The sequence below is a fragment of the Streptomyces sp. NPDC096324 genome (genome assembly GCF_044763015.1).
GTDB lineage: Bacteria > Actinomycetota > Actinomycetes > Streptomycetales > Streptomycetaceae > Streptomyces.
Window position 1 is genome coordinate 1 of sequence record NZ_JBIWFK010000005.1, and the last position, 457,327, is coordinate 457,327.

Annotated in this window: 399 protein-coding genes, 4 pseudogenes and 1 riboswitch (1 of these 404 cut by a window edge); of the genes and pseudogenes, 250 read left to right on the forward strand and 153 right to left on the reverse strand. The window is 71.2% G+C overall.

Translation table 11 applies throughout. The features are described from left to right. From ACIQ7M_RS14115 to truA, 33 genes are all read left to right on the forward strand, one after another. The coding region (locus ACIQ7M_RS14115) for a DUF6531 domain-containing protein (protein ID WP_403643568.1) at positions 1-3,830 on the forward strand (3,830 nt) is incomplete at its 5' end. Between the two features lie 23 nt (positions 3,831-3,853). Continuing rightward, positions 3,854-4,318, forward strand: a complete 465-nt coding sequence (locus ACIQ7M_RS14120; protein WP_389847946.1) for a hypothetical protein — start codon at positions 3,854-3,856, stop codon at positions 4,316-4,318. 629 nt (positions 4,319-4,947) lie between these two features. Continuing rightward, complete coding sequence (gene rpsJ / locus ACIQ7M_RS14125; protein ID WP_003948644.1) at positions 4,948-5,256, forward strand: 30S ribosomal protein S10; 309 nt, start codon at positions 4,948-4,950, stop codon at positions 5,254-5,256. 17 nt (positions 5,257-5,273) lie between these two features. Beyond that, the gene (gene rplC, locus ACIQ7M_RS14130; protein WP_339130939.1) at positions 5,274-5,918 is read left to right on the forward strand and encodes a 50S ribosomal protein L3; all 645 of its coding nucleotides are present in this window, start codon (positions 5,274-5,276) and stop codon (positions 5,916-5,918) included. A 4-nt stretch (positions 5,919-5,922) separates the two neighbouring features. Continuing rightward, positions 5,923-6,579 (forward strand): 50S ribosomal protein L4, encoded by a 657-nt coding sequence (gene rplD, locus ACIQ7M_RS14135; protein ID WP_037627000.1) that lies wholly within the window; start codon positions 5,923-5,925, stop codon positions 6,577-6,579. Continuing rightward, positions 6,579-6,995: a 50S ribosomal protein L23 gene (rplW, locus tag ACIQ7M_RS14140; protein WP_189190335.1), complete on the forward strand. Its 417-nt coding sequence runs from the start codon at positions 6,579-6,581 to the stop codon at positions 6,993-6,995. Before rplD ends, rplW begins: the two co-directional genes overlap by 1 nt. Before the next feature lie 39 nt (positions 6,996-7,034). Then, positions 7,035-7,871 (forward strand): 50S ribosomal protein L2, encoded by an 837-nt coding sequence (gene rplB, locus ACIQ7M_RS14145; RefSeq protein WP_153289116.1) that lies wholly within the window; start codon positions 7,035-7,037, stop codon positions 7,869-7,871. A gap of 12 nt (positions 7,872-7,883) precedes the next feature. Then, the gene (rpsS, locus tag ACIQ7M_RS14150) at positions 7,884-8,165 is read left to right on the forward strand and encodes a 30S ribosomal protein S19 (protein WP_024755409.1); all 282 of its coding nucleotides are present in this window, start codon (positions 7,884-7,886) and stop codon (positions 8,163-8,165) included. 42 nt (positions 8,166-8,207) lie between these two features. Further along, positions 8,208-8,555, forward strand: coding sequence for a 50S ribosomal protein L22 (rplV, locus tag ACIQ7M_RS14155; protein ID WP_006604878.1), 348 nt, complete (start codon positions 8,208-8,210; stop codon positions 8,553-8,555). Beyond that, positions 8,555-9,385 (forward strand): 30S ribosomal protein S3, encoded by an 831-nt coding sequence (rpsC, locus tag ACIQ7M_RS14160; protein WP_355760872.1) that lies wholly within the window; start codon positions 8,555-8,557, stop codon positions 9,383-9,385. Before rplV ends, rpsC begins: the two co-directional genes overlap by 1 nt. A 5-nt stretch (positions 9,386-9,390) precedes the next feature. Further along, positions 9,391-9,810, forward strand: a complete 420-nt coding sequence (gene rplP, locus ACIQ7M_RS14165; protein ID WP_010986348.1) for a 50S ribosomal protein L16 — start codon at positions 9,391-9,393, stop codon at positions 9,808-9,810. Then, positions 9,810-10,034, forward strand: a complete 225-nt coding sequence (gene rpmC / locus ACIQ7M_RS14170) for a 50S ribosomal protein L29 (RefSeq protein ID WP_003998824.1) — start codon at positions 9,810-9,812, stop codon at positions 10,032-10,034. The genes rplP and rpmC overlap by 1 nt, the downstream gene beginning before the upstream one ends. After that, the gene (rpsQ, locus tag ACIQ7M_RS14175; RefSeq protein ID WP_266761752.1) at positions 10,034-10,318 is read left to right on the forward strand and encodes a 30S ribosomal protein S17; all 285 of its coding nucleotides are present in this window, start codon (positions 10,034-10,036) and stop codon (positions 10,316-10,318) included. Before rpmC ends, rpsQ begins: the two co-directional genes overlap by 1 nt. A gap of 100 nt (positions 10,319-10,418) precedes the next feature. Continuing rightward, positions 10,419-10,787: a 50S ribosomal protein L14 gene (gene rplN / locus ACIQ7M_RS14180; protein WP_003998823.1), complete on the forward strand. Its 369-nt coding sequence runs from the start codon at positions 10,419-10,421 to the stop codon at positions 10,785-10,787. Between the two features lie 2 nt (positions 10,788-10,789). Next, positions 10,790-11,113, forward strand: coding sequence for a 50S ribosomal protein L24 (rplX, locus tag ACIQ7M_RS14185; protein ID WP_328449240.1), 324 nt, complete (start codon positions 10,790-10,792; stop codon positions 11,111-11,113). Next, positions 11,113-11,670, forward strand: coding sequence for a 50S ribosomal protein L5 (gene rplE / locus ACIQ7M_RS14190; RefSeq protein WP_355760879.1), 558 nt, complete (start codon positions 11,113-11,115; stop codon positions 11,668-11,670). The genes rplX and rplE overlap by 1 nt, the downstream gene beginning before the upstream one ends. A 5-nt stretch (positions 11,671-11,675) precedes the next feature. Next, complete coding sequence (locus ACIQ7M_RS14195) at positions 11,676-11,861, forward strand: type Z 30S ribosomal protein S14 (protein ID WP_261705331.1); 186 nt, start codon at positions 11,676-11,678, stop codon at positions 11,859-11,861. 210 nt (positions 11,862-12,071) lie between these two features. Further along, positions 12,072-12,470: a 30S ribosomal protein S8 gene (rpsH, locus tag ACIQ7M_RS14200; RefSeq protein WP_261705332.1), complete on the forward strand. Its 399-nt coding sequence runs from the start codon at positions 12,072-12,074 to the stop codon at positions 12,468-12,470. Positions 12,471-12,492: 22 nt separating this feature from the next. Next, on the forward strand, positions 12,493-13,032 hold the full coding sequence (gene rplF / locus ACIQ7M_RS14205; RefSeq protein ID WP_269247080.1) for a 50S ribosomal protein L6: 540 nt from the start codon (positions 12,493-12,495) through the stop codon (positions 13,030-13,032). 3 nt (positions 13,033-13,035) lie between these two features. After that, positions 13,036-13,419, forward strand: coding sequence for a 50S ribosomal protein L18 (rplR, locus tag ACIQ7M_RS14210; protein WP_060901491.1), 384 nt, complete (start codon positions 13,036-13,038; stop codon positions 13,417-13,419). Positions 13,420-13,485: 66 nt separating this feature from the next. Beyond that, positions 13,486-14,088 carry a 30S ribosomal protein S5 gene (rpsE, locus tag ACIQ7M_RS14215; RefSeq protein WP_055513610.1) on the forward strand — a complete coding sequence of 201 codons (603 nt, stop codon included), beginning with the start codon at positions 13,486-13,488 and terminating at the stop codon, positions 14,086-14,088. Next, positions 14,088-14,270 (forward strand): 50S ribosomal protein L30, encoded by a 183-nt coding sequence (gene rpmD, locus ACIQ7M_RS14220; protein ID WP_055553514.1) that lies wholly within the window; start codon positions 14,088-14,090, stop codon positions 14,268-14,270. Before rpsE ends, rpmD begins: the two co-directional genes overlap by 1 nt. Before the next feature lie 2 nt (positions 14,271-14,272). Continuing rightward, positions 14,273-14,728, forward strand: coding sequence for a 50S ribosomal protein L15 (gene rplO / locus ACIQ7M_RS14225; RefSeq protein ID WP_189190330.1), 456 nt, complete (start codon positions 14,273-14,275; stop codon positions 14,726-14,728). A gap of 243 nt (positions 14,729-14,971) precedes the next feature. Next, on the forward strand, positions 14,972-16,285 hold the full coding sequence (gene secY, locus ACIQ7M_RS14230; protein WP_355760885.1) for a preprotein translocase subunit SecY: 1,314 nt from the start codon (positions 14,972-14,974) through the stop codon (positions 16,283-16,285). Beyond that, positions 16,285-16,941: an adenylate kinase gene (locus ACIQ7M_RS14235; RefSeq protein WP_403643581.1), complete on the forward strand. Its 657-nt coding sequence runs from the start codon at positions 16,285-16,287 to the stop codon at positions 16,939-16,941. The genes secY and ACIQ7M_RS14235 overlap by 1 nt, the downstream gene beginning before the upstream one ends. 221 nt (positions 16,942-17,162) lie before the next feature. Continuing rightward, positions 17,163-18,002 carry a type I methionyl aminopeptidase gene (gene map, locus ACIQ7M_RS14240; protein WP_382792985.1) on the forward strand — a complete coding sequence of 280 codons (840 nt, stop codon included), beginning with the start codon at positions 17,163-17,165 and terminating at the stop codon, positions 18,000-18,002. A gap of 242 nt (positions 18,003-18,244) precedes the next feature. Further along, the gene (gene infA / locus ACIQ7M_RS14245; protein ID WP_003948620.1) at positions 18,245-18,466 is read left to right on the forward strand and encodes a translation initiation factor IF-1; all 222 of its coding nucleotides are present in this window, start codon (positions 18,245-18,247) and stop codon (positions 18,464-18,466) included. A gap of 68 nt (positions 18,467-18,534) precedes the next feature. Continuing rightward, complete coding sequence (gene rpmJ / locus ACIQ7M_RS14250) at positions 18,535-18,648, forward strand: 50S ribosomal protein L36 (protein WP_003998809.1); 114 nt, start codon at positions 18,535-18,537, stop codon at positions 18,646-18,648. Positions 18,649-18,864: 216 nt separating this feature from the next. After that, positions 18,865-19,245, forward strand: a complete 381-nt coding sequence (gene rpsM / locus ACIQ7M_RS14255; RefSeq protein WP_081218901.1) for a 30S ribosomal protein S13 — start codon at positions 18,865-18,867, stop codon at positions 19,243-19,245. 69 nt (positions 19,246-19,314) lie between these two features. After that, positions 19,315-19,719 (forward strand): 30S ribosomal protein S11, encoded by a 405-nt coding sequence (rpsK, locus tag ACIQ7M_RS14260; protein WP_006376016.1) that lies wholly within the window; start codon positions 19,315-19,317, stop codon positions 19,717-19,719. Positions 19,720-19,896: 177 nt separating this feature from the next. Beyond that, positions 19,897-20,919, forward strand: coding sequence for a DNA-directed RNA polymerase subunit alpha (locus ACIQ7M_RS14265; protein WP_003966937.1), 1,023 nt, complete (start codon positions 19,897-19,899; stop codon positions 20,917-20,919). A 126-nt stretch (positions 20,920-21,045) separates the two neighbouring features. Further along, positions 21,046-21,543 (forward strand): 50S ribosomal protein L17, encoded by a 498-nt coding sequence (gene rplQ, locus ACIQ7M_RS14270; protein ID WP_355773283.1) that lies wholly within the window; start codon positions 21,046-21,048, stop codon positions 21,541-21,543. A 92-nt stretch (positions 21,544-21,635) separates the two neighbouring features. Continuing rightward, entirely contained in the window at positions 21,636-22,502 is an 867-nt protein-coding gene (truA, locus tag ACIQ7M_RS14275) for a tRNA pseudouridine(38-40) synthase TruA (protein ID WP_355773281.1), read from the forward strand. A 114-nt stretch (positions 22,503-22,616) separates the two neighbouring features. Here the strand turns inward: truA and ACIQ7M_RS14280 are convergent, their stop codons facing one another. Beyond that, the gene (locus tag ACIQ7M_RS14280; protein WP_403643586.1) at positions 22,617-23,504 is read right to left on the reverse strand and encodes a hypothetical protein; all 888 of its coding nucleotides are present in this window, start codon (positions 23,502-23,504) and stop codon (positions 22,617-22,619) included. A gap of 74 nt (positions 23,505-23,578) precedes the next feature. Between ACIQ7M_RS14280 and ACIQ7M_RS14285 the strand changes: the two genes are divergently transcribed. The 4 genes from ACIQ7M_RS14285 (at position 23,579) to glmM (ending at position 27,566) form a co-directional block, all read left to right on the forward strand. Beyond that, the gene (locus ACIQ7M_RS14285) at positions 23,579-24,775 is read left to right on the forward strand and encodes a glycosyltransferase family 87 protein (RefSeq protein ID WP_403643589.1); all 1,197 of its coding nucleotides are present in this window, start codon (positions 23,579-23,581) and stop codon (positions 24,773-24,775) included. 223 nt (positions 24,776-24,998) lie between these two features. Beyond that, the gene (gene rplM, locus ACIQ7M_RS14290) at positions 24,999-25,442 is read left to right on the forward strand and encodes a 50S ribosomal protein L13 (protein WP_037626954.1); all 444 of its coding nucleotides are present in this window, start codon (positions 24,999-25,001) and stop codon (positions 25,440-25,442) included. A 42-nt stretch (positions 25,443-25,484) separates the two neighbouring features. Continuing rightward, positions 25,485-26,012 carry a 30S ribosomal protein S9 gene (gene rpsI / locus ACIQ7M_RS14295; RefSeq protein ID WP_355773271.1) on the forward strand — a complete coding sequence of 176 codons (528 nt, stop codon included), beginning with the start codon at positions 25,485-25,487 and terminating at the stop codon, positions 26,010-26,012. Between the two features lie 195 nt (positions 26,013-26,207). Next, positions 26,208-27,566, forward strand: coding sequence for a phosphoglucosamine mutase (gene glmM / locus ACIQ7M_RS14300; protein WP_403643594.1), 1,359 nt, complete (start codon positions 26,208-26,210; stop codon positions 27,564-27,566). A gap of 139 nt (positions 27,567-27,705) precedes the next feature. Here the strand turns inward: glmM and ACIQ7M_RS14305 are convergent, their stop codons facing one another. Together ACIQ7M_RS14305 and coaA are read right to left on the reverse strand one after the other, a co-directional pair. Continuing rightward, a complete protein-coding gene (locus ACIQ7M_RS14305; RefSeq protein ID WP_403643597.1) occupies positions 27,706-28,641 on the reverse strand; it encodes a DUF389 domain-containing protein in 936 nt (311 codons plus the stop codon). 40 nt (positions 28,642-28,681) lie between these two features. Further along, the gene (gene coaA / locus ACIQ7M_RS14310) at positions 28,682-29,671 is read right to left on the reverse strand and encodes a type I pantothenate kinase (protein ID WP_339130952.1); all 990 of its coding nucleotides are present in this window, start codon (positions 29,669-29,671) and stop codon (positions 28,682-28,684) included. Between the two features lie 168 nt (positions 29,672-29,839). On the opposite strand from coaA, the gene glmS reads away from it, so the two are divergent. The 7 genes from glmS (at position 29,840) to tsaE (ending at position 38,098) form a co-directional block, all read left to right on the forward strand. Then, positions 29,840-31,687 (forward strand): glutamine--fructose-6-phosphate transaminase (isomerizing), encoded by a 1,848-nt coding sequence (gene glmS / locus ACIQ7M_RS14315; RefSeq protein WP_355774542.1) that lies wholly within the window; start codon positions 29,840-29,842, stop codon positions 31,685-31,687. 35 nt (positions 31,688-31,722) lie between these two features. Continuing rightward, positions 31,723-32,094 (forward strand): holo-ACP synthase, encoded by a 372-nt coding sequence (locus ACIQ7M_RS14320; protein ID WP_355774539.1) that lies wholly within the window; start codon positions 31,723-31,725, stop codon positions 32,092-32,094. 112 nt (positions 32,095-32,206) lie between these two features. Next, positions 32,207-33,637 (forward strand): NAD(P)H-hydrate dehydratase, encoded by a 1,431-nt coding sequence (locus ACIQ7M_RS14325; protein ID WP_355774536.1) that lies wholly within the window; start codon positions 32,207-32,209, stop codon positions 33,635-33,637. 719 nt (positions 33,638-34,356) lie between these two features. Next, positions 34,357-34,878, forward strand: coding sequence for a L,D-transpeptidase family protein (locus ACIQ7M_RS14330; RefSeq protein WP_403643602.1), 522 nt, complete (start codon positions 34,357-34,359; stop codon positions 34,876-34,878). Between the two features lie 163 nt (positions 34,879-35,041). After that, entirely contained in the window at positions 35,042-36,214 is a 1,173-nt protein-coding gene (alr, locus tag ACIQ7M_RS14335; RefSeq protein WP_403643605.1) for an alanine racemase, read from the forward strand. A 149-nt stretch (positions 36,215-36,363) separates the two neighbouring features. Next, positions 36,364-37,599 carry an alpha/beta hydrolase gene (locus ACIQ7M_RS14340; protein WP_355765756.1) on the forward strand — a complete coding sequence of 412 codons (1,236 nt, stop codon included), beginning with the start codon at positions 36,364-36,366 and terminating at the stop codon, positions 37,597-37,599. Then, the gene (tsaE, locus tag ACIQ7M_RS14345; protein WP_355765753.1) at positions 37,565-38,098 is read left to right on the forward strand and encodes a tRNA (adenosine(37)-N6)-threonylcarbamoyltransferase complex ATPase subunit type 1 TsaE; all 534 of its coding nucleotides are present in this window, start codon (positions 37,565-37,567) and stop codon (positions 38,096-38,098) included. Before ACIQ7M_RS14340 ends, tsaE begins: the two co-directional genes overlap by 35 nt. An 822-nt stretch (positions 38,099-38,920) precedes the next feature. Here tsaE and ACIQ7M_RS14350 read toward each other — a convergent pair. Further along, complete coding sequence (locus tag ACIQ7M_RS14350) at positions 38,921-39,478, reverse strand: hypothetical protein (RefSeq protein WP_355765751.1); 558 nt, start codon at positions 39,476-39,478, stop codon at positions 38,921-38,923. Positions 39,479-39,588: 110 nt separating this feature from the next. Here ACIQ7M_RS14350 and tsaB point away from each other — a divergent pair, with 110 nt between their 5' ends. From tsaB to ACIQ7M_RS14370, 4 genes are read left to right on the forward strand one after another with little or no spacing between them, the layout of a single operon-like run. Then, positions 39,589-40,242: a tRNA (adenosine(37)-N6)-threonylcarbamoyltransferase complex dimerization subunit type 1 TsaB gene (tsaB, locus tag ACIQ7M_RS14355; protein ID WP_403643610.1), complete on the forward strand. Its 654-nt coding sequence runs from the start codon at positions 39,589-39,591 to the stop codon at positions 40,240-40,242. 17 nt (positions 40,243-40,259) lie between these two features. Further along, entirely contained in the window at positions 40,260-40,733 is a 474-nt protein-coding gene (gene rimI / locus ACIQ7M_RS14360; RefSeq protein ID WP_355765768.1) for a ribosomal protein S18-alanine N-acetyltransferase, read from the forward strand. Further along, on the forward strand, positions 40,726-41,829 hold the full coding sequence (tsaD, locus tag ACIQ7M_RS14365) for a tRNA (adenosine(37)-N6)-threonylcarbamoyltransferase complex transferase subunit TsaD (RefSeq protein ID WP_403643613.1): 1,104 nt from the start codon (positions 40,726-40,728) through the stop codon (positions 41,827-41,829). The genes rimI and tsaD overlap by 8 nt, the downstream gene beginning before the upstream one ends. Beyond that, complete coding sequence (locus ACIQ7M_RS14370) at positions 41,826-42,077, forward strand: hypothetical protein (protein ID WP_403643616.1); 252 nt, start codon at positions 41,826-41,828, stop codon at positions 42,075-42,077. The genes tsaD and ACIQ7M_RS14370 overlap by 4 nt, the downstream gene beginning before the upstream one ends. Before the next feature lie 65 nt (positions 42,078-42,142). Here the strand turns inward: ACIQ7M_RS14370 and ACIQ7M_RS14375 are convergent, their stop codons facing one another. Genes ACIQ7M_RS14375 through ACIQ7M_RS14390 form a run of 4 tightly spaced genes read right to left on the reverse strand, consistent with a single transcriptional unit; the run spans position 42,143 to position 47,628 of the window. Next, positions 42,143-44,449 (reverse strand): glycoside hydrolase family 3 N-terminal domain-containing protein, encoded by a 2,307-nt coding sequence (locus tag ACIQ7M_RS14375; protein ID WP_403643619.1) that lies wholly within the window; start codon positions 44,447-44,449, stop codon positions 42,143-42,145. A gap of 50 nt (positions 44,450-44,499) precedes the next feature. Beyond that, positions 44,500-45,399, reverse strand: a complete 900-nt coding sequence (locus ACIQ7M_RS14380) for a carbohydrate ABC transporter permease (protein WP_355765737.1) — start codon at positions 45,397-45,399, stop codon at positions 44,500-44,502. Between the two features lie 4 nt (positions 45,400-45,403). Continuing rightward, on the reverse strand, positions 45,404-46,324 hold the full coding sequence (locus ACIQ7M_RS14385; RefSeq protein WP_403643622.1) for a carbohydrate ABC transporter permease: 921 nt from the start codon (positions 46,322-46,324) through the stop codon (positions 45,404-45,406). Further along, positions 46,321-47,628, reverse strand: coding sequence for an ABC transporter substrate-binding protein (locus ACIQ7M_RS14390; protein WP_403643625.1), 1,308 nt, complete (start codon positions 47,626-47,628; stop codon positions 46,321-46,323). The genes ACIQ7M_RS14385 and ACIQ7M_RS14390 overlap by 4 nt, the downstream gene beginning before the upstream one ends. 138 nt (positions 47,629-47,766) lie before the next feature. Between ACIQ7M_RS14390 and ACIQ7M_RS14395 the strand changes: the two genes are divergently transcribed. The 6 genes from ACIQ7M_RS14395 (at position 47,767) to ACIQ7M_RS14420 (ending at position 55,782) form a co-directional block, all read left to right on the forward strand. Further along, positions 47,767-48,795 (forward strand): LacI family DNA-binding transcriptional regulator, encoded by a 1,029-nt coding sequence (locus ACIQ7M_RS14395; protein WP_355765732.1) that lies wholly within the window; start codon positions 47,767-47,769, stop codon positions 48,793-48,795. A gap of 388 nt (positions 48,796-49,183) precedes the next feature. After that, positions 49,184-50,563, forward strand: coding sequence for an endo-1,4-beta-xylanase (locus ACIQ7M_RS14400; protein ID WP_403643629.1), 1,380 nt, complete (start codon positions 49,184-49,186; stop codon positions 50,561-50,563). 83 nt (positions 50,564-50,646) lie between these two features. Next, positions 50,647-51,726: an LCP family protein gene (locus ACIQ7M_RS14405; protein WP_403643633.1), complete on the forward strand. Its 1,080-nt coding sequence runs from the start codon at positions 50,647-50,649 to the stop codon at positions 51,724-51,726. A 197-nt stretch (positions 51,727-51,923) separates the two neighbouring features. Next, positions 51,924-52,280 (forward strand): YciI family protein, encoded by a 357-nt coding sequence (locus tag ACIQ7M_RS14410; protein ID WP_037626905.1) that lies wholly within the window; start codon positions 51,924-51,926, stop codon positions 52,278-52,280. A gap of 44 nt (positions 52,281-52,324) precedes the next feature. Then, positions 52,325-53,608 carry an RNA polymerase sigma factor gene (locus ACIQ7M_RS14415; RefSeq protein WP_403643636.1) on the forward strand — a complete coding sequence of 428 codons (1,284 nt, stop codon included), beginning with the start codon at positions 52,325-52,327 and terminating at the stop codon, positions 53,606-53,608. Positions 53,609-53,760: 152 nt separating this feature from the next. Beyond that, entirely contained in the window at positions 53,761-55,782 is a 2,022-nt protein-coding gene (locus ACIQ7M_RS14420) for a cell wall-binding repeat-containing protein (RefSeq protein WP_403643639.1), read from the forward strand. On the opposite strand, the gene ACIQ7M_RS14425 is transcribed toward ACIQ7M_RS14420, so the two are convergent. Continuing rightward, on the reverse strand, positions 55,760-56,953 hold the full coding sequence (locus tag ACIQ7M_RS14425) for a methyltransferase domain-containing protein (protein WP_403643642.1): 1,194 nt from the start codon (positions 56,951-56,953) through the stop codon (positions 55,760-55,762). The two genes, ACIQ7M_RS14420 and ACIQ7M_RS14425, sit on opposite strands and share 23 nt — an antisense overlap. 91 nt (positions 56,954-57,044) lie before the next feature. On the opposite strand from ACIQ7M_RS14425, the gene ACIQ7M_RS14430 reads away from it, so the two are divergent. From ACIQ7M_RS14430 to groL, 4 genes are all read left to right on the forward strand, one after another. Beyond that, positions 57,045-58,022 carry a polysaccharide deacetylase family protein gene (locus ACIQ7M_RS14430; RefSeq protein WP_403643645.1) on the forward strand — a complete coding sequence of 326 codons (978 nt, stop codon included), beginning with the start codon at positions 57,045-57,047 and terminating at the stop codon, positions 58,020-58,022. A gap of 20 nt (positions 58,023-58,042) precedes the next feature. Next, entirely contained in the window at positions 58,043-58,795 is a 753-nt protein-coding gene (locus tag ACIQ7M_RS14435) for a polysaccharide deacetylase family protein (RefSeq protein WP_403644517.1), read from the forward strand. A gap of 313 nt (positions 58,796-59,108) precedes the next feature. Next, positions 59,109-59,417, forward strand: a complete 309-nt coding sequence (groES, locus tag ACIQ7M_RS14440) for a co-chaperone GroES (protein WP_266761820.1) — start codon at positions 59,109-59,111, stop codon at positions 59,415-59,417. Positions 59,418-59,568: 151 nt separating this feature from the next. Next, complete coding sequence (gene groL / locus ACIQ7M_RS14445) at positions 59,569-61,194, forward strand: chaperonin GroEL (RefSeq protein ID WP_355765712.1); 1,626 nt, start codon at positions 59,569-59,571, stop codon at positions 61,192-61,194. A 125-nt stretch (positions 61,195-61,319) separates the two neighbouring features. On the opposite strand, the pseudogene ACIQ7M_RS14450 reads toward groL, so the two are convergent. From ACIQ7M_RS14450 to ACIQ7M_RS14460, 3 genes and pseudogenes are all read right to left on the reverse strand, one after another. Beyond that, positions 61,320-61,613: pseudogene (locus tag ACIQ7M_RS14450) on the reverse strand (ester cyclase); the annotation flags it as partial. A gap of 132 nt (positions 61,614-61,745) precedes the next feature. Continuing rightward, positions 61,746-62,519 (reverse strand): SDR family oxidoreductase, encoded by a 774-nt coding sequence (locus ACIQ7M_RS14455; protein WP_355765710.1) that lies wholly within the window; start codon positions 62,517-62,519, stop codon positions 61,746-61,748. 230 nt (positions 62,520-62,749) lie between these two features. Continuing rightward, on the reverse strand, positions 62,750-63,418 hold the full coding sequence (locus ACIQ7M_RS14460; protein ID WP_403643650.1) for an MOSC domain-containing protein: 669 nt from the start codon (positions 63,416-63,418) through the stop codon (positions 62,750-62,752). Positions 63,419-63,497: 79 nt separating this feature from the next. Here ACIQ7M_RS14460 and ACIQ7M_RS14465 point away from each other — a divergent pair, with 79 nt between their 5' ends. Then, positions 63,498-64,409, forward strand: coding sequence for a LysR family transcriptional regulator (locus ACIQ7M_RS14465; protein WP_355765704.1), 912 nt, complete (start codon positions 63,498-63,500; stop codon positions 64,407-64,409). A 263-nt stretch (positions 64,410-64,672) separates the two neighbouring features. Here ACIQ7M_RS14465 and ACIQ7M_RS14470 read toward each other — a convergent pair whose 3' ends face one another. Further along, entirely contained in the window at positions 64,673-65,002 is a 330-nt protein-coding gene (locus ACIQ7M_RS14470; RefSeq protein ID WP_328670972.1) for a WhiB family transcriptional regulator, read from the reverse strand. A gap of 389 nt (positions 65,003-65,391) precedes the next feature. Between ACIQ7M_RS14470 and ACIQ7M_RS14475 the strand changes: the two genes are divergently transcribed. The 4 genes from ACIQ7M_RS14475 to ACIQ7M_RS14490 all read left to right on the forward strand — a co-directional run bounded on the left by ACIQ7M_RS14475 (position 65,392) and on the right by ACIQ7M_RS14490 (position 70,248). Next, positions 65,392-66,003 carry a response regulator transcription factor gene (locus ACIQ7M_RS14475; RefSeq protein ID WP_003948568.1) on the forward strand — a complete coding sequence of 204 codons (612 nt, stop codon included), beginning with the start codon at positions 65,392-65,394 and terminating at the stop codon, positions 66,001-66,003. A 321-nt stretch (positions 66,004-66,324) separates the two neighbouring features. Next, positions 66,325-66,900, forward strand: a complete 576-nt coding sequence (locus tag ACIQ7M_RS14480) for a sigma-70 family RNA polymerase sigma factor (RefSeq protein WP_037626847.1) — start codon at positions 66,325-66,327, stop codon at positions 66,898-66,900. 598 nt (positions 66,901-67,498) lie between these two features. Continuing rightward, positions 67,499-69,007 carry an IMP dehydrogenase gene (gene guaB / locus ACIQ7M_RS14485; protein ID WP_355765814.1) on the forward strand — a complete coding sequence of 503 codons (1,509 nt, stop codon included), beginning with the start codon at positions 67,499-67,501 and terminating at the stop codon, positions 69,005-69,007. Between the two features lie 116 nt (positions 69,008-69,123). Continuing rightward, positions 69,124-70,248 carry a GuaB3 family IMP dehydrogenase-related protein gene (locus tag ACIQ7M_RS14490; protein ID WP_384796838.1) on the forward strand — a complete coding sequence of 375 codons (1,125 nt, stop codon included), beginning with the start codon at positions 69,124-69,126 and terminating at the stop codon, positions 70,246-70,248. A gap of 73 nt (positions 70,249-70,321) precedes the next feature. On the opposite strand, the gene ACIQ7M_RS14495 is transcribed toward ACIQ7M_RS14490, so the two are convergent. The 3 genes and pseudogenes from ACIQ7M_RS14495 to ACIQ7M_RS14505 form a co-directional block, all read right to left on the reverse strand. Then, positions 70,322-70,567 (reverse strand): hypothetical protein, encoded by a 246-nt coding sequence (locus tag ACIQ7M_RS14495; protein ID WP_403643656.1) that lies wholly within the window; start codon positions 70,565-70,567, stop codon positions 70,322-70,324. Between the two features lie 22 nt (positions 70,568-70,589). Continuing rightward, positions 70,590-71,144 (reverse strand): hypothetical protein, encoded by a 555-nt coding sequence (locus tag ACIQ7M_RS14500; RefSeq protein ID WP_403643659.1) that lies wholly within the window; start codon positions 71,142-71,144, stop codon positions 70,590-70,592. 149 nt (positions 71,145-71,293) lie between these two features. Continuing rightward, positions 71,294-71,433: pseudogene (locus ACIQ7M_RS14505) on the reverse strand (nucleotide sugar dehydrogenase); the annotation flags it as partial. Between the two features lie 445 nt (positions 71,434-71,878). Here ACIQ7M_RS14505 and ACIQ7M_RS14510 point away from each other — a divergent pair. Continuing rightward, complete coding sequence (locus ACIQ7M_RS14510; protein ID WP_403643662.1) at positions 71,879-72,169, forward strand: hypothetical protein; 291 nt, start codon at positions 71,879-71,881, stop codon at positions 72,167-72,169. Positions 72,170-72,257: 88 nt separating this feature from the next. Here ACIQ7M_RS14510 and ACIQ7M_RS14515 read toward each other — a convergent pair whose 3' ends face one another. Continuing rightward, positions 72,258-73,466, reverse strand: coding sequence for a nucleotide sugar dehydrogenase (locus ACIQ7M_RS14515; RefSeq protein ID WP_355765805.1), 1,209 nt, complete (start codon positions 73,464-73,466; stop codon positions 72,258-72,260). A 271-nt stretch (positions 73,467-73,737) separates the two neighbouring features. Here ACIQ7M_RS14515 and ACIQ7M_RS14520 point away from each other — a divergent pair, with 271 nt between their 5' ends. Beyond that, the gene (locus ACIQ7M_RS14520; RefSeq protein ID WP_403643665.1) at positions 73,738-75,444 is read left to right on the forward strand and encodes a glycerol-3-phosphate dehydrogenase/oxidase; all 1,707 of its coding nucleotides are present in this window, start codon (positions 73,738-73,740) and stop codon (positions 75,442-75,444) included. Between the two features lie 18 nt (positions 75,445-75,462). Here the strand turns inward: ACIQ7M_RS14520 and ACIQ7M_RS14525 are convergent, their stop codons facing one another. Then, complete coding sequence (locus tag ACIQ7M_RS14525; protein ID WP_403644520.1) at positions 75,463-76,590, reverse strand: serine hydrolase domain-containing protein; 1,128 nt, start codon at positions 76,588-76,590, stop codon at positions 75,463-75,465. A gap of 274 nt (positions 76,591-76,864) precedes the next feature. Between ACIQ7M_RS14525 and ACIQ7M_RS14530 the strand changes: the two genes are divergently transcribed. The 7 genes from ACIQ7M_RS14530 (at position 76,865) to ACIQ7M_RS14560 (ending at position 91,795) form a co-directional block, all read left to right on the forward strand. Next, a complete protein-coding gene (locus ACIQ7M_RS14530) occupies positions 76,865-79,018 on the forward strand; it encodes a serine/threonine-protein kinase (RefSeq protein WP_403644523.1) in 2,154 nt (717 codons plus the stop codon). Between the two features lie 167 nt (positions 79,019-79,185). Beyond that, positions 79,186-82,242, forward strand: coding sequence for a protein kinase (locus ACIQ7M_RS14535; RefSeq protein ID WP_403643668.1), 3,057 nt, complete (start codon positions 79,186-79,188; stop codon positions 82,240-82,242). A 189-nt stretch (positions 82,243-82,431) separates the two neighbouring features. After that, the gene (locus ACIQ7M_RS14540; protein ID WP_403644526.1) at positions 82,432-84,069 is read left to right on the forward strand and encodes a serine/threonine-protein kinase; all 1,638 of its coding nucleotides are present in this window, start codon (positions 82,432-82,434) and stop codon (positions 84,067-84,069) included. A 108-nt stretch (positions 84,070-84,177) separates the two neighbouring features. Further along, complete coding sequence (locus ACIQ7M_RS14545) at positions 84,178-85,848, forward strand: serine/threonine-protein kinase (protein ID WP_403643671.1); 1,671 nt, start codon at positions 84,178-84,180, stop codon at positions 85,846-85,848. Positions 85,849-85,964: 116 nt separating this feature from the next. Continuing rightward, positions 85,965-87,830 carry a serine/threonine-protein kinase gene (locus ACIQ7M_RS14550; RefSeq protein WP_403643674.1) on the forward strand — a complete coding sequence of 622 codons (1,866 nt, stop codon included), beginning with the start codon at positions 85,965-85,967 and terminating at the stop codon, positions 87,828-87,830. A gap of 145 nt (positions 87,831-87,975) precedes the next feature. Beyond that, positions 87,976-89,901 carry a succinic semialdehyde dehydrogenase gene (locus ACIQ7M_RS14555; protein WP_403643677.1) on the forward strand — a complete coding sequence of 642 codons (1,926 nt, stop codon included), beginning with the start codon at positions 87,976-87,978 and terminating at the stop codon, positions 89,899-89,901. 88 nt (positions 89,902-89,989) lie between these two features. Further along, positions 89,990-91,795: a GMC family oxidoreductase gene (locus ACIQ7M_RS14560; RefSeq protein WP_355765788.1), complete on the forward strand. Its 1,806-nt coding sequence runs from the start codon at positions 89,990-89,992 to the stop codon at positions 91,793-91,795. Positions 91,796-91,966: 171 nt separating this feature from the next. Here the strand turns inward: ACIQ7M_RS14560 and ACIQ7M_RS14565 are convergent, their stop codons facing one another. Continuing rightward, positions 91,967-92,947 (reverse strand): LAETG motif-containing sortase-dependent surface protein, encoded by a 981-nt coding sequence (locus ACIQ7M_RS14565; RefSeq protein ID WP_403643680.1) that lies wholly within the window; start codon positions 92,945-92,947, stop codon positions 91,967-91,969. A 219-nt stretch (positions 92,948-93,166) separates the two neighbouring features. Here ACIQ7M_RS14565 and ACIQ7M_RS14570 point away from each other — a divergent pair, with 219 nt between their 5' ends. Beyond that, positions 93,167-94,366, forward strand: coding sequence for a hypothetical protein (locus ACIQ7M_RS14570; RefSeq protein ID WP_403643683.1), 1,200 nt, complete (start codon positions 93,167-93,169; stop codon positions 94,364-94,366). A 277-nt stretch (positions 94,367-94,643) separates the two neighbouring features. Here the strand turns inward: ACIQ7M_RS14570 and ACIQ7M_RS14575 are convergent, their stop codons facing one another. Next, positions 94,644-94,928, reverse strand: a complete 285-nt coding sequence (locus ACIQ7M_RS14575; RefSeq protein ID WP_326785978.1) for a chorismate mutase — start codon at positions 94,926-94,928, stop codon at positions 94,644-94,646. A gap of 363 nt (positions 94,929-95,291) precedes the next feature. Here ACIQ7M_RS14575 and guaA point away from each other — a divergent pair, with 363 nt between their 5' ends. Next, on the forward strand, positions 95,292-96,872 hold the full coding sequence (gene guaA, locus ACIQ7M_RS14580) for a glutamine-hydrolyzing GMP synthase (protein ID WP_355765780.1): 1,581 nt from the start codon (positions 95,292-95,294) through the stop codon (positions 96,870-96,872). 31 nt (positions 96,873-96,903) lie between these two features. Here the strand turns inward: guaA and ACIQ7M_RS14585 are convergent, their stop codons facing one another. After that, complete coding sequence (locus ACIQ7M_RS14585) at positions 96,904-97,374, reverse strand: pyridoxamine 5'-phosphate oxidase family protein (protein WP_403643686.1); 471 nt, start codon at positions 97,372-97,374, stop codon at positions 96,904-96,906. A gap of 155 nt (positions 97,375-97,529) precedes the next feature. On the opposite strand from ACIQ7M_RS14585, the gene ACIQ7M_RS14590 reads away from it, so the two are divergent. From ACIQ7M_RS14590 to ACIQ7M_RS14600, 3 genes are all read left to right on the forward strand, one after another. Beyond that, positions 97,530-98,324, forward strand: a complete 795-nt coding sequence (locus ACIQ7M_RS14590; RefSeq protein ID WP_403643689.1) for a class II aldolase/adducin family protein — start codon at positions 97,530-97,532, stop codon at positions 98,322-98,324. Positions 98,325-98,559: 235 nt separating this feature from the next. Next, the gene (locus ACIQ7M_RS14595) at positions 98,560-99,933 is read left to right on the forward strand and encodes a hypothetical protein (RefSeq protein WP_403643692.1); all 1,374 of its coding nucleotides are present in this window, start codon (positions 98,560-98,562) and stop codon (positions 99,931-99,933) included. A gap of 614 nt (positions 99,934-100,547) precedes the next feature. Then, a complete protein-coding gene (locus ACIQ7M_RS14600; RefSeq protein WP_355766697.1) occupies positions 100,548-101,072 on the forward strand; it encodes a DoxX family protein in 525 nt (174 codons plus the stop codon). A 54-nt stretch (positions 101,073-101,126) separates the two neighbouring features. Here the strand turns inward: ACIQ7M_RS14600 and ACIQ7M_RS14605 are convergent, their stop codons facing one another. Both ACIQ7M_RS14605 and ACIQ7M_RS14610 read right to left on the reverse strand, forming a co-directional pair. Then, the gene (locus ACIQ7M_RS14605; protein WP_403643695.1) at positions 101,127-101,339 is read right to left on the reverse strand and encodes a hypothetical protein; all 213 of its coding nucleotides are present in this window, start codon (positions 101,337-101,339) and stop codon (positions 101,127-101,129) included. Continuing rightward, positions 101,326-102,702, reverse strand: coding sequence for a PspC domain-containing protein (locus ACIQ7M_RS14610; RefSeq protein ID WP_403643698.1), 1,377 nt, complete (start codon positions 102,700-102,702; stop codon positions 101,326-101,328). The genes ACIQ7M_RS14605 and ACIQ7M_RS14610 overlap by 14 nt, the downstream gene beginning before the upstream one ends. A 177-nt stretch (positions 102,703-102,879) precedes the next feature. Here ACIQ7M_RS14610 and ACIQ7M_RS14615 point away from each other — a divergent pair, with 177 nt between their 5' ends. Next, positions 102,880-104,169 carry a PspC domain-containing protein gene (locus ACIQ7M_RS14615; protein WP_355766706.1) on the forward strand — a complete coding sequence of 430 codons (1,290 nt, stop codon included), beginning with the start codon at positions 102,880-102,882 and terminating at the stop codon, positions 104,167-104,169. Further along, positions 104,166-104,918 (forward strand): response regulator transcription factor, encoded by a 753-nt coding sequence (locus ACIQ7M_RS14620; protein WP_355766709.1) that lies wholly within the window; start codon positions 104,166-104,168, stop codon positions 104,916-104,918. The genes ACIQ7M_RS14615 and ACIQ7M_RS14620 overlap by 4 nt, the downstream gene beginning before the upstream one ends. Positions 104,919-104,927: 9 nt before the next feature. Here the strand turns inward: ACIQ7M_RS14620 and ACIQ7M_RS14625 are convergent, their stop codons facing one another. Next, a complete protein-coding gene (locus tag ACIQ7M_RS14625) occupies positions 104,928-106,028 on the reverse strand; it encodes an NlpC/P60 family protein (RefSeq protein WP_355766712.1) in 1,101 nt (366 codons plus the stop codon). A 444-nt stretch (positions 106,029-106,472) separates the two neighbouring features. Between ACIQ7M_RS14625 and ACIQ7M_RS14630 the strand changes: the two genes are divergently transcribed. Beyond that, the gene (locus tag ACIQ7M_RS14630) at positions 106,473-106,826 is read left to right on the forward strand and encodes a hypothetical protein (RefSeq protein WP_403643703.1); all 354 of its coding nucleotides are present in this window, start codon (positions 106,473-106,475) and stop codon (positions 106,824-106,826) included. An 84-nt stretch (positions 106,827-106,910) separates the two neighbouring features. Here the strand turns inward: ACIQ7M_RS14630 and ACIQ7M_RS14635 are convergent, their stop codons facing one another. Both ACIQ7M_RS14635 and ACIQ7M_RS14640 read right to left on the reverse strand, forming a co-directional pair. Continuing rightward, entirely contained in the window at positions 106,911-107,891 is a 981-nt protein-coding gene (locus ACIQ7M_RS14635; protein ID WP_355766718.1) for a tellurite resistance/C4-dicarboxylate transporter family protein, read from the reverse strand. 133 nt (positions 107,892-108,024) lie between these two features. Further along, entirely contained in the window at positions 108,025-109,194 is a 1,170-nt protein-coding gene (locus tag ACIQ7M_RS14640; RefSeq protein ID WP_403643706.1) for an NlpC/P60 family protein, read from the reverse strand. Positions 109,195-109,201: 7 nt separating this feature from the next. After that, a riboswitch (cyclic di-AMP (ydaO/yuaA leader) is annotated at positions 109,202-109,371 on the reverse strand. A gap of 456 nt (positions 109,372-109,827) precedes the next feature. Between ACIQ7M_RS14640 and pcrA the strand changes: the two genes are divergently transcribed. Continuing rightward, the gene (gene pcrA, locus ACIQ7M_RS14645; protein ID WP_403643709.1) at positions 109,828-112,314 is read left to right on the forward strand and encodes a DNA helicase PcrA; all 2,487 of its coding nucleotides are present in this window, start codon (positions 109,828-109,830) and stop codon (positions 112,312-112,314) included. Between the two features lie 124 nt (positions 112,315-112,438). Here the strand turns inward: pcrA and ACIQ7M_RS14650 are convergent, their stop codons facing one another. Together ACIQ7M_RS14650 and ACIQ7M_RS14655 are read right to left on the reverse strand one after the other, a co-directional pair. Continuing rightward, positions 112,439-114,223, reverse strand: coding sequence for a M23 family metallopeptidase (locus tag ACIQ7M_RS14650; RefSeq protein WP_403643712.1), 1,785 nt, complete (start codon positions 114,221-114,223; stop codon positions 112,439-112,441). A 234-nt stretch (positions 114,224-114,457) separates the two neighbouring features. Next, positions 114,458-115,321 (reverse strand): alpha/beta fold hydrolase, encoded by an 864-nt coding sequence (locus ACIQ7M_RS14655; RefSeq protein WP_355766729.1) that lies wholly within the window; start codon positions 115,319-115,321, stop codon positions 114,458-114,460. Between the two features lie 806 nt (positions 115,322-116,127). Here ACIQ7M_RS14655 and ACIQ7M_RS14660 point away from each other — a divergent pair. Beyond that, positions 116,128-116,544 carry a cobalamin B12-binding domain-containing protein gene (locus ACIQ7M_RS14660; protein ID WP_037626795.1) on the forward strand — a complete coding sequence of 139 codons (417 nt, stop codon included), beginning with the start codon at positions 116,128-116,130 and terminating at the stop codon, positions 116,542-116,544. Positions 116,545-116,917: 373 nt separating this feature from the next. Here ACIQ7M_RS14660 and ACIQ7M_RS14665 read toward each other — a convergent pair whose 3' ends face one another. Both ACIQ7M_RS14665 and ACIQ7M_RS14670 read right to left on the reverse strand, forming a co-directional pair. Continuing rightward, on the reverse strand, positions 116,918-118,534 hold the full coding sequence (locus ACIQ7M_RS14665; RefSeq protein WP_403643716.1) for a DUF5691 domain-containing protein: 1,617 nt from the start codon (positions 118,532-118,534) through the stop codon (positions 116,918-116,920). 22 nt (positions 118,535-118,556) lie between these two features. Beyond that, a complete protein-coding gene (locus ACIQ7M_RS14670) occupies positions 118,557-119,912 on the reverse strand; it encodes an SWIM zinc finger family protein (protein WP_403643719.1) in 1,356 nt (451 codons plus the stop codon). A 133-nt stretch (positions 119,913-120,045) separates the two neighbouring features. Here ACIQ7M_RS14670 and ACIQ7M_RS14675 point away from each other — a divergent pair, with 133 nt between their 5' ends. The 5 genes from ACIQ7M_RS14675 (at position 120,046) to sucD (ending at position 127,518) form a co-directional block, all read left to right on the forward strand. After that, positions 120,046-121,191: an AAA family ATPase gene (locus tag ACIQ7M_RS14675; protein ID WP_403643722.1), complete on the forward strand. Its 1,146-nt coding sequence runs from the start codon at positions 120,046-120,048 to the stop codon at positions 121,189-121,191. Between the two features lie 65 nt (positions 121,192-121,256). After that, a complete protein-coding gene (locus ACIQ7M_RS14680) occupies positions 121,257-123,866 on the forward strand; it encodes a DUF5682 family protein (protein WP_403644529.1) in 2,610 nt (869 codons plus the stop codon). After that, positions 123,863-125,026: a VWA domain-containing protein gene (locus ACIQ7M_RS14685; RefSeq protein ID WP_403643725.1), complete on the forward strand. Its 1,164-nt coding sequence runs from the start codon at positions 123,863-123,865 to the stop codon at positions 125,024-125,026. The genes ACIQ7M_RS14680 and ACIQ7M_RS14685 overlap by 4 nt, the downstream gene beginning before the upstream one ends. A gap of 407 nt (positions 125,027-125,433) precedes the next feature. Beyond that, the gene (gene sucC / locus ACIQ7M_RS14690) at positions 125,434-126,612 is read left to right on the forward strand and encodes an ADP-forming succinate--CoA ligase subunit beta (RefSeq protein WP_355766744.1); all 1,179 of its coding nucleotides are present in this window, start codon (positions 125,434-125,436) and stop codon (positions 126,610-126,612) included. 21 nt (positions 126,613-126,633) lie between these two features. Then, positions 126,634-127,518, forward strand: a complete 885-nt coding sequence (gene sucD / locus ACIQ7M_RS14695) for a succinate--CoA ligase subunit alpha (RefSeq protein WP_355766747.1) — start codon at positions 126,634-126,636, stop codon at positions 127,516-127,518. Positions 127,519-127,670: 152 nt separating this feature from the next. Here sucD and ACIQ7M_RS14700 read toward each other — a convergent pair whose 3' ends face one another. Continuing rightward, complete coding sequence (locus ACIQ7M_RS14700; RefSeq protein ID WP_403644532.1) at positions 127,671-128,885, reverse strand: helix-turn-helix domain-containing protein; 1,215 nt, start codon at positions 128,883-128,885, stop codon at positions 127,671-127,673. A gap of 108 nt (positions 128,886-128,993) precedes the next feature. On the opposite strand from ACIQ7M_RS14700, the gene ACIQ7M_RS14705 reads away from it, so the two are divergent. Then, positions 128,994-130,838: a DUF6350 family protein gene (locus ACIQ7M_RS14705; RefSeq protein ID WP_403643728.1), complete on the forward strand. Its 1,845-nt coding sequence runs from the start codon at positions 128,994-128,996 to the stop codon at positions 130,836-130,838. 134 nt (positions 130,839-130,972) lie between these two features. Here the strand turns inward: ACIQ7M_RS14705 and ACIQ7M_RS14710 are convergent, their stop codons facing one another. After that, positions 130,973-131,839, reverse strand: a complete 867-nt coding sequence (locus ACIQ7M_RS14710) for a hypothetical protein (protein ID WP_389847843.1) — start codon at positions 131,837-131,839, stop codon at positions 130,973-130,975. Positions 131,840-132,310: 471 nt separating this feature from the next. Between ACIQ7M_RS14710 and purN the strand changes: the two genes are divergently transcribed. Beyond that, positions 132,311-132,931, forward strand: a complete 621-nt coding sequence (purN, locus tag ACIQ7M_RS14715) for a phosphoribosylglycinamide formyltransferase (RefSeq protein ID WP_355774444.1) — start codon at positions 132,311-132,313, stop codon at positions 132,929-132,931. Further along, positions 132,928-134,517, forward strand: a complete 1,590-nt coding sequence (gene purH, locus ACIQ7M_RS14720; RefSeq protein ID WP_355774441.1) for a bifunctional phosphoribosylaminoimidazolecarboxamide formyltransferase/IMP cyclohydrolase — start codon at positions 132,928-132,930, stop codon at positions 134,515-134,517. The genes purN and purH overlap by 4 nt, the downstream gene beginning before the upstream one ends. A gap of 105 nt (positions 134,518-134,622) precedes the next feature. Here purH and ACIQ7M_RS14725 read toward each other — a convergent pair whose 3' ends face one another. Continuing rightward, a complete protein-coding gene (locus ACIQ7M_RS14725) occupies positions 134,623-135,258 on the reverse strand; it encodes a hypothetical protein (protein WP_355774438.1) in 636 nt (211 codons plus the stop codon). 313 nt (positions 135,259-135,571) lie between these two features. Between ACIQ7M_RS14725 and ACIQ7M_RS14730 the strand changes: the two genes are divergently transcribed. The 4 genes from ACIQ7M_RS14730 to ACIQ7M_RS14745 all read left to right on the forward strand — a co-directional run bounded on the left by ACIQ7M_RS14730 (position 135,572) and on the right by ACIQ7M_RS14745 (position 139,995). Continuing rightward, positions 135,572-136,426 carry a bifunctional methylenetetrahydrofolate dehydrogenase/methenyltetrahydrofolate cyclohydrolase gene (locus tag ACIQ7M_RS14730; protein ID WP_081218974.1) on the forward strand — a complete coding sequence of 285 codons (855 nt, stop codon included), beginning with the start codon at positions 135,572-135,574 and terminating at the stop codon, positions 136,424-136,426. 220 nt (positions 136,427-136,646) lie between these two features. Beyond that, on the forward strand, positions 136,647-137,138 hold the full coding sequence (locus ACIQ7M_RS14735) for a DUF3017 domain-containing protein (protein ID WP_403643733.1): 492 nt from the start codon (positions 136,647-136,649) through the stop codon (positions 137,136-137,138). 334 nt (positions 137,139-137,472) lie between these two features. Continuing rightward, complete coding sequence (locus ACIQ7M_RS14740; RefSeq protein ID WP_403643736.1) at positions 137,473-138,336, forward strand: DUF2690 domain-containing protein; 864 nt, start codon at positions 137,473-137,475, stop codon at positions 138,334-138,336. Between the two features lie 669 nt (positions 138,337-139,005). Continuing rightward, positions 139,006-139,995, forward strand: coding sequence for a malate dehydrogenase (locus tag ACIQ7M_RS14745; RefSeq protein WP_389850548.1), 990 nt, complete (start codon positions 139,006-139,008; stop codon positions 139,993-139,995). A gap of 131 nt (positions 139,996-140,126) precedes the next feature. Here ACIQ7M_RS14745 and ACIQ7M_RS14750 read toward each other — a convergent pair whose 3' ends face one another. The 4 genes from ACIQ7M_RS14750 to ACIQ7M_RS14765 all read right to left on the reverse strand — a co-directional run bounded on the left by ACIQ7M_RS14750 (position 140,127) and on the right by ACIQ7M_RS14765 (position 147,040). Next, on the reverse strand, positions 140,127-143,462 hold the full coding sequence (locus tag ACIQ7M_RS14750) for an SAV_2336 N-terminal domain-related protein (protein WP_403644535.1): 3,336 nt from the start codon (positions 143,460-143,462) through the stop codon (positions 140,127-140,129). A 2-nt stretch (positions 143,463-143,464) separates the two neighbouring features. Continuing rightward, positions 143,465-144,415, reverse strand: a complete 951-nt coding sequence (locus ACIQ7M_RS14755) for an AAA family ATPase (RefSeq protein WP_403643739.1) — start codon at positions 144,413-144,415, stop codon at positions 143,465-143,467. A gap of 52 nt (positions 144,416-144,467) precedes the next feature. Then, a complete protein-coding gene (locus tag ACIQ7M_RS14760; RefSeq protein ID WP_403643742.1) occupies positions 144,468-146,546 on the reverse strand; it encodes a trypsin-like peptidase domain-containing protein in 2,079 nt (692 codons plus the stop codon). Between the two features lie 74 nt (positions 146,547-146,620). Further along, positions 146,621-147,040, reverse strand: a complete 420-nt coding sequence (locus tag ACIQ7M_RS14765; RefSeq protein ID WP_403643745.1) for a CU044_2847 family protein — start codon at positions 147,038-147,040, stop codon at positions 146,621-146,623. Between the two features lie 352 nt (positions 147,041-147,392). Between ACIQ7M_RS14765 and ACIQ7M_RS14770 the strand changes: the two genes are divergently transcribed. Continuing rightward, on the forward strand, positions 147,393-148,412 hold the full coding sequence (locus ACIQ7M_RS14770) for a hypothetical protein (RefSeq protein ID WP_403643748.1): 1,020 nt from the start codon (positions 147,393-147,395) through the stop codon (positions 148,410-148,412). Positions 148,413-148,426: 14 nt separating this feature from the next. Here the strand turns inward: ACIQ7M_RS14770 and ACIQ7M_RS14775 are convergent, their stop codons facing one another. Continuing rightward, positions 148,427-149,320: a GNAT family N-acetyltransferase gene (locus ACIQ7M_RS14775; RefSeq protein WP_403644538.1), complete on the reverse strand. Its 894-nt coding sequence runs from the start codon at positions 149,318-149,320 to the stop codon at positions 148,427-148,429. Positions 149,321-149,673: 353 nt separating this feature from the next. Here ACIQ7M_RS14775 and ACIQ7M_RS14780 point away from each other — a divergent pair, with 353 nt between their 5' ends. From ACIQ7M_RS14780 to ACIQ7M_RS14800, 5 genes are all read left to right on the forward strand, one after another. Next, entirely contained in the window at positions 149,674-151,197 is a 1,524-nt protein-coding gene (locus ACIQ7M_RS14780; protein ID WP_403643751.1) for an aldehyde dehydrogenase family protein, read from the forward strand. Positions 151,198-151,429: 232 nt separating this feature from the next. After that, a complete protein-coding gene (locus ACIQ7M_RS14785) occupies positions 151,430-152,962 on the forward strand; it encodes a GMC family oxidoreductase (protein WP_403643754.1) in 1,533 nt (510 codons plus the stop codon). Positions 152,963-152,988: 26 nt separating this feature from the next. After that, the gene (locus ACIQ7M_RS14790) at positions 152,989-154,158 is read left to right on the forward strand and encodes a glycine betaine/L-proline ABC transporter ATP-binding protein (protein ID WP_403643757.1); all 1,170 of its coding nucleotides are present in this window, start codon (positions 152,989-152,991) and stop codon (positions 154,156-154,158) included. Further along, a complete protein-coding gene (locus ACIQ7M_RS14795; RefSeq protein WP_403643760.1) occupies positions 154,158-156,107 on the forward strand; it encodes an ABC transporter permease in 1,950 nt (649 codons plus the stop codon). The genes ACIQ7M_RS14790 and ACIQ7M_RS14795 overlap by 1 nt, the downstream gene beginning before the upstream one ends. A gap of 1 nt (position 156,108) precedes the next feature. Beyond that, the gene (locus ACIQ7M_RS14800; protein ID WP_389850536.1) at positions 156,109-157,068 is read left to right on the forward strand and encodes an ABC transporter substrate-binding protein; all 960 of its coding nucleotides are present in this window, start codon (positions 156,109-156,111) and stop codon (positions 157,066-157,068) included. Between the two features lie 71 nt (positions 157,069-157,139). On the opposite strand, the gene ACIQ7M_RS14805 is transcribed toward ACIQ7M_RS14800, so the two are convergent. Together ACIQ7M_RS14805 and ACIQ7M_RS14810 are read right to left on the reverse strand one after the other, a co-directional pair. Beyond that, a complete protein-coding gene (locus ACIQ7M_RS14805; RefSeq protein WP_403643763.1) occupies positions 157,140-157,871 on the reverse strand; it encodes an isocitrate lyase/phosphoenolpyruvate mutase family protein in 732 nt (243 codons plus the stop codon). After that, on the reverse strand, positions 157,868-158,431 hold the full coding sequence (locus ACIQ7M_RS14810; protein ID WP_355759727.1) for a carboxymuconolactone decarboxylase family protein: 564 nt from the start codon (positions 158,429-158,431) through the stop codon (positions 157,868-157,870). Before ACIQ7M_RS14810 ends, ACIQ7M_RS14805 begins: the two co-directional genes overlap by 4 nt. A gap of 47 nt (positions 158,432-158,478) precedes the next feature. Between ACIQ7M_RS14810 and ACIQ7M_RS14815 the strand changes: the two genes are divergently transcribed. Continuing rightward, a complete protein-coding gene (locus tag ACIQ7M_RS14815; protein ID WP_403643766.1) occupies positions 158,479-159,870 on the forward strand; it encodes a PLP-dependent aminotransferase family protein in 1,392 nt (463 codons plus the stop codon). Between the two features lie 50 nt (positions 159,871-159,920). On the opposite strand, the gene ACIQ7M_RS14820 is transcribed toward ACIQ7M_RS14815, so the two are convergent. Then, positions 159,921-160,769, reverse strand: coding sequence for a hypothetical protein (locus ACIQ7M_RS14820; RefSeq protein ID WP_355759768.1), 849 nt, complete (start codon positions 160,767-160,769; stop codon positions 159,921-159,923). A gap of 132 nt (positions 160,770-160,901) precedes the next feature. Here ACIQ7M_RS14820 and ACIQ7M_RS14825 point away from each other — a divergent pair, with 132 nt between their 5' ends. Continuing rightward, complete coding sequence (locus tag ACIQ7M_RS14825; RefSeq protein WP_403643769.1) at positions 160,902-161,246, forward strand: hypothetical protein; 345 nt, start codon at positions 160,902-160,904, stop codon at positions 161,244-161,246. 71 nt (positions 161,247-161,317) lie between these two features. Next, complete coding sequence (locus ACIQ7M_RS14830) at positions 161,318-162,502, forward strand: glutathionylspermidine synthase family protein (protein ID WP_355759721.1); 1,185 nt, start codon at positions 161,318-161,320, stop codon at positions 162,500-162,502. A 37-nt stretch (positions 162,503-162,539) separates the two neighbouring features. On the opposite strand, the gene rocD is transcribed toward ACIQ7M_RS14830, so the two are convergent. Next, on the reverse strand, positions 162,540-163,754 hold the full coding sequence (gene rocD, locus ACIQ7M_RS14835; protein ID WP_355759766.1) for an ornithine--oxo-acid transaminase: 1,215 nt from the start codon (positions 163,752-163,754) through the stop codon (positions 162,540-162,542). 319 nt (positions 163,755-164,073) lie between these two features. On the opposite strand from rocD, the gene ACIQ7M_RS14840 reads away from it, so the two are divergent. Then, entirely contained in the window at positions 164,074-165,519 is a 1,446-nt protein-coding gene (locus ACIQ7M_RS14840) for a glycine hydroxymethyltransferase (RefSeq protein WP_403643773.1), read from the forward strand. 50 nt (positions 165,520-165,569) lie between these two features. Here the strand turns inward: ACIQ7M_RS14840 and ACIQ7M_RS14845 are convergent, their stop codons facing one another. Then, on the reverse strand, positions 165,570-166,301 hold the full coding sequence (locus ACIQ7M_RS14845) for a hypothetical protein (RefSeq protein ID WP_403643776.1): 732 nt from the start codon (positions 166,299-166,301) through the stop codon (positions 165,570-165,572). Positions 166,302-166,689: 388 nt separating this feature from the next. On the opposite strand from ACIQ7M_RS14845, the gene trpS reads away from it, so the two are divergent. Next, complete coding sequence (trpS, locus tag ACIQ7M_RS14850; protein WP_403643779.1) at positions 166,690-167,703, forward strand: tryptophan--tRNA ligase; 1,014 nt, start codon at positions 166,690-166,692, stop codon at positions 167,701-167,703. A gap of 229 nt (positions 167,704-167,932) precedes the next feature. Next, on the forward strand, positions 167,933-168,514 hold the full coding sequence (locus ACIQ7M_RS14855; RefSeq protein ID WP_355759713.1) for a 2'-5' RNA ligase family protein: 582 nt from the start codon (positions 167,933-167,935) through the stop codon (positions 168,512-168,514). Between the two features lie 5 nt (positions 168,515-168,519). Here ACIQ7M_RS14855 and ACIQ7M_RS14860 read toward each other — a convergent pair whose 3' ends face one another. Further along, positions 168,520-169,275: a decaprenylphospho-beta-D-erythro-pentofuranosid-2-ulose 2-reductase gene (locus ACIQ7M_RS14860; protein ID WP_355759711.1), complete on the reverse strand. Its 756-nt coding sequence runs from the start codon at positions 169,273-169,275 to the stop codon at positions 168,520-168,522. Between the two features lie 79 nt (positions 169,276-169,354). Continuing rightward, positions 169,355-170,704, reverse strand: coding sequence for an FAD-binding protein (locus tag ACIQ7M_RS14865; protein ID WP_403643784.1), 1,350 nt, complete (start codon positions 170,702-170,704; stop codon positions 169,355-169,357). A 142-nt stretch (positions 170,705-170,846) separates the two neighbouring features. On the opposite strand from ACIQ7M_RS14865, the gene ACIQ7M_RS14870 reads away from it, so the two are divergent. The 4 genes from ACIQ7M_RS14870 to ACIQ7M_RS14885 all read left to right on the forward strand — a co-directional run bounded on the left by ACIQ7M_RS14870 (position 170,847) and on the right by ACIQ7M_RS14885 (position 173,888). Further along, positions 170,847-171,401 carry a phosphatase PAP2 family protein gene (locus ACIQ7M_RS14870; RefSeq protein WP_403643787.1) on the forward strand — a complete coding sequence of 185 codons (555 nt, stop codon included), beginning with the start codon at positions 170,847-170,849 and terminating at the stop codon, positions 171,399-171,401. Beyond that, positions 171,398-172,342 (forward strand): decaprenyl-phosphate phosphoribosyltransferase, encoded by a 945-nt coding sequence (locus tag ACIQ7M_RS14875; protein ID WP_403643791.1) that lies wholly within the window; start codon positions 171,398-171,400, stop codon positions 172,340-172,342. The genes ACIQ7M_RS14870 and ACIQ7M_RS14875 overlap by 4 nt, the downstream gene beginning before the upstream one ends. A 110-nt stretch (positions 172,343-172,452) precedes the next feature. Beyond that, positions 172,453-172,905, forward strand: coding sequence for a GtrA family protein (locus tag ACIQ7M_RS14880; protein ID WP_403644543.1), 453 nt, complete (start codon positions 172,453-172,455; stop codon positions 172,903-172,905). Further along, a complete protein-coding gene (locus ACIQ7M_RS14885; protein WP_403643794.1) occupies positions 172,893-173,888 on the forward strand; it encodes a YihY/virulence factor BrkB family protein in 996 nt (331 codons plus the stop codon). Before ACIQ7M_RS14880 ends, ACIQ7M_RS14885 begins: the two co-directional genes overlap by 13 nt. Here ACIQ7M_RS14885 and ACIQ7M_RS14890 read toward each other — a convergent pair. Further along, a complete protein-coding gene (locus ACIQ7M_RS14890) occupies positions 173,842-175,167 on the reverse strand; it encodes a D-alanyl-D-alanine carboxypeptidase family protein (RefSeq protein WP_403643797.1) in 1,326 nt (441 codons plus the stop codon). The genes ACIQ7M_RS14885 and ACIQ7M_RS14890 overlap by 47 nt on opposite strands. Before the next feature lie 112 nt (positions 175,168-175,279). On the opposite strand from ACIQ7M_RS14890, the gene ACIQ7M_RS14895 reads away from it, so the two are divergent. The 3 genes from ACIQ7M_RS14895 (at position 175,280) to ACIQ7M_RS14905 (ending at position 178,609) form a co-directional block, all read left to right on the forward strand. Then, positions 175,280-175,522 (forward strand): SCO4848 family membrane protein, encoded by a 243-nt coding sequence (locus ACIQ7M_RS14895; protein ID WP_355759704.1) that lies wholly within the window; start codon positions 175,280-175,282, stop codon positions 175,520-175,522. A 16-nt stretch (positions 175,523-175,538) separates the two neighbouring features. After that, positions 175,539-176,906, forward strand: a complete 1,368-nt coding sequence (locus tag ACIQ7M_RS14900) for a metallophosphoesterase (protein ID WP_403643800.1) — start codon at positions 175,539-175,541, stop codon at positions 176,904-176,906. Positions 176,907-177,052: 146 nt separating this feature from the next. Further along, a complete protein-coding gene (locus ACIQ7M_RS14905) occupies positions 177,053-178,609 on the forward strand; it encodes an ABC transporter substrate-binding protein (protein ID WP_403643803.1) in 1,557 nt (518 codons plus the stop codon). A 99-nt stretch (positions 178,610-178,708) separates the two neighbouring features. On the opposite strand, the gene ACIQ7M_RS14910 is transcribed toward ACIQ7M_RS14905, so the two are convergent. The 3 genes from ACIQ7M_RS14910 to ACIQ7M_RS14920 all read right to left on the reverse strand — a co-directional run bounded on the left by ACIQ7M_RS14910 (position 178,709) and on the right by ACIQ7M_RS14920 (position 183,571). Beyond that, a complete protein-coding gene (locus tag ACIQ7M_RS14910; protein ID WP_403643806.1) occupies positions 178,709-181,300 on the reverse strand; it encodes a sulfatase-like hydrolase/transferase in 2,592 nt (863 codons plus the stop codon). Between the two features lie 124 nt (positions 181,301-181,424). Next, entirely contained in the window at positions 181,425-182,885 is a 1,461-nt protein-coding gene (locus ACIQ7M_RS14915; RefSeq protein ID WP_403643809.1) for an ATP-binding protein, read from the reverse strand. After that, on the reverse strand, positions 182,882-183,571 hold the full coding sequence (locus ACIQ7M_RS14920; RefSeq protein WP_355759695.1) for a response regulator transcription factor: 690 nt from the start codon (positions 183,569-183,571) through the stop codon (positions 182,882-182,884). Before ACIQ7M_RS14920 ends, ACIQ7M_RS14915 begins: the two co-directional genes overlap by 4 nt. A gap of 160 nt (positions 183,572-183,731) precedes the next feature. Between ACIQ7M_RS14920 and ACIQ7M_RS14925 the strand changes: the two genes are divergently transcribed. Beyond that, positions 183,732-186,146: an MMPL family transporter gene (locus ACIQ7M_RS14925; RefSeq protein WP_403644546.1), complete on the forward strand. Its 2,415-nt coding sequence runs from the start codon at positions 183,732-183,734 to the stop codon at positions 186,144-186,146. A gap of 58 nt (positions 186,147-186,204) precedes the next feature. Here ACIQ7M_RS14925 and ACIQ7M_RS14930 read toward each other — a convergent pair whose 3' ends face one another. From ACIQ7M_RS14930 to ACIQ7M_RS14945, 4 genes are all read right to left on the reverse strand, one after another. After that, positions 186,205-187,065 (reverse strand): TetR/AcrR family transcriptional regulator, encoded by an 861-nt coding sequence (locus tag ACIQ7M_RS14930; protein ID WP_403644549.1) that lies wholly within the window; start codon positions 187,063-187,065, stop codon positions 186,205-186,207. 39 nt (positions 187,066-187,104) lie between these two features. After that, positions 187,105-187,629, reverse strand: a complete 525-nt coding sequence (locus ACIQ7M_RS14935) for a thiol-disulfide oxidoreductase DCC family protein (RefSeq protein WP_403643813.1) — start codon at positions 187,627-187,629, stop codon at positions 187,105-187,107. Next, on the reverse strand, positions 187,626-188,033 hold the full coding sequence (locus ACIQ7M_RS14940; protein WP_403643816.1) for a hypothetical protein: 408 nt from the start codon (positions 188,031-188,033) through the stop codon (positions 187,626-187,628). The genes ACIQ7M_RS14935 and ACIQ7M_RS14940 overlap by 4 nt, the downstream gene beginning before the upstream one ends. 149 nt (positions 188,034-188,182) lie before the next feature. Next, positions 188,183-188,608 (reverse strand): VOC family protein, encoded by a 426-nt coding sequence (locus tag ACIQ7M_RS14945; RefSeq protein ID WP_386981960.1) that lies wholly within the window; start codon positions 188,606-188,608, stop codon positions 188,183-188,185. A 90-nt stretch (positions 188,609-188,698) separates the two neighbouring features. Between ACIQ7M_RS14945 and ACIQ7M_RS14950 the strand changes: the two genes are divergently transcribed. Continuing rightward, positions 188,699-189,091 (forward strand): hypothetical protein, encoded by a 393-nt coding sequence (locus ACIQ7M_RS14950; protein ID WP_403643819.1) that lies wholly within the window; start codon positions 188,699-188,701, stop codon positions 189,089-189,091. Beyond that, positions 189,088-191,553, forward strand: a complete 2,466-nt coding sequence (locus ACIQ7M_RS14955) for a DUF4132 domain-containing protein (protein WP_403643822.1) — start codon at positions 189,088-189,090, stop codon at positions 191,551-191,553. The genes ACIQ7M_RS14950 and ACIQ7M_RS14955 overlap by 4 nt, the downstream gene beginning before the upstream one ends. Before the next feature lie 20 nt (positions 191,554-191,573). Here ACIQ7M_RS14955 and ACIQ7M_RS14960 read toward each other — a convergent pair whose 3' ends face one another. The 6 genes from ACIQ7M_RS14960 to ACIQ7M_RS14985 all read right to left on the reverse strand — a co-directional run bounded on the left by ACIQ7M_RS14960 (position 191,574) and on the right by ACIQ7M_RS14985 (position 196,523). Continuing rightward, the gene (locus ACIQ7M_RS14960; protein ID WP_403643825.1) at positions 191,574-192,185 is read right to left on the reverse strand and encodes a Uma2 family endonuclease; all 612 of its coding nucleotides are present in this window, start codon (positions 192,183-192,185) and stop codon (positions 191,574-191,576) included. Positions 192,186-192,348: 163 nt separating this feature from the next. Continuing rightward, positions 192,349-193,128, reverse strand: a complete 780-nt coding sequence (locus tag ACIQ7M_RS14965; RefSeq protein ID WP_355759684.1) for a succinate dehydrogenase iron-sulfur subunit — start codon at positions 193,126-193,128, stop codon at positions 192,349-192,351. Further along, positions 193,128-194,882: a succinate dehydrogenase flavoprotein subunit gene (sdhA, locus tag ACIQ7M_RS14970; RefSeq protein WP_403643829.1), complete on the reverse strand. Its 1,755-nt coding sequence runs from the start codon at positions 194,880-194,882 to the stop codon at positions 193,128-193,130. The genes ACIQ7M_RS14965 and sdhA overlap by 1 nt, the downstream gene beginning before the upstream one ends. A 23-nt stretch (positions 194,883-194,905) precedes the next feature. Next, positions 194,906-195,397 carry a succinate dehydrogenase hydrophobic membrane anchor subunit gene (locus tag ACIQ7M_RS14975; RefSeq protein WP_355759680.1) on the reverse strand — a complete coding sequence of 164 codons (492 nt, stop codon included), beginning with the start codon at positions 195,395-195,397 and terminating at the stop codon, positions 194,906-194,908. 5 nt (positions 195,398-195,402) lie between these two features. Further along, positions 195,403-195,783, reverse strand: a complete 381-nt coding sequence (gene sdhC / locus ACIQ7M_RS14980; RefSeq protein WP_355759678.1) for a succinate dehydrogenase, cytochrome b556 subunit — start codon at positions 195,781-195,783, stop codon at positions 195,403-195,405. A gap of 167 nt (positions 195,784-195,950) precedes the next feature. Then, positions 195,951-196,523 (reverse strand): 2-oxo-4-hydroxy-4-carboxy-5-ureidoimidazoline decarboxylase, encoded by a 573-nt coding sequence (locus tag ACIQ7M_RS14985; RefSeq protein WP_403644552.1) that lies wholly within the window; start codon positions 196,521-196,523, stop codon positions 195,951-195,953. A gap of 382 nt (positions 196,524-196,905) precedes the next feature. Here ACIQ7M_RS14985 and ACIQ7M_RS14990 point away from each other — a divergent pair, with 382 nt between their 5' ends. The 3 genes from ACIQ7M_RS14990 to ACIQ7M_RS15000 all read left to right on the forward strand — a co-directional run bounded on the left by ACIQ7M_RS14990 (position 196,906) and on the right by ACIQ7M_RS15000 (position 200,059). Continuing rightward, positions 196,906-198,540, forward strand: a complete 1,635-nt coding sequence (locus ACIQ7M_RS14990) for a glycoside hydrolase family 20 protein (RefSeq protein ID WP_403643832.1) — start codon at positions 196,906-196,908, stop codon at positions 198,538-198,540. Between the two features lie 389 nt (positions 198,541-198,929). Beyond that, complete coding sequence (locus ACIQ7M_RS14995; RefSeq protein ID WP_355759674.1) at positions 198,930-199,502, forward strand: hypothetical protein; 573 nt, start codon at positions 198,930-198,932, stop codon at positions 199,500-199,502. A 176-nt stretch (positions 199,503-199,678) separates the two neighbouring features. Beyond that, positions 199,679-200,059 carry a hypothetical protein gene (locus tag ACIQ7M_RS15000; RefSeq protein WP_355759672.1) on the forward strand — a complete coding sequence of 127 codons (381 nt, stop codon included), beginning with the start codon at positions 199,679-199,681 and terminating at the stop codon, positions 200,057-200,059. Positions 200,060-200,217: 158 nt separating this feature from the next. On the opposite strand, the gene ACIQ7M_RS15005 is transcribed toward ACIQ7M_RS15000, so the two are convergent. Further along, positions 200,218-201,420, reverse strand: a complete 1,203-nt coding sequence (locus tag ACIQ7M_RS15005) for an RNA-guided endonuclease InsQ/TnpB family protein (RefSeq protein ID WP_403643837.1) — start codon at positions 201,418-201,420, stop codon at positions 200,218-200,220. Between the two features lie 299 nt (positions 201,421-201,719). Here ACIQ7M_RS15005 and ACIQ7M_RS15010 point away from each other — a divergent pair, with 299 nt between their 5' ends. The 4 genes from ACIQ7M_RS15010 to ACIQ7M_RS15025 all read left to right on the forward strand — a co-directional run bounded on the left by ACIQ7M_RS15010 (position 201,720) and on the right by ACIQ7M_RS15025 (position 205,746). Further along, positions 201,720-202,337, forward strand: a complete 618-nt coding sequence (locus tag ACIQ7M_RS15010; protein ID WP_355759670.1) for an RNA polymerase sigma factor — start codon at positions 201,720-201,722, stop codon at positions 202,335-202,337. A gap of 330 nt (positions 202,338-202,667) precedes the next feature. Beyond that, positions 202,668-203,456, forward strand: a complete 789-nt coding sequence (locus ACIQ7M_RS15015) for a hypothetical protein (RefSeq protein WP_403643840.1) — start codon at positions 202,668-202,670, stop codon at positions 203,454-203,456. Between the two features lie 539 nt (positions 203,457-203,995). Next, the gene (locus ACIQ7M_RS15020) at positions 203,996-204,658 is read left to right on the forward strand and encodes an RNA polymerase sigma factor (protein ID WP_355759667.1); all 663 of its coding nucleotides are present in this window, start codon (positions 203,996-203,998) and stop codon (positions 204,656-204,658) included. Further along, entirely contained in the window at positions 204,658-205,746 is a 1,089-nt protein-coding gene (locus ACIQ7M_RS15025; protein WP_403643843.1) for a hypothetical protein, read from the forward strand. The genes ACIQ7M_RS15020 and ACIQ7M_RS15025 overlap by 1 nt, the downstream gene beginning before the upstream one ends. 239 nt (positions 205,747-205,985) lie before the next feature. Here the strand turns inward: ACIQ7M_RS15025 and ACIQ7M_RS15030 are convergent, their stop codons facing one another. Continuing rightward, entirely contained in the window at positions 205,986-206,858 is an 873-nt protein-coding gene (locus tag ACIQ7M_RS15030; protein WP_403643846.1) for a L,D-transpeptidase family protein, read from the reverse strand. 187 nt (positions 206,859-207,045) lie between these two features. Between ACIQ7M_RS15030 and ACIQ7M_RS15035 the strand changes: the two genes are divergently transcribed. From ACIQ7M_RS15035 to leuE, 3 genes are all read left to right on the forward strand, one after another. Next, positions 207,046-208,626, forward strand: coding sequence for a methylmalonyl-CoA mutase family protein (locus ACIQ7M_RS15035; RefSeq protein WP_355759662.1), 1,581 nt, complete (start codon positions 207,046-207,048; stop codon positions 208,624-208,626). 92 nt (positions 208,627-208,718) lie between these two features. Then, positions 208,719-209,297 (forward strand): Uma2 family endonuclease, encoded by a 579-nt coding sequence (locus ACIQ7M_RS15040; RefSeq protein ID WP_403643849.1) that lies wholly within the window; start codon positions 208,719-208,721, stop codon positions 209,295-209,297. A 54-nt stretch (positions 209,298-209,351) separates the two neighbouring features. Continuing rightward, on the forward strand, positions 209,352-210,002 hold the full coding sequence (leuE, locus tag ACIQ7M_RS15045; protein WP_386984271.1) for a leucine efflux protein LeuE: 651 nt from the start codon (positions 209,352-209,354) through the stop codon (positions 210,000-210,002). A gap of 3 nt (positions 210,003-210,005) precedes the next feature. On the opposite strand, the gene ACIQ7M_RS15050 is transcribed toward leuE, so the two are convergent. Beyond that, positions 210,006-211,421, reverse strand: a complete 1,416-nt coding sequence (locus ACIQ7M_RS15050; RefSeq protein WP_403644555.1) for an FAD-dependent oxidoreductase — start codon at positions 211,419-211,421, stop codon at positions 210,006-210,008. 86 nt (positions 211,422-211,507) lie between these two features. Here ACIQ7M_RS15050 and ACIQ7M_RS15055 point away from each other — a divergent pair, with 86 nt between their 5' ends. Next, the gene (locus ACIQ7M_RS15055) at positions 211,508-212,167 is read left to right on the forward strand and encodes a TetR/AcrR family transcriptional regulator C-terminal domain-containing protein (protein WP_403643853.1); all 660 of its coding nucleotides are present in this window, start codon (positions 211,508-211,510) and stop codon (positions 212,165-212,167) included. A 247-nt stretch (positions 212,168-212,414) separates the two neighbouring features. Here the strand turns inward: ACIQ7M_RS15055 and ACIQ7M_RS15060 are convergent, their stop codons facing one another. The 4 genes from ACIQ7M_RS15060 to ACIQ7M_RS15075 form a co-directional block, all read right to left on the reverse strand. Then, on the reverse strand, positions 212,415-212,819 hold the full coding sequence (locus ACIQ7M_RS15060; RefSeq protein ID WP_403643856.1) for a hypothetical protein: 405 nt from the start codon (positions 212,817-212,819) through the stop codon (positions 212,415-212,417). 412 nt (positions 212,820-213,231) lie between these two features. Continuing rightward, complete coding sequence (locus tag ACIQ7M_RS15065; protein WP_403643859.1) at positions 213,232-214,410, reverse strand: acyltransferase family protein; 1,179 nt, start codon at positions 214,408-214,410, stop codon at positions 213,232-213,234. A 572-nt stretch (positions 214,411-214,982) separates the two neighbouring features. Continuing rightward, a complete protein-coding gene (locus ACIQ7M_RS15070; protein ID WP_403643862.1) occupies positions 214,983-216,317 on the reverse strand; it encodes an alpha-2,8-polysialyltransferase family protein in 1,335 nt (444 codons plus the stop codon). Further along, positions 216,314-217,294: a glycosyltransferase family 2 protein gene (locus ACIQ7M_RS15075; RefSeq protein WP_355759650.1), complete on the reverse strand. Its 981-nt coding sequence runs from the start codon at positions 217,292-217,294 to the stop codon at positions 216,314-216,316. Before ACIQ7M_RS15075 ends, ACIQ7M_RS15070 begins: the two co-directional genes overlap by 4 nt. A 198-nt stretch (positions 217,295-217,492) precedes the next feature. On the opposite strand from ACIQ7M_RS15075, the gene ACIQ7M_RS15080 reads away from it, so the two are divergent. From ACIQ7M_RS15080 to ACIQ7M_RS15170, 19 genes are all read left to right on the forward strand, one after another. Beyond that, a complete protein-coding gene (locus ACIQ7M_RS15080) occupies positions 217,493-218,827 on the forward strand; it encodes a DUF6716 putative glycosyltransferase (RefSeq protein ID WP_386984277.1) in 1,335 nt (444 codons plus the stop codon). Positions 218,828-218,903: 76 nt separating this feature from the next. Beyond that, the gene (locus ACIQ7M_RS15085; protein WP_355759647.1) at positions 218,904-220,211 is read left to right on the forward strand and encodes an N-acylneuraminate cytidylyltransferase; all 1,308 of its coding nucleotides are present in this window, start codon (positions 218,904-218,906) and stop codon (positions 220,209-220,211) included. A gap of 14 nt (positions 220,212-220,225) precedes the next feature. After that, a complete protein-coding gene (locus tag ACIQ7M_RS15090; RefSeq protein WP_355759645.1) occupies positions 220,226-221,164 on the forward strand; it encodes an N-acetylneuraminate synthase family protein in 939 nt (312 codons plus the stop codon). A gap of 38 nt (positions 221,165-221,202) precedes the next feature. Next, positions 221,203-222,282, forward strand: a complete 1,080-nt coding sequence (locus tag ACIQ7M_RS15095; protein WP_403643868.1) for a hypothetical protein — start codon at positions 221,203-221,205, stop codon at positions 222,280-222,282. A gap of 393 nt (positions 222,283-222,675) precedes the next feature. Further along, positions 222,676-223,689 carry a phosphate ABC transporter permease subunit PstC gene (gene pstC, locus ACIQ7M_RS15100; protein ID WP_403643871.1) on the forward strand — a complete coding sequence of 338 codons (1,014 nt, stop codon included), beginning with the start codon at positions 222,676-222,678 and terminating at the stop codon, positions 223,687-223,689. A gap of 1 nt (position 223,690) precedes the next feature. Then, positions 223,691-224,983, forward strand: a complete 1,293-nt coding sequence (gene pstA / locus ACIQ7M_RS15105) for a phosphate ABC transporter permease PstA (protein WP_403643874.1) — start codon at positions 223,691-223,693, stop codon at positions 224,981-224,983. Continuing rightward, positions 224,983-226,755: a substrate-binding domain-containing protein gene (locus ACIQ7M_RS15110; protein ID WP_403643877.1), complete on the forward strand. Its 1,773-nt coding sequence runs from the start codon at positions 224,983-224,985 to the stop codon at positions 226,753-226,755. The genes pstA and ACIQ7M_RS15110 overlap by 1 nt, the downstream gene beginning before the upstream one ends. Further along, entirely contained in the window at positions 226,752-229,580 is a 2,829-nt protein-coding gene (locus tag ACIQ7M_RS15115; protein ID WP_403643880.1) for a hypothetical protein, read from the forward strand. Before ACIQ7M_RS15110 ends, ACIQ7M_RS15115 begins: the two co-directional genes overlap by 4 nt. Positions 229,581-229,716: 136 nt before the next feature. Then, complete coding sequence (locus ACIQ7M_RS15120; RefSeq protein ID WP_403643883.1) at positions 229,717-231,711, forward strand: Ig-like domain repeat protein; 1,995 nt, start codon at positions 229,717-229,719, stop codon at positions 231,709-231,711. 122 nt (positions 231,712-231,833) lie between these two features. Continuing rightward, entirely contained in the window at positions 231,834-232,742 is a 909-nt protein-coding gene (locus ACIQ7M_RS15125; protein ID WP_403643886.1) for a sortase, read from the forward strand. 327 nt (positions 232,743-233,069) lie between these two features. After that, positions 233,070-233,849: a phosphate ABC transporter ATP-binding protein PstB gene (pstB, locus tag ACIQ7M_RS15130; RefSeq protein WP_355759750.1), complete on the forward strand. Its 780-nt coding sequence runs from the start codon at positions 233,070-233,072 to the stop codon at positions 233,847-233,849. 648 nt (positions 233,850-234,497) lie between these two features. Next, on the forward strand, positions 234,498-235,721 hold the full coding sequence (locus tag ACIQ7M_RS15135; RefSeq protein ID WP_386984292.1) for a M20 family metallopeptidase: 1,224 nt from the start codon (positions 234,498-234,500) through the stop codon (positions 235,719-235,721). 415 nt (positions 235,722-236,136) lie between these two features. Next, complete coding sequence (locus ACIQ7M_RS15140; RefSeq protein WP_355759629.1) at positions 236,137-237,195, forward strand: BMP family ABC transporter substrate-binding protein; 1,059 nt, start codon at positions 236,137-236,139, stop codon at positions 237,193-237,195. A gap of 325 nt (positions 237,196-237,520) precedes the next feature. Then, a complete protein-coding gene (locus ACIQ7M_RS15145; RefSeq protein WP_355771539.1) occupies positions 237,521-238,576 on the forward strand; it encodes a BMP family ABC transporter substrate-binding protein in 1,056 nt (351 codons plus the stop codon). A 288-nt stretch (positions 238,577-238,864) separates the two neighbouring features. Continuing rightward, positions 238,865-240,511 (forward strand): ABC transporter ATP-binding protein, encoded by a 1,647-nt coding sequence (locus tag ACIQ7M_RS15150; protein WP_403643891.1) that lies wholly within the window; start codon positions 238,865-238,867, stop codon positions 240,509-240,511. Beyond that, a complete protein-coding gene (locus ACIQ7M_RS15155; protein WP_403643894.1) occupies positions 240,511-241,635 on the forward strand; it encodes an ABC transporter permease in 1,125 nt (374 codons plus the stop codon). The genes ACIQ7M_RS15150 and ACIQ7M_RS15155 overlap by 1 nt, the downstream gene beginning before the upstream one ends. Next, positions 241,632-242,897, forward strand: coding sequence for an ABC transporter permease (locus tag ACIQ7M_RS15160; RefSeq protein ID WP_403643897.1), 1,266 nt, complete (start codon positions 241,632-241,634; stop codon positions 242,895-242,897). Before ACIQ7M_RS15155 ends, ACIQ7M_RS15160 begins: the two co-directional genes overlap by 4 nt. Then, complete coding sequence (locus ACIQ7M_RS15165; protein WP_403643900.1) at positions 242,894-243,307, forward strand: cytidine deaminase; 414 nt, start codon at positions 242,894-242,896, stop codon at positions 243,305-243,307. The genes ACIQ7M_RS15160 and ACIQ7M_RS15165 overlap by 4 nt, the downstream gene beginning before the upstream one ends. Before the next feature lie 65 nt (positions 243,308-243,372). Beyond that, entirely contained in the window at positions 243,373-244,656 is a 1,284-nt protein-coding gene (locus ACIQ7M_RS15170) for a thymidine phosphorylase (RefSeq protein ID WP_355771524.1), read from the forward strand. Positions 244,657-244,714: 58 nt separating this feature from the next. Here ACIQ7M_RS15170 and ACIQ7M_RS15175 read toward each other — a convergent pair whose 3' ends face one another. Continuing rightward, complete coding sequence (locus ACIQ7M_RS15175; protein WP_403643904.1) at positions 244,715-245,635, reverse strand: AEC family transporter; 921 nt, start codon at positions 245,633-245,635, stop codon at positions 244,715-244,717. A gap of 134 nt (positions 245,636-245,769) precedes the next feature. On the opposite strand from ACIQ7M_RS15175, the pseudogene ACIQ7M_RS15180 reads away from it, so the two are divergent. Beyond that, positions 245,770-246,009: pseudogene (locus ACIQ7M_RS15180) on the forward strand (hypothetical protein); the annotation flags it as partial. A 39-nt stretch (positions 246,010-246,048) separates the two neighbouring features. Here the strand turns inward: ACIQ7M_RS15180 and ACIQ7M_RS15185 are convergent. Continuing rightward, positions 246,049-247,116, reverse strand: a complete 1,068-nt coding sequence (locus ACIQ7M_RS15185; protein WP_355771518.1) for a sigma-70 family RNA polymerase sigma factor — start codon at positions 247,114-247,116, stop codon at positions 246,049-246,051. Positions 247,117-247,313: 197 nt separating this feature from the next. After that, the gene (locus tag ACIQ7M_RS15190; protein WP_403643908.1) at positions 247,314-248,618 is read right to left on the reverse strand and encodes an MFS transporter; all 1,305 of its coding nucleotides are present in this window, start codon (positions 248,616-248,618) and stop codon (positions 247,314-247,316) included. A gap of 62 nt (positions 248,619-248,680) precedes the next feature. Here ACIQ7M_RS15190 and ACIQ7M_RS15195 point away from each other — a divergent pair, with 62 nt between their 5' ends. Then, positions 248,681-249,643 carry a LysR family transcriptional regulator gene (locus tag ACIQ7M_RS15195; protein ID WP_355771512.1) on the forward strand — a complete coding sequence of 321 codons (963 nt, stop codon included), beginning with the start codon at positions 248,681-248,683 and terminating at the stop codon, positions 249,641-249,643. 64 nt (positions 249,644-249,707) lie between these two features. Here ACIQ7M_RS15195 and ACIQ7M_RS15200 read toward each other — a convergent pair whose 3' ends face one another. Then, positions 249,708-250,469: an alpha/beta hydrolase gene (locus ACIQ7M_RS15200; protein ID WP_403643911.1), complete on the reverse strand. Its 762-nt coding sequence runs from the start codon at positions 250,467-250,469 to the stop codon at positions 249,708-249,710. A 113-nt stretch (positions 250,470-250,582) separates the two neighbouring features. Here ACIQ7M_RS15200 and ACIQ7M_RS15205 point away from each other — a divergent pair, with 113 nt between their 5' ends. Both ACIQ7M_RS15205 and ACIQ7M_RS15210 read left to right on the forward strand, forming a co-directional pair. Next, complete coding sequence (locus ACIQ7M_RS15205; protein WP_355771506.1) at positions 250,583-251,737, forward strand: adenosine deaminase; 1,155 nt, start codon at positions 250,583-250,585, stop codon at positions 251,735-251,737. A 142-nt stretch (positions 251,738-251,879) separates the two neighbouring features. Continuing rightward, entirely contained in the window at positions 251,880-252,233 is a 354-nt protein-coding gene (locus ACIQ7M_RS15210) for an ATP-binding protein (RefSeq protein ID WP_355771503.1), read from the forward strand. A 189-nt stretch (positions 252,234-252,422) separates the two neighbouring features. Here the strand turns inward: ACIQ7M_RS15210 and ACIQ7M_RS15215 are convergent, their stop codons facing one another. The 5 genes from ACIQ7M_RS15215 to afsQ1 all read right to left on the reverse strand — a co-directional run bounded on the left by ACIQ7M_RS15215 (position 252,423) and on the right by afsQ1 (position 256,260). Next, positions 252,423-252,626, reverse strand: coding sequence for a PspC domain-containing protein (locus tag ACIQ7M_RS15215; RefSeq protein ID WP_355773406.1), 204 nt, complete (start codon positions 252,624-252,626; stop codon positions 252,423-252,425). A gap of 84 nt (positions 252,627-252,710) precedes the next feature. After that, complete coding sequence (locus ACIQ7M_RS15220) at positions 252,711-253,292, reverse strand: VanZ family protein (protein ID WP_386989368.1); 582 nt, start codon at positions 253,290-253,292, stop codon at positions 252,711-252,713. Positions 253,293-253,355: 63 nt separating this feature from the next. Further along, positions 253,356-254,006, reverse strand: a complete 651-nt coding sequence (locus ACIQ7M_RS15225; protein WP_355773403.1) for a hypothetical protein — start codon at positions 254,004-254,006, stop codon at positions 253,356-253,358. Continuing rightward, positions 254,003-255,586 (reverse strand): ATP-binding protein, encoded by a 1,584-nt coding sequence (locus tag ACIQ7M_RS15230; protein WP_386989360.1) that lies wholly within the window; start codon positions 255,584-255,586, stop codon positions 254,003-254,005. Before ACIQ7M_RS15230 ends, ACIQ7M_RS15225 begins: the two co-directional genes overlap by 4 nt. Beyond that, a complete protein-coding gene (gene afsQ1, locus ACIQ7M_RS15235; RefSeq protein ID WP_037625670.1) occupies positions 255,583-256,260 on the reverse strand; it encodes a two-component system response regulator AfsQ1 in 678 nt (225 codons plus the stop codon). The genes ACIQ7M_RS15230 and afsQ1 overlap by 4 nt, the downstream gene beginning before the upstream one ends. Positions 256,261-256,556: 296 nt before the next feature. Between afsQ1 and ACIQ7M_RS15240 the strand changes: the two genes are divergently transcribed. Next, positions 256,557-257,351, forward strand: a complete 795-nt coding sequence (locus tag ACIQ7M_RS15240) for a SigE family RNA polymerase sigma factor (RefSeq protein ID WP_386989361.1) — start codon at positions 256,557-256,559, stop codon at positions 257,349-257,351. A 199-nt stretch (positions 257,352-257,550) separates the two neighbouring features. On the opposite strand, the gene ACIQ7M_RS15245 is transcribed toward ACIQ7M_RS15240, so the two are convergent. Beyond that, positions 257,551-258,198, reverse strand: coding sequence for a uridine kinase (locus ACIQ7M_RS15245; protein ID WP_386989364.1), 648 nt, complete (start codon positions 258,196-258,198; stop codon positions 257,551-257,553). Between the two features lie 262 nt (positions 258,199-258,460). On the opposite strand from ACIQ7M_RS15245, the gene ACIQ7M_RS15250 reads away from it, so the two are divergent. Beyond that, a complete protein-coding gene (locus ACIQ7M_RS15250; protein ID WP_355773393.1) occupies positions 258,461-258,859 on the forward strand; it encodes a hypothetical protein in 399 nt (132 codons plus the stop codon). A 152-nt stretch (positions 258,860-259,011) separates the two neighbouring features. Here ACIQ7M_RS15250 and ACIQ7M_RS15255 read toward each other — a convergent pair whose 3' ends face one another. The 4 genes from ACIQ7M_RS15255 to ACIQ7M_RS15270 form a co-directional block, all read right to left on the reverse strand. After that, positions 259,012-259,917, reverse strand: coding sequence for an aldehyde dehydrogenase family protein (locus ACIQ7M_RS15255; protein ID WP_355773390.1), 906 nt, complete (start codon positions 259,915-259,917; stop codon positions 259,012-259,014). Then, the gene (locus tag ACIQ7M_RS15260; protein ID WP_403643920.1) at positions 259,918-261,375 is read right to left on the reverse strand and encodes an aldehyde dehydrogenase family protein; all 1,458 of its coding nucleotides are present in this window, start codon (positions 261,373-261,375) and stop codon (positions 259,918-259,920) included. It abuts the gene before it with no gap. A 6-nt stretch (positions 261,376-261,381) separates the two neighbouring features. Continuing rightward, positions 261,382-262,335, reverse strand: coding sequence for a deoxyribose-phosphate aldolase (gene deoC / locus ACIQ7M_RS15265; protein ID WP_355773407.1), 954 nt, complete (start codon positions 262,333-262,335; stop codon positions 261,382-261,384). Between the two features lie 582 nt (positions 262,336-262,917). Next, the gene (locus ACIQ7M_RS15270) at positions 262,918-263,838 is read right to left on the reverse strand and encodes a class I SAM-dependent methyltransferase (RefSeq protein ID WP_403643923.1); all 921 of its coding nucleotides are present in this window, start codon (positions 263,836-263,838) and stop codon (positions 262,918-262,920) included. 73 nt (positions 263,839-263,911) lie between these two features. Between ACIQ7M_RS15270 and ACIQ7M_RS15275 the strand changes: the two genes are divergently transcribed. From ACIQ7M_RS15275 to ACIQ7M_RS15285, 3 genes are all read left to right on the forward strand, one after another. After that, positions 263,912-264,352: a helix-turn-helix domain-containing protein gene (locus tag ACIQ7M_RS15275; protein WP_403643926.1), complete on the forward strand. Its 441-nt coding sequence runs from the start codon at positions 263,912-263,914 to the stop codon at positions 264,350-264,352. A gap of 52 nt (positions 264,353-264,404) precedes the next feature. Further along, positions 264,405-265,082 carry a PH domain-containing protein gene (locus ACIQ7M_RS15280; protein WP_403643929.1) on the forward strand — a complete coding sequence of 226 codons (678 nt, stop codon included), beginning with the start codon at positions 264,405-264,407 and terminating at the stop codon, positions 265,080-265,082. Between the two features lie 226 nt (positions 265,083-265,308). Next, the gene (locus ACIQ7M_RS15285) at positions 265,309-267,009 is read left to right on the forward strand and encodes a hypothetical protein (protein ID WP_403643932.1); all 1,701 of its coding nucleotides are present in this window, start codon (positions 265,309-265,311) and stop codon (positions 267,007-267,009) included. 35 nt (positions 267,010-267,044) lie between these two features. Here the strand turns inward: ACIQ7M_RS15285 and ACIQ7M_RS15290 are convergent, their stop codons facing one another. The 4 genes from ACIQ7M_RS15290 to ACIQ7M_RS15305 all read right to left on the reverse strand — a co-directional run bounded on the left by ACIQ7M_RS15290 (position 267,045) and on the right by ACIQ7M_RS15305 (position 271,912). Then, entirely contained in the window at positions 267,045-268,265 is a 1,221-nt protein-coding gene (locus ACIQ7M_RS15290; protein WP_403643935.1) for a hypothetical protein, read from the reverse strand. A 370-nt stretch (positions 268,266-268,635) separates the two neighbouring features. After that, positions 268,636-270,267: a phospho-sugar mutase gene (locus ACIQ7M_RS15295; RefSeq protein ID WP_386989145.1), complete on the reverse strand. Its 1,632-nt coding sequence runs from the start codon at positions 270,265-270,267 to the stop codon at positions 268,636-268,638. Positions 270,268-270,352: 85 nt separating this feature from the next. Further along, complete coding sequence (locus ACIQ7M_RS15300; RefSeq protein ID WP_355770573.1) at positions 270,353-271,177, reverse strand: purine-nucleoside phosphorylase; 825 nt, start codon at positions 271,175-271,177, stop codon at positions 270,353-270,355. A gap of 297 nt (positions 271,178-271,474) precedes the next feature. After that, complete coding sequence (locus tag ACIQ7M_RS15305; protein ID WP_355770576.1) at positions 271,475-271,912, reverse strand: gamma-glutamylcyclotransferase; 438 nt, start codon at positions 271,910-271,912, stop codon at positions 271,475-271,477. Between the two features lie 107 nt (positions 271,913-272,019). Here ACIQ7M_RS15305 and ACIQ7M_RS15310 point away from each other — a divergent pair, with 107 nt between their 5' ends. Both ACIQ7M_RS15310 and ACIQ7M_RS15315 read left to right on the forward strand, forming a co-directional pair. Next, a complete protein-coding gene (locus tag ACIQ7M_RS15310) occupies positions 272,020-273,468 on the forward strand; it encodes an NAD(P)H-quinone dehydrogenase (protein WP_386989567.1) in 1,449 nt (482 codons plus the stop codon). Positions 273,469-273,635: 167 nt separating this feature from the next. Then, the gene (locus tag ACIQ7M_RS15315) at positions 273,636-274,604 is read left to right on the forward strand and encodes a DeoR/GlpR family DNA-binding transcription regulator (RefSeq protein WP_386989565.1); all 969 of its coding nucleotides are present in this window, start codon (positions 273,636-273,638) and stop codon (positions 274,602-274,604) included. Positions 274,605-274,852: 248 nt separating this feature from the next. Here the strand turns inward: ACIQ7M_RS15315 and ACIQ7M_RS15320 are convergent, their stop codons facing one another. Beyond that, on the reverse strand, positions 274,853-275,470 hold the full coding sequence (locus ACIQ7M_RS15320) for a TetR/AcrR family transcriptional regulator (RefSeq protein ID WP_403644560.1): 618 nt from the start codon (positions 275,468-275,470) through the stop codon (positions 274,853-274,855). Positions 275,471-275,743: 273 nt separating this feature from the next. Next, positions 275,744-277,516, reverse strand: coding sequence for an acetyl/propionyl/methylcrotonyl-CoA carboxylase subunit alpha (locus ACIQ7M_RS15325; protein ID WP_403643941.1), 1,773 nt, complete (start codon positions 277,514-277,516; stop codon positions 275,744-275,746). A gap of 355 nt (positions 277,517-277,871) precedes the next feature. Here ACIQ7M_RS15325 and ACIQ7M_RS15330 point away from each other — a divergent pair, with 355 nt between their 5' ends. Then, entirely contained in the window at positions 277,872-278,537 is a 666-nt protein-coding gene (locus ACIQ7M_RS15330) for a hypothetical protein (protein WP_403643944.1), read from the forward strand. 205 nt (positions 278,538-278,742) lie between these two features. On the opposite strand, the gene ACIQ7M_RS15335 is transcribed toward ACIQ7M_RS15330, so the two are convergent. The 4 genes from ACIQ7M_RS15335 to ACIQ7M_RS15350 form a co-directional block, all read right to left on the reverse strand. Next, positions 278,743-279,363: a nucleoside triphosphate pyrophosphatase gene (locus ACIQ7M_RS15335; RefSeq protein WP_355770588.1), complete on the reverse strand. Its 621-nt coding sequence runs from the start codon at positions 279,361-279,363 to the stop codon at positions 278,743-278,745. Between the two features lie 50 nt (positions 279,364-279,413). Beyond that, positions 279,414-279,542: a morphogenic membrane protein MmpB gene (mmpB, locus tag ACIQ7M_RS15340; protein WP_355770590.1), complete on the reverse strand. Its 129-nt coding sequence runs from the start codon at positions 279,540-279,542 to the stop codon at positions 279,414-279,416. Positions 279,543-279,702: 160 nt separating this feature from the next. Continuing rightward, complete coding sequence (locus tag ACIQ7M_RS15345; protein ID WP_103554379.1) at positions 279,703-279,912, reverse strand: acyl-CoA carboxylase epsilon subunit; 210 nt, start codon at positions 279,910-279,912, stop codon at positions 279,703-279,705. A 30-nt stretch (positions 279,913-279,942) separates the two neighbouring features. After that, on the reverse strand, positions 279,943-281,535 hold the full coding sequence (locus ACIQ7M_RS15350; protein WP_355773464.1) for an acyl-CoA carboxylase subunit beta: 1,593 nt from the start codon (positions 281,533-281,535) through the stop codon (positions 279,943-279,945). Between the two features lie 181 nt (positions 281,536-281,716). Between ACIQ7M_RS15350 and ACIQ7M_RS15355 the strand changes: the two genes are divergently transcribed. Together ACIQ7M_RS15355 and ACIQ7M_RS15360 are read left to right on the forward strand one after the other, a co-directional pair. Continuing rightward, positions 281,717-282,586, forward strand: coding sequence for a biotin--[acetyl-CoA-carboxylase] ligase (locus tag ACIQ7M_RS15355; RefSeq protein ID WP_355773461.1), 870 nt, complete (start codon positions 281,717-281,719; stop codon positions 282,584-282,586). Between the two features lie 341 nt (positions 282,587-282,927). Next, positions 282,928-284,298, forward strand: coding sequence for an adenylate/guanylate cyclase domain-containing protein (locus ACIQ7M_RS15360; protein ID WP_386980590.1), 1,371 nt, complete (start codon positions 282,928-282,930; stop codon positions 284,296-284,298). A gap of 94 nt (positions 284,299-284,392) precedes the next feature. Here the strand turns inward: ACIQ7M_RS15360 and ACIQ7M_RS15365 are convergent, their stop codons facing one another. Continuing rightward, positions 284,393-286,102, reverse strand: a complete 1,710-nt coding sequence (locus tag ACIQ7M_RS15365) for a hypothetical protein (RefSeq protein WP_403643951.1) — start codon at positions 286,100-286,102, stop codon at positions 284,393-284,395. Positions 286,103-286,305: 203 nt separating this feature from the next. Here ACIQ7M_RS15365 and ACIQ7M_RS15370 point away from each other — a divergent pair, with 203 nt between their 5' ends. The 5 genes from ACIQ7M_RS15370 (at position 286,306) to ACIQ7M_RS15390 (ending at position 292,451) form a co-directional block, all read left to right on the forward strand. After that, positions 286,306-287,133 (forward strand): enoyl-CoA hydratase/isomerase family protein, encoded by an 828-nt coding sequence (locus ACIQ7M_RS15370; RefSeq protein ID WP_403643954.1) that lies wholly within the window; start codon positions 286,306-286,308, stop codon positions 287,131-287,133. Positions 287,134-287,216: 83 nt separating this feature from the next. Further along, on the forward strand, positions 287,217-288,374 hold the full coding sequence (locus ACIQ7M_RS15375; protein ID WP_355773453.1) for a sensor domain-containing diguanylate cyclase: 1,158 nt from the start codon (positions 287,217-287,219) through the stop codon (positions 288,372-288,374). A gap of 165 nt (positions 288,375-288,539) precedes the next feature. Next, positions 288,540-290,078: a histidine ammonia-lyase gene (gene hutH / locus ACIQ7M_RS15380; protein WP_386980605.1), complete on the forward strand. Its 1,539-nt coding sequence runs from the start codon at positions 288,540-288,542 to the stop codon at positions 290,076-290,078. A 222-nt stretch (positions 290,079-290,300) separates the two neighbouring features. Next, positions 290,301-290,504: a cold-shock protein gene (locus ACIQ7M_RS15385; RefSeq protein WP_055556530.1), complete on the forward strand. Its 204-nt coding sequence runs from the start codon at positions 290,301-290,303 to the stop codon at positions 290,502-290,504. A 132-nt stretch (positions 290,505-290,636) separates the two neighbouring features. Next, complete coding sequence (locus tag ACIQ7M_RS15390) at positions 290,637-292,451, forward strand: DEAD/DEAH box helicase (RefSeq protein WP_403643958.1); 1,815 nt, start codon at positions 290,637-290,639, stop codon at positions 292,449-292,451. Between the two features lie 210 nt (positions 292,452-292,661). On the opposite strand, the gene ACIQ7M_RS15395 is transcribed toward ACIQ7M_RS15390, so the two are convergent. Both ACIQ7M_RS15395 and ACIQ7M_RS15400 read right to left on the reverse strand, forming a co-directional pair. Continuing rightward, entirely contained in the window at positions 292,662-293,414 is a 753-nt protein-coding gene (locus tag ACIQ7M_RS15395; RefSeq protein ID WP_403643960.1) for a DUF2625 family protein, read from the reverse strand. Between the two features lie 49 nt (positions 293,415-293,463). After that, on the reverse strand, positions 293,464-293,856 hold the full coding sequence (locus ACIQ7M_RS15400) for a hypothetical protein (RefSeq protein ID WP_403643963.1): 393 nt from the start codon (positions 293,854-293,856) through the stop codon (positions 293,464-293,466). Positions 293,857-293,966: 110 nt separating this feature from the next. On the opposite strand from ACIQ7M_RS15400, the gene ACIQ7M_RS15405 reads away from it, so the two are divergent. The 5 genes from ACIQ7M_RS15405 to ACIQ7M_RS15425 all read left to right on the forward strand — a co-directional run bounded on the left by ACIQ7M_RS15405 (position 293,967) and on the right by ACIQ7M_RS15425 (position 299,146). Continuing rightward, complete coding sequence (locus ACIQ7M_RS15405; protein WP_403643966.1) at positions 293,967-294,311, forward strand: hypothetical protein; 345 nt, start codon at positions 293,967-293,969, stop codon at positions 294,309-294,311. Between the two features lie 250 nt (positions 294,312-294,561). Beyond that, positions 294,562-295,830, forward strand: coding sequence for an Ig-like domain-containing protein (locus ACIQ7M_RS15410; RefSeq protein WP_355773204.1), 1,269 nt, complete (start codon positions 294,562-294,564; stop codon positions 295,828-295,830). 245 nt (positions 295,831-296,075) lie between these two features. Beyond that, positions 296,076-297,542, forward strand: coding sequence for an ABC transporter permease (locus ACIQ7M_RS15415; protein ID WP_403643970.1), 1,467 nt, complete (start codon positions 296,076-296,078; stop codon positions 297,540-297,542). A gap of 41 nt (positions 297,543-297,583) precedes the next feature. Beyond that, positions 297,584-298,267 (forward strand): ABC transporter ATP-binding protein, encoded by a 684-nt coding sequence (locus ACIQ7M_RS15420; protein ID WP_386989506.1) that lies wholly within the window; start codon positions 297,584-297,586, stop codon positions 298,265-298,267. Between the two features lie 108 nt (positions 298,268-298,375). Continuing rightward, positions 298,376-299,146 carry a group II truncated hemoglobin gene (locus ACIQ7M_RS15425; RefSeq protein ID WP_403643974.1) on the forward strand — a complete coding sequence of 257 codons (771 nt, stop codon included), beginning with the start codon at positions 298,376-298,378 and terminating at the stop codon, positions 299,144-299,146. 19 nt (positions 299,147-299,165) lie between these two features. On the opposite strand, the gene ACIQ7M_RS15430 is transcribed toward ACIQ7M_RS15425, so the two are convergent. Then, entirely contained in the window at positions 299,166-300,080 is a 915-nt protein-coding gene (locus ACIQ7M_RS15430; protein WP_386989501.1) for a helix-turn-helix domain-containing protein, read from the reverse strand. 174 nt (positions 300,081-300,254) lie between these two features. Here ACIQ7M_RS15430 and ACIQ7M_RS15435 point away from each other — a divergent pair, with 174 nt between their 5' ends. Together ACIQ7M_RS15435 and ACIQ7M_RS15440 are read left to right on the forward strand one after the other, a co-directional pair. After that, a complete protein-coding gene (locus tag ACIQ7M_RS15435) occupies positions 300,255-301,298 on the forward strand; it encodes an NAD(P)-dependent alcohol dehydrogenase (protein ID WP_355773190.1) in 1,044 nt (347 codons plus the stop codon). Between the two features lie 256 nt (positions 301,299-301,554). After that, positions 301,555-303,744, forward strand: a complete 2,190-nt coding sequence (locus ACIQ7M_RS15440) for a restriction endonuclease (RefSeq protein ID WP_403643979.1) — start codon at positions 301,555-301,557, stop codon at positions 303,742-303,744. A gap of 31 nt (positions 303,745-303,775) precedes the next feature. Here ACIQ7M_RS15440 and ACIQ7M_RS15445 read toward each other — a convergent pair whose 3' ends face one another. Beyond that, positions 303,776-305,005 carry a serine hydrolase domain-containing protein gene (locus ACIQ7M_RS15445; RefSeq protein ID WP_403643982.1) on the reverse strand — a complete coding sequence of 410 codons (1,230 nt, stop codon included), beginning with the start codon at positions 305,003-305,005 and terminating at the stop codon, positions 303,776-303,778. Between the two features lie 257 nt (positions 305,006-305,262). Here ACIQ7M_RS15445 and ACIQ7M_RS15450 point away from each other — a divergent pair, with 257 nt between their 5' ends. From ACIQ7M_RS15450 to ACIQ7M_RS15460, 3 genes are all read left to right on the forward strand, one after another. Continuing rightward, positions 305,263-305,787, forward strand: coding sequence for a hypothetical protein (locus tag ACIQ7M_RS15450; protein WP_403643985.1), 525 nt, complete (start codon positions 305,263-305,265; stop codon positions 305,785-305,787). Positions 305,788-305,840: 53 nt separating this feature from the next. Beyond that, complete coding sequence (locus ACIQ7M_RS15455; protein WP_403643988.1) at positions 305,841-306,248, forward strand: DUF3224 domain-containing protein; 408 nt, start codon at positions 305,841-305,843, stop codon at positions 306,246-306,248. A 296-nt stretch (positions 306,249-306,544) separates the two neighbouring features. Continuing rightward, the gene (locus tag ACIQ7M_RS15460; protein ID WP_403643991.1) at positions 306,545-306,814 is read left to right on the forward strand and encodes a hypothetical protein; all 270 of its coding nucleotides are present in this window, start codon (positions 306,545-306,547) and stop codon (positions 306,812-306,814) included. A 96-nt stretch (positions 306,815-306,910) separates the two neighbouring features. Here the strand turns inward: ACIQ7M_RS15460 and ACIQ7M_RS15465 are convergent, their stop codons facing one another. Genes ACIQ7M_RS15465 through ACIQ7M_RS15475 form a run of 3 tightly spaced genes read right to left on the reverse strand, consistent with a single transcriptional unit; the run spans position 306,911 to position 309,249 of the window. Next, complete coding sequence (locus ACIQ7M_RS15465) at positions 306,911-307,597, reverse strand: winged helix-turn-helix transcriptional regulator (protein WP_403643993.1); 687 nt, start codon at positions 307,595-307,597, stop codon at positions 306,911-306,913. A 9-nt stretch (positions 307,598-307,606) separates the two neighbouring features. Continuing rightward, positions 307,607-308,305 carry an alpha/beta hydrolase gene (locus ACIQ7M_RS15470; protein WP_403643995.1) on the reverse strand — a complete coding sequence of 233 codons (699 nt, stop codon included), beginning with the start codon at positions 308,303-308,305 and terminating at the stop codon, positions 307,607-307,609. Continuing rightward, on the reverse strand, positions 308,302-309,249 hold the full coding sequence (locus ACIQ7M_RS15475; RefSeq protein WP_403643998.1) for an LLM class flavin-dependent oxidoreductase: 948 nt from the start codon (positions 309,247-309,249) through the stop codon (positions 308,302-308,304). Before ACIQ7M_RS15475 ends, ACIQ7M_RS15470 begins: the two co-directional genes overlap by 4 nt. Positions 309,250-309,348: 99 nt before the next feature. Here ACIQ7M_RS15475 and ACIQ7M_RS15480 point away from each other — a divergent pair, with 99 nt between their 5' ends. Continuing rightward, positions 309,349-309,777, forward strand: a complete 429-nt coding sequence (locus ACIQ7M_RS15480) for an organic hydroperoxide resistance protein (RefSeq protein ID WP_403644000.1) — start codon at positions 309,349-309,351, stop codon at positions 309,775-309,777. A gap of 165 nt (positions 309,778-309,942) precedes the next feature. On the opposite strand, the gene ACIQ7M_RS15485 is transcribed toward ACIQ7M_RS15480, so the two are convergent. From ACIQ7M_RS15485 to ACIQ7M_RS15515, 7 genes are all read right to left on the reverse strand, one after another. Continuing rightward, positions 309,943-310,536: a DUF4291 domain-containing protein gene (locus ACIQ7M_RS15485; protein WP_403644003.1), complete on the reverse strand. Its 594-nt coding sequence runs from the start codon at positions 310,534-310,536 to the stop codon at positions 309,943-309,945. A 261-nt stretch (positions 310,537-310,797) separates the two neighbouring features. After that, positions 310,798-312,147, reverse strand: a complete 1,350-nt coding sequence (locus ACIQ7M_RS15490; RefSeq protein ID WP_403644006.1) for a VanZ family protein — start codon at positions 312,145-312,147, stop codon at positions 310,798-310,800. 233 nt (positions 312,148-312,380) lie between these two features. After that, positions 312,381-313,073 (reverse strand): response regulator, encoded by a 693-nt coding sequence (locus ACIQ7M_RS15495; protein WP_403644009.1) that lies wholly within the window; start codon positions 313,071-313,073, stop codon positions 312,381-312,383. A gap of 4 nt (positions 313,074-313,077) precedes the next feature. Beyond that, positions 313,078-314,307 (reverse strand): sensor histidine kinase, encoded by a 1,230-nt coding sequence (locus ACIQ7M_RS15500; protein WP_403644563.1) that lies wholly within the window; start codon positions 314,305-314,307, stop codon positions 313,078-313,080. A 28-nt stretch (positions 314,308-314,335) separates the two neighbouring features. Further along, the gene (locus ACIQ7M_RS15505) at positions 314,336-315,214 is read right to left on the reverse strand and encodes a lysostaphin resistance A-like protein (RefSeq protein ID WP_403644012.1); all 879 of its coding nucleotides are present in this window, start codon (positions 315,212-315,214) and stop codon (positions 314,336-314,338) included. A gap of 303 nt (positions 315,215-315,517) precedes the next feature. Next, positions 315,518-316,624 (reverse strand): serine hydrolase domain-containing protein, encoded by a 1,107-nt coding sequence (locus ACIQ7M_RS15510; protein WP_403644015.1) that lies wholly within the window; start codon positions 316,622-316,624, stop codon positions 315,518-315,520. An 88-nt stretch (positions 316,625-316,712) separates the two neighbouring features. After that, positions 316,713-317,831 (reverse strand): hypothetical protein, encoded by a 1,119-nt coding sequence (locus ACIQ7M_RS15515; protein ID WP_403644018.1) that lies wholly within the window; start codon positions 317,829-317,831, stop codon positions 316,713-316,715. A 170-nt stretch (positions 317,832-318,001) separates the two neighbouring features. Between ACIQ7M_RS15515 and ACIQ7M_RS15520 the strand changes: the two genes are divergently transcribed. Then, positions 318,002-319,156 (forward strand): cystathionine gamma-synthase, encoded by a 1,155-nt coding sequence (locus tag ACIQ7M_RS15520; RefSeq protein WP_355763496.1) that lies wholly within the window; start codon positions 318,002-318,004, stop codon positions 319,154-319,156. Positions 319,157-319,320: 164 nt separating this feature from the next. Here the strand turns inward: ACIQ7M_RS15520 and ACIQ7M_RS15525 are convergent, their stop codons facing one another. The 3 genes from ACIQ7M_RS15525 to ACIQ7M_RS15535 form a co-directional block, all read right to left on the reverse strand. Next, on the reverse strand, positions 319,321-319,572 hold the full coding sequence (locus tag ACIQ7M_RS15525) for a hypothetical protein (protein WP_403644022.1): 252 nt from the start codon (positions 319,570-319,572) through the stop codon (positions 319,321-319,323). After that, a complete protein-coding gene (locus tag ACIQ7M_RS15530) occupies positions 319,569-320,063 on the reverse strand; it encodes a sigma factor-like helix-turn-helix DNA-binding protein (protein ID WP_355763553.1) in 495 nt (164 codons plus the stop codon). Before ACIQ7M_RS15530 ends, ACIQ7M_RS15525 begins: the two co-directional genes overlap by 4 nt. Before the next feature lie 295 nt (positions 320,064-320,358). Continuing rightward, positions 320,359-320,865: a MarR family winged helix-turn-helix transcriptional regulator gene (locus ACIQ7M_RS15535; RefSeq protein ID WP_386982745.1), complete on the reverse strand. Its 507-nt coding sequence runs from the start codon at positions 320,863-320,865 to the stop codon at positions 320,359-320,361. Positions 320,866-321,030: 165 nt separating this feature from the next. Between ACIQ7M_RS15535 and ilvA the strand changes: the two genes are divergently transcribed. The 3 genes from ilvA (at position 321,031) to ACIQ7M_RS15550 (ending at position 324,351) form a co-directional block, all read left to right on the forward strand. Then, positions 321,031-322,260: a threonine ammonia-lyase gene (gene ilvA, locus ACIQ7M_RS15540; protein ID WP_386982700.1), complete on the forward strand. Its 1,230-nt coding sequence runs from the start codon at positions 321,031-321,033 to the stop codon at positions 322,258-322,260. A 202-nt stretch (positions 322,261-322,462) separates the two neighbouring features. Then, positions 322,463-323,497 (forward strand): ATP-binding cassette domain-containing protein, encoded by a 1,035-nt coding sequence (locus ACIQ7M_RS15545; RefSeq protein ID WP_403644026.1) that lies wholly within the window; start codon positions 322,463-322,465, stop codon positions 323,495-323,497. Next, entirely contained in the window at positions 323,494-324,351 is an 858-nt protein-coding gene (locus ACIQ7M_RS15550; protein ID WP_355763506.1) for an ABC transporter permease, read from the forward strand. The genes ACIQ7M_RS15545 and ACIQ7M_RS15550 overlap by 4 nt, the downstream gene beginning before the upstream one ends. Before the next feature lie 86 nt (positions 324,352-324,437). Here ACIQ7M_RS15550 and greA read toward each other — a convergent pair whose 3' ends face one another. Both greA and ACIQ7M_RS15560 read right to left on the reverse strand, forming a co-directional pair. After that, positions 324,438-324,935 carry a transcription elongation factor GreA gene (gene greA / locus ACIQ7M_RS15555; protein WP_403644030.1) on the reverse strand — a complete coding sequence of 166 codons (498 nt, stop codon included), beginning with the start codon at positions 324,933-324,935 and terminating at the stop codon, positions 324,438-324,440. A 197-nt stretch (positions 324,936-325,132) separates the two neighbouring features. Then, the gene (locus ACIQ7M_RS15560; RefSeq protein ID WP_386982704.1) at positions 325,133-325,534 is read right to left on the reverse strand and encodes a DUF4307 domain-containing protein; all 402 of its coding nucleotides are present in this window, start codon (positions 325,532-325,534) and stop codon (positions 325,133-325,135) included. Between the two features lie 151 nt (positions 325,535-325,685). Between ACIQ7M_RS15560 and mca the strand changes: the two genes are divergently transcribed. Together mca and ACIQ7M_RS15570 are read left to right on the forward strand one after the other, a co-directional pair. After that, the gene (mca, locus tag ACIQ7M_RS15565; protein ID WP_355763515.1) at positions 325,686-326,567 is read left to right on the forward strand and encodes a mycothiol conjugate amidase Mca; all 882 of its coding nucleotides are present in this window, start codon (positions 325,686-325,688) and stop codon (positions 326,565-326,567) included. Between the two features lies 1 nt (position 326,568). After that, positions 326,569-326,811 (forward strand): hypothetical protein, encoded by a 243-nt coding sequence (locus tag ACIQ7M_RS15570; RefSeq protein WP_386982708.1) that lies wholly within the window; start codon positions 326,569-326,571, stop codon positions 326,809-326,811. A gap of 422 nt (positions 326,812-327,233) precedes the next feature. Here the strand turns inward: ACIQ7M_RS15570 and ACIQ7M_RS15575 are convergent, their stop codons facing one another. Further along, positions 327,234-330,425: an AAA family ATPase gene (locus tag ACIQ7M_RS15575; RefSeq protein WP_403644035.1), complete on the reverse strand. Its 3,192-nt coding sequence runs from the start codon at positions 330,423-330,425 to the stop codon at positions 327,234-327,236. Between the two features lie 116 nt (positions 330,426-330,541). Between ACIQ7M_RS15575 and ACIQ7M_RS15580 the strand changes: the two genes are divergently transcribed. The 5 genes from ACIQ7M_RS15580 (at position 330,542) to ACIQ7M_RS15600 (ending at position 339,304) form a co-directional block, all read left to right on the forward strand. Then, positions 330,542-332,578: a thioredoxin domain-containing protein gene (locus ACIQ7M_RS15580; protein ID WP_403644038.1), complete on the forward strand. Its 2,037-nt coding sequence runs from the start codon at positions 330,542-330,544 to the stop codon at positions 332,576-332,578. Between the two features lie 180 nt (positions 332,579-332,758). Continuing rightward, positions 332,759-334,021: a glycosyltransferase gene (locus ACIQ7M_RS15585; protein WP_403644041.1), complete on the forward strand. Its 1,263-nt coding sequence runs from the start codon at positions 332,759-332,761 to the stop codon at positions 334,019-334,021. Then, a complete protein-coding gene (locus ACIQ7M_RS15590) occupies positions 334,018-335,703 on the forward strand; it encodes an ArnT family glycosyltransferase (RefSeq protein ID WP_403644044.1) in 1,686 nt (561 codons plus the stop codon). The genes ACIQ7M_RS15585 and ACIQ7M_RS15590 overlap by 4 nt, the downstream gene beginning before the upstream one ends. After that, positions 335,700-336,896: a glycosyltransferase gene (locus tag ACIQ7M_RS15595; RefSeq protein ID WP_403644047.1), complete on the forward strand. Its 1,197-nt coding sequence runs from the start codon at positions 335,700-335,702 to the stop codon at positions 336,894-336,896. Before ACIQ7M_RS15590 ends, ACIQ7M_RS15595 begins: the two co-directional genes overlap by 4 nt. 143 nt (positions 336,897-337,039) lie before the next feature. Then, positions 337,040-339,304: a galactose oxidase-like domain-containing protein gene (locus tag ACIQ7M_RS15600; RefSeq protein ID WP_403644568.1), complete on the forward strand. Its 2,265-nt coding sequence runs from the start codon at positions 337,040-337,042 to the stop codon at positions 339,302-339,304. A 63-nt stretch (positions 339,305-339,367) separates the two neighbouring features. Here ACIQ7M_RS15600 and ACIQ7M_RS15605 read toward each other — a convergent pair whose 3' ends face one another. The 4 genes from ACIQ7M_RS15605 to ACIQ7M_RS15620 form a co-directional block, all read right to left on the reverse strand. Then, entirely contained in the window at positions 339,368-340,093 is a 726-nt protein-coding gene (locus ACIQ7M_RS15605) for a Mut7-C RNAse domain-containing protein (RefSeq protein ID WP_355763538.1), read from the reverse strand. Between the two features lie 4 nt (positions 340,094-340,097). After that, positions 340,098-340,760, reverse strand: a complete 663-nt coding sequence (locus tag ACIQ7M_RS15610) for a TetR family transcriptional regulator (protein WP_355763541.1) — start codon at positions 340,758-340,760, stop codon at positions 340,098-340,100. A 5-nt stretch (positions 340,761-340,765) separates the two neighbouring features. After that, entirely contained in the window at positions 340,766-342,331 is a 1,566-nt protein-coding gene (locus ACIQ7M_RS15615; RefSeq protein ID WP_403644052.1) for an MFS transporter, read from the reverse strand. Positions 342,332-342,523: 192 nt separating this feature from the next. Then, positions 342,524-343,237, reverse strand: a complete 714-nt coding sequence (locus tag ACIQ7M_RS15620) for a hemolysin III family protein (RefSeq protein ID WP_403644055.1) — start codon at positions 343,235-343,237, stop codon at positions 342,524-342,526. A gap of 323 nt (positions 343,238-343,560) precedes the next feature. On the opposite strand from ACIQ7M_RS15620, the gene ACIQ7M_RS15625 reads away from it, so the two are divergent. The 7 genes from ACIQ7M_RS15625 to ACIQ7M_RS15655 all read left to right on the forward strand — a co-directional run bounded on the left by ACIQ7M_RS15625 (position 343,561) and on the right by ACIQ7M_RS15655 (position 351,197). Further along, on the forward strand, positions 343,561-345,387 hold the full coding sequence (locus tag ACIQ7M_RS15625) for a phosphoenolpyruvate carboxykinase (GTP) (protein WP_389845818.1): 1,827 nt from the start codon (positions 343,561-343,563) through the stop codon (positions 345,385-345,387). A 243-nt stretch (positions 345,388-345,630) separates the two neighbouring features. After that, complete coding sequence (locus ACIQ7M_RS15630; RefSeq protein WP_355772092.1) at positions 345,631-346,593, forward strand: serine/threonine-protein kinase; 963 nt, start codon at positions 345,631-345,633, stop codon at positions 346,591-346,593. Then, positions 346,580-347,044 carry a hypothetical protein gene (locus ACIQ7M_RS15635; protein WP_355772095.1) on the forward strand — a complete coding sequence of 155 codons (465 nt, stop codon included), beginning with the start codon at positions 346,580-346,582 and terminating at the stop codon, positions 347,042-347,044. The genes ACIQ7M_RS15630 and ACIQ7M_RS15635 overlap by 14 nt, the downstream gene beginning before the upstream one ends. 117 nt (positions 347,045-347,161) lie before the next feature. Further along, complete coding sequence (locus ACIQ7M_RS15640; protein ID WP_403644060.1) at positions 347,162-348,412, forward strand: hypothetical protein; 1,251 nt, start codon at positions 347,162-347,164, stop codon at positions 348,410-348,412. 17 nt (positions 348,413-348,429) lie between these two features. After that, positions 348,430-349,191: a hypothetical protein gene (locus ACIQ7M_RS15645; protein ID WP_355772101.1), complete on the forward strand. Its 762-nt coding sequence runs from the start codon at positions 348,430-348,432 to the stop codon at positions 349,189-349,191. A 27-nt stretch (positions 349,192-349,218) separates the two neighbouring features. After that, on the forward strand, positions 349,219-350,025 hold the full coding sequence (locus tag ACIQ7M_RS15650; RefSeq protein ID WP_403644064.1) for a PP2C family serine/threonine-protein phosphatase: 807 nt from the start codon (positions 349,219-349,221) through the stop codon (positions 350,023-350,025). Next, the gene (locus ACIQ7M_RS15655; protein WP_355772106.1) at positions 350,022-351,197 is read left to right on the forward strand and encodes a hypothetical protein; all 1,176 of its coding nucleotides are present in this window, start codon (positions 350,022-350,024) and stop codon (positions 351,195-351,197) included. Before ACIQ7M_RS15650 ends, ACIQ7M_RS15655 begins: the two co-directional genes overlap by 4 nt. A 19-nt stretch (positions 351,198-351,216) precedes the next feature. On the opposite strand, the gene ACIQ7M_RS15660 is transcribed toward ACIQ7M_RS15655, so the two are convergent. The 6 genes from ACIQ7M_RS15660 to ACIQ7M_RS15685 form a co-directional block, all read right to left on the reverse strand. Continuing rightward, positions 351,217-351,825: a hypothetical protein gene (locus ACIQ7M_RS15660; RefSeq protein WP_403644068.1), complete on the reverse strand. Its 609-nt coding sequence runs from the start codon at positions 351,823-351,825 to the stop codon at positions 351,217-351,219. Further along, positions 351,812-353,353 carry a substrate-binding domain-containing protein gene (locus tag ACIQ7M_RS15665; RefSeq protein ID WP_403644071.1) on the reverse strand — a complete coding sequence of 514 codons (1,542 nt, stop codon included), beginning with the start codon at positions 353,351-353,353 and terminating at the stop codon, positions 351,812-351,814. Before ACIQ7M_RS15665 ends, ACIQ7M_RS15660 begins: the two co-directional genes overlap by 14 nt. Further along, positions 353,350-354,522 carry a toxic anion resistance protein gene (locus ACIQ7M_RS15670; protein WP_386982738.1) on the reverse strand — a complete coding sequence of 391 codons (1,173 nt, stop codon included), beginning with the start codon at positions 354,520-354,522 and terminating at the stop codon, positions 353,350-353,352. The genes ACIQ7M_RS15665 and ACIQ7M_RS15670 overlap by 4 nt, the downstream gene beginning before the upstream one ends. Positions 354,523-354,526: 4 nt before the next feature. Continuing rightward, positions 354,527-355,609, reverse strand: a complete 1,083-nt coding sequence (locus ACIQ7M_RS15675; RefSeq protein WP_403644075.1) for a substrate-binding domain-containing protein — start codon at positions 355,607-355,609, stop codon at positions 354,527-354,529. A gap of 286 nt (positions 355,610-355,895) precedes the next feature. After that, positions 355,896-356,324 carry a hypothetical protein gene (locus ACIQ7M_RS15680; RefSeq protein ID WP_403644078.1) on the reverse strand — a complete coding sequence of 143 codons (429 nt, stop codon included), beginning with the start codon at positions 356,322-356,324 and terminating at the stop codon, positions 355,896-355,898. A gap of 123 nt (positions 356,325-356,447) precedes the next feature. Beyond that, on the reverse strand, positions 356,448-357,659 hold the full coding sequence (locus tag ACIQ7M_RS15685) for a pyridoxal phosphate-dependent aminotransferase (RefSeq protein ID WP_386985474.1): 1,212 nt from the start codon (positions 357,657-357,659) through the stop codon (positions 356,448-356,450). A gap of 125 nt (positions 357,660-357,784) precedes the next feature. Between ACIQ7M_RS15685 and ACIQ7M_RS15690 the strand changes: the two genes are divergently transcribed. Both ACIQ7M_RS15690 and ACIQ7M_RS15695 read left to right on the forward strand, forming a co-directional pair. Further along, positions 357,785-358,429: a hypothetical protein gene (locus tag ACIQ7M_RS15690; RefSeq protein ID WP_403644081.1), complete on the forward strand. Its 645-nt coding sequence runs from the start codon at positions 357,785-357,787 to the stop codon at positions 358,427-358,429. Between the two features lie 299 nt (positions 358,430-358,728). After that, positions 358,729-359,646 (forward strand): serine protease, encoded by a 918-nt coding sequence (locus ACIQ7M_RS15695; protein WP_403644084.1) that lies wholly within the window; start codon positions 358,729-358,731, stop codon positions 359,644-359,646. 33 nt (positions 359,647-359,679) lie between these two features. Here ACIQ7M_RS15695 and ACIQ7M_RS15700 read toward each other — a convergent pair whose 3' ends face one another. Together ACIQ7M_RS15700 and ACIQ7M_RS15705 are read right to left on the reverse strand one after the other, a co-directional pair. After that, positions 359,680-361,308, reverse strand: a complete 1,629-nt coding sequence (locus tag ACIQ7M_RS15700; RefSeq protein WP_403644086.1) for an amidohydrolase family protein — start codon at positions 361,306-361,308, stop codon at positions 359,680-359,682. 63 nt (positions 361,309-361,371) lie between these two features. Continuing rightward, positions 361,372-362,649: an amino acid deaminase gene (locus ACIQ7M_RS15705; protein WP_403644089.1), complete on the reverse strand. Its 1,278-nt coding sequence runs from the start codon at positions 362,647-362,649 to the stop codon at positions 361,372-361,374. A gap of 276 nt (positions 362,650-362,925) precedes the next feature. Here ACIQ7M_RS15705 and ACIQ7M_RS15710 point away from each other — a divergent pair, with 276 nt between their 5' ends. The 5 genes from ACIQ7M_RS15710 to ACIQ7M_RS15730 all read left to right on the forward strand — a co-directional run bounded on the left by ACIQ7M_RS15710 (position 362,926) and on the right by ACIQ7M_RS15730 (position 367,688). Further along, entirely contained in the window at positions 362,926-364,008 is a 1,083-nt protein-coding gene (locus tag ACIQ7M_RS15710) for a sugar kinase (RefSeq protein WP_403644571.1), read from the forward strand. After that, complete coding sequence (locus tag ACIQ7M_RS15715) at positions 364,005-364,772, forward strand: IclR family transcriptional regulator (RefSeq protein ID WP_355772893.1); 768 nt, start codon at positions 364,005-364,007, stop codon at positions 364,770-364,772. Before ACIQ7M_RS15710 ends, ACIQ7M_RS15715 begins: the two co-directional genes overlap by 4 nt. A gap of 7 nt (positions 364,773-364,779) precedes the next feature. Continuing rightward, positions 364,780-365,190, forward strand: a complete 411-nt coding sequence (locus ACIQ7M_RS15720) for a RidA family protein (RefSeq protein ID WP_403644094.1) — start codon at positions 364,780-364,782, stop codon at positions 365,188-365,190. A gap of 187 nt (positions 365,191-365,377) precedes the next feature. Further along, on the forward strand, positions 365,378-366,901 hold the full coding sequence (locus ACIQ7M_RS15725) for a GntP family permease (protein ID WP_403644097.1): 1,524 nt from the start codon (positions 365,378-365,380) through the stop codon (positions 366,899-366,901). Between the two features lie 64 nt (positions 366,902-366,965). Then, complete coding sequence (locus ACIQ7M_RS15730) at positions 366,966-367,688, forward strand: hypothetical protein (protein ID WP_403644100.1); 723 nt, start codon at positions 366,966-366,968, stop codon at positions 367,686-367,688. Positions 367,689-367,769: 81 nt separating this feature from the next. Here the strand turns inward: ACIQ7M_RS15730 and ACIQ7M_RS15735 are convergent, their stop codons facing one another. Then, positions 367,770-369,137 (reverse strand): M14 family metallopeptidase, encoded by a 1,368-nt coding sequence (locus tag ACIQ7M_RS15735; protein ID WP_403644103.1) that lies wholly within the window; start codon positions 369,135-369,137, stop codon positions 367,770-367,772. 283 nt (positions 369,138-369,420) lie between these two features. Then, on the reverse strand, positions 369,421-371,106 hold the full coding sequence (locus ACIQ7M_RS15740; protein ID WP_403644574.1) for a chitinase: 1,686 nt from the start codon (positions 371,104-371,106) through the stop codon (positions 369,421-369,423). 381 nt (positions 371,107-371,487) lie between these two features. Between ACIQ7M_RS15740 and ACIQ7M_RS15745 the strand changes: the two genes are divergently transcribed. The 15 genes from ACIQ7M_RS15745 (at position 371,488) to ACIQ7M_RS15815 (ending at position 384,884) form a co-directional block, all read left to right on the forward strand. Beyond that, complete coding sequence (locus ACIQ7M_RS15745) at positions 371,488-372,372, forward strand: hypothetical protein (RefSeq protein ID WP_403644106.1); 885 nt, start codon at positions 371,488-371,490, stop codon at positions 372,370-372,372. 260 nt (positions 372,373-372,632) lie between these two features. Continuing rightward, a complete protein-coding gene (cpaB, locus tag ACIQ7M_RS15750; RefSeq protein ID WP_355760725.1) occupies positions 372,633-373,346 on the forward strand; it encodes a Flp pilus assembly protein CpaB in 714 nt (237 codons plus the stop codon). A 192-nt stretch (positions 373,347-373,538) separates the two neighbouring features. Further along, complete coding sequence (locus ACIQ7M_RS15755) at positions 373,539-375,158, forward strand: AAA family ATPase (protein WP_355760723.1); 1,620 nt, start codon at positions 373,539-373,541, stop codon at positions 375,156-375,158. After that, a complete protein-coding gene (locus ACIQ7M_RS15760; protein ID WP_403644111.1) occupies positions 375,155-375,685 on the forward strand; it encodes a TadE/TadG family type IV pilus assembly protein in 531 nt (176 codons plus the stop codon). Before ACIQ7M_RS15755 ends, ACIQ7M_RS15760 begins: the two co-directional genes overlap by 4 nt. Before the next feature lie 18 nt (positions 375,686-375,703). Continuing rightward, entirely contained in the window at positions 375,704-377,041 is a 1,338-nt protein-coding gene (locus ACIQ7M_RS15765; protein WP_355760718.1) for a CpaF family protein, read from the forward strand. Positions 377,042-377,069: 28 nt separating this feature from the next. Further along, positions 377,070-378,011, forward strand: a complete 942-nt coding sequence (locus ACIQ7M_RS15770) for a type II secretion system F family protein (RefSeq protein WP_355760715.1) — start codon at positions 377,070-377,072, stop codon at positions 378,009-378,011. 13 nt (positions 378,012-378,024) lie between these two features. Next, positions 378,025-378,915 carry a DUF5936 domain-containing protein gene (locus ACIQ7M_RS15775; RefSeq protein ID WP_355760712.1) on the forward strand — a complete coding sequence of 297 codons (891 nt, stop codon included), beginning with the start codon at positions 378,025-378,027 and terminating at the stop codon, positions 378,913-378,915. After that, entirely contained in the window at positions 378,915-380,360 is a 1,446-nt protein-coding gene (locus ACIQ7M_RS15780; protein WP_403644116.1) for a sensor histidine kinase, read from the forward strand. Before ACIQ7M_RS15775 ends, ACIQ7M_RS15780 begins: the two co-directional genes overlap by 1 nt. After that, complete coding sequence (locus tag ACIQ7M_RS15785; RefSeq protein WP_386987014.1) at positions 380,353-381,084, forward strand: response regulator; 732 nt, start codon at positions 380,353-380,355, stop codon at positions 381,082-381,084. Before ACIQ7M_RS15780 ends, ACIQ7M_RS15785 begins: the two co-directional genes overlap by 8 nt. A gap of 114 nt (positions 381,085-381,198) precedes the next feature. Continuing rightward, on the forward strand, positions 381,199-381,399 hold the full coding sequence (locus tag ACIQ7M_RS15790) for a hypothetical protein (protein WP_388772466.1): 201 nt from the start codon (positions 381,199-381,201) through the stop codon (positions 381,397-381,399). Then, complete coding sequence (locus ACIQ7M_RS15795; protein WP_403644577.1) at positions 381,396-382,001, forward strand: pilus assembly protein TadG-related protein; 606 nt, start codon at positions 381,396-381,398, stop codon at positions 381,999-382,001. The genes ACIQ7M_RS15790 and ACIQ7M_RS15795 overlap by 4 nt, the downstream gene beginning before the upstream one ends. Positions 382,002-382,016: 15 nt before the next feature. Continuing rightward, positions 382,017-382,604 (forward strand): hypothetical protein, encoded by a 588-nt coding sequence (locus tag ACIQ7M_RS15800; RefSeq protein ID WP_403644122.1) that lies wholly within the window; start codon positions 382,017-382,019, stop codon positions 382,602-382,604. A gap of 3 nt (positions 382,605-382,607) precedes the next feature. Next, positions 382,608-383,255: an OmpA family protein gene (locus ACIQ7M_RS15805; protein ID WP_355760698.1), complete on the forward strand. Its 648-nt coding sequence runs from the start codon at positions 382,608-382,610 to the stop codon at positions 383,253-383,255. Positions 383,256-383,339: 84 nt separating this feature from the next. Continuing rightward, the gene (locus ACIQ7M_RS15810; RefSeq protein WP_403644125.1) at positions 383,340-383,960 is read left to right on the forward strand and encodes a dihydrofolate reductase family protein; all 621 of its coding nucleotides are present in this window, start codon (positions 383,340-383,342) and stop codon (positions 383,958-383,960) included. Between the two features lie 39 nt (positions 383,961-383,999). After that, positions 384,000-384,884 (forward strand): LLM class flavin-dependent oxidoreductase, encoded by an 885-nt coding sequence (locus ACIQ7M_RS15815; protein WP_403644128.1) that lies wholly within the window; start codon positions 384,000-384,002, stop codon positions 384,882-384,884. Between the two features lie 249 nt (positions 384,885-385,133). On the opposite strand, the gene ACIQ7M_RS15820 is transcribed toward ACIQ7M_RS15815, so the two are convergent. Both ACIQ7M_RS15820 and mgrA read right to left on the reverse strand, forming a co-directional pair. Continuing rightward, positions 385,134-385,478 carry a DUF192 domain-containing protein gene (locus ACIQ7M_RS15820; RefSeq protein ID WP_403644131.1) on the reverse strand — a complete coding sequence of 115 codons (345 nt, stop codon included), beginning with the start codon at positions 385,476-385,478 and terminating at the stop codon, positions 385,134-385,136. 407 nt (positions 385,479-385,885) lie between these two features. Further along, positions 385,886-386,923 (reverse strand): L-glyceraldehyde 3-phosphate reductase, encoded by a 1,038-nt coding sequence (gene mgrA, locus ACIQ7M_RS15825; RefSeq protein ID WP_355760689.1) that lies wholly within the window; start codon positions 386,921-386,923, stop codon positions 385,886-385,888. A gap of 144 nt (positions 386,924-387,067) precedes the next feature. On the opposite strand from mgrA, the gene ACIQ7M_RS15830 reads away from it, so the two are divergent. The 4 genes from ACIQ7M_RS15830 to ACIQ7M_RS15845 all read left to right on the forward strand — a co-directional run bounded on the left by ACIQ7M_RS15830 (position 387,068) and on the right by ACIQ7M_RS15845 (position 392,169). Further along, a complete protein-coding gene (locus ACIQ7M_RS15830; protein WP_355760686.1) occupies positions 387,068-387,841 on the forward strand; it encodes an isoprenyl transferase in 774 nt (257 codons plus the stop codon). Between the two features lie 320 nt (positions 387,842-388,161). Continuing rightward, the gene (locus tag ACIQ7M_RS15835; RefSeq protein WP_355760683.1) at positions 388,162-389,487 is read left to right on the forward strand and encodes a PhoH family protein; all 1,326 of its coding nucleotides are present in this window, start codon (positions 388,162-388,164) and stop codon (positions 389,485-389,487) included. Positions 389,488-389,913: 426 nt separating this feature from the next. After that, positions 389,914-390,612, forward strand: coding sequence for a transglycosylase SLT domain-containing protein (locus ACIQ7M_RS15840; RefSeq protein ID WP_355760680.1), 699 nt, complete (start codon positions 389,914-389,916; stop codon positions 390,610-390,612). 135 nt (positions 390,613-390,747) lie between these two features. After that, positions 390,748-392,169, forward strand: a complete 1,422-nt coding sequence (locus ACIQ7M_RS15845) for an AI-2E family transporter (RefSeq protein WP_355760678.1) — start codon at positions 390,748-390,750, stop codon at positions 392,167-392,169. Between the two features lie 72 nt (positions 392,170-392,241). Here ACIQ7M_RS15845 and ACIQ7M_RS15850 read toward each other — a convergent pair whose 3' ends face one another. Beyond that, complete coding sequence (locus ACIQ7M_RS15850) at positions 392,242-392,775, reverse strand: alkyl hydroperoxide reductase (protein ID WP_355760676.1); 534 nt, start codon at positions 392,773-392,775, stop codon at positions 392,242-392,244. Positions 392,776-392,781: 6 nt separating this feature from the next. Continuing rightward, positions 392,782-393,336, reverse strand: a complete 555-nt coding sequence (locus ACIQ7M_RS15855; RefSeq protein WP_328448706.1) for a peroxiredoxin — start codon at positions 393,334-393,336, stop codon at positions 392,782-392,784. 175 nt (positions 393,337-393,511) lie between these two features. Here ACIQ7M_RS15855 and ACIQ7M_RS15860 point away from each other — a divergent pair, with 175 nt between their 5' ends. The 4 genes from ACIQ7M_RS15860 (at position 393,512) to ACIQ7M_RS15875 (ending at position 396,684) form a co-directional block, all read left to right on the forward strand. Further along, positions 393,512-394,486, forward strand: coding sequence for a LysR substrate-binding domain-containing protein (locus tag ACIQ7M_RS15860; RefSeq protein WP_403644138.1), 975 nt, complete (start codon positions 393,512-393,514; stop codon positions 394,484-394,486). A 277-nt stretch (positions 394,487-394,763) separates the two neighbouring features. Continuing rightward, positions 394,764-395,723, forward strand: coding sequence for a MarR family transcriptional regulator (locus ACIQ7M_RS15865; protein WP_403644141.1), 960 nt, complete (start codon positions 394,764-394,766; stop codon positions 395,721-395,723). 54 nt (positions 395,724-395,777) lie between these two features. Next, positions 395,778-396,251, forward strand: a complete 474-nt coding sequence (locus ACIQ7M_RS15870; RefSeq protein ID WP_384788041.1) for a roadblock/LC7 domain-containing protein — start codon at positions 395,778-395,780, stop codon at positions 396,249-396,251. A gap of 4 nt (positions 396,252-396,255) precedes the next feature. Further along, on the forward strand, positions 396,256-396,684 hold the full coding sequence (locus ACIQ7M_RS15875; RefSeq protein ID WP_355760668.1) for a hypothetical protein: 429 nt from the start codon (positions 396,256-396,258) through the stop codon (positions 396,682-396,684). Between the two features lie 97 nt (positions 396,685-396,781). Here the strand turns inward: ACIQ7M_RS15875 and ACIQ7M_RS15880 are convergent, their stop codons facing one another. From ACIQ7M_RS15880 to ACIQ7M_RS15890, 3 genes are read right to left on the reverse strand one after another with little or no spacing between them, the layout of a single operon-like run. After that, on the reverse strand, positions 396,782-399,115 hold the full coding sequence (locus tag ACIQ7M_RS15880; protein WP_403644145.1) for an ABC transporter permease: 2,334 nt from the start codon (positions 399,113-399,115) through the stop codon (positions 396,782-396,784). Next, on the reverse strand, positions 399,112-399,810 hold the full coding sequence (locus tag ACIQ7M_RS15885) for an ABC transporter ATP-binding protein (RefSeq protein ID WP_355760663.1): 699 nt from the start codon (positions 399,808-399,810) through the stop codon (positions 399,112-399,114). The genes ACIQ7M_RS15880 and ACIQ7M_RS15885 overlap by 4 nt, the downstream gene beginning before the upstream one ends. Continuing rightward, complete coding sequence (locus ACIQ7M_RS15890) at positions 399,807-400,334, reverse strand: PadR family transcriptional regulator (protein WP_355760660.1); 528 nt, start codon at positions 400,332-400,334, stop codon at positions 399,807-399,809. Before ACIQ7M_RS15890 ends, ACIQ7M_RS15885 begins: the two co-directional genes overlap by 4 nt. Positions 400,335-400,805: 471 nt before the next feature. Here ACIQ7M_RS15890 and ACIQ7M_RS15895 point away from each other — a divergent pair, with 471 nt between their 5' ends. Beyond that, positions 400,806-403,112, forward strand: a complete 2,307-nt coding sequence (locus ACIQ7M_RS15895) for a transglycosylase domain-containing protein (RefSeq protein WP_403644150.1) — start codon at positions 400,806-400,808, stop codon at positions 403,110-403,112. A gap of 141 nt (positions 403,113-403,253) precedes the next feature. Here the strand turns inward: ACIQ7M_RS15895 and ACIQ7M_RS15900 are convergent, their stop codons facing one another. The 4 genes from ACIQ7M_RS15900 to ACIQ7M_RS15915 form a co-directional block, all read right to left on the reverse strand. Beyond that, the gene (locus ACIQ7M_RS15900; protein WP_403644153.1) at positions 403,254-405,419 is read right to left on the reverse strand and encodes a SpoIIE family protein phosphatase; all 2,166 of its coding nucleotides are present in this window, start codon (positions 405,417-405,419) and stop codon (positions 403,254-403,256) included. A gap of 397 nt (positions 405,420-405,816) precedes the next feature. Next, the gene (locus ACIQ7M_RS15905) at positions 405,817-406,509 is read right to left on the reverse strand and encodes a DUF402 domain-containing protein (protein WP_355760652.1); all 693 of its coding nucleotides are present in this window, start codon (positions 406,507-406,509) and stop codon (positions 405,817-405,819) included. A gap of 115 nt (positions 406,510-406,624) precedes the next feature. Further along, on the reverse strand, positions 406,625-408,028 hold the full coding sequence (locus ACIQ7M_RS15910; protein WP_403644156.1) for a class II fumarate hydratase: 1,404 nt from the start codon (positions 408,026-408,028) through the stop codon (positions 406,625-406,627). 110 nt (positions 408,029-408,138) lie between these two features. Continuing rightward, a complete protein-coding gene (locus ACIQ7M_RS15915) occupies positions 408,139-409,806 on the reverse strand; it encodes a fumarate hydratase (RefSeq protein WP_386987999.1) in 1,668 nt (555 codons plus the stop codon). Positions 409,807-410,057: 251 nt separating this feature from the next. Here ACIQ7M_RS15915 and ACIQ7M_RS15920 point away from each other — a divergent pair, with 251 nt between their 5' ends. Together ACIQ7M_RS15920 and ACIQ7M_RS15925 are read left to right on the forward strand one after the other, a co-directional pair. Continuing rightward, positions 410,058-410,786, forward strand: coding sequence for a DUF1707 domain-containing protein (locus ACIQ7M_RS15920; protein WP_355760644.1), 729 nt, complete (start codon positions 410,058-410,060; stop codon positions 410,784-410,786). Positions 410,787-410,982: 196 nt separating this feature from the next. Beyond that, the gene (locus ACIQ7M_RS15925) at positions 410,983-411,354 is read left to right on the forward strand and encodes a WhiB family transcriptional regulator (protein WP_328671196.1); all 372 of its coding nucleotides are present in this window, start codon (positions 410,983-410,985) and stop codon (positions 411,352-411,354) included. A gap of 132 nt (positions 411,355-411,486) precedes the next feature. Here ACIQ7M_RS15925 and glpX read toward each other — a convergent pair whose 3' ends face one another. Next, complete coding sequence (glpX, locus tag ACIQ7M_RS15930; protein WP_326785733.1) at positions 411,487-412,518, reverse strand: class II fructose-bisphosphatase; 1,032 nt, start codon at positions 412,516-412,518, stop codon at positions 411,487-411,489. A 126-nt stretch (positions 412,519-412,644) separates the two neighbouring features. On the opposite strand from glpX, the gene ACIQ7M_RS15935 reads away from it, so the two are divergent. Beyond that, a complete protein-coding gene (locus ACIQ7M_RS15935) occupies positions 412,645-413,163 on the forward strand; it encodes a DUF4245 domain-containing protein (protein ID WP_403644162.1) in 519 nt (172 codons plus the stop codon). A gap of 91 nt (positions 413,164-413,254) precedes the next feature. Here the strand turns inward: ACIQ7M_RS15935 and ACIQ7M_RS15940 are convergent, their stop codons facing one another. The 3 genes from ACIQ7M_RS15940 to xseA form a co-directional block, all read right to left on the reverse strand. After that, positions 413,255-413,845 carry a malonic semialdehyde reductase gene (locus ACIQ7M_RS15940; RefSeq protein WP_355760639.1) on the reverse strand — a complete coding sequence of 197 codons (591 nt, stop codon included), beginning with the start codon at positions 413,843-413,845 and terminating at the stop codon, positions 413,255-413,257. A 553-nt stretch (positions 413,846-414,398) separates the two neighbouring features. After that, positions 414,399-414,647, reverse strand: coding sequence for an exodeoxyribonuclease VII small subunit (locus tag ACIQ7M_RS15945; protein ID WP_355760636.1), 249 nt, complete (start codon positions 414,645-414,647; stop codon positions 414,399-414,401). Positions 414,648-414,656: 9 nt separating this feature from the next. After that, the gene (gene xseA / locus ACIQ7M_RS15950) at positions 414,657-415,865 is read right to left on the reverse strand and encodes an exodeoxyribonuclease VII large subunit (protein ID WP_355760634.1); all 1,209 of its coding nucleotides are present in this window, start codon (positions 415,863-415,865) and stop codon (positions 414,657-414,659) included. 319 nt (positions 415,866-416,184) lie between these two features. Between xseA and ACIQ7M_RS15955 the strand changes: the two genes are divergently transcribed. After that, positions 416,185-417,189, forward strand: a complete 1,005-nt coding sequence (locus ACIQ7M_RS15955) for a 4-hydroxy-3-methylbut-2-enyl diphosphate reductase (RefSeq protein WP_355760631.1) — start codon at positions 416,185-416,187, stop codon at positions 417,187-417,189. 29 nt (positions 417,190-417,218) lie between these two features. After that, on the forward strand, positions 417,219-417,968 hold the full coding sequence (ppgK, locus tag ACIQ7M_RS15960; RefSeq protein ID WP_403644168.1) for a polyphosphate--glucose phosphotransferase: 750 nt from the start codon (positions 417,219-417,221) through the stop codon (positions 417,966-417,968). Positions 417,969-418,094: 126 nt separating this feature from the next. On the opposite strand, the gene ACIQ7M_RS15965 is transcribed toward ppgK, so the two are convergent. Further along, the gene (locus ACIQ7M_RS15965; RefSeq protein WP_403644171.1) at positions 418,095-418,580 is read right to left on the reverse strand and encodes a DUF6542 domain-containing protein; all 486 of its coding nucleotides are present in this window, start codon (positions 418,578-418,580) and stop codon (positions 418,095-418,097) included. A 305-nt stretch (positions 418,581-418,885) separates the two neighbouring features. On the opposite strand from ACIQ7M_RS15965, the gene ychF reads away from it, so the two are divergent. The 3 genes and pseudogenes from ychF (at position 418,886) to ACIQ7M_RS15980 (ending at position 422,738) form a co-directional block, all read left to right on the forward strand. Beyond that, on the forward strand, positions 418,886-419,974 hold the full coding sequence (gene ychF, locus ACIQ7M_RS15970; protein WP_355760622.1) for a redox-regulated ATPase YchF: 1,089 nt from the start codon (positions 418,886-418,888) through the stop codon (positions 419,972-419,974). A 274-nt stretch (positions 419,975-420,248) separates the two neighbouring features. Further along, positions 420,249-420,482, forward strand: a pseudogene (locus ACIQ7M_RS15975) (DUF234 domain-containing protein); the annotation flags it as partial. 45 nt (positions 420,483-420,527) lie between these two features. After that, positions 420,528-422,738, forward strand: coding sequence for a DEAD/DEAH box helicase (locus ACIQ7M_RS15980; protein WP_403644580.1), 2,211 nt, complete (start codon positions 420,528-420,530; stop codon positions 422,736-422,738). Between the two features lie 163 nt (positions 422,739-422,901). Here the strand turns inward: ACIQ7M_RS15980 and ACIQ7M_RS15985 are convergent, their stop codons facing one another. Next, positions 422,902-424,008, reverse strand: a complete 1,107-nt coding sequence (locus tag ACIQ7M_RS15985) for a threonine synthase (RefSeq protein WP_403644174.1) — start codon at positions 424,006-424,008, stop codon at positions 422,902-422,904. Positions 424,009-424,242: 234 nt separating this feature from the next. Between ACIQ7M_RS15985 and ACIQ7M_RS15990 the strand changes: the two genes are divergently transcribed. The 6 genes from ACIQ7M_RS15990 (at position 424,243) to ACIQ7M_RS16015 (ending at position 430,902) form a co-directional block, all read left to right on the forward strand. Continuing rightward, positions 424,243-425,484 carry a DUF4190 domain-containing protein gene (locus ACIQ7M_RS15990; RefSeq protein WP_355760614.1) on the forward strand — a complete coding sequence of 414 codons (1,242 nt, stop codon included), beginning with the start codon at positions 424,243-424,245 and terminating at the stop codon, positions 425,482-425,484. Between the two features lie 147 nt (positions 425,485-425,631). Continuing rightward, positions 425,632-426,384, forward strand: coding sequence for a GntR family transcriptional regulator (locus tag ACIQ7M_RS15995; protein WP_403644179.1), 753 nt, complete (start codon positions 425,632-425,634; stop codon positions 426,382-426,384). A 289-nt stretch (positions 426,385-426,673) separates the two neighbouring features. Further along, positions 426,674-426,856 carry an SPOR domain-containing protein gene (locus tag ACIQ7M_RS16000; protein WP_355760609.1) on the forward strand — a complete coding sequence of 61 codons (183 nt, stop codon included), beginning with the start codon at positions 426,674-426,676 and terminating at the stop codon, positions 426,854-426,856. Between the two features lie 45 nt (positions 426,857-426,901). Continuing rightward, on the forward strand, positions 426,902-427,309 hold the full coding sequence (locus ACIQ7M_RS16005; protein WP_403644183.1) for a (deoxy)nucleoside triphosphate pyrophosphohydrolase: 408 nt from the start codon (positions 426,902-426,904) through the stop codon (positions 427,307-427,309). 76 nt (positions 427,310-427,385) lie between these two features. Next, complete coding sequence (locus ACIQ7M_RS16010; RefSeq protein WP_355760603.1) at positions 427,386-427,847, forward strand: ATP-binding protein; 462 nt, start codon at positions 427,386-427,388, stop codon at positions 427,845-427,847. A gap of 247 nt (positions 427,848-428,094) precedes the next feature. After that, positions 428,095-430,902 (forward strand): SpoIIE family protein phosphatase, encoded by a 2,808-nt coding sequence (locus tag ACIQ7M_RS16015; RefSeq protein ID WP_403644191.1) that lies wholly within the window; start codon positions 428,095-428,097, stop codon positions 430,900-430,902. A 245-nt stretch (positions 430,903-431,147) separates the two neighbouring features. Here the strand turns inward: ACIQ7M_RS16015 and ACIQ7M_RS16020 are convergent, their stop codons facing one another. Then, positions 431,148-432,746, reverse strand: coding sequence for a hypothetical protein (locus ACIQ7M_RS16020; RefSeq protein WP_403644194.1), 1,599 nt, complete (start codon positions 432,744-432,746; stop codon positions 431,148-431,150). A gap of 257 nt (positions 432,747-433,003) precedes the next feature. On the opposite strand from ACIQ7M_RS16020, the gene ACIQ7M_RS16025 reads away from it, so the two are divergent. Continuing rightward, entirely contained in the window at positions 433,004-433,327 is a 324-nt protein-coding gene (locus tag ACIQ7M_RS16025) for a hypothetical protein (RefSeq protein ID WP_355760594.1), read from the forward strand. 57 nt (positions 433,328-433,384) lie between these two features. Here the strand turns inward: ACIQ7M_RS16025 and ACIQ7M_RS16030 are convergent, their stop codons facing one another. Genes ACIQ7M_RS16030 through ACIQ7M_RS16045 form a run of 4 tightly spaced genes read right to left on the reverse strand, consistent with a single transcriptional unit; the run spans position 433,385 to position 437,337 of the window. Beyond that, positions 433,385-434,155, reverse strand: a complete 771-nt coding sequence (locus tag ACIQ7M_RS16030) for a succinate dehydrogenase/fumarate reductase iron-sulfur subunit (protein ID WP_355760592.1) — start codon at positions 434,153-434,155, stop codon at positions 433,385-433,387. After that, the gene (locus tag ACIQ7M_RS16035; protein ID WP_386983116.1) at positions 434,152-436,128 is read right to left on the reverse strand and encodes a fumarate reductase/succinate dehydrogenase flavoprotein subunit; all 1,977 of its coding nucleotides are present in this window, start codon (positions 436,126-436,128) and stop codon (positions 434,152-434,154) included. The genes ACIQ7M_RS16030 and ACIQ7M_RS16035 overlap by 4 nt, the downstream gene beginning before the upstream one ends. Positions 436,129-436,146: 18 nt before the next feature. Continuing rightward, positions 436,147-436,968: a hypothetical protein gene (locus ACIQ7M_RS16040; RefSeq protein WP_355760586.1), complete on the reverse strand. Its 822-nt coding sequence runs from the start codon at positions 436,966-436,968 to the stop codon at positions 436,147-436,149. Between the two features lie 45 nt (positions 436,969-437,013). Next, complete coding sequence (locus ACIQ7M_RS16045) at positions 437,014-437,337, reverse strand: hypothetical protein (RefSeq protein WP_355760583.1); 324 nt, start codon at positions 437,335-437,337, stop codon at positions 437,014-437,016. A 694-nt stretch (positions 437,338-438,031) separates the two neighbouring features. Between ACIQ7M_RS16045 and ACIQ7M_RS16050 the strand changes: the two genes are divergently transcribed. The 7 genes from ACIQ7M_RS16050 (at position 438,032) to ACIQ7M_RS16080 (ending at position 449,769) form a co-directional block, all read left to right on the forward strand. After that, the gene (locus ACIQ7M_RS16050) at positions 438,032-440,593 is read left to right on the forward strand and encodes an ABC transporter substrate-binding protein (protein ID WP_403644200.1); all 2,562 of its coding nucleotides are present in this window, start codon (positions 438,032-438,034) and stop codon (positions 440,591-440,593) included. 182 nt (positions 440,594-440,775) lie between these two features. Then, positions 440,776-442,683 carry a translational GTPase TypA gene (gene typA / locus ACIQ7M_RS16055; RefSeq protein WP_355760577.1) on the forward strand — a complete coding sequence of 636 codons (1,908 nt, stop codon included), beginning with the start codon at positions 440,776-440,778 and terminating at the stop codon, positions 442,681-442,683. Between the two features lie 759 nt (positions 442,684-443,442). Beyond that, a complete protein-coding gene (locus ACIQ7M_RS16060; RefSeq protein ID WP_403644203.1) occupies positions 443,443-444,477 on the forward strand; it encodes an ABC transporter permease in 1,035 nt (344 codons plus the stop codon). 156 nt (positions 444,478-444,633) lie between these two features. Next, a complete protein-coding gene (locus ACIQ7M_RS16065; protein WP_403644206.1) occupies positions 444,634-446,442 on the forward strand; it encodes an ABC transporter substrate-binding protein in 1,809 nt (602 codons plus the stop codon). A gap of 95 nt (positions 446,443-446,537) precedes the next feature. Beyond that, the gene (locus ACIQ7M_RS16070; protein ID WP_355760570.1) at positions 446,538-447,518 is read left to right on the forward strand and encodes an ABC transporter permease; all 981 of its coding nucleotides are present in this window, start codon (positions 446,538-446,540) and stop codon (positions 447,516-447,518) included. Positions 447,519-447,527: 9 nt separating this feature from the next. After that, on the forward strand, positions 447,528-448,589 hold the full coding sequence (locus ACIQ7M_RS16075; protein ID WP_403644211.1) for an ABC transporter ATP-binding protein: 1,062 nt from the start codon (positions 447,528-447,530) through the stop codon (positions 448,587-448,589). A 13-nt stretch (positions 448,590-448,602) separates the two neighbouring features. After that, complete coding sequence (locus ACIQ7M_RS16080; RefSeq protein ID WP_403644214.1) at positions 448,603-449,769, forward strand: ABC transporter ATP-binding protein; 1,167 nt, start codon at positions 448,603-448,605, stop codon at positions 449,767-449,769. Positions 449,770-450,096: 327 nt separating this feature from the next. On the opposite strand, the gene ACIQ7M_RS16085 is transcribed toward ACIQ7M_RS16080, so the two are convergent. Then, positions 450,097-450,831 (reverse strand): class I SAM-dependent DNA methyltransferase, encoded by a 735-nt coding sequence (locus ACIQ7M_RS16085; RefSeq protein ID WP_403644217.1) that lies wholly within the window; start codon positions 450,829-450,831, stop codon positions 450,097-450,099. A 153-nt stretch (positions 450,832-450,984) separates the two neighbouring features. Here ACIQ7M_RS16085 and ACIQ7M_RS16090 point away from each other — a divergent pair, with 153 nt between their 5' ends. The 3 genes from ACIQ7M_RS16090 to ACIQ7M_RS16100 all read left to right on the forward strand — a co-directional run bounded on the left by ACIQ7M_RS16090 (position 450,985) and on the right by ACIQ7M_RS16100 (position 452,404). Further along, a complete protein-coding gene (locus ACIQ7M_RS16090; protein ID WP_403644220.1) occupies positions 450,985-451,374 on the forward strand; it encodes a VOC family protein in 390 nt (129 codons plus the stop codon). 109 nt (positions 451,375-451,483) lie between these two features. Further along, positions 451,484-451,996 carry a DinB family protein gene (locus ACIQ7M_RS16095; protein WP_403644223.1) on the forward strand — a complete coding sequence of 171 codons (513 nt, stop codon included), beginning with the start codon at positions 451,484-451,486 and terminating at the stop codon, positions 451,994-451,996. Between the two features lie 3 nt (positions 451,997-451,999). Continuing rightward, the gene (locus ACIQ7M_RS16100; RefSeq protein WP_403644227.1) at positions 452,000-452,404 is read left to right on the forward strand and encodes a VOC family protein; all 405 of its coding nucleotides are present in this window, start codon (positions 452,000-452,002) and stop codon (positions 452,402-452,404) included. 117 nt (positions 452,405-452,521) lie between these two features. Here ACIQ7M_RS16100 and ACIQ7M_RS16105 read toward each other — a convergent pair whose 3' ends face one another. The 5 genes from ACIQ7M_RS16105 to ACIQ7M_RS16125 form a co-directional block, all read right to left on the reverse strand. Continuing rightward, positions 452,522-452,998: a hypothetical protein gene (locus ACIQ7M_RS16105; RefSeq protein WP_355765543.1), complete on the reverse strand. Its 477-nt coding sequence runs from the start codon at positions 452,996-452,998 to the stop codon at positions 452,522-452,524. Between the two features lie 244 nt (positions 452,999-453,242). Then, positions 453,243-454,289 (reverse strand): ABC transporter ATP-binding protein, encoded by a 1,047-nt coding sequence (locus ACIQ7M_RS16110; protein ID WP_403644230.1) that lies wholly within the window; start codon positions 454,287-454,289, stop codon positions 453,243-453,245. A 26-nt stretch (positions 454,290-454,315) separates the two neighbouring features. After that, positions 454,316-455,353 (reverse strand): ABC transporter ATP-binding protein, encoded by a 1,038-nt coding sequence (locus ACIQ7M_RS16115; RefSeq protein ID WP_355765549.1) that lies wholly within the window; start codon positions 455,351-455,353, stop codon positions 454,316-454,318. Positions 455,354-455,425: 72 nt separating this feature from the next. Next, a complete protein-coding gene (locus ACIQ7M_RS16120; RefSeq protein ID WP_355765552.1) occupies positions 455,426-456,406 on the reverse strand; it encodes an ABC transporter permease in 981 nt (326 codons plus the stop codon). Positions 456,407-456,510: 104 nt separating this feature from the next. Continuing rightward, positions 456,511-457,327 carry the 3' end of an ABC transporter substrate-binding protein gene (locus tag ACIQ7M_RS16125; protein WP_403644234.1) on the reverse strand. Its footprint extends 944 nt past the window's final position, so 817 of the gene's 1,761 nt are visible here — the last part of the coding sequence; the start codon falls outside the window, past its right edge; it ends in the stop codon at positions 456,511-456,513.

The window sequence follows — 457,327 nt, forward strand, 5'->3', positions numbered from 1 at the left end:
TCCTCGCCGACACGCTGTACAAGTACTCCAAAGGCCAGGCGTCCCTCTGGGATGTGGCCTTCGCGGCGCTGGACTGCATCCCCGGCATGAAGGGGATCACCACCCTCGGCGGACTCGCCAAGGGACTCAAGGGCGGCCTGGAGGCGATGAAGGGCCTCAGGGCAGGGCTCAAGGGGATGAGCCTGGCGGCTCGGGGGCTGGGCAAGAACGGCGCCCAGTACATGAAGGATCTCTTCAAGGGGCTCCGATCGGGAGCCGGGGACGAGGCCAAGGCGGGCAAGGCCATGGAGGGCCGGTGCAAGGGCGGCGACCCCGTGGACATGATCACCGGCGAGATGCTGATGTCCCATACGGATGTCCGTCTCCCGGGCCTGCTCCCTTTGGCGATAGAGCGCCACCACGTTTCGAGTTTCCGATCCGGGCAGTGGTTCGGTCCGGCGTGGATGTCGACCTTCGACGAGCGTCTCGAACTCGACGCCGAGGGCGCCGTCTGCGCGAGCGCGGACGGCATGCTGCAGGTCTACCCCGTGCCCGTGCCCGGCAGCGCCGTACTACCGAGCCGTGGCCCGAGGCGCCCGCTGACCTGGGACGGAACTCCCGGCGGAGCCGTCACGATCAGCGACCCGCTGACGGGGCTGATCCGGCACTACGGGCCTGCGCTGGTGCCCGATTCCCCCGACGCCGGCAGCGGAACGGCTGTCGTGCTCCCGCTTCGCGCCGTCACCGACCCCAACGGTCAGCGCATCGACTTCAGGCGGACCGCCGAGGGTGTGCCCGTCGCGGTCCACCATTCCGGCGGGTACCGGTTGGCCGTCGACACCGAGGACGGCCGGATCACGGCTCTGCGGCTCCTGGGGGACACCGGCGACGTGACCGGGTCGCACTCCGGCACGGTCCTGCGTACCTACCTTTACGAGGACGCCGAGCGGCATCTCACCGCGGTAGCCGATTCCATCGGTCGCCCGTACCGGCTGACGTACGACGAACTCGGCCGCATCACATCCTGGACCGACCGGAACGATCGCTGGTATCGGTACGCGTACGAAGGCGCCACCGACCGCGTGGTGCGCGGCACCGGGCAGGACGGCGCGATGTCCGCGCGGTTCGCCTACGACGACGCGTGGCGTGTCACCACGATGACCGACAGCCTCGGCCACCGCACCGAGTACCACCACGACGAAGACCTCCACCTCACGCGTGTCGTCGACCCGCTGGGCTTCGCCGTGCACACCGAGTACGACGCGCGCGGGCACTTGCTCTCCCGCACCGACGAACTGGGCAACACCACACGCCTCACCCTCGACGATCACGGTCAGCCGGTGCGCCTGGACCGGCCGGACGGCACCTGCGTCCAGGTGGCGTACGACGGCCTCCTGCCGGTCGCCGTCACGGAAGCCGACGGGGCTCGCCGGCAGTACGCGTACGACGACCGGGGCAACCTGCTCGCCACCACCGACCCGCTGGACGCGGTGAGTTCGTACACCTACGACGAACAAGGGCGCCGGACCACGGAGACCGACGCGCTGGGCAACGTGTTCCGGTACGACAGCGACGGGGCCGGGCTTCCGGTGGGGGTCGTCGATCCGCGTGGCAGCGTCGTCACCGTGCGCAGGGACGCGTCCGGCCGTGTGGTGCGCATCGACGACCCGGTCGGAGGGACCGTCCGCCAGGGCTGGGACTCCGAGGGCCTGCTGCTGTGGCGCGAGCGCGCCGACGGCGGCAGGGAGACGTGGTCCTACGACGGGGAGGGCAACCTCACCGAGCACCGCGACGCGGGCGGTTCCACCACCGCGTTCGAGTACGGGGCGTTCAACAAGCCCACGGCCAGGACGGATCCGGACGGCACGCGCTACCTCTTCACCCACGACACCGAGATGCGGCTCACCGCCGTGACCAATCCGCTCGGCGACGAGTGGAGTTACCGCTACGACGCGGCGGGCTGCCTCGTCGCCGAGACCGACTTCGACCGCCGCACGCTCACCTACGTCTGCGACCCGACCGGCCGCCAGGTCGAGCGGGCGAACGGCAGCGGCCAGACCGTGAGGATGACCCGTGACGCCGAGGGGCGTGTGGTGGAGTCGCGCACCGGCGACGGCGCGGTCACGTTCCTGCGCTACGACGTGGCGGGACGCCTGGTGGAGGCCTCGAACCCCGACAGCACCGTCGCCTACGGCTACGACGCGGTGGGCAGGATCGTCGCCGAGACCGTCGACGGTCGGACCGTCACGAGTGTGTACGACCCGCTGGGCCGACGGGTACGGCGCACCACGCCCTCCGGCGCGACGTCGCGGTGGGCCTACGATTCCACGGGCCTGCCCACCTCTCTCGTCACCGAGGGCGGCGAGCTGACCTTCACGCACGACGCCGCCGGCCGGGAGACCGCACGCGGTCTGGGCGCCGCCGCCACGCTGACGCAGTCCTGGGACCCGGGCCACCGGCTCGTCGGGCAGATCGTCCGGTCGGGGACTGCCGGCGACGGCGGAACCGGTGGCGCGCACGTGCGCCAGTCCCGCTCCTACGCCTACCGCGCGGACGGTCACCTGACGGGGATCGCCGATCGGCTCGGCGGCAGCCGCAGGTTCGACCTCGACCGTGCGGGTCGCGTCACACGGGTGTCGGCCGAGACGTGGACCGAGTCCTACGCCTATGACGACCTCGGCAACCTCACCGCCGCCAGTCATCCGGCCCCCGGCGGGGAGGATGCCCAGGGCCCGGTGCGGCACTCCGGGACGACGGTCGAGTCGGCGGGCCGTACGGCGTACGAGCACGATGCTCAAGGGCGTGTGGCCCGTGTGATTCGACGGACGCTGTCCGGCCTGCGCAGGATCTGGACGTACACCTGGGACGCCGAGGACCGGCTCACCGAGGCGGCGACGCCCACCAGCGGTGTCTGGCGGTACCGTTACGACGCGCTCGGTCGGCGTACCTCCAAGCTCCGTGTGGCAGAGGACGGTTCGATCCTCGAAGAGGTCCTGTTCACCTGGGACGGCACTCATCTCGCGGAGCAGCGGACGCTCCGTGACGACGTGGTGGAGACCGACACGTGGGACTGGGAGCCGGGCACCCATCGGGCGGCCGCCCAGGTGCGGAGCCGGTGGCGGGCCGAGGACCAGGACGACGTCGACAGGCAGTTCTACGCGATCGTCACCGACCTGGTCGGCACGCCCAGGGAACTCGTCGGCGAGGACGGCACGATCGCCTGGCGGGCCGCCACCAGCCTGTGGGGGAGGCCGCTGGCCGGCGACGGCGGAGGGCTGTGCCCACTCGCCTTTCCCGGCCAGTACCGCGACCCGGAAACCGGCCTGCACTACAACCTGTCCCGCTACTACGACCCGGACACCGCGAGCTACCTCTCACCCGACCCGCTCGGTCTGGACCCCGCCCCCAACCATCACGCGTACGTCGGCAACCCCTTCCGATGGAGCGACCCGCTCGGCCTCGAGGACGACGAGCCGGTCCGCATCTACGACGACTCGACGTACGACAAGCATGGTTCGGGCAGCAATTCGTCGGCCAAGGGCGAGATCGGTCGTGCCCCCGCGGACGGCCAGGCGGCGCTGGACCGGTCCATTCCCTTGGGCGACCCGAACAACCCGGCCAAATTCCGTCGCCTCGGGGTGGATCACGCCAACAACGAGATCGTGGTTCTCGACCGGCATCACTACGAGACCGACAAGGACGGCAAGATCGTCAAGGAGATCTACCATGGCCACGTCCAGGGCAAGTACCCCTCCGACAGCATCACGGAAGGTGACCTGAACAAGCTGAAGAAGAAGGGAATGATCAACAACCTCAAGAAGCAGAAGGTCCTCCCGCCGCCGTGCGAGTGATGACGGAGAGAAGGAATTCGGTCATGGTGTCCGAGTGGAACTGGGAAACCGGTGAGGACCTGATCCGTATCGACGACCCCGCCGAGGTGGACGCGGCGTTCGAGCGCGGGGCGGGGCATCTTGGCACCGCTGTGATCGGACTCGCTTTCAACTGTTCGCTGGAGGACGCGTCGCCCCGGATCGTCAAGGCGATGCGGCTGCCGGATCTCGCTCAGCGCGCGTTCGCGTACACCGCGGCCGGTGCCGCGGCGCGCGTCAACGGCCGGCTGACCCCCGAGCTGTACGCCGCACTGAGTGCGGAGGGGCCCAGAAGCATTGCCGAATACGCCGTCAAGGACACTTTGACCTTCGTACCGTTCCGGCGGCTGCCCCCGCGGTTCAAGTGGTGGAAGGTCGCCTCGGGGGTGCGCAACAAGCTGGAGAGCTGGTGGCTGAGGTCCGGGGAGACGATCGGGGATGCCTGGAGCGCCCTGCGCCGACGACGCTGACGGAATCGGGCGCGGTCAAGGCCGCTCTGCGGCTGCACGCCCGCGCGTTGGAGGAACCGGTCGACGAACGGGCCCGATCGCGCGGAGGACTCCGGGGTGGCGCGGGCGCCGTGACCGGTCGGCGGCGAGCCGGAAAGAGGCGGCCGGGACGGCGTGCAGGGGAGTGCCGGAGGGCCCTCGTCGGGCGGGCGTCCACGCTGCGGCCGAGCCGGGTTTGATCTGCGTCACCTTAGGGGTACGATCCTCGGCTCGATTGGCCAGGGGGGTGTCCTGTATGGCAAACTAACGGGGTTGCTCGGTCGAGTGCCGATGCTGCGCGCCTCTCGTCGGGAGGACTGGAAGCGAGTCCCACAGTACTCGTCGCCCAATCTGTCGTCAGGCAGCGCTGGGGCGGACGTACGGGAATCTTCCGGGAAGTGTCAGCGGGGTGCAGGCCAGGCGCCCGGTGGGTGTTCTCACCCCCGGTCCTGCGGTTGCTTTCGGGCGGAGCCGTGTCCCTGGTTGGGAAATCCGTAACGGATATCTCTGTGGCCAGGAGCGCGACACACCCGACCGCGTGGGTCGGAGAAAGAACGCGAACCCCCGAGTGCCAGAGCGTTTTAATCGAGACAAAGGACTACTGAGTAGCCATGGCGGGACAGAAGATCCGCATCCGGCTCAAGGCCTACGACCACGAGGTCATCGACTCCTCGGCGAAGAAGATCGTCGAGACGGTGACCCGCACTGGTGCGTCGGTCGCGGGCCCGGTGCCGCTGCCCACTGAGAAGAACGTGTACTGCGTCATCAAGTCGCCGCACAAGTACAAGGACTCTCGCGAGCACTTCGAGATGCGCACGCACAAGCGCCTCATCGACATCCTCGACCCCACGCCCAAGACCGTTGACTCCCTGATGCGACTCGACCTCCCGGCCGGTGTCGACATCGAGATCAAGCTCTAGGGATCGGTGATCTGAGAATGGCTAAGCAGATCAAGGGCATCCTCGGCGAGAAGCTCGGCATGACGCAGGTGTGGGACGAGAACAACCGTGTTGTTCCCGTCACCGTCGTCAAGGCCGGCCCGAACGTCGTGACCCAGGTTCGTACGAACGACGTCGACGGCTACGAGTCCGTCCAGATCGCGTTCGGCGAGATCGACCCGCGCAAGGTGAACAAGCCCCTCAAGGGCCACTTCGCGAAGGCCGACGTCACTCCCCGCCGCCACCTCGTCGAGATCCGTACCGCTGACGCCAGCGAGTACACCCTCGGCCAGGAGATCACCGCTGAGGTGTTCGAGGCCGGCATCAAGGTGGACGTGACCGGCAACAGCAAGGGCAAGGGCTTCGCCGGTGTCATGAAGCGTCACAACTTCAAGGGCCTCGGCGCCGGACACGGTGTCCAGCGCAAGCACCGCTCCCCCGGCTCCATCGGTGGCTGTGCCACCCCGGGCCGTGTGTTCAAGGGCGTCCGCATGGCGGGCCGCATGGGCAACGAGCGGGTCACCACCCAGAACCTGACCGTTCACGCCGTTGACGCGGAGAAGGGCCTGCTCCTCATCAAGGGAGCGATCCCTGGTCCGAACGGCGGCCTCGTCCTGGTCCGTACCGCGGCCAAGGGGGCCTGAGGACATGAGCACCATTGACATTCTGTCGCCCTCCGGCGACACCGCCGGGACTGTAGAGCTCCCGGCCGAGATCTTCGACGTCGAGAAGATCAGCATCCCGCTGCTTCACCAGGTTGTCGTCGCGCAGCTGGCCGCGGCCCGTCAGGGCACGCACAAGGTCAAGCGTCGTGGCGAGGTCCGTGGTGGTGGCCGCAAGCCTTACCGCCAGAAGGGCACCGGCCGCGCCCGTCAGGGTTCGACCCGCGCGCCGCAGTTCGCCGGCGGTGGCGTCGTCCACGGCCCCACCCCGCGTGACTACTCGCAGCGGACCCCGAAGAAGATGAAGGCCGCGGCCCTGCGCCACGCCCTCACCGACCGGGCCCGCAACGCTCGCATCCACGTCATCACCGGCGTGATCGAGGGCGAGACCCCCTCCACCAAGGCCGCGAAGAGCTTCCTCGGCAAGGTCAGCGAGCGCAAGAACGTGCTCCTGGTCATCGAGCGCTCCGACGAGGCCGCGCTGCTCTCCGCGCGCAACCTGCCCCAGGTCCACATCCTGGAGCCGGGCCAGCTGAACACGTACGACGTTCTCGTCTCGGACGACGTGGTCTTCACCCAGGCCGCTTTCGAGTCCTTCGTGTCTGGCCCCCAGGCCGCTGACACCGAAGGGAGCGAAGCCTGATGGCTACGCGTCACCCGAGCATTGCCTCGAAGGCCGCCAAGGCCAAGAAGGTCGCGCGCGTCGCCAAGGCGAAGCGCCACGAGGCCGAAGGCAAGAACACCGTCGAGACCCCGCTGAGCAAGAGCTTCACGGATCCCCGTGACGTCCTCCTCAAGCCGGTCGTCTCGGAGAAGAGCTACGCGCTTCTCGACGAGGGCAAGTACACCTTCGTCGTGGACCCGCGGGCCAACAAGACCCAGATCAAGCAGGCCGTCCAGGCGGTCTTCTCGGTCAAGGTCACCGGGGTCAACACGATCAACCGTCAGGGCAAGCGCAAGCGCACCAAGACGGGCTTCGGCAAGCGTGCCGACAGCAAGCGCGCGATCGTGACCCTCGCTGAGGGCGACCGTATCGACATCTTCGGCCAGGCCTCCTAACGGAGTGCCCTGGTCCGAATATCGGACGAGGACTGAGAAATGGGAATCCGCAAGTACAAGCCGACTACGCCGGGCCGTCGTGGCTCCAGCGTCGCCGACTTCGTCGAGGTCACGCGGTCCACGCCGGAGAAGTCGCTGGTTCGCCCCCTGCACAGCAAGGGCGGCCGTAACAATTCCGGTCGTGTGACCGTTCGCCACCAGGGTGGCGGACACAAGCGCGCCTACCGAGTGATCGACTTCCGTCGTCACGACAAGGACGGCGTGCCGGCGAAGGTCGCGCACATCGAGTACGACCCCAACCGCACCGCGCGCATCGCGCTGCTGCACTACGCGGACGGCGAGAAGCGCTACATCCTCGCCCCCCGCAACCTGTCGCAGGGTGACCGCGTCGAGAACGGTCCTGGGGCCGACATCAAGCCGGGCAACAACCTGGCGCTCCGCAACATCCCGGTCGGTACCACGATCCACGCGATCGAGATCCGTCCCGGTGGCGGCGCCAAGTTCGCCCGCTCCGCCGGTGCCTCGGTGCAGCTGCTCGCGAAGGAGGGCACGATGGCCCACCTTCGTATGCCTTCCGGTGAGATCCGCCTGGTCGACCAGCGCTGCCGCGCCACGGTCGGCGAGGTCGGCAACGCCGAGCAGAGCAACATCAACTGGGGTAAGGCCGGCCGTAAGCGCTGGCTGGGCGTTCGCCCGTCCGTCCGCGGTGTGGCGATGAACCCGGTTGACCACCCGCACGGTGGTGGTGAGGGCAAGACCTCCGGTGGTCGCCACCCGGTCTCCCCGTGGGGTCAGAAGGAGGGTCGTACTCGTTCGCCGAAGAAGGCTTCGAACAAGTACATCGTCCGCCGCCGCAAGACGAACAAGAAGCGCTAGGAGCGGGTTTAGATGCCGCGCAGTCTCAAGAAGGGACCCTTCGTCGACGGACACCTTGTAAAGAAGGTGGACGTACAGAACGAAGCCGGTACCAAGAACGTCATCAAGACCTGGTCCCGTCGCTCGATGATCATCCCGGCCATGCTCGGCCACACGATCGCGGTGCACAACGGCAAGACCCACATCCCGGTGTTTGTCACCGAGTCGATGGTCGGCCACAAGCTCGGCGAGTTCTCGCCGACGCGCACCTTCCGGGGTCACGTCAAGGACGACCGGAAGTCGAAGCGCCGCTAACGCGGGGTGGAATCGACCATGACAGACACTGGAAGGACAACCATGGAAGCCAGGGCCCAGGCGCGGTACATCCGCGTTACGCCCATGAAGGCCCGCCGAGTGGTGGACCTTATCCGTGGCATGGATGCCACGGAGGCTCAGGCGGTCCTGCGTTTCGCCCCGCAGGCCGCGAGCGTGCCGGTTGGCAAGGTGCTTGACAGCGCCATCGCCAACGCCGCGCACAACTACGACCACACCGACGCCGGCAGCCTTGTCATCTCCGAGGCGTACGTCGACGAGGGTCCGACCCTGAAGCGGTTCCGGCCGCGTGCCCAGGGCCGTGCCTACCGGATCCGCAAGCGGACCAGCCACATCACCGTGGTCGTCAGCAGCAAGGAAGGAACCCGGTAATGGGCCAGAAGGTTAACCCGCATGGGTTCCGGCTCGGCATCACCACGGACTTCAAGTCCCGTTGGTACGCCGACAAGCTGTACAAGGACTACGTCAAGGAAGACGTCGCCATCCGTCGGATGATGACGTCCGGCATGGAGCGCGCCGGCATCTCGAAGGTTGAGATCGAGCGCACCCGTGACCGCGTGCGGGTGGACATCCACACCGCGCGTCCCGGCATCGTCATCGGCCGCCGTGGCGCCGAGGCCGACCGCATCCGCGGTGACCTCGAGAAGCTCACGGGCAAGCAGGTCCAGCTGAACATCCTCGAGGTCAAGAGCCCCGAGACCGATGCTCAGCTCGTCGCCCAGGCCGTTGCCGAGCAGCTCTCCTCCCGCGTCTCCTTCCGTCGCGCCATGCGTAAGAGCATGCAGGGCACGATGAAGGCCGGCGCCAAGGGCATCAAGATTCAGTGCGGTGGCCGTCTCGGCGGCGCCGAGATGTCCCGCTCGGAGTTCTACCGCGAGGGCCGTGTGCCCCTGCACACGCTCCGCGCGAACGTCGACTACGGCTTCTTCGAGGCCAAGACGACCTTCGGCCGTATCGGTGTGAAGGTCTGGATCTACAAGGGCGACGTCAAGAACATCGCCGAGGTCCGCGCCGACAACGCCGCTGCCCGTGCCGGCAACCGCCCGGCCCGTGGTGGCGCCGAGCGCCCGGCCGGCCGTGGTGGCCGCGGTGGCGAGCGTGGCGGTCGCGGTCGTAAGCCGCAGCAGGCTCCGGCTGCCGAGGCCCCCAAGGCCGAGGCTCCCGCCGCCGCTCCGGCTGAGAGCACCGGAACGGAGGCCTGACCAACATGCTGATCCCCCGTAGGGTCAAGCACCGCAAGCAGCACCACCCGAAGCGCCGTGGTCAGGCCAAGGGCGGTACGCAGGTTTCGTTCGGCGAGTACGGCATTCAGGCCCTCACGCCGGCGTACGTGACGAACCGCCAGATCGAGGCCGCTCGTATCGCGATGACCCGCCACATCAAGCGTGGCGGCAAGGTCTGGATCAACATCTACCCGGACCGCCCGCTCACCAAGAAGCCTGCCGAGACCCGCATGGGTTCCGGTAAGGGTTCCCCCGAGTGGTGGATCGCGAACGTGCACCCGGGCCGGGTCATGTTCGAACTGTCCTACCCCAACGAGAAGATCGCCCGTGAGGCCCTCACTCGCGCAGCCCACAAGCTGCCGATGAAGTGCCGGATCGTCAAGCGCGAGGCAGGTGAAGCGTGATGTCGGCCGGTACCAAGGCGTCCGAGCTGCGCGAACTGGGTGACGAGGAGCTTCTCGCGAAGCTCCGCGAAGCCAAGGAAGAGCTGTTCAACCTCCGCTTCCAGGCGGCGACCGGTCAGCTCGAGAACCACGGTCGGCTCAAGGCCGTCCGCAAGGACATCGCGCGGATCTACACCCTGATGCGTGAGCGCGAGCTGGGCATCGAGACGGTGGAGAGCGCCTGATGAGCGAGAGCAACGTGACTGAGCAGAAGACCGACCGCGGCTTCCGCAAGACCCGTGAGGGTCTGGTCGTCAGCGACAAGATGGACAAGACCGTCGTCGTCGCTGTCGAGGACCGCGTGAAGCACGCGCTGTACGGCAAGGTCATCCGCCGTACCAACAAGCTCAAGGCCCACGACGAGCAGAACGCCGCCGGCGTCGGCGACCGTGTCCTCCTCATGGAGACCCGGCCGCTGTCCTCGACGAAGCGCTGGCGCATCGTCGAGATCCTCGAGAAGGCCAAGTAAGTACCTCAGGGGTTTCCCTGAGGTTGGTTCCGCCAGGCTCGGGGCGGGGTCGTGCTGAACGATCCCGCCCCGGGAACCGGCAGACAAACAGGAGATAGACGTGATCCAGCAGGAGTCGCGACTGCGTGTCGCCGACAACACTGGTGCGAAGGAAATCCTTTGCATCCGTGTGCTCGGTGGCTCCGGTCGCCGCTACGCGGGCATCGGTGACGTGATCGTCGCCACCGTCAAGGACGCGATCCCCGGCGGCAACGTGAAGAAGGGTGACGTCGTCAAGGCTGTCATCGTTCGCACCGTCAAGGAGCGCCGCCGTCCGGACGGCTCGTACATCCGCTTCGACGAGAACGCCGCCGTCATTCTGAAGAACGACGGCGACCCTCGTGGCACCCGTATCTTCGGCCCCGTCGGCCGTGAGCTGCGCGAGAAGAAGTTCATGAAGATCATCTCGCTCGCGCCGGAGGTGCTGTAAGCATGAAGATCAAGAAGGGCGACCTGGTTCAGGTCATCACCGGTAAGGACAAGGGCAAGCAGGGCAAGGTCATTGCCGCTTACCCGCGCGACGAGCGCGTCCTGGTCGAGGGTGTCAACCGGGTCAAGAAGCACACGAAGGCCGGTCCGACCGCCAAGGGTTCTCAGGCCGGTGGCATCGTCACGACCGAGGCGCCCGTCCACGTCTCCAACGTCCAGCTGGTCGTTGAGAAGGACGGCAACAAGGTCGTCACGCGCGTCGGTTACCGCTTCGACGAAGAGGGCAACAAGATCCGCGTTGCCAAGCGGACGGGTGAGGACATCTGATGGCTACCACCACCACTCCGCGTCTCAAGACGAAGTACCGCGAGGAGATCGCGGCGAAGCTGCAGGAAGAGTTCTCCTACGAGAACGTCATGCAGACGCCGGGCCTCGTCAAGATCGTGGTCAACATGGGTGTCGGCGACGCCGCCCGTGACTCGAAGCTCATGGACGGTGCCGTCCGTGACCTGACCACGATCACCGGTCAGAAGCCGGCCATCACCAAGGCCCGCAAGTCCATCGCGCAGTTCAAGCTGCGTGAGGGTCAGCCGATCGGTGCCCACGTCACGCTCCGTGGCGACCGCATGTGGGAGTTCCTGGACCGCACCCTGTCGCTCGCGCTCCCGCGCATCCGCGACTTCCGTGGTCTGTCCCCCAAGCAGTTCGACGGCCGTGGCAACTACACCTTCGGTCTCACGGAGCAGGTCATGTTCCACGAGATCGACCAGGACAAGATCGACCGTACCCGGGGCATGGACATCACCGTGGTGACCACGGCGGCCAACGACGCTGAGGGCCGTGCCCTTCTCCGTCACCTCGGCTTCCCCTTCAAGGAGGCGTAAGCGAGATGGCGAAGAAGGCTCTGATTGCCAAGGCTGCTCGTAAGCCCAAGTTCGGTGTGCGTGGCTACACGCGCTGCCAGCGCTGCGGTCGTCCGCACTCCGTGTACCGCAAGTTCGGCCTGTGCCGCATCTGCCTTCGTGAGATGGCTCACCGTGGCGAGCTGCCGGGCGTGACCAAGAGTTCCTGGTAGTCCCTGTAATTCAGGGTTCCAGGACTCTCGGTAAGTAAAGGGCTCTGTCAGGTGCCCATCTCTCCATGGCTTAGGCTAGGAGGGTTGGGCGCCTGACGCCCAGACGACTTACTACGCCGTAGGTCCCCGCACCGCACCCGTCCCGCCACTGAGTGGGGAGAGGGATGGCGCATACAGGAAACCCCGGCGAGAGAGGCCGAAGGCCAATTCATGACCATGACTGATCCCATCGCAGACATGCTTACCCGTCTGCGTAACGCGAACTCGGCGTACCACGACGATGTCGCGATGCCGCACAGCAAGATCAAGTCTCACATCGCGGAGATCCTCCAGCAGGAGGGCTTCATCACCGGCTGGAAGGTCGAGGACGCCGAGGTCGGCAAGAAGCTCGTCCTCGAGCTGAAGTTCGGCCCGAACCGTGAGCGCTCCATCGCGGGCATCAAGCGGATCTCGAAGCCGGGTCTGCGTGTGTACGCGAAGTCCACCTCCCTGCCCAGGGTGCTCGGTGGCCTCGGCGTGGCGATCATCTCCACGTCACACGGTCTCCTCACCGACAAGCAGGCCGGCAAGAAGGGCGTAGGCGGAGAAGTCCTCGCCTACGTCTGGTAGAAGGGAAACGGAGGAAACAGCTATGTCGCGTATTGGCAAGCTCCCCATCACGGTTCCCGCCGGCGTGGACGTCACCATCGACGGCCGTACGGTCCAGGTGAAGGGCCCCAAGGGTTCCCTCTCCCACACCGTCGCGGCGCCGATCGAGGTCGCCAAGGGCGAGGACGGCATTCTCAATGTCACCCGCCCGAACGACGAGCGTCAGAACAAGGCCCTCCACGGCCTGTCCCGCACGCTGGTGGCGAACATGATCACCGGCGTGACCACGGGTTACGTGAAGAAGCTCGAAATCAGCGGTGTCGGTTACCGCGTCCTGGCGAAGGGCTCCAACCTGGAGTTCTCGCTCGGCTACAGCCACTCGATCACGGTCGAGGCGCCCGAGGGCATCTCGTTCAAGGTCGAGAACCCGACGCACTTCTCGGTCGAGGGAATCGACAAGCAGAAGGTCGGCGAGGTTGCGGCCAACATCCGCAAGCTGCGCAAGCCCGACCCGTACAAGGCCAAGGGCGTCAAGTACGAGGGCGAAGTCGTCCGGCGCAAGGTCGGAAAGGCGGGTAAGTAAGCCATGGCATACGGTGTCAAGATTGCTAAGGGCGACGCTTACAAGCGTGCTGCCATCAAGCGTCGTCACATCCGGATCCGTAAGCACATCTCGGGTACGGCTGAGCGCCCGCGCCTGGTCGTGACGCGCTCCAACCGTCACATCGTGGCCCAGGTCATCGACGACGTTAAGGGTCACACCCTCGCGTCGGCGTCGACCCTGGACACCACGATCCGCGGTGGCGAGGCCGACAAGTCGGCTCAGGCGAAGTCGGTCGGCGCCCTGGTCGCCGAGCGCGCCAAGGCTGCCGGTGTCGAGGCTGTCGTATTCGACCGTGGTGGTAACCAGTACGCCGGGCGCATCGCCGCCCTGGCGGACGCCGCCCGCGAAGCCGGACTCAAGTTCTGAGTCGCCCGTCGCGCTAGCGACTTGATTGTCGCTGCGTAGCTAGCGGAAAAAGAGAGAGGTAATCCAATGGCTGGACCCCAGCGCCGTGGAAGCGGTGCCGGTGGCGGCGAGCGGCGGGACCGGAAGGGCCGTGACGGCGGCGCTGCTGCCGAGAAGACCGCGTACGTTGAGCGCGTTGTCGCGATCAACCGCGTCGCCAAGGTTGTGAAGGGTGGTCGTCGCTTCAGCTTCACCGCGCTTGTCGTGGTAGGCGATGGTGACGGCACCGTCGGTGTCGGTTACGGCAAGGCCAAGGAGGTGCCGGCCGCGATCGCCAAGGGTGTTGAAGAGGCCAAGAAGCACTTCTTCAAGGTCCCCCGTATCCAGGGCACCATCCCGCACCCGATCACGGGCGAGAAGGCCGCGGGCGTCGTCCTGCTCAAGCCTGCTTCCCCCGGTACCGGCGTTATCGCCGGTGGCCCGGTGCGTGCAGTGCTCGAGTGCGCCGGCGTTCACGACATCCTGTCGAAGTCGCTCGGTTCTTCCAACGCGATCAACATCGTGCACGCGACCGTGGCGGCCCTCAAGGGCCTGCAGCGTCCCGAGGAGATCGCGGCTCGCCGTGGTCTGCCCCTCGAGGACGTCGCCCCCGCGGCTCTCCTTCGTGCACGTGCCGGGGCGGGTGCCTAATGGCTCGCCTCAAGGTCACGCAGACGAAGTCGTACATCGGCAGCAAGCAGAACCACCGTGACACCCTGCGTTCCCTTGGTCTCAAGGGCATCAACACGCAGGTCGTCAAGGAGGACCGCCCCGAGTTCCGCGGAATGGTTCACACCGTCCGCCACCTCGTGACGGTCGAGGAGGTCGACTGATCATGGCGGAAAACAACCCGCTCAAGATCCACAACCTCCGTCCCGCCCCGGGCGCCAAGACCGCCAAGACCCGTGTTGGTCGTGGTGAGGCGTCGAAGGGTAAGACGGCTGGTCGTGGTACCAAGGGCACGAAGGCCCGCTACCAGGTTCCGGAGCGCTTCGAGGGTGGCCAGATGCCCCTCCACATGCGTCTTCCGAAGCTGAAGGGCTTCCGCAACCCGTTCAAGACCGAGTTCCAGGTCGTGAACCTCGACAAGCTGGGCGCGCTGTACCCGGAGGGTGGCGAGGTCACCGTCGAGGGTCTCGTCGCCAAGGGTGCCGTTCGCAAGAACAGCCTCGTCAAGGTCCTCGGCCAGGGCGAGATCTCCGTGGCGCTGCAGGTGACGGTCGACGCCGTCTCCGGCTCCGCCAAGGAGAAGATCACCGCCGCCGGCGGTACCGTCACCGAGCTCGTCTGATTTCAGCAGGCGTCTCGATGACCTGAACGATCCCGACCGGGGATGCCCCACAAATGGGGCATCCCCGGTTGGTCGTTCCAAGGGGGGCAGTGTCGCCGGTAAGGTGGCCTGCACTGTTGATTTTCGTCCGGCGTGCCTCAGGGGAACTCCGGGCGGGCTTTGACTGTTGGTTAGCTGTCAGTCATCCGTCGAACCTCAAGACTCACCCTCGGACGCGGTAGCGCGGGGGTCGCAGGAGGCACCGTGCTCACCGCGTTCGCCCGGGCGTTCAGGACGCCCGACCTGCGCAAGAAGCTGCTCTTCACGCTCGCCATCATCGTGGTCTACCGGGTCGGCACCCACATCCCGATCCCCGGCGTGGACTACAAGAACGTCCAGACGTGTATGGACGTGGCCGACTCGAACCGTGGGCTCTTCAGCCTGATCAACATGTTCAGTGGCGGCGCGCTGCTGCAGATCACGATCTTCGCGCTCGGCATCATGCCGTACATCACGGCGAGCATCATTCTCCAGCTCCTCACCGTGGTGATCCCGCGACTCGAAGCCCTCAAGAAGGAGGGCTCGGCCGGCACGGCGAAGATCACGCAGTACACCCGCTACCTGACGGTCGCGCTCGCCATCCTTCAGGGCACGGGCCTCGTGGCCACCGCTCGCAGTGGCGCCCTGTTCTCGGGCTGCCCGGTGGCCAACCAGATCGTGCCGGACCAGTCGATCTTCACCACGATCACGATGGTCGTCACGATGACCGCCGGTACCTGCGTCGTCATGTGGCTCGGTGAGCTCATCACCGACCGCGGCATCGGCAACGGCATGTCGATCCTGATGTTCATCTCGATCGCCGCGACCTTCCCGAGCGCGCTGTGGACCGTCAAGATCCAGGGCAAGCTGGCCGGTGGCTGGATCGAGTTCGGCACCGTCATCGCGGTGGGTCTGTGCATGGTCGGTCTGGTGGTCTTCGTCGAGCAGGCGCAGCGCCGGATTCCGGTTCAGTACGCGAAGCGCATGATCGGCCGCCGTTCCTACGGTGGCACCTCGACCTACATTCCGTTGAAGGTCAACCAGGCAGGTGTGATTCCTGTCATCTTCGCGTCGTCGCTGCTCTACATTCCGAGCCTGATCGCCCAGTTCTCCAAGGGGAACTCGGAGTGGAAAACCTGGGTCACGAACAACCTGACCAAGGGTGACCACCCGATTTACATCACCATGTACTTCCTTCTGATCGTGTTCTTCGCGTTCTTCTACGTGGCGATCTCGTTCAACCCCGAGGAAGTCGCCGACAACATGAAGAAGTATGGTGGCTTCATCCCGGGCATCCGGGCTGGCCGGCCGACCGCTGAGTACCTCAGCTACGTACTCAACCGGATCACCTGGCCGGGTTCGCTGTATCTGGGGCTGATCGCTCTCGTGCCGACAGTGGCGTTGGTTGGTTTCGGGGCAAACCAGAACTTCCCGTTCGGTGGCACGAGCATCCTCATCATCGTGGGTGTCGGCCTCGAGACGGTGAAGCAGATCGAGAGTCAGCTTCAGCAGCGCAATTACGAAGGGTTCCTCCGCTGATGCGAATCGTCCTCGTCGGGCCGCCCGGTGCCGGGAAGGGAACGCAGGCCGCGTTCCTCGCCAAGAATCTGGCGATCCCGCACATCTCAACGGGCGACCTGTTCCGCGCCAACATCTCTCAGCAGACGGAGCTCGGCAAGCTGGCGAAGTCCTACATGGACAAGGGCGAACTGGTACCGGACGAGGTCACCATCGCCATGGCCAAGGACCGTATGGAGCAGCCCGACGCGGAGAACGGCTTCCTGCTCGACGGCTTCCCGCGCAACGTCTCGCAGGCCGAGGCGCTGGACGGGATGCTGAGCAGCGAGAGCATGAAGCTGGACGCGGTGCTGGACCTGGAGGTCCCCGAGGACGAGGTGGTCCGCCGTATCGCGGGCCGTCGCATCTGCCGCAACGACTCCTCGCACGTCTTCCACGTGTCGTACAAGGCGCCGAAGCAGGAAGGCGTCTGTGACGTCTGCGGCGGCGAGCTGTACCAGCGTGACGACGACTCCGAGGAGACCGTCCGTACGCGGCTGGAGGTCTACCACACGCAGACCGAGCCGATCATCGACTACTACCGTGCCCAGAGCCTGGTCGTCACGATCCCGGCGCTCGGCAAGGTGGAAGACGTCACGGCGCGCTCGATGGAGGCGCTGGCCCGCGAGGACGCCTAAGTCCGTGCGCGGTCCGCTCCGGGGCGCTCAGGCGCCGCGGTGGGCGTGAAGAGTTACGTCGCATCGGCCGCGGCACCCTCACCGGGTGCCGCGGCCGACGTGCGAGGCGGGCAGGGCGAAGGTCCCGCGCGCCCGGGGTCCCGGGACCCCGGGCGGGGTGGGTCGAGTCCCCCGTATCGTTGGAGTAGTCCGTTCTCCGGTCCAGAAAGGCCGCAGCCACCATGGTGCAGATCAAGACCCCCGAGCAGATCGCCAAGATGCGTGAGGCGGGGCTGGTCGTCGCGGCGATCCATGCGGCCACGCGTGAGGCCGCGGTGCCCGGCGCGACCACCCGGGATCTGGACGAGGTCGCGCGCAAGGTGCTGGACGAGCACGGCGCCAAGTCGAACTTCCTCGGGTACGGCGGTTTCCCGGCGACGATCTGCACCTCGGCCAACGAGGTCGTCGTCCACGGCATCCCGGACGACAAGACCGTCCTGAAGGACGGCGACATCATCTCCATCGACGCCGGCGCGATCGTCGACGGCTGGCACGGCGACGCCGCGTTCACCGCGTTCGTCGGTTCGGGTCACGCCCCGGAACTCATCGAGCTCTCCCGGGTGACCGAGGAGTCGATGTGGGCGGGCATCGCGGCGATGAAGGTGGGCAACCGCCTGGTCGACATCTCCCGGGCGATCGAGACCTACATCCGCCGCCAGCCCAAGCCGGGCGGCGGCAAGTACGGCATCGTCGAGGACTACGGCGGCCACGGCATCGGCACCGAGATGCACATGGACCCGCACCTGCTGAACTACGTCGAGCGCAAGCGCGGCAAGGGGCCGAAGCTGGTGCCCGGCCTGTGCCTGGCGATCGAGCCGATGGTGTCGCTCGGCACACCGCGGACCGAGGTGCTCGAGGACGACTGGACCGTGATCACCACGGACGGGACCTGGTCCTCGCACTGGGAGCACTCCGTGGCGCTGACGGAGGACGGACCGCTCGTCCTCACGGCTCCCGACTGCGGCCGGGCGAAGCTCGCCGAGTACGGGATCACGGCGGCGCCCGATCCCCTCGCGGGCTGAGGCCCCCGCCCGCGGGGAGCGCGCCGCCCGCTCTCCTCGCCCCGGCCGTGCACTCGGTCAGCCCCGCCCCTCGCGCATACCGTGCCGACGGGTGGGGCATCGTCATGAGTGGCGGGGAGGACCGAGGCCAATTCGTCTTTCCGGGAGCCCTGACGTAGACTGACTCGTCGGCTCTCGTGCACCCGCATGTCTGCATGCGCTCGCACGAAGTCGATCAAGGTAGTCGATTCGAAGGGCAAAGCGTGGCCAAGAAGCAAGGTGCCATCGAGATCGAGGGCACTGTCGTTGAGTCTCTTCCGAACGCGATGTTCAAGGTGGAGCTCCAGAACGGCCACCAGGTCCTGGCGCACATCAGCGGCAAGATGCGCATGCACTACATCCGCATCCTCCCTGACGACCGGGTCGTGGTGGAGTTGTCTCCGTACGACCTGACGCGCGGCCGGATCGTCTACCGCTACAAGTAGATCTTGCCTTGCTCCGTGTCCCGGTTCCGGGGCGCGGGGGGTGGCACTGACCCGGAGAACCTCACCTAATGAAGGTCAAGCCGAGCGTCAAGAAGATCTGCGACAAGTGCAGGGTGATCCGCCGTCACGGTCGGGTCATGGTCATCTGCGAAAACCCGCGCCACAAGCAGCGCCAGGGCTGACGCACGACCGCACCTTCTGCACCCGCAGATACTTCGCGCGACGCAGCAGTACATGTTCATACGCAGGATCCAGGGCTGAGTCTCATCAGGCCTGACACCCCCGGTCGGAGGCCGGGGACCCGGTTCGTACCGACTCCTCGATCCCTGGATCAGAGGACGACGGCGGGCGGGATCCGGTTCTGCGGAAGACCTCCGAACGACAACTGGAGCCATTGAATGGCACGCGTTTCCGGTGTTGACATCCCGCGCGAAAAGCGCGTGGAGGTCGCCCTCACCTACGTGTTCGGCATCGGCCGGACCCTTTCCCAGCTGACGCTGGCCGAGACTGGCGTGAACCCCAACACGCGCGTTCGTGACCTCTCCGAGGAGGAGCTGGTCAAGATCCGCGAGTACGTGGACGCCAACATCAAGACCGAGGGTGACCTCCGTCGCGAGATCCAGGGCGACATTCGCCGCAAGATCGAGATCGGCTGCTACCAGGGCATCCGCCACCGTCGTGGCCTGCCCGTGCACGGTCAGCGCACCAGCACGAACGCTCGTACCCGCAAGGGCCCGCGTCGCGCGATCGCCGGTAAGAAGAAGCCGGGCAAGAAGTAGTCCTCAGCGGACAACGCTTCATCAGCGGTCTTCGCTGTAGGACCGACCACCTCCCCGTAGGAGAAATAGATGCCCCCCAAGGGTCGTCAGGGCGCCGCCAAGAAGGTGCGCCGCAAGGAAAAGAAGAACGTCGCTCACGGGCACGCTCACATCAAGAGCACGTTCAACAACACGATCGTCTCGATCACGGACCCCGCGGGCAACGTGATCTCCTGGGCCTCCGCCGGCCACGTCGGCTTCAAGGGCTCGCGCAAGTCCACCCCCTTCGCCGCGCAGATGGCCGCCGAGTCGGCTGCCCGTCGCGCGCAGGAGCACGGCATGCGCAAGGTTGACGTCTTCGTGAAGGGCCCGGGCTCCGGTCGCGAGACCGCGATCCGCTCCCTCCAGGCCACTGGCCTCGAGGTCGGCTCGATCCAGGACGTCACCCCCACCCCGCACAACGGCTGCCGTCCGCCGAAGCGCCGCCGCGTCTGACGCACGGCCGCTCGGTCGTCGTTCTCGACGGCCCTGTGCTGGTTCGAGGTTTCCGGGCGGTACGGCTCCGTAAAAGGGCCGTATCGCCCGTACCCTTGCTGTACCCGCCTCTTCGGAGGCGCGGTTTTGTCGGGCGTCAAATAGCGGGCGTCCACGAATGAAGGATCTGATCACCACATGCTGATCGCTCAGCGCCCCTCGTTGACCGAAGAGGTCGTCGACGAATTCCGCTCCCGGTTCGTGATCGAGCCGCTGGAGCCGGGCTTCGGCTACACCCTCGGCAACTCCCTGCGCCGCACCCTCCTCTCGTCGATCCCCGGCGCTGCTGTCACCAGCATCCGCATCGACGGTGTCCTGCACGAGTTCACCACCGTGCCGGGCGTCAAGGAGGACGTCACCGACCTGATCCTCAACATCAAGCAGCTCGTCGTCTCCTCGGAGCACGACGAGCCGGTCGTGATGTACCTGCGCAAGCAGGGCCCGGGTCTGGTCACCGCCGCCGACATCGCGCCCCCGGCCGGTGTCGAGGTCCACAACCCCGACCTCGTCCTCGCCACGCTCAACGGCAAGGGCAAGCTGGAGATGGAGCTGACCGTCGAGCGCGGTCGCGGCTACGTCTCCGCCGTTCAGAACAAGCAGGTCGGTCAGGAGATCGGGCGCATCCCGGTCGACTCGATCTACTCGCCGGTGCTGAAGGTCACGTACAAGGTCGAGGCGACCCGTGTCGAGCAGCGCACCGACTTCGACAAGCTGATCGTCGACGTCGAGACCAAGCAGGCCATGCGTCCCCGTGACGCCATGGCGTCGGCCGGTAAGACCCTGGTCGAGCTGTTCGGTCTGGCCCGCGAGCTCAACATCGACGCCGAGGGCATCGACATGGGCCCGTCCCCCACGGACGCCGCCCTCGCCGCTGATCTCGCCCTGCCGATCGAGGAGCTCGAGCTCACCGTTCGGTCGTACAACTGCCTCAAGCGTGAGGGCATCCACTCCGTGGGTGAGCTCGTCGCCCGCTCCGAGGCCGACCTCCTGGACATCCGCAACTTCGGTGCGAAGTCCATCGACGAGGTCAAGGCGAAGCTGGCCGGCATGGGCCTGGCCCTCAAGGACAGCCCGCCCGGATTCGACCCGACCGCCGCCGCCGACGCCTTCGGCGCCGACGACGACGCGGACGCGGGTTTCGTGGAGACCGAGCAGTACTGATCCGGTACTGGACGGTTTCCGTCCTCCGGGGTCCTTCGGGACCCCGGATCTTCGACGGGCGATCGCCCGCTCGGACACTGACCCCGGTACCTGATACGGCCGGGGCAGACACCTAGGAGAAACATCATGCCGAAGCCCGCCAAGGGTGCCCGTCTGGGCGGCAGCGCCGCGCACGAGAAGCTGCTCCTCGCGAACCTCGCGAAGGCGCTCTTCGAGCACGGCCGCATCACCACCACCGAGGCCAAGGCCCGTCGCCTGCGTCCCTACGCGGAGCGTCTGGTCACCAAGGCGAAGAAGGGTGACCTTCACAACCGCCGCCAGGTGCTCTCGGTGATCACGGACAAGAGCATCGTGCACACGCTCTTCACCGAGATCGGCCCGCGCTACGAGAACCGCCCGGGTGGTTACACCCGTATCACCAAGATCGGTAACCGCCGTGGCGACAACGCGCCCATGGCTGTCATCGAGCTGGTGGAGGCCCTGACCGTGGCCCAGCAGGCCACCGGTGAGGCCGAGGCCGCGACCAAGCGTGCCGTCAAGGAGACCGAGGCCCCGGCCAAGGTCGAGGACACCAAGGTCGAGGACGCCGTCGAGGCTCCCGCCGAGGAGTCGAAGGACGCCTGAGGCACTGCCTTGCTGTGAGCGGGTCCGTCCCTTTCGGGGCGGGCCCGCTTTCGCGTTCCCGGGGAGGAACCCGGGCTTGAGAGGATCTAGGTGTGAGTGACGAAGCGGAGCCCGGGTTCGTGCGGGTGCGGTTGGATCTGTCGTACGACGGGACCGAGTTCTCCGGGTGGGCCAAGCAGGCCGGGGGACGCAGGACCGTGCAGGGCGAGATCGAGGACGCGCTGCGGACGGTGACGCGGACGAGGGACACCACCTACGAGCTGACCGTGGCCGGGCGGACGGACGCCGGGGTGCACGCGCGCGGCCAGGTGGCCCATGTCGACCTGCCCGACGAACTGTGGGCCGAGCACCGGGAGAAGCTGCTGAAGCGGCTCGCCGGGCGGCTGTCCAAGGACGTGCGGGTGTGGTCGCTCACCGAGGCGCCTCCCGGTTTCAACGCGCGGTTCTCGGCGATCTGGCGGCGCTACGCCTATCGCGTGACCGACGAACCCGGCGGCGTCGACCCGCTGCTGCGCAGTCATGTCCTGTGGCACGACTGGCCGTTGGACGTGGACGCCATGAACGAGGCGGCCGAACGGCTGCTGGGGGAGCACGACTTCGCCGCGTACTGCAAGAAGCGCGAGGGCGCGACGACCATCCGCACCCTTCAGCAACTGAGCCTGGTACGGGGCGAGGACGGTGTCATCACCGCCACCGTGCGGGCCGACGCCTTCTGCCACAACATGGTGCGGTCGCTGATCGGGGCCCTGCTGTTCGTGGGGGACGGGCACCGCGGACCCGACTGGCCGGGCAAGGTGCTGGCCGCCGGCGTACGGGACTCGGCCGTTCACGTCGTACGGCCGCACGGGCTGACCCTTGAGGAAGTCGGTTACCCCGCAGACGAGTTGCTGGCCGCGCGGAGCAAAGAGGCCCGCAACAAGCGGACGTTGCCGGGTGCGGCGGGGTGCGAGTCCTGCTGACGCCCGTTCACCGGTGCGGTCCGCGCGGGGCGGCCGCCCGAACGCGCGTCAACCGCGCTGCGGGGAAGTCGGGGGGCGGCGGCCGGTGTTCGTCGGCCGCCGCGCCCGGAACCGCTACTGGGCGGCCGCGGCCGACGCCTGGGCCTGGCCCCGTCGGCTGATCTGACGGAACGCGAAATCGGCGAGGTCGTCGCCGGTCGTGAACACCGCGGTGTCCTTCGTCGTCACGTCATCGCCGTCGGTGAAGCCGGAGAGGGTGAAGTAGGCGTAACGGCCGTAGGCGTTGGTGGTCGAACGGCAGACGGCCGCGTCGCAGAACGCCTTGATGCCGTTGCCGGGCAGCGAGGCGATGATGCTCTTGCTGTCCGCGTCGGCCTTGGCCTTGCTCGCCTGGGCCTCGGTGTCGAAGACCGCGACGCCGACCGTCACCGCCACCCCGTCCTTGACGTAGCTGACCCGCATGAAGCGGGTGCAGCCGTCCTTGGTCAGGACCGGCGGCAGAGTGCCCTTCGCGACCGAGGCGCAGTTCTTCGTGTCGGCCGTCGGACCCTTGCGGTACACGCGATCGCCCACGGTGAGCTGTGTACCGGGGAAGAGGATGTCCGGGCTCAGCGGCGCGGTGTCCTTCTTCGCGCTGGATATGAACTCCTTCGGATCCAGCGGCGGCGGAGCCGAGGTCGGCTCGAAGGACGGCTGCGGTGTTGTGGCGCCGGGAATGTCCGCGCTGGCGGGCAGTTTGGACGGCTGGTTGGCGGCCTCGTTGTCGCCGCCGGCGTTGGCGACGGCCATGGCCACGGCAGCGCCGACCGCGACGGTGGCCAGCGCCCCGCCCACGATGAACAGCACTTTGCGGCGCTTGTTGCGCGTTTCGGAAGCCTCCGCCATGGCGGCCCAGTCGGGATTCCCGCCGGAACGCTGGTTGTTCCACTGGGGCGCCTGCTGAGAACCCGGCTTCCAGGGGTCCCACGGGGGCTGCCCCTGCCCACCTTGCCCATAACTCATGCGCCGCATCTTAGACGGGCGTTGGGGGGTGCCGGTCAGCTCCACCGGGCACTTGAGCCCCTAGCGTGATCTGAATGCGCAAGGGCAAAAGTGACATCTCCGGGTGGTTGGTGCGTAGGGCCTCCTGGCACGCGTGGGTGGCCTCGGGCGCGGTGCTGTGCGCGCATGCCGTGGCCGTCGCGCTCCACACCTCGGACGGCGGGATGGACAACGCGATCGTCGTCCGGGCGGCGCGGACCTGGCTGGACGGCGGTTCGCCGTACACCGACCGGCACTTCCTCTATCTCCCGAGCGCGGTGCTCGCGGCGGTGCCGCAGACGCTGCTCCCGGCGGCGGCGCTGCGTCCGCTGGTCCCGCTGACGGTGACCGCCCTGCTGGTGACGGGCTGGGCGTGCGCGCTGCGGGTCCACGGCGTCCCCTGGCGCAGCCGCCTCGGGGTGCTCGGACCGGCGGGGCTCGCGGTGGGTTTCGCGCCCTTCGGGCACCTGGTCGCGCTCGGCAACTGGACCGTGATCGCCGCGGCGGCGCTGCCGCTCGCCCTGCTGCTGGCGGCGCGGGAGCGGTGGGGGTGGGCCGGAGTGGTCATCGGCGCGGCCCTCGCCCTCAAGCCGCTCCTCGCGCCCGTGGCGCTCCTGTTCCTCTTCGCGCGCCGCTGGAGGGGGCTGGCCGCGGTGGTCCTGGTGCCCGCCCTGGCGTCCGGCGGGGCGGCGCTGCTGATGCCCGATCCTGCGGCGTTCGTCACACGGACCCTGCCGTTCCTGCTGAGCGGCCACGACGACTTCGTCCGCCTCTACGAGGCCTCTCCGGTGGCCGTGCTTCCGCGTCTCGGGGTGCCCGCGCCGGTGGCGGCCGCGCTCGCCTGCGCGGCGGCGGGCGCCGGTGTCCTGAGCGCCTACCGCCGCTGGTCGCGCGGTGTTCCCGGGCCGCTGCGGCTCACCGAGACCGCGGTGCTGCTGATGCTCTCGGCGTTCCTGGTGTCCCGGCCGTCCTACGACCACTATCTGCTCGTCGTGGTGCCGCTGCTGCTCGCGGGGCTGCCGTACCCCGGCGCGGCGGCCCGTGGGCCCTGGTTCTGGCTCGCGCTGGTGCCGCAGATGCCCGGCGCGGACTGGCCCTGGCTGGAAGCGGTGACCCGGCGTTCGTTCCGGGACTGCTTTACCCTGTGTGTGATGACCGCATCGGTGGCGCTCCGGCGCCGTCGGCACCTGCCGCTCGCCGGCCCGGACCACTTCGTCGCCCAGCGACGGGTTCGACGGGCCACGAGGGTGTGAGCACTCGCGTTTTGACCCTTCCGGGCCACCGCGGGTAAGCTTGCGGTTCGTTATGTGTATTGGCTTGCTCATTCTCACGTGAGGGGCCCTTACACCGGTCCACCGGGGCCGATGACCAGCGACCAGCACGCGGTATGCGTCACCGCAGTGCGGTCAGGGCTGTCGTGATCGTCCGTGGTGGCCATGTCAGGACCCACTCACTGAAGAAGCGAAGGCTACGACCGTGCGTACGTACAGCCCCAAGCCCGGCGACATCACTCGCCAGTGGTACGTCATCGACGCCCAGGATGTCGTCCTGGGCCGTCTGGCGACCACTGCCGCGAACATTCTGCGGGGCAAGCACAAGCCGATCTACGCCCCCCACGTCGACGCTGGTGACTTCGTCATCATCATCAACGCGGACAAGGTGCACCTCTCCGGCAACAAGAAGACCCAGAAGCTGGCGTACCGCCACTCCGGTTACCCGGGTGGTCTGCGCTCCGTCCGTTACGACGAGCTGCTGGCGAAGAACCCCGAGAAGGCCGTCGAGAAGGCCATCCGGGGCATGGTCCCCAAGAACACCCTCGGCCGTCAGGTGCTCTCGAAGCTGAAGGTCTACGCGGGCGAGAACCACCCGCACGCTGCCCAGCAGCCGGTCCCGTTCGAGATCACCCAGGTCGCGCAGTAGTTCCGGCCACCCCCTAAGACGAAAAAGAATCTGAGGAGAATCGTGGCCGAGACCACCGTTGAGCAGCCGGTCGAAGAGACTGAGACCGAGCTTGTCGACATCGAGAGCTACACCAGCGAGTCCGAGGTCCCCGTAGAGGGCGAGTACACCTCGGAGTCGCTCGCGGGCCGCTTCGGCGACCCGCAGCCGGCCGCCGGACTGGGCCGTCGCAAGAACGCCATCGCCCGCGTCCGGATCGTTCCGGGCACCGGCAAGTGGAAGATCAACGGTCGCACCCTTGAGGACTACTTCCCCAACAAGGTGCACCAGCAGGAAGTCAACGAGCCCTTCAAGGTGCTCGAGCTCGACAACCGCTACGACGTCATCGCCCGCATCGCGGGTGGCGGTGTCTCCGGTCAGGCCGGTGCCCTGCGCCTCGGCGTGGCCCGTGCGCTGAACGAGGCCGACGTGGACAACAACCGCGGCGCCCTCAAGAAGGCCGGCTTCCTCAAGCGCGACGACCGTGCGGTCGAGCGCAAGAAGGCCGGTCTCAAGAAGGCCCGCAAGGCCCCGCAGTACAGCAAGCGTTAATCTTCGCTGCTTGCTTCTGCGCGTCAGTACGCGTAGCTCCGAACGCCCCGGCGGCACATCTCCGTGCTGCCGGGGCGTTCGTTTATCACAGTGGTTGGGCGTATAACGGCACAAGGTGCTCAAAGGCTCATGTGATCGGATGACTCCGTATCCTGCGGGGGACTTCCGTACTCTGCAGCTTTCTCAGGAGGACAAGTGGGACGACTCTTCGGCACGGACGGCGTGCGTGGTGTCGCCAACGCGGATCTGACGGCCGAGCTCGCGCTCGGGCTGTCCGTTGCGGCGGCGCACGTACTGGCCGAGGCGGGCACGTTCGAAGGCCACCGGCCCGTGGCGGTGGTCGGACGGGATCCGCGCGCGTCCGGGGAGTTCCTGGAGGCCGCCGTGGTCGCCGGCCTCGCCAGCGCCGGTGTGGACGTCCTGCGCGTCGGTGTGCTGCCCACCCCCGCGGTGGCGTATCTCACCGGGGTGCTGGGCGCCGACCTCGGCGTGATGCTCTCCGCCAGCCACAACGCCATGCCCGACAACGGCATCAAGTTCTTCGCCCGCGGCGGACACAAGCTCGCCGACGAGCTGGAGAACCGGATCGAGGGCGTCTACGAGGAGCACCGCACCGGCGCTCCCTGGAACCGCCCGACCGGCGCCGGCGTCGGCCGGGTGAACTCCTACGACCAGGGCTTCGACCAGTACGTCGCCCACCTCATCGGTGTTCTCCCGAACCGCCTCGACGGTCTGAGGGTCGTCCTCGACGAGGCGCACGGCGCGGCCGCCCGGGTTTCCCCCGAGGCCTTCGCGCGGGCCGGTGCCGAGATCGTCACGATCGGCGCGACGCCCGACGGGCTCAACATCAACGACGGCTGCGGCTCCACCCACCTGGACCTCCTGAAGGCCGCCGTCGTCGAGCACGGCGCCGACCTCGGCATCGCGCACGACGGCGACGCCGACCGCTGCCTCGCCGTGGACCACACGGGCGAGGAGATCGACGGCGACCAGATCCTGGCCGTTCTCGCGCTGGCGATGCGGGAGCGTTCCGCACTGCGCTCCGACACCGTTGTCGCGACGGTCATGTCCAACCTGGGCTTCAAGCTCGCCATGGAGCGGGAGGGCGTCTCCCTGGTCCAGACGGGGGTCGGCGACCGGTACGTCCTGGAGGAGATGAAGCAGCACGGCTACGCGCTCGGCGGCGAGCAGTCCGGGCACGTCATCGTCCTCGACCACGCCACCACCGGCGACGGCACGCTCACCGGTCTGTTCCTCGCCGCCCGGGTCACCCAGACCGGCCGGACGCTCAAGGACCTCGCCTCGGTCATGGAGCGGCTGCCGCAGGTCCTCATCAACGTGCCGGACGTCGACCGGACCCGGGTGAACACCTCCGCCGAGCTCGCCGCCGCGGTGGCCGACGCCGAGCGGGAACTCGGCGCCACCGGACGGGTGCTGCTGCGCCCCTCCGGCACCGAGCCGCTCGTCCGCGTCATGGTCGAGGCCGCCGACATCGACCACGCCCGCTCGGTGGCCGCCCGCCTCGCCGACGCCGTGAAGTCGGCGCTCGGCTAGCACCCCCGTACGAAGCCGTGAGGCCCGGCACCCCTCGGGGGTGCCGGGCCTCACGAACGTCCGGGGACGGGCGGCCCGCCACGTCCGGGGGGACGGCGGCCCGCCGAGCCGTCCGTCCGCCCGCCAGGGGTGACTCCCGCTACGCGGGCTGCCGCTTGCGCTGCGCCGCCCAGAACCACTTCTGGGCCATGAGCGTGAGCGTGCCGGCGACCACGATGCCGAGCAGGTTGAACAGCAACTGCTTGGTGGAGCCCCACGTCTGGCCCATGTCGCCGTAGCTCAGGGCCACCGCGGCGTTCGCGGCGGCCGGGACCGTCGTCACGGAGATCGCGACACCGACCAGGGCCCCGGACTTCGCCGAGGTCAGCGACAGCATGCCGGCGGCGCCCGCGAGCACCGCGACGACGAAGGAGAACCAGTCCGGGGCGTAGACGAACCCGGTGTTGGGGCGCGCGCCCTCCAGCTTCGCCTCGCTGAACAGTCCCACCCCGTCCATGAACAGGCTGAAGAGGACCGTCACCGCCATCGCGATCGCGAAGCCGGCCAGCAGCGCCGTCAGCGAACGCAGGGCGAGGCGTCCGCCGCGTTGCACGATCGCCGTGCACAGCCCGGCCAGCGGGCCGAACTCCGGCCCCACGGCCATGGCGCCCACGATCAGCACCGCGTTGTCGAGCACCACACCGCACGCCGCGATCATCGTGGCGATCGTGATGAACGCGACGTAGGTGACCGACAGCGTCGACTCCTCGTGCGTCGCCTCCTCCAGGTGCTCCCACAGCACCGCGTCGACGCCCTCGCCCGGGGCCTCGTCCTCCGCCTCGTCGGCGCGCCGCGACAGCGACAGGTCGATGTCCTCGACCGCGATCGAGCCCGTACGGTCGATGCCCAGGTCGCGCAGGCCGCCGATGAGTTGGTCACCCGCCTCCCGGGCGACGTCGCACATGACGACGTCGCCCGCCGGATTGCGGGCGGCGCCGGGAAGGACGACGAGGTGCGTGGTGCCGACGGTCTCGTCGATCAGGCGTACGACGTCGTCGGTCCGGTCGGCGGGAGTGATCAGGCGCAGGTGCAGCATGGCCGCAGACTAGTCGCCGCCGACGGAGGGCCCGCAGGGCCTACAGCTTGCGCAGGCTCAGGCGCTGGACCTTGTGGTCCGGGCCCTTGCGGACGACGAGGGTCGCCCGGCCGCGGGTGGGGGCCACGTTCTCCAGCAGGTTCGGCTTGTTGATGGTGCGCCAGGTCGTCCGGGCGTAGTCGAGGGCCTCCTCCTCGGAGACCTGGGTGTACCTGCGGAAGTACGAGTCGGGCTTCTGGAAGGCCGTCGCGCGCAGCTTGCGGAAGCGGTTCAGGTACCAGCGCTCGATGTCCTCGGGGCGGGCGTCGACGTACACGCTGAAGTCGAAGTAGTCCGCGAGGCCGACCCGTGTGCGGCCGTCCTTGCCGGGCAGCGCCGGCTGCAACACGTTCAGGCCCTCGACGATGAGGATGTCGGGGCGGCGGACGGTGAGCCGCTCACCGGGGACGATGTCGTAGATCAGGTGCGAGTAGACGGGAGCCGTCACCTCGTCCTTGCCCGCCTTGATGTCCGCGACGAACCGGGTCAGGGCCCGACGGTCGTACGACTCGGGGAAACCCTTGCGCGACATCAGCCCGCGCGCTTCGAGGTCCTTGGTCGGGAGCAGGAAGCCGTCCGTGGTGACCAGCTCGACGCGGGGGTGCTCGGGCCAGCGGGAGAGCAGCGCCTGGAGCAGTCGCGCCACGGTGGACTTGCCGACGGCCACGGAACCGGCGACGCCTATGACGAACGGGGTGCCGGACTGCGAGCCCTTCTCGCCGAGGAAGGTGTTGAGCGCGCCTCTGAGCCCGTCCGTGGCACCGACATACAGATTCAGCAGCCGGGACAACGGCAGGTAGATGTCCCGCACCTCGTCGAGGTCGATGACATCGCCCAGACCGCGCAGCTTCTCGACCTCCTCGGCGTTCAGCGGGAGCGGCGTCTTTTCGCGCAGCGCACTCCACTCGGCACGGGTGAGGTCGACGTAGGGAGTCGCCTCCGGCTTGGACCGGTGGGCGCTCCGCGGCAACGAGGAGACCGGAGAGATCACAGTCCATTGTTACGGGAGTATGGACAGGATGGAGGGTGGGGTCCGTCACGCCCGGTGACAGCCAGGGGGCCGAAGGGCCCGCGGACGGCCCCCGAAAGGCGGCCGGAATTTCCGATATCGGGCACGGTGAGCCTGATTTCGGCGGGCGGGGGATCGTACGCTGCCGCCATGTGCGGAATCGTGGGTTATGTGGGGTCGCAGCCGGCGCTCGACGTGGTGATGGCCGGACTGAAGAGGCTCGAGTACCGGGGATACGACTCGGCGGGAGTCGCCGTCCTCGCGGACGGGGGACTCGCCGTCGCGAAGAAGGCCGGGAAGCTGGTCAACCTGGAGAAGGAGCTGGGCGGCAGACCGCTGCCGTCCGGAACGACGGGAATCGGGCACACCCGCTGGGCCACCCACGGCGGCCCCACGGACGCCAACGCCCATCCGCACCTCGACAACGCGGGCCGCGTCGCCGTCGTCCACAACGGCATCATCGAGAACTTCGCCGTGCTCCGCGACGAACTGGCCGAGCGGGGGCACGACCTGGCCTCCGAGACGGACACCGAGGTGGTCGCCCATCTGCTCGCCGAGGAGTACTCCTCCTGCGCGGACCTGGCGGAGGCGATGCGGCTGGTGTGCCGGCGTCTGGAGGGCGCGTTCACGCTCGTCGCGGTGGACGCCGACGAGCCGGACGTGGTCGTCGGGGCACGCCGGAACTCGCCGCTGGTCGTCGGTGTCGGCGAGGGCGAGGCCTTTCTCGCCTCGGACGTCGCCGCGTTCATCGCCCACACCCGGTCGGCGATCGAGCTGGGTCAGGACCAGGTGGTCGAACTGCGCCGCGACGGCGTGATCGTCACCGGGTTCGACGGCAGCCCCGCGGACGTCCGCTCGTACCACGTCGACTGGGACGCGTCGGCGGCGGAGAAGGGCGGCTACGACTACTTCATGCTCAAGGAGATCGCCGAGCAGCCCAAGGCGGTCGCCGACACCCTGCTGGGGCGGATCGACGCGGCCGGTTCGCTGAGGCTCGACGAGGTGCGCATCCCGGTGCGGGCGCTGCGCGAGGCCGACAAGGTCGTCATCGTCGCCTGCGGGACCGCCTTCCACGCCGGGCTGATCGCCAAGTACGCCATCGAGCACTGGACGCGCATCCCGTGCGAGGTGGAGCTGGCCAGCGAGTTCCGCTACCGCGACCCGATCCTGGACCGGCAGACGCTCGTCATCGCCATCTCGCAGTCCGGCGAGACCATGGACACGCTGATGGCGCTGCGGCACGCCCGCGAGCAGGGCGCCAGGGTCCTGGCGATCTGCAACACCAACGGCTCGACGATCCCGCGCGAGTCCGACGCGGTGCTGTACACCCACGCGGGACCCGAGGTCGCCGTCGCCTCCACCAAGGCGTTCCTGACCCAGCTCGTGGCCTGCTATCTGGTGGCGCTGTACCTGGGCCAGGTGCGCGGCACCAAGTGGGGCGACGAGATCCAGGCCGTCATCCGCGAGCTGTCGCGCATCTCCCGCGAGGTCGAGCGGGTGCTGGAGACCATGGAGCCCGTACGGGAGCTCGCGCGCTCCCTCGCCGACAAGAACACCGTGCTGTTCCTCGGCCGGCACGTGGGCTATCCGGTCGCGCTGGAGGGCGCCCTGAAGCTCAAGGAACTGGCGTACATGCACGCCGAGGGCTTCGCGGCGGGCGAGCTCAAGCACGGGCCGATCGCGCTGATCGAGGAGGACATGCCGGTCGTGGTCGTGGCCCCCTCGCCGCGCGGCCGCTCGGTCCTGCACGACAAGATCGTCTCCAACATCCAGGAGATCCGGGCCAGGGGCGCCCGCACGATCGTCATCGCGGAGGAGGGCGACGAGGCGGTCGTCCCGTACGCCGACCACCTCATCCGCATCCCGGCCACCCCCACCCTGCTCCAGCCGCTGGTGTCGACGGTCCCGCTCCAGGTGTTCGCCTGCGAACTGGCGACGGCCCGGGGCAACGAGGTGGACCAGCCGCGCAACCTGGCGAAGTCCGTGACGGTGGAGTGAGCGCGGCCGCCGTGCGATCCCTCTAGGGTGCGGACATGAGCATCATCGGGGTCGGTATCGACGTGGCCGAGATCGACCGGTTCCGGGCGTCGCTGGAGCGGACGCCCGGGTTGGCCGAACGCCTCTTCCTGGAGAGCGAGTTGCTGCTTCCCAGCGGTGAACGGCGGGGCATCGCCTCGCTCGCGGCCCGCTTCGCCGCGAAGGAGGCGCTCGCCAAGGCGCTGGGCGCGCCGGCGGGGCTGTACTGGACGGACGCCGAGGTCTACGTGGAGGACAGCGGCCGGCCGCGGCTGCGGGTGAAGGGCACGGTGGCGGCCCGCGCGGCCGAACTGGGCGTGTGCTCCTGGCACGTGTCGCTCAGTCACGACGCCGGGGTGGCCTCGGCGGTGGTGGTGGCGGAAGGCTAGTCGGGAGCCGCCTCCTGGACGGGCCCCGCGGGTCCGAACGACCCGGTGTCCCGGCGGCCCGCCCGGTGCGGGGAACGCGCACGGCGCGTGCCGGTGCGCGAGACTCGGCCGTATGCGTACTGCGTACAGCGTGGAGACCGTGAGGACCGCCGAGCGGGAGCTGATGGCACGGCTCCCCGAAGGGGCGTTGATGCAGCGGGCGGCCGCCGGGCTCGCCGCCGCCTGCGCGGACCTGCTGGGCCGGGTGTACGGCCGCCGGGTGGTGCTGCTCGTGGGCAGCGGGGACAACGGCGGCGACGCCCTGTACGCCGGGGCGCGGCTCGCCCGGCGCGGGGCCGGTGTCACCGCGGTGCTCCTCGCCCCCGAGAGGACCCACCCGGGGGGACTGGCGGCGCTGTCGCGCGCCGGGGGCGCCTCGGCCGCGCCCGCCGACGCCGAACCGCTCCTGCGGCGGGCCGACCTCGTCGTCGACGGCATCGTCGGGATCGGCGGCAAGGGCGGCCTGCGGCCGGACGCGGCGCGCCTCGCCGAACTCGCGCACGCCTCACGGGCCGCCGTCGTCGCCGTCGACCTCCCGAGCGGGGTCGAGGCGGACACCGGGGAGGTGCTGGGCGCCGCCGTCCGCGCCGACCTCACCGTCACCTTCGGCACCCACAAGCCTGGGCTGCTGATCGAACCGGCGCGCGGGTACGCCGGTTCCGTACGCCTCGTCGACATCGGGCTCGACCTGCCGGAGCCGGCCGACGTGGAGGCGCTCCAGCACGCCGATGTCGCGGCCCGGCTGCCCTTTCCCGGCGCGGAGAGCGACAAGTACCGGCGCGGTGTCGTCGGGATCGCCGCCGGGTCCGCCCGCTACCCCGGGGCCGCGGTGCTCGCCGTGGCCGGGGCTCTGCGCGGCGGGGCCGGGGCGGTGCGGTACGTCGGGCCCGCCGCGGACGCGGTGATCGCCCGCTTCCCCGAGACGCTGGTGTCCGGCACGGGGCCGGCGAAGGCGGGGCGGGTGCAGGCCTGGGTGACGGGTCCCGGGGCCGGGGACGACGCCTCGGCGGTCGCGGAGGTGCTGGACGCGGACGTGCCGGTGCTGGTGGACGCGGACGGGCTGCGGCTCGCCGACCGGGGGGCCGTACGGGCCCGCACCGCGCCGACGCTGATGACCCCGCACGCCGGGGAGGCCGCCGCGCTCCTCGGGGTCGCCCGGGAGGCGGTGGAGGAGGCCCGGCTGGCCTCCGTACGGGAACTGGCGGGGCTGTACGGGGCGACGGTTCTCCTCAAGGGGGCGACGACACTGGTCGCCGATCCCACGGGCGGCGCGGTGCGGGTGAACGCCACCGGGACGGCTTGGCTGGCCACCGCCGGGAGCGGGGACGTGCTGTCGGGGCTCGCGGGGTCGCTGCTGGCGGCGGGGCTCTCCGCGCTCGACGCGGGCAGCGTCGCCGCGTACCTGCACGGACTCGCCGGCCGCTTCGCGGCGGACGGCGCGCCCGCCGGTGCCCATGACGTGGCCGCCGCCCTCCCGGAAGCCTGGCGCGACACCCTCGACTGACCCCCACGGTCCCGGCACGCCCTTCTCGGCCTCCGTCTGCCGGGGGCGTTGCACAGATCGGGGGACCTTGTGCGTGTGGCGTCTCCGGGGGGCGGCGGGTGTTGCGTATGTCTGTTCGCGTGATGAGCAGACGAAGTGCCTGCCGGGGGATCGCGGTGCTGCTGGCGGTGGTGACGGCCGTGCCCGTGGGGGCGGTGACGGCCGCCTCCGCTCCGCTGTCGCCCGCCTCCGGACGGGCCGCCGAGCCGTGGCCCGGCGCGGCGAGAGGTCCCGCGGCGAGAGGTCCACGCCCCTCCTGGCCGGACCGGCCCCCGGGCGACCTGATGCCACCGGCTCCCTCGGCCCCCGTGGGCCCGACCGCCGCGGGACGCGGCCTGCGGGACACGCCCGGGGGCCGCGAGGGGCGGGTCTCGTCCGCGCCGCAGGGTCCCAGGCCGGGTGGGTCGGCGCCGTCGGGACCCGCGTCGGTCGGGTTCGCGCCTTTCGCGTCCGGCCGCCCTGGCTCCGGCCCCGTCGGGTCCGGACCGCGTGGGTCCGCCCCGTTCGTGTCCGGGCCGGGCGGGTCCGGGCCGCGTGGGTCCGGGTCCGGCGCGTTCGAGTCCCGTGAGTCCGCGCCGGGTGCGGGTGGCTCGGGCGGGTGGCGGGCCGGTGGGTGTGGTGGGGAGCGGGGGGAGTATCAGCGGGAAGTCGAGCGGGGGTTGAAGCTGCGGGTGGACGGGGTGCAGTCGGTGAGGGACTGCCGGGCCATCCGTGCCTTTCAGCGGAAGCACGGTGTCGAGCCCGCCACCGGGACCGCCGGACCGGCCACCTGGGCCCGCATGCGGGCGCTGTCGGCCCCCGAAGCCCCGCGACGGCGTGCTCCGCGCGGCTGCCCGGCCCGCTCCTACCGGGTCGCCTGCGTCGACCTCACCCACAAGCGCACCTGGGTGCAGCAGCGGGGCCGGATCCTGTTCGGCCCGGTGCCGATGCGCAGCGGCAGTGTCCGGCACCCCACCCGCACCGGCTGGTTCAAGATCTACTGGCGGCACCGGAACCACTGGTCGACCCTCTACAACAGCCCCATGCCGTACGCCCAGTTCTTCAGCGGCGGGCAGGCCTTCCACGCCGTGCGCGGCAGCATCCGTACGGTCGCCGGCTCGATGGGCTGCGTGAACCTGCGGCTCGCCGACGCCCGCCGGCTCTGGAAGGTGCTCAGGAAGGGCGACCACGTCTACGTGTGGGGCCGACGGCCCGGCCACTAGAGAACCAGGAGACGGGCACCGGGGACAGGGGTGTCCGCCCGGGGCCGCCTCGGGTCCGGCGGCCTCCGTCGTCCCTCTCCCCGGACGCCCGGGGAGAGGACCGGAACCCTCCCGGGGACCGGTGCCGGGAAGCCGCCGTACGCCTCTGAGAGACTGGGGCGCGATGACAGAGACAGCACACCCGCGGACGGCGCCCCTGCGCGCCCGCGCGGAGATCGATCTGGCCGCACTGCGAGCCAACGTACGGGCCCTGCGTGCCCACGCGCCGACCGCTGCCGTGATGGCCGTGGTCAAGTCCGACGCGTACGGCCACGGCGCGGTCCCGTGCGCCCGCGCCGCGCGCGAGGCGGGTGCCACCTGGCTCGGCACGGCCACGCCGGAGGAGGCGCTCGCCCTGCGGGCCGCCGGCCTGCCGGGCCGCGTCATGTGCTGGCTCTGGACCCCGGGCGGCCCCTGGGCCGAGGCCGTCGAGGCCGACATCGACGTGTCGGTCAGCGGGATGTGGGCGCTGCGGGAGGCCGTGGCGGCCGCCGAGGCCGTCAGGGCGCGAGCCCGTGTGCAGCTCAAGGCCGACACCGGCCTCGGCCGCGCCGGCTGCCAGCCCGCCGACTGGGCCGAGCTCGTCGCCGAGGCCCTGGCCGCCGAGGCACGCGGGCTGATCACCGTGACCGGACTCTGGTCCCACTTCGCCTGCGCCGACGAACCGGGCCACCCCTCCATCCAGGCCCAGCTCACCCTCTTCCGCGAGATGGTGTCGTACGCCGAGGAACAGGGCGTACGCCCCGAGGTGCGGCACATCGCCAACTCGCCGGCAACCCTCACCCTCCCCGAGAGCCACTTCGATCTCGTACGGACCGGGATCGCGGTCTACGGGATCTCGCCGAGCCCCGAGCTCGGCACCTCCGCCGACTTCGGGCTGCGCCCGGTGATGACGCTGAGCGCGTCGCTCGCGCTGGTCAAGCACGTACCGGCCGGCCATGGCGTGAGCTACGGCCACCACTACGTCACCCCGGGCGAGACCACCCTCGGCCTCGTCCCCGTCGGGTACGCGGACGGCGTCCCGCGGCACGCCTCGGGCACCGGCCCCGTCCTGGTCGGCGGCAAGTGGCGTACGGTCGCGGGCCGGGTCGCGATGGACCAGTTCGTCGTCGACCTCGGCGGCGACGAGCCGCAGCCCGGCGCCCGAGCCGTCCTGTTCGGCCCCGGCGACGAGGGGGAGCCCACCGCCGAGGACTGGGCGCGCGCGGCGGGCACGATCGCGTACGAGATCGTCACCCGCATCGGAACCCGTGTTCCGCGCGTCTACGTGAAGGTGAAAGAGCAACAGGACGGGTAGCACCCTGTAGTCGAACAGGCGCGCGGGCCCGGCGAGCGGAGAACGGCGGGCGGTTCACGGCGGGCGGGAGCCGGGCCGACGCGCGCACAGCCCAGAGATCCGACAGCCGACAGCGGACGGCCGAGAGCCGGAGCGAAGAGGAGCGGGACGTGAGCGAGACCAGTGCGGAGGCTGTCGTGAGCGCGGCCTCGTCGGCCGCGGCCTCCGCCGGGAACTGGCGCAGGGCCGGTGTCGCCGGCGCCGCGATAGGCGTGGTCGCGGCGGGCGCCGCGGCCGGAGTGGCGATCGAGCGGCTCACGGTCGGGCGCGGCATGCGCAAGAAGGCCCGTCTCGCCCTCGACTCCACCGGCCCGTACGGCACCCTGCGCGGTACGCCGGGCAAGGCCTACTCCGACGACGGCACCGAGCTGTACTACGAGGTCGACGAGGCCGAGCCGGAGGCCTCGCTCGCCCCGCGCCGGCGCCGTCTCTTCGGCCGCAAGGCCCCCGCCCCCGTCACCGTCGTCTTCAGCCACGGCTACTGCCTCAACCAGGACTCCTGGCACTTCCAGCGCGCCGCGCTGCGCGGTGTCGTGCGCACGGTGCACTGGGACCAGCGCAGCCACGGCCGGTCCGGGCGGGGAGTCGCCCAACTGGAGGACCGCAAGCCGGTCACCATCGACCAGCTCGGCCGCGACCTGCTGGCCGTCATCGAGGCGGCGGTGCCCGAGGGCCCGATCGTGCTGGTCGGGCACTCCATGGGCGGGATGACCGTCATGGCGCTCGCCGAGCAGTTCCCCGAGCTGATCCGCGACCGGGTCGTCGCCGTCGCCCTGGTCGGTACGTCCTCGGGGCGGCTCGGCGAGGTCAACTTCGGGCTGCCCGTCGCGGGCGTCGCCGCCGTACGGCGGGTGCTCCCCGGTGTGCTGAAGGCGCTCGGGCAGCAGGCGGCCCTGGTGGAGCGGGGGCGGCGGGCCACGGCCGACCTGTTCGCCGGGGTCATCAAGCGGTACTCGTTCGCGGGCCGGGACGTCGATCCGGCGGTCGAGCGGTTCGCCGAACGGATGATCGAGGGAACGCCGATCGACGTGGTCGCCGAGTTCTACCCGGCTTTCACCGAGCACGACAAGGCCGCCGCGCTGGCCCGTTTCGCCGAGATGCCCGTCCTCGTCCTCGCCGGGGTCAAGGACCTGGTGACACCGAGCGAGCACAGCGAGGCCATCGCCGATCTGCTGCCGGACGCCGAGCTGGTGCTCGTCCCCGACGCCGGACACCTCGTCATGCTGGAGCACCCCGAGGTCGTCATAGACCGCCTCGCCGACCTCCTCGTGCGGGCCGGAGCCGTGCCGGCAGGAGCTACCGTGGGTGGCTATGGAAGCACCAGCAGCAGCGCACAACCCGGCTGAGCCCGCCCAGGACGGCGTCGGCGTGCAGATCACCGTCAACTCTCCCGAGCAGATGAAGGAGTTGGGCCGCAGGCTGGCCAAACTGCTGCGCGCGGGCGACCTCGTGATGCTGAACGGCGAGCTCGGCGCGGGCAAGACCACGCTGACCCGCGGACTCGGCGAGGGGCTCGGTGTCCGCGGCGCGGTCACCTCGCCGACCTTCGTCATCGCCCGCGTGCACCCCTCCCTCGGCGACGGGCCGCCGCTGGTGCACGTGGACGCGTACCGCCTCGGCGGCGGGCTCGACGAGATGGAGGACCTCGACCTCGACGTCTCGCTCTCCGACTCCGTGATCGTCGTGGAGTGGGGCGAGGGCAAGGTCGAGGAGCTGACCGACGACCGGCTGCACGTCGTCATCCACCGGGCCGTCGGGGACACCACCGACGAGGTCCGGCACGTGACGGTCACGGGGCTGGGGCGCCGCTGGGCCGCCGCCGACCTGACGGTCCTCGCCGCCTGACCTGCCTCCAACCGGCTGCCTGACCCGCCTCCACCGGCCGCCTGATCCGCCTCCACCCGCTGCCTGATTCACCTTCGCCCGAGGCCGGTCCTGCCTCCGCCCGGGTTCTGTCCTGCCTTCGCTTGGCGCCGGTCCTGCCTCCGACCGGGTTCTGTCCTGCCTCGGACCCGGCGCCCGTCCCGCCTCCGCCCCGAGGGCTGACCCGCCCTCACCCGCGACCGACCCTTCTCGGACCACCGCCCGACCCGCCTCCGCGCGCGGCCCGGGCGGCTCTCGCTCGTACATTCGGCCAATGATTCCGACAGGACGTCGGCAAAATATTGCGTTCGGCGTCCCGGCCGTGGTCACATGGACATCAGCACATAGTTAGGTCTACCTAACCACGCTTGCCCCCGGAGCCCGAGGAGGCGTCCATGTCGGCATCAGAGTCGGCGGCAGTGCCGGCTTCAGAACGTGACGTGCCGGCCGCGCCGCGCGCGGTGGCCGGGGTGTCGATGCGGGAGCTGCTGGCGGCGTGCGCCGCGGCGGAGGCGGTCTCCCGGCCGCCCCGGGCACCTGTGGGCGACCCGGACACGCGGAGCCCGTACAGGGCGGCCTGACACGCACCCGGGGTGTCCCACGCCGACGCGTGGCCGACCGACCTGACGCCGCGCGGGCCGCGCGATCCGGACACGGTGCTCCGGCGCGGGGGCCGTGCGAGCCGGACGCGGTCCTCCGGAGGCCTGCGACGGTCGTACGAGCCCGATGCGGCGCTCCGCGAGCCGACGGCAGCCGGACGCGGTGGCCCTGACACCCGCGGGGGCCGGGCGCCGGCGTCGGGCGCTACTTGATGACGACGACCTTCGCGCCGACCGTCGCGAACGCCCACATCGCGTCGCCGTCGGCGCGCGAGGCGCGGATGCCGCCGACCTTCTTCTCGGGGTCCGGGGCCTCCGTGGAGCCGCTCACCGCGGCGCTGAAGCCGACAGCGACACTGTCGACCTGCGTGAACCGCACGACGTGCTCGATCTGTGTCCCGTCGGACCCGGGGGTCGCCCCCGTCCGCGACGTGACGGCGTACGTACCGGCGGCCGGGTCGACCGTGCCCGGGGTGACCTCGAAGGTGCGCTTCACCTTGTTGCCCGCGCCGACGAGCCAGACGCGGTCGGCGCCGGTGGAGTAGACGACCCGCACACCGGTGCCGGACGGGGCCGGCAGCGCGGCCGGGTCCTTCTTGGCCGCCTTGGGCGTCTTGGGGGCGGAGACCGTGGGGGAAACGCTTCCGCTCGGCTCGCCCAGGGTGTCCGGAACGTTCGCCTGTGCCTGGAAGGCGAGGAAGCCGACTGCCGCGAGCGCCGCCACGGTGAGCCCGGCCACGATTCCCGAGCTGCTCCTAGCCACCTTGTGTGCCCACCTCTCGACCTTCGTACGTCCTTGCGCTGACGGTAGCAGCCGAGGGACGGGAGTCCCGGGCGGCCTTGCGCCGGGCTCCGGCGCCGTACGCTGTTTGCGTGCTCTTGCTCGCTCTGGATACCGCCACCCCCGCCGTGACCGTCGCCCTGCACGACGGCACGTCCGTCATCGCCTCGTCGAGCCAGGTGGACGCGCGCCGGCACGGAGAGCTGCTGCTGCCGGCCGTCGACCGGGTGCTCGCCGAGGCAGGCCTCAAGCTGGACGCCGTCACCGGCATCGTCGTGGGCATCGGCCCCGGCCCCTACACGGGGCTGCGCGTCGGCCTCATGACCGCCGACACCTTCGGCGTCGCGCTCGGCGTGCCCGTGCACGGTGTGTGCACCCTCGACGGGCTCGCCCACGCCGCCGAGGTGGAGGGGCCCTTCGTCGTCGCCACGGACGCCCGGCGCAAGGAGGTCTACTGGGCGCGGTACGCCGACCGCCGTACGCGGCTGTCGGAGCCCGCCGTGGACCGCCCGGCCGAGATCGACGAGGCGGTCACCGCGCTGCCCGCCGTCGGCGCGGGCGCCCTCCTTTACCCCGACACCTTCCCGGACGCCCGCGCCCCCGAGAACGTCTCGGCCGCGGCCCTCGCCTCCCTGGCCGCCGAGAGGCTGGCCGCCGGCGAGGAGCTGGAGCCGCCCAGACCGCTGTACCTGCGCCGCCCGGACGCCCAGGTGCCCAAGAACTACAAGGTGGTCACCCCCAAGTGACCGTCGTGCTGCGCGAGATGCGCTGGTGGGACATCGATCCCGTACTGGAGTTGGAGAAGGAACTCTTCCCCGTCGACGCCTGGTCGCGGGGCATGTTCTGGTCCGAGCTGGCCCACGCCCGCGGAGCGGAGGCGACCCGGCGCTACCTGATCGCCTGCGACGGCGACGCGATCGTCGGCTACGCCGGGCTCGCCGCCTCGGGAGACCTGGGCGACGTGCAGACGATCGCGGTGCGCCAGGACCAATGGGGCACCGGCCTCGGCGGCCGGCTGCTCACCGAACTGCTGCGGGCCGCGAGCGACTTCGACTGCGCCGAGGTGATGCTCGAGTGCCGCGTGGACAACGTACGCGCGCAGAAGCTGTACGAGCGCTTCGGCTTCGAGCCCATCGGCTTCCGGCGCGGCTACTACCAGCCGGGGAACATCGACGCCCTGGTGATGCGGCTGCACGACCCATCGACCTCCGTACAAGGAACAGAGACCCATGGCTGACGAACCCCTCGTCCTCGGCATCGAGACCTCCTGCGACGAGACCGGTGTCGGCATCGTCCGCGGGCACACGCTGCTCGCGGACGCGATCGCGTCGAGCGTCGACGAGCACGCGCGCTTCGGCGGGGTCGTTCCCGAGGTCGCGTCCCGGGCCCACCTGGAGGCGATGGTCCCGACCATCCAGCGGGCGCTGAAGGACGCGGGGGTGTCGGCCAAGGACCTGGACGGCATCGCGGTCACCGCGGGCCCCGGGCTCGCGGGCGCGCTGCTCGTCGGGGTCTCCGCCGCGAAGGCGTACGCGTACGCGCTGGGCAAGCCGCTGTACGGCGTGAACCACCTCGCCTCCCACATCTGCGTGGACCAGTTGGAGCACGGCGCGCTGCCGGAGCCGACGATGGCCCTGCTGGTCTCCGGCGGTCACTCGTCGCTGCTCCTGTCCACCGACATCACCTCCGACGTACGGCCGATGGGCGCGACCATCGACGACGCGGCCGGCGAGGCCTTCGACAAGATCGCGCGCGTGCTGAACCTCGGCTTCCCGGGCGGCCCGGTCATCGACCGCTACGCCAAGGAGGGCGACCCGAAGGCCATCACGTTCCCGCGCGGTCTCACCGGACCGCGCGATCCGGCCTACGACTTCTCCTTCTCCGGTCTGAAGACGGCCGTGGCCCGCTGGATCGAGGCGAAGCGGGCGGCGGGAGAGGAGGTGCCGGTGCGCGACGTGGCCGCGTCCTTCCAGGAGGCCGTCGTGGACGTGCTCACCCGCAAGGCCGTCCGCGCGTGCAAGGACGAGGGTGTCGACCACCTCATGATCGGCGGTGGCGTGGCCGCGAACTCGCGGCTGCGGGTGCTCGCCCAGGAACGCTGCGAGGCCGCCGGCATCCGGCTGCGGGTGCCGCGCCCCAAGCTGTGCACGGACAACGGCGCGATGGTCGCCGCGCTGGGCGCCGAGATGGTCGCCCGCAACCGGGCCGCCTCCGACTGGGACCTGTCGGCGGACTCCTCACTGCCGGTGACGGACCCGCACGTGCCGGGGCGCGGGCACGCGCACGCGCACGATCACGTGCACGAGGTCGCGAAGGAGAACCTCTACCCGTGACCGTCGCTCTGATGTGGGAGGCACGGGCCGTCGCCGGCCGGGGGGAGGACCTGCTCGCCTGGGTGCGGGAGCACAAGATCCCCGGGAACCCGGTGCGCCAGGAGATCCTCCGGGCCCCGCAGGACCGGGTCCTCGTCATCACCTGGTGGGACGCGCCGTACGACGCTGAGCTGCCTGAACTGCCGGAACCCGGCGAGGAGTTGGTGTCCCGGGCGGTGCACAGGTGGCGTTTCGAGTCGGTGGGCTGACGGGCGGCGGGCCGTCAGGCCGGTGACTCCCGTGCCGGAACGGGACACACCGGCCTGACGCCGGGTCAGGACGCCTGGGCGACCTCGGTCTCGCAGCGCAGGCGCCGGTCCGCGCCCGGATGCCGTACCGGACCCGTCAGGTTCAGCCGGGCCGTGTGGCGTACGTCCGCGCTGGAGGCCGCGAGCCGCAGCTCCAGGGCGCCGGGTTCGACGATCCGGGTGCCGGTGCGGTCGGTGAACGCCGAGAGGTCCGCGTGGAAGCCGAAGGTCACCCGGCGGGCCTCGCCCGGTGCCAGCTCCACGCGCTGGTAGCCGATCAGCCGCACGTCCGGGCGGGTCACCGAGGCCACCGGGTCGTGCAGGTAGAGCTGGACGACCTCGGCGCCCGCGCGCTCACCGGTGTTGCGGACGGTCACCGACACGTCGTACGAGCCGTCGGTGCCGATCTCGGCCTCGGGCACCTCGGCCGCCTCCCAGGCGAACGACGTGTACGAGCGGCCGTGGCCGAACGGGTACAGCGGCGTCGGGTCCAGGTTGCTGACCTCGCCCTTCAGACCCAGCGGCGGCTGGAGATACGTCCACGGCTGGCCACCCGGGTCGCGCGGCACGCTCACCGGCAGCCGGCCCGACGGGCCGACCCGGCCGGACAGCACGCCCGCCAGCGCGGGGCCGCCCTCCTCGCCGGGGAAGAACGCCTGGACGACGCCGCCGAGTCGGTCCTGCCAGCGGCCCAGCGCATAGGGGCGGCCGGTGAGCAGAACCAGGACCACCGGGACCCCCGTGGCGACCAGGGCGTCGAGCAACTCGCCCTGTACGCCCGGCAGGCCGAGGTCGGCCACGTCGCAGCCCTCGCCCGAGGTGCCCCGGCCGAACAGCCCGGCCCGGTCGCCGAGCACCGCCACGCACACGTCGGCCTCGGCGGCCCGCGCCACGGCCTCCTCGAAACCGGACCGGTCCGGCTCCGTGACCCCGCAGCCCTGCGCGAACGTCACCTTGGCGTCCGGAAGTTCGGCGCGCAGCGCGTCGAGCACGGTCGGGATGTCCACGCCGGTGGGCACCTCGGGGTGGTGCGTGAGCACGTGCGAGGGGAACGAGTAGCAGCCGAGCATCGCCAGCGGGTCGTCCGCGCGCGGGCCGACCACCGCGATCCGGGTGTCGGGGGCCAGCGGCAGCACGCCGTCCGCGTTGTCCAGCAGGACCACCGACTCCTCGGCGAGCTCGCGGGCGAGCGCCCGGTTGCCCGTGGAGTCCAGGTCGATCCGGCGGCCGGTCTCCGGCCGCCAGTCCTCGTCCAGCAGGCCGAGTTCGCACTTCTGGAGCAGCACCCGGCGGGCCGCCCGGTCGACCAGCGACTCGGGGACGGTGCCCGCGCGGACGGCGGCCACCAGCGGCTCGCCGTAGCACTTCAGCGTGGGCAGCTCGACATCGATGCCGGCCTCCAGTGCCTTGTGCGCCGCCTCCGCCTCGCTGCCGGCGACCCGGTGCAGCGACTGGAGGAAGCCGACACCGAAGTAGTCCGAGACCACCGTGCCGGTGAAGCCCCACTCCTCGCGCAGCAGCTCGGTCAGCAGGGACGGGTCGGCCGACGCGGGGATACCGTCCATGTCGTTGTAGGCGGCCATCACGGAACGGGCGCCGCCCTCGCGCAGCGCCATCTCGAACGGAGGCAGCGTGATGTCGGAGAGCTCGCGCACCCCCGTGCGCACCGGCGCGAGGTTCCGGGCGCCGGCCGAGGCCGCGTATCCGGCGAAGTGCTTGAGCGTGGCCACGACCCCGGCCGATTCCAGACCCCGCACATAGGCGGTGGCGACGGTGCCGACCAGGTACGGGTCCTCGCCGATGGTCTCCTCCACCCGCCCCCAGCGCAGGTCGCGGACCACGTCCAGGACCGGGGCGAGGCCCTGGTGGACGCCGACCGAGCGCAGGTCGTCGCCGATGCGCCGGCCCAGCTCCTCCACCAGCGCGGGGTCGAAGGTGGCACCCCAGGACAGCGGGACCGGGTACGCCGTCGCCTGCCAGGCCGTGAAGCCCGCCAGGCACTCCTCGTGGGCGATGGCGGGGATGCCGAAGCGGCCCGCCTCGGCGATCCGGCGCTGGGCGCGGGCGAGGGCCTGCGCGCCCAGCGTCGGGTCCACGGGGGCGGTGCCGAAGGAGCGGGTGAGCTGGCCGAGCCCGCGGGTGATCAGCTCGTCCCAGTCGTACGAGGAGGACATCTCGCTCTGCAACGGGGCGACTCCGCCGCCGTCCGTGTCGGCACCCACCCACACTCCGTAGAGCTGGGCGGTCTTCTCCTCCAGGGTCATCCGGGAGAGCAGGTCGTCGACGCGGGCCGCGGCGGGCAGGGCGGGGTCGCGCCAGGGAGCGGTGGTCATGGAACTCCTGTCGGGGAAAGGGGGGTTCGACCGCCCCTGGTCGTACACGTTCACTTGCCGCCCACACCCATGAGGCCGCCGACCAGCGCGCGGCGGGCCACCAGGTACACGATGAAGATCGGGACACCGGAGAGGACGACGGAGGCGAGGATCGCGGGAATGTTCACGCCGAACTCGCTCACGTAGTCGAACAGGCCGAGGGTCAGTACCCGTGGCCCGTCGGACTGGGTGAAGATCAGCGGGAAGAGGAAGCCGTTCCAGGCCTGGAGCGCCGAGTAGATGACGACGGTGCTGATGCCGCCCTTGGCCATCGGGATGACGAGCTGGAACAGCATCCGGGTGGTGGACGCGCCGTCCAGCGCCATCGCCTCGTACATCTCCTCCGAGATGTCCCGCAGCGTGCCGGTGAGGATCAGCACCGACACCGGCATGGCGAACGCGGCGGTCGGCAGGACGATCGCGAGCAGGCTGTCGTAGAGGTTCAGCTTGGCGATCATCAGGTAGAGCGGCACCACGACGGCCTGCGCGGGGATCGCCACGCCCAGCAGGAACAGCCGGAACGCGGCCCCCGACCAGACACTGCGGGTCCGTACGGCCACGTAGGACAGCGGGACGCACAGCACGAGGACGATCAGGACGACCCCGGCGGCCGCCAGCACCGTGTTCCACAGCAGGTGGCCGAAGCCGTTGTGCAGGACGGTGTTGTAGTTGTCCAGGGTCGGATGGGACGGCGGCTTCAGGGCGTTGTGGCCCAGCGCCTCGTCCTGGTGGGTGAGCGAGGCCGAGATCATCGCGTAGATCGGGACGATCACGACGGCCAGCCAGATCAGCGTGCCGACTCCGGCGAGCGGGTTGGCGCGCCGGGTCCAGTGCCTGCGGCGGGGCGCGGGGCGCTCGGCGGCCGGGGCGGAGTCCGTCTTCACGGGACGGGGCAGTGTGTCGTGTGACATGGAGTCACATCCCTTCCCGGGTGCTGCGCATCGCGCCGAAGCCGGACAGCTTCACCATCAGCAGGGACAAGGCGGTCGCCGCGAGCACCAGGAAGGAGGCGACGGCGCTCGCGTAGCCGAAGTCGTAGCTCTTGAAGCCCGCCTCGTACATCAGGTACGGCAGGATCGCCGTGTCGGTGCCCGGACCGCCCTGGGTGAGGATCAGGACCGTCTCGAAGTACGTCAGCGAACCGACGATCATCAGCACGCTCGACGTCGTCGCGGTGTTGCGGAGCTGCGGCAGGGTGATCGAGAAGAACTGGCGGTAGCGGCCGGCGCCGTCGATCGCGGCCGCCTGGTACAGGACTTCGGGGATCTGTCGTGCCCCGCCCTGGTAGATCAGGGTGTGGAAGGGGATGAACTGCCAGCCGCCGACGAACACGATCGCGAGGAACGCGCCGCTGGTCGTGCCGAGGGTGTCCCGGTGGATGATGCCGAAGTTCGGGTCGAGGAGCGCGTAGAACAGCAGGGCGATCGCCGTCGACGACAGCAGGAACGGCACGAAGAAGATCGCCGAGAGCACCGCGCGGTTGCGCTGCCGACCCGCCGCCCACACTCCCAGCAGGAGCGAGATCACCGTCTGGAACGCCCAGCTCACCACGGTCAAAGAGACGGTGACCGTCAGCGACTGGGTCAGCCGGTCGTCGCTCAGCAACTTGCGCCAGTTGGCCAGACCGACCAACTGCGGGTCGCCCAGGCCGTTCCACCGGGTGAACGACAGGTAGAAGGCCAGGACCATCGGGGCGAGGGCGAAGAACGCGAAGAACAGGACGCCGGGAACGGCCAGTGCCGCGCTCGGGCGGCCGGCCCTGTTACGTCTGCCGGCGCGGGGGCGGGGGCGGCCCGCGTCGTTCCGCGGGCCGCCCTTGACCTGCGTGACGCTCACTTCAGCTCCTTGAGCGCCGACACGAACTGCGTCGGCGAGGACTTGCCCACGAACAGCTTGTTGACCTCGGTGAGCATCGGGGTCGCCACGTTCGGGTCGACCGCCTGGTCCCAGCTCAGCGTGAACGCCGGGGCCTTCTGCACCATCTCGTACTGGAACTTGGCGAACTCCGGGTTCGGCGAGGCGTCCAGGAGGGTCGCCGCGTTCGAGGTGGCCGGGACGTCGCCGTTGGCGATGAGTTCCTTCGTGTAGGCCAGGGAGGCGGAGTCCCGCAGGAAGGCGATCGCCGCGTCCTTGTTGGACGTGTGGGCGTTCACCGACCAGTAGTTGGTCGGGTTGCCGACCACGTTGCGGATGTCGCCGGCGCCGCCCTCGATCTGCGGGAAGGCGCACCAGCCCAGGTTCTTCTTGGCGAAGTCGGGGAACTTGCCGAGCTGCGTGGAGTACTCCCACGAACCCATCAGGTGCATCGCCGCCTTGCCCTTGGCGAAGACCGCGGGCGCTCCGCCGTTGCCGTAACCGACCGAGCTGTAGCCCTTGCCGAAGGCGCCGTCGTCGATCAGCTGCTTGACCGTCTGGGCGGCCTTGAGGACGGCCGGGTCGCCCCAGGCGGAGGCGTCACCGTTCTTGATCTTCTCGAAGACCTGCGGCCCGCCGATCCGGTCGACGAGGTACTCCAGCCACATCAGCTCGGGCCAGATGTCCGCTCCGCCCAGGGCGAACGGGGTGATGTTCGCCTTCTTCAGCTTGGCGTTGATGTCCAGCAACTGGTCCCAGGTGGTGGGCGGCTGGAGCTTGTTCTCCTCGAAGACCGTCTTGTTGTAGAAGAGGATCACGGGCTGCATGCCACGCATCGGCACGCCGTAGTTCTTGCCGTCCAGTCCGCCCGCCGCCAGCACCGACGGCAGGAAGCCGCTCTTGAGCACCGCGTCGGAGGCGATGACGTCGGTCAGGTCGACCAGTTGGCCGGCCTCACGGTAGGCCTTGATCGAGCCGCCGCCCCAGTTGAAGAACACGTCGGGAGCGTTGGGCGAGCCCATCGCCGTGCGCAGCTTGGCCGGGTAGTCGGTCGCGGGCACCTTCTGCAGCTTGATGCTGCCCTCGGCCTTCTTCGCCGCGGCCGACGCGTTGAACCGGTTGACGGACTTGACCTGGATCTTCGCCGCGTCGTCACCGTAGACGAACGCGGTGAGCGTCCCGTCGGCGCCCGAGCCGCCGTCGGAGCCGCAGGCGGTGAGCCCGCCGACAGAGGCCAGGGCGGCCGTGCCCGCACCGAGGAACCAACGTCTGCTGTAGGACTCCATAGGACGGCACCTCTCGGTAAGCGCGAGGGATCGCCGATGATCCGTCGCGAATGTTTCGAGTTATTTTTCGAATGTTCCGGGAAGGTAAGACGATCCGATGGGCCCGTCAAGGGGTCGCGCAGATATACGATCGCCGCCATGAAGCCTGGGAAGTCCGCAGAAGCACAGACGGCGACGCTGGCCGAGATCGCCCGGGAGGCCGGGGTGTCGGCTCCGACTGTTTCGAAAGTCCTCAACGGTCGCGCCGACGTCGCTCCCGCGACCCGCTCCCGCGTCGAGGAGCTGCTGCACGCCTACGGCTACCGCCGCCGCCGGGCCGAGGCCTCCCGCTCGCCGCTGATCGACCTGGTCTTCCACGAACTGGAGAGCGCCTGGGCGATGGAGGTCATCCGGGGCGTGGAGAACGTCGCCCGGGACGCCGGTCTCAGCGTGGTGCTCTCCGAGTCCGCCGGGCGGCTCACCCCCGGCCGGACCTGGGCCGACCAGGTCGCCGCCCGCCGCCCGCACGGCGTGGTGCTCGTCCTGTCGGGCCTCGACGACTCCCAGCGCGCCCTGCTGAACAGCAGGTCCATCCCGTTCGTGGTGATGGACCCGGCGGGCGACCCGGGCGTCGACGTGCCCTCCATCGGCGCCACCAACTGGCAGGGCGGCCTCGCCGCCACCCGCCACCTCGTCGAACTCGGCCACACCCGGATCGGCGCCATCAGCGGCCCGTCCCGGATGATGTGCAGCCGGGCGCGGGTCGACGGCTACCGCGCGGCGCTGGAGACGGCCGGGCTGCCCGTCGACCCCTCGCTGATCGTCGCCGGGGACTTCCACCACGAGGCCGGCCACCGGATCGGCCTCGAACTGCTGCGCCGCCCCGACCGGCCGACCGCGGTCTTCGCCGGCAACGACCTCCAGGCGCTCGGTCTCTACGAGGCGGCCCGCGAACTGGGGCTGCGCATTCCCGAGGACCTGAGCGTCGTCGGCTTCGACGATCTGCCGGTGGCGCGCTGGGTGGGGCCGCCGCTGACGACCGTACGGCAGCCGCTGACGGAGATGGCCGAGGCGGCGGCGAAGCTGGTGCTCGATCTGAGCCGCCAGGAGCGGCCCTCGGCCGGGACGCGGATGGAACTGGCCACGAGTCTGGTGGTCCGCAGCAGCACGGGGGCGCCTCCGGCGTGAGGCTGGGTGCTGGGTGCTGGGTGCCGGGTGCCGGGTGCCGGGTGCATCCGGTGGGTGGGTCGGGGCCGTGCCGGTGCATCAGCCCGTCGCCGTTGGGTGAGGGGTGGGCGTCGGTGGCGACGGGCATCGATGTACCGGCCCGGCCCCTTCCGTGCGTCGTCGGGTGCGGGTGGTTCGTGGCTGAGTCTCGGGCCTTCGCGCCGGATCCCGGCTGGGGGTGCAGGTTTCAGCCCCTCCGGCGAGGGGGCGAAAAAGCAGGGGGTGGGGTCACCCTGGCGGCAGGTCGGTCCTGCGGGGCCGGGGGACCGTATTGACGGGTGGGGCATCGGCCTCCACACTCCTGCGAAGTCAATCGGTTGTACGGCCGAAACTTTCGGAGGCACCCGCCATGAGAACCTCCCGAACCCGTGTCACCAAAACCCGTCTCTTACGCCGCCGCGTCGCCGCCCTGTTCACCGGGGCCCTGACGGTGGCCGCCCTGCTCGCGGCCGGCACGACGGCGCACGCCGCCGGCCCCCCGCTGCGCGACCTCGCCGCCGCCAAGGGCAAGGTCATCGGCACCGCCGTCACCGGCTCCAAGCTGACCGGGACGTACGGCGACATCGCGGGGGGCCAGTTCAACTCGCTGACCCCGGGCAACGCGATGAAGTGGGGGACCGTCGAGCCCACCCGGGGCAGCTTCAACTGGGCCGAGGCCGACCAGATCGTCGCGTTCGCGCAGGCCCACAACCAGCAGGTGCGCGGTCACACCCTGGTCTGGCACAGCCAGAACCCGAGCTGGCTGACGAACGGCACCTGGACGACGGCCGAGCTGAGCGGTCTGCTCCAGGACCACATCACCACCGAAGTCACCCGCTACAAGGGCAAGCTGGCCGCCTGGGACGTGGTCAACGAGCCCTTCAACGAGGACGGCACCTACCGCTCGACCCTCTGGTACAACGGCCTCGGCGCCGACTACATCGCCCAGGCGCTGACCTGGGCGCACGCCGCCGACCCGAGCGCCAAGCTCTACATCAACGACTACAACGTCGAGGGTGTCAACGCCAAGAGCACCGCCCTGTACAACCTGGTCAAGTCCCTGAAGGCGCGCGGTGTCCCGATCGACGGCGTCGGCCTCCAGGCCCATCTCATCCTCGGCCAGGTCCCCGGCACCCTTCAGCAGAACATCCAGCGCTTCGCCGACCTCGGTGTCGATGTCGCGGTCACGGAGCTGGACATCCGGATGCAACTCCCCTCCGACAGCACGAAGCTGGCGCAGCAGGCCGCCGACTACAAGGCGGTGTTCGACGCCTGTGTCGCGGTGACCCGTTGCTACGGAGTGACCGTCTGGGGCTTCACCGACTCCGACTCCTGGATCCCGGACGTCTTCTCGGGCTACGGCGCGGCGACCCCGTACGACGAGAACTACACGCCCAAACCGGCGTACGACGCCATCGCGGCCTCGTTCGGCGGAGGGACCACGACGCCGCCGACGGGCGCGTGCACGGCGACGTACAGCGTCCAGACCCAGTGGAACACCGGGTTCACCGGGCAGGTGCGCATCGCGTGCTCCGGGGCCGTGCTCTCCTCGTGGAAGGTGAACTGGACGTACGGCGCGGGCCAGCGGATCACCCAGGCCTGGAACGCCACGTGCACCCAGAGCGGCGCGGCCGTGAGCTGCGCCAACGCCTCCTACAACGGGACCGTCCCGGACGGCGGTTCGGTGACCCTCGGGTTCAACGCGTCCTGGAGCGGCAGCAACCCCGTGCCCACGGTGACACTGGGCTGAGAACGATGAGATTCTCCGAAGAAAACCGTTCCGCGCCTCTTTCCCTAACAGTCCCCTAATAATTCGGACTTACGTTCCTGTCCGTGACCGGACATGACGAGAGCGGCGACGAGAGCGGCGACGAGATCAGACGGCGGGGCCGGCGGTCGCGGGTACTGAAGGCCGTCGGCCTCACCCTGGCCGGACTGCTGGTGGTGGGCGCCGGCACCGCGGGCTGGGCGTACTGGCATCTGAACCGGAACATCGCCGGCGTCGACATCAACAGCGCGCTCGGTGACGACCGCCCGGCCAGGGCGGTGGTGACGCCCTCGGCCACGGCCTCCGCCTCCGCCTCGGCGTCCCCGACGCCGCTGCCGACCGGGGCCCTCAACATCCTGGTCCTCGGCTCGGACTCGCGCAGCGGCAAGGCGAACGCGAAGCTCGGCGGGGGGAACAGCTCCGGCGCGCGCTCCGACACGGCGATGGTCCTGCACATCGACGCGGGCCGCACCACGGCCACGGTCGTGAGCATCCCCCGGGACACGCTCGTCACCCGTCCGTCCTGTCCGCTGCCGTCCGGGGGCTCGACGGCGGTGGCGTACGACGCGATGTTCAACAGCGCCTACTCCGTGGGCGGTCCGGTGTGCGCCGTGAAGACGGTCGAGTCGATCACGAACGTCCGGATGGACCACTACATCGAGATCGACTTCGCGGGCTTCGCGAAACTGGTGAACGCCCTCGGCGGGGTCACCGTCACCACCGAGCAGGACATCGACGACGACAAGAGCCATCTGCACCTCGACGCCGGCACCCATCACTTGAGCGGCGAGCAGGCCCTCGCCCTGGCCCGCACCCGGCACGGCATAGGCGACGGCAGCGACCTCGGCCGGATAGGCCTCCAGCAGAAGCTGGTCAAGGCCCTGCTGGAGCAGATGGCCGGCACCGACCTGCTCACCGACCCCGCCAAGCTCTACCAGGTCGCCGACGCGGTCACCTCCAGCCTGACCACGGACACCGGCCTCGACTCCCTCAAGGAGCTGATGAACCTGGGCCGGAGCCTGAAGGGCCTGTCCTCGGACGACGTGCGGACGGTGATGATGCCGGTCGCCACGGCTCCGTCCGACCCCAACCGGGTGGTGGCCCGGGAACCGGCCGCCGAGGAGCTGTGGACGTCGCTGCGCTGAGCGGCCCGGCGCGAGGGGGTCGGCCGCGAGGTGAGGAGCCGCCGTACGACCTGCGGAAACGTGGATGAGCGGGGCCCCGGAAAATACTTCCGGAGAATTCTCGGGGCGTGTGTCGATTCGGGTTCCCCCCGTTCGACGCACAGGTGAGAGGCAGGGAGAAGCCCCGCCTCCGCGTACCACCGATACGAGGAGTCACCATGCCCCGCTACCTCTCCCTGGTCCAGATCGACGAGCGCACCGCGCCCGCCGAAGGCCCGAGCCCCGAACTGATGCAGCGGATGGGCGAGCTCATCGAGGAGATCACCAAGGCCGGCGTCATGCTCCAGACCGAGGGCCTGACGCCCAGCGCGCAGGGCAAGCGCGTCCACTACTCGGGCGGCGAGCTGTCCGTCACCGACGGGCCCTTCACCGAGTCCAAGGAGGTCGTCGGCGGTTACGCGATCATGCAGTGCAAGGACATGGCCGAGGCGCTGGAGTGGACCAAGCGGTTCCTGAAGGTGCACGAGGAGCACTGGACGGTCACCTGCGAGGTGCGGGAGATCGCCGAGGGCTGAGTGCTCCTTGGCCGGACGCCGCCGTGGGTGTCTCATGGTGGGTTGTGGAACAGCAGCCCGCACCGGCACCCGCCGGCGGTGTCGACACCGCCGTCGAGACCATCTTCCGTATCGAGTCGCCCCGCATCATCGCGGGCGTGGCCCGGATCGTCCGTGACCTCGGCATCGCCGAGGAACTCGCGCAGGACGCCCTGGTCGCCGCGCTGGAGCAGTGGCCGCGCGACGGGGTGCCGGACAACCCGGGTGCCTGGCTGACGGCCACCGCCAAGCACCGGGCGATCGACCTCGTACGCCGCCGGGAGCGCTACGCGCGCAAGCTGGAGGAGGTCGGGCGGGACCTCTCGCTGTCCGCGCCGCACCACCTCGACGAACCCTCCGACCCGGACGACATCGACGACGACCTGCTGCGCCTGGTCTTCACCGCCTGCCATCCCGTCCTGTCCGCCGAGGCCCGCATCGCGCTCACCCTGCGGCTCCTCGGCGGGCTGACGACGTCCGAGATCGCACGCGCCTTCCTCGTCCCGGAGGCGACGGTCGCCCAGCGGATCGTGCGGGCCAAGCGGACGCTGGCGACCAAGGGGGTGGCCTTCGAGGTCCCGTACGGGCCCGAGCGCGAAGCCCGGCTCGGGTCCGTGCTGGAGGTCATCTACCTCGTCTTCAACGAGGGGTACGCGGCCACGGCGGGCGACGACCTGCTCCGCCCCGCGCTGTGCGAGGACGCGCTGCGGCTGGCCCGGGTGCTCGCCGAGCTGATGCCCAAGGAGAGCGAGGTGCACGGCCTCGCGGCCCTGCTGGAACTCCAGGAGTCCCGGGCGGCCGCGCGTACCGGGCCCGGCGGCGAACCCGTTTTGCTCAGGGACCAGCGGCGCCGACGCTGGAACCGCATGCTGATCCGCCGGGGCTTCACCGCTCTGGGCCGCGCGAACGCCGTCGCCACCGGCAGCCCCGGGCCGTACGCGCTCCAGGCCGCCATCGCCGCCTGCCACGCGCAGGCCTACGCCTACGAGGACACGGACTGGTCCCGGATCGCCACCCTGTACGGCCTGCTGGCGGCCCGCTCCCCGTCCCCCGTGATCGAGCTGAACCGTGCCGTGGCCGTCTCGATGGCCGAGGGCCCGGAGCCCGCGCTCGCCATCGTCGACGCCCTCACCGGAGAACCCGCCCTGCGCGACTACCACTTGCTGCCGAGCGTGCGGGGGGACCTGCTCGCCCGGCTCGGACGTCCGCGCGAGGCGCGCGCGGAGTTCGAGCGGGCGGCTTCGCTGGCGCGGAACGGACGGGAGCGGGAACTGCTGGAGGCACGGGCGCGTGACCTGCGGATTTCGTGAAGTTCCCGTCCGGTGACTCCGTTCCCAAGGTGATCCGAGAGGGCTTACAGTGGCGCCGCCGCCGTACACGGGAATGACGCTCTGCGTTCATCCCGTAGGCCCCTGCGAGGTGGTCCGGCGGCCCATCGCACCTACCTGTGGGGGGTACACCCTTGAAAATCTTCGCGCGCCACAGACTCGTGGCGCTCACCGCGGCGACGGCCCTGGCCGCGGGCACGGCCATCGCCCTGGCACCGGGGGCGTCGGCCGATGTCACCGGGTGGCCGGCGGCGGACGGCAGGATCGCGGTCTCCAACGACGGCATCATGTCGGTGGACGTCGACGGCAACGGCGAGAAGCGTGTCTCGAACGGCTCCGACGACCAGACGCCCGCGTGGTCGCCCGACGGCAGCCGCGTGGTCTTCGAGTCGGCCGGAGGGCTGGGGACCGTCGGCCTCACCGGCCTCAGTGTGACGACGGTCTACTCGTCGGCGTCGGGCAGCTCGGCCTCCCACCCCACGTACTGGACCTACGGCCGCAGAATCGTCTTCTCCGCGGCCAAGAAGCTCTACTCGGTCCCGGCCGGCGGCGGCACCCCGGTCCGGCTGCTGGCCACCGGCGGCTGCGACCTCGTGCCGAGCGGCGACGCGACCGGAACGCTGCTGGCCTTCCAGCGCAACGGGAGCGGCTGCACCACGACCACGCCGTCGGTCATGGTCTACAACGCCTCCACCAAGACGGAGACCAAGATCGCCGGGGGCGGCTCGCCCGCCATCTCGCCCGACGGCACGAAGGTCGCCTTCATCCGCACCGTCGGCGGTCACCGCCAGCTCTTCTCGATCAACACCGACGGCACCGGCGAGCGCCGCCTGACCGATGACGCCGGTGACTACGACAGCCCCTCCTGGGCGCCCGCGAGCGACCGGCTCGTCGTGCACTTCGACCGGCCCACCAGTGGTGGCCGCCAGGAGAGCAATGTCGTCATGACGATCACGGCGGACACGGTGACGGAGGGTCGGCCCTTCCCTTGGGGAGGCCGTTCTCCCGCCTGGCAGCCGCTGCGCAAGAACACCGTCGCCCGGGTCTGGGGCGCCGACGTCAACGGCAGCAACATCGCCGCGTCCCGCTGGACCTGGAACACGGTCGGCACGAGCGAGCCGGGGCTGATGAACGCCTCGTCCGCCGTGCTGGTCTCCCAGGACAGCCAGTCGTACGCGCTGACCGCCCCCGCCCTCGCGGGCAAGAAGCACGGGCCGGTCCTGCTGACCCCGCGCACCTCGATCTCGACGTCCGTGCAGAAAGAGCTCAAGCGGACCCTCAAGCCGGGTGCGAGCGTCTACCTCGTCGGCGGCACGTCGATCCTGAGCAGCGCCGTCTCGACGAAGGTCACCGCGCTCGGCTTCGTCCCGAAGCGGCTGGCGGGCACCTCCCGCTACTCCACCTCGGTGGCCGTCGCGAAGTCGATCACCAGCGCGCCGGAGTACGTCTTCATCGCGACCGGTACCGACTACCACTCGGCCCTCGCCGCCGCGTCGGCCGCGGGCGCGGAGGGGACGAGCGGCAAGGCGGTCGTCGTCCTCAACGACGGCAACACGCTGACCTCGTCCGTGAAGTCGTACCTCAACAGCCTCGACCCCCGCGACACCTCCATGATCCCGGTCGGCGCCTCGGCGAAGTACGCGCTCACGCACACGCCGTTCTCGCACTGGCCGTCGACCTTCACGTACTACCCGGTCACGGCGAGCACCAACGCCGGCACCGCGGCCGCCCTCGCGCGGTTCTGGTGGAGCGCGCCGGGCAGTGTGGCCCTGGCCTCCACCGACAGCTGGCGCGGGGGCACCTCGGCCGCGGCGGCGATGAACGTCTTCGGCCCGCTGCTGTGGACGGACGTCACCACCCTCACCGCCGACACCAAGGCCTACCTGCTCAAGGGCGCCGCGAACATCAACGGCATCGGCGCCTTCGGCGGCACCGGCTCGGTGTCGACGGCCGCGCTGAGCTCCGCCGGCACGGCGATCAGCGCGAGCGGCAGCCAGTGGACGTACGCGCCCTACTACAACGGCGTCGCGCCGATGGCGAGTTCGTCCTCCGTCGCCGGGCCGTCCGCGGGCGCCTCGGCGGTGCGGACGGGCGCGGCACCGCGGCCCGTCACCGCGCCGGACCTCGGTCCGCTCAGCACCCGCCACCAGCAGTAGGCGGCTTGGCGGGCGCCCCCACCAGCATGGTCGGGGCGCCCGCCACCCGGGTCAGGAACACCGTCGCCGAGTGCGGGCCCCGCGGCTTCACCTTGCGGCGCAGTTCCTCCGGCTCGACGGCCGACCCGCGCTTCTTGACGGTCAGCACACCGACCTCCCGCTCCCGTAGCAGCGCCTTCAACTTCTTCACATTGAAGGGGAGTTGATCGGTGATCTCGTACGCTGAGGCGTACGGGGTCGGGCGCAGGGCGTCCGCCGTGACGTAGGCGATCGTCTCGTCGATCAGCCCGCCGTCCAGTTCCTCGGCCACCTCGGCGACCAGATGCGCGCGGATGGCGGCGCCGTCCGGCTCGTACAGATAGCGCCCGACCGCCCTGACCGCCGGATCCGGCAGGCCGCGGCCGCGCAGTTCGCGCGGGCCCGGCAGCAGGGTGGCCCGCACCAGGCCGGGCTCGGTGCCGAACCAGAGCACCGCCTCCTTCACGTCCCCGCCGTCCGAGATCCACTCGGCCTCCGCCTCGGCGGGGACCGCCTCGTGCGGGATGCCGGGGGCGATCTTCAGTGCGGCGACGCGTGCGCGCAGGGCCGCTCCGACCGCCCAGGACAGCGGCGGCGAGTAGGCCTCGGGGTCGAAGATCCGGCCCCGGCCGCCCCGGCGCGCCGGGTCCACGAAGACGGCGTCGTACGCCGCGGTGTCCACCTCGGTGACGTCGCTCTCGCGCACCTCGATCAGGTCCGCGAGTCCGAGCGCGTCGGCGTTCGCGCGGGCGGCGGCGGCCGTCAGCGGATCGCGGTCGACGGCCAGCACACGGATTCCGGCGCGGGCCAGCGCGATGGCATCACCGCCGATGCCGCAGCACAGGTCGGCGACGGAACGGACCCCCAGCGCGCGCAGCCGCTCGGCGCGGTGCACGGCCACGCTCGTCCGGGTGGACTGCTCGACCCCGTTCGGGGTGAAGAACATCCGTCCGGCGTCCTCGGCCCCGAACTTCGCCGCCGCCCGCTGCCGCAGCCGTGCCTGGCCGAGGGCCGCCGAGACCAGTTCGGCGGGGTGCTCGCGGCGCAGCCGGGTGGCGACGGCCAGTTCCTGTGCCGGTTCCGTGGCGCGGACCTCGTCGAGCAGGGCGCGGCCCTCGGCGGTGAGGAGAGGGGCGAAGGAGACGTCGTTCACCCGGCCATTGTGGGCCAGTCGGTGGACGGTGTGCTTCCCGCGGCGGTGTCGGGGCCCTCGCGGGGGCGGTGAGCTGGGAGGATCCGGCTCCATGCGACCCGTACGACAAAATGAAAAAACCGGCGCAAACGGGGCTGGTGCGCGCTGGGGAGTCGGCGTGCTCGCCCTCGCCCTCCTCGCGTCCGGCTGCGCCGGGACCGGCGCAGCCCCGGCCTCCGGAGCCGGAGGTGCGGGTGGAGGCGCAAGGGGAGGCGGAGTCGCCGAACCGGCCCACGCGCCACGGGTCGCGCTGCCGGACGGCCCCGCGGCCGCCCTCGCCGCATACGCCTCCCGGCTCCGGGCGGCACAGGCCCGGCGCGCCGCCGTCGCCAGGCGCTGGGGCGTGGCGGCGGTGCCCCTGACGCCCCCGGCACCGCCCGCCAGGAAGCCGGTCATCGAGGCCCGCGAGGGGTTCGAGGTGGACGACCAGGAGGAACTGGGGCTGCCGCCGGTCTTCACCACCGTCCCCACCAAGGACAAGGTCGTCTTCCTCACCGTCGACGACGGCGCCGAGAAGGACCCCGCGTTCCTGCGGATGACGAGCGACCTGAAGATCCCGTACACCGCCTTCCTCAGCGACTTCCTCGTCAAGGACGACTACGGCTACTTCCGGAAGATGCGCGACCGTGGCATCACGCTCAACAACCACACGCTGCATCACCCCTACCTCCCCGCACTCTCCTACGCCCGGCAGAAGCGTGAGATCTGCGGCATGCAGGACGTGATGGAGAAGGAGTTCGGCAGGCGCCCGACCGTCTTCCGCCCGCCGTACGGCAACTACGACCAGGACACCCTGCGCGCCGCCAGGTCCTGCGGCATCGAGTACGCGCCCCTCTGGAACGAGGAGGTCTTCGCCGACCACTGGGAGTACCGCGAGGAGGACCAGGACCTGCACCCCGGCGACATCGTCCTCACCCACTTCCAGGGCCGCGAGGAGTGGAAGGGCACCATGCCCGACATGCTCCGCCGCTTCCTGAAGACGGTCACCGCCAAGGGGTACGCGGTCGCACGCCTGGAGGACTACCTGTGAGGCTGCGGGTACGGATGCCGGTGAGGGTCCGGGGCCCGGTCGTCGGGCTGCTCGTGGCGGCACTGCTCAGCGGCTGCGCGCAGTCCGTCGACCCCATCGAACGGCTCGGCAAGAAGGCCGCCCAGCGGGTACGCCCGACGGAGTCGGCCTACCGCCGCTGGGGCCTGGCCAGCCCGCTCGCGCCGGCGCCGGACGTGACCGTCAGGACCACCGCGCGCGCCGCGGACACGGGACTGCCGCCCGTCGTGACCCAGGTGCGCACCCGCGACAAGGTGGTCTTCCTGACGTACGACGACGGGGCCGAGCGCGACCCGCGGTTCGCCGACATGGTCCGCGAACTGCGCCTGCCGGTCAGCATGTTCCTCACGGACCGGGTCGCCGGCCCCGGGTACGGGCGTCTCGCCCGGCTCCGCTCGGTGGGCGCGAGCCTCCAGAACCACACCGTCGACCACGCCACCCTGCGCGGTCTGCCCTACGCCGGCCAGCGCGCCGAGATCTGCGGGCAGCAGGAGAAGCTCGCGCGGCGCTTCGGCGTCCGGCCCCGGCTGCTGCGGCCCCCGTACGGGAGGTACGACGACACCACCCTGCGCGCCGCCGCCGACTGCGGGGTCGCCGCGATCGTCCTCGGCAGGACGGCCGACGCGCACCGGCTCCGGCCGGGCGACATCCTCTCGGGCCCCGGCGAACCCGGTCTCACGGACGCCACGCTCCGGTTGCTCCGCAGGATCCAGCGCGAGGGCTTCACCGTGGCGCGGCTGGAGAACTACCTCTAGGGGCACCGGCGGCAGCGGCTCTCGGCTTTCGGGAGCGCCGGGTGGCGGACCGGCTTCACGGGCTCGCGCCGGAGAGCCGCCTCCGGAGTGCGTCCGTTCGGTGCGGTCCTGCACCTTCTGGCCCACGCCACGCCGGACGCCTTTGGCACTCCGCTTGACCGAGTGCTAATCACAGTCATAGTCTCAGTGCTGGCACTCCCCCCTGGAGAGTGCCAACAGCGACGGGCAGATCCGGCACCCGCGACGACGGATCGACCTGGTCGCCACCTCAGACAGTTAACCCCGTGAGATCTCCGAAGGGGGAGGTCGGATCGTGACGACCACCAGCTCCAAGGTTGCCATCAAGCCGCTCGAGGACCGCATTGTGGTCCAGCCGCTCGACGCCGAGCAGACCACGGCCTCCGGCCTGGTCATCCCGGACACCGCCAAGGAGAAGCCCCAGGAGGGCGTCGTCCTGGCCGTGGGCCCGGGCCGCATCGAGGACGGCAAGCGTGTCGAGCTCGACGTCGCCGTCGGCGACATCGTTCTCTACAGCAAGTACGGCGGCACCGAGGTGAAGTACAACGGCGAGGAGTACCTCGTCCTCTCGGCTCGCGACGTGCTCGCGATCATCGAGAAGTAATTCACCTGGTAAGGGAGTTCGGGGCTAGTCCCCGGGCAACCCCGCACCAAGCATTGCAGTGAACTGCGCCCCTGGCACCCGCGAGCATTCCAGCCGGGCGCCGGGGGCGCGGTTCGTTCTCCACATTTTCCGAGAGGGCTGAACCGCTTCCATGGCGAAGATCCTGAAGTTCGACGAAGACGCCCGTCGCGCCCTTGAGCGCGGCGTCAACAAGCTTGCCGACACGGTGAAGGTGACGATCGGCCCCAAGGGCCGCAACGTCGTCATCGACAAGAAGTTCGGCGCTCCCACCATCACCAACGACGGTGTGACCATCGCCCGCGAGGTCGAGGTCGAGGACCCGTTCGAGAACCTCGGCGCGCAGCTCGTGAAGGAGGTGGCGACCAAGACCAACGACATCGCGGGTGACGGTACGACCACCGCCACCGTGCTCGCCCAGGCGCTCGTGCGCGAGGGCCTGCGCAACGTCGCCGCCGGCGCGTCGCCCGCCCTCCTGAAGAAGGGCATCGACGCCGCGGTCAAGGCCGTCTCCGAGGAGCTCCTCGCGACGGCCCGCCCGATCGACGACAAGTCCGACATCGCCGCCGTGGCCGGGCTCTCCGCCCAGGACAGCCAGGTCGGCGAGCTCATCGCCGAGGCGATGGACAAGGTCGGCAAGGACGGTGTCATCACCGTCGAGGAGTCCAACACCTTCGGTCTGGAGCTCGACTTCACCGAGGGCATGGCCTTCGACAAGGGCTACCTGTCCCCCTACATGGTGTCCGACCAGGAGCGTATGGAGGCCGTCCTCGACGACCCGTACATCCTCATCCACCAGGGCAAGATCAGCTCCATCCAGGACCTGCTGCCGCTGCTGGAGAAGGTCATCCAGTCGAACGCCTCCAAGCCGCTGCTGATCATCGCCGAGGACGTCGAGGGCGAGGCCCTGTCGACCCTGGTCGTGAACAAGATCCGCGGCACGTTCAACGCCGTCGCCGTGAAAGCCCCCGGCTTCGGTGACCGCCGCAAGGCCATGCTCGGCGACATCGCCACCCTCACCGGTGGTCAGGTCATCGCCGAAGAGGTCGGCCTCAAGCTCGACCAGGTCGGCCTGGACGTGCTCGGCAGCGCCCGCCGCGTGACCGTCACCAAGGACGACACCACGATCGTCGACGGTGCCGGCAGCAGCGACGAGGTCGTCGGCCGCGTCAACCAGATCAAGGCCGAGATCGAGAACACCGACTCCGACTGGGACCGCGAGAAGCTCCAGGAGCGCCTCGCGAAGCTGGCCGGCGGCGTGTGCGTGATCAAGGTCGGCGCCGCCACCGAGGTGGAGCTGAAGGAGAAGAAGCACCGTCTGGAGGACGCCATCTCCGCGACCCGCGCCGCGGTCGAGGAGGGCATCGTCTCCGGTGGTGGCTCCGCGCTCGTCCACGCCGTCAAGGTCCTCGAGGGCAACCTCGGCAAGACCGGCGACGAGGCCACGGGTGTCGCGGTCGTGCGCCGCGCCGCCGTCGAGCCGCTGCGCTGGATCGCCGAGAACTCCGGCCTCGAGGGTTACGTCATCACCTCGAAGGTCGCCGAGCTCGACAAGGGCCAGGGCTTCAACGCCGCCACCGGCGAGTACGGCGACCTGGTCAAGGCCGGCGTCATCGACCCGGTGAAGGTCACCCGCTCCGCCCTGGAGAACGCCGCCTCCATCGCCTCGCTGCTCCTCACGACCGAGACCCTGGTCGTCGAGAAGCCGGCCGAGGACGAGGGCGACGCCGGTCACGGCGGCCACGGGCACTCCCACTGACGTCCGACGTCATGAGCGCGGTCACGTCCCCCGGGGTGTGACGTCGTGAAGAGGTCCCCGTTCCGGGCGGAACGGGGACCTCCCGCGTTCCACGGGTTCCCGCTCCACGGGGTTCGCCGCTGTCAGAGCTTGTCGTCGCGCACCACGTCCAGGTCCGTGAAGGTCGGCATCCCGTCGCAGAGCGCCACCATCTCCTGGAAGATCTGTTCCGTCTCCGGCATCTTCGAGTTCTTCATCGCTTCCTCGTACGACGGGAACTCCACGATCTCCACGAAGTGGTTCGCGTCCGAGCGGTCCTTGCCGACGACTCCGCGCGTTGCTGTCCGCTTGCCGTTGGTCTTCTCGACCCAGGTGTCCATCAGCTGGTTCATCTCGTCGAACCGACTGGTTCTGCCGTCAATGAGCTGTACGAAAGTCATGGCGCCGCCTCCGGCTCTCGCTCCGGTCGAAACACCATCAATCCTCCCACCGGAGGGGCGGCACCACCCACCGCGCGATCATCGCGAACCCCGGCCCGGCTGTCCCCGGCTCACCGAGGGCCGTACTCCGGTTCACTGAGGCCCGTACTTGCGCCCCGTCCTCGACGAGATCCCGCCCAGCAGCGCGCGCGGCGTCACCTTCACCACGCCCATCAGTACCTTGTACCGCGGATCCGGGACCGACAGGGTTCTGCCGCGGGCCAGATCGGCGAGCGCCACCGCGACCAGCTTGTCGGCGTCCAGCCACATCCAGTTCGGGATGTTGTCCGTGCCCATCCCCGCTCGCTCGTGGAACTCGGTGCGCACGAAGCCCGGCGCCAGCGCCATCAGGCGCACCCCGCTGCCCGCGAGATCCTTCGCCGCGCCCTGCGTGAACTGCACGACCCACGCCTTCGACGCCCCGTACGTACCGCGCGGCACGAACGCGGCCACCGACGCCACGTTGACGACCCCACCCCGGCCGCGCTCCCGCATCGCCTCGGTCGCCGCCGACGTCAGCCGGAGCACCGCCTCGCAGTGCACCTTGAGCATCTTCAGCTCGTCCGCCATCGACACGTCCAGATAGCGGCCCTTGTTGCCGAAGCCGGCGTTGTTGACCAGCAGGTCGACCGGGTTCCTGCGGTCGGACAGCCGGGCGGCGACCTCCTCGATGCCCGCGTCCGTCGCCAGGTCCGCGGTGAGCACCTCCGCCTCGATGCCGTGCAGGTCGTGCAGCTCGGTCGCCTGCTCGCGCAGCCGCTTCGTGTCCCGCGCCACCAGCACGAGGTTGTGCCCGTCCGCCGCGAGCCGCCGCGCGAAGGCGGCACCGATTCCCGCGGTCGATCCCGTAATCAGAGCCGTTGTCATGGCGCAACGTTACCGACCGGCCGTGGCCCCCGCCGCCCCACGGCATCGGCCTCCCGACCCGCTCCACGGGTCCTTCACGCCAGGCTTCCGGAGCCGGGGCCGGCCGGCTTCCGGGGCGGCGCCGGTCTGCTTCCGGGCCGGGGCCCGTCGGCTTCCGGAGCCCGGGCCGCCGGCCTCCGGAGGCAGGAGCCGCGCCCGCCGGCACCCCGGGGCCGCCGGCTCGGCCGGACCTACCCGCCGTACTTCGCCACGTACTCCCGCGCCGCCGCCAGCGACTCCGGATGCAGGGCCGTACCCGCCGCCAACAGCCTCGGCAACAGCTCCCGTTCGGTCGTCGCGGCGCGGAACTGGACGGCGACGGTGACATCGTGGCCGGGCCGGTGCACGATCTCGACCGGGTCCCCGGAGCTGATCTCGCCGGGTTCGATCACCCGCAGATAGGCGCCCGGGGCACCCCGCTGCGTGAAACGCCTGACCCAGCGCTTCTCGCCGAGGTGCTCCTGGAAGGTGCGGCACGGGATGCGCCCGCAGGTGACCTCCAGGACGAGTCCGGAACCGATCCGCCAGCGTTCACCGATCAGCGCGCCGGACACGTCAAGACCCAGCGTCGTGAGGTTCTCGCCGAACACGCCGTTCGGCAGCGTCCGGCCGAGTTCGCGCTCCCAGTCGTCGAGGTCCTCGCGCGCCATCGCGTACACCGCCTGGTCGTCGCCCCCGTGATGCCGCAGGTCGCACACGGTGTCCCCGGCCAGCCCGCTCCCGCCGGCGCCCTTGGGCCCCGGCGCCGTCACGCGAACCGGACCGTCGACCGGCCGCTTGTCGATGCCGGTCACGCCCTCGGGCTGGTCCGTGTACGGGACGGCCCGCGCCCGGCCCACATTCAGCGACAGAAGCTTCATGGGACCAAGCTAGGCGATCCGCCTCAAAGCGTCGACGTGATATTCGGCGCCCAACCCAAGATGCGCTTATGCTCGAAGGGTGATCGAGGCTCGTCATCTCCGCGTCCTGCGCGCCGTCGCCACCACCGGTTCCTTCTCGGCGGCGGGCCGCGAACTGGGCTGCACCCAGCCCGCCGTCAGCCAGCAGATGAAGGCTCTGGAGTCGTCCGTGGGCACCCCGCTGCTCGTCAGGACGGGCCGCGAGATGCGTCTCACCCAGGCGGGTGAGGCCCTGGTCAAGCACGCGGCGAGCATCCTGGCCGGCCTCACGGCCGCGGAGGAGGAGGTCGCCGCGATCGCCGGCCTGCGCGCGGGCCGCGTCCGCCTCGTCTCCTTCCCCAGCGGCAGCTCCACCCTCGTCCCCACCGCACTCGCCGCGCTGCGCGAGGCCCACCCCGGCACGCGTGTCTCCCTGGAGGAGGCCGAACCGCCCGAGTCCGTGGAGAAGCTCCGGGCCGGCGACTGCGACATCGCGCTCGCCTTCCGCTACGAGAGCGCTCCGGGCGCCGAGGAATGGGACGACCTCGTCGTACGGCCCCTGCTGATGGACCGTCTTGTCGGCCTGGTGCCCGAGCGGCACCGGCTCGCGCGCGCGGAGTCGGTCGCGATCGGCGAGTTCGCCGGCGAGTCGTGGATCGCGGGCTGCCCGCGCTGCCGCGGCCAGCTCGTCGAGGTCTGCCGGGACGCGGGGTTCGAGCCCCGCATCGACTTCGCCACCGACGACTATCCGGCGGTGGTCGGGCTCGTGGGCGCGGGACTGGGCGTCGCCGTCCTGCCGGAGCTCGCGATCGAGTCCGTACGTCCGAAGGGGGCCCGGACCGTGACGGTGGAGCCCGCGGTGCGCCGCGAGATCGTCGCTCTCACCCTCCCGGACCTCGCCGAGGTACCGGCGGTGGCCGCGACGCTGGACCGGCTGGCACGAGCGGCCGTCCGCCAGTCCTCCGCCGGCTAGCACTTCCCCCGGCGCCCGGGGTTCGCGAGACAGCCGGGCCGTCGTGGCCGGGCTCGACTCCTCCTGCGCTCCGCGCGCATGCCGTGCGTGTCCTGTGCTCCGTGCGCATGCCCGTGCGTGTTCTGTGCTCCGTACACACGCCGTGCGTGCGTCCTCGTACGCACCTCCGGTCCGTGCGCACCCGCCCGGTGCGCGTACCGAAGCCGTACGCACTCACCCGTACGTACCGAAGCAGTACGCACCGTCAGAGAAGAAACGTTCCTTCAGGTGTTCGAAGCGGAAGCGTTTCCCGTGGCCGCCGCCGAGACCAGTCGGTTGCGTGCCCGTCCCATGAGCTCTTCGCGCTCGTCCTCGGTCAGTCCGCCCCACACGCCGTACGGTTCGCGCACCGCGAGCGCGTGTGCCGCGCACTCCGCGCGTACCGGGCATCTCATGCAGACCTCTTTGGCCGAGTTCTCACGAGCGCTCCGTGCCGCACCACGCTCACCCTCCGGGTGGAAGAAGAGCGAGCTGTCGACCCCTCGGCAAGCCGCGAGGAGCTGCCAGTCCCAGAGGTCCGCGTTCGGACCGGGAAGGCGGGAGAAATCTGCCATTGCGTGTCCCCTTGTTGCCGTTCTGGGCTGCTCTGTGCCCACCGACCGTACATCTACGATCTAAGGAGATGAAAATATGACTCATTGCGAATCTAGCCTCAGACACCAGCAAATGGGAAGAAAACAGGCTAAATGGGGCATGGGTTGTGATGAAACGTTGAGGGTCGGCGCGCATGTCTGCACCGTGTCCGCGCCCTCACGTACAGTGCCGATGACGACCGGCTGCCCCGTAACTCTTTCGAGTGACCATCGTTGAGATGGCTGAGGCGGTTGAAGGAACAAGCGCTCGGGTAGGTGGACATATCCGCCTGCGAGTGTCGACCGCACAGGTGACGATTCGTAACAGCCTGGAGGCTCAAGGTGACGCGCATCAGCTGCGGAGGACGGTCATGACATCCGTCCTCGTCTGCGACGACTCCCCGCTTGCCCGAGAGGCGCTCCGCCGCGCGGTCGCGACCGTGCCCGGTGTCGAGCGTGTGACGACGGCGGCCAACGGCGAGGAAGTCCTCCGCCGCTGGGGAGCCGACCGTTCGGATTTGATTCTGATGGACGTACGTATGCCCGGACTGGGCGGCGTGGAGACGGTCAGGCGGCTGCTGTCCGCCGACCCCGGTGCGCGCATCATCATGCTCACCGTCGCCGAGGACCTGGACGGTGTGGCGCTCGCCGTCGCCGCCGGTGCCCGCGGCTATCTCCACAAGGACGCCTCGCGGGCGGAGCTGCGCGCCACCGTGACCCAGGCGCTCGCCGACCCGACCTGGCGGCTCGCGCCGCGCAGACTGCGTTCGGCGGAGATGGGCGCCGCGCCCACGCTCACCGCGCGCGAGATCCAGGTGCTCGAAGGAATGAGCCACGGACGCTCCAACGCGGAGATCGGCCGTGAGCTGTTCCTCTCCGAGGACACGGTCAAGACCCACGCCCGGCGGCTCTTCAAGAAGCTCGGCGCCTCGGACCGGGCGCACGCGGTCGCGCTCGGATTCCGGTGGGGCCTGGTCCGCTGAGGGGTGTCCCGTTGTCGTCGCGCGCCCGCCGGGGACCACGGGACAGCCCTCAGGTGAGCCGCCTCGCGGGTATGACGTGGGTGGTCCCCGCCCGCCTGCCGGCGGGTGGGGCCGGGCCCCCGGAGAGAACCTCCTCGGTGTCCGGACTCCGTTTCCCGGCGGATGCCGCATCCTTGAGGTGTGGAGTTCCTTGGGGACAAGTCGGTCGAGCGGAAGGGGAGGGCGCAGGAGATGAGTTCCGGCGCACCTGCTCATAACGCTTCGGTGCACAACTATGGACGCGGTGCCACGGACAGAACGACGTCAAGGCACCATGGACCGATGCGTGAAGACGAGACGACGGGGATCGGCGCGCTCGTCCTTCGCGCGGTCGACGGCGACGAACAGGCCACGCACGACCTGCTCGCCCACGTACATCCGCTCGCGCTGCGCTACTGCCGCGCCCGGCTGTCCCGGCTTCCGGGGGACGCGCGGCATTTCGTGGAGGACCTGGCACAGGAAGTCTGTGTCGCGGTGCTCCTCGCGCTGCCGCGCTACAAGGACACCGGACGCCCCTTCGAGGCGTTTGTCTTTGCGATCGCCGCGCACAAGGTCGCCGACCTCCAGCGTGCCGCGATGCGTCATCCCGGGTCCACGGCGGTTCCGTCCGACGAGATGCCGGAGCGGCCCGACGACTCCCTCGGCCCCGAGGAGCGCGCGCTGCTCAGCAGTGACGCCGAGTGGGCCAAGAAGCTCATGGCCAACCTTCCCGAGAACCAGCGCGAGCTGCTCCTTCTGCGGATCGCGGTGGGCCTCACGGCGGAGGAGACGGGTCAGATGCTGGGCATGTCCCCGGGTGCCGTCCGGGTGGCCCAGCACCGCGCGCTGAGCCGGCTGCGGGCACTGGCGGAGCAGTAGGAATCCGGATCCGACGGAAATCCCGACCGGTTCCGGGGAATCCGGACCGGATCCGGTCGTAGTTCGGATCCGGCGGAAATCCACATCCGGTCGCGGCGACGGGACCGGATGGCGCGGCTGTCCGGCCGGCCGCGTGTCCGTGCGTATGTGCGGCCGCGCGTCCGTACGTGTGGCCGGTGGGCGTCCGGTCGGCGCGGTCCCGAGCCGGCCGCGTCCCGGCCGGCATGACACGTTCCGGTGATGTCGAGCCGGTGATGCCGGTCACTGCGGTCGGTGGCTTCCCGCGTGCGGGAACCCTTCTCCTCCGCAAATTGCAGGCAAAAGGTGACGGACCCCGGCGGGGCCGATCCGGCCCGGCCGGGACGGCACGGTCGCCGCTCAGGGCGGCCGGGGCAGGGGGCGGCGGGCAGGCGTCCACCCCGGGCCGGGCGGCCCGAGCGGGCTCCGAGCCTTCACCGGGTGCGGGTCTGAACGGGAACGACCGTCATCCCGTACGAACATACGAAGCCGAAGCCCAGCCACAACCGTGGAATGAGAGAGCCATGCTTCCCGTTAGCATGGACATCCGCACCGATCAAGGCCATTTGGGGAAGGTGTCATGACTGCCAACGTCGACGGAGTGCCCGCCAAATTCGCGACACTCGGGCTGACCTACGACGACGTGCTGCTGCTGCCGGGCTCGTCGGACATGGCGCCCGACCAGATCGACACCGCCTCGCACATCTCGAAGAACGTCCGGGTCAACATCCCGCTGCTCTCCGCCGCCATGGACAAGGTCACCGAATCGCGCATGGCGATCGCGATGGCCCGTCAGGGCGGCGTCGGTGTCCTGCACCGCAACCTCTCCATCGAGGACCAGGCCAACCAGGTCGACCTGGTGAAGCGCTCCGAGTCCGGCATGGTCACCGACCCGATCACCGTGCACCCGGACGCCACGCTCGTCGAGGCCGACGCGATCTGCGCCAAGTTCCGCATCTCCGGTGTGCCGGTCACCGACGGCGGCGGCAAGCTCCTCGGCATCGTCACCAACCGCGACATGGCCTTCGAGACCGACCGTTCGCAGCAGGTGCGCGAGGTCATGACGCCGATGCCGCTGGTCACCGGCAAGGTCGGCATCTCCGGCCACGACGCGATGCAGCTCCTGCGCCGCCACAAGATCGAGAAGCTTCCGCTGGTCGACGACGCGGGCGTCCTCAAGGGCCTCATCACGGTCAAGGACTTCGTCAAGGCCGAGAAGTACCCGAACGCCGCCAAGGACAGCGAGGGGCGTCTGCTGGTCGGCGCGGCCGTCGGCGTGGCGGGCGACGCCTTCGAGCGGGCCCAGGCGCTGATCGAGGCCGGTGTCGACTTCATCGTCGTCGACACCGCGCACGGCCACTCCCGACTGGTCGGCGACATGGTCGCCAAGATCAAGTCGAACTCCTCGGGCGTCGACGTCATCGGCGGCAACATCGCCACCCGTGACGGCGCGCAGGCGCTCATCGACGCGGGCGTCGACGGCATCAAGGTCGGTGTCGGGCCCGGTTCCATCTGCACCACCCGCGTCGTCGCCGGCATCGGCGTTCCCCAGGTCACGGCCATCTACGAGGCGTCGCTCGCCGCCAAGGCGGCCGGCGTCCCGGTCATCGGCGACGGTGGCCTCCAGTACTCCGGCGACATCGCCAAGGCCCTGGTCGCGGGCGCCGACACGGTGATGCTCGGCTCGCTGCTCGCGGGCTGCGAGGAGTCCCCGGGCGAGCTGCTCTTCATCAACGGCAAGCAGTTCAAGTCGTACCGCGGCATGGGCTCCCTGGGCGCCATGCAGTCCCGTGGCGAGCAGCGCTCCTTCTCCAAGGACCGCTACTTCCAGGAGGGCGTCGCCTCCGACGAGAAGCTCGTCCCCGAGGGCATCGAGGGCCAGGTGCCCTACCGCGGCCCGCTCTCCGCGGTCGTCCACCAACTGGTCGGCGGTCTGCGCCAGTCGATGTTCTACGTCGGCGGACGTACGGTGCCCGAGCTCCAGGACCGCGGCCGGTTCGTGCGCATCACCTCGGCGGGCCTCAAGGAGAGCCACCCGCACGACATCCAGATGACGGTCGAGGCGCCGAACTACAGCCGCCTCAAGTAGTCACCCGTACACCTGAACGGTCTCCACGAGGGCGGCCCCGGAGCTTCCGGGGCCGCCCTCGTCGTGGGCGTCGGGGATACTGGGAGGCGCAGAAGCGAAGAGGGAAAGGCCACAACGTGACTGAGATCGAGATCGGGCGCGGCAAGCGCGGCCGCCGGGCGTACGCCTTCGACGACATCGCCGTCGTCCCGAGCCGCCGTACGCGGGACCCGAAGGAGGTCTCGATCGCCTGGCAGATCGACGCCTATCGCTTCGAGCTGCCCTTCCTGGCCGCCCCCATGGACTCGGTCGTCTCCCCGGCCACCGCGATCCGTATCGGCGAGCTGGGCGGCCTGGGCGTCCTGAACCTGGAAGGCCTCTGGACGCGGTACGACGACCCGCAGCCGCTGCTCGACGAGATCGCCGGGCTGGACGCGGAGAGCGCGACCCGCCGTCTCCAGGAGATCTACGCGGCTCCCATCAAGGAAGAGCTGATCGGGCAGCGCATCAAGGAGGTGCGCGACTCCGGAGTCGTCACCGCCGCCGCCCTCTCCCCGCAGCGCACGGCGCAGTTCTCCAAGGCCGTCGTCGACGCGGGTGTGGACATCTTCGTCATCCGCGGTACGACGGTGTCGGCCGAGCATGTCTCGGGTGCCGCCGAACCGCTGAACCTGAAGCAGTTCATCTACGAGCTCGACGTCCCGGTGATCGTCGGCGGCTGTGCCACGTACACCGCGGCGCTGCACCTGATGCGCACCGGCGCGGCGGGTGTCCTCGTCGGTTTCGGCGGCGGCGCCGCGCACACCACGCGCAACGTCCTGGGCATCCAGGTCCCGATGGCCACGGCCGTCGCGGACGTCGCCGCAGCCCGCCGCGACTACATGGACGAGTCTGGCGGCCGGTACGTGCACGTCATCGCCGACGGTGGTGTCGGCTGGTCCGGCGACCTTCCCAAGGCCATCGCCTGCGGTGCCGACTCCGTGATGATGGGCTCCCCGCTCGCGCGCGCCACCGACGCGCCGGGCCGCGGCCACCACTGGGGCATGGAGGCGGTGAACGAGGAGCTGCCGCGCGGCAAGAAGGTCGACCTCGGCACCGTCGGCACGATCGAGGAGATCCTCACCGGCCCGTCGCACATCCCGGACGGCTCGATGAACATCTTCGGCGCCCTGCGCCGCGCCATGGCGACCACCGGCTACAGCGAGCTCAAGGAGTTCCAGCGCGTCGAGGTGACGGTGGCGGACTCGCAGCACAAGCGGTAGTCCGCGGTACGAAGCCTGAACGTGCGGAGGGCCCCCACCGACTCGGTGGGGGCCCTCCGCACGTCCGGGCCTGTCAGCCGTTCGTGAGCAGTTCGAGGACGCCACTGAGGAACAGCACCAGACCGGCGAGACCGATGGCTGCCCCGAATGCCCGGAAGCCGTTCGCGGTGACCCACCGAACCGGCGGCGAGAAGTCACCGCTCGCGGCCGTGCGCAGGTCATGGCCGCGCTGCTGGGAGGCCTCCATGGCCTTGGCGGCGCCACGAATGTCCAGGGCGACCCAGCTCCCGCCCATGAGGGACACGAGCCCGAGTGCCATCAGAAACAGCCAGACCGGCATCTCAGTCCCCGGTCTTGCGGGCGCTCTGGAACGCCACGTACGCCGCGACCGCGAAGAAGACGAAGGTCAGCGGGTCGGCGTCGGCCTTCCAGTTCTCCTGCACCACGCTGAGGTGGGAGAAGAACACCTCGTTGAAGCCGACATCGAAGTGATTGGCGATGATCATGGCCTCGCCGATGAGCTGGCCGAGGTAGACCGCGGCCACGGAGATGATCACGCTGACGACCGGGAGGGTCTGGTTGCGACCGCCGACGCGGCCGGCGGCGATGCCGACGAGGAAGCCGACGCCGACGGCGGCGTAGCCGATCTCGTGCTTGGTGAGGCCGATGACCAGGCCGTACAGGACCGCGGAGACCACGCCGGCGCCGATGGCGGCGACGAGGCCGAGCGGGAAGTTGTTGCGCGCGGGCGCGGCCGGGGCGACGGGCGCGACCGGGAAGCCCGGCTGGGGCGCGCCGTGCGGCGCGGCGGCCTGCTGGCCGGCGGGCGCGGCGGGCGCGTCCGCGTACGGGTTGGCGTCGACCGGCGGACCGGACGGCGGCGTCGACTCACTCATGTGGTTCCCCCCAGGGATGTCGGCGCACAAGGTGTGCGCTAGGGACGTCGCGCACACCTGTCGGCGCCCGGGGCAGGGGCGCACGTGTGTGCGAGAGCTGCCGCAGATTAGCAGGGGGGAGTGACAATCGGTGAGGCGATTTTCCGGGCTCAGAGCCGGTGTGCCGCCCCCGTCGGGGTCGCTCCCCGTGTGTCCAGGAGGAGTTGGGCCTTCACGGACAGTCCTTGCAGGTCGTAGGTGCGGTGCTGCTGGAGCGGATGGTCAGGTCGGCGTCGGCCGCGGCCTCGTAGGGGTACCTGAACGGTCTCCGCCTCGCGCGACCCACACACGCGTAACCGTCGGCACCGCCTGAGGGGACCCTTGCCGGTCCGTCGCGCATTCCGTTCGGCTTTAGGGCAAGGCTCAAATGTTGATCAGATAAGTCGATCAAGCTGGCTGGTGTGTTCCTGACATCGATAAACTCGTTCCGCTGCTCGACCGGCAGCAGAACGAGGGGAACTCCGTTGCGATCAACCGGACTTTTCAGATCCCGAGGCGTACGAGGCGTAGTCGCCACCGTCGCTGTATTCGCGGGCACATTGGGCATGTCCAGCGAGGCCAGTGCTGCATCGAGGACGCCGTGCCGGAGCATCAGGCTTGACTTCAACCCGGCTTTCTGCGGCATCAACCACGTCAAGTCCCACGGGCTCGTGCAGGGGAAGAAGTCCATCGCCGTGGTTCAGGGGCGAGGCCCCATGACCCTCACCCTGACCGCTACGGAGACCGTGAGCAACACCAAGAGCGCGTCGATCACGGTGGCCGCCGAGCCCGTGTCGGCGGCCGTCGGGTTCGATGTCACGAAGTCGCGCACCAAGAGCATGGCGGGCAGCTGGAACGTTCCCAGGGGCAAGTTCGGGACCTTGAACGCGTACCCGCTCTACCAGGAGTACTCCTTCAACGTGTACAGCAAGATCACTGGTAAGAGTGTGGGCAAGGGGACTGCCCGTAAGGCGATCGGCTACCGCTACGAGCACTCGGCCAGGTAGTTCGCGCACCCGACCGAACGGCCTGCCGGACAACGGTGGGCCGTTTGGGTTCGTGGGGCTTCCCGTGTCGTGATCTCACCGGCGATACCTAAAGTCGGTGTGCCGCCCCCGTCGGGGTCGCCCCCCTTGTGTCCAGGAGGAGTTGGGCCTTCACGGACAGTCCTTGCAGGTCGTAGGTGCGGTGCTGCTGGAGAAGGATCGTCAGGTCCGCGTCGGCGGCGGCTTCGTAGAGGGAGTCCGCGCGCGGTACGGGCCGCCCGAGCACGCTCCACGCCGGTACGTGCGGGTCGTGGTAGCTGACGGAGGCGCCGAGTTCCATCAGCCGTACGGCGATCTCGTGGGCGGGGGAGCCCTGTTGGTCGGCGATGTCGGCCTTGTAGGTGACGCCGAGGAGGAGCACTCGCGCGGCCCTGGCGGACTTGCCGTGCTCGTTGAGCAGCGCGGCGGCGCGCTGGATGACGTACTGGGGCATGTGGCTGTTGACCTGCCGGGCCAGTTCGACCATCCGCAGCGGGCGCCCGGAGGGCCCGCCGAGGTCCTGGGCGATCCCGTGGCCGCCGACTCCCGGGCCGGGCCGGAACGCCTGGAACCCGAACGGCTTGGTCTCCGCGCAGCGGATGACGTCCCACAGGTCGACGCCCAGGTCGTGGCAGAGCACGGCCATCTCGTTGACGAGGGCGATGTTGACGTGCCGGAAGTTGGTCTCCAGGACCTGCACGGTCTCCGCCTCGCGGGGCCCACGCGCGCGGACGACCTTGTCGGTGAGCCGTCCGTAGAAGGCGGCGGCCGACTCGGTGCACGCGGGGGTGAGACCGCCGATGACCTTCGGTGTTCCGGCGGGTGTGACGTCGCGGTTGCCGGGGTCGACCCGGCTGGGCGAGTAGGCGAGGTGGAAGTCGCGCCCCGCGCGCAGTCCGGAGCCGGTTTCGAGGAGCGGACGCAGGAACGCCTCGGTGGTGCCGGGGTGCACGGGCGATTCCAGGATGACCGTGGTGTGCGGGCGCAGCCGTGCGGCCAGGGTGCGGGCCGCCGACTCCACCTGGCTTAGGTCCAGGGCGCCGTCCGCGCCCCGTGGGGTCGGCGCGCAGATGACGGCGGTGCGGACGCGGCCCAGCTCGGCCGGGTTGGTGGCCGGGCGGAAGCCGCCCGCGAGCATCCGGCGCAGTTCCGGGGCGGTGAGGGAGCCGCCTTCCGGGCCGGTTCTGTAGCCGAGGGTGGAGATGCCGGCGGCGACGGCGGCCTGGGCCAGGGGCAGGCCGAGGTGACCGAGTCCGATGACGGCGAGGTCTGCGGGCATGGAGTGGGCCGTCCTTCCCAATAACCGATGCGGGACAGGTGCGCAAGCCCTGTGGACAGGACGGGCGAGAGCAATGTCAGACTAGGAGTAAATATGACCGATTTACGGGATTGATCGATCAAGATTCCTTGCGCGTCGCCCAGAGTTGTCCACAGGCTGAGGACGGACGGTGGCCGATGAGGGGAGAGACGGTCAGACTTTGGGCAGGGGGGATGTGAGCCGGGCGTCGCCGGACGGGTGCGGCCAGCGCGACCTACAGCGGGAGGCAGCGGTGAGGACAGCGACACTGGGGCCGGCGGAGCGTGCCGAGTCACTGGCGGGAATGGCCGAGGGCGAACTGGACGTGCTGGTCGTGGGCGCGGGCGTGGTCGGCGCGGGCACCGCGCTGGACGCCGCGACGCGCGGCCTGTCCACCGGACTGGTCGAGGCGCGTGACTGGGCGTCGGGCACGTCCAGCAGATCCAGCAAGCTGATCCACGGCGGCCTGCGCTATCTGGAGATGCTCGACTTCGCGCTCGTCCGCGAGGCGCTGAAGGAGCGCGGCCTGCTCCTCGAACGGCTGGCACCGCACCTGGTCAAGCCCGTCCCGTTCCTCTACCCCCTCCAGCGCAAGGGCTGGGAGCGGCTGTACGCGGGCTCGGGCGTCGCGTTGTACGACGCCATGTCGATGGCCCGCGGTCACGGCCGCGGCCTGCCGGGCCACCGCCATCTGAGCCGCCGCCACGCCCTGCGCGTCGCGCCGGCCCTGAAGAAGGACGCGCTGATCGGCGCCCTGCAGTACTACGACGCCCAGATGGACGACGCCCGCTATGTGGCGACCCTGGTGCGCACGGCGGCTTCGTACGGGGCGAAGGTCGCCAACCGTGCGCGGGTCACCGGTTTCCTGCGCGAGGGCGAGCGGGTGGTCGGGGCCAGGGTGCGCGACGTCGAGGGCGGCGGCGAGTACGAGGTCCGCGCCCGGCAGATCGTCAACGCCACGGGTGTGTGGACCGACGACACCCAGGCCATGGTCGGGGAGCGGGGCCAGTTCCACGTCCGCGCGTCCAAGGGCATCCACCTGGTCGTGCCGAAGGACCGCATCCACTCCTCGACGGGCCTGATCCTGCGCACCGAGAAGTCCGTGCTGTTCGTGATCCCGTGGGGCCGCCACTGGATCATCGGCACCACCGACACCGACTGGGACCTCGACAAGGCCCACCCGGCCGCGTCCAGCGCGGACATCGATTATCTGCTGGAGCACGTGAACTCAGTGCTCTCCGTGCCGCTCACCCGCGACGACGTCGAAGGGGTGTACGCGGGACTGCGGCCGCTGCTGGCCGGGGAGTCGGACGCCACCAGCAAACTGTCGCGCGAGCACACCGTGGCCCACCCCGTGCCCGGACTCGTGGTCGTGGCCGGCGGCAAGTACACGACCTACCGGGTCATGGCCAAGGACGCGGTGGACGAGGCGGTGCACGGTCTCGACCAGCGCGTCGCCGAATGCGTCACGGAGGACATCCCGCTGCTCGGTGCCGAGGGGTATCGCGCGCTGTGGAACGCGCGGGCGCGGATCGCGGCGCGCACCGGCATCCATGTGGTGCGTGTGGAGCACCTGTTGAACCGGTACGGGTCGCTCGCCGAGGAACTCCTCGCCCTCATCGCGGAGGATCCCTCCCTCGGCGCGCCCCTGCCGGCCGCCGAGGACTACCTCCGGGCCGAGATCGTCTACGCCGCCTCGCACGAGGGCGCCCGCCACCTGGACGACGTCCTGACCCGGCGCACCCGCATCTCCATCGAGACCTTCGACCGGGGCACCCGCAGCGCCCGCGAGGCCGCCGAGCTGATGGCACCGGTCCTCGGCTGGGACAAGGACCAGATCGAGCGCGAGGTGGAGCACTACGAGAAGCGTGTCGAGGCCGAGCGGGAGTCCCAGCGTCAGCCGGACGACCTGACGGCGGACGCGGCCCGGCTGGGCGCGCCGGACATCGTGCCGTTCTGACCGCGCCTCCCGCGGATGTCACTCGAACGGGTGTGGTGAGCCGGGATCCCTGTTCGCGGCCCGGCCGTTCTGCGAGGTGCGGGGACAGAACTCGGCGGCGAGCAGGGCCGGTTCGAGTGCCGGGTCCGTGACCCCGTCCGTGTTCACCCGGAAGGTGAGGACACGACGACCGTCGACGGTGGCCGCGCTGCGCACGTAGCTGCCGGAGATCCGGCCGTTGTGCCCCCACACCGTGGTCCCGCACGGCAGCTTCACGGGGAACAGGCCCATGCCGTACGAGCCATGTGCGGCGCGGGTGTCGAGCATCTCGCGCAGCCGGCGCGAGGGCAGCAGCGTGCCGTCGAGCAGAGCCGCGTAGAAGCGGTTCAGGTCGGCCAGCGTGCTCACGAGCTCACCCGCCGCGCCGGCCACGCGCGGGTCGAGCTCGGTGACGTCGGAGCCGTCGGCGGCGTAGGCGCGGCCGTGCGGCGCGGGAAGCGACACCCGGTCGCCGGGGAAGGAAGTGCCGGTCAGGCGAAGGGGGTTGATGATGCGCCGCTCGGCCTCGGTGGCGTACGAGTGGCCTGTGACCTGCTCGACGATCATGCCGAGCACCACATAGTTCGTGTTCGAGTAGGCGAAGCGGCCGCGGTCGGCCGGGGGATGGGTGAGTGCGATGCGCACGGCCTGAAGGGCGGTCACGGGGGCGGTGCCCCGGGTCGTCGCGGTGAAGTCGTAGAGGCCGCTGGTGTGGTGGAGCAGGGCGCGCAGTGTGATGCGGCGGCCGTCGTTGCCCGCGCCGCGCACCAGGCCGGGCAGATGGTCCTCGACGGAGTCGGACAGGGACAGCCGGTGTTCGGCGGCGAGTTGCAGGACGACCGTCGCGATGAACGACTTGGTGATGCTTCCGGCGCGGAAATGGTCGGAGCGGGCAATTCCGTTTCCGGCGCTCGCGAAACGCGAACCGGACGTGTCTTCGGCGAGCAGGGCGGCGGCGGGAGCGTCGCCACGGGTCACCAGACGGGCCAGCGCGGCGTCCGAGGCCCGGGTGGCGGTCGTTCGCGCGGCGGCCGGAACCTGCCCCGGCAGATCGGCGGGGACCATGACGAGCAGTGCCAGGAGGGTGGTTATCGGCAGGAGTGTCCGAGGTGTCCGGGGCGCTGGCATCACGGGGGCCTCCTTTGTCGCGCCCATCATGAGGCACGTTGCTGTGCCCGTGGCCGTCGCGGGGGCCGCTCCCGGAAACGGGCGCGGCGGACCCGTACGGCCGTGGTTGCGGGGCGGTCGCGCGGTGCGGGGCGCGGTCGCGGGCGAGCCGCCGGCGGGGTCCGGGCGTCTCACTGGCTGAGCTGTTGCGGTTCCAGGGGCCCCCAGGGCGCTGGGCACTTGTCGGGTGGGGGACAATGGAGGCTCTGTCAGGGCGGGTTGCATGAGGGGACGCATGTCGGAGGCGGAGCGGGCGGGAGCATCCCGTCAGGACAAGAGCGAACGTCTCCTCGCCGGGCGGTACCGGCTGGGGGATGTTCTCGGCCGCGGCGGCATGGGCACCGTGTGGCGCGCCGAGGACGAGACCCTGGGCCGTACGGTCGCCGTGAAGGAGCTGCGGTTCCCGTCGGCCATCGACGAGGACGAGAAGCGCCGGCTGATCACGCGCACGCTGCGGGAGGCCAAGGCCATCGCGCGGATCCGCAACAACGGCGCGGTGACGGTCTTCGACGTGGTCGACGAGGACAACCGGCCCTGGATCGTCATGGAGCTCATCGAGGGCAAGTCCCTCGCCGAGGCCATCCGTGAGGACGGGCTGCTCACGCCGAGGCGAGCCGCCGAGGTGGGGCTCGCGATCCTCGACGTGCTGCAGGCGGCGCACCGCGAGGGCATCCTGCACCGCGACGTGAAGCCGTCGAACGTGTTGATCTCCGGCGACGACGGCCGGGTCGTGCTCACCGACTTCGGCATCGCCCAGGTGGAGGGCGACCCGTCCATCACCTCGACCGGCATGCTCGTCGGCGCGCCCTCCTACATCTCGCCTGAGCGGGCGCGCGGCCACAAGCCCGGACCCGCGGCCGACCTGTGGTCGTTGGGCGGTCTGCTGTACGCGGCGGTCGAGGGCGTGCCGCCGTACGACAAGGGCTCCGCGATCGCGACGCTCACCGCGGTCATGACCGAGCCGGTCGAACAGCCCAAGAACGCGGGCCCGCTGGAGAAGGTGATCTACGGCCTGCTCGCCAAGGATCCCGAGCAGCGGCTCGACGACGCGGGCGCCCGGTCCATGCTCAACGAGGTGCTGCGCACGCCCGAGCCCGAGCGGAACGTGCCGGAGCCGCCGGACGCGACGAAGGTCGTGGCCATGCCGCCGCTGCCGGAGGAACCGGCCCGGCGGGGCGGTTCGTCCGGAGGCAAGAAGGGCGAGGAGCCCGCGGAGCGGTTGCGCGGGGCCCTGCGTTCGGTGCGCAAGGCGGCGACCGCGGCCGGAGCGGCCACGGCCGCGGCGACCTCGGCGGCGACGGCCCGTGCCAAGGCGGCCGGCAGCCCGGATTCCGCGCAGACGGCCGGAGCCGCCAAGACGGCCTCCCCGAAGGCGGGTTCGGCGTCCGGAGCGGACGCCGGCCAGGCCGGTGGCGTCTCCGTGGCGGCCACCGCAGTGAACGCGTCCGTGCCGGAACAGCCGGGCGGTTCCGACGGCAAGGCGGGGAACTCCGTCACCGGCGCCGGAGGCGCGGGCGGCAGGCGCGGCGGCTCGGGGTCCGGGTGGCCGGTGGCACCCGAGCGTCCGGCACGTCCGGCGCCCAAGGCCTCGCTGACCGATGTCGTTCCGCTGCGGACGCTGGTGATCCTCGCGGTCGTCGTGGCGCTCGTCGTGGTCGGCACCGTGCTCGCCATCACGCTCGGCGGAGGCGACGACGACGGCGCCAAGGGCGGTGGCGGCGGCACCAAGGCGACCGCCTCCGCCGGAGCGTCCGGCGGCAGCGGGAAGAGCGGCGACGACAGCAAGAGCGACGACACGAGCAAGAGCGGCGACAAGGGCAAGAGCGACGCCGCCCACACCGACAGCGACGACAAGTCGGGCTCCGGCTCGGACGACGGCGCGGGTGCCTCTTCGGACCCGAGCACCGGCGACTCGGACGGTTCGGGCGGCGACGGGAAGGAATCGGGCTCGGGTTCCACCGCCGTGAAGACGTACACGAGCGGGCAAGGCTTCTCGATCGGGCTGCCGAAGGGATGGAAGTACGCGTCCCAGGACGCCGCGGGAGCCCGGTTCACCGGTCCCGACGGGCAGAAGCTCCTCGTCGGCTGGACGTCGACGCCCAAGGACGACCCGGTCGCGGACTGGGAGAACCAGGAGCGCTACATGGTGCGCTCCCAGTACAAGAAGATCCGCATAGAGAGCGTGAGCTACCGCGGCTGGAACACGGCCGACTGGGAGTTCACCTACGTGGACGGCGGCACGAAGTTCCACTCGATCGACCGGGGTTTCGTGGTGAACGCGCATCAGGGCTACGCGCTGATGTACACGGCCAAGGACGCCGCGTGGGGAAGCGCGCTGCGCAAGAGCACGTGGGCCACGCTGGCCGGGACCTTCCAGCCGAAGTCGTGACGTACCGCTCGCCGAGGTGACGTTCCGCGACGAACGATGCCCGAGATCTCGCATCACCGCTCTGCGGGTTGCCTCGGGCACGTATCGTGAGTGGTTGCGGACCGAACGAAGCCACAACGGGACGCACGGCGAACGGAATTGACCAACCGGTCGGCTGGGGGAGCATCGTGGACGACTACGCGGGACGGGTACTCGCCGACCGCTACCGCCTGCCCCTGCCGCCGTCCGACGCGTACGAACTCGCCGAGAGCCGGGCCTTCGACACCTACAGCGGGCAGGAAGTCCTGGTACGGCAGGTGCCGTTGCCGGAGGTCGTCGAGGCCGAGGTGCTCGACGCGGACGGGCTGCCCGACGGGTTCGTGGCCCGGGACGGCGGCGTGCGGCGGGCCTCGGCCCGCACCACCCGGCGGCCCACCGAACCCGCGGTGCTCCGCGCGATCGAGGCGGCGCAGGCGGCCGCGCGGATTCCCGACCACCCCCGGCTCGACCAGGTCTTCGACGTGTTCGCCGAGGGCGGCTCCCTGTGGATCGTCAGCGAGCTGGTGCCCGCGAGGCCGCTGGCCGCCCTCCTCGCCGAGAAACCGCTCAGCCCCTACCGCGCGGCGGAGGTCGCCGCCGACGTCCTGACCGCGCTGCGGGTCCTGCACGCGCACGGCTGGGTGCACCGCAACATCACCGTGCGCACGGTGCTCGTCTGCGACGACGGTCGCGTCCTTCTCACCGGGCTGGCGGCCGGGGCCGCCGAGGAGGCGCTGTGCGGGTACGACCCGGTGCCCGCGCCGGAGGAGGACCTCGCGACCGGTCACGCCGGTCTCCCGGGTCACGGATCCGGCCCCCGCGCCGGGCGGCAGCCCGGTGACGCCGGTCCGGACGGGACGGGAGCTCCCCAGGGCGCCGCGGGCGGGCGGGGGCCCGTCGCCGGTGCCGGATTCGGCGGCGCCCCGCGCAGTGTCGCCGTCGCGGCCACCAGCGGCGCCGACGCCGAAGCGGCCCGGCGGGCCGCGATCGAGGCCCGCGCCGAGCAGGGAACGCCGGTTCCGGGGGCACCGGTCCCCGGCGCGCCCGTGCCCGGCCGGGGACCGCGCGCCCTCGAAGCCGGTGGCCCGGCGGGCCCGGGTCGTCCGGCGGGAGGCGCCGGTCCGGACGGCGGACCGGAGACGGGCGGGCGGGGCGAGGGCGCCGAGGACGATGTCCGGGCCGCGCGCGCCGGGGCCATCGCCGCGTATCGCGCCGGAGCACGTGCCGCCGCCCGCGTCCAGGGAGAACGCCGGGGCGACCCGCTCGCCCTTCCGGCACCCCGGCCCTCCGCCCCCGGCGAGCAGACCGGCCAGGACGGCCGGTACGGCGCCTCCGCGCACACGCCAGGCTCCCAGGACCCCGCCCAGTCGTCGCGCTTTCCCGGCCAGGACAGCCGGTACGGTGCCCAGGGCCACGCCCAGCCGCATGTTCCGGGCCAGGGCGACGGCCCGCAGTCGCACAGCGTGCCCCCGGGCCAGATAGCCGACCCGTACGGAGTCGGCGGCACCGGCAGGTACGGAGTCCAGCCGCGCCCCGCCGGAGCCCCCGGCGCGGGGACGGTGGGCGGTGACACGGCGTACGGCCGTTCCGCGCTCGCGCCCGGACAAGCGCCCTACGGCACAGGACAGGCCCCCTACGGCACAGGGCAGGGCGGCCGTCCCGGCGTCCCGGCCCCCGGACGGCCCCTCGGCGGCGGGCGGACCCCGGACGACGGCCGGCCCACCGGCGGGTTCCCGGCACCCGGCGGCACCCACGTACCCGTACCGCCCGGCGGATTCACCGGCACCGGGCACGCCCGCGTGCCCGGCGTCTCCCCGGCCCCCGACCACACCCGCGCGCCCGGCACTCCCCAGGGACTCGCCCCCGCCGCGCACCCCTCCGGCCGTCCCGGCGCCGGCTGGGGCGACCAGGTCGCCGGCGCTCCGCCGCGCCGGGGACCCGCCACCGCGCTCGCGGCCGAGCGGGCCCGGCAGGCGCGGATGGCCCTCGTCGGACCGGTCACCGAACGCTGGGCGCCCGAGCAGGCCGGACCGGTGCACGAGAACTGGCAGTTGGCGGCTCCGATCGGACCGGCGACCGACCTGTGGGCGCTCGGCGCGCTGCTCTTCCGCGCCGTGCAGGGACACGCGCCCTACCCGGAGGAGAACACCGCCGAACTGGTCCAGTCGGTGTGCGCGGAACCGCCCGCCTTCGCCGAGGAGTGCGGACCGCTGCGGCCCGTCGTCGAATCGCTGCTGCGCCAGGACCCCACCGAGCGGCTCGACTTCGAGGAACTGCGTGGCTGGCTGCGGTCGTTGGTGCGCTCCGCGCCTGAGCCCGAGGCCGGGGCGCACGTCGTGCCCGTACCGCCCGTCGACCCGAGCCGGCTGCCGATCGTGCGGCGCCGGGGCGAACTCGTCCGCAGGCGTCGCGCCGGACTGCCCGCGACCAGTGCGCACGCCCGCCACAAGCGGGCCAGGCGGGAGAACGCCGCGGGTCCGCGCCGGCTGGGCCGGAACCTCCTCCTGCTGATCCTGCTCCTGCTGGCCGCCGCGGTCACGTACGCGGTCGTCTTCATGCCCAAGACCGACCGGAGCGGCGCCGATGACGGGCGGACCGGTGCCGCCGGACAGGCCGGCCCCACCGCACAGCCCGGTGGCGACCCGACCGCGAGCAACGAGCCCGGCTCCGACGAGACCTCACCGGACCCCGCCAAGAGCCCCTCGGGGAAGTCCAGTTCGACCTCCTCGCACACCACCGCCGATCCCGGCGTCGCCGACGGGTTCACCCTCCGCAAGGACCCCGAGGGATTCCAGGTCGCCGTGGCGAGCGGCTGGACACGTTCGCCGAAGAACGACCGGGGCCAGATCGTCTACTCCCAGGGGGACTTCGAGCTCATCGTCGTACCCGGACGGGACGGCACCGCCACGTACGGCAGCGACCCGATGACGTACCAGCGGGAGAGCGAGAAGGAGTTGCAGCCCTTCCGCGACTCGACCTGGGCCACCTCCAGCGGGATGCGGCGCATCGACGTGGGCGGCAGGGCGATGGCCGAGGGCCAGTTCACCTGGCAGGACTCCGCGGGGCATTCGCTCTACGTGCGCAACCTCGCGATCCTGATCGCCGGGCACTACCACGTGGTGCAGGTACGCGGTCCGGACGCCGAGCGCGACGAGGTCTCGCGGCTGTACGAGCAGGCGTCGTCGACGTACCAAGTCAGCCGCTGAGCAACCCTTTTTGCCCGCCGCACGCCGTGTTTGACCAGGCGGGAGCCGTTGAACACCAAACGGTTCCCTTCCGTACAGGGATGGGACAACCGTCACAGTGCGGTCTCCGTACGACCCCGCTTGTTCCCAGGGTGGGTACCGCTCTTTAGTCTGACCCTGTCAAGACCATTGCGGGGAAACGTGAATCAGATGCAGGGCCTGCTCCTCGCGGGCCGCTACCGGCTTGTCGAATCCATCGGCAGCGGTGGCATGGGCCGCGTTTGGCGCGCCCACGACGAGGTGCTGCACCGCGCCGTCGCGGTCAAGGAGCTGACCGCCGCGCTCTACGTCTCCGACAGTGAGCAGAGCGTCCTGCTGGCCCGCACTCGTGCCGAGGCCCGCGCCGCCGCGCGCATCAACCACTCCGCCGTCGTCACCGTGCACGACGTCCTCGATCACGACGGCCGCCCCTGGATCGTGATGGAGCTGGTCGAGGGCGAGTCGCTGGCCGACGCGGTGAAGGAACGCGGCCGCATCGAGCCGCGCGAGGCCGCGCGCATCGGTCTGTGGGTCCTGCGGGCCCTGCGCGCCGCGCACGCGGCGGGCGTGCTGCACCGCGACATCAAGCCCGGCAACGTCCTGCTCGGCCGCGACAGCCGGGTGCTGCTCACCGACTTCGGCATCGCCCAGATCGAGGGCGACACCACCATCACCCGCACCGGAGAGGTCGTCGGCTCGGTCGACTACCTCGCCCCGGAGCGGGTGCGCGGCCACGACCCGGGCCCGGCGTCCGACCTGTGGGCGCTCGGCGCCACGCTGTACACGGCGGTCGAGGGCAGGTCGCCGTTCCGCCGCACCTCGCCCATCGGCACCATGCAGGCCGTCGTCGAGGAGGAACCCGCCGAACCGGTCAACGCGGGTGCGCTGGGGCCCGTCCTCGCCGCGCTGCTGCGCAAGGATCCGGCCGAGCGGCCCGCCTCCGAGCGGATCGAACAGATGCTTGTCGACGTGGCGGAGGGACGACTGCCGGACGCGCCGCAGTCGTACGCGCCGACGGGGCAGGCGGGGTACGACACCCCGGAGACGCGGACCGGCACCGGCACCCGCGCGCACACGGCCGCCACGACGCCGTACCGGCCGGTGCCGATCCAGCCCGTGCCCGCACCGCAGAAGCGACACCGCCTGCGTACGTTCGCCCTGGTCGTGGCCCTCGCGACGATCGTCGGCGGGGGTGTCGCGGTCGGGCTGCAGCACTTCGGCACGGGCGGCAGCCCCGACGGCTCCGCCACGGGGTCGTCGACCGGGAGCGCCGACGGAAAGCCGAGCGACAAGCCGAACTCGAAGCCGAGCGACAAGGGCGATCAGGGGGCGGTTCCCGCCGGTTGGGAGCACCACGACGACCCGGTGGGCTTCAGCGTCTCCCTGCCCAAGGGGTGGACGCGGTCCGTCTCCATCGACAAGGACGGCCTCCAACAGGTCGACTTCACCCCCGACAAGGGCAAGCACCTCGTACGGGTCGCCGTCGACACCGATCCGGACTTCAGCTCCTCCTACAAGCACATGAGCAACCTGGACGAGGCCCTCTCGCCGCGGCTGCGGGACTACAGCCAACTGCTCCTCAAGGAGGAGCTCTTCCGGGACCAGCCGGGTGCCCGCTGGGAGTACACGTGGGACGCCCTGGCCAAGGACCCGCCGCACTACTTCCCGGGGCCCTATCGCGCGATCGACGTCGGGTACATGAAGAGTGACGGCACCGAGTACGCCGTCTACGAGTCCTCGCCGGCCGGCGAATGGACCGCCACCAAAAAGCAGTTCGACCAGATCCTGCGGAGCTTCCAGGAGGGCTGACCCGGGCCCGGGTTCCCGGGAGTGAGCCACCGGCTGTCCGGGAGCGGCGGCATACTTGGCCGGTCGGTGCCACGGAGGGTGTCCGTCCGGTGGGGCATGATGAGACCCATGGGGACCGAGGGGGAGAACGTCCGTGTGATCGCGGGGCGTTACCGGCTGGAGGCGAGAATCGGCCGGGGCGGCATGGGCGTCGTCTGGCGTGCCACCGACCAACTGCTCGGCCGCCGGGTCGCCGTGAAGGAACTGGCCCTCGACGACTCGCTCTCGGCGGAGGAGTCCCGGCTCCAGCGCGACCGCACGCTGCGTGAGGCGCGGGCCGTCGCCCAGCTCCACCACCCGCACATCATCGTCGTCCACGACGTCGTCGAGGACGACGAACGCCCGTACATCGTCATGGAGCTGATCGACGGCGGCTCGCTCGCCGAACGGATCTCCGCGAACGGGCCCGTCGACGCCCGCGAGGCCGCCCGCATCGGCATCGACCTGCTCGGCGCGCTGCGCCGCGCGCACGACGCCGGCGTCCTGCACCGCGACCTCAAGCCCGCCAACGTCCTCGTCGAGGCGGGCACCGACCGCGTCGTCCTCACCGACTTCGGGATCGCCCAGGTCGCGGGCGCGACGACGCTCACCGAGACCGGCGCGTTCGTCGGCTCGCCCGAGTACACCGCGCCCGAACGGATGGCCGGGGCACGGACCGGCCCCGAGTCCGACCTGTGGTCGCTCGGCGTGCTGCTGTGCGCCGTGCTGAGCGGCGCCTCGCCTTTTCGCCGCGACTCGCTCGGCGGCATCCTGCACGCCGTCGTCGTCGACGAGATCCGCCCGCCGGCCCAGGCCGCGCCGCTGCTGCCCGTCGTACGAGGGCTGCTGGAGCGCGATCCCGAGCGGCGGCTCGACGCGGCGGAGGCGGAGCGGATGCTGCGCGCCTACCGGGACACCGGCCGCACGCCGCGACTGCTGGTCCCGTACACGCCGACGCGGCGGGACGTGCCCCACGTGTCGCTGCGCAGGCCCGCGCCCGAGCCGCCGCCGGCCTCCGGCACCATCGTGTCCGACCCGCCGCCCCGGCAGTCCACGCGCAGCCTCCTCGTGGCCGCCGCCCTGGTCGCCGCGATGGCCGGAGCGGGCGTGTCGGCGGCCGCGCTGCTGATGGGCGGCGGCGGGGACGGGAAACCGGCCTCGTCGAGCGCGCCGGGCACGCCCCGCACACCGGGCCCCTCCTCCGGCGCGCCCTCGGAGTCCGGCACGCCGTCGGCCCCGCCCACGGGCGCCGGTCCCACCGGTGCCGGCCCCACCGTCACGGTGACCAGCCACCGGACGCCGTCCGGCGGCGCCCGCACCGCGCCCTCGGGCTACCGCATCGCCTCGGACGCGAACGGCTTCTCGCTCGCCGTGCCCGACGGGTTCAGACGCGACCCGCAGGGCGAGCGGATCTTCTACATGTCGGCGGGTGACGTCTTCCGCATCGGCATCAAGGTGGCCGATCCCGCGGCGGGCGGTCCGCTCGGCGTGATGCGCAGGGCGGACGCCGACGGGCCCTCCAGCAACCCCGGTTACCGCGACGGCCGGGTCACGCGGACCGTGCACGACGGAAACACCGCCGCCCTCTGGGAGTTCACCTGGAACGGCTTCACCACGGCGGAGGGCCCGCGGCACACCTACGACCTGTGCTGGGAGGAGGGCGGCCGGATGTACGACGTCTGGGTCTCCGCGCCGGTGGGCCGGGTGACGGAGGCGAAGGAGTACTTCGACGTGGCCGTGGACACGTTCGCCGCCTCGTGACCCCGGAACCCCGTAACCCCGTAAAGGGGAGATAAGGGATGAGGTGCGTCACGGGTCTGTGACCGGTCGGCGAAGGGGCTGGTTGGCCGGGCGTCCGCCGCGATACAGATGGGGGCATGAGCGACGACGGGGGAGTCCCTCACGGGGGCGACGAGCCGACGAGTTTCGGTCTGCAACCACCTGCACGGGCGGCGCGAGGCGGACAGCCGGGCGCCGTGGCCCCGCACCCGCCGGCCCCGGACCCGCACCTGGGTGCCACGGTGCCGGACGTGCCGCCGGCGGCCCTGGTCCCGGACCCCAGGAGCGCCGTGCCGGACCCGCGGCCGGGCGCCCCGGTGCCGGAGCGGCGGGCGGAGGGCCCGGTCGCCGTGCCGTACCCGGGCAATCCGTACGCCACGCCCGCCCGGACCGTCGCGGACCCGCCGGGGGCTCCCGCGCCGGTGTCCCCGGAGGAGCCGGGGACGGGCCGGCTCATCGCCGGGCGCTATCGGCTGCTCGCCAAGCTGGGGCACGGCGGCATGGGCACGGTGTGGCGGGCCAGGGACGAGACCGTGGACCGCGAGGTCGCCGTCAAGGAACCGCGTGTCCCGGACCATCTTCCCGAGCGTGAACGGGCCACCGCGTACGAGCGGATGCGGCGCGAGGCCCGAGCCGCGGCCCGGCTCGACCATCCCGCCGTGGTGAACGTCCACGACGTCGCCGTCGTGGACGGACAGCCCTGGATCGTCATGGAGCTGGTGCGGGGCCGTTCGCTCGGCGACGCCCTCAGGGAGGGCACCCTCGGCGCCCGCGAGACCGCGCGCATCGGCCTGGAGGTCCTCGGCGCCCTGGAGGCGGCGCACGCGGCGGGCGTCCTGCACCGTGACGTCAAGCCCGACAACGTGCTCCTCGGCCCGCACGACCGTGTCGTGCTCACCGACTTCGGCATCGCCAGCATCGAGGGCGAGACGAACCTGACGGACACCGGCGGCTTCGTCGGCTCACCCGAGTACATCGCCCCGGAGCGGGTGCTTGGTGTGCGCCCGGGCCCCGCCTCCGACCTCTGGTCGCTCGGCGTGGTGCTCTACGCGGCCACCGAGGGCGTCTCGCCGTTCCGGCGCAGCAACACGCCCGCCACGCTCCAGTCGGTCCTCAACGCGACACCGGCGGCGCCCGCCTCGGCGGGTGCCCCGCTCACGGAGGCCATCAACGGCCTGCTCGCCAAGGAACCGTCCCACCGTCCCGCGGCGGCCGAGGTCCGGCGCCTCCTGGAGGAGGCCGTACGGCCGCCCGTCCTCGCGCCGACGCAGGTCACTCGGATGGAGGGCATCGCCGGCCCGGACGGCACCCCGGCGTCCGGCGGCGGGGGCATTCGTATCGGCCGCAGGACCCTGATCGGCCTCGCGGCGGCGGTCGCCACGGTGGTCGCGGCGGCCGGGGCGACGGCGTACGTGGTGATCGCGGACCCGTTCGCCGGTCCGCTGCCGGACGGCTGGAAGAAGCGGCACGTGGCCGATGTCGCCGCGACGCTGGCGGTGCCCGCCGAGTACCAGGAGGGGACACCGGACCGGGCGTCGGACAAGGGGCACTGGGTCACGTACACCGACTGGAGCGGAAGCATCTGGATCGGGCTGAGCCTCGCCCTGAAGTCCGAGGACACCAGCAAGGTGATCAAGGACTCCGCCAGAGCCGAGATGTACGCGGACGACGGTGCGTTCAAGGCGAGCGGCGCCTACGAGCTGAACATGCCGGCGGGGCCGCGGACGAAGCCGGACGCGAGGGCGACGTACCGGGGCCGGGAGTCCGCCGAGAACACGGTGACCTACAAGACCGACGACAGCCGGCTTCCCCGCCCCCGAGAGGTGCGGCTCTTCTACTTCAAGTCGAAGGCCGGGGACATGTACAAGCTCACGATCAGCTATCCGGGCGACGGCGACTTCACCGCGCGGGGCCGCGAGGTCGCCGACGCGGCGATCGCGAACCTGGACCTCGACAAACCCTGAGAATCGATCGACGGGTGATCGTCGGACCGACAACGCCCTGATCAGCGCATTTACTGCCAGTGATCACTGGCAGCGTGTGAGCACTCCGTGAAAGGCCATTACCGACGGGTACCCAAAGGGAGCGAGTGGGCATACCCTGCGGCTCATGACGGACTCGCAGGCCGCGGAGCAGGCCACGGAAAGCACCGGCGCCGATGAGACGGCCGGTACCGACACGGTGGCCGGCGCGGCCGCCGCGACCGACGCGGACCTGACGTCCGCCGCCGCGAGCACCGCGGCGGCCGACGCGGACCTCGCGACCGCCGCTTCGGCCGCCGCGACCGGCGTCACGGCCCACGCGGCGGGCGCCGACGAGACGCCCGCCGTCGCCGAGAAGGCCGCCGCTGCGGCCGAGACCGCCGTCGTGGACGGGGTCGCCGCTACGGACGAGACCGTTGTCGCGGACGAGGCCCCGGCTGCCGGCGCGACCGCGGCCCCCGTCGCCCTCGGCACCAACCCCCTCGCTTCCGCCCCGGCCGGCGTCCGTACCGCCGCCGACGTGGTCACCCCCGAGCTCGTCGCGCAGCTCACCAAGGGAGTGACCGGGTCCGGGCGGACCGCCAACCACTCGCCGTTCACCGGCGAGAAGCTCGCCGACGTGCCCGAGTCCACCCCCGCGGACGTCGAGAAGGCCTTCGAGCGGGCCCGTGCCGCCCAGGGCGCCTGGGAGGCCACTCCGGTCCGGCGCCGCGCCGCCGTCCTGCTCCGCTTCCACGACCTCGTGCTCGCCCGGCAGGCCGAGGTCCTGGACCTCATCCAGCTGGAGACCGGCAAGACCCGGCTGCACGCCCACGAAGAGGTCCAGGCCGTCCTGATCGCCGCGCGGCACTACGGACTCAAGGCGCCCTCCTATCTGCGTCCCAAGCGGCACGCGGGCGCGATGCCGACCCTCACCAAGGTCACCGAGCTGCGCCACCCGCGCGGTGTCGTCGGGCAGATCGCGCCCTGGAACTACCCGCTGGAGCTGTCGGTCGGCGACGCGCTGCCGGCGTTCGTCGCGGGCAACGCGGTCGTCATGAAGCCCGACACCGAGACCTGCCTGACCGCCCTGTGGGCGCGTGACCTGCTGATCGAGGCGGGACTGCCCGCCGAGGTCTTCCAGGTCGTCATCGGCGACGGACCGGTCGTCGGACCCGAGGTCGTCCGGCACGCCGACTACGTCTCCTTCACGGGGTCGACCCGCACCGGCCGTGAGGTCGCCCAGGGCGCGGCCGCCCGTCTCGTCGGCGTCTCCCTCGAACTCGGCGGCAAGAACGCCATGGTGGTCCTGGAGGACGCCGACCTCGACAAGGCCGCCGCCGGCGCCGTCCGGGCCTGCTTCTCCTCCGCCGGCCAACTCTGCATCTCCATCGAGCGGTTGTACGTCCACGAGTCCATAGCCGACGCGTTCACGGAGCGGTTCGCCGCCCGGACCCGGGCCATGCGGCTCGGCACGTCCCTCGCGTACGGGGCGGACATGGGCTCGCTGGTCGGCGAGCGCCAGCTCGAGACCGTGACCCGGCACGTCGAGGAAGCCGTCGCCAAGGGGGCCAGGGTCGTCGCCGGCGGTGTCGCCCGGCCCGACGTGGGCCCGTACTTCTACGAGCCCACCATCCTCGACGGAGTGGAGGCGCCGATGGCCGTCTGCGCCGAGGAGACGTTCGGCCCCGTCGTCTCCCTCTACCGCTTCACGACCGAGGACGAGGTCGTCGAGCGCGCCAACTCCACCTCGTACGGCCTCAACTCCTCCGTCTGGACGAAGGACGGCCGGCGCGGTCGGGCGCTCGCGGCCCGGCTGCGCACCGGAACGGTGAACGTCAACGAGGGCTACGCGCCCGCGTACGGCAGTGTCCAGTCGCCGATGGGCGGCATGAAGGACTCCGGCCTCGGCCGCCGGCACGGCTCCGAGGGCATCCTCAAGTACACCGAGGCGCAGACCGTCGCCCACCAGCGGCTGCTGCCGATGGCGCCGTCCCTCGGCATGGACGACGAGAAGTACGCGGCGTTCATGAGCCGGAGCCTGAAGGTCATGAAGGCTCTCCGGCTGCGGTAACCCCCGTTCTCGAACGGATCCCCAACGGTTCTCGACGGTATTCGACGGTTCTGAACGGTCTCGACGGTCTCAACGAGGAGAGCGGCACGTGTCACAGGAGAGCTCTGTCCAGGAACAGCCGGACGAGGAGACGTACGACTACGACGTCGTCGTCGTGGGATCCGGTTTCGGCGGCTCCGTCACCGCCCTGCGGCTGACGGAGAAGGGGTACCGCGTCGGTGTCCTCGAAGCCGGCCGGCGCTTCACTCGCGACACGCTCCCCAAGAACTCCTGGGACATCAAGAACTACCTCTGGGCCCCGAGGCTCGGCATGTACGGCATCCAGCGCATCCATCTGCTGGGCAATGTGATGGTGCTCGCCGGCGCGGGCGTGGGCGGCGGTTCGCTCAACTACGCCAACACCCTCTACGTACCGCCGAAGGCCTTCTTCGAGGACCCCCAGTGGAAGGACATCACCGACTGGGAGGAGGAGTTGACGCCGTACTACGACCAGGCCAAGCGGATGCTGGGTGTGCGGCTCAACCCGACCACGACCCCGTCGGACGTCCACCTCAAGGCCGCCGCGGAGCGCATGGGGGTCGGCGACACCTTCCACATGGCCCCGGTCGGCGTCTTCTTCGGCGACGGACAGGACGCGGACGGCTCCGCCGGGGCGAAGCCCGGTGACGAGGTCGCCGACCCGTACTTCGGCGGCGTCGGGCCCTCCCGCAAGGCCTGCACCGAGTGCGGCGAGTGCATGACCGGCTGCCGTCACGGCGCCAAGAACACCCTCAACGAGAACTATCTGCACCTCGCCGAGAAGGCGGGTGCCGTCGTCCATCCCATGACGACGGTCGTGTCCGTCACCGACGACTCGCGCGGCGGCTACGCCGTCCAGACCCTCCCGACCGACAACCGGCGCAAGGGCCAGGGGCGGACGTTCACGGCGCGCCGGGTCGTTCTCGCGGCCGGCACCTACGGCACCCAGACGCTGCTGCACCGCATGAAGGCCGGCGGTCAGCTCCCTCATCTGTCGAAGAGGCTCGGCGAGCTGACCCGCACCAACTCCGAGGCGCTGGTGGGCGCGCAGACCGACGACCGCCGCTACCGCAAGGCGCACGGCACGAAGGCCGACTTCACCCGGGGCGTGGCCATCACCTCCTCGATCCACCCGGACGCGGACACCCACATCGAACCCGTCCGCTACGGCAAGGGCTCCAACGCGATGGGCGGCATGTCCATCCTCCAAGTCCCCTATGCCGAGGGCTCGTCGAGGGTGGCCGGCTGGTTCGTCAACGCGGTCCGGCATCCGCTGCTGGTGATGCGCTCGCTCTCCAACCGCCGCTGGTCCGAACGCACCATCATCGGGCTGGTGATGCAGTCCCTCGACAACTCCCTGACGACGTACCTCAAGCCGAAGGGCGCTGGCAAGGGACTGTTGACGGCACGTCAGGGACATGGTGCGCCCAACCCCAAGCAGATCAAGGCCGCTTCGCGGGCCGCCTCCGTCCTCGCCGAGGAGATCAACGGCTTCCCGGGCAGCAACGTCGGCGAGCTGATGGGCACCCCGCTCACCGCGCACTTCCTCGGCGGCTGTCCGATCGGCGCCGGTGCCGAGGAGGGCGTCATCGACCCCTACCACCGACTCCACGGCCACCCGGGCATCTCCGTCGTCGACGGCGCCGCGGTCTCCGCGAACCTCGGGGTCAACCCGTCGCTCACCATCACCGCGCAGGCCGAGCGGGCCATGTCGTTCTGGCCCAACAAGGGCGAGGCCGATCCGCGTCCGGCGCCGGGAGCCTCGTACGAGCGTCTCAAGGCGGTGGAGCCGCACCGTCCCGCCGTTCCCGCGGACGCCTTCGGCGCACTGCGGCTGCCGTTCCTGGGCATGCCGGCGATGCCTCCGAAGCCGTAGCCCCGGCCGCCCCGGCCGCGAAGTCCCGTACGGCGAGGCCCCGTACGACCCGTCAGCGAAGGCCCGTACGACACCCGTACAGCGAAAAGAAGGACCTGCGCCCCCCTCCGAGCGCAGGTCCTTCTTCTCGTACGTGACCGACGCGAGCGTCGGCCGTGTCGGCTTGCGGTGCTACGCGTTCGCGCCGGCCTTGCGGCGACGGACGACGACCAGCGCACCGGCACCGGCGACGACGGCGATACCGCCGGCGAGGCCGATCATCGGCAGCGCGGAGCTGGAGCCCGTCTCGGCGAGGCTTCCGTCGACCGCGGGCGTGTTGCTCTTGTCGGCGGGCTTGTCCGAGACCGGAACCTTGCCGCCGCCCTGGGGCTTGGTGCCGTCGGTGTCCGTGCCGGCCGCGACGATCTGGAACTTGTAGGCGACGTCGCCGAAGCCGGTGCACTCCGCGTCGGCGTCGCCGTAGATGCTGGCGCCCAGCGAGAAGCCGGCGCCGACCGGGGCGCTGGACTTCACGTTGATGCGGAGCGGGATGTCGACCTCGTAGTCGGGCTTGAGCTCGTCGGTGTAGCCGACGAAGCCGACCGCGTACCCGCCGTCGTCGACGTCCTCCCAGACCTTGTCGTCCGGGTTGTACGCCTGGAGCTGGACCTGCTTGCTCTTGAACATGTCCTCGCCGTTCTTGTCGGGCGAGGCGCCCGCGAAGAAGCCGAGGTCACTCAGGGTGGAGTCCGAGTTGTTCAGGACGTCCAGGGAGAACTTGTGCCATCCGCTGCCCGCCGCGATCTTGCCGGGCAGGCCGTTGATGGAGACCTGGACCTTGGAGTCCGAGCAGTCGGAGGGCTCGGGCTCGGGGGACTCCGACTCGGATTCGGAGGCGCTCGGCGCGGGCGACGACGCCGAGGAGGAGCCGCTCGGGGCCGGAGCGGACTCGGACTCGGACGTGGAGGCGGACGCGGAGGCCGACGCCTCGCCGGTCGCCCCGGGCGCCGACTCGCTCGCGCTCGGCGACGCCGACTCGCTCGGGGACTCGGACACACTCGCACTCGGGGACGGGCTTTCTTCCGCGAACGCGGCCGGCGCTACCGACAGCAGCGCGAGCGGTGCTATGACAGCCGTCGCGGCCGCAGTGGCCATGGCACGGCGAAGCTTCATGAAGACCTCGGTGATCCAGTGCGCCGTGAACTCGCGGCGCGATTATGGAGTTTGTGGGTGGCCGGCCGCGTGTGGGCGCGGATGTGACCGTTGGTTCTGCAGGTGAGACCGGCGAGGTCTGAGAATGGTTGTCCTGGATCTGACGAGATTCTTATGTGTGCTGGGTCACATCCATGTGTGGCTTGCGCACGCCCGTTCGAGACACTTAGAAAGAGCTTCGTGTCTGATCAACAGCCCGGGGAATCCGGGGAGCCGACGGTTCCTGACGACGTGTGGGAACGCTTCGCGCGCGACAGCGAGCGCGACATCCGCGCCTCGGCACCCAAGGAGCCGTCCGCCCGGGCGCGCATGGTGACGGAACGGCTGCGCCTTCAGGACGAGCGGGAGGCCGCGCGGAACTCCCGCCGGACCGCCCGCAAGGAGTCGCGTCCGGCCGCGCCGCCCGAGGGCTGGCGGACGGGTCCCGCCTGGCGCGAGACGGACGGGCGTGCCGCCCGGCGCCGCAGACTGTGGGCGATCCTCGGGGTCCCGCTCGCCGTAGCCGTGGCCGTCGTCGCGATGAAGCCGTCCCTGCTGCCCGGCGACCTCTTCGGCACCTCGTCCGCGTCCTCTTCCGCGTCGGCCGGCCCCGAACTGCCCGCCGAGACCGCCGCCCCGACCGCGCCGCCCTCCGCCGCGGCCTCGCGGACACCCACCAGGCAGAGGCCGTTCGCCGGGTCACCCGCCGAGCGCTGGGCCGACGGCGCCGACGCCGTCGTCGTCCCGGAGGCCAAGGCGGTCGGCTCCCTCACGAAGGCGCAGGTGGCCACCGCGCTGCGGCAGACCAAGAACCTGCTCGTCGGAGCCAACCTCGACCGGGCGACCCTGCGCGGCGAGCGTCCGAAGGCGGCCATCGCCGTCCTCGACGCCAAACAGCCCCACATGATCGACGACATCGAGCGCAAGCTGAGCGCGCCGGAGAAGAAGCACGATCCGGTGACCCTGTTCAGCCGTTTCGACCCCCGCGAGGTGAGCCTGGTCGGGCAGGTGGTCAAGGTGCGCGGCCGGATCACGTTCAAGGAGGGCGAGAACGGGTCCCTGGCCATCCACACCGACTACACCTTCGTCTATCCGGTGTCCCCGGCGGACGGCGACAAGGACGAGGTGACCCGCACCATCGTGCGCCGCGTCATCGACGTCACCTTCCTGAACCCGGCGAAGTACCAGGTCACACCTGGCAAAGTGATGATCGGTCACTATGACGAGACCATCGGCAACTCCGCCTGCGACGTCTACGACGGCTTCCTGCACCCGCAGTTCGACTCGGCCGCCTCACCCACCGGCGCGACGCCGACCGGACCGGCCATGGACCCGTACGACCGCAGCCGTGACCTCGAGACCTCCCGCACGGCCGGATGCGGCACGCTGTCCCGTACCTGATGTGCCGCCGTCGGACGGCCCCGGGCGTCCCCGGGGCCGTCCGTTCTCTTGAGTGACCGGGCTGCTGTCCCCTGCCGTCCGGTCACACGACCTGGAGCGAGGTCCCACGACGCACGGCACGATCCGTACGTCTCATCGCTCCAGTGAAGCCACGCGTGGTTCTTTCGGGCCCGCCCCTGGCTGACACGGACACCAGAAGAAACGAAGTCCGCGGTACCGCGGATACGCGCCGTACGGGTGAGAGGGAATGCGTACGTGCGTACGCCGGGTGCGGGTCTCAGATCCGGCCGCGGCACAGTTCGAGCAGGATCATGGCCAGCGAGGTGCCCGGCTTGCCGAGCGCGTCCCGGTAGTGGCCGAGGATCTCCATCTCGCGGGAGAGGTTCACCCGGCGGCCGCCGGACGTGATCCGCGCCTCCTGGATCACGGCCGAGACGGCCATCCGTTCCTGCACGAGACCGATGATCCGGTCGTCGAGGGCGTCGATGCGTTCACGGGCACCGGTGATCACGTCGGCGGCCTCGTCGGTGCGGGCGCCGGTCTTGTCGAGTACGTCGGCCATGGTGGGGCTCCTCGATGGAAGGGGTGCCCCGGAGCGACCCGGCCCGGAAACGGCAGACGCCCCGGGCCTTGTCGGCCCGGGGCGCCTGGGAAGTCGCTTGTCAGTTGCTCAAGCAGCACGACCATGGCAGCCGGTGGGCCGGTTGCCATAGGTAAACAGGAAGGTCGTGTGCGTGAGCATGACGGCAGTATGCACGTCCGCGGCGGCGCCGGCCAAGACGGTTCGGATGGTGAGACCCGGCATCCGGAACCCCGTGGGCGCCGGGCCCCCGCGGCCCCCGGAACCCCGCGGGCGCCAGGCCCACCCCGGCCCCCGGTAGAATCGGCCGTACACACCCTTTTGCTCACCGCCGGAAGGCAGACCGTGCCAGAAGCGTCCCCCGCCGCCACCGACACCGTCCTGGTCGTCGACTTCGGTGCGCAGTACGCCCAGCTCATCGCCCGTCGAGTCCGTGAGGCCCGGGTCTACAGCGAGATCGTGCCGAGCACCATGCCGGTCCAGGAGATGCTCGCCAAGAACCCGGCCGCGATCATCCTCTCCGGCGGCCCCTCGTCGGTCTACGCGGAGGGCGCCCCGCGCCTGGACCGCGAGCTCTTCGAGGCGGGCGTCCCCGTCTTCGGCATGTGCTACGGCTTCCAGCTCATGGCCACGACCCTCGGCGGCACGGTCGACAACACCGGCGCCCGCGAGTACGGCCGTACGCCGCTGCACGTCTCGAAGTCCGGCTCCACCCTGTTCGAGGGCACCCCGGACGAGCAGCCGGTGTGGATGTCGCACGGCGACGCCTGCTCCGCCGCCCCCGAGGGCTTCACCGTCACCGCCTCCACGGACGTCGTCCCGGTCGCCGCCTTCGAGAACGACGAGAAGAAGCTCTACGGCGTCCAGTACCACCCCGAGGTCATGCACTCCACGCACGGCCAGCAGGTCCTGGAGCACTTCCTGTACCGCGGCGCGGGTCTCACCCCGTCCTGGACCACCGGCAACGTCATCGACGAGCAGGTCGCCCTGATCCGCGAGCAGGTCGGCACCAAGCGTGCGATCTGCGGTCTGTCCGGCGGAGTGGACTCGGCGGTCGCCGCGGCCCTCGTGCAGAAGGCCATCGGCTCCCAGCTCACCTGTGTGTACGTCGACCACGGTCTGATGCGCCAGGGCGAGACCGAGCAGGTCGAGAAGGACTTCGTCGCCGCGACCGGCGTGCAGCTGAAGGTCGTGGACGCGGAGGAGCGCTTCCTCACCGCGCTCAAGGGCGTCTCGGACCCCGAGGAGAAGCGGAAGATCATCGGGCGCGAGTTCATCCGCGTCTTCGAGCAGGCCCAGGCGGAGATCATCGCCGAGGCCGCCGAGGGCGAGGACGTCGCGTTCCTGGTCCAGGGCACGCTCTACCCGGACGTGGTCGAGTCCGGCGGCGGCACCGGCACCGCGAACATCAAGTCCCACCACAACGTGGGCGGCCTCCCCGAGGACCTGGAGTTCCAGCTCGTCGAACCGTTGCGCAAGCTGTTCAAGGACGAGGTCCGGATGGTCGGCCAGGAGCTCGGCCTGCCCGAGGAGATCGTCCAGCGCCAGCCGTTCCCCGGCCCCGGCCTCGGCATCCGGATCGTCGGCGAGGTGACCAAGGAGCGTCTCGACCTGCTCCGCCAGGCCGACGCCATCGCCCGCGAGGAGCTGACCGCCGCCGGTCTCGACCGGGACATCTGGCAGTGCCCGGTCGTCCTGCTCGCCGACGTGCGCAGCGTGGGCGTCCAGGGCGACGGCCGGACCTACGGCCACCCGATCGTGCTCCGCCCGGTGTCCAGCGAGGACGCCATGACGGCCGACTGGTCGCGGCTGCCCTACGAGGTCCTGGCGAAGATCTCGACCCGCATCACGAACGAGGTCGCGGACGTCAACCGCGTCGTGCTCGACGTGACGAGCAAGCCCCCGGGCACCATCGAGTGGGAGTAGTCCTCCCACGGCCGGGAGTGACCCTCCCGCCTCAGGTCCGCTTGAGCGTGCGCACCGGCACGCCGGGCTTCCAGACCTGGACGACGAGATACGTCTCGTCCTCGACATAGGTCCGTGTGACCTCCGTCAGCTCGGTGCGGAAGAGGTGGAACGGCTCCGGCGGTTCCACCTCTTTCACGTACGCGGCCTTGGCGGGGACACCGTCGCCCACCTCGACCGCCCGCCCGCTGATCCGTACGTCGCCGCCGCCCATGTCCGTGCCGGCCCCCGGGTTCGCCTGGAGCGCGAAGCGTGGGTCGCGGCGCAGGTCGAGCGTCTTGAGGGAGTCCGGCATCATGCCGAGCCACAGCTCGCCGTCGAGGAAGCGCACCTCGATGCCGGAGGTGCGGGGCGAGCCGTCCTTGCGGAGGGTCGCGAGGACATGGTGGGTGAAGGCGCCGAAACGCTGTTCGACGGTGCCGGCGAACGCCGGTTCGGCGGTGGAGAGTGCTGCCCAGTTCATGCAGCGAGTCTGACGCGCATACCCGACATCTTCTGTCGGGTATGGCCTGTGTTCCTCGGCGTTCCACATTTTTTCTCTCACGGAACACCCCTGTTCTCCTGCGCTGACCCCGGGTAACTTCCGCTCGTACCGAACACGCCAGTGCTGGAGGACATATGCACGGGCCCACTCCGCGGCTGCCCCGCCCCACCGACCAGCTCCGCTTCGCCATGCCGCCGATGCACGAATCGCTGGACGACGAACGGCGGCACCGCAAGGAACGGCTGGCCGGCGCGCTGCGGCTGTTCGGACGGCTCGGTTTCGAGGACGGCGTCTCCGGACACATCACGGCACGCGACCCGGAGTACAGCGACTGCTTCTGGGTCAACCCGTTCGGCATGCCCTTCAAACACGTCACCGTCGGCGACCTGGTCATGGCCAACCAGGAGGGCCAGGTGATCGAGGGCCGCTACCACGTGAACCAGGCCGCGTTCACCGTGCACTCCCAGGTCCACGCGGCCCGCCCCGACGTCGTCGCCGTCGCCCACTGCCACTCCGTGCACGGCCGCGCCCTCGCCGCCCTCGGCGACCTGCTCGACCCGATCACCCAGGAGAGCTGCGCCTTCTACGAGGACCACGCACTCTACGACGCCTACTCCGGGGTCGCCGTCGACGCCGAGGAGGGCCGCAGGATCGCGTCCGCGCTGGGCACCCGCAAGGCGCTGGTGCTGCGCAACCACGGGCTGCTGACCGTCGGGGACTCGGTGGACGCGGCGGCCTGGTGGTTCCTGTCCATGGAACGCTCCAGCCAGGTCCAGCTCACCGCGAAGGCCGCCGGCCGGCCTCTCGTCATCGACCACAAGCAGGCGGTCGCCACCCGCGAACAACTCGGCGGGGACCTGGTGGCGTGGATCAACTACCAGCCCCTGTGGCAGGACATCAGCCGCAGCGAGCCCGATCTGCTCAGCTAGGACGACGGATCTGGTCCGGTTTCCCCGTGCGTCCGCCGGAACAGCGGGGCATCGGGTCAACGAGCGGTCACTCGCCTCACCCCCGCCGACCCGACCTGAGGCGTGCGTGGGGTGCCGAGTACGGCACAATTCGCTTTCGTCACAAGAGAGTTGTCGGGTGGGGGCGCGGCAGCCGGATGTTCGTGACATTCCGGCTCTACGGAGTGTGTTCTGGCGCGGGAAGGCGGCAGTGGGCGTGGCGGTGCAGGAGGCGAGACACGGTGCGGGGCACGGTGCCGGGCCGGGGTCCGGGTCGGGCACCGGGCGGAGCGGTGGCTCCGCCGGAGGCCCGGGTGGCGGGCCGGTCGGTGAGCCGGGTGGGGGCCCCGGCGGACATGAGGGCGGCTGTACGTGCGGGGACTGTCCGCACGGGGCGCGTACGGGGCACCGGCGGGCCGTCGCCGCGTTCCTCGCCAAGCGCGACGCGCTGGCGTCCGGGCAGGGGCTGCCCGCCGGTGTCGCGCACTCCGCCTCCGCGTCCCGGCAGTGGGTGTCCGACGAACTCACCCAGTCCGCCGACCTCGTCGCCGAACGCGGGCGACTCGAGGGCGAGGCGTGGCTGACCCGGTTGTGGCGGTACACCGCGTACACCGTCTGGGCCTCCGTCGTCGTCCTCCTGCTCGTGCAGGCGCTCACCGCGATCGGGGCCGGCTGGACGGCGGCGCGGACGGCGGGGCTGCTCGCCGCTGTCGTGCTGGCCGGGCTGCTGACCGGGGCGGCCTGGCTGCACCGGGCGCGGGGCGGGGCCGTCGCGCCGGTCATCGGCGAGGACAACCGGCTCTCCACCTCCCGGGCGGTGGCCGCCGGTTGGGTGCTGCTCGTGGTGTACGCGGTGCTCGTTCTGGTGGGTCAACTCGTCGCGGCCTCCGCGCCCGGCCGCCGGGACGAACTCATCGCCGGGTTCGAACTCGCCCGGGCCTCCGGGGTGGTGACCGTGGTCGCCGTGGTCTGCGGGGTCGCCGTGCTCGTGCGACGGGTGGTCGGGCTGAGGGTGCTGGGGCAGCGGCTCCAGAAGGTCCGCGCCGACCGGCCGCGGGCGGCCGATCTGCTCACCGACGACTCGGGGCGGGGTGGCTTCGCCGACATCCAGTACGTCGTGATCAGCGGGGTCGCTCTCGTCTTCGCGGCGGTGCGGCTGGCTCGGCGGCCGTCGCAGTTGCCCGATCTTCCGTGGGGGCTGGCCCTGTTGGTGCTGGTGTCGGCCGCTACCTATCTCGCCGGGAAGTACGCCGAGGGCGGGCGGCCGGTGATCCTCTCCGTGGTCCGGTCCCGTGAGGCGGGCGATCTGGACGCGCCGATCCGGACCGGGGACGACATCGAGATCCGGGGTGCCGGGTTCGTGCCGCCCGGGGCGCAGAGCGCGGACCGGTTGTCGCGGATGGTCGTGCGGATCGGGGCGGTGCATGTGCATGTGCCGTTGGTGCCGGTGTCCGGGGGGTTCAGCAATCCCACGGACGCGGTGCTGACGGTGCCTGTGCCGGTGGATGTGGAGCCGGGGCGGGTGGAGGTGCAGGTGGTGACGGCGGCGGGAGTCGAGACGAACCGGTACGAGATCGATGTGACGGACTGATCCGGTGCGGTTCCCGTCCGGTGGGTGGGTCGGGGCCGTGCCGGTGCATCAGCCCGTCGCCGTTGGACGGAGATGTGCCCGTCGGTGGCGACGGGCATCGATGTACCGGCACGTCCCCTCACGCCGGATGCCGACTGCGGGTGCGGGATCCAGACGGTCACAGCCCCGGCCGGGGCAAATTTCAGCCCCGCCGGGGAAGTTCCAACCCCGGCCCGAGCAAATTTCAGGCCCGGCCGGGGAAAGTTCCAGCCGCTGGGGCAAGTTTCAGCGCCGGCCGGGGAAAGTTTCAGCCCCTCCGGCGTTTGAGGAGCGGGGTCTGGGGCGGAGCCTCCAGGGTGGCGTCCGTCCCTCCGGCCCGCCTTTTCGGGTGCCGGGGAAAATTCCAGCCCCTCCGGCGATTGAGGAGCGGGGGCTGGGGCGGAGCCCCGGGTTCGGGTCGGGTAGGGGCGGAGGGGGCGAAGGAAGGTTTTGGGGTGGGTGGGCGAGGTGGGGTGAGGGGGGTATCCCGAGAGATGAGGCCGGGAAAAGGTTCCGTCGGCTGAGTCGGGGAACCGATTCGTACGTATGGTCTGTTGAGTGGTCAACGGCACGCGGGTGAGAGGTGGCGGAGAACGATGACTCACGGTACGCGGACGGATACTCACACCCAGTATCTGGGGGAACGACGGGACTGGCGGGAGACCGCGACCCACTACGCCCTGTTGCCACTCCGGATCTTCCTGGGCGTCACCTTCATCTACGCCGGCCTCGACAAACTCACGGACAGCGCCTTCATGAAGGCCTCCGGCTCCGGCTCGATCGGCGACATGATGCGCACGGTGCGTGATTCCTCCGCGATACCGGCCCTCGTCGACCTGTCCCTGAAGAACCCCGTCGGCTTCGGCTACGCCATCGCGTTCGGCGAACTCGCCGTCGGGATCGGCATCCTGATCGGCCTGTTCGCCCGCCTCGCCGCGCTCGGCGGCGCCCTCATCTCGCTCAGCCTGTGGCTGACGGTGAGCTGGGCCTCGGACCCGTACTACTACGGCAACGACCTCCCGTACCTGTTCTGCTGGACGCCGCTGGTGCTGGCCGGCGCGTCCTACTGGTCGGTGGACGCCGTGATCAAACGCCGCCGGCAGCAACGGACCGGCTACTGAGCCCGAGGGGCTGATCGGCGGGCCGGCACGAAGTCCCGCGGGTGGAGCGGGACTTCAGGTGCGGCTCCGGCCCCCCCGGCGTCTGCGGACGGCGTGGTTCACGGAGGCCACGGCGCCCGCCAGGCAGAGGCCGACCACGACGACGGGGATGATGGCGAACCACTCGGTGTCCCACCATCCGCCCGCGTCGCCGGCGTAGACGATGCCCCCGGCGGTGAGGAACAGGCCCGCCACGAGCTTGCCGGGCTGGAACTCATGACGAGGCACGGGCCACCTCCGCCTGGCCGACGCCGACCTGGAGGTCGAGGTCGAAGATGCCGCCGTCCTTGCCGCCCGTCGCCGGCGGCAGGATCACCCGCTTGTGCTTGCCCGGTTCCACGTCCACGTCCTTCTTGTCATCGCCCGGAAGCTGGATGTCCCCGACGCCCACCTCGACCGTCAGCCGCACGGTCGCGTCCTTGGGGACGATCACCTTCAGCCGGCCCGCGCCCACCTCGGCGTTCGTCTTCACCGTCTGCCCCTTGGCGAGGTCGACCCCGCTGAGATCGAGGGTGCCCACTCCCGTGCCCAGGTCGTAGCCCGGCCGTACGTCGGCCGCGGTCGCCGGGGTCCAGTACGTCCGTACCCAGTGCGTGCCGATGTCCTTCGGCAGGGCCGCGGAGGCCGCGAGGAGACCGGCCGTGATCACCGCGAGGAAGACCGTTCCCGCGCCCGTGCGCCCGCGGAACGAGCTCACGGCGATGCCCAGGCCGAACACGACGAGCGCGGTGGCCAGTCCGGCCTGAAGGCTGGTGCCGAGCGCCTGGTCGTGCCAGTTCAGGCTGGTGGTGAGGCCGCCCGCGAGGAGCGCGAGCAGGAAGACGCGGCCGCCTATCGGGCGGGGGCCGCGCTGTCCGCGCTCCCGTTCCGTCCGCGGGGAGGGGCGGGAGGTGCCGCGGGCGATGTTGAGCGCGGCGGCGACATCGCGGTCCCGGGTCTCCACGGGACCCCACATGTAGCCGGTGCCGCCGACGTGCGAACCGTCCTTCACGATCGGGTCGCGCCACCACGAGGGATAGGAGTCGGGGGCCGGCGGGGCCTTCGCCTCCGGCGGGGCGTCGGCGGCGGCCTGCGCGGCCAGCGGGTCGGGGTCGGCGGCGCCGCGGTTCTGCGACCAGTAGCCCGCGCCCGCCAGCAGCAGGGACAGGACGACGGCGAACGTCAGCACGCTGCCGTTCCTGAGCATGGACAGGAACACTCCGCAGCCGACCAGCGCGAAGAGCACGGCGGTCAGCGCGGGACCGTCGACCCGGCCGGTGAGCAGCTTGCGGACCTCGTTCTCCTCTTCGTCGTCGTACGGGACGAAGAGCCACGCGAAGCCGTAGAAGATGAGGCCGATGCCGCCGGTCGCGGCGAGCACCGCGAGCACGATACGGAAGATCACCGGGTCCATGTCGCACTGCCGGCCGAGCCCGGCGCACACCCCGCCGAGCATCTTCTGCCGGCGGTCGCGCCGGAACCTGCGCGGCACCTCGGGGGAGGCGTCGGTGTCCGCCGACCGTGCCGCGGCCGCTTCCCCGTGAGCACGCGGCTCGTCACCGGGAGCGGCGCCGGGCTCCGGCTCCGCCGCCGCGTGCTGCTGATCTGTCATGCGTCCATGGTGACGGGCGGGACGGCGCGGCGGGAGTCGGGACGACCCTGGCCGAACCCTGATATCCGCCCGGAAGGGGAGGGCGGGGACTGTTCGAAGGCCGGTTCTCGAAGATCAGGGGAGTATCCGGGGCCGACCCTGATGCTCCGGTCCGCCGGGCGTGTGAACATCGATGGCATGCCGGAAGCCGCAGTCCTGCCCACCGACGACCCGCGGCCCCCGCGCAAGCTCTACCGGAGCAGCGACGGACGCTGGCTCGGGGGAGTGGCGCGAGGGCTCGCCGGGCATCTCGGGCTGCCCGTGGTCTGGGTGCGGCTGGTGTTCGTCGGACTGTTCATGGCGGACGGGCTGGGCGCGCTGCTGTACGCCGCGTTCTGGTTCTTCGTGCCGCTCGGCGTCGGCGGTGTCGGCTCCGGCCGTACCCCGGCGTTCACCACCGAGACCTCGCCCGACGGCCGGCGCAGACTGGTGGCCCGCAAGCCGGACAAGGGCCAGATCGTCGCCCTCCTCCTCATGGTCGTCGTGGCCATGGTCTTCGTCGGCAACGTGAACCTCGGCGGCGGCACGAAGGCGTACCTGTGGCCGACGGTCCTCGTCGGCGCGGGTGTCGCCCTGGTCTGGCGCCAGGCGGACAACGCGCGGCGGGCCCGCTGGGCGGAGGTCGGCCGCCGCCGCCGCACGCTCACGCTGCTGAGGTCCGCGGCGGGCGTACTCCTCGTCACTGCCGGCGTCTCCGGGATCTTCGTCCTCCAGGGCTCCGCGGCCCACCTCGGCTCGGTGCTCCAGGCGGCGCTCGCGGTCCTCGTCGGCATCGCGCTGCTCGCCGGCCCCTATCTGATCCGGATGACCCAGGACCTCTCCGAGGAGCGCCTGATGCGCATCCGCGCGCAGGAGCGGGCCGAAGTCGCCGCCCACGTCCACGACTCCGTGCTGCACACCCTCACCCTGATCCAGCGCAACGCGGAGAACGCGAACGAGGTGCGCCGCCTGGCCCGGGCCCAGGAGCGCGATCTGCGGGCCTGGCTCTACAAACCGGACGGCAGCGGCAAGGACGAGGACGAGGAGCCCGCCACCCTCGCCGAGGCGGTCCGTGGCCACGCCGCCGAGGTCGAGGACAAGCACGGCGTCCCCATCGAGGTCGTCGTCGTGGGCGACTGCCCGCTCGACGACCGGCTGACCGCACAGATGCAGGCGGCGAGGGAAGCGATGGTGAACGCGGCCAAGTACGGTGGCGAGGGCGGCGCCGTGCAGGTCTACGCCGAAGTCGAGGGCAGGACGGTCTTCGTGTCCGTCCGCGACCGCGGCCCAGGCTTCGACCTCGACGCGATACCCGCCGACCGCATGGGCGTCAGAGAATCGATCATCGGCCGCATGGAGCGCAACGGCGGCACGGCGCGACTGCGCGCGGTGCCGGACGGCGGCACGGAGGTCGAGCTGGAGATGGAGAGGGCGGAGAAAACGTCATGAGCGACACGAACGAGCCTGTGGAGTCCGGCGGTTCGGCCGCGGAGACCTCCGGTGCCACCGCGTCCGCGGGCGCCGACGCCGAGGGCGGGCGCCGGGTGCGCGTGGTGCTCGTCGACGACCACCGCATGTTCCGTACGGGGGTCCAGGCCGAGATCGGGGAGACCGCGCGGACCGGCGTCGAGGTGGTCGGCGAGGCCGCGGACGTCGATCAGGCGGTCACGGTCATCACGGCCACCCGCCCCGAGGTCGTCCTCCTCGACGTCCACCTTCCCGGCGGCGGCGGTGTCGAAGTACTGCGCCGCTGCGCCCCGTTGATGGCCGACGCCGAGCGGCCGGTGCGTTTCCTCGCGCTGTCCGTGTCGGACGCCGCGGAGGACGTGATCGGTGTGATACGCGGCGGCGCCCGGGGGTACGTGACCAAGACGATCACCGGCACGGATCTCGTGGACTCCGTCTTCCGCGTCCAGGACGGCGACGCGGTCTTCTCCCCGCGCCTCGCCGGATTCGTCCTCGACGCCTTCGCCTCCACCGACGCCCCGCCCGTCGACGAGGACATGGACCGTCTCACCCAGCGCGAGCGCGAGGTCCTGCGCCTCATCGCCCGGGGGTACGCGTACAAGGAGATCGCCAAGCAGCTCTTCATCTCCGTCAAGACGGTCGAGTCGCACGTCTCGGCGGTCCTGCGCAAGCTCCAGCTCTCCAACCGCCACGAGCTGACCCGCTGGGCGACGGCGCGACGACTGGTCTGACACCGGGGTTCAGGCGACCCGGGTGGCCCCGGCGAAGGGCATCTCGCTGATCGGGGCCACCCGTACGGGCGCCGACGGATTCGGGGCGTGGATCATCTGGCCGTTGCCGATGTAGATGCCCACGTGGGTGATGCCCGCGTAGAAGAACACCAGGTCGCCGGGCTGGAGTTCGGAGAGCGTGACCCGTCGGCCGGCGTTGATCTGGGAATAGGTCGTGCGGGGCAGGGAGACGCCCGCGGAACGGTAGGCGGCCTGGGCGAGCCCGGAACAGTCGAAGGCGTTGGGCCCGGTGGCGCCCCAGACGTAGGGGCTGCCGAGCTTCGCGTAGGCGTAGGCGACGGCGGCCGCCGCCCGGGAGTTGGGTGCCGCGGTGCCCGCTCCGGCGGCACCGGACGCGTCGGACGTGCCGGACGACCCGACCGGTGCGGGGTCGCGCGAAGCGTCGCGCGACACGTGCTGCTGGTCGTTCGCGCCGCCTCGCTCCGCGTACCGCGTGCGCTGCTCCGGAGTGAGGCGGTCCAGCAGCCGGCGTGCCGCGGTGAGCTTCTCGTTGACGGTCTTCTTGTGCTGCTTCAGCTCGGTCTGGCGGGACTTGAGCCTGGCCAGTTCGATGTTCGCCGCTCCGCGCAACTGCTCGAGCTCGCGGAGCTGTTTGCGTACCCCGGCGATCTCCGCCGACTGCCGGGTGCCGACCCGCTCGGCGAGGGCGGCCCCGTCGAGATACTGATCGGGGTGGTCGGAGAGCGCGAGCTGCACCACGGGGTCGAGCCCACCGCTGCGGTACTGCGCCGCCGCCATCGAACCCAGCGCGTCCCTGGCCGAGTTGAGCCGCTCCTCCCGGCGGGCCGCCTCGTCGCGGAGCTTGCTCAGCCTCGCCTCCGCCTGGCCGGCCTTCTCCTTGGCGCCGTCGTACTTCTGGGTGGCGGCCTCCGCCTCCTCGTACAGCTTGTCGACCCTGGCCTTCACCTGTGCCGGGGAGAGCTGGGGGTCGGCGTGTCCGACCCCGTCGAAGCCGGTGGCCGTCGCCGCGCCCGCGAGGGCGATGGTGACCGCTGTGCGGGCCGTGTTTCCGCCGACCGAACGCTGTCTGGCCTTGCGGTGCGCTGCCACGAGGGCCCACATCCTTCCGTGCGACCGTCCTTGAGGGGCGGTCAAGCGGTGACACGTCCGGCGGCGGCGCACACAGGGGGAGCGGTGCCGCCGCCGGACCTTCTCGGCGGTGGTGTCCGACTGCCGTCCCTGGCCCGGACGGTGGTGGGGAGCCGGTCACCTGGTGGAGGACGCTAAACCTGAGAGTGTGCCGTTGGTAACGCTATGTACGGAACTATCGCGATTGGATCGACGAGCGACCAAATGTGGCCAAGATCCTGTCTGTGCGGCACCGACTTGACGCAGGGTCATGACCGAATCGGTGAATCACGGACACTTCGCGTGATGTCGGTGCTATGGGTGACACGCGACGGTCCGGTGGAGGGAGAGTGGAGGAAGGGGCGGCCGGGTCGGGAGGGGCCCGGTCGGCGGGGGCGTCAGGGGGTGCGATTAGGCTCCGGCCCCATGGGCGTACTCATCCACCTCTTCGTCGGCCTGCACATCATCGGCATCGCCGCGCTCCTCGGCGGCTTCCTCACACAGATGAAGGCGATGGGCAACGGCACCGCCCGCTTCGTCCCGGCGATGCTGCACGGCGCGCTGACCATGCTGGTGACCGGAGTCGCCCTGGTCGGGCTCAACCAGGCCGACGGCGGCACGGTCAACACCGTCAAGATCGGCGTGAAGCTGGCCCTGCTGATCGTGATCCTCGGGCTCGTCTATGCGCAGCGGGACGAGGAGACGGTGGACAAGCGCCTCTTCGGCCTGGTCGGACTGCTGACCGTCACGAACATCTTCATCGCCGTCCTGTGGACCTGACCGGCGCGCACACCGCCCTGCGCCGGACCTGACCGGCGGCCTCCCTTCCGTGACGTCCCGTGACGCGCGGACCGGACAGCCGCGTCATCCCCGTACCTCGGATCTGAAGGCGAGAGCGGTGCCCGCGACCGCCAGGAGCCACGCCGCCACCGCGATCCACAGCAGCACCTGTCCGGTCCCCTTGAGCCAGAAGACGTCGAGGGCGGCCGAGACCGCGAGGGTCGCCACCGCCGACATCCCCATCGGGAAGACGGACGACCAGCGCCGTACGTCGTACCGCGGGCGCGGCCACACCACCTCCGCGACGGCCAGCAGGAAGTAGCAGGCGAGGTCCAGGACGAGCAGCGCGCCGGTCGTGGCGCGCAGGACGCCCTGGTCGTCGTTGTTCCACAGATACGGATTCACGTCGTGCGCCACGACGAGTCCCGCTCCGGCCAGCGCCGAGATGCCCAGCGCGCCGGCCGCGATCCAGTGGTCCCCCGCGCCCTTCCTCACCTCCCGCGGGTCGAAGTTCGCGAGCGAGAGGACGTACAGCGCGATCCCCACCCAGAACAGCGTCATCGCGGCATGCGCGAGCCAGTCCGAGCCCACCTCGCCGGCGATCGTCGAGCCGAGGACCGAGAGCCCCTGCGTGGCCACGCAGACGAGGAACACCTCTCCCGCCATGCGGCGCCGCCAGTGCCGCAGGACGCTCAGCAGCAGGACCGGCCAGAGCACGGCCGACAGCGCGAGCAGGATCTCGGCGAGCGTCTGCCACCCCAGTGTGGAGAACCTGGTACCGAGCACGGTGGTCGCCGCGACCGCGTCGAGCCCGGCGGGAGTGCCGGCCCGTCGCGCCCATTGCGCCCGGTCGCCCACCAGCCGGGCGAGGAAGTCCGAGGCGAGACCGACCCAGGCGAGCGACGCGAGGAACAGCGCGATCCGGGACAGGACCTCGTAGCCGGTCAGGTGCAGCCCGATCGAGAGGATGCCGGTGGCCATGACGGCGGCCCCGGCGGCGGGCGCCCACCCCGCCCACCAGGAGCGGAGCGGAATGGTGTCCGTCATGTCCGGTGTCTCTGGCATGCGTCGATGCTAGGGACCCGCGGAGCGGTTGCGGGCGGGCCACGCGCGGGCGGCGACGAAAACGCGGAGCACGCGCGCGGGGATCGGGAGAGCCCGCACGCGTGCCCCGCGCGAGGGGCTTCCGGCTCCCGGGCTACGCCGGGCGCACCACGCTGTGGATCGCCGAGGTGCCGTCGTAGTAGATCGACTCCTCGCGGACGTACGCTCCCGGCTTCGGCGCGTGGATCATCATGCCGTCGCCGATGTACATGCCGACGTGGCTGATGTCGTCGTAGAAGAAGACCAGGTCGCCGGGCCGGGCGTCGGCGAGGGAGACCGTCGTGCCGGCGTTCACCTGGTCGTAGGTGACGCGGGGGAGGCTGACGCCGGCGGCCTTCCAGGCGGCCTGGGTCAGGCCCGAGCAGTCGTAGGAGTCCGGGCCGGTGGCGCCCCAGACGTACGGCTTGCCTACCTGCGCGCGGGCGAACGCGAGCGCCTCGGCCGCCTTCGACGAGGAGCCCGTGGCCGTCGATCCCGTCGACGACCCGGCCGTCGAGCCGGCGGCCGGGTCACCCGTGCTGTCCGACGACGGCTGCGCCTGGGCGGCCTTCTCGGCGGCGGCCTGCTGCCGCGCCAGCTCCGCCGCCTTGGCCGCGGCCTGTTCCCGCTTCTTCTTCTCGACCGCCGCCAGGCGCGCCTTTTCCTCGGAGTTCAGCTTCGACAGCAGGTCGCGGGCCTCAGAGAGCTTGTGCTGCACTTCGGCCTTGGACGTCTTGAGCGCCTTCTGCGAGGCGGTCAGCGACTCGAGGCTCGCGGTGGCCTCCGTCCGCTTCTCGGTGGTGGCGGCCTGCTCCGTGATGTAGTCGTCGACGGCCGCCTTCTGGCGGTTCGTCAGGCGGCTCATCAACTGGGTCTGGTCGAAGTAGTCCTGGGGGTTGTCCGCGAGCAGCAGGGTCGCGGTGTCGGGCGCGGCGGCCCCGGTGCGGTACTGCGCCGCGGCGAACGATCCCAGTTCTTCGCGCGCGGTGTTGAGCTTCTCTGTGCGCTGGGCGACGTCGTCGAGCAGGGTGTCGACGCGCTCGCGCTGCTTGGCGGTCTTCTCCCGGTTCGCGTTGTACTTGTCGGTGGCGGTCTCGGCCTGGTGGTAGAGGTCGTCGACCTTCTTCGAGACCGCTTCGATGCTGGGCCGGGGCTCGGCCGAGGGTGCGGCGTTGGCGGTCTGGGAGAGCAGGGCCACGGAGGTGAGGGCCGCCGTGGCGAGGGCGGGGGTCCGTATGCCTGCGATGCGCGCACCGGTGGGACGCGCCTTGCGGTGTGACGCCAAGAGAGGCGACTCCTTCCGTCATCCGCCTGCCGAGTTAGCTGTCGGGTTCGGGCGGGAGGTTCCGGAAGGCTGCCCTACGGTCCGTGCCCCACAAGGCGGTTGGACCGATTCACCCCAAAATCGGTGGGTCCCCGGCTCCAGGGCCTCGCGGCGCACCGGATTGGGCGGAGGCCGCCCGGCCCGGCGGTGTTCGCCGGATGCGGTCGAGCGGCCTTCGAGCACGCTAGCCAACCGGTGTGGCCCGTGTGAAGGTTGATGCCCGATACGTCCGATACATTTTCGTGACCATTGCCGCGCGCGCCGCCGGAAGCGGCCCGAAGACCCATCGGCGCGTGCGCCGCCGGAAGCGGCCCGCCGACCCATCGGCCGGCTCCATCGCTCGGCCCCATCCCGCTCCGGATGACGCGGCCGGGCGTCGCGGCGACCGCTCGTCGGTCGGGTCGCGGCTCGGGACGGCCCGCCGCGCCGGCCCCGCGCCGGGTGACCGGACCGTCGCGCGCCGTCACGGACGGTGAGGTGTCGGCGGGCGAAGCCGTGAGCACCTGGTGTCCGCCGTGTGCCTGGTCACGACTTCGGGCCGAGTTCTCGGGGTGGCGGCGGGCTGTCAGTGGGGCGGCCTAGACTCGGAGAGCGATGAGCAGCCTCTTTGACGACAGCTTCCTGGCGAACCTCAAGCCCTCCGCGGCCCACGAGGACGAACACCCGCCGCCGCCCGAGGACGATCACGTACCGGAGCCGGTTCCGGACGATCTGTTCGGCGGGAAGTTCGACCTGCCGCCGAGCCGGGACGCTTACTACCGCGACGGCGCGCCCCGGCCCGCCGTGGACCCCGCGGCCCTGCTGGACGGACTGAACGAGAACCAGCGCGCGGCCGTGGTCCACTCGGGCTCCCCGCTGCTCATCGTGGCCGGCGCGGGCTCGGGCAAGACCCGCGTCCTCACGCACCGGATCGCGCATCTGCTCGGCGAGCGGAACGTCCACCCCGGCCAGATCCTCGCGATCACCTTCACCAACAAGGCCGCCGGCGAGATGAAGGAGCGCGTCGAGGCCCTCGTGGGCCCCCGCGCCAACGCGATGTGGGTCATGACCTTCCACAGCGCCTGCGTCCGCATCCTGCGCCGCGAGAGCAAGACGCTCGGCTTCACCTCGTCGTTCTCGATCTACGACGCCGCCGACTCCAAGAGGCTGATGGCGCTCGTCTGCCGTGATCTCGACCTCGACCCCAAGAAGTTCCCGCCGAAGTCGTTCAGCGCCAAGATCTCGAACCTGAAGAACGAGCTGATCGACGAGGAGGACTTCGCCGCTCAGGCAGCGGACGGCTTCGAGAAGACCCTCGCCCAGGCGTACGCGATGTACCAGTCGAGGCTGCGCGAGGCCAACGCGCTCGACTTCGACGACCTGATCATGACCACGGTCAACCTGCTGCGCGCCTTCCCGGACGTCGCCGAGCACTACCGCCGCCGCTTCCGGCACGTCCTGGTGGACGAGTACCAGGACACCAACCACGCGCAGTACGCCCTCGTCCGGGAACTCGTGGGGACCTCCGAGCACCCCGTGGACGTACCGCCCAGCGAGTTCGACCTGGCGCCCGCCGAGCTGTGCGTCGTGGGTGACGCGGACCAGTCGATCTACGCCTTCCGCGGCGCGACCATCCGCAACATCCTCCAGTTCGAGGAGGACTACCCGAACGCGACGACGATCCTCCTGGAGCAGAACTACCGCTCCACGCAGACGATCCTGACCGCCGCCAACGCGGTCATCGAGCGCAACGAGTCCCGCCGCCCCAAGAACCTGTGGACCAACGCGGGCGCCGGCTCGAACATCACGGGCTACGTCGCGGACACCGAGCACGACGAGGCCCAGTTCGTCGCCGACGAGATAGACCGTCTCACCGACGCGGGCGACGCGAGGGCCGGAGACGTCGCGGTCTTCTACCGCACGAACGCCCAGTCCCGTGTCTTCGAAGAGGTCTTCATCCGTGTCGGCCTGCCGTACAAGGTCGTCGGCGGTGTCCGCTTCTACGAGCGCAAGGAGGTCCGGGACGTCCTGGCGTACCTGAGGGTGCTGGCCAACCCCGAGGACTCGGTCCCCATGCGCCGCATCCTGAACGTGCCCAAGCGCGGCATCGGCGACCGTGCCGAGGCGATGATCGACGCCCTCGCGCAACGCGAGAAGATCAGTTTCCCGCAGGCACTGCGCCGCGTCGACGAGGCCTACGGCATGGCCGCGCGCTCCACCAACGCGGTCAAGCGGTTCAACACGCTCATGGAAGACCTCCGTACGATCGTCGAGTCCGGCGCGGGCCCGGCCACCATTCTTCAGGCGGTCTTCGAACGCACCGGTTATCTCGCCGAGTTGCAGGCCTCGACCGACCCGCAGGACGAGACCCGGATCGAGAACCTTCAGGAACTCGCCGCCGTCGCCCTGGAGTTCGAGCAGGAGACGGGTGAGGGCGAGACTCCGGCCGGACTCTCCGCGTTCCTGGAACGGGTCGCGCTCGTCGCCGACTCCGACCAGATCCCGGACGAGGAGGACGGCAACGGCGTCATCACCCTGATGACCCTCCACACCGCCAAGGGCCTCGAGTTCCCCGTGGTCTTCCTGACCGGCATGGAGGACGGCGTCTTCCCGCACATGCGCGCGCTCGGACAGGTCAAGGAGCTGGAGGAGGAGCGGCGCCTGGCGTACGTCGGCATCACCCGCGCGCGGGAGCGGCTCTACCTCACCCGGTCCTCGATGCGCAGTGCGTGGGGCCAGCCCTCGTACAACCCGCCCTCCCGCTTCCTGGAGGAGATCCCGGCGACCCATCTGGACTGGAAGCGCACGGGAGCGACGGCTCCCCGGCCCGCGGGTCCCGTCTCCGGTGTCGCCGCCTCCCTCTCGTCCTCGCGTTCGCGGTCCGCGGCCTCGGGTGCCTCCGGGTTCGCCACCCGCCGCGGTGCCACCGAGAAGCCGGTGGTCGCGCTGGCCGTCGGGGACCGGGTCACGCACGACCAGTTCGGCCTCGGCACCGTCGTCGGGGTGAAGGGGACGGGCGCGAACGCGGAGGCGACGGTCGACTTCGGAGAGCCCAAGCCGAAGCGGTTGCTGCTGCGGTACGCGCCGGTGGAGAAGCTGTAGTCCGCGACACCGTTCGCAGGGGTCCTCGGCCGTCCGGAGACGGGTGGCCGGGGGCCGCGGGCACCGGGTTCTCGTCAGGGGTCACGCGGCGGCCGGGATTCTGACCGGGCCGGGATCCGGGTTCTTACGTGGGGTCCAGGCCGTGGCTGCGCAGCCACGGCAGCGGGTCGATCGCCGAACCGCCGGCCGGGCGGACCTCGAAGTGCAGGTGCGGGCCGGTCGAGTTGCCGGAGTTCCCCGAGAAGGCGATCTGATCACCGGCCTTGATGGCGGTGCCGGAGGCGACCTTGTACGTGGAGAGGTGGCAGTACCACGTCTCCGTGCCGTCCATCGCGGTCACGATCATCATGTTGCCGTACGCGCTGTTCCACTGCGTCCGGACGGTCCCGTCGGTCGCGGCCATCACCGGCGTCCCGTACGAGACGGGGAAGTCGATGCCCGTGTGCACGGACATCCAGTTGACGCCGGCCTGGCCGAAGTAGGCGCTGAGGCCCTGCTGTGTCACGGGGAGGGCGAACTTCGGACGCAGCCGCTCCTTGCGGGCCGCCTCCTCCGCCGCCTTCTTCTTCTCCGTCGCCTGCTGCGCCTTGAGGTCGATACGTTCCTGCGTGCGGCTCGCCCGGTCGGCGAAGTCGTCCGCACCGGCGGACAGACTCTGGAGCTGGGTGTCCAGCTTGACGTTGGCGGCCGACGGCTTCACCGAGGTCACGTCGGGAGCGCTGGCCGTGGTGTCCTTGGAGTCGTCCCCTCCGAGGCCGCCGACACCGCCCACGGAGGCGGCGGCGATCCCCGCGACGCCCATGACACAGGCCGAGGGCACCGCGACGGTCAGCAGAGCGGAACGTTTCGCGGGGCTGCGGCGCCGGGCACGCGAACCACTCCGTGTCGCGGGATGCCGGACCGGGGTGATCTCCTCCTGGTCCTCCAGCAGCGGCCGCTCGCGACCCTCGTCGTACGGGTCGTGGTCGTCGTAGCCCTCGTCGGGTCGGTCCGTGTCCGCGAAGTCCTCGGCCGTCTCGAACTCGGCCCCGTTCCCGTCCGTGTCGATCCGGCCGTGGACCGTCTGGTCGAAGGTCGCGGTCGCCTGCTGGTCGAAGGGCACCGCGTCCGCCGCGTCGGACGCCCCCTCGTACGTCATGTCGAGCCGCGTCGGCTCATGGTCGTACGACGTGGACTCCGGCCCCGGCTGGTCGTACGGCCCCGTCCCCGAGTGCTCGTACGTCTCGGCCCGCGGGTGCTCGTAGGCCTGGTACGTGCCCTGGTCGCCGGCGCTGTTCCACTGCGTGGCGTCGTACGCGCCCGTCTCCTGCGTCGGCACCGTCCACTGCTGGGTGCCGTCGAGCGGCTGCTCGGGCTGGACCCAGGCGCTCGCGTCCCACTGGCCCGAGGCGTCGGGGCCGGGATGCTGCGCGGGGATGTCGGCGAGCTGCTGGTAGCCGTTCGTCCAGGCCGTCGTGTTGTGGGCGCCGGTGTCGTAGCCGGTGTGCTGCGCCGCGTAGGGGTCGTAGCCCATCGGCTGCTGGACTCCCGCGTTCCACTGCGTGGCGTCGTACGAGCCGGTGCCGGTCCCGCCCGGCATGGTGCCGAAGAGCGGGTCGCCGGCGAAGTCCGAGCCGCCGTAGGCGCCCATGGCGGGCGCGCCCGAGCCGAAGGCCGTGGCGGAGTGGTCGCCGTACGCGGTGAAGTCGCCGCCGTACTGGGCTTCTTGCGCGCCGTAGGACGCGTAGGACGCCGAGGCGGCGTCGGAAGCCGGGGCCGGGGGAGTCGCGATCCCCGACGGGTGACGGTCGTTCACCAACTTCTCTTTCGCCTCGACAACAGGGGCTGGCAGAGCAGTGCGGTGACTGTACCCGGCGGTATGCGGGCGCGACAATCTTCGGCAGGTTTCCCCTTCGCAGGAAACGGGCATTCGGCCGTGTTTCGGGGGAGGGTGGGCAAGGCCTTGGCCTGGCGTTCGATAAGCGTTCGAGGAATTCCGCCCACGGGAAGGCCGTCGGGCGGCCGTCAGCCCTCCCGACGGCCGACCTCGGACCGCTTCGCGTCCCCTCGGAACCCTTCCGCGCCGCCTCGGATTCCTTCCGCGCCGTTCCGGACTGCTTCCGGGCCGCTCCACGTCACCGTGAGGCCGCCCGTCACGCCATCGTCATGCCACCGTGAGGCCGCCGCTGCGGGCCACGGCGCGGGGGCCGGACATCTCGATGTCGAGTGCCTGCCGGATGCCGGTCGCGACGGCCGGATGCACCGGCAGCGCGAGATGGCCGACACCGCTCACGCGGACGTTCTGGGCGAGCAGGTCGGGGTGTTCGACGCAGGCCGTCTCCAGCGGGTCCATCAGATGGTCGAGATCGCTCCAGAAGCTGACGAACTGAGTACGGCAGCCCGGGGCGGGGCCGGTCAGTTCCTCGATCACGGGGGAACCGGGCCGCATCTGCCGGACGATCGGGTGCGCGTTCATCAGCGGCGCGACGCGGGTGCCCGAGTGCGGGGTGCCGAGCGTGACGAGGGTGCGGACGTGGGTGTCACCGCCGAGGCACTGCACGTAGTAGCGCGCGATCAGCCCGCCGAGGCTGTGCCCGACGATGTCCACGCGGTCATGTCCCGTGCGCTCGCAGATCTCCTCGATGTGCCGGCCCAGAAGTTCCGCCGCCGTACGGATGTCGCACGTCAGCGGCGAGTAGTTCAGGGACTCGATGTGCTGCCTGCCGTGCTGGGCGAGGTTGCGGCGCAGCAGGACGAAGACGGAGCGGTTGTCGATGAAGCCGTGCAGCAGGACGACCGGGGGCCTGGCCTCGGTGGGCAGCGTGGCGGCCACGTCGGGCGGGGTGAGCGGGTGTCCGGTACGGCGTTCCTGCGTGATGCCGGAGGGATAGAGGAGGAGGTGCCCGGCGAGGATCGCGAGCTCCAGTGCCGTGGCCTTCAGCAGGGCCACCGAGAGCCCGGCCAGTTTCGTCGGAAACAGGCGCTGGCACAGGGGGAGAAAGGGCGACGCAGCCTCGGTCACCTTCATGGCCGACCTCCAGTCGGCACGCGGGAGGACCACTCCGTCCCCCGTGTGCCCTAGTGGAAAGCCGTGAGGTCGGCGACGGCGGCGGCCCACGACACGTCCCCGGGGTGTGAGACCGGTGACGCTGCGGAGTGCTCGGCGAAGGGCGCGGTATACGACGCCGACCCCGGCTCCCCGACCGTCCGCCGGGCTGGGTGCGCCGGCTTCGTGTCGTGGCGTGGAGTCGCCCTCGTGTTCCCGCGGTCCTGCTGCCCGGCCTCGCTCCCCGCTGTCGTGCCGTCGCCGATGTGCCCCGGCACCACGCCGTCCCGCTGACGACGCGATGCGCGGCCACCTGGTCGCGGCTCTTCTTGCGCCCGTTCCGGCCGAGGCCCGTACGCCGCAGATCCCTGCGGCGCCAGTGCCGCGGTACGGAGCCGTGCGCGGCGAACTTGTCCCAGTGTGTGATTTCCCCCTCGGTCTCCACCGCGAAACTGCCGGTTGCGGGATGCTGGCGATAACGTTCGTTCACTTCCCGGGCCGAAAGGGCTCGGGACGCCTGTGCCGCTTGGCGCGATCGGTGATCCGGAGTGATCCGGCGTGGCGAGCGGAAAACTGAGCGATATGTGTCGATGGTCAGTACTCGGCACGGTCGACGGACGCCTGTTGGTGACAACGGGTAGTCAATACTGGTCAATCGGTGAATCAACCGCTGAATCAATCGGTGAATCTCCGACCAGTTGTCGGTCGTGGTCCGGTGGTGGTCGTCGCGGCATGTGTCGCCAGTCGTCGTCGGTGCAGGTTGAAGTAGTCCGTTCATGGAGGCAGTGATGGGTGTGGCAGCCGGTCCGATCCGCGTGGTGGTGGCCAAGCCGGGGCTCGACGGCCACGATCGTGGGGCCAAGGTGATCGCGCGGGCGCTGCGCGACGCCGGTATGGAGGTCATCTACACCGGGCTTCATCAGACCCCCGAGCAGATCGTCGACACCGCGATCCAGGAGGACGCCGACGCGATCGGCCTGTCCATCCTGTCCGGCGCCCACAACACGCTCTTCGCGGCCGTCATCGCCCTCCTGAAGGAGCGCGAGGCCGAGGACATCAAGGTCTTCGGCGGCGGCATCATCCCCGAGGCGGACATCGCCCCCCTCAAGGAGAAGGGCGTCGCCGAGATCTTCACCCCGGGCGCGACGACGGTGTCGATCGTGGACTGGGTCCGCGCGAACGTCAGGCAGCCGGCCGGCGCGTGACCGGGCGCCTGCGCCCTGCCGGGTGACCACCGGACGCCGACATCGACGCGGGCCCACGTAACCGCGCGGCGCCCGCGCCGCGTCCTGTGTGACCGTCGGGTGCCCGGGCCAGGCCGCGTGACGGCCGGGCGCCCGCACCGACGCCGGCCCCGGTGACCGCTTGGCGCCCGCTCCGCCCGCGTGACCGCCGGATGCCCGCGCCTGCGTCGGCCCGCATGGCCGCCGACACCCGCGCCGCGTCCCGCGGTGACCCCCGGGTGTCCGCGGGACGCGGCGCGGACACTTTGACCTTCGACATCTCCGGCGCCGGATCGGTTCGGCGCCGGGGAGTCTCGGCTTCGCCGGGTTCTCCGAGGTTCTTGGCGAGGCACGGTCAGGGAGGCGTGAGTTCGGCGGACATGGTTGCTCTCAGGCGCAGGGTCGTCACGAGTCGCTGGAAGGCCTCGGCCCAGTAGTCCCCGGACCCCGGCGCCGTGTGCTCCGACTCGTCGGGGACCGAGGTGAGGCCTTCGAGCCGCCCCGCCTCCGCCGGGTCGAGGCAGCGCTCGGCCAGCCCCATCACCCCGCTGAAGCTCCACGGGAAGCTCCCCGCGTCTCGCGCGATGTCGAGCGCGTCCACCACCGCCCGCCCCAGGCCCCCCGCCCAGGGCACCGCGCACACCCCGAGTAGTTGGAACGCCTCGGACAGACCGTGCGTACCGATGAACCCGGCCACCCAGTCGGCCCGCTCCCCGGCGCCCAGCGTGGCGAGCAGCTTGGACCGCTCGGCCAGTGACACCGCCCCCGGCCCCCCGGCCTCCGGAGCGGAGGGCGGCCCCAGGAGGGCCCTCGACCACGCGGGATCGCGCTGCCGCACCGCCGCCCGGCACCACGCCGCGTGCAGTTCCCCCTGCCAGCCGTCCGCGACGGGCAGGGCCACCACCTCCTCCGGCGAACGGCCGCCGAGCCGGTCGACCCAGACCGAGAGGGGTGCCGCCTCGACGAGCTGGCCCAGCCACCAGGACCGTTCACCACGACGGGCCGGGGGTTTGGGCGCCACCCCGTCCCGCTCCATCGCCGCGTCGCACTCGTGCGGCGCCTCGACCGTGATCACCGGGGTCTCCCCCGTATGGTCGACGGCCACGCACGAGGCGGCCCTGTCCGCCATCCTCGCGGCGAGCGCGGACCCGGGCAGGGCGGACAGCAGCTCGGCCGCCGTCGCCCGCACATTGCGGCTGCGGTCGGCCAGCGCCCCTTCGAGGAACGCCTCGTCCTCGGCGCACAGCCCGGACCGGAGGGAGTCGAGGAACATCAGCCGGTCCTCGGCCCGCTCCGTCGCCCAGGTCGCGACGAGCAGGGCGCGTCCGGCGGCCGGGTCCTTGGCCCGTACCGCCGCCAGCAGCGCGACCCGCTCCGCGAACAGCCCCTCCTGCCACAGCCGTTGTATCTCGTCGGCCGCCTCCGGCAGGGTGGTGGCGCCGCCCGACGAGGTGCGTAGCGCGAACCGCCACTCGGGGTTCAGCCCGGCCAGCCACAGCGCCCGCGGCCCGGCGAAGGCGAGGGCGGCCGGCCGCAGGTCCGTGCGCCCCCGGGCCGCGTCGAGAAGCGCCGGAAGAGCCCCCGGGGGTGCGGCGAAACCGCGTGCGTTGGCCAGGGCCAGCCACTGGGGCAGCAGCTCGACGAGGTCGGGCGCCGCGCCCCTGCGGCCGCCGCCTCCCGTGCCGGGGCGGTCCGCCAGCAGGGTCGAAAGCCTCCGGGCCGCGGCGGGCGGCAGCGGGGTCCGCGGGTCCGGCGCCGCGGGCTCCGGACGGGCCGCCGCCCGCGCCGGCCGCACCCCTGCCCTCCGCCGCACGGTCTCCACGGCCGCCGCGTCCAGCAGCGCCACCGGAGCCTGCCGCCCGGGCAGTTGTCCCGGCAGCGCGCGCCGCTCCGTGCCGAGCAGCGCCACGGTGACGAGCTCCTCCCAGGAACCGCCGACGGGCGTGCCCGCCGAAGCCGGAGTGGTGGTCATGAGCGTCCTTTCCGTACGAAGGTCAGCACAGCGGTACCGCCTCGCCCTCGCCCTGCGGCCAAGCCGTCAGCGGAGTGAAGCCGCGGTGGCCGCACTCGCCGAAGACCGTGACAGGCGCGCCGCCGGACAGGGCGACCAGGCGCCACAGTTCGGGCCGGGACCGGGAGGCGGGGCTGAGCGGGAGGGCCGACTCGCCGTCGGCGTCGGCGAGTTGCCACGCGTCGCCGTCCGGGGTCGGGATCACCCGCTCCAGGGTGACGGGGCAGGAGTCCAGCCACGGGTCGGCGCGCAGCGCTTCTCCGTAACGGGCGGCGGCCTCGGGTGTGGTCAGCCCCTTCGGCCGTATCGCCGCGGGTGCCGGGGCGGTGAACCGCTCGCCCAGCGCCGCCCGCGGTTGGCCGGCGCCCGGGTACGCGGACAGGTCCGCCTCGAAGGCCAGCCCCACCGGAAGCGCCAGTTCGGGTGCCCGGCCCGCCGCGCCGTAGGAGAGGAGCAGGGCCGTGCGGCCGGACTCGGCGCCGTACAGCCAGATCCTGCGGGTCGTCAGCCGGGCGTCCGCCGTGTCGTACTGCGCGAGAACCAGCCAGCGGTCACGCACCGGCGGGCCGTCCGCGGAGCCGGGCAGCCCGACGCGGGAACGGACCGTCGCGGCCAGGTCGTCCGGCAGCCGCTCGCGCCGCAGCCAGCCCTGGTCGAGCAGATGCAGCAGCGCGCACTCCTCAAGCAGCCGTACGGGCCAGCCCGGTCCCGAGGACGGGATCGCCCCCAACTCCCGCACACGCGCCGCCAGACCGGGTGCCTGCGCGTCGACCATCCGGGCCGCCGTCTCCTCCCACATCCCGTACCCCGCGCGCTCGGCGGAGGCGAGGCCGCCGCGCAGCAGGTCCGCCAGTCGCTGCTCCAGCTCGGCCGCCCCCGCGGTGATCCGCTCCGCCCTGCGTTCGGCCCTGCGCCGGGCCGCCTCGGGATCACCCGGCGAGGCGGCTCCAGATCCCCCGCCCGGCGAGCTCCTGCTCTCCGCGCGCCGGCGTCTGCCCTCCAGCCACTGCTCGGCCCAGTCCGGCGCCTGCGCGGACGGCACCGCTCCGTCCGCGCCCGCCCAGAGCAGCAGCAGCCCCAGCGCGTGCTTGCACGGGAACTTCCGGCTCGGACAACTGCACTTGTAAGCGGGACCCGCCGAGTCCGCGATGTCCACGACCGTCTGATACGGCTTGCTGCCGCTTCCCCTGCACAGTCCCCATACCGTCCCCTCCTCCGTACTGCCCGCCTCGGACCACGGTCCGGCCGCGCCGAGTTTGCTCCCCGCCTTGCGTGACGCGGCGTCAGGCGCCAGTGCCAGCACCTGATCCGCCGTCCAGCGCACCGCCTGCTGTGTCATGCGATCGAAGGTAGGACCCACCACTGACAATCGATCCTCGCGAGCGCATTTGTGCAGGTCAGGACGCATTGTCAGTGGCGTGGTGCACGGTGGAACCAGATCCGAACCGGCCGAGCTGGAGGGGGACCGAGGCATGTCCGTGTCCGTTGAACCGACGTCCGTTGACGCACCCGCGGGAGAGAAGGAGGCGAGCCGGCCGAGCGAGCCGCTGCGGCCGCACGCCGAGCACGCCTTCGCCGCCGAACTCGCCGCGCTCGCGGCGCAGGACGACCGGCCCCGCCCCGAGCGCTGGCTGCTGTCGCCCTGGGCCGTGGCCACCTATCTGCTGGGCGGCACCCTGCCGGACGGCACCGTGATCACTCCCAAATACGTGGGGCCGCGCCGCATCGTCGAGGTCGCCGTCACGACGCTCGCCACCGACCGCGCCCTGCTCCTGCTCGGGGTGCCCGGCACCGCGAAGACGTGGGTGTCCGAGCATCTGGCGGCCGCGGTCAGCGGCGATTCCACCCTGCTCGTGCAGGGCACGGCCGGCACACCGGAGGAAGCCATCCGGTACGGCTGGAACTACGCGCAGTTGCTCGCGCACGGGCCCAGCCGGGACGCGCTCGTGCCGAGCCCCGTCATGCGTGCCATGGCCGAGGGCATGACCGCCCGTGTCGAGGAACTGACGCGCGTGCCCGCCGACGTGCAGGACAGCCTGATCACGATCCTCTCCGAGAAGACCCTGCCGATACCGGAATTGGGTCAGGAGGTGCAGGCCGTCCGCGGGTTCAACCTCATCGCCACGGCCAACGACCGCGACCGAGGGGTCAACGAACTCTCCAGCGCCCTGCGCCGCCGTTTCAACACGGTCGTGCTGCCGCTGCCGGAGAGCGCCGACGCCGAGGTCGACATCGTCTCGCGCAGGGTCGACCAGATCGGCCGCTCCCTCGACCTGCCCGCCGTGCCCGACGGCGTCGACGAGATCCGCCGTGTCGTCACCGTCTTCCGGGAACTGCGCGACGGGATCACGGCCGACGGCCGGACGAAACTGAAGTCGCCCAGCGGCACGCTGTCCACGGCCGAGGCGATCTCCGTCGTCACCAACGGCCTCGCTCTGGCGGCCCACTTCGGCGACGGCGTTCTCCGGGCGGGCGACGTCGCCGCCGGCATCCTCGGCGCCGTCGTGCGCGACCCGGCCGCCGACCGCGTCATCTGGCAGGAGTATCTGGAAGCGGTCGTCCGTGAGCGGGACGGCTGGAAGGACTTCTACCGCGCCTGCCGCGAGGTGAGCGCGTGAGTGCCGAACGGGAAGCCGGGCCGCCCGTTCCGGAGGGCGGGGCGGTCGTCCGGGGGCCGGGACCGTTGCTGCTCGGCGTGCGGCACCACGGACCCGGGTCGGCGCGGGCCGTGCGGTCGGCGCTGGAGGCGGCAGCACCCCGGGTCGTGCTGATCGAGGGGCCGCCCGAGGCGGACGAACTCCTCCCGCTGGCCGCCGAGAAGGACATGCGGCCCCCGGTGGCGCTGCTCGCCCACGTCGTCGACGAGCCCGGTCGTTCGGCCTTCTGGCCGCTGGCCGAGTTCTCACCGGAGTGGGTGGCGATCCAGTGGGCTCTGGAACACGGGGTGGAGGCCCGTTTCATCGACCTCCCGGCCTCCCACACCCTGGCCTGGGGGAGAGACGAGGAGAACGAGACGGACCCCGACCGGGACGGGCCGGTGAGCGCGCCGTCCGACACCCCGCCCCCGGCCGGGAACCCCGGTACCCCCGGCCCCGGAGGTGACCGGGCGCCGGAGGCGGACCGTGTCACCGCGGTGGATCCCGGCGCGTCCGGAGCTCCCGGTGCCCCGGACGCCCCCGGCACGGCGCGGGCCCCCGATTCCCCGGGTGATCCCGGACGGCCCGACACGGCCGGTGGTCCCGGCCGGTCCGTCGACGCGTCCGCCGTGCGGATCGACCCCCTCGCCGTGCTCGCCGAGACCGCCGGCTACGACGACCCGGAGCGCTGGTGGGAGGACGTGGTCGAGCACCGGGCCGGTGCGGCGGACGACCCGTTCACGCCGTTCACCGTGCTGGAGGAGGCCATGGGGTCGCTGCGTGAGGTGTACGGGGTCGGCGGACACGACCGGGACCTCGTGCGCGAGGCGTACATGCGGCTCCAGCTCCGGTCCGCACAGCGGGAGTTCGGGGACGACGTGGCCGTCGTGTGCGGGGCCTGGCACGTCCCCGCCCTGCGCCGGCGGGCCGCGGTCGGCGCCGACCGGGCACTCCTCAAAGGGCTGCCCAAGGCCAAGGTCCAGCTCACCTGGGTGCCCTGGACCCACCGCCGGCTGTCCCGCGCCAGCGGGTACGGAGCGGGCATCGACTCGCCGGGCTGGTACGGACATCTGTTCAGCGCCCCCGACCGCCCGGTCGAGCGGTGGATGACCAAGGTGGCCAGGCTGCTGCGCGACGAGGACCGGGGCGTGTCGTCGGCCCACGTCATCGAGGCCGTGCGCCTGGCCGGCACCCTCGCCGCGATGCGCGGCCGCCCGCTGCCGGGACTGACCGAGACCACCGACGCCGTCCGCGCCGTGATGTGCGAGGGCTCGGACGTCCCCCTGGACCTGGTGCGCGACCGGCTCGTGGTCGGCGAGGTGCTCGGTGAGGTGCCGGAATCCGCCCCGGCGGTGCCGTTGCAGCGGGACCTCACGCGGTCGCAGCGGCGACTGCGGCTCAAGCCCGAGGCGCTGGAGCGGGAGATGGAGCTCGACCTGCGCAAGGAGACCGACGCGGGACGCAGCACCCTGCTGCACCGGCTGCGGCTCCTGGGCATCGCGTGGGGCGAGCCCGCGGCGTCCCGCGGCAGCACGGGCACCTTCCGGGAGACCTGGCGGCTCCGCTGGGAGCCCGAGCTGTCCGTGCGGGTCGCCGAGGCCGGTGTGTGGGGCACGACCGTCGTGTCCGCGGCGACGGCCAAGGCCGAGGCGGACGCCGTCGGCGCGCCGTCACTGGCGGATGTCACGGCCCTCGCCGAGCGCTGCCTCCTCGCCGAGCTCACGGACGCGCTGCCCGTGGTGATGCGGGTGCTCGCCGACCGCGCCGCCCTCGACACGGACGTGGGCCACCTCGCGCAGGCCCTGCCCGCGCTCGTCCGTTCCCTGCGCTACGGCGACGTGCGCGGCACGGACACCCACGCCCTCTCCGAGGTCGCGGCCGGTCTCGCCGAACGCGTCTTCGTCGGCCTCCCGCCGGCCTGCGCCTCCCTCGACAGCGACGCCGCCGAGGAGATGCGAGGCCACCTCGACGCCGTGCACGGGGCGGTGGGGCTGCTGGGGGAGGCGGCCTCGGGGACCGGTGGGCCCTCGGGGATCCGCGGGCGCTGGCACTCCGTACTACGGGTGCTCGCCGCGCGGGACACCGTGCCCGGGGTGGTCAGAGGCCGGGCTGTCCGCCTGCTCCTGGACGAAGGGGAGCTGGCGCAGGAGGAGGCCGCCCGGCTCATGGGTCTCGTGCTGTCGCCGGGCACGGAGCCCGCGGACGGGGCCGCGTGGATCGAGGGATTCGTCGGGGGCGGCTCCGGCGGCATGCTCCTCGTGCACGACGAGCGGCTGCTCGGGCTGGTGGACACCTGGCTGACCGGGGTGCCCGCCGACGCGTTCACCGATGTGCTGCCGCTGCTGCGCCGGACGTTCTCGGCGTACGAGACGGGGGTGCGCAGGACCCTGGGCGAGCTCGTCCGGCGTGGCCCGGCGCCTCGGGCACGCGCGGAGGCCACCGGTGCCGGCTCCGGCATCCCGGGGTTCGCCCCCGACCTCGACACCGGGCGCGCCGATGCCGTGCTGCCGCTGCTGAGCCTGCTGCTGGGGCTCGCCGATCCCGACACCGGCGCCGATCCCGATCCCGACACCGGCACCGACGGCGACACCGGCACGGACAAAGACACCGGCACCGGCACCGACATCGACATCGATCTTGTGAGGGTGGCTCCATGAGCGAGGTGGTCTTGAGTGCCGTGGACGAGCGGCTGCGGCGCTGGCGCCTGGTGCTCGGCGGCGACGAGGCGGACGGCACCGGATGCGTGCTCTCCGGCCGGGACGCCGCCATGGACGGGGCGCTGGGCGCGCTCTACGGGAAGGGGAGCGGGGGACGGCCGGGACGGGACCGCTCGGCGGGGCTCGGGGCCTCGGCGCCGTCGGTCGCGCGCTGGCTCGGCGACATCCGGACCTACTTCCCCTCCTCCGTCGTCCAGGTGATGCAACGGGACGCCATCGACCGGCTCGGGCTCTCCGCCCTGCTCCTGGAGCCCGAGATGCTGGAGGCGGTGGAGGCCGACGTGCACCTGGTGGGCACCCTCCTCTCCCTCAACAAAGCCATGCCGGAGACGACCAAGGAGACCGCGCGGGCCGTCGTGCGCAAGGTCGTGGAGGACCTGGAGAAGAAGCTCGCCACCCGCACCCGGGCCACGCTCACCGGCGCCCTCGACCGCAGCGCCCGGATCAGCAGACCCCGCCACCACGACATCGACTGGAACCGCACGATCGCGGCCAACCTGAAGCACTACCTGCCCGAGTACCGCACGGTCGTGCCCGAGCGGCTGATCGGCTACGGGCGGGCCTCGCAGTCCGTGAAGAAGGAGGTCATCCTCTGCATCGACCAGTCGGGGTCGATGGCGGCGTCGGTCGTCTACGCCTCCGTGTTCGGGGCCGTGCTGGCGTCGATGCGCTCCATCGCCACCCGGCTCGTCGTCTTCGACACGGCCGTCGTCGACCTCACCGACCAGCTCGACGACCCGGTCGACGTCCTCTTCGGCACCCAGCTCGGCGGCGGCACGGACATCAACCGGGCACTCGCCTACTGCCAGTCGCAGATCACCAGACCGGCCGACACGGTCGTCGTCCTCATCAGCGACCTCTACGAAGGGGGGATCCGCAACGAGATGCTGAAGCGGGTCGCGGCGATGAAGTCGTCGGGGGTGCAGTTCGTGACGCTGCTCGCGCTGTCCGACGAGGGGGCACCCGCGTACGACCGTGAGCACGCGGCGGCGCTCGCGGCGCTCGACGCGCCGGCGTTCGCCTGCACACCCGATCTGTTCCCCGAGGTGATGGCGGCGGCGATCGAGAAGCGGCCGCTGCCGATCCCGGACACGAGGTGAGAGTGTTCCGTCCTGATCACGGATGACCGGTTCCGGGTGGTTCGGCAGACCCGGACGGCGGAAGGCCGGCGGATCCACCCGACCGGGCTCCCGCGCCCCCGCCGACCGGCCCGCCGCGGGAGCGCCGGGGGCCGCGCGAGGCTCTCAGTGGCTGCTCACAGGGGCCTCACGGGGTGATCCCCGGCCAGGTGAGGACCGGTCCGGGGCCCGTTCTGTGACAGGTATCACCGCTGTGGTGTGAGCTGCGATTTAGGGTCCCGTGCCCCACGGCGATAACCTGCGAGACGGACATGCCGCGCGCTCGGACACCGTGTGCGCCACCCTTGTGACAGCGGACGTCACGTTGCCCTTCGCGGCACGCCCACGCATCCAACGAACCGCGAGATCACTGATAGGGACGGACGCGCGTGGACCTGTTCGAGTACCAGGCGAGGGACCTCTTCGCCAAGCACGGTGTACCGGTGCTGGCCGGTGAAGTCATTGACACGCCTGAGGCAGCCCGCGAGGCGACCGAGCGTCTTGGCGGCAAGTCCGTCGTCAAGGCCCAGGTGAAGGTCGGTGGCCGCGGCAAGGCCGGCGGCGTCAAGCTCGCCGCCACCCCGGACGAGGCCGTCGCCCGCGCGACGGACATCCTCGGCATGGACATCAAGGGCCACACGGTCCACAAGGTGATGATCGCCGAGACCGCGCCCGAGATCGTCGAGGAGTATTACGTCTCGTACCTCCTCGACCGCACCAACCGCACCTTCCTCGCCATGGCGTCCGTCCAGGGCGGCGTGGAGATCGAGGTCGTCGCGGAGGAGAACCCCGACGCCCTCGCGAAGGTGCCGGTCGACGCCAACGAAGGCGTGTCGATCGAGAAGGCCCGCGAGATCGTCGCCCAGGCGAAGTTCCCGGCCGAGGTCGCCGACCAGGTGGCCGACATCCTGGTGACGCTGTGGGACACCTTCATCAAGGAGGACGCCCTCCTCGTCGAGGTGAACCCGCTCGCCAAGGTCGCCTCCGGCAAGGTCATCGCCCTGGACGGCAAGGTGTCGCTGGACGAGAACGCCGAGTTCCGTCAGCCCGACCACGAGGCGCTCGTCGACCACGCGGCCGCCAACCCCCTCGAGGCGGCCGCCAAGGCCAAGAACCTCAACTACGTCAAGCTCGACGGCGAGGTCGGCATCATCGGCAACGGCGCGGGTCTCGTCATGAGCACCCTCGACGTCGTCGCGTACGCCGGTGAGAACCACGGTGGCGTCAAGCCCGCCAACTTCCTCGACATCGGCGGCGGCGCCTCCGCCGCGGTCATGGCGAACGGCCTGGAGATCATCCTCGGCGACCCGGACGTCAAGTCCGTCTTCGTCAACGTCTTCGGCGGCATCACCGCCTGTGACGAGGTCGCCAACGGCATCGTCCAGGCGCTCCAGCTCCTCGCCGACAAGGGCGAGGCCGTCACGAAGCCGCTGGTCGTGCGTCTCGACGGCAACAACGCCGAGCTGGGTCGCAAGATCCTGTCGGACGCCAACCACCCGCTGGTCCAGCGCGTGGACACCATGGACGGCGCGGCCGACAAGGCCGCCGAGCTCGCGGCTGCGAAGTAAGGGACGAGGGACTAAACAGCCATGGCTATTTTCCTCAACAAGGACTCCAAGGTCATCGTCCAGGGCATGACCGGTGCCACGGGTATGAAGCACACCAAGCTCATGCTTGCGGACGGGACGAACATCGTCGGTGGCGTGAACCCGCGCAAGGCGGGCACCTCCGTCGACATCGACGGCAACGACATCCCCGTCTTCGGCACGGTCGCCGAGGCGATCGAGAAGACGGGCGCCAACGTGTCCGTCCTCTTCGTGCCGCCGGCCTTCGCCAAGGCCGCCGTGGTCGAGGCGATCGACGCGGAGATCCCCCTCGCGGTCGTCATCACCGAGGGCATCGCCGTCCACGACTCCGCCGCCTTCTGGGCGTACGCGAAGTCGAAGGGCAACAAGACCCGCATCATCGGCCCGAACTGCCCCGGTCTCATCACCCCGGGCCAGTCCAACGCCGGCATCATCCCGGGCGACATCACGAAGCCGGGCCGCATCGGCCTGGTCTCGAAGTCCGGCACGCTGACGTACCAGATGATGTACGAGCTCCGTGACATCGGCTTCTCGTCCGCCGTCGGCATCGGTGGCGACCCGGTCATCGGTACGACGCACATCGACGCGCTCGCCGCGTTCGAGGCCGACCCCGACACCGACCTGATCGTCATGATCGGCGAGATCGGCGGCGACGCCGAGGAGCGTGCGGCGGACTTCATCGCGAAGAACGTGACGAAGCCGGTCGTCGGCTACGTCGCCGGCTTCACCGCGCCCGAGGGCAAGACCATGGGCCACGCCGGCGCCATCGTCTCCGGCTCCTCCGGCACGGCCGCCGCCAAGAAGGAGGCCCTCGAGGCCGCGGGCGTCAAGGTCGGCAAGACGCCGACCGAGACGGCCAAGCTCGCGCGCGAGATCCTCGCGGGCTGAGCCGACGCTCGATCCAACGCCGGTGGGCCCGCACCCTTTTCTGGGGTGCGGGCCCACCGGCGTTCCGTATCACCGGCGTCCGGCCTGCCGGCGTTCCGCGACACGCACGTCACGCACCTCACGCACGTCACGCGTGTCACCCGCGATCCGAGTCAGCGGTTCTCCGGGATCAGCCGCTCCGGGCCGTTCATCTCCTGGGACCGCAGCCGGGCGCGCAGCCGCAGCTCCGCCGCGGACAGCGGCCCGGGGGCGGCCTTGGGCGGCAGGCCGCGGATGGTCTCCGGCGGCGCGAGGGGTTCCTCGTAGTGGTCCGGGGCCGTGCCCAGCGCCAGGGCGGTCACCCCGATCAGCAGGACCGTGAAGGCGATGGCCGCCCGCGTCCACTGCTGGGCCCGGCGCTCGCCGTACCAGCGGACAGTCCGGGGCTTCGTCGCCCGCAGCCGCTCCGCGCTCGCGAGTTCGGTGAGCCGCCGGTGCAGGTCCTCCGGGGACGCCAGCTCCGGCAGCCGTTCGGCGACGGCCTCGCGCGCGTGCAGCACCCGGTTGGCCGCCGCCGGCGTGCTCGCCTCCGTCTCGGCCGCGGTCTCCGGCAGCCCGAGCCCCACGCCGTCGTACAGCAGCAGGGTGCGCCGGTACGCCGGCGGCAGTTCGAGGAGTACGTCGAGCAGGGCGCGGTCGGCCGCGTCGGCGGGCGGTGCCTCCGGATGACGGTAGCGGGGGCGGAGCCGGTGCCAGGGGGAGAGCGCGTACTCGTACGCGGTGGCGCGCACCCATCCGGCCGGATCCCGGTCCACGGCCACCTCGGGCCAGCGGTACCAGGCCTGCTGGAACGCCCGTTCCACGGACTCGCGGGCCAGTTCGCGCCGCCCGGTCAGCAGATAGGTCTGTCGTACGAGGGCGGGGGCGCAGAACGCGTAGAGCGCGTCGAAGGCCTGAGCGGGCGTCAGTGAGGGCTCCGAGAGCCCGGCGTGCGCGTCCTCGACGAGCCACTCCTCGGTGGGCACCCCTTCGGCGAGCCGCCCCTCGGCCCGCTTCCGGCCCGGTCGCTCCCCGACTCGGACGGAGCGCTTCCTTCCCGTACCGGACCGGGCTTCGCGGCTCGTCCCCGCGCCCACCAGTCCGGAGCTGATGACCTCCTGAGGGACGGTCACCTCCGTCCGGGCGGCGGACGGATCGGCCGTGAGCAGCCTCGCGTACTCCTCCCGCACACGGCCGCGCGGGGCCGAACGACCGGTCTCCCACGAGCGCACCGTCGACCGGCTGACGCCGAGTCGGGTGGCCACGTCGGTCTGGGTCAACGACCGGCCCTCGCGCAGACGGCGGCGCTCCTTGGGCGCCGGCAGCGGGGTGGCGGGACTCTGTGTCAGGTCGGGTTCCACAGAACGCCCCTTCGTACGAAAAAGTACATAACTGCATATTGAGCGACACATCCATGGTTCGCCTGTTACGACGAGAAAGCGCGTGTCGTTGGGAGCATGGGCGATGTGACCCAAATCACCGACCGCAGGCTCTCGTTGTCGCACCTGCTCACCCGGATGCGCGACCGTTCACCCGGACTGGCCGCGAGCCTCCTGGGCGGCGTCCTCGCCGCGGGGCTCGGGCTCGCCGCGTTCGCCCTCCTCGTCATCGTGCTGTGGATCAGCTCGCCCTACCCGGACAGCGGGCCGGACGGGGCGCTGCACGTCGCCGCCGGGCTCTGGCTGCTCGCGCACGGTGTGGAGCTGATCCGCACCGACACGCTCTCCGGCCTGCCGATGCCGGTGGGGGTGACACCGCTGCTCCTGCTCGCCCTCCCGGTGTGGCTGCTGCACCGGGCCGCACGCGAGGCGGCCGACGTCACGTCGGAGTCGTCGCCGCACATGGCGTGGGCCGGGGTCGTGGCCGGCTATCTGTCCGTCGGCTGGGCCGCCGCGGCGTACGCCGGGGGCGGGACGCTGCGTCCCTCCTGGGCCTGGGCGGCGATCTGCCTGCCGCTCCTCGCGGTGGTCGCCGCGGGGGCGGGGGTCTGGACGGCGTACGGCCGGCCGTGGGGGCCGGGCCCGTTCCGGGGCAGGCGGGCCGCGCAGGCGCGTCCGCGGACAGGGGGGCGTCCGGTATCGGCCGTACGCCGTCTCGTCGCCGCCGACGACCGGCTGCTCGGCGGTGCGGCGCGGGCCGCCGCGGCCGGGATCGCGGTCCTCGTCGCGGGCGGGGCCCTGCTCGTGACGGCGTCGCTCGTGTGGCACGGGGACACGGCCCACGCCTCGTTCGCGCGGCTCACCGGGGGGTGGTCGGGCCGGTTCGCCGTCCTGCTGCTGTGCCTGGTCCTGGCGCCGAACGCGGCCGTGTGGGGGGCGGCTTACGGGCTCGGTCCCGGCGTCGTCCTGAGCGCGGGTCATGTCGCCGGTCCGCTGACCGCGGCCGTCCCCGGGGCGTACGCGCCGACCGAGTTGCTCCCCGCGTTTCCGCTGCTCGCGGCACTGCCGCAGGCGGGGTCCGGGGCGCCGTCGCCCTGGCCGAGCGTGCTGGTGCCGCTGGCCGCCGGGGTGGCCGTGGCGTGGTTCGCGGTGAAGGCGGGGGCCGCGCGGGGAACCCCGGGCCGGGAGGAATGCTGGCCGCTCGGGCGGACGGTGGCCGCCGTCTCGATCGCCGCCGGATGGTGCGGTGTCGTGCTCGGTGTGCTCGCCGGGCTGGCCGGGGGGCCGCTCGGGGTCCGCGCCCTGGCCCATTTCGGGCCGGTGTGGTGGCAGGTGGGGCCCGCGACGGCGGTGTGGACGGCGGTCGTCGGGATTCCCGTGGCGGTCGGCGCGGTCGAGTGGCGGAGCCGGGGGCGGGCGGCCGCCGGGGGCGCGGGTGTCCGCCGGGGCGCGCGCGGGATCGGATGGGCTTCGTGGTGGCGGCCGCGCGCTTGGCTGCCGGGGCGCGGGGGCGTCTCCGCGATGCCGGTGCCGACGCCGGTTCCGTACCAGGGGCAGGCGTCCATGTCCGGCCAGGCGGACCCCACGGTGCCGGCGTCGGTCGTCGAGAGCTTCGATCCGTTCGAGGCGTACGACCCGTACGAGTCCTACGACCCCTTCGAGCCGTACGACCCGCTGCCCGGGGAATCTACGGGGGGCGGCCGGCACGGGGAAGCGTCGAGGGAGACCCGATGGGAGGCACTGAGGAAGGCTGGCGGGCCTCCGGAACCGGAGGACCCGGGTGGCCCCGAACACCCGGAGGACCCGGAGGACTCGGAGAGCATCGAAGGTCGCGGGGACTTGGCGGGCGACGGGAAGCGGCGAGGCCCGGACCACCGGAACGGACCGGGGAACGGGGAACTGGCCGACAGCCCCGAGGGGTAGGGACCCCGAACCGACGGCTGGCCCAAGGACCCCGCCTCGGACACCCCGGGGAGCGGCGGCTCGCCCCGCTGACCCGGGACGGCTTGACCTGCGGCGACCCTGCCGCCCGACGCCGGGCGGCAGGGTCGCCGTCGTCAGTTGTGGGTGCCCAGGATGCCGCGCAGATCCTTCGGGAGAAGGTCGTTGCAGGACTTCTTCGCGGCGGTCGTCAGGGCGTCGTTCGTGCAGGAGTAGTAGTCGCTGTAGACGAGGTGGGCGGTGAAGACCCCCGCGACCAGCACGATGGCCAGCGACGCGGTGACGATGCCGCTCACCGCGGCCGTCAGCTGCGGGCGGGCGTTCGGATCGGGGGCCGGGGCGTCGGGGTCCGGCGTACGCGATCTGGACCGCAGCGCGCTGCCGCCCCAGTACAGGGCGAGCGCGCCGAGCAGCAGCGCCACGTACGGCCAGCCGAAGAGGACGAAGAAGAACGCCCACATGCCGGAGAGCAGTGCGTAACGGGCGCGGCGCTGGGCCGGGTCCGTGGGGTCCCAGCGCATGCCTCCGCCGGGCGTCCCGCCGGGACCGCCCTCGGGCCCGCCCTGCCCCTGCGGGGCGCCCGGCCGGTCGCCGAAACCGCCACCGTCGGAGGGACCGGGCTGCCGGTCGCTCCACTGGCTGCCCCAGGGCGAGTGCCCGGAGCCCTGCTGTCCGCCCTCGTCGTTCCCGCCGGAGCCCTGTCCGTGCCGGCGCGGCTGCCAGGGCCGGTCGGGTGTCCCCTCCGGCGGCGGCGCGAACGGGTTGTCCTCCTGGCCGGAGGTCTGGCCGGACGGGGGAGTGCCGGGCGCGCCGGGTTCGCGCTCGCCCGAGGGGCCGCCGCTTCCGCCCGCGGAGCCGCCGCCGTTCCCGTCCGCGGAGCCGGGCCCGCCGGTGGAGCCGTCCTCGCCCGGCCTCGGCGGGGTGGACGAAGAGTGCCGCTCGCGCAGCAGGAGCGGAGGGAGTCGGAGACTGCGGTCCGGCATCAGGTGAGCGTCTTCCCCTTGGTGGTTCTGGCAGGCGGTGGGTCCACACATCATCGCGCTCGCGACGTGCGCCCCGGGCCGGTCCTCCCGGGCTGACGCCTCGGGCCGGTCCGCCCCGGACCCGTGCCCCGAGCTTCGCACTCCGGACTCGCGCCCCGAGTTTCGTGCCCCCGGACGCGCGTTCCGCATGTCTCCGGAACCCGTGCCACGGGTGGTGCCGGGGTCATGCCCCGGACGTTCGTTCTCGTCCCAGGTCAACGTCCCGCGCACACAGGGCGTTCCCTGTGCCGGAGGCCTTCCCGGGTGGATCCTCCCCAGACGCTACCTTCCGGCCTCGCCCCCGTCCCGTGGGGGCCGCCCGGTGTGCCGGTATCGTTGCTGACGGTCGGCCGCTTCGTAGACTTCCCCGTATCCCGGGGCGCGAAGCATTCGTACGACCGTACAAACGCTCCCCCGAGAAAGGGCCCCCTCGTGGCCAAGACCAAGCGCCTCGTCGTGCTGGTCTCCGGATCAGGTACGAATCTGCAGGCACTGCTCGACGCCGTCGCGGAGGCGGGCGCGGCGGCCTACGGGGCCGAGATCGTGGCCGTCGGTGCCGACCGGGACGACATCGAGGGGCTCGCCCGGGCCGAGCGTGCCGGGCTCCCGACCTTCGTGTGCAAGGTCAAGGACCACGGCAGCCGGGACGCCTGGGACCGGGCGCTCGCCGAGGCGACCGCCGCGTACGAGCCCGACCTCGTCGTGTCCGCCGGGTTCATGAAGATCGTGGGGAAGGAATTCCTCGCCCGCTTCGGCGGACGGTTCGTCAACACGCACCCCGCGCTGCTGCCCAGTTTTCCCGGAGCCCACGGCGTCCGTGACGCGCTCGCGTACGGAGCCCGGGTCACCGGCTGCACCGTCCACTTCGTCGACGACGGCGTCGACACCGGACCGATCATCGCCCAGGGCGTGGTCGAGGTCCGCAACGAGGACGACGAGAGCGCTCTGCACGAGCGCATCAAGGAAGTCGAGCGAAGGCTGCTCGTCGATGTCGTGGGGCGGCTCGCCCGCAACGGCTATCGCATTGAGGGACGAAAGGTAGTTATCCAGTGACCGCCGACAGCACAGTCACGGCCGAGAGCACCGAGGGCACCAAGCGGGTCATCCGGCGCGCGCTCGTCAGCGTGTACGACAAGACCGGTCTCGAAGAGCTGGCCCGTGGGCTGCACGCGGCCGGTGTCGAGCTCGTCTCCACCGGGTCCACCGCCGCGAGGATCGCCGCGGCCGGTGTGCCCGTCACCAAGGTGGAGGAGCTGACCGGCTTCCCCGAGTGCCTGGACGGCCGGGTCAAGACCCTGCACCCCAAGGTTCACGCCGGGATCCTCGCCGACCTGCGCCTGGAGAGCCACCGGCAGCAGCTCGCCGAGCTCGGCGTCGAGCCGTTCGACCTCGTCGTCGTCAACCTCTACCCGTTCCGGGAGACCGTCGCGTCCGGGGCCACCCCCGACGAGTGCGTCGAGCAGATCGACATCGGCGGCCCCTCGATGGTCCGCGCGGCCGCCAAGAACCACCCCTCGGTCGCCGTCGTCACCAGCCCCGGCCGTTACGGCGACGTCCTCACCGCCGTCGAGAGCGGCGGCTTCGACCTGCGCACCCGCAAGCGGCTCGCCGCCGAGGCCTTCCAGCACACGGCCGCGTACGACGTCGCCGTCGCCTCCTGGTTCGCCTCCTCGTACGCGCCGGTCGACGAGTCGCAGTTCCCCGACTTCCTCGGTGCCACCTGGGAGCGCGCGCACACCCTGCGCTACGGCGAGAACCCGCACCAGCCCGCCGCGCTCTACACCTCCGGCACGGGCGGCCTCGCCGAGGCCGAGCAGCTCCACGGCAAGGAGATGTCGTACAACAACTACACGGACACGGACGCCGCGCGCCGTGCCGCGTACGACCACGAGGACCCCTGCGTCGCGATCATCAAGCACGCCAACCCGTGCGGGATCGCCGTCGCGTCGAACGTCGCCGAGGCGCACCGCAAGGCGCACGCCTGTGACCCGCTGTCCGCGTTCGGCGGTGTGATCGCGGTCAACCGTCCGGTCACCAAGGAGATGGCCGAGCAGGTCGCGGAGATCTTCACCGAGGTCATCGTCGCGCCCGAGTACGAGGACGGCGCCCTCGAAGCCCTCGCCAAGAAGAAGAACATCCGTGTGCTGCGGGCCCACAACGCCCCGGCCGACCCGGTCGAGATCAAGCCCGTCGACGGTGGCGCGCTCCTCCAGGTCACCGACCGGCTCCAGGCCCCCGGGGACAACCCGGCGAGCTGGACGCTCGCGACCGGCGACGCCCTGAGCGAGGGCGAGCTCGACGAGCTGGCCTTCGCGTGGCGTGCCTGCCGTGCCGTGAAGTCCAACGCGATCCTGCTCGCCAAGGACGGCGCCTCGGTCGGCGTCGGCATGGGCCAGGTCAACCGTGTCGACTCCGCGAAGCTCGCGGTCGAGCGGGCCGGCGCCGAGCGCGCCCGCGGCTCCTACGCCGCCTCGGACGCGTTCTTCCCGTTCCCGGACGGCCTGGAGATCCTCGCCGACGCGGGCGTCAAGGCCGTGGTCCAGCCCGGCGGCTCCGTCCGCGACGAGCTGGTCGTGGAGGCCGCGAAGAAGGCCGGCATCACGATGTACTTCACCGGCACGCGGCACTTCTTCCACTGATCCCGCTGATCCAGTGGAAACGCGAGGGCCGTGTCCCCCCGGTCAGGGGTGGGACACGGCCCTCGGTGCGTACCGGACCTTCAGTACTCGGCGCGTACCCGGCCTTCAGTAGCGGGGGCGGTTGAACCACGCGACGCCGGACGGCGCGATCATCGCCGCCGCCATCACGCCGCCGAAGCCGATCCACAGCAGCGCCCAGACCAGCGCGGCGGAGGAGTTGGCGTTCGCCGCGGAGATCAGGACGAGGACGCCGAACAGGGAGCCCAGGATTCCGTACACCATGGTGGTGATCCGGATGCCCTGCCCACCTCTGGTGAACTTGACCCCCAGCGTGATCGAAAGACCCGCGAGAGCGAGGAAGAGCAGCGCGATCACGAGGATGATGCCGGCGGAGTCGTGGCCGAGGTCGGACAGGCCGTTGTCGCCGAAGGTGTCCTCGCCCGCGTTGGACGCGTCGTTGATGGTCGCGGCGCCGAAGATCGCGAAGATGCCGATCAGGATCTGGACGGCCGCCACGATGTAGAGCAGGACACGGGCGGTCGTCATCAGGCCCGGCATGGTCTGCGGCATCATGTTGCCGCCCGGGTAGCCGGGGTACGCGGGCTGCTGCGGGTAGCCGTAGCCCTGCGGGGGAACGTTCGGCGGGGCCTGCGGGTACCCGTAGCCGGGGGCACCCGGCGGGGCGGCGGGAGGCTGCTGCGGCGGCGGGCCGTAGGGGTTGTTCGGGTCGCCGAAACTCATGGCGGGTTTCCTCCGTTGCCTCTTGCGGGGACTACGCGCGGCACGGTTCGGAGGAATTTCTACAGAGCGGTCCGTCCCCCCGGTACTGCCCGCGACACTGTGTGTGCTCATCGTTCTTTAGCAGACTCTTACTTGTCCAGCGAACTTCCCTATGTGTTGTGCAAGTGCAACATCAGCGATCATGGTCGGATACGGGTCAATCGGGCGCTCTGCGGCTGTCGCGAGGCGGCCGGCAGGCCGGGGGAAGGCCGTTGTGGGGGTCGGGGCGGCCCCGGATTGGAACCTGGACCGCGTCATCCGGGAGGATGGGGCCATGACCGCCCAGATTCTCGATGGCAAGGCCACCGCAGCCGCGATCAAGTCCGACCTGACCGTCCGCGTGGCGGCCCTGAAGGAGAAGGGCGTCACGCCCGGCCTCGGGACGGTCCTGGTCGGGGACGACCCCGGAAGCCAGAAGTACGTCGCCGGCAAGCACCGCGACTGCGCCCAGGTCGGCATCGCCTCCATCCAGCGCGAACTGCCCGCGACCGCCACGCAGGAAGAGATCGAGGCGGTGGTCCGCGAGCTGAACGAGGACCCCGCCTGCACCGGCTACATCGTCCAGCTGCCGCTCCCCAAGGGCATCGACGAGAACCGCATCCTGGAACTGATGGACCCGGACAAGGACGCGGACGGCCTGCACCCGATGAACCTCGGGCGTCTCGTCCTCAACGAGCCCGCCCCGCTGCCCTGCACCCCCAACGGCGTCCTCACGCTCCTGCGCCGCTACGGCGTGGAGATCAAGGGTGCCGAGGTCGTGGTCGTCGGCCGCGGTGTGACCATCGGCCGCCCGATGCCGCTGCTGCTGACGCGGCGCAGCGAGAACGCCACGGTCACCCAGTGCCACACCGGCACCCGTGACCTCTCCGCGCACCTCAAGCGGGCCGACATCATCGTCGCCGCCGCCGGCTCCGCCCACCTCATCCGGGCCGAGGACGTGAAGCCGGGCGCCGCCGTCCTCGACGTCGGTGTCTCGCGCAGCGCCGAGGGCAAGATCGTCGGAGACGTCCACCCGGACGTCGCCGAGGTCGCCGCATGGATCTCCCCGAACCCGGGCGGTGTCGGCCCGATGACGCGGGCCCAGCTCCTCGTCAACGTGGTGGAAGCGGCGGAGCGCAGTGTCGGCTGACGGCAACACCCATTCGTCCGGGGCCGGCACGGGGCGTGCCGGCCGGGGGGCCTCCGCCGGGGTGCGGGCCGGGGCCGCCGAGGAGGCTGAGATCGGAGCCGGGGTGAAGACTGAGGCCGGGGCTGCGTCTGAGGCCGAGGCTGTGCCTGAGGCCGGAGCTGTGTCCGAGACCGGGGCTGTGTCCGAGGCTGAGGTTGCGCCTAGGGCCGGGGCTGAGGTTGTGCCTGAGGCCGGGGCAGCGTCCGAGGCTGAGGCTGTGTCCGAGGCTGAGGAAGTGACCGTTCGGGATGCCATCAGCGCTCCCGACGCCCAGGGCGAGCCGCGGCGCACCACGCGGCGCTTCCCGCTGTTCACGCGGGACACGGCCCGGCCCGAGGGCGGTGGCCGGGCCGCGCCCGGAGACGCCCCGGCGCCCGCGCGTCAGTGGCCCATCCTCACCGTGCTGTCCACCGTCGCGCTCGGCCTCTTGCTCACCGCGCTCGACGTGTTCCGCGTCGGCACGATCCTGATCGGTGTCGCGCTGCTCGCGGGCGCCGTGATGCGATGGACGCTGCCCAGCGTCGGCATGCTCGCGGTCCGCTCCCGCTTCACGGACATGGTCACCTACAGCGTCCTGGGCGTCGCCATCGTGGTGCTCGCGCTGATGGCCCAGCCCCAACCATGGCTGGAGATCCCGTTCCTCGACGACACCTTGCACTTCACGGTCCGCTGAACCGCGGCCGGCCCGCACGCGCCGGCCGGCCCGCCTCCGCGTACCGCTGGCCCGTCCTCTCCTTCGGGGAGGGCGGGCTCTGTCGTTCCCGGGAATGACGACGGCCCGTCCTCTCCCCCGAGTCAAGGACGGGCCGCGCTCGGGCGATTGTTCCGCCCGGGGTCAACCCTTGTGCACGGGAACGCGCTGTTCAACAGCTCTCAGCCCCCTGTGGCACGGAAGTGACCATTCCGGCACGGTGTGCGGGCCGTGTGACGGCAACCGTTCACCTCCGGTCGGGGTCGGCGGTCGGCGGGTGGAACACTGTTCCTACCAGGGGAAGTTGGGGGAAAGAATGCCTCGTCGGAAGGCTTTGTCGAGCGAACTCGATCCGCGGGTCGCCGAGTTCGTCGGACAGCTTCGGCTGCTCGTCGACCGGAGCGGGCTGGGCATCGCGGCCGTGGCCGACCGTACGGGGTACAGCCGGGCATCCTGGGAGCGCTATCTGTCCGCCGGGCTTCTCGCGCCCAAGGGAGCGGTTGTCGCGCTGGCCGAGGTGACCGGGGCCAGTCCTGTGCAGCTCGTGACGATGTGGGAGCAGGCCGAGCGGGTCTGGAGCCGTTCGGAGATGTTCGGGCCGGAGCCCGAGGATGCGCGGCCTGTTGGTGCCGGGGCCGGTGTCGGTGTCCGCTCGGGGGAGGGGGCCGCGTGGCGGATGCGGGGGCTTGCGCTGCCTCTCGCCGGTGTCGTGGGTGTCCTGGTCCTCGTCGCGGCCGCTGTTTATCTGACCCGGGGCGCGGGGGAAGGGGACGTGGCCGGTGCGTCGAAGAGGCCGGTGGCCTCCGTCAGTCCCCGGCCCGATCTGCCGCCCGGGGTCGGATGCGGTGGGGCCTCCTGTGCCGGGAAGGACCCCGAGACCATGGGCTGCGGCGGGCGGTTCGCCACGACGGTGACCAGCGTGACGGTGGGGGGCGCGTTGGTGGAGGTGCGGTACAGCGAGACGTGCGGGGCGGCTTGGGCTCGGGTCACGTCGGCCGGGGTGGGGGACCGGGTCGAGGTGTCGGCCGGGGCCGGGGGCTCGGCCTCGGCCTCGGCGAAGCAGACCGCTGTGGTGGGCACCGACGTCGATACGTACACGCCGATGGTCGCGGTGAAGGACGCCGGTGATGTGAGGGCTTGCGTGACGCTGAAGTCGGGGCAGGCGGGGTGCACGGCCTAGCGTCCGGTGGGTGGGTCGGGGCCGTGCCGGTGCATCAGCCCGTCGCCGTTGGGTGAGGCGTGGGCGTCGGTGGCGACGGGCATCGATGTACCGGCACGTCCCCGACGGCGCGCGGGCGACTGCGGGTGTGTCGTGGTGGCCGGTCCGCATTTCGGTCCCCGGCCAGGGACAGGTTTCATCCCCGGTCGGGGAAAGGTTTCAGCCCCTCCGGCGCTTGAGGGGTGGGGTCCGGGGCGGAGCCCCAGGGTGGGTCGGGTAGGGGCGGAGGGGGCGAAAAGAGGCTGTGGAGGGCCGGGGAAAACTTTGGGTTTGGGGGATTGAGATGGTTCTGAGGGGGCAGGCGGACCGTACCCCCACGGGATCCGGAGCTGTCGGGAAGGGGGGAGATCCCTTCCCGGAGCACCTGGTACCCCCTTTGGCGGTCGCCGAGTTCACCCTCTCCCGGACCCGGCGACCGCCTGCCCGGGGGATCCGCGACACATCTGTGGGCTGGGCCACACGCACCCTGACGCCCGGCGTCCCGGATGCGCGATAGCCTGACGGCGGATCTCTCTTGACGCCGAGAGATCGATCATCGGGACCTTTGATCGATCATTGCGGTGGTTGCAGGGGACGATCCTGCACCCGGGGCAGGGACGCCCCACCGCCTGCTGTCATACGGAGAACGCCATGACTCGCACTCCCGTGAACGTCACCGTCACCGGCGCGGCCGGCCAGATCGGTTACGCCCTGCTCTTCCGCATCGCCTCCGGCCAGTTGCTCGGCGCGGACGTGCCGGTCAAGCTGCGCCTCCTGGAGATCACGCCGGCGCTGAAGGCCGCCGAGGGCACCGCGATGGAGCTCGACGACTGCGCCTTCCCGCTTCTTCAGGGCATCGACATCACGGACGACCCGAACGTCGCCTTCGACGGCACCAACGTCGGTCTGCTCGTCGGCGCCCGCCCCCGTACCAAGGGCATGGAGCGCGGTGACCTGCTCTCGGCCAACGGTGGCATCTTCAAGCCGCAGGGCAAGGCGATCAACGACAACGCCGCGGACGACGTCAAGATCCTGGTCGTCGGCAACCCGGCGAACACCAACGCGCTGATCGCCCAGGCCGCCGCTCCGGACGTACCCGCCGAGCGCTTCACCGCCATGACCCGTCTGGACCACAACCGCGCGCTGACCCAGCTCGCGAAGAAGACGGGCACCACGGTCGCCGACATCAAGCGTCTGACCATCTGGGGCAACCACTCCGCCACCCAGTACCCCGACATCTTCCACGCGTCGGTCGCCGGCAAGAACGCGGCCGAGGTCGTCAACGACGAGAAGTGGCTGGCGGAGGAGTTCATCCCGACCGTCGCCAAGCGTGGTGCGGCGATCATCGAGGCCCGTGGCGCGTCCTCGGCCGCCTCGGCCGCCAACGCCGCCATCGACCACGTCCACACCTGGGTCAACGGCACCGCCGAGGGCGACTGGACCTCCATGGGCATCCCGTCCGACGGTTCGTACGGTGTGCCGGAGGGCCTCATCTCCTCCTTCCCCGTCACGACGAAGGACGGCCAGTACGAGATCGTCCAGGGCCTGGACATCAACGAGTTCTCCCGCGCCCGCATCGACGCCTCCGTCAAGGAGCTCGAGGAGGAGCGCGAGGCGGTCCGTTCCCTCGGCCTGATCTGATCCGGCGCGAACCGGGCTGAACCGTAACGGCATTCGTCCGGATCGGCCCGGCGGCGTTCGTTCCGCCGCAGTACACGCGATGCCCGGGTGGTGCTCACCACCCGGGCATCGGTGCGTTCGGGCGGGGCGCCTCACCCCTGGCCGACCACCAGCTCGGCCAGATCCAGGAACGCCCGCGTCGTCGCCGTGCGCAGCTTGCCCAGATCGCGGAACCCGGGAGAGCGCAGGCTCATGTCGAAGGGGATGAGGATGACCTGCGCAAGGGGGCAGCCGAGACGGAACGCGAGTTCGCTGGAGCGCGTCGGCCGGCCGGGTCCTTCGATCTCCGAGGCCACGACGATCGCCTCGTCCGCGAGCGTCCGGTGCCCCGACGCGCGCAGATCCTCGAGCAGGGACGCCACCATGTCAAGGAACTGGTCGGTGGCACTGGAGCACAGGACCAGCTGGTCCGTGAGGGCCAGCGCGACCTCGGCGGACCGGTCGAGACGCTTGGGCGACCAGTCGGTCAACACGAAGGAGTAGTACGGCGCCGTCTGAGTCAGCACCCGGGCGTACTCCTGGGCATGGACCGGGTTCGAGTTGAAGTGGCCCGAGCGGTGCGCGAGCACTTCCAGGCCCGAGGGCAAGTGGTTGGTGAGGGCGCGGATCTCGGCGTACGGAGTGTCCAGGGGCAGGGTCGCCAGGTCGCGCAGGGTGGCTGGGTTGCGCTGGGTCAGGAAGGAGTCGAGGGCTCCTTGTGACGGGGCTCCGTCGAGAGCGAGGACGGGCTCGTCGCGGACGGTGGCGAGCAGTGAGCCGAGGACCACGGTCGTCGTGGCCCGGCCGCTGTAGTGGTACGTGCCCACCAGAGTGACGCGCTTGCTCCGGCGCAGCGGCGTGCGCAGCCGCTGCAGGCGTGCGTCCCGGTCCGTGACACCGAACCGGGGCAGGCGAAGACGGGCGCGCCGTTCCGGCCGGGCGTCGACGGGCGGCAGAGCGAGGGGTATGTCCGCCAGTGTGGGGCCCAGTGCCACGACAGACGGTTCCCCGCTGTCCTGCGTCGCCCGGGCCATGGCGACGTAGCGGGCGAGGATGTCGGCCACCGCCCCCGCGATGGGGCGCCGCGCCGGGTCGGGGTCCAGGCAGCGCAGCACCATCAGTCGGAGTCGTTCCCACGTGTCGCCCTGCCACAGATGCATGCCCTCGGGCAGCGCCGGTATCTCCCAGCCGGCTTTGCTGCTGACGAGTTGGAGCATCTCGCCGAGGGACCGTACGTTGTCCTCGGCCGTCGGTACCGGACCCGTTCCGAGGTGGCGTCCATCGACGACGCAGTCGGACAGGTTGCCCAGGACCACGGAGCGCCTGAGGACGAACACACTGTCGGGACTGAAGTCCGCGAGGACCAGGCCGTTGACGTGACAGACGGCGAGGGCGCTGGCCAGGTGCCACGCGACGACGAGGCCGGCGATCTTGTCGAACGGGGCCGTGCCGTCGAGCAGGGCCCCGTTGAAGATCTCCGACAGCCGAGGCGGTTGCCTGTCGGGCGCGTCGGTGTCGGCGACGGGTGCCATCGCCAGCCAGGGCGGAGTCGCGTCGAGCTCGGCGATGTGCAGCACGGGCGCGTACTGGCCGCCGAGCCGCCGGAGAGCCTCGGCCTCCACCTCGATCAGTTGCGCGTTCACCGTGGGGAGATCAGGACGCGGGACGCGGAGTACGGCCACCTCGTTCTCCGCGGTCGACCCCTGGTAGACCACTGTGCGACGACCCCGCCGCCGCCCCCGGAGCGTGTACGGTCCCAGCACGCGGGGATCGTCGTCCGTCAGGGCGGTCCAGTCGTCCGGCCCGGACTCCGGCACGTCCGGCTCGGTGACTCCGGCGGTGCCGGGCGCGCCGTCGACGGAGACCCCGAAACGGGTCAGCAGCCGCCGCTCGACACTGGTGAACGGGCTCTGGGAGCCGTGCAGTTGCGCGTTGCCGTCCGGATGGATCAGCCAGGCGGGAAAGTCGGGCGAATTGCCCGCCAGCTGCTCCAGCCTGCGGCCGATGCTGCGTCCTGTGCGCAGGAGTTCGGCCTGCGGGACCGCGTCCAGCAGAACGGACTTGGACTCGTCGGAGAAGTCGAAGACGAGGTGCTTGGCGGGTACGGGTCCGGACACGGGTGCCGGACGTGGTCCGATCAGGCCACCCAGGAACACCTCGGCGAGGTGCGAGGTGCGCGCGGGCCAGGGGACCGCTGTCTGGACCAGCCGCATGACCGGCACCGACAACGGCGAGACGGCGGCCAGATGGGCGGCGAGGCGGTACGCCTCCGGAGTCGCAGCGTCCCGGAACCGCTGGGCGCTGTGCAGGTCCCGGGAGGCGGCGACCGCCGCGTAGCGGCTGGGGCGGGCGAGCAGGGGCAGCTCCACCGTGGTTCCCGGCGAGGCGAGCAGGCGCGCCCAGTTCCGCAGAGCGCCGGCCGTCGGTTCCAGGACCGGGACGCGTACCCCGGTGAACTCGGCCAGCTCGGGCGGCAGGACCCGGTCGGTGATCTCCCAGGACGTGTTGGCGCCACCGATCCGCCGGGTGGTGGCCTGCCAGCGTTCGGCGTGGATTCCGGACGCCTCCCACATCTCGGGCGGCAGTGTGTGCAGCAAGGCGACCGGGCCCTGGGCGGCCCACGCCGCCAGCAGATCGTGCATGGTTCCGTTCCGCCAGCCGGCCCCCATCCCGTCGCTGACGACCAGTACCAGGGTGCGGCCCGAGGGATCCCGTACAGCGCTCAGCGGGATCTCGGCGCTCTCGGGCTGAAACGGCCGGGCGCGGAGCCGCGGTTCGCGGGCGCGGTGGGTGTCCAGACCGAGGACGCGGGTCGTGGCGAAGGCGCCCAGCCGTTCGAGCAGCGTGCGCAGTTCGGCACCGAGCCGGTTCCAGAGCAGCATCGACACACCGTCGTCGACGAGCAGCACCAGGCTCAGCCAGCGTTCCTGCGCGGGACGCTGCACCACGTCGGGCAGCCGCGTCTCGGCCAGCTCGGCGGCGGTGCGCTCCTCGTCGATCTCCAGCCGGTGCCGGCTGGTCAGACGACGCCGCAGCGGACGCAGGGCACGTCCGAGTTCGAGTTCGTCGTCGAGGGCCTTGCTCTCCGGGACCCGAATGGGCAGGGCCTTGCGCGGTTCCCGCTCCGGTGGCCGTGGCCAGGGCGCGGGGGCGGGGTTCTGGCGGGCCGCCGCGTACAGGGAAGGCTTGGTGAGATCGGGCAGGTCCGGATCGTCGGGCTCGGGGGCGGGCCCCGGTGGCGGCAGGGGCTCCGTCGCGGGCTCGGGGTCGTCGGCCGGGGATGCGGGCTGCGGGGACGCGCGCAGGCCGACGCTCAGGGGTGCCTGGTCGGTCGAGGGCAGACGGCGGGCGAGCCAGAGCACGTCGAGCACCAGGTCCGCGTCGAGGTCCTGGCCGCACGCGCCCAGGACCCGGAGGGCCTCGGCGAGCCGGTCACCGCCGCCCGCCATCGTCACATCGCCCCGGTCAGCTGGTGGAGGACGGCGTCGAGGAGGCCCTCCGCGTTCAGATCCACGCCGCCGACGCGCAGGAAGACGGCATTGAGCAGTTGGTCCGTGGCGAGTTCGCCGGGGGCACGGCGGCGCAGGAACGCGTTCAGCAGGTCGTCCGCTTCGCGCAGCGCGTCCTCGCCCAGATGGGCGGCGACGATGGCGCGCAGCCGCTCCTCGTCGGGCACGGGCAGTTCGAGGCGGACGCAGCGGCGCAGGAACGCCGGCGGGAAGTCGCGTTCACCGTTGCTGGTGATGACGACGACCGGGAACTCCGCACACTGGACCCGCCCTTGATGAACGCTTACGGTGCCGCGGTGGTCGGCGGTCTGCACCTCCACGTTCGTGACGTCCTCGGGGAGCCGCGTGAGTTCGGGTATGTCGAAGACCCCTTCCTCGAAGACGGTGAGCAGGTCGTTCGGCAGATCGACGTCACCCTTGTCCATCTCGTCGATGAGCAGGGCGCGGGGCGCGGCGGAGGGGACCAGCGCGGTGCCGAGTGGGCCGAGTCGGACGAACGTGCCGATGGAGGGCTCTCGTTCGCCCCGGTCACGGCTCAGGGTCGTCTCGCGCAGCCGACCGATGGCGTCGTACTGATAGAGGGCTTCGCGCACGGTGGAGCGGCTGTTGATGGGCCAGCGCAGCAGTTCGCCGAGGTCGAGCTCGTGGGCGACCGCGCGGGCGAGCGACGATTTTCCGGTACCCGCCGGGCCGGTCACGAGCAGCGGACGGCGCAGATGCAGTGCGGCGTTGACGACATCGGCGTGTTGTGGCTCGATCAGGTACGGCAGTTCGGCCCGGGCGATGTGCGACGGGGTGAAGCGACGCCAGGGCGGCGCCGGCGGAAGGGCCACGGCCCGCGGCAGTCCGCTTCCGCGGAACAGGCGCCAGTCGGCGTCGGGTGCGGTCGTCATGACCTCTCCTGCGGTTCGTGGGTCAGCGGGGGAAGAGGCGCCGGATCGGGTTTCATACGCCCTCCTGGGGCTCCGTCAGATGCAGCCGGGGCACCGTGCGGTCGGCGTCGGCCCAAGCGAGGACCGGACGGCCCGGGAAGTCGTGAGGGTGGGCCATGGTCCTGGCGCGGTAGGAGCGCACGCCGTCGGGCAGTTCCCGTGTGGCGACCCGTGCCATGTGTTTCACGGCGTGCGAGTCCGTGTTCTGGCCCCGGTCCCACACCACTACGGGTACCCCGACGGCCAGACAGACCTGCACGATGCCATCACGCAGACCCGGCGGCACGTCGACGGAGACGCGCACGGCGTCGAGCTTCTCCATCAGTTCGTAGTAGACCTGGTTCGGATCCTTGGACGCGTCCGAGAAGACCAGGGTTGCTCCGGAGTCGAGACGACTCCACCGGCGGCGCCACTCGGGCAGGAAGCGCTCGTGGCGGCGCAGGAGCTCCGGGCAGTGCATGACCAGCGGGAACTCCACCCCGAGCACACCGGGCACGATCTCGTCGGGGGCCCGGCCCTCCCATTCGTCGACGGGGAGATTCAGGCTGCCGCGGTCCACCAGGACCTCCACGAGGGGACGTTGGCCCTGTGAGGCGGACGGAGCGAGGGACTCCAGGGTGCGCAACAGCTCGCGGGCGGCCTCGGACGCCGAGTAGGAGACGTCCGCCGTGGCCGAGACCTGCCGGGGCCCCGCGCCCTCGTCGCACCAGATCCTCAGGCGATGGCGTTCCGCCCCGGCCTGCCGCACCTCGACCAGTACCCGGGCGCGGGCCGACCGTGTGCGTATGTCCCGTGCCCATTCCTGGGCGTCCGAGCGCCGCTCCGCGAGGGCCGAGCGAGGAATGCCGAGCCGGGCGATCACCCCGTCGGACCACATGCGCAGCCCGGCACGCTGCGGTGCGGCGCACAGCACGCTCAGGTATTCCATGGCACGCAGCAGAGCGGGGACCCGCGGGTCGGCGCCGTCCGAGCGGCCGTCACCCGGCAGCGTCTCCAGATGGTCGAGCAGGGTGTCGAGGCTGCCCCCGCCGGGGAATGCCGCGACCAGCGGCAGGGCCGCGCGCACCACTTCCCCGAACCGTCCGAGCACCGTGCGGTCGACGCCGCGCAACAGGTGGTGCAGACGGGCGTATTCGCGCGGGGAGAGGAGCCGGGGTCCGGGTGAGAGGCGGCCGGCCGTCAGGACGCGGTCGGCGGCTGCCGGGTCCCGACGCCGCAGTATCTCGGTGAAGGCGGCGAGAGCCCGAGGGTGGCCGAGGAGGAAGTCCGCGAACTCCTCGAACGTGGGAGGAGTCACCTCGCCGCCGTCACCGACACCGCAGGCGCGCGCCAGTTGCCGGGCCGCGTCGCCGCGGCCGGACGGCGACGGGAAGGCGGCTTCCAGTGCCTCGATGAGCAGCAGACGGGCCGGGTCGTCGGGGTCCGCCGGTTCGACCTCCTGGAGGTCGAGGGCGCCGACGCCACGCAGCTCGGTCTCGATGTGCTGCCAGGGGATGCCCCAGCTGCGCCGGATCAGATGCTGAGGGCTGTACCCGGCGGGGCCGCCGGTGAGCGGGTCCTGGGGCGGCATGAAGTGGGCCACGACGACACCCACCACGGCCTTGTCACGGCCGCACCACAGTGGGCCGCCGCTGTAGCCGGGACCGACCGCCATGCCGGTGGCTTCGCCGTCGAGGTAGGCCACGGGGCCATCGGCGGACTTGACGGTCAGGTCGGCGAACGTGGCTCCGCCCGTGCTGCCGTGCCAGGTGCGCACCTTCTGACCCGCCGTCATGGCCAGCCGCCGGGCGGCCGGCCACACACTGTCCTCCGGCGCGTTGACCCGCAGCACCGCGAGGTCGCCGAGCCAGTGGTCCTCGCCCGCGCGTACGGTGGCGCCGTCGTAGGTGCGTGGGGCGATCCAGTGGGCCACGCGCGCCGGATACCTGCCGCGCGCGCGTGGCCCCGTGAACTCGACGGTGATGTCTTCGAGGCCCGGAGCACGTGGCTCGAAGAGTTCCCTGCCCAAGGCGTCGTTGACCACATGCGCGCACGTCACCACGGTGTCGGGGCCGAGGATCAGGCCGCCGCCCGCCACTTTGTCGTCCCGCACGCGGCGCACCGTCGCCGCGCATGAGACGGGAGGGTGGTCATCCGCATGTCCGAGGGGCCGGAACCACCGCATGGTCATTCCGCGTTCGGCAGCGCGCCACCAGTGCCGCCGGACGTCGGTTTCCAACTGGCGGTCACGGTGAGATGGGCCTGGCCGCTTCCGCCGACGATTCCGAGCTTGAGGTCCTGTCCGACCTGGACGCCGAAGGCCACACTCAGTTCGGTCGGCGGATCGGGCGCGGACGTGACCGCGTCGTGCACTTCCTGGAGCATCGGGCCGAGCGGCCGGAGCGCATGGCGCAGGGTGCCGACCGCGAAAGCCGCGACGGCTCCGCCGGCCGTAGCCACCGGGACGGCGGTCCCCATGCCCTCGGGACGGTCTCCGTCCCCGGCCCGGTCGGGTCTCATCCCGCCCTGGACAGGCGTGAGGACGAACCTGACGGGCGTACCGTCCTCGAACTGCTCCTCGAACTGCGACTCTGTTGAGGTTGACACAGTCACATTCTGGTAGAGACAGGCCCCTGGCACCGGTATGTTCGCCCAACTCGATGTCCGCTGAGCCGTATCGCCTACGGGTGAGGCCACCGCCCCGTTTCGGCGACCGGATCCGGGTGGGGCGGTTCGGGCCTCCTGGCCGGATGCCGTCGGACTTCTCTTGCGACAGACGTACGGAAAGTACGTATCGAACATGTGTGCTTTGTCCCCATGAAAAGGGGTGTCGATGGCGGAAACCTCACTATCGTCGTTACGTGCGGTCCGCCGGGGGCAAGGGCGAGGCAGGTGTTCGGCGGGAAGCGCGCCGAGATCGGGCCGTCGGATGGGGCCGACGGGGAGCGGGGGTGGCGGGATGGCGCAGCGATGGGACGCGGAGCGTCGGCAGTGGGTCGACGACGGTACGGGTCCGACGAACGGTGGGGTTCAGGACGGCGTGGACGCCGGCGGGGTGCCGCCGGCCGGGGACCAGCAGTGGTGGGCGGCGGCCACGCAGGCGGGTCCGCTGAGGCCCGACGCCTATCCGCCCGCGGGCGGCGCGCCGCCGCAACCGCCTCAGCCGCCGCAACAGCAGCAGCAATGGGCCCACTCCCAGCAGCAGGCCCAGGCGGCCTGGTCGCACCAGCAGTCACAGCCGCAGACCTGGCCGGGCGGCGTCGCGCCGCCGCCGGGTGGTGGCCGGCCGGGCGGTTCCGGTGACGCGCGGCGGCTCCTTCTGATCATCGTGGCCGTGGCCGTCCTCGCGGGCGGTGTGGGCGGCGGACTGTGGGCGGTGACCCGGGGCGACTCGGCGAAGCATCCGGAGGCGCAGTCTTCCGGTCCCTCGGTCAGCGTCACGCCGTCCCAGCCCGGGGTGACCCCGGGCACCTCGAACACCTCGGGCGGGGAGGGCACGTACACCGCCCCTGCCGTGACCACCGCCCCGGCGCCGGCTCCCGGGTACAGCCGTTCGGTCGATCCGCTCGGCTACACCGTGGACGTGCCGAACGGCTGGGCGCGCGACGAGGCGCAGGGCAAGCTGGCGCCCGTCGTCACCTACACGGCACCGGGCGGCGATCGCAGGCTCATGGTGTTCCAGGTCAAGGAGGTCTCCGTGACGGAGTCCTCGGCGCAGGCCCAGTCCATCGCGGAGGGGTTCCGGGACTACCAGTACCTGGACCGGCGGTCCGGCACCGACTGGACGGAGTTCAGTTACCGCTACGACAGCAAGCAGTACGGGGCGACCCAGACCGTCGATCATCGTTTCCAGGCCGCCGACGGCACCCCGTACGCCATCATCGTGTACTCGCCGCCGGGCACGGACATGACCGAGCAGCTCACGACGGCCGTGAACTCCTTCTGCCCCACCGGGTTCACCTGCGCGAACGGCACCTGAGGTCGTAACCGCCCCTAACGCGGGGGCGGTTGCCGCTCCCTCGTGCCGCGGAGTCGTTTCTCGAACCAGTGCGCCGCGTACACGTTGTCGTCGTAGCGCGGGATCTCGATGTATCCGCACGCCCGGTACATCTCCTGGGCCTCGACGAGCGCGGCGTGCGTGTCGAGTCGTACGAGAGTGAACCCGCGCTCCGCGGCCCGCTGTTCGAGCCCGTCGAGGAGGCGGCGTCCGAGGCCGAGCCGACGGGCACCGGGGTCCACCCACACATGGCGGATCTCGCCCTCCCAGGGACCGAGACGGCGCAGCGCGCCGCAGCCCACGGGGCGGCCCTCCTCGTAGGCCACGAGGAAGGCGCCCGCGTCGCCCGACACCTCGTCGGGGTGCACGAGGGCGGCGGGGTCGAAGCCCTCGGGGAACCGCGCGTCGATGTCGGCCGCGTACGCGTCGAGGCAGGCGCGGGCGTCGCGGGAGGCGCCGTCGACCGTCTCGACGGTGATCGCGGCGAGTCGGAGCAGCCGGTGCGCCGTGTCCAGGGCCTTGGTCAGTTCCGTCCGCCGCCGGGCGTCGAGACCGCTGAGCAGTCCCGCGGCGAGCGCGTCGGCCCGCCGGTTCTGCTCCTCGATCTCGGCCTGTCCGGTGGTCGTGAGGTCGGCCACCCGCAGTCTGCTGTCACCGGGATGGACGCTCACCCGGACGAGGCCCTGCCGTTCCAGGGCCCGCACCATCCTGCTCAAGTACCCGGCGTCCAGGCCCAGTCGGGCCCGCAGTTCGCGCAGGGAGGCTCCCGACGGGCCGATCTCGAACAACAGCCGGGCCTCGCCGAGCGGACGGTCCTGGCCGAGGTAGTGGTCGTCGAGGGCTCCGATGCGCCGCGTGAAGTAGCGGTTGAACCGCCGCAGCGCCGTCACCTGCTCCGCCCGCGCGGGGGTCGTCGGCGCGGGGGTCGTCGGCTCTTCGTCCGCCCGCGCGGGAACCGTCGGCTCTTCGTCGGCTGGCACTGGCTCCATCTTCCTTCGGCTCGCTGTCCCGCTCCGTCGGATCGCCCTCCCCTTTTATTTGACTTTAGTCAAAGGGAAAGGGGCTGTCCATCGCTGCCCGCCGCCCCGTTTGTCTCTTTTCGTTGGGTTTTTCAGTGACTCGGCGCACTCCTGGTGGCCGATCGCGCATGTCGCCGGGGTCGAGGGGCAGGTGCTCACAGCTCACGGGGGCGACACCCACGTGACACAGGGGGATCGAACAGGAACGGAAGGCAACACCGACCATGGCAGGACAGCAGGCAGGACAGCAGGCAGAACAGACCATCCACGTGGGCGGCGAGTGGCGCGCGGCGCTCTCCGGCGCGACGCGCGAGATCCTCGACCCCGCCGATGCCGAGCCGTTCGCCGTGGTCGCCGAAGGTGACGAGAAGGACGCGGACCTCGCGATCGCCGCCGCGCGCACCGCCTTCGACGAGGGGCCCTGGCCGCACACCCCCGTCACCGAGCGCGCGGCCCTGCTGCGCCGCGTCGCCGACCTCCTCGTCCGCGACCGCGAGGAACTCGGCCTGCTCGAAAGCCGGGACGCGGGCAAGACGGTGGAGGAAGGGCGCGTCGACATCGACTGTGTCGCCGACGCCTTCCGCTACTTCGCCGACCTCGTGGTGGGGGAGGGCGGCGGGCGCGTGGTGGACGCCGGGTCGTCCGACGTCCACAGCGTCGTCGTGCACGAGCCCGTTGGCGTGTGCGCGCTGATCGCGCCCTGGAACTATCCGTTGCTGCAAGCCAGTTGGAAGATCGCCCCGGCTCTCGCCGCCGGCAACACCTTCGTGGTCAAGCCGAGCGAGATCACCCCGCTGACGACCGTCGCCCTGCTTCGGCTGCTGGCCGAGGCCGGCCTCCCCGACGGTGTCGCGGGACTCGTCACCGGCCCCGGACACACCGTCGGCGCCCGCCTCGCCGAGCACCCGGACGTCGACCTCGTCTCCTTCACCGGCGGCCTGGTCAGCGGTACGAAGGTGGCGCGCGCCGCCGCCGACACGGTCAAGAAGGTCGCCCTCGAACTCGGCGGCAAGAACCCGAACGTCGTCTTCGCCGACGCCTGTGCCACCGAGGAGGGCTTCGACACCGCCGTCGACCAGGCCCTCAACGCCGCCTTCATCCACAGCGGCCAGGTGTGCTCGGCCGGCTCCCGGCTCATCGTCGAGGAGTCGCTGCGCGAGCGCTTCGTCGCCGAACTCGCCCGCAGGGCCGGTGCGATCCGGCTCGGGCGCGGCACCGAGGAGGGTGTCGAGTGCGGCCCGCTCGTCTCGGAGCAGCAGCGCGAGAAGACCGAGGCGTACGTCGCCTCCGCGCTGGCCGAGGGCGCCGTGCTGCGGTCCGGGGGCAAGCGGCCCGAGCCGTCCGAAGTCCGGCCCGCCGGCGGCTTCTTCTACGAGCCGACCGTGCTCGACCAGTGCCACCGCGGGATGCGGGTCGTCCGCGAGGAGGTCTTCGGGCCCGTCCTGACCGTGGAGACGTTCACCACCGAGGACGAGGCCGTCGCGCTCGCCAACGACACCGAGTACGGCCTCGCGGGCGCCGTCTGGACCGCCGACGCCGGCCGCGCCCGCCGTGTCGCGGGGCGGCTGCGCCACGGCACCGTCTGGATCAACGACTTCCACCCCTACCTCCCGCAGGCGGAGTGGGGCGGGTTCGGCAAGAGCGGCGTCGGGCGCGAACTCGGCCCGGCCGGGCTCGCCGAGTACCGCGAGACCAAGCACGTCTACCAGAACCTCGCGCCCACGCCCGTCCGTTGGTTCGCCGGCTGACTCCGGCAGACAGCAGACAGCAGATGGCGGCTGGCAGTCGTCAGGCAAGCGCCAGTTGTCGGCGATCGGCAGTCGTCCGTCACTGGTCGGCAACCGGCAACCGGCAACCGCCAACCGCCAACCGCCAACTGGCAACCGGCAGCCATCGGTCGTCGCCCGGTCCCCCGCTTCGCGCGCAGGGCTCCGGCGTCCGTAACCCCCCACCCTTCACCGCACCTTGGAGCACCCCTTCATGTCCCAGCACGAGAACACGTACGACTACGTCGTCATCGGCGGCGGCACAGCGGGCTCCGTGATCGCGTCCCGCCTCACCGAGAACCCGGATGTCAGCGTCGCCGTCATCGAGGGCGGCCCCAGCGACGTAGGACGTGACGACGTCCTCACCCTGCGCCGCTGGATGGGCCTGCTCGGCGGGGAGCTCGACTACGACTACCCGACCACCGAACAGCCGCGCGGCAACTCGCACATCCGGCACAGCCGCGCCCGCGTGCTCGGCGGGTGTTCGTCGCACAACACGCTGATCGCGTTCAAGCCGCTGCCGTCCGACTGGGACGAGTGGGAGGAGGCCGGTGCCAAGGGCTGGGGCGCGGTGCCGATGGAGGCGTACTGGACGCGGCTCCTGAACAACATCGTCCCGGTCGACGCGAAGGACCGGAACGCCATCGCGCGGGACTTCGTGGACGCCGCCCGCTCCGCCCTCGGCGTACCGCTGGTCGAGGGCTTCAACCGGGAGCCGTTCACCGAGGGCGTCGGCTTCTTCGACCTCGCCTACCACCCGGAGGACAACAAGCGGTCGAGCGCCTCGGTGGCGTACCTGCACCCCGTGATGGACGAGCGGCCCAACCTGACGCTCCTGCTGGAGACATGGGCGTACAAGCTGGAGCTGGACGGCAAGCGTGTCACGGGCGTGCACGTCCGTACGAAGGACGACGAGGACGTCCTCGTCCGCGCGCGCCACGAGGTCCTGCTGTGCGCGGGCGCCGTCGACTCGCCGCGGCTGCTGCTGCACTCCGGCATCGGGCCCGCCGGTGACCTGGAGGAGCTGGACATCCCCGTCGTGCACGACCTGCCGGGTGTCGGCGAGAACCTGCTCGACCACCCCGAGTCGGTGATCGTCTGGGAGACGAACGGGCCGATCCCGGAGAACTCGGCGATGAACTCCGACGCGGGCCTGTTCGTGCGTCGCGACCCCGAACAGCCGGGCCCCGACCTGATGTTCCACTTCTACCAGATCCCCTTCACGGACAACCCGGAGCGCATCGGCTACGAACGGCCCGCGCACGGCGTCTCGATGACCCCCAACATCCCCAAGCCACGCAGCCGCGGCCGCCTCTATCTCACCAGCGCCGACCCGACCGTCAAACCCGCCCTCGACTTCCGGTACTTCACGGACGAGGACGACTACGACGGCCGCACCCTCGTCGACGGCATCAGGATCGCCCGTGAGATCGCCGCGGCCGAGCCGCTCGCCGGCTGGCTCAAGCGCGAGGTGTGCCCCGGACCCGACGTCACCGGTGACGAGGAACTGAGCGCCTACGCGCGCCAGGTCGCGCACACCGTCTACCACCCGGCGGGCACCTGCCGGATGGGCGGCCTCCTGGACGAACTCGCCGTGGTGGACCCCGAACTGCGCGTCCGCGGCCTCGACGGCATCCGCGTCGCCGACGCCTCCGTGTTCCCGGCCATGCCCGCCGTGAACCCCATGGTCGGGGTGCTCATGGTCGGTGAGAAGGCCGCCGACCTCATCGGGGGTGACGTGCGATGACCATGTCCACCGGTACTCCGAGCGCGATGAACACGCCTGCCGGCGCCCCGGGCGCGACCGACACGGCCGGTCCCGTCTTCTCCGTACGCGGCCTGTGGAAGGTGTTCGGCCCGAAGGCCGACCGCGTCCCCGGCGACCCCGAACTCGCCTCCCTCGACGCCGCCGAGCTGGCCGCCGCCACCGGCTGCACCGCCGCCGTCCGGGACGTCGGTTTCGATGTGCGCAAGGGTGAGGTCTTCGTCGTCATGGGCCTGTCCGGTTCGGGCAAGTCCACCCTGGTGCGCTGTCTCACCCGGCTGATCGAACCCACCTCGGGCAGCCTCGCGATCGACGGCGAGGACGTCCTAGCCATGGACAAGGGACGGCTGCGCGAACTGCGCCGCCACCGTGCCGCCATGGTCTTCCAGCACTTCGGCCTGCTGCCGCACCGCACGGTCCTCGACAACGTCGCCTACGGACTGGAGATCCAGGGCGTCCCGCGCGAGGAACGCCGGGCGAAGGCCGCCGAGGTCGTCGCCAAGGTCGGTCTGGAAGGCCTGGAGCAGCGCAGGCCGGGCGAGCTGTCCGGCGGTCAGCAGCAGCGCGTCGGGCTGGCCCGCGCGCTCGCCGTCGACCCCGAGGTCCTGCTCTTCGACGAGCCGTTCAGCGCGCTCGACCCGATGATCCGGCGCGACATGCAGGAGGAGGTCGTCCGGCTGCACCGCGAGGAGGGCCGCACGATGGTCTTCATCACCCATGACCTCACCGAGGCCCTGCGCCTCGGTGACCGCATCGCCCTGATGCGCGACGGCCGGATCGTCCAGCTCGGCACCCCCGAGGAGATCGTCGGCTCCCCGGCCGACGCCTACGTCCGCGAGTTCGTCCGGGACGTGCCCCGCGAGCAGGTCATGACGGTCCGCAGGGCCATGCGGGCCGGGGACTGCGGCGGCCCGGACCACCCCGGCGCGCTCGCCCCCGACACGGTGGTCGCCGAGGCCATCAGGACCGTGTCCGGCAGCGGGCGCGCCGCCTGCGTGGTCCAGGACGGCCGCTGCCTCGGCGTCGTCGACCACGAGCGGCTGCTCGCCGTCGTCGCCGGAGCGGATCTGGGCGGGGAATCGGACCGGAGTGCCGGATCGGACCTGGGCGAGGAATCGGACCCGAGTGCCGGAGCGGACCCACGTGCCGGGGCCGGCCCGCGGAAGGAGGCGGTGTGATGGCCGCAGTCACCGCGTCCGCTCCCCGTACCGTCCTGCCCGCCCGCCTGCGGCACCCCGCCGTCGGCAAACTCGTGCTGCTCGCCGCCCTCGCGGCGGTGCTCGTCCCCCTCGCCGTCGCCCGCTGGTCCGGCGGCAGTTGGCCGCACGCCCTGACCGTCGACCTGACCGGACCGCTCGGCAGAGCCGGCGACTGGATCATCGACAACCGGGACAGCCACCCGCTGTTCCTCTACTTCTTCGGCTACGTCAGCAACGCCGTCGTCCTGTCCGTGCGCGCCGTCTATCTGCTGCTCCTCGCGGCCGGCTGGGCCGGAGTGACCGGCCTGGCCGCCCTCGTGGCCTGGCGGGCCGCCGGAGTGCGGATGGCCGTCGGCACCGGCGCGGCCTTCCTCGTCTGCGGACTGCTCGGCATGTGGGTGCCCACCATGCAGACGCTGGCGGTCATGGTGGTCGCCGTGTTCGCCTCCGTCGTCCTGGGCATGCTGCTCGGCCTCGCCGCCGGGCTCTCCGACCGCACCCACCGCGCGCTGCGCCCCGTCCTCGACACCATGCAGGTGCTTCCGGCGTTCGCGTATCTGCTGCCCGTCGTGCTGGTCTTCGGGATCGGTGTTCCCGCGGCCGTGCTCGCCACCGTCGTCTACGCCGCCCCGCCCATGGCCCGCCTCACCGCGCTCGGCCTGCGCGACGCGGACGAGGGCGTCATGGAGGCCGTCGCCTCGCTCGGCGCCACGGCCCGCCAGCGCCTGTTCACCGCCCGCCTTCCGCTGGCCCGCAAGGAACTCCTCCTCGGCCTCAACCAGACGATCATGATGGCGCTGTCCATGGCCGTCATCGCCTCCGTGATCGGCGCCGGCGGTCTCGGCGACCGCGTCTACCAGGCCCTGGCCTCCGTGGACGTGGGTGCCGCGCTCGCCGCCGGCATCCCGATCGTGCTCCTCGCGGTCGTCCTCGACCGGGTCACCGCCGCGGTGGGCGAACGGCTCGGAGCGCCCCGCGAGAACACCCCCCGGCTGTACGTGGGGCTCGCCGCCGCGATCGTCCTCGCCGTCCTGCTCGCCGGGCGCCTCACGGGCCGGGCGGAATGGCCCGGCGCGTGGGCGGTGAACCTCGCCGAGCCGGTGAACAGCGCCGTCGACTGGATGACCGGCCACCTCTACTCCGGCGTCCCGTACATCGGCGGCACCGCCGACTGGGCGGGCCACTTCACCACCTGGGTCCTCGACCCGCTCCGCGACGGACTCCAGTGGCTGCCCTGGTGGGCCGTACTGCTGACCGTCGCCGCCCTGGCCTGGCTCATCGGCACCTGGCGCACCGCCCTGACCGCCGTCCTCGCCATGGCCGCGATCGGCGTGCTGGGCGAGTGGAAGCCGGCCCTGGACACACTCTCCCAGGTGCTGGCCGCGGTCGCCGTGACCCTCGTGATCGGCTTCGCCACCGGGATCGCGGCCGCCCGCAGCGAACGGTTCGAGCGCCTGCTCCGGCCCGTCCTCGACGTCTTCCAGACCATGCCGCAGTTCGTCTACCTCATCCCCGTGGTCGCGCTGTTCGGCGTCGGCCGCGCCCCCGCCGTCGCCGCCGCGGTCGTCTACGCGCTGCCCGCCGTGGTCCGCATCACCACCCAGGGGCTGCGTGCCGTCGACCCGGCCGCGCTGGAGTCGGCCCGCTCCCTCGGTGCCACCGCCGGGCAGCAACTGCGCCAGGTCCAGCTTCCGTTGGCGCGGCCCGCGCTGCTGCTCGCCGTCAACCAGGGCGTCGTCCTGGTCCTCGCCGTGGTCATCATCGGCGGTCTGGTCGGCGGCGGCGCGCTCGGCTACGACGTCGTGTTCGGCCTCGCCCAGGGCGACCTGGCCACCGGCCTGGTCGCGGGCGCCGCGATCGTCTGCCTCGGACTGATGCTCGACCGGGTGACCCAGCCGACCGGGCGCCGCGCCAAGAAGGGAGCCTGACATGCGTGTTCGTACGACATCCGCGGTGGCCGGGGCCTCGGCCCTGCTGCTGCTCACCGGCTGCGGTGCCGCCGACATGACCCGGCAGGCCTCGCCCTTCGCGGGCGCCCGGGGCGCCAAGACGGTGACCCTGTCCGTGCAGTCGTGGGTCGGCGCCCAGTCCAACGTGGCCGTGGCGCAGTACCTCCTCGAACACGAGCTGGGCTACCGCGTCGACACCGTCCAGGTCGACGAGGTGCCCGCCTGGGACGCGCTCAGCCAGGGCCGCGTCGACGCGATCCTGGAGGACTGGGGCCACCCCGACCAGGAGAAGCGGTACGTCCAGGACAAGAAGACGATCACGCCCGGCGGGAACCTGGGCGTGACCGGGCACATCGGCTGGTACGTCCCGACGTACTTCGCGAAGCAGCATCCCGACGTGACGAACTGGAAGAACCTGAACAAGTACGCCGACCGGCTGCGCACGCCCGAGAGCGGCGGCAAGGGGCAACTCCTCGACGGCTCACCGTCGTACGTCACCAACGACAAGGCGCTGGTGACCAACCTGAAGCTGGACTACCAGGTGGTGTTCGCCGGTTCGGAGGCCGCGCAGATCACGCAGATGAAGCAGTTCGCGAAGGAGCGGAAGCCGTTCCTCACGTACTGGTACTCCCCGCAGTGGCTGTTCGAGAAGGTCCCCATGACCGAGGTGAAGCTGCCCGCCTACAAGGAGGGCTGTGACGCCGACGCGGCGAAGGTCGCCTGCGCCTACCCGCACACGCCGCTGAAGAAGTACCTGAACGCCGACTTCGCGAAGACCGGCGGGAAGGCGGCCGCCTTCCTGAAGAGGTTCAGGTGGACCACCGCCGACCAGAACGAGGTCTCCCTGATGATCGCCGACGACAAGCTGACGCCCCAGGAGGCGGCGAAGAAGTGGGCGGACCGCCATCGGTCCACCTGGAGGGCGTGGCTGGCGTCGTGACCGGGACGCCCCCGACCGAGTGAGCCCCACGCGGCCGGGGGCGTCCCGACACGGGCCGCCCCCGACGCGACCTAGCGCAGCTTCGCCGCGATCGCGGCGAGCGTCTCCGTCGCCCGGCGTTGCAGGCCGGGGCCGAACGTGACGCGTGTGGCGCCCAGTTCACCCAGTTCGGCGGGGGACTCCCCGTCGAGCCGGGCGAACACGTTCAGGGGCCCCTGGACACCGGACCGCAGGAGCGGCAGCACCCGCGTCGGGGCGCCGATCGGATACACGCAGTCCGCCCCCGCCGCGACATACAGCGCGGCCCGCTCGACGACCCGCGCGGGATCGCCGTCGCCGTACGCGAAGACGTCGACCCGGGCGTTCACGAAGAGCCGGTCGGCCGCCGCGCCGCGCACCTCGGCCAGCCAGTCGGCGTGCCGGGCCGCGTCCTTGAGGACCCCGCCCTCGGAGTCCTCGAGGTTGCAGCCCACGGCCCCCGCCTCCAGCAACCGCTCCACCAGCTCCCGGGGCGCAAGACCGTAGCCGCCCTCGACGTCCGCCGACACCGGTACGTCGACCGCCCGGGCGATCCGGGCGATCGCGGCGAACATCTCCGCGGCGGGCGTCTCCCCGTCCGCGTACCCCAGCGACGCGGCCACGCCGGCGCTGGGCGTGGCGAGCGCGGGGAACCCCTCGTCCGCGAACACCTTGGCGCTCGCCGCGTCCCAGGGACCGGGCAGCACGAGCGGATCGCCCGGCACGCGTCCGTGGTGCAGGGCCCGGAACCGCTCGGCCCCGCCCGCGGCCGCCCGTGCCGTCACTTGTGCCCGCCCGGCCGGTAGTGGCCGGGCACCATGCGGCAGGTCACGGCGAACCGGTTCCAGGCGTTGATCATCGTGATCGAGGCGATGAGCTGGACCAGGTCGGCTTCCTCGAACTGCCGGGCCGCGCGCTCGTACACCTCGTCCGGCACGAAGCCGTCCGTGATCACCGTGACGGCCTCGGTCAGCTCGATCGCCGCGATCTCCCTCTCCGTGTAGAAGTGCCGCGACTCCTCCCACGCGCCGAGCTGCACGATCCGCTCGACGCTCTCGCCCGCCGCCAGCGCGTCCTTGGTGTGCATGTCCAGGCAGAACGCGCAGTGGTTGAGCTGCGAGGCACGGATCTTCACCAGTTCGAGGAGCGTGGGGTCCACCCCGCGCCGGGCCGCCGCGTCGAGCCTGACCATCGCCTTGTAGACGTCGGGGGCGAGCTCGGCCCAGGCCAGCCGGGGCGTGTGCTCGGGCGCGTACCGCGCGGTGCCGGCGGCGGGCGGGGTGGGGGAGTCGGTGGGGGTCGCGGGGGTCGTGGTGGGCTGCGTGGTCGTGTCCTGCGTCGTCATGCGATCGACCCTACGAGGGGAGTAGCCCAGGAGTATGGTCCATTCCCATGGGGAAAACATGGGCCACTCTGGGGGTCGACCTCCATGTCGAGCCGACCGGGTCCGGCATCCGCAAGGGGCTGACCGAGGCACTGCGCGAGGCCGTCCGCGGCGGCCGGCTGGCCCCCGGGACCCGGCTCCCGTCCTCCCGCTCCCTCGCCGCCGACCTCGGCATCGCCCGCAACACGGTCGCCGAGTCCTACGCCGACCTCGTCGCCGAGGGCTGGCTCACCGCACGCCAGGGCTCGGGCACGCGCGTCGCCGAGCGGAGCGTCGTACGACCGGGGCCGCAGGCCGCGCCGCGCCGCCGTGAGCAGGCCCGGCCCGCCTACGACCTCGTCCCCGGCCGCCCCGACCTCGCGTCCTTCCCGCGCGCCGCCTGGCTCAAGGCGGCCCGCCGCGCCCTGGCCCGCGCCCCGCACGAGGCCCTCGGCTACGGCGATCCACGTGGCCGCCCCGAACTGCGCACCGCCCTCGCGGGCTATCTCTCCCGCGCCCGGGGCGTGCGCGCCGACCCGGAGCGCATCGTGGTCTGCTCCGGCTTCTCGGACGGCCTCACGCTGCTCGGCGCGATCCTGCGCCGGCGCGGGCTCCGCTCGATCGCCGTGGAGTCGTACGGGCTCGACGTGCACTGGAACCTCCTGCACCGGTCGGGCCTGCGCACGACCCCCCTGCCGTTCGACGAACTCGGCACCGACACACGGGACATGGCGGGCGTGCGGGCCGTACTCCTCACCCCCGCCCACCAGTTCCCGATGGGCCTGCCCCTGCACCCGGACCGCCGGGCCGCCGTGGTCGCCTGGGCGCGCCGCACCGGCGGGCTCGTCCTGGACGACGACTACGACGGCGAGTTCCGCTACGACCGGCAGCCCGTCGGCGCGTTGCAGGGCCTCGACCCCGAGCACGTGGTCCATCTGGGCACCGCCAGCAAGTCCCTGGCACCCGCGCTGCGTCTGGGCTGGCTCGTGCTGCCGCCGTCGCTCGTGGACGAGGTCGTCTCCCTGAAGGGGGAGGGCGGCTGGTCCACCGGTGCGCTGGACCAGCTCACCCTGGCGGAGTTCATCACCTCCGGTGCCTACGACCGGCACGTCCGCTCCGCCCGGCTGCGCTACCGGCGCCGCCGGGACGCCCTCGTCGCGGCGCTCGCCACCCGGGCGCCCGACGTGCACGCCACCGGCATCGCGGCCGGGCTGCACGCCGTGCTCCGGCTCCCGCCCGGCACCGAGGGGGCCGTGGTCCAGGCCGCCGCCTTCCAGGGCCTGGCCGTGCACGGCCTCTCGCACCACCGCCATCCGGACGCGCTCGTCCCGCACCGGGACGCGCTGGTCGTCGGTTACGGCACCCCGCCGGACCACGCCTGGTCGGGGGCCCTGGACGCGCTGTGCCGGGCGCTTCCCTGAAGGGGCCGTGCGCTCGAAGGGGGTCACCGGAGGGCATGGCGGCCACGAGGTCACGCCGGCGCGGACGGCTCCTTGGCCGGCGCCTCGCCGAACCGCGCCAGCGCCAGAGCCCCCGCCACCGCCACCGCGAAACCGAGAACCCCCAGCCAGGCCAGCCCCTCGCGGGTACGGTCGCCCAGCCACACCACGCCGACCAGCGCGGGCCCGATGGTCTCCCCGATGACCAGACCGGCGGTCGCCGTGGTCACCGAACCCCGTTCCAGGGCCGTGGTGAGCAGCAGGAACGCGGCGCCGCCACCGATCAGCAGCGCGTACGTCGCCGGATTGGCCAGCAGCGTCCCCGGATCGAGGTCGGCGATCAGCCGTACCGCCACCTCGACCACCCCGAACCCGAACCCCGACCCGAGGCCCAGCGCGAGCGCACGCCCCCGGTCGGGCAGCCGTCCGCCGACGAGCGCCAGCACCAGGACGGCCACGGACGTCCCGAGCATCGCGTACTTCAGTGCCAGGGACCCGGTCCGGTCCCCCTCGGGACCGGAGGCCAGCCCCAGCATCGCGAGTCCGCCGCACACCACCGCCACCGCGGCCCACTCGACCCGGCTCAGCCGCACATGGAGCAGCCGGGAGGCGACCACGGCGGTGACGGCCAGGCTCGCCGCGAGGGCCGCGCCGACCGCGTAGATCGGAAGCGACCGCAGCGCGAGGATCTGGAGCACGAACCCGACCCCGTCGAGGCCCAGTCCCGCCAGATAGCGCCACTGGCGCAGCGCCCGCAGCAGCAGGACGGCCGCGCCGCCGGCGCCGCCGCCCGTCCCGCCCTCGCCCGCGGCCCGTGCGGCCATGGCCTGCAGAACCGTCGCCGTACCGAAACAGACCGAGGCGCCGAGGGCGCAGATCATTCCAAAGAGCACGAAGCGACTGTAGGGGACACCGCGTTACCCGGGGCCGTCGTGGACTCGCCGTGTACGGGATCTCTAATCTGTCCCCTTCAGTCGAAAATCGAACCACAGAGAACAAACGGGGGAACGAAAATGGCAGACGTGCGACGTCAACTGCGCTCGGGCACGGTCGTCCTCGGCGGCATGGGACTTCTCGCGGCGACGCTCACCGCCTGCTCCTCGGACCCCGACAAGCGCTGCGTCGACCGCGACAGCTACCGCGCGGTCAAGGGCTACGAGGTCGTCGCGGACAAGTACTGCACGTCCTCATCGGGTTCGCACCACACCGGCTGGTACTACGGCGGCAGCAAGAAGAGCAGCTGGGTCGAGGGCGGCTCCTTCGTCAAGCCCCGTGGCTCCGGCGGCTCCGGGGGTTCGGGCGGCAGTGGCGTCCACCGCGGCGGTTTCGGCGGCGGCAAGGGCGGCTCCGGCGGCTGATCCGCGCCCGCCCGCCGGAGCGAGAGCTCCGGCACCCGACCCACCCGCCGAGACGGAGACCCACGCACCCCATGCAACGCCGCACCATCACCCCCCGTCCCGGCTGGCAGCAGACCGTCGAACGGCAGGGGCTGATCTACCCGCTCACCCGTCACCCCGACGACTCCCTGCGCCCGTACTGGGACGAGAGCGCCTACTACGCCTTCTCGCTGCCCGAGGTGGAGGCGCTGGAGGAGGTCGTCGAGGAACTGCACACCATGTGCCTGACGGCGGCCGGTCACATCGTCGAGCGGGGACGCTTCGCCGACCTCGGCATCGACGATCCCCGGGTCGCGGCGGCCGTCGCCGAGGCCTGGCACCGGCGCGCCGAACTCCCGTCCGTCTACGGCCGCTTCGACCTCCGCTACGACGGAGGGGGCCCGGCGAAGCTCCTGGAGTACAACGCCGACACGCCGACCTCGCTGGTGGAGGCCGCGAGCCCGCAGTGGTTCTGGATGGAGGACCGCTTCCCCGGCGCCGACCAGTGGAACTCCCTCCACGAACGCCTCGTCGCGGCCTGGAGGAAGCAGGGCGCGCTCCTGCCGCCGGGCGGGCCGCTCTACTTCGCGCACTCCGCCGAGGACGAACTCGGCGAGGACCTGATGACCGTCGCCTACCTCAAGGAGACCGCGGAGCAGGCGGGACTCGACACGGACTGGATCTCCATGGAGGAGATCGGCTGGGACCCCCTCTCCGGCCGCTTCGTCGACAACCGGCTCGCGTTCATCCGGAGCTGCTTCAAGCTCTACCCCTGGGAGTGGCTGACCTCCGACGCGTTCGCCGGCCATGTCCTGGACACCCTCGACAACGGCGGCGGCACCGGCACGACCCTGTGGATCGAGCCCGCCTGGAAGATGCTCCTCTCCAACAAGGCGCTCCTCGCCGTCCTCTGGGAGCTCTACCCGGGCCATCCGAACCTGCTCCCCGCCTACCTCGACGGCCCCCGCGAGCTGGCCCGTACGAACGGCTACGTCGCCAAGCCCCTGCTCGGCCGCGAGGGCGCCGGGGTGACGATCCACGAACCCGGCGCCGCGCCCGTCGTACGCGAAGAGGCCTGCTGCTACCAGGAGCTGGCACCGCTCCCGGACTTCGACGGCAACCGTGTCGTCCTCGGCGCCTGGGTCGTCGAGGACGAGTCGGCGGGCCTCGGCATCCGGGAGTCCTCCGGCCCGATCACGGACGAGTACGCCCGCTTCCTGCCCCACGTGATCCTCTAGGGCTGTTCGCGGGTCCCGCCTCGCCCGGCTCGGGTTCCTACGCGCCGAGTACGGCCCGGAGCTGGGCCAGGCCCCAGTCCAGGTCCTCCTCGGTGATGACCAGCGGCGGGGCGATCCGGACGGTGACGCCGTGGGTGTCCTTGACGAGGACGCCCCGCTCCATCAGTTTCTCCGAGATCTCCCGGCCCGTGCCGTACGCGGGGGCGATGTCGACGCCCGCCCACAGACCGCGCCCGCGCACCGCCGTGACATGACCGGAGTCCTTCAACAGGCCCAGTTCGCGGTGCAGCCGCTCGCCGAGCACGGCCGCCCGCTCCTGGTACTCGCCCGACCGCAGCATCGCGATCACCTCCAGCGCGACCGCGCACGCCAGCGGATTCCCGCCGAAGGTCGACCCGTGCTCCCCGGGCCGGAACACCCCGAGCACCTCCGCGCTCGACACCACCGCCGACACCGGCACGACCCCGCCGCCGAGCGCCTTCCCGAGGACGTACATGTCCGGCACCACGCCCTCGTGCTCGCACGCGAACGTACGGCCGGTCCGTCCCAGACCCGACTGGATCTCGTCCGCGACGAACAGCACGTTCCGCTCGCGCGTCAGCTCCCGCACGGCCGGCAGATATCCGGCCGGCGGCACCAGCACCCCCGCCTCGCCCTGGATCGGTTCCAGCAGCACGGCCACCGTGTTCTCCGTGACCGCCGACCGCAGGGCCGTCAGGTCGCCGTACGGCACGATCTCGAAGCCCGGTGTGTACGGGCCGAAGTCCGCCCGGGCCTCCGGGTCCGTCGAGAAGCTGATGACCGTCGTCGTCCGCCCGTGGAAGTTGTTGCCCGCGACCACGATCTTCGCCATCTCGGCCGGGACGCCCTTGACCCGGTACCCCCACTTCCGGGCCGTCTTCACCGCCGTCTCCACCGCCTCCGCGCCGGTGTTCATCGGCAGCACCATCTCCATGCCGCACAGCGCGGCCAGTTCCCGGCAGAAGTCCCCGAACCGGTCGTGGTGGAACGCCCGCGACGTCAGCGTCACCCGGTCCAGTTGCGCCTTGGCCGCCTCGATCAGCCGCCGGTTGCCGTGGCCGAAATTCAGCGCCGAGTAGCCGGCCAGCATGTCGAGGAAGCGGCGCCCCTCGACATCCGTCATCCAGGCCCCGTCCGCCGTCGCCACGACGACCGGCAGCGGGTGGTAGTTGTGCGCGCTGTGCGCGTCGGCCGAGGCGATGAACGCCTCCGTCGTCTCGCTGGCATCCATGGTGGTCACGGGATCTCCGTTCGCGCGGGGGCGGGTTTCTGGCCAATTCCTATCGTCGCTCGCATGGTGGACCGTGGACCCCGGTGATCCGGCGCGCCCGGTAGGCTGACGGACGGGGCCGTGACTGGCGCGCTGGGATGGGACCGACCATCGGGGAGCGGCACCCGCGCTGTGGCTTTCCCGGGGTGATCCCGGACCTCCGGACGGAGCGGCAGGCCGTCCCGAGGGGCCCGGACTGTCCGGGCGAGGAGTCGTGGCAACCGAGTGCCGTGCGCCTGGGCCGACCCGTGAACGCTGAAAGCAACGTCCGGAGGCCGTCATGCCAGAGCCCCTTTCCACCGAGTCCACCGCCTTCCGCAGCGCCCTCGACGTGATCCGGGCCGTGGAGCCCCGCGTCGCCGACGCCATCGGCCAGGAAATCGCCGACCAGCGCGACATGCTCAAACTGATCGCGTCCGAGAACTACGCCTCCCCGGCCACCCTCCTGGCCATGGGCAACTGGTTCAGCGACAAGTACGCCGAGGGCACCGTCGGGCGCCGCTTCTACGCCGGCTGCCGCAACGTCGACACCGTCGAGGCCCTCGCCGCCGAGCACGCGCGCGAACTGTTCGGCGCCGAGCACGCCTACGCCCAGCCGCACTCCGGCATCGACGCGAACCTCGTCGCCTTCTGGGCCGTCCTCGCCGCCCGCGTGGAGGCCCCGGCCCTCGCCGAGGCAGGCGTCCGCAACGTCAACGACCTCTCCGAGGCCGACTGGGCCGAACTGCGGCGCGCCTTCGGCAACCAGCGCATGCTCGGCATGTCCCTGGACGCCGGCGGCCACCTCACCCACGGGTTCCGCCCCAACATCAGCGGCAAGATGTTCGACCAGCGCTCGTACGGCACCGACCCCGCCACCGGCCTCATCGACTACGAGGCACTGCGCGTCTCCGCCCGCGAGTTCAAGCCGCTCATCATCGTCGCCGGGTACTCCGCCTACCCGCGCCTGGTGAACTTCCGGATCATGCGGGAGATCGCCGACGAGGTCGGCGCCACCCTCATGGTCGACATGGCGCACTTCGCCGGCCTGGTCGCGGGCAAGGTCCTCACCGGCGACTTCGACCCGGTCCCGCACGCCCAGATCGTCACCACCACCACGCACAAGTCGCTCCGCGGCCCGCGCGGCGGCATGGTCCTGTGCGACGAGACCCTCGCCGAGCAGGTCGACCGCGGCTGCCCGATGGTCCTCGGCGGCCCGCTGCCCCACGTCATGGCCGCCAAGGCCGTCGCGCTCGCCGAGGCCCGCCGCCCCGAGTTCCGCGACTACGCCCAGGCCGTCGTCGACAACTCCCGTGCCCTGGCCGAGGGGCTGATGCGCCGAGGCGCCACGCTGGTCACGGGCGGCACGGACAACCACCTGAACCTCATCGACGTCGCCTCCTCCTACGGCCTGACGGGCCGCCAGGCCGAGTCCGCGCTGCTCGACTCGGGCATCGTCACCAACCGCAACGCCATCCCCGCCGACCCGAACGGCGCCTGGTACACCTCCGGCATCCGCATCGGCACCCCCGCGCTGACCACCCGTGGGCTCGGCGCCACCGAGATGGACGAGATCGCCGGTCTGATCGACCGCGTCCTGACCACCACGGAGGCGGGGACCACCGCCAAGGGCGCGCCCTCCAAGGCCCAGCACGTGCTGGACGCGAAGATCTCCGACGAGATCGCCCACCGCGCGAGCGACCTGCTCACCGGCTTCCCGCTCTACCCGGAGATCGACCTCGGCTGACGCACCGCACCGGGGCCGGACCCCTCCGGCCCCGGACCGGGCGACGCCCTCTAGACCTCGACCAGCTCGTGGCGCGGTTCCGGCAGTGGCTCGGCGTTCCCGGTGTTCCCGGCGTTCACCTGCCGGACCTTCGCGCGGCGGACGAACCACGTGGCGCCGGCGCCGATGGCCAGGCCCGCCGCGAGTCCGGGCAGCGCCCAGGCGGCCGGGTCCGGCTCCACCCGTACGGAGGACGCGGCGGACCCGGAGCCGAACAGTCGTTTTTCCTGCGTGAGCTGGTCGAGCACCGAGAGCGGCGCCCGGTGCCAGCGGAAGTCGCCGCCCACCAGGTCGGGAGCCAGATCCGACCGCACCCACGGCTCGCCGTCCGCGGTGAGGAACACCTGGTCCTGGCGCTCGATGGCGACGTCACCCCCGGCACCCGTGACTCCCCAGATCACCGTGACCACAGGAACGGGAAGGCGGCCGTCCGCCCACTCGGCGGGCGTCTTCTTCGGCCCCGTGAACCGGGGGGACAGCAACCGCCACAGCCGTCCGAAGTCCGGATCGCCGCTGTGCAGGGTGGTCGTCCGTCCCGTGTCACCGGCGACGGTCAGGACGATGTCCGGGCTGTCGCCCGCCGAGCCCTGCGCGGCGTACTCGGCGCTCTCCCGGACCGCCGACGCGACCATCGGCGTGTTCGCCGGGGGGCCGGCCAGGGCGGCCGGTGCCGCCGACACCACCACCGCGGCGGTCGCCCCCAACGCCCCCACCACCGTGACCACTTCACGCAGCCCGCGCATGGAACCCCCAACCGACCGGCGCTGAGCCGGTCCGCACACCGTTGTGCCGATTTCCGGGTGCGCCGACGGACCCGCCGGGGGTTCCCCTCGACGGCGACGTCCGAGCAGCGCTCCGCCCTGCCGAAACCGGCTACCTGGGCGGACCGGCATTGTTAAGCGCCCGTGACGCCGAAAGCACCCCCTCCAGGCGGAACGTCACCTCACCGTTGCACTTCCATGACGGTGGGTGTTCGAATCCCGCTCACGTGAGCGAAACGGTCACCGTCTGTGCCGGTGAGCCGGGGGTCCGGAGGGCGCGGTTCCCGGACCCGCGGCGCCGACCCACCCGGGTCACCACTCTTTCCGGCCAGTTCCGGAACGGGCCCCGGTACCTGAGAGAATGGTGAACATGGCCTCTGACAGTCCTCGCGTGCTCTCCGGAATCCAGCCCACGGCAGGCTCGTTCCACCTCGGCAACTACCTCGGCGCCGTCCGTCAGTGGGTGGCGCTCCAGGAGTCCCACGACGCGTTCTACATGGTCGTCGACCTGCACGCGATCACGATTCCGCAGGACCCCGCGGACCTGCGGGCCAACACCCGGCTCGCCGCGGCGCAGCTCCTCGCCGCCGGACTCGATCCCGAGCGCTGCACGCTGTTCGTCCAGAGCCACGTCCCCGAGCACGCGCAGCTCGCCTGGGTCATGAACTGCCTCACCGGCTTCGGCGAGGCCTCCCGCATGACCCAGTTCAAGGACAAGTCCGCCAAGCAGGGCGCCGACCGCGCGAGCGTCGGCCTCTTCACGTACCCGGTCCTCCAGGTGGCGGACATCCTGCTGTACCAGGCCCACGAGGTCCCGGTCGGCGAGGACCAGCGCCAGCACATCGAACTGACCCGCGACCTCGCGGAGCGCTTCAACGGCCGCTTCGGCGAGACGTTCAGGATTCCGAAGCCGTACATCCTCAAGGAGACGGCGAAGATCTTCGATCTCCAGGACCCGTCGATCAAGATGAGCAAGTCGGCGTCGACGCCGAAGGGGCTCATCAATCTGCTCGACGACCCGAAGGTGACCGCCAAGAAGGTCAAGAGCGCCGTCACCGACACGGAGACCGTCATCCGGTACGACGCGGTGGACAAGCCGGGCGTCAGCAACCTCCTCACCATCTACTCCACCCTCACCGGCACGTCGATCGCCGCGCTGGAGCAGGAGTACGAGGGCAAGATGTACGGCGCGCTGAAGACGGACCTCGCCGAGGTCATGGTCGACTTCGTGACGCCGTTCCGCGAGCGCACCCAGCAGTATCTGGACGACCCCGAGACGCTCGACTCGATCCTGGCCAAGGGCGCCGAGAAGGCGCGCGCCGTCGCCGCGGAGACGCTCTCGCAGGCGTACGAGCGGGTCGGGTTCCTGCCCGCCAAGCACTGACGGCCGAGGCCACCGCCGTACGCGGGGCCGTGCCCCGGCCCCGCGCGGGCGGCACGGTCCCTACCACACCACCTTCGGCAGTCAGTACGAGACGAGCGCGACACTCTTACGACGGCCGATTGCGGGTCATACCGCCGTACAGTCGAGAGCGGGGCGGGCGGAGCGATCGCCCCCTCCCGCGCGCAGCACCACCGAACAGCCCTGACCATCGACAACGACAGGAGACGACGTGGGGACCGTAACGATCGGCGTGTCGATCGCGGTCCCGGAGCCTCACGGCAGCCTGCTCCAGGAGCGGCGCGCGGGCTTCGGCGACCCCGCGGCTTGCTGTATTCCCACGCACGTCACCCTGCTGCCGCCGACGGAGGTCGAGGAATCCGCGCTGCCCGCGATCGAGACGCACCTCGTCGAGGTCGCGGCCGCCGGGCGCCCGTTCCCGATGCGGCTGTCCGGGACGGGCACCTTCCGGCCCCTGTCGCCGGTCGTGTTCGTCCGCGTCGCCGAGGGCGCCGAGGCCTGCACCTGGCTCCAGAAGCAGGTCCGGGACGCCTCGGGCCCCGTCGCCCGCGAGCTGCAGTTCCCGTACCACCCGCACGTCACCGTGGCGCACGGCATCGACGAAGCGGCCATGGACCACGCCTTCGAGGCGCTCTCCGACTACGAGGCCGCGTGGCCCTGCACCGAATTCGCGCTCTACGAGCAGGGCGCCGACGGCGTGTGGCGCAAGCTCCGCGAGTTCGCCTTCGGCAGCGCCGTGGTGCCCCCGCAGGCCACCTCACCCGAGCGGGACACCACACTCCCGGCGCTCTAGGCCCCTCAGACCGGCAGCCGCCTGAACACCGCTCGTGGTGTGTGCCGCAGCGCCGACATGACCATCCGGAGAGCCCCCGGCACCCACACCGTCTCGGAGCGGCGCCTCAGCCCCAGCTCGATGGCCGCGGCCACCGCCTCCGGAGTGGTCGACAGCGGGACCTCGGGCAGATGGGCCGTCATCCGCGTACGGACGAACCCGGGGCGTACGACCATCACGTGCGCGCCCGTGCCGTGCAGCGCGTCCCCCAGGCCCTGCGCGAAGGCGTCCAGGCCCGCCTTGCTGGAGCCGTAGATGAAGTTCGAGCGGCGGGCGCGTTCGCCCGCGACCGAGGACAGCACCACCAGCGAGCCGTGCCCCTGTGTCTGCAACGCCCGCGCGCACACCAGACCCGAGGACACCGCGCCCGTGTAGTTCGTCTGCGCGACCCGGACCGCCGCGACCGGCTCCTTCTCGTCCAGGGCCTGGTCCCCGAGCACCCCGAACGCCATCAGGACCATGTCGATGTCGCCCTCGGCGAAGACCTTCCCGAGCACGGCCTCGTGGGACTCGGGATCGAGGGCGTCGAAGGCGAGGGTACGGACGTCCGCGCCGAGCCCGCGCAGTCGCTCGGCAGCCTCCTCCAGGGCGGGCGCCGGCCGTCCGGCGAGCCACACCGTGCGGGTGCGCCGGGTGATCATCCGGCGCGCGGTGGCCAGCGCGATCTCGGACGTGCCGCCGAGAACCAGCAGGGACTGGGGGAATCCGAAGGCGTCCTTCATGACAGCTAGCTCCTAAGACGGGGAACCGGAGGGGCGTGCGGGAACGGGCGCTCCGCGGGCCGGGAACGGCGCGGGCGCCCTACAGACCGAGGCGGCGGGACAGGTCCGAGGTGAAGACTCCCCGTGGGTCCAGCTCCCGGCGCAGCGAACGGAACGCGCCGAGCCGCGGGTACATCGCCGCCAGCAGTTCGGGCCGCAGCCGCGCGTCCTTGGCGAGGTACACGCGCCCTCCGGCCTCCGCCACCTCCTCGTCCAGCTCGTCGAGGAAGCCGCCGAGGCCCGGCAGGCCCGCCGGGATGTCCAGGGCCAGGGTCCAGCCGGGCACGGGGAAGGAGAGCCAGCCCGGATCGCCCTCTCCGAAGCGCTTCAGCACGGCGAGGAAGGACGGGCAGCGGCGTTCGGAGATGCGCCGCACGATCCGGCGCAGGGTTTCCTCCCGGCCGTGTCCGACGACGAACTGGTACTGCACGAAGCCGCCGCGCCCGTAGACGCGGTTCCAGTGCGGCACCCCGTCGAGGGGGTGGAAGAAGGCCGGGATCGGCTGGAGTTCGCCGGTCCGCGCGCGGGGCGCCTTGCGGTACCAGAGTTCGTTGAAGAGGCCCACGGTCGTCCGCCCGAGGAGCCCTTCCGGCACGAACGAGGGGGCGGCCGGAAGACGTGAGGGGCGGAACGCCAGCGGGTGTCTGCGGGCCCGCGGGGGCAGCGCGTCCAGCGGCGCGTGATCGCCGCGGGTCAGCACCGAGCGCCCGGTCCCGGCCCCGCGCGCGAGGAGGTCGATCCAGGCCACCGAGTAGCGGTACCGGTGGTCGGTGGCGGTGAGGCGGGCCATCAGGTCGTCCAGGTCCACCGCGCGTTCGGTGTCGACGGACATCAGGCCGCTCTCCACCGGCTGGAGGCGGACGGTCGCCGTCAGGATCACCCCGGTCAGGCCCATGCCGCCCGCCGTCGAGTCGAACAGGGGGGTGCCGGGCCCGACCGTCCTGATCTCGCCGTCCGCCGTCAGCAGTTCGAAGGACAGGACGTGACGGGCGAAGGAGCCGGACACGTGGTGGTTCTTGCCGTGGATGTCCGCGCCGATCGCGCCGCCCACGGTCACATAGCGGGTCCCCGGCGTCACGGGCACGAACCAGCCGAGGGGGAGCAGGACCTCCATGAGCCGGTGCAGGGACACCCCCGCGTCGCACAGGACCGTGCCGCCGCCCGCGTCGATCGCGTGGATCCGGTCCAGGCCCGTCATGTCGAGCACCGCACCGCCCGCGTTCTGCGCGGCGTCGCCGTAGGCCCGTCCGAGCCCCCGGGCGATGCCTCCTCGAACCCCGCACTCCCGGACGGCGGCCGCCGCCTCCCCGTAGGTGCGCGGACGGACCAGACGGGCGGTGGTCGGGGCGGTGCGGCCCCAACCCGTGACGGAGACGGAGTCGGCAGGCATGACCGTGACCGTAGCGCCGTCCGGGGTGCACATTGGGGCAATCTACCCACCGCTCCCGGCTCCTCACCGAAATGGGTGATTAATGGGATGTCGTCCAAGATTGCCGTAGTTCTGCGACCGCTCCCTAGAAGAGTGGCCTCACATGGACGACCTTGACGACCGTGACGAGATGGGTCGGCGGCTTGACGGCGTGGACCGTCCACCTGGCGACCTGGACCGCCGACTGCTGTCCGTGCTCCACGCGTACGGCGGGAATCCGCAGGTCGCGGCCGTCGCGCGCACCCTGTCCCGGAGCGGGGAGCACGGCGCCCTGTGGCTCGCCGCCGGGCTCGCCGGGGCGGCCGCCGACCGCGCGCGGCGCGGCGCGTGGCTGCGCGCGACGGCGCTCACCGCCGGCGCGCACCTCGCGAGCATGGGCGTGAAACGGATCGTGCGCCGGCCGCGTCCCACGCACGTGGCGCCCCGCGCGCGCACGGCCGGACGGCACTCCTTCCCCAGCTCCCACGCGGCCTCCGCCACCGCCGCGGCGGTGGCCTACGGCACGCTCGGCGCGTACGCCGTCCCGCCGCTCGCCGCCGCGATGTGCCTCTCGCGCCTCGTCGTCGGCGTCCACTACCCCACGGACGTCGCCGCCGGCGCGGCCCTCGGCGCCGCGGCGGCCGGACTGGGCGCCCGCTGGATCGGGGGCCGGCCGTGACCGAGCGCACGGCGCTGCTGGAGCGCACTCCGGCCCTGGCCCCGCCGCCGCGGAGCCTGGGCGGGCTGCTGCGGGGCCTCGTCCGGACCGCGCGTCCCCGCCAGTGGGTCAAGAACGTGCTCGTCGTGGCCGCCCCGGCCGCCGCCGGCCGGCTCTTCTCGCAGCACGCGGTCGTTCAACTCGCCGTGGTCTTCGTGCTGTTCACGGCCTGCGCCGCCGCCGTGTATCTGATCAACGACGCCCGGGACGCCGTGGCCGACCGCGCCCATCCCGTGAAGCGCCACCGCCCGGTGGCCGTGGGCCAGGTCCCCGTCCCGGTCGCGTACGCCGTCGGCGGCACCCTCGCCGTCCTCGCGCCCGCGGCCGCCGCCTGGTTCTGCTCGGCGGCCGTCTGCGCGCTGCTGACCGCGTACCTCGGCATGCAGCTCGCGTACTGCGTGAGCCTCAAGCACGTGCTCGTCGTCGACCTCGTCGTCGTCACGACCGGGTTCCTGATGCGGGCCATGATCGGCGGTCTGGCCCTCGGCATCCCGCTCTCGCGCTGGTTCCTCATCACCACCGGCTTCGGGGCGCTGTTCATGGTCTCGGCGAAGCGCTACTCCGAAGCCGTGCAGATGGCGGGCACGGCGGGTGCCACGCGCGCGCTGCTCACCGAGTACACGACCGGCTACCTGCGTTTCGTCTGGCAGCTCGCCGCCGGGGTCTCCGTCCTCGGCTACTGCCTGTGGGCCCTGGAGGAGGGCGGAGTGCCGAGCTCCGGGCTGCTGCCGTGGCGTCAGCTCTCCATGGTCGCCTTCATCCTGGCCGTCCTGCGCTACGCGGTCTTCGCCGACCGGGGCACGGCGGGCGAGCCGGAGGACGTGGTCCTGCGCGACCGTCCGCTCGCCCTCATCGGTCTGGTGTGGCTGGCGATGTACGGACTCGCCGTGGCCAACTGGTGAGCGTCACCGAGGACCGGCCCGGCCCCGCTCTCCTCGCCGGCCACGAAGCGGACTCCGGGGCGCCCGCGACCTCGGGCCCCGTCGTCACGGGGGCCGTCGTCACGGAACGGGTGACGGTCCGCGAGGAGGCGCGCCCGCGGCGGCGGTTCCTGCGGGAGCTCCTCGGCTTCGCCGCGGTCGGGGTTCTCGCCTACGCGGCCGATCTCGGCCTGTTCGTGTGGCTCCGCGGCCCGGTGGGTCTCGGCCCCCTGACGGCCAAGGCGCTGTCCTTCCTCGCGGGCTGCTCGGTGGCGTACGCCGGGAACGCGCTCGGCACCTACCGGCACGCGGCGGGCCGGGGCCCGCTGCGGTACCTGATCTTCTTCGCGGTGAACAGCGCGGGCGCGCTGGTGCAGTTGCTGTGCATCGCCGTCAGTCACTACGGGCTCGGGTTCACCTCACCGCGCGCGGACACCGTCTCCGGGGCGGGAATCGGCATGGCGCTCGCCACGGTCCTGCGATTCTGGGGTACCCGGTCACTGGTTTTCCGAGGCGAGGGCAGAGTCGGATCATGGACTGGCTGAAAAAGATTCCCGGCGTGGGACCTTGGGTCGTACGCCTCATGACGACGCACGCGTGGCGGTCGTACGAGCGGCTCGACCGCGTGAAGTGGACGCGGCTCGCCGCGGCGATGACCTTCATCAGCTTCGTGGCGCTGTTCCCGCTGCTGACCGTGGCCGCGGCCATCGGCGCCGCCACGCTGAGCACGCAGCAGCAGAAGGACCTCCAGGACAAGCTGGCCGAGCAGGTGCCGGGCATCTCCGACCAGCTCGACATCAACAGCCTCGTGCAGAACGCCGGCACGATCGGGCTCGTCGCGGGCGCCCTGCTGCTGGTCACCGGCATCGGCTGGGTCGGCTCCATGCGGGAGTGCCTGCGCGCGGTCTGGGAACTGCCCGACAGCGAGGAGAACCCGCTTCTGCGCAAGATCAAGGACGGCGGGGTCCTCGTCGGTCTCGGCGGCGCCGTGCTCCTCACCATCGCCGTCTCCACGCTCGCGTCCACGGCGATGGGCTGGTCGGCGCGGCACATGGGCCTCGACGAGCAGGGCTGGGGGACGACGCTGCTCCAGTTCGTCGCCTTCGCGGTGGCCGTGCTCGCCGACTTCCTGGTCCTGCTGTACGTGCTGACCCTGCTGCCCGGTGTGGAGCCGCCGCGCCGCCGGCTGATCGTCGCCGCGCTGATCGGCGCCGTCGGGTTCGAGCTGCTCAAGCTGCTGCTCAGCGGCTACATGCGGGGGGTGGCGTCGAAGAGCATGTACGGGGCTTTCGGCGTGCCGATCGCGCTGCTCCTGTGGATCAACTTCACCTCGAAACTGCTCCTGTACTCCGCCGCCTGGACGGCGACACCCAGCGAGGGACAGGACCGGGAGGCCGGCGACGGCGAACCGGCCGGCCCGGAGGACCGGGGGGACTCGGGGGATCCGAGGAGCGCGACGAAGCCGCCCGAGTCCCGGGCGGTCAACGGCGGCGGCGCATCAGGTCCGGCAGCGGCCAGCGGCGGTTGACCAGGAAGACGCCCGCCGCGAGCAGGGCGAGGAAACCGCCCGTCAGACCGAGCGCGATGCCGATGCCGCTCGATCCGCCCTTCGCCGAGGTGGAGGCCGCCACCGGCTTCGTGGAGCTGTGCGCGGTGCCCGTGCCGGAGCCCGTGCCCGTGCCGGGGCTCGACCCGTCCGACGCGTTCGCGCCCGGCTGGGCCGTGGTGTCCACGCCCTTGGGCGCGACCAGTTCGCCCACCGGCTGGACCTTGTCCGCGGCCTGGAACCCCCAGTCGAGCAGTTGCGCGGCCTCCTTGTAGACCTCGTTGTGCTCCTTCTTCTCCGGGTTCATGACCGTCACGAGCAGCACCTTGCCACCGCGCTCGGCGACGCCCGTGAACGTGGCGCCCGCGTTGGTGGTGTTGCCGTTCTTCACACCCGCGATGCCCTGGTACGGGGTGATGTCGCTGTCACCGGACAACAGCCGGTTGGTGTTCCGGATCTCGGAGGACGCGCGGGCGGACGTGCCCTTCTTGTTCCCGGCCGTCTTCCCGGTCGTCGCGCCGGGGAAGGTGGCCCGCACCGTCGAGCAGTACTCCCGGAAGTCCTTCTTCTGGAGCCCCGAACGGGCGAACAGCGTCAGGTCGTAGGCGGACGACACCTGACCCCCGGCGTCGTAGCCGTCCGGGCTCACCACGTGCGTGTCGAGGGCCTGGAGGTCGTCCGCGTGCGCCTGCATGTCCTTGACCGTCGCGGGGATGCCGCCGTTCATCGCGGACAGCACGTGCACGGCGTCGTTGCCGGACTTCAGGAAGACACCGAGCCACAGGTCGTGGACGGTGTACGTCTGGTTCTCCTTTATGCCCACCACGCTGGAGCCCGCGCCGATGCCCGCCAGCTCGGAGGGTGCCACCTTGTGCGAGGTGCTCCTCGGGAACCTGGGCAGCACCGTGTCGGCGAACAGCATCTTCAGCGTGCTCGCCGGAGGCAGCCGCCAGTGCGCGTTGTGCGCGGCCAGGACGTCGCCGGACTCCGCGTCGGCGACGATCCAGGAACGGGCGGTGATGTCCGGAGGCAGGACGGGGGCGCCGGTGCCGAGGTCCACCTGGTTGCCGGGCCGGCCGAGCCGCTCGCCGCCGAGGCTCGACATGTGCGCCGGGGGCGTGGCCGACGGGGAGGAGGCGGGGCTCGCCGTCGGGCTCGCGTCATCGGTGTCGGCGAAAGCGGGCGCGGTGAGGGAAACGGTCAACAGAGTGGCGGAAGTGATCAACAGGGATCGTCGAATGGTCTTTTTCGAGGCGGGCACGATCGAGAAAGTACAGGTGTTGGGACCGGAATTCCCGTCACCATTCGGGGGAGCCGCCTCGCCCTCTCCACCCCGGCGCCGGATCACGGTGGCCGACGGCGATACTGAACGCATGAAGCTCAGCCGCCCCGTGTCCTGGTTCCTGCTCGCCTTCGGGGTGTGGAGTTGGGTCATTTGGGTCACTTTCGCTAAGAATCTCTGGAAAGACGCCAGTGGGCTCGCGTTCGACGACGCGGGCGATCCGACCGCGTACTTCTGGGTGCATCTGACGCTCGCCGTCGTGTCGTTTGTCCTTGGGACGGTCGTCGGGGTCATCGGGTTGCGCGGCGTACGCGCTTTGCGCCAGACGTCATAACGGGGGATACGGCGTCATGGTCATCTTGTTCGTGTTGGTGGGCCTGACCGTGCTGGCCGTGCTCGGCGGCCTGCACTGGTACGCGTGGAGCCGGCTGGTGCGGGACACCACGAGCGGGCCCGGACCGGCCCGCCGGCTGGGCACGGTGCTCTTCGTCGCCGGGCCGCTGCTGATGGTCGGCGCCCTCGTGGCCGAGCGCGCGGGCGCTCCCTTCGCGCTCCAGCGGACGCTGGCCTGGCCCGGATTCCTGTGGATGCCGCTGAGCCTCTACCTCGTCCTGGCGCTGCTGGCCGGTGAGCTCGTACGACCGCTCCTGCTCCGCGCCGACGCGCGCCGGGCGGCCCGGCGGCAGGAGAGCGACGGGGCCGCGGCCCCCGCGGCCGCCGAGGCTGCCGCGGCCGCGGAACCGCGCGAGAGCGCGCGATCCGCCTCCGGCGCGGCAACGGCGGGGAAGGACCGGCCCGAACTCGCGGAGGGGCAGGAACGGGCGGGCCGGGCCGAGCCGGTTAGGCCGGCGGAACCGGCGGGCTCGGTCGAACCGACGGGAGCCGTGCCCGCGCCCTCGCGGCGGCTGTTCGTCTCGCGGGTCGTGGGTGGCACGGCCGCGGCCGTCGCCGTCGGGACCGTGGGCCACGGGACGTACGGAGTGCTGCGCGGACCCAGGGTGAAGCGGGTCACCGTGCCGCTCGCCAAACTGCCCCGGTCCGCCCACGGTTTCCGGATCGCCGTCGTGAGCGACATCCACCTCGGACCGGTGCTCGGACGCGGATTCGCGCAGAAGGTCGTCGACACGATCAACTCCACCCAGCCCGATCTGATCGCCGTCGTCGGTGACCTCGTCGACGGCAGCGTGAAGAACCTCGGCCCCGCCGCCGCACCGCTCGCCGGGCTGCGCGCCCGGCACGGCTCCTACTTCGTCACCGGGAACCACGAGTACTTCTCCGGAGCCGAGCAGTGGATCCAGGAGGTGCGGGAGCTGGGGATCCACCCCCTGGAGAACGCGCGGACCGAGCTGGCCGGATTCGACCTCGCCGGCGTGAACGACCTCCAGGGCGAGAGCGAGGGACAGGGACCCGACTTCGGCAAGGCGCTCGGAGACCGCGACACGACACGGGCCTGTGTGCTCCTCGCCCATCAGCCCGTACAGATTCATGAAGCGGTACGCCACGGGGTCGACCTCCAGTTGTCCGGACACACCCATGGCGGACAGCTCTGGCCGGGCAACCTCATCGCGGCCGCCGCCAATCCGACGGTCGCCGGCCTGGACCGCTACGGCGACACACAGCTCTACGTCTCCCGGGGCGCCGGAGCCTGGGGGCCGCCCACCCGGGTCGGCGCGCCCTCGGACATCACGGTCGTCGAGCTGGCCTCACGCGAAGCCTGAGAATCCCCTGTGAAAGAGGGACGGAAAAGATCATTTTCGTCGGTCCTGAGTACTTTCCCGATTCGCCTCCCCGGCCGAAACTCCTGTGATTAGGTGATCCGCGCCACTAAGGGAGTGGTGTGCGGGGGCGCCTGGGGAGGGCACCGATGCGATCGGTTCGCTTATGGATTCTGGTGGCGCTGCTCGTGGTGGCGGGCGCGGGTGTGGCCGGCTGGCAGCTCCTGCCGGCGAAGGGGAACGGCAACCGCACCATCACCGTGGGCACCACGGACGCCGTCACCTCGCTCGACCCGGCAGGCGCCTACGACGCCGGATCCTGGGCTCTGTTCAGCAATCTCTTCCAGTCGCTGCTCACCTTCGAGCCCGGCGGCGCCCAGCCCGTCCCGGACGCCGCCAAGCGCTGCGCGTTCACCGACACGGGCCTGCGCACGTACCGCTGCACGCTCCGTGACGACCTGGCGTTCCCGAGCGGGCGGGCGATGACCGCCGAGGACGTGAAGTTCTCCTTCGACCGCGTCAAGCGCATCAACGACGAGGTCGGGCCCGCCTCACTCCTGTCCACCCTGGGCAGCGTGGACGCGAGCGGCCGGACCGTCGTCTTCCATCTGTCCTCGCCCGACGCGACCTTCCCGTTCAAGCTGGCGACCGGCGCCGGGTCGATCGTCGACAGCACCCGCTACCCCCGGCGCAGCCTGCGCACCGGCTCCGGCGTCGACGGCACGGGACCCTACGTCCTGAAGGCGTACACGCAGAGCGCGAAGGCCGTCCTCGCCCCCAACCCGCGCTACCAGGGCGCCGTCGACGGTCTCGGCAGCCCCGTCGTGCTGCGCTACTACGCCAACTCGGAGGCGCTGCGGGTCGGGTGGAAGGCGAAGGAGCTCGACGTCGTGGCGCGTCAGCTACCGCCCGCCGTGCTCGCCGCGCTCTCACCGAGCGACCCCGCGCAACGCGTCACGGAGGCCGACAGCGCCGAGACCCGCAACCTCGTCCTCGACGTGCGCGAGACTTCGCCGCTGCACGACCGGCGGGTCCGGCAGGCCCTCGCCTCGCTGATCGACCGCCAGAAGCTGGTCGACCGGACGTACCGCGGAACCACCGACGCGCTGTACGGGCTGATCCCGGCGGGCATCACCGGGCACGCGACCTCGTTCTTCGACGCCTACCCGAAACCCGACCCCAAGAAGGCGCGGGCCCTGCTGGCCGAGGCCGGGGTCTCCCTGCCCGTGCGCTTCACCTACGGGTTCGCCGAGGGACGGGGCGCCGCGGGCGAGGAGGCGGCCGAGCTCAAGCGGCAACTGGAGGCGGACGGACTCTTCAAGGTGACGACCGAGGGGTTCGAGTGGACCGAGTTCCAGAAGAAGTACGCGGAGGGCGGCCTGGACGCCTGGGCGGTCGGCTGGGTCGCCGACTATCCCGACGCGGACACCTTCGGCGCGCAGCTCGTCGGCACCGGCAACAGCATGAAGAACGGCTACACCAACAACGAGGTCGACCGTCTGATCAAGGAGACGCGGGAGGACGCCGACCGGAGCCACACGGCGGAGGCGTTCCGCAGGCTCCAGACGCGCGTGGCGGAGGACGTCCCGCTGGTTCCCCTGTGGCAGCGCAAGGACTACGTCATCAGCACGGAGGACATCAGCGGCGGCCAGTACCTGTCCGACGGGACCGGAGTCTTCCGCCTCTGGCGGCTGAACTGGCTCTGACGACTGAGCTGGCTGTGACGACTGAGCTGGCTGTGACGACTGAACCGGCTGTGCCGACGGCCCCGGGAGCCGGGGCCGTCGGCGTCACGGCCGGGGTTCCTAGGGGTGCGGCGTGGATCCGTACGCCGTCAGGAAGCGGTCGCGGAACGAGCTCATCTTCCACACCGGGGCGTTGTGCTCGGGCTGGATCCCGTCCGTCCAGCCCCAGTCGGCGATCTTGTCGAGCACCGTGGGGTCCTTGGCGACGATCGAGACGGGCACGTCGCGGCTGGCGTGGTTGCCGCTGACCCGGGCTATCGGCTGGTGGTCTCCGAGGAAGACCAGCACGGTGTTCTTGTTGCCGTACTTCACCAGGTAGTCGATCAGGCTCGTCACCGAGTACGAGATCGCCTTGCCGTACTCCACCTTCGACTTCTGCGAGCTGGTGATGATGTCGCCGGGATCCTTGCCGGCCTTCTGGATGGCGTCGTAGACCGAGCCGTCGCCGACCTGGTCCTGGGGGACCGTCTTGGGAATGGGCGCCCAGGGCTGGTGGCTGGAGGTCAGGATGATCGTCGACATCAGCGGCTTGTCGCGCTTCTTGCTGTGCGCCAGGCGTTCGAACGCGGTCAGGGCGTACTGGTCGGGCATGGTCGACCAGCTGAACTTCGGCCCCTTGTACCCGAGGTGGAAGGCGTCGTAGAGCTTGTCGATGCCGTAGAACTTCTGCTCGGGCCAGTTCTTCTGGATGCCCGGCATGACGCCCACGGTGTCGTAGTCGCCGGTCTTCTTGAAGGCGCTGATCAGGGAGAGGCGGTCGCCGGCGGTCACGGTGCGGTAGCGCTGCTGGTTGTTGATCCACAGGCCCGAGAGGAACGTCGAGTGGCCGAGCCAGCTGCTGCCGCCGTACGTCGCCGAGGTGAGCCAGCCGCTCTTCGCGGCGAAACCGGCCCGGGTCAGCTTCTCGTTCTCCGCGGTCAGGGTCGCGTCGACGTCCGGTGCGATGGCCGGGTCCTCGACGGCGCTGCGGCCGTAGCTCTCGATGAACGTGACGATCATGTCCTTGCCGCGCAGATCGGTGAGCATCTCGTCGGGCGGCGTGTTCGCGAATTTGTCCTTCTTGACGATCCTGGCGAACTCGGCTTCGTCCCGCAGGGTGTTCCGCACCCGCGCCGCCCGGTCCTGGAGGACCAGCGCGGCGTGCTCGGAGGCGATGGGCACCCCGGTGTACTGCACCCCGAGCGCCGCGCAGGTGACCCAGGCCATGGCCAGGACCAGGGTCGTACGGGTCGCGATCACGGTGTTCCTGGCCATGAGGTTGCCGAGCCGGACGACCGACAGCGTCATGAGCACCAGGATGGCGATCACGAGGGCCACGGCCAGTGCCGCGATGCCGAGCGCGCCGTTGTGGCCGAACGTGTCCTGGAGGTAGGCCTGCGCGTCGCCGAACAACGACCAGTCGAGGACGACGTTGAAGCCGCGTCCGAGGTATTCGTTGAAGCCGATGTCGAGGATGTTCATGATCGTCAACAGGCCCAGGACCAGCCCGGCGGCCACCGACAGCGCGATCCGCGGCCGGCGGGGCAGGACGATCAGCAGCGCGCCACCGAAGATCGCCTCCACCGGGAGCCGCAGGAATACCGCCGGACGGAAACTGTCCGCCTGGCTCGGCATGAGCAGCCCGAACAGGACGAGCGCGGCGGCGACGAGGGTGGTCGTCCAGGCGAGGGTGCGGGCCGCACCGGGGTACCGGCCCCGCCACCCGCTCCCCGGGCCGGAGCCGGACGGCTCGTCCCCCGGAGGCTCCTCGCCGTCTCCGGCCCCGTCCCCGACGGAGGTGCCGGGGACGTCGGGAGTACCGGCGGTGTCCTCTTCGGGTGAGGTGGTGCCCGCGTCCACGGCCGCGCCGGTCCCGTCGACCGCTTCGGCCTCGGCCCCGGCCGGGGTCCGGGTGCCGGTCTCGGCCACCGTGCCCACGGCACCCGCCGGAGCCGCGCCGGCCGACGCCTCCGGGTCCGGGGCCTGGTCCGGGGCCTGGTCCGCGTCCGCCTCTGCATCTGGGGCCGCGTCGGGGCCCGCGCCCGCATCCGCGTCCGGCTCCGTGCCTGCGTCCGCATCCGCGTTCCGGTCCGGCTCCGCGTCCGGCTCCGGGTCCGCGTCCGAGTCCGGGGCGTGGTCCTGGTCCGCGTCCGCCTCTGCCTCTGGGGCCGCGTTGGGGTCCGCATCCGCGCCTGCGTCCGGCTTCGCGTCCGGCTTCGCGTCCGCGGTCGGGTCCGCGCCCGCGTCCGGCTCCGCGCCCGCGTCGGGGTCCGCATCCGCGCCCGGCTCCGCATCCGCGCCCTCGGCCCCGAGATCCGTCCCGGGTGTGTCGGTGGGCGTGTCGCCGTCGCTTCCGTCGGGTTCCGCCCGTTCTCCCTGGGCGGTTTCCGCCGGAGTCTCCTCCGGGGCGCCGGAACCGATCGAGGCGGCCTCCTCGGTCGTGGTGACGTCGGGGGCCGCCCCGGCCGCTGCCTCTCCCTCACCCGAGGCGGCGGCGTCCTGGTCGGTGCCGGTGTTCGCGGGCGGCTCCGGCGTCGGCTCGTCGCTCGGAGGCGTCTCGTCCGTGTTCGGTAGCTGTCGAGAGCTCGTTTTGAACGACAACCCGGCGGTCCTTCCGTGCGAAGCGCGGTGGTGGCGTGACGGGCCGATCGGAAGCGACCGAAGTGCCCTCATCGTGGTGTACGGGGCCGCAGCGGCCCGTGTTCAACCGCCTCGGTCAGCTTCTTCCCAAGTCCGTTTCCGCAGGTCGGAGCGGCACGAGAGGGGTTCCCCTGCGGTGGCGGCGGATTTGGCGACGTCACCGGCCCCGCACCGGCAGCGTCACCGTCACCGCCAGCCCCTCGCCGGGGGCCGTCCGGACCGCGACGCTTCCCCCGTGGGCCCGCACCACGCCCTCCACGATCGCCATCCCGAGCCCGCTGCCCGCGCCGCCGCCGGCCCGGAAGAAGCGGTCGAAGACGCGCGCCGCGTCCGCCTCCGGGAGTCCGGGGCCCTCGTCCGCGACACACAGCCGCAGGACGCCGTCCGCGCGCTCCAGACCGAGCCGCACGGGCACGTCGCCGGGTGTGTGGGTGCGTACGTTGCCGACGAGGTTGCCCAGCACCTGCCGCAGCCCCGATTCGTCGGCCTGTACGAGCAGGGTGCCGTCGGCGTCCACGGTCACCGGGCGGCCGGGCTGCTGGGCCCGCAGATCCGCCGCCGCGTCCCGCACGAGCCGGCTCAGGTCGACGTTCCTGAAGCGCAGCTCGGGCCGCTGGTCGAGGCGGGCCAGGGTGAGCAGTTCGTCGACGAGCCGGCCCATCCGGTCGGCCTCCGCGTTCATCCGGTCCCAGGCACGCCTGCGCTCGACGGGGTCGGTCAGCATCCCCTTCTCGTAGAGCTGGAGGTAGCCGCGGATGGCCGCCAGCGGGGTGCGCAGCTCGTGCGAGGCGTCCCCGACGAACCGGCGGAGCTGGGCGGCGCTGTCCTCGCGTGTCCGGTAGGCCGACTCGACCTGGTGCAGCATGGAGTTGAGCGCGAGCCGGAGCTGTTCGACCTCCTGGGTCGGATGCTGGCTGGAGGGGACGCGCCGGGTCAGATCACCCTCGGCGATGGCGGACGAGGTCTCCACCATGGCCTCCAGCGGCAGCATCCGGCGGCGCACGCTGAACATTGTCAGGCACGCGAGGAGCGCCAGCAGCAGGGTGCCCACGGCCAGATCGAGCTTGAGCGCCTTCGCGATGCCCTTGTGCAGTCCGTCGGTCGAGCTGCCGAACAGGACGTAGGTCCCGTCGGCGAGCCGTGTCCCGGTCGCCCGGTAGTCGGCGCCGCGCACGGTGACGTCGCGCGGGTCGACGGCGCGGGTGAGGCCGCCGGGGTCGCCCACGGCGGCGGCGAACGCGCGCTGGGTGTCGGTGGGGTCGTAGCCCGCCACCTCGACGGCCCGGCCCTTCCGGTCGACCGCCGCGAAGATCGATTCCGGCTTCGACGACTCGTCCGCGGCGGGTCCGATCCGCTCGTGCACGAACGCGAGGGCGCTCAGTGAGTCGATCTGGCGCATGGTGAGCTGCGAACCGCCCAGTGACGCGCGGGTCTTGAGGAGCTGGGCGTCCACCTGGTCGAGCAGGTAGTGCCGCATGCCCATCAGGCTCACGGCGGTCGCCACCACGATGCCCAGGGCCAGCAGTCCCACGTTCGCGATCGTGAGCTGGCCGCGCAGCGAGTGGATGCCGTGCCTGCGGCGCGTGGGGCGGCAGCCGGGCTGGACGGGCGCCTTCACGCGAGCCCGTATCCCACGCCCCGGCGGGTCTGGATCACCGGTGGACCCAGCGGTTCCAGCTTGCGCCGCAGGTAGCTGATGTACGTCTCGACGACCGTCGACTCGGCGGGGTGCTCGTACTGCCAGACGTGGCGCAGGAGTTGCTCCTTGGGCACGATCCGGCCGCCGTTGCGGACGAGGAAGCGCAGCAGCGCGTACTCGGTGGGGGTGAGTTCGACCGTGGTGCCCGCGCGGTGGACGCGGTACGTCGTCTCGTCCAGCTCCAGGTCGCCGTAGCGCAGGGGCGGGCGCTGGGGCAGGACGTCGTCGGGCCGGGTGCGGCGCAGGACGGCGGTGATGCGGGCGACGACCTCGTCGATGTTGAACGGCTTGGTGATGTAGTCGTCGCCGAAGCCGAGCGCGCCGACGATCTCGGCGGGCGCGTCCCGCGCGGTGAGGAAGACGACGGCCAGGTCCGGCTGTCGCAGGCGCAGTTCACGGCCGAGTGCCCGGCCGTCGCCGTCCGGGAGCATCACGTCGAGCAGGGCCGCGTCGGGGCGGGTGCGCTCGGCGAGGGTCAGGGCCTCGCGGACGCACCCCGCGGCCATCACCTCGAAGCCGTGGTAGCGCAGCGCGATGGTCAGGACGTCCGCGATGCTCGGCTCGTCCTCGACGACGAGCACGGTGGCTGCCTCGTGAGCGGTCATGTCCCCAGTATCGACGGGGCCGTTGACGGCGTGGGCCGTTCGCTCCTTGGAGTTCCTTGAGAGTCATGCGCGGGTCGTGTCCACCCGCGCGTCCGGCCGCGAATCCTGGTGACCAGGACCTGGGGGACCGACCTACTAAGGAGCGTTGAACGTGGCGGCATTGGCACGGTGGTGCTATCGGCACCGGCTGGTGGTCCTGTTGCTGTGGGTGGGCGCGTTGTTCGGTCTCGGGTTCGCGGCGACCACCGCGGGCACGGACTACGCGAACGTGTTCTCCCTTCCGAACACGGACTCCAAGCGTGCGTACGACCAGATGGAGAAGGCCTTCCCCGACAGCGCGGGGGACACCGACACGGTGGTGTGGAAGGTCGCGGACGGCACGGTCGAGGACGCCTCCGTGCGCGACCGGATCCAGCCCGTGCTGGACGAGATCGCGGGCATGAAGGGCGTGGGCCAGGTCGCGGGTCCGTACCAGGGCGAGCGGGGCGCCGCGCAGATCAGCCGTGACGGCACGATCGCGTACGCCCAGATCACCTTCGCCGAGCAGGCGAACGCCGTACCGAAGGAACTGGTGCAGGACGTCGTCGACACCGCACAAGGTGCCGAACGGGCCGGACTCCAGGTGGAGTTGGGCGGTCAGGCGATCCAGCGGGTGCAGGAGCCGCCCACCGGGCTCGCCGAGATGGTCGGCATCCTGGCCGCGGCGGCCGTCCTCTTCCTCGCCTTCGGTTCGCTGTTCGCCATGCTGCTGCCGATCGGCATCGCGGTCTTCGGGGTCGGTACGGGGCTGTTCTCCACGCAGTTGCTCAGCCACACCACGGACATCCCGGACCTGGCCCCGCTGCTGGCCACCCTGATCGGCCTCGGCGTCGGCATCGACTACGCGCTGTTCATCGTCACCCGGCACCGGCGCGGTCTCCTGCGGGGCCTGGAGTCCGAGGAGTCGGCGGTCGTCGCCCTCAACACCTCGGGGCGGGCGGTGCTGTTCGCGGGCGGCACGGTCTGCATCGCGCTCGCGGGCATGCTCGTGACGAACCTCCGCTTCCTGGACGGCGTGGTCATCGGCACCTCCCTGACCGTGGTGTTCAGCGTGCTCGCCGCCACCACGCTGCTGCCCGCGCTCCTCGGCGTCCTCGGCACCCGGGTGCTCAGCCGCCGCCAGCGGCGGAAGCTGGCGGAGCGGGGCCCGGAGCCGGAGCGGGCGAGCGGGGCCGCGGCCCGCTGGTCGATGAGCGTGCAGCGCCGTCCCCGCACGATCGCCGCCCTCGCGCTGGCCGTGATGGCGGTCCTCGCGCTCCCCGTCCTGTCCCTGCGCCTCGGCGCCACCGACCAGGGGAACGACGACGGCACCACGACGACCAGGCAGGCCTACGACCTGCTCGCCGAGGGCTTCGGGCCCGGGTTCAACGGTCCGCTGCAGGTGGTCGTGACCGGCGGGGACACGGACGCCCTGGCGAAGAGCATCGAGGGTACGCCCGGGGTCGCCGCGGTCGCGGCGCTGCCGCCCGCCAAGGGCGTCACGGTGATCCAGGTGGTGCCGACGACGTCCCCGCAGTCGGTCAAGACCGACCGGCTCATCGACACCCTGCGGGACCGGGTGATCCCGGACGCCGGGGCGTCGGCCCACGTGGGCGGGGTCACCGCCGTGTCGAAGGACTTCGCCACGATCACCGGCGACCGGCTGCCGTGGTTCATCGCCACGATCATCGGGCTCGGCTTCCTGCTCCTGCTGATCGCGTTCCGCTCCCTGGTGGTCCCGCTGACGGCCGCGCTGATGAACCTGATCGCGGCCGCCGCGTCCTTCGGCGTCCTGGTCGCGGTCTTCCAGTGGGGCTGGGGCCTGGACCTGCTGGGCCTCGGCAAGGAGGGCCCGATCAACGCCTTCCTGCCCGTCATCATGCTCTCGCTGCTGTTCGGCCTCTCCATGGACTACCAGGTGTTCCTGGTGAGCCGCATGCACGAGGAGTGGGTGCACACGAAGGACAACGCGCGCGCGGTGCGCGTCGGGCTGGCCGAGACCGGCCGCGTCATCAACTCGGCCGCCCTGATCATGGTGTGCGTCTTCCTCGCCTTCGTCCTGAGCGGGGACGCGGGAGCGGCGATGGCGGGGGTCGGCCTCGCGGCCGCGGTCGCCCTGGACGCCTTCATCCTGCGTACGGCCCTGGTGCCCGCCGCCATGCATCTGCTCGGCGACTCCAACTGGTGGCTGCCCGCGTGGCTGGACAAGCGGCTGCCGCATCTGGCGGTGGAGCCCGCGGAGGAGCCGTCGAAGGAGGCGGCGCCGGCCGACGGCGGCGCCTCGGCCGTGCACGGCTTCGTCCGTGACGCGGAGGGCGAGCCCGTCGACGGGGCGGTCCTCACGCTGCTGTCCAAGGGAGGCCGGCAGCTCGACCGGGTGACCTCGCTGGCCGACGGTTCCTACATCGTCTCGGTCCCGGCCCCGGGGACGTATCTGCTGTCGGCGACGGCCCGTTCGTACGGGGCGCGGGCCCGGCACGTCGTCGTGACCGGCGAGCCGCTGGTGCACGACGTGGAGCTGGTCCAGGGAGAGGTGGACGCCGACGCGGTCAACTGAGGCCGCCGGCCGCCGGACCGTCCCGGCGCACGGGGGCGCCCGCCTCGGCGGGCGCCCCTCAGTCCGTCTCCCCCGCCGGGCCGGCCGGGCCCCGGCGCGATTGCCTCGCCGGGGCGGCGGGGCCTGCGTCCGTCTTCTTCGCCGAGCCGGCGGGGCCTTCGTCCCGCTTCTTCGCCGGGTCGGGCAGGGCCCTCGTCATCCCCGGCAGGAAGTCCGTGAACAGTTCGTGCACCTCATGGACGAGGGGCCGCAGCAGCCGGAAGCGGGCCAGTGAGACGCCGCGCGCCGTCAGACGCGCGCCGCGCTCGGCGAGCCGGTAGCTGCGCTCGCGGCTCTCGGTGCGGTCGAAGACCCAGTACAGGACGAGCCCCATCTGGGATAGCCACATCAGCTCGGGCAGCACCTCGCGCAGTTCCTCCGGCACCTTGGTCTTCGCCCCGGCCAGCACTTCCTTGTGGACGCTGATCGCCTCACGGCGCGCGTGCTCCGACTCGGGGGAGAAGGGGCTGAGCGGACTGTCCGGGTCGGCGGCGTTCTTGAAGAACTGCACGGCGAACTCGTGGTACGGCGTGGCGATGTCCAGCCACACCTTCAGGACACCGCCGAGCCGGGCCTCCAGGTCCGTCTCGCGGTCCAGCACCTCCCGGACCGCCTCCTGGTGCTCGGCGGCGATCCGGTCGTAGAAGCCCTGGATCAGGTGTTCCTTGCCGGCGAAGTAGTAGTACGCGTTGCCGACGGAGACCCCGGCCTCCTGGGCGATGGCTCGCATCGTCGTCTTGTCGTACCCCCGTTCCTGGAAGAGCCGCATCGCGGTCTCCAGGATCAGGGCCCGGGTCTGTTCGCTCTTCGCCGGGCTCTTCGTCTCCTTGCCCGGGGACTTGGCCGGCTCGGAGGCCGCGCTGGGCTCGGCGGAGCCGATGGGACCGGGGCTGTCTTTCGGTGCTGGCACGGGACGAGCCTAACGACTGGGAACCGTCGTACATCCGCCGCTGTCACAGGCGGGCGGCTCGAAGGTCCATCCGGCGGTCGGGTGGTAGCGCCAGCCGTCGCCCCACTCGTACGCGCCGCCGCCCCACCGCCCGGACGACTGCGCCTCGCGCCACTTGGCGGCGGCGAGGGTCGCGCCCCTGGCCAGCTTCGCCCCCGTGGGCGTGCTCAGCCGGTGGGCCAGCGGCCGGAAGTCGCGCAGCGCCCAGAGGGTGACGATCCAGGCGGCGGCTCCCTGGTAGACCTGACCGGCGTCCCCCACGACGGTGATCTCGTCCAGGGTGGCGCGGTGGTCGAGCCGCGGAAAGCTCCGGGCGGCCTCCTCCGAACCGGCCGGGACGAACCGCAGCGGTACGAGCTGCGCCTGCCCGGCGAGCCACTTCTTCAGGAACGCGCACAGCGAGCAGTGCGCGTCGTAGAGGACGGTGAGCCCGAGGACCGGGACGCGTGCCGCGTCCCGGTCCCGGGCGGCCTCGGCGGCGGTCACCGGTCTCACGCCCCGGCCGTGGGGGCGACCCAGTCGGTCGGCCGTACCGGCGGCATCTGCTCCCGCTCCATGACGCCCCGCCGCCGGATCCTGTTGAGGGCGTAGACGTTGCCCAGGTGCATGACGCCGAGGACCAGCAGGACGACACCCAGCTTGGTCGACAGGGCCTCGAAGATCTCGCGGGCGTCGGAGATCTCGTCGCTCTGGTGCAGATAGAGGGCGACGAAGCCGAGGTTGACGAGGTAGAAGCCCACCACCAGCAGGTGGTTGACGGCGTCGGCGAGCTTCTCGTTGCCGTGCAGGACGTCCGACAGGAAGATCCGTCCGTTGTGGCTCAGCGTGCGTGCCACCCAGACCGTCAGCGCGATGCTGACCAGCAGATAGATGACGTATGCGACGACCGTGAGGTCCATGTCCCCACCCTTTCTTGAACGCGTTCAAAACGCTGTCTGGGGTGAATGTAGACCTCCTTTTGAACATGTTCAAGTCGGATCCGGGGTGGGCGGACAATCGGATCCGGGGCGGGCCGGCGCCCGGATCCGGGTCGGGCGGACGGCCGGGGCTATCCCCGTGCCCCGCGGGCCAGTTCGGGCCGCTTGGTGTAGTCGGTGAAACCGATGACGTTGCCCCAGGGGTCCGCGATCTCGACGGTCCAGCCGGTGGCGCCGGAGAAGGGTTCGTCGAGGGCCGCGATGCCCGCGGCGGCCAGGGAGCGGGCCGCCGCGCGGGCGTCCGGCACCTCCACCCACAGCCGCGGCGTCGCCCACGGCGGCGGCCGGTGGCTCAGCTCCCCGTCCAGCCGCAGCAGCACCCCGGGCGTCTCCTTGCCCACCTTCAGCACGGCGATCCCGGCCTCGTCCAGCCGGAACGCCGACAGGAACCCGGCGCGCTCGTAGAACCCCACGGCCTCACCGAGATCCCCGACGGGCAACAGCGTGTTGTCGATCCCGAGCAACTCGCACGACTCGCGTGACACGTCATCTGACATGCCATCAGGTTAGGAGCGGGCTCCGGCGCCGGCCCGGAACGACCCGGACCCCGGAGCCCGTTGTCAGTGGCGGCTCGTACTCTCGGCGCTATGGGAATGGTGACGTTCGTCGACGAGACGACCAGTGGGGGGCGGGGCGCGGGCTGGGGGATCGAGATCGCCGAGGAGCGGCTCGCGGTGCGCGAGCTGATCCGGCGGCGGGTCTTCCAGGAGGTCGCCGAGTACAACGCGAGCACGCCCCGGGTGTTCCAGGGACTCGTGCAGCCCGAGGACACCGAGCGCGTGCTGAACGGCTACGCGCTGCGTACGCCGCGCCGGATAGACCCGGAGGCGCAGTGCGAGCTGGCGCTGCGGGCCTTCGCCGGGAACGGCTTCCTGGTGCTCGTGGGGGAGCGTCAGGTGACCCGCCTCGACGAGGAGATCGAGCTGGTCCTGGGCACCGAGGTCACCTTCCTCAAGCTCGTCGCGCTGGTGGGGGGATGACGATGAAGAACACCGGACCGTGGAAACAGCGGCTTCGTGACCGGGCGGCCGAGGGCAACATGGGGGAGCTCGCCACCGGCCTCCTCGAAGCGGCCGTGACCGACAAGGGCCAGTGGAGCGCAGGGTGGCATGAGACCTTCGAGATGCTGCGCGCACTGCCCGCCGAGGAGCGGACCAGGCTGGCCGACGCGCTGGTGCGGCACCACGACGCGGCCGGCGACGGCTCCAGCACCCGCAAGGACGCGCTGATCCTGCTCGGCGTCGTCTCCCCGGACCTGCCCGGGGACCGGCTCCCCGCGGAACGGCTGAGGCAGCTCGAGGAGTTCGGCAAGCAGTACGCCCTCTGGTACACGACGGGGGTGGACGGGCTGGCCGAGGCTGAGCTGGCGACCGGCCGTCGGCTGCCCCCCTCCCTGATCGCGGCCTACCGCCGCACCGTCATGGACGCCTACCGCTCGCGGGACCTGGGAAGCCTGGCCGGGCACGTCACCGAGCCGGTCCTCAACGTCGGTGAGGAGTGGGCCGAGCAGGCCGTCCGGGACGCCTCCGGCCCCGACTGGAAGGCCCTGCTGACCCACCTGGCGACCGCCACCGCCGCCAAGCCCTCCGCCCCGTGGGACGAGCGGGCACGAGCCCTCGTGGAAGCCCTCGGCGCCGACCGCGTCCAGACCACCGTGCTGCCCTGGCTGGCCCTCGTCGGCCGCCCCCGGACCTTCCCGCTGTCCGACTGGCGGTACGGACCGGACGTGAACGACACCTACGACCCCTACAACGCCAACGCCCTGCGTGGCCTCGCCTGGCTCGTCTCCCTGCTGCCGCCCCACCCGGACACTGCACGGGCCCTCGGCGCGCTCGTCGAGACGTCCCTGAAGAAGGTCGCCGGACTCGGACCGCGCAACCCGAAGGTCGCCAACGCCGGCGTGATCGCGCTGTCCCGCGTCGGCAGTGAGGCCGCCCTCGCCGAACTGGCCCGCCTGGCGTCCCGGGTGACGTACCGGGGCACGCTGAAGCTCCTCGACGGCGCCCTGGAGACGCGGGCCACCGCCCTCGGCCTGAGCCGGGACGAGATCGAGGAACTGGCCGTCCCGGCGTACGGCCTCACCGATGCCGGGCGGGCGCGATTCGAGTTCGGCGACAGCACCGCCCTCATCGAGGTCCAGGGCTCACGCGCCGCGCTGAGCTGGTGCAACGCGAGCGGCAAGGCCGTCAAGAGCGTTCCCGCCGCCGTGCGGCGCGACCACGCCGAGGAGCTCAAGGAACTCAAGACGGCCGTCAAGGACATCGACAAGATGCTCTCGGCCCAGACCGAACGCCTGGACCGCCAGTTCCTCGCCCGGCGCACCTGGGCGTACGACACCTGGCGCGAGCGTTACGTGGACCACCCGCTCGTCGGCACCCTCGCCCGCCGCCTCCTGTGGACGGTCGACGGCACATCGGCCGGGTTCGCCGACGGCGAGCTGCGCACCCTCACCGACGACCCGGTGGAGGCGGGCGAGGAGGTCACCCTCTGGCACCCCGTCGGCCGGGAACCCGCCGAGGTCGTCGCCTGGCGGGACTGGCTGGAGCGCCACGAGATCACCCAGCCCTTCAAACAGGCCCACCGCGAGGTCTACCTCCTCACCGACGCCGAACGCGCGACGGGCACGTACTCGAACCGCTTCGCCGCGCACGTCGTGCGCCAGCACCAGTTCAACTCCCTCGCCGCCGCCAGGGGCTGGCGCAACAAACTCCGCCTCTGCGTCGACGACGAGGCGCCCCCGGCCACCCGGGAGCTGCCGCGGTGGGGGCTGCGCGCCGAGTACTGGATCACCGGCGACGGCGAGTACGGCGAGGACACCACCGAGTCCGGCAGCTATCTGCGGCTGCACACCGACCAGGTGCGCTTCTACCCGGTCGACGCCCCGCAGAACTCGGCGCACTGCTACGGCGGTGAGTACCGCATGTGGCTGCGCGACGGCCGGGACCCGGTCGAGCCACTGCCCCTCACCGACATCCCGCCGCTCGTCCTGTCCGAGGTCCTGCGCGACGTCGACCTGTTCGTCGGTGTCTCCAGCGTCGGCAACGACCCGACCTGGCAGGACGGCGGCCCCGGCGGCCGCTTCCAGGAGTACTGGACGTCGTACGGCTTCGGCGACCTGACCGAGACCGCGCAGACCCGCCGCGCCCTGCTCGACCGGCTGATCCCCCGGCTCGCGATAGCCGACCGCTGCACGCTGGAGGGCCGCTTCCTGCACGTGAAGGGCGAGCGGCACACGTACAAGATCCACCTGGGCTCGGGCAACATCCTGATGAGCCCGAACGACCAGTACCTGTGCATCGTCCCGAAGTCCGCGGCGGGAGGCCCCCGGGCCGGCTATCTGCCCTTCGAGGGCGACGGGATGCTCGCGGTGATCCTCAGCAAGGCGATGCTGCTCGCGGACGACCTGAAGATCACGGACCCGACGATCCTCAGTCAGCTCTGATCGATTGCCGGTTCCTCCGATCAGGCTGCCGGTTCGGTGCCGCCCGACGCGAGGATCTCGGCGACGTCGAGGGTGACTTTGGCGCCGATGGAGTCGGGCAGTGCGACGAGTTCGCCGGGGGCGTGGACGCGGTGGTTGCCGTATGCGCCTCCGGCCGGGTCGGTGAGAACGTGGAGGCGCTGATGCCTGCGGTCGACGATGACGTACACGGGCACATCGGCGCCGGCGTACGCGGAGACCTTGGTGCGCAGATCGGACTGGTAGTTGCTCGACGTGACTTCCAGGACGAGGCGGAAGCAGACGGGGTCGTAGCAGTTGTTCTCCACAGAGCTGTCCCGGTAGTCGGCATCCACCACCGACAGGTCAGGAATCGCGTAGTCCTCCGTGCCACTGGGGAGCCACAGCCCGATTCCCTGGAGTACTCGTGTTTCCGACATGTGCAGCCCAGCCGTCAGGAAGGGAACGGTGAGACTGGTCAGGGCCTCGGCGTGTGGGCCGTCCGGCGGCGGGGACACGAGGATCTGGCCTCCGATGATCTCGACGCGGTAGCCCGGATTGCGGTCCATGAGGCGGTTCGCCTCCGCGATCAGCGGACGGTCGTCGTGGGGCCGCTCGACGGATGCTGCGGACATCACGTGCCTCCTGTGGGGCTGGTGCCGAGAGCATCATCGTAGGGCGGTCGGCCGCCCTGAGCCGTGATCGGTCCGTTTCACCCGTTCGTGGCTCCGCACGCGTGTGGGCCCCGCTCCCGGAGGAAGCGGGGCCCACAGGGCGCACGGGCTGAGGACGAAGACCTCAGATACGGCGCGTGATCAGCGCGCGCTTGACTTCCTGGATCGCCTTGGTGACCTCGATACCGCGCGGGCAGGCGTCCGTGCAGTTGAACGTCGTGCGGCAGCGCCACACACCGTCCTTGTCGTTGAGGATCTCCAGGCGCTGCTCTCCGGCGTCGTCACGCGAGTCGAAGATGAAGCGGTGGGCGTTCACGATGGCGGCCGGACCGAAGTACTGGCCGTCGTTCCAGAACACCGGGCAGGACGACGTGCACGCCGCGCACAGGATGCACTTGGTCGTGTCGTCGAACCGCTCGCGGTCCTCGGCCGACTGCAGACGCTCGCGCGTCGGCTCGTTGGTGTCCTTCGTGATGAGGAAGGGCATCACGTCGCGGTACGCCTGGAAGAACGGGTCCATGTCGACCACGAGGTCCTTCAGCACGGTCAGGCCCTTGATGGCCTCGATCGTGATCGGCTTCGCGGGGTTGAGGTCCTTGATCAGCGTCTTGCAGGCCAGCCGGTTCTTGCCGTTGATCCGCATGGCGTCCGACCCGCAGATGCCGTGGGCGCAGGAGCGGCGGAACGTGAGCGTGCCGTCCTCGTCCCACTTGATCTTGTGCAGCGCGTCGAGGACACGCTCCTTGGGGTCGATCTGGATCTGGAAGTCTTCCCAGACCGACTCCGCCGAGACCTCCGGGTTGAAGCGGCGGATGCGGAACGTGGCGGTGATGTAGGGGGAGTCGGCGAAACCGGGCTCGGGTGCGCCGGCCGCGTCCGCCTTGTCCAGAGTGGGAGTAGCCATCAGTACTTACGCTCCATCGGCTGGTAGCGGGTCTGGACGACCGGCTTGTAGTCGAGACGGATGGACTCGGTGCCGTCGTCGCCGACCTCGCGGTACGCCATGGTGTGGCGCATGAAGTTGACGTCGTCGCGGTTCGGGTAGTCCTCGCGGTAGTGGCCGCCGCGGGACTCCTTGCGGGCGAGGGCGGAGACGGCCATGACCTCGGCCAGGTCGAGCAGGTTGCCCAGCTCGATGGCCTCCAGCAGGTCCGTGTTGAACCGCTTGCCCTTGTCCTGGACCGAGACGTTCTTGTAGCGCTCGCGGAGTTCCGCGATCTTCTCCACGGCCGTCTTGATCGTCTGCTCGGTGCGGAACACCATCACGTTGGCGTCCATGCACTCCTGGAGCTCCAGGCGGATCGCGGCGACCCGCTCGGTGCCCGTGGAGTCGCGCAGGCGCTCGACCTGGGTGACGACCTGCTCGGCCGGGTTCTCCGGCAGCTCCACGTAGCCGGCCTTCGCCGAGTACTCCGCGGCCGCGATGCCGGCCCGGCGCCCGAAGACGTTGATGTCCAGCAGCGAGTTCGTGCCGAGGCGGTTGGCGCCGTGCACGGAGACACAGGCGACCTCACCGGCGGCGTACAGGCCCGGGACGACGGTGGTGTTGTCCGAGAGGACCTCACCCTGGACGTTCGTCGGGATGCCGCCCATGGCGTAGTGCGCGGTGGGCTGGATCGGGATCGGGTCCGTGTAGGGCTCGATGCCGAGGTAGGTCCGCGCGAACTCCGTGATGTCGGGCAGCTTGGCGTCGAGCTGCTCCGGCGGGAGGTGCGTGAGGTCGAGGTAGACGTGGTCGCCCTCGGGACCGCAGCCGCGGCCCTCACGGATCTCGGTGTAGATGGAGCGGGACACGACGTCACGGGACGCGAGGTCCTTCATGACCGGCGCGTACTTCTCCATGAAGCGCTCGCCGTCCTTGTTGCGGAGGATGCCGCCCTCACCTCGGGCGCCCTCCGTCAGCAGGATGCCCATGCGCCAGATGCCGGTCGGGTGGAACTGGAAGAACTCCATGTCCTCCAGCGGCAGCCCGCGACGGTAGACGGCCGCCTGGCCGTCACCCGTCAGGGTGTGCGCGTTGGAGGTCACCTTGAAGAACTTGCCGGTGCCGCCGGACGCGTAGATCACGGCCTTCGCCTGGAAGACGTGGATCTCGCCGGTCGCGAGCTCGTAGGCCACGACGCCCGCCGAGTGCTTGACCCCGTCGACCTCGACGATGAGCTGGTCGAGGACGTAGAACTCGTTGAAGAACTCCACGCCCTCCTTGACGCAGTTCTGGTACAGCGTCTGGAGGATCATGTGACCGGTGCGGTCCGCGGCGTAGCAGGACCGGCGCACCGGGGCCTCGCCGTGGTTGCGGGAGTGACCGCCGAAGCGGCGCTGGTCGATCGTCCCGTCGGGCGTCCGGTTGAACGGCAGGCCCATCTTCTCCAGGTCGAGGACCGAGTCGATGGCCTCCTTCGCCAGGATCTCGGCGGCGTCCTGGTCGACCAGGTAGTCACCGCCCTTGATCGTGTCGAAGGTGTGCCACTCCCAGTTGTCCTCTTCCACGTTGGCGAGCGCGGCGGCCATGCCGCCCTGCGCGGCGCCCGTGTGGGAGCGGGTGGGGTAGAGCTTCGTCAGCACGGCGGTGCGGCTGCGCTTCGTCGCCTCGATGGCGGCGCGCATGCCGGCGCCGCCGGCGCCGACGATGACGGTGTCGTACTTGTGGATCTTCATGAGTGGTTGCCTCAGCCCCGTGCCTAGCGGATGTTCGGGTCGAAGGTGAAGATCACCAGCGTGCCCAGCAGGATCGTGAACACCGTGGCGGTGTACAGCAGGCCCTTCAGCCACAGGCGCGTGTTCGTGCGCTCCGCGTAGTCGTTGATGACGGTACGCAGGCCGTTGGAGCCGTGCAGCATGGCCAGCCACAGCATCGCGAGGTCCCAGGCCTGCCACCACGGGCTGGCCCAGCGGCCGGCCACGAAGGCGAAGCCGATCTTGGAGACGCCGCCGTCGAGGACGAGCTGGATCAGCAGGTGACCGAGGACCAGGACGACCAGGACGATGCCGGACAGGCGCATGAAGAGCCAGCCGTACATCTCGAAGTTGCCGCGGGTCGACTTCGGGGTCTTCTTGGTGCGCTTGCGCGGAGCCTCGATGAAGGGGGCCGGGTTGTCGACGCTGTACGCCGAGAAATCTCCGGAGCCTTCCACGGGGCCGATTCCGGAAGCGGCGGTGTCAGTAGTGGACATCTGCGTCAGCTCCCGAATACTTCGCGGAATGCGTGACCGAGGACGGGGTAAAGGGCCCCGAACATCAGCACGACCCAGATACCGACGACGGTCCAGAGCATCTGCTTCTGGTAGCGCGGGCCCTTGGACCAGAAGTCGACGGCGATGACACGCAGGCCGTTGAGCGCGTGGAAGAGAATGGCGGCCACGAGGCCGTATTCCAGCAGCGCGACGATCGGCGTCTTGTACGTGGCTACGACCTTGTCGTAGTCCTCGGGGGAGACACGGACGAGAGCGGTGTCCAGCACGTGTACGAACAGGAAGAAGAAGATGAGGACGCCGGTGACTCGATGAGCCACCCAGGACCACATTCCTTCCCGGCCGCGGTACAGCGTTCCAGCCGGCACGGAAGAACCCTCCGGGAGCGGGGATTGGGGCCGCGCCGGCTTCTCTGTCGGTCGGGCCCGGCCGGGTACGGTCCACCGGCCCCGGCCATCGTAGCGACGTGTTGTCGGAACGCTTACAGCGGCCCTATCAATGTGATCAAACTGGCAATCAATCAGGCACGTTCGGGCTATTCCGGGCGCGGCGTGTCGGCGGGTCGTGCCTCGTGGGCGAACTGACGGACGAGCCGGGTCAGCCGCCCGCGGGCCAGTCGGCGCAGTTCGTCGGCGGTGACGACCCGCTCCTCCTCCGGGTCGTTCGCCAGGCGTGACCGGATGCCGACGAGGACCTGGTCGAGGGCCTCGCCGGGAGAGAATGCGTCCAGACAGATGACGAACACATGCCCGAATCTGCTCTCGTACGCGGCGTGCGCGGCGCTCAGCGCGGTGTGCGCGGCGGAGTACGCGCCGTCCGGGAGCGGCGTGAGTGATTCGCCGGCCAGGGCTTCGGCCAGGTCGGCGGGGGTCAGGTCGTACGCCGCCTCGTCGGCCGCGGCCAGCAGGGCGCCGAGATCCGGGTAGGGGCGGTGGTCGGCCAGACGGTGGACCCAGCGCAGGCTGCGGCAGCAGGAGAGCAGGGCGTGGGTGACCTCTCCGGTGGGTGCGGAGTTGAACCCGTCGAGGCGGACCGGGGACGGTTCCGCGCTCTTCTGCTCGGGGAGTGCGACCTGGCCGGGGAGGCGTGGGAGACGGTGAGACGTCAGCGTGGGTCCTCGGCGTGGGGGTGGGACGCGCGACGTCCGGTGAGCGTGACGTGCGTGCGATACGTGTGTTTCGGCAGGGGCGGAAGTGAAAGTTGTGCTGCTCACGCTATCGAGGTGTGTCGAGACCTGTCCGACGGATGCCCGGATTTCACCCGCACGGGAGAGTTTCGGAGCGTGTGGTGGACGCTTCGGGTGACGGTCGGGGCAGAGTTCGCGGTGGGAGTGGAGAACCGGTCCGGCGAGGGGCTCCGAAGAGGTGGCCGCCTCGACGAGGGAGTACACCTGTAGGGAGGACCGGCCCGGCGACGGCACGGTGACATGGGCGCCGCGCGCCGGCGCCGTGAAGTGAGCGCAGCGGGCGCGGTGAGACGAGGGTGGCGGAGTGAGCAGTGGCAGGCGGCGCGCGCCGCGTCGGCGGCGGTCGGGACAGAACGGGCGGGGCAAACTCCTCGCGGCCGGTCTGGCGGTCGCCGGTGTCGTCGCGGTGGCCGTGGTGGTCTGGCCCGACGGGGGCGGCGGGCCGGCCGGGGCGCGGGTACCGTCCGCGGACCGGTCGGGGGCCGTGGCCGCCCCCAGTCCCTCGCCGACCCGGAGTTATCCCCTCTCCAAGGCGCCGCGCACCATCCCCGCCGTGCGCGAGCACACCGCGGCCCACGGTCCCGGCTGGCGCCCGGCCGCCGGCGCCCGGGTCGTCGTGGACGCCAACGGCCTCGCCGACGAGGGCAAGCTGCTCGCCGGCGAGCTGAGACTGACGTACGCGGGGCGGGCGGCCGCCAGGGCCGGCGACGTGGAACTGGGCCTCGACAAGGGCAAGGCGGGCCCGGAGTCGTACACCCTGACCGTCAGGAACGGCCGGGTCACCGTCACCGGGCCCGCCGAGGCCGGGGTCTTCCTCGGCACCCGCACGCTCAAGCAGGAGGTGCACGGCGGCGGTACGGCGCCGGAGGGCGTCGTGCGCGACCGGCCCGCGAAGCCGGTCCGCGGGTTCATGCTCGACATCGCGCGCAAGCACTTCACGGCGGCCTGGATCGAGGACCGGGTGCGGGAGCTGGGAGACCTGAAGTACAACCAGCTCGGCCTGCACTTCTCCGACGACCAGGGCTTCCGCATCGAGTCCGACACGCACCCCGAGATCGTGTCGCGGCAGCATCTGACGAAGGACGAGGTCCGCCGCATCGTCGCGCTCGCGGCGAGCCGGCACATCACCGTCGTGCCCGAGATCGATTCGCCGGGCCACCTCGGCGCGGTCATCGCGGCGCACCCCGACCTCCAGCTCCGCAATGTGTCGGGCGTCCCCGTCCGCGGCGCCGTCGACATCTCCAAGCCCGCCTCGGCGAAGATCGTCGACGATCTGCTCGACGAGTACGCGGATCTGTTCCCCGGCACCGACTGGCACCTCGGCGGCGACGAGTACCAGGCCCTGACGGTGGCCGACCCGGCGGCGTCCTTCCCGCAGCTCGTCACCGCGGCCAGGAACCGGTTCGGAGCGGGCGCGGGCGTCGCCGACCTCACGACCGGCTGGCTGAACGACCGCGCCAAGGTGGTCCACGGGCACGGACGGACGGCGCGGGCCTGGAACGACGGCTTCTTCCGCAGCAGCACGGTCCGGGCCGACGGCAGCCTCCAGGTGGCGTACTGGACCGGCAAGGAGATCGGCGCCCGGCAGCCCGTGGAGTATCTGAGCGCGGGCCGCAAGGTCATCAACTACAACGACGAGTACCTGTACTACGTCCTCGGCGAACCCCAGACCTTCGTCTATCCGACCGGGCAGCGCATCTACGAGCAGTGGACGCCCCTCGTCCTGCGCGGTACGACGCCGGTGCCCGCGCGGTACGACTCCCAGATCCTCGGCGGGTCCTTCGCCGTCTGGTGCGACCTCTCGAACTCCCAGACCCAGGACCAGGTCGCGGCGGGTATCCGCATGCCGCTGCGCGCCCTGACCCAGAAACTGTGGGACCCGCGCACACCGTCCGTCTCCTGGACCCAGTTCAAGTCCCTGGCCGACCAGTTGGGCTGAGCGGCCCCGGCCCTGGCGCGACGGGACCGGTCCGCGGGCCGGTGGGGCTCGTCGGAGGGGACTGGACGCGACCAGGTCCGGAACCTAATCTTCCGTTTACTTGTTCGCGGGCCGGGCGTCACCCCTGAGAGGGGTGCGCCCGGCTTCTCGTGCCGTCACCGTGCCGTGACGGCGGATCCAGGGGGAGGACCCGGCCGCTTCCGGCGGCTGACGCGTGCGGAATTGTGCCGGTCCGGGAGTGCGTCTTTGGCTGAAAACCTGTTCATTCGGCTCGTCGAACGGCAGGGTGGGCTCGCACTGTGACACTCCGGGTCCGTTGCACGCAGTAAGGGGAAGTGCGGGCTCCGTAAGGCAAGGGCGCCCTGTCGAGGCATTTCGAGGGAGTCGTGATGAGTCTGGTGGAACTGATCGCTCGGGCCGACGAGCGAGGTCTGGCAGCGAGTGGTCTGGCTTGTTTGGATCGGTGTGTACCGCTCCTTGGCGGTGACGACGACGTCCTGCGGCCCCTGTGGGCCAGCCTGGCGGAGCCGGACACCTGGGCCGAGTGGGGAACGCGCCTGGAAGAGGCGCGCGCCAAGATGGACGCGGAGGACCCCGAGCCCGCCGTGACCGACGAGGATCACGCCGCCCTGCTCGCCCGGGGCATGCTGGAGGCCGTCCCCGCGAAGCCCTCCGAGGAGGAACTGCGTGCCTGGTCGGACGCCTGCTCGGTGGCGGCGCTGCAGGTCCACCGGTTCCTCGATCACGCCGACGACGCGGAGGCGTGCGTGACGGCACGCCGTGAGGGGCGCACGGAGGGCATGTCCCCGCTCGTCGCCGCCGAACTGCGCCGCCAGGTCTCCGTCCTGGAACTGCTCGCCGAGCACGGCAAGGGCGGACTGAGGCTCGCGCTGGACGCGTCGACGGAGGGGCGACGCGTCCTGCGAGCGGTGGTCTCCCGCAGGGCACGCGGACGGGTGTAGTCCCGGGACGAGTTCGCGAGGGTGCGCCGGAGGGAACACGGCTCCGGCGCACCCGAAACCTTGATCGCGAGGGGTTCCTGTGAGGGTCCTGGGGCGGACATGGCGGTCCTGGGCCGGTGTCGCGAACCCCGGCCCGGACCCGTGACGAATCCGGCCGCCGTCGCGCTCTACCGAGTGTGAACGCAACTCAAGCAACTCGGCCCTCGGCTGCGACGAAGCCCGTTCGCTGGGCGGCCGACACGGTCGTGGCCATGCGGGAGGGCGCCAGGCTGCGCCTCGACTACTCGGCACAGAGCCTGTGGCGCGTCGACCGCGTGATCGACGAGATACGCAGGGACGGGGCCCCGTACGCCGCCGTCGAGAGCGTGCTGCGCGGATTCGGCGCGTACGCGGGCGAGGTGGTCGCCCGTCACACCGGCGCCGAGTGGTGGGAGACCGGCGGCGAGCACTGGCTCCGTACGCCCGACGGACGGCTGTGGGACCCGATCGAGGAGGCCCGCCGCTGCTACGCGGGCGACGGCTCCCTGCGCCTGCTGTGCCGCGAGGCCACCCGCTGAGGTCCGCGCCGGGTCCCGTCGGCCCGGACGCGGTGCCCGGGGCCCCGCCGACCGGGCGACGGACCCGCGGTGTCCGCCGCTGGCGGCCCCGCCGGTTCGGGGGCAGAGTGTCTGACGCGCTTTGAAACCTCCCCTCCCTGAAGGAGGGGATTCCTGGCTCAGGCCGCCTCCTGGAGCAGCGCTCCAGGAGGTCCTACGCCCTCGACGCCAGCCGGGTCGAGACCAGCCCGGAGCAGCATCACGCGTGCGGAGTTCTTGTCCCTCGGGGACACGGATCCGCACGCGGTGCAGGTGTAGGTGCGTTGCGACAGCGGCAGTGCGTGCTTGGTTCTCGCTCCGCACTGTGCGCAGTCTGTAGTGGTGTGGGCGGGGTGTACGAGGCGGACGTCCCGACCATGCTTGCGACCCATCTCCAACAGGGCCTGCTTGGTGGCGCCGATGGCGGCGTCCGCCGCCTTCCGGGCCATGGTCGACTTGGCGAGGAACCTCGGCCGGAAGTCCTCGACCGCGATGACGTCGTGGTCGTGCACGACCTTCTTGGCCCATTTGCGGGCGGTGTCCTGCCGCTGCCGGGCGATCCTCCGGTAGGTCTTCGCGCGCAGCCCCACCGCGTCGCGGTAGCCCTTCGACGCTGCCCGGCCCTTCTGCGGTCTGCGGCGGGCCATCATCCGGTCGTACCTTGTCAGCTTGTCCTGAGCCCTTCTGCCGTGTTCGGGGTGGGGGAGGCCATGGGCATCCGAGGTGGTGGTGGCGGTCTGCTTCACACCCCAGTCGATCCCGATCACCCGGCCGGTCCCGGGCAGCGGCTGAACTTCGGCAGGAACGACGAACGAGGCGTACCAGTGGCCGAGACAGTCGCGGTACACGCGCACGCTGGACGGCTCGGCGGGCAGAACCCGCGACCACACCACCGTCATGACAATCCCGCCGGCGAGGTGCAGGCGTCCGTCCTTGAGCCGGAAGCCCCGCCGGGTGTAGTTCAGCGTCGGATCGCACCCGTGCTTCTTCTTGTGCCCGGGCATCCCCGCCCGCCGTCCGACGGGCAGCCGGCCCCGGATGTCCTTCAGCGCCTTGGCGCGGGACCTGCCGAAGTCCCGGACGATCTGCTGCTGCGGCACCGACGAACCTGCCGCCAGCCACGGCGTCACGGCACGAGCCCCGGTCAGCATCCTGTCCAGCACGGCGGGACCGCACTTCTCCCCGGCTCGGTGAGCCTTCGTGGAACGCGCGACGCACTCGTTCCAGATCCACCGGCACCGGTCCCACTCCGCCAGCAGCGCAGCACGAGCCGTCGACGACACACGAAGCCTGTACGTGTAACGGGCATGCCCGCCCTCACCGGACTCCTTCGGCTCCGACACCACGTCCCCCTGTCACGGCATCCCGACTCCCGCTCACCCGGCTTCCACCACCAGACCGTACGTACGGCACACGCACACCCGTACCCTCCTCACGGCACAGCCACCACAACCAGCGAACGTGGGCACGCATGTTCGCCTCTCTCCTGGTGGCGGCCCTGGAGCACTCCGCACCCCAGGAGACCGCAAACGACTCAGGTGACATTTCCGTGGGGCCCGACGCTGATGACCATGAGGGTGTCGGTGCGGACGGCCGCGCCGGCAGGCACATTCGGGCGAACTCGGTGCGAACGAGGACAGTGTTGGGCCAGGGAGGGGAACCCCGCCGCGCGCAGCCGTACGACGCGGAACTGGGCGTGGCCGTGGCGCGGGCGCAGGAGGGCGACGAGCTCGCCTTCGCGGCCGCGTACCGGATCGTGCAGCCCGGACTGCTGGGCTACCTGCGCGGCATCGTCGGCGACGACGCCGAGGACGTGGCGTCCGACGCCTGGCTGGAGATCGCCCGGGACCTGGGGCGGTTCCGGGGGGACGGCGCCGGGTTCCGCGGCTGGACCGCGACCATCGCCCGGCACCGCGCGCTGGACCATCTGCGGCGACTGCGGGTGAGGCCCCGGGGCAGCGCCATCGAGCAGGACGCGCTGGACCTGCCCGGCAGGCACAGCACCCAGGACGAGGCACTGGAGAGCCTGTCCACCGAATACGCCCTGGAACTGGTCGCGGGCCTGCCGCGCGACCAGGCCGAGGCCGTGCTCCTGCGGGTGGTCGTCGGCCTCGACGGACCGGCCGCGGCACGTGTGCTCGGCAAGCGGCCGGGCGCGGTGCGGACCTCCGCCCACCGGGGACTGAAGCGGCTCGCGCGCCAGCTCGGTGGCGCGGGTGTGACGGATGAGGAGCCCCGGACGCTGGGGGAGTCGGGATGAGTAGGACGTCCGGAACGGCCGGCACCACGCCGCCGTCCGGAACGGCATCGTCGTACGGCGGAAGGAACTCGACCGGTGTACGGATGGTGCACGGCGGACGGTCGTCACGCGGAGGACGGCTGCCGGACGGCGACGGGACGCCGGCCGGGGCCGGGACGACCCCTGGTCAGGTGTCGTCCCACGGGCGCGGGACGTCGGGTGGAGCGAGCGCGTTGTACGGCGTGGAGCGCGGAGCTGAGTCCTGGTACGGCGAGGAGTTGCGGGGCGGAGCGGCAGACGGAGATGGAACCGGACGTGGAACCGCACAGGGAACCGGGTGCGCGACCCGGCATGGGTGAACGGCACGTCGGCGACGGCGCGGCCCCCGGAACCGGCATCGCTCGCGCGGCGGACCCCGGAGGCGTCGGCCTCGCTTCCGCGGCCGATCCCGCGGGTGGGGAGACTCCTCTGGAGGGGCTTCTCGCCGCGGCGATGCGCCGCCGGGGCGACGACAGGGCGGCGGAGACGCAGGCCGTGGCCGCCTTCAGGGCCGCGCGGGACAGCGGCGCGCACTCCGCGCCCACCCGGCTGAGGGACGACTGGCGCCCCAAGGAGCGGAAGGGGCCGAGCCGTTCGCTGCGGGCCGCGTTCGCCGTCCTGCTGGCCGGTCTGACCCTGGGCGGCGTCGCCGTCGCGGCCATCGGGCCGGTCACGCACGAGGACGCCGGGCATCGGGGCGCGGCTACGGCCCGTCCGTCCGACAGTGTTCCGGGCCGGTTCCCCGAGTCCGTCGCCCCGGTCGGTCCCGGCGCTCCCGGCGTCGTGACCCCGAGCGGCCTCGTGAGCCGCCCGTCGGGCGCCCAGGACACCGAGGCCCACTGCCGTGCGTACGCGTCGGTGAAGGGCCGGGGCGACGCCCTGGACTCGCGCGCCTGGCAGAGGCTCGTCACGGCCGCCGGCGGCGAGGACAAGGTCGAGGCGTTCTGCGCCGGGCAACTGGCCGCGCGCACCGGGACGAAGGGGGCGGGGCGCGGGGAGAGCGCGGGAGGCGCGCAGAAGCCCGGCAAGGCGAACGGGACGCCGTCTCAGGAGACCCCGGCCGCGACACCGAAGCCGGCGAAGTCCAGGAGCGGGCGATAGACGGCTGACGCTGGGCGGTCCCGACCCGGTGGCGGGCGGGGGGTCTCCCTGCCTGGCGGTCGAGGGCATTTCTGACGTGGCGCCAGGAGTGCGTCTCCGCAAGCCCGTCGGCCCGATTTCTCGCCGATGGCAACGGCCGGGGCCGCCACCCCCCACAGGAGAGGCCCCGACCGTCGCGCGGCACGGGCCGCGCGGCGACCCGTACTCTCTACAGCGCCGGGACTGCGTTTTGTGTCACACCCCGCTCCGTCACCGCATAGTTGCAGGTTGTACGAACATGGACGGGGAGCTGTTTCAGGCCGTAACGTGCCTTTCGCGCCGGTGCGGAAAGAGGACGACCGCAACCACGAGGAACCCGGGACCACGACTGCGCGGACCCGGGGACCGCGACCACGTGGGGCCTGGGGCCGGAACCGCGTGGGGCGGCAGACCACGACCACGCGGACCTGAGACCACAACCGTCCATCGAGGAACGCACGACGGCGAGAAACCCGGTCCGCGAGAGCGGAGCCGGTCGAGGCGCAAAGAGGGGCGCGGGGGTGCTGGGGGACGACGCGGAGCTGACCGCCGCGGTACTTGCCGCACAGGACGGGGACGAGACCGCGTTCCGGACGGTGTACCGAGCCGTGCACCCACGCCTCCTCGGATACGTCCGGACACTCGTGGGCGAGCCGGACGCCGAGGACGTCACGTCCGAGGCCTGGCTCCAGATCGCCCGTGACCTGGAACGCTTCAGCGGCGACGCGGACCGTTTCCGCGGCTGGGCGGCGAGGATCGCCCGCAACCGCGCCCTGGACCACATACGGATGCGCGGGCGCCGTCCCGCGATAGGCGGCGACGAGACCGAGCTGACCGGCAAGGCCGCCGAGTCCGACACCGCGACCGAGGCGATGGAGGCGCTGTCCACCGGCAGCACCCTCTCGCTCATCGCCCAGCTCCCGCAGGACCAGGCCGAGGCCGTCGTGCTGCGGGTCGTGGTCGGCCTCGACGCCAAGACGGCCGCCGAGACCCTCGGCAAGCGCCCCGGAGCCGTCCGGACCGCCGCGCACCGGGGTCTGAAACGGCTCGCGGAACTGCTCGGCACCGATCCGGAATCCGTCGGCGCGCTCGACGCCGTTCCCCCGCAACGACGTTCCCGTACCCGTGCGGTGACGTCCGCCGGTGTGACGCATACGCGTTCGCGGGCGCAGAAGGACATGTGATGGCCGACGAGCAGTACAGGTGGCTGGACCGGGACGCCGCGGAGCGTCTGCTGAACGGGGAGCCGCTGGAAGCCGTCGACCCCGGCACGCGGGACCAGGTGGACCGCCTCACCGCGGCCCTCGGCGCACTGACCGCGGAACCCGAGCCGACCAGCGACGAACTCCCGGGCGAGGCAGCCGCGTTGGCCGCGTTCCGCAAGGCGCGCGAGAGCGGGGAGGGCGTCGCCGCGCAGCCCGGCCGGCCCGGTCGCGCGCGCTCCGGCGCGCACGCCGCGGACGCCGGTCTCGTACGGATCGGCCGCCCCGCCGCGCACGGACGCCGGACCCGCTGGGGACGGCCCACCCGCTTCGGGCTCGCCGCGGTGCTGGCCGTCGGGATGGTCGGCGGCGTCGCCGTCGCGGCCGGAACCGGAGTCCTGCCGACCCCGTTCACCCGCGAACACCCGGGCCCGGCCGCGACGGCCACGGCCGCCCGGACCCCGGACCGTCCGCTCGTCTCGGCCTCGCCCACCCCCTTGCCCGGGGTCTCCGGCGGGAACGGCGCCATGGTGCCGGTGCCTGACGGCCCGTCGGGCGAACCGTCCGGCGACACCTCCACGTCCGCGGGCACCGGCCGGCCGAGTGGTCCGCCGAGCCCCGACACCGGCGGGACCGCCGACCGGACCCGCGAGTGGTGGGCCAGGACGCGTGCGTACTGCCGTGACCTCCTCGACGGCAAGGACCTCGACGGGGACCGCAGGCGCGCCCTGGAACACGTGGCGGGCGGCGGTGCCCGGGTGCGGCTGTACTGCTCGGGCGTCCTCGGCCGCGGTCTGGGCGCCGGCGACGGTTCGGGTGACGCCGGCGGGCAGGGGACGGACCAGGGCGGCCACGGCGACCAGGGCGACCAGGGGGACTCGGGCGGCGGTGACGGCGACGGCGACGGTCACCACAGAGGACCGGGCGGCGACGACCACCGGGACAACGGTGTCAGCGCCCCGTCCGCACTGCGTCCGCGACTGACCCCGCTCCTGCCGGTCGCGCCGACGTGGTCCCCGTCGTCGGGCCCGACGACGAAGCCGAGCCGGTCGGTCGGCACGTTCCTCTGAAGCGCCGCGAGACCGCTCTGACCAGCACTTTCGTAAGTCGTTGAAATTTCTATTGGCTGGGTGTGACGTTTTCGGCCGCCGCGACGCAGTACGTGATGAGCCGACTGGTCATCGGCCGTAGCACGGAGCCGGGGTTCCCCCCGTACCCACGGCTTCGTGCAACTGGCGCGGGTGGGACACGTTCCCCCGGTCCCGCCCGCGCCCCACTCTCCTTGCCCCGCCCTTCGCGCGGAGGCCCCTCACCAGGAGACGACGACCTTGTCGCCCGTGCGGACCTGCGCGAACAGCGCCGCGACCTTGCTCTCGTCCCGGACGTTGACGCAGCCGTGCGAGGCGCCGTAGTAGCCGCGGGCCGCGAAGTCCGAGGAATAGTGCACCGCTTGGCCGCCGCTGAAGAACATCGCGTACGGCATCGGCGTGTGGTAGATCGTCGACACGTGGTGGCGCGACTTGACGTACACGGTGAACACCCCTTCGCGGGTGGGCGTGTACTGCGAGCCGAACCGGACGTCCATCTCCGAGACCGTCCTGCCGTCGATCATCCAGCGCAGGGTGCGGCTCTTCTTGCTGACGCACAGCACGCGGCCCTTCATGCAGCGCGGGTCGGGCTTCGCGGCCGGCTGCCCGCCATAGGGGTACAGCTCCCAGGCGGCCGGTTCGTGCGTCATCCTCCGCAGCCGCTGCCAGGTCACCGTGTCCAGCTCACCGGTGCGCGGAAGTCCCCGCTTGCCCTGGAACCCCTTCACCGCCGCGACCGTCCGGGCGTCGTACGTCCCCGTCGGCGGGGTGATCAGCCAGGCGACCTGATGCAGCCGGGCCTGCGCCCCGCGGACGGCGTCACCCCGGTCGCCCCGGGACCAGAGGACCTCGGCGGTGGGCCGCTCGTCGTCCTTCCCCGCGCCCGCGGAGCCGGACGTGCCGTCCTGTCCCTTCGATGGGGAGGCGGGCTTGCCGTCGTCCTTGCTCGTCGCACCGGGGGCCGGGGCGAGCGAACCGTCGATCCGTACCGGCCCCTTCTTCCCGTCCGCGTCCACGGCGTGCGCCGTGCAGCCGCTCACCACGGCGAGCACCGCCAGCGCGGCCAGTGATCTCTTCAAGCCGGTCGTACGCATCCGGACCCCTGTTCCACCCGTCCTGTCGTGCACATCAGGCCCCCGTCCCGCCGTCATGTCACCTGAGATGCTCCCCGCGGGTGACCGGTTGCGAACGGGGCGGCATGGTGGAAGAGAACCATGGAACGAGCCGCCGCACGGCGGAACGGGGTCCCTGTCGTCGGGCCGCTTCACGGGAGGCACAGCAATGACGCGCGAATCCGAGTCCGGACTGCCCATCGAACCGGTCTACGGCCCCGAGGCCCTGGACGGCTGGGACCCGGCCGAGAAACTCGGCGCGCCGGGCGCGTACCCCTTCACCCGCGGCGTGTACCCCTCGATGTACACGGGCCGCCCGTGGACCATGCGCCAGTACGCGGGGTTCGGCACGGCCGTGGAGTCCAACGCCCGCTACCGGCAGCTCATCGCGCACGGCACGACGGGCCTGTCGGTCGCCTTCGACCTGCCCACCCAGATGGGCCACGACTCCGACGCCCCGCTCGCGCACGGCGAGGTCGGCAAGGTCGGGGTGGCCATCGACTCGGTCGACGACATGCGCGTCCTGTTCGACGGGATCCCGCTCGACCGGGTCTCCACCTCGATGACGATCAACGCGCCCGCCGCGCTGCTGCTGCTGATGTACCAGCTCGTCGGCGAGGAACAGGGCGTGTCCGCCGACCGGTTGACCGGCACCGTCCAGAACGACGTCCTCAAGGAGTACATCGCCCGCGGCACGTACATCTTCCCGCCCAAGCCGTCCCTGCGGCTGATCGCGGACATCTTCAAGTACTGCGGGGCCGAGATCCCGAAGTGGAACACGATCTCGATCTCCGGCTACCACATGGCCGAGGCGGGCGCCTCACCCGCGCAGGAGATCGCGTTCACGCTCGCCGACGGCATCGAGTACGTCCGCACCGCCGTCGCCGCCGGCATGGACGTCGACGACTTCGCCCCCCGCCTCTCCTTCTTCTTCGTCGCCCGGACGACGATCCTGGAGGAGGTCGCCAAGTTCCGTGCGGCCAGGCGCATCTGGGCCCGGGTGATGCGGGACGAGTTCGGCGCGAGGAACCCCAAGTCACTGATGCTGCGCTTCCACACCCAGACCGCGGGCGTCCAGCTCACCGCGCAGCAGCCCGAGGTGAACCTCGTCCGGGTCGCGGTCCAGGGCCTCGCCGCGGTCCTCGGCGGCACCCAGTCGCTGCACACCAACTCCTTCGACGAGGCCATCGCGCTGCCCACCGACAAATCCGCGCGGCTCGCCCTGCGCACCCAGCAGGTCCTCGCCTACGAGACGGACGTGACGGCGACGGTCGACCCCTTCGCCGGCTCGTACGTCGTCGAGACGATGACCGACGAGGTCGAGGCCGCGGCCGTCGCCCTCATGACGCGGGTCGAGGACCTCGGCGGCGCCGTCGGGGCCATCGAACAGGGCTTCCAGAAGGGCGAGATCGAACGCTCCGCCTACCGGGTCGCCCAGGAGACCGACTCCGGCGAGCGCGTGGTGGTCGGCGTCAACCGCTTCCGGATCGACGCGGAGGAGCCGTACGAGCCGTTGCGCGTCGACCCCGCCATCGAGGCCCAGCAGGCCGAACGCCTCGCCCGGCTCCGCGCCGAGCGCGACCAGGGTGCCGTCGACGCCGCCCTCGTCGCCCTGAAGAAGGCCGCCGAGGGCACCGACAACGTCCTCCACCCGATGAAGGAGGCCCTGCGCGCCCGCGCGACGGTCGGCGAAGTCTGCAACGCGCTGCGCGAGATCTGGGGGACCTACGTGCCCTCGGACGCCTTCTGACCTGCATGATTCCTTCGTACGGGTGAACGAGGGTGGAAGCCGCACGCCCCCGGCTACGCTCAGGGAGAGTGACCCCTGAAAAGGAGGATGCCGTGGCCGTACTGCAACACGAGCTGACGTTGGGCGAAGCCGCCGACCTGCTCTCCCGTGCACTGCCTGGGCACCGCGTGGAGATTCTCCAGGGGAGGCTGACTGTGACACCACCGCCGGACGGCTCGCATGCGCTGTCGTTGTCATGGTTGGTCGTGGCGTTCGATCGGGCGGGTGCCCGGGACGCCGGGCTCAGGTACGTCCAGGGCGTAGGCCTCTGGCTGCCCACCCTGCCCGCCGACTTCGCGATCCCCGACTTCTCGATCGTCGACGAGGACTTCCGCGACGCCCTCGTCCAGAAGAACTGCTACGCCCCGAACGTCTTCCGTCTCGTGGTCGAGGTGACCTCGTCGAACTGGTCCGACGACCTCGGACCGAAGGTCGAGTGCTACGCCGAGGCCGGCGTCCCCGTCTACGTCGTGGTCGACCGCAAGCACGACGAGGTCCTGCTGTACCGGGACCCGGTCAACGGCAAGTACCCGGCCCCCGAGCGCTACGGGCGGGGCCAGAGCTTCCCGGTCCCGGCCGTCGTCGGGGTCGCCCTCGACCTCCCGGTGGACACCCTCCTCGACGGTGACTGACCCGTGATGAGACCCCTGGACGCGATGTCGTAGGCCCGTGCGACACTCCCTTTCATGCTTGGTGTCATCGATCTCCCCACCTATCTCGCGGGCCTCGTCCTCATCGTCCTGCTGCCGGGACCGAACTCGCTGTACGTGCTGTCCGTCGCCGCCCGCCGGGGCGTCCGTACGGGGTACACCGCCGCCGCGGGCGTGTGGTGCGGGGACACCGTGCTGATGACCCTGTCGGCGGCAGGCGTGGCCTCGCTGCTCCAGGCGAACGCCGTCCTGTTCAGCATCGTGAAGTACGCCGGCGCCGGATATCTGACCTGGCTGGCCATCGGGATGCTGCGCGCCGCGCGGGCGATGTGGCGGGCCCGCCGGGAGGCGGTCGCCGAGAGCGCGGAGCCCGAGGAGGCGGCCGGGGAGCGGCCGTTCCGGCGGGCGCTGGTGATCAGCCTGTTCAACCCGAAGGCGATCCTGTTCTTCGTCGCGTTCTTCGTGCAGTTCGTCGACCCCGGATACGCCTACCCGGCCCTGTCGTTCGTCGTGCTCGGGGCCTTCGCCCAGCTCGCGAGCGTGCTGTATCTGACCGCGCTGATCTTCAGCGGTACACGCCTCGCGGCGGCCTTCCGCCGGCGCAAGCGCCTGTCCGCGGGGGCCACGACCGCTGCGGGCGCCCTCTTCCTCGGCTTCGCGGTAAAGCTCACCCTCGCCAGCGCGTAGCGCTCAGCGGGCGCCGAGCCCCACCAGGGCCGCGTACTCCCGCAGGCCCTGGGTTCCGGCACCCGCCCAGCCCACGTAGCCGTCGGGGCGGACGAGGAAGACCCCGGTCCCGTAGGGCTCGTACGACCCGATCCGCGCGGTGCGGACGCCGGGGAGCTCCGCCGGTTCCGTGACCGTGCCGACGGTGAGCAGCGTCCAGTGCGCTCCCCGGAACGCGTCGAAGAGGTGTACCCCGTCCACGGTTCCGTCGGGGGCACGGTCGCCCGCGCGCAGCGCCTCGTCCGGCAGGTCCGTGCGGGTCTCCACCGCGAGGGAGGAGCCGCGGTAGCCGAGGCCGAGCTGACGGGTCTCCTTGCCGCGGCGGGCCTCGCCGCGGTGGATCTTCGTGGACAGGCCGAGCATGTCGGCGGCGATGGGGAGGCGTTCCTCCTCGTAGGTGTCGAGGAGGGACACGGGAGCCTCGCCGTCGAGGACCGCGCCGAGCTTCCAGCCCAGGTTGTAGGCGTCCTGGACGCTGGTGTTGAGCCCCTGGCCGCCGGCCGGGGAGTGGATGTGTGCCGCGTCTCCGGCGAGGAGTACCCGCCCGGTGCGGAAACGCTCCGCCAGCGCCGTGCGCGGCCGGAAGTCCGAGGCCCAGCGCACCTCGGTCACGGCTTCGGGCGCGAGGTGGGACCGCGAGGCGACGGTCTCGCGGATGCCGTCGAGGGACAGGTCGGCGTCCGTGCCCTCCGGGAACTGCGCCACGACCTGGAAGTCCTCCGTACCGGCGAGCGGACAGATCGCCAGGAAGCCGCCGGCGTCCTCCCTCGGCGGGAAGACATGCCAGTTGTCGCGGTCCAGCCCGGTGATCCGTACGTCCGCGACGAGCATCGGGTGCGGGTCGACGGTCTCTCCGACCATGGCGATCCCGAGCGCGCGCCGTACGGCTGAGCGGCCACCGTCGGCGGCGACGACGTATCGCGCGCGGACCGGCGCGCCGGAGGCGAACCCCACGGTCACGCCGTTCTCGTCCTGGGCGGCCGTGACGACCTCACGGCCGAAGGCGACCCGGCCCCCGAGGTCCTGAAGCCGCGCGAGGAGGATCTCCTGCGTACGCCACTGCGGCACCATCCATGGTGCGTTGTACGGGGAGTCGTCGGTCGGCTCGGCCGGCTCGAACATCTGGTGCTCGCCGACCCGCCGGCCGTCCTGCCAGATCATCCCGACCGGGTAGTCGCCGCCCGCCGCGCGGATCGCGTCCAGCACACCGAGGTCGTCGAAGACCTCCATCGTGCGCGGCTGGATTCCCTTGCCACGCGAGCCGGGGAACAGCCTGTCGGCACGCTCCACCACCAGGGCGTCCACTCCTCGCCGCGCGAGATCGGCGGCGAGCGCGAGACCGGTCGGGCCCGCGCCGACGACGAGCACGTCCACGTCCATGTCCGAGACCTTGTCCACAACCTTCTCCTTAACGCTGTTAAGTTCCATGTCGCGAGCATGCACTTAACAGCGTTAAACTGTCAAGCGTGGTTACCCAGAGACCCCAGCGATCCCCCAAGCTGGACAAGAAGCAGGTCGTCGAGACCGCCCTGAGGCTGCTCAACGAGACGGGCCTCGACGGCCTGACCCTCCGGGCCATCGCCAAGGAACTGAACGTCCAGGCGCCCGCGCTCTACTGGCACTTCAAGAACAAGCAGGAACTGCTCGACGAGATGGCCACGGAGATGTACCGCCGGATGGTCGACACCCCCGGGGCGGCGGGCGGCGACGGCTGGCGGGAGCGGCTGATCGCCGCCAACCGGGGGCTGCGCGCCGCCCTGCTGAGCTATCGCGACGGCGCCAAGGTCTTCAGTGGTTCACGCTTCACCGGCACCCTGCACGCCGTCGAGATGGAGCGGACCCTGACGCTCTTCACCGAGGCGGGATTCACCCTCACGCAGGCGGTCCGTGCGACCTCCACCGCGTACCTGTTCACGATCGGCTTCGTCACCGAGGAGCAGGGCGTCCAGCCGCTGCCGGGCGAGCGCCGCGAAGGGTACGACACGGACGAACGTGCCCGCCGCATGGCCGACTTCCCCCTGTCGGCAGCGGCGGGCGCGGAGATCTTCGACGACTACGAACGGCACTTCGAGGAAGGCCTGGCGCTGGTGGTCGCGGGTGTCGAGGCGCGGTACGGGGTCGGTTGACCGAAGAGTCCTGGCGGTGGCGATTCGCGCTGCCGCGGACGTCGGCGGTGGAACGAGGCATTGAACCCGGATCGTAGCCGGGTGTCATAGGTGAATTCAGATGGACGGAATGCAGCCGTCCGGGATCGGTGGGGGCCGGACTCTTGAATTCTCGGCAGTCCTGGTGGGGGTGCCGTACCTTGTCCGGCCGAATCTCCTCCCGTTTCCGGGTGGCTCTGATGGCCACCCGGAAACGGGAGAACACGGTTCAGCAGTGGTCGGTGGACGTCCCGTACCAGCCGCCCCACGTATTGGTCGCGTAGTCGTCATAGTTGCAGTAGTAGTTTCCGGACTCGGTCACGACCTTGACGGCCTTGCCGGCGGGGCCTTCGAAGTAGTCGACGAAGTGCGAGGCCCTGCCGTTGCCCGGCATCTCTTTCCAGCTACCCGCGCCCGACCATGTGTGCCAAATGGTTCCCGAGGGTGCCACGCCGAAGCACTCGGGCGGCCCGTACTGCCAGGCGATGTAGGTCGCGCCGTACGCGTTGAGGGTCCCGGCGTAGAAACAGGTGGGGGACGCCGCGGCTGCGGGTGTCGTGGACACCCCTACCACGCCCGCGGCTGCCAGTGACACGGCGGCGGCAGCGGTCGATAGACGGAAACGAGACTTCACGAACTCTCCCTCTGTCCGGCAATGCTGATTTGTTCCTGATCACACGCTATGGAGGTGTCGGTGTATCCCGCAAGCGCGGTTTTCGGCTATCCGCGACAAGCGGAGTAAATCCCTCCGTGCGGGAAAAGGTGGAAGAGTTCAGTTCCACGTCACTTTTTCGGCCCGGTCCGGCGCGCAATACGGGCATCGATGAAATTCGGGGTCATCACATGCGAGAAAACAGCGTCCGCTCACAGTCCGCCGGGTTGGGGAAGGGCAGGCGAGAGAAAACGGCCTTCGGCCGAGAAGTGTGCTCACCGCGGGTCCTCGCCCGTGAGCATGGAGCGTCCAGGCGTCTGTCGCCGGAACCGGAGGGGGTATCCAGGAGACGCGGGTGCCTGCGCCGCGCCGTGGAGGGCGGCGCAGGCACTGTCTAACCCTGGCGGCTCGGGGTGTGCCTCTTGTTCAGTGCGGCCCGCAGCCGTGGCGTCAGCCATTCCTCCACGTACCGGTTCAGCAGCCAGGCGAGCAGCAGCATCGTGGCGACCGTGGCGAGGAACGTGCCGTACGACGGGATGTGCAGGGTCTGGTGGTAGGCCTTGATGGCGACCCAGCCCAGGTGCTCGTGAACCAGGTAGAACGGGTACGTCAGCGCGCCCGCGACCGTCAGCCAGCGCCAGTTCGCCCAGCGCAGCCAGCCCAGCGCGATCGCGGCGACGGCGACGTAGCCGAAGGTGACGACGAGCATGATGGCGACGGACGAACGGTTGGAGAAGAACTCCGGGTTCGGGGCGTGCCACAGGCGCTGGACCGCGTAGTGCTGGCCGATCAGCCAGCTCACGCCGACGATGCCCCAGGCGTACGCGTCACGCCGGTCGCGGTGGACGAGGTACAGGCCGACGCCGCCGATGAAGTAGGGCGCGTACTCCGGCATCAGGACCATGTTGAGCAGCGGCTCGTTCACGCCCTGCGCGATGGCCGCGGCCAGGGTCCAGCCGGCGCAGAACAGGATCACGCGCTGCCGGTTCGCCCCCGGCAGCACGATGCACAGCGCGAAGAGGGCGTAGAAGCGGACCTCCGCCCACAGGGTCCAGCACACGCCGAGCACCCGGTCGACGCCCAGCGGCTGCTGGAGCATCGTGAGGTTGACCAGCGCGTCGCTCGGGGAGACCGTCTTGTACGCGACGACGGGCAGGGCGAACACGGCCGTCACGATGATGATCGCGGCCCAGTACGCGGGCAGCAGCCGGGAGGCGCGGGAGGCGAAGAAGGAGCGCAGCGGCCGGCCCCAGCCGCTCATGCAGATGACGAAGCCGCTGATCACGAAGAAGACCTGCACACCCAGGCAGCCGTAGGCGAACAGATGGTGCAGGGTGGGGAACTGGTGCTTCGGCGAACTGCCCCAGGCCTGGACGACCTCGCCGTCCCGGCCGCCGTAGTGGTAACCCGCCACCATCAGGGCCGCGACGAGCCGCAGCCCGTCGAGGGCGCGCAGCCGGTTCTCCCGGGGTGCCGCGGGCTTGGGTGCGGCGGGCGTCTCGGCGGGTGGCAGGACGGTACGGACCACGGTGCCGGTCGACGTCCCGCGGGCCTCCTCGGGCGTGTCGATCACAAGGTTCCCCTCAATGGGACTCAGCTGGCCCACAGCACGTTAGTCCGATAGTCGGGGATACTTACGACCTGGCGAGGCCGGTTTTCCGTCTTGCCCACGGGAGTTCATCTGTGGGTTGCCGTCGCGTTGATGACTCTCCCGGCGGTGGGTGGGGCGGGGCCGTGCCGGTGCATCAGCCCGTCGCTGTCGGACGAGTGGTGAACGTTGGTGGCGACGGGCATCGATGTACCGGCACGGCCCCTCACGCCGAATCCCGGCTGCGGGTGGGATCTCCAGCCGGTTCAGCCCGTCCAGCCCGTCCGGCCCGCTTTTCAGGAGCGGGGTCAGTTTCAGCCCCTCCGGCGTTTGAGGAGCGGGGGTCCGGGGGCGGAGCCCCTGGGTACGGGTCGGGTAGGGGCGGAGGGGGCGAGGGAAGTTGTGGGGCCGGCACGCCGCGCCGGGGGCGGTGGGAGCGCCGGTTCCGGGGATCAGGGGCTTGCGCCGAGGCGGGGGCGCGGGCGCGGGCAAGGGAGCGGGGCCCGGTCGTGGTCGACCTGGCCCCGCTTCCTGGTGTCCCGCGCGGTGAGCGCCCCTCAGCGGCCCACCGCCCGCTTCAGCGAGCGCGCCCTGCGGGCGACCCTGCGCACGGTCGCGCTGCGCGGGATGAAGGCGAGCTGGGCCGGGACCGCCCCGGGCAGCGCCAGCGAGGTCAGGCGCTTGCGCTTGAAGTAGCGCCAGGTGTCCTCGGTGAGCTGGTGCGTCAGATAGCTCTCGGCCGCCGGACGCAGGTCCGGGTAGATCTTCGGCTGCATCGCGAAACCGATGGCCCTCAGGAGCCGCGTCAGGTCCGCCACGTCCATGCCGGGGCGCCGCTCGGTGACCGCGGCCCCGTCCGCCAGATCGGGCAGCAGCGCGTCGACGATGGTCACCGGGACGCGGTTGCTGTTCTCGTACGGGGTGAGCCGGTCGAGGAGCGAGCCGGTCCCGACGCGGGCGACCGGCAGGCCGTACAGCGCCGAGGCCGTGAGCAGCGCCGTGGAGAAGCAGCCGACGACCAGCGCGGGCCGCATCCGCTGGTAGAGCACCTCGGCGAGCACCGGGGTGTCGAGGACCGTGAGGTCCGCGCCCAGCCTCTCGGCCTCCTTCTCCAGCATCCGCGACCAGCGCGCCGGGGCGGAGGGGTGCGGCTTGAACACGACCCGGGTGTGACCGAGCGCGAGGGCCCCCTTCAGCATCCGTACGTGGAGCTGTTCCTCCTCCTCGGCGGTGAGGATCTCCAGTGCCGAGAGGTACTGGCCGAGCAGCAGCGCCGGCTCGTCGACCGACGGCAGTTCGTCGCCGGTGTCGACGAGTTCCGCGAGCACCTTCACGAACGCGTCCGTGGACACGATCTGCGGTTCGACGTCGAACTCGGTGAGCAGGAGCGGCTTCAGGCCGGGGACCAGGTCCAGATGGAGCAGCCGGGTCACGCGGGTGCCGACGAGTGGGTCGATCTTGTTTCGGGTCGGGCCGTAGCTCATCAGGCCGTCGGCGTACACCGTGACGGGCGCGCCCATGAAGATCTGGGCGACGCCGAGCGCCGGGTTGACCTGGATCGACTCCACGGCCAGCTCGACGTCGTCGTCGCCGAGGTTCCAGGCGAGCCGCAGATGCCGCTCCCACAGGGGGACGTCGTCCGGGCGCGGAGCCCAGCCGCCCGGGTGGAACGGGGAGATGGTCTCGTTCCACGAGATGACGTCGTCGAAGCGGCCGCGCAGCCGCTCGAAGCCGGGCATCGCGTCCACGGCGGGTGTCGTCTCCGGCGTCGCCGCGTTGTTGGAGACGAGCAGGATGCGCCGGTCGGCGGGCCCGAAGCTGTCGGTGTCGAGGGCCGCGGCGATCGTGGCCGTGCCGTACAGCGTGGACGCCATGAAGATCTGGGTGGTCACGCGGCCACCCCCGCGGCGGGCGCGGGCCGTCGGCGCAGCCGGCGCAGCCGGGTGGCGCGCTGGACGTCCATCGAGTCGAGCGCCTCGTCGAGCACGCCCTGCGGCATTCGGCGCAGTGCCACGGCACTCATGGACTTCAGTTTCCGTGCCACCGCCGGCTCGAACCTTTCGATGGATCCCAGGTGATGGGAAATAATCGCGCAATACGTGCGCACGGCTTTGGGCAGGAGTTTCTCCGCGTCCCGGTCCTCGGCGGTTTCCGCCACGACCTGGTCGAACGCGCGAATGAAATCGAGTTGGCGCACGTCCCCGATCTGGGTGAGGGAGGAGGCGACGCCACGCCGGTAGAACACGCCGAGCAGCCCCACCGTGGCGAAGGATTCGGCCTCCCGGTGGAGCTTCCAGATCCACGGCCGGTCCTCGGCCGTGCGCAGCCCGTCGGTGAAGTGGAGCAGCCCCCGGTCGACCAGCCGGCGGTGGTAGATGCCCGCCCAGGCGTAGGCGTAGTCGACGGAGGTGGACCGGTCGGAGGGGAGGATGGCGTCACGGGGATTCAGGACGACCCCGCGTCTGCCGTGCGGGACACGGTGGACGGAGCGGGACCGCGCGGTGCACTGGACATGGTCCGTACGGACGAAGTCGCAGCCCAGATCCTCGATGGAGGACACGAGTTGTTCGTAGTATCCGGGGGCGAGCCAGTCGTCCCCGTCGAGGAACGTGAGGTACTCGCCACGCGCTGTGTCGATCCCGGTGTTGCGGGCGGTGGCCAGTCCTCCGTTCTTCTCGTGTCTGACATACACCGCACCCGGGAGCTCGCGCTCCGCGCGCGCGAGGATGTCCGGTGTCTCGTCGCGCGAGCAGTCGTCGACGAGAATGAATTCGAAATCCTGTCGTGCGTTGGCACGCAGGCTCTTCAGGGTGTCGGGCGCATATTGCTGCACGTTGTAGAACGGCACGATGACGGAGAGCTTGACCACCCGTGTGACGTTAGGGGGCGGCCCGGCATTCGTCTTTACCGTTGGTGAGATGCAAGGTGAACGACGCGTGGCGGTACCGTGAACCACGTCGCTTTCTCAGCTCATCCTGGGCTGATCCCCCATTCGTCGACGCGCTGTTAACCGTTTGTTGTATTCAGGTTGGGCCGCTCCTCGAAATGGCTTCCTAGCGTCTAGGACGTGCCAGCAAGTACCTCGAAGTCGCTGCGGGTGGCCGTCCTCGCGGATTCCGACACCCGGTGGAAATGGGGATCGCTCACCGCGAACCGCATCTCCCCGGCAGCATCGGACATCCGCCTCGACGGATTCCTCCTGCGCGGCCGTGCCACCCCGACCGCCCGCCAGCTCGAAGAGGTAGGCGTCCGCGCGGACTCCCTCCGCGAGGTCACCGCCCTCGAGTTCCTGCGCGAGCTGGGCAAGGAGGACGTCTACGACGTCGTCGTCCTCGCCCTGGTCGGTGGTGCCGTCCAGGCGGTCCTGCACGGCCTGTCCCGCGCCTGGGAAGGACGCGCGAAGCGGCCCCTGGTCGTCACCGGCTACGTCGGCGTCGTCTACGAGAAGCTCGCCGACGGTCTGCTCCTGCGGCACGGCGCGGATCTCGTCCTCGCCAACTCCCGCCAGGACGCGGACCGCTTCCGGGCCGTGTACGAAGGAGTCGGCGCGGACGCCGGATCGGTGACCGAGGTCGCGCTGCCCTTCCTCGGCGGGGCCGCGTACACGGAGCACGACCCGTCCGCGGAGCAGGAGCGCAGGCCCTGCACGGTCGTCTTCGCCGCCCAGCCCTCCGTACCGGAGAGCCGCAAGGACCGTACGTACCTGCTGGACCGGCTCATCGGCCACGCGCGGCTCCACCCGGACCGCGAGGTCCTGCTCAAGCTGCGCTCCAGGCCGGGCGAACACACCACGCACATCGAGGAACTGCCGTACCAGAAACTCGTGCAGAAGGCCGACCCGCCGGCCAACTTCCGCCTGGTGTACGGGCACATGGGTGAGGTCCTCGACCGCACCGACCTGCTCGTCACCATCAGCTCCACCGCCGCCCTGGAATCCCTGCACCGGCGCATCCCCACCGTCGTCCTCAGCGACCTCGGGGTGCGCGAGGCGCTCGGCAACCACCACTTCGTGGGATCCGGCTGCCTCGCCTCCTGGGACCAGCTCGACGCCGGGCACCGGCCGGTGCCCGACCCGGAGTGGGTGGCCCGGCAGGGCGTCGCCGCCGACGGATCGTACGAGACGGCCTTCGACGCGGCACGGCAGCGCCTCACCGAACTGCTCGCGGCGGACGAACTGCCGCCGCTCGCTCCCTACTACACCCCCGTCACCGCGCCCGGCTATCTGCCCGGCATCCTCGCCCGCCACCACCTCGGCCCGGACGGCAGCCCGCTGCCCGGCGCCCCGGCGGCGGACCGGGACCCCAGCCCCGTGCGGCAGTTCGTGCGCCGGGCCGCCCGCGGTGCCTACCGCCACGGCGTCCAGCGCGTGGCACCGGTGATCCGGCGGATGGGCGAACTGTGAGCACCCCGACAGCGGGCGGCCCGCCGCCCCTCGCCCCCCACGCCTCCCTCACCTCCCTCGTCAAGGAGAACAGCGCATGACCAACTCGGAAGCGGTCAAGGCCGCGCCGGTGCGCCGCGTACTCGCGGTGATCCCCGCGCGCGGCGGCTCCAAGGGCGTGCCCGCCAAGAACCTCCTGCCCGTGGGCGGTGTGCCGCTGGTGGCCCGCGCGGTGCGCGAGTGCCGCGCCGCCCGCCTCGTGACGGACGTCGTCGTCTCCACCGACGACCAGGCCATCGCGGCCGCCGCCCGCCAGGCCGGCGCCGAGGTCGTGCTGCGCCCCGCCGCCATCGCCGGGGACACCGCCACCTCCGAGGCCGCCGTCCTGCACGCCATGGACACCCACGAGGCGCTGCACGGCTCCCCGGTCGACGTGGTCCTGCTCGTGCAGTGCACGAGCCCGTTCATCATCCGCGAGGACGTGGACGGCGTCGTGGACGCGATCGTCACGAACGGCGCGGACACGGCGCTGACCGTGGCCCCCTTCCACGGCTTCGTGTGGCGCGACGGCGACGACGAGCCCGCCGCCGCGGTGGCCGCCGGGACCGGGCACGCCGCGGTCGACGGCCGCGCCGGCGTCCTGGTCGCCGACACCGCCACCAGCGGCGGCTACGGCGTCAACCACGACAAGTCCTTCCGCCCGCGCCGCCAGGACCGCCCCCAGGACCTCCTGGAGACCGGAGCCGTCTACGCGATGGAGGCCACCGGCTTCCGCGAGGCGAAGCACCGCTTCTTCGGACGCACCGAACTCGTGCGCACCGACCCGGCCCGCGTGCTGGAGATCGACGACCCGCACGACCTCGCCCGTGCCCGGGCCCTCGCGCCGCTCTTCGACGCGAACCGGCCCGGCACCCTTCCGACCGCCGACGACATCGACGCGGTCGTCCTCGACTTCGACGGCACCCAGACCGACGACAGGGTGCTGATCGACTCCGACGGACGGGAGTTCGTCTCCGTGCACCGCGGGGACGGCCTCGGTATCGCCGCCCTCCGCAAGAGCGGGCTGACGATGCTGATCCTGTCCACGGAACAGAACCCGGTCGTCGCCGCCCGGGCCCGGAAGCTCAAGATCCCGGTCCTCCACGGCATCGACCGGAAAGACCTCGCACTGAAGCAGTGGTGCGAGGAGCAGGGCATCGCGCCCGAGCGCGTGCTCTACGTCGGCAACGACGTCAACGACCTCCCGTGCTTCGCCCTCGTGGGCTGGCCCGTGGCGGTCGCGAGCGCCCACGACGTCGTGCGCGGCGCCGCACGCGCGGTCACCACCGTCCCCGGTGGCGACGGCGCGATCCGAGAGATCGCCAGCTGGATCCTCGGCCCTTCTCTCGACTCCCTCGACAAGTAAGGAACTTCTCCACCATGAGCACCAACTCCCGTCTGCGTCAGTTCGGTTCGAAGACCGCCGGTCCCGGCCACCCCGTCTACGTCGTGGGTGAGATCGGCATCAACCACAACGGTGAGCTGGAGAACGCCTTCAAGCTCATCGACGCGGCCGCCGAGGCCGGCTGCGACGCCGTCAAGTTCCAGAAGCGCACCCCGGAGATCTGCACCCCGCGCGACCAGTGGGACATCGAGCGCGACACCCCCTGGGGCCGCATGACCTACATCGACTACCGCCACCGCGTGGAGTTCGGTGAGGACGAGTACCGCCAGATCGACGAGTACGCCAAGAGCAAGAACATCGACTGGTTCGCCTCCCCGTGGGACACCGAGGCCGTCGCCTTCCTGGAGAAGTTCGACGTCCCGGCCCACAAGGTCGCCTCCGCCTCGCTGACCGACGACGAGCTGCTCCGCGCCCTGCGCGGCACCGGCCGCACGGTCATCCTCTCCACCGGCATGTCGACGCCGAAGCAGATCCGTCACGCGGTCGAGGTCCTCGGCAGCGACAACATCCTGATGTGCCACGCCACGTCGACCTACCCGGCGCAGGCCGAGGAGCTCAACCTCCGCGTCATCAACACCCTCCAGGCCGAGTACCCGAACGTCCCGATCGGCTACTCCGGCCACGAGACGGGCCTGCAGACCACGCTCGCCGCGGTCGCCCTCGGCGCCACCTTCGTCGAGCGTCACATCACCCTCGACCGCGCGATGTGGGGCTCCGACCAGGCCGCCTCCGTCGAGCCGCAGGGCCTGACCCGCCTCGTCCGCGACATCCGCACCATCGAGGCCTCCCTCGGTGACGGCGTCAAGAAGGTCTACGACTCCGAGCTCGGCCCGATGAAGAAGCTGCGCCGCGTCACGGGTGTCGTCGCCGAGGCCGAGATCGCCGCGGCCGCGGGCGAGCCCGTCTCGGTCTGAACGCCCTGAATCCCTTACGACGGGACGGTCGTACGTCGATGAGCCCCCGCGCCGGTTCCGCCGGCTCCCCCACTCTCGCCTTCGTCGAGAGTCCGGTACAGCTCCTGAACGTGCTGGAGTGGGCGCACGCGCATGCCCACAACGGTGCGGCGCCCGGCGCGGGGCTCACCCTCGTCGTCCTGTCCCCCAACGACCCGATGACGCGCGGCCAGCTCCGCCGGATGGCGGAACTGGCCCGCGACGAGGGACACACGGTCCGCTGGGAGGAGGCGCGCGGCGGCACCACGGCACCCTTCCACACCATCGGGGGACTGGCGCCGCTGTTGCGCCGGGCCCGGCGGATCGTCATGGGGGACCCGTTCTCCCGCTATGTGCAGCTTCTGCTGACCATCACCAAGGCGCGCGACCTGGTGGTGGTCGACGACGGCACGGCGACGATGGAGTTCGTCGCCCAGCTCGCCCGCGGTGAACGCCTGGTGCGCTGGCACCGGCGCGGCGGCCGCCCCGGCCCGCGGGACGTGCTCTTCGCCCCCGTGTCCGCCTCGGCCCGCCGCCGGCTGACGCCCAACGAGCACCGTACGGTCGAGGTCTTCTCCTCGATGCCGATCGAATCGGCGCCGGACGGTGTCACGATCACCGCCAACGACTTCTCCTGGACCCGGGCCCGGTTCGGTCCGCCGCGCATCACCAGGAGCGCGGACATGGTCGGCACCTCGCTCGTCGAGACGGGCGTGGTCGACCCGGACCGCTACCTGGACGCGGTCCGCTCGCTCGCCAAGGCCCACGGCGCGACCCGCTACTTCGCGCACCGCCGCGAGAGCGCGGACAAACTGCACCGGCTGGCCGCCCAGACGGGCCTGGAGATCGTCCGTCCCGACCTGCCGCTCGAACTGATCGCCCGGCGCGGCCCCATAGGCCGCACGATCCTGAGCTTCCCGTCGACGGTCGTCCACACGCTGCCGCTCGCCCTGGCCGGCACCGAGGTGCGGGTCGCGGTCTGCGACATCGACCCGGCCTGGCTGACGGAGAACGCCTCGCCGCGGGCCCAGGGCTTCCTGTCCGGGGTCACCGGGACCGCCCGCGACGTCCACCGTCTCCCGGCGGTCTCCACCCTCTAGTTCAAGCCACCCGTACGTCAGACGTTCAGAGCCCGGCGCGCCGCGCCGGGCTCCGTCGTTGGTCCGTCGTTGGTCCATACCGCGATCTACGCGGATCATCAGGACCGCCCTCCGCTCATCCTCCACGACGAACGCACTGAACGGACGTGTGCTGTTCACCAGTTCTCCACAACGCGCGCGTGGGGGCGACACGATCCGGCCATTGAATCGCTGCGCGCGGTACCGGTCGTCGGTCGCGCGGGGATTCCGTTTCGGAGTGGGGGGCAGCACGTGGCGTCCGCGCAAGAGGAGTCCGACAGACCGGAGTCCGGAAGAGCAGAGCCCGGAGGGTCCGAGTCCGGAAGATCCGCGTCGGAGGGATCGACGTCCGAGGGATCGACGTCAGGCAGACCGGTGCCGGCCGGACCGGGGTCCGGGACGGGGAGCCGTGCACTCGCTCCCCGCCGGCTCAACGCGGCCCGCGGGCTCGGTGACCGCGTCTTCCGCGTCCAGCTCACCGCCACCGGCATCGCCGTCCTCGCCGTCATGGCGGGGGTCGGACTCTTCCTCCTGCTGAGGGCCGGTCAGGCGCTGCGCGCCAGGGGCTTCGCCTTCCTCACCACCGCCGCGTGGCAGCCGGACGTCCACAACTTCGGCATCGCGGCCGTCCTCACCGGCACCGTCCTCATCGCGCTCGTCGCGGTGGTGATCTCGGTACCGCTGGCCGTCGGGACCGCGCTGTTCATCTCCGACGTCGCCCCGCGCACACTGCGCCGCACCCTGGTGACCATGGTCGACCTGATGGCGGCCGTCCCCTCGGTGGTCTACGGACTGTGGGGGCTGTTCTTCCTCCAGCAGCACGTCATCGGCCTGTCGCGCTGGCTGTCCGAATGGCTGGGCTGGATCCCCCTGTTCACGGTGGACGGCACCCAGCCGGGCGAACCGCTCGCCACCGAGAGCGTGTTCACCGCGTCCACCTTCGTCGCCGGGATCGTCGTCGCCCTGATGGTCGCCCCGATCCAGTGCTCGGTGATGCGCGAGGTCTTCTCGCAGGCCCCGGCCGGCGAACGCGAGGGCGCCTACGCGCTCGGCGCGACCCGCTGGGGCATGATCCGCTCGGTCGTCCTGCCCTACGGCAAGGGCGGCATGATCGGCGGCACCATGCTCGGACTCGGCCGGGCGCTCGGCGAGACCATCGCGGTCTACCTGATCATCTCGCCGGTCTTCGTCATCCAGCCGCACATCCTGCAGACCGGCTCCAACTCGGTGTCCTCGCTGATCGCCCTGCACTACGGCGACGCCTCCGACTTCGGTATGTCCGCGCTGATGGCGGCGGGCCTGGCGCTGTTCCTGCTCACCCTGGCGGTCAACTTCACCGCCTCCACCGTGGTGGCCCGCAGCCGCTCCGGCGCGCAGAGCGAGGCATGAGATGACCGTCATCGAAGAATCCGCCCCGACCGCCGTGCGGGCCGCGGCTCCCACGGACACGGACACTTACACCGCGGTGGAGCACGCGCCGGGGCCCCTCAAGCCGCGCCGCATCGGCGGGGTCACCCGCACCGGAGTGCTGTCCCTGTGCGGCGCCGCCGCCTCCGGACTCTGTGTCACCGTCCTGCTGTTCGGCCAACTCGCCCCGTTCTCGGGCGCGCTGGGCTTCACCGTCACCGCCTATCTCGCCTTCCTGGCGATCTACGCGGTGCTCACCGGGCTCGACGAGGACGGCCAGGCCGTACGCGACCGGGTCATGACGGTCGTGCTGTGGACGGCGGCCACGCTGCTGTTCTCCGGCCTGTTCATGGTCGTCGGCTTCACCGCCTGGCGCGGCCGGGAGGCCCTGCCGCACGCCAACTTCTTCACCCAGGACATGCAGGCGTCGGGCCCCCTCGACCCGCTCACCCACGGCGGTATCGCCCACGCGATGCTCGGCACCCTCACCATGATCACCATCGCGCTGGCGATCACCGTGCCGCTGGGCCTCGCCTGCGCCGTCTATCTGAACCAGATCCCGGGCCGGTTCTCCCGGTTCGTCCGCACGATCGTCGAGGCGATGACCGCGCTGCCCTCGATCGTCGCCGGTCTGATGGTGTACGCCACCTGGATCCTCGGCCTCGGCATGCAGAAGTCGGGACTCGCGGCCGGCTTCGCGATCAGCGTGATGATGCTGCCGATCGTGATCCGGGCCTCCGACGTGGTGCTGCGCCTGGTGCCCGGCAACCTCACCGAGGCCGCCGAGGCGCTCGGCGCGCCGCGCTGGCGCACGGTGTGGCACGTCGTGCTGCCCACCGCCCGCTCCGGCCTCGCCACCGCCGTCATCCTCGGCACCGCACGGGGGATCGGCGAGACCTCGCCCGTCCTGCTCACCGCCGGCTTCACCACCGCGCTCAACGCCAACGCGACGAGCGGGCCGATGGTCTCGCTGCCGCTCGCGGTCTTCAACTTCGTCAAGTCGCCCGAGCCCGCCTACATCGCCCGCGGCTTCGGCGCCGCCGCCGTCCTGATGGCCCTCGTCCTGGTGCTGTTCGTGATCGCCCGGGTCATCGGCGGACGCGGCCCCGGCCACCAGACCAAGCGTCAGGCCCGCCGTACCGCCCGCGCCTCGCGCCAGGACGTACGGCGCTTCGAGGACCTGCACGCGCCCGGCCTGTCCCTGTTCGAGACCCCCGGGGAACCGCACCCCGCGGGAGACAACCCGTCCGCACCCGCCACCGGAGAGACCGACTGATGCGCAGCCACCTCCACACCGCCCTCGGGCGCCTTCGGGCGCTCGGGACGCTCGGCGCGCTGCTCGGCGTGATCGCCGCGCTGCTGGCCGGTCCGCTGGCGGCCCCCGCCGCGGCGGAGAGCTACACGCCCATATCCGGCGCAGGCTCCACCTGGGCCGAGAACGCCGTCGACGAATGGCGGCGCGCCGTCAACCAGTACGGCATGCGGATCAGCTACGCCGGCACCGGATCCTCCGACGGCCGCCGTCAGTTCCTCAGCGGCACCGTCGACTTCGCCGTCTCGGACATCCCGTTCCAGACGCACCCGACCGACGGCTCGGCCGCCGAGCGTCCCGCGTCCGGGTCGTACGCCTACATGCCGATCGTGGCCGGCGGCACCGTCTTCATGTACCACCTGACCGTCAACGGCAAGCGGGTCACCAACCTGCGCCTGTCCGGCGACGTGGTCACCAAGATCTTCACCGGTGCCGTCAAGACCTGGGACGACCCGGTCATCAAGGCCGACAACCCGGGGATCCAGCTCCCGCACCGCACCATCGTCCCCGTCGTACGCTCCGACGGCTCGGGCTCCACCGCCCAGTTCACGATGTGGATGGCCAACCAGCACACGTCGCTGTGGCAGGCCTACTGCCGCAAGGTCGGCCGCTCCGGAGCCTGCGGGCAGACCTCGTACTACCCGACCGTCTCCGGGATGATCGCCCAGTCCGGCGACCTCGGCGTCGCGGGCTACGTCGCCCAGAATTACGGCGAGGGCGCGATCGGGTACGTCAACTACTCGTACGCCCTGAACGCGCACTATCCGGTCGCCAAGGTCCTCAACCACGCCGGCTACTACACCGAGCCGACCCCGCAGAACGTCGCGGTCTCGCTGCTCAAGGCGAAGATCAACACCGACCGGAACTCCGCGGACTACCTGACCCAGAAGCTCGAGGGCGTCTACAACGACTCCGACCGGCGCAACTACCCGCTGTCGAGCTACTCGTACATGATCCTGCCCCTGAAGGTGCAGGGCACCTTCACCAAGGCCAAGGGCAAGACGCTCGGCGCGTTCTCGTACTACTTCATGTGCCAGGGCCAGCAGCAGGCGCCCTCGCTCGGCTACTCGCCGCTGCCGATCAACCTGGTCAAGGCGGGCTTCGACCAGATCCGCCGCATCCCGGGCGTGCAGGCCCAGAGCATCAACATCAAGGGCTGCAACAACCCGACCTTCTCCAGCGACGGGCACAACAAGCTCGCCGACACCGCCCCCTACCCCGCCGCCTGCGACAAGAAGGGCGCCGCGCCCTGCACCACCGGCAGCGGTGGCGCCAAGTCGGGCGGCGGCTCGGGCGGTTCGGGCTCCACCGGCGGTACGAGCGGTGGCTCCACCTCGGGCGGCTCCACCGGAGGAAGCACCGGCGGGGGCGGCACCGGCGGGAGTTCGGGCGGCGGCGGCACCGCCACGGGAGGCGGAACCGGCGGCAGCTCCGAACCGGTCGTCGACCCGGACACCGGCCAGACCCTCTCGCCCGGCTCGGGCGGCGGCTCGGGGAACGGTTCCTCGGGCGGCAGCGGCAGCGGCGGCAGCGGCGGGACCGGCGCGGCGGCCGACACCATCGCGCTCGCCCAGCCGGTCTCCGTGTCCGGCAGCCCGGGCTGGTCCAGCACCCAGACGCTGATGCTGATCGCCGCCTTCCTGGTCCTCGGCCTCGTCCTGCTGCCCTCCGTGGTGTCCCGGGCGATCGCCGGGCGCGGCGCGGGCAAGGACTCCGGAGAGGGGCGGAAGCGATGAGACCCCGCATCACCGGCTCCCGTACGACGGGAACACGCACGACCGAAGCGCGCACCACCGGCTCCCGTTCCACCGGCTCGCGCACCACGGGAGCCGGCAGCGCCGGACCCGGTGACACGCGAGCGGCCCTGGGCCCGCGGACGCGCGGGAACGCGATGCCCCGCATGCGCCGGCTGCTCCTGCGCGTCGTCGCGGGCGCGGCCGCCGGCGCCCTCGCCGGACTCGGGGTGGCCCAGGCCGCCGCCCCCGCCTCCGCGGCGGGCACCGCCACCGGCTCCTCGGCCGTCACGGTCTCCGGCCGCGGCGAGTTCAAGGACATGAGGTTCACCGTCGACCAGACGACCCACCTGACCAGTCAGGCGATCACGGTCTCCTGGTCCGGCGGCACCCCGACCACGTTCGCCGGCACGCTGTTCAACACCGACTTCGTGCAGATCATGCAGTGCTGGGGCGACGACGACGGCACGGTGCCGTCCAACCCCGGCCCCTCGCGCACCCAGTGCCAGTACGGTGCCTCGCCGACCACCGACCGCGGGAGCTGGCCCGGCAACGACTACGACGACACCCGCAAGGTCTTCTACAGCGCAGACCCCGCCAACTACGGCCAGGACGACCGGTACGGGGCCGCCAACCCCAACGCCCCGGGCGAGGTGCCCTTCAAGTCCGTCGACGGCACGGTGATCACCTCCGGCACCCAGAACAACGCCTTCTTCAACCGGAACACCACCAACGAGGTCGACTTCGCCCGCACCGGCGCCGACGGCACCGGCAAGGAGTACTTCGAGGTCCAGACCGCCAACGAGGCCCCGCACCTGGGCTGCGGTGTGCCGGTCACCGTCAACGGGGGCACCAGGCCCCGCTCCTGCTGGCTGGTCATCGTCCCGCAGGGCAACCTCGACCTGGACGGCCGTCCCTACGCCGACCACAGCCAGGTCAACGCCGGCTCCCCGGTCTCCTCCACCAACTGGAAGAACCGCGTGGCGATCCCGCTCGGCTTCAACTCCGTCGGCACCAACTGCGCCCTCGGCGCCGACGAGCGCGCCACCACCGGCAGCGAGCTCGCCGCCGACGCCATGACGAGCTGGCAGGCGGCCCTGTGCCCGACCGGCACGGTCTACGGCTACACCGAGCTCGGCGAGCCGGACACCCGTGCCCGCCTCACCGCCGACGGCTCCTCCGGACTCGCCTTCACCACCCGCGCCCTCGGAGCCGACGCGGGGACCACGGCACCCTCCGACCAGACCGTGTACGCGCCCGTCGCGCTCTCCGGAACCGTCATCGGCTTCACCGTCGAACGCAGACCCAAGGCCGGCGCGCCGGACTCCATCCGCAGACTCGCGGGCACCAAGGTCGAGTCCGTCGACCTCACCCCGCGCCTGGTCGCCAAACTGCTCACCGAGTCCTACCGCAACTCGCCCTGGGGAGCCGTCCTCGGCGACGCGGCGGCCACCGGCTACGACTGGGCGAAGAACAACCCCGCGGGCCTCGCGAGCGACCCCGAGTTCATCTCCCTGAACCCCGAGTTCGCGGACCTGTCCGTCTCCGAGACCCCGTCCACCGACACCGACCTGATCACCTCGCTCGGGCACAGCGACTCCGCCCGCGCCCTGTGGCAGTGGATCCTCGCCGACAAGGACGCCCGCGGCTTCCTCGCCGGAGACACCGACGACTGGGGCGCCAAGGTCAACCCGTACTACAGCACCACCGCGTCCCGTAACCCGACCGGCATCGCCTTCGACCCCGCGAAATCCGACGACTACCCCAAGAGCGACCCCTGGTGCACGATCCCGCCGGGCACCGACGCCACCGTCAAGCAGTGCATGACCGACTTCCACCCCTACGTCGAGGACATGCACTCCGGCGCCCTGCACACCCGGCGCGCCGACACCCTCTGGAAGTCGAGCTGGGACGCGCTCGCCAACCCGCCGGCCTTCAAGAGCCCCGGCCCCCAGACGGTCGGCTCCCGGTTCGTGATCACCGTCACCGACGCGGCCTCCGCCGCGCGCTACGGCCTCCAGACCGCCCGGCTGCGCAACACCGCCGGCACGTTCGTCGGCCCCTCCGCCTCGTCCCTGACCGCGGCGGCCACCGGCGTCACCGGCTCCGGAGCCCCCGAGATCACCCCGGCCACGGCCGACGCGGCGGGCGCCTACCCGCTCGCCCAGCTCGTCTACGCGGCCGTCCGGCCGGCCGGGATCGACGCGGCCGCCCGCAAGGACTACGCGGCCCTGTTGCGGTACGCCGCCGGCGACGGACAGACCAGCGGCGCCGACCCGGGCCTGCTCCCGGCCGGCTACGCCCCGCTCTCCGCCGCCCTGCGCACCAGGGCGACCACGGCCGCCGACGCCCTCGTCGACTACAAGGGTCCCTCCCCGACACCCTCCGGTTCCGGCTCCACCGGCGGTTCGAGCGGCGGCACCACGGGCGGCGGCGACTCCGCGGTGTCCGGCGGCTCCGGCGGCGGCACGGACGACACCGGCACCGGCGGTTCCACGGACGGTGCCACGGGCGGCGACGGCGGCGGTGCCACACCGAGCCCCGGCGCGAGCACCAAGCCGAGCGCCGCGGCGTCCTACGACGGCGGCAAGGCCGTCGAGACCACCGCGCTGGGCACCACGCCCGACGACCCGGCCAACTCCCTGCGGTACGCCGTACCGGTGGGAGCCGCGCTCGGCGCCGTCGCCGGCATCGGCGCGCCGTTCGCCGGCGGCGGCAGGCTCCGCCTCCCGCTGCGCGTCCCGCTGCCCGGCGGCCGTGCGGTGACCGTCCCCGCGGTCACCCTGCCCGAGTGGCTGCGCAGACGGCTGCCCCCGGGCCGGAGCTGAGCCACCGGAGCGCGGGCCGGCCGGGCCCCGCTCCCCACAGACGGCCGCCCGCCCCGAAAGGCAGTCGGGGCGGACGGCCCGTACCACCCTGCCAGATCCACCCGACGTCACCTCGCACACCCTCTGGAGACTCTCAATGCGCACGACGCGCCTCTCGGCGGCCATGGTCGCCGCCGCCGTGGTGTCCGGCACGCTGGCTCTGGCGAGCCCGGCGTCCGCCGACCCCACCCCCGCCGGAACCTTCCGCACCCTGGTCGGCGTGGGCTCGGACACCACCCAGGACGTGCTCAACGCCCTGGCCGGCGACACCGTCAACGGCAACTCCTACACGGCCACCGCCGTGAAGTCGGCCACCGGCGCGGGCATCGCCTCGTACGACGCGATCGAGCCCGGCACCGGCTCCACCACCTCGAACATCCAGACCCGTACGGGCGGCCCGACCTTCCAGCGCCCGAACGGCTCCGGCAAGGGCCGTCTCGCCCTGAGCATGGCGCTGACCGGCGACAAGTACCCCGACAGCTCGGGTGTCTCCATCAAGGGCCAGGTCGACTTCGCCCGCTCCTCCAGCGGCCCGAGCACCTCCGGGACCGCCTTCACCTACATCCCGTTCGCGCGGGACGCGGTCGGCGTCGCCGTCCGCGGCTCGGCCCTCAACACGCTGACCGTCGACCAGCTCCACGACATCTACTCGGGCACCCTGACAGCGGTGAACGGCCAGACCGTGCACCCGAAGATCCCGCAGAGCGGCTCCGGCACCCGCAAGTTCTTCCTCGGCGCCATCGGCCTCACCGACGCCACGCTCTCCCCGACCGTCGCGACCGTGCAGGAGAACCAGGCCAACGGCGCCCTCGACGCGGACGGCGCGCTCGTCCCGTTCTCGGTGGGAAGCTGGATCGCCCAGAACAACGGCATCTCCCCGGACTTCAGCACCACCGCGGCCGCCGCCGGCGCCCACCTGGCCGCCGTGCAGCTTCCCGGTGACACCGGCGCCACCACCCCGGTCGCCACCGTGAACGGCAAGCTCGCCCCCGTCGGCGCCTACTACGAGAACGCCACCTTCGGCCGCGACGTGTACAACGTCGTCCCGAGCCGGGCGATCGACCCGACCAGCATCTTCTTCGACAAGGACCTCTACGACGTCTTCGTCACCAGCGGCTCGCACGAGGCGGGCCTCGCCTCGGACGCCGCCGAGGGCGTCATCGCCAAGTTCGGCTTCGTGAACGAGTCCTACAACGGCTCGGTCAACCTCGCCAAGCACGCCAAGCTCGGCGGCCTGGAGGAGTCCGGCGTCGACGCCTCCACGCCGGCCGCGCCCACCCTGAGCGGCACCCGCGGCGACGGCAGCGTCAAGCTGAACTGGACCGCCCCGGCCGCCACCGGCCTCCCCGTCACCGACTACCGCGTGACCCTGACCGGTTCGGACGGCGCCGTCGTGGCCGTCAAGGACGTTCCGGCCACCACCACGTCGTACACCTTCGGCTCGCTGGCCCTCGGCCACTACACGGCCACGGTCTCCGCCGCCAACCTCAACGGCAGCGGCGCCGTCGCCACCTGGACCGGCGACATCAAGTACACGACCACCCTGAAGGCGACCACCGCGACGACCGCGTACGGCAAGAGCCCGAAGGTCGCCGTCACGGTCACCGGCACGCACGGTGTCGTCCCGACCGGCACGGTCACCGTGAAGGAGGGCACCACCACCCTCGGCACGGGCACCCTGGACAGCACCGGCAAGGTCTCCGTCAGCCTGTCCAGCCACCTCAAGGTCGCCAAGCACAACCTCACGGTGTCCTACGGCGGCAACAGCAAGCTGCTGACGTCCAACGGGACCGTTTCGCTGACCGTCTCGAAGGCGGCCCCGGGCGTCACCACCACGGCGCCGGCCTCGATCAGCCACCTCTCGCAGGCCAAGGTCACCGTCAAGGTCACCGCGACCGGCACCACGCCGACCGGCACGGTCCGCATCTACGAGGGCTCGCACGTCATCGCCACCGGCACCCTGAGCGGCGGCAAGGTGACCGTCAAGCTGCCGAAGCTGTCCCGCGGCACCCACACCCTGCACGCCTGGTACGTGGGGTCCACCACGGTGAACTCGAAGAACGGCGCCAACTTCAAGATCAAGTCCACCTGATCCGCGGCCTGCAGCACCACCCTCCCGCCGGGGGGCGCCCAGCAGGACGCTCCCCGGCGGGGGCCCCTTTCGCCCCACCCGCCCTACCCGTTCCATGAGTTGAGTGAAGGAGACGTGCCGCCGTGACGGTCGCCGTACAGACCACGCTCGCAACGCCCCTGCCGCGGCCGGGCGTTCGGGGCGTCACCGCCGTCCGGCATCTCGCCCGCGGTGGCCTGCTCACCCTCGCGGCCCTGCTGCTCGGCCTCACCGTTCAGTTGCTGTTCCTCAGCGGCTTCCAGGAACGCGCCGCGCAGCACGCCGCATACGACTTCCTGCGCGCCCAACTGGCGCTGGGCACCGCCCCGGTGGCCCAGACCGACGAGCAGGGGGCCCTGATCGCCCCCGGCACCCCGGTCGCGATCGTCGACATCCCCGCCCTCCACGTGCGCCAGGTGGTCCTGGAGGGCACCGACTCCGGCGTCATGAAGGACGGACCCGGCCACCGCCGGGACACCCCGATGCCGGGGCAGGCCGGCACCAGCGTGCTGATGGGCCGTGCCGCCGCGTACGGCGGTTCCTTCGGACACCTCGGCGACCTCGCCGCCGGCGACACGTTCACCGTGACCACCGGCCAGGGCAAGGCGACGTACCGGGTCTTCGGTCTCCGGCGCGCCGGTGATCCCGCGCCCGCCGCGCTCGACGCGGGCAAGGGCCGCATGGTCCTCCTCACGGCCACCGGAGCGGACTTCATGCCCGGCGGGGTGCTGCGGGTCGACGCCGAGCTGGTCTCCGCGCCGGCGCAGACCCCGGCCGCCGTCATCCGCTCCGGCACGCTGCCCGAGGCCGAGCAGCCGCTGGCCCGGCCCGGCGGAGTGCCGTGGCCGCTGGTGATGTGGCTCCAGGCACTGGTGGTCGCGGCCGTCGCCGCGGTGTGGGCCTGGCACCGCTGGGGCCGCCACCAGACCTGGATCGTGTTCGCACCGGTCGTCGCCGTCCTCGGCCTCCAGGTGGCGACCCGAGCCACGGAACTCCTCCCCAACCTGACCTGACCGCCCACAGCCCCGACGCCCCGACCACCGGAATCCGCCCGACCGGCCGAGCCCGACTCGCCCGACCGGGTCACCCCGGCCCCGACCCACCCCGCCGAGCCGAGCCCGGCCCGATTTCGCCATGAGGTGCCCGACGTGACCGATGCGACCGCCGCGCGTGACAGCGCCGCGAACGAGACCGCCCCGACCGACAGCGTCCCGGCGGCCACCGCCGGCACCGGCCGTGCCGCGCCCGCCGCCACCGCCGTCCTCGACCCGGGCACCGCGGCCGACACCGTCGCCCTGCCGCCCGTCCTGTCGGACGGGACCTTCCCGGCCCGCCCCGCGGTGGCTCCCGCCGAGCTCGACGCGCGCGAGGTGTCGGCCTGGTTCGGCAGCCACCTGGTGCTGGAGCGCGTCTCCCTCACCATGCCCGCCGGACAGGTCACCGCCCTGATCGGTCCGTCCGGCTGCGGCAAGTCGACCTTCCTGCGCACGCTCAACCGGATGCACGAGCTGATCCCCTCCGCCGCGATGGCCGGCGAGGTGCTCTTCGACGGCGAGGACATCTACGCCCCCGAGCGGCGGCTGACCGAGGCCCGGCGCCGGATCGGCATGGTCTTCCAGAAGCCGAACCCGTTCCCGGCCATGTCGATCTACGACAACGTGGTCGCGGGCCTGCGCCTGACCGGCACGCGCGCGGGCCGCCGGGAGAAGGACGAGCTGGTAGAGGAGAGCCTGACCCGGGCGGGCCTGTGGAAGGAGGTCCGGGACCGGCTGCGGCAGCCCGGCGGCGCCCTCTCCGGCGGTCAGCAGCAGCGCCTGTGCATCGCCCGCGCCCTCGCCGTACGGCCCCGGGTCCTGCTCATGGACGAGCCGTGCTCGGCGCTCGACCCGACCTCGACCCGGCGTGTCGAGGAGACCATCCACGAACTCGCCGGACAGGTGACCGTCGTCATCGTCACCCACAACATGCAGCAGGCGGCCCGCGTCTCGCACCAGTGCGCGTTCTTCCTCGCCGAGCAGGGCACCCCGGGCGCCATCGTCGAGCACGGTCCCACCACCGACATCTTCGGCACCCCGAAGGACCAGCGCACCGCGGACTACGTGGCGGGCCGCTTCGGCTGAGCCACCCGCCCGGCACCGCCCCCGCCGACAAGGACCCCGCCCGTACCGACCGCCCGCACCGACCCGGCTGGGCGGGCCCGCTTGCGCAGGCCCACCCCTGCCGGTGCGCCCGAGCCGCCCCGCCCGCACCGACGCGCGCCCGCCACCTGGGCCGGTGGACCCGGGCCCGCCACCCCGGCCGGTGGACTCGGGCCCGCCACCCGGCCCGGCCGACAAGGCCCCGCGACCCGCCCTGCCGGGAGCGCGAACGGACTCGCCCGGCCCGGCCCCGCGGTGTCCGCCCGGCACCGGCGGCGACACGCCGGGTCCCTCATGACGGAACGTGACCCGAAAAGGCCGGAGACGGCGGTCTCGCCGGGATCCGGGCGCGTCGGTGTGAGACCGTGGAGACCACGAAGGGGAATGAGCCCGGGAACCCCGGGCCTTCTCCGGTGCACATCGGCGCACGCCGCCGACGAGTCGGATCACAGCCGGTCACCCGCACCCGTTCAAGATCCAAACGCCCGAAGAGCCGGGCGAGTTTACCCATCCTCGTAGCCGACCATGCGCCGCGCGGCCAGATTTTCTTCCCCTAACGGGCTGAACTTTTGTTGATCGTGGGTTAGTTGGCCGCCCGATCGTCCTACCCTTCAAAGGGTGAACCAACTGATGTCCCGAGAGTCCGAGGCCGATCTCCCCGGGGAGCCGCTGCTCCCGGGCGCGCTGCCCGAGGCACTGCGCGCCGAACTTGTCGCGTTCCGCCGCGACTTGCACATGCACCCGGAGCTCGGCAACCAGGAGTTCCGCACCACCGCGGCGATCAAGGCGCGCCTGGAGCAGGCGGGCCTCCAGCCGCGGGTCCTCTCCATCGGGACCGGCCTCATCTGTGACATCGGGGACGCCGACGACGTACGCCCCATGCTGGCCCTGCGCGCCGACATCGACGCGCTGCCCATCCCGGACACGAAGAGTGACTGCGCGTACCGCTCGACGGTGCCCGACCGCGCCCACGCCTGCGGCCACGACGTCCACACCACGGTGGTGCTCGGTGCCGGTCTCGTCCTCGCCGACCTGCACGCCCAGGGCCTGCTGCCCCGGCGTGTCCGGCTGATCTTCCAGCCCGCCGAGGAGGTGCTGCCCGGCGGCGCCCCGGACGCGATCGAGTCGGGCGTGCTCGAAGGGGTCGGGCGGATCGTCGGTGTGCACTGCGACCCGAGGGTCGACGCGGGGCGCATCGGACTGCGGCACGGCGCCATCACCTCGGCGTGCGACCGGCTCGAAGTCTCACTCGACGGCGCGGGCGGCCACACCGCGCGCCCCCACCTCACCACCGACCTCGTCACCGCCGCCGCGCGGGTCGTCACCGATGTGCCGGCGCTCGTCGCCCGGCGTGTGGACGCCCGCAGCGGGCTCGCGGTGACCTGGGGGCGCATCGAGTCGGGGCACGCCTGCAACGTGATCCCCCAGCACGCCGAACTGTCCGGGACGATCCGCTGCCTGGACCTCGACGCCTGGCGGGCCGCGCCCGACCTCGTCCACGCGGCCATCGACGAGATCGCGAACCTCTACCGCGCCAAGTCGGAGATCAACTACATCCGGGGCGTCCCGCCCGTCGTCAACGACCCGGCCGTCACCGACCTGCTCCGCGACGCCATGACCGCCCGGCGCGGCGCGCAGTCCATCGAGGACACCGAGCAGAGCCTCGGCGGCGAGGACTTCTCCTGGTATCTGGAGCACGTGCCCGGCGCGATGGCCCGGCTCGGGGTACGACGCCCCGGCGACCGCACCACCCGCGATCTGCACCGGGGCGACTTCGACGCCGACGAGCACGCGATCACGGTCGGCGTCGAGATGTTCACCGCCGCGGCCCTCCTGGACCAGCCCGCCTCCTAGGCCGCTGGGCCGCCCCCTCCCGGCGCCGCTGGGCCGGCCCCCTCCCCGGGCCGCTGGACCAACCCCCCTCCTGGGGCCCCGAACAGGCGACGGACGCGACCGGGTGAACTCCGGTCGCGCCCCCCACGCCCCGGCAGTAGCGTGGTCGGCAGTTCTCGACAACAGTCACTTTGTGGAGCAGCGACCACGCGTTCCGTCACCCGGGGTCCGGTAACCGGATCCGCCCCGTGAGGCCCGTGACGGTCACTGCGTCCCCGAACACGCCTTTCGGCCGCATGGTTCACAAGGACGTAACCGGCCATCGGCACGAATGGATAACGGCCAGGCGGAACCCCGTTCCCTGGACGGTCTACGCGCGTTAATGTGCGCCGAACTCAGCACCCACTGCGGGGCTTTGGAGAATGGGGAGCTTCAGATGCGTCGGATTGCCAGCCTGACCCGCATCGCGGTGGGGGTCGCGTCGCTCGCACTCGCCGCCACCGCCTGCGGCGGTACCAGCAGCGACAGCAACAGCAGCAGCAACAGCAGCGAGAGCGGTGGCGGCAAGGGCCTCGCCATCGCGTACGACGTCGGCGGCAAGGGCGACCAGTCCTTCAACGACGCCGCGTTCGCGGGCCTGGAGAAGGCGAAGAAGGAGTTCGGCTACCAGACGGCCGACGTCGAGCCCACCGACAACGAGACGGACGCCGACAAGCAGCAGCGTCTGGAGTCCCTCGCCAAGCAGGGCTACAACCCGGTCATCGGCATCGGCTTCGCCTACGGCCCCGCGTTGGAGAAGGCCGCCGCGAAGTTCCCGAAGACCACCTTCGGCATCGTCGACTCGGTCGTCAACGGCAAGAACGTCGCCTCCCTGGTGTTCGCCGAGCAGGAGTCCTCCTACCTCGCCGGCGTCGCCGCCGCCAAGGCCACCAAGAGCAACACGGTCGGCTTCATCGGCGGTGTGGACGTTCCGCTGATCCACAAGTTCGAGGCCGGCTACACGCAGGGCGTCAAGGACACCAAGCCCGGCGTGAAGGTCCTCTCGCAGTACCTGACGCAGACCGCCGCCGAGGGTGGCTTCTCCAGCCCCGACAAGGGCAAGGCCGCCGCCGAGGGCCAGATCGAGAAGGGCGCGGACGTCCTGTACGCCGCCGCCGGTCTCTCCGGCCAGGGTGTCATCGAGGCCGCCTCCAAGGCGGGCGTGTGGGCGATCGGCGTCGACTCAGACCAGTACAAGCAGGAAGCGCTGGCGGCGTACAAGGACAAGATCCTGACCTCCGCGCTCAAGGACGTCGGCGGCGCGGTCTTCACGCTGTCGAAGTCGGTCCACGACGGCAAGCCGCTCACCGGCACGCAGACCTTCGACCTCAAGGTCAACGGTGTCGGCCTCGCCGACAGCAACCCGAAGATGGCGCAGATCGCCGGTCTCACCGACGCCGTGGACAAGGCGAAGGCCGCCATCATCGCCGGCGACATCAAGGTCAAGACCTCGTAGTCGCGTGAACGGCGGGTGACCGCGGCGGGCCCCGGCCCGTCTCCGGTCCCCTCCGCCCCTACCGGGCGGGCGAACACGAATGAAGTACCGCGGAACGGGCGGGCACCCCAGGTGCCCGCCCGTTCCGCTGTCCGTTCCCACCGTCCCCTCTCCGTCTTTTCCCCTGGCGATCGGCAGGTGCGGGGCCCCTGGGCAAGTGGCGTCGAGCACAGCCGGATAACAAGGTGGACAGAAGGGGTTTTCTAGTTGGTCTACGCGCGTTAATCTGCGGCGAAGCCAGCGCCGAAGCTGAACCGTCAGGCGCTGAACGACAGGAGCACATGTAATGCGCCGGGTTACCCGCATCGCGCTCGCAGGCACTGCGACCGCCTCTCTCGCCCTCGCTCTGTCCGCCTGTGGCGGCACCTCGACCGACTCCTCGTCCTCCTCGGACTCCAAGGGCGGCAACAAGGGCCTCGCCATCGCGTACGACGTCGGCGGCAAGGGCGACCAGTCCTTCAACGACGCCGCGTTCGAGGGTCTGAAGAAGGCGAAGGGCGAGTTCAAGTACGAGACCGCCGACGTCGAGCCCACCGACGGTGAGACGGACGCGGACAAGACCCAGCGTCTGGTCTCCCTGGCCAAGCAGGGCTACAACCCGGTCATCGGCATCGGTTACGCCTACGGCCCGGCCGTCAAGGCCGCCGCGGAGAAGTTCCCGAACACCACCTTCGGCATCGTCGACGACTCCACCGTCGAGGCGAAGAACGTCGCGGACCTGGTCTTCTCGGAGCAGGAGGCCTCGTACCTGGCCGGCGTCGCCGCCGCCAAGGCCACCAAGACCAACACCGTCGGCTTCGTGGGCGGTGTGGACGTTCCGCTGATCCACAAGTTCGAGGCGGGCTTCGAGCAGGGTGTCAAGGACACCAAGCCCGGCGTCAAGGTCCTCTCGCAGTACCTGACGCAGACCGCCCAGGAGGGTGGCTTCTCCAGCCCCGACAAGGGCAAGACGGCCGCCGAGGGCCAGATCGAGAAGAAGGCCGACGTCGTCTACGCCGCGGCCGGTCTGTCCGGTCAGGGTGTCATCGAGGCCGCCTCCGCCAAGAAGGTTCTGGCGATCGGCGTCGACTCGGACCAGTACCTCCAGGAGGCGCTGGCCCAGTACAAGGACTCGATCCTGACCTCCGCGACCAAGGATGTCTCCAAGGCGGTCTTCAACCTGGCGAAGTCGGTCGAGGACGGCAAGCCCGAGAGCGGTATCGTTCGGGGCGATCTGAAGTCCGGTGAGGTCGGCCTGGCCGACTCCAACCCGGCCTTCAAGAGCAACACCGCGATCCAGGACGCCGTCAAGGCCGCCCAGGAGAAGATCATCAGCGGTGCGATCAAGGTCAAGACCAGCTGACGAGAAGTACCTCAGGAGCAGCCAATGCGGTCCCGGGGAAGTTCGGGCAAGTCTTCGTGCCGGCCGGCACGGGGAGGCGCCTGTTCCGCCCCGGAGCCGCTTGGTAACCGCGGGGTTACGTCCGCTCAACGGGATACGAGGAGTCTTGCTCCACGTATCCCGTTCTCGCGGCCTGTGGCCCCTTTCGTTGCCGTAGGGGCGCTACGCGCGTAGACGACCCCCTTTCCCTCAGGAGAGTGCGCCATCAACGCGTCCAGCAGCCCTCCGGCCGACGCGGTCAACGGTCAGGTGACCGCCGTCGAGCTTGCCGGGATCACGAAGCGATTCCCCGGCGTCGTGGCCAACCACGACATCCACCTCAGCGTCCGCAAGGGCACCGTGCACGCCCTCGTCGGCGAGAACGGCGCCGGCAAGTCGACGCTGATGAAGATCCTTTACGGCATGCAGAAGCCGGACGAGGGCACCATCGCCGTCGACGGCGAACAGGTCACCTTCTCGTCGCCCGGTGACGCCATCGCCCGCGGCATCGGCATGGTCCACCAGCACTTCATGCTGGCCGACAACCTCACCGTCCTGGAGAACGTCACCCTCGGCAGCGAGAAGCTGTACGGGATCGGCGCCAAGGCCCGCCGCAAGATCGTGGAGATCTCCGACCGCTACGGCCTCGGGGTCCGCCCCGACGTCCTGGTCGAGGAGCTCGGCGTCGCCGAACGGCAGCGCGTGGAGATCCTCAAGGTCCTCTACCGCGGCGCCCGCATCCTGATCCTCGACGAGCCGACCGCCGTCCTCGTGCCGCAGGAGGTCGACGCGCTCTTCGACAACCTGCGCGAGCTCAAGGCCGAAGGTCTGTCGGTCATCTTCATCTCGCACAAGCTGGGCGAGGTCCTCTCGGTCGCCGACGACATCACGGTCATCCGGCGCGGTACGACGGTCGGCACCGCCGTGCCCTCGGAGACGACCCCGCGTCAGCTCGCCGAGCTGATGGTCGGCAGCGAACTTCCGACGCCGGAGACCTCCGAGTCGACGGTCACCGACCAGGCCGTGATCGAGGTCGACGACCTGGTCGTCTTCGCCAAGGGCTCGGTGTCGATGGGCAAGGGCTCCGCGGCTCTGCTCATGGACCAGGTGGAGCGCGGCGCCGTACGCCTCGTGCTCGACCACGTCTCCTTCACCATCCACGCCGGTGAGGTGATGGGCATCGCCGGTGTCGAGGGCAACGGCCAGACCGAGCTCATCGACGCGCTGATCGGCCTCAAGGCCGCGGACTTCGGCGCCGTCCGCTTCATGGGCGAGGACATCACCGGGCAGTCCACGCGCAAGCGCCGTGAGAACGGCATCGGCTACATCCCCGAGGACCGCCACCGCCACGGCCTCCTCCTGGAAGCCCCCCTCTGGGAGAACCGCATCCTCGGCCACGTCACCGAGAAGCCCAACGCCAAGGGTGTCTGGATCGACATCAAGGGCGCCCAGCTGGACACCCGCCGCATCGTCGAGGAATACGACGTGCGCACCCCCGGCATCGACGTCACCGCGGCCTCCCTGTCCGGCGGCAACCAGCAGAAGCTGATCGTCGGCCGCGAGATGAGCCACAAGCCGAAGTTCCTGATCGCCGCCCACCCCACCCGCGGAGTGGACGTCGGCGCGCAGGCGCAGATCTGGGACCAGATCCGCGCGGCGCGCCGCGAAGGACTCGCCGTCCTGCTGATCTCCGCGGACCTGGACGAGCTCATCGGCCTGTCCGACACGCTCCGCGTGATCTACAACGGCAAGCTGGTCGCGGACGCGGACCCGGCCACCATCACCCCGGAGGAACTCGGCTCGGCCATGACCGGTGCCGCCTCCGGACACCTGGAGAACGAGGAGCTCGCCGAAGCGGCCGAGCTCGAAGAGCCCGCCGAGAACCCGGCCGACGCCCCGGAAGACGAGGCCCGCTGATGAAGAAGTTCGACAAGGAGCGCCTGCTCCTCGCGGTGGCCGGACCGGTCATCGCGCTCGTCGTGGCCGTGGCGCTGACCTCGATCGTGCTGCTCGCCTCGGGCAAGAGCCCGATCGAGCCGTACACGATCATGTTCCAGCAGGCGACGTACTCCGACATCCAGGTCCTGATCATCAACCAGGCCTCGCTGTACTACATCGCGGCGCTGGCGGTGGCCATCGGCTTCCGGATGAACCTGTTCAACATCGGTGTCGACGGCCAGTACCAGCTCGCCGCCATGATGGCCGCGGTCGTCGGCGCGCACGTCGCGCTGCCGGCCGTGCTCCAGGTCCCGCTGCTGATGCTGACCGCGATCTGCACCGGCGCGTTCTGGGCCGGCATCGCCGGTGTCCTCAAGGTCACCCGCGGGGTCAGCGAGGTCGTCGCGACGATCATGCTCAACGCGATCGCGACCTCCGTCATCGCCTACCTGTGGCTGCCCGACGTCTTCGGCGTCAAGCTCGGCAACAACAACACCACCGGCGAGATGCACAAGTCCGGCTGGATCCCCGGCTTCAGCATGGGTGACGCGGGCGAGATCTACGGTCTGGTCATCCTCGCCGTGATCCTCGGCATCGGTTACTGGATCGTCCTCAACCGCACCCGCTTCGGCTTCGACCTGCGCGCCTCCGGCGCCTCCGAGTCCGCCGCCGCGGCCAGCGGTGTCGACCCCAAGCGCATGGTGCTCACCGCGATGCTGCTCTCCGGCGGCATCGCCGGTCTCGCCGGTCTGCCGATCCTCCTCGGCGACACGCACACGTACAGCCTGAACTTCCCGACCGGCATCGGCTTCCTCGGCATCGGTATCGCGCTGCTCGGCCGCAACAGCCCCGTCGGCATCGCCTTCGCGTCCCTGCTGTGGGCCTGGCTCGACAAGGCCTCGCCCGAGCTGGACTTCCACGGGTACGACAAGGAGATCGCGGTCATCATGCAGGGCCTGATCGTGATCGCCGTCGTCGTCTCCTACGAGTCCGTGCGCGAGTGGGGTCTGCGCCGCCAGCAGCGCCGCGTCGGCGCCGAACTCGCCGCGGGCAACGTCCTCGGCGGTAACGACAACACCGAGAAGGAGGTGGCGGGCCGATGACCACCGCAACCGACGTCAACCAGCCCACGGCGCAGCCCTCGGCTCCCAAGAGCCGCCGGATGTCGCTCCCCGTCCTCCTGCTGGTGATCGCGGGCGCCCTGGCGCTGACCTCGATCGTCCGCATCATCACCGGCGCCGACGGCATCACCAACGTCAGCCAGATGTCGACCGCGCTCGAACTGGCCGTCCCGATCGGCCTGGCCGGTCTCGGTGGTCTGTGGGCCGAGCGCTCCGGCGTCGTCAACATCGGCCTCGAAGGCATGATGATCCTCGGCACCTGGTTCGGCGCCTGGGCCGGCTACCAGTGGGGCCCGTGGACCGGTGTCCTGATCGGCATCATCGGCGGCGCCCTCGGCGGCCTGCTGCACGCGATCATCACGGTCACCTTCAACGTCAACCACATCGTCTCCGGTGTGGCCATCAACATCCTCGCGCTCGGCATCACCCGCTACCTCTCCCCGATCGCCTTCGTGGGCCACCAGGGCGGCTCGGCCAAGCAGTCCCCGCCGGTCGACTCGCTCGGCCAGTTCACCGTGCCAGGGCTCTCCGACTGGCTCACCACCCTGAACTCCAAGGGCTGGTTCTTCATCTCGGACATCGCGGGTCTGCTCGGCGGTCTGGTCACCGACGTCTCCTGGCTCACCCTGATCGCCATCGCGCTGATCCCCGGCACCTGGTGGGTCCTGTGGCGCACCTCGTTCGGTCTGCGCCTGCGGTCCTGCGGCGAGAACCCGATCGCGTCCGAGTCGCTCGGCGTGAACGTCTACAAGTACAAGTACCTCGCCGTGATCATCTCCGGCGGACTGGCCGGCCTCGGCGGAGTCTTCCTCTCCCTCGTCGCCAACCCCTTCTACCTGGAGGGCCAGACCGCCGGCCGCGGCTACATCGGTCTCGCGGCGATGATCTTCGGCAACTGGATGCCCGGCGGCCTCGCGCTCGGCGCCGGACTGTTCGGCTACACCGACAGCCTCAACCTGCGCGGCGGCTCCGAGAACGTCCACGCCCTGCTGCTGCTCGGCGCCATCCTGCTCGCCATCGGCGCGATCTGGCTCGCGGTCAAGAAGAAGTACGTCTCCGCGGCCATCACCCTGGTCATCGGTGTCCTCGTCTTCCTCTGGTACGCCCTGACCAACGAGGTGCCCAGCCAGATCGTCTCCGCCACGCCGTACGTCATCACCCTCCTCGTCCTGTCCCTCTCGGCGCAGCGCCTGCGCATGCCGAAGGCGGACGGCCTGCCGTACCGGAAGGGACAGGGGAAGTGACGGCCGCCGGCGCGGACTCCGCGGAGGTCGACTGGGAGGAGCTGCGGGAGGTGGCCCGTACGGCGATGACCCGCGCGTACGCCCCCTACTCGGACTTCCCGGTCGGCGCCGCCGCCCGCGTCGACGACGGCCGGATCGTGTCCGGCTGCAACGTCGAGAACGCCTCCTACGGCCTCGGTCTGTGCGCCGAGTGCGGTCTGGTCTCCGAACTGCGGGCCACCGGAGGCGGCCGGCTGACGCACTTCACGTGTGTCGACGGGCGGGGCGAGATCCTCGTTCCGTGCGGACGCTGCCGGCAGCTGCTGTTCGAGTTCGGCGGGGAAGAGCTGATCGTGGAGACACCGCGCGGGCTCGTGCCCCTCTCCGAGATGCTCCCGCAGGCCTTCGGGCCGGGCCATCTCACCAAGTAATGCCCTGCGGCCCCTCCGGCCGGCCGACGCCGGGGAGGGGCCGCTCATCTTTCGGAAGGAACGCCATGGCCATGGACGCCGTCTCCGTCATCCGCACCAAGCGGGACCGCGCCGAACTCAGCGACGCGCAGATCGACTGGGTCATCGACGCGTACACCCGCGGTGAGGTCGCCGACTACCAGATGGCCGCCCTCAACATGGCGATCCTGCTCAACGGCATGAACCGCCGTGAGATCGCCCGCTGGACGGCCGCGATGATCGCCTCGGGCGAGCGCATGGAGTTCTCCTCCCTGTCCCGGCCGACCGCCGACAAGCACTCCACGGGCGGCGTCGGCGACAAGATCACCCTTCCGCTGGCCCCGCTCGTCGCCGCCTGCGGTGCCGCGGTGCCCCAGCTCTCCGGACGCGGCCTCGGCCACACCGGCGGCACCCTGGACAAGCTGGAGTCCATCCCGGGCTGGCGCGCGCTGCTCTCCAACGAGGAGATGCTGCACGTCCTCGACACCACCGGCGCGGTCATCTGCGCGGCCGGCGACGGACTCGCCCCCGCCGACAAGAAGCTCTACGCACTCCGCGACGTCACCGGCACGGTCGAGGCCATCCCGCTCATCGCCTCCTCCATCATGTCCAAGAAGATCGCCGAGGGCACCGGCTCGCTGGTCCTCGACGTGAAGGTCGGCAGCGGCGCCTTCATGAAGACCATCGAGGACGCCCGCGAGCTGGCCTCCACGATGGTGGGCCTCGGCACCGACCACGGTGTGAAGACGGTCGCGCTCCTCACCGACATGTCCACGCCGCTCGGACTGACCGCGGGCAACGCCCTGGAGGTCCGCGAGTCCGTCGAGGTCCTCGCCGGAGGCGGCCCCGCCGACGTCGTCGAGCTCACCGTCGCCCTGGCGCGCGAGATGCTCGACGCGGCCGGGATCAAGGACGCCGACCCGGCGAAGGCGCTCGCCGACGGCTCCGCGATGGACGTGTGGCGCCGCATGATCGCCGCGCAGGGCGGCGACCCGGACGCCGCGCTGCCCACCGCACGCGAGACGCACGTCGTCAGCGCCCCGGCCTCCGGCGTGCTGACCCGCCTCGACGCGTACGACATCGGGATCGCCGCCTGGCGCCTGGGCGCCGGACGCGCCCGCAAGGAGGACCCGGTGCAGGCCGGCGCGGGTGTCGAGCTGCACGCCAAGCCGGGCGACACGGTCACGGCGGGCCAGCCCCTCATGACCCTGCACACGGACACCCCGGACCGCTTCGACTACGCGCTCCAGGCCGTCCAGGGCTCGTACGACATCGGCGCCGCCGGCACCGACTTCAAGGCCGCCCCGATCGTGCTGGACCGGATCGCCTGATCGTCACGTCCAGGGCGGGGACCGGTGCTGTCGCGCCGGTCCCCGCCGCTTTCCCCCCTCAGCCGAGCAGGGCCGCGATCACCACGAGTACCGGCACGGCCAGGATCGTCGAGAGCAGGATCGACTCACGGGCCAGGGACTCGCCGACCCGGTAGCGCGAGGCGTACGTGAACAGGTTCTGCGCGGCCGGCAGCGCAGAGGTCACCACCACGTCGAGCAGCGGCGCGCCGCGCAGGCCGAACACGCCGACCGCCAGCGCCCAGGCGGCCGGCGGTTGGCCCACCGCCTTCAGCGCCACCGACAGCAGCACCGGGCCCCGGTCCGAGCCCCGGCCCGGCAGGGCGCTGCCGCACAGCGAGATCCCGAAGGCCAGCAGCACCGCGGGCACCGACATACCGCCGATCAGCCGCAGCGGTTCCAGGATCGGACCCGGGACGGTCAGGCCCGCCGCCGACACCGCCACCCCGCTCAGCGAACCGACCGCGATGGGATTGCGCAGCGGTGTGAGCAGCCGACGCCACAGGGGGCCCTTCTCGCCCGCCGCGGACAGATCGAGAACGGTCAGGGCGATCGGCGTGACCATGATCTGCTGGAACAGCAGGACGGGCGCCACCAGCGAGGCGTCACCCAGCACGTACACGGCGATCGGGATACCCAGGTTGCCGGAGTTGACGTAGCTGGAGCAGAGCGCGCCAATCGTCGTCCTGCCCAGGCCCCAGCGCCGTACGGCCCCCACCGCGACGAACACCCCGGCCGCCGCGGCCGTGCTCATCGCCGTGACCAGGAGCCGGCTGGAGAAGACGACCGACAGATCCGCCCCCGCGAGCGTCGTGAACAGCAGCGCGGGCGAGGCCACATGGAAGGCGAGCTTCGTCAGCACCTCCCGTCCGTTGTCCCCGAGATGGCCCCGCCGCCCGATGACGTATCCGACGCCGATGACGACGGCGATGACCGCGAAGCCCGTCAGCACTCCTCGCACGAAGCCCCCTCGGCGGGCGGGGAGCAGGCCTGCAGGCCGTCGCGTATCGCGGGCGGAACCGATTCATGGGGCATGCACCCAACCCAAGGGGGCCGAGCCGGCGCGGGTCAATGTGATCTTCCGCGCCGCCCGCGATGAGTTCACGGCCGCCGGGCGGTCTACTGACCGTGGACTCCGCGAAACCGGCCGTGCTCGTGCTGCCAGGACTCGTCACCCGGGACGAGGTGCCCCGGCTCTGCGAGGCTGTCCGGGCCCTCCTCGGGGCGAGCGGCTGCGGGGTCGTGGTCTGCGACGTCGCCGGCCTCGGGCCGCCCGGCCTCACCACCGTCGACGCGCTGGCCCGCATGGAACTGGCGGCCCGCCGGGCCGGAGGCCGGATCCGCCTGCACGGCCCGGACCCGGCACTGCGCGCCCTACTCGACCTCGTCGGCCTCCGCTTCGAGACCTCCGACAGCCGCGGGTCCGGTCTCGGCCCGGGGCCCGGGGGCCTCGGGCCCGTCGAGACGGAGGGGGAGTCCGAAGAGGGGGAACCAGCGGGCCGTGTCCAGGAAGAAGTGGAACCCGGAGATGCGGCCCTTTGAGATCTCCAGCACCTGCACCGACCACGGGGTGTGGCCGCCCGCCTCCTCGTCCGGCTTGTACTGCGCGAACCCCGGCAGGCCGTTGACCTCGACCGGAACCAGGCGCGAGTCGGCGCAGGCGGCGCCCAGCGTCGTCATGAAGCCGGTGATGTCGTCCGTGCCCCGCAGCCACAGGTCGAACGGCGGCATCGTCATGACCGCGTCCTCGTGCAGGAGTGCCGTCAGCGCCCTCATGTCGTACCCCTCGAAGGCCGCCACATAGCGCTCCAGGAGCTTCTGCTGCTCCTCGTCGAGGGGGTCGGAGGTCGCGGCGTCCGCGCCCGCCCCGTCGTTCTCCGCGAGGGTGGCGCGGGCGCGCTGGAGGGCGCTGTTGACCGAGGCGACGCTCGTGCCGAGCAACTCGGCGACCTCGCTCGCCCGCCACGCGAGGACCTCGCGCAGGATGAGCACCGCCCGCTGCTTGGGCGGAAGCTGCTGGAGGGCCGCCATGAACGCCAGCCGTACCGATTCCTTGGCCACCGCGGCCTCCGCCGGATCGCTGGTCGTCGGCAGCACACGGCCGTCGGGCATCGGCTCCAGCCAGGTGTTGTCCGGTCGGGGGGTGAGCACGGCCTGCGCCAGCGGCGAGGGGCCCGTGAGATCCATCGGACGAGCTCTCCTGTTGCCCGCGTTGAGCATGTCCAGGCACACGTTCGTCGCGATCCGGTACAGCCAGGACCGCATCGAGGAGCGGCCCTCGAACGTGGCGTAGCCGCGCCAGGCCCGGACCATCGTGTCCTGCACCGCGTCCTCGGCCTCGAAGGACGAACCGAGCATGCGGTAGCAGTACCCCGTCAGCTCGACCCGGTGCCGCTCCAGCCGGACGTCCAGGTCCGCCGTTGTCGCCGTACCCTCGCTCATCGCCAACCCACCCCTGTGGCCGTTTCCGATTCGCGCGTCATCGCGCCGGCACTTCGGAAGCTACCGCAGCCCACTGACAATGGCGTGCGGAGCGGGCATAACGGCAGGTCACAGGGGGTGTTCGTGCGGGCCCTGAGAGGTTCTTGAGGGCCCTTGAGGCCCCGGTGACCCCGCTCGGGGACCTCCGGGGCGGGACCTCAGTGGGCGGGCGCGGGAACCGGAGTGCCGCGCGCGGCGGTACGGGCCGCGCGGGAGCCGAACAGGGTGATCGTGACGACTCCCAGCACCGCGAACAGCCCCATGGCCACCGTGCCCGCCCAGCCCCCGGCGTGGAAGGCGACCGCGCCCAGGGTGCTGCCCGCGCTGGAGCCGATGTAGTACGCGGACTGGTAGAGGGCCGACGCCTGGGCCCGTCCCGTCTTCGCGGTGTGACTCACCGACGACGACGCCACCGCGTGGCCCGCGAAGAAGCCCGCGGTGATCAGGACCAGACCGAGCAGCACCATCGCCAGGGAGCCGGCCAGGGAGAGGAGCAGCCCCGCGGTCGTGGTGGCGCCCGCCACGTACAGGGAGCCGCGGCGGCCCAGCCGGCCGGCCAGCCGGCCCGCCGTGGACGCGGACACCGTGCCGACGAGATAGACCAGGAAGACCGATCCGACGATGCCCTGGGGAAGCGAGAACGGCGCTTCGCCGAGGCGGTAGCCGATGACCGTGTAGACCCCGCCGAACACCATCATGAACAGCGCGCCGATCGCGTACAGCCGGCACAGCAGCGGGTTCGCGAGGTGGTCGCGCACCGTGCGGGCCAGCACCCGGGGCCGCAGCGAACCCCGCGTGAAGTGCCGCGGCGGCGGAAGCAGCAGCCGGAAGGCCACCGCGCAGACCACGGCGATCAGCCCGATCGTGCCGACGGCCACCCGCCAGCCCCATTCCTGCGCCACCCAGCCGGTGATGACCCGGCCGCTCATCCCGCCGACGCTGTTGCCCGCGACGAACAGGCCGATCGCGGTGATCAGCGCCTTGGGGCGGACCTCCTCCGCGAGATACGCCGTCGCCGACGCCGGGAGTCCCGCGAGTGCCGCGCCCTGGACCGCCCGCAGGACCACCAGGGTGCCGATCGACGGCGCGAAGGGGACCAGGAGGCCCACGGCGACCGCCACCGCCAGGGACGCCGTCATCAACGTACGCCGTCCGAACCGCTCCGACAGCGCGCTCATCGGCAGGACGAACAGCGCGAGTCCGCCCGTCGCGGCCGACACCGTCCAGCTCGCCTCGCTCGCGCTCACCCCGAAGTCCGAGGAGACCAGCGGGAGCAGGGCCTGGGTGGAGTAGAGGAGCGCGAAGGTCGCGACGCCCGCGAGGAAGAGCGCGAAGCTCATCCGGCGGTAGCCGGGCCCGCCGGGGGCCAGGCGGGAGTCGGCGGGAGCGGGGAGGGAGACGGCGGCGGGAGCGGAGGCGGCGGCGCCCGTGGTGACGGGCGCCCCGGTACTGGCGGAAGGCATACCTCGAACCTAAGGAGCCGCCGTTCATCCGTCCAATGCATGGAATCGACATAATCGTTCCCATGGCGCATCAACAGAGGTCACAGGCTCGCCTGTCACCGTTCAGTGACACAGAAGACAGTGCGCACTTCGCGAGACTGCTCGCCCCGCGCCTGGCGTACTTCGCCGGTGTCGCCCGCACCGAGCACGTCACCCGGGCCGCGGAGCAGATGGGCGTCCCGCAGTCGACGCTGTCCCGGGCCATGGTCAGGCTCGAACAGGACCTGGGCGTCGACCTGTTCGCGCGCCATGGCCGCACGGTGTCGCTGACCCCGGCCGGCCGCACCTTCCTCTCCTCCGTGGAGCGGGCCCTCGCCGAGGTCGGGCGCGCCGCCGAGGAGGTGCGCGCGGACGCCGACCCGGCCACCGGCAAGGTCGCCTTCGGCTTTCTGCACACGATGGGCTCGGAGACGGTGCCGGGGCTGATCCGGGCGTTCCGCGCCGATCACCCGGGCGTCCGCTTCAGCCTCGTGCAGAACTACGGGGAGGCCATGCTGGAGCGGCTGCGGTCGGGCGAACTGGACCTGTGCCTGACCTCGCCCGTGCCGGACGCGCCCGATCTGGTGGGCCGCCGACTCGACGAGCAGAAGCTCCGCCTGGTCGTGCCGGCCGATCATCCGCTCGCCTCGCGCCGGCGTGTCCGGCTCGCCGAGGCTGCCGACGAGACGTTCGTGACCCTGGAACCCGGTTACGGGATGCGCCGCATCGCCGACGACCTGTGCCAGGAGGCGGGGTTCCGGCCGCGCATCGCCTTCGAGGGGGAGGAGGCGGAGACGCTCCGCGGCCTCGTCGCCGCCGGCCTCGGCGTCGCCCTGCTGCCGCCACCGGCCGTCCCCCGTCCGGGAGTCGTCGAACTCACGGTCACCGCCCCGCGCGCGGTGCGCGAGATCGGCGTCGCGTGGCTGGACGGCCACCCGGACACCCCGCCGGTGGCCGCCTTCAAGAAGTTCCTGCTCTCCCGCCGCGGCCACCTGCTGCCCGACTGAGCCCCCGGCCCGGTTCAGGACGGAAGGGACCTGCCGGAAGGGCCCTAGGCCGTGTCCGCACGGTCTAGCGGCGCAACGACTGCCCGAAGCCCGCCGCCAGCGGCATCCGCAGCCCGAGCGGCGGCGGCGCGGCGAAGGCGTCCTCGACCGGGCGGGAGTAGGAGTGGCCGAACAGCGAGCCCATCACGAAGTCCTCGGCGAGGGAGAGGACTTCGTGCCGGTGCTGGTGCAGCGCGTGCCCGTCCGAGTGGACCTCGAAGCGGCAGATGCCGCGGTTGGCCTTCTTCGCGCGCGCGGCGAGCCGGAAGGACAACTCCGGGTCGGTGCGAGCGTCATTGGTGCCGTGCACGATCAGCACACGCCGCCCCGCGAGCTGTTTCACCGGTTCGGGTGGCGCCGCGACGTCCTCCTCCGGCAGCCAGGGTGCCAGCGCCAGCACGGAGTTGACGGCCGCGTGCCCGCCCGAGCGCAGCGCCGCCCGGCCGCCCATGTCGACGCCGGCCAGACACACGGGCACGTCGCCGTAGCGGCGGACGACCTCGTCCGCGGCCCAGGACGCGTCGGCCGCGAGATCGGCCTCGTTGCCGTTCCAGCCGCGGACCCGGTAGTGCACGACATGGCCGACCAGGCCTTCCGCGCGTCCGGCGCGGGCCAGCCGGCGCCCGAGCGCGCGTACGGAGGCGGTCGCCATCATCGGTGAGGGTCTTCGGGACGAGGTCTCCTCGCCGCCCGGCAGCAGCAGAACAACTCCGCTGACCGCCGTCGGCTCGGGGCCGAGCGCCCTCCCCAGCCGGGCCCTGCGAACCGGCGTCGCTTGCTGTGCCATGACAGAACAGTGTCAGAAGCAAGGGTGTACGCCACCCGTCCGCACGGTCACCGTTACGTATCGACGGATTCGTACAACAGGAGATCTACGCGCGTAGGGGCTAGAGTGCGAAAATGACGAGCCAGATCCGGAACACCCCGAGCTCGGAGCAGATCCGCCGGGCGCCCAAGGTCCTGCTGCACGATCACCTCGACGGGGGCCTGCGCCCCGGCACGATCGTCGAACTCGCCCGGGAATCGGGCTACTCGAACCTCCCCGAGACCGATCCCGGCAAGCTCGGGCTCTGGTTCCGCGAGGCCGCCGACTCCGGATCGCTGGAGCGGTACCTGGAGACGTTCGCCCACACCTGCGCCGTCATGCAGACCCGCGAGGCCCTGGTGCGGGTCGCCGCCGAGTGCGCCGAGGACCTCGCCGAGGACGGCGTCGTCTACGCCGAGGTGCGGTACGCGCCCGAGCAGCACCTGGAGGGCGGGCTCAGCCTCGAAGAGGTCGTCGAGGCGGTCAACGAGGGCTTCCGGGAAGGGGAACGGCTGGCCCGGGAGAACGGCCACCGCATCCGGGTCGGCGCCCTGCTGACCGCGATGCGGCACGCGGCCCGCGCCCTGGAGATCGCCGAACTCGCCAACCGCTACCGCGACTCGGGCGTCGTCGGCTTCGACATCGCGGGCGCCGAGGCCGGCTTCCCGCCCACCCGGCACCTCGACGCCTTCGAGTACCTCAAGCGCGAGAACAACCACTTCACGATCCATGCCGGCGAGGCGTTCGGCCTGCCGTCCATCTGGCAGGCGCTCCAGTGGTGCGGCGCCGACCGGCTCGGGCACGGCGTGCGCATCATCGACGACATCCAGGTGCGCGAGGACGGCTCGGTGGAGCTCGGCCGGCTCGCCTCGTACGTCCGCGACAAGCGCATCCCGCTGGAGCTGTGCCCCAGCTCCAACCTCCAGACCGGCGCCGCCGACTCGTACGCGGCCCATCCCATCGGGCTGCTGCGGCGTCTGCATTTCCGCGCCACCGTCAATACCGACAACCGTCTGATGTCGGGTACGAGCATGAGCCAGGAATTCGAGCACCTTGTCGAGGCGTTCGGTTACTCGCTCGACGACATGCAGTGGTTCTCGGTCAATGCTATGAAGTCAGCATTCATTCCTTTCGATGAACGGCTGGCCATGATCAATGACGTGGTCAAGCCCGGATACGCGGAATTGAAGTCCGAATGGCTGTTCCAGCAGACGGCCTCCACCAGCGGTTCCTCGGGAGAACAAGCCTGATCGAGGCAAACGGAGAGCGGCCGGGTCTTCACTTCTCCTCCATGACTCGGCCGCTTTTCGCTGTTTGCGGAGGGCGGGATCGCGTGTTTACGGTTCTGGACCGCTCACATACCGTCTTACCCACCCCAAGGACGCATCCCTGATGAAGCAGTCTGCTGCCAAGACCCTCGGTGTCGCCGCTCTCGGCGCCGCTTTCGCCGCCGTCGGCGCGGGCGCCGCGAGCGCCGCCCCGGCCGTGCCGGACGCCTCCTCGGCACTGGACAGCGTCACCAAGACGCTGCCCTCCGAGAACGTCGCCTCGGCGCTGCCCGGTGCCGGTCAGGCGCTCGCCCAGGGCCAGAGCGCCCTCGGCACGGGTGCGGTCGCCGCGCAGCCCGCCGCCACGCGTCTGCTCGCCAACGGGCCGTCCGCGCCCGTGGCCGGGCTGCTCGGTGGGCTGCCGCTTCAGGGGCTGCCCACGCACGGCCTGCCGGTCAACGGCGTTCCGCTGGGCTGACGTTCGCGGTCGGACGCGGGCCCCTCGCCTGTCCGAGCCCGGGGCCTTCCGTCCCTACGCGGACGCGCCGCGCGCGTCGCGGCCGTGCCGATTCCGGCCGCACGAACGCCGGTGGGGCACACCCTTCCCGGGTGTGCCCCACCGGCGTTCGCCGTACGTCCGCGGGCCGCCACCGGGCGCCCGCCCGGGTCACCAGGCGGTGCGGGAGACCTTGTCCTCGGACGGGAAGAGGATCCACAGCGCTATGTAGAGCAGGAACTGCGGGCCGGGGAGCAGGCAGGACAGGACGAAGACGACACGCATCGTCGTCGCCGAGGTGCCGAAGCGCCGTGCCAGCGCAGCACAGACTCCGCCGATCATGCGGCCGTTCGTGGGGCGGGCAAGGGCGGTCATGGTGGCTCCTTCGCGAACCGTCGTCGAGTGCCGGCGGGGCCGGCTTCGTCGTTCTCATCGGTGCCTTCACCGATGTCCTCAACGCTACGAGGACGACGTGCGCGACACCTCGCTCCAGGGAGCGATCCCGACCCTGGCAATCGTCGGGGTCCGACCCTGAGCCAGGTCCTCCCGGAGGACGGCCGCGCGGCGCCGCGTCTCGACCCTGCGGCGGAACCGGGCCCTGAGGGCGGGTACGACCGCGAGATGCGCGAGCGCCACGCCGACGGTGTTCAGAATGATCGAGTCGATGTCCACGACCTGGCCCGGCACCCCGGTCTGGAGCAGTTCTATGCCCAGCGACAGCAGCACGCCGGCGGCGGCCGTCCGCAGGAGCGAACCGAGGGGGGAGACGACGAGCCTGCCCCCCGCCATCGGGAGCAGCACACCCAGCGGGGCGAGCAGGCCGAGGCCCGCGGCGATACGCCGGGCGGCCACCTCGGGGCCCAGTGCGAGGTCGGCTCTGATACCCGCGAAGGGCCGCAGGTTGGCGGCGCTCACCCAGGGGACGTCCAGCGGCCGCAGCGTGATCCAGGCGACGAGCGCCAGGTGTGCGACGAGGAGGACACCTCCTGCCACACGGACGCGGGTGACGGCGCTGCCGTCCTCTGAACCATGACGCTGCACGTCCCCCAAGACGCGGGGTCCGGCACGATCGGTTCCGCTGCGATGGGTTTCGGCCCCGTAGCGTTACGAACCCCGGACGGTCGTCGACGTCGGGGCCGTGTCGCCCGGCGCGGCGCGCATCTCCGGGGTGCACTCGTAGCTGCGCAGGCCGGAGGGGGCGGGACCGCCCAGGACGACACTGCCGTCGTCCCGCGCCGCGGCCGAGTCCGAGAACGTGCAGACGATCTGGGCGAGCGACGTCCGCGTCAGGTTCTGCGGCGGGGTGCTCAGCCGCAGCGTGTCCTCGGGGTCCCCGTCGTGGGGGCCGCCGACCGTCATGCCGCCGCGTACGTCCGTCGTGTACCCGGCCTGCTCCTCGGGCGTCGAGGGCGCCTCGGCGAGCTCGTCCAGCAGCGCCTGGGCCACCAGGACCCGGCGCGCCGACTCCGCCGTACCGTCCGCGATGCGCACCGACCGGTCGACCGTGACCAGTTGCTCCGAGCAGAGCAGGAAGACCTGGACCGGCACGCCGTGCGAGGACTGGGTGGTGATGTCCGGGCCGGAGAGGGCGCAGGGCACCCGGGAGGGCGCCGGACCGAAGTCGGTGGGCACCTGGGTGGGACGGATACCGCACCCCGCGAGCAGCACGCCGAGCAGCGGAACGGCCAGCCAGGGCAGCACCCGCCCCCGGGAGGCGGTGCGCGTCCGTGGGCCGGTGGGGTGTGCGGGGGTCATCCGGTGGGGCCTTCCGTGCCGTTCCCGTGCGCGGAGGCGTCCCGGCCCCGCGGGTGGTCGGCGAGCAGTTCCGACGGGTCCCGGGGGAGGCGCAACGTGAAGACCGCCCCGCCCTCGGGCGCGTTCGCCGCGGTGATCTCGCCGCCGTGGATGTGCGCGTTCTCCAGGGCGATGGAGAGACCGAGACCGCTGCCCTCGGAGCGCGGGCGGGACGCGCTGGCCTTGTAGAACCGGTCGAAGACATGCGGCAGGACGTCCTCGGGAATGCCGGGACCGTGGTCCTGCACCTCGATGACCAGTTCCTCGCCCTCCACGCGCACCGACACCCGCACCGGTGAACCACCGTGCTTGAGCGCGTTGCCGATCAGGTTCGCCAGGATCACGTCGAGGCGGCGCGGGTCGAGCCGCGCCATCCTGCCGCGTTCGGCGTCCAGCTCGACGGCGTCCAGCCAGGCGCGCGCGTCGATGCAGGCGGTGATCTGGTCGGCGATGTCCACGTCGTCGAGGATGAGCCGGGCGGTGCCCGCGTCGAAGCGGGTCACCTCCATCAGGTTCTCGACGAGGTCGCCCAGGCGCCGGGTCTCGCTGACGACGAGCCGTACGGCCGGCTCGATCATCGGGTCGACACTGCCGGTCTCCGCGTCCAGTTCCTCTTCGAGGATCTCGGTGACGGCGGTGATCGCGGTGAGCGGTGTCCGCAGTTCGTGCGACATGTCGGCGACGAACCGGCGGGACGCCTCGTCCCGCGCGCTCATGTCCGCGACCCGTTTCTCCAGCGACTCGGCCGTCCGGTTGAACGTCCGGGACAGATCGGCGAGTTCGTCCGTGCCGGAGACCCGCAGCCGGGTGTCCAGCTTGCCCTCGCCGAGCCGGCGGGCCGCGATGCCGAGGCGGTGCACCGGCTTGAGAACCGTGGTCGCGGCGGCCTGGGCGAGCAGCGCCGAGCCGATCAGCGCGAGCCCCGTCGCGATCCCCAGCGACCAGGCCAGGGAGTTGAGGTCCTTGGCCTCCGGCTCCAGGGACTTGAGCATGTAACCGGTCGTGCTGCCGTCGATCACCCGGGCCCCGCCCACGAGGTACGACTTGTCGTGCTCGGTGATCCGCTGCCAGTACAGGTGGTACGCGGACGTGTTGGTCGAGGTCAGCGGCTGCTGCTTGTTCACCGCCTTCTGGAGGGACTTCGGTACGTCCTCCAGGGTGAACGTGTCCAGCTCCGAGTTGCCGGTGATCATCTTGCCGTCGGCGGCCTCGGCGGTCAGCAGCACACTGAAACGCTGGCTGCTGTTCGCCATCTGCCCGGCCGTGCGCTGGAGTTCGTCCTGCGCCGGATGCACGGGCAGCATGCTCGCGTGGTTGCGCATCTCCTGCTGGAAGTCACGCAGCACCGCGTCCTGGGTGCGCGTCAGCACGGCCTCACGGTTGAGCCAGTACGCGATGCCCGAGGCGGACACCGCGGCGGTGAGCGCGACGAGTCCGAACACCACGACCAGCCGCAGCCGCAGACTGGTGAAGCGCAGACCGGACAGCAACGCCTTGCGCGCCGCGGCCCAGCCGCGGAGCTTGTCCTGCGGTTTGGTCACTGAGGATTGTCCAGCCGATAGCCGACGCCGCGCACGGTACGGATCAGGGTGGGCGAGGACGGCACGTCCTCCACCTTCGCGCGCAGCCGCTGCACACAGGCATCGACCAGACGCGAGTCGCCGAGGTAGTCGTGCTCCCACACCAGGCGCAGCAACTGCTGCCGGGACAGGGCCTGTCCGGGCCTGCGGCTCAGCTCCAGGAGCAACCGCAACTCGGTGGGCGTCAGTTGCAGATCCTCACCGTTCTTGGTGACCGTCATCGCGGCACGGTCGATGACCAGCGAGCCGAACGACGCGGAGTCGTTCGCCTCCCGCTCGCCGCGGCGCAGCACGGCACGGATCCGGGCGTCGAGCACCCGGCCCTGCACGGGCTTGACGACATAGTCGTCGGCGCCGGACTCCAGTCCGACCACGACGTCGATGTCGTCACTGCGCGCGGTCAGCAGGATGATCGGAAGCTGGTCGGTGCGACGGATGCGCCGGCACACCTCGAATCCGTCGATGCCGGGCAGCATCACATCCAGCACGATCAGATCCGGGCGCTGCTCGCGCAGCAGCTTCAGACCGTCCTCGCCGGTGGCAGCGGTGGCCACCCGGTGTCCCTGGCGCGTCAAAGAGAGCTCCAGGGCCGTCCGGATGGCGTCGTCGTCCTCGATCAGCAACAGGGAAGGCACGAACGTCATTCTGGCCCATGTCGTGCGTGTGTATCGACTGTTGGAGCGCTCCCACTCGTCTCCCGGCCCCAACGAGGGGTCTCGCGGGCGCCCGCCGGGGCCCAAGTGGTCATCTGCGTAGTCGTACCGCTCTTCTCTGTGATCGCGCTGTGCCGCGCCTGGGGAGGGGCCCTGTGACAGGTCTGTGACAGTCGGCGGACACGGCCATGAAGTGGGCCCGGCAAGCTTTTCGACACAAGGCAGGACGCACGACGGAACGAACCGAAGATCCGGGACTCCACGACGGGGGGCGCGAGATGAACACGCTGCACAGCACCAGCACTAGCGCAGTTGTCACGCGGCTCCACGACGTCACCCGGGCCACGGAGAAGTCCGGGGTCGTGAGCGGACGGGGGTGCGCTCGCGGTGCCGGGCGTCAGCACACCGCGTACATGACGGTGGTTGACGGTTTCACGGGGGAGAACACCACGGCGCCCGCCGCCGTGGGCACGACGGGGGGGAAGGCTCACGGGGGAGCCGCGTACGGGGAGGGCTCGGGGGAGCGTCGTTCCGGGGCGGGGAGTGTGGAGGCCGAAGCGGCCTTCACCGCCTACGTCCAGGAGCGCCGCGCCTCCCTGTACGCAACCGCCTACCACCTGACCGGTGACCGCTTCGAGGCCGAGGACCTGCTGCAGAGCGCGCTGTTCTCGACGTACCGGGCCTGGGACCGGATCAGCGACAAGGCCGCGGTCGGGGGCTACCTCCGCCGCACCATGACGAACCTGCACATCAGCGCGTGGCGCCGCCGCAAGCTGAACGAGTACCCGACCGAGGAGCTGCCGGAGACGCCCGGTGACACGGACGCGATGCGCGGCACCGAGCTGCGCGCGGTCCTGTGGCAGGCGCTGGCCCGGCTGCCCGAACTCCAGCGCACCATGCTGGTCCTGCGGTACTACGAGGGCCGCACGGACCCGGAGATCGCGGAGATCCTCGGCATCAGTGTCGGCACGGTGAAGTCCAGCATCTGGCGCTCGCTGCGCCGGATGCGCGAGGACGAGGTCCTCAGCTTCGGCCGTGACGAGGAGGAGTCCTTCGGGGAGCTTGTCGCCTGAGGGTCACGGGGGGGCCGGCTCCGGGGGGAGCCGGTGACGGGGAGTCGGTTCCGGGGGGAGCCGACGCCGAACGGGGTCACGGGGAAACGGGTCACGGGGGAATCGACCGTGTCACGGGGGACCACGGGGGAAACGGAAGAAGGTCCAGGCGGTCGGGGGTCCGCTTGGACCTTCTTTCGTTTTTACGGTCAGCCGGCGGTTACGCGGTCGCGGTGGGGGCGGACGTCCGCGGTGCGGCCGAGGGGGCCGAAGCGGCCTTCAGCCGGCCGAGCGCCTCGTCCCGGTCGCAGGGGTGGGCGCCCAGGGCGGCCTGGCGCGCCACGATGGAACGCTCGGAGCGCATCAGCCGCCAGCCGCGCCGCAGCAGGAAGGGCACCGACTTGCGGCCCTCCTTCAGATCCCGCACGAATCGGCGCCGGAACGTGGTGACCGCGCCCCGGGACAGACACAACGCGTCGGCGAGGACGCCGAGTTCGCGGCAGCGTCCGACGATCTCGGCGGCGAAGATCCCCTCCGCGATGAACAGCGGAGCCCCGTCGATGCCCAGGGCCTCGGTTCCGGTGCGGGCGCTCAGGGAGATGTCGTAGACGGGGATGGTCGTACGTCCCGTACGGCACAGCTCCTCGATCGCGGCGAGGGCGGTGTCCGCGTCCCACGACTGCGGGTGGTCCCAGTCGATGTCCTCGCTGCCCTCGACCTGGGGCAGCGTCGGGTCCGTGGCCTCTTTGTAGAAGTCGTCGAGGCGGAGCACGGGGAGCCCGGAGGCCGCGGAGAGAAGGGACTTCCCGGAGCCGGAGGGCCCGCAGAGCAGCACCACGCGGGCGGGTATCGGGAGAGGGGAACCCAATGGTCTGTACCTTCTGTGACAGGTCCGGCGGCGCCGCGCGTCGGCACGGCTCCCCGCCATTATCCCCGGCTTTGCCGTACGTGTGGACGGATGTCGGGCGGATGTGACGAGTGGCGCTGATATGCCTGTTGCCCCGCAGGAGCGAATCCGTCGCGGGGACCCCCCTGCCGCGATCCGGGTCAACTACTCTGCGTGTCGCGGGCGTCGCACTACGCGTTCGCCTCCGTTCTTACGTCACAGCTAGCCGAAGAGGACACACCTGATGGCGCGACACGCAGCCCAGCGGAACACCCTGGCCCGTACGACCGCGCGGATCGCCGCGACGGTCGGCGTGGTTGCCGCCGGTGCGGCCGTGGCCACCCCGGCCTTCGCGGAGACGGCCCCCGCCGTGCACACCCGGCCCGCCTCGCTCGGCGACCTCGACCCGCAGGCGGGACTCCAGGGGGTGACCGGGACCGTGGGGCATGTCACGGGTCCTGTCGAGGGTCTCAAGCCCAACCCGCTGGCCGGCACCGGTGTGGACCCGCTCGACAACGGCGTGGGCACCCAGGTCGCGGACTTCAAGCCGCTGACCTCCAAGGCGCTCACCGGGCCGGTGGCGCAGGCGGATTCGATCGGCGGCATCCCGGTGCTCGGCAAGGTGACCGGATTCCTCCGCTGACCTCTCGCGCGCGGGCCGGCGACGGCCCCCGGACATGAGAGAGCCGCGCTCCCCCTGGACGGAGGGGAAGCGCGGCTCTCTCGTGTCGCGGGGCCCGGGGACACGGATCGGGACCCCGACGTCTCAGCGCCCGCCCGCCGGGCGGTCCGGGCTCAGTACGACGAGCCCGAGGCGCCCAGGGAGCCCGTCGGGTGCCAGACGGTCTTCGTCTCCAGGAAGGCCGTCAGGCGCTCGGTCCCGGGAGTCCGCGCGTAATCCACAGCCTGTGGACGAACAACGCGCTTCAGGTTGTCCGCGGCCGCGATCTCCAGCTCCTTCGCCAGCACCTCATCCGCTCCGGCCAGGTCGATCGCGTTGACGTCCTGGTGCGCCGCCAGCGGGGCCGCGATCTCCGCGGTCCGGCCGGACAGGATGTTCACGACACCGCCGGGCACGTCGGAGGTGGCCAGCACCTCGCCCAGCGACAGCGCCGGGAGCGGGGACTTCTCGCTGGCGATCACGATCACCGTGTTGCCGGTGGCGATCACCGGGGCGATCACCGACACCAGCCCCAGGAAGGACGACTCCTGCGGCGCCAGGACCGTCACCACGCCCGTCGGCTCGGGGGAGGACAGGTTGAAGAACGGGCCCGCGACCGGGTTGCCGCCGCCCACCACCTGGGCGATCTTGTCGGTCCAGCCCGCGTACCAGACCCAGCGGTCGATCGCCGCGTCGACGACGGCCGCCGCCTTCGCCTTCGACAGACCCTCCGCGTCGGCCACCTCACGGACGAACTGCTCCTTGCGGCCCTCCAGCATCTCGGCGACGCGGTACAGGACCTGGCCGCGGTTGTACGCGGTCGCCCCGGACCAGCCGCCGAACGCCTTGCGCGCCGCGACGACCGCGTCACGGGCGTCCTTGCGGCTCGACTGCGGGGCGTTCGCCAGCCACTTGCCCTTGGAGTCGCTCACCTCGTACACCCGGCCGCTCTCGGAACGCGGGAACTTGCCGCCCACGTACAGCTTGTAGGTCTTGAAGACGCTCAGACGCTGCTGCTCGGACTTCTCGGCTGCACTCATTTATCGCTCGCCCTCCGGGCTAGACGGGGCGAGGTACGCCTCCAGGCCGTGCCGGCCGCCCTCGCGGCCGAAGCCCGACTCCTTGTAGCCGCCGAACGGCGAGGTCGGGTCGAACTTGTTGAACGTGTTGGACCAGACGACGCCCGCGCGGAGCTTGTTCGCCACGGCGAGGATCCGGGAGCCCTTCTCGGTCCAGATGCCCGCCGAGAGGCCGTACGGGGAGTTGTTGGCCTTGGCGACCGCCTCGTCCGGAGTACGGAACGTCAGGACGGACAGCACCGGACCGAAGATCTCGTCACGGGCGATGGTGTGCGCCTGGGTGACGTTCGTGAAGAGCGTCGGGGCGAACCAGTAGCCGGCGGACGGGAGGTCGCAGGCCGGGGACCAGCGCTCGGCGCCCTCCGCCTCACCCTGCTCGACGAGCGAGGTGATGCGCGAGAGCTGCTCCTCGGAGTTGATCGCGCCGATGTCCGTGTTCTTGTCCAGCGGGTCGCCGAGGCGCAGGGTCGACAGACGGCGCTTGAGCGAGTCGAGCAGCTCCTCGTGGATCGACTCCTGGACCAGCAGCCGGGAACCCGCGCAGCAGACCTGGCCCTGGTTGAAGAAGATGCCGCTGACGATGCCCTCGACGGCCTGGTCGATCGGGGCGTCGTCGAAGACGATGTTCGCGCCCTTGCCGCCCAGTTCGAGGGTGACCTTCTTGTGCGAGCCCGCGATCTGGCGGGCGATCGCCTTGCCGACGGCGGTGGAGCCGGTGAAGGCCACCTTGTCCACGTCCGGGTGGGCGACCAGGGCCGCGCCCGCGTCGCCGTACCCGGGAAGGATGTTGACGACACCCTTGGGCAGGCCGGCCTGGCGGCAGATGTCCGCGAAGAACAGCGCCGTCAGGGGCGTGGTCTCCGCGGGCTTGAGGACGACCGTGTTGCCGGTCGCGAGGGCTGGCGCGATCTTCCATGCCAGCATGAGCAGCGGGAAGTTCCAGGGGATGACCTGGCCGGCGACACCCAGGGCGCGCGGGTTCGCGCCGAAACCGGCGTGGTCGAGCTTGTCGGCCCAGCCCGCGTAGTAGAAGAAGTGCGCGGCGACCAGGGGGAGGTCGGCGTCCCGGGTCTCCTTGATCGGCTTGCCGTTGTCCAGCGTCTCCAGGACGGCCAGCTCGCGGCTGCGCTCCTGGATGATCCGCGCGATGCGGAACAGGTACTTGGCGCGCTCGGAGCCCGGCAGCGCGGACCACTTCACGAAGGCCTTGCGGGCGGCCTTCACCGCGCGGTCGACGTCCGCCTCGCCCGCCTGGGCGATCTCGGAGAGGACCTCCTCGGTGGAGGGGGAGACGGTCTTGAAGACCTTGCCCTCGGCGGCCTCGGTGAACTCACCGTCGATGAACAGGCCGTAGGAGGGGGCGATGTCGACGACGGAGCGGGACTCGGGCGCCGGTGCGTATTCGAATGCGGAAGCCATGATGGATCAGTCCACCGTCACGTAGTCGGGGCCGGAGTAGCGGCCGGTGGCCAGCTTCTGACGCTGCATCAGCAGGTCGTTCAGGAGCGAGGACGCGCCGAAGCGGAACCAGTGGTTGTCCAGCCAGTCCTCGCCCGCGGTCTCGTTCACCAGGACCAGGAACTTGACGGCGTCCTTGGTGGTACGGATGCCGCCGGCCGGCTTCACACCGACCTGCACGCCGGTCTGGGCGCGGAAGTCGCGGACGGCCTCCAGCATCAGCAGCGTGTTCGCCGGTGTCGCGTTCACGGCCACCTTGCCGGTGGAGGTCTTGATGAAGTCGGCCCCGGCCAGCATGCCGAGCCAGCTCGCGCGCCGGATGTTGTCGTACGTCGACAGCTCGCCGGTCTCGAAGATGACCTTCAGGCGGGCGGCGCCCGAGGCCTCCTTCACGGCGACGATCTCGTCGTACACCTTCAAGTATCTGCCCGAGAGGAACGCCCCGCGGTCGATGACCATGTCGATCTCGTCGGCGCCCGCGGCGACGGCGTCACGGACGTCGGCCAGCTTCACGTCGAGCGCGGCGCGGCCGGCCGGGAACGCGGTCGCGACCGAGGCGACCTTCACCCCGGAGCCGGCGACGGCCTCCTTCGCGACGGCCACCATGTCGGGATAGACGCAGACCGCCGCCGTGGTGGGCGCCGTGCGGTCGGTCGGGTCCGGGAGGACCGCCTTGGCGCCGAGCGCCCGGACCTTGCCCGGGGTGTCCGCGCCTTCCAGCGTCGTCAGGTCGACCATCGAGATGGCGAGGTCGATGGCGTACGCCTTCGCGGTGGTCTTGATGGAACGGGTGCCGAGCGAGGCGGCGCGCGCCTCCAGGCCGACCGTGTCGACGCCGGGCAGCCCGTGGAGGAAGCGGCGCAGCGTGCTGTCGGACGCCGTTACGTCGCCGAGGGCGTGTGCTGGTGCAGAGGTGGGCATGGTCACCAGACGAGCATATCTACGCGCGTAGCGGCTTGTACAGCCCCGGGGTCCCCGGGGGATTTTTTCCCCGCCGCCCGGCGTGCCGCGCTGCCCGCCGGGCGGGAGACTCCCTGGCCTCGGACCCCGGCCCCCTCGCCACCAGCGTTCCTTCGCCCCCTCCGCCCCTACCCGACCCACCCCGGGGCTCCGCCCCGGACCCCGCTCCTCAATCGCCGGAGGGGCTGAAATTTTCCCCGGCATCCGAAGGGCGGGCGGGAGGGGCTGGAAGTTTCCCCGGCATCCGAAGGGCGGGCGGGAGGGGCTGGAATTTTTCCCGGCATCCGAAGGGTAGGTGGGAGGGAGGTGCCCCCTGGGGCTCCGCCCCGGACCCCGCTCCTCAAGCGCCGGAGGGGCTGAAACCTTGTCGGCGCGGTCACCACGACGCACCCGCAGTCGGCCGCGGGCCGTCGGGGACGTGCCGGTACATCGATGCCCGTCGCCACCGACGGTGACGTCTCCGTCCAACGGCGACGGGCTGATGCACCGGCACGGCCCCGACCCACCCACCGGCCGGCACCGTCCCGGCCGAGGACGCCGGCGTCAGCCCGCCTGTGCGTCGATCTGCCAGCACGCCGCCGTGAAGCGGACCTCTCCGTCGCGGACGTACGGTTCGAACGCGGGGCGGACCGTCGAGACGACCCGGGACCGCGTCGTCTCGTCCGCGTCACGCAGCGCGATCCCGACCGGCCCGAACCGGCTGAGGTACGGGACCAGCTCCTTCTCGGGCATGACGCACGCCACGTCGACGGCCCGGAGGCCGACCCCGGCCCACCCGGCCTCCTCCAGCAACCGCCGCACCCTGTCCGCGTCCGCCAGGGCGAACTGCCCCGGCGCATCGGGATCACGCGCGGGCAGATCCGGCAGGAGCGGCGCCGCCGCCCGCTCGGCCGTCGTCATGAACGGGTTCTCCGCGATGTCACGCCAGACGACGAACCGCAGCACGGCACCGTCCTTCGCGGCCCGCCGCAGATTGGCGAAGGCCCGCACCGGATCGGAGAAGAACATGACCCCGAAGCGGGAGACGACCGCGTCGAAGGCCGCGGGCGGCTCGAAGACATGATCCTGAGCGTCGGCGCGGAGGAACGAGACGGCGGCCTCCAAGCCCACCTCCTCCGCTCCCACCCCCACCGCACCCTCCCGCTCCGCCCGCACCCGAGCGGCCTCCACCATCGGCTCCGAGATGTCGACGCCGACACACCGCCCCCCGGCCCCGAGCCGCCGCGCGATCGCCACCGTCGTACCGCCCGTACCGCAGCCGACATCCAGGACCCGGCCCCCCTGCCCGGCCGGAAACGTCTCGACGAGCAGCTTCTCCAGCGGCGCGAACATCGCGTCCACCATGTCCTGGGCCTCGACCCAGGCGTTCCCGGACGGCCCGTTCCAGCGAGCTGCCTGCTCGTCGCCCACCGTGTCACCCATCCCGTCACCCACCTCGTCACCCGCCCCGCGATCGGATCCCATCACGCCTCCTGTGGTTGCCCTCATGGCCCGGAGATGACACCGTCCTACTTCAAGCCGACTTGAGGTCAAGACGATGCCGGACATGGATATCGCCGAAGTGGCACGCCGCGCCGGGGTACCCGCCTCGACCCTGCGGTACTACGAGGAGAAGGGGCTCATCGCCCCGACGGGCAGACGCGGTCTGCGCCGGCAGTACGACCCCGGCGTGCTGGAACGGCTGGCGCTGATCGCGATGGGCCGGTCCGCCGGGTTCTCGCTGGACGAGATCGCCCGGATGTTCGCGCCGGACGGGCGCCCGCGCATCGACCCCGGGGTCCTTCTCGACAAGGCCGACGAACTGGACCGCACGATCCGCGAGCTCCAGGTCCTGCGCGACTCCCTGCGGCACACCGCCGCCTGTCCCGCGCCCAGCCACATGGATTGCCCGACGTTCCGCCGGATCATCGGAGCGGTCGTGGCCGGCGAGGTCGCGGTCCCGGCGAGACGGGCGGCGCGGAGTCCTTCGCGACCATAGCGAGACCCGACCGAGCTCAAGCACGCGGCACACGTCGGGCACAATCGGGACCATGACGACCCCCGACCACCAGTCACCCCTTCCGGACGCCTCGCGACCCGAGGCCAGGGACCGGATCTACCGGTCACCCGCCGGTATCGCGGGCGGCGTCCTCCTGCTCCTCATCGTGGGCTGGCTCGGCTTCGACGCGCTGGTCTCCGGCCACGGCCGCACCCCTTGGCTGGCGCTCGCCGGACTGATCCTGATCGTTCCCCTCGTGACCGCGTTCACCCTTCGCCCCGCCGTCTACGCCAACGAGGACCGGCTGCGCGTCCGCAACCCGCTGCGCGTGATCGTGCTCCCCTGGAGCAAGGTCGCCTCGCTGCGGTCGCACTACTCGAACGAGGTGACCGACACCTCGGGCACGAAGTACCAGCTCTGGGCGGTGCCGGTGTCGCTGCGGGCCCGCAAGAAGGCCGCCCGGCAGTCGGCCCAGGGCGCGGCGGGCCGCGGGGGCGACGGCCGCTCGTCGTCGCTGGGCCGCGCGTCCGCCTTCGGCCGGTCCGCCGTCACTGACGCGCCGGTCCGCCCCGAGACCGACCGGATCATGGACGACCTGCGCGAGCTGGCGGAGAACCGGGCCGCCGCGGAGGGCGCGCAGGGAGAGGTCACGGTGCGCTGGGCGTACGAGGTGATGGGCCCCGCGCTCGCCGGTCTCGTGGTCCTGGCCATCCTGCTGGCGACGGGCTGACGCATTCCCTCGCGGGGCCACGCCCCGCCTCGGCGGGGCCACGCCCCGCCTCGGCGGGGCCACGCCCCGCCTCGGCGGGGCCACGCCCCGCCTCGGCCGGGCCACGCCCCGCCTCGGCCGGGCCACGCCCCGCCTCGGCCGCGACCACCGTTCCCCACCCGGAGACGAAGCCGAGGGCCTTCCGTGTACAACCGGCCGCCCGCGTGGTCCGAGTCTCTGGGAAACGATGAACACCGACGTCCGGCGGCCGCTGCCCGCCACCGCGATACCCGACGGCTGCCTTTCCTGGAGCACGGAGCACACCCGGCGCTGGACGCGGGTGCTGCCGCCCGGCTGGACGTTCGTGCAGCGGCTCGGGCTGCGGAGCCTGAAACTGGCACTGCTCACGGGCGCGCTGGCCGCCCTGGGACTGACCTGGGCCGGTCTGCCGCCGTACCTCGCGGCGGCGGCCGGGCTCCATCTCGTCTGGCTGCCGCTGCGGCCCGAGATCGTACGGGTGTCGGCGCCCGCCCTGGCCCTGGCGGTCGTGGTCCTGCGTCCCGCCCCGGTCCTCCCCGTGGTCGTGGGCGCACTCCTGCTGACCGCGACCGCCCTGGCCGTCTCCGGCCTGCGGCTGCGGGCCAGGGACCGGCAGCGGGACGCGGCACTCGCCGCCTCGGGAGGGGTGACGGCGCCCCTCCCGGACACGGGCCGCCCGCTTCGGCGCGGCCGGTCTCTCTCCCGACTCGGGACCTTCGTGATCCTCGCGGGCGTCCCGGCGATCGCGACCGCCGGTCTGTGGGACTCCTCGGAGGGCCGCCGGGCGATGGTCGCCGGCGGCTGCTTCGTGGCCGGACTTGGCGTCGCCGCCCTGCTCTCCGGAGTGCTGGGCAGACGGCGGGCCGTCGCCCTGCGTGCCGCGCCGGCGCCCGTCCTGCGCGTCCTGACGCGCGAGACCCGGCACGGCGACGCGAGGGTCTTCGCCGCGGACGACGTGGCGGGCCTGCGACCGCTGTTCACCGTCGGCGTGGTCGCGCTGGACCAGGACCGGGACTACGACGCGGACGACGTGGCGGACGGCGCGGTGGACATCGTGGCGGACGTGGCGGACGTCCCGGGCCCGGTGGAGACGAACCCGCTCTACGACGACCGGCCCGGACCGTTGCGGGAGGCAGTCCTGTACGGCGTGCCGTACGACGGTGCCGAGGTCGTGCTCGTCAGCGCCGCGCCGACGCCCGGGGGCCCGCTCGTGGCGGAACGGTCGTCCGGGCCCGTACGCCCGGTGCCGGAGAGCACCGTGCGACGACGGCTCGGACAGGCGAAGCGGACGGCGGCCCGCAGGGCGGCGGACGACGCACGGCACTTCGGCCTGGTGGAGGCCGCCCGCTCGATGAGCACCGCGCCGGTACGCCACTGGCGCGCGGGCCCGGTGGACCGGCTGTCCGGCTTCCTGATGCTGGTGTGGGGCGCCCTGCTGGGCGGGCTGGTGTTCACCGACGGGGACGTCGGTCTCTGGAAGCACGCCCTCGCCCTCCTCACCGGCCTGTACGGCGCGTTCCGCATCCCCGTGAAGCTGTGCTGGCGGATCACCGCCGACAGGACCGGGCTCTGGCTGAACGGTCTGCGCGGGACCACCCACATCCCGTGGGACGACATCCGCTCGGTCCGCCGGGAGTCCCTGGAGCTCAAGCTGCGCTGGGGCGGCGACGGGTCATGGACGGTCTCCGCGCCCCGCTGGGCCTGGCTCCAGCGCCGACGCGGTGTGACCCACCCGTACGACGCCCTGGCCGCCGAGATGACCGCCATGTACACCGACCCCGACCTGCGCCCGACGGGCGACAGCGAGGAGGGCGAGCGGGGGCGCCCCCTGTGGCCGCTGGCGGTGCCGCTCGTCCTGCTGTGGCTGTCGGTGGTCCTGGTCGCGCTGGTGGGACTCCCGGACCGGTGAGACGGACCCCGGGAAGGCGCTGCCCGGGAACAGCCCTAGGGCGCGCTCGGCCACACCAGGACCATGTACGCGCCGCAGTACGCCGAACCGAGGACCGCGGCCGTGAGGAACAGCGTCCTAAGGCGGCGTGAGGCGCGGGCCAGGTACAGGGCCAGGGGCAGCAGCAGCGGGAAGCCGGGGAGCAGGAAGCGGGCCCGCGGGAAGTAGACGCCGCCGCTGCCGAGGACGATCAGCAGCAGGATCCCGGTGAAGACGAGGAGAGGGGGCGGCTGGCGGTCGCCCACCGACAGCGCGTACAGCGCCACGGCCGCCAGCAGGGTCGCGGTCACCATCACCAGGAACAGCTCCGGCGAGGAGTTCTGCGCGAGGACCTCCCGCAGTCGGCGCACGGTCTCCGCGCCGCCGTCCCACTCGTTGTGCCACAGCCGCTGTACGGCGAAGTAGCCGTCCCAGCGGCCCAGCCTGTGTCCCACCCAGCCGACGTACGCGAGCCAGCCGGCCGGGGCCAGGACGACCGCGGCGAGCGCCCGGACGGAGAAGCCGCGGCGCAGCGACAGCAGTGCGGCCACGGCCACGGCGGCGGCCACCGCGACCCCGGTGGGCCGGGTCAGCCCCGCGAGCGCAGCCAGCGAGGCGGCCCAGAGCAGCCGGCCGGTGAGGGTCGCGTACAGCGCCCACGCGGCGAACGCGGTGAACAGCGACTCCGTGTAGCCCATCCACTGGACGAGACCCACCGGCAGGGCCGCCCACAGCACGGTCAGCAGCACACCCGCGCGGCGGCCGTGGAGATGACTGCCGACCGCGTGGACACCCCACGCGGCGACGAAGGAGCACATGACCGCGATCGCGAGCCCGGTCGAGGCGCGCGAGCCGGGGGTCACCGCCGCGACGGCCTTGACCAGGACCGGGTAGAGCGGGAAGAAGGCCAGGTTGTTCGCGTCGAACGCGGTGCCCAGATGGTGCGCGTAACCGTGGTCGGCGATGCCGAGGTACCAGTGCGCGTCCCACTGGGCCGCCAGGATCGGCCAGACGCCGTGATGCCTGCGGTGCGCCCAGAGCGCGAGGGTGAGCAGTCCGGTGAGGCGGACGGCCGCGTAGGCGGTCAGGGCGGGGGCCGCGTGCCGGAGGGCGGTGCGGAGCAGGGCGAGGAGACCGGCCGCGCCGGGCGCGTGCCGGGCGGCCGGGACGCCGGGGACGGTCCCGCCCGGCGCCTTTCGGGGCGGGGCGGACGTCGGCCGGGAATCGGTCGAGGGCACGCGGCGGCTCCTGGGACTCGAAGGTGCGCTGCCGGTAACCGTTCCTCGGTCTTCCGGCGGCGCACGGGAGCGCTGCGTCAACTGCCGTGCGGAAATCACCCGTAAGGAGGGCGGGCGTGCATGCCATGGCCCGGTGGCCCCAACGGGAGTGCGATCCCCCCAACCGGAGTGCCGCCCCCCACCGGAGATCAGTGCTCTCGTCAGAGAGCACTGATCTCACCAGAGAGCGCTGCTCTCACCGAGAGGCGTTGCTTCTGCCGGAGAGCACTGCTCTCTCCCCCCGGTAAGCGCCGATCTCACTGGAGAGCACCGCTCCCGCCCGGAAGCGCTGCTCGCATCAGAGAGCACCGCTTCCGCCGGGGGCGTGGGTTCAGATGCCGGCCGCGGCCGACAGGTCCCGCTTGATCGCCGTCAGCAGCTCGGCCGCCTTCGCGTGGGCCGCCGGGAGACCGTCGTGGCCGCCGACGGGCACCACGACCTCCAGGTAGCACTTCAGCTTGGGCTCGGTGCCGCTCGGCCGGACGATGACCCGGGCGCCGTCCAGCGTGTAGCGCAGGCCGTCCGTGGGCGGCAGCTTGTCCGTCCCCCGGGTCAGGTCCTCGGCCTTCGTGATGGCCAGACCCGCGAGCTCCGTGGGCGGCTGCTCGCGCAGCCGGCGCATGGCGTTCGCGATGACCGAGAGGTCCTCCACCCGCACCGAGAGCTGGTCGGTGGCGTGCAACCCGTACGTGACGGCGATGTCGTCGAGGAGGTCCAGCAGGGTCCGGCCCTGCTCCTTGAGCTCCGAGGCCAGCTCGGTGATCAGGAGCGCGGCGGTGATGCCGTCCTTGTCGCGCACGCCCTCGGGGTCGACGCAGTAGCCGAGCGCCTCCTCGTACCCGAACCGCAGCCCCTCGACGCGGGCGATCCACTTGAACCCGGTGAGCGTCTCCTCGTACGGCAGGCCCGCGCCCTCGGCGATCCGGCCGAGCAGCGAGGAGGAGACGATCGACTCGGCGAAGACACCGCGCGCGCCGCGCCGCACCAGGTGCTCGGCGAGCAGCGCGCCCACCTCGTCGCCGCGCAGCATGCGCCAGTCGGCACCGGCCTTCACGGCCACGGCGCACCGGTCGGCGTCCGGGTCGTTGGCGATGATCAGGTCGGGTTCCGCCGCGCGGGCCGCCGCGAAGGCGAGGTCCATCGCGCCGGGCTCCTCCGGGTTGGGGAAGGCGACGGTCGGGAAGTCCGGATCGGGCTCCGCCTGTTCGGCGACGAGCACCGGCTCCGGGAACCCGGCCCGCGCGAAGGCCGCGAGCAGCACGTCCTTGCCGACGCCGTGCATCGCCGTGTAGACGGTGCGGGCGGTACGCGGCGAGCCCTCGGCGAGGACGGCGTCCGTACGGGCCAGGTAGGACTCCAGGACGCTCTCGCCGAGGGTCTCCCAGCCGGAGTCGGGGCGGGGCACGTCCGCCAGCGCGCGGACCGCGTCGATCTCGGCGGCGATCTGCGCGTCGGCCGGCGGGACGATCTGCGAGCCGTCGCCGAGGTAGACCTTGTAGCCGTTGTCCCGGGGCGGGTTGTGGCTGGCGGTGACCTCCACGCCCGCGACCGCGCCGAGATGCCGTATGGCGTAGGCGAGGACGGGCGTGGGCAGCGGCCGGGGCAGGACGGCGGCACGCAGGCCCGCGCCCGTCATCACGGCCGCCGTGTCCCGGGCGAAGTCCGCGGACTTGTGGCGGGCGTCGTAGCCGATGACCACGAGTCCGCCGGTCCGTCCCTCGGCCTTGAGATACGCGGCGAGTCCGGCCGCGGCCCTGATGACCACGGAACGGTTCATCCGCATCGGGCCCGCGCCGAGCTCACCGCGCAGACCCGCGGTGCCGAACTGGAGCGTGCCGCTGAAACGGGCGGTCAGCTCCGTGACGTCCTCGGCCTCGACGAGCTTGGCGAGTTCGTCACGGGTCTCCGCGTCGGGGTCCTCGGCCAGCCACGCCTTGGCCCGCGCGATGAGTTCGTCCTGCACCTGGGGTGCACCTCTCTCTTCGGTCGTACGGTTCCGTGTGCCCGGGTCGTCGCGCCCCCGGCGCCGGGGGCGGACACGCCGTCGCCTACAGACGATCCAGCACCTGGGTCAGAAGTTCCCCCATGCGCGCGGCCGAGTCGCGGCCGGCCTGGAGGACTTCCTCGTGGTTCAGGGGCTCGCCCGTCATACCGGCGGCGAGGTTGGTGACGAGGGAGATGCCGAGAACCTCGGCGCCCGCCTCACGCGCGGCGATGGCCTCGAGGGTCGTCGACATGCCCACGAGGTCGGCGCCGATGACACGGGCCATCCGGATCTCGGCGGGGGTCTCGTAGTGCGGGCCGGGGAACTGCGCGTAGACGCCCTCCTCCAGGGAGGGGTCCACCTCCTTGCACAGCGCGCGCAGCCGCGGCGAGTACAGGTCGGTGAGGTCGACGAAGTTCGCGCCGACGATCGGCGAGGTGGCCGTCAGGTTGATGTGGTCGCTGATCAGCACGGGCTGGCCGGGGCGCATGCCCTCGCGCAGACCGCCGCAGCCGTTGGTGAGCACGATGGTCTTGCAGCCGGCGGCGACGGCGGTACGGACGCCGTGCGCGACGGCGGCGACCCCGCGGCCCTCGTAGAAGTGGGTGCGGCCGAGGAAGACCAGGGCGCGCTTGTCGCCGATCCGGTACGAGCGGACGGTGCCGCCGTGGCCCTCGACCGCCGGCGGCGGGAAGCCGGGCAGCTCGGTGACGGGGAACTCGGCCTCGGGGGTGCCGAGGGCGTCCACGGCGGGAGCCCAGCCGGAGCCCATCACGAGGGCGACGTCGTGGGTCTCGGCGCCCGTGAGCTCGCGCAGGCGCGTGGCGGCGGCGTCGGCGGCGGCGTGGGGGTCGCCCTGGATGTCGTCCGGAAGAAGAGATGCGTTCACGCGCAAGAGCGTAGCCGGTTCGGGCCTACGCGCGTAGATGACAGTGCTCACGGTCTTGCGATCGTTGTCTTGTCGTTTCCGACGAACGAGCGGGGGCGAAGGCGCCGTGAGGTCACCGCGAGGGCGCCGACGCGACGGGCCGAGACGGGCCGGAGGGTGGGAGATGGGCCGCGGAGCGGCGGGGTGGCGAGGGCGCCCTCGCGACGGAGCGGGACGGGCGTGCCGGTGGGCGGAAACCGCCGCGGAGCGGCACGGATTCCGCCGCGGAGCGGCGGGGCGCGCCGGGTGGGACAGACCTCAGCAGGGACGCTTGCGGAGCTCCATGACGTAGTCGTGCGGAGCCCCGGCGGACTCGGCGGCGTCCGCGATCTCGCCCAGATAACGCGCCGAGGGCAGTCCTCCCTCGTACCCGTTCAGTACGTAGACCCACGCGGATTCCTCACCCTCCAGTGTGTGCACACGTACACGCATCCGGCGGTAGATGTCGAGGCCGACGCCCTCCCAGCGGTCCATGGAGTCCTCGTCCGGCGGGGCGATGTCGTACAGCGCCACGAAGACCTGGGACCGCGGCGCCTCGACGATCGTCGCGAGCGCTCCCTCCCAGCCCATGTGCTCGCCGCCGAAGGTCAGCCGCCAGCCGTTCAGCCAGCCCGTCGCGCGCAGCGGCGAATGCGGGGCGCGGCGCGTCATGAGCCGCGGATCGAGATTGCCGGCGTACGCGGCGTAGAGCGACATGTGGTCGAGGGTACGTCAGCGGCACGCAGGCCCCTCACGTAACAAAGTGGCTCGGATGCGCCGGACTCGGGGCCCCTGGGCGGAAGCACCTTGAAGCGTGCGGGACAATGGAGTACGTGACTCGGATCGTGATCATCGGTGGCGGACCCGGCGGATATGAAGCGGCGCTGGTGGCCGCGCAGCTCGGCGCGGAGGTGACCGTCGTCGACTGCGACGGTCTGGGCGGGGCGTCGGTGCTCACCGACTGCGTGCCGTCGAAGACTCTCATCGCCACGGCCGAGGTGATGACGACCTTCGACTCCTCGTACGAGGAGCTGGGGATCATCGTCGCCGACGACACCCCTCCGCTGGAGCAGGCGGCCAAGGTGGTCGGCGTCGACCTCGGCAAGGTCAACCGCCGTGTGAAGCGTCTCGCGCTCGCCCAGTCGCACGACATCACCGCCTCGGTGACCCGGGCCGGCGCCCGGGTGCTGCGCGGCCGCGGACGCCTGGAGGGCATGCAGGCCCTGGACGGATCCCGCAAGGTCGTCGTGAGCGCCGCGGACGGCACCGAGGAGACCCTCACCGCCGACGCCGTGCTCCTCGCCACCGGCGGGCACCCGCGCGAGCTGCCCGACGCGCAGCCCGACGGCGAGCGCATCCTTAACTGGACGCAGGTCTACGACCTCGACGAGCTGCCGGAAGAGCTCATCGTGGTGGGTTCCGGTGTCACCGGTGCCGAGTTCGCCGGCGCCTACCAGGCCCTCGGCTCCCGCGTCACCCTCGTCTCCAGCCGCGACCGCGTGCTGCCGGGCGAGGACCCCGACGCGGCCGCCGTCCTGGAGGACGTCTTCCGCCGCCGCGGCATGAACGTCATGGCCCGCTCCCGCGCCGAGTCCGCCAAGCGGGTCGGCGACCGGGTCGAGGTCACGCTCTCCGACGGCCGGGTCATCAGCGGCACGCACTGCCTGATGGCCGTCGGCGCCATCCCGAACAGCAGCGGGATGGGCCTGGAGGAGGCCGGCGTCAGGGTCCGCGACTCCGGGCACATCTGGACGGACCGGGTCTCCCGCACCACCGCTCCGGGCGTGTACGCGGCCGGTGACGTGACCGGCGTCTTCGCCCTCGCGTCCGTCGCCGCCATGCAGGGCCGCATCGCCATGTACCACTTCCTCGGCGACGCGGTGGCCCCGCTGAACCTGAAGACGGTCTCCTCGAACGTCTTCACCGACCCCGAGATCGCCACCGTCGGCTACTCCCAGGCGGACGTCGACGCGGGCAAGATCGACGCCCGGGTCGTGAAGCTGCCGCTGCTGCGCAACCCGCGGGCCAAGATGCAGGGCATCCGCGACGGCTTCGTCAAGATCTTCTGCCGCCCCGGCACCGGCATCGTGGTCGGCGGCGTGGTCGTCTCCCCGCGCGCTTCGGAGCTCATCCACCCGATCTCGATCGCGGTCGACAACAATCTGACGGTCGAACAGATCGCGAACGCGTTCACCGTGTACCCGTCGCTGTCCGGCTCGATCGCCGAGGTGGCGCGGCAGCTCCACACCCGGAAGACCGCGGGCGAGGGCTGACCCCCTCAGCCGACTCCCCGCTGGTCACGGGGAGTTGGTGACGCTGCGCAGCGCGGGGGCGGCGAGAGTGGGCACGTATACCACTGAGCACCCCGCCATGCGAACAACTTCTGTTATTCGGCGCAAACTGCTGAAAGCAGACGGTCGTTGGGGTTACTGTCAGTTTCGTGTTCGCTGCAGAACGTCGCCAATTGATCCTCGAAATGGTGCGAGCGAATGGAGCCGTGTCGCTCCGTGAGCTCGCCCGCGTCGTCCAGACCTCCGAAGTGACCGTACGGCGGGACGTGCGCGCGCTGGAGGCAGAAGGACTCCTCGACCGCCGGCACGGCGGTGCGGTATTGCCGGGCGGGTTCACGCGAGAGTCCGGCTTTCCGCAGAAATCGCATCTCGCGACCGCCGAGAAGACGGCCATCGCCGATCTCGCCGCGGGTCTCGTCGAAGAGGGCGAGGCCATCGTGGTGGGGGCGGGGACCACCACGCAGGAGCTGGCCCGCCGGCTCGCTCGGGTACCCGGCCTGACCGTCGTCACCAACTCACTGCTGGTGGCCCAGGCGTTGGCCCACGCCAACCGTGTGGAGGTCGTGATGACCGGCGGCACCCTGCGCGGTTCCAACTACGCCCTGGTCGGCTCGGGTGCGGAGCAGTCCCTGCAAGGGCTGCGCGTGTCCCGGGCGTTCCTCTCCGGGAGCGGTCTGACCGCCGAGCGCGGACTCTCCACGTCCAACATGCTCTCGGCGTCGGTGGACCGCGCTCTCGTCCAGGCCGCCGCGGAGGTCGTGGTCCTCGCCGACCACACCAAGCTCGGGACGGACACCATGTTCCAGACCGTGCCGACCGACCTCATCACCCGGCTGGTCACGGACGAGCCGCCCGCCCATGACGACCGGGCGGCCACCGAACTGCAGGCCCTGGCGGATCAGGGCGTACAGATCGCGGTGGCCGGGTCATCGGCGCCGGGCGGGGCGGGAGGGGACCCGCTCCCGACGGGGCGCCAGCCGCGTCGGGACGTACCGCTCCCGGGCCCGCGCCGCGGCCAGGTGGTCCCGGGCTCGGGACCGCAACTACGGAGCGCGACGGTGATGGGGGACCAGCCCCCGGCCGAACGGGCACGAGTGGCCGATCTGCGACGCCGCTGAGCGGTGCCGCCGGGACGGTGAAGCGGACGGCCGAGCCCCTCGGCCGACCCGACCGGCCCGGCTCACGGGTCCGGACCACGAACCAGATCGGTTCACGCGTCCAGACCGTGCACAGGTCGGTTCACGGTGTCGGGCCACCGGGGCGGGGCGGTTCACGCTCCCAGGCTCCGGAGGCCGGGGCGCCTCACGGTTTCAGGTACCGGAGGCCGGGGCGCCTCACGGGTCGAGACCGCGGAGGCCGGGGCCGCTCACGGCTTCAGGCCGCGCAGGGTCAGGTTCAGCAGCCGGTCGGCCAGCGCGGGGTCGTCCGGGGTCTCCTCCGCCGCCAGCGCGATCGCGTTGGTCAACTGGAGGAGATCGCCGATCGAGACGTCGGGGCGTACGGCTCCCGACTCCCGGGCGCGCAGCAGCAGGGCGTTGCCCGCCTCACGCATCGGGCCACTGCACCGGGCGAGGTGTGAACCGTCTTCCCGCGAGGCCGACATGAGGGCGCGCGCGAGTCCCCGGTACGCACCCGCGTGCGAGATGATCTCGCGCAGCCACTCCACCAGCGCGGTGCACGGCTGCGGGGCGTCGAGCAACTCGCGCGAGCGGGCCAGCAGATCGCTCACCGCGTCCTCGAAGACCGCGCTCATCAGGGCGTGTCGATTCGGGAAGTGCCGGTACAGCGTGCCGATTCCGACGCCCGCGCGCCGGGCCACGTCCTCCAGGGACGCGTCCGTGCCGTGCGCGGCGAACGCGGCGCGCGCCTCCGCGAGCAGCCGTCCGTGGTTGCGCCGGGCGTCCGCCCGCATCACCCGCGGCGCTCCTGGACCCTGGGCGGGCCCGGAGGTTCCGGCCCGCTCCTTCGCGGTCGCGCCCACCATGGCCTCCACCTGCCCTCTCCCACCGCCCGCGGCTGCGCTCCAGGATGCCACCGGCGGCTCCTCGACGGATGTCCGCGGGCTCCGTGCCGGACGGCTCGAAGCATCGTGGACGGTTGCGCGGACCGGGTCCCGGGCGCCGTCGCGCCCGGGATTCACTCCCTACAGCAGGGACCCCGGCGAGCCGTTCTACGCGGAAGCGCCCGGCGGGCCGCAGACGCGGTTCGCCGGGCGCTTCGGACGCCACGCGGACGGGTGTGCCACCCGTCCGCGTGCTCAGTCCTTGATCTCGCAGATGGGGGCGCCGGACGTCACGGAGGCGCCGACCTCCGCGCTCAGGCCCTTGACGGTGCCGGAGCGGTGCGCGTTCAGGGGCTGTTCCATCTTCATGGCCTCCAGGACGACGATCAGATCGCCCTCCTTGACCTCCTGGCCCTCCTCGACGGCCACCTTGACGATGGTGCCCTGCATCGGGGAGGCGAGGGTGTCGCCCGAGGCGACCGGGCCGGACTTCTTCGCGGCGCGGCGCTTGGGCTTGGCGCCGGCGGCCAGACCGGTGCGGGCCAGCGACATGCCCAGCGAGACCGGCAGCGAGACCTCCAGGCGCTTGCCGCCGACCTCGACGACCACCGTCTCGCGGCCGGGCTCGTCATCGGTCTCGGCGTCGGCCGGGGCGGCGAACGGCTTGATCTCGTTGACGAACTCGGTCTCGATCCAGCGGGTATGGACCGTGAACGGGTCCTCCGAGCCGGTGAGCTCGGGGGCGAACGCCGGGTCCTCGACCACCGCGCGGTGGAACGGGATCGCCGTCGCCATGCCCTCGACCTGGAACTCGGCCAGGGCGCGGGCGGCCCGCTGGAGGGCCTGCTGCCGGGTGGCGCCGGTGACGATCAGCTTCGCGAGCAGGGAGTCCCAGGCCGGGCCGATGACGCTGCCGGACTCGACGCCCGCGTCCAGCCGGACGCCGGGGCCGGTCGGCGCCGCGAAGGCCGTGACCGTACCGGGGGCGGGCAGGAAGTTGCGGCCCGGGTCCTCGCCGTTGATGCGGAACTCGATGGAGTGGCCGCGCAGTTCGGGATCGCCGTAGCCGAGCTCCTCGCCGTCCGCGATACGGAACATCTCGCGGACCAGGTCGATGCCGGCGACCTCCTCGGTGACCGGGTGCTCGACCTGCAGACGGGTGTTGACCTCCAGGAAGGAGATCGTGCCGTCCATGCCGACCAGGAACTCCACGGTTCCCGCGCCGACGTAGCCGGCCTCCTTCAGGATCGCCTTGGAGGACGCGTACAGCTCCGCCACCTGTGCCTCGGACAGGAACGGGGCGGGGGCCTCCTCGACCAGCTTCTGGTGGCGGCGCTGGAGCGAGCAGTCACGGGTGGAGACGACGACCACGTTGCCGTGGCTGTCGGCCAGGCACTGGGTCTCCACGTGCCGGGGCTTGTCGAGGTAGCGCTCCACGAAGCACTCGCCGCGCCCGAAGGCCGCGACGGCCTCGCGCACCGCCGACTCGTACAGCTCCGGTACCTCTTCCAGGTTCCGGGCGACCTTCAGACCACGACCGCCGCCACCGAAGGCGGCCTTGATCGCGATCGGCAGGCCGTGCTGCTCGGCGAACGCGACGACCTCCTCGGCACCCGAGACCGGGTCCGGGGTACCGGCCACCAGCGGCGCGCCCGCGCGCTGCGCGATGTGCCGGGCGGCGACCTTGTCACCCAGGTCGCGGATCGCCTGCGGCGGCGGACCGATCCAGATCAGCCCGGCGTCGAGCACGGCCTGGGCGAAGTCCGCGTTCTCCGAAAGGAAGCCGTAACCCGGATGGATGGCATCCGCGCCCGAGTCCTTGGCGGCCTGCAGCACCTTGGCGAAGTCCAGGTAACTGGAGGCCGGAGTGTCACCGCCCAGCGCGAACGCCTCGTCCGCCGCACGGACATGCAGAGCGTCCCGGTCCGGTTCCGCATACACGGCAACGCTCGCGATCCCGGCATCCCGACATGCTCGGGCCACGCGGACAGCGATTTCGCCACGGTTGGCGATGAGCACCTTGCGCACGATGGCTCCCTCCTTGAAAACAAGCCGAGTTTAGGGACAGCCAACACGACACTTCGAGCTGTCCCCAGTGGTGAGCTTGCCCACACGGAGCGTGATACGAGGCTCGCCCTACCCGCGAAAACCCTTGTCGTGCCAAGGCACGCGGGAATCCTTCCCTGAACCCTAGCCCTCAGGTGTGGCCAAGGTCTCTGTGACTCCGTGCTGCGGCCCACAACGATTCTTTGTCGAGTCCCTACGAATGGCCCAACGATTCTTTGCCCTCGACGGAACCCTTGTCCCTGGGTTTACCCGTTAGTAGCGTTCGGGATGTCTAAGACGTACTTGGGGTAACAGCACGCGGAAGTGGGTGGGGCCGGTGGTGCGGAGACCGCTGGTGTGGGTGGCGGCGATCGTGCTTTTCGTGGAGGCGATCGGTATCGCACTCCTCAACTGGTTCCTCGGCGTGGTCGTCGACCGCCAGGACATGTCCATGGCCGGGCTCGACTCCGACCTGATGGCGCGGTCGTCGAAGATCGGCGGGCTGGTCTTCGGCCTCTACTTCCTGGCCTGTGCCGTGGTGGCCCTGCTGGTCGCGCTGCGGCAACGTCCCCCGGGCGTTTTCGGGCGTGTCCTGCTGATCAGCGCCGCCGTGGTGCACGCCCTGCTCGGCGCCTTCACGGTGGGCCTGGTGGGCTGGGGAGCGTTCGCCTTCATGATGGTGGTGTTCGCGTTGATCGTGTTCACCCTCCTGGCGTACGACGGCCGCGAGACCGGCCCCGTCGACGCCGCGCCGGAGACCGGCGGGACGGGTGACGGCGAGGGCGACGCGGCCGACGCCGGGAGCACCGGTCCCGACGGGAGCGCGGAGGCGGGCGGCGCCGGCCCGGGTGAGGGTGTCCCCGCGGGGACCGTCGACCTGGGGAAGGGTGCCGAACCGAAGGGCGCCGAGGCGGCGACCGCCGACGCCACGGGTGCCGACGCGAGCGCCGTCGAGCGGGAGCCCGGGGTCGCGGTCGCGGCAGCGGCTCCCGCGGCCTCCTGACGGCCCCTGACCGCCCTCCCGGCCCTCCGGCCGCCTTCGGGTGTGCCGGCGGCCGGGGGCGGCCCGGGGGGCCCGGACCCGGACGTCGGCCGCCCGGGTGCTCGGACGTGCCCGCTTCCGGACCTCAACCGCCCGGATGCGTACGGGCGTTCCCGGAGTGGCCGGGTGGCCGGGCGTCTTGACCGGACGCCCGGGCCCGAGGAACTCACGGCTCCCTGGGCGTCCACAACTCCGTGATGCCCACGCCGAGTTCGCGGAGCAGCCTGCGGACCAGCGGCAGTGAGATGCCGATGACGTTGCCGTGGTCGCCGTCGATGCCCTCGATGAAGGGCGCCGAGCGGCCGTCCAGGGTGAACGCGCCTGCCACGTGCAGGGGTTCGCCCGAGGCGACGTACGCGGCGATCTCCTCGTCGGTCGGTTCGCCGAAGCGGACCACGGTCGAGGCGATCGCGGACTCCCAGCGCTTCTGCGCGGTGTCCCAGACGCAGTGCCCCGTCTGGAGCGTGCCCGCCCGGCCGCGCATCGCCTTCCAGCGCGCGGTGGCCTCCTCGGCGTCGGCGGGCTTGCCGAGCGCCTGGCCGTCCAGGTCGAGCACCGAGTCGCAGCCGATCACCAGCGCGCCCTGGACCTCGGGACGGGCCGCCACGACGGAGGCCTTCGCCTCGGCCAGCGCGAGCGCCAGTTCGGCGGGAGTGGGCGCGGTGACGGCGTCCTCGTCGACCCCGCTCACGATCACCTCGGGGGCGAGACCGGCCTGCCGCAGCAGATTGAGCCGGGCGGGAGACTGGGAGGCGAGGACGAGACGGCGGCGCGGCTGATCGGTCATGCGATCAGGGTATCGGCGCCGATCCGCCCCCGCCTCGGCTGCCGGTCAGTTCAGCGGATGCCCACCAGGAGCATCCCGATCACCATGGCCAGCGCCAGGAGAACGCCCAGGCGTCGCAACATGTCCTGCATGTCGCGGAGATCCTCGGGGGGTTCGTTCTCGGGGTCGGACCACAGCATGCTCCCGATCGTGCGACGAGCGGGCGGCCCGACGCCTGAGTACGCGTACTCAACTTGCGGACATCCTGTGAAACCGAGATCCCCCCGGGGCGGTGTCCGCGGGGGGATCGGGGGTGTCGCGTGCCGGCGCGGGCCGTGGCCCCGAACCGCCGGACAGGCCCTAGCCGGGCCAGTAGCTGCGGCCCCACGACGTCGGGCCCGGCTGCGGGAGCCGGTGCGCGGCGATGCGGGCGGGGTCGGACCAGGAGTCACGCGGTCCGGACGCGCCGGACGGGGCGGACGCCACCGCCGCGGCGCGTGCGCGGACCACCGCCAGTGCGGCGGCCAGCTCCTCCGGGGTCGGATTGCCCCGTACGACCTTGATCGTCATGTCTGCTCCCAGGGTCCTGGTCGGCGGGGTCTAGAGCGGGATGTTGCCGTGCTTCTTCGGAGGCAGTGATGCCCGCTTCGTACGGAGCTGACGCAGGCCGCGTACGACGTGGGAGCGCGTCTGCGACGGCATGATCACGCCGTCGATGTAACCGCGCTCGGCCGCCGTGTACGGGTTCAGCAGCGTGTCCTCGTACTCCTGGATGAGCCGGGCCCGCGTGGCGTCCTGGTCCTCGGCGGCCGCGATGGTGCGGCGGTGCAGGATGTTGACCGCGCCCTGCGCGCCCATGACCGCGATCTGGGAGGTGGGCCAGGCCAGGTTGAGGTCGGCGCCCAGGTGCTTGGAGCCCATGACGTCGTACGCGCCGCCGAAGGCCTTGCGCGTGATGATCGTGATCAGCGGGACGGTCGCCTCGGCGTACGCGTAGATCAGCTTGGCGCCGCGGCGGATGATGCCCGTGTGCTCCTGGTCGACGCCCGGGAGGAAGCCGGGCACGTCCACGAACGTCAGGACGGGCACGTTGAACGCGTCGCACGTCCGCACGAACCGCGCGGCCTTCTCGCTCGCGTCGATGTCCAGACAACCGGCGAACTGCATCGGCTGGTTGGCGACGATGCCGACCGGGTGGCCCTCGACCCGGCCGAAGCCGGTGAGGATGTTCGGCGCGAACAGCGCCTGCGTCTCGAAGAACTCGGCGTCGTCCAGGACGTGTTCGATCACCGCGTGCATGTCGTACGGCTGGTTCGCGCTGTCCGGCACGATCGTGTCCAGCTCGCGGTCCTCGTCCGTGAGGGCGAGGTCCGCCTCCTCCGGGAACACCGGGGGCTCGCTGAGGTTGTTGGACGGCAGGTACGACAGAAGCTGCTTGACGTACTCGATCGCGTCCTTCTCGTCGCCCGCCATGTGATGGGCCACGCCAGACACGGCGTTGTGCGTGCGGGCGCCGCCCAGCTCCTCGAAGCCGACGTCCTCACCCGTCACCGTCTTGATGACGTCGGGGCCCGTGATGAACATGTGCGAGGTCTGATCGACCATCACCGTGAAGTCGGTGATGGCGGGGGAGTACACCGCGCCGCCCGCGCACGGACCGACGACCAGGCTGATCTGCGGGATGACACCCGAGGCGTGCACGTTGCGGCGGAAGATCTCGCCGTACATGCCGAGAGCGCTGACGCCCTCCTGGATCCGGGCGCCGCCCGAGTCGTTGATGCCGATGACCGGGCAGCCGGTCTTCAGCGCGAAGTCCATCACCTTCATGATCTTCTGACCGAAGACCTCGCCGAGAGCACCGCCGAAAACCGTGAAGTCCTGGGAGAACACGGCGACCGGACGGCCGTCGACGGTGCCGTAGCCGGTGACCACACCGTCGCCGTACGGGCGGTTCTTCTCCAGCCCGAAGTCGGTCGACCGGTGCCGCGCGAACTCGTCGAACTCGACGAAGGAACCGTCGTCCATCAGCAGTTCGATGCGCTCACGAGCCGTCAACTTGCCTTTGGCGTGCTGCTTTTCGACGGCGCGCTCCGAGCCGGCGTGCGTCGCTTCCTGGATGCGGCGCTGCAGATCCGCGAGCTTGCCCGCGGTGGTGTGGATGTCGGGGTGGTGCAGCTCTTCCGGCTCGGACATCGGGTTGCGGCTCCCTGCCTGATCTAAGGGGACGTGAGGGTGACTGCTCGGAAAACGCGGTGCTCAGAAAGAAGCGGTGCTCAGAAGCGGTGCTCAGAAGGGGGGCTTGCTACTCATCCGTAGCGTAGTGGCGTGCCTACCGATCGGCAGTGCGGCGTTTACCACACCTAGGCTGGGTTGCATGACGCCGCGAGATGCAGCAGACACGAACGACAACCGGTGGTCCGACCTGGACCGTCCGCCGCTGAACGGGGCCGCCCTGCGCAGGGCGCTGGTCCGTGACGGCGGCCTGTGGAGCGACGTGGAGGTGGTGGAGCGGACCGGGTCGACCAACACCGACCTGGCCGCGGTCGTCACCGGCGAGAAGGGGGCCGACGAGGGCGCCGTCCTCGTCGCCGAGGAGCAGAACGCCGGGCGTGGACGCCTGGACCGCCGGTGGACCGCTCCGGCCCGCTCCGGCCTCTTCTTCTCCGTGGTGCTGAAGCCCGCCGGAGTCCCCGTCGAGCGCTGGGGCTGGCTGCCGTTGCTCACCGGCGTGGCCGTCGCCACGGCGCTCTCGCGCTCCGCGGGAGTCGACACCGCCCTCAAGTGGCCCAACGACCTGCTGGTCACCGTGGACGGAGAGGAACGCAAGGCCGGCGGCATCCTCGCCGAGCGTGCGGGGAGCGACGCGGTCGTCGTCGGGATCGGCGTCAACGTCTCGCTGCGCGAGGACGAACTGCCCGTGCCCGGCGCGGGATCGCTGGTGATGGCGGGCGCCACGACCACGGACCGTGACACCGTGCTGCGGGCCGTGCTCCGCTCCCTGGAGCAGTGGTACGTGCGGTGGCGCGACGCGGGCGGCGACCCCGTCGCGTCAGGCCTCCAGGAGACGTACGCGGCCGGCTGCGCGACGCTCGGGCGCTCGGTGCGGGCCGAACTGCCCGGCGGACGGACGGTCGTCGGCGAGGCGGTGGCCCTGGACGGGGACGGCCGGCTCGTCATCGCGACCGCCGACGGCGTACGGGAGCCGGTGGGTGCCGGAGACGTGGTGCACCTGCGCCCCGCGTGAGCCGACGCCCCGACGCCCCGACGCCCACCACGAGCGGTCCGGACGCCGGGGGTCCGGTCGGCGCGGTGCGGCGGAGGTCCCGGGGCGCGGTGCGGTGGGAGCCCGGATCCACGGTGCGGCGGGAGTCCCGGGGCGCGGTGCGTGGGGACTCCGGCGGCGCGGGGCGGCGGGTGGGGCGAGGGTGCGGGCCGGTGGGGCGTGCGACGGCCGGGACGGGGAGTGGTCCAGACCTTCGGCACCTCTCGGGCCTCGGTCCCGCCATCGGGAGTGAGCCAGCGCACACCTGCCGTAGAGTTGAGCGCGGTCGAACCTGACCACGGCAGATCGGAAGGGCAGCAGGAGTGACCGTCGACGACACCGGCTCCGGCACGGGTGCCCACCCCGCCCCCGGCGGCGAGCCCGGCCGTACCGCCGGGCCGGTCACGGACGCGACACCCGCACGGGCCGCCGCGGCCGACGAGGCCGGTCCCGGCACCCGCCCGAACCACCGCCCGGACGACCGCCAGGACGCGGGAACCGGCCTCTCCGGCGACGACCTCGTCCCGGCGGGGAGCCGTCCCCGCGGGGACGAGCACGGCGCAGCGCGGCCGGAGGTCCGGCCCGACGCGCGGCACGAGGCGAACGGCCGGGTGGACCCCCAGGCCGAACCGGACTCCGAGGGCGATCCGCTCGCGCTGCGCCTCGAGGGGCTGATCCTCGGTGCCGAGCGGCGGTACACCCCCTTCCAGGCGGCCCGCAGCGCGGGCGTCTCCATGGAGCTGGCCTCCCGCTTCTGGCGGGCGATGGGCTTCGCGGACATCGGCCAGGCCAAGGCGCTGACCGAGGCGGACGTGCTCGCGCTGCGCCGTCTCGCCGGTCTCGTCGAGGCGGGCCTGCTGAGCGAGGCCATGGCCGTCCAGGTCGCCCGCTCCACCGGGCAGACCACCGCCCGTCTGGCCGAATGGCAGATCGATTCCTTCCTGGAGGGCCTGACCGAGCCCCCGGAGCCGGGAATGACCCGCACCGAGGTGACGTACCCGCTGATCGAGCTGCTCCTGCCCGAGCTGGAGGAGTTCCTCGTCTACGTCTGGCGCCGCCAGCTCGCCGCGGCCACCGGCCGGGTCGTGCAGGCGGCGGACGACGAGGAGATGGTCGACCGCCGTCTCGCCGTCGGCTTCGCCGACCTCGTCGGCTTCACCCGGCTGACGCGCCGCATGGAGGAGGAGGAGCTCGGCGAGCTCGTCGAGGCCTTCGAGACGACCGCGGCGGACCTGGTGGCGGCCCACGGGGGCCGGCTCATCAAGACCCTCGGCGACGAGGTGCTCTACTCCGCGGACGACGCCGGTGTCGCCGCGGAGATCGCGCTGCGGCTCATCGAGACGATGGCCAACGACGAGACGATGCCGGAGCTGCGCGTCGGCATCGCCTTCGGCACGGTCACCACCCGGATGGGCGACGTGTTCGGTACGACCGTGAACCTGGCGAGCCGGCTCACGTCGATAGCGCCGCGGGACGCCGTCCTCGTCGACGGCGCCTTCGCCGAGGAGCTGACCCGCACCGGCGACGCGCCCGCCTCCGAGGCGGAGGCCGCCGAGGCCGCGGCCGCCGCGGAGAAGGAGGGCGAGGAACCCCCCTCGTACCGCTTCGCGCTCCAGCCGATGTGGCAGCGGCCCGTGCGTGGTCTCGGCGTCATCGAGCCGTGGCTGCTGGCCCGCCGGGCCGACGACGCGTAGCGCCTCCGGTCACTGCTCGGAACCTCCTGGCTTCCACTCACCCGCCTCCCGGCTGCCCCTCACCGCCTCCCGCTCGCCGCTCGCCGCCTTCCGGTCACTGTTCGTCCTGGCCGGGCGACAGCAGCCCGTTCACACAGATCCCCACGATCGGTACGCACACGCCCGGTTGCTGGTGGGACGGCGCCGTGGCGCTCGGGCTCGGGGACGGGGTGTGCCGCGGTGTCTCGGCGGGCGGGGTGGCCGGCGGTGTCGACCGCGCGGCCGGCGGTGTCGTCGCGGGGGCTGTCGGGATGCCCGTGCTGCCGCCCGCTTCCGTGGCGGCGGGGGCCGCGCCGTGAGCCGCCGGGACCGTGGCGGCCGGTGTCCGCACCGACGCCGGGATCCCGCTCGTGTCCGAGGTGGGCGCCGGGCTCGTCCCGCCCATCGCGGGGCTCGCCGGCGCGGCTCCGGCCCGCGTGGGTGAGGGCATCGCCGCGACGGTCGGGACGGCGTCGCCCGCCGTGCCGTTGTCCGTGGCCGTCGCGACCGGCTCGGCCTCCGCGTGCCCTCCGTCCGCGCTCCCCGTCACCGCGTCCGGCGTCATCCGGGTGAGGCTCAGCACCCCCGCGGCGAGCGCGAGCCCGCCCGCGGCGAAGAGCACGCGGCGGCGACGGGGCTTGCGGTGCCGGCCCCGGACGACCCGCGGCCGGACGGGCGCGGGCTCGTCGGCGCCGGGCGTGTACACGGCCCCGCCCGCGCCCCCGGCCCGCGGCGGCGGAACGATCCCTCGCGCCCCGACCTCCGTCTCCGGCGAGACCCGCACCCCCTCGCGCGCAGAGCCCCCGGCCTCCGCCCCGCCCCCACGCACCCCGTCCCGGGCCACGCGCACGCTGGTTCCGGCCTCGTTCCGCCCGGTGTCCGTGGTGATCGCGGCCGCGCGCACGGTGGCTCCGGCTTCGGTCCGCCCGGTGTTCGTGGTGATCGTGGCCGCGCGCACCGTGGTTCGGGCTTGCGTCCGTCCGGTGTCCGAGGCGTCTCCGGCGGCGCGCGTCGTGTCTCCGGATTCCGTCGGCCGGGCGTCCGGTGTGAGGGCGGTCGCCGGTGCCTCGGCCCGCGTCTCGGCGCCCTGCCCGCCCGTCGCGTCCTCGCCCGCAGCGCTTCCGGCTTCCGGCCCTTCGGTTCCGCCCGTGCCCGTCGTGTTACCGGCATCCGGCCCCTGCGTGGCCGTCGTGGACGTGGACCCTCGGGCCTCGGCTTCGCGGACGTTCGTCACGCCTTCGGCCGCGGGGGCCTCGGCCCCGGTTTCCGGTCCCCGGCCGACCGCCGCGACCCCGGCCCCTCGTGAGGGGGTGCCCGGTGTGCCGGGGGCCCAGACCTTCGCGGCCCTGTCCGGAGCGGTCCCGGTCTTCGCGGTGGCCGGCGCGGGTCCGGGTGCGCCGGCCCGCGGGGACGGGGTACGAAACCCGGTGCCGGCCGCCTTCCTGGTCAGCGCCGTGTCGACGTCGGCCCTCTTCCTGGCGGCCGCCAGGATGGCGCCCATGCGGGCGGTGGGCGTTCTCACGGTGGGCGCGTCCGGGGCGTCCGACGCGGCGGTGCCGGGTGCGGTGGGGGACGGCATCGCCCTGTTGAGCGGCGTTACGCGGATCCACCCGTCGTCCGCCGCCGCGGGCGCCTCCGCCGCGGCGGAGGGACGACGGTCCGCCGCCGTGTCCGTCCCGGCGGCCCCGGCGGCCTCGGCGGCCGTCCGCTGGGCCGGCGGTCGTGTGAGTGTCGGTCGCGGGCCCGGCCGGGTGCTGGTGGCCTGCGGTGTCTCGCGGTTCGTCATGGTCGTCCCTCCCCGGTGAGCCGGTGTCCCCGATGCGCTGCGGCGGTGCGCAGGTTATGCACCCTCCGAGAGCGGCGAAACGAAGTTCGACGACATGTCACTCGAACGAGGTGGTACGGCCCGAGGAGGCGGGTTTCGCTGGACGGCCGCGGCTGCGATGATCGGGGCATCGATTGTTAACCCGCGTTAACCGGGAGGGTGTCATGGCGCAGCAAGAGGCGGACCAGGTGGCGGAGCCGGGCGAGCGGAGGTTCGGCGAGTTCGTGGCCGTACGGCGGCACGGGCACGTCGCCGAGCTCGTCCTCGACCGGCCCAAGGCCATGAACGCCGTGTCCACGGACATGGCGCGGTCGATCGCCGGCGCCTGCGACGCCCTCGCCGCCGACCGGGACGTGCGCGTGGTCGTGCTGACCTCCACGCACGAGCGCGCCTTCTGCGTCGGCGCCGACCTGAAGGAGCGCAACTCCTTCACGGACGCCGAGCTGGTACGGCAGCGGCCCTTCGCGCGGTCCGCGTACACCGGGGTCCTGGAACTGCCGATGCCGACCGTCGCCGCCGTGCACGGCTTCGCGCTGGGCGGCGGGTTCGAGCTGGCGCTGTCCTGCGACCTGATCGTGGCCGACCGTTCGGCGGTCGTCGGACTGCCCGAGGTGTCCGTCGGCGTGATTCCCGGAGGCGGCGGTACGCAGCTTCTGCCGCGCCGGGTCGGAGCCGCGCGCGCCGCCGAGCTCATCTTCTCGGCGCGGCGTCTGGAGGCCGCCGAGGCGAGGGAGTTGGGGCTGGTGGACGAGCTGGTGGAGGCGGGGCAGGACCGGGCGGAGGCGCTCGCCCTGGCGGCCCGGATCGCCGCGAACTCGCCGGTCGGGCTGCGCGCCGCCAAGCGGGCCCTGCGCCTCGGTCACGGACTCGATCTGCGCGCGGGTCTGGAGGTCGAGGACGCGGCCTGGCGGTCCGTCGCCTTCTCCGGGGACCGGGCGGAGGGAGTCGCGGCGTTCAACGAGAAGCGCAAGCCGGAGTGGCCGGGGGAGTAGTCCCGGGACCGGACCGCACGAGCCGTACCCCTGTTCGCCCCGCCGATGTCCCAATTATGGGCAAATATACCTAGCCTGGGGTGATGGGTGGTGAGGACAGTCGGCTGAGGGCCGTGGTGACGCTGGCGCAGGGGATGGCGGCGGCGCACACCCCGCGGGAGTCGTGGCGGGCCGCGGCGCTCGGCGCGTGTCACGCGCTGACGGGGAGCTTCGCCGCGCTCTCCGTGTGGGAGCGCGAACTCGGCCGGCTGCGCGTGCTGGCCAACGTGGGCGAGCGCGCCCCGGACGAGGACGAGTTCCCCGACGGGGAGGCCTACCCGGTGCACCAGTTCCCGGAGATCACCGAGTTCCTGCACGAGCGCTGGGCGGGCGGCGGCGAGCCGAACGCCTGGGTCGAGACCGCCGACGGCCCAACGGTCGGCGCCTTCGGGTACTGCCACCAGCGCGTGGCGGCACTGCGCAGGCGTGGCCGCGGCTGCTGCGTCGTCGCTCCGATCGTCCTGCACGGGCGGGCCTGGGGCGAGCTCTACGTGGCCCGTTCGGCGGGCGCGCCGGTCTTCGGTCCGCGGGACGCCGACTTCGCGACCGTCCTCGCCTCCGTCGTCGCGGCCGGGATCGCCCAGACCGAGCGTCTGGAGGAGGCCCGGCGCCTCGCCTACACCGACTCCCTGACCGGCCTCGCCAACCGCCGCGCGGTGGACGTACGGCTGGAGGAGGCCGTGGAGCGGCACAGGGAGGACGGTGCCGTGGTCAGCCTCGTCGTCTGTGACCTCAACGGGCTCAAGCGAGTCAACGACACCCAGGGGCACGCCGTCGGCGACCGGCTCCTCGAACGGTTCGGGTCGGTGCTCTCGCTGTGCGGGGCCATGCTCCCGGGCACCCTCGCCGCGCGGCTGGGCGGCGACGAGTTCTGTCTGCTCGCGGTGGGCCCGTCGGCGGACGACGTGGTGCGGATCGCCGGCGAACTCTGCTATCGGGCGGCGGAGTTGGAGCTCGGCGAGGGGGTGGCGTGCGGGGTCGCCTCGACCGGGGACGCGATCGGCCCCGTACGGTCGGCGCGGCGGCTGTTCCGGCTGGCGGACGCGGCCCAGTACCGGGCGAAGGCCGTCCGGGCCGCGAAACCCGTGGTCGCCGGGCGTGAGGGCCCCGACGATCCCGTCGTACGTCTCGCGGACGCGCCCTCGCCCACGGCGGGTGAACGCCGCAGGTTCCGCGGACGGCACGACAGGCCCCGCACGTGACCTGCGCGGCGCCCCGCACGTGGCACAGGCGGCGCGCGCAGCGCCGGACGCGGCACCCTTCGGGACGTACGAAGCCGTCGTTGTGACGTACGCCGGAGTAAGGGGTCAACCCGCCACCCGCTAGTGACATCGAGGAATTCACTGCGTACGCTCCTGAATATGGATATGCACACTGTGGTGGTGGGGACGTCCGGAGTGACCGCGTCCGACGTTCTCGCCGTGGCGCGCGAAGGCGCCCGGATCGAGCTCTCCGACGAGGCGGTGGCGGCCCTCGCCGCGGCCCGCGCGATCGTGGACGCGCTGGCCGCGAAGCCGGAGCCCGTCTACGGCGTCTCCACCGGTTTCGGCGCCCTGGCGAGCCGGCACATCAGCCCGGAACTGCGCGCCCAGTTGCAGCGCAACATCGTCCGCTCGCACGCCGCCGGCATGGGCCCGCGCGTCGAGCGCGAGGTCGTCCGCGCGCTGATGTTCCTGCGGCTCAAGACCGTCTGCTCCGGGCACACCGGTGTGCGGCCCGAGGTCGCGCAGACCATGGCGGACATCCTGAACGCGGGCATCACCCCGGTCGTCCACGAGTACGGCTCGCTCGGCTGCTCCGGCGACCTGGCGCCGCTGTCCCACTGCGCCCTGACCCTGATGGGCGAGGGCGACGCCGAAGGCCCCGACGGTGTCGTGCGCCCCGCGGGCGAGCTGCTCGCCGAGGCCGGCATCACCCCCGTCGAGCTGCGCGAGAAGGAGGGCCTCGCCCTCCTCAACGGCACCGACGGCATGCTCGGCATGCTGGTCATGGCCCTCGCCGACCTGGAGACGCTGTACAAGTCGGCCGACGTCGCCGCCGCGCTCTCCCTCGAAGCGCTCCTCGGCACGGACAAGGTCCTCGCCCCCGAGCTGCACGCCATCCGCCCGCACCCCGGCCAGAGCGCCAGCGCCGCCAACATGCTGGCCGTGCTGAAGGGTTCGGAGCTCACCGGCCACCACCAGGACGACGCCCCGCGCGTCCAGGACGCCTACTCCGTGCGCTGCGCCCCGCAGGTTGCCGGCGCCGGCCGGGACACCCTCGCGCACGCCCGCACGGTCGCCGAGCGCGAGCTGGCCGCCGCCGTCGACAACCCGGTCGTGCTGCCCGACGGGCGCGTCGAGTCGAACGGCAACTTCCACGGCGCCCCCGTCGCCTACGTCCTCGACTTCCTCGCCATCGCCGCCGCCGACCTCGGCTCGATCGCCGAGCGCCGCACCGACCGGCTGCTCGACAAGAACCGGAGCCACGGCCTGCCGCCGTTCCTCGCGGACGACGCGGGCGTCGACTCGGGCCTGATGATCGCCCAGTACACGCAGGCCGCTCTGGTCAGCGAGATGAAGCGGCTCGCCGTCCCGGCGTCGGCGGACTCCATCCCCTCCTCCGCCATGCAGGAGGACCACGTCTCCATGGGCTGGTCGGCGGCGCGCAAGCTGCGCACCTCCGTGGACAACCTGACCCGGATCGTGGCCATCGAGCTGTACGCCGCCACCCGCGCGATCGAACTGCGTGAGGGCCTGACCCCGGCCCCTGCCTCGCGGGCGGTCATCGACGCGGTCCGCGCGGCCGGCGTCCAGGGCCCCGGCCCGGACCGCTTCCTCGCCCCCGACCTGGCGGCGGCGGACGCGTTCGTGCGCGCGGGCGGCGTGGTGGCCGCGGTGGAGCCGGTGACCGGCCCGCTCGCGTAGCAGAGCTCGTCGCGTGTGGGCCGGGGCTGTGTCCCGGCCCACACGCTTCGCCTCGCCCTCTGGTATCAGGGTGTGCTACTGTCTCATTGATACGTTTTTGGTACCCATTTACTTTGTGCGCCTGATCGGAATCCTCCGCAGGCGCGTTTTGTTTTACCGGCATCTCCGGCATTACCCGGTGCATCTCCGGATGGGGGCCCACTACCTGTTCAGGAGAACAACATGGCTACTGGCACCGTGAAGTGGTTCAACTCGGAAAAGGGCTTCGGCTTCATCGAGCAGGACGGCGGCGGCCCGGACGTCTTCGCCCACTACTCGAACATCGCCAGCTCCGGCTTCCGTGAGCTCGTCGAGGGCCAGAAGGTCTCCTTCGAGGTCACGCAGGGCCAGAAGGGCCTGCAGGCGGAGAACATCGTTCCCGCCTAGTTCGAACGCGCTTTTCCAGAGCCGGGTCCCGCCCCTTCGGGTGCGGGACCCGGCTCAGCGCTGTGACAGCTCATGCAGTCGGTGAGCGCTGTGTGTGCAGTCCGTGGGCCCAGGAAGGAAAACAGATCCAGCATGACTCGATCCGAACGTCCCGTCCGTAAGCGGCCGGCGAACGCACGTGCCGCGCAGTCCGGCGGCTCCGCGAAGAGCGCGGGCCGGGGAGCCGGCCGCGCCGGCGCCCGCAAGGTCGCGCCTCCGCAGGAGTTCTCCCTGCCCGAGACGATCACGCCGGCGCTGCCCGCGGTCGAGTCCTTCGACGCGCTGGACATGCCCGCCGCCCTGACGAAGACCCTCGCGGCCCAGGGCGTCACCGAGCCCTTCCCCATCCAGGGCGCCACCCTGCCCAACTCCCTCGCCGGGCGCGACGTGCTCGGCCGGGGACGCACCGGCTCCGGCAAGACGCTCGCCTTCGGGCTCGCGCTCCTCGCCCGCACCGCCGGCCGCCGCGCCGAGCCGCGCCACCCGCTCGCGCTCGTCCTCGTCCCCACGCGCGAACTCGCCCAGCAGGTCGACGACGCGCTGACGCCGTACGCCACGGCCGTCAACCTGCGCGTGGTCACGGCCGTGGGCGGGATGTCGATCGGGCGCCAGGCCGGCACGCTGCGCCGCGGCGCCGAGGTGCTCGTCGCCACGCCGGGCCGGCTCAAGGACCTCATCGAGCGGGGCGACTGCGCCCTCGGCCAGGTCGCGATCACCGTGCTGGACGAGGCCGACCAGATGGCCGACATGGGCTTCATGCCGCAGGTCACCGCGCTGCTCAAGCAGGTCGAGCCGGGCGGCCAGCGGCTGCTCTTCTCGGCCACCCTCGACAAGAACATCGACCGCCTCGTCAAGATGTTCCTCACCGACCCCGTGGTGCACTCCGTCGACCCGTCCGCGGGCGCGGTGACGACCATGGAGCACCACGTGCTGCACGTCGCCGACGAGACCGACAAGAAGGCCGTCGCCACGCGCATCGCGGCCCGTGACGGCCGGGTCATCCTCTTCGTCGACACCAAGCGCGGCGCCGACCGCTTCACCAAGCGGCTGCTCGCCAGCGGTGTCCGGGCCTCCGCCCTGCACGGCGGGCGCAGCCAGCCGCAGCGCAACCGCACCCTCGACCAGTTCAAGAACGGTCAGGTCACCGCGCTCGTGGCCACCAACGTGGCGGCCCGCGGCATCCACATCGACGACCTCGACCTCGTGGTCAACGTCGACCCGCCGACCGACCACAAGGACTACCTCCACCGCGGCGGCCGCACCGCCCGCGCCGGAGAGTCCGGCAGCGTCGTCACCCTGGTGCTCCCCGAGCAGAAGCGTGAGATGACGCGGCTGATGGCGGACGCGGGCATCACGCCGCGCACCGCCCGCGTGAAGTCCAGCGACGAGGAACTCGCCCGTCTCACCGGCGCCCGCGAGCCTTCCGGCGTCCCCGTCGTGATCGAGGTCCCGCAGCCGGTCGAGCAGCCGAAGGCGCGGCCCAAGACGCGGCGTGCCACCGGTGGCGGCGCCCGGCGCCCGGCGGTCGCCGACGGCGACACGGCCGGACGCGCGAGCGCCGGTTCGGACGGCCAGGCCCGCCGCCGGCGCGGCGGACGTCCGGGCTCGGACGCGGGCGCCGCGACGGGCGGCACGCCCGCCGGACGCCGCACGGGCACCGGCGCGAGCCGTCGCACGGAAGCGGGGGGAGCGGCCGCGGGTCGTCGTACCGAGACCGGTGGTGGCGCGGGTCGTCGTACCGAGACCGGTGGTGGCGCCGGCCGTCGTACGGACGCCGGCGGTGGCGCGGGTCGTCGTGGCGAGGCCGGTGGCGGCGCGGGTGCGGGTCGCTCCGGTGGCCGCGGGCGTGCTCCGCAGCGCGGTGGCCAGAACGGCGGCCAGGGCGCCGGCGGCCGCAGGGCCGCCTGACCTGACACGATCTGGCCTGACCTGACCTGACACGAGCTGATCTGAACCGACTTGACCTGACTTGATCGGTTCGGCTTCACGGTGGCCCCGTAACCCCCTGGCGCACGCCTCGGGTTGCGGGGCCGCGCTGTGAGCTGCCCGGTTCCCGGGGACGGGAGATCCGTTCTCGCGGCGGCCGGAGCCGTGGCCGGGCCCCGTGCCGCGAGGGGTTCAGACGTCGCCGAGGAAGCCCGGGTCCACCCCGTCCAGTTTCAGGGCGACATCCCGGTGCAGGCCGAGGAGTTCGGCCAGCGGCACCGCCCGGCGGCTGGTCGACATGAGGTCACGCCGCGCCTCCGCCGACCACAGGAACGGCACCACGGACAGCCCCTGGACGCCCGTGAGGGCACCGGACTCGGCCCGCCAGCCGGGCCAGCGCAACGTGTCGTAGAAATGATCCGTGCCCTCGCGCAGGAGCCACTGGAGCCATGCCCCGTGGCCGACTTCGAGCGATTCCCACTTCAGGGAGTCGGGCGCGAAGTACACGATCTCGCCGGGGCGGCCGGGACGCCCCACCGACTCGGGGTCGGGGCCGTTGAGGACGAAGACCCCGCCCAGCACGTCGTGGCCGACGACGAGCCCGCCGTCCTGCGGGCGCCAGTCCGGATCGAAGTACTCGGGGAATCCGTTGACTTCGGCCAGCGAGGGCAGGTCCGTCGTACCGCCCGGCAGCCCCGTGGAGGAGTCCTCGGCCGGACTGCCGTAGATCCGCAGCCATCCGCTGTCCAGCACCACACCGCCGCAGTTGAGCACCATCCCGCCCAGCCAGGACCGTGCCGTGACCTGGAGTTGGAGCAGGCTCGCGCGGCCCAGGTCCAGGTCCACGGGAGGAACCTCCATGGACACCCCGCTGGCGGCGAGCGCCTTGGACAGCAGCGGCCAGGACGGTTCCTCGACGTCGGTCAGCTCGCTCAGCTTTCGCATGGCTTCCCCGTGGGTTGTCCGGAACGCGGTCGGTGCGCGGTCGGTGCGCTCAGTAGGCAATCATGCGCTCTCGGCGCACGGAATACGCCACGAATCCGGCGCCCAGAGCGAGGAAGAGCGTGCCGCCGACGAGATACGGCGTGGTGTCCACGGCGCCGGTGTCCGCGAGCCGGGTCCCGTCGTCACCGGCCGGCGTGCCCGGCCCGTTGCCGTCGGAGAGCGCGCTCGGCCCGCTGTCGTCGGAGACCGTACGGGCACCGCCGTCGCCCGTATCGGTGGACATCCGTGTCGTCGCGGTGACGGTCGGTGCCGCGGGCGCGGACGTCGTCGCGCTCGGTGACGGTACGTCCTGGGTCGCGTTGGCGGACGGGACGAACCACAGGGCACCCAGGAGGGTCCCCGCTGCGGTGGCGGTCAGCAACGATCGACGTGCGGCGGACACGAAATATCGATCCCCTTGTGGCGCTTGCGAATTGGCCGTGCGGGCCGATGCTAATGAAAGGCGCGGGTCGTGGGAAAGTCGCGCATGCCAGGAGCCGTACGCTCCCTCCCATGAGTACCCCTGAGACTTCACAATTTGTCCGGCTTCGTGTCGAACTCGTTCTGGAGGTCGACGACGCCGACGCGGTCACCCGGGCCGCGCTGGGCCGGATCAGCGATGATGCGGACATGCCGGCCGAGGAAAGGGCGCACGCCGAGGCCGCAGTGACGGAAGACACTGCGGAGGCCCTGGCTTATCTCGTCGACCCGTTCGACCTGGTCAGCGAGGTGCCCGGAGTCGAACTCGCGCAGGCGTCGTGGAGCAGTGAGCCCGTTGACTACGATCCTGATTCGCCGGATTGGGACATCGACGAGGATGATGCCGAAGAGGACGACGAGGAAGACGTGCGCGGCTGACGCGGTCCGGGAGGCGTGACCCCGGCCGGTGGACGCCGTCCGGGGCTCCTTGCCCCCGGCGCGGCAGGACCGCCTCCGTGTCTCCCCGGCGTCAACCCTCCGTACCGTTTCGGTCCTTGTGGCCGGGTGCGGTCGCGTGCGGCGGACGTGGCGTGAGCCACACTTCCGAGGGAAGTGGAACGGGAGTAACCGGTTGCGGCGTTCTTAGTAGTTACGGGACTGCCGTAGTCCTTTTCGGGAATCGGCGACGATGGAGAAGCGTGTGATGACGATCAGTAAGCGGCGCAAGCGTCTTGTGGCGGCGTCCGCACTGCTCGGCGGGGTGCTGGTGCTCTCTGCGTGCAGCGGAGGCGACGACAAGGCCGGCGCGTCGGACGGCGGCGACTCCACGTCGCAGGCCAAGGTCGACGAGGCCGCGGCCAAGAAGACGTCCGAGGCACTGATCAAGATCACACCCAAGGACGGCTCCGACAACGCCTCGATCAACAACGGCACCGCCGTCGCGGTCACCAAGGGCACGCTCACGTCCGTCACGATGAAGACCGCGTCCGGCACCGACGTCGCCGGTCAGATATCGGCTGACAAGAAGAGCTGGAAGCCGCTGAACCGCCTGGACCGCGCCACGACGTACAAGATCGCAGCCGAGGCCGCCGACTCCGAGGGCCGCACGGCCCACGAGAACGCGTCGTTCACCACGGTCTCCCCCGCCAACAGCTTCATCGGCAACTTCACGCCCGAGGACGGTTCCACCGTCGGTGTCGGCATGCCGGTCTCGATCAACTTCGACAAGGCGATCACCGACAAGGCCGCGGTGCAGAAGGGGATCACGGTCACCTCCAGCAGCGGTCAGGAGGTCGTCGGGCACTGGTTCAACGCCAACCGCCTGGACTTCCGCCCGGAGGCCTACTGGACGGGCGGCTCCACCGTCACCCTCAAGCTGAACCTCGACGGGGTCCAGGGCGCGAGCGGTGTCTACGGCGTGCAGCAGAAGACGGTCACCTTCAAGATCGGCCGCAACCAGGTCTCCATCGTCGACGCCAAGACCAAGACGATGCAGGTCACCCAGGACGGCAAGGTCGTCAAGACCATCCCGATCTCCGCGGGTGCTCCGGACCACACCACGTACCAGGGCCAGATGGTGATCTCCCAGAAGTTCAAGGAGACCCGGATGGACGGCTCGACCGTCGGCTTCACGAACGACGACGGCAAGGGCGAGTACGACATCAAGGACGTGCCGCACGCGATGCGTCTGTCGAACTCCGGCACCTTCATCCACGGCAACTACTGGGGCGCGAAGTCCATCTTCGGCTCCGTCAACACCAGCCACGGCTGTGTCGGCCTGTCCGACACCAAGGGCGCCAACGACGCCAACACGCCCGCCGCGTGGTTCTTCAACCACTCGCTGATCGGTGACGTCGTGGTCGTCAAGAACACCGGCGACAAGACCATCGCCCCGGACAACGGCCTCAACGGCTGGAACCTGGACTGGGCGGCCTGGAAGGCCGGTTCGGCCGCCTGACCCGAGACGCGGACGCCCGGCCGAGACCGGACCCCGTGCGGCGGACCGGCCGAGGCCGGGGCGCGAGCGAGTGAACGCCGATGCGGCGGTGGCCCCCACGGGCCGCCGCCGCATCGGCGTTCACGCACATCCGCGTCTCCCGCATCGGTGTCTCCCAAAGATTTCTGGGCCCGGCCACAGCCTTCTCATGGTTCTTTTATTTCGGCCTTATTCCTTCATCACGCGCCGTAACTAGCTTGCGGCGCATGTTCTTCACCTACCTGAGGCGCGAACTGCGCCGCCGCAGAAAGGCGGCCCTCGTCGTCGCCTCCGGGCTCGCCCTGGGCATAGCCCTGGTCATCGTGGTCAGTTCCGTGTCCTCGGGCATGGAGAAGGCCCAGGGCAAGGTCCTGCAGTCGCTGTACGGGCTCGGGACCGACATGACGGTCACCAAGGCCGCGGCCGCCCAGAGCACCAGCGACCGCCCCCGCTTCAACTTCGACGCGAACGACAGCGATTCCGACAAGGAACAGAGCAGCGACCGCGTCATGGTCCAGGGTTTCCAGACCCTGGCCTCCTCGACCGTCTCCAAGGTCGACGCGCAGCAGGGCGTCGCGGACTCCGTCGGCGGCCTGAGCCTCCAGGTCGTCCGCATCAACGGCCAGTTCACGCGCGGCCAGTTCAAGCAGGACCCGAACAGCGGCGGCGGCAGCCGGCAGGGCGGCCCCGGGGCCCAGCAGTCCCCGCAGGGCCGTGTCGAGGGCGGCGGCGCCAACTTCGACGTCAACAACTACACGGTCTACGGCACCGACGTCACCAAGCCGGCCCTCGGCCCGCTGACCTCGTCGAAGATCACCAGTGGTCGTACGTTCAAGACCTCCGAGACGAACGCCAAGGTCGTCGTCGCGGACAAGTCGTACGCCAAGGAGAAGAAGCTCAAGCTCGGTGGCACCGTCACCATCAAGAGCGTCAAGTACAAGATCATCGGCATCGCGACGCCCGACAGCGGCGACGCGGCGGCCAACCTCTACATTCCGCTCCAGCAGGCGCAGACGCTCAGCGACTCCAAGAACAAGGTCACGACGATCTACGTCAAGGCCTCGGACTCGCAGCAGATCGCCGGCGTGAAGAGCACCATCCAGAAGAACATCTCGGGCACGACGGTCACCACCTCCGCCGACCTCGCGGACACGGTCTCCGGCTCCCTGTCCACCGCCTCCAACCTCGCCTCGAACGTCGGCAAGTGGCTGTCGATCGCGGTGCTCGTGGCCGCGTTCCTGGTCGCCGGTCTGCTCACCTCCTCCGCCGTCTCCCGCCGTGTGCGTGAGTTCGGCACCCTCAAGGCGCTCGGCTGGAAGTCGAGCCGCGTGACCCGCCATGTGGTCGGCGAGGCCATCGTCAACGGTCTGGTCGGCGGCGTCCTCGGCATCGCCCTCGGCCTCGCGGGCGCCTACGTCGTCACCGAGATCAGCCCCAACCTCCAGGCCCAGGTGGCGAGCGCGGGCCGTGGCGGAGGCGGCGGTTTCGGCGGCGGTGGTGGCGGCGGCTTCGGCGGCCCGGCGCGGCAGAGCGCCTCCAAGGCCCTCGACGTCGCGCTCACCGCGCCCGTCAGCGTCAACACCATCGTCATCGCGGTGGGCCTGGCCGTGGCCGGTGGCCTGATCGCCGGCGCCTTCGGCGGCTGGCGCGCCTCCCGGCTGCGTCCCGCCGACGCCCTGCGCCGCGTCGAATAGGCCCCGCCCCTCACGTACTTACGTATCCCAGGAGTAACACCATGTACGAACTCAGAGGCGTCATCAAGCGCTATGTGCGGGGCAAGGAATCGATCAACGCGCTCGCCGGGATCGACCTGACGATCGGCGACGGCGACCGGCTCGTCATCCAGGGCCCCACCGGCGGCGGCAAGTCCACCCTGCTCCAGATGCTCGGCGGGCTCGACCGTCCCACCGAGGGCAGCGTCGAACTCGACGGCGTCGACATGGCGAAGCTGTCCGAGGCGAAGCTCACCAAGGTGCGCAGCGAGAACATCGGCTTCGTCTTCCAGAGCTTCAACCTGATCCCCACGCTCACCGCCCAGGAGAACGTCGAGACCGCGCTCGTACCGCTGCGGGTCAAGGCGAGGGAACGGCGTGAGCGGGCCGCCGCGGCCCTGGAGTCCGTGGGCCTCGCCGAGCGCCTCGGGCACCTGCCCGCCGAGCTCTCGGGCGGTCAGCAGCAGCGCGTGGCGATCGCCCGCGCCCTGGTCAAGCAGCCCAAGGTGCTGCTCGCCGACGAGCCCACCGGCAACCTCGACGAGTCCATGCGCGACGAGATCATGGAGGTGCTCGAAGCCATGTGGAAGGAGCACGGCCTGACCTTCATCATGGTCACGCACGACTCCGCGATCGCGAAGAAGGCCCCGCGCCTCGCGACGATCCGCAAGGGGAAGATCACCGTCAAGGAGAACGCGGCACTGTAGTGGCGGCACGCACGCGCCCCGGGCCCGTCGGGGCGCGGGAATGAGCCCGCAGCGAACGGGCCACCGGAAACAGAGCTTCCGGTGGCCCTTCCGTGTTTGTGTGGAGACATGACCGTCTCGACAGTCGAATACATCCGGTACCGCATCCCCGAGGAGCAGTCGGCCGCGTTCCTCGCCGCCTACACCCGCGCCGCCGTCCAGCTCGCGGCGGCCCCGCAGTGCGTCGACTACGAACTCGCGCGCTGCGAGGAGGACTTCGAGCACTTCGTCCTGAGGATCACCTGGACCTCGACCGAGGACCACATCGAGGGCTTCCGCGCCTCCGAGCTCTTCCCGGACTTCCTCGCCGAGATCCGCCCGTACATCGGCAGCATCGAGGAGATGCGCCACTACAAACCGACCTCCGTGCGCGGCCAGGGCGCCTCCGTGCCCACGCTCTACGCCTGGGCGGGCGGCGCCGAGGCCTTCGCCCGTCTCACCGAGGCCTTCTACGGCAAGGTCCTCAAGGACGACCTCCTCGCGCCGCTGTTCGCGGGTCTCGCGCCCGAACACGCCGCCCATGTGGCCCTCTGGCTCGGCGAGGTCTTCGGCGGACCGCCGGGGTACACCGAGACCCAGGGCGGCCACGGTCACATGGTCGCCAAGCACCTGGGCAAGGGCATCACGGAGGTCCAGCGCCGCCGCTGGGTGAACCTCCTCCAGGACGCCGCCGACGACGCGGGGCTCCCCACCGACGCCGAGTTCCGCTCCGCCTTCCTCGCCTACGCCGAGTGGGGCACGAGGCTCGCCGTGTACTTCTCGGGCCCGGACGCGACACCGCCGGCGGAGCAGCCCGTACCGAAGTGGACCTGGGGAGCCGCGCCGCCGTACCGGCCCTGAGCCGGGCGCACCCGCGTGATCAGTGGGGTGAGGACGCGCCCGCGCGGGTCGCGTCCGTCCCCCACGACGCCAGCAGCCGCAACGCCCCGGCCGACTCCGACCCCGGCTCCGCGTGATACGTGACCAGCGCCAGCTCCGTGTCACCGATCAGCCGGAACGACTCGAACTGCAACGCGAGGTCCCCCACCAGCGGATGCCGCAGCAGCTTCACCCCGTGGCTCTTCTCCTTCACGTCGTGCGTCGCCCACAGCCGCCGGAAGTCCTCGCTCTTCACGGACAGCTCCCCGACCAGCGCGGCCAGCCGCGGATCGTCCGGATGGCAGCCCGCGTCCATGCGCAGCAGACAGACGATGTCGATCGCCTTCTGCTCCCACTCCACGAAGAGGTCCTTGTACTCGGGCCGCAGGAAGACCATCCGCGCCCAGTTCCGCTCCTGCGGCGGCAGCTCCGACCAGTCCCCGAAGACGGCCGCCGCCATCCGGTTCCACACGAGCACGTCGGAGCGCCGTCCGGTGATGTACGCCGGGACGCCGTCGAGGGTGTCGAGAAGCTGGCGCAGGGAGCCGCGCACCTGCTGCGGCCGCGCCGCCTGCCGCTTCTTGTGCTGCTTGGGCTTCGCGAGGTGCGTGAGGTGGTTGTGCTCGGCGTCCGTCAGCCGCAGCGCCTTCGCGATGGCGTCCAGCACCTCCGCCGACACATTGCGACCGTGCCCCTGCTCCAGGCGCGTGTAGTACGCGACGGACACCCCGGCGAGCTGGGCCAGCTCCTCACGGCGCAGCCCGGGCACCCGGCGGTGCCGCCCGAAGTCGGGCATCCCGACGTCCTCCGGCTTCAGCCGGGCACGGCGGCTGCGCAGGAACTCGCTCAGCTCGGCACGCCGGTCGAGGGGGAGAGCCGCCTCACCGGCGGGACCCACGGAGGGCTGTTCATCCATATGTCCAGTATCAACGGTCGTACGACACGGAGCCTGACCCCGCCAGTGGTAGGACCAGTGAACGTACGCGGAACCGTGGTCTGGGTGAGCCGTGCGGGATCGGGCAGGCTTGACGCCGTGCCCGGCGCGAGACAGCCGGGCACGGACCACCCCCCTCCCGAGGAGAACTCCGGCATGACCACTGTCGTTGCGTACGCCGCGCCCGCCGCCAAGGCTCCGCTGGAGCGCACCACCATCGAGCGTCGCGCGGTCAGGGAGCACGACGTCCTGATCGACATCAAGTTCGCCGGCATCTGCCACTCCGACATCCACCAGGCCCGCGAGGGCTGGGGCAAGGCCGCCTTCCCCATGGTGCCGGGCCACGAGATCGCCGGCATAGTCGAGGAGGTCGGCCCCGGCGTCACCAAGTTCAAGGTCGGCGACCGCGTGGGCGTCGGCTGCCTCGTCGACTCCTGCCGCGAGTGCGACAACTGCCTGGCCGGTCTGGAGCAGTACTGCACCGGCGGGGGCGTCGGCACGTACAACGCCGTCGGCAAGGACGGCGAGCCCACCTACGGCGGCTACTCCCAGAAGATCGTCGTCGACGAGAACTACACCCTGCGCATCCCCGACGGCATCTCCCTCGATGTCGCCGCGCCGCTGCTCTGCGCCGGCATCACCACGTACTCCCCGCTCAAGCACTGGAACGCCGGCCCCGGCAAGAAGGTCGCCATCCTCGGCATGGGAGGTCTCGGCCACATGGGCGTCAAGATCGCCCACGCCCTCGGCGCCGAGGTCACGGTCCTCTCCCAGTCGCTGCGCAAGAAGGACGACGGCCTGAAGCTCGGCGCCGACCACTACCACGCCACCAGCGACCCGGAGACCTTCAAGGCGCTGCGCGGCACGTTCGACCTGATCCTGTCCACCGTCTCCGCCCCGCTGGACCTGGACGCCTACCTCGCCCTGCTGCGCACGGACGGCGCCTTCGTGAACGTGGGCGCGCCCGAGGAGCCGGTCCGGCTCAACCTGTTCTCGGTGATCGGCGGCCGCAAGACCCTCGCGGGCTCCGGCATCGGCGGCATCCAGGAGACCCAGGAGATGCTGGACTTCTGCGCCGCGAACGGCTTCGGCGCCGAGATCGAACTGATCGACGCGTCCGAGATCAACGAGGCCTACGAGCGGGTCCTGGCGAGCGACGTGCGCTACCGCTTCGTGATCGACACGGCCACGATCCGGTAGTCCCGGCCGAGCCGGCCGCTTCGCGGCACAAGACGGCGCACGACCCGGAGGCGCCGTTCCCGTCCTACGACGGGAACGGCGCCTCCGGTGCTTCCCGACCGGAGGTGACCTGCCAGAATGCCCGGTCACGGCGGCCGCCGTCCCATGGATGTGCGGGATGGTGATTACTGGATAGAGTCACCTCTTTACACATGGTTGTGGGGACAACCAACGGGGGCCGTTCGGCCGCCGGCATCGGGGGAGGGCCTGCAAGCTCATGAGTCGTCGCTCTACGGGTTTCGTCGGTGTCTGGGCCGAGGCGCAGCGGCAGCAGCAACGCCAGCGGGAGCTCGACGAGAGACGGCGCAGGCAGCAGGAGCAGCGGGCGCGGGCCCACCAGCGGCGGGCCGCCCAGGAGTACCGCGAGTACCGGCAGGCGGAGGCGCGCCGCCGTACCGATGAACTGGACGCCGAGGTCGCCTCGTTGCAGGGTCTGCTCGCCGCGGGCTGCCGGGCGCCCGCCTTCCGGGCCGCCTCGCTCCTGCGTCCCGAACAGATCCAGCCCTTCGCCCCGGGTCCGCTGGCGCAGCCGGTGGTCATGCCGGACATCGGCCGGTACCAGGCACAGAGCGGCTGGACCGCGAACCGCCGGGCGCAGGCGCAGGCCGAGGCGCAGGCGCGCTTCGAGCGGGACTGGCACGCCGCCCAGGCCGCCGAGGCCCACCGGCAGCGCCAACTGGCCTCGTACCAGCGGGAGTACCAGCAGTGGGCCGATGCCCAGCTGGCGGACGTGCGACGGCACAACGCGGGTGTGGCCGAGGTGGCCGAAGGAGTCCTCCGCGGGGATCCCGACTCCGTGATCGAGTACTTCTCCGCCGCGCTCTACTCGTCGTCGGCGTGGCCGGAGGGCTTCCCGCGCGGGGTCACCGCCGCCTTCGACGCGGCAGCCGGGGAACTGGTCCTCGACTGGGAGCTGCCCGCCTACGACGTCGTCCCCGAGGTGAAGGCCGTCCGGTACCTGTCCGGCGCCGACCAGGACAAGGAGACGGCCCGTCCCGTGACCCAGCGGCGGGGCCTGTACCGCGAGGTCCTCGCGCAGAGCCTGCTGCTCGTGCTGCACGAACTCTTCGGCGCCGACGAGCGGGGCACGCTCGCATCGGTCGTCCTGAACGGCTTCGTGGACGGACACGACCCCGCCACGGGCCGGCCGGACCACATCGTCCTCGCCACCGTCAGGGCCGTCCGTTTTCCGTTCCTCGAACTGCGCCTCGCCCAGGTGGACGCGGCCAGTTGTCTGACCGACGGACTGCGCGGGCAGCTCTCGGCCCGGCCGGACCAGCTCACGCCCGTACGGCCCGGCCGGCGGCCGCGGGACGTGGGGAACCGCGTCGTCGCCCACGGCGGCGACGAGGATCCCGATCTGTACGCCATGGACCCGATCGCGTTCGAGGAGCTCGTGGCCGATCTGTTCCGGGCCATGGGGATGCAGGCGGTGACGACCCAGCGCTCGAACGACGGCGGTGTGGACGTCGACGCGCTGGACCCGGCGCCGATCCGGGGCGGCAAGATCGTCGTCCAGGTGAAGCGCTACCGGAACACCGTGCCGCCCACCGCGGTACGCGATCTGTACGGGACGGTGCAGGACGCGGGCGCCAACAAGGGGGTGCTCGTGACGACGTCGGGGTTCGGCCCCGGCTCGCACGCCTTCGCCGAGGGCAAGCCGCTGGAGCTCATCGCCGGTCCCGAACTCGTGGATCTGCTGCATCGGCACGGGCTGCGGGGGAGGCTGGGGGACGGGGACCGCTCGGGGGCGGCTTCGTCGTCCCGGCCGGCGCAGGGGTCCCGGTCGCCCGAGGCGTCCCGGCCTGGTCAGGGGTCCGGGGAGCCCAGGCCTGCTCAGGGGTCCCGGGCGTCGGGGCCGTCCCGGTCGTCGTCGGGGGCGCCGCGGGCGGGCCGGCCGGATGCGGGGCCCCGGCTGCCCGACGACCACAACGTCCTCGGGATGGGATGGACCGGAGACGTCGCGCTGGACGTCTGCGCGCTCGTCTGCCGAGGCGGGCGGGTCCTCGGCGACGATCACTTCGTCTTCTACAACAACCCGCGGACACCGGACGGTTCGGTGTCCGCGCTGCCCGCGGCGCCGCCCGACAAGGCCGCGATCGGCGTCTCCTTCGACGCCCTGCCGGCGGAGGCCGACCGGGTCGTCCTCGTGGCCGCCATCGACCCCGAGGCCGACCCGGACGCCGACCTCTCCGGCTTCACGGACGCCGGCATCCGGCTGCTCGGCCCCGACCTGGCCGAACTGGACCGGCTCGACGTCTCCGACGGCCGGTCCGGCGAGACCGCCCTGGTCCTCGGCTCCTTCCGGCGCCGGGCCGACGGGAACTGGACGTTCGTCCTCGGCGGCAAGGGCTACCCGGGCGGGCTCGCGGAACTCGTACGGGACTTCGGCATCGCGGTGGAGTAGGACCGCACGCGGGGCGCGCCCCGGTCGGGCCTCAGGGGCCGACGACCGCGCCGGCGTAGACGTTGTCCGGAGTGACGATCTCCGTGACGGCCCTCGCGACCAGCGTGGACGGCTCCTGGCCCTCGTACGTGATGTCGGTGTTGAGCATGATGACCAGGGTGGCCTTCTTCGAGGGCAGATACACGGTCACGGTCTCGTATCCCGGCAGGGAGCCGTTGTGCCCGATCCATCCGCTGGCGTTGAAGATGCCGAGGCCGTACGTCGTTCCCGGGAAGCCCGTCGGCAGCGTCTTGAGGCGCTGTGCCTGGGTCTCGGGGCTGAGCAGCGTGCCGGTGGCGACGACCTTGGCCCAGTGCCGCAGGTCCTGGAGGTTCGAGATCATCGCCCCGGCGGCCCAGGCCCAACTAGGGTTCCAGTTCGTGGAGTTGGTGACCTCACCGCTCAGTGTCTGGTCGGTGTAGCCCTGCGGGTGCGGTTCGGGGAACTCGTTCCCCTTCGGGAACAGCGTGTGGCGCAGATGAGCCGGGCGCAGGACCCGCCCGTCGATGACGTCCCGGAGCTTGTGACCGGTGACCTTCTCGACGACGAGGCCCAGCAGGATGAGGTTGCTGTTGCAGTACTCGAACTGCGCGCCCGGGGCGAAGGTGTTGGGGTGCTTGAAGCCGTACGCGAGCAGCTCCCGCGGGGTGAAGACCCGCTGCGGGTCGCTCAGCAGGTCGTGCTCGAAGTCCGCGTCGGAGGTGTACGGGAACAGTCCGCTGCGCATCTCGGCGAGCTGGCGGAGCGTGATCCGGCGGCCGTTCGGCACGCCGGGGATGTAGCGGGAGATGGGGTCGTCCAGCCGGACCTGGTGCCGGTCGACGAGTTCGAGCAGCGCGGTGACGGTGAAGGTCTTGGTCTCGCTGCCGATCCGGACGTAGGAGTCGGCGGACATCGGCTTGCCGGTGGTCTTGTCGGCGACGCCGGTCGCGCGGACGTAGTTCCCCTTGCCGGGCATCCACAGCCCGACGACGACACCGGGGATGCCGGCCTGCTCGCGGACGTGTGCGACGGCCTTGTCCAGCCGGGCGCTCAGTGCCGGGTCGAGGCTGTCGCTCGCGTTGTCGTCCTCGCCGTATCCGTCCGCGCCCGCCGCGTGGACGCCGGCCGGGCGGACACCCGGCGCGCGGAGGGCCGCGGCCGGCGTCGTCGTCATCGGGGCCAGCACGGATGCCGCGAGCAGTGCCACCGCGAGGGGACGGCGGTAGGAGGTATGTCGCATGAGGGCGCCTCTTCCGGATCGGGTTCAGGTCCCCGTCACGGGAACAGACGGCAACACCACCACTCGCGCCCCCGCCACGAGCCCCGGTCCGATCAACGTTCCGGCAAGTCCACTCGATCGGAGCCACGGTGGCCGGGCACGCCACGGGCATCGCGGCTCACAACCATCGGGCGCACTGGTGTGTCTGCTGTACGTCGTGGGAGATCGGGACCGGCGGGCCGGTGAGGACCGCCGGGATCCGGGAACGGGGGGACGGGATGAGGGAACGGACGAACCGCCGCCGGACGGCGGGGCGCCCCCTGCTGGTGATCACGGGTCTGTTCGTCGCGGGCACCGCCGTGACCTGGCTCGCGGTCACGCATCTCGCCTACGCCACGGGGATGGCGGGTACGTCCGGCCCTCTCAGCGTCCAGTCCTGCTCGTACAGCCAGACCGGAGGCCACCGGTACCCGCACTGCCACGGCATCTTCCGTTCCGACGACGGGACCGTCGTGGACACCGACGCCACGGTCGACAGCGACCTGCCCGTCGGCAGCACGGTCGCGCTGCGGCGGACGTCCTCCGACACCTACGAACAGATCGGCGTGGACGCCGTGTTCGGCTGGCTGGCACTCTCCCTGTTCGGCCTGGTGGTGCTGACCCTGGGAGCCACGGCCGTACGTGCCCGAACCGGCCCGGAGACCGGATCCCGCCGGCTGCGGGTCCTGCTGGGCGTCCTGCTCACCGCGACGCTGACCAGCGCGTTCATCGGCGGGGTGGCGGGCCTGCTCCAGGGACTCTGAGGCTGTCCGCGCAACGCCCCGGGGATGTCAGTGGCGCGGCATACGATCCGGGGATGCGAGCTTCAGGAACGTTCAGAGTCGCCGGCTTCACTCCAACACCGGTACCGAGCCCCGCAATCGAGACGGCGCTGCCCGTCGGCGTCGCCACGATGGAGAAGGAGTACGAAGGCGAGATCGCCGGACGCTCCGCCACGTTGTTCACCGCCGCGTTCGACCAGTCCGACGGGGTGGGAACGTACGTCGCCATGGAGTCCTTCGAGGGGACGCTCCACGGGCAGGCCGGGACCTTCAACTTCGCGCACTCCGCGACGACCCTGGGCGAGGGGAGGCAGAGCGAGTTCTTCGTCATCGTGCCGGCGAGTGGGACGGGTGCGCTGGCCGGGATCACCGGAACAGGCGGCATCGCGGTCGACACGGACGGCACCCACCGGATCCGGTTCGACTACGAACTGTCCCACTAGCCCGGCGCGGCGCGCCACGGGTCCCGTCCCCGACGAGAACTCCGAGCACCCGTCGTCGCTCCGGCCAGGATCCTGCCGGCGGCGGCCCTGTCCGTAGCGATCGGCGAAGACCGCCCGGCCGACATCGGTGTGCCCGTTGTGCCCGTTCGCATTCGCTGAGGCTTTTGGGTGTTTCTGCCGCACGATCATGAGACCCGGCGCGTCAGGGACCGTTTTGGCATATTCGTCACTAACCTCCCAGGATTGTAGAAGTCGATCTTTCGCAGATCGCACCCACTCACTCCATCGGAGATGACATGCGCAAGCTTCGCAACGCCGCCGTCCTGATCGCCGCGATCGGCAGCATCGGACTCGTGGGCGGCACGGCCCACGCCGGCGACCACGGCGACGGGTTCAACGTCAAGCAGCACTCCAGCTGCACGTCGCACGACCTGAACGCGGACGTCCTCGGCCAGGTCGGCGTGCTCAACGGCCTCGGCGGCAACCTGCTCGGCGGCGAGGGCAACCCTGGCGCCCAGGTCACCACCCTCGGCTCCTCCGCGGGCTGCAGCAACAGCGCCTTCTGACGTCCCGGCCGACGCTGAGTCACCGGCCGACAGACGGTCCCGGCCCCGGGCCTCAGCCCCGGGGCAGGGACCCTATGCGTGGGATCGGGAGGGTGATCAGGACGAGGCCTGGTCCGCCCTCCGGGTGTGCGGGGTAGGCATGCGGAACAGGCCTCCCAGCCTGCGCAGTGCCTCACTGTCGCCCGATGCCGACGCGGCGCCGCTCTCGATCGCCTCGGCCCAGGTGAGGCCCTGGCCGGTCAGGCGGAGGAATGCGTCCGTGCCGGTCGTGACGGTCGCGTCCGGGTGCTGGGCCGGTCCGTGCAGCGCCTCGATCGTCCCGTCGTCGATTCGGGCGTGGAAGATCTCGTCGTCGATGCGGAACTCGTACACCGCGCACAGTCCCGTGGCGGCCTCGGGGTCGAAGCAGGCCCGCAGGCCGAGCACGGCCCAGCCCGGGTGGAACGTGTCGGTCACGCGGGGTTCGCCCATGGCCCACTTCAGCCCCCACCGGGCCAACTCCAGGATCGCCGGCCCGAGTTCCTCACCGGCTTCGGTGAGGGCGTACGCGGCGGTCCGGGCGGGCGGGGGAAGTGTGATCTTCTGAGCCAGACCCTCGCGTTCCAGATGCTTCAGGCGCGCGGCCAGCAGTCCGGTGCCGAGCCCGCGCAGGCTGGTCTGCAGGTCGCCGAACCGCTTGGGCCCGGTCAGCAGCTCGCGGATCAGCAGTAGCGTCCAGCGCTCGCCGACGAGGTCGAGGGTGCGCGCGGTCGCGCAGTACTGGTTGTACGTTCGCTGTTCCACTTCATCACTTTAGACTCGGCGCTTCCCGTTCCTGAACGAAGCACTCTCCATGAGCATCCGGGCGAGCGGCTCGGGCCGGGTGAGCATCACGTCGTGCGGGCCGTCCAGCGCCCGTGTCCGATACCCGACGGCCTCACCGAACCGGTCGAAGGGGTAGGTCCCCGGCCTGCAGTGGATGGCCGTTCCGGGGATCTGGTCGACGGCCCCGGTCAGGCGAGTGCCTTCGGTGAACGTGCGCAGCGGCTGGGGGAGCAGGCGCGCGGCAAGCAAGGCCGAGTTGTCGGGGTCGACGATGCCGAACGCCTCCGGAGATGGGGCCGGGATCCGCTGTCCGTGCCCGAATGTCTCGGCCACCGCGCGGATCGCGTCGACGAAGGTGCTGGGGGCCAGGGTGAACATGCCGGAGCCGTCGGGCCCGGCCCATCCGTCCACAAGGACGATGTGGCCGACGGCGTCGGGCCGCGCGTCGGCAGCCTCCCGTACGACCAGGCCCGCGTAACTGTGTCCGACCAGTACGAGATCGCCCTCCTGCTGAACGGTGTCGATGGCGGCGACGACCGTCCTGGCGTCGTCGTGGAGCCCGCGATTTCCCGGGGTGCCCAGGTCCGGGGTGAGTGTGCGCGCCCCGGCGGCGCGCAGCAGCGGAACGACCCGGTCCCAGGCCCACGGGCCGTGCCAGGCGCCGTGGACGAGAACGAACGTGGTCATCGGTGATGCTCCTCGCGCAGCAGAGGCAGGACCCGGTCGGCGAATTCCTCCAGGCCCGCGTCGTGGTCATCGGTCGCCAGACGGATCACGAGGTGGCGGGCGCCGGCCGTGATGTAGCCGGTCAGCCAGTCGGCGGCCTGGCGGGCGGTGCCCGCGAACACGGCCTGGATCCCGGCGACGACGTCGAACGGCGCGTTGTAGTAGCGCTCGACGCTCGTCCGCAGGCGCCGGTGCGCCTTCTCCGGGTCCTGGTCCAGACAGAGCGTCGCGTACAGGGCGGGGGTGACCGAGCGTGGCGCGGCCGCCTGCTCGATGACCTGGTGTTCCTCCGCGTACGTCGTCCACTCGGGCGGATAGGGAAGCCAGCCGTCGGCGAGGCGGGCCACGCGTCGCAGCGCCGGTGCGCCGCTCCCGGCCAGCCAGATCGGCGGGCCTGAGGGGCGGGACGGCGGGGGTGCGATCCGCACGTCCTCGAAGACGAAGTGCTCGCCCCGCCAGGACACCGTCTCCCCTGACCAGAGTTTCCGCATGACGTCGATCGACTCCGTCATGCGGCCGGCGCGGCTCGCGAATCCGATGCCGACCGACGCGAACTGGGCACGGGTCGCCGGGTTCGGGAACCCGCCGCCCATGCCCGCGATCAGCCGTCCGTCCGACAGCCGGTCGAGGGTGGCGAGTTGGTGTGCCAGCAGGATCGGATGACGCAGCGCCGGCAGGAGCACCGCCGTGCCGAGCGCGACCCGTTCGGTGGCCTGGGCCACGGCGGCCAACAGCAGCAGCGGATCCGCGCGCGGTCTGGTCACGGGACTGTCGCCCGCCCAGACCGAGTCCAGCCCCAGCTCCTCCGCCCGCCGTGCCTGGACGACGAGCCCTCTTGGGTCGTGCTCACCCAGAACGGACTGGTCACGAGTCGGCAGCAGGTAGCCGACCTCCAGCTTCGCCATCTTCCCTCCCGGTCGTCTCGGGGCTCCCGACATTAGCCGTTGACTTCTTGTTTTTGAAGTGACAGGTTCGAACTACGGTAGCGACTTAAGGAGTTCAGGATGTCCAAGGCGCTCTACACGGCGCAGGCTCATGTCACCGGGGGCAGGGACGGCCGCGGGAGCACGTCCGACGGAAGGCTGGATCTGGACCTGCGGATGCCCAAGGAACTGGGTGGGGACGGCGAGGGCGCCAACCCCGAACAGCTCTTCGCGATCGGGTACGCCGCCTGTTTCGGTACGACGCTCGCCCTGGTCGGGCAGCGAGGCAAGCTCAAGGCGGACGACGCGGAGATCGACTCGCGGGTCTCGCTGATCCCGATCGACGGCGGCCGCTTCAAGCTCGGCGTCGAGCTGCAGATCTCACTGCCCTCGGTCGCCGAGGAGCAGGCGGTCGAACTGGCGAGGACGGCCCACCAGGTCTGCCCGTACTCCAATGCCACGCGCGACAACATCGACGTGACACTGGTGGTCAACGGCACACGGCTGTGACGCCGGCCCCGCTTCTCCCGACCGAGGGGAAGCGGGGCCTCCACACCGGCCGCCGGCCCGGACTTCTCCTCGCGCGGGACGAGTCCGGACTGCCTGCCGAGCACGAGGTCGCTTTGCCGCGATGTGGCGCGTGGGTGGTCCCGGCGGTTGTGCCCCTGTTGCCGGTCAGGAACTCAGGTGGGCCAGGAGTTCGTCACCGGCGGGGTATCCGTGCTCCTGAGGAAGCAGTCGGCTCGCCGCGTCCAGGTCTCCGTCCCTGACGAGTGCGTGGATCTCGTGGGCGAGCGGGGTCACGTCGCTGATGGACACGATCCACTCGTCCGCGTAACGCGACGACGCCTCGCCCGAGAGCCCCAGTTGGAGCGAGCGGTACGGCAGGGGGCGCAGGTGCAGATCGCGTTCGGGATCCCACTGGACACGGGCCGGTGCGCGTTTGAGGTCACGCTGCCAGGCGCTGCGATCGGGGTGCAGCCCGCGGACGTAGTGCGACAGGCAGGCATGGCGCAGCGCCCAGTCGAAGCCGTCGCGCGTGATCTCGACGGCGAGGACGGTCTCCTGCCCCTCCTTCGTGCCCCAGCCGGAGCGGTACATCATCCACAGGAAACTGGGCTTGATCCATGTCATGCGGTCCGGCTTCCACGCGGCGGGGAAACGGCCCTTGCGGGCTGCGGGTCCGCCGATCTCCGGGCGGTACGCCTGGTAGACGGTGATCGTGGATTCCGTGTGGGCCGCGCGGATCTGACGTTGCGGTTCTTCCATGGCGTACAGCGTGGGCCCGGTCAGCCCGGGTGACCACCGATTTTCGACTCGTTGCGCGACCCGACGGACCTCTTCCGTGCCACCGGCCTGGTTGGGGAGCGTTGCTGGCGTCGTCGGCTCGTGAAGGCATACGCCGAGGAAGCGCTCTGACGAGTTTGGGCGGCCAGAACCTCTGACAGACAGGGGCCCTCATGGTCCCAGCGGTCCATTCATACCCGGTGGCGCTGATGCGTCCGTCGGCTCGACGACAAGGGTCGCCCTTCACTCGTCGTCAATGTGACCGGTACCCGCGTCGACGGCCGTGGTGAACGGCTCGCAACCAGAGCCGTCCTCATCGGGCTCGCAACTTGTGTCCGTTGTCTTCACGGACCACATTGCACGCCAGGGGCCCTGCCAGCCCTTGGGGCGTTCGACCTTCAACACGTCGGCCCGGATCCTCAACGCCCCAACGTCAGCACCGTTCTTCTTCTGCGTCCTCCTCACGATCTCCTCGGCCTGCTTCGCCGTAATCAGCCGGGGCGGAAGGTTCACGCGCGTGGGCCCGAGGTCCACCAACATCTGTGAAACCCGGCCGACTCGGTTGATCTGCACGTCGAGACTGCGGGGCATCACCACACCGTGTTCCTTGAACCGCCACGAAGTGAGCCATCCGAACTCGGCCTTGCTGCCCACGAGTCGGGTCTCGTGCCATGAGGCTGCCGCGGCCCACGGGTAGTGGGCCTTCATGTAGGCGCGGGCGACGAGGTACGCACTCCGGGCATCACGGGGCTTTCCGGAGCCGGCAACCGGAAAGCTGGCCTCGGTCGGGTGGGCGGAGTTCTCGAAGCTCACGTTCAGTTGGCGTGCGCCGGGCCACATCAGCTCCGCGGGGAATCCATCGGACATCTGGATGGATATCCAGCCGTTATGTCCTTCAATGCCAGGGCTGACGCGCACGGCACCGACACGGTAATGATTCCCAAATGCCTGATGGATGGCCTGTTCGGCGGCCTTCCGCTCGGCGCCGTGCGCGTCCCGGACCCCGGAGCCGTCCACGTGGTCCAAGGTGATCGCGGTCTGGCACACCGCGACTCCTGTCACGCCGAGCACCGCGGTCACGATCAGAGTGGGGCGTGCCCACGCCTTCCAGGCAACGCGCCCCCGAACCAGCGCAAGTCCCAGAGCCACGCCGAGCAGGCCCCCGGCGGCGTTCATCTCCACGTCGGCGCTGTCGCAGACACCGCTCACGAACGGCGCCAGGGCCTGGGCGAGTTCGATGAGACAGGGGAGCGCCAGGACGCCGGCGAGCACGGGAAGCGGGCGACGCAGTGCCAGCACGCCGAACAGGCCGAGTGGGACGAACATCGCCAGGTTCCACAGCCCTTGCGTGGTGTACAGCGGCTCGGTGACCTCGTGATTGATCACGCACTCGGCACGCCCCGCCTCGCCTCCGCGCAGCGCGAGCGTGACGCCGAGCACGCCGGTCAGGCAGAACCCGAGGAGTAACCACCAAGAGGAGTAAGGCACTTGGCGCCGACGGGCCATCGTCCACGCGAACAGACCCACGAGCGCGGCAACGACTGTCAGTCCAGCCAGGAACCATATGTCGTCACCGAAGACAGCGCCGAACACCTCAGTACCCTCTCCGTCGGAGATCCTGAAGCGCCCCCGAAATTGATTCGGGGGCGCACACGAAATGTTGCCAGGTCAGCACTTCGCTATCGGCGTTCGAACCTTGTCCTCGCCTCGCGCGCGTTCAAAGTACGTGACGCGGCAACGAGCCCCGACGGCTCGTCCGTCGACGTGTCGACGCGAACCTGTGCCCTGCACGATGGACCGAGATCGCCCACGAGGGTCGGCCCCCGTCAGTCGGTCGGCGGGATCAGCCCGACCCGGTAGGCGAGGACGACCGCCTGGACCCGGTCGCGCAGGCCGAGTTTGGTCAGGATCCGCGAGACGTAGGTCTTGACCGTCTCGGGGGTGATGAACAGCGCCGCGGCGATCTCCGCGTTCGACAGCCCCTCGGCGATCTGCCGGAGCACGTCCAGCTCGCGGGGGGTCAGCGCGCGTACGAGGTCTTCCCTGGCCGACCGGGAGGTGTCGGCCGGACGCAGGTGTTCGGCGAAGTGGCCTATGAGGTGGCGGGTGACGGCGGGCGCCAGCAGGGCCTCGCCCCGGGCGACCGTACGGATCCCGTTCACCAGCTCCGCGGGAGGCGCGTCCTTGAGGAGGAAGCCGCTGGCTCCGGCCCGCAGCGCGTCGTAGACGTAGGCATCGACGTTGAACGTGGTGACGACCAGCACCTTCGGTGGGAATTGGGCATCGGGACCGGCCAGTTGCCGGGTCGCCTGGATGCCGTCGAGCAGGGGCATCCGGATGTCCATCACCACCACGTCGGGCCGCAGCCGCCGTGCGGCTTCCACCGCCGCGTGCCCGTTCTCGGCCTCCCCGACGACCTCGATGTCGGGCTGCGCGGAGAAGATGGTGACGTAGCCGGTCCGCACCAGTGCCTGGTCGTCGCAGACGAGTACACGGACGGGTTGCGGCGCATCGCTCACGGGCTCACTCCTGAACGGGCTGGGACGGAATCGTCGCGCGGACCTCGAACCCGCCCTCGGGCCGGGTTCCGGCCTCCAGTTCACCATCGAGCATCCTCACCCGTGCACGTAATCCGGCCAGACCTCGTCCCCCTGCCGGGCCGGGCTTCCGCGTGAGAGGCACGCTCGCCGGGGAGACTGCGGGCGCGTCGGTCCTCACCTCGATCTCGACCTGCTCCTCGCGGTGCCGGACCAGGACGTGGGTCAGCTGCCCGGACGCGTGCCTCATCGCGTTGGTGAGCGCCTCCTGCACCACGCGGTACGCGGCCAGCTCCACGTCCACGGACCGCGGCCGCCGCTCGCCCTGCTCGTCGAACTCGACCGGCTGACCCGACCTGCGGGCCTGTTCGACCAGGTCCGACACCCGCCCCAGCGCCGGGGCCCGGTCCGCACGCGCCGGGTCGGCGGCCGCGGACTCACCGGTCGCCTCCAGCACGCCGAGCAGGTACCGCAGTTCCGTCAGGGCCCGACGGCCGGTGTCGCTGACGGCCACCAGTCCCTCCCCGGCCCGTTCCGGCGCGGACGTGAGCAGGAACTGCGCCGCGTCGGACTGCACCACCATGGCCGTCACATGGTGGGTGACCACATCGTGCAGTTCGCGGGCGATCCGCGCCCGCTCGGCGGCCGTGGCCACCTCGGCGGCCAGCCGCCGCCGCTCCGCCTCTTCCCCTCGCCGCATGCGTACGGCACCCCCCACCAGCCAGATCGCGGCCAGAGTCAGATAGAACGCGAGATAGTCCGGGATTCCCTGCGGCGAGCCGAGGTGGTGCAGGACGACGGCCAGGACGGCGTAGGCCGCACTCGCCACGACGGCCACGGCACGGCGGAGGCCGACCTGATGGGCCCCGGCGGAGTACAGGGCGAGATACAGCCCCATACTCCCGAACGTCGTCGCGAAGCCCAGCGCCTGGTGCGCGGCGAACGCGCTCGCGGTGACGGCCAGACAGGCCGCGGGCCACCGGCGGCGGGCCGCCGACGGCAGGGTCTGGGCCAGGACCAGCCCGATGCCCAGCGCGTTCGCCGGCCGCTCGGGCAGATCGCCGATCTGCCCCCCGATGTTCGACAGGGTCGGCACGAAGGCCAGCAGGGTGAGCACCAGAGCGAGCACGCCGTCCTTGACGGAGGCATCCCGCTCCCTCCACCAGTCACGAGGCGCCCGGAGCGGCGGGGAACTCCAGAGCGCCTGACGGGACATCACGTCCGTTTCCTCCAGTCGGCCTGTCTCAGTGCCGGGCCCGCCGCCGGGGCAGCAGACCGCCGCTCCGGTGGGCGAGGACCGCCATCGAGACGGTGATCAGTACGCTGATGACGATGGGCACGATCGACGCCTCCAGGCCGAAGCCGCCACCGTTCAACAGAGCGGAACCATGGACGTCAACGGTGTACAGACCCTCGGGGGTGTGTCCGGAGACCGGGACGCCGAGCAACTGCTCGACAGTGTTCCAGGCGAAGTGCAGACCCACGACGAACCAGATGCTGCGCCGCCACAGGAACGCGGCACCGAGCATGGCGCCCGCCTCGAGAGCGATCGCCACCGCGCTCCACCCGTTGGCTCCCGGAGCCCCCAGGTGGGCGACACCGAAGAACAGCGCGGTGATCGCGACGGCGGCCCGGCTGCCCCACAACCGCTCCAGGGCCTGCAGGGCGAGACCGCGGAACATCAGCTCCTCGGTGACCGAGGCGCCGATCTGCACCATGACCGCGGACCACACCACCGACACGAAGCCGTTGCCCGCCCAGGAGAACGAGTAGCCCCCCAGAGCCGTGATCAGGAGCGCGGCCACGAGGATGAAGCCCAGACCGATCCCGCCGCCGAGCAGTAACTCCCGGCCGGCTCCACGCCGGGCGATCTCCGGCGTGGAGCGTCGTGCGACGAAACGCATGACCGCCCAGTACACGGCCACCGCGGCAGCCGCTCCCAGCGCCGGCACCGGACCGGGGCCCGTCGCGGTCAGGCTCGAGACGAGACCGACACCGACCATGCCCGTCAGCATCCAGCCGAGTGGGGACCGGACGATCCGCCCGAAACGGCCGCCCCGGCCGTCGCCCTCCTCGTCCGGGCCGGATCCTGTGTCGTGCGGTGCGGTGGACGTCGTGCCCATCGTGGCCTCCCCTGGTGATCGTGGTCGCACCGGTGGCGACCTGACGACCACGCTAGGAACCCGCCGACGTCCGCGAGTCACCCCCACATGGACAATCCCCGTAGCTCTCAAGGGGGATGCGCCACCCCCGCCCGTCCAGGGCGGGGGTGGGCCATGGACACGATCGCGCGGAATCCGGCCGCGCCGGCCGAGGCACCGACCAGGCCGCCGTGCGGGGAGGCCGAGGCATCGACCAGGCCGCCGTGCGGGGAGGCCCAGGCGGCGTGGGAGGCGATCGCCTGGCGTGCTCTGCCGGACTAGCCGTCAGGGTTCCAGGCCCTGGAGGCCGTCGTAGGCGGACATCAGCAACTCCATGCCCCGCTGGTCGTTCGCCGGTTCGCGCATCTGGTGGGTCACGTAGGCCACCGCCATGCGGTGGTCGGGATCGACCACGACCAGCGAACCGCCCCAGCCGCCCCAGCCGATGCCGGTGTCGAACAGGCCGTAGCCGAGGCCCCAGCGGACGGGCATGCCCAGGCGGCGGTCCTCGCCCCTGAACTGTTCCTGTCGTGCGAGCTCGCAGCCCGCCGGTGACAGGAGCCGGGTGCCGCCCAGCGCTCCTCCGCGGGCCATGACCGACTGCACGAGCGCGACCGAGCGGGCGTTGCCGTATCCGCTCGCCGCGGGGATCTCCGCACGGCGCCAGGCCACGCCGTTGCCGTCACGGACCCGTACGCGCGCGGCGCCGGTGTCCGGTGCCGTGCCGCCGGGCGCGCTCGCGGTGTAGTCCTCGTCCTGACCGGTCGGCGGGATCGTGAGGGCCACCCGGTGGTCGTCCTCGGCGGACAGTCCGATGTGGAAGTCGGCGTCCAGCGGGCCCGCGACCTCCCGCGCGAAGAACTCGCCCAGGCTGACGTCCGTGATCCGGCGGACCACCTCGCCCACCAGGAACCCCTGGGTCAGCGAGTGGTACCCGGCCGCGCCGCCCGGCTCCCACTGCGGCGTCTGCGCCTCCAGGCGTGCTGTGGCGGACGGCCAGTCGTACAGGTCCTCGATCGGTCCGTCCCAGTCGGGCAGGCCCGCGGTGTGCGCGAGCAGGTGCCGCACCAGCACCTTCTCCTTGCCCGCCCGGGCGAACCCCGGCCAGTAGTGGCCGACCGGCGCGTCCAGGTCGAGCTCGCCCCGGTCGACCAGGATCAGCGCGCACAGCGACGTCATCGTCTTGGTCACGGACCAGACGTTGGTGATCGTGTCGCGCTGCCACGGGTGCGTGTGATCCGCGTCGGTGAAACCGCCCCAGACGTCCACCACGGGTTCGCCGTCCACGAAGACGGCCACCGAGGCACCGGCGTCGCCCTCGTCGAGCATCGTGGACAGTGCCTGGGGCACAGCGATGAAGAGATCGTCGTACGAGCCCTGGATGTCGGCCATGTGTGGTTTGTAGCCCGTGAGCGCCCGGAGGGCAACCGAATTCCCGGCCCGGCGCCGGGGTGAGCCGCCCTCGCCTCGCGGGCCGCCCTCAGTGCGCCAGTGTCGCCGGGCTGCCGCCGTTGGCCTCGTACCCGGCGACCGCCAGCGCGCGGTATATCGCGTAGTCCGCGGCCGGGTCCTGGCTCAGGGTCCAGGGCAGGGCGCCGACGTGGCCGTCCACGTGCACCAACTGGCCCATCGCCTCGGACCAGCGCTCGCCGCGGACCAGGAAGCAGACCAGCAAATGGCGGACGTGGGCGAGCATCGGGTCGCCGGGGCGGGCGGCGTGGACCGCGTACAGCGCGCCGTGGACGGACTTGGTCACGACCTCGCTCTGATAGAAGCTGCGGACCAGGTTCACCTCGGGCAGGTGCTCGAAGACCGCGAACAGCGGCATCGCCGCGAGGAGGGAGCCCTCCGGCGCGCGTGCCGCCGCGGCCTCCGCGAAGGCGTACGCCGTCTCCCGCGAGCCGTGCCACTTCTCGCACCAGTAGTGCAGGGCCGCCAGATGCGCGCCCATGTGGGCGGGTGCGCGGTCCAGGATCTTCAGCCAGAGCTTCTCGAACTCCGGCTGGGAGTAGCCGAGTCCACGCGCCACCGACAGTTCGATGATGTACGGGATCGGGTCACCGGGGGACAGCAGCGCCGCGTCGCCGCAGGCGGACCGCGCCTCCTCCATGATGATCCGGAAGTCGTCGGTCCCCGGCGTCGAGGTCCGCCAGGCCTGCTGCACCAGGAACTCGGCGTGCACCGCGGCGCCGCCCGCGTCCTTGGGGGCCTCGGCACGCCACACCCGCAGCCACTGTCCGCCGGGCGTCTCGCTGACCCCGCCGGGCCGCTGCTGGAGCTCCAGCGAAGCGGCGCCCGCGAAGGCCTGCACCCGCTGCCAGCGGGCCTCGCCCTCGGTCTCCGTGCCGGCCAGGAGCTGCGAGGCTGCCCGGTAGTCCTGGGTCCGCTGCACCACGTCCAGGACGTTCAGCAGATCCGCGTCCGGTCCCGGCATGCGGATGTCCAGCTCCTCCTGACGCAGGAAGCCGTAGTTCGCCGGGTCCGCGGCGTCCGGGTCACCGGGCGTGACGAGCTGTATACCGGTGCGCCTGCGCCGGAACACCGGCAGCAGGACCACGCTGAACATGGCCAGCGCCATCAGGACCCAGAGAATCTGCATGCCTCCAGCGAACCAGACGGGTCCGACAATTGGCCAACCCGGTCCGTCACGCTCTGCGCGAAGGTCCGCTCCGGTCCCCGGGTGTACGCGTCACGCTCTGCGCGAAGGTCCGCTCCGGTCCCCGGGTGTACGCCGTCACGAACGCGTAAGGAGCACTAGGCTCGGGACTCATGAGCGACAGGCACATCAGTCAGCATTTCGAGACGCTCGCGATCCACGCGGGCAACACCGCCGATCCCCTCACCGGAGCGGTCGTCCCGCCGATCTACCAGGTCTCGACCTACAAGCAGGACGGCGTCGGCGGCCTGCGCGGCGGATACGAGTACAGCCGCAGCGCCAACCCCACCAGGACCGCACTGGAGGAGAACCTCGCAGCACTGGAGGGCGGCCGCCGCGGGCTCGCCTTCGCGTCGGGTCTCGCGGCCGAGGACTGCCTGCTGCGTACGCTGCTCAGCCCCGGTGACCACGTGGTGATCCCCAACGACGCGTACGGCGGCACCTTCCGGCTCTTCGCCAAGGTCGTGTCCCGGTGGGGCGTCGAGTGGTCGGTGGCCGACACCAGCGACCCCGAGTCGGTACGGGCCGCACTGACCCCGAAGACCAAGGCGATCTGGGTCGAGACGCCCTCCAACCCCCTCCTCGGCATCACCGACATCGCCGTGATCGCGCAGATCGCGCGCGAGGCGGGAGCCCGGCTCGTCGTCGACAACACCTTCGCGACCCCCTACCTCCAGCAGCCGCTCGCGCTCGGCGCGGACGTCGTCGTGCACTCCCTGACCAAGTACATGGGCGGCCACTCGGACGTCGTGGGCGGCGCCCTGATCACCGGCGACCAGGAACTCGGCGAGGAGCTGGCGTACCACCAGAACGCGATGGGCGCGGTCGCCGGGCCCTTCGACTCCTGGCTGGTGCTGCGCGGCACCAAGACACTCTCCGTGCGCATGGACCGGCACAGCGAGAACGCCGGCCGGATCGCCGACATGCTCACCCGGCACGCGCGCGTGACGCGTGTCCTGTACCCGGGCCTCCCGGAGCACCCCGGTCACGAGATCGCCGCCAAGCAGATGAAGGCGTTCGGCGGCATGGTCTCCTTCCAGGTCGAGGGCGGCGAGGAGGCGGCCGTCGAGGTCTGCAACCGCGCCAAGGTGTTCACGCTCGGTGAGTCGCTCGGCGGGGTGGAGTCCCTGATCGAGCACCCGGGACGCATGACGCACGCGTCGGTCGCCGGTTCGGCGCTGGAGGTCCCCGCCGACCTCGTCCGCATCTCCGTCGGCATCGAGAACATCGACGACCTGCTCCAGGACCTGCAGCAGGCCCTGGGCTGAGCCGGGGGCGGCGGCTCCCGGGCCCTCACCGGCCCGCCGTCACCGCCTGCCCGGACTCGCCACCACTGCCCGCGCGCCGTACCACCGGCCCGCGGGCAGTGGCATAGGGTCACCGGCCCGTCAGTGGCGGAGCCCCGCTCACCCGGTCCGTCGGCGGGGCCGGGTCACCAGCCCGTCAGCGGTGGAGTCGTGTCCGACGGCGGCTCCACCCAGGGACGGGCCGTCACCGCCCAGACGGCGAAGACGACGGCCGCGGCCAGCAGCGCCAGCCACAGCAGCCGCCGCACCGCCCTCCCGCGGCGCTGCACACGCCGTCCGCGGCGTACGACCTCGCCGTACAGGTCCGGCGGCACCACGGGCGGAGGTGCCTGCTCCAGCATTCGCCGCACGGCCGCCTCGCGCTCCGACAGGTTCATGACGGCGCCACCTCCAGGGCCGGTGCCGGGTCGCGGGGCGGGTGCAGCAGCGTCGCCATGGCGCGGGCGCAGATCGCCCCCACCCGTTCCGCGGGAAGCCCGAGCAGGGCCGCCGCCTGTTCCTCGGCGACCCCCTCGTACAGCCTGAGGACGAGGATCAGCCGTTCCTGGGGCGTGAGGGCGGCCAGGACGTGGTCCGGGGAGGTGCGCCGCCGCCCGAAGCTCCCGTACTGGTGCCAGGCGGTGCGCTGGAAGCGCGCGGCCAGTTGCCGGCGGGCGCTGTCGTAAGGGTCCTCGCCGTGCAGCCGGTCCCAGGAGGCGTACGTATGGGCCAGGGCCTGCGTCAGCAGATGCCGCGCGCGCGGGTTGGCGTCCCGGGGCTCGGCGGTGAGCAGCGTGGCGGTGTGCAGCAGCCGCCCCGCCGCGCCCGCCACGAAGGCCTCGAACTCCCGGGCCCGGCGAACGCCTTGGGAGGCACGCCGTTCTCGCACCATGCCTCCCGCCTGAGGGTGACCCTGAGAAGGCCCTCGGCCGCGTGCGACCCGTCGCACCCCGTACGACGAGGACCTGGTCTCATATGAGGCCAGGTGGCGCCTTTTGGTCAAGAGTCCGGAGCACATGCACGCGTGCGTGCGGGGCGGCGGGCGCCCGGGGGCGGCGGCCCCGGCCGGCTGCCCGCCACCTGCGCGGCCGACGGCCTGTCCTGGGCGCGGCCCGCCGCCCGGCCCCGGGTGCGGCCTGTCGCCCGGTCCGGGGTGCGGCCCACCAGCTTCCCCGGGGCCCGGCTCAGGAGGCCGGTTCGGTCTCCGGTGACGGCATTCCCTGGGCCGCCTGGCGGGCGGAGAGCGCGCCGTTGAAGCGAGTGAGGAGCGCGCAGAACACCTCACGCTCCTCCGGCGCCCAATCGTGTGTCAGCTCGGCCATCAACTGACGCCGGGACGTGCGCACTTCGTCCAGCCGGGACTGGCCGCGCGGCGAGAGCTGGAGCACCACGGCACGCCCGTCCTCGGGGTGCGAGGTGCGCTTGACGAGCCCGGTGTCGACCAGCGGGGCGACCTGCCGGGTGACCGTCGAGGAGTCGATCCCCATGCTCGCCGCGAGCGCCTTGACGCCCATCGGGCCTTCCTTGTCGAGACGGTTGAGCAGGAGGTAGGCGGCCCGGTCCATGGAGTTGCGCACCTGCCCCACCCCGCCGAGCCGGGTCTGTTCCGCACGGCGCGCGAAGACCGCGACCTCGTGCTGAAGGGCTTCGAGAAGACCGGTGTCACCGACGGTCGTCATGTCCATCGACATCTCTGGTGTAGTGGGCATGGCCGGGGGCTCAATTCATGCGTGGGGAGCTGGGTTGGGGGACAGGTTACGCGGCCGGGGCGCGGGCCGTACCGGCGCTGCGCAAACCGAGTCTCGGAGCGTGGTCACCACGGGAGTGCGCCCGCGTGAACTGCGAGACTGACGGTCATGAGCTACAGCAGGGCTGACTCCTTTCCCAGTGTGACGCTCGACGACGTGCGCGGCGCGCAGAAGATGCTGTCGGGTGTGGCGCGGGTGACCGCGATGGAGGGCAGCAGGTACCTGTCCCAGCTCGTGGGCGCACCGGTGCAGTTCAAGTGCGAGAACCTCCAGCGGACGGGATCGTTCAAGCTGCGCGGCGCGTACGTGCGGATCGCGGGCCTGCTCCCGGAGGAGCGTGCCGCGGGCGTCGTCGCCGCGAGCGCCGGCAACCACGCGCAGGGCGTCGCCCTCGCCTCCGCGCTGCTCGGTGTGCGGTCCACCGTGTTCATGCCGAACGGCGCCCCGCTGCCCAAGGTGGCGGCCACCCGCGACTACGGCGCCGAGGTGAGGCTGCACGGGCAGGTGGTCGACGAGACCCTGGCCGCCGCGCAGGAGTACGCGCAGCGGACGGGCGCGGTGTTCATCCACCCCTTCGACCACCCCGACATCATCGCGGGGCAGGGCACGGTCGGCCTGGAGATCCTGGAGCAGTGCCCGGAGGTGCGCACGATCGTCCTCGGGATCGGCGGCGGCGGGCTCGCGGCGGGCGTGGCCGTCGCCGTGAAGTCGCTGCGCCCCGACGTCCGGATCATCGGGGTGCAGGCGGAGGGCGCGGCGGCGTATCCGCCCTCGCTCGCGGCGGGGCGGCCGGTGTCGGTCGAGAACCCGGCGACGATGGCCGACGGCATCAAGGTCGGCCGCCCCGGCGACGTGCCGTTCCGCCTGGTCGAGGAGCTGGTCGACGAGGTCCGTACGGTCTCCGAGAACGATCTGTCCAGCGCGCTGCTGCTGTGCCTGGAGCGCGCCAAGCTGGTCGTCGAACCGGCGGGCGCGAGCTCCGTCGCGGCGCTGCTGCGCGACCCCGGCACCTTCGAGGGCCCGGTCGTGGCGCTGTTGTCGGGCGGGAACGTGGATCCGCTGCTGATGCAGCGCATCCTGCGGCACGGCATGGCGGCGGGCGGCCGCTACCTGGCGGTCACGCTGCGGCTCACCGACCGGCCCGGTGCCCTGGCCACGCTTCTCGGGGTGTTGTCAGTGGCGGACGCTAACGTCCTCGACGTGAGCCACGTACGGACCGATCCACGGCTCGGGCTCACGGAGGTGGAGGTCGAGCTGCACCTGGAGACGAAGGGGCACGAGCACCGCGCCGAGGTGAACGCGGCGCTGCGCGAGGCGGGGTACACGGTCATCGACTGAGGGCGCGGCAGCCCGCGGGGGCCCGGTCGTCCCGCTTCGGGAAATTCCGTTGAGTGACGCGATACATCGCGTTACGGTGGGTTCGCGGATCGGCGCCGACGGGGGCCGGGCCGATGACTTTCTCGTCGTGCGCAAGTCCCCAGTACACGCACATCCGAAAGCACCGCACATCCCAAAATCCCCAACGACGTGGAGAACACTCATGCCAGGCGCCATCTACGCCGAAGGCCTGGTGAAGACCTTCGGTGACGTAAGGGCTCTGGACGGCGTCGACCTCGATGTCCCGGAAGGCACCGTGCTCGGCCTGCTCGGGCCGAACGGCGCGGGCAAGACGACCGCGGTCCGCTGTCTGACGACCCTGTTGCGCCCCGACAGCGGCAAGGCCGTCGTCGCGGGCGTCGACGTGCTCAAGGACCCCGACGCGGTACGGCGCAGGGTCGGCCTCTCCGGGCAGTTCGCGGCGGTCGACGAATACCTGACCGGCCGCGAGAACCTCCAGATGGTCGGACAGCTCTACCAGATGCGCGCGAAGGCCGCGAAGGTCCGCGCGGACGAGCTTCTGGAGCAGTTCAACCTCGCCGACGCCGCCGACCGCACCGCGAAGACCTACTCGGGCGGCATGCGACGCCGTCTCGACCTCGCGGCGGCCCTGGTCGTGTCGCCCCCGGTGATGTTCATGGACGAGCCCACGACCGGACTCGACCCGCGCAACCGCCAGCAGCTCTGGGACGTCATCAAGCAGCTCGTCTCCGGCGGTACGACCCTGCTGCTGACCACCCAGTACCTCGAAGAGGCCGACCACCTCGCGCACGACATCTGCGTCGTCGACCACGGCCGCGTCATCGCCCGCGGCACCGCCGACGAGCTCAAGGCGCAGACCGGCGGCGAGCGCGTCGAGGTCGTCGTGCACGATCGCGAGCACATCGCGACCGCCTCCGAGGTGCTGCACGGCTTCGGCAAGGGCGAGACGACGGTCGAGGAACACACCCGCAAGCTCACCGTGCCCGTCACCGGCGGCGCGAAGCTCCTCGCGGAGGTGATCCGCGAGCTGGACGGCCGCGGCATCGAGATCGACGACATCGGCCTGCGCCGTCCCACCCTGGACGACGTCTTCCTGTCGCTCACCGGCCATGTGGCCGAGGAGAAGACCGAGGAGGGCGACGGCCGGGCGGACGGCCGGGGCGCCAAGGGCAAGGACGCCCGGACCGACACGAGCACGAAAGAGGCCGTGAAGTGAGCGCCGTCAGCGACGCCGTGCGGGTCACGGCACCCTCGAACCCGGTCTACCAGTCCGTCCGGGACTCCCTGGTCATCGCCAAGCGGAACCTGATCAGAATGTCCAGGATCCCGGAGATGGTCATCTTCGGACTGATCCAGCCGATCATGTTCGTGGTCCTGTTCACGTACGTCTTCGGCGGGTCCATGAAGATCGGCGGCAGCACCAGCGCCACCGACTACACGAACTTCCTGATGGCCGGCATCTTCGCTCAGACGGTCACCTTCGCGACCGCGGGCGCCGGCGCGGGTATCGCCGACGACATGCACAAGGGTCTGATCGACCGCTTCCGGTCGCTGCCCATGGCGCGGGGCGCGGTGCTGACCGGCCGCACCCTGGCCGACCTCGTGCAGACCGCGCTGACCCTGCTGGTCCTCGCGGTCGTCGCCGTCCTGGTCGGCTGGCGGGTCGGCTCGAACGGCAGCACCGACGCGTTCCGCGTCATCGGGGCCTTCGGGCTGCTGCTCCTGCTCGGGTACGCGTTCACCTGGATCGGCGCGCTCATCGGCCTGTCCGTGCGGACACCCGAGGCCGCCACGTCCGGCGGGCTGATCTGGCTGTTCCCGGTCACGTTCATCTCGAACGCGTTCGTGGACACCAGCAACATGACCCCCTGGCTGCGGCACGTCGCCGACTGGAACCCGTTCAGCGCCACCGTCCAGGCGTGCCGGGTGCTGTTCGCCAACCCGGGTGTGTCGACGTCCGACGCCTGGCCCATGCAGCACCCCGTCTGGGCCTCGGTGATCTACTCGGTCCTGATCGTGGTGATCTTCCGGACGCTCGCCGTCCGCAAGTACCGCTCGGCGACGGCGTGACGCCCCTGCCCTGACCGGCGCGGATACGTGGATATGACGATGCCCCCGGCGTGCTGCCGGGGGCATCGTCGTCGCCGGTCCTGGGCTCAGCCCTGATAGGGCACGGCCTTGAGGATCTTCACCGAGGCGAGCTTGCCGTTCGGCAGCTCGTACTGGGCGTCCTCGCCGACCTTCTTGCCGGTCACCCCGGAGCCCAGCGGGGACTGCGGCGAGTACGTCTCGATGTCGGAGCTCGCGTATTCACGCGAGGCGAGCAGGAAGTCCAGGGTGTCGTCCTCGTCGCCGTCGAAGGCGATGGTGACGACCATGCCCGGCGCGACCACGCCGTCCGCCGCGGGAGCCTCGCCGACCTTGGCCTTCTCCAGGAGCTGGGTCAGCTGGCGCACACGGAGCTCCTGCTTGCCCTGCTCTTCCTTGGCCGCGTGGTACCCGCCGTTCTCGCGCAGGTCGCCCTCCTCGCGCGCGGCCGCGATCTTGGCGGTGATCTCCGTGCGCGCGGGACCAGACAGGTACTCCAGCTCGGCCCTGAGCTGGTTGTACGCCTCCTGGGTCAGCCAGGTGACGTTCTCACTGGTCTGGGTCACAGGTGCTCCTCGTAGGTACTGGGAATACAAAGCATCGCCCTACCCAGAAGCATGTTCTCTCACGGGTGGGCGAAACCACGAGCCTAACAATTCAGCGGCTCCGAGGGGAGGACATAAGACATCAGAATTGCATCAACGCTGGTCAGCCCCCAGTAGGCCGCCGGTCGCCCTGAGTGGTTCCGGCCCGGCGGTGCCGCTCAGCCCGCGTGACAGCCGAGGAGTTCCGCCGTGGTGCCCCGGGCCGTCGTCCGCAGGGTGACCACCTTGTCGAGGCGGGAGGAGTCCTGGTCGAAGCGGAAGTCCGCGCGGCCCACCTCGAGGCCGTCGGCGTCCTGCGAACGCAGGGTGCAGTAGCCCTTCGTACCGGCGTCCTTGTGCACCTCCAGGTGCACCTCGACCGCGCGGTCCGAGACCGCCTTGAAGGTGATCACCTGTGCGCTGATCTTGGACCCGGCGATGTAGTCGTAGCCGAACCAGCCGACCACGCCGATCAGGGCGACCCCCAGGACGCCGCCGATGATCCTGAGCTTCCGGTCGGCCCGCTCGTCCGCGGAGCGGCCGTACCGGCCCTCGGGCAGCCGCGTGCTCGACGTACTCATGATCGTCCTCTCGGCCGGGTCCGTGAGAGGGGACCCCGGAATTATTCGCCCCCCGATTCCGTCACTATAGAAGCCGCCCACAGCGCGGATTCACGCCGGGCGCCGACAGCCGACCTACCCAGGCGACAGCCGACCGACCGAGGATTGAGTCTTGACTGACCAGCTGCGACTGATGGCCGTGCACGCCCACCCCGACGACGAGTCGAGCAAGGGTGCGGCCACCATGGCGAAGTACGTGTCCGAGGGGGTGGACGTGCTGGTCGTGACCTGCACGGGCGGGGAGCGCGGCTCCATCCTCAATCCCAAGCTGCAGGGCGACAAGTACATCGAGGAGCACATCCACGAGGTACGCAAGAAGGAGATGGACGAGGCCCGCGAGATCCTCGGCGTCAAGCAGGAGTGGCTCGGCTTCGTCGACTCGGGCCTTCCCGAGGGCGACCCGCTGCCCCCGCTGCCCGAGGGCTGCTTCGCCCTGGAGGACGTCGACAAGGCGGCCGGCGAGCTGGTCAAGCAGATCCGCTCGTTCCGCCCGCAGGTGATCACCACGTACGACGAGAACGGTGGCTACCCGCACCCCGACCACATCATGACCCACAAGATCTCGATGGTGGCCTTCGAGGGCGCCACGGACACCGAGAAGTACCCGGAGTCCGAGTTCGGCCCGGCCTACCGGCCGCGGAAGCTCTACTACAACCAGGGCTTCAACCGCCCGCGCACCGAGGCGCTGCACCACGCGCTCCTGGACCGCGGCATGGAGTCGCCCTACGGGGACTGGCTCAAGCGCTGGAGCGAGTTCGAGCGCACCGAGCGCACGCTGACCACGCACGTTCCGTGCGCGGACTTCTTCGAGATCCGTGACAAGGCGCTGATCGCGCACGCCACGCAGATCGACCCCGACGGCGGCTGGTTCAAGGTCCCCATGGACATCCAGCGGGAGGTCTGGCCGACCGAGGAGTACGAGCTCGCGAAGTCCCTCGTGGACACATCCCTCCCCGAGGACGACCTCTTTGCGGGCATCCGCGACAATGCCTGACATGAGCGCAAGCCTGGCACTGACGCACCTCGTCCCCCTCGCCAAGGAGGTCGACGAGAACAAGGTCACCCCCGGCGTCCTCGGCTTCATCGTCTTCGCGGTGATGGCCCTGGCCGTCTGGGGTCTGATGAAGTCCATGAGCAAGCACATGGGCAAGGTCTCCTTCGAGCAGGACCCCGAGAACGAGTCGGTGTCCGCCGACGGCTCCGGATCCGGCGGGAAGACCGCTCCCGCCAAGGGCTGAGCGGGCGCCCGCGCGGGGCCTGGCGGGCCGCCCGCGGGAGCCCCGGCCACGGGCCCGACCGGCGCCACCGGCCTGACCGGCGGCGAGCAGCCATGACCGGACTCCCGGTGTGAGGCCCTTCGGGCGCACACCGGGCTTCGCCATGTGCCCGCAGGGCCGCCCGCCTCGCGTTGCCGGGGTCGGCGGGCCGCCGTCTCGCGTTGCCTGGGCGCGGAGGCCGCCGTCTCATGGCGCCGGGGCCGGGAGGCTGCTGTCTCGCGTTGCCGCGGTCGGCAGGCCGCCGTCTCACGTCGCCAGGGCCGGGAGGCCGCCGTCTCGCGTTGCCGGGGTCGGCAGGCCCGCCGCCTCACGTCGCCGGGGCGGGGAGGCCGCCGCCGCGTCACGTCGTCATGGGCATGCCCATCACGTCACGGGCTCGCCCATCACGTCACAGGCACGCCCATCACGTCGCGGGCGTGCCGTCCCGGCACCATGCCCAGGCGCCAGGCCTGCCACCCGGCGTCCAGGTCCACTCCCCGCTCCAGCAGCAGCCGGTACGCCTCGATGAAGTCGTCCAGCCGGCCGTCGCGGGTGGCGTGACCCGCCCGCCCGAGCTGCGACAGCTCCTCCACGGCCACCGCGGCGCCCACCTCGTGGCCGCCCGGCGCCGCGTAGGGGAGCAGCGTGCAGCGCAGGAAGCGGGCCCAGTCCTCCCCGCGGCGGTCGCCGTACGAGGTGAAGAGGCCGACGGCCTCCTCGCACAGGGCCAGCGCCTGCTGCGTACGGGCGTTGCCTGCGTCGACGACGGCCAGCTCCAGGCAGGTCCACGCCTCGCCGTGAGCGACCCCGATGCGCTGGAAGTCCGCGCGGGCGTCGACCAGGAGCTGGCGGGCGAAACCCGAGTTCCGCAGCGAGCCCGTCTGCGCGGCGCGCTGGTCGCGGGTCACACGGGCCGAGTGGTGGCGGGCGCAGGCCAGCCCGTAGACGTCCCGCATGCGCGAGAACATCGTCCGGGAACGCTCCAGCTCCCGCACCGCCTGGTCCAGGCTGCCGGTCTCCTCCAGGGACTGGCCCAGGTAGTAGACCGTCCAGGCCTCGCCGCGCGCGTCCTCGTTCTCGCGGTGCCGGGAGGCCGCCTGGCGCAGGCCGTCGACCGCGGCGGACGGGTCGCCCTCGACGAGTCGCGCGCGGGCGAGCTGGGTGAGCGCCCAGGCCTCCCCGCGGGCGTCGCGCGTACGGCCGTACAGATCCAGTGCCGCGCGCAGCTCACGCTCCGCGCGCGGGACGTCGCCCATCCGCAGACCGAGCTGGCCGAGCTGGAAGTGGGCCCAGGCCTCCCCGTGCACCGACCCGCTCTCACGGTGCAGGACCAGCGCCTCGGTGAGGAGCCCGAGGGCCCGGCCGAGCCGGGACCTGTCGCGCTCCACCGCCGCGAGCGCGTGCATCGTCCAGGCACGGTCGGCCGCCAGCTCCGGTGCGGCCTGGAGATCCATGGCCTCCTGGAGCTTGGCCGCCGCCTCGACGAGGCCACCCTGGTGGTGCAGCGTGATGCCGAGCGAGCACAGCGCTCTCGCGGCCCCCGCGTCGTGATGGGCCTCGAAGTACAGGTCGACCACCGCGGCCAGGGTCGTCCGCGCCTTGTCCAGCTCGCCGAGCTGGCGGGCCGCGATACCGGTGCGCCACTGCACCGAGCGGACCAGGAGCCCCTGGTCGACGGCCTGGGTCAGCTCGCTGATCTCGCCCAGCCGGTACAGGTCGCCGCGCAGCAGACAGTAGTCGCACAGGGCGCCCAGCAGATGGAGCACCGCCGCCTGGTCGACCCCTTCCGCGTGTCTGAGGGCCGCCGTGATGAAGCTCGACTCGTCGTCCAGCCAGCGCAGCGCGGCGTCCAGGGAGGTGAAGCCGTGCGGCCCGAACTGGTCGGCGCGCGTCGACGTCTTGCCGTCCACCAGGCGGATCACCGAATCGGCGAGCTCCGCGTAGTTCACGATCAGGCGCTCCTGCGCCGCCGTGCGCTCCGAGGCCTCCTCCTCGTCGAGCAGACGCGCCGCGGCGAAGGTCCGTACGAGATCGTGCAGGCGGTAGCGGCTGCCGCGCACGTGGTCGATCAGACCCGCCCGGGACAGCGCGGTCAGATGACGCAGGGCCTCGGGTTCGTCCGTCGCGAGCAGGGACGCCGCCGCGGCCGCGCCCAGCGAGGCCCGGCCGGCCAGGGCCAGGCGGCGCAGCAGCCGGCGCGCCGCCTCCGACTGGTCCGTGTACCGCAGCCACAGCACCCGCTCCACGGGCTCCACCGGGCCGTAGGCCGCGAGGTCGCCGGCGAGGGCGCGCGGGGTGCGGGGGCCGAGCGAGGAACCCGCGACCCGCAGGGCCAGCGGCAGACCGCCGCACAACTCCCGTATCCGCTCGGCGGATTCGGCGTCGTACGGACCGGACGCGTCCTGCGCCGCCGCGGTCAGCAGCTCCTCGGAGCCCGCCGCGTCCAGCGCCTCCACCGGGAGCCGGTGCACCCAGGCGGCCAGGCCGACGGGCAGGTCGAGGGGTTCGCGGGCGGTCACCAGGACCAGGCTGTCGGAGCGCTCGGGGACCAGGGTGCGCACCTGCTCGGCGTCGCTCGCGTCGTCCAGCACGATCGTGACCGGCAGGCCCGTCAGGTGCTGGTGGTACAGCTCGCTCAGCCGTTTGACCTGCTGGTCCTGCGAGGAGCGCTCGCGGAAGAGGAGCTGTTCGCGCGGGGCGCCCAGACGGTTCAGCAGGTGGAGCAGCGCGTCGCGGGTGGTGAGCGGCGCATCGTCCGGGCTGTCGCCCCGCAGGTCGACCACGCACGCGCCGCGGAACTGGTCCTTGAGGGCGTGCGCCGCCCGGACCGCGAGGGTGCTGCGGCCGGAGCCGGGGGCGCCGTGCAGCACGACGACCGTCGGTTTCGTCTCCGTGCTCGCCCGGGCCGCGTGCACCCACCGCGCGATCCGTGACAGTTCGCTCCGGCGCCCGGTGAACGGGCCTTCCTGCTCCGGGAGCTGACCGAACGACTGCTCCAGCACGTTGCGGCGTCGGGCGGCGGCGCTCTTGTCGGTGCGCCGCAGTTGGGGGGCGCCCTTCTTGGCGCCGGTGGTGGCGCTGAGCACCCGCTGCTGGTCGAGGAACGGGCGGACACCCCGTACCTCCAGGGCCGTCAGCCACTGGAGGCGCAGTTGCTCGGGGCCGCCGGGCTGCCCCAGGGCTCCGGCGCGGCGGCTCGCGGCGGGCACGTGCGTGGCCGTCACCTTGAGGACGGTGGCGGTCGCGCCCGCCACGGCCACCGTCGCTCCGGTGCCCACCGCCGTGCCGGCGCCGGTGCCGAGGGCCAGGTCGGCGACGACGGCCGCGAGCGCGCCGACCGCGGCCACCAGCAGGGGAGTTCCGGACCCCTCGCGGGCGAACCGCTGCCCGAAGGTCTGCCGTCCGGCCTCGGACTCCTCCAGCGCCCGTGCGTACGCCGTGTACTCCTCGGCGGCCGTCTCCGCCATCGCGTCGAGCGAGGCCCGCGCCCGTGACAACAGGGCGCTCCCGTCCGCACGCCCCCCGGAGCGCCGCACCTCCTCCTCGACGGCCCGGACCAACACCCGCTCGGCCTCCGCCCGATGGCCGTCCCGCATGTCACGTCCCCCTCCGGCAGCAACTCCCTGGCCTATGAGTGTCCTTCGACCACGACGCGAGCGCGAGGGGGCGTCGATCATTCGTGCCGTCCCGGACGCCGTGGGAGAGTGGCAGAGTGAACCGACTGGCCCATGAGACGTCCCCGTATCTGCTCCAGCACGCCGACAACCCCGTCGACTGGTGGCCGTGGTCGGCCGAGGCCTTCGACGAGGCCCGCAGAAGCAACCGGCCCGTTCTGCTGAGTGTCGGGTACAGCGCCTGTCACTGGTGCCATGTCATGGCCCACGAGTCCTTCGAGGACGAGGCGACGGCCGCCTATCTGAACGAGCACTTCGTCAGCGTCAAGGTCGACCGCGAGGAGAGGCCCGACGTCGACGCCGTCTACATGGAGGCGGTGCAGGCGGCGACCGGGCAGGGCGGCTGGCCGATGACCGTGTTCCTGACCCCGGAGGCCGAGCCGTTCTACTTCGGCACCTACTTCCCGCCCGAGCCCCGCCACGGCATGGCGTCCTTCCGGCAGGTGCTGGAGGGCGTGGCGAGCGCATGGAGCGACAGGCGGGACGAGGTCGCCGAGGTCGCGGGGAAGATCACGCGGGATCTCGCCGAGCGGGAGATGGCCTTCGGGGACAGCCGGGTGCCGGGCGAGGAGGAGCTGGCCGGCGCGCTGCTCGGACTCACCCGGGACTACGACGCCGCGTGCGGAGGGTTCGGTGGCGCGCCCAAGTTCCCGCCGTCCATGGTGATCGAGTTCCTGCTGCGCCACCACGCGCGGACCGGCTCCGAGGGCGCTCTGCAGATGGCCGTGGACACCTGTGAGCGGATGGCGCGCGGTGGTCTCTACGATCAGCTCGGCGGTGGCTTCGCCCGCTACTCCGTCGACCGGGACTGGGTGGTCCCGCACTTCGAAAAGATGCTCTACGATAACGCCCTCCTCTGCCGTGTCTACGCGCATCTGTGGCGTTCCACCGGGTCCGAGCTCGCGCGGCGGGTCGCGTTGGAGACCGCGGAGTTCATGGTGCGTGAACTGCGGACCGTCGAGGGCGGGTTCGCCTCGGCGCTCGACGCGGACAGTGATGACGGCACCGGCAGGCATGTCGAGGGCGCCTACTACGTGTGGACGCCGGCGCGGCTGCGTGAGGTGCTCGGGGACGCGGACGCCGACTTCGCGGCGCGGTACTTCGGGGTCACCGAAGAGGGCACCTTCGAGGAGGGTGCCTCCGTCCTGCAGTTGCCGCGGCAGGAGGAGGTCTTCGACGCGGACAGGCTCGCCTCGGTGCGGGAGCGGCTGCTCGCGGCGCGGGACGGGCGGCCCGCCCCCGGGCGCGACGACAAGGTGGTCGCCGCCTGGAACGGGCTCGCGGTGGCCGCCCTCGCGGAGACCGGCGCCTACTTCGACCGCCCCGACCTGGTGGAGGCCGCGATCGGCGCCGCCGACCTCCTCGTACGGCTGCATATGGACGACCGGGCGCGGCTGGTGCGTACGAGCAAGGACGGCCGGGCCGGCGCCCACGCGGGGGTGCTGGAGGACTACGCGGACGTCGCCGAGGGCTTCCTCGCGCTGGCGTCCGTGACCGGGGAGGGGGTCTGGCTGGAGTTCGCCGGGTTCCTGCTCGACCATGTCCTCGCGCAGTTCACGGACGCCGAGTCGGGTGCGCTGTACGACACGGCGGCCGACGCGGAGCGGCTGATCCGCCGCCCGCAGGACCCCACCGACAACGCCACGCCCTCGGGGTGGAGCGCGGCGGCCGGGGCGCTGCTGTCGTACAGCGCGCAGACCGGCGCGGAGCCCCATCGCACCGCGGCCGAGCGGGCGCTCGGTGTCGTGAGGGCGCTCGGACCGCGGGCGCCCCGTTTCATCGGGTGGGGGCTCGCGGTGGCCGAGGCGCTGCTCGACGGACCCCGGGAGGTTGCGGTGGTGGGTGAGGCGGGTGATCCGGACACAACAGCCTTGCGGCGTGCGGCACTTCTGGGCACCGCGCCGGGGGCCGTCGTGGCGGTGGGTGCTCCGGAGAGCGACGAGTTGCCGCTCCTGTCCGGGCGCCCTCTGGTGGACGGGAAGCCGGCCGCGTACGTCTGCCGAAACTTCGTCTGCGACGTCCCGACGACCGATCCCGACCGGCTCCGCGCGGTCCTGAACGGCCGAAACACGTAACCCCCAACCGGCCCAAACGCCCCCAGAGAGAGGTTTGTTCGGCAATTTGACCGAGCGTGATGAAACACGCTCTTCATCGGGGCAACCCGTGTCCTTCACAGATCACCCATAGCTTCTGCGTGGGGTCGTGGCAGCCGTTACGTGCTGTCACGACGGGGGTTCTGGGATCTGGGGGGATCTGTGCTCACGTCTGTCTTCATCGCCGCCGTTTCTCTGGCGCTCTTCTGGATGGCGGCCTTCACCCTGTGGTGGCAGATGCACGCGTGGCGTACGCCCGAAGTGCTGGCCTCCACCCGGTTCGGCCGTCCGGACGGGGGTGAGAGCCTGTCCTTCTCGCTGTTGCTGCCCGCGCGGCACGAGCAGGCGGTGCTCGACCACACCATCCGGCGACTGCTGGAATCCGGCCACATGGACTTCGAGATCATCGTCATCGTGGGGCACGACGACCCGGAGACCACCGAGGTGGCCCGGAGCGCGGAGGCGCGCGACCCGCGGGTGCGGGTCGTCGTCGACCACCACGAGCGGAAGAACAAGCCGAAGGCCATGAACACGGCCCTGCCGCACTGCCGCGGTGAGGTCGTCGGGGTCTTCGACGCCGAGGACCAGGTGCATCCCGAGCTGCTCGCCCACGTCGACCACGCCTTTCGCACGACTGAGGCGGACGTCGTCCAGGGCGGGGTGCAGCTCATCAACTTCCACTCGAGCTGGTACAGCCTGCGCAACTGCCTGGAGTACTTCTTCTGGTTCCGGTCGCGCCTCCACCTGCACGCGCAGAAGGGGTTCATCCCGCTCGGCGGCAACACCGTCTTCGTGCGGACGCGGGTCCTGCGGGAGGCGGGCGGCTGGGACCCCGACTGCCTCGCGGAGGACTGCGATCTGGGCGTACGGCTGTCCAGCGTCGGCAAGAAGGTCGTCGTCGCCTACGACTCCGGCATGGTGACGAAGGAGGAGACTCCCGGTTCGCTGATGTCGCTGCTCAGACAGCGCACCCGCTGGAACCAGGGCTTCCTGCAGGTGTACCGCAAGCGCGACTGGAAGCAACTGCCCACCTTCGGGCAGAGGTTGCTCGCCCGCTACACGCTCATGACGCCGTACCTCCAGGCGGTCACCGGGGTGATCATCCCGCTCAACGTGGCGGTCGCGCTCTTCCTCGACGTGCCCGTCGGGATCGCGTTCATCACCTTCCTGCCGGCCGTGACCGCCCTGGTCACCTTCGTGTTCGAGATCGTCGGGCTGCACGACTTCGGCAAGCAGTACGGACTGCGCGTCCGCGCCGTGCACTACCTGAAGCTCGTCGCCGGCGGGCCCTTCTACCAGGTCCTGCTCGCGGGTGCCGCCGTACGCGCCGTCTGGCGTGAACAACAGGGGCGCAACGACTGGGAGTTGACCAGTCACGCCGGCGCGCATCTCACCGAGGCGATCCGAGAGGACGTTCCCGCGTGACCTCCACCCTTCCCGCGGCGGCCACACCCACGGCCCCCGCGCAGCGGCCGCCCGCGCCCGGAAACCTCCCGGCACGGCTCACCGGCCCGTTCCTCCGGGGCTCACGCCCCGATCTGATCCTGTGCCTGGCGCTGCTCACGGCGATCCTCGCCGTGCAGGGCTGGAACATCGCCGCCTATCCGGCCCTCAGCGACGACGAGGGCACCTACCTCGCCCAGGCCTGGGCAGTCCAGCAGGGCAAGGGCCTGGCCCACTACACGTACTGGTACGACCATCCACCGCTCGGCTGGATCCAGCTTGCCCTGCTGACCTGGGTCCCCGCGCACCTCAGCCCGTCCCTGATGACCGTCGGCTCCATGCGTTTCGTGATGCTCCTGGTCAGCGCGGCGAGCGCGGTCCTGCTGTACGTCCTCGCGCGCCGGCTGTCCCTCCCGCGCTGGGCGGCGGGGCTCGCGATGGTCCTCTTCGGGCTGTCCCCGCTCTCGGTCGTGCTCCAGCGGGAGATCTTCCTCGACAACATCGCGGTGACGTGGACACTGCTCGCGTTCTGTCTGGCCGCGTCGCCGAGCCGTCACCTGTGGCACCACTTCGGCGCGGGCCTCGCGGCCGCCGCCGCCGTGCTCACCAAGGAGACGATGCTGGTCGTCCTGCCCGCGCTGTTCGTCACGATGTGGCGGCACAGCCACCGCGACACCCGCAAGTTCGCGATCACCGGCGCCGTCACGGCCTGCGTGCTGATCGGCACCGCGTATCCGCTCTTCGCCCTGCTCAAGGGCGAGTTGCTCCCCGGCGGCGGACATGTCTCGCTGTGGGAGGGCATCACCTACCAGATGAGCCGCCCCGGTTCCGGATTCCTCCTGGAACGCGGCACCGGCTCGTACGGCGTCCTCCATTCCTGGCTCTACTACGACCGGGTGCTGCCGCTCGGCGGGCTCGCCGGCGCGCTGCTGCTCCTGGTCACCCTCCGCCGGTCGGTGACGGCCCGCGCCCTGGCCGGTCCCGCGCTCGCGGTGGCGATCCTCGCCGTGGTGGCGCTGCGCCCGAACGGCTACCTGCCCGCCATGTACGTCGTCCAGGCCCTGCCCTTCCTCGCCCTCGTCCTCGCCGGGGGCGCCGCGAGCGTCGCCCACGCCGTGCTGCGCAGACGGCGCACGACACAGGAGCCCGCCCATGTCACGTGGGGGCGCCGGGGACTGGCGGCGGTACTCGTGGTCGCCGCGGGTTCCTATGTCGTGCCCCGCTGGTACGACGGTGACCGCACCGCGGTGACGGCCGACGCCAACGCCCCCTACCGGGCGGCCTCCTCCTGGCTGCGGACCGAGGTGAAGGACCCCGGGGACACCCGGGTCCTGGTCGACGACGGGCTCTGGCTCGACCTCGTGCACGACGGCTACCGGCCGGGTCTCGGCGCCATCTGGTTCTACAAGGCCGACCTCGACCCCGCCGTCACGAAGACCATGCCGCGGGGCTGGAAGGACCTCGACTACGTGGTCGCCTCCCCGACGGTACGGCGTGACGCGGCCGACCTGCCGAACGTGAAGGCCGCGATCGAGCACTCCACTCCCGTCGCCACCTTCGGCACGGGCGAGGACCGCATCGAGATCCGGCGGATCGACGGGTCCGGCGACACCGGTGACATCAACGGCACCACCACCACGGCCCGTTCCGGAGGCAGTCGATGAACAGCTTCGAGAGCATGGTCCCGCAGACACTGGGCGATCCGGCGGTCCGCGCCGCCGGGATCCCGGAGCCCGGTGCCGTCACCATCGTCGTGCCGACCTTCAACGAGTCGGCGAACATACGGCAGTTGCTGCGCCAGATCACCGCGTCGGTGCCGGCGCGGCTGCCCTGCGAGGTCGTCTTCGTGGACGACTCCACGGACGACACCCCCGAGGTGATCGCCGAGGCCGCGCGGGACTGCCCGTTCCCGGTGAGCGTGCTGCACCGCGAGGAGCCCGAGGGCGGGCTCGGCGGCGCGGTGGTGGAGGGACTGAAGGCGGCGACCTCCCAGTGGATCGTCGTCATGGACGGGGACTGCCAGCATCCGCCGTCCCTGATACCGGAGTTGATCGCCTCGGGGGAACGCGCGCACGCGGGCCTCGTGGTCGCCAGCCGGTACATCAAGGGCGGCAGCAGGGAAGGGCTCGCGGGCGGTTACCGGATCGCGGTGTCGCGCGGCGCGACCTGGCTGACCAAGGCGCTCTTCCCGCGCCGGCTGCGCGGCATCAGCGACCCGATGAGCGGGTTCTTCGCGATCCGGCGCAGCGCGGTCACCGCCGAGGTCCTGCGGCCGCTCGGCTACAAGATCCTGCTGGAGCTGGCCGTGCGCAGCCGCCCCCGCCAGGTCACCGAGGTGCCCTTCGTCTTCCAGGACCGTTTCGCGGGCGAGTCCAAGTCGTCGGCGGCGGAGGGCCTGCGGTTCCTGCGTCATCTCGTCGGGCTGCGCACCGCCTCGCCGGTGGCCCGCATGACGGTCTTCGGGCTGATCGGCGCCACCGGCTTCCTGCCGAACCTGCTCGGCCTGTACGCGCTCACCGCCGCCGGACTGCACTACGTACCGGCGGAGATCCTCGCCAACCAGCTCGGCGTGGCCTGGAACTTCCTGCTCATCGAGCATCTGCTGTTCCGCGAACGCCGACGGCACCGCAAGGGCTGGGACCGGGCGGGCCGGTTCGCGCTGCTCGCCAACGCCGATCTGGTGCTGCGCATCCCGCTGATCGCGCTCTTCGTACGCCACCTCGGGATGGGCGTGCTGTCCGCCACGGCCCTGGCCCTGGTGACGACCTTCGTCCTGCGCTTCGCCGGGACCGAGGCGCTGGTGTATCTGCCGCGCCGCGGCGGGCGTGGGAGCCGCGGGGCGGGGAGGACGGCGTGAGACCACGGACGGGACCACGACGGAGGACCGCTCTGCTGGCCGTGACGGGCCTCGCCGCCGGACTGCTGCTGGTGTCGCCGCAGCCCGCGTCCGCCGCCAACCTCGTCACCAACCCGGGCTTCGAGACCGACGGCACCGACGGCATGCCGTCCTGCTGGGAGAAGTCCGGCTGGGGCGACAACGACTTCACCTTCGCGACCGTGTCCGACGCCCACTCGGGCACCAAGGCCATGAAGGTCACGCTGACCCGCCGGGTGGACGGCGACCGCAAGGCGCTGATCACCGAGTCCACCGCGTGCGCGCCGGTCGTCACGGCGGGCCGGCAGTACGACCTCGGGCTCTACTACAGGACGACGACCCCCGACGCGGCGATCACGCTGTTCCGGCACGACACCACGGCGGGCTGGCAGTACTGGACCGACCTCAAGACCCTGGACATGGCGGCGGCCTGGACGCCGGCGACGGTGCGCACCCCGGCCGTCCCGGCGGGCACCGACCGGATCACCTGGGGCGTCTCCGTGTACGGCACGGGCTCGGCGACCACCGACGACTACACGATGGAACAGGTCTCCGAGCCGATTCCGCCGGCCACCTGCACGGGCACGGCCGACGAGTGCGCGAACGGGAGGTGGACGGTCCTGCCCACGCAGAACCCCGTCCGCTCCATGCACTCCGTCGTGCTCAACAACGGCAAGGTGCTGCTGATCGCGGGCTCCGGGAACAGCGAGGAGAACTTCACCGCGGGCACGTTCACCTCAGCGGTCTACAACCCGGCGACCGGCTCGTACAAGGTGATCCCCACACCCAAGGACATGTTCTGCTCCGGGCATGTCCAGCTCGCCGACGGACGGGTGCTGGTGCTCAGCGGCAACAAGGCCTTCCCGGTCGCGGGCGGGCACGGGTACGAGGGGTACAAGGAGTCGTACCTCTTCGACCCGGTCACCGAGACGTACAGCAGGACGAACGACCTCAACGACGGCCACTGGTACCCGTCGGCCACCGAGCTGGGCAACGGCGACATCATCTCGTTCGGCGGTCTGCGCGAGGACTCGTCCGGCTCGGTGACGGCCGAGCGCTGGTCGAACGCGCAGCAGCAATGGCTGCCGCTGTGGCAGGTCAACCAGACCTGGTCGTTCTGGGGCCTGTACCCGTCGATGATCCTGATGCAGGACGGGCGGCTCTTCTACTCGGGCAGCCACGTCTTCGGCAACGGCACCCCGGGCACGGGTTCCGCGGTCTACGACTACGACGCCAACACCACCACCGCGGTCCCCGGTCTGCGGAACAAGGACGAACGCGACCAGTCCGCGAGCGTGCTGCTGCCTCCCGCGCAGGACCAGAAGGTCCTCACCCTCGGCGGCGGCAACATCGACTCCAACCCGGCCGCGAACCGGCTCACCGACATCATCGACCTCAAGGCGGCGAACCCGGCGTACACGATGGGCCCGAAGATCCCGCAGGGCACGGTCGACGTCGGCAACGGCAAGGTCGCCCAGACCGGCGAGCAGGGCAAGATGTACGTGTCCGCCGTGCTGCTGCCCGACGGCAAGGTCCTGGAGACGGGCGGAGCGCTGCACAACCGCGCCGATCCCGTGTACGAGGCGTCGATCTTCGACCCGGCGACCTCGACGTTCGACCCGGTGGCCGCCGACCCGGAGGCCCGCGGGTACCACTCCTCGGCGTTCCTGCTGCCCGACGGCCGGGTGATGGCCACCGGCGACAACCCGGGCAACGGCACGTGGAACCACGACGTGTCGATCTACACCCCGCCGTACCTCCTCAAGGGCCCCCGCCCGACGATCACTTCGGTGATCGACAAGGAGTGGGTGTACGGGGACACGCAGCGCATCACCGTCGACCGGCCCGTCGTGAAGGCCGAGTTGATCAGGCCCGCCGCGGTCACCCACTCGTCCGACCCCAACCAGCGCTTCGTGGACCTGCCGCTGAGCGTGGACGGGAACAACGTCGACCTCAACGTGACGAGCAACCCGAACCTGGCGCCGCCCGGCTGGTACATGCTCTTCGCGGTGGACGCCAACGGCGTTCCCTCGGTGGCCGAGTGGGTGCATCTCCAGGGCCCCTCCGCGCTCGCCGCGGACACCGCGTCGGCGCACGTCCACTCCTTCGCCGACTCCCTGACGGGAACCGTCACCGGGGCGGACCGGAAACGGACCTCGCAGAAGGTGTCCACCACGATCTCCGGCTGCGACCGGCACTACGGCTCGGTCAACGTCTGTGTGCCGACGGTCTTCCCGGAGGGGGTGAAGAAGACGACGGCCTCCCGCTGCGCCTGGCTGAAGAAGAACGACTACGGACGGCTCAGGATCAACGGCAAGGACGATCCCCTGGGACTCGACCCCAGTGGGGACGGACTGGCCTGCGGCGCGAAGGATCTGATCAGGCGTTAGGCGCGGCGCCGGGGCCGTGCGTCCCGGCGCCGGACGGATCCCGCGGACGCCCGCGGGACCGCGTCAGGTCCCGAACTCCGCGAGGGCGCGTTCCACGACGGTCTCCAGCCGGTCGTGGTGCGCGCCCTTCCAGTAGGCGCGCCCGCACTCGGCGCACTGGGCGAAGACGTCGTACGACCGCTCGGTGCCGCTCTCGAGCTGGTCCGCGACCTGTTCCTTGGTGGCCCGGGCGAGCAGGCCGTTGCAGGCGGTGCAGCGCGTCCAGGGCCGCAGCTCGGGCGCGAACCGGCCGAGTACGTCGCGGAGTTGGTCGTCGGGCTGGGTGCTGTAGACAAAGCCGCCGGCCCACAGTTCGCGGCGGTGCAGCAGACCGCGGTCGCGGCTGAGCAGGACGCGGCGCTCGGCGGCCGAACGGGCGGCGAGCGCCGGGTCGCCGATGTCGGTGGACTCGTACGCCGTGTCGACCCCGAGCAGGCGCATCCGGCGGGCGAGGGTGCCGAGGTGGACGTCCAGGAGGAAGCGCAGCGGCGCGCCGGGTACCCGCTGGGGGCGTTCGACGGCGCGGACCCGCACGGACTCGTCCGCGGCCGGGATGTGCGAGAAGGGCACCTCGCGCCCGTCCACGACCAGGGCGCCGACCTCGGTGAGCGGGACCCCCAGCGACTCGACGACATGGCCGAGGGTGGAAGAGCCGTCGGTGCCGACGGGGGTGACCCCGGAGCGGCGGGCGTGCGGGACGAACAGCCCCAGTTCGGGGGCGAATTCGATGTGGATCTCCGGTCCGTTCACGCCGTCAGGATGTCATGCGGGGTGTGTTCCGGTCCTGCGGGTTTCGCGGCGGCAGACCGTGCTCCAGGACGTTCACGGTGCGTTCGACGAGATCGGCGAGGTCGTCCCCCTGGCCGGTCTCGGCCCAGTACAGGGAGGTCTCCATCAGGGCGCCGATCAGCGACATCGCGAAGACCCGGACCTCCAGGCCGTCCGGGTCCCGGCCCGAGCGCTCCCCGATGACCCGGCTCAGCAGCCGCCCGGTGACGGACATGCTCTCCATCATCCGCGAACGCACCGCGGGCACCTCGACCATCAGCCGGGTGCGGAGCCTGCTGACCTCGGGATCCTCCGCGGTACCGACGCCGACGGCCTTCCTGAGCACATGACGCAGGGAGTCGAACCACGGCTCGTCCGCGGGGCGTTCGCGCAGCTCCTGTTCGAGGAGCGGGTCGTACTCGTCCGTGAGGACGATGTCCTCCTTGGTGGGGAAGTAGCGGAACACCGTGGAGGGGGAGACCTCGGCCGCCTCCGCGATCTGCTCGATCGTCGTGGCGTCGTACCCCTGCCGCTCGATCAGCCGGTACGTCGCCTCGCGGATCGCGATGCGGGTCTTGATCTTCTTCCGTTCGCGGAGCCCCGGCTGGGGCTCCGCGGCGGGAGTGGAACTCTGTGCGGTGGCGGCCATGGGTCTTATTGTCCGGCATCGGCCGTGGCCGGTGCCATGTCGGTGCCCTCCTCGGACGTGGGGGCGGACCGCGGCCGGTTCGGCAGCAGGGCCGCCGCCAGCAGGGCGGTGACCAGCGCAGCTATCCCGCTGACCAGCAGGACCAGGTCCATGCCGTGGATGTACGCGGCGTTCGCGGAGGCTTCGAGAGCCCGGTCGCCGAGCCGGCCGGCGACGACGTGGGCGCCGACCACCGAGTCGTCGGCGGTCCGCGCGGCGGCGCGCGGCAGCGCGGAGGTGTCGAGCCGGTCGGCGTAGGTGCTCGCGAGCAGCGAGCCGAGCAGGGCGATGCCGATCGCGCTGCCCACCTGGCGGACCGTCATCAGCAGTCCGGAGCCGCTGCCGGCCCGGTCGCGGGGGAGTGCGCCGAGGGCGGTGGACATCGCGGGCACCACGGCGAAGCCGAAGCCGAGTCCCGCCACGGTCAGCCACAGGGCGGTGGCCCCGTACCCGTCGTCGACGGTCGTACGGCTGCCGAGGAACGCGGCGAAGGCGAGGACGACGAGACCCGCGCTGATCACCGCGCGGGGCCCGAAGCGGGTGACGAGCGGCTGTGCGCCCCGGGAGGCGATCAGCAGCCCGCCCATCATCGGCAGCAGCCGGACGCCGGTCGCGAGGGCGTCGTGGCCGAGGACCGCCTGGAGGTACTGCGGCAGCACGAACATCAGGCCCGAGAGGACGAACATGACGAGCGTCGCGGCGAGGGTGTTGAGCAGGAAGCCGCGCTGTGCGAGCAGGGCCAGGTCCAGCATCGGGCGGGGGCTGCGGCGTTCGCGGACGACGAGCAGGGCGATCAGGACGACGGAGGCGGCGAAGCAGCCGAGGACGAGCGGGTCGCCCCAGCCGCGGGACGGGGCTTCGATGATCGCGTAGACGAGGACGCTGAGACCGACCGCGGTGAGCGCGGTGGAGAGGGCGTCCACCCGGGGTGAGGCGGGGTCACGGGTCTCGGGGAGCAGGAGGACGCACGCCGTGATGCCGATGGCGGCCATCGGCACGTTGACCAGGAAGACGGATCCCCACCAGAAGTGGTTCAGCAGCCAGCCGCCGATGATCGGGCCGAGCGGCAGACCCAGCGCCGAGGCGGCGGAGACGGCTCCGACCGCCTTGGTGCGCTCGTCCGGTCCGAACAGCGAGGGCAGTACGGCGAGCGCGAGCGGCATCACGAGCGCGCCGCCGACGCCCATCAGGGCCCGGGCGGCGATCACCCAGGTGACGTCGTCGACGAGGGCGCCCGCCAGGGAGCCGGCCAGGAAGACCACGAGCCCGGTGATGAGCATCCGGCGCCGCCCGAAGCGGTCGCCGAGCAGTCCCGCCGGGAGCATCAGGGAGGCGAAGACGACGACGTACGCGTCCGCCATCCACTGCTGCTCACCGGTGGACGCGCCGAGGTCCCGGGCCATCGTCGGCAGTGCCACGTTGAGGATCGTCATGTCGAAGCCGAGCACGAGCATGCTCGCGACCAGGGCCCCGAGGGCCCACCAGCGTCGGGGGTCGCGCCGAACGGCGTCGTCCTGCGTGAGAGTCACCATGAAATGAGAGTAGCTCTCAAAAGAGGTGAGGTGTCAATCAAGTACAACTTTCAGTTGGAGGCGGATGTCGTCGCGGCGGTGCGCGGTGGCCGCGCGATGTCCCGCGGTGGCCGGGCGATGGCCGGAAACGCGCAGTGGCCGCGGCTGGGGAGCCGCGGCCACTGGGAAGGGCGAAGGGGTGGGGGGTGGGGATCAGCCGTGCTGGTAGGCCACCAGGGAGATGCCGACGTAGTGCACGATGAACGCGGCGAGGGTCAGCGAGTGGAAGACCTCGTGGAATCCGAACCAGCGCGGTGACGGGTTGGGCTTCTTGATCCCGTAGATCACTCCGCCCGCGCTGTAGAGCAGTCCGCCGACGATCACCAGGACGAGGACGGCGATGCCGCCGGTGCGCATGAAGTCGGGCAGGAAGAAGACGGCCGCCCAGCCCATCGCGATGTAGCACGGCGTGTAGAGCCAGCGCGGGGCGCCGACCCAGAACACCCGGAAGGCGATGCCGGCCGCCGCGGCGGCCCAGATGCTCCACAGGAGCCACTGCCCCTTGGCCTCCGGCAGCAGGAGCATGGTCAGCGGGGTGTAGGTGCCCGCGATGATCAGGAAGATGTTCGCGTGGTCGAGTCTGCGCAGGACGCCGTCCATCCGCGGGCTCCAGTCGCCGCGGTGGTACAGGGCGCTCACGCCGAACAGGAGGCAGGCGGTCAGGGCGAAGATTCCGCAGGCGATGCGGCCACGGGGCGAGTCCGCCAGGGCGGTGAGGACCAGTCCGGAGACGAGGGCGGCCGGAAACATGCCGAGGTGCAGCCAGCCGCGGAGCTTGGGCTTGATCTCTTCCGACAAGGATGGCGCGACGGACGTCCGGCCGGCGGCCGGCGAGTCCGTGGGCGCGTCGGGGACGGACGCAGTCATGCGCCGAATCGTACCTACGGAACCGTAAGTTACGCGTCAGTCCCGCATAAGCGAGCACCGATAGTGGCCATGATCTCACGCCATTGGCGGGCGCCGCCGGAGTACTCGCGGTGAACCCGGGGTGAGCGGGCGGAAACCTCCCCGGAAGTGGCGATGCTCACTCCGCTCAGGTGTGAGGCCCTCTGGACATATGCGCGCCCCGGTCGGATCATCAAATGAGTGCGGTCGGCACCGGATGAGCGCCAGGGGTTCCATCACCGTGAAGCATCCGGGTCGCAGCCCCCACGGGGCACAACAACAAAACCCCTCATTTAGGAGCAATCGTGGCGCGCGACATCGCGGCTCCCGTCCCGACCAACCACAAGGAACTGATCTCGTGGGTCAACGAGATCGCCGAACTGACCGAGCCGGACAGTGTGGTCTGGTGCGACGGATCCGAGGCCGAGTACGAGCGACTGAGTGAGGAGCTCGTCCGCAAGGGCACCTTCAAGAAGCTCGACCCGATCAAGCGCCCCAACTCCTACTACGCCGCCTCCGACCCGACCGATGTCGCGCGGGTCGAGGACCGGACGTTCATCTGCTCCGAGAAGGAGCAGGACGCGGGCCCGACCAACCACTGGAAGGCCCCCGCCGAGATGCGGGAGATCTTCCAGGGCCAGGGCGGTGAGGGCGGCGTCTTCCGCGGCTCGATGCGCGGTCGCACGATGTACGTCGTCCCGTTCTGCATGGGCCCGCTCGGCTCCGACCTCTCCGCGATCGGCGTCGAGATCACCGACTCCGCCTACGTCGCCGTGTCCATGCGCACCATGACCCGCATGGGACAGCCGGTCCTGGACGAACTCGGCACCGACGGGTTCTTCGTGCGTGCCGTGCACACGCTCGGAGCGCCGCTGGCCGAGGGCGAGGCCGACGTGCCGTGGCCCTGCAACTCCACGAAGTACATCTCCCACTTCCCCGAGACCCGCGAGATCTGGTCGTACGGCTCCGGCTACGGCGGCAACGCCCTGCTCGGCAAGAAGTGCTACGCCCTGCGCATAGCCTCCGTGATGGCGCGCGACGAGGGCTGGCTCGCCGAGCACATGCTGATCCTCAAGCTGACGCCGCCGCAGGGCGAGTCGAAGTACGTCGCCGCCGCCTTCCCGAGCGCCTGCGGCAAGACCAACCTCGCCATGCTGGAGCCCACGATCTCCGGCTGGACGGTCGAGACCATCGGCGACGACATCGCCTGGATGCGGTTCGGCGAGGACGGCCGCCTCTACGCGATCAACCCCGAGGCCGGCTTCTTCGGTGTCGCCCCGGGCACCGGTGAGCACACCAACGCCAACGCGATGAAGACGCTGTGGGGCAACTCCGTCTTCACCAACGTCGCGCTCACCGACGACAACGACATCTGGTGGGAGGGCATGACGGAGGAGACTCCGGCCCACCTGACCGACTGGAAGGGCAACGACTGGACCCCCGAGTCCGGCACGCCCGCCGCGCACCCCAACGCCCGCTTCACGACGCCCGCCTCGCAGTGCCCGATCATCGCGCCCGAGTGGGAGGACCCCAAGGGCGTGCCGATCTCGGCGATCCTCTTCGGCGGCCGCCGCGCCACCGCCGTCCCGCTGGTGACGGAGTCCTTCGACTGGAACCACGGTGTCTTCCTCGGCGCGAACGTCGCCTCCGAGAAGACCGCCGCCGCCGAGGGCAAGGTCGGCGAGCTGCGCCGCGACCCCTTCGCCATGCTGCCGTTCTGCGGCTACAACATGGGCGACTACATGGGCCACTGGGTCGACGTCGCCAAGGGCAAGGACCAGGCGAAGCTCCCGAAGATCTACTACGTGAACTGGTTCCGCAAGAACGACGCGGGCAAGTTCGTCTGGCCCGGCTTCGGCGAGAACAGCCGCGTCCTGAAGTGGATCGTCGAGCGCCTCGACGGCAAGGCCGAGGGCGTCGAGACCCCGATCGGCGTCCTGCCGACCCGGGAGTCCCTCGACACCGACGGTCTCGAACTGGCCGACGACGACCTCGACTTCCTGCTCACGGTCGACAAGGAGGTCTGGCGCGAGGAGGCCGGACTGGTCCCCGAGCACCTCAACACCTTCGGCGAGCACACGCCGACGGAGCTGTGGGACGAGTACCGCGCACTGGTGCAGCGCCTGGGCTGACGCCCTCAACCACTCCGCGGCCGAACCGAGTTGCCCTGACCTGCGACCGTTGCGGCGGTCGGCCGCGGTGACCGCACCCGCCGGGGTTCCGCGCGCATCCGCGCGGGACCCCGGCCTTTTTCGTCCCCCGCGCCCCGCCCGTGCCGGAACGGCTGAAAAAGCGCGGATTTCGAGGGACACTCCTGACATCTGCATTGGACCCCGAAATGAGGTGGCGGGGTGCGTACGCCTGTCAGTGACCCCATGAAGATCGGTCCGTACCGCATCGTGGGCCGGCTCGGCTCCGGCGGCATGGGATGGGTGTATCTCGGCCGCTCGCCCGCCGGGCGCGAGGTCGCGGTCAAGGTGGTGCGGCCCGAACTGGCCGCGGAGCGCGAGTTCCGGGAGCGCTTCGCCCGCGAGGTCGCCGCGGCGCGCGTGGTTAGCGGCGCCTACACCGCGGCCGTGGTCGACGCCGACACCGAGGCCGAACTGCCCTGGCTGGCCACCCTGTACGTGGCCGGTCCCTCACTCGCCGAGGCGGTCCGCACCGACGGACCCCTGCCCGAGCCGCAGGTACGGCGGCTCGGCGCGGGCCTGGTCGAGGCGTTGCAGGCCATCCACGCCGCACGCGTCGTGCACCGCGACCTCAAACCGGCCAACGTGCTCCTCGCCTCCGACGGCCCGCGCGTCATCGACTTCGGGATCTCCCGTGTGGACGGGGCCCCCGGACTCACCCAGGTCGGCGTCGTCGTCGGCACCCCGCCCTACATGTCCCCCGAGCAGATCAGGGGCGCCAAGGTGGGCCCGGAGAGCGACGTCTTCTCCCTCGGCGGGGTCCTGGTGTACGCGCTCACCGGACGTCCGCCGCACGGCAGCGGAGAGGCAGTGCGCCACCGCGTGGCCTTCGACGACCCCGAACTCGACGGCATCGCGGGCCCGATGCGGGAACTGGTCGCGCGCTGTCTGGCGAAGCGGCCCGAGGACCGGCCCCGGCTGGACCGGCTCCTGGCCGGGCTGCTGGAGCAGGAGCCCCGGCAGGCCGACTGGCCGCCGCCCACCGTCGCCCACACCATCCGGGCGCGCACCCAGGATCTGATGAAGCGCCGCAAGGAGAGCACCAGCGTGTCCGTACCCTCCTGTCTGCTGTCGCACGCCCAGGCACTGCTCGACGCCGGACTGACCGACGCGATGGTCGCCGAGGCGGTGGGCCGTGGCGACGCCTGACTCCTTTTCCGGCCGGAACCGGGAGATCCTCGAAATCGGAACGCACTGGCGACAGTTGGTGCAGACCTGGGTGGCGAGACGGAATTTCCACACGGTGACCGACACCGTTTCCGTCTCCATGCGATTCGACCTGGAGGAAACGGGCCGGATGGTCACCGTCCGATTCATGACGACGAAGAGACTGCTGGTCGCATTCGCCACCGACGGGCATTTCCTGCGCAAGGACCAACTGGCCCTCGCCGCCGCCGCGTCGAACGCGTGGAACACCGAACAGCTCCATCCCATGCTGTCCGTGTGGGACGTACGGGGCCCGCGCCCCTGTCTCGCAGGTGTGTGCGACCTTCCGCTGACCTGTCGAATGACGCAAACAGATTTCGATGCTTTGGCCAGTGATTGGGTGGAGCGGGCGAGACAGATGTTCACCCGATGCCATCAGGTGTTCGAGTTGTAGAAGTGATGTCCCCCGCGTTTCTCAAACCCTTCCGGACGCCCGCCGGTTTCCGCCACTATGGGCGAGTGCCTTTCAGGGCCACGGGGGTGTTGTGTCAGGGCCACGGGGGGTCTTTTCATGCGGCGTTCGCTTTCCCTCATCATGCTCTCCGGGCTTCTGACCGCATTGGCTCCGGGGACGCCGGCCACCGCGGCCGAGCCGTGCGGCGGCACGTTCGAGCAGCGTCTCGACTGCTGGGCCCGCTCGGCCGGCGAGGGCACGGTCCGCGTCACCGTCGACCGGAGCCTGTCGTTCGACGGCAGGGCCGCGAACCGCAAGGGCTTCGAGCAGGCCCTGGCGGACCGGAGCCGCAATCTCCTGGTCGAGGTGCCGTCGGGCGCCCACACCGGCGAGGGCGGATCGGCACTCCTCGTCCTGGCGGACCACGAGCGCAGGCTCGTCGCGGACGACGCCGTCGTCGACCCGCTGAAGCCCTCGACCGTGGAGGAACTGGCCGCCCGCGGTGCCTGCGCCCCCGAGAAGAAGGGTGACCTGTGCGCCCGGCTCGGCAAGGGCCGACTGACCGGAGCGGACCTGGTCCGTTTCGGCCTGGCCACCGGCCTCTCCCGCGCGGACACCGTCAGCGGCTCCGGAGCCGGCTCGTCCGCGAACCCCGGCGGCGACGAGACCGCCACCGGGCAACAGGGACAGGGACAGGGCCAAGGGCAGAGTCAGACGCAGGGGCAGGGGCAGGGGCAGGACACCGGGAAGGCCGGCGACACGGGCCGGGACCCCGGAACCTCCACCGACCAGGCCGGCGACGCCGGCTGGGACACCGCCACCGCGGTGCTCACCGTCCTGTGCGCCGTGCTCGTCCTGCTGCTCGGCATCCTGCTCTTCCTGATCCGCCGCTCCGCCAGGTCCGTCGCCGTCGGCACGCTGTCCAGGCGTTCGCTCGCCGTGCCGGGCGTCGGTGCCGTACCGGCCGGGACGGCGCCCCGGCCCCGCACCCGCCCCCGTACCCCCTCGCCCGACGAGGCCACGACCCGTACCCGTGTGTCCGACGAGGCCGGTGCCCGTCCCCGTACACAGATGCCCGACGAGGCCACCACCCGCCTCCGGGCCACGCCGGCGCCCCGCAGCCACGGTCGGCGCGTCGGCAACGTACCGGGACCCGCCCGGCCCGCCGTCGTACGCACCGAACTGCACCCGCAGGGCTATGTCGAGGTGGACCACGTGCTGTACCGGGCGGTGTGGGCCGAGCCGGGCCGACCGCCGCCCGCGCCCGGCGGACTCGTCGACGTCACCGAGGCCGGGGAGCGGGACTCCGACGTCCTCTACGCGTTCCCCCCGACACCCGGACGGCACGCCAAAGCGGCCCGGCCCTGAGACCAGGAGAGACCCACATGCACAGCGACTACCCGCCCACCCTGCCGGCGGAGTACGCCGACATCGAGTTCGAGAACAACGCGCAGCGGCTGCCGCTGGTCCTCTGCCTCGACATCTCCAGCTCCATGGCGGGTCAGCCCATCCAGACGCTCAACAACGCGCTCGCGGAGTGGACCCGGGAACTGCACGACGACGTCAGCCTCAGCTACAGCGTCGAGGTCGCCCTGGTCACCTTCGGCGGCCAGGGCGTCGCCGCCTGGCGCGGACCCCAGCTCCTGCCCACGCACGCGCCCGTGAGCCCCTTCGTGCCGGCGCACATGTTCCACCCGCCGCAGCTCGCCGCCGCCGGGGTCACCCTGATGACCGAGGCACTCGAACTGTCGATGAACATCGTCGCCGCCCGCAAGGCCGAGCTGCGCGCCTCCGGACTCCAGTACTACCGGCCGCAGATCTGCCTCGTCACCGACGGGCTGCCCACCGACGCGACGGGCCATCTCACCGACTCCTGGCACCGGTTGATCCCGGTCCTCGCGGATGAGCAGCAGGCCCGCCGCTTCCGGCTGTACGCGATCGGCGTCGGCGGCATCACGGACCGCGGCGAGCAGGTGCTCCGGTCCTTCGCGCCGAAGTTCAACGCCCGGCTCCAGGGATTCCCGTTCCGCGAACTGCTCCAGATGATGTCCGCGAGCGCCAACGCCGAGCAGAAGGGCGCGGGCGACGAGGTCTTCGAGAAGATCTTCAGCCAGTTCAAGACACAGCGCCCGGCCTGGGAATCGTGACCGATGACCCGATGGGACTCCTGAGTGATGACGGCAGCCGACGAGCGGGACACGCCGTGGCGGATCCACGGAATGAGCGTCGAGGGATACCGGCACCGCCGCCAGGGACAGCCCTGCCAGGACGCCTGCGGGCACACGGTGACGGCGTCCGTCGCGGTCCTCGCCGTCGCCGACGGCGCGGGCAGCCGGCCGCGCTCCGAGGAGGGCGCCCGGCTCGCGGTGGAGCTGGCCACCGAGCACTTCGCGCGCCGGGCCGCCACCGTGGCGGACCGGCGCCCCGGCGAGGCGGTGCGTGAACTGCTGCGGGACGCCTTCCACGACGTGTGCAAGGTGTTCCTGGACCGCACGGGCCCCGACGCGGCGGACTTCGCGACCACGCTCACCGTGGTCGTGCTCGCACGGGGCTGGCTCGGCCATCTGTCCCTCGGGGACGGCTTCGTCGTCCTGCGGGCCGGTACGGAGGACGGTGAGCGGCAGTTCCATCTCCTGCCGCAGCCGGCCGCGGCCAGCGAGTACAGCAACGAGACGGTCTTCCTCACCTCGCCGGACGCGGCCCGCTGGGTGCACACCGACTGTGTGTCCGACGAAGGGATCGACGGGGTGCTGCTGTCCACCGACGGACTGGCGCAGGCCGCGCTCAACCGGTCCTCGGGCGGCGCGCTGTCCCCGAACACCTCCTTCGCCGAGGCCGTGTTCCGCTCCCTGGACGTCCCCGGACCGGTGACGGCGAGCGCCCACGAGGGCCTGGGGACCCTGCTCCGGTCGGACCGGCTCACCGCGCTCAACGCCGACGACAAGACCCTGCTGCGGGCCGTACTCAAGGCGCGCCCATGAGCGGGCGCACGGTGTTCCTGGACGGCAGGCCGGTGACCCTCGCCGAGCTGCCCCTGAAGGGCGGCGGCCAGGCGGCCGTCTTCCCGGTCGTCGGCGACGACGGCATCGTCGTCAAGCTGTACCGCGAGACGCCGGGGCCCAAGGAGGAGCAGCGGCTCAAGCGGATGCTGACGATGTCCCCGCTCGTGACCCGTCCCACCGACGCCTCCCAGCCGCCCGAACTGGCCTGGCCCACCGCGCTCGCGCGCGGCCCGAAGGGCGAGTTCCTCGGCTACGCCATGCGCCGCTTCGGCGAGCCCCAGCACGTCCAGCTCATCGGCCTGTTCACGCGCGCCCAGCGGCTCAAGCTGTTCGCCGACCGGGCCGACTGGCGCTTCCTGCTCGGCGTCGCCTGGAACCTCGCGTTCATGACGGCGCGCATGCACTACGACGATCTCGTCATCGGCGACTTCTCCAGCAGCAACGTCGTCGTCGACGCCAACGGGTTCGTCACCTTCCTCGACTGCGACTCGATCGCCTTCAACGACCCGGTGACCGGGGAGCTGTTCCCCTGTCTGATGCACACCACCGACTACTCGTCCCCCGAGCGGCAGGCGGGCGGCCCCGCCACCCGGGCCACGGACGAGTTCGCCCTCGCCGTCCTCGTCTACCAGCTCCTGACGGCCGGGAACCACCCCTTCGGCGGCGTCCCGCACGACAGCGCGTCCGAGTCGACGGTCAAGGACAACATCGCCGCCAGCATCTCCTACGTCGTGCGCCCGGAGCGGGTCGTCATTCCGCGCGGCACCATCGACCCCTCCGTGCTCCCGCCCGAACTCCTCGCGCTGGCCCGCACCGCCTTCGGCCCCGGGGTGCAGGACCCGGCCACCCGGCCGTCCGCGGAGGCGTGGCTGCGCGCCCTCGACAAGGAACGAGCGCTCGTACGGGTCTGCCCGGCCCGTCCGCTGCACGCGTTCGGCTCGCATCTGCCCTCGTGCCCCTGGTGCGGCAGGGCGGCGCTCACGGGGCACGACGTGTTCAACGTCCCGGCCTCGGTCGCGGCGCCCGGCGTGCCCCGGCCCCAGCCGCAGCAGCCGGTTCCGACGCCGGGCGAGCCGTGGCCCACGGGGCTGAAGGTGGCGCTGCTGATCCTGGCGGTGGTGATCCTGGTGGTGATCGTGGCGAACGCCTGACCCGCGAACGGCCCTCGGGTCACTGCGAGCGGCCGCGGTCCTCCAGGTAGCGGGTGTGGGACTCCTGGCGCCGCGCCTCCGTCTCGCGCAGGGCCGCCGCGAGCCGGTCCGACTCCTCCTGGAGCACGGTGAGCTGACGCTCCAGGTGGCGCTCGGGCGGTTCGGTGCCGGGGGCCAGCCGGGTCCACCACCGGGTGCGGACGAAGGTGTCGACCGCTTCCGGGATGTCCTGGCGTACGGCACGCGACAGGGCGTGTACGCCCTCGGCGTCCTGGGCGAGGATCTCGGCGACCCAGCCCGGGTCGAGCAGGGCGGCGAGGACCCCGGTCAGCTCGGTGAGCCGGCCGGCCGCCGCCGGAGGCAGCTCGACGCCGTCCAGGTACTCCCGCAGCTTGCCGAAGTCGACGCGCAGTTCGGCCAGTTGGGCGGAGGGGTCGGGGAAGTCGGGCGGGGCGGGGCGCTCCGGCGGCGCGATCAGCGCGCCCGCGCCGTACAGACCCGCCACGACGACCGGCCAGTACGGGCCCGCGAGACCGGTGAAGGTCAGCGCGAGTCCGGCGATCCCGCAGGCGCTGCCGGCGAGGTTCTTGCGCGATTCGAGGAAGCCGAGGAGCTTACTGGTAGCCACGGATCTCCTCGAAGGCGCCGTCGAGCGAGCCCTTGCGGGCGTCGAAGAGACGGCCGCCGGTCAGGTCGGCGATGTGCTGGAGCTCGCCGCGGTCGGAGTCGCCGAACAGGATGGGGAAGACCGGGATCTCCCGCTGTCCGCCGGGCAGCCGGCCGTAGAAGTCGTCGAAGTCGGAGGGGCTCGCGCCCCTGGTGTTCTCGCCGTCCGTCATCAGGACGATCGAGGTGAACGTGTCGTCGTCGGCGCCCAGATGCTCGTACGCCTTCTCCAGCGAGGTGTAGATCGCGGTGTCGCCGTCGGCGCTCAGCGCGCGGGTGTCCTCGCGGATGGCGTCGAGCCCGGCCTTCGGGTTCGCGGGGCGGACCACATGCGTACGGACGCTCTTGACCTTCGAGCCGAACGGCATCAGCGTCACCTCCTCGCGGTCGCGGAAGTCGCCGGTCAGATCGCCGAGGGACTTCTTGAGCCGGTCGAGACGGTCGCCGTCCATCGAGCCGGAGGTGTCGAGGACGTACACCGTCCGGGACGGGCGGCGCAGCGTGTTCTCGTAGGAGTCGAGGAGATGGTCGGCGACGGACCGTTGGCCGGGGAAGGGGAGTTCACGCCGTCGTCCGGTGTCGAGTCCGGCCGCCGGGGCGACGGAGGCGACGACCGGGCGGCGGTGGGTCCGCTCGGTGATCAGCTTCTGGGCGGCCGGCGCGCGCAGCGCCTCGGCGAGGCGCCGGACGGTGTCCCGGGTGTCCTTGGAGGACGCGGCGAGGGAGGAGAGCGGATAGTCGGCCGTCACGACGCCGTCGCGCGGGCGGATGACGGTCAGGCCCTTCACGCCCTTGAGGACGGACTCGTAGTTGAGCAGGGCGTCCACGGTGCCGCGGCGTTCGTAGGCGGTGGCGAGCCAGCCCGACGAACCCGACGTGAGTTTCTGTCCCTTGAAGAACGCGCGCAGCCGGGGGGTCGCCTCGGCCACGTCGGCGTCCGTGAGCGCCGACTGGGCGCCGGACAGCGCGGAGGCCACCGAGATCAGCGTGGAGAAACCGGAGTTGGAGCGTGCCGGATCGGTCATGCCGTACGTGAGTCTCCCGTCCGCCACGGCCTTCTCCACCTGTGACCAGGTGACGTCCTCCGGCTTCCAGCCGAGGGCGCGCACCGTGGCCGACTTCACGCCGATGGCCACCGGGCTCGACATGACGGGCGTCTCCGAGACGACCTTCCTCGCGGCCTCGGGACGCAGATGCAGATAGGCGTTGGAGGACAGCCACAGGGCGTCGTACCGGTCGTCCGACGCGCCCCGCGCGATCAGGTCCACGGCGGCGAGGGTGCCCATGTAGGTGGGCCTGACCTTGATGCCGGTGTCCCGCTCGATCCGGTCGAGCACCGGCTTCATGTCGCCCAGTTCGCTGGAGGCGAGGACCCGCAGGGTGCCGGACCGCGGCTTCCCGTCGTCCCCGGACGGTGATTCCCCCTGGGCCGTGCAGGCCGTCAGGGCGAGCAGGGCGACGGCGGCCGCCGCCCGTCGGAGCGCTCTCATCCGTTCCCGCCCTCCAGGGCGCCCCGCGTACGGCTGCGCTCCAAGTAGGCTCCGGCGTTCTGGAGTTCGGAGGTCAGGGACTCCACGGTCGCGGCCATCGTCTCGGTCGCCCTGACCTTGTACGTGTCGATCGCGTCGAGGGTGCGGTAGATCTCCTGGAAGGCGGTGCGCAGGGTCTCGGCGCCGACGGCCGGGTCGGCGGCGATGCGCTGGATCTCCCCGCTCTGGGTGGACAGCATCTCGGCGTTGCCGCGGATGAGGTCCTCCGTCGTGCCGCGCAGGGCGTTGACCTGTTCGACGACCTTGCGCTGGTTGTCGAGCGCGGAGGCGAGCATCACGGAGATGCGCAGCGCGGAGACCGTGGTGGTGGCCGCGCGGTCGACGCCCTTGATCAGTTCGTCGTTGTTGCGCCGGACCACGTCCATCGCCAGATAGCCCTGGGCGCACACCGCGAGCTGGGTGAGCAGGTCCTGGTGCTTCTGCCGGACGGGGAAGAGCACGTCGGAGCGGAGCGTGTCGGCCTGCGCGGGGTCGGCGGCGTCGACTCCCGCGATGTGCGTCTCGACGGCGGTGTCCAGGGCCTGGGTGAGCACGACGTACTCCTGGAGCTTGCCCATCGTCTCCCAGAGCCGGACGCGTTCGGTCTGGAGGGCCGCGTTGTCCCGGCGCAGTTCGTCCTGGCCGCCGCGCAGCGAACCGACGATCTTGTTCAACGTGCCCTGTGCGGAGGCGTACTTGGCGACGTGGTCGCGCAGCTTGTTGCCGCCCGGCAGCCGGGACAGGAACTTCCTGCCCTTGCTCGCGGACAGGTCGCGCGGGTCCAGGTCCTCGACCACGCGCCGGAGTTCGACGAGCGAGCCGGCGACGTGCGACTGCGCGTCCTCGCCCTTGGAGGGCAGGCTGCGGATCGTGCGCTCCAGCATGCGGTTGGACTGGGAGGCGGCGCCGCGCATCTCGGTGGCCCCGAGTCCGGCGATCTCCCCGACCTTGCCGGCGAACTCGGGTGAGCGGGCGTCCAGGACGGCGAGACCGTCGATGTACTCCGCGGCCCTGCGCGCCATTTCGTCCCGCACCCCCGGGTCGACGGGGACGAGCCCGCCCGCCTTCTCGGGTGGCACGGGGGCCACGGCCTCGGGCGGTGTGAGGGTGAACGTGTCGTCGGTGCTCATGTGCTCATTCCCCCTGGTTCCCGGCCCGGCGCGCCATCTCGTGCAGCACCTTGTAGGCAGGCACGGGCGCCTGCCGGACGCCGGTCAGCTTCTGGTTGAGATAGGTGGAGCGGTCGGCGGTGGCCGCCGCGAACTCGCCGGTGGCGCCCTGCGGACGGAACCCGTGCTTGACGGCCAGGCGGCGCAACGTCGGGTCGGTGCTGAGGAGTTCACCCAGCGCGCGGCCTTCGGGCGTGAGCGGTACGACCGTGTGGTCGCTGTTGGCGGTGGTGTCCGGGTAGAGCACCGTGAGGTCTCCGGCGTCCTGGCCCTCGGTGAGCAGCGCGGCGACCTGTGACTCGTAGACGAGGACGAGCGGGTTGCCGGCGCCGCTGACGAAGTCGTGGAACGCGGCGTCGGTGGTGGGCTGCTGGGCGCCCTGGACGCTGATGAGCTGATGCATCAGGGACGCGGTGCGGCCGATGGCGGCGTTGTCGGTGGCCACGCGCCCGCCGTCGGCGACGTAGGACGCGGCGGCGAGGTAGAGGGCGCCCGAGTTGGAGGTCTCCGGGTCGGTGCTGGCGATGTACAGCGTGCCGGTCAGTTCACCGTGCGCCTCGGTGCCCTTGAGCTGCTGCCAGGTCCGCGCGTGCCTGGCAGCGTCGAGGTAGGCGGCCATCTTCAGGGCGCCGGTGTTCTTGTCGAGGGTGGCCAGTCCGTTGGCGGCGAGGACCTCGGCCGCGCTGCGGTGGGCCACCACGACGAGGGGTGAGTAGAAGGGCCGGGGCAGCGGCTGGCGGACGTGGTACTTGTCCGCGAGCTCGTCGGCCGGGGCCTGGCTGGAAGGGAAGGCGAAGTCGTACCCCTTGAGGCTGCGGCCGTCCATGGCCCAGGACCCGGAGGTCTCCGTCTTCACGGTGTAGCCCTTGGCGGCGAGGGCCTTCACCACATCCGGATCGGCGAAGAACTCCGCCTTCTCCGAACCGATCACTCCTTGCACGGTCTTCGTTGCCGTGCCCTTGTCCTGACCAGTGCGGCCCGCGACGACGGCTGCTGCCACTCCGCCGATCAACAGGACCGCCAGGACGATTCCCGCGATGCGTCTCACGCCTGGAGCGTGCACCTCGGAATCCAACGTTCCCCGTCCCCGGGGGTGAACACGGGGTGACCACCGGGTCCCGGTACGCAACCGGAGGAGGGGCCGCCGCTCTTCGGGCGGCGCGGGGCCCCGCGCGGGTGGACGGGGTGGGTGTGGCACCCGGTCCGCGCGTCAGTTCGAAGACGCGCGGACCGGGGCCGTACGGGGCCTCGGGCCCGGGGCCCGAGGAGTCGGCCAGGAGGCCGGAGGTCCGGCCCGGAGGCCGGGGGGTGGCCGGCGGGGAGCCGGAGGTCTGTCAGCGGGCCGCCAGCTCGCGCGGTTCGGCGGCGGAGGCGTGGGCGTCCATGCGCTCGGCGGAGAGGATCGCCGCGGCGGTGTCGGCGCGGGAGGCGGCGACGACCAGGGCGCGGCCCGCCAGCGCGTGGGCCCGCCGGTGGAGGGTCACGAGGTGGGACTCCTCGGGCTCGGAGGCGGCCGGGGTGGCCTGCGCGCGGAGCGGGGCGCCGCCGCGCAGCCGGGTGACCTGCTCGGTGAGCCGTTCGGCGCCCGCGTCCAGGTCGGCGGACGGGGTGAGCGCGCGGATCTCGTCCGTGACGGCGAGCAGTGCCGCGAGGTGGCCGGCGAGCTGGATGTCCAGCTCCTCCTCGCGCGACCGGTGGGGGAAGTCGGAGGAGGGGGCGCCGACCGTCGTGTGGACCGACTTCGAGCGGATCGGTTCGTACATGGAATGGCCTCCTGTGCCTGACAGGAAGCCATCCTAGCTTGGAATTCGTCTAAAGTTGAGCTGGTTCGCATATTGGGACGCGGCGCATACGCTGGGTGAGCGCGGGGCGCGTCCCGGCGGGCGTCACGGCTGGCTGTAGCCGTCCAGGAACGTGCCGATCCGGGTCACCGCGTCCGTCAGATCCGCCACCGTCGGCAGGGTCACCACCCGGAAGTGGTCCGGTTCGGGCCAGTTGAAGCCCGTTCCCTGCACGACCATGATCTTCTCGCTGCGCAGCAGGTCGAGCACCATCTGCCGGTCGTCCTTGACCTTGAAGACCTTCGGATCGAGGCGCGGGAAGAGATACAGCGCCCCCTTCGGCTTCACGCAGGTCACACCCGGGATCTGTGTCAGCAGCTCGTGGGCGACGTCCCGCTGCTCCTTCAGGCGCCCGCCCGGCAGGACCAGGTCGTTGATCGTCTGGCGTCCGCTGAGCGCCGCCACCACGCCGTGCTGTCCCGGCATGTTCGCGCACAGTCGCATGTTCGCGAGGATCGTCAGTCCCTCGATGTAGGAGGCGGCGTGCGCGCGCGGCCCCGAGACGGACATCCATCCGACGCGGTACCCCGCCACCCGGTACGCCTTCGACATGCCATTGAAGGTGAGGGTGAGCAGATCGGGGGCGATCTTGGCGGTCGCGGTGTGCGTGGCGTCGTCGTAGAGGATCTTGTCGTAGATCTCGTCGGAGCAGACCAGCAGGTTGTGCCGCCGGGCGATGTCCGTCAGCCCCCGGAGCATCGCGTCGTCGTAGACCGCGCCCGTCGGGTTGTTCGGGTTGATGATGACGATCGCCTTGGTGCGGTCGGTGATCTTCCGCTCCACGTCCGCGAGGTCGGGCATCCAGTCGGACTGCTCGTCGCAGCGGTAGTGCACGGCCGTGCCGCCGGACAGGGAGACCGCGGCGGTCCACAGGGGGTAGTCCGGTGCCGGTACGAGCACCTCGTCGCCGTCGTCCAGCAGCGCCTGCATCGCCATCACGATGAGCTCGGAGACTCCGTTGCCGATGAAGACGTGATCGACGTCCGTCTCGATGCCGAGGGTCTGGTTGTGCATGACGACCGCGCGACGGGCGGCGAGCAGGCCCTTGGCGTCGCCGTAGCCGTGCGCCGAGGAGACGTTGCGGAGGATGTCCTCCAGGATCTCCGGCGGACACTCGAACCCGAAGGCGGCCGGGTTGCCCGTGTTGAGCTTGAGGATGCGGTGACCGGCCGCTTCGAGCCGCATCGCCTCCTCAAGAACCGGACCCCGGATCTCGTAGCAGACGTTGGCGAGCTTCGTGGACTGGATCACCTGCATGTCGTGAGCTTACGGCCGCCCGCCGCGCACCGGGGGGTGTTTTTCACCACGTGAGACGTGTCGGTTCCGGCGTCTTTGTCCGCCGACTGCACCGGATCCCCAGGTGGTCCCTACAATGCGCGATCATGTCCTGGCAGTCCGGAGATCCCGAAGCCCGGCCGACGGTGTACCTCCCGCAGAGCGACGGGGAGACGCCTTTGGCCTATGAGACGTACGCCGATCCCGCCGAGGCGCACGGCTGGCGGAAGGCGTACACGGACGGCGACGACACGACCGCCCTGCCCGTCATCAGTGACGGTCCCGCCGGGCGGCGGGAACGGACGCGGCGCCGCAGGCGTGCCCGGAACAACCGGCGCGCCGCCGTGGCCGGGGGCGCGGCCGTCGCCGTCGTCCTCGGCGTCGTCGCCGTGGGTGTCCTCGACTCCGGAGCGGCCGACGGGTCCGGCGACGGCGCGCCGTCGCGGACGTCCGGGCCCGTACGCCTGGCGACCGGACCCGCGGAACCGGCCGCCTCCTCGGCGCCGCCGTCGGCCACCACCGCGCCCGCGGCGCCGGCCGCCCCGTCGGCGTCCGCCTCGACCCTCGCGTCCGCGAGCGCGGGCGCAGCCTCCCGGAGCGCATCCGCGTCGTCGAGTCCCGCCGTGAGTCCGAGCGCGAGCGCGTCCACGGCGCCCGCGCCCACGACCTCCGCCCCGGCCCCGACCCCGTCGACGACGAGCACCACCGGCCACGGTCACGGCCACGGTCACGGACACGGCGGCTGGGGCTAGCCGCAGGGCCGCAAGGAGCGGCACACTCCTCCTCCGTCGCGCCGAGGAGGCGTACGGCGCCGAGGGCACGTACGCCGGCGAAGACACCTACGCCGCCGAGGACACGTACGCCGGCGAAGACACGTACGTCGGCGAAGACACGTACGTCGTTTCCGGCTCTTCGGCCGGAAAGCGCTCCTTGTTCACTTTTCCCTCTCCCCTCACAATGCGCATGACAACAACTGGCCGGAAGACCTCCGGTCAGCGGAAGGCGGCCGGACGACCTTCGGCCGCCCCAAGTCGCAAGAGGGGACCCCCACATGAGAAAGCCTCTCGTCGCCGCGTTGTTCGCCCTGGTGCTGTCCGGGGCGGGCGCGGCACCCGCGGTCGCGGCACCCGCGGTCGCGGCACCCGCTCCCCACGCCGTACCCGCGTCCCACGCGGCTCCCGCGCGCGTATCGGCCTCCGTCACCACGGCCGGCACCCAGGCGGCGCCCACCCTCCAGGCCGTCAGCCTCGCCGGGACCGTCGCGCTCAGCAACTGCTCCGGCTCGGTCGTCCGCTTCCCCAACTCGGCGGACACCGACCCGGCGCTCGTGCTCTCCAACGGCCACTGCCTGGAGACCGGCTTCCCGGACCCCGGTGAGGTGATCGTCGGCCAGTCGTCCAGCCGGACCTTCGGTCTGCTGAACTCGGCGGGCACCAGGGTCGCGACGCTGCGCGCGAGCAAGGTCGCGTACTCGACCATGACCGACACGGACATCACGATCTACCAGCTCACCAGCACCTACGCGACCATCAAGAACTCGTACGGCGTCAGCGCCCTGACCGTCCAGAACACGCACCCGACCGCCGGTACCGCCATCACCGTGGCCTCCGGCTACTGGAAGCGCCTCTACAGCTGCAGCATCGACGGGTTCGTCTACCGTCTCAAGGAGGGGAGCTGGACCTGGAAGGACTCGGTCCGCTACACCTCCGCCTGCCAGACCATCGGCGGTACCTCGGGCTCGCCGGTCGTCGACCAGTCCACCGGCAAGGTCGTCGCCGTCAACAACACCGGCAACGAGGACGGTGAACGCTGCACGGTGAACAACCCCTGCGAGGTCGACGCGAACGGCGCCGTCACCGTCCGCCAGGGCATCAACTACGCCGAGGAGACCTACCAGATCCCGGCCTGCTTCACGACGGGCAACAAGCTCGACCTGAGCCTGAGCGGGTGTGTCCTGCCCAAGCCGTAACACCGCGGGAGGGCGGGCGGTCACGGTGGGCGGTCACGCCGTCCGGCGGACCGCCCGTCCCGCCAGCACATCCGTCCGACGCCCGTCCTCGACGACGAAACGCCCGTCGATCAGGACGTGCGGGATGCCGGTGGGCAGGGTGCGCGGCGCGGCGAACGTCGAGCCCGCCGCGACCGTCGCCGGGTCGAAGAGGACCAGGTCGGCGCGGTACCCCTCGCGGACGAGACCGCGGTCGGGCAGCCGCAGCCGGGCGGCGGGCCTGCCGGTGAGATGGGCGACGCACTCCTCCAGCGTCAGGACGCCCAACTCCCGCACGTACCGGCCGAGGTAGTGCGGGAAGGTGCCGTAGGCGCGCGGATGCGGTTTGGTGCCGTGCAGGATGCCGTCCGAGCCGCCGGTGTGCACGGGGTGGCGCATGATCGCCCGGACGTTCTCCTCGTGACCGACGTGCTGGAGGATCGTGGGGCCGAGCCGGTCCTCGACCAGCAGCCGACGGGCGGTGGTCCAGGGTTCCTCGCCGCGCAGGTCGGCCGACTCCCGGACGGTCCGGCCGACGTACGAACCGAGCCCGGGGTCGTTCACCCCCGAGATCTCGATCGTGTCCCACGCGATGGGCACGCCGTGGCAGCCGTCCGCGCCCACGACCTCCATGTGGTGCCGGATCCGTTCGGCGGTCCGGTCGTCCCGCAGCCGGGCGAGCACCGCCTCGGGACCGCCCTCGCCCGCCCAGCTCGGCAGCATCGCCGCGAGGGTGGTGCATCCCGGGGTGTACGGATAGGTGTCGAGGGTGATGTCGGCGCCCCGCGCCAGCGCCTTGTCCAGCAGGGCGAGGAGCTCCGGCGCCTTCCCCTCGTTCACCCCGAAGTTCATGGTGGCGTGGGCGAGATGGAGCGGGCAGCCGGCCTCACGGGTGAGGGCCACCATCTCCTCGTACGCCTCCAGGGCGCCCGCCCCGTACGAGCGGTGGTGCGGGCAGTAGTAGCCGCCGTGCTCCGCCACCACCCGGCACAGCGCGGTGAGTTCGGCGTCCCGCGCGTACATCCCCGGTGTGTACGTCAGTCCCGAGGACATGCCGACCGCGCCCTCCCGCAGCCCGTCCGCCACCAACTGCCGCATCCGGTCCAGCTCTTGGGAAGTGGCCTCGCGGTCCTCCCAGCCGACGGCGAGCATGCGGACGGTGCCCTGGGGGACGAGGTAGGCGGCGTTGACCGCGATGCCCTCGCCGTCGAAGCCGTGGTCGAGCCGGTCCAGGTACTCGCCCACGGAACGCCAGCCGAAGTCGATCTCGTCGCCGTGGCCGTTCCAGCCGGTGATCGTCCGGCGGACCTCGGCGAGCGTACGGTCGTCGACCGGGGCGTACGACAGGCCGTCCTGGCCGATGACTTCGAGCGTCACTCCCTGGGCGGCCTTCGCGCTGTGGTCCGGGTCCCGCAGCAGCGCGAGATCGCTGTGCGCGTGCATGTCGATGAAGCCGGGGGCCAGGACCAGACCCTCGGCGTCCAGTTCCCGTGTGCCGCGCGGCCGTTGGCAGCCGGCCGCCGCGGCCTCCTTGACGATGGCGACGATCCGCCCGCCCTTGACGGCCACGTCCGCGCGATACGTGGGCGCGCCGCTGCCGTCGGCGACATCCACGTCCTGGAGGACCAGGTCGGCGTGATCCATGGGGGTGACTCCCGTCTGGGTGGGGCTTAGCGATCTTTGGAGCGAGGAGGGGCGTACGGATCTCTAGAAGAACGTGCGGATGTAGTCGACGACGGTGCCGTCCGACTCGACCAGGGGGATGAGCTGCCACTTGTCGAAGGACGTGCACGGATGGGACAGGCCCATGCCGACCCAGTCGCCGACCTCCAGGTCCGCCCCGGGCTCCGTGCGCAGCCAGGCGTGCTGGTCGGAGAGCTTGTTCACCTCGATGCCCACCGCCGGGCGCTCGGTCTCGCCGCGGCGCACGACCTGGGCGACGGGCAGGTCGAGGTCGTGGGCCGCGTCCCGCTTGCCGGCGTTGGTGAAGGCCTGTTCGGGGGAGGGCCGCGAGACGACCTGCGACCAGAGGCGGAAGGCCGGGTGCAGGGCGCCCTCCCGCGGGACGCGGGTGAAGGGGGTGAGCCTTCGGTAGTGGCCGTCGTCGTGCGAGACGTACGCGCCCGAACGCAGCAGTTTCAGGACGGGCAGCGAGAGTTCGGGGATCCCGGCGAAGACGTCGGCGACCGCGTCGAACCAGGCGCTGCCGCCCGCGCTGACGACGATCGTGTCGACGTCCTTGAACCGCCCGGCGCCGTCGAAGGCCGCCGCCAGCGCGGTCAGCCGCCGCAGCCAGGCGTGCACCCGCTCGGGGTCCGCGTCCGGCACCTCGCCCTCGTACCCGGCGACACCGGCCAGCCGGAGCGTCCCGGTCGCCGCGACGGCGTCGGCGACGGCCGCGCAGTCCTCGTCCGTCCGCGCGCCGGTACGGGCGCCCGCGCCCGCGGCGAGTTCGACGACGACGTCCACCGGGCGGGCGCTCCCGCGCAGCGCGGCGTCCATCAGTTTCACGCCGCGCACCGAGTCGACGTAGCAGACGAACCGGAAGTCCGGGTCCGCCGCGAGTTCGGCGGCGATCCAGCGCAGCGCCGCGGGGTCGACGAGTTCGTTCGCGAGGAAGATCCGGTCGATGCCGAACTCCCGTGCCACCCGCACCTGGTGGGGGACCGCGAGGGTGATGCCCCAGGCGCCGTGCTCGATCTGCCGCCAGAAGAGCTGGGGCGCCATGGACGTCTTGCCGTGCGGGGCGAAGGCGAGGCCGTGCCGGTCGGCGTACGTCTCCATGAGTTCGAGGTTGTGGGTCAGGCGCTCGGCGGAGAGGGCGAGGACGGGGGTGGTGAAGCCGTCCGTGAAGAGGTTGCGGCGCTGTGCGGCCAACTCGCCGACACTCAGGCCGTCGGCGTCCGGCGGCAGCCCCTTGAAACGGTGGTCGACGCGCTCCGCCGCGAGAGCGGCCAGCGGTGCGGCGGCGGTGTCGGCGCTCATGGGGCCTCCTCGGCCTGTTCGATCGTGTTGCATCATGTGCAACGCTCATTGCGTATGTCGTTCACTGCTGTCTAACATCCCAGCCGACGCAGGGTCAACGGTGCCGTTCGCCGCCGTGGGCCGCCAGAGCGAGGAGCCCCGACCACCGTGAGCAGCAACGGACCTGAGGGTGCCGTGTCCCCCGACGCCGGCACCGAGACCGACGCCGGCACCGGTACCGCCACGGTCGTCGGCAACGACGCCGGCACCGTCGACGTGGTGGCGCTCGGCGAGTCCATGGTCACCTTCCTGCCCACGCGTCCCGGTCGCCTCGCCGACGTGCCGTCGTTCGAGCGCGGGATCGGCGGAGCCGAGTCGAACGTGGCCTGCGTGCTCGCCCGCGCCGGTCACTCCGCCCGCTGGGTCGGCCGGGTCGGCGCCGACGGGTTCGGCGACCACCTGGTCGAGGCGATCACCGCGTACGGCGTCGACACCTCCGCCGTGCGCCGGGACCCCGGCCGGCCCACCGGCGTCTACTTCCGCACCGCGGGCGACCGGGCGACCGACGCCCACGAAGTCGCCTACTACCGGGCCGGGTCCGCCGCCTCGGCCATGACGGCACGGAACACGGACCTGGCCGCCGCCCGCTCCGGCCGCGTACTCCATCTGTCCGGCATCACCGCCGCGCTCTCCGGGGGCTGCCTCGACCTGATGCGCGAGCTGACCGCCCCCCGGACGGGCGGTCCCCTCGTCTCCTTCGACGTCAACCACCGCCCGGGCCTGTGGCGCGACCACCCCGAGGGGCCGCGCGTCCTGCTCGACCTCGCGCGCCGGGCCGACATCGTCTTCGTCGGCGACGACGAGGCCCGCGACGCCTGGGGACTGCGCGGAGCGCGCGCGATCCGCGAGGCGCTGCCCGAACCGGACGTCCTGGTCGTCAAGTACGGGGGAGGCGGAGCCGTCGTGTTCGACAGGACCACCGCCGGGGGCGCCGGCGGGACGGAGACGGCCGAGAACGCCGTCCGCGCGGAAGGGAGAACCGCCGGGGGCGGCGAGTGCGGCGAGGACGCGGCCGGTGCCTCCGTCTTCGTCCCCGCCCTGCGGGTCGACGTCGTCGCGGCCGTCGGCGCCGGTGACGCCTTCGCCGCCGGGTTCCTCTCCGCCACCCTGCGCGGCCTTCCCGCCCGTGACCGCCTGCGGCACGGCCATCTGACGGCCGCCGCCGCCCTCACCGTCCCGGGCGACCTCGCCGAACCGCCCGCCCGGGGGCTCGCCGACCGGCTGGCGGCTCTCGACGACCGTGCCTGGGAGACACTTCGTCTCGGCCCCGGCTGGACCGAAGCCGACGCACGGGCCGCCGAGGAGGTACGTACGCCATGAGCCAGACCGTCGACCGAGCGCTGAGCATCCTGCCGCTGCTCGCCGAGGGCCCCGCCGACCTCGGCCAGGTCGCCGACCGCCTCGGCGTCCACAAGTCCACGGCCCTGCGCCTGCTGCGCACCCTGAACGAACACGGCCTGGTGTACCGCCAGTCCGACCAGCGCTACCGGCTGGGCGCCCGCCTCTTCGCCCTCGCCCAGGAGGCCGTCGAGAACCTCGACGTCCGCGAGATCGCCCACCCCCATCTCGTCCGCCTCAACGAGAGCTGCGGACACACCGTCCACCTCGCCGTGTACGAGGAGAACGAGGTGCTCTACATCGACAAGGTGGAGAGCCGCTACCCGGTGCGCATGTACTCGCGGATCGGGAAACCCGTCGCCATCACCGTCGCCGCGGTCGCCAAACTCCTCCTCGCCGACCTGCCCGAGGCCGAGCGCCGCGCCGTCGCCGACAAGCTCGACTACCCGATGTACACCGCCCGTTCGACGCCGAACGCCCCCGCCTTCCTCAAGGAGCTGGCGGTGGTGCGCGAACAGGGCTGGGCCACCGACCTCGGCGGCCACGAGGAATCCATCAACTGCGTCGCCGCACCCGTCCGCGGCGCCGACGGACGCGTCGCCGCCGCCATGTCGGTCTCCGCGCCCAACGTCGTCGTCACCGCCGAGGAACTCCTCACCCTGCTCCCGCTGGTACGCCGTACGGCCGACGCCATCAGCCGCGACTACTCCGGCAAAGCCCCCACGAAGGAAGACCCCAAGGAATGAGCACCGCATGACCGACAAGATCGCCCTCACCCCCGCGACCCACACCACCCCGCCCGCCAAGTTCTCGCACGGCGTGCGGAAGGGGAACATCCTCCAGGTCGCCGGGCAGGTCGGCTTCCTGCCCGCCGAGGAGGGCAGGCCCCCGACGCCCGCCGGTCCCACCCTGCGCGAGCAGACCCTCCAGACGCTCGTCAACGTCAAGGCCATCCTCGAAGAGGGCGGCGCCGGCTGGGACGACGCGATGATGATCCGCGTCTACCTCACGGACACCGGCCACTTCGTCGAGATGAACGAGATCTACAACCAGTACTTCGAGGAACAGGGCCTCACCGCGCCCCCCGCCGCCCGCACGACGGTCTACGTCGGCCTGCCGGCCGGACTCCTCGTCGAGATCGACGTACTCGCCGTCCTCGGCTGACGTCCCCTCCGGGCCCACACCCGCCCGGCTCCGGCGCCACCGCGCGCCCCGCACATCCGGCGCGACCCGCGCGATCCCGCACCCCGTACGACGTCACGGTGCGGCACCCCACCATCCCCGGGGAGCCGCACCGCGATCCGCCCTGCCCGAAAGCCCCCACGGACTGACGAAAAAGAGGCTCCCCGACATGTCGTCGTACCCGCTCGCAGCGACAGCCCCGGCCCCGGAGACACCACCGCACACCGGCGGTCTCCTGCTCCTCCTCGACGGCACGGCCGGACTGCTCACGGTCGCCGCCCTCGGTATCGCGCTCCTCCTCTTCCTGATCATCAAGGTCCGGCTCCAGCCGTTCGTCGCCCTGCTCGCCGTCTCCATAGCCGTCGGCCTCGCGGCCGGACTCTCGGTCACCGAGCTGTTCGGCACGGTCCAGCGGTCGACCGCCGTGTCCGTCATCGAGACGGGCATGGGCGGCATCCTCGGCCATGTCGCGATCATCATCGGCCTCGGCACGATGCTCGGGGCGATCCTCGAAGTCAGCGGCGGGGCCGAGGTGCTGGCCTCCCGGCTGCTCGGCCTCTTCGGGGAGAAGCGGGCGCCGCTCGCCATGGGGCTGACCGGCCTGATCTTCGGCATCCCGGTCTTCTTCGACGTCGGCATCTTCGTCCTCGCGCCGCTCGTCTACGCCGCCGCCAAACGGTCGGGCAAGTCGATCCTCCTCTACTGCCTGCCGCTGCTCGCCGGTCTGTCGATGACCCACGCCTTCCTGCCGCCGCACCCCGGCCCGGTCGCCGCCGCGGGACTGCTGCACGTCCAGCTCGGCTGGGTCATCCTCATGGGCGTCGTCTGCGGCATCCCCGCCGTGCTGGCCGCCTGGGTCTACTCCGCCTGGATCGGCAGGCGTCTTTTCGTCCCCGTACCGCAGGACATGGTCGAGGCGGCCGCCGAGGCCAAGCGGGCCGTCGTCGAGGAGCAGCGGGCATCGGGCGTGGAGCCCCGGGAGGAGCCGGTGCCGCTCGGCACGGTCCTCGGCATCATCGGTACGCCGCTGGTGCTGATCCTCGCGGCCACCTTCTCCTCGATCGCCCTCGACCCTCCCCCAAGCTCTCCGGCAAGCTCCGAGCAGGGGGGACCCCCATCCCTCCGCTCCGTCGTCGAGTTCTTCGGCCACCCGTTCGTCGCCCTGACCATCGCCCTGGTCCTCGCCTACTACCTGCTCGGCATCCGGCGCGGCTGGTCCCGCAAGTCCCTGGAGAAGGTGTCGACTTCGTCCCTCAAGCCGGTCGGCAACATCCTGCTGGTGGTCGGCGCGGGCGGCGTCTTCGGCGCCGTACTGAAGGCCAGCGGGGTCGCCCAGGCCCTGTCGGACACCTTCAACGACGTCGGCCTCCCGGTGATCGTCCTGGCCTATCTGATCTCGCTGGTCCTGCGGGTCGCGCAGGGCTCGGCGACCGTCGCGATCGTCACCACGGCCGGCATCGTCGCGCCGCTGCTCACCGAGGGCCACCACTCGCAGGCCTTCGTCGCCCTGGTCATCATGGCGATCTCGGCGGGTTCGATCTTCGCCTCGCACGTCAACGACGGCGGCTTCTGGATGGTGGCCAAGTACTTCGGCATCAGCGAGCGCGACACTCTGAGGACCTGGACCGTCCTGGAATCGGTGCTGTCCGTCGCCGGGTTCGCCGTGGCCGCCGTGATGAGTCTCTTCGTGTAACAGTGGCATCGCCAATTCGGGCCTGGCTGTGCCCCACACAGGATCTTCGACCATACTTCCCGCTGTGGAGCAGCGCATAGGTTCGAAGAGCCAGCCCCTGGACGCCGCCGCGGTGAACCCGGCGTACATCCCCGGGCTTACGTCACCCGTGCCGGCGGAGCCGACGGACGCGGTCGTGGAGACCGAGGAGGCCACCGCGGAGGAGACCGTTTCCGACGAGGCCGTCTCCGACGAGGCGGTGTCCGACGACGCGGTCTCCGGCGAGGCGGCGTCCGACGAGGTGCCCGCCGCCGAGATCCCGGAGGAGGCCGATTCCGTGGAGGAGGCCGAGTCCGGGGAGGAGAGCGGCCCCGCCCCCGACGGTCCCGTCTTCGAGGCCTCCGACCGGCGTGCCTCGATCAGAGCCGACCACACCGGTGTCCGGCTGCGCCTGGACGACCAGGAGGCGGAGTTCCGCTGGGACGAGATCGGCGCCGTCGAGACGGAGTCGCCGCGTTTCGGCAAGCGGTTCACCATCACGGTGCACACGCCTGAGCGTCGCTGGTATCCGATAGAGATCGAGGCGAACGCCCGAGCACGCTTCAAGGAGTGGGAGGAGCAGCTCGACGCCGTCCTGGACGCGTACTTCGAGGACGGCGAGGACGACACCGAGGTCGAGGCGGCGGCCGAGCCCGAGTCGAAGTCCGAGGCCGAGGTGGAGGACGAGTCCGCGGCCGAGGTGAAGGCCGAGGCCAAGAGCCTGGACAAGGGCGACTCGGCCGACGAGGACAAGGCCGGGAAGCCGTAGGCGGTACGGGGATCCGCGCGCCCGGTCAGGTGGGACGCGCGGATCCCCGGCTCCCGGCCGGTTGGGCCGGGGGTGTTCCCCCTAGGAGCAGTACTGGGCGGCCTTGCCGATGGACCGGTACATGCAGTCGGCGTTCTCCAGGAGCTGGAGCACCGCGTCCCGGTTGCGGGAGGTCTCCCGCTCGATGACCTCGTCGGGCGGGTAGAAGCCGCCGCCGGAGCTGGACGTCGGGTACATCTCGAAGGTGTAGTCGAAGATCTTCTGGGTGCCCCAGAGGTAGTCGTCGATCGAGCCGTCCGTGATGTACAGATCACTGGCCTGCTCGGCCGTGTACCCGTTGCTGGCGGCCATCTTCTGACCGATGGCCTTGAAAGCGGCGGCGTCGTCCGCCGTCATCCCCGTCGCGGTGTCGGCGGTGGTGTACCCGAACGGCCAGAGCACCAGCTCGCTGTAGGTGTGGAAGTCGATTCCCGCGGTGATCTGCTGCTTGCCGCCGACGACCCGGCCACGTACGAAGTCCGCGACCACCTTCACCTCGGGCGCCGACTCGGCCGACGCGCCGCGGTAGGTCTCGGAGGACTTGGAGGACGAAGAGCCGCCGCAGCAGCCCCACTTGTAGTTCCAGTTCCGGTTCAGGTCCGTACCGACGTACGAGGAGCCTGAGTTGGGCTGGCGGTTCTTGCGCCACGAACGGTACGAGCCGCTCGCGATGTCGTACTCGCCGCCGTCCGGGTTGAGGTCCGGGACGATCCAGATCTCGCGGTTGTTCACCATGTTCGTGACCCGGGAGTCGCTGCCGTAGCCGGCCCCGAGCTCGCGCAGCAGATACAGCGCCATCTCCACGGTCAGGTGCTCGCGGGCGTGCTGGTGGAAGGTCAGCAGGACCTCGGGTTCGCTCTCGTCGGTCGCCACGTTGTCGCTGACCTTGATGGCGACGATGTCCCGGCCCTGGTAGGACTTGCCGATCACCCGCTTGCTCATGATGCCCGGGTAGGCCGCGAGCCGCTGGTCGATCTCCGTGTTCATCTCGGCGTAGTTGTGGTACTTCGAGTCCGCCGTCGGGAAGTCGAACAGCCGTACGCCGTCGGCGGACGAGCGGTCGGGCGCCGAGCCCAGCGGAGTGACGTCGTACCCCTGTCGGCGCAGTGCGGCGATCTGGTCGGCGCGGCCGGAGACGACGACGGTCTCCTCGTCGGCCTCGTCCACGGTGACGCCCGACCGCTGGATCTGCGTCCGGGACGCGGAGGTCGAGCCCTGGTGGATCTCGTACTGCCTGATGTCGTCGGACGAGGGCGCGAGGGCCTTGGCCCCGCTCGCCGTGGCGTCGGTGGCGGTGGCCGTCAGGGGAGCCGCGAGAGCGAGGGCCGCGAGGACGGCGAGGGCGGCGCCGCGGCGGCCGCCTCTGCTCCTGCCGTCGGCGCTGCCACTGCCACGGGGACGAAATCGCATGAAGTCTCCTTGTTTCTCCGGAAAATTCCGGGATCTCCGGAATTGTGGGGGAGTGGAGCTGGGGAGTGGCTCAAGGTGACGTGTCTGGTGCGGGTGTGGCGCTCATGGTGAAGGCTCTGGCATGAGCAGGTCAATGGATGCCCAAGAGACGTCGGCGGGAATCAGCCGCGCCGAGCGGCACCGGCCGCGGCGGCTGTACGCGACGCCGACGGCCCCGCTCGCCGCGACTGCGGCGAGCGGGGCCGGGAGGCACCGCCGGGGAAGGGGAAGGAGGCGGTCGGGACTACAGGGAGTGCACGTGCGGGCCCACCGCGTTCGACCAGGCGTTGCCCGCGGAGGCGTCCCAGTTGGTCGACCAGGTCATCGCGCCGCGCAGGCCCGGGTAGGCCTTGGCGGGCTTGAACGAACCGCAGTTGGTGAGCTTGGCCAGGCAGTCGAGGGCGTTGTTCACGACGGTCGGGGAGACATAGCCGCTGCCCGCGCCGCTGGTGGAGGCGGGGAGGCCGAGGCCGACCTGGGACGCGTCGAGACCGCCCTGGAGCTGGATGCAGGCGAGCGCCGTCAGGAAGTCGACCGAGCCCTGCGAGTAGACCTTGCCGTCGCAGCCGAGCATCGAACCGCTGTTGTAGTACTGCATGTTGACGACGGTGAGGATGTCCTTGATGTTCAGCGCGGTCTGGAAGTAGGAGTTCGACGTGGACTGCATGTCGATGGTCTGCGGGGCCATGGTGATGACCAGGGACGAGCCCGCCTTCCCGGACAGCGAGCGCAGCGCCTGGGACATGTAGGTCGCGTTGAGCCCGTTCTCCAGGTCGATGTCCACGCCGTCGAAGCCGTACGTCTGCATCAGGGAGTAGACGGAGTTGGCGAAGTTCGTGGCCGAGGCGGAGTCGCTCACCGAGATGGTGCCGTTCTGGCCGCCGATGGAGATGATGACCTTCTTGCCCGCGGCCTGCTTGGTCTTGATGTCGGCCTTGAACTGGTCGACGGTGTAACCGCCGAGTCCGGCCGAGTCGAGCGTGAAGCTCACGGCGCCCGGTGTGCTGGTGGCGTCGGCGAACGCGACGGCGATGATGTCGTACTGCGACTGCACGGCCGAGAGCTTCTGCACGGTCGCGCCGTTGTTGAAGTTCTGCCAGTAGCCCGTCACGGCGTGCGCGGGAACGGTGCCCCCGCCCCCGCCGCCGCCCGAGGCGGTCGTCGTCCCGGTGACGGCGGACGACTTCGCCGACTCACCGGCCGAGTTGGTCGCGCTGACCTGGAACGAGTACGACGTCGAGGCGGAGAGCCCCGAGACGGTCGCGGAGGTTCCGGTCACCGACTGGACCTTGGAGCCGCCCTGGTACACGTTGTAGCCGGTCGCGCCCGACACGGTGTTCCAGGCCAGGGAGACCGACGAGGAGGTCGTGGAGGGCACGGTGAGGCCCGCGGGGGTCGCGGGGACCGTCGGGGCCGGGTCGCCGCCACCGCCGCCGTCGGGGCCGAACACCGAGAAGTCGTCGGCGAGGTAGGCGGGCTGCCCGTACCAGCCGTGCGTCCAGACCGTCACCGACGTCGTCGAGGCACCGGTGGTGAAGGTGGTCGAGAGCTGCGTCCAGGTGGTGTTGGGCGTCCAGGTCGACACGTCCGTCGTCCCGGTGCCGGTCGCCCCGAGGTAGGTGTAGGACCCCTGGACCCAGGCGCTCAGCGTGTACGTCGAGTTGGGCTTCACGGCGACGGACTGGGAGCACTGCGCGTAGTCCTGGCCCGCGGGCGTGCCCTTCAGGGCGGCCGCGCCGCTGTGCACCGGTGAGGAGACGGTCGCGCCGCTGCCCGCCGAACAGGTCCAGTTGCTCAGGCCGGACTCGAAACCGCCGTTCTTGACGTTGTTCACGTCGGCGGCCTGGGCCTGGCCGGCCAGACCGGTGAGGGAGAGGACGGACGCGGTGACGGCGGCGGCGAGGGCTCCCGCCCATCTCCGTCCGGGCATACGGATGACGCGGTCCACTGGGTCCTCCAGGGAGAGGTGGGGGAGGGGAGGGGGAACGGAACGGTGGCCACCGCCGGTGGATACAAGTTGGTCCAGACCAATCTGGTTGTCAAGACCTGCGGCGCTCCCAACACCCTTATGTGAGGCCCCAGTTGTTTTGAGACGGCTTACTCTCCGTTGATCACGCCCGCACCTTCGGTGAGATGATCTCGGAGATTCGGTGTTGAGCGGGCCATGCCGTGGATATGGTGCTGATGCAAGAGGGCGTCACCGTGGCGATCCGCGGCCGTTGTTGGAACGACTGTGACGCTCTATGGCGACAAAGGGGCGATCTGAGGCGGTGGTTGACCACCCCGCCGCAGCGAACGGGGTGTGTGCAGCGTGCCGACCGCGATAGCCGTCACCAGTCCCGATCTGGTGCTCCCACCGCACGACCGGCAGACCCCGCCGGCGGCCGTCCAGCCGCTCGGCACCCTGGAGGACTCCCTCACCGGGATGCACGCGCTCATCGAGCAGCACGGGTATGTCATCGCCCTCTACCCGGCCTCCGCCGAGACCGCCGTCACCCGGCGGCTGCACACCGTCCGCTCCGTCCTGGAGAGCGACCGCATCGCCCTGCTCGGCATCGACCTGCCACCGCTCGGAATCGCCCTGCTGGCCCAGCAGTTGCGCCAGCTCTCGGTCTGCGACTTCAGCCCCGGCGTCCTCGCCTCCGCCGCCCGCCTGCTCGCGCACTACATCTACGCCGGCGCCCTGCTCGGCTCGGTCGCCAAGCTCGACCGGGTCCCGGTCTCCCTGAAGTCGCACGCCAAGTCCTGGGTGCCGGGCGCCCAGTTCGCCGTACTGGCCAATCCCCGTGCCGAACTGATCAGAGTCGGCCAGGAGGACCTGCCCGGACCGGAGTTCGGGACCCGGCTGCTCTCGGCCGCCGGCCAGCCGCCCTCCGACTGGGTCACCTCCACCCTGGCGCCCGCCTGGCAGGTCCAGGGTGCCGCGACCGTCCCGCTGCCCGAGGAGTCGGTCCGCTGGTGGGGGACGAACCGGCTCGTCGAATTCGCCGCCGGACTGCACGACGCCTCCGTCCTCTACCAGCTCGTCTCCTCCGTCCGACGGGACGAGTGCCGCTGGTGCGGCCTCGAACTCATCGGTGACCGCTGCGGGTTCTGCGCCGCCCCGCTGCCGCCGCCGCCCTCGGCGCGGGAGCTTTCGGCCACGACCGTCCGGGCAGCCTCTCCGGTACGCGCCCTGCCCCGCGGTGCCACCTAGGCCCCCCGGGCCCGTCCGAGCCGCACACCAGGAACGACCGCACACGCACCGGCACGACCGCACAGCGCACCAGGCCCGGCCAGCACAGCACATCAGGCACGACCGCACAGCGCATCAGGCACCACCCGCCCGACCCCGCCGTCCCCGTAGATCGAGGTTGTCCTGAACATGCTGCATCAACCCGGAGGTCAGCCCCCGGATCCCCGGCAGGAACGACAGCCCGGTCCACTTCCCGGCACCGCCCCACGAGGAGAGATTCAGTGAACTCGCGCCAGCGCCGCGGCGTCATCCTGCTGGTCCTCTCGGTCCTGTGCGCCCTCGGCGCCTTCGCCGGAGTCCTCTCGGTGATCCGCGACGTGAACTCCAAGGTCGGCCCGGAGGTCACGGCGTACCGCCTCAAGAGCGACATCGCGCCCTACAAGGAGCTGACGGCCGACCAGTTCGAGAAGATCTCGATGCCCGAGCGGTGGCTGTCGTCCACCGCCGTCACCGACCTCTCCCGGATCCGCGGGAAGATCGCCGTGACCCGGCTGGAGAAGGGCTCCCTGCTCCAGGCCGACATGATCGTCGACAAACCCCGGCTGGCCGCGGGGCAGCAGGAGATCGCCATCATGATCGACGCCTCGACCGGTGTCGCGGGAAAGATCGACCCCGGCTCGCGGGTCAACATCTACGCCACCTTCAAGGCGGAGAACGACAAGGGCAAGGACCAGTCCAAGGTGATCGTCGAGAACGCCCGCGTCATCGACGTCGGCAAGCTCACCGCCCTCGAACCCGACCAGTCCAGCGCCGACCGGCGCAACAGCGCCGCCCAGGCCGTCCCGATCACCTTCGCGCTCAGTACCGCGGACGCCCAACGCGTCGCGTACGCCGAGTCGTTCGCCGCGCACGTCCGGCTCGCCCTGGTCGCCGGCGGCTCCGACACGATCGTGGCGCCCGGCGACCGCACGTACACCCTCGACGAGGACAAGTAGGAGGCCGCGCATGAGGTCCATGCCCACGGGGCGGTACCCAGGGCGGCGTACGAGGCCGGCCCACGCGACGCGGACCCGGCCGACGCCGGGCCCCCGGTCCGGGACGCGGCGGCAGCGGCGCGGGGTGCCGTCGCCCGCGGCGGCACAGGGCGTGGGGGCCGGCGCGCGGCACGCGAGCGAGGAGCTTCGCCGATGACCATCCGTATCCTTCCCGCCGTCGGCGACATCGACTCGGCCCGTGCGCTCACCACCCTGCTGAGCCAGCTCGCCGACACCGAACCCGCCCCGCCCGTACCCGACTCGACAGCCCTCCTCGACACCCTCGCGCGCCTCGCCGCAGAGTCCCTCGACGAGCTCCCCGAGGTCGTCCTCGTCCACGAACGCATCGGGCCCGTACCGGCGTTGGACCTCATCCGCGACCTGGTGATGCGCTTCCCGGCCGTCGGTGTCGTCCTCATCACCGCCGACACCAGCACCGGCGTCCTCACCGCCGCCATGGACTCCGGCGCCCGCGGCATCATCGGCCTGCCGCTGGGCTACGACGCCCTCGCCGAACGCGTCCAGGCCGCCGCCGCCTGGTCCGCCGGAATGCGCCGCCACCTGCACAGCGGCGCGCCCGAGGTCTACGCGGGCCCCGGCGGCACCGTCGTCACGGTGACCGGAGCGAAGGGCGGCGTCGGCGCGACCGTCACGGCCGTCCAGCTCGCCCTCGCCGCGAAGGCGTCGGGACACAACGTGGCGCTGCTCGACCTGGACCTCCAGTCCGGGGACGTGGCCTCGTACCTCGACGTGCAGTTCCGCCGGTCGGTGGCCGACCTCGCGGCCATCACCGACATCAACGCGCGCGTCCTCCAGGACGCCGTCTACACCCACGACAGCGGCATCGCCCTCCTGCTCGCGCCCGCCGAGGGCGAACGGGGCGAGGAGGTCACCGACCGGGTGGCCCGCCAGGTCCTCGGCGCGCTGCGCTCCCGCCACGACGTCGTCGTCGTCGACTGCGGATCCCAGATGAACTCGGCCACCGCCGCGGCCGTCGAGATGGCCGACCGGGCCCTGCTCCTCGTCACCCCCGACGTCATCGCCGTACGCGCCGCCAAACGCATGGTCCGGATGTGGGACCGCCTCCAGATCCGCAAGGCGGAGGAAACCACGACCGTCGTGAACCGCTTCGCCCGCGGTACGGAGATCCAGCCGTCCCTCGTCGAACGCGTCACCGGCACCAAGGTCGCCCGCTCCGCGGTTCCCGCCGCCTTCAAGGAACTCCAGTCGGTCGTCGACGCGGGCCGGCTCCAGGACCTGGACGCCCGCTCGACCGTCAAGCAGGCGCTGTGGTCACTCGCCGCCGAACTGGACCTGGTCGTCCCCCAGCAGGGCGGGGCGGGCGGCAGGCGCCGCAAGGCGTCCGCCGCGGACCGGGGCGCGCTCTCGCTCCGCGGCCGGGGCGGCGACCGGGGAGCGGTCACCCTCGAATTCGCCGGGATGTTCCCGCTGCTCCTGGTCGTCATGACGATCCTGTGGCAGTGCGTGCTGTACGGGTACTCGTACTCGCTGGCCGGGAACGCGGCCGACGAGGCGGCACGCGCCGCCACCGCGGCCTACGCCGTCCACGGCGACGTGCCGGGCGCCTGCGCCGCCGCCGGGAGCGAGCATCTGCCGGGCTCCTGGAAGGACGCGGGCATCTCCTGCGGCGCGTCGGGCCAGGTCATGACGGCCACCGTCGAGGTCGACGTCCCGCTGTTCTTCCCGGGCTTCGACGCGGGCTTCCACGTACGGGGCAAAGCGGGCGCGGCACTGGAAGGGAATGCCGAATGAGGACGCACCCGCGGACGGCATCCGGCGGAAGGGGGCGTGCCGGTACATCGCATGTCCGTCGCTCACGTTCGGATCGGGCAACGCTTCACACCGCACCGACGTCTGATCCAGCGGCGACGGACGGATGTACCGGCACGCCCCCGACCCACCACGCGGCCGCACCCGAACCCGCACCGGCGCGCCGGCTCCGGGACGACCGGGGTGTCTCCATCCTGGAGTTCGTCGGGTTCCTGCCGATCCTGCTGCTCGTCGGGCTCGCGGCCATCCAGCTCGGGCTCATCGGGTACGGCGTCAACCAGGCCGGTACCGGGGCGCGGGCCGCCGCGCGGGTCGCCTCGCAGGGCGGCGACGGCGGGACGGCGGGAACGGCCGCCGTGAGCGGATGGCTCGACCCGAACGTGTCGTTGGACGGAGGGCCCGGGGCCGACCTCACCACGGCCACGGTCACGGTCACGGTCCCCAACGTCATCCCCCTCTTCGGCCGTTACCCCGTCACCCGCCACGCCACCATGCCCACCGACGACTGACCGGGAGGAGCCGACACCATGAGCCTGCGATCCCGCATCGCACCCGACGAGGGGGGACCCTCCCGTGAGGACGGACACCTCGTCGCCGTCTACCGCGCCAAACTCCTCGAGGAGATCGACCTCGCCGAGATGTCCAGCCTGGCGGCCGCCGAACGCCGGGTCCGTCTCGAACGCGTCCTCGGCCACATCATCAGCCGCGAGGGCCCGGTCCTCTCCACCGCCGAACGCTCCCAGCTCATCCGCCGGGTCGTCGACGAGGCCCTCGGACTCGGCGTCCTCGAACCGCTCCTCGCCGACGCGTCCATCACCGAGATCATGGTCAACGGCCCGGACTCGATCTTCGTCGAGCGGGCCGGCCGCGTCGAACAGCTCCCGCTGCGCTTCGCGTCCAACGAGCAGCTCATGCAGACCATCGAACGCATCGTCTCGACGGTCAACCGCCGCGTCGACGAGTCCAACCCGATGGTCGACGCCCGCCTGCCCACCGGCGAACGCGTCAACGTCATCATCCCGCCGCTCGCCCTGACCGGCCCCACCCTCACCATCCGCCGCTTCCCCCGCGCGTACACGCTCCCCGAGCTGATCGGCCTCGGCTCCTTGGACGAGCAGACGCTCATGCTGCTCGCGGCCTTCGTCCGGGCCCGCTTCAACGTCATCGTCAGCGGCGGCACCGGCAGCGGCAAGACCACCCTGCTCAACGCGCTCTCCGGTCTGATCCCCTCCCACGAGCGCATCATCACCATCGAGGACTCCGCCGAACTCCAGCTCCAGCAGGAGCACGTCATCCGCCTCGAATCACGCCCCCCGAACGTGGAGGGCAAGGGCCAGATCACCATCCGCGACCTGGTCCGCAACTCCCTGCGCATGCGCCCCGACCGCATCATCGTCGGCGAGGTCCGCGGCGGCGAGACCCTCGACATGCTCCAGGCCATGTCGACCGGCCACGACGGCTCCCTCGCCACCGTCCACGCGAACTCCGCCGAGGACGCCCTCATGCGCCTCCAGACCCTCGGCTCGATGTCCGAGGTCCAGATCCCCTTCGAGGCGCTCAAGGACCAGATCAACTCCGCCGTCGACGTCGTCGTCCAGCTCTCCCGGCACGCCGACGGCTCCCGCAAGGTCACGGAGGTCGCGCTGCTCGTCTCGCACGGCCGCGAACAGTTCCGGGTCACCCCCGTCACCCGCTTCGTGCCCCGCCCGGTCGGCGCCGACCGCGTGGTGCGGGGCCATTTCGAGCACCTTCCGCTCCCGCGCCCGGTCGCGGAGAAGCTGTACGTCGCCAACGAGCCGCTGCCGCCCGCCTTCGGCGTCGCCGAGGCCATCGACGTACTGAACACGAGGCAGGCGATCGGATGACGCCCCTCACCTCCGAAGGGAGGCAGCCATGAACGACCCCGCACTCCTCGCGCTCGGCGGGACGCTCCTCTGCGGCACGCTCGCCGTCGCCGGCGTGCACACCTACGCCTCGGGCCGAGCCCAGCGACGGGATCTCCTCGACCGCCTCTCCGGCGGCGGCCGGCCCCCGACGGCGAGCGGCAGGGCACGCCGCTTCGTGGGCGTCGACCGCAGACTGCGCCGCACCCGTCTCGGCCGCACGATCCACCTGCGCCTGACCGCCACGGGACTCGATCTCACGGCGGGGGAGTTCTTCACCTACGTCACCGCCGTGGTCGTCGCCCTGTGGCTGATCGCGGCCGCGACCCTGGCCCCCTTCTTCGGCCCGATCGCGGCCCTCCTCGGCGTGTGGAGCGCGGCCATCTTCCTCAACTGGCAGCGCCAGAAACGCATCGAGGCGTTCATCAACCAACTCCCCGACGTGGCACGCCTGCTGGCGAACGCGACGGCGGCCGGCCTCGCCCTGCGAACGGCGCTCGCCATGGCCGCGGAGGAGCTGGAGGCCCCGGCGGGCGAGGAACTGGCCCATGTGGCGGACCAGTTGATGCTGGGCCGCACGATCGACGACGCCCTCGGGGAACTCTCGGAGCGGCTGCCCTCCCGCGAGCTGATCGTCCTCGTCACCACCCTCGTCCTGGCCAACAAGGCCGGCGGCTCCGTCGTCAGCTCCCTGCGCAACCTCACCCAGACCCTCGAGGACCGCAAGGAGACCCGCCGCGAGGTCCGCACGATGCTCTCCGAGGTCAACGCGACCGCCTTCACGGTCCCCTTCCTCGGCATCGGCTCACTGGTGCTGATCAACTCCTCGAACGAGGGAGCCCTCGCCCGCGTCACCGGCTCCCCGCTCGGCCAGGGCCTCGTCCTGCTCGCCCTCGGCCTCTACACCGTGGGCTTCTTCGTCATCCGCCGGCTCGGCAAGATCGAAGTGTGAGGGAGGGATCACCATGCTGCCGCTGCTGCTCGCCGTCCTGATGGGCGCGGCCGTCGCGGGCGTCCTCCTGGGCGTCCGGATGATCCGCTCCGAGGTCAAACTCCCCAGCGACCTCCAGCTCGCCCTGGAGGTCGGCGGCACCCGTGTCTCGGTCGCGGACTCCGCCGTCGACCGCCTCGGCATGCGCTTCGCGCCGACCGTCCTGCGCCTGATGGGCCCCCGGCGCGTGGACGCCAAACGCCGGCGCATCGACATGGCCGGCAACCCCGGCGGTCTGACCCTGAACCGCTACGCGGCCCGCCGCGCGGTGTACGGCGTCTTCGGTGTCGTCCTCGGACTGGTCTTCCTCTCCAACGGCCAGCTCCTCTTCGCCGTCCTCACGTTCGCCTTCGGGGTGGTCGCCGCGGACGCCCTCATCTGGCAGGCCGTCCGGGAGCGCAAGGAGGTCATCGACCGCACGCTGCCCGACTTCCTCGACGTCCTCGCCGTCGTCGTCTCCGCCGGTCTCGGCTTCCGGCAGGCACTGGACCGCGTCGCGGAGAAGTACGAGGGACCCTGGGCGGACGAACTGCGCATCACCCTGCGCCAGATGGACATGGGCGTCAGCCGCCGCCAGGCCTTCGACGAACTGCGCAGACGCAACTCCTCCGAGCAGGTGGCCCAGTTCGTCTCCGCGCTCCAGCAGGGCGAGGAACTCGGCTCCCCGATCGCCGAGACCCTCATCCAGCTCGCCACCGACATGCGCCGCACCGACGCCCAGAACGCCCGCCGCCGCGCCGCCAAGACCATTCCCAAGGCCACGATGGTCACCCTGGTGTTCATGCTCCCGGCGACCATGATCCTCATCGCGACGGGCATGTTCCTGGGCTCGGGCACCGACTTCGGCTCGATCCTGGGGCGCTGATGAACAGCCTTCCGAGGAGCCGGGGTGACGCGGCCCGCGAGCGCGCGCGCCTGTTCTTCGATCGCGCGCTGAGCCGCGGGCTCCGGTCCGCTCGGCTCACGCGAGAGCGTGCGCGCCGGTTCCTCCGGCTCGCCCGGACCCGCGAACGACGGGGCACCGGCTACCTCGCGGACGACGTGCCCGCGCCCGGCGGCATCCGTCTCCAGCTCAACGCCCTCCAGGCCCTGTGCCGGCAGGCCTTCGCGGTCCGACTCGCGGCCATCGTGGTCGGCGCGCCCTTCGCGATGACGAACGCCACGGGCGGCCTCCTGCGTTACGCGGTCCTCGCGGCCGCCGTCCTCGGCGTCATGGGCTCCTACGCCATGCTCCGGGACTGGGACCGCTTCGGCCCCCGTCTCCTCGCCCACCCGACCCTGATGGGCCTGGACCTCACCTTCGGCGCGGTCCTGCTCCTCACCGCGTCCCCGGCCTCCCCCCTCGCCTACGCCACGGTCTGCACCCCGCTGCTGTCCGGCCTGCTCTACGGCTGGCGCGGCGCGGGCGTCTTCACCGGATTCCAGCTCACCGTGCTGCTCACCGTGTTCAGGGCCTGGGAACACCGGCCGGGAGCGGGTTCCAACACCCTGCTCATCGCGGGCTTCTGCGTCGGCGCCGGCATCATCGGAGTCACCCTGCGCAATCTGCTGTTCCGCTTCGGCACGGCGGGACAGGCCCTGGCCGAGGCGACCAGCAGGCTCGCCGTCGCGGAGGCCGTGGAGTCCGAACGGGCCCGCCTGGCACGCGAGATGCACGACTCCGTGGCCAAGACGCTGTACGGGCTCGCGCTGGCCGCGGAGGCACTGGCCGCCTCCTCGGAGGGCGCGGACCCGGGGGCGCTCAAACGCCAGGCGACCGCCGTCGCGGACGCGGCGCGCCTCGCCGCCGCCGAGTCCCGCACCCTCCTGACGGACCTGCGGCGGCACAGCGACCTGACCGACCCGGACATCGACCTCCTGACCGAACTCGGCGCCATGGCGGCCGACTTCGAGGCACGCACCGGCCTCACCCCGGCCGTGCGGCACCGGGGCGCGCCCCCGGTCCTGCCCAGCAGTGCGGCCCATCACGTCCTCGCGATCGTCTCCGAGGCCCTGGAGAACGCCCACCGCCACGCGGACGCGAGCGTGCTGACCGTCGAACTCGACGTTTCCGCAAGCGCGTTCGCCGTTCTCGTCCGTGACGACGGGGTGGGTCTCCCTGCCCCGGCGACCCCCGCCGCGCTCACCGCCTGGACGAGATCCGGCCATTTCGGCCTGCTCGGCATGACGGAGCGGGCCGCGTGCGTCGGCGGCCTCATCAGGCTGGACCGGCCCCTCGGCGGGGGCACCGAGGTCCGGCTGACGCTCCCGCTCCAGACGGCTGCCCTTCCCGCTCCCCCCACTTCCCAAGAGGAGGCCGCACATGCCTGACCAGGCACTTTCCGGCCCGTCCCTGCGTGTCCTCGTGGCCGACGACAACCCGGTCGTACGCGCCGGCCTGACCGCGCTGCTGGACGCGCACCCCGACATCACGGTCGTCGCGGCGGCACGGGACGGGGCGGAGGCACTGGACCGTGCCGCCCTCCTCATCCCCGACGTGGTCCTCCTCGACGTCCGGATGCCCGGCACGGACGGCCTCACCGCGCTGCCCGCGCTGTGCGCGATCGCGCCCGTGATGATGCTGACGTACAGCCGTGAACCCGAGGTCGTGGCGGAAGCCCTGCGCAAGGGCGCGTCCGGCTATCTCGTCCATGGCGAGTTCACGGCGGCCGAACTGATCGCCGCCGTACGGGAGATGCGCCACGGACGCCCGACTGTCCCGGATTCACTCGGAGTTTCGTACCAACCCCACTCATTCTCTTCGCATCTGCAACCGGCTGTGGCACAGTCTTCGGAGGCTCGGCCCTTACCGGCGGCGGGACTTCACCGCCATGCCGTCCATCAGTCCGAGTTCGGCCTGAGTTCGAGGGAGGTGGAGGTGATGGACCTCATCGCGGCCGGCATGAACAACCGCCAGATCGCCGCTACCTGCTTCATCGCGGAGAAGACCGTGAAGAACCACATCAATCGCATCTTCGCGAAGCTGCACAGTTCCTCGCGGAGCGAAGCGATCGCCCACTGGCTGGGTACGGCGCACGAGGGGTGGAGCCGATGACTCCGTCCCGCGTTCCCCACCAGCGAAGTTGGGCCCCTGGGCCCACTCGCGGTAGGCGAGTTCTCACGTACGGTGCTCGGGTCGTTAGTGGCCTCGGCAGGGAGGGCAGTCCTGATGAACAGGTTCACCGCATGGACCCGAACGGTGATCGCCCGGACACGGGGCGCCCACCGGGACGCGGGGGCGGGTTTCGTGGAGTACGCGGGCTTGATGATCATCATCGCGGGGATCTTCACGTTGATCGACCAGATCGGCCTGGACGGGTTGATCTCCGGTGCGATCCGGAACGCAGTCACCCAGGTCACCGGAGGCTGACCCCTTCGGCCCGCGGCGACCGTGGGCAGACCCTCCCCATCTACATCTGGCTGACGGGGATCCTGCTCTTCGCCGCGTTCGCCTTCTTCGCCTTCGCCCAAGCAGCGTCCGCCCGGAATGGAGCTCAATCCGCGGCGGACGCTGCGGCGTTGGCGGCCGCGCAGGACTCCCGCGACGAACTCGTCCAAGGGCTGACGGGTGCCATCGGCACGGACGACGACTGGCTGGACTGGCTCGACGGCGACAAGTTCCAGGGCACGGGGGCATCGGCCGCCGCCGACCGGCTGGCCGCCGAGAACGACTCGGACTTGCAAAGTGGGCCTCAGCTCACCTTCGTGAACGGATTCCCGGGCTATCGCGTGGGGATCGAGACCCGGTACACGGTCGGCAAGTCGATCATCCCGGGCACGGAGAGCCGTCATGCCACGGCCCACGCGACGGCCGTCATCGAGCCGCGCTGCACCTTCGCCACCGACGCGGACCCCAAGAAGCCCGTGCGGCTGGATTGTGCCGGGCACAGTGTGGACATCGATCCCGAACATTTCCATTCGGACGACCTTCCCGACGCGTCCGTGCTGTTCTCAGTGCATCTGGCCGAGTGAGAGGAAGCCGTACCGATGGATCTCCGGCACACCATGAAGGGCCGCAGGGGCATGGCCGCGGTGGCGATCAGTACCGGGTTGCTCCTCACGGTGGCCGGGTGCGGCGGTGGAGACGGCGGCGACAAGCCGAAGGCTGCCTCGTCCTCCCCCCGGTCGGGCGCGGAGGGCGGTGCGAAGCAGGCGTCACCGACCGCGAGCCAGGACCAGGTACTGGCCGAGGTCAAAGGTGGTGACGTGACGCTCACGATCACCTCGGCCGTGCGGGACCAAGGCGGATTCGTCACCGTCAGCGGAAAGGTGACCAACGGCGGCGGCCAGTTCTGGGTCGCCGCGAACTGGCGTGGAGACGAACGCGAGTTGAGCCGGAACGGCGCCTCGATGGCCGGAGCCGCGCTGACCGACAGCAAGGGCAAGAAGAAGTATTTGGTCCTGCGGGACACCCAGGGGCGTTGCCTGTGCACCAAGTTCGACGGCGGGGGCGTGGACGCCGGCCAGTCGGCTGATTGGTTCGCCCAGTTCCCCGCACCCCCCGCCGGAACGAGTGCCGTCGACTTCCAGGTCGGCTCCATGCCACCCGCCTCCATCGACATCTCCGAGGGCTGACCCATGGCCCTCCCGCCCCGCGTCGCCGCGACGACGTTCACGGCCCTCGCCGTCCTGATCACCCTCGGCCTGCCGGGGCCCGCGTCGGCGGACGACGGTGACCCCAGTGCCCCGCCCGGCAGCGTCACCACCTCCCCGCCCCCCGACGTCGACGCCAACAGCCCGGGGCTCAAGCTCGCCGACGGCGCGACCCTCGCGCCCGCCAAGGTGCTGGACATCAAGTCGGTCGTGGAGGACCTGGGCGGCGAGGAGCGCCGGGAGGACACCAACGAGGACGTGACGTTCGCCCTCCAGGCGGAGGTCCTGTTCCCCAAGGACAGCTCGAAGCTCAACCCGGAATCCCAGTCCCGTATCCAGGCGATCGCCGACGAGATCAAGGCCCAGCACGCCACGACCGTCCGCGTCTTCGGATTCACCGACAACCTCGGCTCGTACGCGCACGGCCTGACCCTCTCCAAGAAGCGCGCGGAGGAGGTGCACGACCGGCTGGCCGCCGCGCTCGGCGCGGCGGAGTCGGACGTCACCTTCGAGGTGCGGGGCTACAGCGAGGACTACCCGATCGCGGACAACACCTCGGAACAGGGCCGCCGCAAGAACCGCCGGGTGGAGGTGACCTTCCCGAGGGGCGCCGCCGACGGGAACAGCGCCTGACGCGCGCGTCACCTTCTCCCGCGCCCCGCCTCCTGGCACCATTCCCCGACGAACGGGTCGCGCACGAGGTCGATGGAGTCCGCCATGAGGAAGATCGTGTTGATGTCGTCGGTGTCCCTCGACGGATACATCGAGGGCCCGAACCGCGAGATCGACTGGCACCGGGTCGACGCCGAACTGCACCAGCACTTCAACGACCTGGTCAGAGGCTTCGGTGCCCTGATGTCCGGACGGGTGACCTACGAACTGATGGCCTCCTACTGGCCGACGGCCGACAAGGACCCGGACATCGGCCCGGAGATGGCCGAGTTCGCCGGGATCTGGCGGAACATCCCCAAGGTGGTGTTCTCGCGGACGCTCGAACGCGGCACGGGGCACACCACGGTCGTACGGGAGGTCGTGCCCGAGGAGATCCTGGCGCTCAAGGCGCAGGAGGGCGGCGACCTCGCGCTCGGCGGCGCCGATCTCGCCGCGGAGTTCCTGCGACTGCGCCTCGTCGACGAGATCAGGCTGTACGTGCACCCCGTCCTCATCGGCGCCGGCAAGCCGCTGTTCCCCGAGTCCGAGGCCCCGACCGACCTCCGCCTCGTCGAGACGCGGACCTTCGGCAACGGCGTCACCCTCCTGCGCTACGAGCGCGACACCGCCACGGGGCCGGGCGATGTCACCGGGACGGCCGCAACCGCCGGGACGGAAGGCGCGTAGAGCGGTTGTCCGTCCCGGGCGGCCGGGTAGGAAGGCGGCATGACGTCGCTCGGTGTTGTCTTCCGGCCCCAACTGCCCCCCGAGCGCCTGCGCGCCCTGGCCCGCGAGGCGGAGGAGGCCGGGCTCGAGGAACTGTGGCTGTGGGAGGACTGCTTCCTCGAAGGCGGCATCTCCGCCGCCGCGGCGGCGCTCGCCTGGACCGAGCGCCTGCGGGTGGGAGTGGGACTGCTGCCCGTCCCCCTGCGGAACGTCGCCGTCACGGCGATGGAGGCCGCCACCCTGTACCGGCTGTTCCCCGGGCGGGCCGTCGTCGCGGTCGGCCACGGCGTCCAGGACTGGATGGGACAGGTCGGGGCGCGGGCCGAGTCGCCCATGACGTTGCTGAGGGAGCATCTCGACGCGCTGCGCGCCCTGTTGCGCGGCGAGCGCGTGACCACCGAGGGGCGGTACGTGAGACTCGACGGAGTCGCCCTCGACTGGCCGCCGGCGGAGGTGCCCGAGGTCCTCACCGGCGCCACCGGTCCCCGTACGCTCCGCCTCGCCGGACGGGCGGCCGACGGCACGGTCCTCACCGCCTCGACCACCGTCGACGGAGTACGGCGGGCCCGCCGGCTCATCGACGAGGGGCGGCGGACGGCCGGCCGGACGGAGGAGCGCCACCGGGTCGTCGTCTATCTGCTCACCGCCACCGGGGACGGCGCCGGCGACCGGCTGCGTGCCGAGATCGAGGCCGACGGCGAGAGCGCCGTCCCGGGCCGCGGGGTCGCGGGTGACGCGGACGCCGTCGCCGGGGCCGTCCAGCGTCTCGTGGACGCGGGCGCCGACACGGTGGTCCTCCAGCCCACCGCCGACGAGCCGGACCCCGAGGGCTTCGTCCGCTTCGCGGCGGAACGGGTCCGCCCGCTGATCCCTACGGCAGATTGACCGAAAACCTCCCAATGGAGGTCACTCGGCGTGAGATGTCCCTCCGGGTGACGGACGGCGGGCCGGGCGGGCGACGCGCCGTGTGCGGAACATCCGCGCGGGGTTTCCACATCGTTATCGATCGGCTGTCGCCAGGGATGTTTGGCTGACGTAAGTTCAGACCAAGGTAATTCGCGTCAGCAAAGCTGTGCGTGTGGCACCGCGCAGAGGAGGGGGCTGCGCGGTGCTGCCTTGCCTGGTGACGTGATGTCAGGCGTCCCGGACCGTGATCCGGGTCCCGCGCCGCACCCCCCAGCGCTCCATCGCCCCGGCCTCCGCCTCCAGGACCCGCCGGGCCCGCGGCCGCGGCAGTCCCAGCCGGCCCGGACGCATCGTGCGTACCGCCAGGACCCGCGACGACCGGTCCAGATAGGCGACGTCGATCGCGAACCGCATCCCCAGGGTGTGCACCGAACTCGCCGGTGCGAGCAGCAACGCGCCCTCGATCCCCGAGCGTCCGAGCAGACCCCGCCGCCGGGCGCGCGCCGTGGCGGCCAGCTCCAGGGGTACCGGCTCGGGCGTCCCGCCCGGTGTGTCCGTCGTGAACGTGGCCATGGGTGCGAAGTTAGCGGGCGGGTCAAGCGAGGGCCGCCACGCGGATCACCCACCCGGAGTACGGACGGGCGCGGCGGCGCCACACCGTGGAAACGGGCACGAACCCATTGGATCTCTGTCGATCCTCCACGATTCCCTTTGAATCAGCCATGATTCAGCCATGATCACGCCCGGAATCCATGGTTCCGTGCTCATCATGGCGTCGCCGGGCGACTCCGGAGAGTAGTTGTGGCACGAGGATGCACGCAGCATCACTTACGAAGGGTTATGGTGGAAACCCCCCCTCGGGCCGGTCCGTCTCCCCCCCACGGACCGGCCCGTTTTTTGTGCCCGTGACGGCCCGCCCGGCGGGCGCCCCCGTGCGCCCCTCGGGCGGGCCGCCGCGTGTCGCGCGGGATTCCGGTGACTCAGTGGCGTTGGGCCCAGATATTTGTGCCCCGCGTCGACACCGCGAACGTGTCGATCTCCCTCAGCTCCTCGTCGGTGAGCCGCGGGGCCGCCAGCGCCTCCAGGTTCTCCTCGAGCTGCCGCACGCTGGACGCGCCGATGAGGGCGGAGGTCATTCGCTGGTCGCGGAGCACCCAGGTGAGCGCGAGCTGGGCGAGCGACTGGCCGCGCCGGGCCGCGATGTCGTTCAGTCCGTTCAGCCGGCGCACGACCTCCCCGCTCAGCAGGTCCGGGTCCAGCGACTTGCCCTGGGTGGCGCGCGAGCCCTCCGGGATGCCCTGGAGGTACTTGCCCGTCAGCATTCCCTGGGCGAGCGGCGCGAAGGAGATGCAGCCCATACCGGCCGCCTCCAGCGTGTCGAGCAGACCGTCGTCCTCGGTCCAGCGGTTGAGCATCGAGTACGAGGGCTGGTGGATGAGCGGACGGACGCCCATCCCGGTCAGGATCCGGGCCGCCTCCGCCGTCTGCTCGCTGCTGTACGAGGAGATGCCGACGTACAGCGCCTTGCCCTGCCGGACGGCGGACGCGAGCGCGCCCATCGTCTCCTCCAGCGGGGTGTCCGGGTCGAAGCGGTGCGAGTAGAAGATGTCGACGTAGTCGAGGCCCATCCGCTTCAGCGACTGGTCGAGCGAGGCCAGCAGGTACTTGCGGCTGCCCCACTCGCCGTACGGGCCGGGCCACATGTCGTAGCCCGCCTTGGAGGAGATGACCAGCTCGTCCCGGTAGGGGGCGAAATCCTCCTTCAGCAGCCTGCCGAAGTTCAGCTCCGCCGAGCCGGGCGGCGGCCCGTAGTTGTTGGCGAGGTCGAAGTGGGTGACGCCGAGATCGAAGGCGCGGCGAAGGATCGCGCGCTGGGACTCCAGTGAACGGTCGTCGCCGAAGTTGTGCCACAGGCCGAGCGAGATCGCGGGCAGTTTGAGCCCGCTGCGGCCCGTACGCCGGTATTCCATCGAGTCGTACCGCTCCGTTGCGGCACGGTACAGAGTGGGGTCGTTCATGGGGACGAACCTATGCCAGGGTGCACAGGCCCCTCGGCAGGCCTCGCGATGCACAGGGGTAGGCTTCGCCCCGGGGGACCGCCATATGGACAGGGACTGTGCTCGGGCGCGTCTGTCCGATTCGCACGGAGGGGCTGACAACACGTGACCTTGCGCGACAACCTGCGCCGCCTGCTGGTCAGGTTCTATGCACGCAGGGTGGAAGGCCACCTCGACCACGACCAGGTGCCCAAGCACATCGGCGTCATCATGGACGGCAACCGCCGCTGGGCGAAGGCCGCCGGATCGACGACGGCCCAGGGACACCGGGCCGGAGCGGACAAGATCGAGGAGTTCCTCGGCTGGTGCGCGGAGACCGATGTCGAGGTCGTCACCCTGTGGCTGCTGTCCACCGACAACTTCGACCGCCCGCAGGAGGAGCTCGGTCCGCTCCTCGGCATCATCGAGGGCGTCGTCCGCACCCTGGCGGCCGACGGCCGCTGGCGCGTGCACCACGTCGGGACGCGGGACATCCTGCCGTCCGGGATGCAGTCGACCCTCAAGGAGGCCGAGGAGGCCACCGCGCACGTCGAGGGCATAGTCGTGAACGTCGCCATCGGCTACGGCGGCCGCCAGGAGATCGCCGACGCCGTGCGCGCGATGATCCTCGACGCCGGCGAGAAGGGCACCTCCCTGGAGGACCTCGCGGACCGCGTCGACGTCGACCTCATCGGCAAGCACCTCTACACCGGTGCCCAGCCCGATCCCGACCTGGTGATCCGCACCAGCGGCGAGCAGCGGCTGTCCGGATTCATGCTCTGGCAGACCGCCCACTCCGAGTACTACTTCTGTGAAGTCTTCTGGCCGGCCTTCCGCAAGGTCGACTTCCTGCGCGCCCTGCGCGACTACGCGGCGCGACACCGCCGTTACGGAGGCTGAAACACCGGGTGTCCCGCGTACTCCGGGACACCCGGGAGGGACGCACGTCATCGGGAGTTAACGAACGCGCCGTCATGTGCCCTGGCATGGCTTGGCTCGTTCGAGGGCATAAGCCTTGCAGGTCGACGCCCGAACCACGGGTGTCGTATCTCAGCGGACGGCACGGGGCCGTCCGCCCGGGAGGCCCTTTGCACCAGCCCGATCGTGCGGTCAGCACGGACGAAGCGGAGGGCCGGTTTTCGGCCCGTGCATCGGTGCCGCGAACCGGTCCAGATCTCCTTCGTCGCTCCCCGACCTCATCCGAGGGGGTACGTCCTTCCGTGGTGACCAGCACAAAGCGCCGCACGCCAGACCGGCGCACCTATGTTCTCGACACCAGCGTCCTGCTGGCCGACCCGAACGCCCTGAGCCGCTTCGACGAGCACGAGGTAGTGCTTCCGATCGTCGTGGTCACAGAGCTGGAGGCCAAGCGGCACCATCCCGAACTCGGGTACTTCGCCCGGCAGGCGCTGCGCCTGCTCGACGAGTTCCGGGTCCGGCACGGCCGCCTTGACTCCCCGATCCCCGTAGGGGACCTCGGCGGGACGGTACGCGTCGAGCTCAACCACTCGGACCCCAGCGTCCTGCCCAGCGGGTACCGCCTGGGGGACAACGACTCCCGCATCCTCGCGGTCGCCCGCAACCTGCAGGCCGAGGGATACGACGTCACCGTCGTCTCGAAGGACCTGCCGCTCAGGATCAAGGCGTCCTCGGTGGGTCTCCTCGCCGAGGAGTACCGCGCGGAGCTCGCCATCACGGGCTCGTCCGGTTGGACCGGGATGTCCGAACTGGCCCTGTCCGGGGAGCAGGTGGACATCCTCTTCGAGGAGGGGCACGCCTACGTCCCCGAAGCGGCCGGCCTGCCCGTGCACACGGGGCTGACGATCCAGTCGGAGCGCGGCAAGGCCCTCGGCCGTGTCACCGCCGAGGGCAACGTCCGGCTCGTGCGTGGCGATCGTGAGGCGTTCGGCATCAAGGGCCGCAGTGCCGAGCAGCGCATCGCGCTCGATCTGCTGCTCGACCCGGACGTCGGGATCGTGTCGATGGGTGGCCGGGCCGGCACCGGCAAGTCCGCGCTCGCGCTGTGCGCGGGCCTGGAGGCCGTCCTCGAACGCCGCCAGCACCAGAAGGTGATGGTCTTCCGGCCGCTGTACGCGGTGGGCGGGCAGGAGCTCGGCTATCTGCCCGGTTCCGAGTCCGAGAAGATGAGCCCCTGGGCGCAGGCGGTCTTCGACACGCTCTCCGCGGTCACCAGCCGCGAGGTCATCGAGGAGGTCACCGCGCGCGGCATGCTGGAGGTCCTGCCGCTCACGCACATCCGCGGCCGCTCGCTCCACGACGCGTTCGTGATCGTGGACGAGGCCCAGTCCCTGGAACGGAACGTCCTGTTGACCGTTCTGTCCCGTATCGGCGCCAATTCGCGGGTCGTTCTGACCCATGACGTGGCGCAAAGGGACAATCTGCGCGTCGGGCGTTACGACGGAGTGGTCGCCGTCGTAGAGAAGTTGAAGGGCCATCCGCTCTTCGCGCACGTCACGCTGAATCGTTCCGAGAGGTCCCAGATTGCGGCACTCGTGACCGAAATGCTGGAGGACGGACAGATCTGATCCCGGCTGTCCCACCTGGTCAAAGGGTGGTGACTACACGCTGGTTGGCGCCGTCCGGCAAAGGCGAAGAGCCTAGCCGGGCGGCGTCTTGCTGCGCTGGTGTTTCCGTGAAACAGCCGAGGCAAACGGGGTGTGAGCTTTCACACGTGACGCGGAATTGCCGTGCGGCGTCGCGCAACGGCTAGAGTCTCACTCCTGTCAGGCCCCGCATACGACACACCTGTACCCCCAGCGGTACGGAACACCGGAACCTCAGAACTCCATAGAGCCGTCGTATGCCGCCCGCGCACCACGCGGCGCTCCCTCAACGGGAGTTGCCCACCGGGCCCGTGTCTCCCCGTGACCCCGCAGTTGGGAGGCCAGCGCCGAGGGGCACGATTGCGTCCGCGAGGGTCACCTAAACGGGCGATGCTGGAAGGAAACCGTGTGAGCCGGATTTCGGTCCGGGGATTCGCAGTGGCTTCGGCCACCGCGGTCACCGCTGTCGGAAGCGTGGTCGGAGTTGCCTCGGGCAGCGTCGCCCAGCCCTCGAACGATGCCGAGGCGACGGCGAGCGACTCGACTCTCCTCGCAGACATACCTGCCGGCCAGCAGGCCCAGGTGCAGACCGCGTCCCTGACGCAGCAGGCCGACGCCCAGGCCATCGCCGCCGACGCGAGCGCCAAGAAGGACGCCGAGGCAGCCGCGCGCAAGCAGGCGGCCGACGACGCCGTCGCGAAGCAGAAGGCTGCGGCGAAGGCGGAGAAGGAAGCCAAGGAGCGCAAGGAAGCCGAGGAAGCGGCCAGCCGCTCCGCGACGCGTGACGCCTCCAGCTTCTCGGTCCAGTCCTCGTACTCCGTCGCCCAGATCCAGGCGATGGCGGCTCAGATGGTGCCGAGCGGTCAGTTCCAGTGCTTCAGCAACATCGTGAACCACGAGTCGAGCTGGAACTATCACGCGGTCAACGCCTCCTCGGGTGCCTACGGTCTCTTCCAGGCCCTGCCCGCGGGCAAGTACGCTTCCGCCGGCTCCGACTGGCAGACCAACCCGGCCACCCAGATCAAGTGGGGCCTCAACTACATGAACAGCCGGTACGGCAGCCCGTGTGAGGCATGGTCGTTCTGGCAGGCCAACAGCTGGTACTGAGTTCCACGCCGTACACCGGCGGCTCAACCTTGCGGAGCCCCTCCCCGTCCTAGGGGGAGGGGCTCCGGCCATGTACGGTCGGACCCGACGACTCCAGGGGGAGTGGTGGGGAGCGGCGGGGGAAGAGGACGCATCATGTCGCGTGTACCAGGATGGCTCGGACGGATCGGCGCCGGACTCACCGAGCTGGGAGAGCGGTTGGACGAGCGCCGCGCCGAGGTCGAGCTGGAGTCGCGGGGCCCCGCCGACGGTGCGGACGGCCTCGACGGGGCAGCCCCCCTCGACGCACCCGGCACCCACGCGAAGACTCCCGGGCCCTCCGGTACCCCCGACGGCCCGGCGTCGGACGCCGACGCCTCCGCGCTCCCGGTCCAGCGCCCCTCCGAGGAGCAGACCGCGGCGCTCGCGTACGCGCCGCAGCCCCACCGCCCCGACCCCGCTCTCGCCGTGCCGTGGGGCGTGCGCGTCGCCGCCGAGGCGAGCTGGCGGCTGCTCATCCTCGCGGGCACCGTCTGGGTCCTGATGCGGGTCATCAGCGCCGTCCAGCTCGTCGTGCTGGCCTTCGTGGCCGCGCTGCTCATCACCGCGCTGCTCCAGCCCACGGTGGCCCGGCTGACACGCCACCGGGTGCCGCGCGGACTCGCCACCGCGCTCACGGCGATCCTCGGCTTCGTCATCATGGGCCTGATCGGCTGGTTCGTCGTCTGGCAGGTCCAGGAGAACATCGACAACCTCTCCAACCAGATCCAGGACGGCATCGACGAGCTGCGCAAGTGGCTCCTCAAGGGCCCGTTCCACGTCACCGACAAGCAGATCAACAAGATCGCCAAGAACCTCCGCGAGGCGATCGGCGCGAACACGGACCAGATCACCTCGGCGGGTCTTCAGGGCGTGACGGTGATCGTCGAGGCCCTCACGGGCATCCTGCTGACGATGTTCTCGACCCTGTTCCTGCTCTACGACGGCAAGCGGATCTGGGAGTGGTCGCTCAAGCTCGTCCCGGCCGCCGCCCGGACCGGGGTCGCGGGCGCCGGCCCGCGCGCGTGGCGCACGCTCACCGCCTACGTCCGCGGCACGGTGATAGTCGCCATGATCGACGCGATCTTCATCGGCCTGGGCCTCTACATCCTCAAGGTCCCCATGGCCGTGCCGCTCGCCGTCTTCATCTTCCTCGGCGCGTTCATCCCGCTGGTGGGCGCGGTGATCTCCGGGGCGCTGGCGGTGGTGGTCGCGCTGGTGACCCAGGGCGTCTTCGTGTGCGTCATGACGCTCGTCGTGGTCCTCGCCGTCCAGCAGATCGAGGGCCACATCCTGCAACCGTTCATCCTGGGCCGCGCGGTCCGCGTCCACCCCTTGGCGGTGGTCCTCTCGGTCGCCGCCGGTGGCATGATCGCCGGCATCGGCGGAGCGGTCGTCGCGGTCCCGCTGGTCGCGGTGACCAACACGGTGGTCGTGTACCTGCGTTCGTACGCCGGTGAGGCGGGGCTGCGGCACACCCCCGAGCCCCGCGGCGCCACCGCGGTGGACGCCTCCCCGGCCCACCGGCCGACCTCGTAGCGAGCCCGGACAGACGCACGGGGCCCCGCCCACCGAGATGGTGGGCGGGGCCCCGTGTCCGCGTGTCGAGGACTACACGGCGAGGTACGCCTCGGCGTCCAGCGTGGCGGCGACGGCCTGGAGCACGGCCGCGATCTTGAACGCCTCCTGGATCGTCTCCCGGTCGACGCCCGCCTTGCGGAGCACCTGCTCGTGGGAGTCGAGACACTGGCCGCAGCCGTTGATCGCGGAGACGGCGAGCGACCACAGCTCGAAGTCGACCTTCTCCACGCCCGGGTTGCCGATGACGTTCATCCGCAGACCGGCGCGCATCGTCCCGTACTCCGGGTCCGACAGCAGGTGCCGCGTCCGGTAGAAGACGTTGTTCATCGCCATGATCGCGGCGGCCGACTTGGCGGCGGTGTACGCCTCGGGCGACAACCGCGCCTTCGCCTCGGGCTCCAGCTCACGCAGCACGTGCGGGGACCGCGAGGCGATGGCGCAGGCCAGCACCGTGCCCCAGAGCTGCTGCTCGGGGAGGTCGCTGTTGCCGATCACCGAACCGAGGTTCAGGCGCAGGTCCTTGGCGTAGTCCGGTATGGCGGACTTCAGTTCGTCGAGGGCCATGGAAGGTCACTCACCGGCCAGGAGGGCGACCGGGTCGAGGGTGGTCTCGCCCTTGGTCCAGTTGCACGGGCAGAGCTCGTCCGTCTGGAGGGCGTCCAGGACCCGCAGGACCTCCTTGGGGTTACGGCCGACGGAGCCGGCGGTCACCATGGAGAACTGGATCTCGTTGTTCTGGTCGACGATGAAGACGGCACGCTTGGCGAAGCCGTCCTCGCCCTCGATGCCGAGGTCGCGCATGAGCTCGTGCTTCGAGTCGGCCATCATCGGGAAGGGCAGGTCACGCAGGTCGTCGTGGTCCTTGCGCCAGGCGTGGTGCACGAACTCGGAGTCGCCGGAGAAGCCCAGCACCTGCGCGTCACGGTCGGCGAACTCGTCGTTCAGCTTGCCGAAGGCCGCGATCTCGGTGGGGCACACGAAGGTGAAGTCCTTGGGCCACGCGAAAACGATCTTCCACTTGCCCTCGTAGGTCTTGTGGTCGATCTGCTCGAACTCCTGGCCCTTCTCCAGCGAGACACAGGCGGTCAGGTCGAACGTGGGGAACTGGTCACCGACAGTGAGCACAAACTCTCCTAGCAACAAGGGATAGCCCCTTTTGAGGGCCTCTCCCCAGGGGGGTGGACGGCCCTGATCGTGGCACAGCCGGTATTGATTCGGGAAATAGCTACACTTGGTCGTGTTGATCGACTGCGGCTATCAGTGACGCCCGGTGAACCGACCCGGAAGGACGAGTACGGCCATGGCGAGCCCCACCGGCAGGGCGGGAGGCAAGGGCGGCGGACGCCGTACCCCCAGCCTCGCGCAGCTCCGCGCCTTCACCGCCGTCGCCGAGCATCTGCACTTCCGGGACGCGGCCGCCGCGATCGGCATGAGCCAGCCCGCGCTGTCCGGCGCCGTCTCCGCGCTGGAGGACACCCTCGGGGTGACCCTCCTGGAGCGTACGACCCGCAAAGTGCTCCTGTCGCCCGCCGGCGAGCGCCTCGCCGTACGCGCCAAGGCCGTACTGGCCGAGGTCGGCGCGCTGATGGAGGAGGCGGAGGCCGTGCGGGCGCCCTTCACCGGGGCGCTGCGCCTGGGGGTCATCCCCACCGTCGCCCCCTACCTCCTGCCGACCGTCCTGCGTCTCGTCCACGACCGCTACCCCGACCTCGACCTCCAGGTGCACGAGGAGCAGACGGCCAGCCTGCTGGAGGGCCTGACGGTCGGCCGGCTCGACCTGCTGCTGCTCGCGGTTCCCCTCGGCGTCCCCGGTGTCGTCGAACTCCCGCTGTTCGACGAGGACTTCGTGCTGGTGACCCCGCTAGGCCACGGGCTCGGCGGGCAGGAGGACATTCCGCGCGAGGCGCTGCGGGAACTGCGGCTGCTGCTGCTCGACGAGGGCCACTGCCTGCGCGACCAGGCCCTGGACATCTGCCGTGAGGCCGGGCGGGCCGACGCGCCCGTGACCACCACCGCCGCGGGCCTGTCGACCCTCGTCCAGCTCGTCGCCGGCGGTCTCGGGGTGACCCTGCTGCCCCGTACCGCCGTCAAGGTGGAGACGACCCGCAGCGATCAGCTCCTCACCGGCTCCTTCGCGGACCCGGCGCCCACCCGGCGGATCGCGCTCGCGATGCGGTCGGGTGCCGCGCGGAGCACGGAGTACCAGGAACTCGCCGAGGCGCTGCGCGAGGCTCTGCGTCCCCTGCCCGTACGGGTGTTGGGCGCGGGATCCTGAACCGCCGTACAGAGTCGGTCAATCGGGCGACCGATGAAGTCTCGTGACAGCCGGGAAATTTCAAGTTCCGTCAGGTAGCGCGACTCCCGTTGGGATATCCGCTCCGGCTGATACACATACCCCCTCAGGGTGATTCGTCAGGCATCTGTGCGAAGTGCCGGAAGTTCCAAGGGGAGTGATGGCGGGCATTCGGGATTCCCTTGGCAGGGTCGGATACGACCTGTTGTCGCACGCCCTGAGCGAATGCCAGAACACGCGGGCGACGGGGAAACTGCGGGTGTCCGGAAAACCCGGGGGAGTCTTCCATCTCCGTGACGGGGCGGTCGTCGCCGTCGAGAGTCCCGGCGCTCCGGGTGCCGAGGCGCGGCTGCTGCGCTCCGGGAGGGTCAGCGGCGAGCAGTGGGCCGAACTGCTCCGCGAGTCCGGCGGCACCCGGTGGCCCGAGGCCGGACTGATCGCGCACGGATACGCGGGGGCCGCGCAGCTCCGGGTCGTCTGCATGATGGCGATGCAGGACGCGGCGTTCGCCGTCGTGGCCGGTGACGTGGAGGCGTGCGACCCGCTCGACGCCACCTTCGAGCCGTACGCGCCGGTCGTCCTCGGAGAGGCACCCGGACGGCTGCTCCAGGACGCGGCGAGGAAGCTGGCGGCCGTCGCCGCCCTGCCGCGGCCCGTACGGCCGGACCGGGAACGCCCCGTGCCGGCCGCGGTGCCGGACGAGATACGCGAGCAGCTCCCGCCACCGCACAAGGAACTGCTGGCCCACGCCGACGGCCGCCGGACCGCCCGCGACATCGCCTTCGCGACCGGGCTCGGCGCCTACACCGTCACCGTGGGGATGGCCCGCATGCTCGGCGAGGGGCTGCTGGAACTGCCGACGGAATCCGATTCCGCCCCCCGCGTCACCGTGCGCGAGCTGCCCACCGGAGCGCTCCGGCAGCGGCCCACCGGAGCCCCGCCCGCCCGGGACCCCGAGCTGTTCTCCGCCCTGTCCTCCGCGGTGGCCGCCGGAGAGCCCGCGGCACCGGAGCCCCGGCCGGCCCCCGGCCCGCCCCCCGGGGCGATCGCTCCGGTCCTGCCCCGCAGAGAACCCGGCGCGCACGCCCCGTCGCTGCCCCGCCGTGAGCCCGGCGCGAGCGGAATAGCCGAAACCCTCGCCCCCGAAAGGGCCGGGGCGAGCTGGAAAGGATTCTTCCGGCTGCGCCACCGGATCTGGACACCGGACTCCGGAACGTAGAACCGACATGCCTGTCAACGATCGAATGCGCACCGTCATCAGGGAGTTCAACGCATGAATCACGAGGCACTGGCCAGGGAAATGAGGGAACTCCGGGAACAGGTGCCCGGAATCACCGATACGGCGGTGGCGGCCGCCGACGGAATGCTCATCGCGGCCGACACCGCCGACATGATCGACCCGGAGAGCCTCGCCGCGATCGCCGCCGCGGGACTCGGCATCGCCCGCCGCGCGACGGCGGTGACCGGCCGGGGCGCGTTCCGCCAGACCGTGACCTACGGCAGTCAGGGCCTCGCGGCCTTCTACGCGGTCGGCGACACCGCGCTGATGATCGTCCTCGGCGACGAGGGCATCGACCTCGAACGGCTCCACGAGCAGACCCGGCCGGCTCTCGGCCGCATCGGATCGATTCTCACCGGGACCGGCCCCGACCCGCTGGCCGGGACACCCGCCGAGCCCGATCCGCCCGCCGCGGCTCCCGACGCACTCGTCGGAGCCGTGACCGACACCGCGACCGAAGGGGTATGACGACATGGCCACCAAGCGAATGACGCCCGGGTTCTCCGACCAGATCATGGGCCTGGTCAAATCACTGCGCACCGACGCCCCGGACTGCGTCGCCTCCGGAGCGGTCGACATGTCGACCGGAATGCTGCTGAGTTACGAGACCGTCGACAACCATCCGCCGGAGGTCCTGGACCTGCTCGCGGGCGCGACCCTCGATCTGTTCCAGGGGCGCACGGTCCAGATGATCGAGGACGTCTTCAAGGAGCGGCGGGGCATCGAGTCCGACACGCACTTCTTCCAGGAGATCCTGGTCAACAGCGACAACCTCACCCATCTTTTCGTGCGGATGGGCGACCAGCAGGACGTGGTCGCCGTGGTCGTCTGCCGCAAGGCGGTGAACGTCGGCATGCTCTTCGCCCAGGTCCGCCGCGTGGTGAAGGAGTACAGCATGTGAACGCCGACCGGTGGCCCCCCCCGGGCGGGGAGGGCCACCGGCGACGGCACCCGAGGACGCGGACGGTGTCCCGCCGTGCCCGTGTCCCTCCGGGGTGCTACTCCGTGCGCAGTCCGTCCGGCCGCATCAGCCGGATCAGCGGCGGCAGGCTGAGCAGGGTCACCAGGAGCACGACACCCGCGCCGATGCCCGTCATCGACAGCACGCTCGCCCAGTCCACGCTCACCGAGGTCCCCGTCATCTTGAGCAGGACCGTGCCGAGGGTGAGCCCCACGACGGCCGCGAGGCCGAGCCCCAGCGCGATCGGGATCGCGGTCTGCCACAGCACCGACATGCTCAGGGTGCGGCGCCGGGTGCCGAAGGCGACCAGCGCCGACAGCAGCTTCTTGCGCTCGCGGAGCTGCTCGAGCTGGGAGATCAGCAGGCTCGCGCCGATCAGCACGAGGACGCAGGCCGCGCCGACGGACAGGCCCGTGCGGATGGACGTGAACTTCTGGGACTGGGTCGTCGCCGTCCAGACGGTGGCGTCGGCCAGGGGGCCGATCCTCGCGGCACTGTTGCGCACCGACTCGAGGACGTCCGGCACCGACGGGTCGAGCTGGACGTAGACCGTCGTGCGCGTGACGGACGCGGCCCGCCCGGGCAGCGCGCCGGGCGTGAAGAGGAAGCCGCCGAGCTCGCTGCCCGAGGGATCCTTGCGCAGACCGGCCGGCTTGACCCCCTTCGGCACCGTCCAGGCGATCTCCTCGCCCTTGCTGGAGGAGCCGTAGGACGGATCGAACCAGAGCCTGGTGCCGGCCTTGTCGAGTTTCGCGGTGCTGGTGTCCCACGAGGCGTTCTCGACGGCGAAGATGTCACCGTCCCGGCAGGAGGGCAGCACGGCCGTCTCCCGCAGCGCCGCGCAGTCGCCGACCGTCGCGGTCGTCGAGTTCTTCGGTTCGTCGCGCCCGTCGCCCACGTCGGTGCGTGCCAGAGAGGTCAGACGGGTGACGCCCGTCGTCCCGGACAGCTGCCGGACCGCCGTGGCCGACGAGACCCCGTCCGGCACGGCGACGGACATCTGGGCCCGGGTGAGGTCTTCCTTGCCGATCTTCGTGTAGTCGTCGTCGACCCCGGCGAACAGCATCTGCAGGGCTATCGCGCCGGCCACCGCCACCGCGATGCCGTTGACCAGCCGGGCCGCCGAGCCGCTGCTCAACTGGAGCCTGCGCACGGCCAGTTGCCAGGCCACGCCACCGGAGTTCAGCCGGGCGACGACCGCCTCGACCACCCACGGCAGCAGCGCGGTGATGCCGACCAGCAGCAGCAGGACGCCGCCGATGACGAGGTACTGGTTGAAGTTCCCGTTGGACCGCCCCTGCCCGATCATCGGGTACAGCATCGCGAGACCGCCCAGCGGCAGCAGCAGCCGCCACCACAGCCGGCGCCGCGAGGGCCGCGCCGTGCGCACCACGCCGAGCGGCTCGATGACGACACCGCGCAGCGCGAGGAGCGTCACCGCGACCGCGGCGGACGGGACCGTGACGGCCACCAGCGCCACCAGCGCGGGCGACGGATCGAGGTCGGCCGGGAAGACGCTGATCCTGAAGAGCATGATCAGCCCCGCGACCTGACGTCCGGCCAGGAAGAATCCCGCGCCGAGGACCAGTCCGAGCAGCGCTCCGGCCAGCGCCTCGCCGGCCGCGATCCGCCGGGTCATCCGGCCGTCCGCGCCGACCAGCCGCAGCGCCGCGAGCCGCCGGTCGCGCCGCTCGCCGCCGAACCGGACGGCGGCGGCGATGAACACGCCGACCGGCATGAGCAGCACGACGAAGACGATCAGCACGAGCAGCACCAGGACGGGGTCCATGGGCTCGGACTGTCCCGGGGAGCCGAAGGTGTCGATGCGCTCGACCCGGCCGGTGCCGACACCGGTCGCGGGCAGGCTCTTCGAGCCCGCGTAGTAGGCGAGCTCGTGCGGACCGACCAGCCCGGCGTCGGCGATCGTGCCGGTGACGCGGTATCCCAGGCGCTCACGCAGAAGCCTGCCGTCCGGGGACTTCAGCAGCCGGTCGAGAGCGGGCGACACGACCATGTCACCGGGCGCGGGGAACGCGGACACACCCGGCGGCAGCGGGGCCCGGGGACCCTCGGGCCGGACCAGCCGGCCCCGTACGTCCTCGTCGCGGAAGGTGGTGTCCGTGTGCGCGACGATCAGCGAGCGGTCCGACTTCTTCTTGACCGTCGCGCTGTACGTGATGTCGCTGCGGGCACTCTCCCGGTCGTGCCGGGAGGCCAGCGCGCTCGGCAGCGCGGTGGTGAGCAGCAGCAGCGCCACCCCGAGCCCGACCCCGACGGCCGTCAGCATGACCCGCACCCAGGCCTCGCGGCCCCCGGTCACCGCGAACCTGGCGCCCATGGCGAGGTCGCGGGTCCACTGGCGGGCACTCATACGATCCGCTCCATGTCCCTGGACCTGCCGTCGCGCACGACGACCTCGCGGTCCGAGTAGGCGGCCACGCGCGCCTCGTGCGTGACGAGCACGACGGCGGCGTTCGTCGAACGGGCCGCGTCCGTCAGCAGCTCCATCACGCGCTCGCCGTTGAGGGAGTCGAGCGCGCCGGTCGGCTCGTCGGCGAACAGCACCCGGGGGCTGGTGACCAGCGACCGGGCGACGGCCACGCGCTGGCCCTGTCCGCCGGAGACCTCGCCGGGCCGCTTGCCCTTGAGGTCGTCGACCTCCAGCCGTTCCATCCAGGACAGCGCGGTGCGCTCGGCCTCCTTGCGGCCCGTGCCGTTCAGCCGCAGCGGCAGCGCCACGTTCTCGACACAGCTCAGCTCCGGTACGAGCTGGCCGAACTGGAAGACGAACCCGAACTCGGAGCGGCGCAGCGCACTGCGCTGGGCGTCGTTCATCGTCGCCATCTCGCGGCCGCCGTACGTGATCGAGCCGGAGTCGGGCGTGACGATGCCGGCGAGGCAGTGCAGCAGGGTGGACTTGCCGGAGCCGGAGGGTCCCATCACGGCGACGACCTCGCCGGGGTGGATGGAGAAGCCGGCGCCGTCCAGCGCTGTGGTCGGGCCGTAGGTCTTGCGCAGCTCGGAGGCGGTGAGCAGGGAGCCGGGGGGAGGGGCGGCCGTGGTCATCGGGCCGTCACCGCCTCGGCGAGCCTGTCGAGGCGCGCGGCCGTCAGTTCCAGCCATCGCAGATCGGCCTCCAGGTGGAAGAGTGCGTGGTCGCAGATGAGCTGGTCGGCCAGGTCGCCCTTGCGCTTGCGTTCGGTCAGCATGCGCATCATCCGCAGATGCTCCGAGCGCTGGGTGTCGAGGAGCTCGCTCGCGTCCCGGTGGGTCAGCAGGGCGAGGACGACCTTCGTGTACAGGGTCGACTGGAGGTACGGCTCGGGCGTCTCCGGTGTCGCGAGCCAGCGCTGGACGTCGGTGACGCCGGCCTCGGTGATCGCGTACCGCTTGCGCTCGGGCCCGTCGCCCGCCTCGATCCCGTCGATCTCGACGAGCCCGTTCTTCAGCAGCCGCGACATCGTCGAGTAGACCTGGCCGTAGTGCAGTGGCCGGTCGTGACCGAATTTCTCGTCGAAGGCCCGCTTCAGGTCGTAACCGTGGCGCGGCCCTGACTCCAGGAGCCCTAGAAGGGTGTGACCGATGGACATGCCGAGCACTCTACACACGGCGTATACACGGCGTGTATACGCATCGCGTATAGGTCGTGCGGGAGAGGCGCCGGGCGCGGGGAACCCCCTGGTCACGGCCGATTGTCACGGTTCTGGAACCGTCGGCCGCTCCTTCCCCGCCCCGCGGCGCGCGCCCTCCCGCACGCGGGACGGCGCCCTCGTGTCCCGGGCGCCCGCCCTCCCGCGACCCGGGAGCGCGCGGGCGGGCGGGGACCCGGTCCGCGCGCCGGACGCCTGTTGTTCGTCGTCTCACTTTGTCCCGTCCCGGCAACCTTCCGGCCCTTCCGCTCGTCGGATTCAGTGAGGCGGTGCCCATGGGCGTGCTGATTGTCACGTCCGGAAAAGGCCGGATCGGCGCCCCTTTGTCATAGCGCGCGGTGTTAGCTTGCTGAGCTGACCTGACCGGCGAACTTGTGTGCCACACGAGAATGAAGCGGAGCGGATCGACCCATGGGACGAGCTGAAGAGAGACGAGCGCGGCAGGCGCAGGGCCGCCGCGCGGCGCCCCAGCGCTCGTCCGGACACGAGTCCGCGGGCGCCGTGCCGGGGGCGAAGGCGGGCGGCAAGCCCCGCCGCACCGGCATACGCCGGTTCGTGAACTGGAAGACGATCCTCGGGACGTTCCTCGGCTTCTGCCTGCTCGGCATGGGCGGCTTCATCGTGCTCTACATGGTCGTGTCGGTGCCCGAGGGCAACGCGGCCGCGAAGCGCCAGAGCAACATCTACAAGTACAGCGACGGCTCGATGCTCGGGCGCAGCGGCAAGGTCAACCGCGAGATAGTCGACCTGGACAAGGTTCCCAAGAGCGTCCAGAAGACGTTCGTCGCCGCCGAGAACAAGACCTTCTACGGCGACTCGGGCATCGACCTCAAGGGCACCGCCCGAGGTCTGATCAACACCTTGTCCGGCAAGGGCAAGCAGGGTGGTTCGACGATCACCCAGCAGTACGTCAAGAACTACTACCTCAGCCAGGACCAGACCGTCACGCGCAAGCTGAAGGAAATGGTCATCTCGCTGAAGGTGGACCGCAAGAAGTCCAAGGACGACATTCTCGCGGGCTACATCAACACCAGCTACTACGGCCGCAACGCGTACGGCATCCAGGCCGCGGCGCAGGCCTACTACCAGGTCGACGCCGAGGACCTCTCGGTCGGACAGGGCGCCTATCTCGCCTCGCTGCTCCAGGCCCCGAGCCAGTACGACTGGGCGGTCGCCTCGAAGACCGGCAAGAAGCTCGTCGAGGCCCGGTGGAACTACACCCTCGACAACATGGTCGAGATGCACTGGCTCGACGCGGGCAAGCGCGCCGGCATGAAATTCCCGGTCCCCAAGGAACCCAAGGGCGCGCCGGGCATGGAGGGCCAGACCGGCTATCTGGTGGAAGCGGCCAACAACGAGGTGGCCAAGCAGCTCGTCGCCCAGGGCACCGCCGAGGACCTGGACGACGCCAAGGCCCTGCTCACCGCGGGCGGCTGGACCATCACGCTGAACGTCGACCCGAAGAAGCAGACGCTGCTGGAGAAGACGGTCAAGCAGCAGCTCACCAGCAAGCTGGACCCGAAGAAGCGCAAGGTCGACGCCAACGTCCAGGCCGGTGCCGTGTCGGTCGACCCGAAGACCGGCAAGATCCTCGCGATGTACGGCGGCGCGGACTACTTCAAGCACTACATCAACAACGCGACACGCCACGACTACCAGGCCGCGTCGACGTTCAAGCCGATGATCCTCGCGGCCGCCCTCGACGAGCAGGCCAAGACGCGCTCCGGGCAGCCGATCACCGCGAACACGATCTACGACGGCACCAACCGCCGTCCCGTCGTCGGCAGCGACATCGGCTTCGCGCCGCCGAACGAGGACGAGGCCAGCTACGGCCCCGTCACCGTGCAGACCGCGATGAACAAGTCCATCAACTCCGTCTTCGCGCAGATGGGCGTCGACGTCGGCATGGACGAGGTGCTGAAGGTCGCGGGCAAGCTCGGCATGAACACCAAGGACCTCCAGGCGGTGCCCGCGCAGACCCTCGGCTCCATGGGCGCCAGCCCGCTGGAGATGGCGGGCGCGTACGCCACGCTCGACAACCACGGCAAGAAGGTCACCCCGGCCCTCGTCGCCAAGGTCGAGCACAAGGACACCAGGGTCGCGATGCCGGACCCGATCGGCGAGCGGGTCATCAGCGAGGAGGCCGCCGACACGGTCACGTCGGTGCTGACCGGCGTGGTCGACGACGGTACGGCCAGGGAGTCCGTGGCGAACAACCCGGCCCGCGACGGCCAGCAGGTCGCGGGCAAGACGGGTACGTCGGACAAGAACAAGTCGGCCTGGTTCACCGGCTACACGCCGAACCTGGTCACCTCGGTCCTGCTGTTCGGTGAGGACGCGAAGAGCCACGCCCATGTCCCGCTGTACGGGGCAGGTGGCGTGCCGCGCGTCAACGGCGGTGGTTTCCCGGCGAAGATCTGGGCGGCCTACACGTTCGAGGCGATGGCGGGGAAGGTCACCAAGTTCGACCTGAACACCACGTCGGGCGCGGCGGTGGCGCCGACCGACCTGCCCACCGCCAGCCAGACGCCGTCCAGCACGCCGTCGTCGACCCCGACGACCGAGGAGCCGTCGACGGAGCCGCCCACCACGAGCAGCCCGCCGACCCCCACGGACGAGCCGACGACGACCGAGCCGACGACGACGAGCCCGTCCACACCGACGAGTTCGCCCACCGACGACGTCCTCGACAACCCGTTCGGCCAGACGAGCCAGTAGCGCCCGCGTCCTTGACGCGCGAGGGGGCACCCGGAGATCCGGGTGCCCCCTTTCGCTTTTCGCTGCCGCGGCCGCTGTCCGGCACCCGCACGGCACGGCCCGGCGCCGGTCCCACCGGGGCGGGGCCCGACGAGAACCCGGTCAGTTCCGGTTCAACTCGAACCAGACGACCTTTCCCGTGCTCAGCCGGGTCGCCCCCCACCGTCGCGCCAGCCTGTTCACCAGGAACAGCCCACGACCGCCCTCGTCCGTGGCCCGCGCCTGGCGCAGCCGCGGAAGCTGGGGCACGTCGTCGCCGACCTCGCAGCGCAGGACGTCCGTCCGCAGCAGCCGCAGCGTCACCGGCCGCGACGCGTACCGCACCGCGTTCGTCACGACCTCGCTGACCAGCAGCTCCACGGAGTCGGTCATGTCCTCCATGCCCCAACGGGCCAGCGCCCGCCGGGCGAGGCGCCGGGCACGGCCGGGCGCCGCGTCCTCCGGCTCCAGGAACCAGTACGCGACATCGCTCGGCGCGATCCCGTCGAAGCGCGCGGCGAGCAGCGCGATGTCGTCGTCCCGGTCGCCCGGGCCGAGCATGTCGAGCACCTCGTCGCACAGCGCTTCCAGCGGCGGCGGATGGTCCGGCCCGGTCAGCGCGGCGACCGCCGCGAGCTTCTCCCGAAGCTGCTCTATGCCCGTCCAGACGTCGCGGAGCCGCGACTCGACCAGACCGTCCGTGTACAGCAGGAGCGTCGCCCCCGCCGGGGCGTCCAGCTCCACCGCCTCGAAATCGACCCCGCCCACGCCGATGGGGGCGCCCGGCGGCACCCGCAGCACCTCGGCCCGCCCGCCCAGATGCAGCAGCACCGGCGGCGGATGGCCCGCGTTGGCGATCGTGATCCGGTGCGACACCGGGTCGTAGACGGCGTACAGGCAGGTCGCCATGCGGTCGGTGCCCAGGCGCTGCGCCTGTTCGTCGAGATGGTGCAGCACCTCCTGCGGCGGCAGGTCGAGCCCCGCGAGGGTCTGCGCCGTCGTCCGGAGCTGGCCCATGATCGCCGCCGACGTCATGGAGTGGCCCATCACGTCACCGACGACCAGCGCGACCCGGCTGCCCGGCAGCGGGATCGCGTCGTACCAGTCGCCGCCCACCCGCGCCGTCTCCGCGGCCGGCAGATAGCGGGACGCGAGCCGCACCCCCGTGGGCCGCGGCAGCGTCTCGGGCAGCATCGTGCGCTGCAACTCGTCGGCGATGTACGCCTCACGGCCGTACAGCACCGCCTTGTCGATGCCGAGCGCGCTGTGCGTGGCGAGCTGCGCCGCGACCAGCAGATCGTCCGCCTCGAAGGCGAGCCGCTCCGGGCGGCGCAGGAACAGCGCCGCCCCGATCACCCGGCGCCGGCCGCGCAGCGGGGCGAGGATCGCGCGCTGGCCGCTCGGCACCGGCAGATCGTCGCCGAGCAGCTCGGGCAGCGCGGCCCGGGCCGCGGGCGCGTCCGCGAACACCGGCCGCACCCCGCGCAGCACTTCGGCGAGCGCCCCGCCGGGGCGCACCTCGCACAGCTCGGCCGTCATCGCCGACAGCTCGCTGGGCTCCGGGCGCAGCGCGGGCAGGAAGCCGCTCTCGGTGTCCCGCTCCTCGGGAATCCGGTCCGTGCGCCGCAGCCGCAGCACGAGAGGCCCCGTCGGCCGTTCGTCACCGACCGGCAGCGGGTCGCGCAGATAGACGAGGATCGCGTCGGAGAAGGTCGGCACGGTCGCCCGGCACAGCCCCATCACGATCTCGTCGAGGTCGATGCCCCGGGCGATCCGCCGGGTCGCGGCGCCCACGAAGCGCAGCCGGTCCCCGTCCCGCCGCATCGGCATCGGGCCGCCCGTGGGCACGCCCTGCCCGCTACGGCGGTCCTTGCCGCCGGAGGCCCGCGCGACCCGGCCCTGCTCGGCGTCCGGCTGGATCGGGATGCCCTCCGGCGCGGGCCGGGGGCGGTGGGTGTCGGGCTCGGTCGCCGAGGGCTGCGAGTGCTCGGAGCCGGACCCGGAAGGGGCCGGCGAGGACGAGGGCATGTCCGTGCCCGAGGACGCGGACATGCCGGTGTCGGGCACCTGGCCGCCGGCCTTGCCGCGCTTGCCGCGCGGTTTCGACGCACCCGAACCCCTCGGTGCGTCACCCGTGCGGGCCTGTGCCGGTAACGCGCCGGAACCCGGGACCTGGGACGGCGGCTCCGAGGTACGCAGGAGCGCCCCGCGAGGGTCCGCGGGGGCGGGCGCGCCGCTCTGCCGGCGCTCGTGCGAGGTGGGGTGCTCCGTCACGCGTGTCGAGTCCATCCGTCCGGGGCTGCGCGCCGTGCGCACAGTTCTTCCCGCAGCCCCGATACCCGGAATGTGTGCCCCAGGAACGGAATCTGCGTGTCGTCAGGGCCGGGACCGACGGCGCGAACGGCCGCCGCCCGGCACGGTACGGCTCGCCCACGGCCGAAAACGGCCCGTGCCGGCAGCGGGTCGGTGACCGAAGCCCCGGCCCGTACGACCGTCGTGGCGAGCCCGCGTGGTGCGACCGGTCTCTGGCCGGCCACGCCGCCGTACGCCTCGTACCCCTCGCTCACGTCTTGCCGCCCCTCGGTGACATATGGTCAAGCCCGGCTCATCCTGCGGGAGTTGTCTCTGCCGTGTGCCCTTGCGGAAGACGATCCTACGGTTGTACCACGGGGGCGCATCAAGGGTCTCATGAGGACACGTGCGCGGGCGTACGGTCCCAGTCATCCGGCAGAACGGGAACCGGCCAGCCCGGATCCGGCCTCCAGTGCTGCCATCCGTCCGAGAACGGCGCGCCCCAGGCGCGGATCACCTCCACCGCCGACCACCCCGCTTCCCTTACCCGTGCGGCCAGTTGAGCATCCATCAGACCGGCCCGCTGCGCCATGGCGAATTCGTCCTCGTCGAGCCAGCACCAACTGCGGTCCGGGTGGACCGAGATGTCGAGGAAGTGGTCCTCGGAGTCCACCCCGCCCGCCCAACGGGTCAGTGGAGCCTCCAGGTTCACGTACCAGTTCTTGAAACGCCAGCCCTGTTCCCAGAACAGCCACACCGACCAGGCCTCGCCCGGCCGCGCCAGCTTCAGCACACCGGTCCCGGACCAGCGGCCGCGCCGCACCGCGCGAGGCTTCGTGTAGCGCGACTCCAGCGGTTCTGCATGCACCGGCGAGCCGTCGGCGAGCACGGGCTTCACGCATTCCGTGTCCGGCGCCATCCACACCGCGAGCAGGTCGGCGTCGTCGCGTACGACCGTCACGGGACGGCAGATGTGGACACTGTCGCCGCCGTTCTCCCGGTACCGCCACAGGATCGGGTGCCCGGGCTCCCAGAACGCCGCCGGCCCGTCCGCTTCCGCTCGTCTCACCGCTCCACCCTCTGCCATGACCAGATATTAGGTGCCCCAGGCATACGACGCTGCGGCAACCGTCACGGTTCACGCCATCGGGAACACGCTGTTACGGAGCCGTCATCAGGCGTTTCTCCGCGAGCCCGAGCCGTTACGGGCGTGTCATCCGCAGGACATCCAGGGCCTCGTCCAACTGCTCCTCGGTCAGGTCCCCGCGCTCCACGTACCCCGATTCCAGCACCACCCGGCGGATCGTCTTGCGCTCCGCCAGCGCCTTCTTCGCGACCTTGGCGGCCTCCTCGTACCCGATGTACCTGTTCAGCGGCGTCACCACGGACGGCGACGACTCCGCGTACTCACGGGCCCGCTCGCGGTGCGCGACGATCCCGTCGACCGTGCGATCGGCCAGCAGCCGCGAGACGTTCGCGAGCAGCCGGACCGACTCCAGCACGTTCTTCGCGATCACCGGCAGCATCACGTTCAGCTCGAAGTTCCCGGCCGCGCCCGCGGCGGCGACGGTCGCGTCGTTCCCCGTGACCTGCGCGGCGACCATCAGCACCGCCTCGGGAATCACCGGGTTCACCTTGCCCGGCATGATCGAGGAGCCGGGCTGGAGATCCGGGAGGCTGATCTCGGCCAGTCCGGTGCGCGGCCCGGAGGCCATCCACCGCAGATCGTTCGCGATCTTCGTCAGTCCGACGGCGATGGTCCGGAGCTGACCGCTCGTCTCCACGATCCCGTCGCGCGCCCCCTGCGCCTCGAAGTGGTCGCGGGCCTCCGTCAGCGGCAGCCCGGTCGCCCGCGCCACCTCCGCGATCACCGCGGCGGAGAACCCGGGCGGGGTGTTGATCCCCGTCCCCACGGCCGTGCCGCCCAGCGGCAGTTCGGCCAGCCGCGGCAGCGAGGACTCCAGCCGCTCGACCCCGTACCGCACCTGGGCCGCGTACCCCCCGAACTCCTGGCCGAGCGTCACCGGCGTCGCGTCCATGAGATGGGTGCGCCCCGACTTCACGACATCGGCGAACTCCCGTGCCTTGCGCTCCAGCGAGGCGGCCAGATGCTCCAGCGCGGGCACGAGATCGCGGGTGACGGCGGCGGTCGCGGCGATGTGGATGGAGGACGGGAACACGTCGTTGCTCGACTGCGAGGCGTTCACGTCGTCATTGGGGTGGACGTCCTTGCCCAGCCTCTCCCCGGCGAGCGTGGCGATCACCTCGTTGGCGTTCATGTTGGAGGAGGTGCCCGAGCCCGTCTGGAAGACGTCGACCGGGAAGTGCGCGTCCCAGTGCCCCTCGGCGACCTCCGCCGCCGCCCCCTGGATCGCCCCGGCGACGTCCTCGCCGATCACGCCCAGCTCGCCGTTCACCTTCGCGGCGGCCCCCTTGATCCGGGCGAGCGCCTCGATGTGCGCGCGCTCCAGGTGCTGCCCCGAGACCGGGAAGTTCTCCACGGCGCGCTGCGTCTGCGCCCGCCACTTCGCCTCCGCGGGCACCCGCACCTCGCCCATGGAGTCGTGCTCGATCCGGTACGCGCCTTCGCCCTGGCCATCCGCCATTGGTGACACCTCCATGGGAGACAGCATCGCGGAGCCGGCCTGTGTTCCCGCCCGGCGCGCGTCACCCGTACGGCGTCCACCTCGCGGGGTGGACGCCGTACGGGGCCGCACTACGCCAGTCCGGGGCCGCGCACCGGGATCGTGGTGAAGGTCGGGGCGGGGGCGGGGTCCTGGAAGAAGTCGTTGCCCTTGTCGTCGACGACGACGAAGGCCGGGAAGTCCTCGACCTCGATCTTCCAGACGGCCTCCATGCCGAGCTCCTCGTACTCGACGACCTCGACCTTCTTGATGCAGTCCTGGGCCAGACGGGCGGCCGGGCCGCCGATGGAGCCGAGGTAGAACCCGCCGTGCGCGTCGCACGCGTCGGTGACCTGCTTGCTGCGGTTGCCCTTGGCGAGCATGACCTTGGAGCCGCCCGCCGCCTGGAACTGCTCGACGTAGGAGTCCATGCGGCCGGCCGTGGTCGGGCCGAAGGAGCCGGACGCGTAGCCCTCGGGGGTCTTGGCCGGGCCCGCGTAGTACACCGGGTGGTCCTTCAGGTACTGCGGCATCTCCTCGCCCGCGTCCAGCCGCTCCTTGATCTTGGCGTGCGCGATGTCGCGCGCCACGACGAGCGGGCCGGAGAGCGAGAGGCGGGTCTTGACCGGGTACTTCGTCAGCTCGGCGAGGATGTCGTCCATCGGCTGGTTCAGGTCGATCCGGACGACGTCGCCCGCCTCGTCGAGGTGCTCGTCCGTGGTCTCCGGCAGGAAGCGCGCGGGGTCGGTCTCGAGCTGCTCCAGGAAGACGCCCTCGGCGGTGATCTTCGCGACGGCCTGGCGGTCGGCCGAGCAGGAGACCGCGATCGCGACCGGGCAGGACGCGCCGTGGCGGGGCAGGCGCACCACCCGTACGTCGTGGCAGAAGTACTTGCCGCCGAACTGCGCGCCGATGCCGATCTTCTGGGTGAGCTCGAAGACCTTCTCCTCCAGGTCCTTGTCCCGGAAGCCGTGGCCGAGCTCGGAGCCCTCGGAGGGGATCTCGTCCAGGTAGTGCGCGGAGGCGTACTTCGCGGTCTTCAGCGCGTACTCGGCGCTCGTGCCGCCGACGACGATCGCCAGGTGGTACGGCGGGCAGGCGGCCGTCCCCAGCGAACGGATCTTCTCCTCCAGGAACTTCATCATGGAGCCCTCGTTGAGGACCGCCTTCGTCTCCTGGTAGAGGAACGACTTGTTGGCCGAGCCGCCGCCCTTGGCCATGAACAGGAACTTGTAGGCGCCGCCGTCGGTGGCGTACAGCTCGATCTGCGCCGGCAGGTTGGAGCCCGTGTTCTTCTCGTCCCACATGGTCAGCGGGGCCATCTGCGAATAGCGCAGGTTCAGGTTCTTGTACGCGTCGTAGATGCCGCGCGAGAGGGCCGCCTCGTCGCCGCCCTCGGTGAGCACGTTCTGGCCGCGCTTGCCCATGACGATCGCCGTGCCGGTGTCCTGGCACATGGGCAGGACGCCCGCGGCGGCGATGTTCGCGTTCTTCAGCAGGTCCAGGGCGACGAACTTGTCGTTCGCCGAGGCCTCCGGGTCGTCGATGATGCGACGGAGCTGGGAGAGGTGCGCCGGGCGCAGGTAGTGCTGGATGTCGTGGATGGCCTCCGTGGCGAGCTTGCGCAGCGCCTCGGGCTCCACCTTGAGGAACGTGCGCCCGTCGGCCTCGAAGGTGGAGACACCCTCGGAGGTCACCAGCCGGTACGGGGTGGTGTCCTCTCCCTGGGGGAGCAGATCGGTGTACGCGAACTCAGGCATCTCGCCTATTCCTCACTCGACAGTCAGCTTTTTTCGGGGCGCGGTCGCCTCGGGCGCACCCCTTGGGCTCACTCGCCGGAGGCCGGCCGTCATCGGCAGCGTCCACCAGCGTAGAACCTGACACGGACGCCGAGGCTGTGAGGTAAGGCTCAGTTCGGACACCGGACCGTCGGTTCCGGGGCAGGGCGGGTTTCCCGCGGGCGGCGCGCGAGGGGTAGTCGCGATCTATCGCGTTTGGGTACGCTGTCGCCGTGGACCTTCAAAAGAGCCCCGACGCGAGTGCCGCCACGGCGGCGAAGCCGGCCGAGCTGCGTGCCTCGGACGCCGACCGCGACCGGATCACCGACATCCTGCGCGAGGCCGTCGCCGAGGGGCGCCTGACCGCGGAGGAGCATGCCGAGCGGGTCGAGGGCGTGCTGGCCACCAAGACGGTGGGCGAGCTCGACCAGTTCGTCCGCGACCTGCCCGCCGCGCACACCGGCCGGGCGGCCTCCGCGTACACCTCGGCGCCGAACCGCCCCACCCAGGGCGCGATCCCGGCGGAGGCCGACGAGAACGTGGTGGCGGTCTTCAGCTCCGCCGTCCGCAAGGGCCGCTGGCGGGCGGGCCGGCGCATCCACGCGTACTCGGTGTTCGGCAATGTCGAGATCGACCTGAGCGAGGCGATCTTCGAGTACCAGCAGGTCGTGATCAAGGCGATCTCGGTGTTCGGCAACGTCGAGATCTTCGTGCCGGAGAACGTCTCGCTGCGCGGCAGCGGCGGCGGCGTGCTCGGCAACTTCGAGGTGGACACGCTGGACTCGGGCGACCCCGACGCGCCCGTGGTCTACATCGACGGCCTCGCCGTCCTGGGGAACGTCGAGGCGCGGCCCCGGCGCGGCAAGCTCATCGCCGACATCCTCGACCGGGTCACCAGCCGGGTGAACGAACGCGTGGCGGACCGGCTCGACCGCAGTTTGCGCAAGCACCTCGACCGTTGACGCTCGTGAATATGCGGGCGGCGGATGCGGCCGGTCCGCCGCGGACGATCGATCACGCCTGAGAACGGCCGGGCTTCGGTACGCAGTGCATAGGCGCGCGCACAGCGGGTAGGGCTTGCTGCATCGTCTCTTGGAGGGCGCTGTGGAACTTCCCCGGTGCCCGGCACGCTCGCGAAGCCGTCGTCAGGAGTAGACCGTGCTGCAACCGCCGCATCAGTCCCTGCAGGTAGCTGCCGTTCCGGCCCAGCGGGCGCCCGTGCGGGACAGGGATCAGGAAGCGCCATGGCACACGGAGGCGGTGTGCAGGCGTGACGAAGCCGGCCTGTTCTTCGCCCCCTCCAAGGAGCCGACCGCTTCACGCCTCTCGCGTGAGGAGGCGGCCAAGCGCGTCTGCGCCCGCTGTCCGGTCATGGTCGAGTGCCGCGAACACGCGTTGCTGCAACCCGAGCCGTACGGCGTCTGGGGCGGCCTGACCGCCGCCGAGCGCCGCGTCGTGCTCGCCAGGCGGCGCCGCCGCGACCTGGAACTGAAGAAGGCCGCCCGCGGCACGATAGCCGCGGCCGGCTGACCCACCCCGGGAAGGCCGGGTCCCCGGGGCGCGTCACGCGCCCTGGACGCCGACACGGAAAAGGGGCGCCCCTCCGCACAAGGGGCGCCCCTTCCGCGCCTCGTGGGCGCACGGCCCGCGGGGCCGGTGGTCCTACTTGGCGCGGTCGAAGTCGATCGCGCTGTACGCACGCAGCTTGCTCAGCCGGTGCTCGGACCGGATCTGGCGGACCGTGCCCGACTTGGAGCGCATCACGATCGACTCCGTCGTCGCGGTCTCGGAGCGGTAGCGCACCCCGCGCAGCAGCTCGCCGTCGGTGATCCCGGTCGCGACGAAGAAGACGTTCTCGCCGGAGACCAGGTCGTTCGTGGTCAGGACGCGGTCGAGGTCGTGCCCGGCGTCGATCGCCCGCTGCCGCTCCTCGTCGTCCTTCGGCCACAGCTTGCCCTGGATGGTGCCGCCGAGGCACTTGACGGCGCAGGCCGAGATGATGCCCTCGGGCGTGCCGCCGATGCCGAGCAGCAGGTCGATGCCGGTGCCCTCGCGCAGGGCGAGGATGGAGCCCGCGACGTCGCCGTCGGAGATCAGCTTGATGCGCGCGCCGGTCTCCCGGATCTCCTTGATGATCCCGTCGTGGCGCGGGCGGTCCAGGATGACGACCGTGACGTCCTCGGGCGTGACCCGCTTGGCCTTGGCGACCCGGCGGATGTTCACCGCCACGGACGCGTTGATGTCGACGAAGTCGGCGGCCTCGGGGCCGGTGACCAGCTTGTCCATGTAGAAGACCGCGGACGGGTCGAACATGGTGCCGCGGTCGGCGGCGGCGAGCACGGCGATGGCGTTCGTCATGCCCTTGGCGGTGAGCGTGGTCCCGTCGATCGGGTCGACGGCGATGTCGCACTCCGGGCCGGTCCCGTCGCCCACACGCTCCCCGTTGAAGAGCATCGGGGCCTCGTCCTTCTCCCCCTCGCCGATGACGACGACGCCGTTCATCGAGACGGTGGAGACGAGGGTGCGCATGGCGCGGACGGCGGCGCCGTCGGCACCGTTCTTGTCGCCGCGGCCGACCCAGCGGCCCGCGGCCATCGCGGCGGCCTCGGTGACGCGGACCAGTTCGAGGGCGAGGTTGCGGTCGGGGGCTTCCGACGGGACTTCGAGTTCGGAGGGCAGATGATGTTCGGTCATCGACACGCACCTTTCTGATACGACGACGGCCGGATGAGGGTGTGGCCCCGACTCTATCGCCAGGCTTACAAAATGAGCAGGGGGGCCCACGGATGAGCAGGCCAGGGCACCTGCGACGATAGGCGCGTGGCAGGTATGAAAGGCAAGCAGTCGGTCCGGGACATGATTCTTTCCCTGGGCCTCATCTCGCTCATGGCGGGTGTCATCTACATCTTCATTCCGCATGACGACTCCGAGCCCGATCTCAAGCGGGTCGACTACCAGGTCGAGCTGCTGACGGCTCGCCGCGCGGCGAGCTATCCCGTGGCGGCGCCCGAGGGTCTGCCGTCGGCGTGGAAGGCGACCTCGGTGCGGTACGACGGCAGCGAGTTCGACGCCTGGCATCTGGGCTTCCAGGCCCCCGACGGTCAGTACGTGGCGGTCGAGCAGTCCACTCAGCGGCCGGCCGTGTTCATCGACACGGCGAGCCAGGGCGCGCGGCAGACGAAGACCACCGAGCGCATCGGCGACCGGACCTGGCGGCGCTACGAGGGCGACCACTACGACGCCCTCGTCCTGGAGGGCAAGGGCTCCACCACGGTGGTGACCGGCACCGGGTCGTTCGGCACGCTGGTGAAGCTGGCGCAGGCCCTGAAGACCTCGTAGCGCCCGTACGGCCTCGCAGAACGCCTCAAGACATGGAGAAGGGCCCCCGGCGGTGTCGCCGGGGGCCCTTCTCGTTCGCTGCCGCCGTCGGTCAGACGGTCGTGATGACCTGGTCGGCGTCGAGGCGCGGGGAGCGCGGGAACCAGGCGTCCTCGCCCGGCTTGCCGATGTTGACGATCATCAGCGGGGTGTGGTCGTCGTCCAGGAACTCCTTCTGGACACCGGCGAGGTCGGCACCGGTCATCGGGCCCGCGGCGAGGCCGGCGGCGCGGACGCCGATGATGAAGTAAGCGGCCTGGAGCGCGGCGTTCATCGCGGCGGCACTCTCACGGACCGGGCGCTCGGAGAAGAACATGTCCTTGGCGGCGGGGAAGTGGGGGAGGAGCGCCGGCAGTTCCTCGTGGAACTCGTTGTCCGCGGAGAGGATCGCGACCAGCGGGGCGGCGGCGGTCTTCGCCTGGTTGCCCTCGGCGAGGTGCTGGACCAGGCGCTCACGGGCCTCGGGGGAGCGGACCAGGGTGATGCGCAGCGGCGACTGGTTGAAGGCGGTCGGGCCGTACTTGACCAGGTCGTAGATCGCCTGGACCTGCTCGTCGGTCACCGGCTCGTCGGTGAAGGTGTTCGCCGTGCGGGCCTCGCGGAACAGCAGGTCCTGAGCGGTGGGGTCAAGGACGAGAGACATGAAGAACCTTCTCGGTATGTGCGGTGGATCCGGGGGGATCTGTTGGCGAGCACGACAGTACCTCGAGGAGGTTTAAAGTTCAACCAAAAGTGGGGCGTGGTGATCCGCTTCACAGGCGGAGGGGTCGAAACAGGGGACGAACGAAGGGATCGAAAAAAGGGATCGGAAAAGGGGGCCCGCCGTCTCGCGGGCCCCGCCGGAGTCACTCGGAGCAGGACATCACCCGGACGCGGAGTCGTCACGCGGAGCCCGGACCGCCCGTCAGCCGCCCGGACGCGGAGTCGCCGTCACGCGGAGCCGCCCGAGACGCGGAGCCCGGACCGCCGGTCAGCCGGAGCCGCCCGAGACGCGGAGCCCGGACCGCCGGTCAGCCGGAGCCGCCCGAGACGCTGAGCCCGGACCGCCGGAGCCGCCCGTCAGCCGGACGCGGAGCAGTCCGAGACGCGGAGCCCGGGCCACCCGTCTCCCGGACGCGGAGCCGTCGTCACCCGGAGCCGGCACCGCTCGTCACCCGGAGCCGGCACCGCTCGTCACCCGGAGCCGGCACCGCTCGTCACTCGGACCCGGAACCGGTGTCCCCGGCCCCCGCCTCTTCCTGGGACTCCTCGGCCAGAGCCGCGTCCAGACGGGCCCGGGCGCCCTCCAGCCAGCGCCGGCACACCTTGGCCAGCTCCTCGCCGCGTTCCCAGAGCGCCAGGGACTCCTCCAGGGTCGTACCGCCCGCCTCCAGACGTCGTACGACCTCGATCAGCTCGTCCCGTGCCTGCTCGTACCCGAGCGCCTCGTCCACCTTGCTGGTCATGCGCCCACCCTATGCATCGACTCGAACCGTGAATTCACCCTCGGCGACCCGCGCCCGCAGCGTCTCGTCCGCCGCCACCTCGGCCGGGTCCCGGACCACATGACCGTCGGCCCGTTGCAGCACCGCGTACCCCCGCTGGAGGGTCGCCGCGGGGGAGAGGGCCACCACGCGCGCGTGGGTGTGCGTCAGCTCCGAGTCCGCGCGGTCCAGCAGATGCCCGAGGGTGCGCCGGCCACGGTCGAGCAGGGCGGACACCTGGTCCGCCCGCTCGTCGATCATCCGGTGCGGATCCTCCATCGAGGGCCGGGCCAGCGTGTGCGCGAGGCCGCGCTCCTCGCGGTCGACGAACGACTGGACGCAGCGCCGCGCCCGGTCCCGCAGGAACCGCACCCGCTCGTACTCCTCGCCGACGTCCGGCACGACCCTCTTGGCGGCGTCCGTCGGTGTGGAGGCCCGCAGGTCCGCCACGAGGTCGAGCAGCGGGCTGTCCGGCTCGTGCCCGATCGCCGACACGACCGGCGTGCGGCAGGCCGCGACCGCGCGGACGAGCTGTTCGTCGGAGAACGGCAGCAGGTCCTCCACGCTGCCGCCGCCGCGCGCCACGACGATCACGTCGACCTCGTCGAGCGCGTCCAGCTCCTTCACCGCCTGGACGACCTGAGGTACGGCGTGGACGCCCTGCACGGCGACATTGCGCACCTCGAAGCGGACGGCGGGCCAGCGGTGCCGCGCGTTCTCCAGCACGTCACGCTCGGCCGCCGACGCGCGCCCGCACACCAGCCCGACGAGCTGAGGCAGGAACGGCAGCGCCTTCTTGCGCTCGGCCGCGAACAGCCCCTCCGCCGCCAGCGACTTCTTGAGCTGTTCGAGGCGGGCCAGGAGCTCTCCCACTCCCACCGGTTTGATCTCGGTGGCGCGCAGGGAGAGCTGCCCGCGCGGCGCGTACCACTCCGGCTTGGCGTGGACGACCACGCGGGCGCCCTCGCTCACGACGTCGGCGATCGCGTCGAAGACCTGTCGGTAGCAGGTCACGCTCACCGAGATGTCGTACGACGGGTCGCGCAGCGTCAGGAAGACGACGCCCGCGCCGGGACGCCGCGACAACTGGGTGATCTGCCCCTCGACCCACACCGCGCCGAGCCGGTCGATCCATCCCCCGATGAGCCGTGACACCTCGCCGACGGGCAGCGGAGTGTCCGCGGACGTGTTGAGAGCCATGCGCCCGAGCGTAGTGGGCGCCACCGACAACGCCCCCGCGCCCGGAACGAGTCGGACCACCCGAACCCAGTACCTCGGCCGCCGGATCCGTCCTGGTCGCGACGCGGTGGACGGCGGCCGCGCGGCCCGGGCGCGTCACCAGGCCGCGGCCCCCGCCCGCCCCAGTCGGGCCCGCGCTCCGCCGGGTCCGCTTCGGCGGTGGTCGGCGCGTCGGACATCGTGGCTCCCGGGAATCGCCTGGTCCCACCCCCGGCGGCCGTCCACAGTCTCTCCGAGGAGGCGATCCCCGACCCGCCGGACGCGGCCTTACGATGGGGGCATGACCGCTTCGCCTGGCCGCCGTGTCCTGCTCGCCGCCCCCCGTGGCTACTGCGCGGGCGTGGACCGCGCCGTGATCGCCGTCGAGAAGGCCCTCGAGCAGTACGGGGCCCCGATCTACGTCCGTCACGAGATCGTCCACAACAAGTACGTCGTGCAGACGCTGGAGAAGAAGGGCGCGATCTTCGTCGAGCGGACGGCGGAGGTCCCCGAGGGGTCCATCGTCATGTTCTCGGCGCACGGCGTCTCGCCCGTCGTCCACGACGAGGCCGCCGCCGGCAAGCTCGCCACCATCGACGCGACGTGCCCGCTGGTCACCAAGGTCCACAAGGAAGCCGTCCGCTTCGCGAGCGAGGACTTCGACATCCTCCTGATCGGGCACGAGGGCCACGAGGAGGTCATCGGCACCTCCGGCGAGGCGCCCGACCACATCACCCTGGTCGACGGCCCCGAGGACGTCGCCAAGGTCGAGGTCCGCGACCCCTCCAGGGTCGTCTGGCTCTCCCAGACCACCCTCTCCGTCGACGAGACGATGGAGACGGTCGACGCCCTGAAGGAGAAGTTCCCGCTCCTCATCTCGCCGCCGAGCGACGACATCTGCTACGCCACGCAGAACCGTCAGCTCGCCGTGAAGCAGATGGGCGCGGAGGCCGAGCTGGTCATCGTCGTCGGATCGCGCAACTCCTCGAACTCGGTCCGGCTGGTCGAGGTCGCCAAGCTGGCCGGCGCCCGCGCCGCCTACCTGGTCGACTTCGCCGACGAGATCGACGAGGCCTGGCTGGAGGGCGTGACCACGGTCGGTGTCACCTCCGGTGCCTCCGTCCCCGAGGTCCTCGTCGAGCAGGTCCTGGAGTTCCTGTCCGGGCGCGGCTTCGAGGACGTGGAGATCGTCAAGGCCGCCGAGGAGTCCATCACGTTCTCGCTCCCCAAGGAACTGCGCCGCGACCTGCGCGCGGAGGCGGCCGCACTGGTGGAGGCGCGCACCGGTGGTCCGTCCGGGAAGTGACATTCAGCCGTACGTCGTAACGTAGGGCCATGAAGATCTTCGGTGTGGACATTGGCGGATCCGGGATCAAGGGTGCCCCTGTGGACCTTGACCGCGGGGACCTGGCGGAGGAGCGCTGCAAGGTGCTCACCCCGCACCCGGCGACGCCCGACGCGGTGGCCGACGGCGTGAAGGACGTCATCGACCACTTCGGCTGGACGGGCCCGGTGGGCATCACGTTCCCCGGTGTCGTGACCGGCGGTTCCACCATCCGTACGGCGGCGAACGTCGACAAGTCCTGGATCGACACCGACGCGGGCGCGCTCCTCGGCGAGCGGCTGGGCGGTCTGCCGGTGACCGTGCTGAACGACGCCGACGCGGCGGGTGTCGCGGAGATGGAGTTCGGCGCGGGGAAGGGCCGCCGGGGCACGATCATCCTGCTCACCTTCGGCACCGGCATCGGCAGCGCCGTCTTCACGGACGGCGAGCTGGTCCCCAACACCGAGCTGGGGCACCTGGAGCTGAACGGTCACGACGCCGAGAAGAAGGCCTCCACCAAGGCCAAGGAGGACCACGAGCTCACCTGGGAGCACTGGTCGCGCCGGGTCACCAAATACCTCGCCCATGTCGAGATGCTGTTCTCCCCGGAGCTGTTCATCATCGGCGGCGGTGTCAGCCGCAAGTCCGAGAAGTTCCTGCCGCTGATCGAGGGCATCAAGGCGGAGATCGTCCCGGCGCAGCTCCAGAACAACGCCGGGATCGTGGGCGCGGCGATGCGGGCGGCGCAGATCGGCCGCTAGCGGCGACGGTACGAGAGAGCAGCCGGCCGACCGCACGAGAGGGCCGTCGGCCGACCGACCGTACGAGGGCCGGTCGGCGGACGGTACAGCGCGGGCAGCCGTCGACACGGCCGCCGGCGGGCCGGGTCAGCGGGCCTGTCTGCCGGGCGGTACGGAGCGTGCTCGCCCCTGTGCCCGCTCCCGCCGCTGGGCGGCCCGGCGGCGGGACATCAGGCGGACCCGGCGGACGGTCACGACGAGGACCGCGGCCAGCGTTCCCCCGTACAGCCAGCCCGCCTGCAGGGCGAGGGTGGTGACCAGCCCCATGAAGAAGCCGCCGAGGCCGCCTCCGCCGTCCTCGGTGATCGGCGGCAGCCCGCAGGCGAAGGCGATCGGCAGCACCACGGGGGCCGTCACCAGGTCGCCGGGCCGCACCCACAGCGCGGTCAGCACGCACACCGGCAGGAACAGCACCCCGTACACCGTCGCCGACCCGTCGAACAGCAGCTGGTCGAGGCAGGCCAGCGCGAACATCGACGCGCCGCAGAACAGGCCGCCGCCGAGCCCGGTCAGCCGGGGACGTGACGTGCGGCGCGGCTGCCGGACACCCGCGGGCGCGGGCCGCCGCGCCACCGGGCCGTCCCGCCGGACACCGCCGTTCGCCGCCCGCCCGGCCTGTGCCGGAACAGGTGCTCCGCGTCGCGGTCTGTACTGAGGGGGACGCGTCCTGTGTTGCTCCACTGGACCAACTTAGGTCGTTTTATGTGTGGAACGGCTCATCGGACACGCCGGAGACCGGCCGAAGGCGAGGCCGTGGAAAGACCTTGGCCATGCGTTCGATACCTCGCGGGCGAGGGGCGGGCCACGCCGTAGACTGGTGGATCGGCCCGCTCTTCTGGAGGGCCCTTCGCCCATCCTCTCGTACGGGAAGTCGCAACGTGTCGCTCACGATCGGAATCGTCGGTCTGCCCAATGTCGGCAAGTCGACCCTGTTCAACGCCCTGACCAAGAACGACGTGCTCGCGGCCAACTACCCGTTCGCCACGATCGAGCCGAACGTCGGCGTGGTCGGTGTCCCCGACGCACGACTCACCAAGCTGGCCGAGATCTTCTCCTCGCAGAAGATCCTCCCGGCGACCGTCGACTTCGTCGACATCGCGGGCATCGTGAAGGGTGCCTCGGAGGGTGAGGGCCTGGGCAACAAGTTCCTCGCGAACATCCGTGAGTCGGACGCGATCTGCCAGGTCATCCGTGCCTTCAAGGACGAGAACGTCGTGCACGTCGACGGCAAGGTCTCGCCCAAGGACGACATCGAGACGATCAACACCGAGCTGATCCTCGCCGACCTCCAGACGATCGAGAAGGTCCTGCCGCGCCTCCAGAAGGAGTCGCGCATCAAGAAGGACGTCGTGCCCAAGGTCGCTGCGGTCGAGGCGGCCAAGGAGATCCTGGAGAAGGGCGACACCCTCTTCTCCGTGGGCATCGTCCAGGGCTCCGGCAAGGAAGAGCTGCTGCACGACCTGCACCTGCTCACCACGAAGCCGTTCCTCTACGTCTTCAACGTCGACGAGGACGAGCTGGTCGACGAGGACTTCAAGGCCGAGCAGCGCGCCTTGGTCGCCCCCGCCGAGGCGATCTTCCTCAACGCCAAGCTGGAGCAGGACCTCGCCGAGCTGGACGAGGAGGACGCCCTGGAACTCCTGGAGTCGGTGGGCGCCGAGGAGCCCGGTCTCGCCACGCTGGCCCGCGTCGGCTTCAACACCCTCGGCCTGCAGACCTACCTGACGGCCGGCCCGAAGGAATCCCGCGCCTGGACCATCAAGAAGGGCGCCACCGCCCCCGAGGCCGCCGGTGTCATCCACACCGACTTCCAGAAGGGCTTCATCAAGGCCGAGGTCATCTCCTTCGCCGACCTGGTCGAAACCGGCTCGGTGGCCGAGGCCCGCGCCAAGGGCAAGGCCCGCATGGAGGGCAAGGAGTACGTCATGCAGGACGGCGACGTGGTGGAGTTCCGCTTCAACGTGTAGCGACCGCCGTCTCACCGCGGCGCCGATCCGGCAGACATGCGGATCGCAGGGGGTCCGGCCTTTCGGGGCCGGGCCCCTTTGGCTTTCCCCTCGGTCTTTCCCTGCGGGGCGGTGCCTCGGCACCCCGCCCAGTCCGACCCTGGGCGAAGAACCGGCGAGGCTCGTTACCACCGGGTGCTGGAGACCAAGCCGGTGCTGCTGGTCCTCATCGGCTCCGATCTGTCGATGATGGAGGCGCTGAACAACTACGGACGCCCCTTCCACCAACGTGGCCGGGAGGGATGATCTGTCCCTGGCGCGGATCCGGGAGAACTGGGCCAGTTGGCGCGGCCGGGCGGTCGAGCCGCTCGTCCGTGAGGCGCTCGCCCGGATACTGCCCGACGACCGGCTCCCCGCAGCTCCCGCGGTGGGCGGCTACTGGACCCGGACCGACGACGTCGAGCTCGACATCGTCGGGGCGGACCGCGCTCCCGTCGCCAGGGAGCTCCTCCTCGTCGGCTCCGTCAAGGCTTCGAGAGTCCTCCGCAGAAGCCGCGGCGCGGGCGGTGGGAGGATGCGGGGAGGGTCGAGGAGGGGCGGAAGCGTGGGGCGTGACGAGCGGGAGACGGTCGCGAGGGGAGCGCGACTGTACGAGGCGGCGCGGGCGGTGGTCGCCGACCACGCGGGGGCGGTGGAGGCGGTACGGGCGGCATTGAAGCCGATCCACGACGCCGCGGTGAAGCGGGAACTCGACGCCATTCCCGTCGCCCGGCTGCAGGACGTCACCGAAGGCCGGCTGCGGCTGGGCAACGTCGAGAAGAGCGGGCTGCGCACCCTGGGCAGTGTCCTCGAAGCGGGCCCCTACCGGCTGCGGCAGATCGCCGGTGTCGGGCAGCGCACCGTCGACCAGATGCTCGCCGCCGCCCGGCGGCTCTCCGAGGCCGTGCACGAGACCGTGGCCGTCCACATCGACGTGGACCGGCCGGAACCGTCCACCACCGCGCTCGTCATGGCCCTGCACGTCCTGGTGGAGGCCGGCCCGGACGCCCGGCGTGCGGTCGACAGGGCCACGTTCCTGGCGGAACGGCTCGGCCCGCTGCTGGCCGACGCGAGGCCCGCCGCCGGGAGGGTCCGCATGCTTCTGGCCGGCCGGGAGAAGAAGGCCCGCGCGTGGGCGGCGGTCGCCGAGATCCGGTCGCTGGTGGACGAGGCGGATCGGGCCGGCCTGCCCGAGCTGCTCTCCCAGGCGTCGGTGGACCTGCTCCGAGGGCTCTCGTCCGACGTCGCGGCCTGGGTGGACTTCGAACTCCGCTCCGCCGAGTACTACAGCCTGCTCGCCGAGATCTCCGGGCGGCAGCCCGACGCGGCTGCCGCGGAGGGCTTTCTGCCGGACGAGATCGCGGAGCGGGTACGGACCCAGCACCTCGACGACAGGCACCGGCGGGTCTCCCTGCGCGGTTACCAAGCGTTCGGCGCACGGTTCGCGCTCGCGCAGCGCAAGGTGATACTCGGCGACGAGATGGGCCTCGGGAAGACCATCCAGGCGATCGCCGTCCTCGCCCACCTGGCCGCCGAGGGACGGAGCCGTTTCCTGGTCGTCTGCCCGGCGAGCGTCCTCGTGAACTGGACACGGGAGATCGAGGCCCGCAGCGCCCTGCGCGTCGTGGTGCTCCACGGTCCCGACCGGCACTACGCGTTCGCCGAGTGGAAGGAACGGGGCGGCGTCGGCGTCACCACGTTCGACGCCCTGCGCGGCTTTCCCGCACCGGACGGCGGGGAGGTCGGGCTGCTGGTGGTCGACGAAGCGCACTCCGTGAAGAATCCGAAGACCAAGCGGTCGCAGGCGGTGGGCCTGTGGGCGGAGCGTTGCGAGCGCACCCTCTTCATGACCGGAACCCCCATGGAGAACAAGGTCGTGGAGTTCCGCAACCTGGTCCGCATGCTCGACGAGGACGTCGCGGACTCCCTCGGTGAACGGGACGCGTTGGCCGGATCGGTCGCCTTCCGCAAGGCCGTGGCCCCCGTCTACCTGCGACGCAACCAGGAGGACGTGCTGACGGAGCTCCCGAGCCTTCAGCAGACCGACGAGTGGGAGGAGCTGAGCGCTTCGGACGAGGAGGAGTACCGCGAAGCCGTCCGCGCGGGCAACTTCATGGCCATGCGCAGGGCCGCGTACATGCGCCCGGAGAAGTCGGCGAAGCTGGACCGGCTCCGGGAGATCGTCCAGGAGGCCGGCGAGAACGGGCAGAAGACGGTGGTCTTCTCCAACTTCAAGGACGTACTGGGCGTGGTGAAGGAGGCCCTCGCGGCCCAATCCGCCACGGGCACCGAGGTGTTCGGTCCGCTGACCGGCGCCGTCCCGGCTCAGCGCCGCCAGGAGATCGTCGACGACTTCGCCGCTGTCCAGGGTCCGGCGGTGCTCCTGGGACAGATCCAGGCCGCGGGCGTCGGCCTCAACATGCAGGCCGCCTCCGTCGTCGTCATCTGCGAACCCCAGATCAAGCCGACCATCGAACATCAGGCGGTGGCCCGGGCCCACCGCATGGGCCAGGTCAGGCCGGTTCGCGTGCACCGCCTTCTGGCGACCGGGGGCGTGGACGAACGCATGGTGAGGATGCTGGAGACCAAGGCCCGCCTGTTCGACGCCTACGCACGCCGCAGCGCCGTGGCCGAGGCGACCCCCGACGCGGTCGACGTGTCGGACACCGAGCTGGCACGTCGGATCGTCGAGGAGGAACAGGCTCGTCTGGGCATGACGGACGAGAGGCTCACGCCGGTCGAGTGAAGCGGGCACGGTCGAGCAGCGGGCCCGGCCGACGTGCTTCCTCCGGGCCCGGGTCGGTGCGGTGGTCGATCCAGTGGCGGACGGACAAGACGCCGTCCCCGGCCGGGGCTTCAAAGGCGCGCGGTGAGCGGCGGGACGACAGGGCCGCGGGCGCCGGGTTCGTTCAGGGCCGGGCCAGGCCCGTCTTCGCGCCGGCGCCGCACAGGGGTACCACGGCCTCCCGGCGGCCGAGGGCGCCCTCGCGGATCGCCGCCCAGCAGGCCACGCCCGTCGACTCCACGTACAGGCCGCGTCCGGCGAGGTCCGTCTGTGCGTGGCGGATCTGGTCCTCCGTCACGGTCAGGAAGGCGCCCCCGGAGGCGCGTACCGCGCTCAGGATCTGGCGGGCCCGCAGCGGGTGCGGGATCGCGATGCCCTCGGCGAACGTGGGCGCCATCGGGGTGACGCCGACGAGATCGTCCGCGCCCTCGGACCAGGCGCGGGCCAGCGGGGCGACCGCGGCGGACTGGACGGCGTACAGGGTCGGCCTCTTGTCGATCAGCCCCGCCGCGTGCAGTTCGGCCACGGCGAGGGCGGCGCCGAGGAGCAGCGTGCCGTTGCCGACCGGCAGCACGACGGCGTCCGGCAGGCGGCCGCCGAGGTCCTCCCAGAGTTCGTGGACGTACGTCTTCGTGCCGTGCAGGAAGTACGGGTTGAAGACGTGCGAGGCGTAGAACACGCCCTTCTCGTCGGCCGCCTCGCGTGCCGCGCGTGCCGTCGCCTCGCGGTCGCCGTCGACCACCCGCAGCCGCGCCCCGTGCGCCTCGATCTGCTCCAGCTTCTTCGCGGAGGTGCCCTCGGGGACGTACACCGTGCAGGGCAGCCCGGCCCGGGCGCAGTACGCGGCGACGGCCGTGCCCGCGTTGCCGCTGCTGTCCGCGAGCACCTGCCGGGGTCCGAGCCGCAGTGCCAGCTCGGCCAGCAGCACGGCCCCGCGGTCCTTGAACGACAGTGTCGGCATCAGGAAGTCGAGCTTGGCCAGCACGCCCTCGCGCAGCGGGACCAGCGGGGTACGGCCCTCGCCGAGGCTGACCGTGGGCGCGGCCAGCGGCAGGCACTCGGCGTACCGCCACAGCGAGTTCACCCGGCCGGTCAGGGACGCCAGGGGAGCCGGTGTCGGCGCGAAGTCCAGGTCGAGCGGGCCGCGGCAGACCGGGCAGCACCAGGCGAGCGAGCCGGCGGGGACGCGCGTGCCGTCCGTCGGGCAGAAGCAGTCCGGCAGTGCAGTCATGGGTGCAGGTTAGACGCGAGGGCCGGGGGACGGAGCGCTTCGGGGCGTCGGGGGACGGAGCGCTTCGGGGCGCCGGGGGTGGCGGAGCCCTTCGAGGGTCGGGGACCGGCCATGCTCCGGCCGTCCTCCGACAGCCCCCGTCACGACCTCGCCCGCGCCGTGCTTACGATGCGCCCAGCCGTTCGGCAGTCGTACGTGCGTTCCATCGCGGATGGATGAGGAGCAAGGGAAACCGTGGCCATACCCCCGCCGCCCGGACCGCAGCAGCCCGAGGGGCAGTACCCGCCGCCGGGGACCCCGCCGCATCCGCCCGCTCCGTACCCCCGATATCCCTCCCCGCAGGGCCCGTTCCAGCAGCCCCCGCAGTCGCCGTACGCGGGTCCGTACCAGCCCTGGGGGCAGGGCTACTCCCCGTACAACCGGCCTGTTCCCTTCAACGGGCTCGCGATCGCGGCGCTGGTCCTCGGCATCCTGTGCTTCCTGCCCGCCGTCGGGCTGGTGCTCGGGATCGTCGCGCTCGTCCAGATCAAACGGCGCGGCGAGCGCGGCAAGGGCATGGCGGTGGGCGGCATGGTGATGTCGTCGATCGGTGTCGTGCTGCTCGCGCTCACGGTCGCCACCGGGGGAGCGCGCGCGTTCTGGGAGGGCTTCGAGGACGCGGCAGGCGGCTCGGGAGGCTCGGCGTTCTCGCTGGAGGTGGGCGAGTGCTTCGACACCCCGGGAGGCTCCCTGAAGGGGCTGGCGATCGACGTCGACAAGGTGCCGTGCACGGGCGGGCACGACGCCGAGGTGTTCGCGGACTTCGAGATGCCCGAGGGCGACTACCCGGGGCAGGACGCGGCCGCCGACGAGGCCGACCGGCGGTGCTATCTGCTCCGGAACACCTACGCGATGGACTCCTGGGCCGTCCCGGGCGACGTCGCCGTGTACTCCTTCACGCCCACGGCGCAGAGCTGGCGCACCGGCGACCGCGAGGTGAGCTGCCTGTTCGGGAACACCGACGAGGAGAGCGGTCTGACGGGCTCCCTGCGCAACGACCAGCTCACGCTGGAGCCCGACCAGTACTCCTATCTGAGCTCCGCGGCGGCCATCGACAACGCACTGGACGCGATACCCGACACCGAGTACATCGACGACGACCTGCCCGGCTACAAGGAGTGGGCGGACCACGTCTCGGAGGCGCTGGCCCGGGAGGCGGACGGGCTGCCCGCCCACAGGTTCGCGCCGGACGCCGCCAAGCTCGTCGCGGCCCTGGCCAAGGACCTGGAGCGCTCGGCGAAGGAGTGGGCGAAGGCCGCGGACGCGCCGGACGCGGACACCTTCTCCGAGCACTACGAGAAGGCCCTGAAGCTCATCGACCCCAAGAAGACGGTCACCACCCGCGAGGCTCTGGGGCTCGCCACCACCCCGCCGGTGTACGACGACGGAGGGGGTACCGGTAGCGGCGGCGAAGGCGGTCCCGGAATCGAGGTGTGACGGCGGCCACAGTGGGGAGAAAGTGCCTGCGTAATGCCCTCAAGGGCGCGCGTCATCACTTCGAGTGATTCTCTGGCCTTCGCTTGCATGGCACAACCCACGGTTGCCACGCTGTTGCTGTCTGTACAACCTGATGGGAGCGGCTAAGTGACATTCGGTGAGCAGCCGGCGTATCTGCGCGTCGCGGGTGATCTCCGCAAGAAGATTGTCGACGGCTCGCTGCCACCGCACACCCGGCTCCCCTCGCAGGCCAGGATCCGCGAGGAGTACGGAGTCTCGGACACCGTCGCCCTGGAAGCGCGCAAGGTGCTGATGGCCGAGGGCCTGGTCGAGGGCCGCTCCGGCTCGGGCACGTACGTCCGCGAGCGGCCGGTGCCGCGCCGCGTGGCCCGCTCCGGATACCGGCCGGACAGCGGTGCCACCCCCTTCCGTCAGGAGCAGGCCGACTTCGGGGTGCGCGGCACCTGGGAGTCCCGCAGCCGGCAGGTCGAGGCGAGCGGCGCGATCGCCGAGCGGCTGGCCATCCAGCCGAGCGACCGCGTGATGTGCACGAACTACGTCTACCGCGACGGCGGCGAGGCGATGATGCTCTCCACGTCCTGGGAGCCGCTCGCCGTGACCGGGCGTACGCCGGTGATGCTCCCCGAGGAGGGCCCGCTCGGCGGCATGGGTGTCGTCGAGCGCATGGCGGCCATCGACGTGATCGTGGACAACGTCACCGAGGAGGTCGGCGCCCGCCCCGGACTCGCCGAGGAACTCCTGGCGCTGGGCGGCGTGCCCGGGCACGTGGTCGTCGTCATCCAGCGCACGTTCTACGCCTCGGGCCGCCCGGTGGAGACGGCGGACGTGGTGGTCCCGGCGGACCGCTACCGGATCGCCTACCACCTGCCGGTGAAGTGACCGCGCGTCACCCGGCCCGCTCGTGAGCCCGGTTGGAATCTGGCCTTTCTCAAGTGAGGGGCCGGGGAACGACTTCGCCCTGCTCGCGGGCGCGCGAGGAGTCGTGAGCGGCGCGTTCGGCGACGCGCGCCCCCCGGGCCGACGCTCCTTACTGGCCGGTTGCGTACCTCTTTGTGTAAACCCGTGTTCGCTGCGTGAAGGTAAGGCGTACGCTCGGGCATATGCGGATTGCGGTTTCGATGGAATGCGGGGTTCGACGGGGGCCCGGGGCGGGAAGTGGAGGGGCGCTATGAACGACAGCACGATCACGCTTCCCTGGCTCGTCATACGGCAGGACGACAACGGCAATCGCTATCGCGTGGGCAGGTACGCGACCCGGGCCGAGGCCCAGAAGATCGCGGACAGCCTCGACGCGCGCGGGCACAAGCAGCTCTACTGGGTCGAGCGGATCGGGCCGAACGGAACCCACTGATCGGCCGGGAGCCGGACCTCGTCCCGCTCCCGTAGGCTCCGGCGCATGACGGAACGGATCGTGGTGGTCGCGGGCGCCCTCGTGCGCGGCGGACGCCTGCTCGCCGCCCGCCGCAGCGCGCCCCCCGACCTCGCCGGTGGCTGGGAGCTTCCGGGCGGCAAGGTCGAACCCGGCGAGACCCCCGAACACGCCCTCGTGCGCGAGCTGCGCGAGGAGCTCGGCATCGACACGCGGGCGCTGGAGCGCGTCCCCGGGGAGTGGCCGCTGAAGCCGGGATACGTCCTGGTGGTGTGGGCCGCCCGGCTGCTGCCCGGTTCGGCCGACCCCGAGCCCCTCCAGGACCACGACCAACTGCGCTGGCTGAGTGCCGAGGAGATCTGGGACGTGGACTGGCTGGACCAGGACGTGCCGGCGGTCAAGAGCGCGCTCCCGTGGCTCGATCCGGGCGCCTGACGACCCGAGTGCCCCCTTGTGCGCCGTTCGCGCCATAGTGTGCCCCGGGCGCGGTAAAGCTCCACCGATACCGGGTATGTGCCCCTTAACCCCCCGAAACCGGGCAGGGGTGGGGTTTCTGGTCTGGGAAGTGATCGGCTTGATCGACACTGACGGCTACTGCGCCGAGTGGACCTTTCCCGCGGAGCCCGGTGCCGTCCGCACCGCCCGCGCCGTCGTCCGGGGACAGCTCCGCGACTGGGACCTCGAATCCCTCGGCGACATCACCGCACTCCTGGTCAGCGAACTGGTGACGAACTCGCTCCGGCACGCCACGGGACCGATCGGCGTCCGTCTCGTACGCCCCGAGGACGTACCGGGCGCTCTGCGCGTCGAGGTCTCCGACCCGCTGCCGGACCCGCCCCGGGAACGGTCCGCCGACACCTCCGACGAGAGCGGACGCGGACTCCAGCTCCTGGCCGGCTCCTGCCGACGCTGGGGCACATGGCCCGCGGACACCGGCAAGACGGTCTGGTTCGAGCTGGCCGTACCGGACTGAGGCGCCGGGGCCGGCGCGCCCGCGCGGCGAGCGGCCGGATCACGCTCCCGACCGGTGTCGCCTTGTGCGGTTCGACGGGGTGCCACCTGGTTAGAAGACTGGGAGTATGTCGCGGCCGGTCCAAAAACCATCGGGACCGTGCTGTGATCGTGAACACCGTGTCGCGCGGCACCGTAGTGCTGGATACTGCGGGCAGCCGCCCCCGGTGACCGGTGCCGGACGCGGTGAGCTGGAGGGGACGGTTCGCGTGAGCGAGATACCAGCGAAGGCCACGGAGTCCGAGGACCCGTCGGACGGCGCGAGGGCCGATGAGGCGGGCGATGTCGCGCGCGCGGTTCCCGGCGACACCGCGGACCACGCATCGGACGCCACCGCGGAAACCACCGCGGACCACGCATCGGACGGCGCCGCGGACCACGCGTCGGACGGCGCCGCGAAGGCGACTGCCGATCACGCGGCCGACGACGACAGGGACTACGCGGACGCCGCGGCCCCGGGTCCGGACGTCGACCGGACCGGCGAGATGGGCGAGGCCGGCGAGCTGCCGGGTGACGCCATGTGGCAGAGCAGTCCGCCCGGTTCGATCTACGACTACATCAAGGCCGCCTCCTTCTCCATCGGCGCCGACGGGCTCGTCGACCAGTGGAGCCTGCGGGCCGAGCAGATCTTCGGCATCCCGGCGGAGCGGGCCGTCGGCATGGATCCCATCGAGGCGTTCGTCCCCGCCGACCGGCGCGAGTCCGGTCAGCGGAAGATGGCGGAGATCCTGGACGGCCGCGAGTGGACCGGGCTCGTGCCCTTCCGTACACCCGCCGACGAGGGCTCCGAGGACTCCGGGGGCAGGGAGGGCCTCGCCGAGGTCTATGTGATGCCGACGACCACCGAACACGGCGAGCGGGCCGCCGTGTGCATCGTGGTGGACGTTCGCACCCTGCGAACGATCGAGACGGACCTCGCCGCCTCGCAGGCTATTTTCGGTCAATCTCCGTTCGGCTTCCTGCTGATCGACACCGATCTCCAGGTCCGGCGCGCCAACCAGCGGTTCGCCTCGATCTTCGGCGGCACTGTCGACGACCACCGCGGCAAGGGCGTCCACGACTATCTCCCGCACGCGGAGGCCGAGCGGGTGACGGCGGTCCTGCGCCGGGTCCTCGAAACCGGCGACTCCATCACGGACATGCACGTCACCGGGCAGGTCCCCGGCTCCGACGAGCGCCGCCACTGGTCCATCAACCTCTACCGCGTGCACAGCGGCAGCGGCCGCCCCATCGGTATCGCCTGGCTCGGAACCGACATCACCTCCCGCCGCGCCGCCGCCCGTGAAGCGGCCGCCGCCCGCCGCAACCTCGCCCTGCTGAACGAGGCGGGCGCCCGCATAGGCAACTCCCTCGACCTGGAGACCACCGCACGCGAGCTCCTGGACGTCGTGGTCCCCGGCTTCTGCGACCTCGCGACGGTCGACCTGTACCAGGGGCTGCTGGCCGGCGACGAGACCCCGCCGGGACTCGCGGACGGCAGCGCCGAACTCCGCCGGGTGGCCTTCGCCAGCGCCGTCTCCGACGCGCCCTTCGCGGGCGGTCCGGCACCCGTGGCCGTCGGCGCGGTGCACCACTTCCCGTTCAACTCGCCCTGCGCGGACGCCCTGCGCACCGCCCGGCCGCAGCAGATCCCCGCCGACGACGGCGGCCTCATCCAGTCGACGCTCGCGGTCCCGATGGTCGCCCACGACACGGTCGTGGGGCTCGCCCAGTTCTCCCGTACGAAGGGCAGCGAGCCGTTCGGGGAGCGCGACCGCGCGCTGGCCGTGGAACTGGCCGCCCGCGCGGCCGTCTGCATCGACAACGCGCGCCTGTACCGCCGCGAGCACGAACGCGCCCTCATCCTCCAGCGGTCCCTGCTGCCCCCGGGCGACCCCGAGGCCTCCGGCCTCGACATCGCGTGCCGTTATCTGCCGGGCAACGCGGCGACGGAGGTCGGCGGCGACTGGTTCGACGTCATCGAACTCCCCGGCCACCGCACGGCCCTCGTCGTGGGCGACGTGATGGGCCGCGGACTGCGCGCCGCCGTGGCGATGGGCGAACTGCGCACCGCGGTACGCACCTTGGCCCTGCTCGACCTCGAACCCGCCGAGGTCCTCTCGGCGCTGGACGAGATCGCGCGCGGCCTCGGCACCCCCGGCGGGGTCCAGCAGGCCACCCGCACGGCCCGTCAGCCCCGCGACGCCGACCTCTCCGAGGTGTACCTCGCGACCTGCGTGTACGCCGTCTACGACTCCGTGACCCGCCGGTGCACCTTCGCCAACGCGGGCCACCTGCCCCCCGTGCTGGTCGAGCCCGGTGAGACCGCGCTGATGCTCGACGTGCCGCCCGGGATGCCGCTCGGGGTGGGCGGCGAGCCCTTCGAGGAGGTGGAGGTCGAACTGCCCGAGGGCGCGTTGCTGGCGCTCTACACGGACGGCCTGGTCGAATCGCGCGACCACCCCCTCGACGAGGGACTGCAGGCGTTCGTGGGCGCCCTCACCGACCCCTCCCGGCCGCTGGAGGACGTCTGCGACCACGTCCTCAACACCCTCGACACCCACCACGGCGAGGACGACATCGCCCTGCTGATGGCGCGTGTCCAGGGACTGCCCGCCGAGTCCGTCGGCGACTGGACCCTGCCGCGCGAGCCGCGCAGCGTGGGGCGGGCCCGCGAGTACACCCGCGCCCAGCTCGTCGCCTGGGACCTGGAGCCGCTCGTCGACACGACGGAACTGCTGGTCAGCGAACTGGTGACGAACGCCCTGCGCTACGGCGAGGGCGAGATCAGACTGCGGCTGCTCCTCGACCGCACGCTCGTCTGCGAGGTCTGGGACGCCGGGCTCGTCCAGCCGCGCCGCCGCCGTGCCCGCGACACCGACGAGGGCGGGCGGGGTCTCCAGCTCGTCGGCCTCCTCTCCGCGGGATGGGGCTCCCGCCGCACCCCGCGCGGGAAGACCGTGTGGTTCGAACTCCCCCTGCCGGACGGCGAGACAGGCCTCACGGACCCGGCGGAAGCGCTGCTGAGCCTGTTCTGAGGGCTGAGGGCTGAGGGCTGACGATGACGGCTGAGGGCGGGGGCTGGGAGTCGAGGCGCAGGGCTGACTGCGGGGGCTGGGAGTCGAGGCGCAGGGCTGACGGCGGAGGCTGGGAGTCGAGGCTGAGGGCTGACGGCGGAGGCTGGGAGTCGCGGCCGGGAGCCAAGGTTGAGGGCTGCGGCTGGGGCTGGGAGCCGCGGCTGAGGGCTGCGGCTCGGGTCCCACCAGGGTGCCCGTCCGGCGGGTCAGGTGAAGAACGCACCCCGGCGACCCCGGGTGCGGGGGCCGCCGTAACTCATCGGGCCGCCCTCGCCGTCGCTCAGCAGGATCCCGCCGAGCACCGCGCCGCCCGCCCCGGCGCCCCCGCGGCCGCCCGAGGGATTGCCGTACGCCCGCACGTCCCGTTCGGCGAGCCGGCGCGCCTCACGGGCGAGGTCGTCGGCCCGCAGCACCTCGGAGAGCGGGACGGACCCCGGCCCGAGCAGCCGCCGCGCCTCCGCCAGCCGGGTCCGCGCCTCGCTGCCCACCGCCCCGCGGTGCGTGCCGATGAAGCACGCGGCCCCGGCGAGCGCGCTGCGGGCGGGCAGCAGCGCCTGGCCGTGCCCGTCGGGGATGTCGTCGCCCCCTGTCCCGGCCGGACCCGTCCCGGCCAGACCCGCCATGGCCTCCGTCACCCGGCGCAGCGCGTCCAGCGGATCGTGGGGCCCGGCGGCCGTCTCGTGACGCACCGCTGAGAGCACCGCCTCCGCGTGCCCGAGCCGCCCGACGAGTCCGGCGCGGGCCTCTGCCGGGAGCGCCCGGGCCGCGTTCCACGAGGCCTCCGCCGCCGTGATCGCCGCGGGCAGTCCGGCCGCCGCCGAGTCCAGTTCCGCCGCCAGCCGCTCCACGCCGTTCGCCAGGTCGAAGGCCTGCCCCAACGCCCCCTCCGCCGCCCGTAGATGGGCCGCCGCCTTGGCACCGTCGCCCCGGTCCGCGTACTGGCGCGCCTGGTTGAGATGAGAAGTGGTGAACAGGAGCCGGTCCTTGGCCTGTTCGGCGTCGCCGGCGACGGGGAGCGAGGCGGCGGGAGCGTATCGCTCGTGGAGCTCGGCGAGGGTCGCCTCGGCGCCGCGGATCCGCGCGGCGCCCTCCCGGAAGCGGGCCTCCGCGGATTCCAGCGCGGCCACCGCGTTCCGCTCCAGCGCCCGGATCTGGTCGAGCCCCGGTGCCGCCGCGTCCAGCCGCTCCCCGGCCTCCCGGCAGTGGGCGACGATCTCCTCCAGGACCTCCCTGCGCTCACTCTCGTCCTGGGCCGGGTCCACGCCGGCGGCCTCCGTCTCGTCGAGCCGCTGCCGCAGCCGGAAGGCCGCGGCGAGTCCGGCTTCCGCGTGCCTCAGGTCGTAGACGTACGGCTCGATCGCGTCGCCCGCCGACCGGTCCTCGGCGAGGGCGAGTTCCTCGGCCCCGACGCGTACGCAGTCATCGGTCTCGACGAGCAACCGCCGCGCCTGGGCGTCGAGTTCGTGCAGGGGAGTGACCTCGGGGTCGCCGCCGGGTGTCGTCCGGGTCGTCGCCCGCCGTCTGCGGCGCCCGTAGCCGTACGCGGCCAGCGCGCCCGCGGCGCCGACCGCGACCAGGGGCGGCACGAGATCGCCGGTCGTCGTCCCGTCCTGCGCGGTCGTGACCGGCCGGGCGGCGACGCCCGTGTCCCGCGCCCGGGCCACCGGGGCGTCGGCTCCCGCCCGCGCCAGCGGCAGCACCAGCCAGCCCATCGCGACCAGCCCCCCGAGCACGGCATGCGCCACCCGCACGGCTATGTGCGACGGGACCCGGCGCGACCGGCTGCGGCTCAGGGGCGACGTCACATTTGGGAGCGTATGGCCGTTCGAGCGCCTCCGCGACCGGTATACGAGGAGTTGGGGGCAGTTGGGGTACGGGAGGGATCGGGGTGTACGGGAGGGGCGCGGGGGTCGTTCTCGCGGGCGCCCTCACCGCCCGGGGCCCTACGGGGCTCCGCGCGATGCGTTCGCCGAGGGACGCCACCGTCCGATGACGGTCCTGGACCCGCGTGCGATGATCACGACACGTGCCCCTGTCCGGCACGCGGGGGAGTGGGGGTTCGATGCACCGGTACTTCGTCGGGTTCGCCGCACTGATCGTCGTCGCGCAGGCCGGCCTCGGGATCGCGGCCATCGCGAACCACTGGATCCCGCCGTGGGCGCGTCGCAGGGTCGTGCGCCCGAAGCTGTGGGGCTGGGGCGCGCTGGCGGGGGCCGTGGGGTGGTCGCTGTTCATGTTCCTCGGACCGTTCCAGGGACCCGACGCCGACTTCACGCCCTACGCCCTGGGCGGGATGGGCCTGTTCATCGCGAGCCAGGTGGTCCAGATGATGGCGCAGCACCCGGGCCGGCGCCCCGTGGCCCCGCCGGACACCCAAGGGCAGTGACGGCGGCATGCGCGGACCGGGGACGGCGCGCCGCCCCCGCCCCGCTCGGGCCCTCGCCTACGTCCGCCGTCGGCCGATCTTCGATCCCAGCCACACAAGCGGGTCGTACTTGCGGTCGACCGCCCGCTCCTTCAGGGGGATCAGCGCGTTGTCCGTGATCTTGATGCCCTCGGGGCAGACCTCCGTGCAGCACTTGGTGATGTTGCAGTAGCCGAGACCGTGCTCCTCCTGGGCCGTGCGCTTGCGGTCCAGGCCGGAGTCCGCGGCCGCGTCCAGCGGATGCATGTCCAGCTCCGCCACCCGCATCAGGAAGCGCGGTCCGGCGAACGCGGGCTTGTTCTCCTCGTGGTCACGGACCACATGGCAGGTGTCCTGGCACAGGAAGCACTCGATGCACTTGCGGAACTCCTGCGACCGGTCGACGTCCTCCTGCATCATCCGGTACTCGCCGGGTCCGACACCGTCCGGCGGCACGAAGGCGGGCACCTCGCGGGCCTTGTCGTAGTTGAAGCCGACGTCGGTCACCAGGTCCCGTACGACCGGGAAGGCGCGCAGCGGGGTGACCGTGATCGTCTCCTCCCGGGTGAACACCGACATCCTCGTCATGCACATCAGCCGCGGCCTGCCGTTGACCTCCGCCGAGCACGAACCGCACTTGCCCGCCTTGCAGTTCCAGCGCACGGCGAGGTCGGGAGCCTGGGTCGCCTGGAGCCGGTGGATGATGTCGAGCACGACCTCGCCCTCGTTGACCTCGACGCCGAAGTCCTCCAGGCCGCCGCCCTTCACGTCTCCGCGCCACACCTTGAAGCGGGCCTCGTAGCTGCTCACTCGTAGAGCTCCTCTTCGGCGAGGTACTTGACCAGCTCCTCCTTCTCGAAGAGGGCGAGCAGGTCGGGGCGGATGGGCTGGGTGGTCTCGTTCACCAGGTCGATCTGCCCGGCCACCGGGTCGGTGACGGCCAGCCCGCCGGTCGGGTCGGTGAGCCGGCACAGCAGGTTGATCCGGCGCCAGGAACGTTCCATCGCCGGGTGGTCCTCACGGGTGTGGCCGCCCCGCGACTCCGCGCGCTCCAGCGCCGCCCGGGCGACGCACTCGCTGACCAGGAGCATGTTCCGCAGGTCCAGGGAGAGGTGCCAGCCCGGGTTGAACTGGCGGTGGCCCTCCACCCCGGCGCGGCGCGCCCGTACCCGCAGCTCGGCGAGCTTCTCCAGGGCCCGCTCCATCTCGCCCTCGCGGCGGATGATGCCGACCAGGTCGTTCATGGTCTGCTGGAGCTCCTGGTGCAGGGTGTACGGGTTCTCGGGCGGCTGCGGGCCGACGGCCGGCGCGCCGCCGGCCGACGCGGCGGGGACGGACTCGGGTCCCTCGGCGGAGAAGGGCCGCAGCGCCTCCGCGGCGGCCTCGTCGACCTGCGTGTCGTCCACCGGCGGACGGGTGTCCTCCCCGGTGAGACCGGTCGCGTACTCCGCCGCGTGCCACCCGGCCCTGCGCCCGAACACCAGCAGGTCGGAGAGCGAGTTGCCGCCGAGGCGGTTGGATCCGTGCATGCCGCCCGCGACCTCGCCGGCCGCGAACAGCCCGGGCACCCCGCGCGCCGCGGCCGTGTCCGAGTCGACCGCGATACCGCCCATCACGTAGTGGCAGGTGGGCCCGACCTCCATCGCCTCCGCCGTGATGTCCACGTCGGCCAGCTCCTTGAACTGGTGGTACATGGAGGGGAGTCGGCGCCGGATCACCTCGGCGGGCATCCGGGTCGACACGTCGAGGAACACTCCGCCGTGCGGTGATCCGCGGCCCGCCTTCACCTCGGAGTTGATGGCCCGCGCCACCTCGTCGCGCGGCAGCAGCTCCGGAGGACGCCGGTTGTGGTCCGGGTCCTCGTACCAGCGGTCGCCCTCCTCCTCCGACTGCGCGTACTTCTCCTTGAAGACGTCGGGGATGTAGTCGAACATGAACCGCTTGCCCTCGGAGTTGCGCAGCACCCCGCCGTCACCGCGCACCGACTCGGTGACGAGGATGCCCTTGACCGACGGCGGCCAGACCATGCCGGTCGGATGGAACTGCACGAACTCCATGTTCAGCAGCGGCGCCCCGGCGAGCAGCGCCAGCGCGTGTCCGTCGCCCGTGTACTCCCACGAGTTGGACGTCACCTTGAAGGACTTGCCGATGCCGCCGGTGGCGATCACCACGGAGGGCGCCTCCAGGACGAAGAAGCGCCCCGACTCCCGCTCGTAGCAGAAGGTCCCCGAGACCCGCTGTCCGTCCTTCAATATCCGGGTGACGGTGCACTCCTGATAGACCTTCAGGCGCGACTCGTAGTCACCGGTCTCCCGTTTGTCCTCCTGCTGGAGGGACACGATCTTCTGCTGGAGCGTGCGGATCAGTTCGAGGCCGGTGCGGTCGCCCACGTGGGCGAGGCGCGGATACTCGTGGCCGCCGAAGTTGCGCTGCGAGATCCGCCCGTCCTTCGTCCGGTCGAAGAGGGCGCCCCAGGTCTCCAGCTCCCAGACCCGGTCCGGTGCTTCGCGGGCGTGCAGCTCGGCCATCCGCCACTGGTTGAGGAACTTGCCGCCGCGCATGGTGTCGCGGAAGTGGACCTGCCAGTTGTCGCCGGAGTTCACATTGCCCATGGCGGCCGCGATGCCGCCCTCGGCCATCACCGTGTGGGCCTTGCCGAACAGCGACTTGCAGATCACCGCCGTACGGGCGCCGCGCTCGCGTGCCTCGATCGCGGCACGCAGTCCGGCGCCGCCGGCACCGACCACGACGACGTCCCACTCCTGTCGGTCGACCACGGACATCAGGGGGCTCCACCCAATCTAGAAGAAGCGCGGATCGTCGAAGGCGCCGGACGCGACCAGGTACACGTAGAAGTCGGCGAGTGCCACGCTCACCAACGACGCCCAGGCCAGCAGCATGTGACGGGCGTTCAGCTTCCCGACCCACTGCCACATCCGGTACCGCACGGGGTGCTTGGAGAAGTGCTTGAGCTTCCCGCCGACGATGTGCCGGCAGGAATGGCAGGAGAGGGTGTACGCCCAGATCAGCGTGATGTTGACCAGGAACACCAGCGTGCCGAGGCCCATGTGGCCCCAGGCGTAGTGCTCGTCGCGGAAGGAGAGCACGGTGTCGTACGTGAGGATGCCGGCGACGACGAGGGCCGCGTAGAAGAAGTACCGGTGGATGTTCTGGAGGATCAGCGGGAAGCGCGTCTCGCCGGTGTACTTCTTGTGCGGCTCGGCCACCGCACAGGCCGGCGGGCTCGCCCAGAAGCCCCGGTAGTAGGCCTTGCGGTAGTAGTAGCAGGTCAGCCGGAAGCCGAGCGGGAAGACCAGGATGATGATGGCGGGGGAGATGGCCCACCAGCTCCCGAACAGGTCCGCGTTCGGGCCCGAGCGCATCGTCCCGCAGCGTTCGGCCAGACAGGGCGAGTAGAACGGCGAGACGTAGGGCGCCGCGTAGTAGTGCGTGTCCGAGAAGGCCCGCCACGTCGAGTACACGATGAAGGCCAGCAACCCGGCCGCGGTGGCGGCGGGCGCCAGCCACCAGCGGTCGGTCCGCAGATGCGGGGCGGCGATCGCGGCGCGCGTACCCGTTCGTACACCGCCGCTGTTCAGATGAGGTTCCGTACCAGTGGCCAACTTCGCACTCCGGTCGGGTTCGGGGGTGCGCCGGTGTCGCGGGCGCTAGTGGGAGGGACCGTGGTGCGCGCCGAGACCCTCGTCGTCGGAATCGGTCCACAAGGAGCTGTCGTACGGGGTGTCGGAGACGGTCACCAGGTCGGGCAGCCTGTCGGAGGCGGACACCGCCGGCCCGGGCCCGGTGGGGCGCCTGGGGGAGGGTCCGGCGGCCTCGCGCAGCAGCGCGAGGCTCTCCCGCAGGTGGTCGGCGTCGGCGCGCACGCGGCGCATCTCCAGACCGGTGCCCATCTGCTGTTCCAGGCGCCGCACCGACCGCTGCAGATCGTCGAGGCAGCGCTGGACTGACGTCAGGTCGTCGTGCACGGACATGACTTGCCCTCACTTCCGTGGGCCCTGCGGCCTTCAGGCGGCAACGTTCATGCGCCTGCGAGTGTTGCGCGTCACAAGGTCCCCTGTGAAGGCGTGTGCACGGATTGAAGGCCGTCACGCTCCAGAACGAACGCTGTGCGCCTCCTCCTCCGCCCGCGCGCCGGTCGAATTCCCCGCGCGCCCGGGAGCGGATCGAAGGGCCGCGGGGCAGGCCGGACGGCCCGGGGGACGGGGCGTCGGTGCCGTACCCCCGCGTGCGCACCGCCCGGCCACGCGCCGGCGGGACTGCCGCCGGCGCGATTCCGGATGCGGACCGGTGGCTCGGTTCTCGGCGGGTGTCGGATGCGGATCGGTGGATTGGCCTCCGGCGGGTGTCCGGATGGGGGCCGGTGGCTTGGCCCCGGGCGGGTGTCCGGATAAGGACCGGTGGCGCGGCCCCGTCGCGAGTCCGGATGTGGACGCCGTCCGCGCGGCACCGGCGCGGTGTCCGGATATGGACCCGTGGCGCGGCCCGGCGCGGGTCGGGATTGCGCCGCACGAGTGGGGTTCCCCGCCCCCGTCGCCGTGTCGCCGCCTTCCCTCCTCCGACCTGCTCTTCAGTTGGCACGTAGATCGGATCAACTCACTAATACCGCCGAACGGGACCAGAAACGGACCAGCTCCCGCGGCGGAGCGTCCCCCGGAGGTTGCAGTGATGTCCCACGAAGGCGTCGGACTGCGCGCGGTGATGCGCTCGGCCGCATTTCTCACCGCGGGCGCGCTCGCGGTACCCGCCCTCGCCGCGTGCAGTGCGGACGACGAGGCGGACAGACCCGTGGCGGTGCAGGACATCGCGCCCGCGTCCCGTGGCCTGATCGCCGACGGCGGCACCCTGCGCTGGGCCGTGGACGCCGTACCGGAGACGCTGAACGCGTTCCAGTCGGACGCAGACGCCGCGACCACCCGTGTCGCCGGTGCCGTCCTGCCGTCGATGTACCGGCTCGACGCGAACGGCCGACCGCAGATCAACTCCGACTACCTCGAGTCGGCGAAGGTCGTGGGCACCTCGCCCAAGCAGGTCGTGCTGTACAAGCTCGACCAGCAGGCCGTGTGGAGCGACGGACGCGAGATCGGCGCCGCCGACTTCGCCGCCCAGTGGCGCGCCCTGTCCGGCAAGGACTCCGCGTACTGGACGGCGCGCAACGCCGGGTACGACCGCATCGAGAAGATCGAGCGGGGCAAGAACAATCTGGAGGTCCGCGTCACCTTCAGCCGGCCCTACGCCGACTGGAAGGCGCTGTTCTCGCCGCTGTACCCGAAGGACGTCATGGGGACCGCGGACTCCTTCAACGACGGAGCGCGGCGCAAGCTGAAGGTCAGCGCGGGGCCCTTCGCGGTGAAGGCGGTCGACCGCAAGACCGGCCAGGTCCGTCTCACGCGCAACGCCCGCTGGTGGGGCCGTCCCAGCAAGCTCGACGAGATCGATCTGGTGGCCGTCGCCCGGGACAAACGGGCCGAGGCCCTCGCCGACGGCAGGCTCGACCTGGCCGAGATCGACCCCGCCGAGGCCGAGCAGGTCACGCTCGCCGCCCGGCACAAGGACGGCGCCCCGTTGCAGGGGGCCTCCGCGACGAGCGAGGAGAGCGGAAAGGCCACGTCCGGGAAGAAGGACGAGAAGGCCGAGAAGGACGAGTCCGAGGAAGAGGACGGGAAGAACCCGGCGGACGAGAAGAGCGACACGGACGAGACCGCCGAGCACGAGAAGACCGCCAAGCACGAGAAGACCGCAGAGCACGAGAAGAGCGAGAAGGCCGAGAAGACCGCCAAGCAGGAGAAGGCGGAGAAGGCGGAGAAGAGCGAGAAGGCCGGGAAGGGCAACAAGGACGAGGACAGCGACAAGAGCGAGAAGGCGGCCGAGAAGGCGGCCGAGAAGGGCGACAAGGACGAGGACGGCGAGAAGAGCGGGAAGAGCTCCCGGCACGAGAAGACCGAGGACGGCGACCAGGACGACGAGAGCGAGAAGGGCGAGTCGGGTACGAAGGGCAGCGGGGCCGGCGCGACGCAGGCTTCCCCGGGGTCGGGACTGAGCGGCTTCGTGGTCCGCAAGTCCCTCGAACCCGCCTTCACCCAGCTCGCCCTGAACGGCTCCGAGGGCCCCCTCGCCGACGAGCGCGTCCGCCGCGCCGTGGCCCGTGCCCTGAACCGCAAGGAACTCGCCCAGGCCGTCCTCCGGCCGCTCGGCCTGCCCGCCGAACCGGTCGGCAGCCACCTCGCCCTCGCCGGGCAGGCCGCGTACGCGGACAGCAGCGGCGCCCTCGGCAACCAGGACGCCGCCGAGGCGCGGGCGCTGCTCGCGGACGCCGGGTGGGTGCCGGGCGGTCCGATCACGGAGCAGAAGAAGACGGAGAAGGCGGCCGGCTCCCAGGGCAAGAAGGGGGACGGCGCCGAGGACGGCAGGCCGGGCGGGGGCGGGACGTACGTCATCGGCGACGACGACAAGCCCTCCGGGGTGCGCCGGGAGCCCGCCCAGGACCCCAAGGACCACGCGCGGAAGCAGGAGCAGCAGACCGGCGTGCGGCAGGGCGCCCACACGGACGAGCAGGCCGCCCCGCACATGGACGGTCGCCAGTACGCCGGGCAGGGCGGGCTTCCGGGGGCGTACGCGCCCAGGGGGACGGCCGCTCCGGCGGGCGCGGCGTCCAACGTCCTCGCCAAGGACGGCAAGCCGCTGGCGCTGCGCTTCGTGGTGCCCTCGGGCGCGGGCTCGGAGTCCCTGCGGCTGGTGGCCGACCGGATCGCGCGGATGCTCCAGCGCGTCGGTGTTCGTACGGACATCACGAAGGTCTCCGACGAGAGCTACTTCAAGGACCACATCGCCTCGGGCGACTACGACCTGGCGCTCTACTCGTGGCCCGCCTCCGCCTTCCCGGCCACCGACGCCCGTCCGATCTACGCCAAGCCCGTGCCGGCGGCGGACGGCTCGCTGAGCGTCGAGCAGAACTACACCCGCGTCGGCACCGACCAGGTCGACCAGCTCTTCGACCAGGCGCTCTCCACCCTGGACGAGGACGAGGAACGCTCCCTCGTCCGCAAGGCCGACGCCCGCATCTGGGCCGCCGCCGGCTCCATCCCGCTCTACCAGCGCCCTCAGCTCGCCGCGGCTCGCGTCGGCCTGGCGAACACCGGGGCCTTCGGATTCCAGACCCCGGTGTACGAGGACATGGGCTTCCTGAAGAAGGGCTCGAAGCCTTCGGCGAGCCCGTCGAAGAGCCGGTGACCTGCGGGTGAACGACCCGGGCCCGCCCTGTGGCGGGCCCGGGTCGCCCGGCCCCCGGTGGCCCTGCGGAGGCCGCTTCTGTCAAGGCCACGTACCATGGGGTAAGGCCGTGGCGTGTTCAGCCCGGCAGTGGCCCCGCGGATGCGGAGGCCGTCCACTCACTCCGGGAGAAGCGCCTCACTATGGCCACGCGCCACGACATCCGCAACGTCGCCATCGTCGCCCACGTCGACCACGGCAAGACCACTCTGGTCGACGCCATGCTCAAGCAGGCCGGTGCCTTCGCCGCGCACGCCGCCGAGTCGCTCGACGACCGCATGATGGACTCGAACGACCTGGAACGTGAGAAGGGCATCACGATCCTGGCGAAGAACACGGCGGTCAAGTACCACCCGAAGGATGGCGGCGACGCCATCACGATCAACATCATCGACACCCCCGGCCACGCCGACTTCGGTGGTGAGGTCGAGCGCGGTCTGTCGATGGTGGACGCGGTCGTCCTGCTGGTCGACGCCTCCGAGGGCCCGCTGCCGCAGACCCGCTTCGTGCTGCGCAAGGCGCTGCAGGCCCGCCTGCCCGTCATCCTGTGCATCAACAAGACGGACCGCCCGGACTCGCGCATCGACGAGGTCGTGAACGAGGCGTACGACCTCTTCCTCGACCTGGACGCCGACGAGGACCAGATCGAGTTCCCGATCGTCTACGCGTGTGCGCGTGACGGAGTGGCCTCGCTGACCAAGCCCGAGAACGGCACCGTCCCGGCCGACAGCGACAGCCTGGAGCCGTTCTTCACCACGATCCTGGAGTCCGTCCCGGCCCCGTCCTTCGACGAGTCCGCGCCGCTCCAGGCCCACGTGACCAACCTGGACGCCGACAACTTCCTCGGCCGTATCGCGCTGCTCCGCGTCGAGCAGGGCGAGCTGCGCAAGGGCCAGACCGTCACGTGGATCAAGCGCGACGGCACGATGTCCAACGTGCGCATCACCGAGCTGCTGATGACCGAGGCGCTCACCCGCAAGCCCGCCGAGGTGGCCGGCCCCGGTGACATCTGCGCCGTCGCCGGTATCCCGGACATCATGATCGGTGAGACCCTCGCCGACCCCGAGAACCCGATCGCGCTGCCGCTCATCACGGTCGACGAGCCGGCGATCTCCATGACCATCGGCACGAACACCTCGCCGCTGGTCGGCCGCGGCGGCACGGGCAAGGGCGCGGACGCCAAGTCCGCGGTCAAGGACCGCAAGGTCACCGCCCGCCAGGTCAAGGACCGCCTCGACCGCGAGCTGGTCGGCAACGTCTCGCTGCGCGTGCTCGACACCGAGCGCCCGGACGCCTGGGAGGTCCAGGGCCGCGGTGAGCTCGCGCTCGCCATCCTGGTCGAGCAGATGCGCCGCGAGGGCTTCGAGCTGACCATCGGCAAGCCCCAGGTGGTCACCCAGGTCATCGACGGCAAGGTCCACGAGCCCGTCGAGCGCATGACGATCGACGTACCCGAGGAGCACATGGGCGCGGTCACGCAGCTCATGGGTGTCCGCAAGGGCCGGATGGACAACATGTCGAACCACGGCTCCGGCTGGGTCCGCCTGGAGTTCGTCGTCCCGTCCCGAGGCCTCATCGGCTTCCGGACCGAGTTCCTGACCGGTACGCGCGGTACGGGCATCGCCCACTCCATCCACGAGGGCCACGAGCCGTGGTTCGGCACCCTGACGACCCGTAACAACGGTTCGCTGGTCGCCGACCGCGCGGGCGCCGTCACCGCGTTCGCGATGACGAACCTCCAGGAGCGCGGTGTGCTGTTCACCGACCCCGGCACCGAGGTGTACGAGGGCATGATCGTCGGCGAGAACTCGCGCTCCGACGACATGGACGTGAACATCACCAAGGAGAAGAAGCTCACGAACATGCGGTCCGCCTCGGCCGACACGTTCGAGGCGATCGTCCCGCCGCGCAAGCTCTCCCTGGAGCAGTCGCTGGAGTTCTGCCGCGACGACGAGTGCGTCGAGGTGACCCCGGAGGCCGTTCGCATCCGCAAGGTCGTCCTCGACCAGAAGGAGCGCGGCCGCACCGCGAGCCGCGCCAAGCACGGCTGATCCACCGGTCCCGCCGGCCTGATCCGTCAGGCCCGGCCGGCTGATCCACCGGCAACCTGAGCCCGGGTGCCCCCGCATGGGGGGCACCCGGGCTTTTTGCCACCCGTTTTCCGTCCTCCCGTGTCCGAAATGCGGTGCGTCCAGACCGATACGCATGTAACACGTCCGTTTCGGGGGCTTCTCCCGCAGATCATTTTGTCCAGATAACGGAAGATGTACGCGGCAGCTGTGATGGAACCGAGACCTAAAGGCTGTGGTCGGTTATCTGGCTCATGTCACATAGTTAGCCGCGTAACGCTCGGGTCAATGGGTCATGCGCTGTGGGGACAGCGTCGACTCACGAGCACAGTGGGGTGCTTGATCCTCCGTCAGGGGTGTCGGAGGTCAACCAGTACCCCTCCTGTCCGTGCACCGGTTGAGTCATGAGGAGGTACCCATGTGCGGTGTCATCAACGCCCTGTGGGTCACATCGTCCCCCGCGGTCCGCGACGACGGCGCGGAGTTCCGAACCCTGATCCGCGCCACCGCGTACTGACGCGGGGGCCGGCGCCTGCGCCCGGCCCGACGGACCGTGACGTGGTTTCAACTACGCGCGTCCCGCTGGGACTTCCGGGCGACTTCGGGCGATCGACGTCTCTTCTGAACCGAACGGTGGCCGGGCACGCCAGGTGACGGCCGCCGACTCGGCACGGCCCGATCCGCTCCGGCGGACCGGCGCGGCCGGGTACGGCACACCCACACTTGCGGAATGGGCGAATTGTGACGAGTCCTATCGAGACTGAGGACGGCGCGGAACCGGTCGTCGTGCACGGCGGGCGGGCGGCGACCACGAAACCCGAGGGCGACCAGCTCGTCGGCCGGTCTCCCGGCCAGTTGATGTGGACCCGCTTCAAACGGGACCGCTCGGGAGTCATCTCCGCCTACGTCGTGGGGTTCTTCTTCCTGGTCGGGCTGCTCGCCCCGCTGATCTCCAAGCTGTACGGCAAGAATCCGTACACGGTGTACGCGGACGAACGTCCCGAGCTCTTCGACAGCGCCGGCGTACCGCTCCAGCCCAACGGCGGCATCAGCAGCGAGTTCTGGTTCGGCCTGGAGCCGGGCAACGGCTATGACGTCTTCACCAAACTGATCTTCGGTATCCGGACCTCGCTGATGATCTCCGTGGCGGTGACGGTCACCGTCGTGATCACCGGCATCCTGCTGGGAGTCACCGCGGGCTACGTCGGCGGGAGGCTCGACTACGCGATCAGCCGCGTCATCGACTTCCTGCTGGCCTTCCCCTCGCAGCTCTTCTTCATCGCGAGCATGCCGGTCGTGGTCTCGCTCTTCGTGAGTCCGCGCGACGAGACCCCGACCTACGTGCGGGTGGTCGCGCTGATCGTCGTGCAGTGGTTCCTCGGCTGGATGAGCCTCGGCCGCATCCTACGGGGAACCTCACTGTCCCTGCGCGAACGGGAGTTCATCGAAGCGGCCAAGGTGAGCGGGGCGTCCCCCTGGCGGATCATCCGCAAGGAGGTCCTGCCCAACGTGGTGACACCGCTCCTCGTGCAGACCACCTATCTGCTCCCGAACTTCGTGACGATCGAAGCCGGTCTGTCGTTCCTCGGCGTCGGAATCGTCGAACCGACGCCCGACTGGGGACAGATGTTCTCCAAGGCCTCGACGGAACTCGTGCTCCAGAACGACATCACCTACATGTTCTTCCCGGGCGTCTCGATGATCATCTTCGTCGTCGCGTTCAACCTGCTCGGGGATTCGGTCAGGGACGCCTTCGATCCCAAGACGGCTCGCTGACCAAAGAGTTGTGGGCGCCTTCGCCCCGATCTCGAACGGCACCTTCACAGCACCTCAATGTCAGATCACTGGTTCGAAGACCGCAGACCGCAACTCAGCGGCACCACAGGTGCACTTGTTCGCACCGGTGACAACAGATGGGTAGGAATCCGAGTGATGAGTAGGGGCGGACGCCACGCATACGCCGCGATCTCCGTGCTCGCGGCGGGAGCTCTCGTGCTCACCGGTTGCAGCAAGGGCGGCAGCGACAAGGGGAGCGACAACAAGAAGGACAAGGAGAACGCGCAGCGGCAGCAGCAGTCGATCAAGTTCGGCAACGCGGCCGACTCCACGGGTCCCGCGGCCGAGGTACCGGGCGCGAAGAGCGGCGGCACGATGGAGGTCCTCCAGCGTGACAGCTACGCGCACCTGGACCCGGGCCAGATCTACGTCTCCGACGAGGGCTCCCTGGCCACGCTGCTCCACCGTGGTCTGACCGGTTACAAGGCCACGAGCGACGACGGCTCCAAGCACGAGATCGTCGGCGACCTCGCCACCGACTCCGGCACCACGACGGACGGCGGCAAGACCTGGAAGTACACGCTCAAGGACGGCATCAAGTTCGAGAACGGTACGGCGATCACGTCCAAGGACGTCCGCCACACCTTCGAGCGCATGTTCGCCGCGTTCATCAACCAAGGCCCGCCCTACGTCCAGCAGTGGCTGGCCGACACCCCGGGCGCGGACTACCGCAAGCTGCTGAAGGACGGCCCCTACAAGGGCAAGCACCTGCCGGACAGCATCCTGCAGACGCCGGACGACAAAACGATCGTCTTCAAGTTCAAGACGTCGCACCCCGACCTTCCGTACGCCCTCGCCATGGCGGGCTACGCGATCGTCTCCGAGAAGGGTGACACCGAGACGAAGTACGACCGGGCGCCCGTGACGACCGGTCCGTACAAGATCCAGTCGTTCAAGTCCGGCAAGTCGATGGTCCTGGTGAAGAACACCAACTGGGACCCGAAGACGGACCCGATCCGTCACCAGTACGTGGACAAGTTCAACATCACGTTCAACCAGCAGTACGAGACGTCCACCAAGACGCTGCTGGCCGACACCGGAGCCGACCAGGCCGGCATCAGCTTCAACAACCAGGTCGACGCGGGCAACCTCTCCAAGGTCCTCGCCGACCCGAAGATGAAGTCCCGTACGGTCTCGGGCTTCCAGCCCTACGTCGGTCAGATGAACATCAACCTGAGCCACCCGGCGCTCAAGGACAAGAAGATCCGCGAGGCCATCGCCTACGCCCTGCCGATCACGCCGTTCGTGCGCGCCTACGGCGGCACCGACGCGATGCAGGTCGCCGGCGGCCTCATCAGCCCGACGGTCAGCGGCTACGACGCCGCCTTCGACCCGCACGGCAAGATCAAGAAGCCGGCCGGTGACCCGGTCAAGGCCAAGGCCCTGCTGAAGGAGGCCGGCAAGGTCGGCATGAAGCTGACCTTCGGCTACATCAACACCCCCGAGGGCCAGCAGTACTCCACCGCCATGGCCGAGGGTCTGAAGAAGGCCGGGTTCGACGTCCAGCGCCAGGAGATCCCGGCCGAGACCTACTACGACCAGGTCAGCAAGCTGGACAACAACTACGACATCTTCCACACCGCGTGGGGTGCCGACTGGCCGTCCGCCTCGACCGTGATCCCGCCGCTGTACGACGGCCGCGCGATCGCCGACGGCGCGCAGAACTACTCGCAGGTCAACGACCCCAAGGTGAACGCGGACATCGACCGCATCAACAAGATCACCGACCCGGTCCAGGCCGCGGCCGAGTGGGAGAAGGTCGACCAGTACCTGGTCAAGGACGTCGTCAACGTCGTCCCGACCGGCTACTACAAGCAGACCCAGATCGCCGGTTCCAAGGTCGGCGGCCTGGTCTACGACGACGTGATCGGTGGCGTCGACCCGCGTCGCCTGTTCGTCAAGTAACCGTCGCTCTGACGGGGCCCGGCGCGCTCACCGCTCAGCGAGGCGGACGCGCCGGGCCCCGTCGGGCCCGCTGACGTCTGAGAGCTGCCCCTGCCATGCTGCGCTTCCTCATTCGCCGGACACTCGGCGCCGCCGTCATTCTCTTCCTGCTGAGTATCGTCGCGTTCCTGCTGTTCTTCGGGATGCCGAGGGACCCGGGCCTGCTGATGTGCGGCAAGACATGCACGCCTGCCAACCTCGCGAACATCCATCACGTGCTCGGGCTCGACAAGTCGATCCCGGAGCAGTACTGGATCTTCCTGCACAACCTCGTGCTGGGCAGCAACGGCTTCGACCAGGGTCCGTGCCCCGCGCCCTGTTTCGGGTACTCGTACCACACCAATGAAGAGGTCTGGGGCACGCTGATGGACCGCCTGCCCACCACGGTGTCGCTGACGCTGGGTGCCGCGGTCTGCTTCCTCATCGTGGGTCTGGGCACCGGCATGCTGGCCGCCTGGAAGCGCGGCACGCTCGTGGACAAGACGGTGACCGCCGGCGCGATGGTGCTCAGCTCGATGCAGATCTACTTCCTCGGCCCGCTGGCGCTGGCCGCCCTGGTCTACCAGAGCCACCTCTTCGACAAGCCCGCCTACAACGACTTCACGGCGGGCCCGGTGAGCTGGTTCACCGGACTGATCATCCCCTGGGTGATCCTGTCCACGATCTTCGCCTCGCAGTACACCCGTATGGCGCGCTCGTCGATGATCGAGCAGCTCCAGGAGGAACACGTCCGCACCGCCCGCGCCAAGGGCATGTCGCGCAAGTACGTCTTCTTCCGCTACGCCTGGCGCGGATCGCTGATCCCCATCGTCACCATCTTCGGCATCGACCTCGGCTCGCTGCTGGGCGGCGCGATCATCACCGAGTACACCTTCGGACTCCCCGGCCTCGGCAAACTCGCCGTGGAATCGGTCTTCTTCAGCGACCTTCCGCTGCTGCTGGGCGTGATGCTCTTCTCCGCCGCCATGATCCTGCTGTTCAACATCATCGTGGATGCCTGCTACGCCTTCATCGACCCGCGCGTGCGGCTGTCCTAGGAGCAATCCGTGACCACTCTGACCAAGGAATCGGGCGCCGGCACCCCGGCGGACTCGGGTGCCTTCCTCTCGGTGCGCGACCTGTACGTCCGGTTCAAGACCGAGGACGGCGTCGTCAAGGCCGTCGACGGGCTCTCCTTCGACCTCGAACGGGGCAAGACCCTCGGCATCGTGGGGGAGTCGGGCTCCGGCAAGTCGGTGACCAACCTGACGATCCTCGGCCTGCACAACCCGATGTTCACCACCATCGAGGGCGAGATCGTGCTCGACGGGCAGGAGCTGATCACCGCCCGCGAGTCGGAGTTGGAGAAGGTGCGCGGCAACAAGGCCGCGATGATCTTCCAGGACCCGCTCACGGCGCTCTCCCCCTACTACACGGTGGGCCGGCAGATCGCCGAGCCGTTCTGGAAGCACACCGGCGCCTCGAAGAAGGCCGCCTGGGACCGCGCGGTGGAGATGCTCGGCAAGGTCGGCATCCCCAATCCCAAGGAACGGGCGAAGGACTATCCGCACCAGTTCTCCGGCGGTATGCGCCAGCGCGCGATGATCGCCATGGCGCTGGTCTGCGACCCCGACCTGCTGATCGCGGACGAGCCGACCACCGCGCTCGACGTCACCGTGCAGGCCCAGATCCTCGACCTCCTGAAGAACCTCCAGCAGGAGTTCGGCTCGGCCATCATCTTCATCACGCACGACCTGGGCGTCATCGCGGACATGGCCGACGACATCATGGTGATGTACGCGGGCGGGGCGGTGGAACGCGGCACGGTGAACGAAGTGCTGCGCGCGCCCCAGCACCCCTATACCTGGGGCCTGCTGAACTCGATGCCGCGACTGGACTCGGACCTCGAAACGCCGCTGGCGCCCATCCCCGGCGCGCCGCCCTCCCTGCTGAGGCCGCCGTCGGGCTGCCGGTTCCACCCCCGCTGCACCTTCCAGGGCGAGGTCGGGGGCGCGCGGTGCGTGGACGAACTCCCGCTGCTGCCGGCGGGCCGGGGAGGCGCGTGCCACCTCACGGCCGAGCAGAAGCAGACCATTTTCATCGAGCAGATCAAGCCCCGGCTGCGGTAGGGAGAACAGCGAGATGAAGGAAGACGTCGCGAAGGAAGACGTCGAGAAGGACGTCACGGCGGGCGCGGCCACGCTGCCCGCCCCGCGTGCCGCCGCCGGTGACAGTTCCGGCGAGCCGCTGCTCGTGGTCGAGAACCTGGTCAAACACTTCCCGGTCAAGGGCGGCTTCCCGATCAGGCGCACGATCGGCGCGGTGCAGGCCGTGGACGGCATCGACCTGACGGTGCACGTGGGCGAGAGCTTCGGCCTGGTGGGGGAGTCGGGTTGCGGCAAGTCCACGACCGGACGCCTGATTACCCGCCTGCTGGAGCCGACGGGCGGCACCATCTCGTACCGCGGCCAGGACATCACCCACGCCGGTCGCAGGCAACTGGCGCCGGTCCGCTCCGAGATCCAGATGATCTTCCAGGACCCCTACTCGTCGCTGAACCCGCGGCAGACCGTCGGCAAGATCATCTCCGCGCCGATGGAGATCAACGGGATCGACCCGGCGGGCGGTCGCGAGAAGCGGGTCCGTGAGCTGCTGGAGATCGTGGGGTTGAACCCCGAGCACTACAACCGCTTCCCGCACGAGTTCTCCGGCGGCCAGCGCCAGCGCATCGGCGTGGCCCGCGCGCTGGCGTCGGAGCCGAAGCTGATCGTCGCCGACGAGCCGGTCTCCGCCCTGGACGTCTCCATCCAGGCGCAGGTCGTCAACCTCCTCCAGGAGGTGCAGCGGGAACTGGGCATCGCGTTCCTGTTCATCGCCCACGACCTCGCGGTGGTACGGCACTTCTCGCAGCGCGTCGCCGTCATGTACCTCGGCAAGGTGATCGAGGTCGGCGACCGGAAGTCCATCTACACCCGGCCCCGGCACCCCTACACCCACGCCCTGCTCTCCGCGGTCCCCGAGGTCGAACTGGAGGAGTCCGACAAGCCGCCGCGGGAGCGCATCCGCCTCGCGGGCGACGTGCCGTCACCCATCTCCCCGCCCTCCGGCTGCCGGTTCCGCACCCGCTGCTGGAAGGCGCAGGACAAGTGCGCGACCGAGGAACCGCCGCTCGTCCGGATCGCGGGCAACCGTGAGGGCCATCTGACGGCGTGCCACTTCCCGGAGGAGCCGACCACCGAGGCCCGCGACGAGGACATCGTCCTAGACCCGGCCCTTGCGGCCCTGGAGGAGGCACCCGAGGCCGGCTAGGACGGCCTGCCGTACGGAGGAGGGGCCCGCGCCGACCGGCGCGGGCCCCTCTCCCTTTCGTGGACGGCGGATCGCGTGGGTGCCCGCTCCGGGGCCCGGAGGTCCGGTACCGCGCGAGGGCCCATTCGGATGCCCGGGGTCCGTTCGGACGGCCGGGGAGCGCCCGCGACGGGCGGGGGTCCGGTACCGCGCGAGGGCCCATTCGGATCCCTGAGGCCCGTTCGGACGCCCGTGGAGCGCCTGGGGCGGGTGTGGGGTCCGGTACCGCGCGCGGGCGTCCCTTCCTCGGTCGCGGGGGCTGTCACCGCTCAGCGAGCCGCCGGGTGGTCAGGCCCGGCCGGCGACCGTGATGATCTCGGGGGCGGTGGGGGCGAGCGGTCGGCGCCCCCAGTCCCCGTACTGCTCGTGCACGACCAGCCCGGCCTCGCCCAGGAACGTCCGCAAGGCGTCCGCGCCCAGGAACCGCAGCGTGCTGCGGCTGACCCTCGGCCACCCCCAGCGCGGGTGCTCGAAGGTCTCGCTGAACGTCACCCGGTCCCCGAGCACCGGCGTCTCGACCTCGTGCCACACCCGTACGGGATCCCCGTGCGCGTCGCTCACCTCGCGCGCCCGCTCGGGCCGCCACGCCTCCCACGCCCGGACGGCGGGATTGCGGGTCTCGAAGACGAACCGCCCGCCGTCGCGGAGAGCCTGCCGCACGGCGGCCAGCGCGGAGCGCACCTCCTCGTCGCCGACGAGCACCTGGAACGCGTGACCGGTCATCACGACGAGGTCGAACTCCCCCTCCCAGCGCACCGATCCGAGATCCCCGAGCACCCACTCGACGTCGGCCTGCCCGCGCGCCTGCACCAGCATGGCCGCGGCGGGATCCAGCCCGCACAGCCGCCCCTGGTGGCCGGCCTCCCGGGCATGCGCCAGCAGGCGACCCGTCCCGCATCCGACATCGAGCACGGACCGCGCGGACATCACCAGATCCAGGTAGAAGTCGTCGCTCGGACCCCAGGGATTCAGCGTGTCGTACAAGGCGGCGAGTGAGACGTCACTGAACGATCGGTCAGCCATCACAGCAGTCTCTCAGCCCCGGCGGCCGCACGAAACCACTGATCGGAAAGGAACGGGTGAGCAAGTGATGGGGAGAGAATGGCAGGTTGAAGGGACAAGGAGGGGGCCCGGGGTTCGACGGGCCCCGGCACCGCTCACGAGAATCGGGACGAGATGCTGCACCACATCGAGCTGTGGGTACCGGACCTGGGACGGGCCGTACGCTCCTGGGGCTGGCTGCTGGAGCGGCTCGGATACACGCCGTACCAGGACTGGCCGGACGGCCGGAGCTGGCGGCTGGGGGAGACCTACCTCGTCTTCGAGCAGTCCCCCGCCCTGACCGCCGACCGCCACGACCGGCTGCGCCCGGGACTGAACCACCTCGCCTTCCACGTGCCGAGCCGCGCCGAACTCGACGCCCTGGTCACGGAGGCCCCGGACCACGGCTGGACCCTCCTGTTCCCCGAAGCCCACCCCCACGCGGGCGGCCCCGCCCACTGCGCCGCCTATCTGGAGGACCCGGACGGCTTCGAGGCCGAACTCGTGGCCCGGCGCCAGGAGTAGCGGAGCGGGGGGCCGATGGGGTCGGCGGTCGCTCCGGCCGCGCGACGGGACGCGACGCGCGTATTAATCGCTCGACATCGAACGGCCCCGGCCGGGATGCTTCACCCCGATGACTTCACAGACACGTACGGACATGCCCCGAGACTGGGACGAGCGTTCCCAGTTGGCCACCTTTCTCGACTACGCCCGCGCCACCGTCCGCGCCAAGTGCGAGGACGCGTCGGCCGAGGACGCCCGCAAGGCTCCGTTGCCCGGATCGCCGCTGATGACGTTGAGCGGGCTGATCAACCATCTGCGCTGGGTCGAGTACTACTGGTTCCAGGTGGTCTTCCTGGGCGAGGAGGACGAGGGGCCCTGGACGGACGAGGACCCCGACCGCGAGATGCGTATCGCCGTCGACTTCCCGCTCGCGCGGCTTCTCGACGAGTACGAGGAACAGAGCGCCCGCTACCGCACGTTGGTGGCCGAGCACGACCTCGACACGAAGGCCGAGCGGGCGGGGCGCGACGGCACGCACGTCGACCTCCGCTGGATCGTCCTCCACCTCGTGGAGGAGACGGCCCGTCACAACGGCCACCTCGACATCCTGCGAGAACTGGCCGACGGCCGGACGGGAGACTAGACCATGGGAGAAGCACAGTTGTCGCACCCCACCATCCGTACGATCACCTTCGACTGCTCCGGTGATCCCTACGATGTCGGGCTGTTCTGGAGCCGGCTGCTCGGCCGGCCGCTCAACGACGACGACAAGCCCGGTGACCCGGAAGCGGTGATCGAGGACCCGGCCGGCGGCCCGACGCTTCTGTTCGTACGGGTCCCCGAGGGCAAGACGGTCAAGAACCGCGTCCACCTCGACCTGACCCCGCACGGCCGCACCCGCGACGCGGAGGCCGAACACGCCATCTCCCTCGGCGCCCGCCGCGTCGCGGACCACATCCGCCCCGACGGCAGCGGCTGGGTTCTCCTCGCGGACCCCGAGGGCAACGAATTCTGCATGGAGCGCGGCCCGTTGGAGATGGGCGAGGCCTGAGTGGGGAAGTTCGAAATGCCGATGGGGCCGCTCCGGCAAAGGCGCGGCCCCATCGGCATTTCCGAAACGAGAATCACGTGCGCCCGGGTCGGAAGCCGTGCGACTCGTGCGGCTGGATCAGTACTTGATGACCCAGGTCATTTTCGGCGACCAACCGCGTCCGTGGGCACCGGAAATCCTCTTGCCGCAGAGGACCTTGCCGCTGACCACCTTGAAGTACCCGCACTGCAAGGCTCCGAGGGTGGTCTGGGCATTCGGCCGCAGGCTGGAGTAGAACAACTGCGGGGCGTCGTGGGCGCTCCGGCCGTACACGGCCTTTTCCCGACCGGACTGGCCGAGACACCAGTCACCGATCACATCGCCGTAGTTGCACAGCTTGGCGGCCACGTTGCTCCACCACTGCGAGGACGTGTTCCTGCAGGTGGCCTGGGTGATCTTGTGGTTGTAGCCGTTCCACTGGAGACACTTCTTGGTGTCCTTGTTGACGATGTGGAAATAGGTTCCTGATGCCTGGGCGGGCGCCGCGGGCGACAGCAACGAAAACCCCAGTACGAGCGCGGCCAGGGCGAGCAGCGACTTCTTCATGTGTTTCACGGATTCCCCCAGATGCTCAATGCTTGGTCATGCACTGACAGCTTGATCATCCATGTCACGGGGCGACGCGGTAAAGGGAGTTGAGCAACAATTGAGGCCGTCGCTCCGGAGTCGTGAGGGAACGAGAGAAGGCCCGCACCGGGAAGTGCGGGCCTTCGTTCCCCTGGAACCGGCGTTCATGGGCTCGGGTCAATGGGCCGGGAAAGTCGGTTCCTTAAGGTGGCGGTCGACGAAAAGGGGTGTGTCAGACCGCTGCCTCGGGGTTCTTCGCGAGACGCTGGGCCGGAACGGTCTCCGTCGTCTCCGGGTAGTGGCAGGCCGTCAGGTGGCCGTCGTTGCTGCCCGAGATCTGCACCAGCGGCGGAGCCTCGGTCGCGCACTTCTCCGTCGCCTTCCAGCAGCGGGTGCGGAACCGGCAGCCCGACGGCGGGTTGAGCGGCGAGGGGACGTCACCCTTGAGCAGGATGCGCTCACGGGCCGGGACGTCGTCCGCGGTCGCCTCGGGGACGGCGGACATCAGCGCGCGGGTGTACGGGTGGCGCGGGTTCTCGTACAGGTCCTCGCGGTTGGCGATCTCGACGATCTTGCCGAGGTACATCACCGCGACACGCTGCGAGAAGTGCCGCACGATCGCGAGGTCGTGCGCGATGAACAGGAACGCGATGCCCAGGTCCCGCTGGAGTTCCTGGAGCAGGTTCACGACCTGCGCCTGGATGGAGACGTCGAGCGCCGAGACCGGCTCGTCCGCGACGATCAGCTTCGGCTCCAGGGCGAGCGCGCGGGCCACGCCGATGCGCTGGCGCTGGCCGCCGGAGAACTCGTGCGGGAAGCGGTTGTAGTGCTCGGGGTTGAGACCGACCGTCTCCAGCAGCTCACGCACGCGCTTCTCGTGGCCGCCGGGCGTCTTGATCCCGTTGATCTCCATCGGACCCGAGATGATCTTGCCGACCGTCTGCCGCGGGTTCAGCGAGGCGTACGGGTCCTGGAAGATCATCTGGATCTCGGAGCGGACCGGCGCGAGCTGCTTGCGGCCGGCGTGCGTGATGTCCTGGCCGCGGTACTTGATGGTGCCGCCGGTGGGCTCCAGCAGACGCGTGACCAGCCGGCCCGTCGTCGACTTGCCGCAGCCGGACTCGCCGACCAGACCGAGGCTCTCGCCCTCGGCGACCTGGAAGTCCAGACCGTCCACGGCCTGGACCGCGCCGATCTTCCGCTTGAAGGGGAAGCCGCCCATCACCGGGAAGTGCTTGGTCAGTCCGGTGACGTCCAGGAGGGGGTTCGTGTTGCTCATGATCGTGAAGTCCCGTCTCAGTTACGTCAGTGCGACCGCGTCGCGGCGAGGTCGGCGAAGAAGTCGCGGCGCTGGTCCGCCGTGAGGTGGCAGGCGGCGCCGCGCCCGTCCGTGACCTGGAGCGGCGGCTGCTCGGTGGAGCAGCGGCCGTCCGTGACCTTCTCCGCGAAGGTGCACCGCGGGTGGAAGCGGCAGCCCGACGGCGGGTTGAGGAGCGAGGGCGGCGAGCCGGGGATCGGCGACAGCGGCACGTCGACCGGTCCGTCGAGGCTCGGCATCGAGCCCAGCAGGCCCCAGGTGTAGGGGTGCTGCGGCGCGCGCAGCACCTCCTTCTTGGTGCCCCGCTCCACGCACCGGCCGCCGTACATCACCAGGACGTCGTCCGCGATGTCGGCGATGACGCCGAGGTCGTGGGTGATGAAGATGATGGCGGTGCCGAACTCCTGCTGGAGGTCCTTGAGCAGGTCCATGATCTGGGCCTGCACGGTGACGTCGAGCGCGGTGGTCGGCTCGTCCGCGATCAGCAGCTCGGGGTCGCAGACCAGCGCCATGGCGATCATCGCGCGCTGGCGCATACCGCCGGAGAACTGGTGCGGGTAGTCGTCCACCCGGACGTCCGGCTGCGGGATGCCGACGCGCTTGAGCATCTCGATCGCCCGCGCCCGGGCCTCCTTCTTGGAGGCGCCGGTGTGCTTGCGGTACGTCTCGCCGATCTGCCGGCCGATGGTGTGGTACGGCGACAGCGAGGCCAGCGCGTCCTGGAAGATCATCGACATCTTGTTGCCGCGCAGTCGCTCCAGCTCCCGCTCGGAGGCGGTCAGCAGCTCCTTGCCGTCCAGCAGGATCTCGCCGTCGATGGCCGTGCGCTCACGGTCGTGCAGACCGAGGATCGTCAGGTTCGTGACGGACTTGCCCGAACCCGACTCGCCCACGATGCCGAGCGTCTTGCCCTTGGCCAGGTCGAAGGTGAGACCGTCGACGGCCTTGACGACGCCGTCCTCGGTGGAGAAGTGGACCTTGAGATCCCTGACGGACAGGAAGGGCTGCTGATCGGTGCTCGTCACGGGGACGCTCCTGGGGGGTGATGCGAGGGGGTAGCTTGCGGTCGGCGGGTGGGCGGCGCGGGGGCGCCGGGGTCAGGCGAGCCGGATCCGCGGGTCGATGAAGGCGTAGACGGCGTCGACGACGATGTTGAAGAACACGATCGCCCCGGAGGCCACCAGGGTCACGGCCAGCAGCATCGGCAGGTCGTTCGCGTCGACGGCGTTCACGGCGAGCTTGCCGATGCCCTGGAGGCTGAAGACCGATTCGGTGATGATGGCGCCGCCGATGAGGGTGCCCAGGTCGATGCCGAAGATCGTGACGATCGGACCCATCGCGCCGCGCCAGGCGAACCGGAAGAACACCGAGGCCCGGGACAGGCCCTTGGCGCGCGCCGTACGCACGTAGTCCTCGCTGAGCTGTTCCACGAGCTGGGAGCGGGTCATACGGGTGTAGTTGGCCGTGAAGATGATCGACAGCGTCAGCCAGGGGAGCAGCAGGCCGCCGGCCCAGGCCGCCGGGTCGTCGGTGAACGGCGTGTACGAGGGCTGTTCGAGGATGCCGAGCTGCTGGACCAGGAAGTACATCGCGATGTAGCCGACGAAGTAGATCTGGAGCGAGGAGCCGATCAGCGAGAACGAGCTGGCGATCTTGTCGGCGGCCTTGCCCTGCTTGACCGCGGCGATCATGCCGGTGCCGACACCGATGATGAGGAAGAAGACCGCGGCGCCGAGCGCGAGGGAGAGCGTCGTCGGCATGCGGTCCATGATCGTGCCCAGGACCGGCTCGCGGTTGGTGAACGAGAAGCCGAGGCAGGGGGCGTTGCAGTTGCCGAGGCCGCCGTAGTCACGCCCGGCGAAGATGCCCACCAGCCAGTGCCAGTACTGCACCGGCAGCGGATCGGCGATCCCGAGGTTCACCCTGACCTGCTCCAACAGGTCCTTGGTGCAGACCTTGCCGCACGCCATGCGGGCAGGGTCACGCGGGATCGCGTAGAAGAGCATGAAGGTGACGGCGCTGATGATCAGCAGAATCACAAGTGCGCCGATGACACGGCGGACTAGAAAACGGAACATGTGGCGTGACTTTCCGGACGGGGCGCCGTCGCCGGGAGTGTGGGGAGTGGTGCAGGGAGGGGGGACCGGGGCGGCGGCACGGATGCCGCCGCCCCGGAGCTGGATCAGGCCTTCGCGGCGTAGACCTTGCCCAGCGCGATGCAGGTGTTGCCGGAGTCGTAGATCACGCCGCCGACCTTGGAGCCGTGGAAGTAGTTGCGGATCGGGTTGTAGTCCGGAACCACGGCGGCGAGCTGCATGATCTGCTCGTCGATGTCGCCCCACATCGTGGCGGCCTTCTTCGCGTCGGGCTCGATCGTGGCGGCGGCGATCGCCTTGTCCACGCTCGCGTCCTTGAGCTGCGGCCAGTTGACGCCACCGTCGGCGATCTGGCTGCTGTCGAAGCAGGGCTGGATGACCGCGTAACCGGCCGGCCAGTCCGGGCCCCAGCCGGCGGCGAACATGTCGTACTCGTTGTCGAGCTGACCGATCTGGCTGTAGAAGGAGGTCTTGTCGACCTGCTTCACGACCGGGGTGAAGCCCGCCTTGGTCAGCGCGGTCTTGATCGCGACGGCCTGCTTGACCGCGTTGTCCGACTGCTGCATGGCGACGACGATGGTCTGGCCCGTCTTGCCGGCGTCCTTGAGAAGGGCCTTGGCCTTCTCGGGGTCACCCATGGGCTTCGTCTTCTTCTCGTAGAGGTCGAAGTCCTTGTGACCCGGGGTGAGCGGGCTGATGATCGTGGTGGCGGTCGCCGTGGAGAGCGAGCCACCGCGGATCTGCTGGAGCTGCTTCGACGGCCACGCGAAGTTGAGCGCCTGGCGCACCTTGGCGTCGGTGATGCGCTTGGTGTTGATCGCGAAGTAGTAGCAGGTGGTGTCGACCTGCGTCAGGACGCGCTTCTTGAGCGTCGGGTCCGTCATGACCTTCTGGATGCGCTCC

Bases quoted from the DNA above. Each gene is read 5' to 3' on its own strand.
- ACIQ7M_RS14120 (WP_389847946.1), top strand. From the start codon at position 3,854: ATGGTGTCCGAGTGGAACTGGGAAACCGGTGAGGACCTGATCCGTATC.
- rpsJ (WP_003948644.1), top strand. From the start codon at position 4,948: ATGGCGGGACAGAAGATCCGCATCCGGCTCAAGGCCTACGACCACGAG.
- rplC (WP_339130939.1), top strand. From the start codon at position 5,274: ATGGCTAAGCAGATCAAGGGCATCCTCGGCGAGAAGCTCGGCATGACG.
- rplD (WP_037627000.1), top strand. From the start codon at position 5,923: ATGAGCACCATTGACATTCTGTCGCCCTCCGGCGACACCGCCGGGACT.
- rplW (WP_189190335.1), top strand. From the start codon at position 6,579: ATGGCTACGCGTCACCCGAGCATTGCCTCGAAGGCCGCCAAGGCCAAG.
- rplB (WP_153289116.1), top strand. From the start codon at position 7,035: ATGGGAATCCGCAAGTACAAGCCGACTACGCCGGGCCGTCGTGGCTCC.
- rpsS (WP_024755409.1), top strand. From the start codon at position 7,884: ATGCCGCGCAGTCTCAAGAAGGGACCCTTCGTCGACGGACACCTTGTA.
- rplV (WP_006604878.1), top strand. From the start codon at position 8,208: ATGGAAGCCAGGGCCCAGGCGCGGTACATCCGCGTTACGCCCATGAAG.
- rpsC (WP_355760872.1), top strand. From the start codon at position 8,555: ATGGGCCAGAAGGTTAACCCGCATGGGTTCCGGCTCGGCATCACCACG.
- rplP (WP_010986348.1), top strand. From the start codon at position 9,391: ATGCTGATCCCCCGTAGGGTCAAGCACCGCAAGCAGCACCACCCGAAG.
- rpmC (WP_003998824.1), top strand. From the start codon at position 9,810: ATGTCGGCCGGTACCAAGGCGTCCGAGCTGCGCGAACTGGGTGACGAG.
- rpsQ (WP_266761752.1), top strand. From the start codon at position 10,034: ATGAGCGAGAGCAACGTGACTGAGCAGAAGACCGACCGCGGCTTCCGC.
- rplX (WP_328449240.1), top strand. From the start codon at position 10,790: ATGAAGATCAAGAAGGGCGACCTGGTTCAGGTCATCACCGGTAAGGAC.
- rplE (WP_355760879.1), top strand. From the start codon at position 11,113: ATGGCTACCACCACCACTCCGCGTCTCAAGACGAAGTACCGCGAGGAG.
- ACIQ7M_RS14195 (WP_261705331.1), top strand. From the start codon at position 11,676: ATGGCGAAGAAGGCTCTGATTGCCAAGGCTGCTCGTAAGCCCAAGTTC.
- rpsH (WP_261705332.1), top strand. From the start codon at position 12,072: ATGACCATGACTGATCCCATCGCAGACATGCTTACCCGTCTGCGTAAC.
- rplF (WP_269247080.1), top strand. From the start codon at position 12,493: ATGTCGCGTATTGGCAAGCTCCCCATCACGGTTCCCGCCGGCGTGGAC.
- rplR (WP_060901491.1), top strand. From the start codon at position 13,036: ATGGCATACGGTGTCAAGATTGCTAAGGGCGACGCTTACAAGCGTGCT.
- rpsE (WP_055513610.1), top strand. From the start codon at position 13,486: ATGGCTGGACCCCAGCGCCGTGGAAGCGGTGCCGGTGGCGGCGAGCGG.
- rpmD (WP_055553514.1), top strand. From the start codon at position 14,088: ATGGCTCGCCTCAAGGTCACGCAGACGAAGTCGTACATCGGCAGCAAG.
- rplO (WP_189190330.1), top strand. From the start codon at position 14,273: ATGGCGGAAAACAACCCGCTCAAGATCCACAACCTCCGTCCCGCCCCG.
- ACIQ7M_RS14235 (WP_403643581.1), top strand. From the start codon at position 16,285: ATGCGAATCGTCCTCGTCGGGCCGCCCGGTGCCGGGAAGGGAACGCAG.
- map (WP_382792985.1), top strand. From the start codon at position 17,163: ATGGTGCAGATCAAGACCCCCGAGCAGATCGCCAAGATGCGTGAGGCG.
- rpmJ (WP_003998809.1), top strand. From the start codon at position 18,535: ATGAAGGTCAAGCCGAGCGTCAAGAAGATCTGCGACAAGTGCAGGGTG.
- rpsM (WP_081218901.1), top strand. From the start codon at position 18,865: ATGGCACGCGTTTCCGGTGTTGACATCCCGCGCGAAAAGCGCGTGGAG.
- rpsK (WP_006376016.1), top strand. From the start codon at position 19,315: ATGCCCCCCAAGGGTCGTCAGGGCGCCGCCAAGAAGGTGCGCCGCAAG.
- ACIQ7M_RS14265 (WP_003966937.1), top strand. From the start codon at position 19,897: ATGCTGATCGCTCAGCGCCCCTCGTTGACCGAAGAGGTCGTCGACGAA.
- rplQ (WP_355773283.1), top strand. From the start codon at position 21,046: ATGCCGAAGCCCGCCAAGGGTGCCCGTCTGGGCGGCAGCGCCGCGCAC.
- ACIQ7M_RS14280 (WP_403643586.1), bottom strand. From the start codon at position 23,504: ATGAGTTATGGGCAAGGTGGGCAGGGGCAGCCCCCGTGGGACCCCTGG.
- ACIQ7M_RS14285 (WP_403643589.1), top strand. From the start codon at position 23,579: ATGCGCAAGGGCAAAAGTGACATCTCCGGGTGGTTGGTGCGTAGGGCC.
- ACIQ7M_RS14305 (WP_403643597.1), bottom strand. From the start codon at position 28,641: ATGCTGCACCTGCGCCTGATCACTCCCGCCGACCGGACCGACGACGTC.
- glmS (WP_355774542.1), top strand. From the start codon at position 29,840: ATGTGCGGAATCGTGGGTTATGTGGGGTCGCAGCCGGCGCTCGACGTG.
- ACIQ7M_RS14320 (WP_355774539.1), top strand. From the start codon at position 31,723: ATGAGCATCATCGGGGTCGGTATCGACGTGGCCGAGATCGACCGGTTC.
- ACIQ7M_RS14325 (WP_355774536.1), top strand. From the start codon at position 32,207: ATGCGTACTGCGTACAGCGTGGAGACCGTGAGGACCGCCGAGCGGGAG.
- alr (WP_403643605.1), top strand. From the start codon at position 35,042: ATGACAGAGACAGCACACCCGCGGACGGCGCCCCTGCGCGCCCGCGCG.
- tsaE (WP_355765753.1), top strand. From the start codon at position 37,565: ATGGAAGCACCAGCAGCAGCGCACAACCCGGCTGAGCCCGCCCAGGAC.
- rimI (WP_355765768.1), top strand. From the start codon at position 40,260: ATGCGCTGGTGGGACATCGATCCCGTACTGGAGTTGGAGAAGGAACTC.
- tsaD (WP_403643613.1), top strand. From the start codon at position 40,726: ATGGCTGACGAACCCCTCGTCCTCGGCATCGAGACCTCCTGCGACGAG.
- ACIQ7M_RS14375 (WP_403643619.1), bottom strand. From the start codon at position 44,449: ATGACCACCGCTCCCTGGCGCGACCCCGCCCTGCCCGCCGCGGCCCGC.
- ACIQ7M_RS14380 (WP_355765737.1), bottom strand. From the start codon at position 45,399: ATGTCACACGACACACTGCCCCGTCCCGTGAAGACGGACTCCGCCCCG.
- ACIQ7M_RS14390 (WP_403643625.1), bottom strand. From the start codon at position 47,628: ATGGAGTCCTACAGCAGACGTTGGTTCCTCGGTGCGGGCACGGCCGCC.
- ACIQ7M_RS14395 (WP_355765732.1), top strand. From the start codon at position 47,767: ATGAAGCCTGGGAAGTCCGCAGAAGCACAGACGGCGACGCTGGCCGAG.
- ACIQ7M_RS14400 (WP_403643629.1), top strand. From the start codon at position 49,184: ATGAGAACCTCCCGAACCCGTGTCACCAAAACCCGTCTCTTACGCCGC.
- ACIQ7M_RS14410 (WP_037626905.1), top strand. From the start codon at position 51,924: ATGCCCCGCTACCTCTCCCTGGTCCAGATCGACGAGCGCACCGCGCCC.
- ACIQ7M_RS14430 (WP_403643645.1), top strand. From the start codon at position 57,045: ATGCGACCCGTACGACAAAATGAAAAAACCGGCGCAAACGGGGCTGGT.
- groL (WP_355765712.1), top strand. From the start codon at position 59,569: ATGGCGAAGATCCTGAAGTTCGACGAAGACGCCCGTCGCGCCCTTGAG.
- ACIQ7M_RS14455 (WP_355765710.1), bottom strand. From the start codon at position 62,519: ATGACAACGGCTCTGATTACGGGATCGACCGCGGGAATCGGTGCCGCC.
- ACIQ7M_RS14460 (WP_403643650.1), bottom strand. From the start codon at position 63,418: ATGAAGCTTCTGTCGCTGAATGTGGGCCGGGCGCGGGCCGTCCCGTAC.
- ACIQ7M_RS14470 (WP_328670972.1), bottom strand. From the start codon at position 65,002: ATGGCAGATTTCTCCCGCCTTCCCGGTCCGAACGCGGACCTCTGGGAC.
- ACIQ7M_RS14475 (WP_003948568.1), top strand. From the start codon at position 65,392: ATGACATCCGTCCTCGTCTGCGACGACTCCCCGCTTGCCCGAGAGGCG.
- ACIQ7M_RS14480 (WP_037626847.1), top strand. From the start codon at position 66,325: ATGCGTGAAGACGAGACGACGGGGATCGGCGCGCTCGTCCTTCGCGCG.
- guaB (WP_355765814.1), top strand. From the start codon at position 67,499: ATGACTGCCAACGTCGACGGAGTGCCCGCCAAATTCGCGACACTCGGG.
- ACIQ7M_RS14495 (WP_403643656.1), bottom strand. From the start codon at position 70,567: ATGGCACTCGGGCTCGTGTCCCTCATGGGCGGGAGCTGGGTCGCCCTG.
- ACIQ7M_RS14500 (WP_403643659.1), bottom strand. From the start codon at position 71,144: ATGAGTGAGTCGACGCCGCCGTCCGGTCCGCCGGTCGACGCCAACCCG.
- ACIQ7M_RS14510 (WP_403643662.1), top strand. From the start codon at position 71,879: ATGACCCTCACCCTGACCGCTACGGAGACCGTGAGCAACACCAAGAGC.
- ACIQ7M_RS14515 (WP_355765805.1), bottom strand. From the start codon at position 73,466: ATGCCCGCAGACCTCGCCGTCATCGGACTCGGTCACCTCGGCCTGCCC.
- ACIQ7M_RS14525 (WP_403644520.1), bottom strand. From the start codon at position 76,590: ATGCCAGCGCCCCGGACACCTCGGACACTCCTGCCGATAACCACCCTC.
- ACIQ7M_RS14530 (WP_403644523.1), top strand. From the start codon at position 76,865: ATGTCGGAGGCGGAGCGGGCGGGAGCATCCCGTCAGGACAAGAGCGAA.
- ACIQ7M_RS14540 (WP_403644526.1), top strand. From the start codon at position 82,432: ATGCAGGGCCTGCTCCTCGCGGGCCGCTACCGGCTTGTCGAATCCATC.
- ACIQ7M_RS14545 (WP_403643671.1), top strand. From the start codon at position 84,178: ATGGGGACCGAGGGGGAGAACGTCCGTGTGATCGCGGGGCGTTACCGG.
- ACIQ7M_RS14550 (WP_403643674.1), top strand. From the start codon at position 85,965: ATGAGCGACGACGGGGGAGTCCCTCACGGGGGCGACGAGCCGACGAGT.
- ACIQ7M_RS14555 (WP_403643677.1), top strand. From the start codon at position 87,976: ATGACGGACTCGCAGGCCGCGGAGCAGGCCACGGAAAGCACCGGCGCC.
- ACIQ7M_RS14565 (WP_403643680.1), bottom strand. From the start codon at position 92,947: ATGAAGCTTCGCCGTGCCATGGCCACTGCGGCCGCGACGGCTGTCATA.
- ACIQ7M_RS14575 (WP_326785978.1), bottom strand. From the start codon at position 94,928: ATGGCCGACGTACTCGACAAGACCGGCGCCCGCACCGACGAGGCCGCC.
- ACIQ7M_RS14585 (WP_403643686.1), bottom strand. From the start codon at position 97,374: ATGAACTGGGCAGCACTCTCCACCGCCGAACCGGCGTTCGCCGGCACC.
- ACIQ7M_RS14590 (WP_403643689.1), top strand. From the start codon at position 97,530: ATGCACGGGCCCACTCCGCGGCTGCCCCGCCCCACCGACCAGCTCCGC.
- ACIQ7M_RS14600 (WP_355766697.1), top strand. From the start codon at position 100,548: ATGACTCACGGTACGCGGACGGATACTCACACCCAGTATCTGGGGGAA.
- ACIQ7M_RS14610 (WP_403643698.1), bottom strand. From the start codon at position 102,702: ATGACAGATCAGCAGCACGCGGCGGCGGAGCCGGAGCCCGGCGCCGCT.
- ACIQ7M_RS14615 (WP_355766706.1), top strand. From the start codon at position 102,880: ATGCCGGAAGCCGCAGTCCTGCCCACCGACGACCCGCGGCCCCCGCGC.
- ACIQ7M_RS14620 (WP_355766709.1), top strand. From the start codon at position 104,166: ATGAGCGACACGAACGAGCCTGTGGAGTCCGGCGGTTCGGCCGCGGAG.
- ACIQ7M_RS14630 (WP_403643703.1), top strand. From the start codon at position 106,473: ATGGGCGTACTCATCCACCTCTTCGTCGGCCTGCACATCATCGGCATC.
- ACIQ7M_RS14635 (WP_355766718.1), bottom strand. From the start codon at position 107,891: ATGCCAGAGACACCGGACATGACGGACACCATTCCGCTCCGCTCCTGG.
- pcrA (WP_403643709.1), top strand. From the start codon at position 109,828: ATGAGCAGCCTCTTTGACGACAGCTTCCTGGCGAACCTCAAGCCCTCC.
- ACIQ7M_RS14650 (WP_403643712.1), bottom strand. From the start codon at position 114,223: ATGCCCGTTTCCTGCGAAGGGGAAACCTGCCGAAGATTGTCGCGCCCG.
- ACIQ7M_RS14655 (WP_355766729.1), bottom strand. From the start codon at position 115,321: ATGAAGGTGACCGAGGCTGCGTCGCCCTTTCTCCCCCTGTGCCAGCGC.
- ACIQ7M_RS14660 (WP_037626795.1), top strand. From the start codon at position 116,128: ATGGGTGTGGCAGCCGGTCCGATCCGCGTGGTGGTGGCCAAGCCGGGG.
- ACIQ7M_RS14665 (WP_403643716.1), bottom strand. From the start codon at position 118,534: ATGACCACCACTCCGGCTTCGGCGGGCACGCCCGTCGGCGGTTCCTGG.
- ACIQ7M_RS14670 (WP_403643719.1), bottom strand. From the start codon at position 119,912: ATGACACAGCAGGCGGTGCGCTGGACGGCGGATCAGGTGCTGGCACTG.
- ACIQ7M_RS14675 (WP_403643722.1), top strand. From the start codon at position 120,046: ATGTCCGTGTCCGTTGAACCGACGTCCGTTGACGCACCCGCGGGAGAG.
- ACIQ7M_RS14685 (WP_403643725.1), top strand. From the start codon at position 123,863: ATGAGCGAGGTGGTCTTGAGTGCCGTGGACGAGCGGCTGCGGCGCTGG.
- sucD (WP_355766747.1), top strand. From the start codon at position 126,634: ATGGCTATTTTCCTCAACAAGGACTCCAAGGTCATCGTCCAGGGCATG.
- ACIQ7M_RS14705 (WP_403643728.1), top strand. From the start codon at position 128,994: ATGGGCGATGTGACCCAAATCACCGACCGCAGGCTCTCGTTGTCGCAC.
- ACIQ7M_RS14710 (WP_389847843.1), bottom strand. From the start codon at position 131,839: ATGCCGGACCGCAGTCTCCGACTCCCTCCGCTCCTGCTGCGCGAGCGG.
- ACIQ7M_RS14725 (WP_355774438.1), bottom strand. From the start codon at position 135,258: ATGAGTTTCGGCGACCCGAACAACCCCTACGGCCCGCCGCCGCAGCAG.
- ACIQ7M_RS14730 (WP_081218974.1), top strand. From the start codon at position 135,572: ATGACCGCCCAGATTCTCGATGGCAAGGCCACCGCAGCCGCGATCAAG.
- ACIQ7M_RS14740 (WP_403643736.1), top strand. From the start codon at position 137,473: ATGCCTCGTCGGAAGGCTTTGTCGAGCGAACTCGATCCGCGGGTCGCC.
- ACIQ7M_RS14745 (WP_389850548.1), top strand. From the start codon at position 139,006: ATGACTCGCACTCCCGTGAACGTCACCGTCACCGGCGCGGCCGGCCAG.
- ACIQ7M_RS14750 (WP_403644535.1), bottom strand. From the start codon at position 143,462: ATGGCGGGCGGCGGTGACCGGCTCGCCGAGGCCCTCCGGGTCCTGGGC.
- ACIQ7M_RS14755 (WP_403643739.1), bottom strand. From the start codon at position 144,415: ATGACGACCGCACCCGACGCCGACTGGCGCCTGTTCCGCGGAAGCGGA.
- ACIQ7M_RS14770 (WP_403643748.1), top strand. From the start codon at position 147,393: ATGGCGCAGCGATGGGACGCGGAGCGTCGGCAGTGGGTCGACGACGGT.
- ACIQ7M_RS14780 (WP_403643751.1), top strand. From the start codon at position 149,674: ATGGCAGGACAGCAGGCAGGACAGCAGGCAGAACAGACCATCCACGTG.
- ACIQ7M_RS14785 (WP_403643754.1), top strand. From the start codon at position 151,430: ATGTCCCAGCACGAGAACACGTACGACTACGTCGTCATCGGCGGCGGC.
- ACIQ7M_RS14790 (WP_403643757.1), top strand. From the start codon at position 152,989: ATGAACACGCCTGCCGGCGCCCCGGGCGCGACCGACACGGCCGGTCCC.
- ACIQ7M_RS14795 (WP_403643760.1), top strand. From the start codon at position 154,158: ATGGCCGCAGTCACCGCGTCCGCTCCCCGTACCGTCCTGCCCGCCCGC.
- ACIQ7M_RS14800 (WP_389850536.1), top strand. From the start codon at position 156,109: ATGCGTGTTCGTACGACATCCGCGGTGGCCGGGGCCTCGGCCCTGCTG.
- ACIQ7M_RS14810 (WP_355759727.1), bottom strand. From the start codon at position 158,431: ATGACGACGCAGGACACGACCACGCAGCCCACCACGACCCCCGCGACC.
- ACIQ7M_RS14815 (WP_403643766.1), top strand. From the start codon at position 158,479: ATGGGGAAAACATGGGCCACTCTGGGGGTCGACCTCCATGTCGAGCCG.
- ACIQ7M_RS14820 (WP_355759768.1), bottom strand. From the start codon at position 160,769: ATGATCTGCGCCCTCGGCGCCTCGGTCTGTTTCGGTACGGCGACGGTT.
- ACIQ7M_RS14825 (WP_403643769.1), top strand. From the start codon at position 160,902: ATGGCAGACGTGCGACGTCAACTGCGCTCGGGCACGGTCGTCCTCGGC.
- ACIQ7M_RS14830 (WP_355759721.1), top strand. From the start codon at position 161,318: ATGCAACGCCGCACCATCACCCCCCGTCCCGGCTGGCAGCAGACCGTC.
- rocD (WP_355759766.1), bottom strand. From the start codon at position 163,754: ATGGATGCCAGCGAGACGACGGAGGCGTTCATCGCCTCGGCCGACGCG.
- ACIQ7M_RS14840 (WP_403643773.1), top strand. From the start codon at position 164,074: ATGCCAGAGCCCCTTTCCACCGAGTCCACCGCCTTCCGCAGCGCCCTC.
- ACIQ7M_RS14845 (WP_403643776.1), bottom strand. From the start codon at position 166,301: ATGCGCGGGCTGCGTGAAGTGGTCACGGTGGTGGGGGCGTTGGGGGCG.
- trpS (WP_403643779.1), top strand. From the start codon at position 166,690: ATGGCCTCTGACAGTCCTCGCGTGCTCTCCGGAATCCAGCCCACGGCA.
- ACIQ7M_RS14860 (WP_355759711.1), bottom strand. From the start codon at position 169,275: ATGAAGGACGCCTTCGGATTCCCCCAGTCCCTGCTGGTTCTCGGCGGC.
- ACIQ7M_RS14865 (WP_403643784.1), bottom strand. From the start codon at position 170,704: ATGCCTGCCGACTCCGTCTCCGTCACGGGTTGGGGCCGCACCGCCCCG.
- ACIQ7M_RS14870 (WP_403643787.1), top strand. From the start codon at position 170,847: ATGGACGACCTTGACGACCGTGACGAGATGGGTCGGCGGCTTGACGGC.
- ACIQ7M_RS14885 (WP_403643794.1), top strand. From the start codon at position 172,893: ATGGACTGGCTGAAAAAGATTCCCGGCGTGGGACCTTGGGTCGTACGC.
- ACIQ7M_RS14895 (WP_355759704.1), top strand. From the start codon at position 175,280: ATGAAGCTCAGCCGCCCCGTGTCCTGGTTCCTGCTCGCCTTCGGGGTG.
- ACIQ7M_RS14900 (WP_403643800.1), top strand. From the start codon at position 175,539: ATGGTCATCTTGTTCGTGTTGGTGGGCCTGACCGTGCTGGCCGTGCTC.
- ACIQ7M_RS14905 (WP_403643803.1), top strand. From the start codon at position 177,053: ATGCGATCGGTTCGCTTATGGATTCTGGTGGCGCTGCTCGTGGTGGCG.
- ACIQ7M_RS14910 (WP_403643806.1), bottom strand. From the start codon at position 181,300: ATGAGGGCACTTCGGTCGCTTCCGATCGGCCCGTCACGCCACCACCGC.
- ACIQ7M_RS14920 (WP_355759695.1), bottom strand. From the start codon at position 183,571: ATGACCGCTCACGAGGCAGCCACCGTGCTCGTCGTCGAGGACGAGCCG.
- ACIQ7M_RS14940 (WP_403643816.1), bottom strand. From the start codon at position 188,033: ATGGACCTCACGGTCGTCGCATACGTCATCTATCTGCTGGTCAGCATC.
- ACIQ7M_RS14945 (WP_386981960.1), bottom strand. From the start codon at position 188,608: ATGTCAGATGACGTGTCACGCGAGTCGTGCGAGTTGCTCGGGATCGAC.
- ACIQ7M_RS14950 (WP_403643819.1), top strand. From the start codon at position 188,699: ATGGGAATGGTGACGTTCGTCGACGAGACGACCAGTGGGGGGCGGGGC.
- ACIQ7M_RS14955 (WP_403643822.1), top strand. From the start codon at position 189,088: ATGACGATGAAGAACACCGGACCGTGGAAACAGCGGCTTCGTGACCGG.
- ACIQ7M_RS14960 (WP_403643825.1), bottom strand. From the start codon at position 192,185: ATGTCCGCAGCATCCGTCGAGCGGCCCCACGACGACCGTCCGCTGATC.
- ACIQ7M_RS14965 (WP_355759684.1), bottom strand. From the start codon at position 193,128: ATGGCTACTCCCACTCTGGACAAGGCGGACGCGGCCGGCGCACCCGAG.
- sdhA (WP_403643829.1), bottom strand. From the start codon at position 194,882: ATGAAGATCCACAAGTACGACACCGTCATCGTCGGCGCCGGCGGCGCC.
- ACIQ7M_RS14975 (WP_355759680.1), bottom strand. From the start codon at position 195,397: ATGTCCACTACTGACACCGCCGCTTCCGGAATCGGCCCCGTGGAAGGC.
- ACIQ7M_RS14995 (WP_355759674.1), top strand. From the start codon at position 198,930: ATGAGTCTGGTGGAACTGATCGCTCGGGCCGACGAGCGAGGTCTGGCA.
- ACIQ7M_RS15015 (WP_403643840.1), top strand. From the start codon at position 202,668: ATGGGTGAACGGCACGTCGGCGACGGCGCGGCCCCCGGAACCGGCATC.
- ACIQ7M_RS15025 (WP_403643843.1), top strand. From the start codon at position 204,658: ATGGCCGACGAGCAGTACAGGTGGCTGGACCGGGACGCCGCGGAGCGT.
- ACIQ7M_RS15030 (WP_403643846.1), bottom strand. From the start codon at position 206,858: ATGCGTACGACCGGCTTGAAGAGATCACTGGCCGCGCTGGCGGTGCTC.
- ACIQ7M_RS15035 (WP_355759662.1), top strand. From the start codon at position 207,046: ATGACGCGCGAATCCGAGTCCGGACTGCCCATCGAACCGGTCTACGGC.
- leuE (WP_386984271.1), top strand. From the start codon at position 209,352: ATGCTTGGTGTCATCGATCTCCCCACCTATCTCGCGGGCCTCGTCCTC.
- ACIQ7M_RS15050 (WP_403644555.1), bottom strand. From the start codon at position 211,421: ATGGACGTGGACGTGCTCGTCGTCGGCGCGGGCCCGACCGGTCTCGCG.
- ACIQ7M_RS15085 (WP_355759647.1), top strand. From the start codon at position 218,904: ATGACCAACTCGGAAGCGGTCAAGGCCGCGCCGGTGCGCCGCGTACTC.
- ACIQ7M_RS15090 (WP_355759645.1), top strand. From the start codon at position 220,226: ATGAGCACCAACTCCCGTCTGCGTCAGTTCGGTTCGAAGACCGCCGGT.
- ACIQ7M_RS15095 (WP_403643868.1), top strand. From the start codon at position 221,203: ATGAGCCCCCGCGCCGGTTCCGCCGGCTCCCCCACTCTCGCCTTCGTC.
- pstA (WP_403643874.1), top strand. From the start codon at position 223,691: ATGACCGTCATCGAAGAATCCGCCCCGACCGCCGTGCGGGCCGCGGCT.
- ACIQ7M_RS15110 (WP_403643877.1), top strand. From the start codon at position 224,983: ATGCGCAGCCACCTCCACACCGCCCTCGGGCGCCTTCGGGCGCTCGGG.
- ACIQ7M_RS15115 (WP_403643880.1), top strand. From the start codon at position 226,752: ATGAGACCCCGCATCACCGGCTCCCGTACGACGGGAACACGCACGACC.
- ACIQ7M_RS15120 (WP_403643883.1), top strand. From the start codon at position 229,717: ATGCGCACGACGCGCCTCTCGGCGGCCATGGTCGCCGCCGCCGTGGTG.
- ACIQ7M_RS15135 (WP_386984292.1), top strand. From the start codon at position 234,498: ATGTCCCGAGAGTCCGAGGCCGATCTCCCCGGGGAGCCGCTGCTCCCG.
- ACIQ7M_RS15140 (WP_355759629.1), top strand. From the start codon at position 236,137: ATGCGTCGGATTGCCAGCCTGACCCGCATCGCGGTGGGGGTCGCGTCG.
- ACIQ7M_RS15145 (WP_355771539.1), top strand. From the start codon at position 237,521: ATGCGCCGGGTTACCCGCATCGCGCTCGCAGGCACTGCGACCGCCTCT.
- ACIQ7M_RS15155 (WP_403643894.1), top strand. From the start codon at position 240,511: ATGAAGAAGTTCGACAAGGAGCGCCTGCTCCTCGCGGTGGCCGGACCG.
- ACIQ7M_RS15160 (WP_403643897.1), top strand. From the start codon at position 241,632: ATGACCACCGCAACCGACGTCAACCAGCCCACGGCGCAGCCCTCGGCT.
- ACIQ7M_RS15170 (WP_355771524.1), top strand. From the start codon at position 243,373: ATGGCCATGGACGCCGTCTCCGTCATCCGCACCAAGCGGGACCGCGCC.
- ACIQ7M_RS15185 (WP_355771518.1), bottom strand. From the start codon at position 247,116: ATGAGCGAGGGTACGGCGACAACGGCGGACCTGGACGTCCGGCTGGAG.
- ACIQ7M_RS15190 (WP_403643908.1), bottom strand. From the start codon at position 248,618: ATGCCTTCCGCCAGTACCGGGGCGCCCGTCACCACGGGCGCCGCCGCC.
- ACIQ7M_RS15195 (WP_355771512.1), top strand. From the start codon at position 248,681: ATGGCGCATCAACAGAGGTCACAGGCTCGCCTGTCACCGTTCAGTGAC.
- ACIQ7M_RS15200 (WP_403643911.1), bottom strand. From the start codon at position 250,469: ATGGCACAGCAAGCGACGCCGGTTCGCAGGGCCCGGCTGGGGAGGGCG.
- ACIQ7M_RS15205 (WP_355771506.1), top strand. From the start codon at position 250,583: ATGACGAGCCAGATCCGGAACACCCCGAGCTCGGAGCAGATCCGCCGG.
- ACIQ7M_RS15210 (WP_355771503.1), top strand. From the start codon at position 251,880: ATGAAGCAGTCTGCTGCCAAGACCCTCGGTGTCGCCGCTCTCGGCGCC.
- ACIQ7M_RS15215 (WP_355773406.1), bottom strand. From the start codon at position 252,626: ATGACCGCCCTTGCCCGCCCCACGAACGGCCGCATGATCGGCGGAGTC.
- ACIQ7M_RS15225 (WP_355773403.1), bottom strand. From the start codon at position 254,006: ATGACCCCCGCACACCCCACCGGCCCACGGACGCGCACCGCCTCCCGG.
- ACIQ7M_RS15240 (WP_386989361.1), top strand. From the start codon at position 256,557: ATGAACACGCTGCACAGCACCAGCACTAGCGCAGTTGTCACGCGGCTC.
- ACIQ7M_RS15250 (WP_355773393.1), top strand. From the start codon at position 258,461: ATGGCGCGACACGCAGCCCAGCGGAACACCCTGGCCCGTACGACCGCG.
- ACIQ7M_RS15255 (WP_355773390.1), bottom strand. From the start codon at position 259,917: ATGAGTGCAGCCGAGAAGTCCGAGCAGCAGCGTCTGAGCGTCTTCAAG.
- ACIQ7M_RS15260 (WP_403643920.1), bottom strand. From the start codon at position 261,375: ATGGCTTCCGCATTCGAATACGCACCGGCGCCCGAGTCCCGCTCCGTC.
- deoC (WP_355773407.1), bottom strand. From the start codon at position 262,335: ATGCCCACCTCTGCACCAGCACACGCCCTCGGCGACGTAACGGCGTCC.
- ACIQ7M_RS15270 (WP_403643923.1), bottom strand. From the start codon at position 263,838: ATGGGATCCGATCGCGGGGCGGGTGACGAGGTGGGTGACGGGATGGGT.
- ACIQ7M_RS15275 (WP_403643926.1), top strand. From the start codon at position 263,912: ATGCCGGACATGGATATCGCCGAAGTGGCACGCCGCGCCGGGGTACCC.
- ACIQ7M_RS15280 (WP_403643929.1), top strand. From the start codon at position 264,405: ATGACGACCCCCGACCACCAGTCACCCCTTCCGGACGCCTCGCGACCC.
- ACIQ7M_RS15285 (WP_403643932.1), top strand. From the start codon at position 265,309: ATGAACACCGACGTCCGGCGGCCGCTGCCCGCCACCGCGATACCCGAC.
- ACIQ7M_RS15305 (WP_355770576.1), bottom strand. From the start codon at position 271,912: ATGTCGCTCTACGCCGCGTACGCCGGCAATCTCGATCCGCGGCTCATG.
- ACIQ7M_RS15310 (WP_386989567.1), top strand. From the start codon at position 272,020: ATGGAGTACGTGACTCGGATCGTGATCATCGGTGGCGGACCCGGCGGA.
- ACIQ7M_RS15320 (WP_403644560.1), bottom strand. From the start codon at position 275,470: ATGGTGGGCGCGACCGCGAAGGAGCGGGCCGGAACCTCCGGGCCCGCC.
- ACIQ7M_RS15335 (WP_355770588.1), bottom strand. From the start codon at position 279,363: ATGACCGATCAGCCGCGCCGCCGTCTCGTCCTCGCCTCCCAGTCTCCC.
- mmpB (WP_355770590.1), bottom strand. From the start codon at position 279,542: ATGCTGTGGTCCGACCCCGAGAACGAACCCCCCGAGGATCTCCGCGAC.
- ACIQ7M_RS15345 (WP_103554379.1), bottom strand. From the start codon at position 279,912: ATGACGATCAAGGTCGTACGGGGCAATCCGACCCCGGAGGAGCTGGCC.
- ACIQ7M_RS15350 (WP_355773464.1), bottom strand. From the start codon at position 281,535: ATGTCCGAGCCGGAAGAGCTGCACCACCCCGACATCCACACCACCGCG.
- ACIQ7M_RS15355 (WP_355773461.1), top strand. From the start codon at position 281,717: ATGACGCCGCGAGATGCAGCAGACACGAACGACAACCGGTGGTCCGAC.
- ACIQ7M_RS15365 (WP_403643951.1), bottom strand. From the start codon at position 286,102: ATGACGAACCGCGAGACACCGCAGGCCACCAGCACCCGGCCGGGCCCG.
- ACIQ7M_RS15370 (WP_403643954.1), top strand. From the start codon at position 286,306: ATGGCGCAGCAAGAGGCGGACCAGGTGGCGGAGCCGGGCGAGCGGAGG.
- ACIQ7M_RS15375 (WP_355773453.1), top strand. From the start codon at position 287,217: ATGGGTGGTGAGGACAGTCGGCTGAGGGCCGTGGTGACGCTGGCGCAG.
- hutH (WP_386980605.1), top strand. From the start codon at position 288,540: ATGCACACTGTGGTGGTGGGGACGTCCGGAGTGACCGCGTCCGACGTT.
- ACIQ7M_RS15385 (WP_055556530.1), top strand. From the start codon at position 290,301: ATGGCTACTGGCACCGTGAAGTGGTTCAACTCGGAAAAGGGCTTCGGC.
- ACIQ7M_RS15390 (WP_403643958.1), top strand. From the start codon at position 290,637: ATGACTCGATCCGAACGTCCCGTCCGTAAGCGGCCGGCGAACGCACGT.
- ACIQ7M_RS15395 (WP_403643960.1), bottom strand. From the start codon at position 293,414: ATGCGAAAGCTGAGCGAGCTGACCGACGTCGAGGAACCGTCCTGGCCG.
- ACIQ7M_RS15405 (WP_403643966.1), top strand. From the start codon at position 293,967: ATGAGTACCCCTGAGACTTCACAATTTGTCCGGCTTCGTGTCGAACTC.
- ACIQ7M_RS15410 (WP_355773204.1), top strand. From the start codon at position 294,562: ATGGAGAAGCGTGTGATGACGATCAGTAAGCGGCGCAAGCGTCTTGTG.
- ACIQ7M_RS15415 (WP_403643970.1), top strand. From the start codon at position 296,076: ATGTTCTTCACCTACCTGAGGCGCGAACTGCGCCGCCGCAGAAAGGCG.
- ACIQ7M_RS15420 (WP_386989506.1), top strand. From the start codon at position 297,584: ATGTACGAACTCAGAGGCGTCATCAAGCGCTATGTGCGGGGCAAGGAA.
- ACIQ7M_RS15425 (WP_403643974.1), top strand. From the start codon at position 298,376: ATGACCGTCTCGACAGTCGAATACATCCGGTACCGCATCCCCGAGGAG.
- ACIQ7M_RS15430 (WP_386989501.1), bottom strand. From the start codon at position 300,080: ATGGATGAACAGCCCTCCGTGGGTCCCGCCGGTGAGGCGGCTCTCCCC.
- ACIQ7M_RS15435 (WP_355773190.1), top strand. From the start codon at position 300,255: ATGACCACTGTCGTTGCGTACGCCGCGCCCGCCGCCAAGGCTCCGCTG.
- ACIQ7M_RS15440 (WP_403643979.1), top strand. From the start codon at position 301,555: ATGAGTCGTCGCTCTACGGGTTTCGTCGGTGTCTGGGCCGAGGCGCAG.
- ACIQ7M_RS15445 (WP_403643982.1), bottom strand. From the start codon at position 305,005: ATGCGACATACCTCCTACCGCCGTCCCCTCGCGGTGGCACTGCTCGCG.
- ACIQ7M_RS15450 (WP_403643985.1), top strand. From the start codon at position 305,263: ATGAGGGAACGGACGAACCGCCGCCGGACGGCGGGGCGCCCCCTGCTG.
- ACIQ7M_RS15455 (WP_403643988.1), top strand. From the start codon at position 305,841: ATGCGAGCTTCAGGAACGTTCAGAGTCGCCGGCTTCACTCCAACACCG.
- ACIQ7M_RS15460 (WP_403643991.1), top strand. From the start codon at position 306,545: ATGCGCAAGCTTCGCAACGCCGCCGTCCTGATCGCCGCGATCGGCAGC.
- ACIQ7M_RS15470 (WP_403643995.1), bottom strand. From the start codon at position 308,305: ATGACCACGTTCGTTCTCGTCCACGGCGCCTGGCACGGCCCGTGGGCC.
- ACIQ7M_RS15475 (WP_403643998.1), bottom strand. From the start codon at position 309,249: ATGGCGAAGCTGGAGGTCGGCTACCTGCTGCCGACTCGTGACCAGTCC.
- ACIQ7M_RS15480 (WP_403644000.1), top strand. From the start codon at position 309,349: ATGTCCAAGGCGCTCTACACGGCGCAGGCTCATGTCACCGGGGGCAGG.
- ACIQ7M_RS15485 (WP_403644003.1), bottom strand. From the start codon at position 310,536: ATGGAAGAACCGCAACGTCAGATCCGCGCGGCCCACACGGAATCCACG.
- ACIQ7M_RS15500 (WP_403644563.1), bottom strand. From the start codon at position 314,307: ATGTCCCGTCAGGCGCTCTGGAGTTCCCCGCCGCTCCGGGCGCCTCGT.
- ACIQ7M_RS15505 (WP_403644012.1), bottom strand. From the start codon at position 315,214: ATGGGCACGACGTCCACCGCACCGCACGACACAGGATCCGGCCCGGAC.
- ACIQ7M_RS15510 (WP_403644015.1), bottom strand. From the start codon at position 316,624: ATGGCCGACATCCAGGGCTCGTACGACGATCTCTTCATCGCTGTGCCC.
- ACIQ7M_RS15515 (WP_403644018.1), bottom strand. From the start codon at position 317,831: ATGCAGATTCTCTGGGTCCTGATGGCGCTGGCCATGTTCAGCGTGGTC.
- ACIQ7M_RS15520 (WP_355763496.1), top strand. From the start codon at position 318,002: ATGAGCGACAGGCACATCAGTCAGCATTTCGAGACGCTCGCGATCCAC.
- ACIQ7M_RS15525 (WP_403644022.1), bottom strand. From the start codon at position 319,572: ATGAACCTGTCGGAGCGCGAGGCGGCCGTGCGGCGAATGCTGGAGCAG.
- ACIQ7M_RS15535 (WP_386982745.1), bottom strand. From the start codon at position 320,865: ATGTCGATGGACATGACGACCGTCGGTGACACCGGTCTTCTCGAAGCC.
- ilvA (WP_386982700.1), top strand. From the start codon at position 321,031: ATGAGCTACAGCAGGGCTGACTCCTTTCCCAGTGTGACGCTCGACGAC.
- ACIQ7M_RS15545 (WP_403644026.1), top strand. From the start codon at position 322,463: ATGCCAGGCGCCATCTACGCCGAAGGCCTGGTGAAGACCTTCGGTGAC.
- ACIQ7M_RS15560 (WP_386982704.1), bottom strand. From the start codon at position 325,534: ATGAGTACGTCGAGCACGCGGCTGCCCGAGGGCCGGTACGGCCGCTCC.
- ACIQ7M_RS15570 (WP_386982708.1), top strand. From the start codon at position 326,569: ATGAGCGCAAGCCTGGCACTGACGCACCTCGTCCCCCTCGCCAAGGAG.
- ACIQ7M_RS15575 (WP_403644035.1), bottom strand. From the start codon at position 330,425: ATGCGGGACGGCCATCGGGCGGAGGCCGAGCGGGTGTTGGTCCGGGCC.
- ACIQ7M_RS15595 (WP_403644047.1), top strand. From the start codon at position 335,700: ATGAACAGCTTCGAGAGCATGGTCCCGCAGACACTGGGCGATCCGGCG.
- ACIQ7M_RS15600 (WP_403644568.1), top strand. From the start codon at position 337,040: ATGCCGTCCTGCTGGGAGAAGTCCGGCTGGGGCGACAACGACTTCACC.
- ACIQ7M_RS15610 (WP_355763541.1), bottom strand. From the start codon at position 340,760: ATGGCCGCCACCGCACAGAGTTCCACTCCCGCCGCGGAGCCCCAGCCG.
- ACIQ7M_RS15615 (WP_403644052.1), bottom strand. From the start codon at position 342,331: ATGGTGACTCTCACGCAGGACGACGCCGTTCGGCGCGACCCCCGACGC.
- ACIQ7M_RS15620 (WP_403644055.1), bottom strand. From the start codon at position 343,237: ATGACTGCGTCCGTCCCCGACGCGCCCACGGACTCGCCGGCCGCCGGC.
- ACIQ7M_RS15630 (WP_355772092.1), top strand. From the start codon at position 345,631: ATGAAGATCGGTCCGTACCGCATCGTGGGCCGGCTCGGCTCCGGCGGC.
- ACIQ7M_RS15640 (WP_403644060.1), top strand. From the start codon at position 347,162: ATGCGGCGTTCGCTTTCCCTCATCATGCTCTCCGGGCTTCTGACCGCA.
- ACIQ7M_RS15645 (WP_355772101.1), top strand. From the start codon at position 348,430: ATGCACAGCGACTACCCGCCCACCCTGCCGGCGGAGTACGCCGACATC.
- ACIQ7M_RS15650 (WP_403644064.1), top strand. From the start codon at position 349,219: ATGACGGCAGCCGACGAGCGGGACACGCCGTGGCGGATCCACGGAATG.
- ACIQ7M_RS15655 (WP_355772106.1), top strand. From the start codon at position 350,022: ATGAGCGGGCGCACGGTGTTCCTGGACGGCAGGCCGGTGACCCTCGCC.
- ACIQ7M_RS15665 (WP_403644071.1), bottom strand. From the start codon at position 353,353: ATGAGAGCGCTCCGACGGGCGGCGGCCGCCGTCGCCCTGCTCGCCCTG.
- ACIQ7M_RS15670 (WP_386982738.1), bottom strand. From the start codon at position 354,522: ATGAGCACCGACGACACGTTCACCCTCACACCGCCCGAGGCCGTGGCC.
- ACIQ7M_RS15680 (WP_403644078.1), bottom strand. From the start codon at position 356,324: ATGTACGAACCGATCCGCTCGAAGTCGGTCCACACGACGGTCGGCGCC.
- ACIQ7M_RS15685 (WP_386985474.1), bottom strand. From the start codon at position 357,659: ATGCAGGTGATCCAGTCCACGAAGCTCGCCAACGTCTGCTACGAGATC.
- ACIQ7M_RS15690 (WP_403644081.1), top strand. From the start codon at position 357,785: ATGTCCTGGCAGTCCGGAGATCCCGAAGCCCGGCCGACGGTGTACCTC.
- ACIQ7M_RS15695 (WP_403644084.1), top strand. From the start codon at position 358,729: ATGAGAAAGCCTCTCGTCGCCGCGTTGTTCGCCCTGGTGCTGTCCGGG.
- ACIQ7M_RS15700 (WP_403644086.1), bottom strand. From the start codon at position 361,308: ATGGATCACGCCGACCTGGTCCTCCAGGACGTGGATGTCGCCGACGGC.
- ACIQ7M_RS15705 (WP_403644089.1), bottom strand. From the start codon at position 362,649: ATGAGCGCCGACACCGCCGCCGCACCGCTGGCCGCTCTCGCGGCGGAG.
- ACIQ7M_RS15710 (WP_403644571.1), top strand. From the start codon at position 362,926: ATGGTCACCTTCCTGCCCACGCGTCCCGGTCGCCTCGCCGACGTGCCG.
- ACIQ7M_RS15715 (WP_355772893.1), top strand. From the start codon at position 364,005: ATGAGCCAGACCGTCGACCGAGCGCTGAGCATCCTGCCGCTGCTCGCC.
- ACIQ7M_RS15720 (WP_403644094.1), top strand. From the start codon at position 364,780: ATGACCGACAAGATCGCCCTCACCCCCGCGACCCACACCACCCCGCCC.
- ACIQ7M_RS15725 (WP_403644097.1), top strand. From the start codon at position 365,378: ATGTCGTCGTACCCGCTCGCAGCGACAGCCCCGGCCCCGGAGACACCA.
- ACIQ7M_RS15735 (WP_403644103.1), bottom strand. From the start codon at position 369,137: ATGCGATTTCGTCCCCGTGGCAGTGGCAGCGCCGACGGCAGGAGCAGA.
- ACIQ7M_RS15740 (WP_403644574.1), bottom strand. From the start codon at position 371,106: ATGCCCGGACGGAGATGGGCGGGAGCCCTCGCCGCCGCCGTCACCGCG.
- ACIQ7M_RS15755 (WP_355760723.1), top strand. From the start codon at position 373,539: ATGACCATCCGTATCCTTCCCGCCGTCGGCGACATCGACTCGGCCCGT.
- ACIQ7M_RS15760 (WP_403644111.1), top strand. From the start codon at position 375,155: ATGAGGACGCACCCGCGGACGGCATCCGGCGGAAGGGGGCGTGCCGGT.
- ACIQ7M_RS15765 (WP_355760718.1), top strand. From the start codon at position 375,704: ATGAGCCTGCGATCCCGCATCGCACCCGACGAGGGGGGACCCTCCCGT.
- ACIQ7M_RS15770 (WP_355760715.1), top strand. From the start codon at position 377,070: ATGAACGACCCCGCACTCCTCGCGCTCGGCGGGACGCTCCTCTGCGGC.
- ACIQ7M_RS15775 (WP_355760712.1), top strand. From the start codon at position 378,025: ATGCTGCCGCTGCTGCTCGCCGTCCTGATGGGCGCGGCCGTCGCGGGC.
- ACIQ7M_RS15780 (WP_403644116.1), top strand. From the start codon at position 378,915: ATGAACAGCCTTCCGAGGAGCCGGGGTGACGCGGCCCGCGAGCGCGCG.
- ACIQ7M_RS15785 (WP_386987014.1), top strand. From the start codon at position 380,353: ATGCCTGACCAGGCACTTTCCGGCCCGTCCCTGCGTGTCCTCGTGGCC.
- ACIQ7M_RS15790 (WP_388772466.1), top strand. From the start codon at position 381,199: ATGAACAGGTTCACCGCATGGACCCGAACGGTGATCGCCCGGACACGG.
- ACIQ7M_RS15800 (WP_403644122.1), top strand. From the start codon at position 382,017: ATGGATCTCCGGCACACCATGAAGGGCCGCAGGGGCATGGCCGCGGTG.
- ACIQ7M_RS15805 (WP_355760698.1), top strand. From the start codon at position 382,608: ATGGCCCTCCCGCCCCGCGTCGCCGCGACGACGTTCACGGCCCTCGCC.
- ACIQ7M_RS15810 (WP_403644125.1), top strand. From the start codon at position 383,340: ATGAGGAAGATCGTGTTGATGTCGTCGGTGTCCCTCGACGGATACATC.
- ACIQ7M_RS15815 (WP_403644128.1), top strand. From the start codon at position 384,000: ATGACGTCGCTCGGTGTTGTCTTCCGGCCCCAACTGCCCCCCGAGCGC.
- ACIQ7M_RS15820 (WP_403644131.1), bottom strand. From the start codon at position 385,478: ATGGCCACGTTCACGACGGACACACCGGGCGGGACGCCCGAGCCGGTA.
- mgrA (WP_355760689.1), bottom strand. From the start codon at position 386,923: ATGAACGACCCCACTCTGTACCGTGCCGCAACGGAGCGGTACGACTCG.
- ACIQ7M_RS15845 (WP_355760678.1), top strand. From the start codon at position 390,748: ATGTCGCGTGTACCAGGATGGCTCGGACGGATCGGCGCCGGACTCACC.
- ACIQ7M_RS15850 (WP_355760676.1), bottom strand. From the start codon at position 392,775: ATGGCCCTCGACGAACTGAAGTCCGCCATACCGGACTACGCCAAGGAC.
- ACIQ7M_RS15860 (WP_403644138.1), top strand. From the start codon at position 393,512: ATGGCGAGCCCCACCGGCAGGGCGGGAGGCAAGGGCGGCGGACGCCGT.
- ACIQ7M_RS15870 (WP_384788041.1), top strand. From the start codon at position 395,778: ATGAATCACGAGGCACTGGCCAGGGAAATGAGGGAACTCCGGGAACAG.
- ACIQ7M_RS15875 (WP_355760668.1), top strand. From the start codon at position 396,256: ATGGCCACCAAGCGAATGACGCCCGGGTTCTCCGACCAGATCATGGGC.
- ACIQ7M_RS15880 (WP_403644145.1), bottom strand. From the start codon at position 399,115: ATGAGTGCCCGCCAGTGGACCCGCGACCTCGCCATGGGCGCCAGGTTC.
- ACIQ7M_RS15885 (WP_355760663.1), bottom strand. From the start codon at position 399,810: ATGACCACGGCCGCCCCTCCCCCCGGCTCCCTGCTCACCGCCTCCGAG.
- ACIQ7M_RS15890 (WP_355760660.1), bottom strand. From the start codon at position 400,334: ATGTCCATCGGTCACACCCTTCTAGGGCTCCTGGAGTCAGGGCCGCGC.
- ACIQ7M_RS15895 (WP_403644150.1), top strand. From the start codon at position 400,806: ATGGGACGAGCTGAAGAGAGACGAGCGCGGCAGGCGCAGGGCCGCCGC.
- ACIQ7M_RS15900 (WP_403644153.1), bottom strand. From the start codon at position 405,419: ATGGACTCGACACGCGTGACGGAGCACCCCACCTCGCACGAGCGCCGG.
- ACIQ7M_RS15905 (WP_355760652.1), bottom strand. From the start codon at position 406,509: ATGGCAGAGGGTGGAGCGGTGAGACGAGCGGAAGCGGACGGGCCGGCG.
- ACIQ7M_RS15910 (WP_403644156.1), bottom strand. From the start codon at position 408,028: ATGGCGGATGGCCAGGGCGAAGGCGCGTACCGGATCGAGCACGACTCC.
- ACIQ7M_RS15915 (WP_386987999.1), bottom strand. From the start codon at position 409,806: ATGCCTGAGTTCGCGTACACCGATCTGCTCCCCCAGGGAGAGGACACC.
- glpX (WP_326785733.1), bottom strand. From the start codon at position 412,518: ATGACCGAACATCATCTGCCCTCCGAACTCGAAGTCCCGTCGGAAGCC.
- ACIQ7M_RS15940 (WP_355760639.1), bottom strand. From the start codon at position 413,845: ATGTCTCTCGTCCTTGACCCCACCGCTCAGGACCTGCTGTTCCGCGAG.
- ACIQ7M_RS15945 (WP_355760636.1), bottom strand. From the start codon at position 414,647: ATGACCAGCAAGGTGGACGAGGCGCTCGGGTACGAGCAGGCACGGGAC.
- xseA (WP_355760634.1), bottom strand. From the start codon at position 415,865: ATGGCTCTCAACACGTCCGCGGACACTCCGCTGCCCGTCGGCGAGGTG.
- ACIQ7M_RS15955 (WP_355760631.1), top strand. From the start codon at position 416,185: ATGACCGCTTCGCCTGGCCGCCGTGTCCTGCTCGCCGCCCCCCGTGGC.
- ppgK (WP_403644168.1), top strand. From the start codon at position 417,219: ATGAAGATCTTCGGTGTGGACATTGGCGGATCCGGGATCAAGGGTGCC.
- ACIQ7M_RS15980 (WP_403644580.1), top strand. From the start codon at position 420,528: ATGCGGGGAGGGTCGAGGAGGGGCGGAAGCGTGGGGCGTGACGAGCGG.
- ACIQ7M_RS15985 (WP_403644174.1), bottom strand. From the start codon at position 424,008: ATGACTGCACTGCCGGACTGCTTCTGCCCGACGGACGGCACGCGCGTC.
- ACIQ7M_RS16000 (WP_355760609.1), top strand. From the start codon at position 426,674: ATGAACGACAGCACGATCACGCTTCCCTGGCTCGTCATACGGCAGGAC.
- ACIQ7M_RS16005 (WP_403644183.1), top strand. From the start codon at position 426,902: ATGACGGAACGGATCGTGGTGGTCGCGGGCGCCCTCGTGCGCGGCGGA.
- ACIQ7M_RS16010 (WP_355760603.1), top strand. From the start codon at position 427,386: ATGTGCCCCTTAACCCCCCGAAACCGGGCAGGGGTGGGGTTTCTGGTC.
- ACIQ7M_RS16025 (WP_355760594.1), top strand. From the start codon at position 433,004: ATGCACCGGTACTTCGTCGGGTTCGCCGCACTGATCGTCGTCGCGCAG.
- ACIQ7M_RS16035 (WP_386983116.1), bottom strand. From the start codon at position 436,128: ATGTCCGTGGTCGACCGACAGGAGTGGGACGTCGTCGTGGTCGGTGCC.
- ACIQ7M_RS16045 (WP_355760583.1), bottom strand. From the start codon at position 437,337: ATGTCCGTGCACGACGACCTGACGTCAGTCCAGCGCTGCCTCGACGAT.
- ACIQ7M_RS16050 (WP_403644200.1), top strand. From the start codon at position 438,032: ATGTCCCACGAAGGCGTCGGACTGCGCGCGGTGATGCGCTCGGCCGCA.
- typA (WP_355760577.1), top strand. From the start codon at position 440,776: ATGGCCACGCGCCACGACATCCGCAACGTCGCCATCGTCGCCCACGTC.
- ACIQ7M_RS16065 (WP_403644206.1), top strand. From the start codon at position 444,634: ATGAGTAGGGGCGGACGCCACGCATACGCCGCGATCTCCGTGCTCGCG.
- ACIQ7M_RS16070 (WP_355760570.1), top strand. From the start codon at position 446,538: ATGCTGCGCTTCCTCATTCGCCGGACACTCGGCGCCGCCGTCATTCTC.
- ACIQ7M_RS16080 (WP_403644214.1), top strand. From the start codon at position 448,603: ATGAAGGAAGACGTCGCGAAGGAAGACGTCGAGAAGGACGTCACGGCG.
- ACIQ7M_RS16085 (WP_403644217.1), bottom strand. From the start codon at position 450,831: ATGGCTGACCGATCGTTCAGTGACGTCTCACTCGCCGCCTTGTACGAC.
- ACIQ7M_RS16090 (WP_403644220.1), top strand. From the start codon at position 450,985: ATGCTGCACCACATCGAGCTGTGGGTACCGGACCTGGGACGGGCCGTA.
- ACIQ7M_RS16095 (WP_403644223.1), top strand. From the start codon at position 451,484: ATGACTTCACAGACACGTACGGACATGCCCCGAGACTGGGACGAGCGT.
- ACIQ7M_RS16100 (WP_403644227.1), top strand. From the start codon at position 452,000: ATGGGAGAAGCACAGTTGTCGCACCCCACCATCCGTACGATCACCTTC.
- ACIQ7M_RS16110 (WP_403644230.1), bottom strand. From the start codon at position 454,289: ATGAGCAACACGAACCCCCTCCTGGACGTCACCGGACTGACCAAGCAC.
- ACIQ7M_RS16120 (WP_355765552.1), bottom strand. From the start codon at position 456,406: ATGTTCCGTTTTCTAGTCCGCCGTGTCATCGGCGCACTTGTGATTCTG.